Raw genomic sequence first — 461,373 nt, 5'->3', positions numbered from 1 at the left:
CCTGATACCGTAGAAATGCGTAAAGCCCGTCCGTTGACTGATAAATGGACATTCTCCACGAACGGCGTATCCATTATGGGCCGTAACGGTATCCCATGTATCGGCTTCGGTCCTGGTGCGGAAGCACAAGCACATGCTCCTAATGAAATTACATGGAAACAAGATCTCGTAACATGTGCGGCTGTATACGCATTATTACCGACAGTTTATTGTAAAGGCTAATAATTATTCATTTATATCATATAGTTAGCAATTAAAATGATAGTTAATATATAATCGGTTAGCGGTTATTAAGAAAATACATATAGGATTGTACCTTTTATAAAGGTAATGAGTATAATTTGGCACTAAGTAGCCCTACGGGGATATGAAAGAGAGGATATATTTATGACGGACTTCAATAAAAGTATTGAAACTTTACAAGGCTTAGATGTTAGCAAAATGTACGGCGAGGATTTCTTCCTGACCTGGGAGAAATCTGATGACGAATTGAAAGGGGTATGGGCGGTTGCTGATGCATTACGTGCTCTTAGAGAACGCAACATTTCTACTAAAGTATTCGACAGTGGATTGGGCATATCCTTATTCCGTGATAATTCCACAAGAACCCGCTTCTCCTTCGCATCTGCATGTAACTTGTTAGGTCTTGAAGTTCAAGACTTGGATGAAGGTAAATCTCAAATCGCTCATGGCGAAACAGTTCGTGAAACAGCTAACATGATTTCCTTCATGGCTGATGTTATCGGTATCCGCGATGATATGTATATCGGTAAAGGTAATGCTTACATGCATGAAGTATCTAACGCCGTTAAAGAAGGTCATGAAGACGGCGTGTTAGAACAACGTCCTACACTTGTTAACTTACAATGTGATATCGATCATCCGACACAAATCATGGCTGATACGGCACATATTATTCGTGAATTCGGTGGTCTTGAAAATCTTAAAGGTAAAAAAATCGCAATGACTTGGGCATACTCACCATCTTATGGTAAACCTTTGTCTGTGCCTCAAGGTGCTATCGGCTTATTTACTCGTCTCGGTATGGAAGTCGTTTTAGCTCATCCTGAAGGCTATGAAGTAATGCCGGAAGTTGAAGAAATCGCTAAAAAACAAGCTGAAGCGAGCGGCGGTTCCTTCCGTAGAACTAACGATATGAAGGATGCTTTCAAAGATGCAGACATCGTATATCCTAAGAGCTGGGCACCATTCGGCGCGATGGAAAAACGTACAAAGTTGTACGGGGACAACGATCAAGAAGGCATTAAAGCATTAGAAAAAGTACTTCTTGAGGAAAATGGTAAACATAAAGATTGGGCATGTACCGAAGAGATGATGAGTCTCACTAAAGACGGTAAAGCTCTTTACTTACATTGCTTACCGGCAGATATTACAGGTGTAAGTTGTGATGAAGGTGAAGTGGACGCAACAGTGTTCGACCGCTATCGTATACCTCTTTACAAGGAAGCAAGCTACAAACCATATGTTATTGCAGCTATGATTTTCCTCAGCAAATTTAAAAATCCTGTAGAAACCTTAAAAGAATTAGAACGGAAGGGAACTGAACGAGTTCAACCGTAAAGTAAAGTTTAGGGGCCATCCGTTGTTGATGGCTCCTTTTTATTCTTAAATTAGTTGTTATGAGGAATAACATGAAGAAAAGAGTTGTAGTAGCATTAGGGGGGAATGCATTAGGTAATTCCCTACCGGAGCAAAAAATTGCAGTAAAGAGTACGGCGAAAACTATTGTGGACCTTGTTGAATCGAATTGTGATGTAGTAGTAACGCATGGTAATGGACCTCAAATCGGTATGATCAATAATGCCATGGCAGCGTTGACTCGTGAAAAAGAAGGGCAGCCAAATACTCCGTTATCCGTATGTGTAGCGATGAGTCAGGCTTATATTGGTTATGATTTACAAAATGCTCTCCACGAAGAGCTCCTTAACCGTGGGATTAAAGATCTGCCTACAATGACTATGGTTACGCAGGTATTAGTTGATCCCAAAGATCCGGCTTTCAAAAATCCTACGAAACCGATTGGTCACTTTATGACCAAGGAAGAAGCTGAATACGCAGAAAAAAATTACGACTACGTGGTAAAGGAAGATTCCGGCCGTGGCTATCGTCGTGTGGTGGCATCTCCGGCGCCTAAGGAGATCATCGAATTAGATGCGATTAAAGGCTTAGTAGGTAAAGAGTTAATCGTGGCTTGTGGCGGCGGCGGTATCCCTGTTACCAGAGAAGGCAACGAACTTCATGGTGCAGCCGCTGTTATCGATAAAGACTGGACCAGCAGCCTGCTTGCTCAAGAAATTGATGCTGATATTCTCGTTATTTTAACAGCTGTTGAAAAAGTAGCCGTTAATTTTGGTAAAGAAAACGAACAATGGCTGGACGAAATCTCTGTTGAACAGGCTAAAAAATATATCGAAGCCGGTGAATTCGGAGAAGGGTCCATGAAACCTAAAGTGGAGGCCGCCGTTGCATTTGCGGCATCTAAGAAGGGGCGTGTTGCAATTATCACATTATTGGAAAAATCCAAGGACGGTATAGCAGGAAAAACCGGCACGCGTATCGTATTACAATAACATATAGATTTATAAGTATACATTTCAACCAATTGTTGAGGAGGTGTCCAGGTGATTATATTAGGTAAAGGTACTGTAATTACTCGTGATGCTGATAGACCTATCATTTATGATGGTGCTGTTGCCATCGACGGGACTCAAATTGTTGATATCGGCACATATAATGAATTATGTAAAACTTATGAAGATGCACAAATCATCGATGCCCATGGCGGTTTGATTATGCCCGGCTTTATCAATGCACATCACCATATTTACTCTGCGCTTGCACGCGGTTTATCCTTACCGGGTCCGGCGCCGACGAATTTCGGTGAAATCTTGGAGGGGCTATGGTTTTATTTAGATAATAAACTGACTGCTCCTGATGTGAAAGCCAGTGCATTACTTACTTATTTAGGTTGTATTGAAAATGGGGTAACGACTATTTTCGACCATCATGCGAGTTATGGTGAAGTTCCTAATAGTCTATCCATCATTGCCGATGCGGCTAAACAATTCGGGGTTCGTTCTTGTTTGTGCTATGAAGTGTCAGATCGCAATGGTCCGGATCAAATGAAAGCGGCCGTTGCAGAAAATGTTCGTTTTGGTAAAGAGGCGAAACAAGATCCATCCAGACTGGCGGCGATGATGGGCTTGCATGCATCTTTCACATTGAGCACGGAAACATTAGATTATGTGAAAGCTCATAATGAGGATCAGTTGGGATATCATGTTCACGTTGCGGAAGGCCCTGAAGATGTGGCAGATAGTAAAGAAAAGTATGGCATGAGTCCTGTAAAACGCCTCGTAGAGGCCGGTATTTTAGGCCCGAAGAGCATAGCAGGGCACTGTGTTCACGTATCTGATGAAGATGTGCAATTATTGAAGAAATCGAAGGCTAGGGTTGTACATAATCCGGAAAGTAACATGGGGAATGCCGTCGGCACAACAGATATTTTGAAACTGTTAGAGGCGGGCATTACCGTTGGCCTTGGTACGGATGGATATACAAATGACATGCTTGAATCCTACAAGGTTGCTAACTGTCTCGTGAAACACGAACAGCATAAACCATATGTGGGATGGGGAGAAGTACCTCACATGTTATTTGAAAATAACCGTAACATGGCGAATGAATTCTTCGACACTACAGTAGGTATTCTTAAAAAGGGTGCTGCAGCTGATGTGATTGTTCTTGATTACACGGCGCCGACACCACTTGATGAAAATAACATCAACGGGCATTTACTGTTCGGTACTAACGGTATGTATGTGGTAACCACCATTAGTGACGGTGTGCCGCGCATGATCGATCGTCAATTACAAGGTATAGACAAGTCTGCTGTAATGGGTGAAATTTTAACGACATCTAAAAGTTTATGGAAACGACTCAACCCATAAGACCAAGCGCTTTTGAAGGAGTGTGATTTTATGAGTGATATTATGTATCCGGTAAGTTTCGGAAAATTGATGAATCACATTATGACTGAGTACAAGATGTACAATCGTATTTATAATGTAAACAAAATTCATCGCACAAAACATAATCAACGATTGAATATTTTTGGAAAATCCATTGAAAATCCCGTAGGGCCGGCGGCAGGTCCTAATACGCAGTTAGCACAAAATATCGTGGCCTCCTATGTGGCCGGTGCTCGCTGTATCGAATTGAAAACTGTACAGATCATGTACGGTGAGGAACTAGGTATTCCTAGACCTTGTATTTACTCTGTAGACGAAGCATACAATGTGGAATGGTCTTCTGAATATAGCTGTGATGAAGCTGCCGATGAATACATCAAAGCTTGGTTTGCTTTAAAACTGATTTCTAAGGAACTGGGATTAGGTGATCCGGACGGTTTCCTATTTATCATGAGTGTGGGCTATAATTTAGCCGGCATCAAGAGCCCTATGGTTGATAAGTTCATCAATACAATGCGCAGTGCATCCCAGTCTCCTATGTGGAATACTTGCAAACAGTGGTGCCTGGATCATGTAGATGAATTTGAACATATCGATGTTGACTTTATCAACTCCATCGACGATGAGCTCTGTCAGGCGATTACATTGTCTACCATGCACGGTTGTCCGGCAGAGGAAATCGAGTCTATCTGTTCGTATTTAATTAGCGAAAAAGGACTTAACTTATACTTGAAATGTAATCCTACATTGCTAGGCCCTAAACGCATTAGAGAGCTTCTGGATAATGCGGGTTTTGAATACATCGATTTTGATGATCATCAATTCGAGGTGGATCTGCAATTTGACAAAGCTATTCCAATGTTAGAACGTCTTATCGCTCTTGGTGAAAAACATAACAAGATTTTTGGCGTAAAATTGACAAATACATTCCCTGTACAAATTCATAATAATGAATTGCCGGGTGAGCAAATGTATATGTCCGGTAAATCCTTGTTACCTGTAACAATTGGTGTGGCTGAGCTATTAAGTGCTCAATTCGGCGAACGTTTACCTATGTCTTATAGCGGCGGTGCTGTAAAACAGAACATCAAAGCTATTTTTGATTGCGGTATCTGGCCTGTAACTGTATGTACTATTCTTTTACAAGGAGAAGGATACAATACATTTAAAGGGTTAGCGGATGAAGTGGAGTCAACTGATTACAATGCCGCGTTAAAGGTTCATAAAGAACTTATCGCTGAACTTGCTAAGGATATCGCTGATAATAAGATTTATAAGAAGAGCGATGTGATGAAGAAGAAACGGGAGGCGATGCAGTCCTTCCCTGGTACACACAGCGCTGACTATCGTTGTCGTGTGACATGTGGTTCTTGTGTTCGCGTATGTCCAAACAGATGTAATGAAGTCATTACCGTAAATGATGTCAAATTGATCATTCATATTGATCAAAGTTGTAATGAATGTGGTAACTGTGCATGTCATTGCGTAGAACCTTGTCAACCGTACAAGGATCGTATTACATTCTTCCACAATAAAGAAGCGATGGCGGATAGTACGAATGATGGATTCTACATTGAAGGTACCAGCTGTGGCTATCGTTTTAAAGGTGAGGAAGCTGTATGTGACATTGATGCATTACCGGACGAATTGAAAGGAGTTGTACATGCTTTCTGTAAGGAGCATGTGTACTATGTATCATGATTATCATACAACAGGGGGAACTGGTCTTATCTGATCGAACCCTTACCGGAGACTTATTGATTGATGGTGATAAAATTGTAGCCATTGATGAACATGTTCCTGTTCCGGATGGAGCCAAGGTCATTGACGCACAAGGTTGTTATGTATTTCCTGGATTTATAGATCCTCATACGCATTTCCAGATGACAAATGCATTGGCATCCACTGCGGATGATTTTGATAGCGGTACGAAGGCTGCTATCCTTGGAGGAACCACTTCCATCATAAATTTTGCTTCTCCCGAAGACGGTTCTCTTTGTAAGGGGTTGGAAGTTCACAAAGGGCGTGCCTCAGGTCATTGCTCGTGTGATTATAAGTTCCATATGGAACTTATAGAAATGAATGATGAAGTGGCCCGTGAGATTCCGAAGGTGGTGGCTGCCGGTGTTTCATCCTTTAAGGTCTACTTGGCCTATGGATTCCGCTTAACGGACCGCGAAATCTATGATGCCATCGAAGCGATTAAACCCACAGGCGTACTCATTGCGGCTCATTGTGAAAATGGTGATCTTATCGATGCTCTTGTAGCGGATAAGCGCAAACGTGGTGAATTAGACGTCGGCAATCATCCACTTACGAGACCCGCCATGATTGAAGCGGAGGCGATAAAGCGTTTCAGTACTATCGGTGCGGCACTTGATTATCCCGTGCATATTGTTCATGTCAGTTCGGAAGAAGGGCTTTACCAAGTTCTTGACGAACGCGATCTGGGGCATGCGATAACATGTGAAACCTGTCCTCAATACCTGGTGCTTGATCAGTCTTTATATAATTTACCCGATTTTGAAGGTGGTAAATATGTGATGAGTCCTCCTCTTAGAACTGAAAGGGATCAATTGATATTAAAACAGGCACTTTTAGAGGGCGTGTTCCAAACGATCGGTTCAGATCACTGCAGTTTCAACTTTGAAGGTCAAAAGTCTCAAGGTCGTAATGATTTTACCCGCATTCCCGGAGGTATTCCCGGGGCGGAAGAACGGGGAATCGTCGCTTATGATGTATTGGTCAACCAATGCAATATGAACGTCGTAGAATTTATGAAATTAGTTAGTGAAAACCCGGCTAGATTATACGATATGTATCCTAAGAAGGGGACATTATCCGTTGGTAGCGACGGGGATATTACAATTGTCGATAAGAATGTGAAACACATTCTTTCAAAAAAGTCAGCCCATACAAAGGCAGACTATATACCGTATGAGGGTTTAACCGTAACCGGTAAGATACGGGATGTAATCCTCAGAGGTCACCATGTGGTACAAGATGGATCCTTACGAGAATCATATCTTGGTGAATGTATTCCTTAGTGAAAGGAGGGCTATATATGTACCGCTTTCAAGTGAATGGCACCTATCATGAGGTTCAAGAAGATCAGCGTTTGATTGATTATTTGCGAGCTGATTTGAAATTGACGGGCACTAAAGAAGGTTGTAGTGCTGGTGCTTGTGGTACGTGTACAGTAATTATAGACGGGAAAAAAGCAAAAGCTTGTGTAACTAAATTGTCTCAATTGGATGGTAAATCGGTTGTAACTATCGAGGGGCTGTCTGAAAGAGAAAAAGCGGTATACACATATGCTTTTGGTGAATGCGGAGCGGTGCAATGTGGTTTCTGTATACCAGGTATGATTATTAGTGCAAAGGTATTAATTGATGAAAATAATGACCCTACGTCAGACGATATAAAAAAGGCGATTATGGGAAATATTTGTCGTTGTACGGGCTATGTCAAGATTGAAGAGGGCATACGCTTAGCAGCTAAGATATTCCGTGAAAACTTACCTGTTCCTGAAAAGGATAATAATGCGTCTATCGGCGCTCGCCTACACCGTGTTGATGCAGAGGAAAAGGCACTCGGCACCGGTCAATATAGCGATGATGTCTTTATAGACGGTATGATTTATGCCAAGGCGGTTAGAACAAAATATCCGCGAGCTAAAGTTGATCGTATTGATATCTCTAAAGCTTTAGAGCATCCTGCATGTGTAACAGTATTAACCGGTGCTGATGTACCGTTTAACAAGACCGGGCATTTGATTCCGGACTGGGATGTACTCATTAAAGAGGGGGATATTACTCGTTATATTGGCGATTCGGTTGCATTAGTAGCGACGACAGAGAAGAAATACCTAGATGAAGTATGTAATCTCGTTGAGGTTGAGTATACGGAATTAGAACCGATTCTCGATCCGATGGATGCACTAAAACCTGATGCGCCAAAACTACATCCGGATGGAAATATATTATCTCATCAAACCTTATCTAGAGGGGATGTGGACAAGGCTATTGCAGAGGCTGCATTCGTAGTAACAAATCATTACTCTACACCTCAAACAGATCATGCATTCATGGAGCCTGAATGTGCTGTTGCATATCGCGAAGGTGATGAAATTCATCTTTATTCGGGCAGTCAGAATGTTTTTGATGATCGCCGTGAAGTTGCTCGTATGTTGGGTATCCCGAATGAATCCGTAAAGGTTCACGGTATGCTCGTAGGCGGCGGCTTTGGCGGTAAAGAAGATATGTCTGTACAACATCATGCATCGCTTATGGCATGGATTACAGGAAAACCGACAAAGGTCTTGTTCTCTCGCCAAGAAAGTATCAATGTTCATACGAAGCGTCATGCTATGGAAATGGATATTACCACCGCATGTGATGCGGAAGGTAATTTAGTTGCCAGTAAGGTGAATATCGTATCGAACTGCGGTGCATATGCATCATTAGGCGGACCGGTACTTCAACGGGCCGGTACTCACTCCAGCGGTCCTTATCATTTTGATAATTTCTCCTTTGACGGTATTTGCGTATATACAAATACTATTCCTGGTGGGGCTTACCGTGGATTTGGTGTAACGCAAACCGTTTTTGGTCAAGAACAGAATATTGATGAACTGGCTGCTCTTGTGGGGATGGATCCTTGGGAGTTCCGCTATAAAAATGTAGTACGGCCTGGTGATTCATTGCCGAATGGACAAATTTGTTCGGAAGAGACCGCTCTTGCAGAATGCCTGGAAGCCGTAAAGGATGCCTATTATGCATCTGACCGCACCGGTCTTGCGGTATGTATGAAAAATAGCGGTATCGGTGTAGGCTTACCTGATACGGGCCGCGTTATTCTAGAGGTTCGCAACGGTCAGGTTCGCATCCGCACGGGTGCTGCTTGTATCGGTCAGGGGATGGCTACCATGGCGACACAGGTGCTCAGTGAAACAACGGGCTTAAGTAGTGATAAAATCGTTGCGGAACATCCTGATACTGTGCGCACACCGGATTCCGGTACAACTACCGCGTCTCGTCAGACACTTTTTACCGGTGAGGCTACGCGTAAAGCGAGTCTTCGTTTGAAAGAAATGTTGGAAACGAAAACATTAGAAGAGTTGGATGGCGTGGAAATTTATGAAGAGTTTCTTGGTGAAACGGATCCGTTTAACTCGGATAAACCTCATCCAAAGAGTCACGTTGCCTATAGTTTCGGGGCTTGTGTGGCAACAATTGGTGAAGATAATAAAATTTCCGACTTGCATGTAGCTTATGATGTGGGTCGTGTTATCAATCCACAATCCTGCTCCGGACAAGCTGAAGGTGGCGCTATTATGGGGATGGGCTTTGCTGTAACGGAGGATTTTGTTTACAATGAAGGCTTTGTAACGTCTAAATATGGTACTCTTGGACTCCTCAGATCCACTCAATGTCCTCCGATTCATGTAGATTTGATTGAAAAAGGTAAACCAGATCAATATGCATATGGTGCTAAGGGGATTGGTGAAATTTCAAGCATTCCGATCGCACCGGCTATTGCAAATGCGTATCGTCGCATCGACGGAGAACCGCGTAGGTCCTTGCCGATTAAACATACGGGTTATAAAAAATAAATTTCTACCTAACGGGGCGGGGTTCGTATAATCCCGACCCATTAGGTTCCTATGTGAAGTCGATGAGAGTTCTAATCTCTATCATGTACGAGAAAGTATGACTATATTAAGTAACTAAAACGTAAGATATGAGGTGTTTATTATGCTTAAAGGCAATTCCGGTGTCAATCATGTAGATGGTATGGTACCGTTCACACAATTATTTGCATATGGTTTGCAGCACGTGTTGGCGATGTACGCCGGTGCTGTGGCAGTACCGATTATTATTGCCCAAGCCATGCATTTACCGATTGAAGATTTGATTCGCTTGATTACGGCCGATTTGTTTACCTGTGGTATCGCCACATTGATTCAAACATTAGGCTTCGGCCCGGTCGGGGGACGTATTCCTCTAATTCAGGGGGTAACATTTGCCTCTGTAGGACCTATGATTATGATCGGTCAACAACATGATATCACCACCATTTATGGTGCGATTATCGTAGCGGGCCTGTTTACCTTCCTTGTAGCACCGTTTTTCAGCCGTTTGATCCGTCTGTTCCCGCCGGTTGTAACGGGGACAATTATTACAATCATTGGTATCAACCTGATGCCTGTTGCTGTTAACTGGATGGGCGGTGGCGTAGGTAATCCGAACTTTGGCGATCCGCTCTACATCGCACTCGGGGTGGCGACATTTATTATCGTTGTATTAACCTATCGTTTCGGTAAAGGATTCCTTGGGAATCTGGCCATCCTGGTAGGGCTTATTCTCGGTACCGCATTGGCTATGATTACGGGTATCACTGATTTCTCCGAAGTAGGTCGTTCGCAATGGATTTCTGTTGTTCAGCCATTCTATTTCGGCTTACCGACATTTGATGTGGCTTCAATTCTGTCTATGATCGTCGTAATGCTTGTAGTTATGGTGGAAACGACAGGTGATAGTATCGCTGTTGGTGAAATCGTAAACAAACATATCGGTCAGAAAGAATTGGCAGCTGTTCTCCGTGCTGACGGTTTATCCACCGTCATCGGTGGGGTTCTTAACAGTTTCCCTTATACAGCGTTCGCTCAAAACGTAGGTCTTATTGCCGTAACACGTGTAAAAAGTCGTTTTGTTGTTGCCGCTTCCGGCGTTATTCTGATTTTATTAGGCCTTTTTCCTAAGTTGGCAGCTATTGTCGCTTGTATTCCGAATGCCGTATTAGGCGGGGCGGGGATTGCCATGTTCGGTATGATTATTGCGAGCGGTATCCGCTCTCTTGGTAAAGTTAGCTTTGATAATAACTATAACTTGATGCTTGTTGCTATCAGTATCGGTGTATCCATGATTCCGCTTGCAGCACCTCAATTCTATGCACACTTCCCGGCGTGGGCTCAAATTCTATTGAAGTCCGGGATTACAGCGGGTAGTATCGTTGCTGTTATTTTAAATGTTTTATTCAACGGATTTGGTTATAAAACTGTGAATCAGCCGAATCGTGCGGCTAAAAAATATGGCCACTTTACACGGTTTAAAGGATTCCCTAAACATTTCTATCAATAATTCATATATAGTTATAATAATTTTGAAAGATTTGCTTATGAATTAGATAGAACCGCTGGGTTTTAAGACCCAGGTTTCTATATAGCACGTGTTTTATCCTGCACAACGGAAACGCCTCTCTCTAATATTATTTAGAGGGAGGTGTTTTCATGTCTATATATGGTATAGTACGGAGGTTTGGTATATAATTAAGTAATATTGTGATAAGGAGATGTATTATGAAGAGCGAGCGATTTATTGTTACGTATCGAATAGCAGCAAACAGTTACGATGATGCAAAAGCTATTGCCGGGGCCGTGCAAGTGGAGCAAACGATCGAGTTTCCCTACGAATTTGTAACGGATGAATATATTAAAGAGCACATAACGGGACAGTTGGTGTCATTAGAACCGATGAAAGCTGATTCACCCTATGCAACGGTGGGAGTGATGCCGGGACAAACCGTGTTGCGGGATTCTTACTATGTGGCACGTATATCCTACGCGGTAGAAACGACAGCAATGGAGGCGACCCAATTTCTTAATGTCATCTTCGGTAATTCATCATTACAACCTTATATCTGGGTAGTTGATATAGAATTATGCCCTTCATTATATGCGGTATTTAAGGGGCCGCGTTTCGGACTGACGGGAATTAGAAATCTTGTGGGAACCCCGAAGCGGCCTATGATTCAAGCTGTTATTAAGCCTATGGGGGCATCTAGTGCAGAGCTGGCGCGTATGTGCGGTGCGTATACACGTGGCGGTGCGGATGTGATTAAAGATGATCACGGTATCTCCAATCAGTCTTTTTCTGAATTTCGTGATCGTATTTCCCGCTGTGCCTATACGGTACAGGAGATGAATGCCGCCCATGGTACAAAGACCTTATATGCGGCCAATATATCCGGTGATGGCCCTGAGGTTATGGAGCGGGCACAGTTTGCAAAGGAAGCAGGTGCGACAGCCCTCATGGTGGCCTCCGGTTTGATAGGTTTTGGATGGTTACATGTGTTGGCTACGGATGAAACACTAGGGCTGCCGATTATCAATCATCCTGCGTTTTCAGGGGGGGGTGTGAGTCCGGGAATATCCGGTGTGGCTGATTATTTACAGTTGGGATTGTTTCCTCGACTGTTCGGTGCCGATATGCCGATTTTCGTGTCTTACGGCGGACGTTTTACTTTCACACAGGATCAATGTCAACGGATTAGCAGATATATAAAAAATCCTACCGGTCCTTTGAAAGCTGCATGTCCGGCGCCGGGAGGGGGTATTACCGATACGAGGTTAGCTGAATTGGTCGGCTTATACGGGAATGATACGATGTTCCTTGTCGGCGGCGATATGTTCCGTCGAGGTCCTGATATTGAATCGAATATGGCGTATTTTGTGAATCGTTTAGATGAACTATCCGATTTATAAAATAATGGTAATATGTGTTTTTATATGAATGCAAATGGTGAAAGCGTAGCTTTTCATATCTATTCATAATGAAAATAATTTAAAGTAACTTTCATAATTTATAGTATGGTGATTAATTACAATGAAACTAAATTATAGTAGATATAATGGAGCAGTTTGATGGGTGAGTCCTCGCAGTTGGAGGTGCACGTTATTGCCAGCGGTAGCAAAGGGAATTGTACGGTTGTCAAGAAGGGTGCTTCGGTCATATTGCATGATGCGGGTATCAGCTGTCGCCGCATTGTGAACGGTCTGAAAGAATTACATATTGATATGGCTCAGGTTGAGGGGATATTTATCAGTCATGAACACAGTGATCATATTGCCGGTTTACAGCAGTTATTAAAACGTTTTGATATTCCCGTATATACGAAGATGGGGACGTGGCGTGAAGTGCAAGCCAAGCTGGATGTGCCGAAACATCAGTTGATACCGATAACAAAGGGAAGTATCGCATTGGGAAAATTGACGGTGGAACCTTTTGCAGTCAGCCATGATGCGGCGGATCCCATCGGCATTAACGTGTTTTCCGGAACGGATAAGGCTACTGTCGTTACCGATACCGGAGTTATTACGGACGATATATTACATCGCCTCGACGATACGACGTTGCTTGTACTGGAGGCAAATTATGACCCGCACATGTTGCAGTTCGGTCCTTATCAACCGTTTTTAAAGCAGCGCGTGTCCGGAGATTTCGGCCATTTGAGTAATGAAATGGCGGCACAGGCCTTGCTTATGATGAAGAGACCTGATTTTATGCAGGTTATCCTGGCACATCGTTCAGAAAACAATAACAATCCTGTTCTTGTAACGCAGACTATAGGGCGGATGCTCGTTGACGGAGGTGTCAAAATCGGGCCGGAGATGAAGTTACAGCACGGTCAACCTAATGAAATCGTATCGATGAAGGCCGTGATGAAGGCCGAACAGAAATAATGGGGAGACAGTATGAGATTTTATGTGGTATGCATCGGAAAATTAAAGGAATCTTATTTACGTGACGGCGTGGTTGAATTTGTAAAGCGTATGCGCCCGTACGGCGGCATTACGATTACCGAACTCGGTGAAAGTAAAATCGGAGATCGAGCCGGTGATGCGGAGCGTAAGCAGGTGGTCGATGATGAAGGGGAACGCTTGCTGAAAGCGGTACCTAAGAATTCCTATGCGGTGCTTCTCGATGTGTACGGACAGACCATGTCGTCTGAGGATTTAGCAAAGACAATTGCTAAATTGGAAGTAGACGGTGTCAGTGATATGACTTTCATCATAGGTGGTGCCTTTGGTGTCAGCGGCGCATTACGTGGTGCGGTCAACTGTAAATTATCTTTCAGCCCGATGACCTTCACTCATCAAATGGTGCGATTACTACTGGTGGAGCAAATTTACAGAGCCTCTAAAATCAATCGGAATGAACCGTATCATTGGTAGTGTTTTGCTTTGTATGAAAGTACTGTTATAAGATAAGAGAAATCTCATAAATTTTTGAGATAATACTTTTATAAAAAAGGAGTTTCATTATTTCATAGCGAATAGTATAATTAAGCAAGATATATTTTAAGGAGGAATTCACTATGAAAATCCAAGAGGTAATGAATAAATATCCTGTTACTATTGGCAAAGAGGCGCCAATCTCTGATGTGGCTGATTTATTGGTTAAATATAATTTAACGGCTGTATCCGTAGTGGATGACAACAATAAATTGCTGGGCATCATATCCGAAGGGGATTTACTGTATAAAAAGGTGCGTCCTCATGTGCCTCATTATGTAAATGTATTAGGTGCTAGCATCTATTACAATGGTATTGGTGAATATAATTCCCAGTTTAAGAAATTACTTGCATCTCATGTTCATGAATTGATGACTGATGAAGTGATTACTACTACGCCGGATAAAGATGTGGAGGAAGTCGTTTCCGTCATGTTGGATCAACATTTGAAGAATGTTCCGGTGGTGGATAAGGATTACCATTTAATCGGTATTTTGTCTCGTCGTGACATCATTAAATTGATTGCAAAAGATAATTAATAGGAATAATTTTAAAAATTTTACAAAGACCATCCGAAGGGGTGGTCTTTTAGTGTATATAGAGATGAATTGCATTGATTTTGCATTTATGTTATTATTAGGAGTGCATAATATACTACAGAAATTTGGGCGTTTCGCCCTTCAAGGAGGACATATTTTAAATGAAAGCAACTGTAAATCCTGTTGATCAACACGTGGTAACGTTAACTATTGAAGTACCTGCAGCAGAAGTAGATAAAGGCATTAAACAAGCTGTAAAACGCATTGCAGGTCAAGTAAATATCCCAGGTTTCCGTAAGGGTCATGCACCACGTCGCATCTTGGAAATGAATTTCGGGAAAGACGCTATCTTAGAAGAAGCATTCGAAGTATTGGCTAATCAAAACTATAGTGCGGCACTTCGTGAAAATGATATTATCCCTGTATCCGAACCTGAAATCGAACGTGAACAGTTCGAAGAAGGCAAAGATTTGATTTTTAAGGCGACTGTAACAAAACGCCCTGAGGTTAAACTCGGCGATTATAAAGGCCTGGAAGCTGAAAAACAGGATGCTACAGTAACTGACGAACAAATTGAAGAACAATTGAACAATATCCGTGAACAACAGGCGACTATGGTCGTTGCTGAAAAAGGCGCAAAAATTCAGAAAGACGACTTTGCAGTAATCGACTTCGCAGGTACCGTTGACGGTAAACCGTTTGATGGCGGTGAAGGTAAATCTTATCCGTTACAGATCGGTTCCGGCAGCTTCATTCCTGGTTTTGAAGATCAATTAATCGGTGCAAAAGCCGGTGATGATGTAACCGTAAAAGTAACATTCCCTGAAGACTACTTCGTGGCGGAACTTGCCGGTAAAGAAGCGGAATTCAAAACTCATATTCATGACATCAAACGTAAGGAATTGCCTGAATTAAACGATGAATTCGCTAAAGGGGCAAGCTCTTACGAAACGTTGGATGAATTGAAAAAAGATCTTCGCACGAAAATGGAAGAAGAAGCATTCCGTCGTGCAATCGATACTTATAATGCTGATTTGATTCAAACAGCTGTAAAAAATGCGACTGTAGACATTCCGGAAGTAATGATTACTGATCGCGTGGAACAAATGATTCAAGAATTGGCTATGAACATGGAAGGTCGTGGCTTGAAACTTGATGATTATTTAAAATTCTCTAATAAAACTATCGAAGATTTACGCGCTGAATACAAAGATTCTGCAGCTGAAAACGTACGTGCCGATTTGGTATTGGACGCAATCGCTACTGCGGAAAATATGGAAGTAACTCCAGATGATATGAATCGTGAAATCTTTGTTATGGCCCAAAACTTCGGGGCAGACCCTAAAGAAGTTTGGGATATTATTGCAAAAGAAGGTCGTGTAGCTATGTTGGCAGGCTCCGTAGCACGTAAAAAAGCAGCTCGATTCATTATTGATAATGCAAAGGGTGCTGAAGCAGCTAAATAATAGCCTGATCAACTAGATATACGAATAGGTGAATATATGTATGTACCAATCGTAGTTGAACAAGGAGAACGCGGAGAGCGCTCCTATGATATTTATTCCCGCTTGTTGAAAGACCGCATTATTTTTCTCGGTGGCCCTATCGATGATAATGTAGCAAATGCGGTTATTGCGCAAATGCTCTTTCTTGAAGCGGAAGACCCGGATAAGGATATTCATTTGTATATTAATAGTCCCGGCGGTGTCGTAACCGCCGGCATGGCTATTTATGATACGATGCAATACATTAAACCGGATGTATCTACTATTTGTGTAGGCTCTGCTGCCAGTATGGGTGCCGTTTTATTGACGGCCGGTACAAAGGGTAAACGGTATGCACTGCCTCATGCACGCGTTATGATTCACCAACCGTTAGGCGGCGTACAGGGGCAGGCATCTGAAATTGAAATTCATGCTCGTGAAATTCTTCGTATGCGTGAAGAACTGAACGGTATCTTAGCGGCTCGTAGCGGACAAGATATTGACGTTGTATCGCGTGATACGGATCGAGATAATTTTATGAGTGCTCAAGATGCCGTTGAATACGGCTTAATTGATGAGGTACTCACAAGAGAACCTGTAGAAAGCAAGTAGTGGAGGCGTCCATTGGCAAAAGATAAGGAAAGTATGCGCTGCAGTTTTTGTGGACGTACCAGTGAAGAAGTCCGCAAATTAGTGGCGGGTCCGAATGTATATATCTGTGATGAATGCGTTGAGGTTTGTGAACGAATCATTGCCGATGAACTGGGTGACATCGAATCGGATTTCGAATTGCAAGAATTGCCGACGCCAAGAGAAATAAAAGCTCATCTCGACGAATATGTCATCGGTCAGGATGATGCGAAAATTTCTTTAGCTGTGGCTGTATATAATCACTATAAACGATTACAGACAGATAATGTAGTCGATGATGTGGAGTTACAGAAGGCGAATGTATTATTCATTGGCCCTACCGGTAGCGGTAAAACGCTTTTAGCCCAAACATTGGCAAAAATGTTGCAAGTTCCATTTGCCATTGCCGATGCTACTAGTCTGACTGAAGCCGGTTATGTAGGGGAGGATGTGGAAAACATTCTTCTTAAATTGATTCAAGCTGCAGATTATGATATCTCTCGTGCCGAACGAGGCATTATCTATATAGATGAAATTGATAAAATTGCTCGTAAGTCTGAAAATCCTTCTATTACACGTGACGTGTCAGGCGAAGGTGTTCAACAGGCATTGCTAAAAATTCTGGAAGGTACTGTTGCATCAGTCCCTCCGCAAGGCGGACGGAAGCATCCTAATCAGGAGATGCTGCAAATCGATACGACAAATATCCTGTTTATTTGCGGCGGTGCTTTTGACGGTATGGATAAGGTTATTACCAAACGTACCGCGAAGAAAACTCTTGGGTTTGGTGCTGATGTGCAACGTACAGAAGAACGTAATGTGTCAGCTATCTTAAAAGATGTTGTACCTGAAGATTTATTGAAATTTGGTCTGATTCCTGAATTCATCGGTCGCTTACCTGTGATGGTAACGTTGGACCAGTTGGATCGGGACGCATTGATTCAAATTCTGACAGAGCCTAAGAATGCATTAACAAAACAATATGAAAAAATTCTTTCCCTCGATGGGGTGGAATTAACTTTCACTGAAGATGCATTAGAAGAAATCGCTGATGAAGCTTTGCAGCGAAAAACAGGTGCTCGTGGTTTGCGTGCTATCATTGAAAAGGTGATGAAACGCGTTATGTATGAAGTTCCTTCGATGCCGGAGGTAACAAAGTGCATTGTTAATCGTGAATCCGTATTGAGCACAGGTGAACCTATACTCAAAAATGAGGCAGACCAAGACATCCAGTTGAAATCGTAATTCGAAGAAACTCATTTCTGTGTAGGAATGAGTTTCTTTTCATAATATAAATACCTGGAGGACCTATGAATTTACTCGAAATTGGGATCCCTACCGTGCCTCTCAGAGGTATGGTCGTATACCCGAATATCGTGATTCACCTCGATATCGGTCGAGACAAATCTATTAAGGCGGTGGAAGCCGCAATGAACGAGGATCGCATTTTAGCCGTCGTAACTCAAAAAGATGATGCTGTAGATGCACCGACAGTTCATGATTTAGCCCAAATGGGCACATTGGTGAAAATTAAACAAATGTTGCGCTTACCAGGTGGTATAGTACGTGTTCTTGTAGAGGGCATCACTCGTATTCGACTTATGAATATTACCAGCATGGATCCTTATTATGTGGGGGATTATGAACGAGTGGCGTCTGAGTTTGAAGATGATGTGGAATTAGAGGCCTATCGTCGTTTAGTGCAAGCCAAGTTTAACGAGTGGGTAGAAGAAGCTAAAACCATTACCGATGAGGGGGTAACCCGTGTAATGGAGCTTCGTGACCCATGTGAATTGGCGGATCAAGTCGCTTTCCTCTTGCCTATTAACAACTTGAAGCGCCAGGAATTACTTGAAGAGCTATCTGTTGCAAGACGCCTAAATATGATTGTGGGTATCTTGAATATGGAATTACAAATTTCCGATTTGGAGAATTCAATTAATAATCAAGTACGGCAATCCATGGAAAAAGCACAGAAAGAATATTTCTTGCGTGAAAAAATTCGAATCATCCACGATGAATTGGGCGATAAAGGTGATCCGGAGGAAGAGGCTGAGGAGCTACGCACCCAATTGAAGGCATTGAACCTCAGCGAAGATGTACATACGCGCATCGATAAAGAAATTTCTCGCTATAGCCGTATGCCTCAGTTGATGCCGGAAGCGACGATTTTACGGAACTATTTGGATTGGGTATTGTCCTTGCCGTGGAACGAGTTGAGTGAAGATCGACTCGATATTAAAGAGGCCGAATCAATCCTTGAAGCAGATCACTACGGGCTCGAAAAGGTTAAGAAACGCATCCTCGAATTCCTTGCGGTACGTAAGCTGACCGGTAAAAATAGCGGTTCAATTCTCTGTCTGGTGGGCCCTCCCGGGGTTGGTAAAACATCACTGGCTACATCGATTGCGAAGGCGATGAATCGTAAGTTTATCCGCGCTTCCCTGGGCGGTGTGCGGGATGAGGCTGAAATCCGCGGTCATCGTCGCACGTATATCGGGGCGTTACCGGGGCGAATGATTCAAGGTATCAAGAATGTGGGAACGAAGAATCCTGTTTTTCTTTTAGATGAAATCGACAAACTAGCTTCTGATTATAAGGGTGATCCGTCCTCGGCATTATTGGAGGTATTGGATCCCGAACAAAACAGTACATTTAGTGATCATTTTATCGAAGTACCGTTCGATTTCTCGGAGGTGTTCTGGATTACTACGGCTAACGTGGCATCCAATATTCCTGGACCATTATTGGACCGTATGGAAATTATCGAACTATCCAGCTATATGGAAGAAGAGAAGCTGGAAATCGCAAAGCGCTATCTGGCACCTAAACAGATCAGAAAAAATGGTCTTGAAAATTATAAGGTGAAATTATCTGATGCTGTATTGAGAAAGGTGATTTCCGAATATACTCGCGAAGCGGGCGTCCGTACCTTAGAGAAAACAATCGCCAAGATTTGCCGTAAAATTGCTTTCAAAGTCGTTGAAGAAGGTGGTGACGCACCGAAAGTGACCACAAAGAATCTTCACGAATTTCTGGGCGCTCCGATTTTTATCGATCAAGAGCGGGAAAAGAAACCGCAAGTCGGCTATGTGAACGGCTTGGCATGGACTTCTGTTGGCGGTGTTGTATTGCCGTGTGAGGCGACGACGATGGACGGTACCGGTAAACTCGCTCTTACGGGCAGTCTCGGTAAGGTAATGCAGGAATCCGGTCAAGCGGCGATGAGTTATATTCGTCATAATGCAAAAGCCTTGAAAATCAACGAGGACTTTTACAAGAAACTCGATATTCATGTGCATTTACCGGAAGGGGCAACCCCTAAGGACGGTCCTTCCGCAGGGATTACTATGACACTTGCGATGGTATCGATTTTAACGGGGAGAAAGGTACGTGCCGATATTGCCATGACCGGTGAGATTACATTGCGTGGACGCGTATTGCCTATCGGCGGGTTGAAAGAAAAATTATTGGCTGCATTGTCCTACGGGGTGAAAGAAGTCTTGATTCCGAAAGGTAATGAAAAGGATATAGCAGAATTACCTGATATTGTTAAGGAAGGACTTACCATTACAACCGTAAAGACAATGGATGAAGTATTAGCAAAGGCACTTGTATAATGCAAAAAAAGAAAAGATCCATTAAACATATGGGCCCGAAACCGCAATATACACGAAAAGAAGTTAGTGGGCCCCGTATCATAGCAGCAAAATATAATACATCCTGTGTAAAGGCTGATCAATATCCCGAAGGTGATACGGTAGAAATCGCTTTCTTAGGCCGCTCCAATGTGGGAAAATCTTCCTTGATAAATTCGTTATGTAATCATCGGGGATTGGCACTTGTCAGCGGACAACCGGGGAAGACAAAAACAATTAATTATTTTGATATTGAATCAAAAGAAGTCATTTCCGAGACGGAAGAACGCAGATACAATTGGTTTCTTGTGGATTTGCCGGGCTATGGCTTTGCAAAGACCAATAAAGGAAATCGAAATTTGTGGGCCTCGTTTATTGCCGATTATATTCTAAATTCTGAACGATTGATGTTATTATGCCTGCTTATCGATGGGCGCCATCCTGAGATGCCCATCGACAAGGTGGCTTACGATTGGCTTATAGAGGCAGGCGTACCTTTGCAGATTATAGTAACTAAAGCGGATAAGCTGACAGCAAAGGAAAAGTCAGTGAATCTTGCCATTATTAAGGACTTGTATCCGACGGGGACCCCGCCTATTTTATACAGCTCTTTAAAACATACGGGGCGTGAGTTGTTGCAACAGCGGATTAATAAGGTTTTAGTAGGAGAGGAAGCATGAGTCAGACCAATGAAATAGAGATTATGGAACGCATGGCTCTAGATTTAGAGGAGGTTGAAGAGTCTCTCGCCGCATCTTTTAATACCGGCTCGGAGGATTTCAACGCACTGATCAGACCTTTATCCGCCGCAGGTGGAAAGCGGTTACGTGCTCAACTATGTCTGCTCATAGCTAATGCGGGACAATCGATTGAGTCTGAACGTATAAAAATCGCTGAAGCCGTTGAAATGCTTCATCTGGCGACACTCATCCATGATGATGTATTGGATCAGGCCAAAATTCGTCGCGGTGAAGAAACGATTCATATACATAAGGGTAATAAAGTAGCTATTCTTAGCGGTGATTATTTGTTTGCAAAGGCTTTTCGCATTGTTTCGGAAATGCCGTCGATGAAGTATCTCCAAGTTTTTTCTCATATTATTACATGCCTTGTAGAAGGTGAATTTATGCAGATGGAGGACGTATATCGTATCGATCAGGGGATTGAGAGGTATATGATAAAAACGCAGAAGAAGACGGCGGACTTCATGGAAGGCTGCATGGAGTTAGGCGGCTTATTGGGCGGCTGGAGCGATACGGAAATCGTTGAGCTCAAAAAATATGGTCACGCATTGGGGATGGCGTTTCAGATCACAGATGATATTATGGATTATCGGGAAACGTCCGATACGACAGGAAAACCTGTAGGCAATGATTTGCGCGAAGGTTTATTGACCTATCCGTTATTGAGCATTGTTAATGATACGAATAAAGATAAATTGTTAGCCGATATCAAGATTCTTAATAATGGTGGAAATGAGCAGCAAATTATCGATTATGTTATCGCCGAAGGTGGTATAGATAATACATTGGCGGTAGCTGAAAAATATTGTAAGGATGCATTGGCTGCGCTTAAAGCCGTACGGGATTTTCCGGGAAAGGAATTTCTCGTTATGGCCGTTGAGAAGTTAGCCGATAGAAAGGTATGATATGGAACCGTTCGAACCAAAACCGGATTTCGAATATCCTATACAGAGACCTTCCTTTGATAGTGTAGTCCGTCAAAAGCGCCGTGAGGCGAAGCTGAAGGCGGAGCAAGAACGATATAAGGTGGAGAATCAGCAAACACCTGAAAATGATGAGGTGGAACCGGTTTATACGGCCATCGAACAGCAGATGATGGATGAAGCGCGGGAAATATCCCTGGTTGGGCATTTGTCAGAACTGCGTAAACGACTTATCATTATGGCTGTGGCCATCATTATAGGCACATGTATTTCTTATTATTATGTGGACTTATTACTGGAAATACTGTTAAAGCCGGCCGGTAAGCTGTATTATATGCGCCCTACAGAGGCTTTCTTTGCGTATATGAAAGTATCCGTTGTGGGGGGACTCGTTATTGCGGCTCCTGTCATACTGCATCAGATATGGCTATTTGTTAAGCCTGCACTGACTGCGCGAGAAAAGCAGCTATCTAACTGGATCTTACCTGTTGCGATTGGTCTATTCGGGATAGGTATTGTTTTTTCTTATTTTCTCGTACTGCCGGCGGCGGTAAAGTTCTTTATGGGCTTTGCTACGGACGAATTACAACCGATGTTTTCCATCGGGCAGTATCTGGATTTTGTTTTATCTTTTGTATTACCTTTCGGATTTATTTTTGAGTTGCCGTTGATTTTGATTATATTAGGTTATTTTAACTTAATTACATCACGCTTCTTAAAGAGTAAGCGAAAAATATTTATTCTTATATCCTTTATCATAGGCGCCGTTATTTCACCTACACCGGATATGTTCTCGCAAACGATGATTGCATTGCCTATGATATTGCTGTATGAAACGAGCCTGTTTGTGTTGGCTAAGATTATGAAGCGCTAAGGAGTTTATTTAGGAGGAACGATGAAGACCTACGAAAATTTAACTACATATAATCCCGGTGAAATAGAAGGGAAATGGTATTCCTTTTGGGAAAATAAGGGATACTTTCACGAAGAAGTAGATTCAAGTAAAGAGCCTTTCAGCATCGTTTTACCGCCTCCTAATGTAACGGGGATGCTTCATATGGGGCATGCGCTGGATAATACATTACAGGATATTCTCATCCGTTTTAAAAGAATGCAAGGTTATAACGTATTGTGGATGCCGGGGACAGATCATGCCGGTATTGCAACGCAAATCAAAGTAGAGGAAATGCTCGCAAAAGAAGAAGGGAAAACCCGCTATGATTTGGGGCGTGAAAAATTTGTAGAACGCGTATGGGAATGGAAAAAAGAGTACGGCGATACAATCGTAAAACAGATTCGCAGTCTCGGTGCATCCTGTGACTGGTCTCGCGAACGATTTACCTTGGATGAAGGCTATTATCATGCAGTGCGTGAAGTATTTGTAAGCTTATATGAAAAAGGTTTGATTTATCGCGGTGAACGCATCATTAACTGGTGCCCTCGCTGTGCAACGGCTCTGTCGGATGTAGAGGTGGAACATGAGGACGAAAACGGTCATTTGTGGCACATTAAGTATCCTGTGAAAGGTGAAGATAATCGTTTCGTTATCGTTGCCACCACACGTCCGGAAACTATGTTCGGCGACGTGGCTGTAGCGGTAAATCCTGATGATGATCGCTATAAAGACCTCATCGGTAAAACATTGGTATTACCATTTGTAAATCGTGAGATTCCGGTTATCGCCGATGACTATGTAGACTCCAGCTTCGGTACGGGTTGTGTAAAAATTACGCCTGCTCATGACCCTAATGACTTTGAAATGGGGCAACGTCATAATCTGGACTCCATTGTTGTCATGAATAATGATGCCACAATGAATGAAGGGGCCGGTAAATTTAATGGCATGACTCGCGAAGAGGCTCGTAAACAAGTTGTGGCAGAGCTAAAAGAAATGGGCCTGCTTGAAAAAATCGATGATCATAATCATGCGGTGGGACATTGCTCCCGCTGTCATACGATCATCGAACCGATGGTATCTAAACAATGGTTTGTGGATATGAAACCATTGGCCGAACCGGCTCTCAAGGTTGTTAAAGATCATGAAGTGGAGTTTGTACCTGAACGTTTTACAAAAACGTATGTCAACTGGCTTGAAAATATTCGGGACTGGACGGTTTCCCGTCAATTATGGTGGGGTCATCGTATTCCTGCGTGGTATTGTGATAATTGTGGTGAAACTATCGTCAGCCGTGAGGATATCACGGAATGTCCTCATTGTCATGGACCCGTAACGCAAGATCCCGATGTGCTTGATACATGGTTCAGCTCCGGTTTGTGGCCTTTTGCGACCATGGGATGGCCTGAACAGACGGCGGAGCTTAAACAATGGTATCCGACGAGCGTTCTTGTGACCGGTTATGATATCATCTTCTTCTGGGTTGCCCGTATGATCTTTATGGCTCTTGAGTTTGAACATGAAATTCCGTTTAAGCATGTATTTATTCACGGACTTGTTCGCGACAGTCAAGGCCGCAAGATGAGTAAATCTTTAGGGAACGGTATCAACCCTCTTGAAGTAATCGATCAATTTGGTGCTGATGCGTTGCGCTTTACCCTTGTGACGGGTAATACGCCGGGCAATGATATGCGTTTCTATATGGAACGCGTTGAGGCAAATCGAAATTTTGCCAATAAGATATGGAATGCTTCAAAATTTGTATTGATGAATCTTACGAATTATGATGAAAGTTTTGTTCCAACGACAGATGATTTGACATTGGCGGACCAATGGATTATTCAAAAATACAATGAAACCGTTCAAAGTGTAACCTTTAATCTCGATAAATTTGAACTGGGTGAAGCGGCCAGCTCCGTATATGATTTTATCTGGAATACGTACTGTGACTGGTACATTGAATTGGCGAAACCTCGTTTGTACAGTGACAGCAACGAACGCGATCGCCGTACAGTTCAATACCTGCTTGTAACAATCTTGCGCCACATGCTTGAACTGTTGCATCCGTTCATGCCGTTCGTAACGGAACATATCTGGCAACATTTGCCTCATGAAGGGGAAAGTATTGTCATAACAAAATGGCCGGAAGCGTTAGATTTTGGGAATCTTGAAAGTGCAGCTCGCCAAATGGAAGTCATGATGGATGCTATCAAAGGCATCCGTAATATGCGCGCCGAAATGAATGTACCGCTAGGTAAAAAAGCTGAGATTATTGTGGCGCCTACAGATGAATCCTTGGCTCAAGTGGTAGCGGATCACAAAGATTATTTTGTAACATTGGCTTGGGCTGAAAAGGTGACTATCCTCGGTGCTGACGATGCAAAACCGGAAAATGCGACTGTAACAGTTGTAAACGGTATGGAAGTATATCTTTTGCTTAAAGATCTTATCGACGGTGAAAAGGAAAAAGAGCGCATTGCGAAGGAAAAAATTCAGATGGAGAAAGAAATTTCCCGATTGGAAGGTAAACTTTCAAATACAGGATTTCTTGCAAAGGCACCGGAAGCCGTTGTAGCTAAAGAAAAAGAAAAGTTGGAAGAGTATAAACAGAAACAACAGGCATTATTGGAACGGGAAGCGTTCCTCGAAACCTTATAGGAGGTTTATATGACATATAAAGAGGCCTTAGCCTATTTGGAACAGGCATCATCATTTGGTATTAAACCGGGACTGGATCGGATTACAGCCCTCATGGAGGCTCTTGGAAACCCGCAGGAGGACTATAAAATTGTTCATGTTACCGGAACCAATGGTAAGGGCTCGGTAACGACATATATTTCCTATGCATTATTTACAAGCGGATTACGGGTGGGGCGATTTACATCGCCTCACCTTCAATCCTATACGGAACGAATTCAAATCAACGATGCGAATATTACGGAAAATGCTTTTGCTGAGTTGATTTGTCGTGTAAAGGATGCTGTGGATCGTATCATACGGGATGGGGTTGAATCGCCTACACAATTTGAGATGTTGACAGCAGCCGCGTTTTTATTCTTTAAGGAACAAGGTGTAGATTATGCTGTTGTCGAGGTCGGTCTCGGAGGTTTACTTGACTCCACGAATATCGTCACACCGGAGATATCGGTTATTACAAATGTGTCGATCGATCATCAGGCCTATTGCGGAGATACGGTGGAAGAAATTGCACGGCATAAAGCGGGAATCATCAAGTCTCACGTGCCTGTAGTTACAGCCGCGCAGGATGCACCGCTTCGAGTTATCGAAGACACTGCTAAAGAGAAACATGCTAAGCTGTATGCTTTCAATAAAGATTTCGGTATCGATAGTCGCAGTGCGGTGACCGGCGGGCAGATGATTACCGTCAGTGCAGATCACGAAGCTCCTGCTATGTTATTTACGACGATGGCCGGGATTCATCAATCCGTGAATCTTGCCTGCGCATTGATGACGGTTCGCCTGTTGATGCGGAAAGATTCACATATCAGCGAGGAAACGATGCGTGAAGGATTTGCACGTGCAACATGGCCGGGACGCTTTGAAGTGAGACCTGTACTTGGTCGCACCTTTATTTTTGACGGAGCTCATAATGCGGCCGGTGCGGAAGCTTTTAATCTGACATATGCGGAGTTGTTTAAAAACAAGACGAAGACGCTAGTGATGGCTATTTTGCGGGATAAGGATGAAGAGGGTATCATTCGGGAAGTAGTTAAATCGGGTGATACGGTTATCGTTGTACCGGCTCCAACAGAACGTACCGAGGTGCCGGAAACGTTGGTAGCACGCATTCGTACGGTTGTACCAAACGTAACGGCTCAGACGGCGGATTCCGTAACGGAGGCGTTATCTTTGGCATATAAACACACGCAAGCCGGTGATATTATTGCCGTATGCGGATCTCTGTATATATTAGGGGACGCTCGGCAATGGCTCAGCCATGAGTTGAGTCATTAAGGTGAGATTATGGAACTAGCACTTCTCCCTAATCATAAAAAAATATCATTTTATATAGAGCGCCTCATCTATGCTGTTGTAGTATCTATGCCGTTACAGCCGATGGTGGGGGATGTTTTGTTGTGGACTGCTATCGGCTTTGCGCTGTACGATCTTATTTCTAAAAAATCGCTTAGTCTGCCCACGGGATTTCTATCCTGGAGCGTCATGGTTTTTGTGGCTTGGACAGGACTTTCAGCAGTATTATCTGATCATTGGGGATGGGCTGTTTCGAGCTGGCTTTATCAAATCGTGGCCGGCGGAGGTATGTATTATCTGGTCCGTACCTATATTCAAAGCCCGAAACAGTGGAATTACTTCCTCCGTGCCTTTTTAGGTGCTGCCGTTCTGGTCTGTCTGATCGGCATCTATCAGTATATATTTATTCCTAATATACATATTAAAGACTGGGTGGATGCTACACAGTTTCCAAAATTGATGAGGCGCATGGCCTCGACCTTGCAAAACCCTAATTTGCTCGGTGCTTACCTGTTGATGGTGCTCAGTGTATGCATCAGCTATATTCTGGTGTATATGAAGCGGCAACGGACTCGGGAGGTTGTATCCATGTCGGTTATCGGCATTATCCTGTTTTTGACGATGTTACTGACCTATTCAAGAGGTATTTGGATCAGTTTTGCGGCGATGATTCTGTATTGGGCCATTTTTGTAGAGCGCAGACTGTTTTTATCTTTGTTGGCTATACCGCTTATTTTATACTGCTACGAAGGTGAGGTCGCATCTCGTTTGTGGTCAATCTTTCAGGGCCATGATACATCAGCTGACTTACGTTGGGCTCTATGGGACAGTACCATGTACATCGTGCGGGAACATCCCGTTTTCGGTATAGGATGGAATACATTTTTCCTGGTTTATCCGGACTATAACTATTATATTCAGGCTCCTCATGTGCTGATGTACCATGCACATAATTTATATTTGAATATATTAGCCGAGACGGGTATCCCCGGATTATTAACATTCCTCACGGTTATTATCGGTCATGTGGTAACCGCCATTCGATTGAAAGGCGACTTATTCTGTCAGGCTGCACAGATCGGTGTGGGCGCTCTCGCCATAGGTATTCTATTTAGCGGACTATCGGACTTTGAACTTTACAGTCATCAGGTGACCATTACATTTTGGCAGCTCTTAGGATGGGTAGGGGCTTTTGTGAAAGTGGAATTTATACAAAATGAGAATACCGCCGCATCCAAAGATGCGTAAATAACAAGTGCCGATGGTAGCTATACAACTTTATAAATGGTATAATTTATACATACCTTGAGTAGGTCTGTATGTTATTCAACACAAACCGATTTTCTAATGTTAGACATAATTACACATTATAGTTTTATATTTGAAAATCGGTTTTTTGTATCTCAATGTAATGATATGAGGGAGGTGTATTGAAGAATCCATAGTATATAGTGTTATTTTATATTTGGATTTTTCTATATCTTGTATATGAAATTTCTGATTGCCCATAAAATATCACTATATACTGAGTATATCGATAATTCCTGTGAGTTATAACGGTGTGAATGTATCTTATATAAAAATGTAAAAATTGATGACTTTTAGTCATAATGCATAGGGGAAGTGTGATAAAAAATACATTTTAGTCATATAAGTTGACAATACACCTGTAATAGGACTACGATGAAGTCGGTTTAAGGAACGTATTAGACCAAAGAGATTCAATTGTCGTTTAACAATGTTACTCTTAAAGGAGATGGTTATGGTGATAGACATCAAAGACCGCGTAAAAAATGTGGACCTGCAAGGTAAAATTGTCACTGCTTATGATGCAGCTCAGTTGATTAACCCTAATGACAAAGTTGGTATTTCCGGCTTTACGCCATCGGGTTATGCAAAAGTTGTACCATTGGCTTTGGCAGAACGAATGGAAAAGGAACCATTCAAAATCGATTTATGGACAGGTGCTTCTGTAGGTGATGAAGCTGATGGTGCGTTAACACGTGCTAATGGCATTAATCGCCGCTTTCCATATCAAACTAATAAAGATATGCGGAAGGCTTTAAATGGTGGAGATGTTAAATATGTCGACATGCATTTGAGCACAATGGCACAGAATATTCGTTACGGATTCTTCGGAGATTTGGATGTAGCGATTATTGAAGTATGTCAAATCAACGAAGACGGTTCTTTAGTACCGACTACATCTGTTGGTAATTCCCCGACATTTGTCAGTCAGGCTAAAAAAGTTATCGTAGAAGTGAATGTATCCCAACCATTATCTTTAGTTGGTATGCACGATATCTATGAACCGTTGGATCCACCACATCGTAAACCAATTCCGTTGGAACAGGCCGGCGATCGCATCGGTACAGATGCAATCCCTTGTGACCCTAGCAAAATTATTGCCGTGGTTCCGAGCGATGTACCTGATACAACTAGACCTTTGGCTGCTATTGATGATGATGCAAAGGCGATGAGTCAGCATCTTATCAAATTCTTTGAACAAGAAATTGCAGAAGGCCGCTTGCCTCAAAACTTGCTTCCATTGCAATCCGGCGTAGGTTCTGTAGCAAATGCCGTAATCAGCGGTTTGGCTCAAGGGCCGTTCAAAGATTTATCCATTTACACAGAAGTAATTCAAGACGGTATGTTTGATTTAATCGATGCTGGTAAGGTAACAGTATGTTCCGGTACTGCATTGAGTCCTTCTCCGGATGGGTTGAAACGTTTCTATAATAATATCGATGAATATCGTAAAAAGATTATTCTTCGTCCGCAAGAAATTTCCAACAACCCTGGTATCGCTCGCCGTATTGGTGTCATTGCCATGAATACCGCTATCGAATTTGATATTTTTGGCAATGTAAACTCTACTCATATCATGGGTAGCAAAATGATGAATGGTGTTGGCGGATCTGGTGACTTTGCACGTAGTGCATATCTCACTATCTTCTGTACTAACTCCGTTGCTAAAAATGGCGACATCAGTTCTATTGTTCCATATGTATCCCATGTGGATCACCCAGAACATGACACTATGATTTTCTGTACGGAACAAGGTGTTGCCGATTGCCGTGGTTTGAGCCCAGTGGAAAGAGCTCGTTTAATCATTGAAAAATGTGCTCACCCGGACTACAAACCAATGTTAACTGAATACCTAGAAAAAGCATTAGCAGCAACAAAAAATGCCCATACACCTATGTTGCTTGATGAAGCTCTTTCTTGGCATAAACGCTTCACAGAAACTGGAAGCATGAAAAAATAACCTGTTTTATTAGGAGGATGATGAAAACATGGCTTACGAAAATTTAAAAGCCCAAATTGCTGAGTACAACAAACTTTGTGACGAAAAATGCGTAAAAACTCCAGAACGTCAAAACTTGAAATACAATCGTGTATATACTCCGGTTGATATTGAAGGCTTTGACTATGAACGTGATTTGGGTATGCCTGGCGAATATCCATATACTCGTGGTGTACAACCTACTATGTACCGTGGCCGTTTCTGGACAATGCGTATGTATGCAGGCTTTGCAACTGCTGAAGAATCCAACAAACGTTACCGTTACCTTATCGAATCCGGTGCAACAGGCTTGTCCTGTGCATTTGACTTGCCTACACAAATCGGTTATGACTCTGATGATGTAATGGCTGAAGGCGAAGTTGGTAAAGTAGGCGTTGCTATTGACTCCTTGGCAGATATGGAAATCTTGTTCGACGGCATCGACCTTGGTAAAGTATCCACATCCATGACAATCAACGCTCCAGCGTCTGTTTTGTTGGCAATGTATATTGCAGTAGCTGAAAAACAAGGCGTACCTTCCACTGAATTGAAAGGTACAATTCAAAATGATATTTTGAAAGAATACGCAGCTCGCGGTACTTACATTTTCCCTCCAAAACCATCCATGCGTTTGATCACTAATATCTTCGAATATTGTTCTCAATACGTTCCTAAATGGAATACTATTTCCATCTCCGGTTACCATATCCGTGAAGCAGGTTCCACGGCAGCGCAAGAAATCGCATTTACAATTGCTGATGGTATCGCATACGTAGAAGCAGCTTTGAAAGCTGGTCTTGATGTTGATACATTCGCTGGTCGTCTTTCCTTCTTCTGGAATGCTCATAACAACGTACTCGAAGAAGTTGCTAAATTCCGCGCATCTCGTCGCTTGTGGGCAACAATCATGAAAGAACGTTTTGGTGCTAAAAAACCAAAATCCATGATGCTTCGTGTACATACTCAAACAGCTGGTTCCATGTTGACTGCACAACAAGTTGATAACAACATCGTTCGTGTTGCTCTTCAAACTGCAGCTGCTGTAATGGGCGGTACTCAATCCTTACATACAAACTCCCGTGACGAAGCTTTGGCTCTTCCTACAGAAGCATCTGTACAAGTAGCTCTTCGTACTCAACAAATCGTGGCTTACGAATCTGGCTTGGCTGACGTAGTTGACCCATTGGGCGGCTCCTACTATGTTGAAGCTATGACTAACGCTATCTATGACGAAGCTATGGCATACATCAAGAAAATTGATGAAATGGGCGGCGCTGTAGTAGCAATCGAAAAAGGCTACATCCAAAAAGAAATTCAAGAATCCGCTTACAAATGGCAAATGGAAGTTGAATCCGGCTTACGCACAATCGTTGGCGTAAACAAATTCCAAGTTGAAGAAGAAGCACCAAAAGATCTTCTTCGTGTAGATGCTTCCGTTGGTGCTAACCAATCCAAGAAAACTCAAGCGGTTCGTGCTAAACGTGATCAAGCAGCAGTTGATGCGGCATTGGCAGCACTTAAAGCGGGCGCAGCTGACGAAAACGTTAACTTGATGCCATTAATTCTTGAAGCAGTAAAAACATATGCTACTTTGGGTGAAATTTGTAATGTGTTGCGCGAAGTATTCGGTGAATACGAAGCTCATTCCACATTATAATATCGGCTAATTTCGGAGGTAATAAATCATGGCAGAAAAACGTATTAGAGTAATTGTAGCAAAACCAGGTCTTGATGGTCATGACCGTGGTGCAAAAGTAGTAGCACGCGCTCTTCGCGATGCTGGTTTCGAAGTAATCTATACAGGTCTTCGTCAAACTCCAGAACAAATCGTTGAAGCAGCTCTTTCTGAAGACGTTAATGTAGTAGCATTATCTCTTCTTTCCGGCGCTCATAACACATTGTTCCCTAAAATTGTTGAACTTTTGAAAGAAAAAGGCATGGGTGATGTATTAGTTATCGGCGGCGGCGTTATCCCTGACGCTGATATCCCTGGCTTGAAAAAAGCCGGCGTAGCTGCTGTATTCACTCCTGGTACACCAACCGGCGATATCGTTAAATTCATTAAAGAACACGTGAAATAATTAATTTAATGGGTGAGAGGGACTCAACTGTGCGGCTGAATCCCTCTATTCCCATATTTTAAGATAGGTGGTGAGGCGAATGGATTTAGTTAAAGAACTATTTGAGGGTTCTCGACTAGCCTTAGCACGGTCCATTACTGCTGTAGAGAATGAGTATGATAATGCCATCGATATTATGAAGGCCATTTATCCTGAAACAGGTCGTGCTCGTATTCTCGGTATTACAGGGGCCCCTGGTGCCGGTAAAAGTACCTTGACCGATAAAGTTGTTAAACATTATTTGGATCAGGGGAAAAAAATTGGCATCGTTGCCATCGACCCGACTAGCCCATTCTCGGGTGGTGCTATCTTGGGGGACCGTATTCGAATGAATGATTTGACGTTAAATGAAAATGTATTTATTCGAAGCATGGGGACACGCGGTAGTTTAGGCGGCTTGTCTAAAAAAACTGCGGACGTTGTCAAGCTGATGGATGCCTTTGGTATGGATCTCGTCATCATTGAAACCGTAGGTGTAGGGCAATCGGAAGTGGATATCGTAAAAAATGCGGATACCACATTAGTTGTTCTTGTGCCTGGCCTTGGTGATGATATTCAAGCAATTAAGGCGGGGATTCTTGAAATTGGCGATGTATTTGCTATCAACAAAGCGGATCGGGACGGTTGCGATCGTTTGAATGTTGAAATCGAGATGATGCTTGATCTCGATTCTCGCGAAGTCAAATGGAGACCTCCGATTAAGCGTACTGTTGCCAGCAAAGATCAAGGTGTAGATGAACTCATTGAAGCCTTGGATGAACATTTTGAGTATCTTGAAGACTCTGGTGAGTTGGATGCTCGCCGGGCAGAACGTACGCGTGATGAAATCATCGCGATGATTAATGAGCAAATTGGTCGTTATGTGGCGGAAAAAATAGTCACTAACGATGAATTTAATAGCCAAGTGGCAGCTGTAAATGAGCGCACTAGCGATCCATATACAGTTGTTAACGGCGTTATGTCAAATGTGCTAAAGTAGACGGCGACTACATAGCATGAGAGATTTAGCCTTATAAAAGGAGATAATCAAAATGGCTTTTAAAGTATTACAAGTGGACCACATCGGTATTGGTGTTAATGATTTAGCAGCAACGAAAGAATTTTATAAAAACGCATTAGGTATTCAACATCTTCCTGAAGATGAAGTTGTTGAAGAACAAAAAGTAAAAGTATCATTCTTCCCTTGTGGTGATGCAGAACTCGAATTTTTGGAAACTACAACTCCAGATGGCCCTATCGGTAAATTTATCGAAAAGAATGGCGGTCGTGACGGCATTCAACACGTTGCTTTACGCGTAGATAATATTGAAAACGCTATTGCTGATTTGATGGCTAAAGGTATTCGTATGATTGACGAAAAACCTCGTTACGGTGCAGGCGGCTCCTCCATTGCTTTTGTTCATCCTAAAGCAACAGGTGGCGTATTGCTTGAATTATGTCAACGTATGAAATAATTCAGTACTTGAAACATATCATTATATATGAGTTATAGATATACATGTTCATATAACCGGTAGTTATATATTAAATATGTATATATGCTTGAACTTTATTTATTTATGAAATAAAATGATAATGTAACAAGTTTTATTTGGAGGTGCTATAATGGCAACAGTGCAGGAAAAAATCGAGTTATTGCACGAAAAACTAGCTAAAGTGAAAGCTGGTGGCGGTGAAAAACGCGTCGAAAAACAACATTCTCAAGGCAAAATGACTGCTCGTGAACGTTTGGCGAAATTATTCGACGACAATTCTTTCGTTGAACTTGATCAATTTGTTAAACATCGTTGTGTTAACTTCGGTCAAGAAAAGAAAGAATTACCTGGCGAAGGTGTTGTAACCGGTTATGGTACTATTGACGGTCGTTTGGTGTATGCATTTGCACAAGACTTCACCGTAGAAGGTGGTTCTCTTGGTGAAATGCATGCTGCTAAAATCGTTAAAGTACAACGTTTAGCAATGAAAATGGGTGCGCCTATCGTTGGTATCAATGATTCCGGCGGGGCTCGTATTCAAGAAGCGGTAGATGCGCTTGCTGGTTACGGTAAAATTTTCTTTGAAAATACAAATGCATCCGGTGTTATTCCACAAATTTCCGTAATCATGGGACCATGTGCAGGTGGTGCTGTATATTCTCCAGCATTGACTGACTTTATCTACATGGTAAAAAATACATCTCAAATGTTCATCACTGGTCCGGCAGTAATTAAATCCGTAACCGGTGAAGAAGTAACGGCTGAAGATCTTGGTGGCGCAATGGCTCACAACTCCGTGTCCGGTGTTGCTCACTTTGCAGCTGAAGATGAAGATGACTGCATCGCGCAGATTCGCTACTTGTTAGGCTTCTTGCCATCCAACAATATGGAAGATGCTCCATTAGTAGATACAGGTGATGACCCAACTCGTGAAGATGAAGCTTTAAATAGCTTGTTGCCTGATAACAGCAATATGCCTTACGATATGAAGGATGTTATCGCTGCAACAGTAGATAATGGTGAATTCTACGAAGTACAACCATTCTATGCAACAAATATCATTACTTGTTTCGCACGTTTTGATGGTCAATCAGTTGGTATCATCGCTAACCAACCTAAAGTTATGGCTGGTTGCTTGGACATCAACGCATCCGATAAATCTTCCCGTTTCATCCGTTTCTGCGATGCTTTCAATATTCCGATCGTTAACTTTGTTGACGTTCCTGGTTTCTTGCCTGGCACAAATCAAGAATGGGGCGGTATCATTCGTCATGGCGCTAAGATGTTGTATGCTTACTCTGAAGCAACAGTTCCAAAAATTACTGTTATCACTCGTAAAGCATATGGTGGTTCCTACTTAGCTATGTGTTCCCAAGATTTGGGCGCTGATCAAGTATATGCTTGGCCTACATCCGAAATCGCTGTAATGGGACCTGCAGGTGCTGCTAATATCATCTTCAGAAAAGATGAAGATAAAGAGGAAAAAACAGCTAAATATGTGGAAGAGTTCGCAACTCCATACAAAGCTGCAGAACGTGGCTTCGTAGACGTTGTTATCGAACCAAAACAAACTCGTCCGGCAGTTATCAACGCTTTGGCAATGCTTGCAAGCAAACGCGAAAACCGTGCTCCAAAGAAACATGGTAATATTCCATTATAATTCGATTCGGTAAAGTTATCATCGAATTTGGGAGATACCTTTCTTTACTACTTTTTTAGAAAGGGGAATAATTATGGAAGGACAAGCAGTTACTACTAATCCGTTACTAATAATGGCCATTAATATGACCGTTGTGTTTGGTGTTTTGATTGCTTTGGGGATTCTGATGGAAATCGTTCATTTAGTTGATCCTACAAAGAAGAAAAAAACACCTGTTGAATCGAGTACACCTGTTGCTGCTTTTGCAGCTTCTGTAGCAAGTGCACCTGTTCAAAACGACGATGAAGTAGTAGCAGCTATCGTAGGTGCTATTGTAGCGATGGGGTATTCATCCGAACAAATCGCATCTATTCGACCTACAGCAACCAGCGCTAAATGGCGTATGGAAGGTCGTTTAAGCGGTAGAAATTAATAGATTTTTTAGGAGGCATTTGTCATGAACAATGCTACAATGACTAACGGTAAGGCTCCATCTAAAGATGTAGTGGCAGTTATCGTTGGTGCATTAGCGGCAATGGGTTATTCCGCTGATCAAATCGCGCATATTCGTCCGATTGTGAGCTATAATTGGAAAATGGAAGGGCGCTTACGCGGTAATCGATAGGATTATCAGATTTATATATGTAAATTAATTTATAAATAGTGTATAAACACACAAATAGTTGGAGGAATTTAAAATGAAAAAATTCAATGTTACAGTAAACGGCACAGCATATGATGTAGAAGTAAATGAAGTTAAAAGTGCGGCTCCTGCGGCAGCTCCTAAGGCAGCTCCTGCATCGGCTCCAGCACCTAAAGCAGCTCCTGCACCAGCACCAGCTAAAGCAGCAGCTCCAGTTCCAGCAGGTGCTGAAACTGTAAAAGCTCCAATGCCTGGTAAAATCCTATCCGTAGCAGTATCCGCTGGTCAAGCAGTTAAAAAAGGCGAAACTTTGTTGATTCTCGAAGCTATGAAAATGCAAAATGAAATCGCAGCTCCACATGATGCAACAGTAAAAGAAGTTCGTGTTGCTGCTAACCAAACTGTATCCACTGGCGAAGATATGGTTGTTCTTGGCTAATCCCAAGTTGATGTGACGCGGTCATACCGCGTTATAAAAACAATTTTATATTTATGAAAGGGGAACAAATATGGAGGCTTTTGCTGTTGCGATACAATCCGTTATTAACGATAGCGGTTTCCTCGCATTTACAACAGGCAATGCTATAATGATCCTTGTAGGGTTAATTCTATTATATTTAGCATTTGCAAAAGAGTTTGAACCATTATTGTTGGGTCCGATTGCTTTTGGTTGTTTGCTCGCAAACATTCCTCGTAACGGTTTTGAAGAAGGCGTTATGGCACTTATCAGTGCGGGTATTTCCCAAGAAATCTTCCCACCACTAATTTTTCTTGGCGTAGGTGCCATGACTGACTTCGGTCCGCTCATTGCGAACCCTAAAACATTGTTATTAGGTGCTGCCGCACAAATCGGTGTATTTGCGGCTCTTGGTGGTGCAATGGCTTTGGGCTTTACTGTACAAGAAGCTGCCGCTATCGGTATCATCGGTGGCGCGGATGGCCCTACATCCATCTATTTGGCGGCTAAATTAGCTCCACATTTATTAGGTGCTATCGCGGTTGCCGCATATTCCTATATGTCCTTGGTACCGTTGATTCAACCTCCGGTAATGAAGTTATTCACTACTAAAAAAGAACGTGAAATTGTGATGGAACAATTGCGTGAAGTAACACGTTTTGAAAAAATCGTATTCCCAATTGTTGCAACGATTTTCATTTCCTTATTGCTTCCTTCCATTACATCCTTGTTAGGTATGTTGATGTTAGGTAACTTGTTCCGTGAATCCGGTGTAACGGATCGCTTATCCGATACATCTCAAAATGCGTTAATCAATACCGTTACCATCTTCTTGGCAACAGGTACTGGTTTAACGATGAGTGCGGAACACTTCTTAAGCTGGGGCACTATTAAAATCATTCTTTTAGGCTTATTTGCATTTATTTGCGGTACAGCCGGCGGTGTATTATTTGGTAAATTGATGAGCTTAGTCGATGGCGGTAAAACAAATCCACTTATTGGTTCTGCCGGTGTATCCGCAGTTCCAATGGCGGCTCGCGTATCCCAAGTAGTTGGTGCTAAAGCTAATCCTGCAAACTTCTTGCTCATGCATGCTATGGGACCGAACGTAGCAGGTGTTATCGGTACAGCTGTAGCGGCAGGTACAATGCTTGCTATGTTGTCCACTCGTTAATAATTTAATAATTATTCACCAAGAGGTGTGCCTACTCAGGTACACCTATTGGTGAATTAAAATTAGCCTGATTGTATGTAAACATACAATATTTTGGTATACGGCAATAAATGCTATCGTCAGATCGGTCATTAAGTGGTGAACAAGAACTCACAAAATAACCTTCCGGTGCTTTTAATATAGTAGAGGTGGTCATCTTGTTATCTGTAGAATTGAAAATACTGATTTGTTTTGTATGGGCGTTTATTGTTTTTTTTATTACTGCACTGATCATCGGTGCTGAGCGTAAAGCTCAGTGGTTCCAGAAGAGGACCAAATATTCGTGGTTTAATCGCCGCGGAATTATATCCGAGTCCTTGCATTTTGGATATCCCAAAACACGAGAGGGATATGGGGTTACCTTTTTAATGGCGGGTGCCATTAGCATCGTAAGTTATGTAGTATATCTTTTATAACTACATTCAGTGCATTTCTCTGAAGGGAGATGATGATGTATGGGTGCTGCAGAACAAACCTTAATCGTCCTTGCAGTCATGGCTGTCTTATTCGTTACGGAAATTATTCCGTTAGCGATTACTTCTTTAGGTGGTGCTATTACACTTGGTCTTATGGGGATTATTACTCCTAAGGTTGTATTTTCCGGTTTGTCCGATAGTACTGTTGTATTGTTTGCCGGCATGTTCGTTGTTGGCGGTGCTTTATTCTATACAGGTTTAGCTCAAAAAATAGGGGAAACCGTAGTATCTCATGCAGGTACAAGTGAAAATGGATTAATGCTTGCAATCATGCTTGTTACCGCAACAATGTCTGCATTCTTATCGAATACAGGTACAGCGGCTGCATTGCTTCCTGTAGTTGTCGGTATCTGTTCCGTTGCTAAGATTCCTGCATCTCGTCAGTTGATGCCGTTGGCATTTGCTGCCGGGGTTGGCGGTATCATTACAATGGTTGGTACACCACCGAATATTATCGTAAATGGTACGTTGGAAAAATCCGGTATCACTCCATTTGGATTCTTTGAATTTGCATGGATTGGTATTCCTTTGACTATTGCTACCATTATCTTTATGATGTTTATCGGTAAATATTTATTACCTAAACATGAAATTACAGATGCCGGTGAAGTCGAACAAGAAGTATCGGCAGATGAAGTGTCTAATGATCCTAAAAAACAATTATACTCTGGCCTTATTTTGCTAGGTGTAATCATTGCCATGATTTTAGGTGATTTCCTTAAGAAAAACTTTGGTATCAGTTTGCCGTTGAGCATGGTTGCCGTTATCGGCGCAATGCTTTGTGTATTGACAGGTTGTTTGAAAGAAAAACAAGCATATTCATCTATTGACTGGGTTACAATTTTCCTATTTGCCGGTATGATGCCGGTAGCAGAAGCTCTTGATAAATCAGGTGCCGGTCAATTGATTGCTAATGCCGTATTAAGTGTTATGGGTTCCGATCCTAGCCCTTATTTTGCGACAGCAGTATTGTTTATTCTTTCCTGTGTTATGACTCAGTTCATGTCCAATACCGCATCTTGTGCATTATTGGCACCTATCGGTATCGCTATTGCAAAAGGGATGGGCGCTGACCCTCATGCCGTTCTTATGGCTATCGGCGTTGCCGCATCCTGTGCATTCGGTACACCTGTAGGTACTCCTCCAAATACATTAGTACTTGGACCTGGTCAATATAAATTTACAGACTATGTAAAAGCCGGCGTTCCATTGATTGTAGTATGCTTTATTGTAAGCCTTATTGTTATTCCAATGGTGTGGCCTTTCTTCCCTGGTAAATAAGGGAATTGTTATTCTACTATATGAGCACATACGAGGTCGAATCGTGAGATTCGACCTCGTTTTTGTATGTAAATCTTTATTTTTAATTTAAAACTAGGATTTTGGATCCTATTAATATGATAATGAATATTGATAATTATATTCCTATTAAAATGATTAGTATTTTTATTAAATGATAATAAATGAATTCTCAATTACTCTATTTCTATTTTAAAAATATAATTGAAAAAATATATCAATATAAAGAACGTATTAGTTCTTATATGATAAAAGTGAAAGGTGAGTATGTATAAAAAGATTTTGATTTATCTCATTTTCATTTGACTTTCAATTATTATTATGTGATAATGAGAATGTAAGTGAGGCAAGTGCCTTTTTAAATGATAATAAAAGTTTTAATCTATATTTTTGATGGAGGTCTAAATCATGAGAGTTATTGCTGATGGTTGCATTAAATGTGGTTCTTGCGCATCTGTTTGCCCGGTTTCCGCTATTTCTGAAGGCGGAACTAAATATGAAATCAACGATACTTGCATCGACTGCGGTTCTTGCGAATCTGTTTGCCCAGTATCTGTAATTTCCGCTGAGTAATCACAAATGAACTGGCCCCTCGTAGAGGGGCTTTTTTATTTTGCTTAAAATAGAGTAACTTAGTATAATATGACTATTAAGATATATTGATTATTTAGATGTATTGATGAATTATAAAGTTATTGTAAGGGAGTCGACCTTTGTTTTATATTGTATTTATTCTTTGGCTTGCATTGGATCAATGGAGCAAATCTTATGTAATGAATCATTTTATATTAGGTGAATCTCTGTCGGTGATACCTAATGTATTTCACTTGACCTTTATTATTAATCGTGGTGCCGCTTTTGGGATGTTGGCGAATCAACGTTGGTTCTTTTTGTTGGTAGCCATTGTGTTGGTAGCCGTGTGTATATATTATTGGAAGCGTTTATCTAAAGGGCCGTTGGCATTACGTGTAGGTGCAGCTTTATTGACGTCTGGTGCGGTTGGCAACGGTATCGATCGATATGTGCTGCATGGAGTGGTTGACTTTTTTGATTTTCGTGTATGGCCTATTTTTAATGTTGCGGACATCGGAATTTGCATAGGTGTAATTTTGGTTTTATATTATCTAATAACAACTCATACAGAGGAGTAATATATGAACGAGTTTATTGTAACTGCCGAACAGGAAGGCATGCGATTAGATGTATTTTTGACGGAACGCTTGGAAGGTTCTCGCAGTTATATTCAGAACCTTATCAAATCCGGCCATGTGACGGTAGGTGATAAGCTTGGAAAAGCAAATTTACGTCTTTCAGCTGATGCCGTGGTATATGTAGAAATACCCGAGCCGGAATCTGTTGAGGTGAAGCCTGAAGATATTCCGGTAGATTATCTTTATGAGGATCATGATATTATTATCATCAACAAGCCGAGAGGGATGGTGGTTCATCCGGCCGTAGGTAATTATTCAGGCACGTTGGTGAATGCGTTACTCTTTCACTGTAAAGATTTATCCGGTATTAATGGTGAAATCAGACCGGGTATCGTACATCGTTTAGATAAAGATACATCCGGTGTTATGATGGCTGCTAAAAATGATGCCGCCCATATTGGCTTGGCGGAACAGGTGAAAGCTCATTCTGCAAAGAGAACTTACTGGGCTTTGGTGCAGGGGAATATTGTGGAAGAGAAGGGGACAATTAAAGCCCCCATAGGGCGACATCCGAAGGATCGTATGAAGATGGCCGTTGTGTTTGAAAACAGTAAGGATGCGGTGACGCATTTTAGAGTGTTGGAGCGATATGGTCACCAGACCTTGGTGGAATGCAATTTGGAAACGGGGCGGACCCATCAGATTCGCGTCCATTTTGCACATATTGGGCATCCGGTGGTAAATGATCCGTTTTACGGGTATCGTCGTATGGATTTTCCTATTAATGGACAGGCGTTACATTCCCGTACTCTGGATATTAAACATCCTATTACCGGTGCACCCATGCATTTTGAGGCACCTGTGCCGGAAGATTTCGCGGCTTGCCTGGAATTTGCAAAGACCTATCGTGAAAGTAAGTTTAAATAGTCGAAATAGATATAAGTGCAGCTAAGATGTACTTTCAAATATTTTATATAATGAATAGCAGGCTGCAGAATTTTAATAGCGAAATATGATTTTGATAGAATAGATGAATTTTATAGAATAGATGGCAGTTAGTTAATGTGGGGGTGCTGTGTATGGAAAAGAAACGGTTATTGATGGACCAGGATGCCATTATGCGTGCCATCCGTCGAATCAGTCATGAGATTCTTGAGAGAAATAAGGGGCTGTCTGATGCTCTTATTGTAGGTATCGAGCGCCGTGGCGTTATCTTGGCGAAGCGCTTGCAAGAGGAAATTGAACGCATTGAAGGCGTTCATATCGATTGTGAGTCTCTCAATGTGGCAATTTATCGCGACGACCGAGATGCACGACGCAAGGAGGGGAAGCCCTGCACCATTGATACGACGGAAAAAACCATCATTCTCGTAGATGATGTGTTGTATACGGGGCGTACCATACGGGCCGCGTTAAATGCGCTTATGACGGCCGGGCGACCTAGGTCGATTCAGTTGGCTGTCCTCGTCGATCGAGGCCATCGGGAATTACCTATACGTGCTGATTATGTGGGAAAAAATATTCCTACATCTCATCTTGAAAGCGTTCGTGTTGCCGTAAAGGAACTGGATGGTGAAGAAGGGGTCACAATACAGGAATAACCTGTATTGTGCCCCCTTTTTAGATAATAGTTTATGGTAATATTTTTTAATGTTAATTGTATTTAGTATTATTTTGATTTAATAGTCATATAATTGGGTATATATATATTATTTATCGGATATATTGCGGTGTGTACGTGTAGTCCGTATGCCCCTTACGCATTGACGGATTACGGAAACATAGACTCTGTATGTCTGTCGCGATCGTATCGATGTGATGCATTGTTCGTCCGAAATCTGAAAGTAGGGCGGACGCTTTGGCCCATTTTTGAATGATTGGAATGTTATATTCCTGTTGTAGCCATTGGCGTCCTCTGTCGTTGAATGCTAATAGGCGGGCGTATTGCGGGCCTTGTTTCTGGCTTTCATGAAGTGACGATTTAGTTATCCCTAGTGCAAGGTAAGCGCCCATTCGTTGTAGACGGGCATAGGTATAGCGTTTTGATTTTATTGTATCAATACTTTCTTTCCACGTCGGTTGGAGTGCTGCTCTGGACCAGAGGGGTTCAATGCCTTCGCTAAAGTCGCCGAAGGCGGAGAGTGCTTCCGGTGTCATGCGGCGACTCAATGTATGGAGCATGTCTTCGTAACGTGTATAGTCTACGTAATGCCCTTGTTGAATCTGTTGCCGTATATCGCCGGATATAGTCGCCGGTATGTAACTTGTAATGGATTCGCCTTCGGTAACAGCTCGTCGTAAAGCCGTTCCGGACGGGAGGTTTTGATTTACCGACGGTGCATGATGATCGGAGGTTCGTAAAATCGGAAGATAATGAAGGTCGTTATGGTAAGTGAGCGCCGCACGTATATATTCGAGGCCTAATACGGCATTGGGTGAACTGATTATATCGTCGATAGATGAATTTTGATATTGCATCAATGCTTTTCGCAGAGCCGAGCTGTAGGACAAACCTTCTTGCATATAGGTGCGCAGCGCTGTTTGTGTGCTTTCGGAGTCGATATATCGTGCCGCCTTCTGAAAGGCGGCAAGATTCGTCGTTTCCGTACCGAATGAAAGAGTATCGATAGCAAGTGCTTTTACCATGCGGATGGCACCGGTCGCAAAATATTGCGCACTGCCGAGAGAAAATAGGGCAGGGAGTTCGATGACAACATCGGCACCGTTACAAACGGCCCAGCGGGCACGGTCGAATTTTGAAAATAGAGCCGGTTCACCGCGTTGAACAAAGGCACCGCTCATGATACAGATGCGCAATGATTGCGGTGACTGTTTTGCCAGTATATGCAGTTGATGCGCATGTCCATTGTGAAACGGATTATATTCGCAGATGATGCCGATTGTATTCATAGGGACTCCTTTCATTAGTGTTAGTGTAGCAAAGGGAGGCGGTACTGTAAATAGAGGAATCTGCAAGTTTAGTGTAGATTTTATTTGTTCGATAAGCTATAATTAACTGTAAATGCTGAATTGATGTGAGGTATATGATGAAAGAACAATGGAAACGTACATTACGGGGTGCCTTATTGGGTGCTGCGCTATTGGCGATGGCCGGCTGTGGCTCCACAAATGTGATGGATACTTATAGTTTTGGTCATCAAGTTATCCGCGCAGGTCAGTCTGAGATCACAATCGCTCTGCCTTATGAAATGGGTAAAAGCACAAAAAATATGACTGATGATGGATACCCTATCGATATTTACGGTTCCGTAACGGAACATATGGTCATAGAGGTTGAAGCATTGCGTGCCGGTGTGAATAAGCCTTTGCCTACGGTGGATGAACAGATCAACCGCAGCAAGACGGAATTTGCTAATTTAGGCGCCACAATCAAGGAAGAGTCCGTACAGCTGGAAGGTGCGACAGCGAAGAAGCTGGATGTCACTTACTCGGCACAGGGACAAACATTTAGTTTTTCTCAATACGTATTCATGGATCATGACGTATTGTGGAATATTGTCTACCAGTATCCTTCTCAGGATCAGGTAGGGGCTGATATCAGCAAAGAAATTAAAGATAAGATTCAAGTTACGCAACAGAAAGAGGGTTAATCGATGAACGTATTAGTAGTTAACTGCGGTAGTTCTTCTTTAAAGTATCAATTACTTGATATGAGCACTGAAACGGAATTGGCAAAAGGTCTATTTGAAAAAATTGGCGATCAAGACGCTATTTTTACTCATAAACGTCCTAATGCCGACAAATTGGAACGCGTTGAACCGATTTTAAACCATAAAGAAGCGCTTCGCATTTTGCTAGATATTTTAGTTGATGCTGAGTATGGTGTTATTTCTTCCATGGATGAAATCGATGCTGTAGGTCACCGTGTAGTACACGGCGGTGAAAAATTTGCGGATTCCGTATTGATTACACCGGCAGTTATGGAAGCGTTGGAAGAATGTGCTTCTCTAGCACCATTGCATAACCCGCCAAACATTCAAGGTATTGAAGCTTGTGAAGCGATCATGCCGAATGTACCTCAAGTTGCTGTATTCGATACGGCATTCCATCAAACGATGCCAAAAGAAGCATATATGTATGCGCTTCCTTACTCTTATTATGAAGATTACGGCATCCGTCGTTACGGCTTCCACGGTACATCACATAAATATGTGGCACAACGTTGTGCGGAATTAATGGGTAAACATATGACTGATCTTCGTATCATCACATGTCACTTGGGGAACGGTTCCTCCGTGGCTGCCATTAAAGGCGGCCGTTCCATCGACACTACAATGGGCTTCACTCCATTGTCCGGCTTGATCATGGGTACGCGTACAGGTGATATTGACCCTGCTATCGTTCCGTTCTTGATGGAAAAAACAGGTATGACCTATGAAGAAATCGATAGAGTTATGAATAAAGAATCCGGTGTATTGGGGATTTCCGGTGTGTCCAATGACTTCCGCGTTATCGAAGAAGCGGCTGCTAACGGCAATAAACGTGCACAATTGGCATTGAATATGTTCCATTACAAAGTTCGTCGTGTAATCGGTGCCTTTGCTGCTGTTATGGGCGGTGTAGATGCTATCATCTTTACTGCAGGTATCGGTGAAAACGGTATCGGTAACCGCGATGCAATCTGTAACGGTTTGGAATATTTGGGTACTCGTATTGATTCTGAACGCAATAATGTTCGCGGCAAAGAGCAGGAAATCAGCGCTGAAGGTTCGAAGGTAAAAATCTTTGTAATTCCTACAAACGAAGAAATCATGATTGCCCGTGATACTCAACGTATTACGGCGGCATTGAAAAAATAATATAGTTCGCATCTGAACTAGGTGACTATTAGTGTCAATAAAAACCCGTTTATATCTTTGATATAGACGGGTTTTTTGTAGTTTTTATACATAGAATACCTTATAATAGTATCTATAGTCAGACGATATTGATTTATATATAAGGGGTTAACTATGAAAGTTTTATATGAAGAGCGGTCACAGCGTGCTAAAAGTGCGGAGTTACTGGTAACATTTTTTGTTTTTCTATTAGTGTGTGCCATGGTATATACCACATATCGCAGTATTAATTTGCACACGGTTCTGATAGCGGAGTATTTTATTGAAATTGCAGCCATTATCGTTATGGTTAAGCAGGCGATCAGCCGATATACATATATTTTGACGGATTCCAAACTGATTATAGATGAATCGTCTATTTTCAGAAAACGCCATTTTGAAGTGGAGTACGATATGATTGACGGTGTGTTCAAATTTGAACGGGAGTTATTGACGAACTTGAGGTATCGCTATAAATATAGAAAATGCTCCACTTCGGATCCTCGCCCGATCTGGTCATTGGTGTACTCTATCGTAAATGGTAAAAAGGTACAATATGGACGGCTTCTGCTCAAGGCGGATGACCGATTTTTTGAGATATTAAGCGAATATGTGGACGGTCGAGTGCGGGTGCCGCAGGAGGATGTTGTTTTTTATGCGACTGTACGGGCTGATGCGGTTAAGCATGGCGAAGACGTACAGGAATATTATAAAAAATTAATCGCACCTGAAGAGTAATTAAAACAGCGTTATAGAGAGGTCTGTATGGCAGAATTATATTTAGCGAGCCGATCGCCGCGAAGAACGGAATTGTTGACGCAGGTCGGTATCGATCACATTGTGGTATCCAGTACTTATGAGGAACCTAATGAGGGCTATGAGAATCTTACCGAGATGGTAAAAGCGCAGGCCCTTGGCAAGGCCCGTTGTGCAGTCGGTGTTCCCGGTGACGGCTTTGTGCTCGGAGCGGACACAATTGTCGTTCTCGATGGCGATGTACTGGGCAAGCCTCACAGTGAGGATGAGGCGCGCCTCATGTTGCAACGCCTGTCGGGGAGAGTTCACTCCGTCATAACCGGTGTGGCATTGCTGTTGAAGGGAAAAGAACGGGTCTTTCACAATGAGACAAAGGTGTATTTTAAAAGTCTAGCCCCTTTTGAAATTGAATCCTATATTGCCAGTGGGGAGCCCATGGATAAGGCCGGTGCCTACGGCATTCAGGGGAAGGGCGCTCTGTGGGTGGAAAAGATTGAAGGTTCATATACGAATGTAGTCGGTCTGCCTGTAGAGCAGGTATATGATGTATTATGCGAGATGCTTGGCGCGAAATAAGGTAGGTATTATCTGTGAGAATGGAGAGAGTTTATGGAAGTACCAACGGTAAGTGTTAAGGATATGTTACCCTTTCAACGGCCTCGAGAAAAGTTTTTGACTCTTGGACCGTCTCATATGGATATTGAGGAATTATTAGCTATTTTATTGCGGTCCGGCGTGAAAGGGCAGTCGGCTCTTACATTGGCTCACGATATTGTGGAGTCCTTTGATGACGGTATTTACGGATTGAACCGCATGACCGTAAAGAATCTGATGAAGATTAAAGGCATCGGAGCGGATAAGGCCGTCACCATTTGTGCCGCAGTGGAACTGGGACGGCGGTTAGGTGAATTGAAAATCAAGGCTACGTACGAAGATTTTTCTCAGCCCTTCGTCATTGCTCAATATGTGATGGAACGCCTTCGGCATGAGGAGGAGGAACATGTGTGGGCTGCTATGTTGACGTCGCGCAATAAACTCATTCAGCTTGAGAAGATTTCTAACGGAGGCCTGGCGTCGAGTCTTGTAGAACAGCGAACCGTATTCCGTAAGGCAATTGCCTGTAATGCGGCGGCGATTATTTTAATTCACAATCATCCGTCCGGCGACAGTCGGCCCAGCGATGATGATATACGGCTGACGAAATTATTTATCAGCGCCGGTCAATTTATGGGGATTCCCGTACTGGATCATATTGTTATCGGAGATAATGAATTTACGAGCCTCAGCGAAATCGGTAAACTCAGCTAGGATAAGTTATGTTTTCAGAGCGCCTGCACATCCGTGTAGGCGTTTTGTGTTTCTTCTAACTTAGTGATTTATCATTCTTCTGTATAGGTGTTTTGTGTTTCCCTAATCTGCTGTTGATATGGTAAAATGGAATGATGATGTAATGAAGGAGAATAAGCATTATGAGTTCCATTTTACCTTCTCTGGGAAGAGACGTAAGTATAGATATAGGTAGTATCCAGACGCGTTTAATGGGCGGAACCCGTGAGTCTGTCATCAGTGAGCCTTCCATTGTAGCTACAGATGCAAAACAGCAGAAAATCGTAGCTGTAGGGGATGAGGCGGACCGTATCGTGCGACGTATGCCCGATATGTGGAGGCCGTTGACGCCTCTGAAAGACGGCTTTATCGTCGATTATCGTGTTATGCATACGATGTTAAAGTACTTTCTCCATAAAGTTTCCAACACGTTGCGCTTGTCCCGTGTTCTCGTCGGCGTACCGTGCGGCATGACGGACGTAGAGCAACGGGCCATGATGGATGCGGTTATGCAAGCAGGGGCGCGAGAGGTGTTTCTCATTGAACGTCCTGTAGCGGCCGCTATCGGTTGCGGATTGCCGATTTTTGACGCTCGCGGCTCCATGGTGATAGATATCGGTGGCGGCACCACGGATATCGGCATCATGTCGCTGGGGGGCATCGTGAGCAGCAAGACGATTCGCTTCGGCGGTTCAGATATCAATACAGCATTGTTGCGATATATCCGCCAGTGCTTTGGCGTCATGGTATCGGATGAAACCATTATGGATCTTAAACATTCTATCGGGACGGCTATTGCGCCGCTGGAGGATTCGGAATATGTCTTTCAGGGCCGTGACATGATGAACGGCTTGGGCCGTCGTTGTGTGATTCATCAATCCGAGGTATATCAGGTTATCAATGATTCTTTGCAAGGGCTTTTAGATGAAATCAAGCAGACTATCCGTCAGGCGGCGCCTGAAATCGTAGCGGATATCATGCAATATGGAATTTGGCTTACCGGAGGAACCGCACTGCTGGAGGGGCTTTCACAACGAGTCGGAACGGAATTGGGCGTGCCCGTTCATGTGCCGGAATTACCGGAAGAAAAGGTTGTTACTGGATTGCACGGCGCCACAGCAGATTTAGTAGGCGTGTCGCGTTTTATTGTAAATTCAAAAAATAGAAAGGGCCGGGACTAGTATGATACAGTCGGATCGCAAGTTAATTATCGTCGTAGTTATCAGCTGTATTCTCTTGGCTTTATTGGGATTTGCATGGAAGCAGCGAACCAGTATTCCCTTTGTAACCGTTACCTTAGAGGGGATTACCACTCCGTTTGCGTATGGTTCTGCTCGAATGCTGGCGGGCATACAGACAGGTATTTCGGTAATCGATGATGCTATACATTCGACCTCTGAAAGTGAAGAGGAGGCTGCGCGCAAGGCCTATTTAGAGCAAAAGGTGGTCAATTATGATGAAGTGGTCGCGGAAAATATCCGCCTTCGACAGTTGCTTGACTATAAAAGCAGTCATTCCGAATTCACCATGACTTTGGCGGGAATCATTACGAAGGATTATGGCACGTGGACCAATACTTTCACCATTGATAAGGGTAGTGAGGACGGTATAGATGTGAATATGGCCGTTGTTGTACCGAGCGGTGTCGTAGGGTTCATTACCGATGTCTATCCTCATTCGGCACGGGTTCAGACGATTTTGGATCCGCGCAGTGCCATCGGTATTCTCGTACAGAGACCGGAGTCTCGATTGTCGGGCGTTGTAAAAGGCAACGGTAATGCACCGGGAACGCCGACGATGGTCAATATTGCGCGCGACGGAGACGTTCTGGTAGGCGATAAGCTCGTTACCTCCGGTTATGGCGGCATTTATCCGAAAGGATTGCCGGTAGGCAATGTGATGTCCATAGAAAATGATTCGGAAGGATTTGTTAAAAATGCGGTCATAAATCCGAGCGTGGATTTTCATCGTTTAGAGGAAGTATTCATCATTACCTCGTCATCTGTGAGTGCACCTACCAAGCCGGGTTTAGAGACTAAATTAGTGCCTCAGACCCAGCGCGATCAGGTGGAAGGGGCAAAGGGGGCTATCAAACCATGATCCGGTTAGCCTTACTGTTAAGTGGATTTTTAATATATTTTATTCAGGCTCAGCTGTTGCCGGCTATATTTCATACGAACTGGCTGCCGAATCTCATTTTGACGACCGTCGTTATGATTACGCTTTTTAAAGGGCGGCGCATGGGGCTTGTATCCGCTGTTATCGGCGGGGTGGTACATGATGTGCTGATTTCCAATTTTTTTGGACTTCATTTGTTTCCCTATGTCATCGTCGTGTATATATTGTCTTTTGTGAAGCATCGCCTGTATGAAGAGCGTTGGTACTGGTCCAGCTGTATTGTAGCTATCTGTACAATCCTGGATGGTCTGATTCGGTTCTTTATGATTTGGGGCAGCGGCGGAGACATTTATTTCTGGTCATATTTGTGGCATATGATCATTCCGACTCTTCCTTGGAATGCTTTGATGGCGGCCGCTTTGCATGCTTTCTTGCGACCTAAGGAGGAACCGCAGGATTATATTTGGTGATGAGGGGGTGAAAGAGTGCTTGAAGGCCTCTATAAACGGAAAAAAACGAGTCGCTTTGATGTACTCTTTTATATCATAACCGGTATATTTATCATATTGGGGCTGCGACTGCTGGATTTACAGATTTTGGAGGGCGGCTATTATCAGGCTAAGGCGGAAGGAAACAGACTTCGTATGGTGCCCATGACTGCCGCACGGGGCTTGATGTATGATCGAAACGGTCAGATTCTTGTCGGCTCAAGACCGGCCTATACCATATCCATCATGCCTACAGGTAAGGCCCTTGATGATGGAGAAGTGGCGAGATTAGCCGCTTTACTCAATAAGAATCCTGAGGAGATTAAGAAGAAGGTCAATGATCATAAATCCGGTTACGAACCGATCAGAATCGCCAGCGACATATCTATGGATGTGGTTACCACCATCGAAGAGCATCGTCATGAACTGCCGGGCGTTACCATTGATGTAGAGCCGCTTCGCTATTATCCGTATGAGACGATGGCGGCCCAGCTGTTTGGCTATGTAGGTGAGGTCAGCGAAGAGGAACTGGATGAATTGAAGGCTAAAGATCCGAATTCTTCCGTTACGAGCGGTACCATTTTGGGGCGTTCGGGTTTGGAAAAACTGTACGATAATATCCTGCGCGGGACCGATGGCGGAAAGCAGCTGGAGGTCGATGCGACGGGTCGGCCTGTTGCAGAGGTCGATCGGAAGCATACTGTACCGGGTTCGAATATTCACCTTACTATTGATGTGAATCTGCAGAAGGCCGCTGAAGAAGCCGTAACCAACCAGTTGGCACAGTTGCAGGCGCAGGGAATTCCGGCCCAGGGGGCTGCTGTAGTTGCCTTAGACCCCAATACGGGCGCCGTACTGGCTATGGTAAGCAATCCGGAATTTAATCCGAACTGGTTTGCGAAAGGGATTACATCCGCTCAATGGAATCAGTTGAATAATGATAAGAAACATCCTTTTGATAATAAGGTTATATCCGGCGAATATCCGCCGGGGTCTCCTTTCAAAATTATTACGGGTGCGGCCGCATTGGATCTGAAGAAGGTTACACCGGATGAGATGATTTTTGACAGCGGGCGCCATTGGCTCATCGATAAGCGCAATGCGGAAGGCGAGGCTCTGGGGTGGCTGAACTTTAATAATGCCCTTGCAAAATCGGATAATGTGTATTTCTATGAAATGGGCAACCGCGTCGGTATTGAAAATCTTGATAAATATGCCCGTTATTTCGGCTTAGGTGAGAAAACGGGCATTAATCTGGTCGGTGAAGCGGCCGGTAATATGGCTAATCCGGAATATAAGCGGAAGGTATTTGACCAGGACTGGTACTTGGGGGAAACCTTCGACGCCGCTATCGGACAATCGTTTACCTTGGTAACTCCGTTACAGATGGCGGTAGTTATGAGCGAGGTCGCAAACGGCGGCATTCGCTATCGGCCGTATGTGGTGAGTCGTATCGATAATTCGGACGGTACGCCGAAGGAGGTTTTTGGACCGGAGAAATTGGGCGTATTACCGATTCAGAAAAATGTTATGGATCTCATCCGCGAAGGCCTTCGGGATGTTACGAATGAAGGCGGTACGGCGGGTGCCTTATTTAAAGGTTTTCCTGTGGACGTAGCGGGCAAAACGGGGACGGCGGAAAATGCTCATGGTCGAGACCATGGCTGGTTTGTTGCTTATGCACCATATGATAAGCCGCGTATCGTCGTGGTGGCTCTTGTTGAGCAAGGCAGTTTCGGTGCCGGTTCTGCAGGGCCTATCGTGCGCGATATACTGGCGGCATACTTTCATGTAAATTTGAATAATACATCTAATGATGGGAATAAGAAAAATACGTCTCAAGAACAGAACCGTTCAAATACTGTAAATACTATACAACCAAGAAAGGAATAATATGGGCGAAATCATCGGTGTCGTATCCGGCAAAGGCGGGGTTGGGAAAACGACCGTTACCGCTTGTCTGGGTGCGGCTTTAAGTAATGCAGGGCATCGCGTACTGCTCTGTGATGGAGATTTTGGATTACGCGATTTGGATCTCGTATTAGGCGTGGCGGATGAAGTGTTTTATGACGCTTTGGATGTGATTGAACATAAGGAATATGCAGAGGATGCCATATTACCTATCGGTGATAATCTGGATTTTCTGCCGGCCAGTCAAAAGCTTCGCTGGGAGGATATGGGGCGAAAGAAGTATAAGAAACTCATTAAATATTTAGCTGATAGATATGATTATGTCCTTATTGATGCGCCTGCCGGTATCGGTAAAGGTATTGAGTCGATTCTTGATTTGGTGAACCGGTGCATTGTAGTGACTCATCCGTTATGGGTGTCGTTGCGCAATGGAGCGCGTATGATTCAGGTTTGTGAGGAAGCTAATATCCGGGACCATGTAGTCGTATTTAATGCGGTGTCTACGGATGATGCGGACATTAATCTGTACGATATGTTGAATGTGATCCGGTCCGAATATGTGGGGGCTATGATTCCGTATGATGAAAAGGTCTTGCGGTATACACAGAATGGAACATTATTTGACCTGCTTCGTACGGATGCGGCCGATTTATTAAAACCTTTGGTGGATTATGTTATTTCAGGAAATACCTGGGATGAACAGGATATACTGGACCGATTTAATGCATATGCTGAAAAACGGAGAAGAGCTAAAGAGTCCACGCCTATGTCGACATTGGCATCCTCCGGTAATACCTTTTTTGAAGGTAATAGGCCGGTTCGCTATATTAATCGCAACGGTTGGACTACGCAGCGTCTTGTCTTAGACGCCAAACAAAGCTTGTGGCGCCGAATTAAGCTTAAATAGGTGATATGATGTGGCAAAAAATTTGGACTCATAGCGACTGGACAATCATAATTTGTACGGTTCTGCTTGTGAGTATCGGCTTGACCGCTGTGGGCAGTGCTACCCATGTCAATCAGGAGGCGCTCAGTTTCAACAGTCTCGTGGTAAAGCAACTGCTTTTTTTCGTGGTAAATGTGGCTGTAGTTATAGGCATGCAGTTTTTTGATTATCATCGCCTTAAAAACTGGGGCAATATGATTTATGCTTTCACGCTCATTATGCTATTGGCCGTAATGATCGCCGGTACATCGGCGTTAGGCGCGCAGCGGTGGATTCAAATCGGGCCTATAACCTTGCAGCCGTCGGAATTTTCTAAATTACTCATGATTATTTGTATGGCAAAGATGTTGGAGTCTCGTATTAATCATTTAAATACCTTTAAATCGCTGCTGGTTCCCGTGATATATGTAGGGATTCCTATTTTCCTCGTATTCTTACAACCTGACTTGGGAACATCACTCGTATATATCGCTATTTTCGGAGGCATGCTTTTTATTGCGGGGATTCGAGCTCGACTCATTCAAATTATCGTCGGATTAGGTGTACTGTTGCTGCCTTTGGTCTGGTTTGTTCTGAAAGATTACCAAAAACAGCGCATTCTCGTGTTTTTGAATCCCGATATAGATCCCTTCGGATCCGGTTATCATATAATTCAATCGAAGATCGCCATCGGGTCCGGCATGATTTTAGGCAAGGGTGTCTTTAACGGGACCCAAAGTCAATTGAACTTCCTGCCGGAAAATCACACGGATTTTATTTTTTCCGTTATCGGTGAGGAATTCGGGTTTGTAGGATGTATCATTGTTTTAGCGTTATTATTCATGCTCATTTATCGCAGTATACGCATCGCGTATACCTGCAATGATACATTTGGAATGTTACTGGCGACGGGCATCGGAGCTATGTTGAGCTTTGAAGTTCTCGTCAACGTGGGAATGACCATCGGCATTATGCCTGTAACGGGTATTCCTTTACCGTTCCTAAGTTATGGTGTCAGTGCGCTGACCACCAATATGTTGAGTATAGGTTTGTTGTTGAATATCTCCATGCAGCGAACTAAATATATATTTTAATTGAAAGAAGGCTTTCAGCCGGAGGATGTATGATTGAATTAGATACGTCATGGCTGCAGCACGTACAGAAGCCGGCTCGATATACGGGCGGTGAATATAACAGTACCGTGAAAGATCACAGTACGGTAGCTGTAACCATGGCGCTGGCATTTCCTGATGTTTACGAAGTGGCCATGAGCCATTTGGGAATAAAAATTTTATACGGTCTCGTAAATCGTCGTGAAGACGCCGTAGCGGAGCGTGTATTCGCTCCGTGGCATGATATGGAGGAAGAAATGCGCAAGCGTAATATTCCTCTATTTTCATTGGAGACGCGGACACCGATTAGGGATTTTGATGTGTTAGGATTTACACTTCAATATGAAATGAGCTTCACCAATATTCTTAATATGTTGGATCTGGCGGGAATTCCTATGTATGCCAAAGATCGTGACATGGATTTTCCGTTGCTTGTTACGGGAGGCCCCTGTGCTTTTAACGTGGAACCGTTGGCAGATTTCTTTGATATTGTCTCGTTAGGTGAATCGGAAGAGTGGAGCGATGAATTTATTGACCTCTATAAGTCCGAAAAAGCGAAGGGCTTTCCTGGCGGTAAGGAGGCATTCCTCAGAAAGGTTGCAAAAATTCCCGGTACATATTGTCCCGCATTGTATGAGGTGGAATATACGGAATCCGGTGATTTTAAGTCGATTACACCGCGCTTTGATGACGTGCCCGCAACGATTGAAAAACGGATTATCGAAGATGTGGAACACGTATTTTATCCGACGAAACCGGTGGTACCGTTCCTCGATATCGTTCATGACCGAGCTGTACTGGAACTGTTCCGCGGTTGTACGCGCGGTTGTCGTTTCTGCCAGGCGGGGATGCTGTATCGGCCTGTACGTGAAAAAACGCCGGAGCGGTTACTGGAAATCGCAAAGGAAACGATTGCCAACACAGGCTATAATGAAATTTCCCTGATGAGTTTGAGTTCTGCCGATTATTCTAAGCTGCCGGAACTCGTGGATATGCTCATGGAGGAGTTTAAGGATAAACAGGTGAGCGTCAGCTTACCGTCGTTGCGTATCGACAGTTTTTCCATAGATATCGCCAAAAAGGTGCAGCAGGTCCGCAAGAGCGGCCTCACCTTTGCACCGGAAGCGGGTACGCAGCGCATGCGCGATGTTATCAATAAAGGCGTCAGTGAGGAAGATCTGCTGGCGGCCTGTACGAATGCTTTCAAGTCCGGCTGGAATACGGTTAAACTGTATTTCATGATGGGACTGCCTACTGAAACTGATGAAGATTTAGCGGGCATCGCCAATCTTGCGTACAAGGTCCTTGATCTGCATCGCGATATTACGGGAAGACGCAACGGTTCCGTAACGGTCAGCGTTTCCTTCTTCGTGCCGAAGACGCATTCGCCGTATCAGTGGTATGGACAGCAGGATGTGGAGGAAATTCATCGCAAGCAGCGCTATCTGAAATCTCTCATCAATAATCGCAATATCTCCTATCATTACCATGACGGTTATACCGGTTATATGGAGGCCGCATTTGCCCGCGGAGATAGGCGACTGTCCGGCGTCCTCGTGGAGGCGTGGAAATTAGGCTGTAAATTTGATGGATGGACGGAATTTTTCAATTATGAAACATGGTTGAAAGCCTTCGAAAACTGCGGTCTTGATCCGGCATACTATGCGCGTCGCACCCGTGATTTTGATGAACCTTTGCCGTGGGACCATCTCGACTCCACCGTGAGCAAGGCGTTCTTGAAGCGTGAATGGGAACAGGCGGTGGATGCGAAGTTGACAGGCGATTGTCGTCGTGCTCCGTGCAGAGGCTGTAATGTATGTCCTGAATTAAATACGGCGATTATTGACTATAAGGAGGGTGGCAGAGTTGAAAAAGTTACGTTTGGCCTTACATAAAGGTGAAGAATTACGATTCTTGTCACATCTCGATTATGCTCAGGCCGTTGAGCGCATGATTCGCCGTGCCGAAATCAAGATGGCCTATTCGGAAGGGTTTAACCCGCATATGAAAATCAGTTTTTCCTCCGCTCTGGCATTAGGTGTGACCGCTGCAGCGGAATACATCGACATGGATGTGCTTGAGGATGACAGTCTGAAATCAATTATGGAACGATTAAACCTTGTGGCGCCTCCGGGCCTTGAGGTATTGGACGGTAAAGAAATGCCTGACAAGGTCAAGAAGATGATGGCTATCTGTAATTACGCCGTTTATGAAGTTACGGGTCCTGTAACGGATGTGTATGCGGATTGGGATACATTGCTCAAGCCTTTTAACGAGGCCGCTGATATTTCTTATGAAAAGGTGACGCCGAAGAAAACCCGTACTATCGATGTGAAACATTTTGTGAAAGAACCGATTACGGCCGTGATGAACGGTGATCAGGTAACTTTGCGCATGGGCATCGGCATATATCCGGAAGGGACTATCAAGCCGAGTGAGGTGTGGAACCTCGGTAAGGATCAATTTAACTGGCCTATTACGACGGGATATGAAATCCATAGAAGAGCAATCATGGTGGAAAATGATGAGGGGCGCTTTACGCCGTTGGAGATTAACTATTAAATCTTTGGACGTTGGGCGTATAGTTTTTATATAAATAGTTTTTAGATCATGTTTTGAAGAAAAAGAATAATATAACAAGATGAAAGGAGGGATAAGATGCATAAAATTCTGGTTAATGTGATGCGCGAAGAGGTGCGCATGGCCGTTGTGGACGAAGAGGGGCAGCTGGTAGACTTTGCATTGGAACGCTTCGATGAAACTCATATAGCAAATCATATGTACAAGGGGACCGTAAAAAATATATTGCCCGGCATGCAGGCCGCTTTTGTTGATATCGGCGGCTCTCAGAATGCATATCTGAATCTGCAGCAGGGTAAGGAACAGAAGATCCTACCCCGGTTATCCGTGGGACAGCAAATTCTGGTACAAGTGGTGAAGGAAGAAATGCTCGGAAAAGGAGCTCGTGTTACGGCCGATGTGAGCCTTGCAGGCCGCTTTATGGTGTTGCTGCCATATTCGGAAGGCATACATATTTCAAAGAAAATCACCGATGAAGCCGTACGCAGTCAATTGCAGGAACTGGCGAAGCCCTATGTGCAGGACAGCTGCGGATTTATCATCCGCACGGCGGCGGCTAAGGCGAATGCCGAGGAAATTGTTCATGATATGGACTACTTATGGCGTACATGGCAGCACATATTAAAGCGTTTTAAAGTTGCCAAGAGCGGTACGGACCTGTACAGCGATGCGGACTTTTGGTTCCGCCTCGTGAGGGATTACGCCCATCGTAATGTAGAGGAAATCATCGTCGACTCCGATATGGCCGAATCTCGCTTAACAGATTTACTGGGACATGGTCCGACGTCACAATCTATAAAGGTTACGCGTCATCGGGACAGCACGCCTATTTTCAAGGCGAATCACATTGAACCTCGATTGGAAAATCTTATCTCTCGCGATATCGATTTGCCGTCCGGCGGCTCTATCCGTATCGATCACACGGAGGCCCTTACCGTGTTTGACGTGAACTCCGCACATTATACGGGTCGGTCCAATAAGCTGGAGGATCTGGCTTTTACAGTGAATAAAGAGGCGGCAAAAGAAATCTGCCGTCAATTGCGCTTGCGTGATATCGGCGGAATTATTGTAGTCGATTTTATCGATATGAAGGATAAAGAGCATCAGCAGGAATTATTAAATCTGTTGGCGTCGCAGGCTAAACTGGACAAGATGAAGACCGTTGTGTGCGGCATCAGCTCGTTAGGCCTTGTTGAAATGACGCGGAAGCGGGCCCGTCAGGGGTTACAGACCCTGATGTTTGATACGTGCCCTCAGTGCGGCGGAACAGGCTATATGTTGTCCGGACGCACCGTATATATGCAAATCATTCGGCGTATACGGGAACTGTTTAAGTCGGGCCGCATTAAGACCGATTTAGAAATCGAAGTTCATCCAGAAGTGGCACAATATTTGTCAAAACATGTTTTGGCAGATCTGGGTGAGTCTATAGGACGCAAGATTTCCGTTGTGGTGAACCCCAATATCAGTCGCGAAGGATATTCGTTGATGGCCGTGTCCGAGTAAGTATGTAGTATATTAATAGGTGGTAGTGTGTCGTTAATTGAAATCGTATTAATCAGTATAGGTCTCGCGATGGACGCATTTGGCGTGTCCATCGGAAAGGGGTTGACTATCCCTGGCGGATCTAATGGTCGTAAAATTACATTAGCCTTTTTATTTGGCCTGTTTCAGTTTATTATGCCTGTTATCGGGTGGCTCATCGGTCGTCAGTTCATAGATATTATTTCTGATTGGGATCATTGGATTATCTTCGGGCTGCTCGGTTATTTAGGCATCGCCATGATTCGCGACGGCTTGGGGGATGAGACTGATGACGATGATAAACCGCTTCTCGGTGCATGGGAAATGCTCATGCTCTCCGTCGCCACGAGTCTCGATGCGATGGCGGTAGGGCTTACATTTGCATTTTTGCCTATCAATGTATGGGAAGCTTCGGCTATTATAGGACTGATTACATTTGGTATCTCCTTAATCGGTATATACTTAGGGAAATTTATGGGCCGCTTTGTCGGTAAATACGCGGATATTCTCGGCGGAGGTGTATTGATCCTCATCGGGACTAAGATTTTATTACAGCATTTGGGTCTCATCGGTTGATGTGAACGAGTCTATCTGTGAAAGTATCAAATACAGCGGAATAACCTTGATTTTCGTTTGACAACAGGGGTGAAACAAGGTATACTATATCAGTATTAGTTCGGTTTTCTGAACTTTGCAATCCGCATGAAGTAGGTTTAAACGCCCGGCTCCGGGTCGGGATACCGTATTCAGCGAGTTCGATAACAAGGAGGTGTTCTCATGTACGCAATTATTAAAACCGGTGGTAAGCAATATCGCGTTGCTGAAGGCGATGTAATTACTATCGAAAAATTGGAAGCAGCTGCTAACGATTCCGTTACATTCGAAGAAGTTTTGACTGTAGTGAATGACGGTGACGTTAAAGTTGGCGCTCCTCTTGTAAACGGTGCAAAGGTTACAGGTACGGTGCTTGAGCAAGGTAAAGGTAAAAAGATCTTAGTTTTCAAATACAAAGCTAAATCCAATTACCGTCGCCGCCAAGGCCATCGCCAACCGTTCACAAAAGTTCGTATTGAATCTATCCAAGCTTAATTATGGTTTCCATCGGAATCCAGCGGAATAGTGACGGTCAGGTAACTGGATGTCACATGTCCGGTCATGCAGGATATGATGAGCATGGCTTCGATATTGTATGCGCCGCATTGTCTGCCTTATCGGCGACGGCGATGTTAGGTTTGACCCGTATTGCCAAGCAAGAAGGGGAGTATACCAATAGCGAAGGTCGATGTGATATGGTTCTCTCCGGTACGATTAACCGGAGTGGACAGGATATTTTGGAGACTATGATCCTCGGCTTCGAGGAAATCAGTCGTCAGTATCCGGAGTTTGTCCAAATACACGAAATATAGGAGGTGAACTTAATGTTTACTTTTGATTTGCAATTGTTCGCACATAAAAAAGGTGTGTCCAGTACTCGTAACGGTCGTGACAGTGAATCTAAACGCCTTGGTGTTAAATGCCATGACGGTTCCATCGTAAAGAGCGGTAACATCATCGTTCGTCAACGTGGTACTCATTTTCATCCTGGTACTAACGTAGGCATCGGTAAAGATGACACTTTATTTGCACTTGTGCCTGGTAAAGTGGCTTTTGAACGTGCCGGTCGTTATAACCGTAAAGTTAGTGTATACCCTGTAGAAGCTTAATTTTACAAGACCTTAGATCCCTAGCGGTTAATCCGCTGGGGATTTTTTGTATGGTATTTTTGCATATCGTGTATGGTAAATTGATATGCTTTTAAATGGCTTACATATAAAGAGGTTGCATGCCTGATTAAAGGGACAATCTTTTTATATGTGCGAAATTCCAATGCATTTTAGTAGGAATAGTGGTATACTATGTAAAGTATCAGTGAAATACCAGAGAACTGGTTGTCATATACTTTCATAAACCTAAAGAGGGGTGGCGTGGCCACTGGAAAGATTTGAGGTAAGTACTATGTATGATGTAAAATCTCCAAAGGCGGAGGAATTTATTTCCCATCAGGAAATTCTTGATACTCTTGCTTATGCAGAGGAAAATAAGGAAAATCGGGAGTTGTTGGATGAGATTTTAGCAAAGGCTGCAACGTTCAAGGGGTTAAATCATCGAGAAGCAGCGGTGCTGTTAGAATGTCCTTTGCCTGAATATAAGGAAAAGCTGTTTGCTTTAGCTAAAGAGATTAAGAAAAGTATTTATGGGGATCGTATCGTTTTATTTGCTCCATTGTATTTGTCCAACTATTGTATCAATGGCTGCGTTTATTGTCCGTATCATTCCAAAAATCGCGACATTAAACGAAAAAAATTGACGCAGGAACAGATTAAGGAAGAGGTTATCGCCTTAGAAGCGATGGGGCACAAACGTATCGTTATCGAGTCCGGTGAAGACCCTCTCAATAATCCTCTCGAATATATTCTGGAGTCCATTAAAACCATTTACAGCATCAAGAATAAAAATGGTGAGATTCGCCGGGTTAATGTCAATATTGCGGCATGTTCCGTAGAGAATTATAAAAAACTGCATGATGTCGGCATCGGGACGTATACATTGTTTCAAGAGACGTACAATAAGGAGAACTATGAAGCGTTGCATCCGACAGGGCCTAAAAGCGATTATGCATACCATACGGAAGCGATGGACCGTGCCATGCAGGGCGGAATCGATGATGTAGGCATCGGTGTTCTTTACGGCTTGGAGCATTATAAATACGACTTCGTAGGACTCTTGATGCATGCGGAGCATTTGGAAGCGGTATTCGGGGTAGGTCCACATACAATTTCAGTACCTCGTATTTGTCCGGCTGACGATATCGATGTAGATGATTTCAGCAATGCCGTGCCGGATGATATTTTTGAAAAAATCGTCGCTCTCATTCGCGTATCCACGCCGTATACGGGTATGATCATGTCCACGCGGGAAACGCAGGAAATGCGTGAACGGGGATTGGCATTGGGGATTTCGCAAATCAGCGGCGGATCCCGTACCAGTGTAGGCGGATACAAAGAAGAAGAAAAACCGGAGGATAACTCCGCTCAATTCGACCGTAGTGATACGCGTACATTGGATGAAATCGTGGATTGGCTTCTGGATCTCGGCTATGTGCCTAGTTTCTGCACCGCATGTTATCGCGCTGGTCGTACAGGGGATCGTTTTATGGCATTGGCTAAATCCGGACAAATTCATAATTGCTGTCAGCCGAATGCGTTAATGACGTTGAATGAATACATTATGGATTATGGTAACGAAAAGACTAAGACTCATGGGGCCAAGGTTATTGAAAGCCAGTTGGAAAATATTAAAAATGACTTAGTTAAAGACAAAGCAAAAGCGTATATTGCACAGATGAAGGATGGCGAACGGGACTTCCGGTTCTAAGTGGCTCACTGATATAGAATCTCCTATTGATAATGGGAGATTCTTTTTTGTTGAGAAGAACTTATCAATTAATTGAGAATAAAATATATAAATTATTTTATTTTAAAGGCGTTTTATTGTATAATAGATAATAATGATAATGATAATACGTTAAATCAGAGAATGATATTGATTATAAATTGTTGAGGCATGTGATGATTAGAAAGAAGCGTTGGAGACTCTCGTCGGGGGATACAGAACAAGAGAATATCTTAATCCGTGAACTTGGTGTAAATCCTATCGTCGCAAAGTTAATGGTGAATCGTCACATCGATGTCAATGAAGGCCGCCGTTTTTTAACGGGTAATTTGTCCGATTTGCTTGACCCGTTTACATTGAAGGATATGGATATCGCCGTTTCGTTGATTCAGAAGACGCTAGAGGAGAATAAGCCCATCGTGATTTATGGTGATTACGATGTGGACGGTATTACGGCGACATCTTTGTTATATCGTTTTTTTCAGCGGTTACATGCCAATGTGAGTTATTATATACCGGAGCGACAAAGTGAAGGTTACGGTTTAAATTTAGAGGCTCTTGAGCATCTTGTGGAGCAGGGAACGGCGCTTGTTATCACCGTTGACTGCGGTATCAGCTCATATGATATCGTGGAGGCTGTTCGGGATCGGCTTGATATAATTATTACGGATCATCATACGGCGCCGGATAGAATCCCCCGTGCCAAGGCGGTGATTAATCATAAGCAGAAGGATTGCCCTTATACGGATAAGAATTTATCCGGCGTAGGTGTGGCTTTTAAACTATGTCAGGCCTTATGGCTCACGAAGTATGGCGAATGGTATCTGGATGATCTCGATATCGTGGCTCTGGGAACTGTTGCTGATGTGGTGCCTCTTGTCGGGGAAAATCGGGTCATCGTGAAAGCCGGCCTTGAGAAGATGAATGAGCATCCTAATCTGGGCATTCATAAACTCATTGATGTGTCGGGTTTGCATGAAAAAAATATCACATCCGGTCATATCGGTTTTACATTGGCACCGCGTTTAAATGCGGCAGGACGTGTCACACACGCCACTCGCGCCGTAGAATTATTAGTGACTGATGATAGTGACGTGGCCGAAGCGATTGCAGAGGAATTAAATGAGACGAATCGGGAACGGCAAGAGTTGGAGCGTAATATTTATGAACAAGCTCGCATCGACGTATTGAATCAAGGCCATGAGGCGGATTATGTAACCGTCGTAGCCGGTGAAGAGTGGCATCCGGGCGTAATAGGAATTGTGGCGTCCCGATTAGTGGAGGAATTTTATAAGCCTACATTGGTCATCAGCTTTCATGACGGCATAGGCAAAGGATCCTGCCGCAGTATTGATGGTTTTAATATCTACGATGCGTTGAAATCCTGCGAGGATATACTGATTCAGTTCGGCGGTCATGCGGCTGCAGCGGGATTCAGCATTGATATGAATCGCATAGATGAACTGCGCAGTCGTCTGACGGAGTACTGTAAGCGTACGATAGATGATGACGAATATGTACCGGTTATCTCCATTGATGCGGAACTGCCTGTGGATGACATCGATGTGGATATTATAGACAGTATATCCGCGTTAGAACCGTACGGAATGGCAAACAGCACACCTGTATTTGCCGTTATGGAAGCCGTTGTACAGGATATTATGCTTATGGGGCAGCTGAAGACTCACTGCAAGGTGATTTTAGAGACCTCCAGGGGTACTTTGGATGCAATTGCTTGGAACCGACCTGAATTATTTAAATTGATATTTGTAGGGACAAAGGTGAAAGTAGCCTTTTCATTGCAGAAAAATGAATGGCAAGGTACCGTGTCCCCGCAACTTATGATTCAGGATATAGAACCGATCACGGAGGAACCTATCAGCTTGACCGCAGAAGGCCTGCGTCAGATGTACGTTATCGTGAAGCATTCCATGCGCGGGAACAGCCAATCTGTTTATCATGTGGAACAGGCTATTTTACGCCGTAAGCCGGCAGAACAGAATAATCGCAGTGCCTTGGCCTCTTTAGATGTATTTAAAGAGCTCGGTATTGTTAAGGAATATACAAGTGATGATGGTCAGCTTATGTTGCGATGGAATACCGTCGAAGGAAAATTAGATCTTGTCACATCCGTAACATTTCTCACCTATAGTAGATAGGGGGTGACATTATGACAATTGTAAATGAAGAAGGCAAAGTGCTGGTGGAACCGGGGACCTTTAATAAGGAAAAAGCTTTGTCTGAATTTATGGATTATATTCATACATATTTGCCCGATGATGAGTGTAAACTCGTCATGAAGGCCTTTGAATTGGCGGATAAAGCTCATGAAGGCCAGTTCAGAGCTTCCGGAGAACCGTATATCATGCATCCGTTGGCTGTGGCCAATATCCTGGCTCATCTGCAAATCGATCATGTTACATTGATGGCGGCTCTCATGCATGATGTGGTGGAGGATACGTCGTATACGAAGGAAGATGTGGAGGAACTGTTCGGTTCCGAAGTAGCCTTCCTCGTGGACGGCGTAACGAAGTTAAATCAATTCCAATACGAGACAAAAGAAGACCGACAGATGGAAAATTATCGGAAGATGATTTTGGCCATGGCAAAAGACGTGCGTGTCGTTGTTATCAAATTGGGTGACCGCCTGCATAATATGCGCACACTGAAGCACATGCGCAGCGACAAGCAGAAACGTATTGCCCGGGAAACCCTTGAGATTTTTGCGCCCCTTGCACATCGATTGGGAATCTTTAATGTGAAGTGGGAGCTGGAGGATTTATCCTTTCGCTATTTGGAACCTGAAAAGTATTACGATCTGGTAGATCAGATGAAGCAGAAACGGCAGGCTCGTGAGGATATCGTAAACGACACGATGAGTCAGCTCACGAAGGCTCTTGGCGAAGCTCATATCAAGGCGGATATTAAGGGTCGTCCAAAGCACTTTTACAGTATCTATAAAAAAATGAAAAAAGATAATCGCGACTTGTCTCAAATCTATGATTTGCTGGCGGTTCGGGTTATCGTCGACAGCATTCCCGATTGTTATGCGGTGCTCGGTATCGCTCACAGCTTGTGGAAACCGTTGCCGTACCGCTTCAAAGATTATATTTCCATGCCGAAATCGAATATGTATCAATCGTTACATACTACGGTTATCGGTACGATGGGGCAACCTGTGGAAATCCAGATTCGTACGTGGGAAATGCATCGCGTTTCGGAATACGGTGTGGCCGCTCATTGGCGTTATAAAGAGGGCAACAAGGGCGGTGATAAGGATTTCGATCAGAAGGTCGCCTGGTTAAGACAAGTCCTCGAATGGCAGGATACGAGCAACCCGAAAGAACTCGTCAATGCATTGAAACTCGATGTGTTCTCCGGTGAAGTATTCGTATTTACGCCGAAGGGTGATGTAGTGAAATTGCCGATCGGTTCCGTACCGCTTGACTTTGCGTATCGCGTTCATACCGATGTAGGGCATCGCTGCGTAGGGGCCAAGGTAAACGGCAAGATCGTGCCTCTCGATTACACATTGCAAAACGGGGATATCGTCGATATTATCACGTCGAAAACGGGAAAACCTAGCCTTGACTGGCTTAATATCGTAGGCTCCTCTGAAAGTAAGAGTAAAATCCGCAATTGGTTCAAGCGCGAAAATAAAGAAGAAAATATTGAAAAAGGTCTGGAAGCTCTCGAACGGGAGGCAAAGCGCCTCAACTATAACTGGAAGGAACTCTGTGCGGATAATCGCATTCAACAGGTCGTTAAACAGTTAAAATCGGGAACCGAGGAGGAAATGTTTGCTGCCTGCGGTTATGGAGGTATGCCGGTAAGCACCGTTTTGCTTCGCCTCGTGGAACTATATAAAAAATCCAAAGAGGTGGAGAATTCCAAACGCAGTACGGAGCAAATCATCGAGAAGCTCAAATCTCACAGTCCGAAAAAATCGAAGAACGGTACGGGTGTTCTCGTAAAAGGCGAATCAGGTCTTATGGTCAGAATGGCGAAGTGCTGTAATCCTGTACCGGGTGACGATATCATCGGTTATATCACGCGGGGCAGGGGCATTTCCGTTCACCGTTCCGATTGTCCGAGCATCGGTCATACGCCTGAAGATCTGGAACGTATGATTGAAGTGTCGTGGGATGAATCGTCCGGAGAATCCTTTCATGTCGGTATCGAAATTCATGCTTATGACAGAACCGGTATACTTATGGAGGTTATGGCAGTCCTTTCAGAATTGAAAATTACCATAACCAATATGAATGCCAAGGTTCAGGAATCTACTAAAAATGTAACCATTAATCTCGTTGTAGATATTCGAGATATTTCACAGCTCGATTTTGTTATGACCAAGTTGCGCCGTATTCGGGAAGTGTATACGGTGCAGCGCAGTAAAGGAGGTGCTTGATGGGAGAACAGAATTTAGTGCTCATGCGCATGCCGTTGGGATCGTTCGGGACAAATTGCTATGTTATCGGTGATAAGACGGTAGGTGAAGCTTTCATTATAGATCCCGGTACCTCGCAGGTGATGGAGGCGCTTAAGAAACATGATTTGAAACCTAAGGCGATTCTCCTCACGCACGGTCACGGTGATCATATCGGAGGGGTTCAGGCTATTGTCGATGCTTATCATGTTCCCGTGTATATACATGCGGCGGATGTTCCATATCTGTCGGATCCGGAGCTTAATCTGAGTGTTTACAGTAATCCGACGCCTATCATTGTAAAAGCGGATATCATTGAAGTGCACCAGGGTGATCATATCGAGTGCGGTGATATCAATCTTGAGGTATTGGAGACACCGGGCCATACACCGGGCGGTGTATGCTATTATATGGACGGCATTGTTTTTGTAGGGGATACACTCTTTAAAGACTCCGTGGGTCGTACGGATTTTCCGAACGGATCGTATGAGACCTTGATGGAGTCTATCAGAGCTCAACTGTATAAACTGCCTGACAATACGATAGTCTATCCGGGCCATGGGCCCGAAACTACCGTGGCCTATGAAAAACAATACAATCCGTTCGTCGGTGAGTAGGGCCGATGAATTGTATTTTAATTTTTAATGAGTAAAAGGGGTAATTAGAATGAACACGACATTAGAAAAATTAAAAGAACGCATCAAAGACAAAAAGTACAAATTGACGACACAACGGCAAACGATTTTACAAGCTTTTATCGATGCTGAAGAAAATCATTTGAGCGCAGAGGACGTATATGTATTGGTAAAAGAAGTGGCACCGGACATCGGACTTGCTACAATTTACAGAACGCTTGACCTCTTTACGGAACTCGATTTGTTAAAACGCCTCGATTTCGGCGACGGTCGTAACCGTTATGAATTGAACGATGAAGAATTTGCACATTTCCATCATCATTTAATCTGTGTAAAATGCGGTAAAGTATCCGAGTTTGAAGATGATATGCTCGAAACATTGGAATCTATCATCGCAAAGAAATTGAATTTCCGCACCATCGACCATCAATTGAAGGTTTACGGATACTGCAGCGACTGTCAGTCTCACATGACTGAGGCGGAACTTGAAAAGCTTGACCGCATGACTCATCATGCTTAACGGATATCTATATACGGGGCCTTTGCCGTTAGGCTCCGTGGTAGCCCACAACTGTGGCGCGGCGGGCCTTTTTTCGAACAGGAATAATCCGGACGTGCGACTTGAAGGTCGAGAGGATGGTCAACGATATGTGTTGACTGTCTCTATCGATGACCGTATGGAGGTCTTTGAAGGTCCTCTTACATCGATGGGACGCCGTCATATCGGTCAAGCCCTGCTTCGTTTTCTGCGTGAATATCAAGGTTTGTCTGTGGAAGTACCGTGGGGTACCATGGTGGGTGTACGACCTACCAAGCTTTTGCATAAATATATAGATACATATAAATCCATTCACACAGCGACTCGTCACATCAGGGACGAGTTTTCTGTGTCTATGGAAAAACTCGAAACACTGGCGGCTATCGGTGCTTATCAACGCCCTTTTTTAGAATCTACCGATGACAAAACGGTAAGTGTGTACTGCGGGATTCCCTTTTGTGATACCCGCTGTGTTTACTGTTCGTTTCCCTTTGGTATCTATCAGGAATACAAGGGTAGATCTGATTTTTTGCGTGCGCTGCATCTCGATATGAAGGATATGAGATCGATTATTGACGAGTACGGACTTACCGTGGATTCTCTGTATATGGGCGGCGGTACACCGACAGTGCTGGGAAACGAAGATTTTCACCATGTGTTACAGCAATTGGCGCTCCTTGTGTCGGACGGTCGCGAATTTACCGTTGAGGCGGGGCGTCCCGATTCGGTAACGCCTGAAAAATTAAAGGCCATGCTCTCTGCCGGTGTAAATCGAATCAGCATTAATCCGCAGACCATGCAGGATGATATCTTGCGATATATCGGGCGCGGGCATACTGCCCAGGATGTCGATAATTTGCTGCAATATGTGAAAGTACATACGCCATTTGCGGTCAATATGGATTTTATCGCCGGTCTGCCGGGCCAGATGATGGAGCATATGACAGAGAATATGGATTATGTATGTCAAAATTTGCCGGAAAATGTTACAATTCATACATTAGCATTAAAGCGTGGCAGTCCTTTATATGATTTGAATATGCAAGACCGGATTCCTCATGAAGACGTGGTGGCGGAAATGGTGCAGTACGGTAAGGAGCGCCTCGAAGCGGCCGGGTATGTTCCGTATTATCTATATCGTCAGCAATATATGAGGGGACAATTGGAAAATATCGGTTATACATTGCCAGGAAAGGCCTGCAGGTATAATATTCAAATTATGGAGGAGCGACAGAGTATTTTATCCATCGGACCGGGCAGCTCGTCCAAGTGGATGCGGGCCCCGGCGTATCGACAGCTGAAGCAGCATATGCCGAAGAATGTGGATGTGTACTGCGACACCATTGATGTGTTATTGGAAAAACGTCATAAGATTTGTGAAGAATTTTGGGAGGTTGTGTAATGGCTATTAAGAAACCGAGAGGTACACAAGATTTCTTGCCGGAACAGATGAAGAACTGGCACTATATTGAACAACGTATGCGCGATATTTGTAAAGTGTACGGGTTCAATGAAATCCGCACACCTGCCTTTGAAGATACGAAATTGTTCTTGCGCGGCATCGGGGAAACGACGGATGTGGTGCAAAAGGAAATGTATACCTTTACCACCGGTGATGACGGCGGTTCCAGCTTTACGTTGCGTCCTGAAAATACGGCATCCGCTGTACGTGCATACTTGGAAAATAAGGTGTACGGAAAAGAAGGGCTGACGAAGTGGTACTATATGGGGCCTATGTTCCGTCATGATAAACCGCAAGCTGGTCGATATCGTCAGTTTCACCAGTTCGGTGCGGAGGTGTTAGGCTCTCAATCACCTGTGGTGGACAGCGAAGTTATCTGTATGGTCGTTCAGTTATTGAAGGACTTCGGCCTTAAAGACCTCAATGTTGAGGTTAACTCCGTAGGCTGCCCTAATTGTCGACCTGCATATCGTGAGAAATTAATCGCTTTCTTTGAACCGAAGAAAGATCAATTATGCAGCGATTGTCAGGATCGTCTATATAAAAATCCGTTGCGCATTTTGGATTGTAAAAATGAAACTTGTAAGGCTCTGTCTGTAGGAGCTCCGGAAATTCATGAGCACTTGTGCGCTGAATGTCATGATCATTTTGAGGAATTGAAGACGTATCTGAGCGCTGCCGATGTGCAGTATACATTGAATCCACGCCTTGTACGCGGCCTCGATTACTATACGAAAACCGCTTTTGAGGTGCAGTATACGCCGCTTGGGGCTCAGAGTGCCGTTGCCGGCGGTGGTCGTTACGACGGACTCGTGGAGGAACTCGACGGTCCTCACACACCGGCTATCGGGTTTGCGATGGGCATGGAACGGTTGCTGCTGGCCCTTGAAAAGCAAAACTTATTACCGGAACCTGAATTGGAACCGTCCGTATTCGTGGTGGCTCTCGGCGATGCGGCGAAGGTAGAGGCTTTCAAAATCTGTCACGAACTGCACGATAAATATGTGACGGTTGAAATGGACGGACAGGGCAAGAGCATGAAGGCTCAATTAAAATACGCTAACAAAATTAATGCGAAATATGTTATTATATTGGGTGATGATGAATTGGCGCGTGGGGAGGCCATTATCCGATTCATGGATACAAGTGAGCAGGAAACTGTGCCGCTCGATACAGTTTCTGAACGTATAACTTCTTTGGTGAAAGGATGACAATTAGAATGGAAACAATGCAAGGCTTACACCGTACACACGGTTGTGGCACTATTTCCGAAGCGGAGGTAGGTAAAGAGGTCGTATTATGTGGTTGGGTGGAACGTCGTCGTGACCACGGCGGATTGATTTTCTTGGATCTACGCGATCGTTCCGGTGTAGTACAAGTAGTGGCATCTCCTGATCATAATGTGGAATCGTTCCACAAAGCGGAGGATGTGCGTAATGAATATGTGCTATGTGTGCGCGGTAAAATCACAAAACGCGATGCGGATGCAGTAAATCCGAACCTTCCGACGGGGGCATATGAAATGTTCTGCGAGGAGTTGCGCGTGTTGAATTCCTCTAAAACGCCTCCTTTCTATATTCAAGATGATATCGACGTGGACGAAAATATCCGTTTGAAATATCGTTATCTCGACTTGCGTCGTCCTGAAATGCAACGCAACTTGATTTTGCGTCATAAGGTGACAAAGGCGATGCGCGATTTCTTCGACAGTCGTGATTTCTTGGAAATTGAAACACCGATGCTTACCAAGTCCACACCGGAAGGGGCTCGTGATTATCTCGTGCCGTCCCGTGTGAATGCAGGTACATTCTATGCATTGCCTCAGTCTCCACAGATTTTTAAACAAATCCTGATGGTGGCGGGGTATGAAAAATATTTCCAAATCGTTCGCTGCTTCCGCGATGAAGATTTACGTGCGGACCGTCAACCCGAGTTTACTCAGCTGGACTTGGAAATGTCCTTTGTTGATGAGGAAGATATTTATGCATTGCTCGAAGAGATGATCGCTCATGTATTTAAAACGGCGTTAGGTAAAGAAATCCCCTTGCCTATGCCTCGCATTACATGGGATGAAGCGATGGATAAATACGGTTCCGATAAGCCGGATCTTCGCTTTGATATGGCATTTACGGATGTTACCGAATTGGTAAAAGATACCGAGTTTAAAGTATTCCGCTCCGTAATCGATAACGGTGGTATCGTAAAAGGTATCGTCGTACCCGGCGATGCGGGGATTCCTCGCCGCGAACTTGACGATCTTGTTGAATATGTAAACCGTTATGGTGCGAAAGGCCTTGCATGGGCATGCTTTAACGAAGACGGTTCCATCAAATCTCAGATCATGAAATTCCTAGGTGAAGATACGATTCGAAGCATCGGTGAGAAAATGGGCGCTAAGGGTGGCGACCTCGTATTGATGATCGCCGATAAACCTGCCACGGTAGCTCGTGCATTGGGTGAATTACGCCTTGAAATGGCTCGTCGCATGAACATGATTGACGAAGATAAACTGGCTTTTACATGGGTGACGGATTTTCCTATGTTTGAATACAATGAAGATGAAAAACGCTATGTTGCGATGCATCATCCGTTCACGATGCCTCGCCATGAAGATCTTGATAAATTGCAGTCCGATCCGGGCAGCGTGAAAGCTATCGCATATGATATGGTATTGAACGGCGTCGAAATCGGTGGCGGTTCTTTGCGTATCTATCAATCCGATGTACAGGAAAAAGTATTTGCCGCTATCGGTTTGTCCTCAGAGGAAGCAAAATCCAAATTCGGCTTCATGCTTGATGCATTCCAATACGGTGCACCGCCTCATGCAGGCTGTGCATTCGGCCTCGACCGCTTGGTAATGTTGATGGCCAAACGTCAATCCATTCGCGACGTAATTGCATTCCCTAAGACACAAAGTGCGAGCGACATCATGAGTCAGGCACCGTCCGAAGTGGAAATGAAACAGTTAAAAGAATTACATATTAAAACAGATTTAGGTGAAGAAAAATTAGTGTAAAAATATAGGCAAGAATCACATGAATTTGAAATGTCAAGACTTGTAAATGCCTAATCTTTCTGATACTATTTATGTATAAGGTATCCCTGCCATGTGCGTGTGATATCGCAGTTTTGAGCCAACACATTTACTTTGGGAGTCTAAGCTCTCGTCCGAACGTTACGCCCAGTCGGGACAACTGCAGGATGAGGAGGACACCCACCTGCCCTTGCAGGATCAAAACGCGGTACATTACGGCATGGTGGGGCTTTTTTTGATTTGAAAAATTTGTGTGACGAAGTGAGGTGATATGATGGACAGTTTATTTGATACGCCGCAAACAAATGTGTACGAACCGTTACCGGTGCGCATGCGCCCCACTGAACTGGATCATTTATATGGTCAGGAAAAGGCGGTAGGTAAGGGTACTTTTTTGCGCGCTATGGTAGAAAAGGATACGATTCCGTCTATGCTTTTTTATGGACCGTGCGGTACGGGTAAGACTACATTGGCGGGAATCATCGCGAAGGTGAGTCACAGTCACTTTGTCAATTTAAATGCTACAAATGCGGGCATTGCTGAGTTGCGTAACATCATAGAGGATGCCCGTAAACGCGTAAGGTCACTGCAGCAGCGAACCATTTTATTTCTCGATGAAATTCATCGTTTTAATAAAAGTCAACAAGATGTGTTACTACCGTGTGTAGAGGACGGCACGATTATCCTTATCGGGGCTACTACGGAAAACCCCTTTTTTGAAGTCAATCGTCCATTATTATCCAGATTGCGTCTCATCACGCTGGAGGTGCTTACTCCGCAAGCGATACGGCAGATATTGCGCCGTGCCGTTACCGATGAAACGGTAGGCCTTGGAAAACGAAAGCTCCATGTAACGGATGAAGTGTTGGAGGATGTAGGCATTTTCGTGAACGGAGACGGACGGATGGCGCTCAACATATTGGAGCAGGCCGCCGCCATGGTACCCGATGAAGGTGATATTACCATTGAGGTCCTTGAAAAGGTCGTCGGTCGCCGTATTTATACATATGACAAGAAGGGAGACAGTCATTATGATACGATTTCCGCTTTTATTAAAAGTATGCGCGGATCGGATGTACAGGCGACATTGCACTATTTAGCACGCATGATCGAGGCCGGAGAGGATCCTAATTTTATCGCTCGCCGTATCGTTATCTGTGCTGCAGAGGATGTCGGCCTGGCTGATCCTCAGGCGCTCATTCTGGCAAATGCAGCGGCACAAGCTTCGCATATGGTAGGCTTTCCGGAGGCTCGTATCATTTTATCTGAAGCGGCCTGTTATGTGGCGTTGGCGCCAAAGAGTAACTCCGCTTATATGGGAATTGATGCAGCGATTTCCGATGTGCGTCATAAGGATTGCGGTCAAGTGCCTGATCATTTAAAGGATAATCATTATAGCGGTGCCAGTAAGCTAGGTCATGGACAGTCTTATAAATATGCTCATAATTACCCTAACGGTTATGTGCAGCAACAATATTTGCCGACACCGTTAAAAAATGCCGTGTATTATGAAGGTATTAAACGCGGTAAAGAAGCGGAGTTAATTCAGGACTGGGAAGAACGTCGCAGGAATTAAATAAATACTTCGATATATGGTATAATATAATGATAGTTTATTCATCAGTAATATTATATAAGTAAGGGGTTTGTACAGATTTATGGCAGAAGAAAATACTTCCACCAGAAAAAAGCGTACTGCACAACGCAAGCGAACAACATCAAAGCAGAACTCGGCGGGCTTTTCAGTTCGCAATGAGGTGAAGGGCTTAATTGTGATAGCCTTTGCCGTTATTTCTTTGCTGGGCTTTTTCGGTGCGGAACTCGGTGTAGTCGGTGACATCGTAACGGGAATATTTAAATATGGCTTCGGTTTAGGCGGTATCGTACCATGTCTATGCGTACTCTGGATCGGCTGGCGACTATTGTATCACGGTACCTTTGTATCCGTTACAAAGCGCGGCATTGCGATGGCTTTATTTTTCTTGTTTCTATTAGCACTTGTTCCGTTATGGCGCGTGCCTGAGGGACAGGAATTGTTGACCACGCAATTAGCGGATCAAGGCGGTGTTGTAGGCGGTGCTATTGCGACCTTCTTGCGCACCCTTCTGGGCAATGTAGGGGCCATCATCATGGATGTGGTGTTCTTATTGTGCTTCGGTCTCATCGTTACGCGATTGTCGTTGCGCAACGGCTTGCAAAAAGCGGTAGATAAAACACAGGTCGGCCTTGATGTGGCGAAGGAAGTGGCTGCGGAAAAAGTTGCTGTTGCGAAAGAAGTCTTCGACGACTGGAATGAACAACGCAAGGATGCGGCTCAACGAAAAGCATATAATCGGGAGAAGGATATGCGATTTTCCGAGGCTGCGGATCAGGCGTTGCACGGACTGGAAGAACGCGGTGTAACAACCCCGACAGAGGTCGAGGATTATCAATTTGAAGATGATTTTGAAACCGCTACACCAACAGATGAAATATCGTCCGCTACATCAGCTCAACCTTCTTCATGGAAGGAATTGGCTGAATTGGAGGCTCGTAATCACGCTGCTGAAACCTTGGCGGATATATCGGTGGTCTCCGGTGATGCACAGCATGGCGAAGCTGTTGATTCATCTGACGATGATGATTATATATATGCCCCTGATGAGGAATATGAATATGTGCCTGATGAAGAATTTGATGATGAATCTTCTGCGGTGAATATTGTTTCCGCCGTACCCGGCACAGGTGCCGCAGCCAGCTTGGTCAGTGCAGGTGCAGGCATGTCCGGTATGACTCTAAATGTGCCGTCCATCGCAAGTACTACGGAGGATACGGCACAAGTGGCGGTGTCTAAGGAGGGGCATATCCACCGTACTTATGATCGGCCATATCACTTCCCGAGTCTTGATATTCTATCGAAAGGGAAGGGGAGTCAAACTAGCGGTGATGAAGTGGCTCATAATGCGATGTTGCTTGAAAATGTATTGAGCAGTTTCGGTATTACGGCTAAGGTGGTCAATGCTACTCAGGGGCCGACGGTAACACGTTATGAAATTGAACCGGCTCAAGGTGTTAAGGTGAGTCGTATCGTCAATTTGACCGATGATATCGCCTTAAATCTTGCAGCTCAACATATCCGTATGGAGGCTCCGATTCCTGGTAAATCCGCTATCGGTATAGAGGTGCCGAATAAGACGACAGAGGCTGTTCATTTGCGGGACGTACTAGACTGTAGCGACTTTAAGGACGCCCGAGGAGGCATTCCTGTGGGGCTTGGTAAGGACATTGCGGGTAAGCCGGTCATTACGGATTTGGCAAAAATGCCTCACTTACTGGTGGCAGGGACAACGGGTTCCGGTAAATCCGTTTGTGTAAACACGCTCATTTCCAGTATTCTTTTCAGCCGTAAACCGGAAGAGGTTAAACTGCTTCTCATTGACCCTAAAATGGTTGAATTATCCGTATATAACGGTATTCCTCATTTGATGGCACCGGTTGTGACGGACATGAAAAAGGCGGCCGCCGTATTGCGCTGGGCCGTACGAGAAATGGAAGCGCGATATAAAACATTTGCGGCCACCGGTGTACGTGATATAAAACGGTATAATGAACTTCATCCGAAGACGGCCATGCCGTTGGTCGTTATCATCATCGACGAGTTAGCGGATCTTATGATGACGGCTCCTGATGATATAGAGGAATCTATCAGCCGTTTGGCGCAGATGGCACGTGCTGCAGGGCTTCACATGGTGCTTGCCACACAACGTCCATCCGTCAATGTTATTACCGGTTCTATCAAGGCGAATGTGCCGAGCCGTATTTCCTTTGCCGTAGGATCTCAAATTGATTCCCGTACCATTCTTGATATGGCGGGTGCTGAAAAACTGCTCGGTAAAGGGGATATGCTCTTTGCGCCGATCGGTGCGAATAAACCGATTCGTATACAGGGGGCATTTATCTCAGATGATGAGGTAGAAAAATTAGTAGAATTTGTGAAAGCACAACGTGAACCGGAATACGATGATACGGTGACACAGGAGACGGAAAAGGACTCGGATAACCAATCGTCCGACGGCGAGGATATATATCGCGACGAACTTTTGGAGCGCGCTGTAAATCTCGTTATGGAATCTGGGCAAGCCTCGGTATCGATGCTGCAACGTAGATTCCGTATCGGCTATACGCGGGCGGCCCGACTTGTGGATACGATGGAGGATCTTAAGATTGTAGGTCCTAGCATGGGCAGTAAAGCAAGAGAGATATTGATGAGTCCTGAACAGGCGAAAGCTCGATATTTCTCGGATGACCGTTCGGAAGAATAGCTTGCTGCTTATGATAAATAATTTAAATGGTTCTCTTTTATAATTCTTTTAATGGAACTATGCTTTCATATGATCTTTGATCAGAAAGTGTATCGACTACATAGATTCGGAAAGGATGGAGTATGGCTGAATTAGGCGAAGAATTACGCCGGGAACGGGTGCGACGTAATTTAACTTTTAAAGATGTAGAACAAGCGCTGCATATTAAAACTACCTATTTAGAGGCTATCGAAGACGGTAATTATGATGTGATTCCCGGACGGGTCTATGTAAAAGGTTTTATACGAAATTACGGGAATTATCTAGATTTAGACGGTGAGCGACTGGTAGCGGCCTATCAAAATCAGGTCGGTGATATAGATACGTTTTCTGTGCGTCCCGTGTCGAGATATAAGGTACAGTCGAAGCCTACACTGGTACAGAGTGAATATGCGGAATATCAGACGACTAAAAAGCGTATGTCATTGGAAACGCGTCAGCGTAAACGACAGCGCTCTATCGTACAGGAACGCATTATCTTAGGCGTGATTCTGCTCTGTATGGCTGTATTTTTACTATGGTTATTTTTATTCTGAACATGGTTGAGGAATAATAGAAAGGCATTTGCGTGATCAATGGATAGATTTTTGGTGACAGAGCCTTCTGAAATGCAGGAACGGGGATGGGCTGAGTTGGATTTTGTCCTCATCAGCGGGGACGCATATGTAGACCATCCGTCTTTTGCTCCGGCGGTCATAGGCCGATACCTGGAGTCTAAAGGTTATCGCGTAGGCATTATAGCTCAACCTGACTGGAATGATGTATCAGCTTTCAAAAAGCTGGGAAAACCGCGTCTGGCATCCCTTGTGACCGCCGGTAATCTGGATTCGATGCTCAATAAATTTACGGCGGCAAAGAAGGTGCGTCGTGAAGATGATTATTCTCCGGGAGGCGAATCGGGACATCGACCTGACAGAGCTACCTTGGTGTATGCGAATCGCATGAAGGAAGCCTTTAATGATGTGCCGCTTATAATCGGTGGTATTGAGGCATCGTTGCGACGTTTTGCCCACTATGACTACTGGTCTGATACGGTGCGTCGGTCCATTCTGGTAGATTCCAAGGCGGATGTGCTTGTGTATGGCATGGGGGAACTACAGATTGCCGAGCTTGCCGATGCATTTGACAAGGGACAGTTCAAAGAATCCTTGCCATTTATACGCGGTATCTGCTATATGTCCAAGGATATTCCTATGCTGGAGTATGTAGAATGTCCTTCGTTTGAATCTGTGAAAGCCGATAAAATGGCTTTTGCCGATGCATTCCGGATTCAATATGATGAACAGGATCCGTTCTACGGACAGACGGTAGTGCAGAAGCATGGAGACCGCTATCTCATTCAGAATACACCGGCTTTACCGTTAACGCAGGAACAAATGGATAGTGTTTATAACCTTCCATACACCCGTAAATGGCATCCTAAATACGATGATAAGGGCGGTGTGCCGGCGTTGAGCGAAGTGCAGTTCAGTCTTGTCAGTCATCGCGGTTGTTTTGGCAGCTGTTCATTCTGTGCCATTACAAATCATCAGGGGCGAATTATTCAGAATCGCAGTCATGAGTCCTTAATCGATGAAGCTCATACGATGATTAACATGGATAACTTCAAGGGCTATATTCATGATGTGGGTGGGCCGACGGCAAATTTCAGACATCTGGCGTGTGATAAACAGGCCGTGTTCGGTGCTTGTAAAGGCCGTACCTGTGCCGCTCCCGAACCTTGTGAAAATTTGAATACCAATCATGATGATTACATTGCGTTGTTGCGTAAACTGCGTAAGCTGAAGGGGGTAAAAAAGGTATTTGTCCGATCCGGACTACGTTATGATTATGTATTGGCGGACAATAATAAGGATTTTGTACGGGAACTTTGCGAGTTTCATGTGAGCGGACAGCTGAAAGTGGCCCCTGAACACGTATCAAAACGCGTGACGACAATGATGGGGAAGGCCGGTAAAGAAGAGTTTTTACTCTTTAAGTCATGGTTTGAAGAAGCTAATCAAAAACTCGGTAAAAAGCAGTATTTAGTTCCTTATTTTATGAGTTCTCATCCGGGATGCTCTCTGGAGGATGCTATTGAATTAGCCGAGTTTTTACGAGATCATCATATGTATCCGGAACAGGTGCAGGATTTTATTCCAACGCCAGGGAGTTTGTCTACGTGTATGTATTATACGGGGATTAACCCTCTTGACGGAAAGCCTGTATATGTGGCGAAAAAAGGTCGGGATAAGGCGAAACAGCGAGCATTAATGCAGTTTAAGAATGTTGAAAACTATGATTTGGTGAAGGAAGCTTTAATCGAAGCCAATCGTCGAGATTTGATAGGATTCGGGCCCAAATGTTTAATACCGCCTAGATCGATTGGACGCAATAATGAACGTCACAGCGGTCAACGCAGCTCCGGAGGACGTTTTAATCATAAGAAGAAATCTAATGTAAAAAAACGTGACGGAGCGACCGGACGGAAGAGTAACAGCTCTGGACAGAATACACGTACAGGAGCTAAACGAAAGAGTAGATAATTTATGTCTTAGGGGAGGCATATATGAAACGATGGATTGCACCGGGGATATTGGCCCTATTTGTGATTGCCATGTTAGGTTATGGTGGATATTACTATCATCAGGAACAACTTGAGCAGGCGAAACAGCCTGTTCGCGGAGAAATTACCGTATATACGGATCTGCCTAACAGTTTAACGAGTTTATTGGCCGAAAAGTATCAGGAAGAACAAAATGTTAAAGTGACGATTCTGCCTCTTACGGAGGAACAAATGGCACAACGTACCGCATCACCCTTAGCGGATACGTCCGGAGATGTGGTGTTGACTTCTGAAGATAATCTTGTTATCGGTACTAATAACGGGAAATATGTACCTATCGTAAATGAACATAGTGATGAGGTCAGAGATAATCTGAAGGATCCTAACGGCTATTGGGTGGGCCTTTGGTATGATCCGGTCGTATTTGTACAAAATGAAAATTTTTACAATGGTATAGGTAAATATATTACCACTTGGGATACATTGGCGAAACAAGGTGACTGGTCCGTGATTATGACGGACTTTGTGGCGTCTCAAAATGCGGCTAATCTGCTTTACAATATGGTTGAGTATAAAGGTGAGCCGGAAACGTTGGCGTATTTATACAGTTTGAAACCTCATGTGGTGCAACATGCTAAATTCTTGTCTACGCCTATCCGATTAACCGCGTTAGGTGAAACAAATATCGGTATCGGTAATCTTTCCGATGCCGCTCAATATGTACATCAGGGCTATCCTATAAAAATTATCTACCCCGTAGACGGTACATCCTACTATGTGACGGGCGGGGCAGTGCTGAAGAATTCCAAGCATAAAAACGATAGTGTTGAATTTATCAATTGGCTATTATCGACAAAAACTGCGAAGTTTATGGTGGCTAATAACTTTACTTATATATTTACGAATCCGGAACTTATCGAGCCGAAGGATTCCCTTGAACATGAACTGGTTTTATGGCCTGTAAATGGCGGTTATACCATGGAAGGTAAAAAGTTGCTATTAAATCATTGGGTCAGTCAGGTTCGATTCCGTAAGGAGTAACAAGTGTAAAAACAGCATGGGAATACAAGACATCTCTGTTAGTATAGTAGTCAACTTTATTTCGTATGGAATAATATAAAACATGATCTGAATATAAAAGGTGGAAAGAATATAGATGAGTAAATTGCTAGGGTATGTCAGCCTAGGTTGTGCTAAAAATTTAGTGGATACAGAGGTAATGTTGGGCCTATTAAAGGATAATGGGTATACAATCACAGAGAATTTGATCGAAGCGGACCTAATCGTTGTCAATACATGTACTTTTATTGAAAAAGCGAAGGTGGAATCTATTAACACGATTCTTGAGGTCGCTCAATACAAGCAGGATGGGGCCTGTAAGGGTCTTATCGTAGCCGGATGTCTCAGTCAACAGTATCAGGATGAACTGTTTCAGGAAATCCCCGAAATTGATGCCCTCATAGGTACCGGTGCATGGGATCAGGTAATGGTGGCCGTTGATGCTATTGAGCATGGCAATCGCAGTTGTATCATGGAAAATATTACTAATATCTATGATGAACGGATGCCTCGTATACAGACGACTCCTCGTTATAGCGCATATGTTAAAATTGCCGAAGGCTGTAACAACGGTTGTACGTTCTGCATTATTCCGAAGGTACGTGGCGCTTTTCGTAGCCGCACGATACAATCCATTAAGACCGAGGTTGAAAGACTGTCCGCCGCAGGGGTTAAGGAAATTGTTCTTATCGCTCAAGATACAACCAGTTATGGTATCGATTTAAACGATGGGAAACCGTTGTTGACGAATCTGCTGAAAGAGTTGACTGCAGTGGACGGTATTGAATGGATTCGTATGCTTTACCTGTATCCGACATTCTTTTCCGATGAACTTCTGGACCTTATTGTTAATGAATCGAAACTTTGTAAGTATGTAGATATTCCGTTACAACATGTGAATAATGATATTCTGAAGCAGATGAACCGTCGTGATGACCGCAGTGATATCGAGCGTTTATTGAAGAAAATCAGAAATGCGCCGACACATATTACATTGCGCACATCTATTATCGTCGGTTTCCCGGGGGAAACGGATGAGCAATTTGAAGAATTGTGCGATTTTGTAAAAGATATCAAGTTTGATAATATGGGCGTGTTTACATATTCCCAGGAAGAAGGAACACCGGCCGGTGCTCGAGAAGATCAAGTGCCGGAGGATATCAAGGAAGAACGATATCATACGCTCATGTCTATTCAGGCGGCTATTTCAGAGGAAAACAATCGAAATCTGGAAGGTACCGTTGATTACGCAATGATTGAGGAAATCGAAGAGAGTGAACAGAACACCTTACTCGCTAAGGGGCGGTTGAAATCGCAGGCTCCCGATGTGGATGGAAATATGTATATCGAGGACTGCGGCGATCAAATAAAACCGGGGGATATCCTCAAGGTGCAGGTGGAACAGGGCTTTGCATATGATGTGGTGGCTACAGTTGTAGAGTAATGATATCTATTGTTAGCAGTATATAAGATTTATTGTTAGTAGAATATATGATATCTTTTTAGTTTGATAGAGATTATAGGAACTCGTGGGCCTTTATAGAAATTATGGAGACTTACAGAAACAACTAGAGCTTTATAGATTCTAATATGGAGTTATATAGGTTTATATTAATTCATATAGACTCATATAGATATTAATTGATCACAGTTCGATAGGTTCGAATGTGGAGGTGATTTCTGATGATTGTAGAGCTTATATCTACAGGCTCAGAGTTATTGCTGGGGGATACGGTGAACACCAATGTATCCTGGTTGGCTCAAGAATTAAATAAATTAGGTTATACTATTGCCTATCAGTCCGTTGTAGGTGATAATCCGAAGCGCATGGCGGAGGTCTTTCAAAATGCCGCACATCGTGCCGATATAGTTATCAGCACGGGCGGATTGGGTCCCACTCAAGGGGATATTACGCGCAATGTCTTGGCAGATTCCATCGGTCGTCCCGTTGTATTCAGTTCGGAAGCGATGGCGGAGGTACAAGATTTTTTTAAGCGGGTGAACCGTGCTATACCCGATGCAAGTCGTCGCGAAGCACAACTGCCGGAAGGGGCCGAGGTTCTTCATAATCCTGTAGGTGTGGCGCCCGGGGTTGTGGTAGAGGATGGAGATACGACTTATTTCTTATTGCCGGGGCCGCCGGGTGAGATGAAAGGCATGTTTCAGGAAAGTGTCATTCCATATTTGGAGCGACGTTTTGGTTCTCAAGGCGTGGTGACATCGTATCGCTATGGCGTATATGATATTCGAGAAATCGATTTGGAAAAGACCTTGATGGACCTTATTCAGAGTCAATCTAATCCGACCATTGCACTACTTATTAAAAAAGGCTATATCGAGGTTCGCATTACCGCAAAAGCGGAAACAATGGAAAAGGCGCAGCTTTTACTCAATCCTTGGGATGCGATTATACGAGAGCGGTTAGGTAATCGTATCGGTCGGAATTTATCGGTATCCATGGAGGAAACTCTAGGCAAAACTTTGCTTGACGAAGAGGCTACAATAAGTACGGCTGAATCCTGTACCGCCGGATTAGTCGGTAAACTATTAACTAATGTGAGCGGTAGCAGTGAATACTATATGGGGGGGATAATCTCCTATAGTAATGATGTAAAGCATCGTGTTTTGGGTGTGCCTGAGGGTATGTTGAATACATATGGCGCGGTCAGTGAAGAAGTGGCAAAGGCTATGGCTGAAGGCGCGCGTTCTGTAGGTCAGACGACATATGCCGTATCCATTACGGGCATTGCAGGCCCCGGTGGCGGCAGTCCCGAAAAGCCAGTAGGTCTTGTATGGTTCGGTATATCCGGCCCGTACGGCACGGTGGCGCATAAGGCGAATTTGATCGGAAATCGTGAAGATATCAGACAAAGTGCGGCAGAGCTCGCATTATATTATGCTTATATTTATATAACAGAAAAGGGGAAATAGAATGGCTGTTGACGGCAGACAAGCAGCGTTGGATAACGCGTTAAAACAAATTGAAAAAGATTTCGGTAAAGGAGCGATTATGCGCCTTGGTGAAGCGGCGGATCGCATGAATGTAGAGGTAATCTCATCCGGTTCCCTAGCCATTGATATCGCGGTCGGCGTAGGAGGATTCCCTCGTGGCCGCGTCATCGAAATTTACGGTCCTGAATCATCCGGTAAAACAACGGTTGCACTGCATGCTGTAGCAGAGGCGCAAAAGCAGGGCGGTATTGCCGCTTTCATCGATGCGGAACATGCGATGGATCCCGTATATGCGCGTAATTTAGGTGTGGATATCAATAATTTGTTGATTTCTCAACCGGATAACGGTGAACAGGCCCTTGAAATCACGGAGGCCCTCGTTCGCAGCGGTGCCGTAGATATCGTCGTTGTTGACTCCGTTGCAGCGTTAGTGCCGAAAGCGGAAATCGACGGTGAGATGGGGGATGCTCACGTAGGCTTGCAGGCTCGTCTGATGAGTAAAGCATTGCGTAAGTTAACCGGTATTATCAGCAAGTCTAAAACGGTTGTTATCTTTATTAACCAGTTGCGTGAAAAGGTTGGCGTCATGTTCGGCAATCCTGAAACGACAACGGGCGGTCGTGCTTTGAAATTCTATTCCTCCGTGCGTTTAGATGTGCGTAAGGGCGAGCTTATTAAAGCAAATAATGAAAATGTAGGGGCTCGTACAAAGGTTAAGGTTGTTAAAAATAAAGTAGCCCCTCCATTCAAAACGGCTGAATTTGATTTGATGTACGGTGAAGGCATCTCCAAGACGGGAACGCTTATCGATATCGGTACGAACATGGAAATCATCAATAAATCCGGTGCATGGTATTCCTATAACGGCGAACGCATGGGTCAAGGCAAGGAAGCGGCAAAACAATATTTGGCTGATAATCCTCAAATTGCTGATGAAATCGATCGTATCATCCGCGATACCTTAGCCGTTGGTACGGAGGAACTCGATGTAATCGGTGAAGATACGACCGAAGAAGTATAACCGTTATGAGTGATGAAACATTACAGGCCGCCATGGATCAGGCTTACCGATTTTTAGCACAGCGATTTTTGAGTTCTTATGAACTGACTCAAAAGATGCGACGCAAACAAATCTCGGATGATGTCATCGAATGTGTGTTAGAGCGTCTGCAATATTATGATTATATTAACGATGAACGCTTGTCGGAACAGGTGTTGACGTATTTGATGAAAGAAGAAAAATACGGTGTTCATATGATTAAGCAGAAGATGAAACTTCGTGGGCTTGATATACCGCAGGATATAGCATCTTATGATGAGGTAAAGGCGGCCTATCGTGTAGTGGAGAAAAAATTCGGTTCTGTTTTAAAAGAGGATGTTACACCTCGGGTAAAAGTTTTTAATTTTCTCAAATACAGGGGGTTTGCAACACATACGATTCGTATTGTATGTGATGATTTTTATGACTGAAAAGGGCTTTTACAGACGTCCGTCCGAGCCTGTTAAACCTTGACAGAATGGGCATTCAAGTCTAAAATTAATATAGCCTTATTTGTATTATTTATGGTAAGGTTTATAGACAATTTAATGCATAAACGGCATAAAAGGAGCATGAAAGCTCAAGTATTGAGAATTTAGGAGGTGAGTCTGATTTTAGAGTATAGTCTGATTGCAGTGGTGATGGTACTGATTGGACTAGGGGTAGGCTATTTTTTACGTAAAAATATTGCTGAAGGAAAACTGAATCAAGCTGAACAAGAGGCTGAGCGCATCATTGCAAACGGTGTGCGTACAGCAGAGTCTAAAAAGAAGGAAGCTTTATTAGAAGCGAAGGAAGAAATTCATAAGCTCCGTTCCGACGTGGAACGAGAAAATAAAGACCGTCGTTCCGAATTACAGCGTATGGAACGTCGTATTCTTCAAAAAGAAGAATCTTTGGATAAAAAATTAGACAACATTGAACACAAAGAGGAAGCTTTACATCGCAAAGAAGCTGACTTAGCCCACAGTCGTGAAAAGGTCGAAGCTCTATATGAGAAACAAATGGCGGAATTGGAACGCATTTCCGGCATGACCTTTGAAGAGGCAAAGAATATCTTGTTAACTAATGTGGAACAGGAAATTCGTCATGAAACGGCTATTATGGTTAAGGAAATGGAACAGCAAGCTAAGGATGACGCGGAGAAAAAGGCGAAAGAAATTATCTCCTCCGCAATCCAACGTTGTGCTGCTGACCATGTAGCGGAAACTACCGTATCCGTAGTGGCATTGCCGAATGATGAAATGAAGGGACGTATTATCGGTCGTGAAGGTCGTAATATTCGCGCTCTTGAAACATTAACCGGTATTGATTTGATTATCGATGATACTCCGGAAGCAGTTATTTTATCCGGTTTCGATCCTATTCGTCGCGAAGTGGCTCGTATAGCATTGGAAAAATTGATTGTCGATGGTCGTATTCATCCGGCTCGTATTGAAGAAATGGTTGGTAAGGCTCGTAAAGAGGTGGACCAAACCATTAAAGAAGCCGGCGAACAGGCAACTTTTGAGGCTGATGTTCATGGCTTACATCCTGAGATCGTTAAGATTTTGGGTCGATTGAAATACCGTACCAGCTACGGTCAAAATGTATTGAAACATTCTATTGAGGTCTCTCATTTGGCAGGGTTGATGGCAGCTGAACTGGGCTGTGATGTGACACTGGCTAAACGAGGTGGCTTAATCCATGATATTGGTAAAGCTTTGGATCGGGAGCTTGAAGGTTCTCATGTTCAAATCGGTGTCGATGTGGCACGTAAATATCGTGAAAGCGCAGCAGTTGTTAACTGTATCGGGGCTCATCATGGTGATGAAGAGTTCCAAACTGTAGAGGCTGTATTGGTAGCCGCTGCAGATGCAATCTCCGCAGCTCGTCCTGGAGCACGCAGAGAAACATTAGAAAACTATTTGAAACGTTTATCTAAATTGGAAGAAATCGCAGAATCCTTCGAAGGCGTTGAAAAATGTTTTGCTATTCAAGCCGGTCGAGAGATTCGCGTTGTAGTAAAGCCGGATAAGATTGATGAAGCCGATTCAACATTACTTGTTCGGAATATTGTAAAACGCATCGAGTCTGAACTTGAATATCCCGGCCAAATTAAGGTTGTGGTTATTCGTGAAACTCGTGTTGTGGATTACGCAAAATAATAGGCGCTTCGGCGTTATAGATAGGCTGCAATGTTCGCATTGCAGCCTATTATTATCCTTATGGATATTGTCGATAATAAATAATTGTTACAATTAATATGGAAAGAAAAGAGGAATTTTCCTCTTTATATAGAATATATTATATATGGGTCCAAAGGAGGTTTGGTTATGAGTCGGTATTTTGAAAATGAATTAATTGAGCAGATAAAAGATGCCAATGACATTGTATCGGTCATATCCGAACATGTGGCCTTAAAGAAGCGGGGCAAGAACTATTGGGGTTGCTGCCCCTTTCATAATGAAAAGACGCCTTCCTTTAGTGTAGCTCCGGATAAGGGGTTTTATTATTGTTTTGGCTGCCACGCATCGGGCAATGCCATTAAATTCCTTATGGAGCTCGATCATCTTACCTTTGTGGAGGCGTTGGAGCGATTAGCGAATCGGGCGAATATTCCCTTGCCGGAGGCAAAATTGTCACCGGAACAGCGGGCCCGTGATGAAAGGCGTAAGAAATTATATGAAGCTTGTGATTTAGCGGCTACGTTTTTTCACAATTGTTTGACCCAGACCTCTATGGGAAAGCCGGGGCTTGATTATCTAAAAAGGCGGGGGCTTACAAAGGAAACGATAGAAAAATTTAAGCTCGGCTTTGCACCTGATGGATGGGATAAACTGTATCATGCTTTTCATGAGCGAGGTATAGAGGATTCGATTCTGCTGGAGTTGAATTTGGTTCGGAAGAATCAAAAGGGTCAGTTTTACGACTTCTTCAGAAATAGAGTCATGTTTCCGATTATGGACGGAAAAGGTCGTGTAGTCGCCTTTGGGGGTCGTGTTATGGATGACAGCACTCCGAAGTATTTAAACTCTCCCGAATCCCCAATCTTTGAGAAGGGAAAAATCCTGTTCGCTTTTGATAAAGCCTATAAATCGATCCGTCAGGAAAAGCAGGCTATTCTTGTAGAAGGGTATATGGATGTTATTTCCGCTCATAATCAGGGGGTGACGAATGTGGTGGCCTCTTTAGGTACCGCATATACCAAGGATCACGGACATATCCTGATGCGTCAGGCCGATGAAATCGTCCTCGCCTATGATATGGACGGGGCCGGGCGTCAGGCGGCGTCACGGGCGATTGAATTATTGCAGAATACGGATTTTAAGGTACGTGTTCTCGCCATGCCGGATGGGAAAGATCCGGACGATTATGTGCGAAATCACGGGGCGAAAGCCTTTAAAGAGCTTATTGCTCAGGCGGTAAAGCCTCTCGACTATCTTTTAAGTGAATCGCTAATCAAGCATGATACGAATGATACGGAAGGTAAGCAGGCGGTATTGGCGGACGTATTTCCGTATATCGCGAATATCCACAGTCAGACGCAGCGCGATGATGCGCTCAAGGCGTTGGCTTTGCCGTTGTGGCTTGATAATAGCAGTATCTTCAGATATTTTAGAGATTACGTAAAAAAGGGACAGATTGAACTTGTCGATATGGCTTCTGTATTATTGCCTACCAAGGAATTGGTGAAAGGCGATGAAGAGCGGTTACTATCATTAGCTTTTACGGATGGAGACGTCTTACAAGAAGTGATGAACTATCTGCCTCTGGAAGACTTTCAAAAAAATGAATATCGAGTTATAATAGAAAAGATTTACACCTTATTTATGAAAGAGCATCGTTTAGATGAATCGAGCATTCAAAGTGTTTTGACGGCGCAGGAGTATGATATATATTCAAGATTGTTAGTGATGTGTGATGATGACGATAAGGTGCAAGTGCCCGGATTAATCCGTAAGATTAGGCTTCATTCGTTGCGTGAACAGTATAAAACGCATTCAATTATGGCGGATCAATTAAAACGGGCAGGAGATTCGACGTTTATTAGCGAATTACATAAGTGTCAGGATATACAGAATTTGATCAGAGAATGGTCCAAGTAAGTCAATAAATTATAAAGGAGAGCGCTGTGGCTAAGAAAGTACAAAAAAGTCAAATTGAGGAGATTGTGGAACAACTTCTTGAAAAAGGCCGAAAGACCGGTGTGTTGACACAATCAGAGATTTCAGATGCTCTTCACGAGCAATCGGATCTCACTGCAGAACAATTAGATGACATTTATACTACTCTGGGTAAGCTTAATATTGATATCGTATCCGATGTGGATGCGGACGATGATCATGAAGATGATAATCCGATTGAGCCGGATGATGGTGAAGATGATGAGGAAAACGGTGCGAGTGAAAAACATATTTCCATCGATCTCAGCGTGGATTCCGGTGTAAATATCGATGATCCGGTGCGTATGTACCTCAAGGAAATCGGGCGTGTTCCATTGTTATCGGCCGACGAAGAAATCGTGTTGGCGAAGCAGATTGAAGCCGGTGCCGAGGAAGATGCTACCTATAAGGAAATTCAACTCAGTAAAAAGGCTAAGAAGAAGTTGGTTGATGCGAACTTGCGTCTCGTTGTGAGTATCGCGAAACGTTATGTGGGTCGAGGCATGTTGTTCTTGGATTTGATTCAGGAAGGTAATCTCGGTCTTATTAAAGCGGTGGATAAATTTGATTATACGAAGGGGTATAAGTTCTCCACCTATGCTACATGGTGGATTCGTCAAGCCATTACGCGTGCCATTGCGGATCAGGCTCGCACCATTCGTATTCCGGTGCATATGGTGGAAACCATCAATAAATTGATTCGTATCTCCAGACAATTACTCCAGGATAAGGGCCGTGAGCCGTTGCCTGAGGAAATTGCGGAAGGCATGGGCATTACCGTAGAGCGCGTGCGTGAAATTCAGAAGATTGCACAGGAACCGGTATCGTTGGAAACGCCGATCGGTGAAGAGGAAGACTCCCATTTGGGGGACTTCATCGAGGATCAGGATGCGATCGCTCCGGATGATGCGGCAAGCTACATTTTGTTGCAGGAGCAGATAGAAGACGTATTCACATGCTTAACGGATCGGGAACAGCAGGTGTTGATTCTGCGTTTCGGGTTGAAGGATGGTAAACCTCGGACTCTTGAAGAAGTGGGACAACATTTCAATGTTACGAGAGAACGTATTCGTCAGATTGAAGGCAAGGCCTTAACGAAGTTACGAAACCGCGGAAAACGCGATAAGATTAAAGACTTCTTATAAGAACAAAATAGAGTCTCTCTCAAGCCTTTTGTGGAGTTGTTTGAGAGGGACTCTATTTTTCGTGTTATAATAAATGTGATTTATATGTGTAGACTAAAGGAGTTTCGATGTTTACAGTTTGCAAGCGTTTAGAGGTGAGCGCATCTCATCAGTTAAAACTGGATTATCCCAGCAAGTGTCAGCAGTTGCATGGACATAACTGGATTATTACCGTATATGCCCGTTCAGAAGAACTCGATCATAACGGTATGGTCATAGACTTTACGATTATAAAGGAAAAGATTCACGGACGTCTGGACCATCATCATATTAATGATATGCTGGGAGATATCAATTCCACTGCGGAAAATATGGCGAAGTGGATTGCCGATGAATTGGGATCGAAATGTTTCAAGGTAGAGGTACAGGAATCGGAAGGAAATGTTGCGATTTATGAACGTGATTGAAATTTTTTCCTCTATCGACGGCGAAGGCAGTCGTCAAGGTTTCTTAACGACGTTTCTGCGGTTGTATGACTGTAATATTCGCTGCTCCTATTGCGATACAAAGTATAGCTATGGACCGGACAGTGTGTATAAAGAGATGTTCGTTCAAGAGGTAGCCGATACCATTGAAAGTTTAGGTAATCATCGCATCACCATTACCGGTGGCGAGCCTTTACTGCAGGAACGAGAAGTTATTGCGCTTATTGATGAGCTGACACGTCGCAGTGAATCTTCCGAATCTTGTGTATCAGAGCGTGAGGATGAAATTTATTCACATGATACGATGCCATATGATTTCAATATCGAGACGAACGGTACTATCGTACCGAGCTTTCAAAGGGATAATGTATGGTTCACCTATGATTACAAGACACCGTCGTCTTTGGCGGAGAAGTCTATGAATCTCGATATATTCAAGGCGGCTACCGAGCGGGATCTCATCAAATTTGTGGTCGGTACCCCTGAAGACTTGGATTGTATGCGTCATATCCTCGCAGCACATATGACAGAGGCGCATATTTATGTGTCGCCCGTCTGGGGACAAATTGAGGCGACCTCGATTATTGAATATATGAAAGCGCATAATTTACAGAATGTGAGATTTCAGCTGCAAATTCACAAGTTCATCTGGGATCCTGATGCGAAGGGGGTGTAGTATGGACACGGAAAAAATCGAATCACTAGTGTATCAGCTCTTGGAAGCGTTAGGGGAAGATCCCGATCGTGCGGGGCTGGTAGAAACGCCGAAGCGCGTTGCTCAGATGATGGCGGAGGTATATGAAGGGATTCGGTATACCAACGCGGAAATTGCCGAAATGTATGGAAAAACCTTTCCCGTAGATACTGATCAGATGGTGGTCGTTAAGAATATTACGTGTTTCTCTCACTGCGAACACCATATGGCGCTCATGTATGATATGAGCATCAGCATCGGATATATTCCGAAAGGCCGCGTTATCGGTTTATCCAAGGTGCCGCGCATTGCGGAAATGTGCTGTAAACGATTACAGTTGCAGGAAAAAATCGGAGAGGATATCGCCGAGGTCATCTCTATGGCGACGGGGTCCGAGGACGTCATCGTTCATATTACGTCATCGCATAGTTGTATGAGTGCCCGCGGTATTAAATCGACGGACAGTAAAACGACGACATTGGCTACGAAGGGCGTATTTAATGAGGACGGTATGATTCAACGATTTATGCTGATTAAAGAGTCCTGATTAAGTCCGCTTGACGGATACTTATGGGATTCGGTATAATTAATGAGCTAGAAATTAACTGTGGGCCTATAGCTCAGGGGTAGAGCAACCGGCTCATAACCGGTCGGTCCCTGGTTCGATCCCAGGTGGGCCCACCACTTATGACATGTACCGTCCTTGAGACTTCAAGGGCGGTTATTTTTATATATGAACATAATTTATATATTTGATCTATATATGATGATGTTAAAATAGCGCGACGTATTTGAATCATACAGTGTATTTAAAATACAAGTTTTATAGATTTGAACTGGTAGAGTTGTTATTTACTGATAATAAGGAAAATATATGGAACCTAGACCAATGATGGATCGTTTGGAAGCGGTGTTTTCCATCGTTCCGAAGGCACGAGCTATAGCTGATATCGGAACTGATCACGGTTATTTGGCGGTGGAGCTGATTAACCGTAATCGGGCGGACTTTGTCATTGCCGGAGATGTTCATAAGGGGCCTCTTGCTTCGGCCAGGGCTTATGTAGAGTCGTGTAATCTGCAAGAGCGTATCGACTGTCGTCTGGGCGATGGCCTGAAAGTCACGAAACGAGGCGAATTGACGGGGGCCATCTGTTGCGGTATGGGAGGCTTTCTGATTCGGGATATCGTGGATGCGGGGCCGGAGCCGTTGGAGTTTTATGTGCTGCAGCCGCAAAACGGTCAAAAAGAATTGCGCCAATATATGGTGCAAAAGGGATATATAATCGTTCTTGAAGTCATCGTAGAGGATAACGGCAAATTATATACGGCGTTTTTAGCCGTTCGCGATGATTGTGTCGAGTCCTATACAGGTATAGCCGAGTATCCAGATATATATGCTGAGCTTTCAGAGCATTCTCTGCTGTGGTCCATCGGAGCGCTGCTTGAACAAGAGCGTCCACCGCTATGGAATACATATATAGAATATCTGATATATCAGCGCCAATGTGCGTTGAACGGAATGACGGATGCGTTGAGTCATACGGATAAATATAAAGAACTCGCTGGGGAAATCGCGTACTTAAGGACATTGTTGTAAATAGTTTGGAATTTCTGTACAGCTCAATTAAATGTATAGGCGTTCATTTATGGTTTTAAAACTGTATTCATTAACATCATATAGTATTTTGTTAAAATCAAATATAATTAGTAAATTCAGGGAAAGGTGTGATTATAATGACAACTGTTCAACATGTTATAGATGTGATGGAACGGCTGGCACCTCGGTCTTATGCGGAGTCATGGGATAATGTAGGCCTTATGGTAGGCAATCGAAAGACGGTTGTTAAAGGTATTCTTACGACGTTGGACGTGACGACGGAGGCAATCGAGTATGCGGTAGAACATAATTGCAATCTTATTGTCAGTCATCATCCGTTGATTTTTAAAGGTCTTAAACAGGTGTCTTCGGATACGGCTCTGGGACGAATGATTGAAATGTTGATTACCAATCAAATCGCCGTATATAGTGCTCATACAAATCTTGATATCGCACCGGGGGGATTGAATGATATGTTGGCGGAACGGTTGGGACTCATAGATATACAAGGGTTTATTAAAACCGGAGAAGATGTGCTGTATAAGATATCCACCTTCGTACCTGAAGATGCAGCTGATGCGGTGCGTATCGCCATGGGAGAGGCCGGTGCCGGTCGAATCGGAAATTACGATTATTGCAGTTTCAGCGTGAACGGAGAAGGGCGATTCAGAGGAAATGATCAGTCTCATCCTGTCATCGGCGAAGCGGGGACGATGACTATTGTGCCGGAGGTACAAATCAATGCGATTGTGGATGCTACGAATTTCAATGCTGTTTTGATGGCTATGAAAGAGGCGCATCCTTATGAAGAGGTGGCTTATGAAGTCGTATCTTTGGCTGAACCGAACGGAGCGATTCAATATTTAGGACGCATAGGCAGATTGCCGAACGCATTAAAGATGGATACATTTCGCGAATGGGTGCAGGAGGCTTTGCCCGATGCGAATATCCGCTTTTGCGGTGTAGTGCCGGAGAAGATTCAGACCGTCGCACTTTGTTCCGGTGCCGGAGCCGAGTTTATCAAGGATGCGGCTCGACATAAGGTTGATGCCTATGTGACAGGCGATGTAAAGTATCATGATGCACAACTGGCGAAAGAATCGGGAATTCTCGTTGTAGACGCCGGTCATTTCGGTACGGAATCCATCGTGGCTTACGGTTTACGTGAGTATTTAGAGGCCTCCTCATTGGAGGTTCCTGTTCACGCTTATGGAGAACAACAGGACTTTTTCTTTTTATAATGTGAGAGCATATCTTTTTCGAGACTTTCACAACCCCCTTGTTCTTGCGTGATATAGTACTGCTATGATAAACTGAAGTGAAGCAAGTATGAAAGACGGTTGCGAGTCCGTTGGATTCGAGGAAAGTCCGAGCTCCATAGGGCAGGATGCCAGATAACGTCTGGCGAGGGTGACCTTAGGGAAAGTGCCATAGAAACGGAAACCGCCACATCAGTGGTAAGGGTGGAAAGGTGAGGTAAGAGCTCACCAGCAGTCTGGTAACAGGCTGGCTCGGTAAACCCCATCCGGAGCAAGACCGAATAGAAAAGGGTTAAGGGTGGTCCCGCCTACCTTTCGGGTTGTGTCGCTCGAGCGTACAGGCGACTGTGCGCCTAGAAAGATAATCGTCACCGCGCAAGCGGAACAGAACTCGGCTTATTGATTGCTTGTTTCATTATTAGAAAACGAATTATTGTATATATGATTTAAGACTTTGTTAGGAGAACTTCATGGCAATTACAGCGATTACTAGTGTACAAGAATTTGATGAAAAAGTACTTGGCTCCAAAGGTTTGACTATTGTTGATTTCTGGGCAGGTTGGTGTGAACCCTGCATCGTTATGCGTCCCGAGGTGGATGCGGTAGCCGAAAAATTAAAAGGTGAAGTACAGTTTTTCACCGTTGATGCGGAGGATAAAAATCTACGAGGTATTTTGCTGAAAGAAGATATTGACGGCATTCCATCCTTGGTATTTTTCCGGGACGGTAAAATGCTCGATTCTCTTGTGGGCTATAAGAAAGCTGACATTCTTGAAGAGCTCATTAGAGAAGCAATCAAATAATTTAATAACTGAAGGTTTTTATAAAACCAGATGATACGGAACTGTATGCAGGATATATCATTACTCTTGTATACAGTTCTTTCTTTATGCTATGAGGCTTTTTACTGTTTAAAATAGTGTGGAGATGTTATAATAGCAATATAAATGCAAGAATAGTTGTAGTTTATTAAGTAATATATACATTGCGCAAAGTTGTTGTAAGGAGGCTATATTCCGTGAAGAATCGTGTAAACAGTTTATGGACACTCTTCCAGGAGCGACGTTTGAGTCGACGCACATTTATGAAATCCTGTGTAGCGCTCACAGCTATTTTAGGATTGCCGCCAACGATGCTGGACACCGTTGTAAAAGCGGCTGAAACGACTGAATTACCTACGGTAATCTGGTTGCATGGTCATGAATGTACAGGTTGTAGTGAAGCTTTTATCCGTTCATCCTCACCGTTTGCATCGGATGTTATCTTGAATATGATTTCTCTCGAATATGATGATACATTAGCGGCCGCATCCGGAGCCCCTTTAGAGGAGCATTTGGAGAAACTGATTACGGAGAAGGCCGGTAAATACATTTTGGCTGTTGAAGGGGGTGTTCCTCTTGATGAAGATGGCGTCTACTGTACCGTAGGAGGTCGTACATTTAAACAGTCTCTATTGGAATGTGCTAAAGGGGCTGCGGCTATTATCGAATACGGATCCTGTGCATCCTGGGGCGGTATTCAAGCGGCTAAACCGAATCCGACAAATACGGTATCCGTGTCTTCCGTCGTATCGGGAAAACCGATTATCAAGGTGCCGGGGTGCCCTCCGATTCCTGAGGTTATGACAGGTGTAGTCATGCATTATGCATTGTTCGGGCAAATTCCGCCGCTTGATTCTCAAGGGCGTCCTAAACAATTCTACGGTAATCGTATCCATGATACATGCTATCGTCGTGCTTTCTTTGATTCCGGTCTCTTTGTTGAAAAGTTTGACGATGATGCATCTAAAGCGGGCTGGTGCTTATATAAGGTAGGCTGCCGCGGACCCCAGACATATAATTCCTGTGGTAATTTGCGCTGGTGGAACGGTCTGTCCTATCCGATTCAATCCGGTCACGGCTGTATCGGCTGTTCTGAAAAGGGGTTCTGGGATAATGATGTATTCTATAAACGCTTGCCGGATATTCCGTTGGCGAACACCATTACAACGGCCGATACAATCGGCACGGTAGCCGCCGTCGGTGCTACTGCGGCGGTTATTGTACACGGTGCGGCAACCCTTGCCCGTAATAAGTACAATGATATCCAGGAGGAAAAACGCTTGAAAGAAAGCGGCAAGTGGGATGAAGAAAAGCACAATAATGGAGGAAGTCACTAATGAAACGCGTAGTAGTAGATCCGATTTCCCGTATTGAAGGTCATTTGCGGGTGGAGATAAAGGTAGATGAAGGTAGCGGTAAGGTAGAGGACGCATTATCCTCGGGTACGGCTTGGCGTGGTATTGAACTTGTTGCTAAAGACCGCGACCCCCGTGATCTTTGGGCTTTCGTACAACGTATTTGCGGCGTATGTACAAGTACGCATGCACTGGCCGCATTGCGGGCCGTAGAGGATGCGGTGGGCATTTCCATTCCTAAAAATGCGAACTATATCCGCAATATCATGCACAGCTGCTTAGATGTGCATGACCATATCGTACACTTTTATCATTTGCATGCTCTGGACTGGGTCAGCCCTGTAGCGGCGCTCAATGCGGATCCGGCAAAAACGGCTCAATTACAGAATGATGTGTTGGCTACGTATAATATAGGAGGACTTGCTCCGGCTGAAACAGCGTCAAAGGATTCCGCATATCCTAAGGAATTTCCTAAAGCGACTACCGCTTACTATACAGCGGTACAGCAAAAAATTAAGAAAATTGTTGAATCCGGTCAGCTGGGTATTTTTTCCGCTCAATGGTGGGACCATCCGGACTATAATTTATTGCCTCCTGAAGTACATTTAATGGGTATAGCTCATTATTTGAATATTCTGGATCGTCAACGGGATATCGTCATTCCTCATGTTGTGTTCGGCGGTAAGAATCCGCATCCGCATTACATCGTAGGCGGTATGCCTTGTGCCATTTCCATGAATGACATGAATGCTCCTATCAATACACAACGCCTTGCGGCGGTGGAACAATCCATCTCCTTGACGAAGGATTTGGTGGATAATTTCTATGTGCCTGATCTGTTGGCTATCGGCAAAATCTACGTGGAAAAAGGCATGATTGACGGTGGCGGCCTTGCTAAAAAACGTGTAATGTCCTATGGTGATTATCCTGATGAATCCTATAGCGGCATTTCTGACGGCGATTACCATAAAAAATGTGTTGTCCGCTCGAATGGTGTGGTAGAAAACTTCGGCCTCGGTGTCGATAAAGCGACTTTTATCAACTTGGAAGGCAAGGATTTCATGGATCCTCAATATCTCAGTGAAGAGGTGGATCATTCCTGGTTTACTTATCCGAATGGTGAAAGTTCTCTTCATCCTATTGATGGTGTTACGGACCCTAAGTTTACCGGCCCTAAATCGGGGACGAAAGAAAAATGGGAATTCCTCGACGAAGATAAGAAATATTCCTGGATCAAATCGCCTACTTTCAAAGGTAAGACAGCAGAGGTGGGCCCATTAGCGAAATATATCGTCGTATACACAAAGGTAAAACAAGGTATCATCAAGGATCCGACCTGGGCGGAATCCATGATAGTCCGTCAAATAGATACCGTATCTCAGGTATTGGGCGTACCTGCACATGTATGGATGACGACCATGGTGGGTCGTACAGCATGTCGTGGCCTTGATGCGCAAGTAGCGGCAAATATGAGCCAATATTTCTTTAATAAGCTCGTTGCAAATATCAAGAACGGTGATACCGCCGTAGCGGATATGACTAAGTTCGACCCTAATACATGGGCACCGGATGCGAAGGGCGTTGGTCTTGTAGATGCACCCCGTGGCGGCTTGGGCCACTGGATTCACATCAAGGACGGTCGCTCCGCGAATTATCAATGTATTGTGCCGTCCACATGGAATGCATGTCCGAAGACGGCTGCTAATGAACATGGAGCGTACGAAGACGCCATGATAGACACGAAGGTAAAAATTGCGGATAAACCGTTGGAAATCCTGAAGGTAATTCACTCCTTCGACCCATGTTTAGCATGTGCTACTCATTTATACAATAAAAAAGGTGAGAAAATTGTTTCCGTTAATACCGATGCATTGTGTAAATAAGGGGTGGCATTATGTTAATACATACTGACAAAAAAGCGTATGTCGTATTCAGTTTATGGCTGCGCATATTCCACTGGACTATGGTGCTCAGTGTAACCGCATTGTTCTGGACCGGCCTTTATATAGGTGATCCGGGCTTTGCGGCGATTACAGGCAATCCGGAGCCGACTTTCGCTATCGACGGTTGGTTTTCAATGGAAACGATGCGTCGTATCCATTTCATTGCCGGAGTTATTCTGACATTTTCCTTCATATTCCGATTTGCCGGTGCGATTTGGAATCGTGGTGACAGATTGTTGCCGAAATTTAGACAGAAACGATACTGGTACGGCTTACGGGAAACAACATTGCACTATCTGATGATTCCTCAGAAGCACGAACATCATTGGCTAAGAAATTCATTGGCCCGTACGGCATATTTAGCGGTGTATATTTTGTTCTTCTTTGAAATTCTGACGGGATTTGCCATGTACAGCATGATTAATCCTAATAGTATTTTAGGAGGTGCACTGGCTCCGGTCATCACGCTGTTTGGCGGTGAATATAAGGTTCATATCATCCATCATTACATAGCATGGTGTTTCTTGTTCTTTACTATCATTCACGTGTATATGGCGTTCCGTGAAGATGTGATGGAGGAATCCGGCGAAGTATCCGCTATGGTATCGGGTATGAAATATTACGCTCATGATCCGATTGATATAGAAGATTTGAACGGTAAACGTCGCCGTGGTGAAAGAATCGATAAACCGTCCTTTACGACATATCGCCCTAGCGATCCTAACGATCCTAGAGAAAGAGAATTACAAGATGATTGATACAAGTGCTGAATATATCAGAGGCTTGGAAGAATACGCGGACTCGGAGGGTCCGCGTATTGATTTAAACAGCCTTTACGATGACGGTAATAATGAAATCGTCCTCCTCGGGGTCGGTAATATCCTGCTGACCGATGAAGGCCTCGGTGTGCATGTTGTGAAAGAGTTACAACATTCATATTCCTTTACACCTGCTGTAAGCATCATCGATGGCGGTACGATGGGGATGGAGCTATTGACGTATATGCGGGGCATGAAAAAAATACTCCTTGTCGACGCCATCAATGGTGGTGAAGCGCCCGGCACTGTTTACGAGTTCCCTCATAAGGAATTGGAGCAATACTTTACAGAACATATTTCAGTTCATGAAGTCGGAATGCAGGATATTCTTCGCATCCGAGCGATTCAGGAGCAGCCTTTAGAGGATGCTGTCGTAATCGGTGTCGAGCCGGAATCCCTCGAAATCGGCTTTGAACCGAGCGAAGTTGTACAGCGCGCCTTGCCGGAGGTAAAGAAGCGGGTTTTACAGGTTCTGGCTCGTTGGGGCGTCACTGCAGAACCAAAATAATTCATGAAGATGTATTTGTAATAGGAGATTATATGATTGAAAATTACAATAATGTGCGTGCCGTTTTAAATGAGTTGCGCGCTGCGCTGAAGCAATTGCGTGAAACAGGTGAAATCTATTCTGTTTATATAGAGAAAACAGGACTTACCGAGGAGGAACAGGTGGAAGTACTGGAAACGTTGGGACGTGGTCATATTACAATTTCCTTTAATGAAACGGATCAACCGGTGGAGTGGTATGAATCTCAGTTTTCCGGCATCTGGATCGGTACTTATAAAAACGGTCGCGATGATTCTATTCTGCATACCGTAGAGGTTTCCAGATATCCCGTAGTGGCCGGTGCTTATGATGAAGATATGGAAACGGCGGAAGAGGATTTACAAACTTGGATTGATGCTGCCGGATTATAAGCGGTAAAATCCTGTTGCAATAGCGATCATCGTAGGTTCATTTTTGTACTTTCTTCATTGGTTTTATATAAACGATTTCATAATTAAAAATAAATAGATTTTTTATCTATTCGAGCTGCTAATATATAAAAAAGATGAAGATGAAATTTGGTTATAAGTGAATAACCCTTGTATTTACTGGGTTTGTTCGGATAATTGGCTTTATTGTTAACCTTTGACATTTGCCTTAATTTACTATTTCACATAAAATAGGTGAGTAAAGTACTTTGGAGGATTTATGTTACTTTCTATTGTAGTGCCTGTATATAACGAAGAGGATAATATAGCTACTTTTTATAAAGCTGTAACTGATGTTATGTCAGGTCTTACATATGATTATGAAATAATCTATGTAGATGATGGATCTACTGATTCATCGGCTATGATACTGCGTGAAATTGCTAGTGATGATAAACATGTCAAAGTGTTATTGCTGGCTCGCAACTTCGGGCATCAGACGGCATTGACCTGCGGTCTTGATTACGCTCATGGTGATGCAGTTATTACAATGGATGGTGATATGCAGCATCCGCCTGCTTTGATTCCCGAACTCGTTCGGTTATGGGAGTCAGGGTATGATGTGGTGCGTACCATACGAGACTCGACAGAGGACGCCAGCTGGGCTAAATCTTTCACGTCAAAGTATTATTACAAGCTAATGAATAAGATGGCCGATGTTCCTATCGTGGAGGGCGGATCCGATTTTCGCCTCATGAATAGTAAAGCATTGGGCACCCTGAAACGCTTTCGGGAACATGGACGTTTCTTGCGCGGCATTGTCGGGGCCTTAGGATATCGACAGGCGGAATTACATTTCGTGGCACCTCCGAGATATGCAGGGGTTTCCAAATTCAGTGTACGCAAGATGATTCGTTTTGCTCTAGATGGAGTTACAGCGTTTTCCAGAGTTCCGTTGCGAGCGGCTCTCTATGTAGGTGTACTGTGTGGGGGACTGAGTTTTTTACTTATTTTGCATCTCCTTTATGTGTACCTTACGGGACAAGCTCTTAACGGCTGGACGACAATAGGCGTATCCATTTTATTTATTGGTGGAATTCAACTCGTCGGCTTGGGGATTATAGGCGAGTATGTAGGTCGTATTTTTGAAGAGGTGAAGCAACGGCCTTTGTATTGGGTTAAGTCCGCAATAAACTTTGAGGGGCATGAAGAGGTACCTGTGATGGGACCCAGCAGTGCCGATGTGTTTATCGCGTCGGAGACTTATACCGACCAAAGCAAGGAAGACTAGCTGTATTTGTGAATGCAAATAAATGACGGTTAGTATATTTTGAATAAGTAACTTACTTTAAGTTTTTTGGAAAGGAAGCATATGAAGTCAAAATATAGTAAGGCGAAAATAACGGCATTAACATTAACTTTTGTGTGTGCCAGTACTGCCATAGTTGGCGCAACAACCGCAACAACATTGCAATATGGTGATAAAGGCAAAAGTGTTACAGCGGTTCAACAGCAACTGATTAAACACGGCTATAATGCAACAGATAAAAACGGTGTATACGGTAAGGAAACAAAATGGGCGGTTCGCCTGTTCCAACAAGATCGCGGACTTCCTGTAGACGGTATTGTAGGTCCTGCAACGTATAATGCCTTAATGGGGGCCCCTCGTTCTACTAAGGCGGCGCTAACGCATAATGCGGCAACAAAAGCAGTGGCAACGAAGTCTGCTTTCACAAACAGTAATGCCACATCCCGTCGTATTGCCGGTCAATCGATTAATGGGAAAAAAGTTAGATTAAATAATCTTACAAAGAGTGAAACACCTAGCAGCATTCATGCTATTTTGTCGGAAGCCAACAAATACCGCGGTGTACCGTATGTATTTGGCGGCACTACACCAAGCGGCTTTGACTGCTCCGGTTATGTTAAATATGTATTCGCGCAACAGGGTATTTCTTTGCCTCGTTTAGCGGATGAGCAATATAATGTGGGTGTTGAAGTATCTCGTGCCAATTTGAAGGCAGGGGACTTGGTATTCTTTGAAACCTATGAACCGGGCCCGTCTCACTCCGGTATTTATATCGGCGACGGTCAATTCATCAGTGCTACATCCAGCAGCGGTGTTGCTGTAGCAAGCTTGGATTCCGGTTACTGGGGCGAACGATATATCGGTGCGAAACGTGTCGTACGCTAAAACTCTATACTAGCTCAAAAGAGGCTATACGAATCAATTATGTACTTGTTGATCCGTATAACCTCTTTTTTATATGGTGAAAATCCACGAATTATGCGGACTTATCATGGTTTTTGATAGATTTTCTATATTATTTACGGTATAATTAGGAGTAAATAATTTTAGGAGGAATATACACATGAAGGGTAATGAGCTGCGTCAAGCGTACTTGCAGTTTTTTGAAAGTAAAGGGCATTTAAAGTTAGATAGTTTTTCTCTTATACCGGAAAACGATCCGTCCCTATTATTGATCGGGGCGGGGATGGCGCCGTTAAAGCCTTTCTTTACCGGTAAACTGGTACCTCCTTGTCATCGTATCACAACAAGTCAGAAATGTATGCGCACAGGGGACCTTGAAAACGTAGGTCGTACTGCGCGTCACCATACATTTTTTGAAATGCTCGGCAATTTCTCCTTCGGCGACTACTTCAAGAAGGAAGCTATTCATTGGGCATGGGAATTTTTGACGGAAGTCATCAAACTCGATAAAAATAGACTCTATGTCACTGTATATCCGGATGATCAGGAGGCTTATGATACCTGGCATAACGATTGCGGCGTAGAGGAAAGCCATATCTCCCGTTTGGAGGATAACTTCTGGGAAATCGGCGAAGGTCCATGCGGTCCGGACAGTGAAATATTCTTTGACCAGGGACCTGAACACGGCTGCGACGATCCGAATTGCGCACCCGGCTGCGACTGTGACCGGTATCTTGAAATTTGGAATCTCGTGTTCACTCAATTCAATAAGATGCCGGACGGTTCCTATGAACCGTTGGAACATAAAAATATCGATACCGGCGCCGGTCTTGAACGATTGGCATCCGTATTGCAACATTGTAAAACGAACTTTGAAACGGATCTGATTTTCCCGATTATCGAGGCTACAGCAAAACGTGCAGGCGTATCTTATAACGATAATGAAAGCACAGATATATCCTTGAAGGTTATTGCGGACCATGCCCGTGCCGTAACGGCATTGATTTCCGACGGTGTATTGCCGTCCAATGAGGGACGCGGTTACGTATTGCGCCGTATCTTGCGCCGTGCCGTGCGTCATGGTCGCTTACTCGGTATTGACGGTATTTTCTTAACACCTCTTATCGACGTAGTCGTAGATATTCTAGGACCGGGAATCAAGTCCATCGCTGAAAAAAAAGACTTCGTAAAACGGGTCGTTCAAAACGAAGAAGAACGCTTCAATCAGACGTTGGAACAAGGTCTTGAATTATTGAACTCCTTAATCGATACATTGGCTGCCGAGAAAGCGACTGTCGTACCGGGCGTGGAAGTATTTAAATTGTATGATACATACGGATTCCCTTGGGAATTAACAGAGGAAATTGCGTCTGAGCGTGGTTTTACAATCGACCGTGACGGTTTCGATGCGGCGATGAAGGAGCAACGTGAACGCGCCCGCGAAGCACGTGTTAAAGAAGATGCAAAGGTGGCAACACCGGATATTACATTCCTTAAGGATGAAGAACTTCTTGAGGATGAAACTGTAACGGTATCTTCCGTTCTTATGATCGGTAAAGGTTCCGAACGCTTGCAAACGGCCGCTGACGGCGATGAAATCACCATTATCGTACGTACGACTCCATTCCACGCTGAGGGGGGCGGTCAATTAGGTGATACGGGCTTTATCGTCGGGCCGATGGGCAAGGTAGAGGTTCATAATACGAAACGTTTGCCTGAAGGCACAGTTTATCATATCGGTACCGTTGTAGAGGGTTCTGTTTCCGAAGGTGATGACGTAACGCTTGAAGTGGATACGGATCGTCGTGCTGCGATGGCTCGTAATCATACGGCAACACATTTATTGCATGCGGCCTTGAAACAAGTGTTAGGCGAACATGTGAATCAGGCGGGCTCTTTGGTAACGCCGGATTATTTGCGTTTCGATTTTACGCATTTCTCCCCTGTAACACAGGAGGAACTTGAAAAAATAGAGGCTCTCGTAAATGAAGAGATACTCAAAGCAACGGATCTCGCTATCGCTGAAATGTCTATGGATGAAGCGAAAGCAAAAGGAGCGATGGCACTTTTCGGCGATAAATACGGCGATGTTGTACGCGTGGTAGAGGTACCAGGATTCTCCGTTGAATTGTGCGGCGGCTCTCACGTGGGTAATACGGCATTCATCGGTTCGTTCCGTTTGACATCCGAATCCGGTATCGGATCCGGGGTGCGTCGTATCGAAGCGATTACGGGGCGCGCAGCTCTTGAGGCGGCACAACAGGATCGCTTGACTATTGAGCGTCTGGCAGGAGAGCTTAAGACGAAACCTGCGCAGGTAGAGGAACGTTTGCATCAGGTATTGGCCGATGCAAAAGCGGTTGAACACGAGCTCAATGAAATCCGCAAGGAAATCACCGCCAGCGGTGCTGCTGATATCGTATCCGCTAAGGTGAATATCAACGGTGTCGACGCCATCTTCGCATCCGTTAGGGTTAATTCGATGGATGAACTTCGAGATTATGCGGATCAGGCCCTCGATGTACTCGGCGGGTCCGGTGTGGTTCTCCTAGGTTCCGTTATAGGTGCGGATAAGGTAAGCTTTGCATGTAAGGTATCTAAAGATATCGTAAGTAAAGGTGCTCATGCAGGTAATATCGTAAAAGCTGCCGCTCAGGTAACGGGCGGTAATGGTGGCGGTCGTCCTGACATGGCGCAAGCGGGCGGCAAGGAACCGGATAAATTACCGGATGCACTTAAAGCAGGTGGAGATGCTTTGTCATCTATGTTACAATAATATATATAACTGTATAATTATTATTGATATATACTATTTAATACTATGCAGTTATATATGTAACCTAAGCTAAGATTAACTGTCCGGCCCAGTCGGACGGTTAGCATACGAGGCTGAGTCTCGTCTTTCACAAGGACGGGCCTCGCCTGATGTACTGAAAAGGAGGGATATGCATGAAGGTTTCCGATGAAACTATGTTATTCCGTAAAGTTGAAGATGAACCGGTAACAGCTGAAGAGGTACTTACTCGCGTTTATCAATCGATTCAAGAAAAAGGGTATAACCCGATCAATCAAATTCTGGGATATCTTATCTCCGGTGATCCTGCGTATATCACAAGTTATAATAATGCACGATCCGACATTCGCCGTTTAGAACGGGATGATTTGATTGAAGAATTATTAAAAGAATACGCAAAGGCTAAGAAACTGTAATGAGGATTATGTCATTGGACGTAGGCAGCCGAACTATCGGTATCGCCTGCAGTGATGCATTGCTCATGACGGCGCAAGGCATAGAAACCATTCGCAGAACATCCCTTGAAAAGGACTTTCACAGACTGCAGGAACTCATCACCGAATACGAGGTGCATGAGCTGGTCGTGGGAATGCCGAAAAATATGAACGGCACCAAAGGGGATAGGGCTGTAAAGACGGAGGAATTCGTCGCCAAGATGAAAGAAGTCATCGATTTACCTGTTACTTATTGGGATGAGAGGTTATCCACCGTCATGGCGGAGCGCCAACTCATCGCAGCTGATGTAAGTCGTAAAAAACGCAAATCTGTGATCGACAAGATGGCAGCGGTTGTAATTTTGCAAGGATATTTAGATCGCTTGCAGTTTAATAAATAAGTATTTAAAAGGAGGGTTTCCAATGGTTGACCAAAATTTTGAAGGCGAAGTGTATTACTTGGAATTCGAAGACGAAAACGGTAAGAAACAGTACTTCACGGAAGACGTTGTTTTGAATCATGAAGGCCAAGAATACGCCGTTCTTGTACATGTGCAGGAGGAAGAGGCTGACCATGAAGGTCAAGATGATACATATATGATCTTGGCCCGTATCGAAACAAATGAAGAAGGCGTAGAGGAATATGTGCCTTTGGATGAAGATGATGAACATTTCGAAGCTCTGGTAAAATTGTATGAGGATATGGATGACGACGAGTAATCCATTGTAAATGTAGCGTATTGCCATTGGGTGATGCGCTATTTTTATGTCCTGAACTTCATAGGGGAAATATAGAGTTTATGGTATAATAGAGTGACAATTGACGCTTATTTGATAGAAAGGAACTCAATATCGTGAGAAAACCCTTAAAATATATTTGTATTATTATTATCGTAGGAATCTTGGTTATCGTAGGCGGCCTCAGTGCATTGTACTATATGCCGAATACATTTGCCCAGGATGATGGATCTCAAGTGGTGGTCATCGATAAGAATCAAACAGGATCTGAAATTGCGGACATGCTTTATGAAAAAGGCCTCATCCGCTCCACTCAGGGCTTTAAGCTGTGGCTGTTGTTGAGCGGTACAGGTGATAAGCTTCAAACGGGGCATTATCAGATTCCGAATAAGGTGTCTGTGAAAGAACTCATTTCCCTGTTGCAGGAGGGTCATGTAAAATCAATTCGTCTGACTATTCCGGAAGGTTACACGGTAGGCGATATCGCGATTGAGCTCGAGAAGAATAAGATCATGAAGTCGAAGGACTTTTTAGAGGAAGCGAAGACATTTGTACCTTATCCGTATATGAAGGGGACAAAGCCCGAAACATATCCGGTAGAGGGGTTTTTATTTCCAAGCACATATGAGATCCCTGTAGATGCGACGCCGCGTGACGTGATTCAAATGATGGCGGATGAAATGAATCGCTATCTGACTCCGGCCGTAAAAAAGCAGATCCAGGCTCAACATATGAGTATTCACGACTTTGTGACATTGGCGTCTATTGTTGAACGTGAATCTCTGTTTGATGCGGATCGTCCGACTATTGCAGGTGTATTTAAAAAACGGTTGGCCCATGGCATTCCATTGCAGTCCGATGCGACGATTTCCTATGTACTCGGTTATGCGAAGGAACATGTAACATTAGGGGATACTCAATTACAGAGCCCTTATAATACATATGTGAGCAAAGGCTTACCGCCGGGACCGATTGCAAATCCCGGTAAAAAATCCCTTGATGCGGTACTTCATTCCGAAAATACGGATTATTTGTACTTCGTGGCGGATAAAGAAGGCCATAATCACTTCTCTAAAACCTATGAGGAACATTTAGCGGCGGTTCATAAGATCTACGGCAGTGATTCCACGCCGTCCGGTAATGAATCCGCGGCGCAGGCGGCAGGGCCTAACTATGACGTGGCTGCGGCTACTACTGAGCCTAATTATAATTACAGTTCGGCGGAAGCGGTGGAAGCGGATTCTCAATATGTTGATGTAGAACCGACTACTAAGTATACGCCGACAACGATTCCTGTCACGACGGCACCGGAAGCTGCACAGAGTGCACCGGCGGCAACACCGAATGCCGACTCCGGCAGTAACTATGTACCGACGACGATTCCTGTTACAACGCCACCGGAATCGATGCAGAACGTGATTCCGAATTCATCGCAGTCGAATGTGCCGCCTATTCAGGTACAGCGACCGCAACCCGTGAATCCGTCCGGCGGGACAAGCTCCAATTAATACAATTATCTATAATGTAGGAGAATCTATCTACTTTCATGACATTAAATGATATTTTAAATGAACAGCGTATTTATGCGATGCTTAATGATGTACCGATTCTGCGAGAATCGGAGGTACATCTGTTTGAAGAATTAATAGGATTATATCGGCCCACCTCCGTGTTGGAGGTGGGCACCGCCATTGGATATTCTGCACTGCTGATGGCTCCCCTGCTTGATGAGGGAGGCCACATTACATCCATAGAACTGGATGAGGTGCGTCATAAAATGGCGAAATATTATATTAATCAATCCGCTTATGCGGATGCGATTACCTTAATTCAAGGTGATGCGTCTCAGGTGTTAACGAACCTTGTCGGTGAATATGATCTTGTCTTTCTGGATGGGCCGAAAGGTCAGTATTTAAAACAATTGGAACTGATTTTGCCGCATGTGAAAGAAGGCGGCGTTATCCTCGCGGATAATGTCCTTTTCAGAGGTTACGTGCGCGGCGAAAAAGAAGCGCCGAAGCGCTTTAAGACAATCGTTAAACGATTACAGGAATATTTGAACTTTGTAGAAAATAAAGAATTATTTAATACCACGATTTACCCTATGGGGGACGGTATGAGTGTGAGTGTGTGGAAAGGACACAACAAATAATGGCAGAACATTTTATGGAATTACTTTGCCCGGCGGGCAATATGGATAAATTGAAGATGGCGATTCGCTATGGTGCGGATGCCGTCTATTGCGCGGGAAAGCGCTTCGGACTTCGCGCGGGGAATTCGAACTTCTCCGATGAGGAACTGAAGGAAGCGGTGGAATTTGTTCATTCTCATGGCAAGAAGATCCACGTCACCTGTAATATCATTCCTCATAATGAGGATTTTGAAGGCCTGGAGGACTATTTGAAATTCCTTGAAAGCATCGGTGTCGATGCTATCATCGTGGCGGATATGGGGATTTTCAGCCTTGCAAAACGCGTGGCTCCGGGGCTTGAGTTACATGTGAGTACGCAAGCGTCCACTACAAACTGGCATACCGTGCAGATGTGGAAAGAATTGGGTGCCGCCCGTGTCGTGGCGGCTCGCGAAGTATCGCTGGCGGATCTTAAAGAAATGAAGGACCATGTAGATATCGAAATCGAGTCCTTCGTTCATGGCTCCATGTGTATCTCTTACTCGGGTCGTTGCCTTCTATCGAACTATATGACGGGAAATCGCGATGCGAACCGCGGTCAATGTTCTCAATCCTGTCGCTGGAAATACTCTCTTGTGGAGTCCAATCGTCCCGGCGAATATTATCCCATCGAAGAGGATGAACATGGTACCTATATTTTTAACTCCAAGGACTTGTGCCTGATTCATCGCATTCCTGACCTTTATGAGGCCGGCATAGACAGCCTTAAAATCGAAGGCCGTATGAAATCCGTTCACTATGTTGCGACGGTGGCCAAGGTGTACCGTACGGCTATTGATACATATTTGAAAGAAGGCAAGGACTGGTATGTGCGTCCTGAATGGATCAAGGAATTGGAAAAAATCTCTCATCGTCCGTATACGGACGGCTTTGCCGAAGGTCGTCCTGATGAAAGCGCACAAAACTACGGTAAATCCACGAATACGCAGAGTCACGACTTCATCGGTTTAGTTTTGGGCTATAACGAAGAAGAAAAATATGTGGATCTTGAACAACGCAATAATTTCAAGGTCGGTGATAAGGTTGAATTCTGTCAGCCGAAAGGTGATTTAGTTGAAGCCGTTATCGAGAAGATGACGGACGAGGACGGCAATCCTATCGATGTGGCACCGCATGCGCAAATGAGAGTCCGCCTTTACATGGATACGCCTCTTGAGCCGTATTCCATGATGCGCCGCGAGTGTAAGCAGAAGGAAGACTGATATGAGCGGTATTCGATTAGAAACGAATCATTCGGAAATTTCGGAGCTATCGAATCGGAATCAAGCGGTTCTGTCCGATGATCCGTTGGTGCCGAGCCGCTCCATAGGGGCTTTTGAAGAGGCTCCTGATGAGTCTGAATCCGGTGAAGAAGCGTATGTGTACTTTCATATCGATCCGAAGTATACGAATTTCGTCAATCGTATCATCGAAGGCTATGAGTATGTCGGCGTGATGACCTCTGTTGATAATGAGGGCCTATGTATGGTGCGCTGCACGCCATCGACCAGGTCTCTGGCTATTGATATTTTGCAAAGTCTGCCCGAATATGTAACAATAGAAGGGTAGCATGGTGTCATTGCTCAGTGTATTTGTAGTGATGCTGAATTTTGGTGTATAGCTTATCAGGCTATAGTGAAATAATAGAGAAATGAGAGTAAATCTATGAAACAGTCTATCTTGAAACGTGCTTTATTAACAGCTTGTCTCGGTGTGTCTATGGCAGGCGTCGCTATGGCGGGTCCTGTAGGCCCCGTTGTTATCCCTCAAGCGGGAGAAGTGGTTGTGATTAACCATGGACCTGATCTTACGTTTACAGGGAATATCAATTTTGATGTGGAAAGCCAGGAAAACAATAATTTAAAGGTCGGATCCAACGTGATTCCGAACGTATTATACGGTGCGGCTTTCAATAAAGCCGGTGCACCAGATACGATTATCCCTGCTCAGACCTATGTTTACGTGGGGACGAAGGACGGTGCGAATGCTTTCACCGAATCGAGTGACGGGGACAAAAAAGGTGCGAAATGGAATGTGGAAACCCTGAAGAAAACCAAAGAGGGCGAAGTGCAATTAGCGAGTCGCGGTGTGCCTGAAAAGCCATTGGCGAACCAAGTGTTCACCATCAAGGATTCCATTATGCTGAGCGCCGTGGATATCAGTAAAACTGAAGTGGGTCGTAACAGCAAAGGCGTTCTGTATATGAACGTACCTAAGGAGTTGAAACTCACTGCCGATACGGGTATTCCTGATGATGTGCGCGAAACGATGCCGGCCATGTTCCGCGGTAAGCAGGGGGATTCCCTCATGGTGAATCTCATGCCGCTAAATGATGAGGAGCGTCAACAATTGGCGGCGAATCCGCATAATGCAAATGCCATCGTGTTCAATCGCGGCATGAATATCGCAAAAATGATCGGTTCCTCCGCACGTACCAGCAAGGTATACACATACATGAAGGACCATTATCTGAACCTCGTTATCGTTGCGAAGGATTACGATGATAACGGTGCACGAGGTAGCGGTGTTATGATGGTGTCCAAGCAGGACAATTCCAACGATATTCTGTTGACCCTTTATAAAGGTCCGGATCTTTCCAGCAGTAAACTGGAAAAGGTAATCGGCGCGATGTTGTCTACGAACTTCCAACGATAAATAATACTATAAACACTAACATAGGCTCGAGGTTAATATCGGGCCTATCCGTTTTATAAATTTTTCCATATAAATGAAGAGAAGCTTTACAATTTTTGTCTTTTATAAAAATTACGGCTTATAGTTTTTGTGAAATTTACAGTTAAACTGTATTGAATTTTTTAGTCCTCTATGATACTATAGTCTAGTAAAAGTTATGCAAAGGACATGATTCTCATATCCCTGTGTGCCAGAGAGAGGCGGATGCTGGAAATGCCTTACACATATATCGGAATTACCCCCTTTAAACTGATTTGTCGAACCTGAGTAGGCAAATACGGCCGCCACCGTTATCGGGCTTAATGAAGTGAATTAACTATATCGTTCGGTATAGGTAGTTAACTAGGGTGGAACCGCGAATGATCTTCGTCCCTTGTTGGTAGGGATAGAGGGTCTTTTTTTATTACCCGGTTTGCCAAAACATTTACTCGATGCATATGTATTGTGTGGTAAGTAGGTCTATTGGTGAAAGTAGAAAATCGAAGCTATCCTAGTTTATAAATTGGAGGAAAGAAAAATGGCAGATGTAAAAATCATTTTACCTGATGGTAGTGCGAAGGAATACGCTGCTGGCACTACTCTTGGGGAAGCAGTAAAACAACTATCTAACAGCTTGGCTAAAAAAGTACTAGCTGCAAACGTCAATGGTGAATTAACAGACCTTCGCGAGGAGCTCGTGGATGGCTCTGAAGTAGCATTCTTAACATTCGAAGAAGATGGTGGCAAACATACTTTGCGCCACACAGCTTCTCATATCTTGGCTCAAGCTGTTAAACGTTTATGGCCTGAAGCTAAATTGGCTATTGGACCCGCTATCGATAAAGGTTTCTACTATGATATCGATATGGAACATACTTTGACTCCTGAAGATTTAGGTAAAATCGAAAAGGAAATGAGCCGCATCGTAAAAGAAAATTTACCGATTACTAAATCCGTTATGCCTCGTCAAGAAGCTATCGAGTTCTTCAAATCCAAAAACGAAGACTACAAGGTAGAATTAATTCAAGACCTTCCTGAAGATGCAATCATCTCTTGCTACTCTCAAGGCGATTTCATCGACCTTTGTGCAGGACCTCACGTGGCATCCACAGGCAAGGTGAAAGCTTTCAAATTACAAAGCATTGCAGGTGCTTACTGGCGCGGCGATGAAAAGAATAAAATGTTGCAACGTATTTATGGTACAGCATTCGAGAAAAAAGAAGAACTAGATGCATACCTTCACATGCTTGAAGAAGCAGCTAAACGTGACCATCGTAAACTTGGTAAAGAACTCGGCTTGTTCGTTATCAAAGAAGAAGGTCCTGGTTTCCCATTCTTCTTACCAAAAGGCATGGCTCTTCGCAACGAATTGGAAAATTTCTGGCGCGAAGTTCATCATGATTTTGACTATGAAGAAATTCGTACACCTATCATCTTGAGTAAACATTTATGGGAAACTTCTGGTCACTGGGATCATTACCGTGAAAATATGTATACTACAATCATTGATGACGAAGAGTATGCAATTAAACCGATGAACTGTCCGGGCGGTATCTTGGTTTACCAGAATGAAATGCATTCTTATCGCGATTTGCCGTTGCGCTATGCGGAACTCGGTTTAGTACACCGTCACGAATTATCCGGCGCGTTACACGGCTTATTCCGCGTTCGTGCTTTCACACAGGACGATGCGCACGTATTCATGTTGCCGTCTCAAATGCAAGAGGAATTGATGAAAGTTATCGAGCTCTTCGATCGCATTTACAGCCAGTTCGGTTTGAAATATCATGTGGAATTATCCACAAAACCGGATAATGCGATGGGCGACGATGCTATCTGGGAACAGGCGACAGATGCATTGCGCAATGCTATCGAAGCTAAGGGGATTGATTACGTAATCAATCCTGGCGACGGTGCTTTCTACGGTCCTAAGCTCGACTACCATATTGAAGATTCCTTGGGCCGTACATGGCAATGCGGTACTATCCAATTGGATATGAACCTTCCTGAACGATTCCAGATGGAATATATCGGCGAAGACGGTCAAAAACATCAACCTATCATGATTCACCGTGCGTGCTTCGGCTCCATGGAACGTTTCATCGGTATCTTGACTGAACACTATGCAGGTGCATTCCCTACATGGATGGCCCCTGTACAAGTTAAGATTCTGCCTATCTCCGAAAAACATGTTGAATATGCAAAAGAATTGGCTAAACAAATGCATCACGACTATGTACGCGTAGAAGTGGATGACCGCAGCGAAAAAATCGGCTACAAAATTCGTCAGGCACAAATGGCTAAGGTACCGTACATGCTCGTTGTGGGGGATAAGGAAGTGGAAGAAGGCACAGTTAACGTACGTAAACACGGCGGCGATGAATTGGGCTCCGTTCCATTCGATGAATTCTTTAATTCCATTAAAACTGAAATTACAGAACGTAAATAAATTTAAAGGCAGTAGTTATATTTAATTGCTTTCGAAAAGGTAGGGCATTTGGTATTCACTATGTGAACCGAGCCCTACTTTTTTCTTGCTCTAAATAGAGTTTTTAGATAACTGAATAATTCATAAGATTAAGAAATGTATATTGCATAATTACGTTTAAGTTGTATAATTTAATACTAGTGAGCTTAATATAGAGGTAAAGTTTGCTTAGATTCTCTTTAATTGTTACCTGTGAGTAGCGAAAGGAAAAATGTATGAAAGATGTAAATTCTTATGGCTGGAAAGCAGTAATCGGTTCTTCTATCGGTTATGCTATGGATGGTTTTGACCTTCTTATTTTAGGCTTTATGTTGAGCCTGATTTCTGGTGATTTAGGATTATCTACGGGGCAGGCGGGGTCGCTCGTAACGTGGACCTTGATAGGGGCCGTAGTCGGCGGGTTCGTATTCGGTACCTTATCGGATAAATTCGGTCGTGTTCGTGTACTAACCTGGACGATTGTTTTATTTGCTGTTTTTACCGGACTTTGTGCGTTGGCACAGGGATATTGGGATCTTCTCATATATCGTACAATTGCCGGTATCGGCTTAGGCGGAGAGTTCGGTATCGGTATGGCCTTGGCTGCCGAGGCTTGGCCTGCTAAACACCGTGCCAAAGCGACCAGTTACGTGGCTATCGGTTGGCAATTGGGCGTATTGGCTGCGGCGCTTTTAACACCTGTATTAATACCTGTCATCGGTTGGCGCGGCATGTTTATGGTGGGAATTATTCCGGCCTTTGTGGCGTGGATTTTCCGTGCTAAACTACATGAACCGGAAATCTTTGTCCAAAATAAAGAAAGTCATCAACATTCTCATAAGAACTCGTTTAAACTTTTGGTGAAAGATGTTAAAACAACAAAAACATCTATCGGTGTAGCCGTTCTTACATCTGTACAGAATTTCGGTTATTACGGGATTATGATCTGGTTACCGAATTTCTTGAGTAAGCAGTTGGGTTTTTCACTTACAAAATCCGGTTTGTGGACAGCTGTCACCGTATGCGGCATGATGGTAGGGATTTGGTTATTTGGTCGATTAGCCGATAAGCTTGGTCGTAAACCGACATTCATTCTATTCCAAGCCTGTGCAGTCGTTTCTATTTTAGTGTATTCTCAGTTATCAGATCCAACCGTTATGCTCTTTGCCGGTGCTGTTTTAGGGGCTTCCGTAAATGGTATGATGGGCGGCTATGGGGCATTGATGGCGGAAGCTTATCCGACGAGTGCTCGTGCCACGGCTCAAAATGTATTGTTTAACATTGGTCGTGCAGTTGGCGGTTTTAGTCCGATGGTAGTAGGTATGATTATCTCCATGTACTCCTATCAAGTGGCAATTGCCTTCTTGGCTATCATCTATGTAATTGATATATTGGCAACGATATTCTTGATTCCGGAACTGAAAGGTAAAGAACTGGAATAACACAATTAGCACAGAATAATTAGTTTAAATTGTTAGTGTAAATTAGTGTAAATTATTCGTATAAAATAAATAGTACAAAATAATCAGTATAAAATGATTAGAATGAATAACTAGACATTCTTAAAGCGCTATCTTCGGATAGCGCTTTTTGTCATTATTATTAAATTGTTAGCTTTATTAAAATAATTTATAAAAGTTAGTTTTTACTAATTGACAGCAGGATTTTTGCATTCTTATCGAAATCTTGAGGGTACAAAATAACTGAAGTATAAACAAACGCTTCAGATGGAAAGAAACCGCTATGCAATCCCGATCCAGTGCCAGTATGTGAGAGCAAATACGAGAATCATCATATAACCGATGATAGTTAACGGAATACCGGTAGACATATATGTTTTAACATCGAATGTATCTGTACCGTAAGCCACCATGCCTTGAGGTGAGTTTACAGGCAAGATGAGACCGAAGCAGATAGTGTATTGCATGATCATGGTCACGCCTAGCGGATTGAGGCCGTCCGCGCTGTGCCCCATAACGATAGAGATAACAATAGGAATCATTGCGGACGAGAGAGCTGTTGCCGAAGCAAATCCTAAATGGATAACGATGAGGAAGGCCGCCATGATAGCGATAAGCAAAAATACGCTGGCCATTTCGAGTGAGAAAGCATTTACGAACACTTGAGCAAGCCAGGTTGCCGCTTTTGTTTTTAGTAATACGGAGCCGAGACCGATGCCGGCGCCGAACATAACGATGGAGCCCCAGTCGATATGTTGTTGTGCGAACTTCCAGTCCATAATCCCGATTCCAGGAAAGAAGAATAGAGCAATCGCGATGATGGTGGTAGTGGTCGTATCGATGGTATGTAATTTACCGCCTGTAGCCCATAACGCAAGGAGTCCGAGAGAAATACATAACAGTTTCTTTTCATCCAAGGACATGGGACCGATTTCCCGGCGCATTTTGGCAAGCTGTATATCGCCACCGACGAGTTCTTTAAATTCCGGTTTAATTAATGCCTGTGTTACGAAATAGGTGATGATAACCATTATAATGGAAAATGGTGCAGCAGCCGTGAGCCAGTCGATCCAGCTGACGGTGGTATTCATCTGGGTTTGCATGAAGCCTACCGCAACGAGGTTTTGAGCCGCTGCCGTTTGAATCATAATGTTCCAGAATGTATCCGCCTGTACAGCACCTACCATGAGGAGGGCCGCGACGCGGCTTTTGCGTTCAATACCTAAATTTTCAACAATGCCGATGATAATCGGAGCCAAGCAGGCAATACGAGCCGTTGCACTCGGTACGAAGAAGGCAAGAATAAGCCCCGTAATGATAATGCCCAGATAAATGCGGCTCACTTTGGTACCGACACTGGAGAGAACAAGCATGGCGATACGTCGATCAAGGCCTGTTTTACGCATGGCTACGGAAATAAACATGGCGGCACCTACGAGTATCATCGCCGGTGATGAATAGCCGGAAATGATGAGCTTTAAGGCATTGGTCGTACCTAAAGCCTTGGCAGGTGCCTCCGGATTAGGAGAGAATCCTAATAATAACGCAGTAAGGGCTGTAATCATGGTGGCACTTACCGGATACGATACGGCGGATGTCATCCACAAAATAATGGCAAAGGCGAGAATGCCGATCATGCGATGTCCGCCGGTGGATAACGTTTCCGGTGTCGGTAATAATAAAATACCGCCCAGCACGATAAAAGCGAGTAGCAGTCCTATGTTCTGGACCGTAGTACGCGCTTTTGCGGGCGATGAATTGAGAGGAGTATTTGTACTCATGATAAAACCTCTTTCTTCAGGTAGACAAATTATTCTTTAAGTAGTCAAATCGTTCTTCAGGTAGACAAATCGTTGTACTTTATTGTATCATAAAAATCGTAGCAAATAGCAGGCATACAGTCCTTGACTTTTACCATGGTATTTGTTATTATAATTAAGTAATTTATGAAGCAGAGGCCATCCGCCACTCACCTGATATCGAGAAGTATGAGGTTATATATAGAGAACTCTATTCGGATGGTGTTTGCCATCCGTTTTTTATTTCTCTTGGAGGTGAACGCTATTAGCAAGGATACACCACGTATTAATGAAGAGATTCGTGCCCGCGAACTTCGTGTCGTAGGTCCTGAAAATGAACAAATCGGTATCATGTCCGGCCGTGAGGCATTGGCATTAGCCGAGGAACAGCATCTTGATCTTGTTGAAATTGCACCTAACGCTAAACCGCCGGTAGCTCGTATTATGAACTACGGTAAATATCGTTATGAACAGCAAAAACGCGAGAAAGAAGCGAAGAAAAAACAAAAAATCGTAACTTTGAAAGAAGTCAAATTACGTCCACATATTGAAGACCATGACTTTTACGTTAAAATGAAAAATGCATCCAAATTCCTGGCGGAGGGCAATAAGGTAAAAGTAACCATCATGTTCCGCGGTCGTGAGCTTTCACACCCTGAACTGGGCATGGCGGTATTGACACGTTTTGCTGATGAACTCAAAGAAACGGCGTCTATTGAAAAAGCAGCTAAGTTAGAAGGTCGTAACATGACCATGATTTTAGTAAGTAAGTAATGTATTGGGAGGATTATTATGCCAAAGATTAAAACTCGTCGCGCAGCGGCTAAACGTTTCGCAGTAACAGGTACTGGTGAATTCAAGCGTGCAAAAGCTTTCAAAAGCCACATTCTTGAAAAGAAATCTCCAGCTCGTAAACGCAATTTACGCAAAGCTACATTGGTCGCAAAGGCTGACCACAAACGCGTAGTTAAATGTTTACCATACGCTTAATCGTTAACAGTTAATCGATCATATCGTAATTTAGGAGGAATATACAATGGCAAGAGTGAAAAAGGGCGTTACAGCTCATGCACGTCATAAGAAGATTTTAAAATTAGCGAAAGGTTACCGCGGTACACGTTCCCGTTTGTTCAAAAAAGCAAACGAAACAGTAATGAAAGCGTTGTACTACGCTCGTCGTGACCGTCGTGCGAAAAAACGCGAATTCCGTCAATTGTGGATCGCTCGTATCAACGCAGCGGCTCGCATTAACGGCACAACTTACAGCCGTTTCATCGCCGGTTTGACTAAAGCAGGCGTTGAAGTGAACCGTAAAATGTTGGCTGACCTTGCAGTTAACGATGCAGCAGCATTCGCTAAACTTGTTGACGTAGCTAAAAACGCTTAATAGCAACACAAGATATATAAAGGACTCTCTCTGGAGAGTCCTTTTTGGTATGGTGAAAGTGGGATTCATAAGATGCATTAATTAGCTAAATATTGTATAATAAATTCATTATGTTAAATTATTTTTATGAGGAGAGAATTTTATGACAGGACAAATGGAATCTCGCTTTGAAGGCTCTGTACTCGGATATATCGGGTATACTCTGGCAGCCTTTCTGATTACGGTATGTACCTTCGGTATTGCATTCCCTTGGGCGGAGGTTATGTTCCGAAGTTGGATTTGCCGTAATACGATTATTAATGGTAAACGACTTTACTTTGATGGCACCGGTGCACAATTATTTGGCAGCTATATCAAATGGTGGTTCTTCACATTTATTACTTTTGGCATTTATAGCCTTTGGTTGTTCAATAAAATGACACATTGGCGCGTTAAGCATACACACTTTATGGAGTAATAGTATAAGAAATATATTTTAAGTATTAAAGCCTATAGTACACATTCAGTACTATAGGCTTTTGTCGTATCCGATATATTATTTTCTACATCCGCCGCATCCTCTGTAATTAGATGTAGGATTGCAATAGCTTTGGTTATTATTGTTACAAGTTGTATTACTAGAGTTATTGCAGTTGTATTGTGTAGTAGTATTACAACTTGTTTGGGAACCATTGCATACATAATCGTAAGCAAATCCTGTAGATACAGCAGCAGTCACGGCTAAAAAGGTCATGACGAGTATACGTTTTGTAAATCTCATATGTATCACCTCCTTGTTTCTATACTTATATTGTACTACTATAAGTCAAATAAAATATGATACTATATTTTATTATATTATAAGTTGTTTTAACATTGGTATATTATAGGATAAATGCTGTATGAGTAGATATGTATTAAAGTTAGTCTATATAAACGAGGTGAGATATTATGAATCGTAATGAATTAATTCATTACATACAAAAAGAATATATCTGTGATGTGGACTATCCATGGGAAAAATATCCTGAGTATATAGTTATTCGGCGTAGAGATAATCAAAAATGGTTTGCCGGAATCTTTACCATTCGTGGACAGCAGGTAGGCCTCGATACAAATGAAGCGCTGGATGTAGTAAAACTTAAATGTGAGTCTGATTTAATTCCTACTCTAATTCGTGAAAGCGGAATCTATCCTGTGTATCATATGAATAAACAGCACTGGATCTCGGTGGATATTGAAGGATATAAAGATATAGAGAAACTTAAAATGCTGATAGATATGAGTTATAGATTGGTTGGTAAGAAGTAATAGTAATGTATATAGATTTCGTTCTTAAATATAAGAGCCAGTGGTGCTATAGAAATAGCACTACTGGATTTCTGTTTGTATAGAATACTATAACTTATGCGGCTTGGGGTGAAGTTCATCTATATTAGAATTCGGTTTGTCGGCGGCCATTGGTTGTGTCGCTAGAACAACTTGAGGTTCATCGTAAGTATAGCTTAATTGATGATTATAGGTTAATTTAAAATAATTGGATAATCCTTTATTTGTACAGTAGATGTAGCAACCTTTTTGGCCACGTGTCATTAATGTACGGTATGTATTTTTTACAATTTCATTTGCAATACGATGTCCTTCTTCAGGGTTTTCTTTTAAAAGTTTTTTGATACCTTTGATAGACTGATCTGTTTTAGCACGTTTATTAATATCTACGATGAGTTTGCCATTTTCATAACGTAGATCATCACCGATAATAACACCTACGTATTCAAATTCAAGGCCTTGAGTGGTATGAATACAGCCCGCTTCATTAATAGAATCTGGATCTATTGCATATGTGGTAGAATTCCCTAAGTTCCAGCTGATTCCAAAATTATGTTCCGGTATTTGGATATCTTTTATAAGAGAAGTTGTTCGACCTTCCTTAGGCCAATCCCAACAATAGCCTGCTAGAACTCGAGATTTATTGTTTATTTCATTTTTTGCTTTTATAGCATCATACATTTCATTAGGGTTATCATAGATTCTGAAATCATAATCTCCTTCAAAACCATCATAATTTGCTGTTTCAGCAATTTGGAGGACATTATCTAACCAAGCTAAATAGCCGTCAGAGCCATTACAACGGAATTGAGATTCTAGGGCTCCTTCATATATAATAGCTTTTTGTTCAGTACTAAACTTTAATATTTTATCGATAGTACCGGCGTCTTTAAAGGTGACACGTTGATTTTGATCAATAAAAAAGACACTAAATAGAGATGCATTAATAATTTCTTTGATTTGGTTTTCACCTTCATTTTGGTACATTCCAGATTTTTCACGTAATCTATGTGCTTCATCAACAATTGCAATTTGAAGTGCATTTTTAGAGCGCGTATGGAATGTACCACTACTTTGAAATAATGCTTTAATCTCTGTTTTCTTAAACCCTTTTTGTAGCATAGTACTATATACATTACGTGGTGCAGCATTAGATGTAATGTATTGAGCCATATAGCCATTATGAATACATTCTGCCAATAAGTTTATTGCTACAACACTTTTACCAGTGCCGGGACCGCCACGAACAATATATACAGTTTTTTGATTGTTCTTAATAGCATCTAGAGCAGCTTTTTTTATGCGTTCGAATTCAACCTTTTGATCATCGATGAGTACAAACTCTTTATTACCTTGTAGCATACTTAAAATAGAATCTTGCAGAGCTTTAGATGGTCTTAATTTACCATGCTCTATTGATTCCATAATGTTTGTAGTGTCAGGCTTTGGAATATACGTTTTAATAAAATCACGGAGCCTGTCCATTTGCCCTAATGTAAACATTGGAGATATATCTAATATTCCACGATAAATTGGATCTCGCAATTCTGGTGAAATACTTTCATCAAAGTTATGTAAAAAGGCACATGGATGAAGCTCAATAGGTCTAGTTTGTACATCTTCATTAAAGTTTTCAATGAGACTACAGTAAGACCACGCTTGATAGGATGGATGTGTGACTTCATGGAGTCCACCACGGAGATAGGTAGATACAATATTATCTTTATCAGTTACTTTGAAAGCTTCGCCCCATTGCTTCAACTCCACAATGACTACATGTTCTTTATTCTGTTGATCTAATCCGGTAATAATAAAGTCGACCCGTTTTTGCGTGTTTGGAACGATATATTCAATGGCAACACCAGCTAAATCAGGTATAGCAAAATCACGCATGACATTAGCCATATAAGATAATGAAGTCTGCCATGAATGAATTTCAGATTCGCCAACACGACGATATTTTTCTGTTAATGATTGATGTAACTTTTTGACCAAGACACCTTGCTCAAAATCTTGGATAAAAGATTGTTTTGTGGAAGAATAGATAATCATTTTGTAATCCTAATTTAAAGATGAAGGAATTTTCATGAAAGGCGTTGAATAATATAATTATATCATATTCGTATTGTATAAGGAGTTTATAATGAAAAGTTTAGATGAACTTTATTTAACTTGTCGTGATGAAATCTCTAAAAAGTATATTTTAGAAGCTATTAAGTGCTATAAAGGAGGGGCATTTCGCTCTTGTATAGTAGCAACATGGATTGCTTTAGTATATGATTTTATTGGTAAATTACATGAGTTGTCAATGGATGATGAGAATGCAAAAGCTTTGTTTAACAAAATAGAAAATTATAGGATTAATAATAATATAAATGGGACCCTAGAGTTTGAACGAAAATTACTAGATACAATGAAGGATGATTATTCGTTATTATCTCCTGTTGAATATAATGATTTAAAAAGATTAAATGAAGATCGAAATCTATGTGCGCATCCATCACTTATTGATGAGATTACTCCTTTTCAGGCAACACCTGAAATTGCTAGATATCATTTAAGAAATGTTATTGAATATGTTTTATCAAAGCCACCTGTACAAGGAAAAGCTGCATTAGAACGAGTTAAACGGATGTTAGACTCTATATATTATCCTAAAGATGAAGCTGGAATAGAGGTATTTTTGAACGATAGTCCTTTAGGTCGTGCGAAAGATAACTTGAAAATTCAGTTTGTAAACATTTTGGTATCAAATATAGTGAGTGAAAATGTTGAGACAGAAATAAAAAAAAGATGTATAAAAACTTTATCTGTATTTATTAATATGAATTACCAGTTAATTAAAAGTAAACTCTTTAAAAAAATGGCTAGAATACCTACAGATATAAAGGTAAAACAAATGTATTTTCACTGTGTGATATTGCTTAAAGTTCCTGAATTACTTGAACATGCATCCGAGTCAGATATTATTCGAATGAAACAATATGTACAATCTGATGCACCAATACATAGTTTAAAACATTTTTATAGACAAGAAGTTTTTAAAGTTGCTACAGAAGAGAGGATAGAGTCGCTAGATAATGAGGACTTAGTGAAATTTTTAGAGTGTGAACCAATTGCGAAGTTTTTAGAAAAGTTAATACAAATCTTTAGTGCCTCTAATAGTTTCAGCTCTGCTGCATATCGATTTTCCTCTTATATTCTTCCGTTAAGCATTCATTTTAACAAAGAGCAAATAAGTCAAATAATTCTAGCAATTATTGATAACTACCAAATTAATAATTCATTTGCAATGGATGAATATTATTTAGAGTTTTGTGAAAAAATAAATCCTGAGGCTGTTGATCTTGGTGTTTGGAAGGTATTTATAGAGAAAAATATTTTACCTAGATCTGCTTATGAAGCTATAGTTAGTAAAATACCAGAACTAGAAAATAAGAACGATTAAAATTGTAATGATATTTAGATTTGACTATTATAAAGAAGTGTGGAAGATAAAATGATAGAGTATATAGAACTGCCTACTAATCGCTTTAGACAAAATAGACTTGAAAATTTGAAGTCAAAGAACTTTATATTTGGTAAAAACGGAACAGGGAAAACCTCGATAGTGACATGTATAGAAGAACAGTATAGTGAAGAATATGATGTTCGTATTTTTCAAGGGTATGAACGCATTGTTGCGGAACAAGGTCAATTAAATTCAATAGCTTTAGGCAAAGAAAATGTTGCTTTACAACCTAGGATAGAAGAGGCTGAAGCTGTTGTAAGTAAATTACAAATGGAATTGGGAAATGAGAATAGTGGATTATACAAAGGTTTAAATGATCAGTATACAAAGGTAAAGACCATTAAGGCTGATTTTGATAAATTTTTTTCAGATAGTGCTCGTAAATTAAAATATGAACATCCGGAACTTGTTGGTGTTACTTATAATAAAACTGGTTTTAAAAGAGATATTAGCTTAAGCAAGAAAGCATCTGATACAGAGCTAAATAAAGCAAAAACCAATATTAATCAAAATATAGTTGAAACGGGACCCATAGTTAAATATACATGTGAATCTTTGTCTCCCTATATAGAATCTGTAAATCAGTTACTAGTAGTAGATATTATAGAACCAACATCATTAAGTTTTAATAGTGATATTGAACGTAATTGGGTACAAAGTGGTATTTCTTTGCATGAAAATATAGGTACTTGTTTATTTTGTGGAGCAGATTTGCTGCCTGAGAGAAAAGCATTACTGAGAGATTATTTTAATGATAGTGTAAAAGAAATTAATCAAGCTATTATAAGTTTACTTAATGAAATTAAACATTTAAAGATAAAAGTTAAAGACATGAATGATATAGATGAGTTATGTTTTTTGACAATGTTCAATTTGAGAATCAAAGATTTAAATTTACAACTATCTAAAATTAGAGAGAATAAATTATGTATTTTAGATGTGCTAGAAACAAAATTGAAAGAGAAACAGAATAATATCTTTTCGATTGTTAATCAAGTTGAGATTTCTGATAATAATAATGATTTTGAGGTTTTTGGGGAAGAATATAGAAAGTTATATCATGAAAATAATCTTGCAAATAATGAGATTGAGAAGATTAAGATTCATTCACGTAACGTTTTGCTTGCTGATTTAATATTTCAAATATGTGATTCATATGGCTATTCAAGTAAGAATGAAGAGCTGATCTCTGCAGAGACTGAGTGGTCTCGACAGAATGATTATATTCAAGAGAAAGAAAGGGCTTTAGAAGAAGCAAAAGAAAATGTTAAATTTTTAAAACAACAAACAGTAGATGAGACTATAGCAGCAGATACTATTAATAGATTACTAGCAGGTTTAGGAAACAAATCTTTTACTCTAGTAAGAGCGGAGTCAGATAATCAGAATGGTAGTTATATAGTTCATGACTATAATGGGGTTGTTCGCGATATTAAATCGCTTAGTACTGGTGAAAAAAATATAGTGGCATTTTTGTGGTTTATAAGTAATCTAGAAAATCTTGTATTAGCTGAATCAAAACCTCAAGTAGTTGTTTTTGATGATCCGATGAATAGTAATGATGATACAACTCAATACCTTATTATTTCTGAATTACAAAAGTTAATTAGGGCTAATAATGGGAAACAAATTTTTCTTTTAACCCATAATGTACATTTTTATTTGAATATTCGTTACAATTATTGGAAAAAAAATCTATCTAAAAAATGTACTTATCACTTAATAAAGAATGGTACACATACGGATATCAAATTAATTTCAAACGAAATACAGGATTTTAAAACCGCATATGAGGCTTTATGGCGCGAGCTTAAGTGGTTATTTGATAATGAAGAGGCAAAACCAGAGTATTTATTAAATCCAATACGACGTATTATAGAAACATTTGAGAAATTTAATTGTATTGATAATATGTGTAGAAACTTTCGTGAAGCTGAAAAGCTTTTCGATGTAAATTCTCATTCAATAGATGATCTGGAGGCAGAGTTAAATGGCAAGGATAAAATTATAATTATTAATATTTTAAAAGATATATTTACAGATAATCATGCATCTGAGCATTTTGATAGTCATTGGGAATAAATTTTCTAAAAAATGTTATTAACATAGTTTACTTTAAAATGACTTGATATTTGTCAGGTCGTTTTCTTTTTATTTGATTTTCATGAAATCTCTTTATTTTACCTGTATAATATTTTCATTAGTCTAATGAGAGGGTAGATATAGATGAGAGATACTGCAAAGCAAATTATAAATTATTGGTATTCACTTGAATGTTTGCAACCGAAAGAGGTTCCTAAGTATAAAGCAATTCCTAAGAAGTATATTAAATAGCTCTTATTTACTATTGAAAATGATACAACTACTATTTATCAACAGTCTGTAATAAAACCTTATTGGAAAAGAACAAATTCACGTGTTTCTATGTATGTAGTACCGTTACCAAATGATCCTTATAATTACTCTATTATTGATGAGATTAAATATTTTAAGGATGAAAAGAACTATGTTTTAGATGATGAACATGCTGTTCTGTTATGTGTAGTTAAAGGGACTGAAGTATTAGAGGCTTTCATTGATAAATTAGAAATTGAACATCCTGAAAAACCATATTTAGGGAATGTGTATAGTGCATCATTTATCGTTGATGCAGAGGGATACTATAAAGAGGGCAGTTTACAAATTGCTCCTTTTATTTGGGTGATTCATCAAATGATGTCTCAGCCTGATGTGGAGTTTAAAGATATTAAGTTAGATGGCTGGGATGAGGTTGTTAAAGAAATCGAGGATGGTTTTAATCTTCCTGAGGAAAAGGTATCCCTTGATAAGGCTGCACGTGTGATCAATGCGTATATACAAGAGCATATTCTGGAGCCTATGGGCGTTACCATGTTTCGTGCCGGTGATATTTATGGTTATTGCGGTTTTAAGGAAGAGGAGATTCAGCTTGTTAAAGCTGATACAATGCCTATTAATGATTTAAAATCTAGTTTTTTCCTTGATGATTTACAGTTGGTCTTACGGCACATTGATACATTAAAGGATAATGATAAGGTATTATCTTATATCAATAGTCTTAATCAGGATATTGAGCATTATGATTTGTTGAAAGATACTGAGCAGATGCGAAATTGGTATAATCCGAAAGTTTTACCATATGGTCGATGGCCTTCAAAGTTTAACTTATCCTTTATGCAACAAATTGTTGTTAATATTGCTAAGGAGAATCCTAAAGATATCTTTTCTGTTAATGGCCCTCCCGATACAGGCAAAACCACGTTATTGAAGGATATAATTGCTAGTAATATTGTTGAACGTGCTGCTAAGTTTTGTGAAAGTAATCATGTAAATGATATCTTCAAAAAGGTTGTGGGCCAGGATGGGACATCTTTTTACTATGATATACCTAGTGATATTGCAGCATATGGCATGCTGGTGCTTTCATCAAATAATAAGGCCGTTGAAAATATTACATTAGAATTGCCAAATAATTCATCTGTAGAAGAAGGAACCAATGGATCTACATTGTTTAAGCCCGATTCCTCTGACCAACAGGTTGATTTATCTTGTTTCGCTAAGGATGAGAAATATAAATATGTTAAATCAAGTGAGGTATACTTTACATTTTTAGCGGATCGTTTAGCGGAGAGTAATGAACAATGGGGCCTAATTTCTGCGAGACTTGGTAAGAAATCTAATATAAACACCTTTATGCCTGCATTAAATGTATTATCCTCAGATATGTCCTCTATTATGGGTATTCCTGATACTCAAATTACTTTTGAAAGTGCTAAAAGACAGTTTCAGGCTCAGTATAAGCTTGTGAAAACATTGTTTGCTTATGTAACAACATATGAAGAGAACACCCAATCAATTCAAGAGTTAAAGTTTAAAATCAATCAGTTACAAGAGGAAGTTGTTTCAATCAATGAGCAATTAAGTCAATATGATACATTAGATGATGATTTGTTGAAGTTGATAGAGCGTAAAAATAGTATTGAGTCTAAATTAATAGAGTTGAACAGTAAGCGTTCTATTATTGATAAGATTTGGAGTGCTACTAACTGGTCTATTTTAAAAGCCATGAGCAATACTGCATTGTTATCAGTTATTGACGAGGCGACTACAAATCTTCAAAAGGTTAAAGGTCAATTGGATGCATTACATCAGTTAGTTAATGAGCGTGAATCTATAATCAATACGAAAGAGGGTTTATTAGCTGATATTAAAGGGTTTGATAATACTCTTCAGAAAATAGAAGAAACACAGCAAGATATTTTAGGTACATTAAAAATTAGTACTAAAGATTCTATACATTGCTTTGGTGATATATCGTCAAAGTTAATGTCATCTGATGAGGACCGTGCAGAGGCTCACACGGCGTTTCTATATGTGTGTAACTATTTAAATGAATGTAGAGAACGTTTACTATACGATGCCTTACAATTACAAAAGGCGGTCGTTATGAGTGATGCTTTCAGAAAAAACATGCAATTACTTAGTCAGTATTGGGGCTCATTAAGTGATAGGAAAAAATTGCAGAAAAACTTTGATCTTAACATTATTTTCCCTGCACTAATTAATTCTTTGATGATTGCAGTGCCTGTTATTTCCTCCACCTTTGCTGCTGTGGAAAGGTTTTTGATTAATTGTAAAGATAAAAACTCGTTAGGGACCATCATTATTGATGAGGCGGGACAAGCATCACCTCATATGCTTGTAGGAGCCTTATTCCGTGCGCAAAAGGCAATAGTAGTTGGTGATCCTAAACAGATTGAACCGGTACAAACTGTGCAGGATTTATTTGTCGAAAAAATTGGTGGCGAAGGTATTGGCAAATATCGGAGTAAAGAGTTATCTGTACAAAGTTTAGCTGATGCACAAAATCCGTTTGCAGGCATTATCAAAAATCTTGATAGTTCCGAATCTTGGGTCGGTTGTCCACTTGTTATTCATAGACGTTGTAAAGATCCAATGTTTACAGTCGCTAATGAGTTATCTTATGGTGGTTTTATGATTAATAAGACTATCAATCCGAAAGAGCCTATTGAGCCATGCAAAGAGAGCTGTTGGATAACTTATGATGCAAGTAATATTGAATCTACTACGGGTAAAGATAGATATGTACACGTACAAGGCCAAATTGCTTTTGAACTGATACAAAAATTACGAGCAAGAAATACCAAATTTAAAGATATTTTTATCATTACACCATTTACCAGTGTTGCGTATGGTTTTAAAAAGTATATGGAATCCGTCAGCGATGATATTGTGAACTGGACGAAGGAAGATAATAAGAAAGATTGGTTAAATGATAATATCGGTACGGTTCATACCTTTCAAGGCAAAGAAGCTAAAGTCGTTATTTATATGTTGGGCTGTCAAAGTGATGACTCTGCTAATGGAGCCATTAAATGGGTTAACGCTAATAATGTAAATGTAGCCTTTACAAGAACAAGGGAATATATCTATGTTATTGGTGATGCTCCGAAATGGGCAGAACTCAATAAAAATCTTGCATTCGCGCAAAGATACCTACCTGTATATACTTTGGAGGATTTCTAAGTAAATCCATGAGTTGCGTAACGAGAATAAGATATTGCTATTCTTTTGAATAATGAAGATTTATAGAAACAAACAGGGAAAGAAATCATATGATTTCTTTCCCTGTTTAGATATGATATAATTTATATCAAAGTGAGGCATAAATGGTTTCGACGCCAGACTTCGCTTCTAATAAGAAAAATTGAAGAAACGGTCTGACTTCTATGTCGGGCCTTTTTTCATGCCACGATTAGAAAGCTAGCTTTTAGCTAGAGGTCAATCACTTTGCTGCCATGATAATGGTCGCCACAAGTATGCCAAAGGAAATCATTAAGGATAACACTTTGAATATACTCATATTGATCACCGCCAATCTCTAGAAGATTAGCAAAGGCTGGACCCATTTAGCGGCCTCAAGCTCAATATAGTGCTGTTAATCATAAAAGTAAATAGAAAAGAAGTCCCTAACAGTTACAGGGGTGACCAATAGGAACCTCTTTCGTTTTGTACTCATTTTCATAAATGTGTTCCATTTATGTTACAATATACAGAAAATAGTTAGTGCTTCTTGAGGGGAGTTTATGTTTAGAAAATTTCTGGCGTTTACTGGCCTTATTGCGGTAATGTGTCTAAGCGGCTGTGGTAACCTAGGTGATACGTATAAAGGTGAAGTCGATTTTATTTAAGAGGATATATTCATGTTAAGAAATATTGTATTGGCTATCGCCGTAAGTGTGTTTATCATATCGCCTGTATATGCTCTTGATATTGATTTACCGGGGGCTGATAGCAGTGTGCCGGCAAATGCTTATATGAATTATACAGATAAAGCCCTGGAGACCGCACTTTCAGAGAAGAAAGCTGTCGTTACAGAGAGGTTAGATCGTTTACATTACCGTCAACAGGAGAAAGAAAAACGGATTCAGTATAGTACGAATACATTACGCGGTATAAAAGGGCACAGCACTGTGATTCGACTGCATTTAGGTGGTGACAGTATGCGATTATCCATGCCTTTCGCCAGTCAGTTCGGTACATATGATACAGATAAAGAAAGTCAAACGTTGGTGATAAATAATGATCAAGTTAGTTTTTCTATAACTGAAAATGATAAACATAAATTAATTAAGTCTATCAAGGACAATACAGTTAAGAATGGTGAAAGTAAACGTTTTTCCTATCAATCGTTACAAAATGCTTTGTGGTTTAAGGCGATAAAACGAACAGAAGCGGGTAAAGATATTCATACGACAGGAATTCTGATTACAGATCCAAAGAATCGTGCAAAGGCGTATAGATTAACATTTACCGATGATGGTTCAAGTAAGGCGAGCACTTTCACAGAATACAGTGTAGAGCATTTACTTGCTAATTATATTGTGCCATCTATTCAATTCTTGCCTGACGAAGATGTATACTCTGAAAATAAAGAGTTAAACGGATTTACTTATAAAGCGCCAAAAGGGATACATCAAGACATAAGTCATGATATGAACGGTGAAGCAATTCATGTATATACGTCAGATGGTTATGCACAAACGGTTACTGTTGATGAGAAGATTCTCGCCGATAATAGCCTGACCGGACAGTATACTAAAATGCTAGAGTTTATGACAGAGTATAGCATAAATTTAGGCATTGCAAATCCGGAATACGCCGTTGTTTGGAATGATGGAGTACCATCTGTACTGATTGATGTATATAATCCTAATGGGTCATCTCTATTAGTCATATTTACATATGATGAAAATCATATGCTTATGAATTGGATTGCCTATGATGTGACTAAAATTAAACTTAGCCATGAGGAAATACGAAACATGGCGGAGTTTGTGAAAGTAAAAAATGTGGATTCATATAAAAATACAAAGTGGCAACCTCTTTCTGAAAAGTATATGCTTATTTAATCGCACTATTTTTTAATAGTTTGGCGATAGTGTCTTTCGCCATAATTTTGCAGTACAATTTATCGAATATTATATATGGACTTAATTGCCCGGTTTTTTGGTTTTTTGTACTTCTGGCGGGATCTATTATTTCTGATAATGGAATTCTAATAGTTGGAACCCCACATATTTCCCAGAATTTATCACGATCTTTGTCCTTTAATTTTTGTATGTGCATTTCTTTTGATGGTGTCGTGGCATCCGAAGTATGACTTTTACCATCCAGTTCTATGATAAATAATGTGTATCCATAGTTGTTGACGATAGCGTAGTCGACGCGTTTTTGGGAAATTCTTTGAAAGTTAATAGAGTCGTAATTTTTATTCTTTTTTCCTGAAACGATGCAGGCGAAGGAAACTTGCGGAAATACATGTACGTTATATGGGGATAAAATATTCAAGAGAGCGAAAAATACATTTTTCTCGCTAAGTGTCTGAATATGGTGAGGCTTATAATACTTAGCGTATTCAGAAATCGGTGCATATGATTCTTGTTCAGTAGGCATATTACAAGCTGTATTAGTAGAATCTTTAGCCGTATACGGATCTACGTTAGGTGACACATTTGTTTTGTCAAATATTTTGTAGCACCAATCCAAGATTGCGGGACTTTTGGCGTATGGTTTGGATTTCCAGTGAAAGTAAAGATTTAGGTATAAACCTATTGCGATAACAATGAGCAAAATAGAAATAATCGTCATGAATCCCTCTCCTTTAGTAATGAATTAAAATCAGTTTGTCAGAGAGAGTTGAAATTTACATGAATTATTGAGCCTATTTATATTGGATAGTAAATGGTTAATATGATGTTAGATATAAATTAAGTAGATGCGAATGGATGGATGTGCATAAGTAGAATTGAGGTAGAATCTGTTATCGATTTAATTCGTCAATAATAGTTACAATATCTTCCGCCTTACGCGCGATATATTGTACGCCTAGTTCGTGATGAAGTGTTTCATCTCGAAATCCCCAGGTAACGCCGATGCAGAGGAGTCCCGAATTGTTAGCGGTTGCCACATCTACTTCGGAGTCACCGATATAAATGGATTCTTCCGGGGTGGAGCCTAATTCCTTTAGTGCTTGTAATACCATGTCCGGTGCAGGTTTGCGTTGTAGGCCGGGGCGTTCGCCGATGGCGACGGGTAAACGATCGCCAAAATATTCTTTGTTTAACGGGGTTATACCTTCCTGGATTTTATTTGAAACTACAGCCAGTTTATATCCTTTGGACCGTAATGTATCCAGCACATCGAGTATGCCCGGGTAGGGGGCCGTGTAATCTTGCAGGTGTTCTCCGTAATAGGTTTTGAACTCGTCCAGATAGGTATTGAATTCATCATCTGTTACAGAATCCGGTAAAGATTCGCGCATCAGGTGAGCCACGCCGTTACCGAGGGCCGCTTTCACCTGGGGAACCGACCGTTCGGGAAATTTATGTAAGTGCAGTACATGATTTACGGCATTGCGTAAATCCGTTAATGTATCGAGCAATGTGCCGTCACAATCGAAAATGATAGTTGTATATTTCATAGGAACCTCCGATCTTGAATTTCGTATGTACATAATTATATGATGAATCTATAGAAAATCAAGGTTATTGACCCGTTAAACGTGCAACTTATGTTACAATAATAAACGGAATTGTTACTGATATGAGGTGTGTTATGACTGAAATACAAGCGCTTTTATTGTTGAAAGCCTCTTTAGAATCCGCCGATATTCACGGTGTTGAATCTATATTGTCCGAGGATTGTGAGTATATGTCCACCGGTCGCGGCATTATCGGCCGAAATCGGAATGAGACGATTGATTTTTTATCGTCGATGATGGAATCCATCAAGGCGGACCGTGTGCCTGTGAACTGCAATGTGATGCATATTACCGATGTGTATGAAGAGGGTGCGTTGTTTGTAACGGGGCGTCATGGTTTGACCGTTTCTTATGAAAGCGGAGATACTTATGTATATATGCTGTTTGTAGATATGAATGACGAAGGTCTGGTTGACCGTATCGTGTCCAGTCAGGAAAACTACAGTATTGCTTATGATACACTTCGTTTGAACGATGATGAACCGGAATATGCTTTCACCATGACGCCGACGACGGTGAAAGACTGGATTACATCCCTCAGCATATGGCTTGAAACGGATAATGTTGATATCGATGATTTTTATCGATATATCGATGAAGATACGCGCGTCGTATTTCAGAAGGGCGATGCTGAATCGATTACCCTTGAAAGCGGTCTCGATGTGGAGGATTATTTTGATCAGCTGATGAATCAACACTTTGATGCGGTGCCGCATATTATTCGTGATGACGATGATAACCTCATTTTGACATACGGGCCGATGAGCCTTATTGCCACACTTAATAAGGACGGTGCACTGGCGTTGATCAGTATTTATATCGATATGCGAGATGAAGATGAACTGAGTGACGAGGTGGGCTATATTGAGGAAGATATAACGGAAATAATCTATGACGACGAAGATATAACAGAAGTAGCCCATGATGACTTCGAATGATTGTATTTAATGAATTGTCATTTATAATACGTATATCCATAAAGAAAAAATACATATGTCTATAAAGAAAAACTACCAGTTGAAATTTTAACTGATGCTGTTCAGATCATTAGTTAAAAAAATTCATCTGGTAGTTTTTATGGGATTAATTTCTAGCGGTAATAGCGAGTTTATTGCATAAGCAATTACTGAATAAGCGATTTATGCTATAATTCTGTTTTCTCTTTGATGAGCCCCGCTTTTTTCTTGCGCCAGTAGGAGAGATAGAGCGGCAAGATAACGATACAGCCGCCTAAGCCCCAGAGTAACTGGTTCGTTTGTGCTTGAGCCAACATCCAGATAGATGTGCCTATGGCGATGAATGGAATGATATAACCGCCCGGAATGGTGTAAGAGCGAGGTTTATCGGACCATTTACGGCGGAATACGATAACGGCGATACAAGTCGGTAAGTATTGAGTAAATCTCGATACGGCACTGATAGCGGCAAGGGTAGTAAAGCTACCGCTCCAAGCTAACAGTACACTGGCGATAGCCGTCACGATAGCCGCCACATATGGTGCATTATAACGGTTCCGTTTTGCTAATGCAGACGGCAGCATTCCATCTTCAGCCATGGATGTAGCGACACGCGGTGCATAATAAGCTTCCGCAAAGTTAATGCCGCCCATGGAGATGAGTGTACCGATTAATACGACGTACATACCGACCGGTCCGACGATGACGTTGAAAGCATCCTGAACAGGGGCTTTTGTGTTAGCAAGGTCAGTACCTAATACACCGATAGAGACCGAGAGGATTGCCATGTATAATACGGAAACGATCAGCATAACCGTAATAATGGCGCGAGGCAGATTCTTTTTCGGATTTTTCATATCCTCTGCAGCGATGGCGATAACTTCAAAGCCCGTGTAGGCAAAGAATAAAAGAACTGCCGCTTGTGCAAAGGAGCCGTCTATATAGGTGTCGTTAGGAAATACCGGTGTGAAGTTATCTCCATTGATAAAGAAAATACCGATGGCGATAAACAGGACAAGGGGCACCAGTTTAGAGATGGTAATTAAGTTGTTGACAACTTTAGAAACGGTAACCCCGAAGATATTAACGATGGTAAGTCCAACGATTAAGATAAAAGAAATAGCGTCTTTGGCGAAGTCCCCGCTCAATATTGGAAAGGCTGCGCCGAGGGCTGTTGCAAATCCTACGGCCATAGCTGCCCATGCAATAACGGTGACGACCCATTTTAAGACACCGACTTCAAAGGCCCAAAAGTCGCCCAGCGCATGCTTGGCGTAAAGGTAAGGGCCACCATTGCGCGTGAAAAGGCTGGCCGCCTCCGCGAAGCAGAGCGCGATACAGCCGGCGATAACGGCATCGAATAAGAGGACCCCTAAACTGGCGGAGCCGATGATGGAATAGGCCTTGTTCGGTAGTAGGAAAATACCTGTTCCTACGATTCCGTTTATGCCGAGGAGCACGATGCTCCAAAAACCGAATTTATCGGATGAATTTGACATTTTATTTTATCTCCTTTGCAGCGTTTACGAAAGAGGCGAACACAGCTTTTGCGTGGGAATCTTTTACGTGCATCATTTCAGGATGGAACTGTACCGCCATGAACCAAGGTCGATTCATATCTGTTATCGCCTCGACGGTGCCATCCTTAGCACGACCGATAACGGTCAAGTCATGTCCCACATCCTTCACTGTTTGATGATGGTGCGAGTTCGTAATCCATGTGGTTGTACCGATGATGTCAGCCAGTTTTGAGTGTGGCTCAAGTGTTACGGTATGTGTCGGCAATGAAGGCGTCTGTCCCTGACTATGCTTGATCGTACAGTTCTGATCGTATGATACATCCTGATATAATGTGCCGCCGCGATGGACATTCATGATTTGACAGCCTCGACATATAGCGAATACAGGAATATTTCTTTCTTCCGCTGCGGAAAGAAGTGCAAAATCAAACTGGTCTCGTGCAGGGAATACGTCGCCGATCTTCTGTAGAGGTTCTTCACCGTAATGGAGCGGATATACATCGTGTCCACCGGTGAGAAGGAGGCCGTCGATGAGACTAACGGTTTCTTTTGCTACGTTTAAGTCTTCTGTGAAAGGAATGATAATAGGAATACCTCCGGCTTCTTCAACGGATCGAATGTAATCTTCGTTGACGTAGGAACGAATAAGATCCACATAAGGACCGCTGTTATCACGCATTGTATTACCGGAGATACCGATTAATGGTTTTCTCATAGTTTACCTCGTACAAATAAATATATAAATTTAAGATATCTATAGTATACTGCAAGAATTCCAAATAATCTATAGCATATTGTTAAAGTAGGAATTATTTTTGTCTTTGGATCTATTAAAAAAATGGTATGGTATATTACATACAGAATTTGGGAGGTCATTATGGTTTTTCTGACATCGTTACAGAGTATAGTCCCCATTGTATTACTCATATCGTTAGGATATATATTGAAGGGGCGAGGCATGTTTAATCCGTCTTTCAGCGGAAATTTGTCGCGATTTATCATGTCCGTTATTTTGCCGGCGGGCGTGTTCGTATCGCCTTTATCCCTAATTTATATCGGTATCGTATTACATGATGCGGGACTGAAGAGTATGAAGCTGAACAAAGATGCGTTGGGCGGTATCGTGGGACGATTTGTAGTATCTCGGTTGATCATGTTCGGTGTCATGTACCGTTCTGTTTGTTATCGTTATACCGGTTATTATGGAAATACTGACTATGATAGGCATAGTAGTATGATAGAAAATGTGTATTTATAAACTATAATATTATTACATTCTGTTATAGTATAAATTGACTCTCCTGTAGGATTCGTGATCTATTTGCAAAATAAAATTGACCCTCTAATGTCAGAGATCTTTGCCTGACTTTAGAGGGTCAATTCATAGTATGAAGTTTCGTCCTATAATCCGAAGTTTTATATAAATAGTTATCTGAAGAATCTACCGATGAGCGGCATGTCGGCACCGTCGTCTTTATTGAGTCCTTTTAAGAGGACCATGATAATGACGTAAAGGACTAAGCCTTCAATACCGGTGAGTAAGAAGTTCGCCCACATCGGTAAGATCGCAGATAGGGACTGGTAGCTCATGTAGATGAGTACGCCCATGATACCGGCACTGACCACGTTTTTCCATAAAATGGAGAAATCGAGGAAGTAGCCTGTATATTTTTTGATGTAAATCAAGTTGAGTAAGGCAGCAAAGCCGATGTCCGCCACGGTGGCCCATGCGGCACCGCCGATGCCAAGCTCAGGAATAGCCGTTAAGTTCCAGTTCAGAATTACTTTGATAATGATGGCAATCGCCATATTGACTACCGGAATTCTCGGCTTGCCGAGACCCTGTAAAATACCTGTCGTCACCTGATGAATACCGAGGAAGAAGATGGCGAGCGCCACGATTTGTGTCGCCATGGCAGCCTTCGGTGCATTGTAAATCAAAGTGACCGTTGGCACGGCTAATACATATAACATGACCGTAAATGGTACGGTCGCCATAAAGGATAAACGCATGGAACCGGCGGTTCTATTGTAAATTCCTTCATGGTCATGTTTTGCAAATGCGTGAGATATGGACGGTACGATACTCGTCGCAAGGGCTGCTGTGATAATCGTAGCCAAGTTGATAAGAGGTACCGCCATGCCCGTCAGATAACCGAAGAGCTCCGTTGCTTCATTCATCGTAAAGCCCGCCGTTAACAGTCGGCGAGGTACGATGATCAAATCGAGGTTTGCCGTCAACGGCAACATGATGCTCGCCAGAGATATAGGCAGTGCAAGCCAGATGAGTCTCATCAGGATTTCTTTTGATGATTCCCGTTCTCCCTGATAGCTTTCACCGGAATCAGGGGCCTTAGGCAATTTATAGTAATAATATAACAGTACCAGGAAGGCACCGAAAGCACCGATGCCGGCACCTAAGCTGGCACCGCCGGCCGCCTCGGGTAAACCGTACGGCAAGAGAATCGAAGCTGCACCCAGCATCACCACAACCCGTAGTAATTGCTCTACAATTTGACTTACCGCCGTCGGCGTCATCAATTCGTAGCCCTGAATATAACCGCGGAAGCAGGAAATCCAGGTAACGAAAAAGATAGCCGGAGCCAGCGCGATGATGGAGTAGTAGGCACGGCTTTCCTGAATGATGCCGCTCGAGATGAGCCAATCGGCGCCGAAATACATGGCGAGGCTGGCGATGAGCCCCGTAATGGTGAGCATCGTAAAGGAAAGGTTAAATACTCGCTTAGCCCCCGTGTAATCATTGAGGGCTAACCGTTCTGCCGTCAAAATGGAGATGGCAATTGGCACACCTGCGCTTGAAACCTGTAATAGCAAAAGATAAATAGGAAAGGCCATCTGGTAAATCCCGATACCTTCACCGCCCAGGATGCGTGAGAGGAGAATCCAGTTGATGCTGCCGATGGCTTTCACAACGAAACCGGCAATGGTGAGGATTAATGTTCCTTTTAAAAATCCACTAGCCATAGATTATAGTTTGTGAGAGGAACCTAACACGTTCTTGATTTTGTGTGCTACCATGCCTTTAATAGCGTCACGAGCAGGTCCTAAATATTTACGAGGGTCGAATTCGGAAGGATTTTTCGCCAGGTATTCGCGAATGGATGCGGTCATCGCCAAGCGAAGGTCCGTATCGATGTTGATTTTGCAAACGGACATGGTTGCCGCTTTGCGAAGCATATCTTCCGGCACACCTTGTGCACCGGGGATGTTGCCGCCGAATTCATTACATTTAGCTACGAATTCAGGCAATACGGTGGAGGCGCCGTGCAATACGATAGGGAAGTTAGGCAATAATTCGCCTACTTTTTTCAAACGGTCAAAATCAAGGTATGGGTCGCCTTTAAATTTGTAGGCACCGTGGCTTGTACCGATGGCGATTGCCAAAGAGTCAACGCCTGTGAGCGCTACGAATTCAGCGGCCTGTTCAGGATCCGTGAAACGAGCATCCTTGTCTGCTACGTTTACGTCGTCCTCAACGCCTGCTAAACGTCCCAATTCCGCTTCCACTACAACGCCGTGAGCATGAGCATATTCGACAACTTGTTTCGTAATCTTAACGTTTTCATCAAAATCGTGATGGGATGCGTCGATCATAACGGATGTGAAGCCGCCGTCTACGCAGTCCTTACAGATTTCAAAGGAATCGCCGTGGTCAAGGTGAAGGGCGATCGGTAAATTGCTGTCCTCCAAAGCCGCTTCAACGAGCTTTACGAGGTAAATGTGTTTTGCGTACTTGCGGGCCCCTGCGGATACCTGCAAGATGAGAGGGGATTGTTCCTCTTTTGCGGCATCCACGATACCTTGTACGATTTCCATATTATTTACGTTGAAAGCACCAATGGCGTAGCCGCCTTCATAGGCTTTTTTAAACATTTCTGTAGTCGTTACTAATGGCATGATATCCTCCTTGGCCGTAAGCCTGCATGTGAATTTCATTAATAATGCGTACACAATGGTCACATATATTAATTGAATTTGATTATGAAAATGCACCTGACATTCTATATCAATCAAATTTAGTATATCAAGAATTATACTAAAGGGACAACAGTTTTTGCATAACTTATGCATCAACTTTGTATTATTTCGGGTTGAACAGCTGTTTCAATCAGTTGCCCCGATCAGTTGCTTCATATCGGCCGGAACCGGTGCATATAACTCCAGCCACTCATTCGTTATGGGATGGTGAAAGCTGACGCACGATGCATGCAGCGCCTGTCGTTTAATGCAGTGTAAGTGCCCGCCGTATAAATCATCCCCTGCCAGCGGAAACCCCAAATGTGACAGATGTACGCGAATCTGATGGGTTCGTCCCGTGTACAGCAGACAGCGTATATGGGTATGTGACTGAAGCCGGGGAGCGCCCGTTGTGATACGGTTTATTACTGTTATATCCGTTCGCGCCGGCTTTCCCGACAGTGTACATTGTCGTTCGATGATGCTGCCCGGCTTTCTGCCGATGGGCCATCGAATCGACATATAATCGGTAAAGACAGAACCTTCCACGACGGCGTCATAGGTCTTGAGAAAGTTTATATGCTTTCTGTCGAATTCATTCTGAACTACCGAAGTTTTTGCGATGATGACGATGCCTGAAGTGTCCTTGTCGAGACGGTGCACCGGATGAAAGTCGTAATGCTGGTTGCTTTCACTATAATAGTGTAGGACTCCGTTGGCGAGAGTGCCGTCCCGTACCGTTGATGTGGGATGCATGAGTACCCCCGGCGCTTTGTTGATAATCAATATATATTCGTCTTCGTAAACGATGTCCAACGGCATCGGAGTGAGATTAAAACTCTGCTGCAGTTCAATCTCCATTACGAGATGATCACCGCCGTGAACGAGCGTGTCCCAGGTGGACGGCTTGTCGTTTATTGTGATGATACCGTCATTTCTCAACTTGCGTCGCATGCGTTGTGAGATATGCTGTTGTTTGATGATGTGATTCATAGACTGCGTATGCACGGCGTCGTCTATAATTAAATCGATAATCGTTGCTTTACTCATATATGTATTATAGCAGAATCCGCTTATTATAATAGAAAAATTTATGAAGACTTAACATATATTGATAATACTTTCAGTTGTCAGCTTAAAATTACATATTGTATAATATTATTATTTTATAGTGTCATTCTATAGTTATATAGATTATCTGTGTGATTATTTTGTAAAAGGAGAGGTTTATGAAACTCAATAAAAAATCACTACTAGTCGCTTGTGTCTTGGCGACTATGTCTGTAAGTGCACTGGCAGAAACAACTACGACTACTACGGTTACAAATAGTAAAACAAAAACGACATCGGATAGTAATACAGTGTCTAATTCAAGTAGTCATACTGACTCTACCGGTCATGTTACTGTAACTAATCAAGATACGCCGAATTCTACGATGACTCATATAACGCGTGAGCAAAATAGTACAACTGTGTCTCGCTCTAGCAGTACAACAGTAGGTAAGACCTCTAGCAAGACTGTATCTAAATCTGTAAGTACAACTACGAAGGAACCTTCTGGTCGTACAAAGAATACATCTGTAGGTGTTGGTGTAGGTATTGGTCGACTTGATACGTTTAGACCGATTTCCGGTGCTGTAAAACAACCGCCGACAGCTGTAAAAAAAGCGATGAAGGTTTTAAAAGATGATTCTCTTATAAAACAAGGTTATCTAGGTCTTGTAAAAGAAAAGGGTAAATGGGGGATTGTAGGTACTGATGGTCAAGTTGTACTCATACCGACTTACAAAACTATAGATGCATCCGGTAAGAAAGATGGTACATTTTTCGCTGAAGAAGGCAAAAATAAAATAGTTCATATAAAAGCTGATGGGACCGTATTACAATCAGGCAAAGAAGCTCAAGAGGCTTTATATAATGACAAAAAGGAAAAATCTGCTGCTGTTAAAGAATTAAACGATTTTGATCCTAATGACATTCGCCAAGCATACCCAAGTGATTCCTATGTATCTTTTACTGAAAAAGGAAAGCTGGGCTTTAAAGATGCTAACGGTAATGTAGTGATTCAACCACAATTTAAAGCACTTCCTAATACTGAAACTAAATTTAGCGAAGATCGTGCTTTTGTAAAAGCTAATGGGAAGGTTGTAGCTATTGACGGTAAAGGTAATGTGGTATTTGCGGCTCCATCTAATGAAGTATATCCTTATAAAAATGGTTTGGCTGAATATCGTCGCAAGGTAAGTCATTTTGGCTTAGGTGGTGTTTTGGGACTTGTTGGTATGGGCTACCTATATAATCATGGTGGTGTATACCTTGATGGTATTGGCGGTCTTGTAGATGATGGTATGAAACGTGGCTATATTGATCGCAATGGTGTTATTGTTATCGATAGTAAAAATGACTATGTATATCCTATGGAAGAACATGGTACATTGGTTCGTAATGAAGGTAAACTGGGCTTTATGAACCGCAAGGGTCAATATATAATCCAACCCGGTAATTATGAAGCCGGTACTATAGATATGAATAATGTCTTGTTGACGCTAAAAAATAAAGATACAAATAAGTATGGTATTTTTGATATGGAAACAGGAAAACAAGAAGTGCCGTTTAAATATGATACGATTGACTTTATCGGTGAACATCAGATGTCCGTTACAAATGATACAAATCGTTACGTTGTAGATATGTCTGATGGACGTATTATCTATAAAGGCGATAAATCTATGAATGTAAAATCTTTCATAGGTGACACGTATACTTGGGTATATAATAAGGACGGTAATTATAAAATCTTGTCTCTTGAAGGAACACTTACAGAAACTCCGATTATGCATGATATTTCCGGTACCGATAGCTTCTCGCACGGTTACAGCCCTGTAAAAATCAAAGGTAAGTGGGGTGTTATTAATGCTAAAGGTGAACTAGTTGTCCAACCTATATATGATGAGGTTACAATTTTATAACCTGACATAAAAGACTGCATTCGAAAGAGTGCAGTTTTTTATTTGTCTGTAATCTTTGAATTATTTTAGGTAAAAGATTTGTTGCTCTGAAGCTTTTAGATTTTCATGTAAAAAACATCGATAAGACAATCAAAAAAATCGACTTACCTAGAAAATATAGGTGTTTTACGTTATAATTATAAAGACGTATTCTGCATTGGTGAGACTATATTTATTGTATTGAAAATGTTTTTAACTGGTACTATAGTTTTAATATTTTCTTTCTATCAAGTTTGATGATTTATATAAATAGGGCTTTCACAAAGAATACAAGGATGATGAAAGTAATGCTATGAACCTTATGTCCAACGGGTTCAGGTGTAGGAGGTATAAAATGGCTAAAGATTGTTCCTTTGATGTAGTGTCCGAAGTGGATATGCAGGAAGTGGATAATGCGGTAAATCAGGCGAAGAAGGAAATCGGCACTCGTTATGATTTCCGCGGCTCTAAGGCGGAGATTATTCTTGAAGGCGACACTATTAAGATTGTCGGTGATGACGAATACAAATTGAACGCCATTATCGACGTATTAAAGGGTAAGATGGTTAAGCGTAATGTAGCGATCAAAAATCTTGATTACGGCAAGGTGGAACCGGCTGCGGGTGCTACGGTTCGCCAAGTGATTACCATCAAAAAAGGCATTACCAAAGAAAATGCCAAAGAAGTGGTAAAAGCGATCAAAAATATGAAATTGAAGGTCCAAGCGTCGATTCAGGAAGATCAGGTGCGCGTATCCGGTAAGGATAAAGATGATTTACAGGCGGTTATCCAAATGTTGAAACAGTTGGATATTCCTGTTGAATTGCAATTCGTAAATTTCCGTTCTTAATTACATGTGTCCATGATAGGGCATATTTGATTTTTTGAATCAACCCTATCGGTATAGGAGGCCTTATGAAAGTAGAGGACATGAAAGGTGGGTATACCACGGGTTCGTGCGCTACGGCAGGTATGAAAGCTGGTTTATTGGCCCTCTTAGATAACAATATCGTGGAACAGGTGGTTATTGAAAATCCGCAAGGCCAGTATATTCAGGTGCCTATTAAAGCAGTGGAGGTTTTATCAGATACATCGGCGAAGGTAACCGTTATGAAAGACGGCGGTGATGATCCTGATGTGACCCATGGTAATGATGTGGAAACGACGGTAACCCTTGATGACTCCGGTGAGTTACAATTTCGTGCCGGCTTTGGTGTCGGCACCGTAACGAAGCCGGGCCTTGCCATGCCTCCCGGTGAACCGGCTATCAATCCGGGACCGCGGGCGATGATGAAAATCGTCTTCGATGAATTATGTGTGCGTGGTCAGGGGGTGACCGTTACGGTCAGCGTTCCAAACGGAATGGTTCTTGCGAAGAAAACACTCAATCATACCCTCGGTATTGAGGGCGGTATTTCTATCATCGGTACGACGGGGATCGTTAAACCTATGAGCGAAGAGGGCTTCAAGAATTCTTTAGTTCCTCAGTTAAAGGTTATGAAAGCGAACGGCTGTGAAACGGCGGTTCTCGTGCCGGGACGAATCGGACAGGACTTAGCGGAGCAGGTGCTGGGTATTCATAAGAACCAAATGGCGGAGACCAGTAATTTTATCGGATTTATGCTGGAACAGGCCGTACATATCGGCTTTAAACGCATCCTGATTATCGGGCATATCGGTAAGCTCATCAAGCTTGCAAGCGGTAGTTTTCATACACATAATCGCATGAGTGATGGCCGTATGGAAAGTATCGTGGCTTATGCTGCGCTGGAAGGGGCGTCACAAGCGGTATGCGAAGAGTTGTTTAATTGTCAAACGACGGAGTCCACGTTCCCTATACTGGAGCGGGAAGGTCTTACCGGAGTTTACCAACGCGTGGTGGACCGGGCGTCTTTGCGCAGTGAGCGTTACATAGCGAACGAAGCAGAGGTGGGTATTATTATTACTACCTTGAAAGGTGAAATTCTGGCGATGGATAAGCATGCCAAAGAGATAGGAGCGCTTGAACAATGGCACATACCTTGTATATCGTAGGCATTGGACCGGGCAATCCTGATTATGTGGTGCCTAAAGGTCTTAATTTAATTAAACATGCTACGGTCCTGGTGGGCAGTGAACGATCTTTAGAGGACTTTCAGGAACCGGGACAAATTACATATCCTGTAACGGGAAAACTCAGTTTATTGTCTGAACAAATTGAGCATGAGCTCAATGACCATGATGTGGTCGTGATGGTCAGCGGTGATACGGGTTATTACAGCCTGTTGCCTTATTTAAAGAAAAAATTTACTGCTAATCCGATTGAGGTCGTGCCGGGCATCAGTTCGATGACATTTGCCTTTGCGCGTCTCAATGAGGTGTGGCATGATGCGGATCTGATGAGCTTTCACGGGCGCCAGCCGGCACCGGAGCAGCTTGTCTACAAAGCAGGGAAAAAGATGGGATTTTTGACGGATCCCGAATATAATCCGGCGCATATTGCGCGTATTTTAATTGATGGAGGATGGCCGCCCGAAACGCGTGCAGCGGCCCTTGAGCGATTGAGTTATGGCGATGAAAGAATCGTAGACTCCACGCTGAAGGTCTTAACTGAGCTGGAAGGCTTCGGTCATTCTGTTATGGTGGTACTGGGATGAGACATTTTTTCGGAATTCCCGATGAGGAATTTATTCGCGGTGATGTGCCTATGACGAAGTGCGAGATTCGCAAAGCCGTTATGAATGAGGCGCGCATCGAGGAAGATAGCATCGTGCTTGATGTAGGTGCAGGGACCGGCTCGATTTCTATCGAAGCGGCCTTAGCTGCGCCGAAGGGGCATGTTTATGCTATTGAGCGATTTGATAAAGGCATTGAGCTGATTCATGAGAACATGAAGAAGTTCAATGTGAATAATATGACCGTCATCAAGGCGAAAGCCCCTGAAGGCATGGAGGATTTACCGGAACTTGATGCGGTTATTATCGGCGGCAGCGCCGGCGGCATGGGCGCCATTGTGGATGAAGCACAGCGCTTATTGAAGGTTAGCGGTCGCCTCGTTGTGACGGCGGTAACGATGGAAACTGGTTATACCATTTTGAAGGAACTGAAAGGACGTCCTTTCACCTATGAAGGGTACCAGATGTCCATCAGTCGCTATCGCAAGGCGGGTCCGTATCATTTGCTTGATCCGTTGAGTCCGATTTTTATCGTGTCAGCGACTCGTATCGCAGAAGGAGAGTAATATGGTTGATGTACATATCGTCGGTGCAGGCCCCGGAGATCCGGAGTTAATCACGCGCAAAGGGTATCGCCTAGTTCAGGAGGCGGACGTTGTCATTTACGCCGGCTCTTTGGTAAATCCTGCTATTTTAGAGGCTTGTAAACCGACATGCGAAATTCATAACAGTGCTACTATGAATCTTGATGAGGTATTGGCCGTGATGAAAGCAGCCGTTGAAGCTGGTAAAAGGGTAGTTCGCCTTCATACGGGGGACCCTGCTATTTACGGTGCTATTCAGGAACAGATGGATGCTCTGGCCGGCATGGGTATTACCTATGAAGTCGTGCCCGGCGTAAGCTCATTTCTTGCAACGGCGGCGGCATTAAAACAGGAATATACATTGCCGAATGTATCTCAAACGGTAATTATTACGCGCATGGAAGGCCGTACACCGATGCCTCCGAAGGAAAAATTACGCATGCTTGCCGCTCATGAAGCCACTATGTGTATTTTCCTCAGCGTACAGATGCTCGATAAGGTCGTGGAGGAACTCATTGAGGGCGGCTATGACAAGACGACGCCTGTGGCTATCGTGGTGAAAGCATCCTGGCCGGATCAGCGCATTATTCGCGGTACATTGGAAACCATCGCGGAAATCGTGGCCAAGGAAGGCGTATTACGTCAGGCTATGATCGTGGTAAGTCATGTACTGGATAGTGAATATGAACTATCTAAACTGTATGATAAAGGCTTTGCTCATATGTACCGGAGTGCGAAAGACTGATGAAAAGCAAATCTTTTGTATCCGATATGAGTTCGGATGAAATAAAAAGTATGCAACAAACCGGATCGGCAGATATTTCCATTAGTGGTAAACAGCAAACGAAGACGGCGATTTTGTCCGTGTCGGAGCGAGGAGCTCGGTTGGGACAACGTATTAAATCTTTGGTGGCACCTCATGCGGATTGTTACGAAAAAACGAATCGTCCTTCCGGCGGGGAGGCAATCTATTTTGATTCCCTGAAAAATCATATCGAGCAGATTTTCAGGGACTACGATCAGGTGCTATGCATCATGGCTCTTGGCATCGTAGTGCGAATGATTGCTCCTTATATCGAGCATAAATCAAAGGATCCTGCTATTGTGGTGATGGACGAGGCGGGACATCATGCAATCAGCTTGCTGTCCGGGCATCTCGGCGGTGCGAATGAGTGGACTCAAGCCATTTCATTAGCTATCGATGCGGATCCGGTTATTACAACCGCAACGGATGTAAACGGGTTACCGGCACCTGATGTATTGGCGCGCCATGAACATCTGATGGTGGATGACTTTCAAACGCTTATCAATGTAAATTCCGCCATTGTTGGTGGAAAGCAGGTCGATTACTATATCGATAGCGGTTTAGTCGATGCTGAGCATTTGAAAGACGCCGCACAACAACATATTGGTAACCATGGTGTGGTGAATTTGGTGACCGTTGAAGAGTTGATTGATAGCGTAAACGGGCTAAATTTTTGCGTTGTCATAACCGACAAGGTTATCCACGAACATCCGAATCAACTGATTTTACGTCCTCGAACCTATACGGTGGGTATCGGATGTCGTCGAGATACGTCGAAGGAGCTCATTTTAGACGCTATTCATTCATCATTGGCGGAACATCAGCTTTCACCCAAAAGCATCGTAACAGCCGCATCGGTTATCGTTAAACAAGATGAAGTCGGCCTGTTGGAGGCCGTTAAGGAGTTAGGGTGGCCTATTGAATTCTATACGCAGGATGAAATGGCACCGCTCATTGAAGAACAGAAATTAAGTGAATCAACATTTGTAAAAGGAACAATAGGAGTAGGAAACGTATGCGAAACAACAGCACTACTGGCGGCCAGGAGCCGAACATTAATACAGCACAAAACGGTGTATCCCAAAACAACAATTGCGATTGCACAGGTAACATCAAGGTAATCGGTATCGGTCCGGGCAATGCGGAGTTTATGACACCACAGGCGCGTGAAGCTATTTTGGCGGCAGACCGCGTGGTAGGTTACTTGACATATCTCGATTTGATTGAGGAACTAATCAAAGGCAAGGAAACTGTAGGAACGGCGATGATGCAAGAGGTGGACCGTTGTCAACAAGCGGTTGATCTCGCCGTAGAAGGGCATCAGGTTGTGGTAGTATCCTCCGGTGACTCCGGCGTATACGGCATGGCGGGGCTTGTGTTGGAATTGGCTAATAAAGTGCCTGCCGACAGACGTCCTTCCGTAGATATCGTACCGGGTCTAAGTGCTGTAAATGTAGCGGCATCTGTATTGGGTGCGCCGTTGATGCATGACTTTGCTGTGATCTCCCTAAGTGATTTGATGACTCCCTGGGATCTCATAAAAAAACGTGCTGATCTCTGTGCACAAGGGGATATGGTTATTTCCCTTTACAATCCGCGCAGTAAAAAACGCGTAACGCATCTTGATGAAGTTCGTGATATCGTTCTTAAATATCGTGATCCTAAAACACCGGTCGGTATCGTGCAAAAAGCAGGGCGTGCCGGTCAACATATGATTATTTCTGACCTTGAAAACTTTACAAACGAAGAAGTGGATATGCAGACCCTCGTTATCATCGGTAACAGCCAAACATATGTTGAAAATGGCCGTATGATTACACCACGAGGCTATAAATTATGATATGGGTCATCGCCGGGACTTTGGATGGACGCACTTTAGCGGTAGACATTCAGGAGCGGACCGATGAAGATGTACTGGTTACCGTGGTGAGTCAATATGGAGCGGAGTTGGCCGCTCATAAAGGCATTACAGTTCATACGGGACGCCTCGATCAACAGGCTATGCAGAATTTAATCGCGGAACACGATGTGCGTTTATTGATTGATGCCAGCCATCCTTATGCGGCTATCGTAACGTCGACGGCTCAGGATGCGGCGAAGGCGATGGATATTCCGTTCGTTCGCTTTGAGCGTAAAGAGGTGCCGCTACCGGATTACGATAAATTGCATATCGTAACGGATGAAGCGGAAGCGGCAAACCTGGCAGGCCGATTAGCAAAAGAAAACAACGGTCATGTGTATTTGACGACAGGCAGTAAGACGATGCATATTTTTGCCAAGTCTGAAGCTTTACGGGATTGTGAAGTATGGACTCGGATTTTGCCGACTGCAGAGGTGCTCACCATGATGGAGGACCTCAAGGTGAGTCCTAAACGCATTGTTGCCGTACAAGGTCCATTTTCATATGATATGAATCGCATCATGTTTCATGATACGAAGGCGAGCGTGGTGGTGATGAAAAACTCCGGCCTCGTCGGCGGAGCGGATACGAAACTGCAGGCCGCCATGGACCTTAATATCCATGTTATTGTTATCGACAGGCCGCGTGTGACCATTGAAGGGCCTATGGTTTCGTCGAATGAAGAATTTTTTAATTTATGGGAGGACACTAATGGATTACGTAAAAAATCCTAAAGCCATTGAAGATAAAAGTATGGAAATCATTTACGATTATGTAAAGGATTTGGGGTTAAGCGATGATGAGATCCGCGTTGTATCCAGAACGGTTCACGCTTCCGGTGACGTGGAATACGCACAACTCGTTAAAATGAGCCCTGATGCGGTACAAAAAGGTATCGAAGCGTTAGATAAGGGGGCAGATATTTACACTGATGTGGAAATGGTACGCACGGGTATTTCCAAACCGGCTCTTAAACTTCGCGGTAATGAAGTACATTGCCTCATCAAGGATGAAAATGTAGCTAAGATGGCGAAAGAATTGGGGGTTACGCGCTCTATCGCAGCCATGCGTACATTCGGCAAACAGTTAGAAGGCCAAATCGTCGCTATCGGTAATGCGCCGACTGCACTTTACGAAGTATTGCGCCTTGCTCTCGAAGAAGGTGTAAAACCGGCCCTTATCATCGGTATTCCTGTAGGCTTTGTGGGGGCGGCCGAATCCAAAGATTACCTCATGGAGGTGTCCCCTGTACCGTATATCACAGTAAAAGGCAACAAGGGCGGCAGTCCGATTGCCGCATCCGTATGTAATGCATTGCTTTATACAGATGTGAAACGCAATGACATGCTCTTTGTAGAAGGTAAACACGAGAAGTAAACTATGGGTACTGCAACTAATCGTAAAGCATTTCGCATGCTTGTTATGATTATTTTGATCGCTGCCGTCGTATCCAGCATGATTTTCTCGCTGTTGTACGGCTCCACATATGTGTCATTGCAGGATATTTGGCAAGCGTTGACGTCTTCAGAATTAACATCTACATCATCTCAGATAATATGGAATATACGGTTTCCTCGCAATATTGTAGCCGCCTTTGTAGGGGCTTCTCTTGCCGTATCCGGTGCTATTTTACAGGCGGTCATGAAGAATCCACTGGCGGATCCTCAGATCGTAGGGGTATCATCAGGAGCGGGCCTTGCTGGCGTTATCGTTCTGATATTATTCCCCGGTTATGATTATATCGTGCCTTTAGTAGCTTTTTTAGGTGCTATGGGGGCGGCTCTCATGGTCTACGCATTGGCTTGGAAAAATGGCATCAGACCGAGTCGAATTATTTTGGCCGGCGTGGCTGTAGCCGCTTTCTTAGGCTCCGGTATTTCGGCTCTTCTCGTATTTTACGGGGATCGTGTACAAGGTGCCTTGCTTTGGATGGTAGGAGGTTTATCGGCTCGCAGCTGGCCTCAGGTAGAGGTGCTATTCCCGTATGCTACGGTAGGCCTTATCTTGGCCTGCTTAGGTGCAAAGCGCCTCACCATATTGAGCTTAGGGGATGAGACGGCGAAGGGGCTGGGCCTTAAAGTTGAGCAAACACGGTTTATGATGACCGCCGTGGCTGCTCTTTTAGCTGCCGGTGCGGTGAGTATTGCGGGGCTTATCGGTTTTGTCGGTCTCGTGGTACCTCATATGTTGCGCCTGATTATCGGCAATGATTACGCATACTTGTTACCGGGTTCTGCCTTACTTGGGGCTCTTGTGTTAGTCGTGAGCGACACGGTAGGGCGCGTTATCGCCAGTCCTATTGAAATTCCTGTAGGCATCATCATGGCCTTTTTCGGGGCACCGTTCTTCTTGTATTTGTTGAGGAGGGATAGATAATGAATCATAACGGTGCTGCGATCAGTGTGGACCGATTGAATATTATTCTGGGCGGCCGTCATATATTACATGATATTTCTTTCGCTATTCCGAATCATGAGATTACAGCCCTCATAGGGCCTAACGGTTGTGGTAAAAGCACGCTTTTACGGTCTATTATCGGTCATGTGAAAGCCGATTCCGGCAATGTATCGATTAATGGGAAAACGCTTGAAGACTATTCACAGAAGGAATTATCCACGTATATGGCATTTTTACCGCAGGTACCGGATATGCCGCGCGATATGACCGTTGAAGAGCTCGTCTACTGCGGTCGCTATCCTCATCAGTCTTGGTGGAAAAATACGGCGAAGGAGGATCGTCTTGCTGTGGATCGGGCACTGGAGATTACGAAGACATCCCGTTTGAGACATCAAATGATGCCGTCCTTGTCGGGCGGGGAGCGACAACGCGTGTGGATTGCGATGGCCCTTGCACAGGAACCGCAGTTGCTCGTTCTGGATGAACCGACGACCTATTTGGATATCAATCATCAACTGGAAATCATGGAGTTGTTGAAACGGCTCAATCGTGAACAGAATATGACGGTCCTCATGGTGCTGCATGATTTGACGCAAGCTGCACAGTACGCTGATTATATGGCGGTTATCAAGGAAGGGCATCTCGTAGTCGATGGAGTTCCGCAGGATATCATGACGGAACAGCTATTGTTAGACGTCTTTAAGGTGCGTGCTGTCATTGAAGATAGAACGGATAAGCCTTATGTAAAAATTCAGGGATTGGCATAAGTATATAAATAAAGATTGTCCTTATACCTTTGTGCATCGGCATTTTATCGTTTGGGTCAATTGTAAAAATCAGACTGGATATGTTGTAAAAAAGGTGGTAGTGAAATACGTATTTCACTACCACCTTTTTATTTAGTGTTAGAGTGTATAGAATTGATTTGCTCTAAAATGTTACGTCTATTCCGTAAGCTTCTTTTACAAGTTTAGCCATTGCTTCAGGTGTATTGAGTCCCGGATTTAACAGGAATAGTTTAGACGGTAAATACACAACGCGATTGTTTTGTACAGCTTTCAGATTATTCCATGCAGGGTTGCCTGTCATGGCCTGCTGCATCGCCTTTGTAATTTCTTCTTCCTTGCCCATGGTTACGACAAAGATAATGTCCGGATCATCTTCCGCCAATGTTTCTAACGAGTAAGGCACGGTTTTATCAGTGGTAGCCTTATCGAGATGAGCGGAAACGACATTTGTCATGCCTAAATCCTTGACCATAGATGCGGTAATGGCTGCATCTGTTTCTGCCGTAACACCTTTACCGGTAGCGCGTAATACGGCCACGCGTGCAGGTGTCTGATTTTTGACGGCATCCTTAACGCGTTGAATGTTGCTTTCATAAGTCGCAACTAATGCATCGGCCTTATCCTGGTGATTGGTGAGGTTACCAAGGAATTTGATAAGAGGTACATTGTCCTTGATACCTTCGTAATTAACGAGTACCGTCGGAATATGATTGCTGGTTAAGACGGATTCGTATTTTTTATGCTGTGATTCGAGGCCTAAAACAAAATCAGGGTGCAGGCTGAGCAGTTGCTCTATATTGATATTGGCCGTCTGACCTAATACGGGCAATGCTTCTAATTCCGGAGGCAATGGATCCGTTGTGCTGACACGGCTGATGGCTTTACCGTCTACCGCATATAGCATTAAAAGCAAAGAGTTCGATAGAACCGCAATTTTTTCCGGATGTGCCGGTACGGTATAGGTTGTGCTGTCTAAAGTAATATCACGTGTATCTGCGAATGGTGCCGTAGATGTCTTTGTACATCCGCCCAGTACCATGAGTAAACTTAATAATACTGTAGCGGCAATCCAAATGCGTTTCATAATAACTCCTTATCAACTATTTTTGTAATGCATCCCAAGCTTCGTTAGCGCGTTCTACGAAAATTTTACGGATATTTTGGTTTTCCCCAAGACCGTGAAGGTATGTATCAACCTTGAAGCCTGCTTTTGTAAGGATAGATTTGTGAGAATCAGGTTCATCACCGGCCATATCATTATTAGCATGGTCGCCGGCTACCATCATGAACGGCATTAATGTAACATGTTTAATGCCTTTAGCTTTTAATTGAGGGATTACCTGTTCAAGATTTGGAGTACCTTCAACCGTGTAGATAAATGTATTTTTAAGACCTAGGGAATCGATGCGATCCTGGATAACTGCATAGTATGCGTTGGATGGATCCGGAGTACCGTGAGCCATGATAAGCACTGCATCATCTTTACCCAATTTAGGGAATTGGGATGTTACGGCTTTTAATGTTTCTACTACTTCGTCGGTTTGATTTTCTTGGCCCATCCAGTACATGAGTGGAGTACCAAGAGTCATTTTTTTGAAGTTGTTTTTATATAAGTTAAATACAGCTACGTCATAATTGTATTCCATACCGGGGATAACATCTAATGTTGTAAGTGCAACGCGTGTATAACCGGCTGCTTTCAACTGATCCAATGCTTCTTCAGGTGTTGGGTAGGTAATGCCTTCTTTCGCTTGGATACGGTCACGAATGATATGGCTTGTGAAAGCTGTTACTACTTTTGTATTAGGATGTGCTGCCTGAATAGCGGCTACAGTAGCGTCGATAGTTTTAGCGCGTGTTTCTTTGTAGGTAGTACCGAAACTCATAACAACGATAGCATCTTTATTTTCTTGATTTTGAAGCTCCTTAGTTTCATGAGTGCGAACACCGATAGAAGATGCTTCCAATAACGCAGGTGTAGGATTTTTAACCTCTTCATTTAGTTGATATGCTGCGTCAGATACAATCGGTGCACCGAAAGATACGGCAAGACCTAATAGAGCGGATGCTAATGTTAATTCTTTTTTCATTTTAAAACTCCTATCTATAACTACAACTACACATATATACAGTTGCCGTAGTAGACATATATTGAGAACTATAGATTTACTGTATATATATAACCTTAATGTCATGGTAGCAAAGGGGCATGGGGGTGTCAATAAACCCTATACCTGTAGTAGTATGAAGAAACAGACATTTGCTGCATAAAAATTAATGATAAATATAGGTCAAAGCCTAAGAACTGCTGGAGTATTCTCGTTGGTTATAGGGGTATGAAATACTATTCTTATAAGTTTAAATATAATCTATATATGTTGGTTTTTTTGTATGATAATGTTTTTGCAAATAGGGGTTGTACTTGATGGGGGAAAGGGAGCAGTACTAATTATTATAACTTATTTAACGCTGTATTTATTGTATTTATATACTAATGAGTTTTTCTATATTTATTGAGTTATAATAAATGAAGAGTTTTTATTTAAGTGGAATAATATAAAGGTTATATGGGGAGGTTATTAAATTTATGAATTATAGCGCAGATAAGCCAATTGATACGATGAAACAAGATTTATTAGGCCGTGCATCTTTTTCAAGACAACTTGGTAAAGCCATTTATGAGTATGATGGAGAAGAGGGGTTAGTAGTAGGTTTGTTTGGAAAATGGGGAACAGGAAAAACCTCCATTATTAATATGGCAATAGAAGAAATAAATATACAGGCAGAATCTAATAAAAACAAACCAATGATAATAAAATTTTCTCCATGGAATTATTCAGATAAAGATAATCTTATTAGTTTATTTTTTCAAAGTTTAAAAAATAAGCTAGATATTAGTGATAATGAAGTGTTAAAAAAGAAGATAGGTCAGGTCCTAAGTGATTATTCAGGTGCTATAGATGCATTATCAATTGTGCCAATAGTTGGTGCAGGTCTCGCACCATTATTAAAAACATTAGTACAAGCTCAAGGTGCAAAGTTGATACAAGACATTGATTTAGATAAGTGTAAAGCGAATCTTAAAGAAGTGTTGATTGAGGCTAATAATAAGATTATTGTAGTTATTGATGATATTGATCGGCTTTCTAATTTACAAATTAGGGATATTTTTCAATTAGTGAAACAAGTTGGGGATTTTCCGAATATAATATATGTGTTAATGATGGATAGGAATGTAGTATGTCGTGCGTTAAATGATGTGCATAATATAGATGGTAATGAATATTTAGAAAAAATTATTCAAGTTCCATTTGAGATTCCAGAGATAAGAAAATCAAAATTAAATAATATATTTTTCTCTAAGATTGATCAAATTATTGGAAAAGTTCCTCAAAATATTATTTTGGATGACGATTATTGGGGAGATGTTTTTTATCGCTGTATAGAACCGTATATTAAAAATTTAAGAGATGTTAATAGGGTTGTAAATGCATTTCGTTTTAGATATGGTTTTTTGTATGCGGAGACTTCTTTTGAAGATATTATGGCTATTACTACTATTGAAGTTTTAGAGCCAAAACTTTATAAGTGGATTTCTAATAATAAAGATGCCCTTTGTCGTACGGAGATACATAGTTTTTCATCAATGAATAGAAATAATGAAGACTATTATAAATTATATTATAATCAATTTGAAAAAATGAAGATAAATCCTGATAGAGCTATCAATTTTCTCTCTACTATTTTTCCTGCTTTTGCTACAGACATCAATAAATATACTAGTTATCGGGATGAGCGAAGTATTAGAGGTGATAATCGAATTGCACATGAAGAAAAATTTGAATTGTATTTCATACATGATTTAGATGATATAAAAGTTTCTAGAAGTACAGTTAATTCATGTATATTTGAACTTGGCATAGAGGCTTTAGGTAAGAGTATTGAAAAAATTAATGAGCAGGGACATAGTTTGTATTTTCTAGAAGAAATAGAATCGCTAGTTAATAAGGTACCGAATAACCGTTTGGGATTACTAGCTTCGGCAATTCTTAATATAATAGACAAAATTAAGGGGGAAGATTTAAGCAAATGGTATATGAAATCTGCTAATTCTATTGCCGAATCACTCATAATGAATCTTATTAGTAAGGTAGATAAAGAAACTGAAAGATTTGAAATAATTAAAGATGCTGTTAAAAATGCTAATAAATTCAAATTAGGGACAATTGCTAATATTATTAATAGAATAGAATTAGCATATGGAAGGTTGGCGGGAGACTCAGAATGGAAGGAAGGTCAGATTATAAGCCTTGAACATTTGTCCGATATTGAAAAAATATATACCTCAAAAATCAGTATTATTTCGAAGAAAGAAATACTTTTCGATATAAATAATTTTGGTATTGCTTTTTATTTATGGCAGTGTTTTGATGAAGATAAAGCTACAGATTATTTGGTGAAACTCTTAAAGAATGAAGAGCATATATTAAGATTTATCTGCTCAATAGCAATTCGGTGGAAAGGCAGTAATAGTAGTGGTTGGAGCTTTAATTTAGAAAGTTTTTCGAAATATATTTCAAATAATAAGGTATATGATGTGATTCAAAAATTAGATAAGAGGAAATTAGGGAGATTTTCTGATGTTGAGCAAATTAAGTTAGCGTCTTTTGCTTTAAATTATAATACCAGAATGTGGGGGCGTGCTAACGAATTTGAGGCACAAAAGCTTATAGATAAATGGAAGGAAGAAGTTGAGAAGATATAGTAAATTAGAGAGATTAGCATAATAATAGGTTTCGAAAAAAGTTTATTTAAACAAGACGAGTGGAGAGGCACATATTAAATAAAACAATATTAAAAATAGTTAAGCAGTGTCTTTAATATGATGATTCTTGTGATATTAATATATTCTATCAATTTATTAATCAAAAAATATTTTTCTATACTGCTCAAGTAGAGAGAAATGTTAGATATATTATGGACTTGAAACATAATATAGAGACTAATGGAAAGGTTATAATTGTTAATAAGAAATATATCTGGTATAGATAAAAGTACAAAATGTAATATCATTCAGTATTACTTTATACGAACGGTGATTATTGGAGTGTTGTAGTTAAGAGTTGAATAAATGATACAAAATTTAGCGATGTATAAAACTGTAGTACCGATTTCTCTTTTCGGTTATTTTGGGTTCAAAGCATATAAGGCGTAAATTGGATCCGAAAAAAATTTATTGTGGATTAAATTTAAGACTTTATATAAAATATTTGTTGCTTTGGGCTGTGTTGTAAGTAGTTTATATGTTGTAGATATATTCTTTGTAAAAGATTTTTTTGATGATTTATTGATCGTTTATATAAATGTATGTATTTTTTATTTCGTTGAGTTGATAGGACATTATAAATTAAAAGAAGCTCCAGATTATCACAATTCAAATGCTTATTGTGTTTTCTTAATATTTCTATTGATAATGTTAGTGTGGCTTGTATTGTACTGATACACGATCTAATTTTCTATACATTTTTAATTGATAAATTTTCTCATTGACTTCCGCATACTAATCATGTAGTATTATTACATATTAGTTGATAACAATTTTCATTTATGAACGTTGTTTCATGTATGAGTAATATGGAGGTCACATATGAAAGGTATCATTATTGCATCCTTTGGATCAATTTATCAAGATGCGGTGGAAAAATCCATTGGCAGTATAGAAAAAAAAGTGCGCACCATGTATGCTGATATGGAGGTACGTCGCGTATTCTTATCCGATGCACTGGTTGAAAAGTGGAATGAGAAATATGATGATAAAATTTCTTCTTTCACAGATGTCATGCAGGACTTTGCACGTATCGGAGTGGATGAGGTGTATATTCAACCTGTTACATTGGTATCGGATCAATGTTATCAATTGATGCGTAAACAGGCTCTAAAATTTTTGCACAGTAACGATTACGGATTTTCGCAAGTGAATATCGGAAAACCGCTTCTTACGTCGTTAGGTGTAAAAAATTATGCGGATGACTATGAAGCTACGTTAGAAGGTATTATTCGTCACGTGAATACAAAAGCGTTGAATAAATCTGTTGTATTGATGGCGAACGGCCAGAATCAGTTGGAATTCAGTACGTTGCAGCTGAAAGCGATGTATGGTGCGGCTCCTAATATTGCGGTATTTACGACGAACGGTTTCCCTACATTTAAACAAGCTTTAACATTGCTTGACCGTATGGGACATGAAGACGTTCTTGTGGTACCGTTGGCACTCATCGGTTCTACGCATCTTATGGATTATCTCGGCGGCGAACGCTCCGATTCGATTTATGCGTTGCTTGCGGAAGAAGGCTATAATGTATCTATCTGGAATGAAGGTCTTGGGGAAAATCCATATGTTCAGGATTTATTCCTGAAGCATTTGGGTCAGGCGATTCGTATGTCTGACCGTAGACGCAGTACGCCCAGAGAATCCGTGAAACCGGTTATGACCTCCGCCTCTCGTGTTGAAGTACAAGGCTTGATTTCTTAAGGGGCGTTACATTATTTTGAACTTAAAAATCCTCTCTATTAGATAACTAGTAGAGGGGATTTTTATATGAGGAGTATGATTTTTTGAATAGGATGTGTGCATATTTCACTGGGATTATCGTGACGTATCAGTGATACTTTCACTATGAAAAATACTTATAATCGCTATTTTATACGTACTATGGTATGACGTCTGTGAAATCTCTATGGTATGATTAACATATAATGATGATTAGATAAGGAGACTTTCATGAAACAAGCGATTTTAGTGGTAGCTTTCGGCTCCACGGTTGACAGTGCTCGTGAACAGAATATTGATTCCGTTGTGAAATATATTAGTAAATCCTTTCCCGATTATACGGTAAAGCTTGCCTTTTCATCTCGTATTATCGTGAAGCGATTGCGCGAGCGGGGGATTACCATTCCTACTGAGCAGGGAGCGCTGGAACAGCTCATTCAGGACGGGTATACTCATGTGTATGTACAGCCGTTACATTTTACGGGCGGTGAAGAGTTTGATAAGCTGAAACATAACATTCTGGCTCATGAAGGGGAAGGTCGGCTTGAAGTATTGCGTGTTGGTAGACCTCTCGTGTACTACATGGCACAGGAGGAGCATCCGGATGACTATCAGATTTTAATCGATCGTTTTATCAAATCTTTGAATATTTCTGATGAGGACGGTCTACTGCTGGTCGGTCATGGCGGTCTCGGCTCGGGGAATTCCTCGTATGGTAATTTACAATTTAAATTGATTCGTGCGGGGCTCACTAATGTCCGTGTGGCTGTTCTTGAAAATGCGCCATATATTACGGATGTGGCTTTGCCTTGGGAATGGCTGGATGGGAAGCGGCCGAACCGAATTTATGTACATCCTTTATTGCTCGTATTAGGTGATCATGCACAAAATGATCTCTTCGGTGATGCAGATGACAGTGCAATCAATGAAATCGCTGCGGCCGGTTATGAGGTTGAACCGATTAATAGCGCCCTTGGCGAATATGATGTGATCCACGATATTTTCCGTCAACATGTACAGGATTGCATCGACGATATATATGGTAAGCGCAGTGCCCATCGACCTGCTATTCCGAATATTAAATAGATCTTTGTATATGTTGCATAAATTGGTTATAATAGAAGTCAGATTGTAAAATATATATTTATATTAAAAAATGTTGGAATAGGAGATATACCATGAAAGGTAAGTTATATGGCATTGGCGTAGGTCCTGGCGATTCTGAACTGATGACTGTGAAAGCTGCGCGTATCGTAGGTGAAGCGGATATTATTATTACACCGAAAACGGAAAAGAAAGACGGCTCTGTAGCACTGAATATTGCACAGCCGTACATTCAGGAGCATACAGAAATCGTTCCCGTTGTATTCCCGATGGTCTTGGATAATGCGACTCAACAGGAAGGCTGGGAAGAGGCGAAACGCATTATCCTGTCCTATTTGGATCAAGGTAAGAGCGTCGTATTCTTAACCCTTGGTGACCCTATGTTCTACAGTACATATATGTATGTATATCGTTTGATTGAAAATACGGGTCATGAAATCGAAACGATTCCCGGCATTACGGCTTTTTGTGCCATCGGTTCGTATTTGGGATATCCTATCGTAGAGAAGGAAGAGGTTCTCGCTATTGTTCCTGCTACCGCGCCGAAGGAAAAAATCGATGCTGTACTGGCCGTTGCGGATGATGCGGTTATCATGAAAGTATATAAGAACTTTGACGAAGTGCAAGAGGTGCTGTTAAAGCATAATATGGCGGATGATGCGGTGATGATCAGCCGCGTGGGTTTGCCTGATGAACAGGTTTTTGTAGGTCTTGATAATATGCCTAAAGATTCAAAACTTAACTATTTATCTACGATTCTTGCAAAGCGCAAGGACCGTTAACAAACACGTCGTAACTACGAGGTAATATCTATGAACACAGTACAGATTCCACGCGTTGTCATTGCCGGCACCAATTCAGGTGTAGGTAAGACGACTATTGTAGCAGGCCTATTAGCGGCTTATGCAGGGGAAGGACGTACGGTGCAATCTTTTAAAGTGGGCCCGGATTATATTGATCCGGGCTTTCATAAAATTGCATCCGGTCGAGACAGTTATAATTTAGATACGTGGCTGGTACCGCCTCACAAGTTGAATCCCTTTTTTGCATCGATGGCGAACGGTGTAGACCTCGCTATTATCGAAGGAGTGATGGGGCTTTACGACGGTGGACGAGAGGGCGTGAGCAGTACGGCTCAAATCGCCAAACAATTACAGGCGCCGGTGGTGCTCGTCATCGATTGTAAGGCTATGGGTGAAAGCGCCGCCGCTATCGCCAAAGGGTTTCGAGATTATGATCCGGAGGTTAATTTCGGAGGTGTTATCTTAAACCGCTTGGGATCGGTTAACCATGAGCGCATGATTCGTGAAGGTATGGATAAAATAGGTGTTCCCGTAATCGGAGCTATTTATCGTGATGACCGTATGCACTCACCGGAACGCCATCTCGGGTTGACTCCGGTAACAGAGTCGGATCCGACGGAAGCCATTGCAACGATCCGCAGCGCTGTGGAAAAGATGGTGGACTTAGAGCGGTTGCTTTCTATTGCATCGAGTGCGCCGGCAATTGAATTGCCGGAAGCGACCGATACAACGCATATGCAGAAAAAAGCTAAAATAGGCGTTGCCTATGATGAAGCTTTTTCTTTTTATTATCCTGCCAGCCTTGCGGCATTAGAGAAAAAGGGGGCTGAGCTTGTATATTTCAGTCCTCTCAATGATGTTGAGATTCCTTCTGTTGACGGGCTCATTTTTGGCGGAGGATTTCCGGAGATGTTTTTACATCAGTTATCCGCCAATGAAGCTATGAAGTCATCGATTCGTGAAGCCAGCGAACAGGGAATGCCAATTTATGCGGAATGTGGCGGCCTCATGTATTTATGTGAAACGATTCATGATTTTGAAGGTTCTGTATATGATACAGTTGGTATCGTGCCCGCTAATTGCAAGATGCAGCAAAATCTGCAAAAGATAGGGTATGTGACGGCTACGGCTAAACGAGATACCTTGTTGGGCGATACAGGGGCGAGCTTACGCGGTCATGAATTCCATTTTTCTACGATGGAGCCTACCATTGAAAATTTCCCGTGGGCTTTTCACCTGGAGGGCGGGCGTAAACCTCAATCCTATGATGGAGGTTATGCATCGAATAATGTGTTGGCATCGTATCTGCATTTGAATTTTGCCGGCACCGATGAAGGGGCTCAGCATTTCGTAAATCGATGTGAGGCATTTAAAAATAACCGATAATAAGGAGTTGCTTATGAGTGATCGTGGTTTGATTTTGGTCAATACCGGCAACGGTAAAGGGAAAACGACAGCTGCTTTGGGTGTAGCGTTACGTGCTGTAGGGCAAGGCTTTAAGGTCTTGATTTTACAGTTTATAAAAAGTGGTAACGGCTATGGAGAATTGGCAGGCATCGAGAAGTTGGGGGATAATATAGAGATTCGTTCCATGGGGAAGGGCTTTATTTATTATAAGAGAGATGAAATATCTCCGGCGGAATTGGATCGACATAAGACGGCCGCCCAGGAGGCATGGCGTACTTTGGTTGATGAGGTTAACTCAGATAAATGGGATCTCATTATTATGGATGAAATTAATAATGCTATTAACTATGAGCTCATCGATGTGCAATCTGTAGTAGATATGCTACAACATAAGCCGGAACGCCTCCATGTTATTTTGACGGGCCGTTATGCAAAGCCTGAGATTATCGAGTTGGCGGATACGGTAACGGAAATGAAGGTTGTTAAGCACGCTTATGAAAAGGGAATCAAGGCTGCCAAGGGCATAGAATTTTAGGCGTTTCCTAGAGTAAAATTACCAAGTATTCTCAGCTGAAAAATAAATCTAAATTTTTCGAAAAAGTTCTTGCGTAAACTATATCGAAAATGTATAATATAGACATAAGCACAGCGTGTGCATGAGATTTATAAACATTAAGTATGTATATAAGAATTAACCAGGAGGTTTTTATGGCTGTTCATGACTACATTAAATCTGGCGATTTCGCAATTGAAAAACACGTTCCCGTAATTGAAACTGTGGATACTGTAAAAGCAGGTGAAACTTTCCACGTAACATTGTCCGTAGGTAAGGACATTGCACATCCAAATACGGTAGAACATCATATCGGTTGGATTAAATTGTACTTCGTAGCGGAAGGCACTCAATTACCTTACGAAATCGGTGCTATCGATTTCAACGTGCATGGTGACGGTGCAACTGCTAATGAAGGTCCTGTAGTGGCTGTTTCTGAAGGTACTCTTGCAGTAGCGTTGAAGAAATCCGGCAAATTGATTGCTGTTTCTTACTGCAACATCCACGGTTTGTGGGAATCTGAAAAAGATATCGTTGTTGCTTAATTGCAACTTTAATACCAGCTTCCGAGCTGGTATTTTTTTTGCATATTTTTGTCCTCGTGAAAAAGATTAAAGTTTATTACTGGTGGAAAATGTGCTGTCAGAACCTTTACAGTGCGGTTCATTTTGTGGTAAAGTAAATGCATATTCATTTTTAGTAAGTTACGTTAAATGAGGGATTATTGTGGCCTTAATCGTTAAAAAATTTGGTGGCAGTTCTGTAGCAACACCGGAAAAAATATTCAATATCGTCGATCGCGTTATTAGAGAGAAGCAATCTGACGATCAGATTGTTGTCGTCGTTTCCGCGATGGGGGACACTACTGATGATTTGGTAGCCCTAGCAAAGCAAGTGACGTCGAAACCATATGGTCGTGAAATGGACCGATTATTATGTACCGGGGAACAGGTTACAATCGCGTTGATGGCTATGGCTTTCAGTGAGCGTGGACAAAAGGCCATTTCCATGACAGGGGCTCAAGCGGGTATCACAAGTTCTGACAATTTTAATAAAGGTCGTATTCTTGAGATTGATCCGAACCGTGTGTTTACAGCCCTTAACGAAGGTAATATCGTTGTCGTTGCGGGATTTCAGGGGATTACCGATATTGGCGATATGGTTACCCTCGGGCGCGGAGGTTCCGATACGACTGCGGTAGCTCTGGCAGGTGCGATGGAAGCGGATGTATGTGAAATCTTTACCGATGTTGACGGCGTGTATTCGACGGATCCTCGCGTGGCGAAGGAAGCTTTCAAACTGGAAGAGGTCACATACGGTGAAATGCTTGAAATGGCTCGCCTTGGTGCAGGGGTAATGCAACCTCGCGCCGTAGAAATGGGTTTTCGATATGGCGTACCTATTCATGTGCGTTCTACATTCAGTGATACAACAGGTACAATTATTCGGGAGGATTATACAGTGGAAGCAAATAAACACGTTATTACCGGAGTTGCAGATGATACAAACACAGCAAAAGTGGCTCTCGTAGGCGTTGAGAATAAGCCGGGCATCGCGGCAACCGTATTTAAAGCGTTGGCGGAGAAAAATGTGGATGTGGATATGATTGTTCAATCTATCCGTTCTAAAAATGAGCCTAAGACGGACCTTATTTTTACAATTGCTTTGGATGATGTCGTATTGGCGCGTGAAGTATTGGCGCAACTACAACAGTCTATCGACATTGAAGCTGTCAATATCGATGAAAAAATGGCGAAAGTATCCATCATCGGTGCCGGCATGTTAGGTCAACCGGGCGTTGCGGCTCAAATGTTCGATATCCTCAGTAAAGAGGGAATCAATATTGAAATCATTTCGACTTCTGAAATCAGTATCTCCTGCCTCGTTGCGGAAGATCGTGTGAAAGATGCGGTACGCGTAATCCATAATGGTTTGATATTAGACAAACGAGGTTAATTCCATATGGATAGTCTCGGTAGTTTTATGGATGAAATGCTCAATGATCAAGGTCGAAAGGAAGGCTTTATCAGCGATTTGCTCGGTAACTTGAAAAATCAGCCGATTCCCACCTTGGAGCAGGCTCAGACGGGATATACGACGATGAGCAATCTGCATGGTATATTTTACGATTATGATAAATCGGAAGTGACCATAACTTATAAGGTTGTTCCGGATATGTATGCGCCGTATACATTGAGTTTCGTACAATTTGAAGCTGTCTTGGAAGGTCTGTTAACCTTGCGTCGCAATAATAAGTGGCAGATGCAACATAATAAATAAGTTTACACCCTATGGTGCCTCGTCTAAGACGATGTATCCGTAGGGTGTTTTATATACAGCATATATTTGATAGTGATTCTTGTCCTGTATATTTAGATGTCGTGTCGTGATATAATAATATATTGAGATAATTAATTATATGTATATAGAAAGAAGGGATGGCATGGAGGTAAATAAAGTTTATTCTGGCTTTCGCCTTAATCGTATTGAGCGTATCGAGGAGATTAATGGTACCGCTTATGAAATGAAACATGAAAAATCAGGGGCTCGTTTGATTTATATCGATTCTCCAGATTCAAATAAAGTATTTAATATTGCATTCAGAACTACACCGCACAACAGTACGGGCGTAGCTCATATCATGGAACACTCCGTACTTTGTGGATCCCGTAAGTTTCCGTTAAAAGAGCCTTTTGTAGAACTTGTGAAAGGGTCGTTAAATACCTTTTTGAACGCTATGACCTATCCGGATAAGACCATGTATCCTGTGGCGAGCAAGAACGATAAGGATTTTCGGAATTTGATGGATGTGTACCTAGATGCGGTATTTTATCCCCGCGTTCGTGAAGATGCGGAAATCGTCATGCAGGAAGGCTGGCATTATGAGCTTGATCATGCAGATGATGAGCTGACGTATAAAGGGGTCGTGTTCAATGAAATGAAAGGTGTTTACTCATCTCCTGATTCCGTTCTTGAACGGCAGATGATGCGTGAACTCTTCCCTGACACGACATATGGGGTGGACTCCGGCGGAGATCCTGATCATATTACGGATTTGACGTATGAAGAATTCCAGAATTTTTACAATGTTCATTATCATCCGTCAAACAGTTATATCTTCCTGTACGGCGAAATGAACATTGAGGACCAGTTACGGTTTTTGAATGATGAATACTTGAGTCATTTCGATGCCATCGATATTCATACTGAGGTTACTCTGCAAACTCCGTTCAAGGAGGGAAAGGTTGTCAGTTATCCGTACAGTGTAGGTTCCGATGAATTTACGGATAACCGTACGCTGCATTCCTATGCGTATGTATTGCCGTCCGTAACCCCTGAGCAGAGCCTCGCCTTTGAAATTTTGACGCATGCTCTATTGACATCTCCTGCGGCTCCGTTGAAACAGGCTTTGGTGAAAGCAGGTATCGGATCTGACGTGAGCGGTTATTACTTGGACAGTATTCGTCAGCCCATCTGGACAATTCAGGCATCGGGTTCCGATATGAGTAAGCAGGCTGAATTGCAACGTATTGTGGAGTCCACACTACAGGAATTATGCGATAAAGGAATCGATAAGGAATTGTTGGAAGCCTCTCTTAACAGCATTGAGTTTGCCCTTCGTGAAGGCGACTTCGGCGGACGTCCAATCGGTCTGGCCTATATCATTCGCATGATGGATAATTGGCTTTATGATCAGGATCCGATTAAATTGCTGCACTATGAAGAGGCGTTAGCTAATATTCGTCACGGTTTACGGGGCTCATATTTTGAGGACTTGATCCGTCGCTCCATTCTGGATAATCAGCATAAAGCATTGGTGTCCATCTATCCGGAACGAGGTTTACAGGAACGAAAGGACGCCGAAGTTAAGGAATATTTGGCTAATGTGAAAGACAATATGGGTAAGGCCGAAATTGAAGGTATCGTTGAACAGACGAAACGCCTAAAAATACGTCAGGAAACTCCGGATAGTGATGAAGCGCTAGCTTCTATTCCTCTCCTTGAATTATCTGACTTAACACCTGAAATGGAAGCTGTTGAACGTTATGAAAGTAAAATCGGGTCCACTACGGTTCATTTTGTGCCTACTTTCACAAAGGGAATCAATTATGTGGCGTTCTATTTCAACTTGAGCTGCCTCACTGAGGAAGAGCTGTTCTATGCAGATATTTTGAGTGACATTATCGGTCGCATAGATACGAAATATCGTTCCTATAAAGAATTGGCAAATGACATCAATTTGAACCTTGGCGGCTTGAGTTCCGATATCACGGCTATAAGCAAGGATGGTAAACGCGATGAATTTGTACCGCTCATGATTGTTCGTAGTAAAGCATTGAATTCCAAATTATTGGATTTATGTCGTCTCATCAATGAAGTCGTGCAATACGCGGATTACAGTAATGAAGGTCGATTGACGGAACTCGTTCAGGAAAGTAAATCTATTTGGGATAATGAAGCATTCCGCAGAGGTAACTCGATTGTGAGTCAACGCGTTATGGCTCAGGTGTCTGCGGTCGGTAAATTCCGTGATGACGGAAATCTCGGATATTATCGAAAGATTAGTGAGCTTGCATCAAATCCTGCTGCTTTACCGTTATTGCCTGAAAAATTGGCTGATGTTGCCAGAAAAATCTTCCGTGCAAATAATGTGGATATCATGTTTGTCGGTAAAGACAGTGAATTGGATACCTTTAAAAACCTTATGGAGCCGTTGTTAATGATGTGGAGTACGGAAGCGTTGCCTAATAATACATTGCAAATCAAGCGTGCTGAAGGCAATGAAGGGATCGTCACGGCCGGAAAGGTTCAATACGTGGCTCAGGGCGGTAACTTTATCGATCATGGTTTTAAGCATATCGGGCCTATGAGTGTGTTGGAGACCATTTTGCGCTATGAATACCTTTGGATTCGCATTCGCGTACAAGGTGGCGCATATGGTGCATTTGCCAATTTCTACGATGATGGCAATATGATTTTCTGCAGTTATCGTGATCCTAATTTGGTGGAAACATTGAATGTATATAAGGAATTGCCGGATTATCTTCGCCATTTCACATTGACGGATCGAGAAATGCGTAAATATATTATTGGTACTATGAGCGCCTTGGATTTGCCGATGACACCGGCATTGCGCGGCCCTCGCGCAATGGGTATGTACTTTAGCGGTGCAAAACTCGAGGATAAAGTGGAATTCCGCAAACAAGTTATAGCATGTCAACCGGAGGATATTGTAGCTTTGGCCGATGTGGTAGAACCTGTATTAAAGGATAACCATATTTGTACCATGGGTAACGAGCAAAAGATAAAGGATGCAGGGGCTATTTTTGACCATATTATATCCTTGGGATAAAAAGACTTATTAAATGTATTAAACAGATATAGGAGTTTAACATGAAGGGACGATTTGCACCGAGCCCAACAGGGTATATCCACCTGGGTAACGTGTGGATCGCCCTTTTGTCGTATATATCGACGAGACAGCAACAGGGGACATATGTGGTGCGCATGGAGGATATTGATCTACAGCGGTCGAAGCGTGAATTGGGTGAGGTTCTTCTCGATGATTTGGAATGGCTCGGGTTTGATTGGGATGAAGGTCCCCGTGTAGGCGGTCCCTTATCATCCTACTGGCAGAGCGAACGTCAAGGGTATTACGCTGCAGTTTTAGACCGGTTATCCTTGGACCGGCGAGTCTATCCGTGTTTTTGTAATCGTACACGGTTGCAATCTATCGCTTCGGCACCTCATTTAGATGAAGCCGTTCATCGTTATGATGGGTATTGTCGTTATCTTAGCTCTGAGAAAATAGACTTATTGCGAGCTGAGAAGGAACCGTCCTTACGGCTTGCCGTGGATAACTGTGAAATGCATTTTATGGATCTTTGGCAAGGATCTCAAAACATCCGTCTAGTTGGTGAACTGGATGATTATGTGTTGCGTCGAGGCGATGGCATGTATGCGTATAATTTGGCCGTTGTTCTCGATGATATTGCCATGGGAATATCAGAAGTTATTCGCGGTGATGATTTATTGGATACAACGGGGCAACAATTATATTTATATAAAACATTGAAAGAGTCCTATCAATTTGATTTCAAAGAATTAGTACAACACTTTGGTATACGATCGGATAATCTTAAAACTTCTGATATGGCATATGATACATCTCCTATCGTGATTCCTTCTTATGGACATGCTCCTTTATTAATTGATAAGGATGGGTATCGTTTATCTAAGCGACAGAAAAGTATTACCGTTCGCGAATTGCGCCAGCAGGAATGGTCTCCTGAACGCATACTGGGAGAACTTGTTGTGCAATGTGGACTTTTGTCAGAGACATCGTTACCATCTCGCAAAATATCGTTAAAGCAGCTGCTCAATATTGACTTGGATATATCTGCATTATGCAGGAAGACTGTTGTCGTAGATTGTGTTGGTTGAGCGTATATAGTGAAGAATTATAAGATTATAAAAGTTATATCATAAAATTCGATATAATATATTGACAATGTTCGATATTCTATTATAATGATATATAAGAGGTGATCAAATGACAATTGAAACAGCTTTAAAGCAAAATGTGTGGGCCGTTATCGGAGCCACTCATAAGACCGATAAGTTCGGATATAAAATTTACAAATGTCTTAAAGATCACGGATATGAAGTATATCCAGTTAATCCCAATATTACCGAAATCGATGGAGATACATGTTATCCAAATCTTTCTGCATTACCGGTCGTGCCGGCCGTAGTGGATTTTGTAGTTCCTGAGGCTGTAGGCCTGGCTGCATTAGATGAGTGTCATCGATTGGGAATCTCTACCGTATGGTTGCAACCCGGTGCAGATAAACCGTCTGTTGTTGAAAAGGCGAAAGTATTGGGATTGCATGTCATTCAGGATTGCGTATTAGTTCAATTACCGTAGGAGGGTACAATGAGCGAATTAAAAGAATTAAAAACTGCTGAGTATCAAGATTTAGTAAACCAAGGCGGCGTGACCGTTATTGATTTCTGGGCTCCATGGTGCGGATATTGCATACGTATGATGCCGATTATTGAAGAAATCGCCGGTGAATTACAAGGTAAAGCAAACTTTGTAAAGGTTAATGCCGATGAAGAACCTGAATTGGCACGTTCCTTGCAAGTTGAAGTGTTGCCTACATTTGTAATTTTGAAAGATGGCGAAGTGGTGGACCGTAAAATCGGATTCTTGCCAAAAGGCGATCTTCAAGGTGCAATCGAATCTAAATTCTAATATATTCTAATATAGTATTAAATAGAATATAAGTATAATAGAATGTTAGAGGTAAAGCCTCCATTGATGTATTGATTACATTGATGGAGGTTTCTTTTTTTATTGTTAAAATCGAACATATGTATTTAAGAAAAATGGAGATAAATGGAGTTTAAAGTAGAAAAATCAAAAAAAGTGGTAAAAAAACAGATTTTTTGTTGTGGAAGGTGGGGAATTGTGGTAGAATTTACCATATAGTGGTGGATAAGGAAGTGTTAGGCGGTGATAAGCATGTTCATAGGCGAATATAATCACACCATTGATACAAAAGGGCGGATGATTATACCTGCTAAAATACGTGAACAATTAGGGGAACTTTGTATTGTTACAAAGGGCCTTGATAACTGCTTAGCTATTTACACACAAGAAGCATGGGATAAGATTTCCATGGCACTACAATCACAATCCTCCACTAAAGCTAGCGTACGTGCTTTAAAACGGTTCGTTTTCGGCAGTGCGGCAGAGCTTGAATATGATAAGCAAGGTCGTGTTCTTATTCCCGTACCGTTACGAGAATATGCGAGTTTAGATAAACAAGCTGTTATTGTCGGAGCCGGGGATCACGTCGAAATCTGGAGTCGTGAAAAATACGATTATTATGATGAGCAAGTAGCTGAAAGTATGGAAGAGTTAGCGGAAGGTCTTGAAGGGATCATGTTATAGGAGGCTGTTATGGAATTTAATCATACCAGCGTATTATTACGTGAAACCGTTGATGCCGTCGTAACTAATCCTGCAGGTGTCTATGTGGATTGCACATTGGGCGGCGCAGGCCATGCCCATGCGGTGGGCGAGATGTTGGCGCCGGAAGGCATGATTATCGGACTGGATCAGGACGAGGATGCTTTAAAGGTTGCTAGAGAGCGCTTGTCGGATCTTACCTGTCGGGTTTTGACGATTCCTACTAATTTTTCAAATTTAAAAAATGCCCTACAGGAACAGGGGATTTACGAAGTAGATGGTTTTATTTTTGATCTTGGCGTATCCAGTTATCAGTTGGATACACCTGAACGGGGCTTTTCGTATATGAACGATGGGCCTTTAGATATGCGTATGGATAAGACTTCACCGTTGACGGCGGAGGATATTATTAACGATTATGATGCATCGGAATTATTGCGAATCATACGCGATTATGGTGAAGAACGTTGGGCGAAGCGCATTGTTGAATTTATCGTTGCGGCTCGCCAGGAAAAACGTATTACCACTACAGGTGAATTAGTAAAAATCATAAAACAGGCGATTCCGGCGAAGGCGCGTCAAGACGGACCACATCCGGCGAAACGCACATTTCAAGCCATTCGTATTGAAGTGAATAGAGAATTAGCCATTTTACATGATAGTTTTGTAGACGCTGTAAGTATGTTAAAACCACAAGGAAAAATTGGGGTTATTACATTTCACTCTTTAGAAGATCGCATTACAAAACAAACTTTCAGAGAATTGAGTACAGCCTGCATATGTCCTCCGGAATTACCTGTGTGCACATGCAATCACAAGGCTGTTGTAAAAGCAAAAAATAAGGCTATAGAGCCTAGTATAGGGGAGATTGAGTTAAATCCGAGAGCGAGAAGCGCAAAATTGCGCATCGCTGTCAAGTTGTAGTATTGGAAGGGGTTAGAGTATTTATGTTAGCGAGAAAGGCCGTTGCAGGGCAAATTAAAAGTGATGTGTTGGTTGTTGCACAAGGGGGAAAGCGCACCACAAGTGTGGCTCTTGATTTGAGTCCTATGATGAAACAAGTTGTACGAGCTGTTGCTGTGTTGGTAGGTTTCTTATTGATTATTATGGTTATGAATGCTTACAGCACAAAATTGGGCTATGAAGTGGTTAAAACACAACAGGCTGTAGTACAATTGACAAAAGACAATGATACACTAGATGTAGAGGTAGCTTCCTTAAAATCTCCTGTTCGTATCCAACAAATTGCGGAGGAAGAACTAGGGATGGTTTTGCCTGACTCTTTTGTTTACAGTACAAAAAGCACTGTTACCGAACGTAATGTGCAAGAGAAACAGCAAATTATAGACTAGCAGGCAAAGCAGCTCATACGGGCTGCTTTCCTTTGCGTGTAAAGGAGAGTATAAATGAAACGATTACAAGATATATTAACGACATTACCTACGGCTCATGTAGCGGGTAATACATCTGTAACTATCAATGATATTACGGCTGATTCTCGTGCCGTAAAAGAAGGTAGTCTGTTTATCGCTCTTGATGGGGCCACTGTTGATGGTCATAATTATATCGATAAAGCCGTCGCATCAGGTGCAATAGCTGTTCTTGTATCGAAATCCGTTTCAGTGAGTGATGATATATGTGTTATTACCGTTGATGACACGCGTCAGGCAATGATGGCTTGCGTACCGTACTTTTTTGATTATCCTGCTGATTCGATGCGTATGATCGGCGTTACGGGTACTAACGGTAAGACGACGACGACGCATATGATTCGTCATATTTTGAAATCTCAAGGCCACAAGGTGGGTGTTATCGGTACCGTACATATCATGATCGGTGACACGTCGTATCCGATTCATAATACGACACCTGATGTGGTGGATTTACAGCATATTTTACATCAAATGGTGATGGAAGGGGTTACGCATTGCGTGATGGAGGTTTCTTCTCACGCACTGGCTCTCGGACGTGTAGCCGGCGTTGAATTTGATACAGCGATATTTACTAATTTAACGCAGGATCATTTGGACTTTCACAAAACATTTGAAAATTATCTGGCTGCAAAATGTAAACTGTTTGAGCAGGTTAGTGAAAGTAATCAGAAGAAACGCGGCAAAGGTGCCGTTATCAATATCGATGATGAATATGGTCATCGCGTAATAGAAAAAACAAAGGCTCCCACAATTACCTATAGTATTGATGGAAAAGGCACATTAAATGCTCATGATGTGGAAATGACACCGAAATCGAGTCGCTATAAGGTGTCTTATGATGGACATGAATTTACGGTGGCTATGAATACGACCGGTTTATTTAATGTATATAATACATTGGCGGCTATGGGTGCATGTTTATTGGAAGGTATTTCCATGGATGACATTGATAAAGCCCTTAAAACATTCAGCGCCGTTCCGGGCCGTTTTGAACTCATCGAGGAAGGACAACCGTTTGCGGTTGTGGTGGATTATGCACATACACCGGATGGTTTAGAGAACATCTTGCAAACCGCAAAAGCGATTCAGGAAAATCGCATCATCGTCGTGTTTGGTTGCGGTGGTGACCGCGATGCTACAAAGCGTCCTATTATGGGCCGTATTGCAGCACAATACGGTGATGTAGTATATGTGACATCCGATAATCCGCGCACCGAAGATCCCGTACAGATTGTGAAGGATGTAGAGGTAGGCGTTAAAGAAGGCCTTCGTGAAGGTGCTCATTATGAAGTTATAGTTGATCGTAGAGAGGCGATTCAGCATGCTATTCGCAGTGCAAAGCCGGGTGATATTGTATTAATCGCCGGTAAAGGTCATGAAAATTATCAAATTCTAAAGGATAAGACGATTCATTTTGATGATCGTGAAGAAGCGCGAGCCGCTCTTAAGGAGATCTAATATGGCAAAGTTTACATTGTCTCAAGTTTTGGAAGCAACAGGCGGGACGAGTACACATACAAAAACGATTACATTTTCAGATGTATCTACGGATACACGTACCATTGAAGCTGGCTTTTTGTTTGTCGCTTTGAAGGGTGATACCTTTGACGGTCATGATTTTATCGGGAACGCTATTGAAAAGGGCGCTACTGGTGCTGTCGTGGAAAAGGGCCGTACTGTTGACGGTATCGTTTGTATTGAAGTGGATAATACATTGACTGCATATCAACAGTTAGCTCGATATCATCGCCGTCGATTCGATATTCCTGTCGTGGCGATTACGGGATCCTCCGGTAAGACTACGACAAAGGAAATGGTGGCTGCTGTTTTAAGTACGGAATTTAATGTATTGAAAACAGAAAAAAACTTTAATAATGAAATCGGTTTGCCGAAAACGTTGTTGCGTTTGACAGCGGAACATGAAGCCTGTGTCGTTGAAATGGGCATGCGCGGACTTGGTCAGATTGAAGAATTGGCACTCATTGCGGAGCCTACCATGGGAATTATTACCAATGTCGGTACGAGTCATATTGAACTGTTGGGTTCTCGCGAGGCCATTGCCGAAGCTAAGAGTGAATTAATTCGCTGTCTGCCTGAGGACAGCATAGCCGTTCTCAATGAAGATGACCCGTATGTAAAAGCGATGGATTCATTGGCTAAGGGGAAGACGATTACCTACGGTATTGAAAGTAATGCTACCTGCATCGGCAGTCATCTGCAATATAAAAAAGACGGTATCAAGTTCACCTGCAAGTGTTATGACGAGGTGTTCGATATATTTCTTCCCATGATCGGTGTACATAATGTTTATGATGCGTTGGCGGCAATTGTGGCCGGTCGCGCATTGGGGATTAAATCCAACACGATTCGTAAAGGCTTAGGTGAATTTACGGGCACACCGATGCGTCAGGAAATCGTATCGTTTCCGGATATTGTCATTTTGAATGATGCGTATAATGCCAATCCTTCATCTATGGCTGAAGCTATTAAGGCTTTGGGACAGTTGGAAGGTAAACGCAAGATTGCCATGCTCGGCGATATGCTGGAATTGGGTGATTTCACGGAGGAAGAGCATCGCAATATCGGAAAATTGCTCGCTGAAGAGGGCTACAGCGTTGTATTTACCTTTGGCGACGCAGCGACTTTTATTGCGAAAGAGGCTAAAAAAGCGGGATTGATTACCTATCGTTGCAAGAGTCATCTAGAAATGGCCAACTTATATGAAGATATTCGGGAAAAAGGGGACGTAATCCTCGTGAAGGGCTCTCGCGGACTTCGCATGGAACGTGTTGTTGAGGAATTAAAGGAACGGGAATAATAAATAACGGCTAGCCGAGTCTAGCCGTATTATCCTTTTATTAATAAGTAGGGGATGTATATGATTTATGATATTTTACTGGCATTTATAATAACCTTTGTAATTACCGTGATACTCGGTAAAATTGCTATTCCTATGTTGCGTTCGTTACATGCGCAGCAAAGTATCCGTGAAGAGGGGCCGGAAAGTCATCAGGCTAAGGCCGGTACTCCTACAATGGGCGGTGCCTTTATGATGGTCGCTCTCGTTATCGGTGTGGCTATTTTTGCGCCGTGGAACGTAGGAACGGGAATGCTCTTGTTTTTAACATTAGGACATGCTTTGCTCGGCTTTTTTGATGATTTTGTAAAAGCTGTGAAAAAACGTAATCTCGGTTTGACGGCTAAACAAAAATTATTGGGTCAATTCGTATTAGCAGCCGTATTCTGCTATTGCATTACGGAGATTATGGTGGTGCCTACCACTTTGTGGATTCCTGTGGCGGATCTTCACATCCAAATGGGGTGGGCTTATTATGTATTGGCGTTCATCATTATTATCGGAGCTACCAATGCGGTAAATTTGACGGATGGTCTTGACGGTTTGGCCAGCGGGACTTCTGCGGTTGCGGCTATTGCATTTTCTGTTATCGGCCTTATCGTGACGTCTACGACTAATTCTATGGTTGCTGAAAGTGTGGCTTATTTTGGCGCTATAGTAGCGGCCGTTTGCCTTGGTTTTCTCGTATATAATGTGAATCCTGCGAAGGTATTTATGGGGGATACCGGCTCTTTAGCTCTAGGCGGAGCATTTGCGGCTATGGCGATTTTAACTAAAACAGAGTTGCTGCTTATTATTATCGGCGGTATTTTTGTAATGGAAGCGTTATCCGTTATTATTCAAGTTATTTCTTTTAAAACACGTGGTGTGCGAGTGTTCAAGATGAGTCCTATACATCACCATTTTGAATTATCGGGCTGGCCGGAACAAACCGTGGTAAACAGATTCTGGTTCGGCGGGGCACTCCTTGCGGTTATCGGTGTAGCATTGGCGACTGTTACATTATAATTAAATTATTGTTATATGTGTTTAGGTTAACTTTCAGAACGTGTAGTCGGATCTATAATATTCATAATAAATTTATGGCTATTTATAAGGGAAATACTTAACGGAAGCGATAAATAATGGTATGCTTATAAGATAAGAATATTATATTTGTTATTAATTTGGGTGATATAGATGGAATATGGAGATAAACAGATACTTGTGCTCGGTGCCGGTGCCAGCGGTATAGGCGCCTCCTGGGTACTGGCTCAGTTAGGTGCTCATGTGGTATTGAATGATTATAAGCCGGTTGCACTGCCGCAATGTGATGAAGAGCGTTTGGTTGCTGCCGGTGTCACTATCATTACGGGGCATCAAGATGAATCCCTCCTCGACGGAGTGGATGTTATCGTTATATCTCCGGGAATTTCCTTGGACATTCCCATCGTGAAAGCGGCGGAAAAGCGCCGCATCGATGTGATAAGCGAGGTTGAAGTTGCTTATGAAGTTTCCAAATCACCTATTGTGGCTGTAACAGGTACGAACGGTAAGACGACGACCACTACATTATTGACAAGAGTGCTTGAGAAAACGGGGAAACCCGTAAAGGTGGGCGGAAATATAGGCGACTCGCTTAGTGAGGTGGCCTACTCTATGCCGGCCAGCGGTTATTTGGTGGCGGAATTGTCCAGTTATCAGTTGGAAACAGTTAAGCACTTTAGACCGTTAGGGGCTATTGTGCTCAACATTACACCGGATCATTTGGCTCGTCACAAGACGATGGAAAAATACATCGCAGCAAAGGAACGCATTTTTGAAAATCAAATCAGTTCCGATTTTCTCGTGCTGAATGTAGATGATCCCGTTGTAGCTAATATGACTGAAAGAGCATCGAGTCATATTCTTGAAATCAGCCAACAAAAGCCGGTTAAAAATGGTGCGTATTACGCTGATGGTTGCTGTTATGCCGTATCGGATGGTACCCCTGTGGCGGTAATAGGTACAGAGGATATCCATATTCCTGGGAGCCATAATATTGAAAACATTTTGGCCGTTATCGCTTTAACATATGCGTTGGGCATGTCTGCGGATAGTATTTGTGGTGTTGTCAGCAATTTTCATGGTGTGGAGCATCGCCTGGAACGTGTGAAAACCATTTCCGGCGTGACTTTTTATAATGACTCAAAAGCGACCAATGTAGATTCTGTTGTGAAGGCGTTAGAATCTTTTGAACAACCTGTGATCTTACTGGCCGGTGGGCATGATAAAATGACATCGTTAGAGGATTTTATGGAGCTCGTTAAGAAACGGACAAAGTCCGTTATTTTCATGGGCGCAGCGGCGGAGCGCTTTGAAGCGGCCGCTAAAGATGCCGGTGTGGCGCATATATATCGCGCAGACTCCATGAAAGATGCGGTACGTCAGGCCTATGAATTGGCGGGTGACGGCGATATCGTGTTACTATCACCGGCGTGTGCCAGTTTTGATTGGTACAGTTGTTTTGAAGAGCGTGGAGACGATTTTAAAAGGTGTGTTCAGATGTTGGAAGAGGGAGGACACCATTAATGAAACGCATCATTATTTCAGGTGGTGGAACCGGCGGACATATATATCCGGCGATTACTATATATAAGGAGATTATGAAACAATGTCCTGATGCACAGGTTTTATATGTGGGGACTGAAAAAGGTTTGGAAGCGACGTTAGTACCTAAAGAAGGTATTGAGTTCACCACCTTGCCGGTGCAGGGTTTGCAGAGGCGTTTATCCTTAGGTATGCTTGTGACCTTGGGAAAAACCGTATTATCTCTTGTGAAAGCACATTGTATTATTTCCCGATTCAAACCGGATGTGGTTATCGGTACCGGCGGTTATGTATGCGGCCCTATTTTGATGGCCGCAGCATTGCGTAAGATTCCTACTCTTATTCAGGAACAGAATGTCATTGCAGGAATTACCAATAAAATATTAAGTCGCTTTGTGGATGTCGTAGCGATGGGATATAAGGATGCGGGGCCATCATTTGCAAAAGCTAAACGGATCGTCTATACGGGAAATCCTGTGAGACCGGATGTATTGGTGGATATGAGAGAAGACGGACGAAAGCATTTTGGTTTAGATGACGATACTTTTACAGTTCTTATCGCCGGCGGTTCCCGTGGTGCACGTACCATTAATAATGCCATGATAGAAGTACATAAACATTTTAAAGGGCAAGAAGGTATCAAGCTAATTCATATTACGGGGAATGGTGAGTACAAATCCGTTTTATCTCAATTGGGGATTACGGATGGAAACGGTTTGGGTGAATCTTCACTGATTTTACCGTATTTACATGATATGCCGAAGGCGTTGGCTGCTGCTGATTTAGCGGTATTCCGGGCCGGTGCTATCGGATTGGCGGAACTCGCCGTACGCGGTATTCCTTCCGTACTGGTGCCGTATCCGTATGCGGCGGAGGATCATCAGACATATAATGCGCGCATTTTTGTCCAAGAAGGGGCTGCTCATATGATTGTGGATAAGATGTTGCGTTCTCATGATTTAATTGGGGAAATTGAAATGTTTATGGCTAATCGAGATCTATTGGCACAAATGGGGAAGCGAGCTTTGCAGTTGGGGAAACCGAATGCAGCTCATGATATTGCAAAATTGGCATTGTCGATTGCTAAGTGATAAGGAGAGGTTTTATGTTAGACGGTATTCATAAGATTCACCTCATCGGTATCGGTGGATCTGGTATGCGTGCTATAGCGAATATTTTGATTCAAAAGGGCTTTGACGTATCCGGTTCGGATGTGGCGGAGTCCGCAGTTATTACAAAGTTTAAAAATATGGGTGCTACCGTTCATATCGGTCATGATAAATCATATGTTAACGGTGCGGATGCGGTGGTTCGCTCTACTGCTATTCGTGAGGATAACCCGGAAATTGTGGCAGCCAAGGAACAGAATATCCCTATTTTGCATCGTTCCGATATTGTAAAAGCCGTACTGGATGTTACCGACGGTATTGCCGTAGCCGGTGCTCACGGTAAAACATCGACTACGTCCATGATCGGTCAAATTCTGGTAGAGTCTGGTGCTGATCCTACGGTTATTATCGGCGGTGAAGTAGATTATCTTAAAGGCAGCAGTTGCTTAGGCAAAGGGCGTTTTTCCGTCGTTGAGGCGGATGAAAGCGACGGATCATTCCTGAAATTGCGCCCTCATACCGTTGTGATTACCAATATTGAGGATGATCACATGGATCATTACAAGACAATGGATAATCTGCTTAAAGCATTTTGTAAATTTGTAGAAACGCTACCTACTAACGGCACGGCTGTCGTGTGTGGGGATAATGAAAATATTCGCTATGTCATGAATCAGGTGAAACGCAATTTTATCACTTACGGTTTTGATGAATCCAACGATTATGTGGCTAAGAATATCCATTATGTAGATTCTTCATTGGTATATGATGTGTATCATAAGGGCATTAATATCAGTCGTATCGGCTTGCGCGTGCCTGGAGAACATAATGTACTGAATTCATTGGCGGCCTTTATTGTAGCCCATGAATGTTGCGGTGTAGAGAATCGCTTTATTATAAAAGGGCTGTCTAAATTTATCGGTGCAAAACGACGTTTTGAAACGAAAGGTCATGTTGCCGGCGTGTGGGTTGTCGATGATTATGCTCATCACCCCACAGAAATTAAAGCGACCTTAAAAGCGGCAAAAGAGCTTGAAAAACATCGTGTCATCTGTGTATTTCAACCTCATCGGTATTCTCGTACAAGCTTGTTGAAGGATGAATTTGCCACAGCCTTTACAAGTGCTGATGAAATCTATATGACAGATATTTACAGCTCCGGTGAAGATCCGATTGCGGGAATTGACGGACGCACCATTCCTGATGCCGTTGAAGCTGCTACACATAAGGTTGTACATTATGTACCGTCCGTTGACGATATGCCGGCCGTGTTGGCGAAAATTGTGCGACCTAATGATTTGGTCATCACCATGGGTGCCGGCTCCATTAATCAATATGGACCGAAGTTATTAGCGCTATTGGAAGAAGGTTTATGATGAAAGATAAACAGATAATCGTATTGATGGGCGGACCTTCAAAGGAAGCGGATGTGTCCAGACGTACAGGTGCCGCTATTGCGGAGGCTCTTGTTAGTAAAGGCTATAAAGCTAAAACCTTGGAGTTGAACCCGCGTACATTGTTACAAGACATTGAGTCATTAGGCGGTGAAATCGTATTTAATGCGATTCATGGCCGTTACGGTGAGGATGGAGCGTTACAGGGGTTATTGGAAATGGCTGAAATCCCGTATACCGGATCCGGCATCATGGCTCATGCGGTGGGTATGAATAAAAAAGTCAGCAAGGATGTATTTAAAGGGGCCGGTATTCCGACCGCGACTTTTGAATCGTATAATGGTAACATTGAGTCAGATAAAGCCATTATTCAACATATTCGTGAGACTTTCACCATCCCTGTAGTAGTAAAATCTGCAACGCAAGGTTCAAGTATCGGTGTTACCATTGTTCGTGATGAAACTCAGTTGGCGGATGCCGTAACGGAAGCGCTTAAGTATGACCCAATCCTCGTGGTAGAACAGTTCCTGGACGGACGTGAATTCACCGTTTCCATCCTGGATGGTCAAGCTTTACCGGTCATTGAAATTCGTCCGCATTCCGGTGAATATGATTATGAAAGTAAGTATACGGCCGGCGCTACAGATTATCTCGTACCTGCACCGATCAGCGATGATATGACGGCTGCGATGCAGAGCATTGGGGAACGAGTATATCGGGAAGTACAAGGGAGCGGCGCTATCCGTGTTGATATCATGACGGATCATGATGACAATTTATATGTTCTGGAATATAATACGATACCGGGAATGACGTCGACATCCCTGGTACCAAAAGCGGCTAAAGAAATGGGAATGGATTTTCCCACATTATGTGAAAAGATTCTGTTAACGGCCGGTTTGGGGAAATTTTAAGAGTTGAATAGAATGTAAGGAGTTTTTTATGGATGATAATCATAAACATCCATCCAACTCTGGGGAGATGTATTCTGCTGCACCCGCTCGTGATGAACGGGCTGTATTTAGAAAACGAGTGTTAAAAATCGGTGGTGTACTTATTCTCGTGTTGGTGGCATTGTTTACGCTACCTATTCCTTTCGGATCATTAAAAATTATCGGATCCGATAAGGTGACCGTACAAGATGTGATGGTGGCCGGGGATATTCGTGAACCCGTCAATATTTTACAGATCAGTACGGAAAAATTGAAATCCCGTTTATCCAAGGACCTCCGCGTGGAGGAGGCACAAGTGAGTTATGAGTTGCCTTTTACCATGGTTGTTCGCATTGTAGAAAGGAAGGCTGTGGCCGTCATACCGGCTCAGTTCGGATACTTGACATTAGATGCGAAAGGTCAGGTCATCGCTTCGGAAAGTGCTATCGAAGATACTTCGGTCCCTATGATTTCCGGGGTGAAAGCGGGAAATATATTACTCGGTGATACCGTGGTGGATCAGCCGATTTTATCGGCCATTGAATATCTTAACGCACTTGATGAGAGCACATTTAAAAATATTGCGGAAATCAATATAGGTGATCCTGAATCCATCATGGCCTATACGGTATCCGGTATACAGATTCGCATAGGTGATGGCAAGGATTTGGCCCAAAAAGCGGAACTCACACAGTCGATGTTACAGGACATTAAAAAGACGAACGGCAATGTTCAATACATTGATGTAAATATTTCATCGCCGTATATCAAAACCGATGTTATGCCTGAAGGAAAACCATATCATAACGGGGCAACGACCAAGGATGCTTCATCTACTAAGAAAGATGATATAAAGAAAGACGATACAAAAACAGATGATGCAAAGAAAGATAATCAAGGTCATGTTGAAAATAAAAGGTAGATGATTTCCGTGAGACACGAACGTTGGGCAATTGCCATAGTCAGCTTTATATTGGGCTTTATGGTGGTGAGCCAATATAAAATGACTCAAGATAATATTGAAGAAAATATTCGATTGCAACGTGCCGGTGATTTGGCGGTACAGTTGAAAGAAGCACAACAAGAGCGGGACGCTCTGTTAAAACATATCGAAACTTTAAAGAAATCCGGTGCCGGCGGCGATGCTAAAGCGGATGAACAGCTGATGATGAAAGCGGCGCTGACGAATGTGAAAGGCCCCGGAGTGAGCGTGTTGATCGAGGATAGTTCAAAGCCTATTCAAGGGGGAGAAAATCCAAATCTGTACGTTATTCATGATGAAGATATTTTGCGTATCGTTAATGAGTTGCGTGCGGGCGGAGCGGAAGCTATCGCCATTAATGATCAACGACTCATCGGGACATCTGAAATTCGCTGCTCCGGACCTACTATTACCGTAAACGGTAAAGTATTCGGTGCCCCTTTTGTGGTTAAGGCCATCGGAGATCCTAAAACGTTAAATTCTGCATTGACTATGCGCGGAGGCGTGGTTGACTCTTTGAAACATTGGGGGATTAAGGTCACTATTAAACAAGAGGATTCCGTGGCTGTACCCGCTTTTACAGGCACATTTAGGGAAGAACACATGATGCCCAATGAGTTAGGAGGTAAAGAATGAATATTTACATCTTTGCCATTCTCGGCTTATTACTAGGTTCGCTTCTGGGATGGGTAGCTCCGTTACACATTCCGTCGAGCTATGCGAACTATACATCGGTAGCGGTTCTTGCGGCGCTGGATGCCGTATTTGGAGGCAGTCGTGCCGCATTAGAAAGAATATTTGATTTGAGAAATTTTATATCGGGGTTCTTTTCTAATGTAGTCATAGCCGTTATCTTGGTGTATATTGGCGATCTCATAGGAATCAATCTGTACTATGTGGCGCTCATCGGATTTGGGTTGCGCGTTTTCGTTAATATTGGCGCTATTCGTAAGAATATTATGACAAAACGTTTTTAACTTAATCCGTCTCTATGTAGTAGTGGAAAGTTTTTAAATTATAGTGTAAAATAAATGTAATTGTTATAATTTAATCAGTATATTCATCAATAAACTTGGAATTTATATTGATACAATAAATAACGATAAGAGGAGGAAGTTCAATGTCTGATTTTGCAAATATTAAAGTTATCGGTGTAGGTGGCGGCGGTAATAATGCTGTTAATCGCATGGTAGATAGCGATCTTAAAGGTGTACAGTTCTTGTCCGCTAACACAGAAAGCCAAGTGCTTGAATTATCTAAGGCGGATGTGACAATTCAAATTGGTGAAAAAGTAACTAAAGGTCTAGGTGCCGGTGCAAATCCTCAAATCGGTGAGGAAGCTGCACAGGAAAGCCGTGAAGATATCATTAAAGCGCTTGAAGGTGCTGATATGGTATTCGTAACTGCCGGCATGGGCGGTGGTACAGGTACAGGTGCTGCACCGATCGTTGCTGAATGTGCTAAAGAAATCGGTGCATTGACAGTAGGCGTCGTTACTAAACCGTTCGCTTTTGAAGGTAAACGCCGTCGTGCACAAGCGGAAAAAGGCATTGAATTCTTGACTCAAAAAGTAGATACTATTATCGTTATTCCTAATGATAAATTGTTGCAAGTTGTAGATAAAAAATGCTCCTTAAGCGATGCATTCCGTACAGCTGATGATGTACTTCGCCAAGGTATCAAGGGCATTTCCGACTTGATTCAAGTTCCTGGATTGATCAATCTTGACTTTGCCGATGTAAAAACTATTATGACCGAACAAGGGGAAGCATTGATGGGGATCGGTGTTGGTGAAGGTGAAAACCGTGCTGCCGATGCTGCGAAAATGGCAATTAACAGCCCGTTATTGGAAACATCTATCGATGGTGCAAAGGGCATCTTGCTCAATATCTCCGGTAGTGCTAATTTGAGTTTGTTTGAAATCAATGAAGCTGCCGAAATTATTTCTGAAGCAGCGGATCCCGATGCAAATATTATCTTCGGTTCCGTTATCGATGAAAGCTTGGGCGATACAGTTCAAATTACTGTTGTGGCAACCGGGTTTAATTCAAATACTAAGAATGTACCTGAATTCGGTAAAACAACGACCACATCCCGTCCGGCATCCAGTACAAATAGTAACAGCGGAATTCCGGATATTCCTGTATTCATGAAACGCTAATTTTACGGGTGTATATTATATAACATCTGTTATAACTAACGGTAACTTAGTAAGACACACGAGAAGTGTGTGTATAGGAGGTACGTATGAAAAAATTAGTATTATTAACTCTAGCGGCAACTGTCGTAACAGGTAGTGCATTTGCATCAGCTGTTCCTGTAACTAAAATTAGTGATGGATCTACTAAGGTTCAAGCTGATTATGCGTTCAAACAACATGTGTCTAAAGGTGGCGGCAATAGCAATGACGGCTTTGGCATATCCTTACAACATGATTTGAGCGATAAAACTGCATTGCAATATTCTTATGATAAACTTAATGCTAAAAATGGTGACATTAAAGATCATCAATTGGCTTTAGTTTATAAAGTACATCCAAACATTAATCTATATGGTGCGGGTACTGCTATTCGTACTCATGACACCGAGTTTGGTGTTCAAGCAGGTGTTATCGGTCATGTACCTTTGGCTAATAAGGTTAACGGTTTTGCAAAAGCCGGTTGGGGTAATGACATTAAGCAAACTTATCAAGTTGGCGCACAATATGAAGTTCGTCCTGATGTTGATTTGAATGTATACTATGGCTATGATAAATATAGCGTAGACAGTAATGACAAAACTGCAAAAGGCTTGCATGCCGGTGTAGGCTACTCCTTCTAAACAATATGAGACCACTCGAAAGAGTGGTCTTTTTTGTATACTATTATTTTACTCTTATTCTAATATGTTTATGTATACAATATATTAGTTCAATACACGTTGTATAAATACAAAACATTAGGTATGATAAGAATATATCAATACTTTTTAGATAGGATGGTGTAGGCGATGACAAGTGTTGCAGCAAAACATGCAAAAGGTAAAAAACTTAAAGATGTAATCTTTGTAACCGCTGGACAAGCACAGGCAGATGTTAAGGAAAATGGTCGTGAGAATGTCATTAATGGTACATTGGGGGCCATTTATGATGAAGAGGGAAAACTCGTATTTCTCAAAACTGTAAAAGAAGAATATTTAAGTTTGCCTGACTCGGAATATATAGGATATGCACCTATTGCAGGTATTCCGGAATTTCTGGCAGCTGCCGAAAAAGAATGCTTTGGTGATTTCAGACCGGATGGTTACATTCGCAGTATTGCTACTACCGGTGGTACCGGCGGCATTCATCATTTAGTTCATAATTATACTGAACCCGGTGATGAAGTGTTGACTGCCGATTGGTACTGGGGTGCATATCGTGCGATTTGCAGTGACAACGGTCGCACTCTTGTAACATATTCACTATTTGACGAGCATAATAACTTTAATCATGAAGCATTTCAAAATCGTGTTAAAGAATTAGCCGCAAAACAAACTAACGTGCTTATTATATTCAATACACCGGGGAATAATCCGACAGGATATTCTATAGAGGATAAGGACTGGGATTCCATCATTAACTTTTTGAAGGAACTTGTCGTTATCGGTCGAAATAATATTATTATGGGTATCGATGTGGCATATCTTGATTATTCGGGTGAGAAGGAGGCGGTACGTGTCTTCTTCAGTAAATTCAGTCATTTGCCTAAAGAAATTCTTACTTGTGTTTGTTACAGCTTATCTAAAGGTTTTACCATGTATGGGCAACGTGTAGGCGCTATGATCGGTATTTCTGTAGACGAAGAAATTACAGATGAATTCTTCGAAATCAATAAATCTACAAGTCGTGCTACATGGTCTAATATCTGTCGTCCTGCGATGCGTACAATGGCTAATATTGTGGCTGACCCTGCAAAATTCAAAGCTTATGAGGATGAACGGAACTGTTACTATCAGTTGATTCGTGATAGAGCGGATATATTCAAACAGGAGGCTGCACAAGTAGGCCTTCCAATGTTACCGTATCGTGGCGGTTTCTTTATTACTATACCTACTGATTCCGGAACAGCCATCTGTGAAGAACTAAAAAAAGAACATGTTTATGTCATTGCCTTAGCAAATGGTATTCGCATAGCAGCTTGCGGAATTCCTAAATTTCAGATGACCGGTTTGGCGGCAAAAATTTATAATGCTATGAAACGCCTTGGTAAATTATAATCATAAGTTTAGCTTATCTTAAAAGCTCCTCAACATATTTGTTGGGGAGCTTTTTACAGATGTCTATCATTAAAACTAATTATGCAAACAGCGAAATGTATTGTATAGTAAAAATAGTGAATATAGTAAATATAGTAAATATAGTATACGTGACCATAGAATATTGTTATAGTTTGTTGAGGTAGTTTTATGCATCATTATATGCGAATAATGTGTATAACGTTAGTTGTATGCATTGCTATTTTTTTAGCTTCTTTGGTGATAGGACGTTTTTTCATTCCTATAGATCAAGTTGCCAATATTTTGTTCTCTAAGTTTTTGGTGTTGCCTATTACCTGGGATGCATCCATGTATAATGTGGTGATGGAAATTCGTCTGCCGCGCGTAATAGGTGCTATTGCTGTCGGTATCGCGCTAGCCGTATCCGGTGCTGCTTATCAAGGCGTGTTTCGCAATGAATTGGTTTCACCGGATTTACTCGGTGTATCACATGGCTCCAGCGTAGGGGCATGTGTAGGCATTTTGATACATCTATCTTTATATGGTATCGCTATATTAGCTTTTATGGGCGGTATTATATCTGTTTGTTTAACGTTATTATTACCTAGATTAATTCAAAACCAATCGCGGATAGTACTCGTACTTTGCGGTATCATTGTATCCGGATTTATGGCTGCTATCATCGGTTTATTAAAATATATTGCCGATCCTGATACAGAGTTGCAGGATATAGTATATTGGCAATTAGGCAGTCTTTCTAAGGTTACATGGGACAATCTATTCTATGTGCTACCGATTATCGTAGTGTCAACAATTGCTATTGTAGTATTACGATGGCGTCTTAATATTTTATCTTTATCTGATCAGGAAGCGCAAAGTCTTGGTGTAAATGTAAGTCGCGAACGGCTCATTATTATCGGTGTTTCTACGTTACTTACGGCCGCAGCAGTATGTTTAAGCGGCACAATCGGATGGGTAGGTCTTGTGATTCCACATTTATCGCGTATGCTTGTAGGTAATGATCATAAAAACTTATTCCCGCTACAATCTTGGTAAGTGCTTCGTTTTTGATGATTGCCGATTTATTGGCACGATCTTTAACAATGGCTGAAATTCCGTTAGGTATTTTATGCGGTTTTATCGGGACACCATTTTTTGCATGGGTATTATATAGACAACGGAGGTACTTCTAATGGATACATTCGAATTAGTAGTAGACTCTATATCATTCTCATATGATAAGAATAAATCTGATATTTTTACGGATTTATCATTTTCTGTGAAATCCGGTGTGTTAGGTCGAAATGGAGTTGGTAAGTCTACTCTATTGAGTTGTTTAATGTGTTTTAATCGTGTTAGACACGGGCATATATATTGTAACGGTGTAGATTTATTGACGGCATCGATTCATGAACGTGCCAAATTGATTGCTTTTGTGCCTCAAATTATCGGGGCCGATATTGCCTATACGGTGAGAAATTATGTATCGTTCGGTGCTACTTTACGTACCGGTACGTTTTCATCGCCGGGACGGGAGGAATTTGAAAGAACTGATGCTATCTTAGAGATGCTCGGAATTACTGATTTACGGTATAAGCTTTGTCGAGATTTGAGCGGAGGTCAACGTCAATTAGTGGCCATTGGTCGTGCGTTATTGCAGGATACGCGCTTACTACTTATGGATGAACCTACATCTGCCTTAGATATTAGAAATCAGGTTGTTGTTTTAGAGACAATAGAACAACTGCGGACACAAGGGTATGCTATTGTTTTTACAACACATCTGCCTGAACAGGCACTCTTATTGAATAGTCGTGTTGGTTTATGTCGTGGTGGAACTATAGATTTTTATGATTCTGTCAGTGAAGTGACTCTAGAGGAGCTTGAATCCGTGTATAAGACGAAGTTAAGTCTTTTTTACAGCGATTCTGTAAATCGTACGGTTTGTGTAATCCCTCAATTAAGTCAGAAAGGAATGTAATAATGAAGCGTACAGTATTATTTTTATTTGTTATAATGACGGCTGTCTTTATGTTAGCCGGTTGTGGCACGGAGCATGCATCACAAGGAGATCAATCTGATACTCGTGTGGTAAAAGATATTGATGGTACAGAAGTAATAATTCCAAAGGATATTACTAAAGTTGCAGATTTATGGCATGCAAATAATCAAGTCGTTTTAATGCTCGGTGGTGCTGATACATTAGTATCTACCACAAAGAATGTACAAGGTTTGCCTTGGTTTGCAAAAGTTTATCCACGGATTATGGAAATCCCCGCCCCTGTAAAGGGCACTGATGTTCAGATGGAGGAAATTCAAAAGGTTAAACCTCAAGTTGTATTGGCTAGTAATAAAAATCAGATTGAAATGGCTCGTAATGCAGGCATTCCGGCGGTTCGTGTCAATTTTGCAGACTATGAAGGGCTACGTAAGACAGTGACAATTACGGCTGATGTATTAGGCGGTAAGGCACCGGAAATCGCTAAACAATACATTCAATATTTAGATGATAAGATTAAGTTTTCTGAGGATAGAACTAAAAGTATCAACGATGCAGATCGTCCGTCTGTTTTGCATATCGTAGGTGGAGATAATCTTTTAAAGGTTGATGGTGATAAAACGATTATCAATGAATGGATTAGATATGCGGGTGGTAAAAATGCTATTACAGCTAGCGGTCCTCAAATTGTTGTCACTATGGAAGAAATCGTTAAGGCCGATCCGGATATTATCATTATCGGCGGTACACAATCTTGAAAGGGAATTGAACAAATTATGAATGACCCTCAATGGGCAAGTCTTAAAGCAGTTCAGAATGGTCGGGTATACAGTAATCCTGTAGGAACGTTTAATTGGGATCGTTATAGTGCGGAATCGGCGCTCCAAATTCTTTGGGCGGGTAAATTGATTCATCCGGAATTATTCGGTGATGTTGATTTGGTGAAAGAAACTCGAGATTTTTATAAAACTTTCTTACACTATGATTTGTCTGATACAGAGGCTCAACGTATCATTGCTGGGGAGGGTCCACAATAGATAATATTAATGTTGTTAAGAAATATACAGTTAGATACATAACTTAAAAAAGCGTACACATTTATGATTAGACTAATCTGGACCTCAAATATTAGATATAATTTGGGGATGCAGTTCAGTCATTGATGTGTACGCTCTTTATGTATTAGTGAATATCCTTATTTTCTTTAATTGCACTATCAGCGCGTTTCGCAAAGTCATCTAAGGCTTGTTTTGGTACTGTTCTCTCACCGGTCTCAGAGTCTACAAATTGAACGCGGTCTAAAGTGCTTGTGACCTGTCCTCGGATAAATGCGAGGTATGTATCATAGAGTACCTTTTTTTCGGCTAATTCTTCAGGTGTTAATTTCTGACCGGATTTTTTCTTTGCCGCTAATTCATTTATGCGTTTAATCGTATCATTAATATTGCTCATGGTAGAGACCTCCAATAATATTTATAGTATCGAGTGTATCATTGTTATTTGTATATAATCGTATAGATTATGATGAAACTATACAATGTATGCATTATTTTTATTATTCTATCTTATATTAGAATCGCATGATTCATTATAACATAGATGTAAATGAATACGTATGGTAAGATATACAATGAACGCATTCACACTTTCACAAGTGAGAAAGGAGAGTTTTATGCGCGTTACAAAAGCAATTAAGGCGGAGCAATTAAAATTACTTGAAGAACATTATTTTGATGCAAAACCTGCTCTTACATATACAAATGAATTTGAATTACTGGTGGCTGTGGTATTATCCGCACAGTGTACGGATGAACGTGTCAATATCGTGACGAAACGGTTGTTTCCTGAGTTAAATCATCCTGCAAAGATGTTGGAAATCGGAGTGACCAAGTTGGAGGCATTGATTAAGGATTGCGGCCTTTATAAGTCCAAGGCTAAAAACTTGATTGCCACATGTCATATACTGGTGGAACAATATCATGGAGAGGTACCGCGTGAATTTGATCAACTGGTACAGTTGCCGGGGGTCGGACGTAAGACCGCTAATGTGGTAGTTTCCGTCTTGTTCGGTACGCCGGCTATCGCTGTGGATACGCACGTGTTCCGCGTAAGTAATCGTTTGAAATTAGGTGTTGCCAAGACGCCGGAAGAGATGGAATTGAAATTACAGAAGGCCATTCCGAAGGAGAAATGGGCGGCGGCGCATCATTGGCTGATTTATCATGGACGCCGTGTCTGCAAAGCTCGTAAGCCGTTATGTGAAACATGTTTCTTACAACATCTTTGCCCGTCAGCAGGAAAGGTTTAAAATGAAAGCAAATAATGAACAAATGATAACCCTCTGTGCCAAGTATGGTCTTGAGGGGATTGATATCGTTAATGAATTGATGCGTTTTAAGGTGCTGGACCAATTGATTTCAGGAAACGCCAGCTCGCGTGAGTGGGGTGTCACGGCGGAGGATTTATATGCATTGGCAGAAAAGTCCACAGTTGAATCTTTCGGACCGATTCCCTATGATGTGGAAACGTTCCAGGCCCTTTATGGTCCGTCCTTTACGGTGGAGTTATTTGATTTTATCAGTGATACGGGCATTCTTGAAGGACTGGATGTAGGGACAATATGGGAAACGCCGGTTCGTGAAAATATAGAGGCGCACAGCAGAACGGGTGAACTTGTATTGTATGCATATGTAGAGGAATATGCCGGTATGGTGGAGGAAATTCTCCAATCTTATGAAGACAAAAAGGTCGTTCTTTATACGGCATCCCCTGTATGCTACAGTATTTTATCTCGCCTGTATCCTATGGCTCAAATCATCGACCATTGGCCTCATCGCAGTTACTTTGATCACATCTTTACAGGAACCGTCGGAATGTTTCAGTCCTCCGAGGATATTGTGGAAGAGGTGGCCAATGGCCTACATAATCTAGTGCCTGAAGGGACTGCTCAATTATTTTTACCTGCTACGATGGCTCAGAATCAGCTGGGATTAAATAATATGGCGCTACAATTCTTCTTGAATCAGAAGCGCGTGGAATCGATTCGTGAGTGGGCTCCGTTAGGGGCTTATGAAATCGTCTACGGAAAAGCGGAGGTCAAGAAGATGCGCGTAGGTCTGCGTGAACGCGTAGGTGATGAGTGGAAGGCGATTAATTATATCCCGTTACCACATGGTGTGTTTGCTCAACTACCTGTATTTACGGTGCTAAACTACGGGCTGTCCTTGCGATCTATTTTGTTGCCCGGCGGTCAGACCGATGTGGCATTAGGGCAGGACGGTATTTATTGTCTTGATAGCCGCGTGTCGGAACTGGGACGGGCTGCACTCCGTGAAAGTGGTGCATATTATTTGACATTCAAGCGTCATAGTGATTATGTAGAGGTAGGTATGACTACGGATGTACCCGAGGATGGTGTTTACTGGATGTTCCCGGATGAAGAGTTGGCCTACATGTGGTATACGTACTTTTCCAGTATGATTGGACAAACTTTAGTACAGGAAACCTCTATGCTCGTACAAACGGAAGAATCTTTCGGTTATATGCTCAGCAGCATACGTCGTCGTGTACTTGATGTAAACGACGAATCTGCATTGGTCGGCTCCGTAAAAAGTGCAGATGAAGTGTATGTATCCGCTGTTGAGAGCGCAAATGCCGAGTGGCAGCACACAATGGATGACTTGAGCAGTCGTGTGATGCCGCCAACAATATCCATTGACATAGAGGATTACAGTGATTATAAAAAATAATTGTCAATCCTATGTAATTAGTTTAAAATATACCGTATCTTAAAAATATAAATCTATCCCGTATGACAGGGATAATACATATTACACAGAGGTGTAAGAAAGGAGGACTCATGGCAGTTATTAATTTTGAAATTTTCAAAGTTATCGGTACATTGTCCGAAGATAAAGATGGTTGGAAAAAACAATTAACTTGTACAAGTTGGGGAAAATATAATCCTAAATTCGATCTTCGTGCTTGGGACAGCGAATATACGAGCATGAAAAAAGGGATTACTCTTTCTCTTGAGGAAATCATCGCATTGCGTGATATTCTCAATGAAAGTGACTTGGAATCTATCCTTGCGGAATCTATCGAAGAGAAGCAAGCATCTAAGGAATAGCGCACCGCAGTCAACTTGCATTTGACTATATGTCGTGCTATAATCTATAAGAATAATATTGATTGCTGGAAAGAGGTGTATAGAATGAAACAAGGTATTCATCCAGACTATAAAGAAGCTACAGTAACTTGCGGTTGTGGCAACACATTCAAAACTGGCTCTGTAAAAGAAGACCTTCGTGTAGACGTTTGCTCCAAATGCCATCCGTTCTTCACGGGTCAACAACGCGCAGCACAAGCTCGTGGTCGTATTGAACAATTTAACAAACGTTACGGCAAGTAATTTGTTTTGTAATGTAGCATGTATTGGCAGGGCTGTTAGCTCTGCCTATATTTGTTTATGAGAGGAGATCTTGTGAACAGAAAACGTATTAAAAAGTTTGTCGGGGGACAAGCTGTTATTGAAGGTGTCATGATGCGCGGACCCGGCTATACGGCAACGGCTGTACGTGAGCCGTCCGGGTCTATTGTGGTGCAAAAAGAAGCAACTACATCCATCAGTGACAAATATCCGATCTTGAAAAAACCATTTCTTCGCGGTTGTATAGCCCTTTATGAATCGTTAGTTATCGGTATGAAAGCATTATCTTTTTCCGCAAAGGCTGCCGGTGATGAAGATGAAGAAATGTCAAATAGTGAAATTGCTATTACCATGGTAATCTCTACGATTTTCGCGATTGCCATATTTTTAGCATTGCCTACGTTTATCGTGAAATTCATTCCCGGTGTACAGGAGAATCATATCATTCTGAATCTCATTGAAGGAATTATCCGATTAGTGTTATTCTTATTGTATATATGGGGCATCGGATTGACGAAAGATATCCAACGGGTCTTTCAGTATCATGGGGCAGAGCATAAGACGATTCATACCTATGAATTGGATTTGCCTTTGACGGTAGAGAATGTTCGAAACCAAACGCGATTACATCCCCGCTGTGGTACGAATTTTCTGCTCATCGTCATGGTCGTGAGTATATTCGTATTCGCTTTTTTGGGGTGGCCTAATCTGGTGGAACGTATTGTCAGTCGAGTATTACTCATGCCTGTTGTCGCAGGTATTGCATACGAGCTCATTCGATTGGCAGGGCGTAGTGATAATTCCGTTGTGAAAGCTCTGGTCAAACCCGGACTCGCATTACAGTATATGACGACCCGTGAACCGGAGGATGATCAGATTGAAGTGGCAATACGCGCTTTGGAAGAGGTACGTCCTCCTGAGTCTGAAGCATATGAAGAGGAATAAATATGTTAGTTGATAAATTACAAGTTATTGAAGATAAGTTTATGGACCTTGAGCAGCGCATCAGTGACCCTGAAGTGATTGCCCGTCAAGATGAATGGCGTAAATTGACACGTCAACATTCCCAATTATCTGAAACAGTTGAAACATTCCGTACTTACAAAAAAGTATTAGCTGGCATTGATGAAGCTATGGAAGTTATCGAAGATAAATCTATGGATGAAGAGTTCCGCGAAATGGCACAAGAGGAATTGAAAGAGTTGAAACCTCAAAAAGAGGAACTGGAAGCTAAATTGCAGATTCTGTTGTTGCCTAAAGATCCTAATGATGATAAAAACATCATTATAGAAATTCGCGGCGGTGCCGGCGGTGATGAGGCGGCATTATTTGCGGGTGATTTGTTCCGTATGTATACGAAATATGCGGAAAGTCAAGGCTGGCGCTGTGAGATTATCGATGCAAACGAACCGGAATTGGGCGGTTTTAAAGAGGTCATTTTTTCCGTTGATGGAGATAGCGTCTATTCCAAGATGAAATTCGAATCCGGTGTACATCGCGTACAGCGTGTACCGACTACGGAAACACAAGGTCGTGTACATACATCTACAGTAACGGTAGCCGTATTGCCTGAAATGGAAGATGTAGATATTGAAGTTAACGAAAAAGACCTTAAAATCGATACATATCGTGCCAGTGGTGCCGGCGGTCAGCACATTAATAAAACGGAGTCTGCCGTTCGCATTACGCACTTGCCGACAGGTATCGTCGTAGCTTGTCAGGACCAGCGGTCTCAGTTACAGAACAGAGAAAAGGCCATGCGTGTATTGCGTGCAAAATTACAGGATAAGGCGGAACAAGAGGCAACGGCCAGTATGGCCGCAGATCGCAAGAGTCAAGTCGGTACGGGTGATCGCAGTGAACGTATCCGCACCTATAACTATCCGCAAGGCCGTGTAACGGATCATCGTATTAATTTGACATTGTATAAACTGGATGCGATTTTAAACGGTGATCTCGATGAGCTTATTCAGGCGTTAAATGCGGCTGATCAGGCGGCAAAGATGCAGGAGGCTAATACAAATGCATAAGGAGATTTGGACAATCGGTCGTATTCTCCAGTGGACAGAGCAGTACTTTCAAAGCAAGGAGATGGATTCACCTCGACTTGATGGGGAAGTACTGCTTTCTCACGTTTTAGGCAAAGACCGAATTTATCTGTATACCCATTATGATCAACCTCTAATTCAGGAGGAGCTCGATGCATTTCGACCGCTTGTTCAGCAGCGTGCAAAGGGATACAGCGTGGCTTCTATTACAGGTGAAAAGGACTTTATGGGCCTTACATTTGCCGTGAATGATAAGGTGCTCATTCCTCGTCCCGATACGGAAACGTTGGTGGAATATATATTGAACATATATCCTAAAGATTCAAATTTGCGTATTCTCGACGTATGTACAGGACCGGGAACAATCTTGTTGAGTCTGCTACACTATTTGCCCTCTTCATCAGGTGTAGGTGTCGATATCTCCGCTGATGCATTATCATTAGCGAAGAAAAATGCAGAATCTTTCGGGCAGGAAAATCGCATTAGATTTATGGAGTCCGATATGTTTAGTGCTTTAGCTGGCGAGCAGGAACAATTTGATCTCATCGTATCAAATCCTCCGTATATTAGAACGGGGGATGCAAAGATGTTAACACAAGATGTGCTTAATGAGCCTCATATAGCGCTCTTTGGCGGTGTAGACGGACTTGACTTCTATCGTATTCTCGCCGAGGGGTGCTCAGATTATCTTAAGGCCAAGGGTCGCATTGTTTTTGAAGTGGGCTATGATCAGGCCGATGCGGTGAAAAATTTGTTACAGGACACAAATCATTATTCAAATATTCAGTTTTTAGCCGATCTGGGCGGGCATAATCGTGTGGTGACGGCTATATGTGAGGGTTAATATGGATACAAGAATCATCTCTAATCCATCAGGGTCAGATTTAGATCTGCTGGCTGAAACATTGCGAAGCGGAGAATTGGTGGCGATACCGACAGAAACAGTGTATGGCTTAGGTGCGAACGGCCTGGATGTCGAGGCTATGGATAAAATCTATGCCGCCAAGGGGCGGCCTTCTGATAATCCTTTAATCTTGCATGTGCCTGATGGTGAAAGTATACGTCCGTTAGTGCAAAATATTTCTGCAACGGCACAAGCTTTGATTGATGCGTTTTGGCCCGGTCCTTTGACAATTACGTTGCCGAAATCCGATCTTGTACCGGATCGTGCTACGGGAGGCTTATCACGTGTGGCTTTACGTTGCCCGGATCATTCTATATGTCGTGATTTGCTAAAGCGTGCCGGAGTACCCGTTGCGGCACCCAGTGCAAATATTTCAGGACGTCCCAGCCCTACGACGGCGCAGGATGTATATCATGATATGAACGGTCGTATCCCTTATATATTAGATGCGGGGTCCTGTACAATCGGTGTAGAATCGACAGTTGTTGAAGTACATGATGACAAAGTCATCATTTTACGTCCCGGCGGTATTACCCAATCGATGTTGGAGGATGTAGTGCCTACTGTCATATATGATACGGCTTTAATCAATGAATCGACAAAAGCAAAGGCGCCGGGTATGAAGTATACGCATTACGCTCCCGATGCTTCGATGTATGTGGTCGTAGGAAAACCATCAGATGTGGTCGAGGCTTTTAAAGAACTTTCAAAAGGTTACAAGGGACCTATCGGCTGTTTAGTGAGCTATGAAACACATGCTCTTATTGGAATGGATGAGCGGTTTCAATGCCACTGCTTTGGTCCGTATGGGGATGCATTGGCCTTGGGACATGATTTTTACAAAAGCCTATTACATTTTAATGCAAATCATGTTACTCTAATCTTGGCGGAAGGCGTAGAACCGCACGGTTTTGGCGTAGCAGTCATGAACCGCATGGAGAAGGCATCGAGCCATCATGTCATTTATAAATGATGATATTTTACTGTTAATTTTATAAAAATGTCCACTGTTAATAGAAAAATGTATTTACATATTGGATGAATTTGCTATAATGTATAAATAGCCACATAAGTGGTTGAGTAAGGATGTTATTATGAATATTTTATTTGTATGCACCGGTAATACATGCCGCAGTCCTATGGCAGAAGGCATTGCGAGGGCTTTAGCAGCTGAACAGGGTAAAGATGTTACGACTTTGTCGGCCGGTTTATTTGCCGCTTATGGTGCAAAACCGACAGATGAAGCGGTCGTTGCCATTCGCTCCATTGCGGATATTTCCGGCCATGAATCGCGCCCGTTGACGATGGAACTCGTGAATGCGGCGGATCTTATTATCGGCATGACACAGGATCATAAATCCGTTTTGCTTCGTCAATTTCCTTTTGAGGAAAAAAAGATTAAAACCATTTCCGAGTGGGGCGGTCAGGACGGTGACGTATCAGATCCTTATGGAGCTGATCAAACCACGTATAATCAATGTGCGGAACAAATTTATCACTTGGTGAAGGAAGGCCTTAAAACGGTGCCTCAGAAAGCATAGGAGATGAAAATATGAAAGTTGCTGTCGGCTGTGATCACGGTGGATTACATTTAAAAGAAGAGATTAAAGAATTATTATCTGATTTAGGTCATGACGTGAAAGATTTCGGTACATATACATCGGAATCTTGTGATTATCCCGATATTGCCGTACCAGTAGCTAACGCCGTCGTATCCGGTGAAATGGACCGGGGCATTCTGATCTGCGGTACTGGCATCGGTATTGGCATCGCGGCTAATAAGATAAAGGGTGTACGTGCAGCTCTTTGTCATGATTCATTTTCCGCAAAATATAGTCGTGCCCATAATGATGCGAATATTCTGACTATGGGGGAACGCGTTATCGGTCCCGGCCTTGCAAAGGACATCGTTATTATTTGGATGGCAACGGATTTTGAAGGTGGCCGTCATGAACGCCGTGTGGAAAAGATTAAAGCCTTAGAGAAGTAATACATCGTTACCTTATACGCATATATTTACATGAGGAGGATACTTATGAGTTTCTTAGAAAAACAAGACCCTAATATTCAAGCTGTTATCAATCAGGAGTTGGCACGTCAACGTGACAAATTGGAAATGATTGCCTCTGAAAACTTCGTTTCTCAGGCGGTAATGGAAGCTCAAGGTAGTGTATTGACAAATAAGTATGCGGAAGGCTATCCCGGTAAACGTTACTATGGCGGTTGTGAAAATGTCGATGTTATCGAAACCTTGGCAATCGAACGGGCAAAACGTCTTTTCGGTGCGGAGCATGCTAATGTACAGCCTCATTCCGGTTCTCAAGCTAATTTCGGTGTGTATTTTGCACTATTACAACCGGGAGATACTATTGTGGGTATGAATTTGTCCCATGGGGGGCATTTAACTCACGGTTCTCCGGTTAATGTGTCTGGTACATATTTCAATGTAGTTCCTTATGGTGTAGATGCAGAAACGCAACAAATCGATTATGATGAGTTCCGCAAGATTGTCCTGGAAGCAAAACCTAAATTGATTATTGCCGGTGGTAGTGCTTACAGCCGTCAAATCGATTTCAAAAAAATGGCTGATGTGGCACATGAAGTAGATGCGATTTTCATGGTGGATATGGCTCATTTCGCAGGTCTTGTTGCAGCCGGTTTACATCCGAATCCTGTAGAGTATGCTGATATTGTAACGACAACAACTCATAAAACATTACGCGGCCCTCGTGGCGGGATGATTCTTTGTAAAGAAAAATACGCAAAAGCAATTGATAAAGCAATTTTCCCCGGTATTCAAGGTGGTCCTTTAATGCATGTAATCGCTGCAAAAGCCGTTGCTCTTGGTGAAGCTTTACAACCTGAGTTCAAGGTATATGCACAACAGGTCATCGATAATGCGAAGGCGTTGGCTGCGGCATTACAAGAAAAAGGATTAACTATTGTATCCGGCGGTACAGATACACATGTGATGCTCGTTGATGTCCGTAATACAGGTCTTACGGGTAAAGAAGCGGAACATTTGCTTGATGAAGTAGGGATTACATGTAATAAAAATACTATTCCATTTGATCCGGCCAGTCCATTTGTAACAAGCGGTATTCGTTTAGGTACACCGGCGCTTACAACTCGTGGCCTGCAAGTGAAAGACATGGAAGAAATCGCTGATATTATTGCAACAGTACTTAAAAATCCTGAAGATAAAGCTGTTCACGAAGAGGCAAGTAAACGTGTTGCTGCACTTTGTGAGGAATATCCGTTATACTAATCTTTCGTTATATAAATTTGTATAAATTGCAATTAAGATATAATTCATATGAATATTTTTAAAGGGGATGTGCTTAGGCATATCCTCTTTTATTATGTATATAATCCTGGTATCGGTCCGGTTTATAAAATAATATGTATATCATATTAAACGCATTACGATGTATCTCTTTTACATGATACATATTTATATGGCATGATTTATCAATCTATGGTAGAGTAGGTATGATAGTTTAATGCTACTTTTAGAGAACTGAGTATATTGTTTTTATAGGAGGACCGTCATGAAAGTTAATGTTATGACACATCCGTTGATTCAACACAAAGTTACATTGATGCGTGATGAACAAACAGGTTCTAAGGATTTTAGAGAATTACTTGATGAAATCACTTTACTAATGGGGTATGAAATTACCCGTACTTTACCGCTTGAAGATGTGGAGGTGCAAACACCGTTAACTAAAATGATTGGTAAACGTATTGCAGGTAAAAAACTGGGTATCATTCCTATCTTACGTGCCGGACTTGGTATGGTAAGCGGTATGTTAAGCTTGATTCCTACGGCTAAAGTAGGGCATATAGGCTTATATCGCGATCCTGAAACATTAAAACCTGTAGAGTATTATTGTAAATTGCCGACCGATATAGGTGAACGTGATTTTATCGTTACAGATCCTATGTTAGCAACAGGTGGTAGCGCTGCTGCAGCGATTACCTTGTTGAAAGAAAAAGGGGCAAAGAATATTAAACTCATGTGCCTGGTAGCCGCACCTGAAGGTGTTGAAGTTGTAAATAGGGAACATCCTGATGTACCTATTTATGTAGCCGCACTCGATGAAAAACTTAATGATCATGGATATATCTTGCCGGGTTTAGGCGATGCCGGCGATCGCATCTTCGGTACAAAATAAGGGGAATTTTGTAGGGGGATATTAAGATGATCATTATAAAATGTATATTGGGGTTTATTATTTCTTGTATTGTTGTTGATGGGTACATGGATTTTGTTTATCATCCAATATGGACAAAACCTATGTCAATGATTCCTGTGATTGCTGGTTTATTTTTAATACCAGCAATTATTGCGAATAAAAAAGGACGTTCCTTTTTTTTATGGTTGATATATAGTAATTTACTATGGATAGTTGCGTTAATTCATGCTATTTCACTTAATGATAATGATAGTGTTATGGTTAAAGATAATAATCTCAAGAAATGTCCATATTGCGGTGAGTTTATTCGTAAGGAAGCTATTAAGTGCCGCTATTGTCAGTCGGATTTATCTGAATTTAAAGCAGACATTATTATTGAAGATATTAATAAGGTAAATGGGGATTATCAACTAAACCCTATGGAATTAAAGTCTTTTGAAGAGTATCCTAATCATTTAAAAAAATAATTATTCAAGTAAAAAACGCTCTTCGGAGCGTTTTTCGTTTTTTATTTTTTACTTGAATAAAATCTACATAGGGTATACAATACAAATGTAAAAGTGTTTTTTTATTTTGAGTGGGACAAATTTTGTTCACATGGGACGAAATAATTCAAACGGTTGCCAAAGGGTAAAGGAGGAGCCCGATGAACGAGTTTCTAATGGTGTGTGAACGTATTGTTCCTGAAATTGTAAGTGTCTTAAAGGAACGATACAAAATATTAAATCATCTTGTTTATGAAGAACCTATCGGGCGAAGAACATTGGCGGCGGTCACTGATTTGCCGGAGCGTACCGTACGAAGTCATATTGAACTGATGCGCACCAATGGTTTGGTGGATATTTATAAACCTGGGATTTATCTCACTGACGAGGGGCAAGCAATTGTTCCTAAGTTACGAAATTTTTTGAATGAATTGGATCGTATCGGTGAATTGGAACATCGATTGACTGAGGCGCTTCATATTAATCGAGTCATCATTACACCTACAGATGGGACATTAATGGTGAAAAAGTTGGGTTATACAGCTTCAAAATTATTACAGAAGCTGTTAAAGCCAAATGCTGTTGTCGCTATCAGCGGTGGTAGTACCATGGCGGCATTAGCGGAGGAGATGCCTCTTTTACCGTTGGAGCCTACGGTAGTGCCGGCTCGAGGCGGTGTCGGCGAGGTTGTAGAATACCAAGCAAATGTAATCGCTTCGGTACTTGCTGAACGTCTTCGCGGAACCTATAAGATGCTTCATTTACCAGATGGACTTTCACAGGATTCATTACATATGCTCATGACCTGTGAACCGCAAATTAAGGAGATTGGGGATCTCATCAATAGGACTGATGTGTTGCTGTTTGGTATCGGTACGGCCATGCGCATGGCGGATCAGCGTCATATCGGGGATGATATTCGTCAAATATTAGTAGAAAATCATGCGGTAGGTGAGGCTTTAGGTCAATACTGTGATATTGAAGGCAATTTAATTTATTCAACAAATAATATCGGTTTGTCTTTGCCGGATGTTGCAGAGGTGCCTAATGTCATCGCTGTAGCGGGAGGCGAAGATAAAGCCGGCGCTATTATCGGAGTTATGAGGGCTTGTAAAAAAGGCATTCTGATTATCGATGAACAGGCCGCTGAAGGTATGCGTCAATTATTACAGATTCCTGCTTTATAGGAAATTGTAATATATATAATTTAAGGTATTTAGACTATAAATTTTTATATTTTTGTTTAGGAGGATCTAACGATGGCAGTAAAAGTTGGTATTAACGGTTTTGGTCGTATCGGTAAATGTGTAGTACGTGCAGCGATTAACAATCCTGATGTGGAAGTAGTGGCTATTAATGCAACCGGGGACAATGAAGGTACCGCATTATTGTTAAAATACGATTCCGTACATGGCACAATTCCTAATGAAGTAACATTTGATGATGATAACATCTATGTTGATGGTAAGAAAATTCGTGTATTCCACGACCGTGATGCTTCCAAATTGCCTTGGTCTGAAGAAGGCGTAGAAATCGTTATGGAATGTACCGGTAAATACCGTGATGCTGAGGAAGCAAAGGTTCATTTGAATCAACCGACTGTTAAAAAAGTGTTGATTTCCGCACCTGGTAAAAACGAAGACTTAACGATGGTTATGGGCGTTAACCAGGATATGTATGATCCTGCAAAACATCATATTATCTCTAACGCATCTTGCACAACAAACTGCTTGGCTCCATTTGCTAAAGTATTGTGCGATGAATTCGGTATTAAACGCGGAATGATGACAACAATTCATTCCTATACTAACGATCAGAAAATTCTTGATGCGCGTCATAAAGATCCTCGTCGTGCCCGTGCGGCGGCCATGTCTATCATCCCTACTACAACCGGTGCGGCAAAGGCTGTGGCTAAGGTATTGCCTCAATTGAAAGGCAAACTTGACGGTTTCGCATTGCGTGTACCGACTCCGGATGTATCCGCCACTGATCTCGTGTGCGAACTTGAAAAACCGGCTACTAAAGAAGAAATCAACGAAGCATTCCGTAAGGCTGCTGCCGGAGAATTAAAGGGGATCCTTGGCGTATCCGATGTGCCATTGGTATCCTGTGATTTCGGCTCTGATCCACGCAGTTCCATCGTTGATGCTGATTTGACGATGGTTATGGACGGTAATTTGGTGAAAATTGTTTCCTGGTATGATAATGAATGGGGCTACTCTGAACGTCTTATCGATATGGCTGCATTCGTGGCAAGTAAAGGCTTATAATCGGGAGGCTTTTATGAAACAGACAATTGAGGATTTACAAGTAGCGAATAAAACAGTATTTGTACGTGTTGATTTTAATGTGCCTATGAAAGACGGTGTCATCACTGATGATACGCGTATTCGTAGTGCTTTACCGACGATAAACTATCTGATTGAAAAGGGCGCAAAAGTTATCCTCGCATCACATTTCGGTCGCCCAAAGGGGGAACGCAAACCGGAAATGTCCTTGGCCCCATGTGCTAAGCATTTATCTGGTCTCATCAATAAGCCAGTAGCATTCGTGGATGATTGTATCGGGCCAAAGGTGGAAGAAGCTGTAAAAGCGTTACAACCTGGTGATGTGTTGATGCTTGAAAATTTGCGGTACCACAACGAAGAAACTAAAAACGATCCTGCGTTCGCAAAACAGTTGGCGTCTTTGGCCGATGTGGCCATCAATGATGCTTTCGGTGTATCTCATCGCAATGCGGCATCTGTAGTCGGTATTGCTGATTATATTCCTATGGGTGCAGGTTTCTTATTGAAAAAAGAAATCGATGCATTAAGCGCAGCTGTTGTACATCCTAAAACACCTATGGCGGCTATTATAGGCGGTGCTAAGGTAACTGATAAGATTTCTGTTATCTCGAATTTATTGCCTAAGGTGGATGTAATGATCATCGGTGGCGGCATGGCTAATGCTTTCATTAAAGCTCAAGGCTGTAATATCGGCAACTCCTTATTTGAAGAAGGGCAGGAAGCGATTGCGACAGATCTTGTGATGGAAGCACGTGTGGCAGGTGCTAGACTGTTAACACCTGTAGATGCGGTGGTGGCTGATGCTTTCAGTAATGATGCTAATACTAAAATCGTCGATGTGGATCAGATTGAGGATGGCTGGATGATTTTAGATATTGGACCTAAAACACGTGAACTTTACACAGAGGCATTGGCCCCGATGAAAACGATTATTTGGAATGGCCCTATGGGCGTATTTGAAATGGAAAACTTTGCAGCCGGTACTAATGCGGTAGCGAAAGCTGTAGCTGAATCTGACGCGATGACTATCGTCGGCGGGGGTGATTCTGTGGCTGCTATTGAAAAGAGTGGTTTAGCAGATAAGATTAGTCATATTTCCACCGGTGGCGGTGCATCGCTTGAATTCCTGGAAGGCAAGATTCTACCGGGTATTGCTGCATTGACTGAGGCATAATATGAGAAAACCTATTATTGCGGGAAATTGGAAGATGAATGGTACAATCGCATCAGGATCTATATTAATTGAAGCGTTCAATAACGTCTTAGAAGGTATGGATCTGTCCTGTGATGTGGTGGTATGCCCTCCCTTCACAGCCCTTGAACGTGCGGTTACATTGACGCGAAACACGGCGATTGAAGTAGGGGCGCAAACGATGGACTACCATGATGCGGGTGCTTTTACCGGTGAGATTTCTCCGCTTATGCTCACAGAGGTGGGGGTATCTTATGTGATTATCGGTCATTCTGAACGCCGTGAATATTATGGTGAAACGGATGAAACTGTGAATGCGAAAATTAAGAGTGCCTTTCGTCATAATTTGATACCTATTGTCTGTGTCGGTGAAAGCTTAGAGCAACGCGAAGCGGGACACACATTGGAGTGGATAACGTCTCAATTGAAAGGCGCGTTACAGGATATTCCTAAAGAACAGGTGAGCCAGTTGATTATTGCGTATGAGCCTATATGGGCCATCGGGACCGGTAAAACGGCGACGGCAGCTCAAGCGGAAACTGTATGTAAATCCATTCGGGATTACATCCGATCCGTATATGGTCATGATGTGTCGGATAGAGTGCGCATTCAATATGGTGGCAGTGTAAAATCGGATAATAGCAAACAAATTTTAGGGCAGCCTAATATCGATGGAGCCCTTGTAGGTGGTGCATCCCTCGTGGTGGATGACTTTGTAGAAATCATTAAGGCGGCTAATATGGCGGACGTCTGATAAGAGGTATTAAAATGGCTAAATTAGAGGCCCCGGTTATGCTGGTTATTTTGGATGGCTTTGGCATGGGGGATCAATTAGATAAGACCAATGCTGTCGTACAGGCGAAGCCGTTCTGTTTTAATCAATTATGGGATATGTATCCTCATACAACATTAGAGGCTTCAGGGCTTGCTGTAGGCTTGCCGGATGGACAGATGGGAAACTCTGAGGTTGGTCATTTAAACCTCGGATCCGGTCGTATCGTATATCAAGATTTGACACGTATCACAAAAGATGTGGAATCCGGTGACTTTTACAAGCGTCCTGTTATAAAGGAATTGTATAAAGTGGCTAAAAAGCAAAGTCTTCACATTATCGGTCTTGTTTCTGACGGTAATGTCCACTGTTCGCTAGAGCATATTAAAGCGGTCATTAAAGGTGCTCATGATAATGGCATTGAGCGGGTATATGTACATGCTCTGCTTGATGGTCGCGATGTGGCACCACAATGTGCGAAGGTTTACCTGAAAGAGTTAGAATCCTATATGGCGGATGTTCATTGCGGTAAGATTGCCACAGTCAGCGGGCGTTATTATGGAATGGATCGTGATAATCGCTGGGACCGTGAAGAATTGGCTTATAATGCCATTGTGAATGGTCAAGGTGAAACGGCAGCATCCGCCTGTGAAGCGGTACAACAGTCTTATGATAAAGATGTGACGGACGAATTTGTTATCCCTACCGTTATTGATCATGAGGGAACCATCAAAAATGGAGATGCGGTAATTTTCTGTAATTTCCGTCCCGACCGGGGACGTGAACTCACCAAAGCATTGGTATTACCGGAATTTGACGGCTTTCAGCGTGAACCGTTGTCCATTTATATGGCAACAATGACAAAGTATGAAGACGGCTTGCCGGTACATATCGTGTATGAAAAGGATACGTTGCCGGAAACACTGGGGGAAGTGTTGAGTATGGGCGGCTATCGTCAGTTACGCATTGCGGAGACGGAAAAGTATGCTCATGTGACATACTTCTTTAATGGCGGTAAAGAGGAACCTTTTGATGGTGAAGATCGAATCTTGGTGAAGTCGCCGCAGGTAGCGACCTATGATCTGCAACCGGAAATGAGCGCTTATGAGGTGACGGATCGTGTCGTAGAGGCTATTGAATCGTCTCGATATGATATGATCATTCTTAATTTTGCGAATCCTGATATGGTCGGACATACGGGCAGTTTTCAGGCGGCGGTTAAAGCCGTTCAGGCTGTAGATTCATGTTTGGTACGAATTGTAGCGGCCATTCGCAGTAAACATGGACATTTACTGGTTACAGCGGATCATGGGAATGCGGAGGTTATGGTGAATCATGAAACCGGTAAGGTTCATACGGCACACACAACGAATCTGGTACCGCTCATTTTGGTCAGTGATGAACATAAATCAGACCATTTAGAAGCGGGTAAGCTCTGTGATATCGCGCCGACATTGCTGGATTTAGCCGGAATTAATAAACCTGCATCGATGACGGGGCATAGCTTATTACGTAAATCTTAATAAGGCAGATATTGTTTTATATGAACGCAGGTGAATTGAATTTCTGGGTTATAGAAATGATACATCTGTATTTTGATAATAGTATTTTATATGAGGTGACAACATGGCAGTAATTGAGCAAGTCGTGGCAAGAGAAATTTTGGATTCTCGTGGTAATCCAACCGTTGAAGTAGAAGTATGTTTGGAGGATGGTACTATTGCTACTGCGGCTGTTCCATCCGGAGCATCCACAGGTATGTTTGAAGCTGTAGAATTACGGGATGGTGATAAAAATCGCTATAACGGAAAAGGCGTATTGCAAGCCATCGATAATGTAAATGCAAAAATAGGACCTGCTCTTATCGGTTATGATGCTACAGAACAGGTGGCTATCGATAATCTGATGCTGGAACTAGATGGTACGGAAAATAAATCCAATTTCGGTGCTAATGCCATCTTAGGTGTATCCATGGCGGTTGCTCGCGCCGCTGCCGAGTCTCTGGACTTGCCGTTATTCATGTATCTGGGCGGATTTAATGCAAAAGAATTACCTGTGCCGATGATGAATATTTTAAACGGTGGCGCTCATGCTGATAATAATGTGGATATTCAGGAATTCATGATTATGCCTGTAGAGGCTGAATCTTTCAGTGAAGCCCTTCGCAGTTGTGCAGAGGTTTATCATACATTAAAATCTGTGTTGAATAAAAAAGGTTTGAGCACTGCTGTAGGTGATGAAGGCGGTTTTGCTCCAAATTTGGCATCTAATGAAGAAGCGTTAGAGGTTATTTGTGAAGCTATTAAAGTTGCCGGTTATGAACCCGGAAAAGATTTTAAATTGGCACTTGATTCCGCATCTTCTGAATTCTATAAAGACGGAAAATATAACTTGGCCGGAGAAGGTAAAGTTAAAACTGCAACTGAAATGGTCGAGTTCTACGAATACCTTGTGGGCAAATATCCAATCGTATCTATCGAGGACGGTCTTGCCGAAGAAGACTGGGACGGTTGGAAATTATTGACAGACCGCCTTGGTGGTCGTGTGCAACTTGTTGGAGATGATTTGTTCGTAACGAATACAAAACGTTTGGCAAAAGGCATTGAACTCGGTGTAGGCAATTCCATTTTGGTGAAAGTAAATCAAATCGGTACGCTTACAGAGGCTTTTGATGCAATGGAACTCGCTAAACGTGCCGGTTATACATGTGTTGTATCTCATCGCTCCGGTGAAACTGAAGATACCTTCATTGCAGATATTGCAGTAGCCGTCAATGCCGGTCAAATTAAAACAGGTGCACCGGCTCGTTCTGAGCGTGTTGCGAAGTACAATCAGTTGTTGCGCATTGAAGAAATGCTGTATGAAACAGCTCAATATAAAGGTAATGATGTCTTTTATAATTTGAAAAAATAACAGATATAATAACTTAAATTACCCAGTTACTGTTAAATTCAGTTCCGTTTAACAGTATTAGGCAAGAATATGCTGATACCAGCGCCCTTCGGGGCGCTTTTTTATTTGTGTGAAAGTTATAATTTTTCGCTTCGTGGATTTTTAGAAATAAAAGAGGAATTTAAGATATTGTGTCGAAACAATATACGCCATACGTTAGGGTGAGGTAAAAACATACCGCAAGGTTTAGGAGGTGACCATGTATGTAGATGTAACGTTGGATGATATTATTCTATGTGCTTTGCAACATAATGTGAGCGATATTCATTTTGATCCGATGGAAGAAGGTGTGTATGTCAGGTTTCGTCAAGATGGTTTATTACAGACGCATATGACACTGCCTGATGAGGAGGCGGATCTCGTATTAAATCGAATTAAGGTATGTAGCGCTCTTGATATCAGTGAGAAGCGATTACCTCAAGATGGACGGTGGGTATGGAAGCATCGCAATGAATCTGTAACGATGCGCGTTTCCACACTCCCCAGTCTGTATGGTGAAACTGTAGTGTGTCGTCTTATGGGAAATGAAGGGAGCCATAAAAGTCTTGAAGCGTTAGGTATGCCGCAGCATATTTTTGAACATATAAAAAAATTACTGCAAAGACCGTATGGGCTCATGTTAATTTGCGGTCCTACGGGCAGTGGTAAAACAGCCACATTATATTCTATGTTGCGAATGCTTAATTTACGTGAAACGAAGCTCATCTGTCTGGAAGATCCGGTTGAGGCGGAAATTAAAGGTGCCATTCAAATCGGTATTAATGAGAAAATCGGTTTTACTTTTGCCAAAGGGCTGCGCTCAGTACTGCGTCAGGATCCGGATACGATTATGATTGGAGAAATTCGAGATCGGGAGACTGCCGAATTAGCCGTTAAATCGGCTTTGACAGGACATCGTGTGCTCTCTACAATTCACACCAATACTGCTATGGGCGTTGTCACACGGCTTATGGATATGGGCGTGGAGCCCTATTTGATTCGGGCTACTTTAATAGGTGCCGTCGCACAGCGTTTAGTCAGACGTTTTGATGGAACTGTATATCATGATAGAACTGCTTTATTTGAGTATTTGGAGATACCTCTTAATGAGGCTGATTGGGATAATCTGGCGTCTCATCTATTATTATCTCTTGAGGACTCCGCAAATGATGCAGTGCAGAGACATATAACATCTTTGGAGGAGGTGCATCGTTGTGGACTTTTGTTGTGAGATAGTTGATCTTGAAGGTATTGTGCAGCAAGCTTTGGATAAATCTTCTACAGATATTCACTTACAATGTGGACAGTTGATTTATTTGCGAAGTGGAGACGGATTAAAGCCGACACATTCGATTTGTACAACCGAACTCATTGAGGATATCTTACAGCGATGCGGTATAGAAACTGACGAATGGCAGTCTTTAGACGAAGCATGCTCCTGCTGCGGCGTACGAATCAGGGTTCATTTATATCGTGCCAATCACATCATATGCGGCACGTTGCGACTTTTATGCCATCATAAATTGGGATTGGATGATACCGGTGAAGGCAAGTTATTGCAAAATTTATGTGCCGCTCATGACGGATTGCTTCTGGTATGCGGCCCGACGGGTAGCGGTAAAAGTTATACCTTAGCGTGTTGCATTGATTATATTAATCAAACGATGGAAAAACACATTATTACACTGGAGGATCCAATCGAGTTCGAGTTTGTTGCGCAGAAATCCCTTATCCATCAACGCCAATTGGGTTGTGACATCATCTCTATGTCCTCAGGAATACGGGATGCGCTGCGTGAAGATCCTGATGTGATTATGGTAGGCGAACTGCGTGATCGGGAAACCCTGGAGGCGGCTTTGCATGCTGCTGAAACGGGTCACTTGGTAATGGCTACGATGCATACACAACGGGCTGTAATGGCTGTACATAGAATGATTTCACTTTTTCCAAGTGAACAACAAGAAGAGGTGCGTAGTCAAATCTCTCAAGTGTTACGTGCAGTAATATGTCAACGGTTATTACGGTGGAACCAGCAGTTCATTACGATTCGAGATATTTTATTAAATACGCATGCGGTGGCCAATCTTATACGGACGCGAAAAGAGCCGCAAATTGTTTCCATACAGGAAACACAGATGCCCATGAAGACGTTGGAAATGTCGGTGCGCGATGTAAAAGCTCAATACGGTGGATATCAGCAGTTACATTCTTTACTCGATCAGCAATTGTCATAGGAGTAAGCATGGATGCATATGAATATGTAGTAAGAAATGATGCGGATGAAACCGTAAAAGGTGTATTGTGGGGTGAATCCGAACGAGAAATAGCACTTCGGTTAAAACGTGACGGATTCCGGATTTATCGTATTAACCGCAAAGAAAAATCAAAGGTGCAATCATGGAGTCATGAAGTGGTGGCCGATATAACTTATCAGTTGGGATTACTGATAGAGTCCGGTGTTCCTTTGAGACGCGCTCTGCATTTGCTATGTAATGGTCGTAGAGCACTAGTGTACAGGGCTCTTTACGAATCAATTGAGCGAGGGCAACCTTTGTCTCAGGCGTTTCGGAATGAAGGTTGTCCGCCTATCGCATTGGCTCTGCTTGAGAGCGGAGAGGCATCGGGTACGTTAGGAGAGAGTCTGCGGTATATTTCACATCATTATGAATGGGAGCGGCAACTGCGTCAAAAGATTATCAGCGCTATCTCATATCCGGCATTTCTCTTGGTTCTGATGAATTTATTTTTCTTTGTCACCGTATTGTTTATCATTCCGTCCTTTCAGAAGGTGTTTGAGACCATGCATATTGAATTGCCGATGATGACTAGAGCTCTATTTGCATTAGGACAGGGGTTAAAGGATCATCCGGTAATGGCAATAGGTATTCATTTCCTAGGTGCCGTCTGTATCCTGTGGGGCTATAAACAAAATCGTATACGTCATGCAGTACATCGTAGGTTATGGCAACTGGCTCATCGTCATCAATGGTTAACCTGTATGTATTATACGAGTATGCTCAAGATTTGGGCATTGTTGTTGGAGGCGGGGCTTTCTATTATTCAAACTGTAGAGATCACCCAACCTTTATGGCCTAATCTATATGGTCGTGAATGCAGTGAATACGTGAAAAGAGAACTGTTAAGCGGTCACTCTTTATGTGAAAGTTTAGAAGCTGCACATATAGGGAATACTTTCATATGGCAAATGGTATCTATCGGAGAGGAAAGCGGCGAGCTCGTAACGATGTTGAATCACTGCGGTCGCTATTACGAGTTGATATTGGCAAAGTATATAGGGCGTTTGGAGAGACTGTTGGAGCCTATTCTGTTAACGGTTATGGGGATTGGTGTAGCTGTACTCGTCGTATCTGTTATGTATCCGTTGTTTACGTCAATTTCATCTCTCAGCGGATATTGAGCGACATATCGTTATTTATGCAGGTTTATTTTGATTAGGAGTAACAATTGTTATCGTAAAGAAAAAAGTTTTGTGTGAAATGAAAAGGAGAATAGTATGAATTACATGTTACGGTTTGTCAATACGGTTGATGAAAGATTACATCGCTGTAGTCAATGGGTTGTGAGTCATCTGAAGTTAGGTCATGTTCAGCAGGACCTTAAAAGATCGCGCGAAGGCGGTTTCACCTTGGTGGAATTAATGGTGGTGGTTGCTGTTATTGCAATATTGGCGGCCATTGCGATGCCACAGTTTATGAGCGCGGCGGATAAAGCTAAAGCGGCTAAGGAAACTGCTGATATTCAGATTATTAAAAATGCCACTCAGTTGTATATGATCGACAAGAACATAGAGACACCGCCGACTGTTGAAAGTCTATATAAGGAAGGGTATTTAACGGAACATGTAAAAACATCAAAAGGCAAGGAATATACTATCAGTTATGAACAGGTAAGCGGTAATACAGGTAAATCTGTCGTCGTTACCGCTCCAAATACACCATGATGGATGGCTGAAATTGTAAAGATGATTGTATGTTGTTAAGTTTCAATAATGTGTAAGTTCGTATTTGTCTGATAAGGATAGGCTTATGAAAGGGACACAGTATATTATCGCGTTAGTTATATATGTAGCATCCATAGTGCTCCCTCTATGGTTTTGTATACAGGCAGTATCTTATATTCACGTTGCTTTATATGCAGTGTTTTCACTCATACTCTTAGCAGGTGCTACCATCGATATGCATTACTATATACTGCCTGATGAAGGTGCAGTTATTCTTGCCATAGGAGGATGTATATACAGCTATATAAATGATTATAGTTTAGTGAACGTTCTTACAGGTGTTTGTGTAGTTGGCCTCATTACATTACTTATACGCTATATCAGTCACAAGGGATTTGGCCTAGGTGATGTAAAGTGGTTTTGTGCTATCGCTACATGGTTGACGCCGTGGGAATTAATCTGTTTCTTCTACATAGCGTTTTGCTCAGGTTCACTCTATCTCTTACTGAGCGGCTATAAGAAACGATATATACCGTTTGGTCCCTTTCTATGCTTTGGCGGATGGTGTGCATTACACTGCGGGAGTTACATGGAGGTATTGTATAGATGGATACTCGTCAGCTTAAAGGGCCAAGGGTAGGTGCTCTACTTGTGGAGTGGGTTATTACCATCGGTTTAGTAATACTCATTGCCACGCTAACTATGCCTATGATGACGACGCCGTCTCGTTATACTCTTAATGGAGCTACACAAGAGGTCGTATGTATGATTAAAAAGGTACAGTTTTGGTCTATGCTGGGGCATAAGTCCAATCGCTTGGGTCACATGACATTTGTACTGCATAAGAATAAATACACCATTGCGGAAGATATGTATCATCATACCGTTGATATACAGTTACCAACGTCAATTGAAAGTCAGAGGTCCTTAACGACGATTTCCTTTTCCGCTTTCGGTTTACCGTATGATGAGACGGAAATAGTTTTATTAGATAAGGAAAGTGGTGAGAAAAATCGCATCTGGATATCTGTACAAACGGGGCGTATACGGTGGGAGGAAATTCACTGATTCGGGTTTTCTATATGGAGATGCACTTGCATCAGCCATGATCATCCTATTTATTTTGCCCGTCGTATTGTCCGTGTTCTGGTTAGCAAGTCTTTCTGTTCAACGGGCTTACTATTGGGATCATATTTTGCAAGATACTCTTACATATTTGGAGGAGGCTAAGTGTGAATATTATAAAACGGGACATGTTACCGCCGGAGATTATCCGTCACAGTTTATTATCAGTAACGGGATGAACATAACTTACAGAAAAGGTGCTGCGCTTATTGATATAAAAGGTGTTCCTATGCAGCATATAACCGTACAGGCGTTAGATAACGGACACATTGTTTATACATTGTGTACGGATATTGAACATTGAAACTAGGTATATAACCTATGAGTTGTATGGATATGAATTATATTCTTGAAAGGATGCATATATGAATTGTAAGTATTATGAGAAGGGTCTTAAAAAAAAATAAACAAGCAGGCTTTATTTTATACTCAACTGTTATCAGTATAACCATCTCTACAATTATATTGTCGATTCTGTTGAGCGTCATATTCTATGCTGTCATGTGGGATGCCAAGCTGCTTGATAGTGTATCGATGATGGAGGATGGTCGTTATACACGACGTATGGTAGTAGCCCATATAATGTGGAATAAGGCTCCTGTAACGGTTGAGGATGCCAATCAAAGCCTTATGATTCATGATAATAAAAGAACTACATTCGTTATTCGTCGACATGCATTGTATCGTAAACTAACGGACGGCAGTTTACAACCTGTCAGCGGTAGTCGCATTATCGGAACTGCGGATAAAAGACATTTAGATCATACGCGGGATAAAGGATTTGCGATGGATGAGTACGGTGTGGTTCATTTACATTGGTTCATTAATAATCGGTTTGCTAAAGAAAAATCATATACCGAGGGCTATGGCGGTATAGCCGGTTATGAAGTGGCTACAGGTCGAGGGACGATATTTAATTGGTATATACATGATGAGAACGAGGGCGATAGTGAACACAGAGACTTATAATGCGGGATTCATTACATATGTGGCTATATTATCGATGACTTTTTTATTGCTGGTGGCTTTTACCGGGCTTCATATAGGTCAAATATGTGAAAGTAATACAATGGATGAATTACATCTTGAAGAGGCTCATTATGCAGCTGAACGGGGAGCACACTGGTTTGTCGGCTATTGTAAATCCGGGAATGGATGGGATTTTAATGAGCCGTTATCGGTTGTTGATGATAAGGATTGCACGATTTATATTGAGGCTGATAAGCGTAAAGATATACCACGACATGTAATCAGTTACGGCAGGATAAAATCGTATGAAATTAGCAGTCGAATTCATATGTATGTTACGGTTGATACAAATCATCATATGCATGTAGTTTCTATAAAACCATACTGAGGAGAACATATGAAAGAAAAGAAAAAGGTCCATGCGGGACTATGTGTAACCGATGAGAGAATCGTCGGTGTAACGGCACATATTGAAAATAAAACCATGGTAATTACCGATGCGCTTGAAATGAAACGAACCGGCTCCATTGATGAAGATGTAGCAAATTTTATTGAAACTTATGATTTAGATGACGGAGAGTATAGTATTGTTGCGGATATAAAGACACAAATGCATATGGCCGCTTATGATCCGCATGATTTTGATGTGAAGGAATTTATTAAATGGAATGTGGATGACTATTTTGATTTTGATGGCGATTGCTTTCAAATGGATGCATGTCGTCGAGAATATCCACGACATAATTATTACATGTTCATGGTGGCTGTTGATCGGCATGATTTGGAGTTATTGAAGCAGGGGATACGGGATACGTATGCGCCGGTAGATGTTATTGATGGGTGGCCTATACCGATATGTTACAGTTATATGCAACGCAGTGGAATCATAACCGGGATTGTAGAGCCGGAAGGTATGCATTTATGGGCTTGGTGGAAGGATGTATCTGTACAGGACGTTATCGTTCCTATAACGGAATCAGATATAAAAGAGGCTATTTTAAGACTCGAGGAGAAATTACAGCAGTTCGGTATAGATGAAATTAAAGGAGTTCATTTTTATGGAACTGAAGACCTTACTACGGAGAAATGGCGTGAATTGAATTCTATTGTAGATATGTATGGTGATATAGAATATATACCTCTGCTATTGTTAGGACGTGGCCGGAATCGATGCCAGATCGGATGTCTTGATTGGGATATGGCCATAGGCATGGCGGCAAGGGGGTTAAAGTGGATTGGTCAGGGATGGTAATAATGAATTAATCAATCTTATGCCCCGTTCTTTGCAATGGCACAGTTTTTGGCATAGGTATCGATATTTAGGGTATATATTAAGTGTTGTATTTTTCCTGTTAGGCTGTATATCGATCTATTTATGTATCACTTCATATCAGTCTTATCGGAATCAGGTAGGTCAGTGGTGTGATGTGAAAAATAATAGACAGTATGTGGACGTACGGCAAAAGTATGATACGGTAATGTCTTTGCGTAATCAAATATTGCAACGCGATAAAGGTTTTTCACATAATGCCGTTATAATTTGTATATTAGATCTGGCGATGAATCAAGAAATAAGTTTAAATCATCTTGCGTATAAGAATGGGCATATATCCATTGATGGAGAGGGCATAAGTGATGAACGGTGTCGAGCTTTTTTGGATAATGTTCAACATCGATTGACGAAAATTGAGTGTCATGGAACAGTTAAAGCGAATAAAGGAAAATATACATTCCATATGGATGGATCTGAAGGCGAGCACAACGCTACCGGTGGAGAAAATCATGGGAGCGCTTCTGCTTTGGATAATCCTTAGCGGAGTCTGTCTATATGGATATGTATATTTTTATAATCATCAATATTCCATAGCGGAGCAGATGGAGTTATATACTATAAATATGCAGGTTAAATCTGATTATTTAACCTCTAAAGAGGCCGAGTTATTGATGCGGTTTCAATATGAAGATACGTCTTATGAACAGATATTGGAATCTTTGCGAGGCGAACCCTTAATGATTGTGAGTACGGTGGAACATGAAAAGATGCTGGAATTAACGTTGCTGGGCAGTACGGAAAGTCTATTTAATTGGTTGAATTCAGTCGAGAAAGCAGAATCTCAACATCATATAGAAATAGCAGATATTGAGCGGAAGGGCAATGTTGTATATGTGCAATGTATGATAAAGTCCGATAAATAGACTCAAGCCTTTTTTCATTCGTTTATGTTATTATAATTTTATAGATAATGAATAGAAATAGACCCTGGTGAGTTATATCCAAAGGGTCTATCTTTGTTTTTACATGGAATTATAGTAAAATGAAAGATATGAAATGATAAGGGGCTCACTATACATGATAATTAAACGAAATATTATGCTCATCGGTTCTATGGGAAGTGGAAAAAGTCACTTCGGTCGCAATCTGGCGGAACGAAAAGGCTGGCAATTCGTAGATACCGATCGCGTATTGGAAGATCGTTTTGGCTTGCCCATTGCAGATATTTATAAAAAAATCGGAGAAAAAGCATTTCGCCGTGCTGAAATGGATGTTTTAAAAAAGGTATGCTTATACCATGAAGCTGTTATTTCAGTAGGCGGAAACTTTCCGATAGAACATCGTACGTTAAAGATATTGAAAAAATATTCCTATATCATCGGTATTCGCGCAGCACAATTTCGTATTGTAAGTCGTGTTAATCGCCGTATCGGTAAACGACCGACGATGGATTATACAAATGTGAATTCTTTTGTTCATACCATGATACAATCCTGGAAACCTGTATATAAACAGTGTGACTATGTATTAGATACGACAAACGGTCGAACTTTTGATTTTATGCAGCGAATCGAAAAGGCGCTCGAAACATCTGCGGTACAATTTAAAGCAAGGCGTCGATCCAAAGATAATACAATTCCATCAGATGCTATATCCAAACAAGATATACCACGAGGGGGTAATGGATATGAGAAAAATCGCAATATTAACAAGCGGTGGAGACGCACCGGGAATGAACGCCGCCATTCGGGCCGTTACAAGAAAAGCAATCCATGAAGGTTTTCAAGTATTCGGCATTGAACGGGGGTATCTTGGCATTATACAAGAGGCTATATTCCCTCTACAGGCTCGCGATGTTGGCGGAATTATCACTCAGGGCGGTACAATGCTTAAAACGGCAAGGTATCCTGAGTTTCAAGATGAATCTTTGCAAGAGAACGCTTATCAAATATTGAAGCGTCATGGTATCGATCATCTGATCGTCATAGGTGGTGACGGTTCCATGCGCGGTGCACAGGGCTTATCAAGACACGGTATGTCAACGATGACAATTCCTTGTACTATTGATAATGATATGGGCGGTACGCAATATACCATCGGATTTGATACGGCACTGAATACTGTTGTTGATGCGGTCGGGCATATCCGCGATACATCGAACTCTCATGAGCGGGTAGCCATTGTGGAAGTAATGGGCCGCAAGGCCGGACATATTGCTTTGCAGTCCGGGATTGCATGTGGCGCTGAAATCGTTCTGGTACCTGAGAATCCGATGCCGCTTCATGAAGTTTGCCGCCATTTGAAGGAAACTCAATTGCGAGGTAAGGAGTATAGCGTTATACTTGTGGCAGAAGGTGCCTACAAAAGTGGCGAAGTAAAAGAATTTATAAAAAATCATACGGAATTTGACCCGAGTTTGACTGTTCTAGGTTATTTACAACGTGGTGGCGGACCTTCCGCATTTGATGCGATTTTAGCCGCCCGTATGAGTGAGGTATGTATTAATACATTGATGAGCGGCGTAGATAATCGTTTAATCGGGTATATTGATGGTCATATTCGTACTATATCTTATAAGGAAGCGGAAAAATTGCAGTTTCCAATCAATGAAGAACAATATACTTTGTTGTCTATTTTAAGTAGTTAATGGCTCGAAGGGTCATTTTTTATCTCAATAAAATTATATTGTGTAAAAGTCAATAGTACTGTATAATTGATTAAAACCGATAGACATAGCCTGATTGGCTATAGATTCTCATGAATATAATCAGTTCTTCATTTTTCTATAAGGAGATAAGAATGAAAGAATTTTTTAGAAAACATCGCAAACGTATTATTACCGGTGCTGTAGTACTATGTGTACTCGGTGGCGGTGTTTATTACTACATTAACAGCGATGATGCGAGTCAATCACAAAAACTATATACTACGGGTAAAGTTGAAAAAGGTGATGTTAAAACAAGTATTTCCGCAACAGGGACAATTAATCCTGTCAACTATGTAGATGTATCCACAAATGTAGCCGGCAAGCTTGAATCAGTATTGGTTAAGGAAAATGACCAAGTTACAGCCGGTCAGGTTATTGCGTATATTGATACGCGTCAATTACAAGCCACTGTCGACGATGCACGTGCAGCAATGTCAAAGGCTGAACTTGATATGAATCGTTATAAAGCCTTGGTTGATCAGAATGCGATTGCACAACAGAAATATGATGATTCCGTTACTGACTATGAACGTGCTAAGTCTGTATATGATAAAGCTGTAGCTGATTTGAGCGATGCCACCATTACGGCTCCGATGGCCGGTACCGTTGTGGGTACCCCTTTGAAGGCGGGCCAAACGATTAGTACGGGGATTTCGACACAGATGATTATCGCCACGATTGCCGATTTATCTAATTTAGAAATTTATCTCACAGTGGACGAAACGGATATTGGAAATATTAAAAACGGATCGCGTGTTGAGTTTACAGTCGACTCCAAACCTGGTGAGACTTTTACGGGCTATGTATCTGAAATTGCTAAAGGTACAAAGGGTGAATTAGGCAAAACCAGTACGAGTGTAGTGTACTATACCGTAAAAGTTGCCATACCTCAGGATATAGCGGGTAATTTCTTGCCGACAATGACAGCGAGGGCCACTATTTTCGGGGATGATATAAAGAATACATTAGTTGTTCCTCTAACAGCTGTACGTACTGATAAGCAAGGGGAATATGTATATGTTATTAAAGATGGTCAACCTGTGAGAACAGCTGTATCTACCGGCGTAACCGGAGATACGAATGTACAAATTCTCAAAGGCTTGTCTGAAGGTGACGAAATCATCGTGAGCGGTGATGTGACCGCACCAAAGAGTAATGTAGGCGGACCATTCTAAGAGAAGGTGCTTATGAATCAATCAGTAATTGATATACAAGGGATTACAAAGACCTATGTGAATGGCAAATTATCAGTTCCTGTTTTGCATGGCATTGATTTACTTGTCAATAAGGGCGAGTTTATATCCATCATGGGGCCATCTGGTTCCGGTAAATCCACCTTTATGAATATTCTCGGCTGTTTGGACCGCCCTACGACCGGTTCTTATCGTCTTAATGGTGATGAGGTTGCCACCTTATCCGATGATGAATTGGCGTTTGTGCGAAATAAACAGATCGGTTTTGTATTCCAAAGTTTTAATCTGCTAACAAAATTAACAGCTCTTGAAAATGTGGCATTGCCTATGATTTATGCTGGTGTAGGCAAGAAAAATCGAAATGAGCGGGCTTCTTTGTTATTACAATCCGTCGGCCTCGGAGACCGTATGGATCACTTGCCGTCCGAATTATCTGGTGGGCAACGACAACGTGTTGCCATTGCCCGTGCGTTGGCGAATGACCCTTCAATCATTATGGCCGATGAGCCCACAGGGAATCTCGATTCCAAGTCGACCATCGATGTCATGAATATTTTTCGTGGCCTTCATGCTGAAGGGCGAACAATTATTCTCGTAACGCATGAACCGGATATTGCAACGTATGCAAGTCGTAATGTTGTTCTCAAAGATGGAATAATTGTGGAGGATTCGATTAATTCAAATATGACTCCGGTAGAGGAGGTGCCTCATGTATAGAGAAAGTTTCTTAATGGCTTGGGCCTCCTTGGTCGCTAATAAAATGCGGTCTATATTGACCATGCTGGGTATTATCATCGGTGTAGCCGCCGTTATTGCATTGGTATCAATCGGTAATGGTGTAAAGCAGAACATTCAAGAGTCTATTTCCAGTTTGGGTTCCAATTTACTGGTAGTTATGCCGGGGGCTGCACGTACCCCGGGGGTTAGACCTTCGGCAGGGTCCATGAAGTCCTTAAAAATATCCGACTATGAAGCGATTGCCAAGCTAGACGGTGTGAAAGCTGTCAGTCCGATGACTAATAATTCGTATGTGGTGATTTATCAGAATAAAAACTGGACCACATCCGTGTCAGGCGTTAACTCGAACTTTCAGGATGTAAATAACTGGTCAATGGCATCCGGTCGTTTTTTCTCCGATAAGAATGTAAAAAACCGTGAACGTGTAGCGGTTGTAGGTCAGACGGTGGTGAAAAATCTATTTGCCGACGAAGACCCTGTCGGACAGGAGATTCGGGTTAAAAACATCCCGTTCCGTGTTATCGGAGTCCTCAATAGTAAAGGGAACGGCTCAATGGGTAATGACCAAGATGATACGATATTAATACCTTATACAACGGCAATGGAACGCGTGGAAGGTGTTGACTACCTACGTATGTTGTATGTTGTAGCTAAGGATGATGACGGTATCGATAGATTACAGGCGGATATAGAAAATTTATTACGTGTTCGTCATAATATTAAGGATACGAATTTGGATGATTTTAATGTTCAAAATATGAAATCTATTATGGAAACAGTAGCTGAGACAACCGGGACATTTACATTGTTCTTAGGTGCTGTAGCGGCGATTTCGCTCGTAGTAGGCGGTATCGGCATCATGAACATCATGCTTGTATCCGTAACGGAGCGTACTCGAGAAATCGGTATACGTAAGGCTCTGGGGGCGACGTACAGCGTAATTGTTACACAGTTCTTAATCGAGGCCGTCGTTATCAGTTTGATGGGTGGTCTCATTGGTATTGCCTTCGGTATCGGCGTATCTAAATTGATCGGTACGGCATCCGGTATGCATACGGTTATATCCGTTCCGACGATTTTCTTATCCTTCGGCTTCTCCATGGCTATCGGGTTAATCTTCGGTATTTACCCTGCCCGTAAAGCGGCTAAATTGAACCCTATTGATGCATTACATTATGAATAAATGATCTACTGTTTACACGGTAGCTATTCGCATATGGTGCGTTGCGTGATACAATGATTACGTAACGCACCATTTTATATTGATGGAAAAACTTCAAGTTCCATCAACGAAAGAATGTATATGTGTATTGAGTAGAAATAAATTTTATTTAAAACGTATTGTAAATTGAAAATGGAGAATCCCATGGCGACGAGCTTATTAGAATATTTTAACGAACTGCGCGAGCAAAATCCTTTTTCTTGGGTGAAAGATTCGGAGGTTACGGCTGTTGAGGCCGGTCATATCGAAATGACATTACAAACGAATGCAACGGAGTACTGTAATTTTAGAGGCCATCTGCATGGCGCAGTCTGCATCGGTTTTGCGGATAGTTTGATGGGCTCATCCTGTTTTACCTTAGGAAAATCCGTGAGTACAATCGATATTAACGGCAATTATGTGAAAGCTGTTACAGGCGGTACATTATTACGCGGTGTGGCTAATGTAGAACATAACGGTAAAACCACTATGGTTGCGACGGCACGTATTTATAATGAACTCGGAGAACTCGTTCATTTGGCAAGGGGTACATTTTATGTCTTGGAAGAAAAGCCGTTGCCTGATTTACCATGGCGTTTTATTGAAGAGGACAACCCTGATTTGGTATAATGAGGTTTGAACTTTGTACTATAGGAGGATGCTTGAATGAAAGAAGAACTACAACGGATTAAGGCTGAAGCCCTTGATGCCATTAAAGGGTTGACAGATCAACGATCGTTGCAAGATATACGCGTTAAATATTTGGGTAAAAAAGGTGAGATAACGGCCTTATTAAAAGGGCTAGGTAAATTATCCCCGGAAGAACGCCCTAAGGCGGGCGCTCTCGTTAATGCCGTACGTGAAGAATTAGAGGCTAAAATCGATGCGGTTAAGACCCGCATGGAAGCAGCTGAGCTAAATGCCCGTTTAGAACAAGAACGCATTGATATTACTTTGCCTGGTCGCGCACCGAAATCCGGTCATATTCATCCATTAACCGCGGTTAATGAGATGATTGAAGACTTCTTTATGAAAATGGGATATACCGTTGAAGAGGGGCCGGAGATTGAACAGGATTACTATAACTTCGAATGCCTTAATTTGCCGAAAGATCATCCTGCACGCGATATGCAGGACTCCTTCTATATTACAGAAAACTTCCTGTTACGTACGCATACTTCTCCGGTACAAGCTCGTACAATGCAACGCCATGAACCGAACAGTCCAATCCGCATGATTGCACCAGGTAAGGTATATCGTTGGGATTACGATGCGACTCATTCCCCAGTATTCCATCAAGTGGAAGGGCTTATTATCGATGAGCACATTACATTTGCCGACTTGAAAGGGACCCTTGAATCTTTCTTGCGTCATATGTATGGGGATGAAACAAAAGTGCGCTTCCGTACAAGCTTCTTCCCGTTTACAGAACCATCTGCCGAAGTGGACATTTCCTGTGTTATGTGTGGCGGCGAAGGCTGTCGTGTATGCTCCCATACCGGTTGGCTTGAAATCTTAGGCTGCGGTATGGTTCATCCTGATGTGTTGCGCATGAACGGTTATGATCCTGAAAAGGTCAAAGGCTTTGCCTTTGGGATGGGCGTAGAGCGTATTGCTATGCTTTTATACGGCATTAACGATTTACGTCTATTCTTCGAAGATGATGTACGATTCTTGGAACAATTTTAGGAGGAACTCATGAAAGCAAGCTTACAGTGGATGAATGAATACGTGCCTGTGGATATGACTCGTCCCGCCCAGGAATTGGCCGATGAATTGACACAAGCGGGTATTCCTGTAGAAGATGTCATTGTTATGGATAAGGGCATTAAGAAAATTTATACCGGTAAAATCATTGAGATTACTAAACATCCGGATGCGGATAAATTACAAGTATGTCAAGTAGAATGCCTAACAGAAGAAGGCGAACCTGTTACAAAGCAAATTGTAACGGCTGCTACTAATGTTGCGGTAGGTCAAATCGTACCTGTAGCATATCATAAATCTCGCTTAGCGGACGGTACGGAAATTAAAAAGGGTAAATTACGTGGTGTCGTATCTGAAGGTATGTTCTGTTCTGTTGCAGAATTCGGTATCTCCAGCGACTTAGTGTTGCCCGAAGAAGCGCAAGGCATTTATATTTTTCCGGAAAATACACAAATCGGTCTTGATGTAAAAGACGTATTGGGCCTGAATGATATAGTATATGAATTTGAACTTACCGCAAATCGTGCAGATTGTTTCTCTATGGTTGGCTTATCTCGCGAGTTCGGTCTGATGACAAATCAAAAAGCGTTGTTTCCCGTTATCATGGTGAATGAAAACGGTGAATCCATCGAAGGTAAAGCATCTGTATCCATCGAAGCTGATGATCTTTGTACCCGTTTTACATCCCGTATAATTACAAATGTGACCATTGAACCCTCTCCATTGTGGATGCAAAACCGTTTGCGTAACAGCGGTATTCGCCCTATTAACAATGTGGTAGACGTGACAAATTACGTTATGTTGGAGCTTGGTCAACCTATGCATGCATATGACTATGACCATGTAAAAGGTCATCAATTAGTGGCAAGACGTGCTCAAAATGGAGAAGTTCTGGTTACACTTGACGGTTCTGAGCGCGAATTGAATGACTCCATGCTCATCATTGCCGATGCGGAACGTCCGGTAGGCGTTGCGGGCATCATGGGCGGTTTTGATAGTGAAGTAACGAATGAAACTACTACGGTCATATTGGAAGCCGCCGTCTTTAACGGCCCGTCTATTCGCCGCACGGCAAAAGCTCTCGGCATGCGTTCCGAGGCATCCGGTCGTTTTGAACGTGGTGTAAATCATAAATACACTGCCTATGCTATCGACAGAGCAGCTCAATTATTACAGCAGATCTGTCCTACTTGTAAAGTTGATGTAGGCGTTATCGATGTATATAAAAATCCTGTAGAACAACGTACCGTTACTTTCACAGTAGAACAAATTAATGACTACTTGGGAACCGATATATCAAAAGATGAAATGGTCCGTATTTTGACAGCTCTTGAGTTTGTGATTACCGAAGAGGGTCATCAATTGTCCGCTCTTGTTCCGACATGGCGCGGAGATGTGACCGTGATGCCTGATATTGCGGAGGAAATTGCTCGTATTCACGGTTATGACAATATTAAACCGACCATTCCTGTTGCGGTACTATCCTCCGGCGGTATGACACCTAAAAAAGCTCTCATTAAAAAGGTGACACATACATTGGCGGATATGGGCATGACTCAAATCATTACCTTTAGCTTCATGCATAAAGACGGGTTAGCCAATATGATGTTGCCTGAAGGTGATAGTCGTTATACAGCGATTCCTATTTTGAATCCTATTTCTGAAGAATTTCCGTATATGCGTACCACATTGGTGCCGGCTGTTATCGAAGCGGCGCAACGAAATATAGCGCAGCAGAACAAGGACCTCTGGTTATTTGAAATTGCAAATGTATATGAACCTAAGACTTTACCGTTAACCGAAGTTCCTCACGAACGTCCTATGGCCTGCGGTATCTTGATGGGCAAGGTAAACCAAGCTAGTTGGAACCAAGCAGAACGCACTACAGATTTCTATGATGTAAAAGGCATCATCGACGGTTTATTGGCTAAGCTTGGTGTCAAGGACTATACTGTTAATCGCGGTACCGAACCATATTTCCATCCTGGAGTAAGCGCTCAATACGTTGTAGACGGCAAAATGATTGCTCAGTATGGTGAATTACATCCCCAAGTGAGCAAGAATTTTGATTTGCCTGGCAAGGTATATATGTTTGAAATCGACTTGGAAGCAGTATTATCTTTGTCGATTCCGCCATTCCGTTATACAGCTTTCAGTAAATTCCCGGGAACCAGTCGCGATCTCGCTATTGTGGCACCCGTATCCGTATCCAGTGATGATGTGTTATCAATCATTACAGAACATGGTGGTGAATATTTAGAAAGTGCATCTATCTTTGATGTGTATGAAGGGGAACATATCGAGGACGGTTACCGCAGTCTTGCGTACAATTTGCAATTCCGCTCTATGGACGGTACGCTGAACGATGACGATATTGATGGTAATATTCAAGCTATTATTGATGCATTAGCAGAAATTAATTGTAGATTACGTTAATCTCAAGCAGTATATTGAAAGGGTTTACCGTATGGTAAACCCTTTTAGTACTATAGTTATACCTTTAGTGAGATAGAAAGGACTCTCCATGGAACTATTGGCTCCTGCCGGTACGATGGAAAATTTTATAGCTGCGTTAGAGGCCGGGGCGGATGCAATTTATCTGGGCGGTAAGGGATTTAATGCACGTGCTCATGCAGCGAATTTTGGTATTGATGAGCTGTCGGAGGCCATCCGTATGGCGCACATATTGGATGTGTCCGTTTATGTTACGGTAAATATCCTGATTGGTGATTCTGAACTTACGGCCCTTGCTGAATATTTGAAGGAGTTAGAGCGTATCGGTGTCGATGCTATCATCGTGCAAGACTTGGCCGTGGCTAAATTAGCACAACAGGTGGCCCCTAAGTTACATCTTCACGGCAGTACGCAGATGACGGCGGCCACACTCGATGCTGTTCGTTTTTATGAAAATCTCGGTTTTACACGTGTCGTGTTGGCGCGAGAATTGAGCCTTTCAGAAATCGAACATATTTGTAAAAACTGCACAGCGGAGATTGAAGTTTTTGTACATGGTGCCTTATGCGTGTGCTATTCCGGGCAATGTTTGATGAGTTCTTTCATCGGCGGACGCAGCGGTAATCGCGGTGCCTGTGCACAGCCTTGTCGTCTACCTTATGAGTTGCTGAATTCGTCGGGAACGAGTTTATTACCGAAGCATGAAGCTTATTTACTGAGTCCCAAGGATTTAAATTATAGCGAGCACATGAATGAATTGGTTGCGGGAGGGGTTACATCGTTTAAGGTGGAAGGCCGCATGAAAAAGGTGTCCTATGTACGCCAGGTTATCGGTATATATCGACATATTCTGGATACGGCTCATATGGAATCATCCGATGCTGATGCATTGGCGGCAGGCTTTAATCGGGGATTTTCTACAGATTATTTAACAGATCATGTAGGAAAATCGATGATGACCGTTGTAGCTCCAAATAATCAGGGAAAACCTATTGGCAAAGCGGTTATAAAAAAGAGACAAGTTCATTTAATTCTGACTGAGCCTATTGAAAAGGGTTCATTACTGAAGGTGATGCAAGCATCGGGAAGCATTACGTATTATCAAATCGATCAAAACTGGTCGGTAATTGATGATAAACATTTTATGGGTAAACCTGATGAAGGCTTTGCAGCAGGACAAGTGTATCTGGCATCTGCACCTAAATCACAAAAGCAGCGTGGTTTACAGGATTTTACGGCAAAACTTGAAGTTCATGGATATCTGACGATCAATGCGGAAACGGAGCGAGCTTTTACAGAACTCACATTCGTTTTGAATGATGGCCGCAGCGTAACCGTATCTAATGAGTTTGAACCGGTATATGCCAATAATAAGCCCACATCATTAGAAAAAGTCACTAACCAGGTGGGACGTTTGGGTAATACATTATTTACATTAGGCTCTATGTCGATTCCTGAGGGACCATATATGTGGCCGGCGAGCGTATTAAATACATTGCGCCGTGATGCTGCAGAGGCTTTGGAATCTTTATTAATTAAGGCTCATGAGGATTCATGGGCTAAATTATCCGTAGAGCCCCGAGATATGTCATCTATGGTGGCTAAACATAGTATTCAATATGAAGGGTCTATCATCAGTGTTCGTGTAGATGAAGTAGAAGGTGTGTCAGCCGCTATCGAAGGGGGCGCCAAGAAAATCATTTTCGGAGGTGATCGCTTACAACGAAAACCTTATGAACCACGTGTTTATGAGCAGGTTTCAAATCTTTGTAAAGAGCATGAGGTTATCTGTGCATTTGCTACACCGCGGGTGATAAAAGATGATGAAGTAGATGCTTATATGAAAACCTTACAAGCTATGGTAGAGGCTAAACCTGATAGCATTTCCATTCATGTGCCGCAGGCATTACTGTGGCTTCGAGATTTAAACTATACCGGAGCCATTGAAGCCGATACGGGTCTCAATATATTTAATCGTTGTGCTTTAACAGTATGGCAGGACTTTAATATGAGCAGTATTGCACCATCTTTGGAATTAACTTTGACACAGTTAGTACAATTGCAAAGGTCTACCATATTGCCCCTGGAGGTGATGGTTCATGGGTATACGGAAATGATGATTTCCGAATACTGCGCTATTGCCGGTTTCGTGGGTACCGGAAAAAAAGAAAATTGTCCTATGCCATGTATTACTGAAGAGTATGCGTTAAGGGATCGAAAAGGGGAAGTTTTTCCGTTGCGTACAGATCCGTATTGTCGTATGCATATCATGAACAGTCATGAGATGGATATGCGTTCTTATGTGCCGGAGTTAATGCGCAAGGGGTTACGTATATTGCGTATTGATGGTCGCCATATGGATTCCAATAGATTACGTAACATCGTAACGGATTATGTGGCTGTGGCTATTCAAAATGGAAAGAAACAGGCTCCTCATAAGAGTATAGGCAAGAATGATACGCCTATTACTCGGGGGCATTATTTTAGAGGTATTTTATAAACGAGGTAGTACATTGTTTAACGAAAATGTATTAGACTTTCACCATATAAAAGAACAATTGCAGCAACATTGCAGTTCCAGTATTGCCAAAGAGTTGGCTATACAGATGGAACCGATGACCGATATAAAAGCGATTCAGGAGAATCTTGATGAAACCGCTGAAGCCGTACGGTCGTTGCAAACCGAGGTGGAACAGCCATTGGGGGGAACGCGTGATATCCGCGAATCCTGTAAGAATAGCCGAAAGGATTTTGTACTCACCCGTGAAGCCTTGTGGGATATTTATTCCACTATAGGGGCTTATAAGCGGATGACGAAGTTCTTTAGAACGAAGTATATGGAGTATCCATTGTTATCTCTTTGGGTGCAGGATATGCCGAATACAGATCGGTTAGAACAGCGTTTCAGACGTGTTTTTGATGATAAAGGGGAATTGCTGGATACGGCATCGCCTAAACTGGCAAGTCTCCGTAATACCATCGTTAAAACACGCGATAAGATCAAGCATGATATACAAGCTATCCTGCATGACAAGGACAATCAAAAGTATTTTCAAGAGGCGATTATCACACAGCGCAATAACCGCTATGTGATTCCTGTAAAGCAAGAATATCGCCAGTATTTTGACGGACTCATTCACGATCGTTCCGCAACGGGTCAGACCTTGTATATCGAGCCGATGCGCTTGGTAAATTTAAATAATGAATTACAGGAGGCTTTGATTGGTGAAGAACAGGAAGTAATACGTATTTATCGTGAACTTTCAGCCCTTGTAAAACAGCATAGTAATGATTTGATGGATGCCTGTGAAAGAGTATCTCATATTGAATTTGTATATGGTAAGGCGAGTCTTGCCATTGCCTATAAAGGTGTACCCGCCGTTTTGAGCACGGATCGAACGGTAAATCTTATGCGCGCCCGTCATCCATTGATTCCTGCCAATATGGTAGTACCAACAAATATTCAATTGGGTACATCATATCGAATCCTTTTGATTACGGGGTCCAATACGGGAGGTAAGACGGTATCACTTAAGACATTGGGCTTATTAAGCCTGATGAATCAATGTGGACTGTTTATTCCCGCTGATCACGGTTCTATGTTGCCGATATTCCATAATATCTTTGCGGATATCGGGGATGAGCAGAGTATTGAGGCCAGTCTCAGTACGTTTTCCGCGCATATGACGCAGGTTATTTCGATCATTAAACATTGCGGGCCTAATGATCTCGTATTACTCGATGAGCTCGGATCCGGTACGGACCCCGAAGAAGGTAGTGCTCTGGCCGTATCTATTTTGGAATTTTTCCGTCAAAAGGGCGCTCTTATGATGGTCAGCACCCATTATAATGAGCTTAAGAATTATGCCTATCATACTGAGGGCATCGAAAATGGACATGTGGAATTTGATGAACGTACATTAAAGCCGACCTATCGTTTACATATCGGTGTAGCCGGCAGCAGTCATGCGTTGAGCATTGCCGCGCGGTTGGGACTTCCTAAGGATATCGTGGCTCGTGCATCGGAGTATAAATCGCAATTCGGCAGTCATGAAATGGAGGAAGTTCTTTCCGATTTGAATGAACAATTGCGTAAGGCATCGGAGCGGGAGCGAGCCCTTAAAAAGGAACTTGATGAAACTCGTCGTATGCGGGGGCAATTGGAAAAGGAAAAGAAACAGTTCAATGAGAAGCGAAAGCAGATTTTAGCCAAGGCACAAGCCGATGCGGAGTCTATGAAACGCAGTTTACGCGTCGAAGGGGAGGCCATTATCAAGCAGTTGAAATCTCAATTCTCTGAAATGAATAAGGATAAGAGACAGTCTGCCATTAATGCGGCTCGTAAGGGGATTTCAAATGTATATGTACCGGATGCACCGGTGGATGACAATCGCAAAAGCTTAACACCGGATACTATTAAAGTCGGTCAGGCCGTATATGTGACGACACTGCGTTCATTAGGAACGGTATTATCCGTTAAGGGCAATCGTGTCAATGTAGATATTAATGGACTTACCGCGACGGTTAAGATTAATGAATTACAATCTGCAACACGAGAAGAAGGACACAAGCTTGAACGTGAACAAAGGGGTGCTATTCCTAAGATGAGAAAGCGTATGGGCGGTTCAGCGGTTCAACGACAAAAAGAGGTGCGTACGGAAATCAATATTCTCGGTCAGACCGTAGATGAAGCGACCGTATCTGTGGGTCGATTTATCGACCAGGCGTTACTGGGCGGTGTCAACCAGGTACGAATTATTCATGGTAAGGGAACAGGTGCATTGCGCGAAGGTGTTCATCAATATTTACGTACATTGCCTCATGTGGCGCATTTTGAAACGGCCGGTTATGATGAAGGCGGTGCAGGTGCTACTAATGTAGTACTTAAATAACTATTATTTAGATTTTTATATCGGTTGTTGATAACAGTTGTGAAAATAAATTTCAGCCTAATAATACATAATATTAATATTGTAATGAAAATGGTAGCGGATGCGTTGAATCCGCTACCATTTTTACATGAAAGAGAGAAAGGGCGGAACACATTGTTCCGCCCTCTGTGACATCTATGACTTATAGTTGCTTTTATAGTCTAACGATCTTTTTTACTGGATTTTTTTGAGTTCTTAGATGAGTGAGATTTTGAGTCTGAAGCCTCCTCTTTAGACGGCTTTTCTTCTTCTTTCACTTTTTCATCTTTCCTTACCCGTTCAGATGATTGTCGAGTTTCTCTCACTTCTTCCTGTTTAGGTGTTTCTTTTACAGGATTTCGGTAACCTTCCTGAATCGCTGACTGTGCGCTGGCAGGGACACTAAAATCGGATACAGGTGTATTGGCAAGTGCATTGCTCATAAATTGTGCCCAGATAATAGCCGGTGTAGTACCGCCTGTGATACCGTGCAATGTTTCCGTACCATAATCATCACCCATCCATACGGCAGCGACTAAGTCAGGCGTATAACCTACGAACCAGGCATCTTTGGAGTCATCTGTAGTACCTGTCTTGCCGGCTACAGGTCGTCCGATTGCTGCATTGCCACCAGTACCGCCATTTATTACGGATTCAAGCATATTGGTTAAAATAGCCGCATCTTTTTCTTCGATAATGCGTTTTTCCTGAATTGAATTTTCCTCTACGATTTGACCGTTTCTGTCTACGATTTTAACGATGGCAGTAGGTTGTACTTTGATACCGCCATTGGCGAGTACACCGTATGCCTGTGCCATTTCGAGAGGCGTTACACCATGTGTTAGACCGCCGATAGCTGTGGACAAGTTGTTATCATTATCAGTGAGAGTAGTAATACCCATATCTTTTGCTAAACGGAGAATCTTAGACATGCCTATTTCATCGGCAATTTTAATAGTCGCTACGTTAACTGAGTGTTGTAGTGCATAGCGATATGTAATCTCGCCGTTGAATTCTTTTTCATAGTTCTGTGGACGCCAACCGTTGAAATCGACCGGACTGTCATCGACGATGGAGCCAGGGGTTTTACCGCTTTGAATCGCCGCCAGGTATACAAACGGTTTCATAGCAGAACCCGGCTGACGTTCCGCCTGTGTCGCACGGTTAAAGGCATCATCACCACGACCACCGACCATGGCTACGATATAACCGTTATGCGGATTCATGGCCACAATGGCACCTTGCGGCTGTTGTAGACCATTTTGATCATTGTAAAAGCTAGGGAGGTTTTGCATAGCTGCGACAGCTGCATTCTGAGCATTCATATCTAACGTTGTATAGATTTTAAGCCCATCTTTATAGATAGCATCATCACCATATTTTTCAGAAACCTGAGAGATAACATAGTTGATAAAGTATGACGCATTTGAATCTTCATGAGCCTGTTCTTGCTTAGCAATCAGTCCTAAATCGGCTTGGCGAGCTTCATCGGCTTGTTCTTGTGTAATATAACCGTATTTAACCATTTGCCCCAATACGATCGCCTGACGTTTTTTACTTTCCTCTAAGTTATTGAAAGGAGAGTAGTAGTTAGGGCTTTGAGGAAGACCGGCAATGAGAGCGGCTTGAGCCAATGTCAAATCCTGTACATCCTTGCCGAAGTATACATGCGATGCGGACTGTACACCATAAGCACCTTGACCGAAGTAAATTTGATTCATATACATTTCAAGAATTTCTTGTTTTGTATAGTTCTGTTCAATTTTTATCGCTAAGAGCGCTTCCGAGATTTTACGTTTCAGTGTTCTGTCTTGTGTTAAGAACATACCTCTGGCAAGTTGCTGTGTAATTGTAGAACCACCTTCAGAAACACCGCTATGAATAATATTAACCCATACGGCACGCAAAATCCCGATTGGGTCAATGCCATGATGGGAATAGAAACGAGAGTCTTCTGTAGCGATGAAAGCATCCTGTAGATCTTTCGGTACATCTTTGAGTGGTACCGGTAATCTGTTTTCCACTGAATGGACTGTAGTGATGAGATTACCGTGAACATCATAAATTTGAGATGATGCAGAAGGTCTTACGTTTGAGACATCCGGTAAATTTGATAGTGTGGCACTGATAAAACCACAACCACCACCCGCTACGATGAGTATTATGAGAAGAGTGATAATCCAAAAGAAACGTTTTCTATTGGTTTTCTTCTGTTCAGAACTGCTGCCGCCTGATGTGCGGCGGCGAGCTCTCGTATTTGAGTTGTTACTCATAGAGTCACCTCTTTTTTCCTTAGTAAATATAACGTAAAATCTATTACGCAGTTGTAAATATTATATCATAAATTGCATCAAACCAATACTATATATAATTGTGAAAGTTTATAGTTAATGGTATACTTATAAAATAGTATTTCTAGGAGGATTGTCATGATTAGTGCTCAAGAACAAGTGCGTCAAATTAAACATGGCGTAGCGGATTTAATTAACGAACAAGATCTCGTAAAAAAAATAGAAAGATCTATCAAGGAGAATAAACCTTTAGTTGTAAAGTTGGGCTTAGATCCAACTGCACCGGATATTCATTTGGGCCATACCGTGCCGCTCCGTAAACTTCGTTTATTCCAAGAGTTCGGTCATCAGGTTGTGATCGTTATCGGCGGCTTCACGGCCCGTATCGGCGATCCGTCCGGTAAAAGTGTAACTCGTCCGCCACTTACGAAAGAGCAGGTGCTGGAAAATGCACAAACATATAAAGCACAGATTTTTAAGGTCTTAGATCCTGAAAAAACCATCGTTCGCGATAACAGTGAATGGTTGGAACAGATGAATTTTGCCGATGTACTTCGCTTGGCTGCTTCTTATACGGTTGCGCGAATGATGGAGCGTGATGATTTCAATAAGCGCTTTAAAGAAGGTCGTCCTATCGGGGTTCATGAGTTCATGTATCCATTGATGCAAGGTCAAGATTCCGTCGCATTACATGCAGATGTTGAATTTGGCGGTACAGACCAAACGTTCAACTTGTTAATGGGCCGTCATCTACAAGAAATAGAAGGTCAAGAACCGCAAGTGGTTATCACGATGCCGTTATTGGAAGGCCTTGATGGCGTTCAAAAAATGAGTAAATCTTTAGGAAACTACATCGGTATCGATGAAGAGCCAAAAGAAATGTACGGCAAAGCAATGTCCATTCCTGATGAATTGATGATGCGTTATTTCATGCTTGTTACCGATATGTCTATCGAAGATCAGGAAGACATGACAACGCGACTTGAATCCGGTGAATTGCATCCTCGTGATGCGAAGATGCAGTTAGCACGCACAATCGTTCGTTTGTACCATGGTGAAGAAGCGGCTTTAGAGGCGGAAGAGGAATTCAAACGCGTATTCCAACAACGCGCTATGCCTACGGATATTCCCGAATATGCTATGGATGCGCCAGCAGCACCAATCTTTGTACCGCAGTTCTGTACAGATGCCGGTTTGACCGCATCCAATGGTGAAGCTCGTCGCTCTATTAAGGCGGGTGCTTTCAAAGTAAATGGTGAAAAATATAGCGAAGAAAATATTACTCTTGAAGACGGCATGATTCTTCAAGTAGGTAAACGCAAATTTGTGAAAATTAAATTTAACTAATTTAACTTAATATATTTAACTAAATTTTAACTTCATATAAAACTGTGATGGGGTGCAGAAAGCCCGTCACAGTTTTTTTCTATCTATGATATTGATATTTTACTATCTATAAGTTAGTGATTATCTTTTACAAGCTAATGTATAATGAAAGTAAATATAAAAATGAACTTGAAACATAAAACCTTAATTCATATACCATAAAGCTAAATATTATTTGTAAGCGGATCATATTGACTTGTAAGAGGATTATATAATATGGATAAAAAATTAACTAACTTTTTAGAGCAGCGGGAACATACTGTTCTTACCGATATTGATGTTATAACTGCGGCAGTAGCTGTACCATTATTAGAAATTGATGGAGAGGATCATGTGGTGTTTACCGTACGTAGCAATACGTTGCGACGTCAACCGGGTGAAATCAGCTTTCCCGGTGGTCACTGTGAACCTAATGATAAAAGCGGTGCTTATGCTGCCATGCGTGAATGCTCTGAGGAACTAGGTATAGGGTTAGATAAAATTGAACTACTTGGTAATTTAGATTGTTTAGTGTCCGCCATAGGTGTAAAACTATATGCCGTAGCAGTACGACTGCATACCGGTCAATTCAAACCGAATATCGATGAGGTAAGTGAGGTGTTTACCGTTCCACTACGGTATCTGTTAGATATGGAACCAACTGTAGGACACCTTGACATAGCTACAAGACCGTTGCGCGATTTTCCGTTCCATTTATTAGAGGGCTACAATATCGATTGGAAAATTAGACAAAACTACTCTGTCTATTTCTATCCCTATAAACAATACACCATATGGGGACTGACTGGGCGGGTACTGAAGAACTTTTTAGATATATATAGGGATATTCATTTACATAATAATGCCCACAAAAATTGACAGATTATAAATTAAGGTATACTATTTATGTGTAAAAGGTTTAATGTGTTGCACTAATTAATTTAGGAGGTTCTCACATGAATCGCGAAACAGCATACGTACTTTGGTTTGATGAATTACAACGTGAAGATGTTAATTTAGTCGGTGGTAAGTCTTCTTCCTTAGGGGAATTGACATCCTCCACTAATGTACCTGTACCTTACGGCTTTGCTACAACGGCTTATGGGTATCGTGAATTTATGAAAGAAACAGGCTTGGAGGATAGAATTCGAGCTGAACTGGATGCTTTGGATGATGTAGAAAACTCTGCATTATTGCGCGAAGTGTGTGCTAAGATTCGCCGTATGATTTGCGAAGAAAAAATGCCTAAGGATTTAGCAAAGGCAATTCGTAAAGCGTATGAAGAATTAGGTAAAAAGGTTAAGGAGAAAGATCCGTTTGTAGCGGTTCGTTCCAGTGCAACTGCTGAAGATTTACCGGATGCGAGTTTTGCCGGTCAACAAGATACGTATCTAAATGTACGCGGTGCCGATGTTATCATTGAGAAAGTAAAAGAATGCTACGCATCTACTTTCACGGACCGCGCAACATATTACCGTGTAAAACAAGGTTTTGACCATATGACGGTCGCGTTGAGTGCCGCTGTTCAGATGATGGTATTCTCTAAAGCCGCCGGCGTTATGTTTACGGTTGATCTTGTAACCGGTGATGATAATAATATTCTTATTGAAGGTTCTTGGGGCCTTGGTGAATATGTTGTACAGGGGACTGTAACGCCCGATAATTTCCGTGTGGATAAAGCAAAAATGAAAATTACGGACCGCATGATCAATGATAAACATGTCCGTCTTGTTCGAAAGGCTGATGGCGACTGCGTTGAAGAGGTTGTTCCAAGCGATGAGGCAAAGGCTCAAGTTATTTCTGATGAGCAGGTATTGGAGCTTGCCGAATATGCGAAAGCAATCGAAAAACATTACGGTTGCTACATGGATATGGAATGGGGCGTTGATGAAAGAAACGGAAAAATTTGGATTCTGCAAGCACGTCCGGAAACCGTTTGGTCCCGTAAGCAGAAATCTGATGCGCCTCAGACTACAGATATGTCAGCAGCAACAGCTAATCGTGATATCGTTGTAAAAGGTCTACCTGCTTCTCCTGGTAATGCAGCAGGTAAGGCTCATGTTATCATCAATCCTGAGGATATCGATGAGTTCAAAGAAGGGGAAATCCTTGTAACTGCTATGACGGCCCCTGACTGGGTTCCGGCTATGAAAAAGGCGAAAGCTATCGTTACCGATGCGGGCGGTATGACCTGTCATGCATCTATCGTCAGCCGTGAGCTCGGTATTCCGTGTATTGTAGGTACCAAGAGCCGCAGTCATGAAGCGACCACATCTATTAAAGACGGTCAGATGATTACGGTTGATGCTACAAATGGTATCGTTTATGACGGTATTGTAGAGGATATCGTCAAGAAACCTGAAGTGCAGGCTTCCGCTGCTGTGGCTACTGAATATGTGCCTGTAACGGGGACTAAGATTTATATGAACTTAGGTGACCCTGACTTAGCTGAAAAATATGGGGTATTACCTTGTGACGGTATCGGTCTTATGCGTGAAGAGTTTATATGGACAACCTTCATTCATGAACATCCGTTACATCTCATTGAAACGGGGCGTAGTGACGTAGCCGTGAATACTTTGGCGGAAGGTATGCGTAAAGTATGTCAGGCGTTGGCGCCTAGACAAGTGGTAGTTCGTTTAAGCGATTTTAAATCCAGTGAATATCGGGACCTTAAAGGCGGAGATAAATACGAGCCTCATGAGTCCAGTGCCTTATTGGGTTGGCGTGGCGCATCTCGCTATTATGATCCAAAATATTTACCAGCTTTTAAATTAGAATTGGAAGCTATTAAAAAAGTACGTAATGAATTTGGATTTAAGAATTTGCAAGTTATGATTCCGTTCTGTCGTACCGTGGAAGAAGCAAAACTTGTAACGGGCTTAATGGCAGAAGAAGGTCTTGTGCGCGGTAAGGATTTTAAGATTTGGCTCATGGCTGAAATTCCTGCCAATATCATCTTGGCTGATCAATTTAATCAATATGTTGATGGGTATTCTATCGGCTCCAATGACTTGACGATGCTTGTTCTCGGTTGTGATCGGGATAATGAAACTGTTCAACATATTTATGATGAGCGGAATCTAGCGGTGCGTAGAGCGATTCATCATCTCATTGAAGTGGCTCATAAGGACGGTAAAACCGTATCTATTTGCGGACAGGCACCAAGCGTATATCCTGAACTTTGTGAATTCCTCGTAAAGAGTGGCATCGATTCTATTTCCGTTAACCCTGATGCAGTGGTTAGTACGAAAAAAATGGTGGCTCAATTGGAACAACGCATCATGTTAGATGCCATGACCGGTCGCGGTCGTCAGGATTCTGATGAATTAGTATGGTAATTTCATAGTTAATATGTGCGGAAATGAGGAGGCTTTCGGGTCTCCTCTTTTTCTGAATGGAAACATAGGATATAATACAGTCAGAGATGAAAGGGGGTTACGGTGTGAAACTGTCGAAACGACAAGAACAAATTGCTCAGATTGTTCGTGAAGAAGGTCCTGTTACGGGTAGTGCAATTGCTGAGCACTTAGAGGTCACAAGATCCGCATTACGGTCAGATTTGGCTGTACTGACTATGCTCGGGGTTCTCGATGCGCGACCTAATGTGGGATATTATTATGTAGGACTTTCAAAGGAAACACAGACGGCGGAACGTCTGAAGTCATTTCGAGTGTCCGATGTGTTATCTCAAGCCGTGGTTGTCAATGATAATACGAATTTATATGATACGATTGTAACATTATTTACAGAGGATGTAGGAACAATTCTTGTCTGTGATGATTCCTATTTAGTCGGTATTGTGTCGCGAAAGGATTTATTACGCGCCTCTATGGGACAAATGGATTCACATACTATGCCTATATCTATGATTATGACCCCTGTGAGCAAAGTAATCGCCGTGGAGCCTACAGATACATTGGTAGAAGCGGCGCAGAAGATGATAGATTATGAGGTGGATTCTTTGCCTGTTGTAGTTCGGGAGGACTCGGGGCATAAGAAACGATTAAAGGTTGTTGGCCGAGTATCGAAAACAACTGTGACAAAAATATTTTTAGAATGTAGTATTCATTGAGGTTTTGAGAATGGTAGAAAAGATTATATATGCGATATCGGATTCCCTCGGGGAAACCGCTGAAGCCGTGGCACGTGCCACAGCCAGTCAGTATGATAAAGAGCAGATTGAAATTGTTAGAATTCCATATATTGACAGTAAGGATCAAATTGATGAAATTATAGCCGATGCAAAAGAAGGCAACCATGTAATTTGTCACACTATTGTATCCGAGTCGTTACGTAAATATTTACATGAGAAGGTGGCTCAATACAAGATTCCGGCTGTGGATATTATGGGTCCCGTTTTAGAGGCGGTAGGTACGGTAGCCACGACTAAGCCTCGTATGACGGCAGGTATGGTTCATAAACTGGACCAGGAATACTTTAAAAAGGTGGAGGCTATTGAATTTGCTGTAAAATATGATGACGGTAAAAATCCGTCGGGCTTTGAAAAGGCGGATATCGTTATCATAGGGGTATCCAGAACAAGTAAAACTCCGCTTTCCATGTTTTTAGCATATAAAAAAATTAAAGCGGCTAACTTGCCGTTGGTACCGGAAGTGCCGTTGCCTGAAGAGTTATTTAAGATTCCGGCAAAGAAAATCGTGGGTCTGATTATAGATCCTTTCAAATTAAATAATATTCGTAGTGAACGGTTGCGCGCTATCGGCTTAGAAGATGAAGCAAATTATGCATCCATTGAGCGTATTCAGGCGGAACTGGAATACGCAAAAGCTGTTATGAGACGTCTACATTGCCAAGTGCTGGACGTATCCAATAAATCTATAGAGGAAACGGCTTCCCTTGTGATGCAACTCATCGATCGTAACCGTGGACTGGAGGGTAAATGAATATACGGGAACAAATAGAGGAGAGAGAAGAACTGCTTTTGTCTCCTTATGCGGCAAAGAGCCGCGATGTCGTTCGAGATGAGGATGAAGCTCCTGATCCGCTTCGCACAGCATTTCAACGTGATCGAGATCGCATCATTCACAGTAAATGTTTTAGACGATTAAAACACAAAACCCAGGTGTATATTGCGCCGGGGGACCATTACCGGACGCGTATGACCCATACATTGGAGGTAGGGCAGATCGGCCGTACCGTAGCCCGTGCATTACGTCTTAATGAAGATTTAGTCGAGGCTATTGCTATGGGACATGATGTGGGTCATACTCCGTTTGGACATGTAGGGGAGTATGCCTTACGCGATATGGTTGGGCATTTTAATCATAATGAACAAAGCTTACGAATGGTGGAAGTATTAGAAAAACATGGAGAACATCAAGGTTTAAATCTTACATCCGCTGTTCGGAACGGTATTTTAGGACATACGGGACCGACGATTCCCGTTACCTTGGAAGGACAAATTATTCGCATTGTAGACCGAATTGCCTATTTGTGTCATGATTTTGATGATGCGCAGCGGGCCGGAATGCTACAGGCGGAGAATTTGCCGTTAGAGGTTCGTGAGCATTTTGGTATGACTCCGTCCAGTATGATTACCGCTATGGTAGAGGATATGGTTCGAGAATCTTTGGATAAACCGGCTATCGCCATGTCAGATACCGTGGAGATGACGATGAATATATTACGTAAGTTTATGTTTAAGCATGTTTATCTGGCTCCGGCTTTGATTCCGGATCGAAGTAAAGCCTCTCATGTGGTTAAAAATCTATTTGTCCATTTTATGGAACATCCGCATGACATGGAGGAATGTACTAATCGGGAAGGATTTTATTCGACCCGTGATGTGGTGGATTATGTAGCGGGTCTTACAGATCAATATGCTATCAAGCTATTTAAGCAGTATTACATTCCTAACATTACTTTGTAATAAAAAAGAAGTTAGTTCATTTGAACTAACTTCTTTTTTAGACTTTGCAGCCTTGAAGAGTACATGTACTTTTTATTTTACGCGCGTGTAATTTTATTAGAACGAAGGCAGCGTGTGCATACATTTACTTTTTTTGTAGCACCGTCTACAACCGCCCGTACTCTTTGAATGTTCGGTTTCCAAGTCTTTCTTGTGCGAATGTGAGAATGACTCACGTTCATGCCGCTAGATGTGGATTTGCCACATACTTCGCAAAGGTTTGCCATAGTTTCCACCTCCAAGCTTAATCTATAACATAACAAAAGTATATTATCATAAAGGTTAGGTTAAAGCAAGTGTTTTATAGTACATATTGCTCTTTTTATGAAATATACTACAATATAAAGTATACTATATATCATATTTTATGATATGACAGGTCTTTTGTACAATGATATGTAAAAATGGATATATCATGCAATCATTTGGAGGTTTAGAGGAGTTCTTATGGATGAAAGTTTAACTACGATTAAAGGCGTAGGTCCGGGTCGGGAGAAACAACTACATAAATTGGGTATTAACAATATTACGTCCTTGTTAACCTATTTCCCTCGTACCTATGAAGATCGACGAACCATCTATAAGATTGGAGATTTAAAAACGGGAATGACCGGTGGTGTTGTTGGTGTAGTATCCGGTATTCAAGAAAAAAGACCGAGGTCCCGTTTATCTATTTTGGATATTGTCATTACTGATGGGACAGGATCGTTAAAAATCGTATTATTTAACCAAGGATATAAAAAGAATTTTTATAAAATCGGACAGCGCCTTTATGTCTATGGAAAGGCCGAGTTTCAATATGGTGCCATGCAGATGAATACTCCTCAAATAGAAAATTTGGGGGAGTTTGCTGAACCGGACCGTGGTATCGTGCCGATTTACGCTCTTGCAGATGGTGTATCCCAATTTGTAGTACGGTCGGCTGTAAGGAATTGGTTTCAATCTCATGAGGCGATGGATGAAATTCTGCCTGAAGAAATTTTATCAAACCATCAGTATATGAATCGTTATGATGCATTTAAAGCGATGCACTTTCCGGAATCTTCGGAGCAGTATGAACTGGCCCGTCACCAATTGGCTTATGAAGAGCTGTTTGTTATGCAGGCAGGTCTTGCGTTGTTGAGAAATAAGGAACAACGGCATAAAGGCTTTAAAATGGAACCGAACGGAGTTTTAATAGAGCGTTGTATTGAAGAACTGCCATTTTCCTTAACCGGAGATCAAGAGCGTGCTTTTCAGGATATTTCCTCGGATATGGAGGATGAAAGACCTATGCAACGTCTGTTACAAGGCGATGTAGGATCGGGTAAGACCGTTGTAGCTACACTGAGTTTGATCAAAGCTGTTGAAAACGGATTCCAGGGGGCGTTGATGGCGCCTACAGAAATTCTGGCGGCTCAACATTATGAAGGTATTCGCAATCTGTGTGATAATTTGGAAATTTCTATTGAACTGTTGACCGGGTCCACGGGTAAAAAAGAGAAAGAGCGTATATATGCGGGGCTGGCCGACGGTACTATTAGTATCGTTGTGGGAACTCATGCACTGATACAGGAAGGCGTACAGTTTTCTAAACTAGGTCTCATCGTCATTGATGAACAACATCGATTTGGTGTCGAACAGAGGGCCAGATTGCAAAAAAAGGGGGAATATCCTCATGTATTGATTATGACCGCTACACCTATACCTCGTACAATGACACTGTCCGTATATGGAGACTTAGCCGTATCTTTAATCAAAGAAATGCCGCCGGGGCGTAAACCGGTCAGAACTTATGTGGTAGATGGTTCGTATACGGAACGATTGCGCACCTTCTTTGGAAAGGAAATGGCAGAAGGCCGACAAGTTTATGTAGTATGTCCTCTCGTAGAGGAATCGGAGAAATTAGATTTACAGGCGGCAGAAGAGTTATATATCGAACTTAAAAATTATTTTTATAAGACTTTCAATGTCGGGCTTATTCATGGGCGGATGAAGCCTGATGAAAAAGAGACCATTATGAATGACTTTTATAATGGTGATATTTCATTGCTCGTATCGACGACTGTTATCGAGGTAGGTGTGAATGTACCGAATGCGACGATTATGTGCATAGAAGGGGCCGAAAGATTCGGTTTATCACAATTACATCAGTTGCGGGGCCGTGTAGGGCGCGGTACAGCACAATCGTACTGTATTTTAGTGAGCGATGCAAAAAATGATTTGACCCGGGAGCGACTTAAACTGATGGAGCAGATACAGGACGGGTTTGAATTGGCGGAACAGGATTTGTTGTTGCGAGGCTCGGGACAACTGTTCGGACTGGTTCAATCCGGATTACCTGATCTGCGGGTCGCCAATATTATTAAGGATATCGACATTCTCGTGAAAGCGCGTCAGGATGTATTACATTATGCCGAGGCTTTTGGCATGGAACGGCTTGAATCAGTTATGAAACCCGAGTTAGAAAAAAGATTTGGTGAAAAATTTTTAAGAATATTGTATAATTAAGAGGTAGAAGTTATAAGTTCATAAGTGGCAATAATATAGATTTTATCTGGCTTTGCCCCTTGTGTAACAGTTCTTCATACCGTATAATAGAACAAACAATTTATTTCTTTCATCTATGGAGGTAACTATGCCACTTATTCATGTAGAGCTCGTTGAAGGGCGTACAAAAGAACAGAAAAAACAGTTAGGTGAAGCTATTACGAAGGCAGCCGTGGAAATCGTTAAGGTTCCGGCAGATGCGGTAAAGGTAATCTTCGTAGATATGAAAAAAGATGATTATATGGAAGGCGGCATTTTGCGGTCTGAACGCTAAAGCTACGACTGTCCTGCCCAGCCCTTCAGGGCTGGGAGGGTCGTAGTTTTGTTTTATTATACGGGAGGGAAATATGAGAAACGATAAATTCGGTATGCGCGGCTTAACTTTCGATGATGTATTGTTAGTGCCTGCTGCATCTGATGTATTACCAAATGAAGTAGAATTGAAAAGTCATTTAACACGTGATATTACATTAAATATCCCGATGATCAGTTCCGGAATGGATACGGTTACCGAATCGAGAATGGCTATTGCTATGGCTCGTGAAGGAGGCCTCGGTGTTATTCATAAAAATATGTCCATAGAGGAACAGGCACATGAAGTAGATAAAGTGAAACGCTCTGAACATGGTGTTATTGTTGATCCTATCTATTTAAGTCCGCAGAATTTGCTTTCAGATGCATCTGAAATTATGGCAAAATATAAAATTTCTGGTGTACCTATAACAGAACATGGTAAACTAGTAGGGATCATAACAAATCGCGATATGAGATTTGAAACTGATTTAACTCGAAAAATCGGTGACTGTATGACGCGGGAAGGGCTTGTAACTGCACCGGAAGGGACATCCCTGGAGTCGGCAAAATCTATTTTAAGTGAACACCGTATAGAAAAACTGCCCCTTGTAGATGGAGATGGTAATTTAAAAGGTTTAATTACCATTAAAGATATTGAGAAAGCCACAAAATATCCGAATGCAGCAAAGGATAGCAACGGCCGTTTGTTGGTCGGTGCTGCCGTAGGTGTATCCAAGGATCTGTATGACCGTTTGGATGCATTAGTGTCTGCTAAGGCGGACGTAATTATCGTCGATACCGCTCATGGCCATTCTGCAGGCGTGCTTCGTACACTTAAGGAGATTAAACAGGCATATCCTCATATTCCCGTCATCGCCGGCAATGTGGCGACAGCGGCCGGTACAGAGGCTCTTATAGAAGCCGGTGCTGATGCTGTTAAGGTTGGGATCGGGCCCGGTTCCATTTGTACTACGCGCGTTATTGCCGGTATAGGCGTACCTCAAATTACAGCTGTATATGAATCGGCACAAGTCGGTCGCCGTTATGGTATTCCTATCATTGCTGACGGAGGAATCAAGTACTCAGGCGATATCGCAAAGGCTATTGCAGCCGGCGCTAATGTGGTCATGATGGGGAATATTTTGGCCGGCACTGATGAAAGTCCCGGAGAAACAGTGATTTATCAAGGGCGATCCTATAAGGTGTATCGTGGTATGGGCAGCTTGGGTGCCATGAAACTGGGCAGTAAAGATCGTTATTTCCAGACAGAGGCTAAGAAGTTGGTCCCTGAAGGAATAGAAGGTCGCGTACCTTATAAAGGTATGTTGACCGATACAATTTTCCAAATGGTTGGTGGTTTGCGTGCGAGCATGGGATACTGCGGATGCCATAACATCCAAGAGATGATTGAGAATACTCAATTCATTCAAATTACGGCGGCGGGATTGAAAGAAAGTCATCCGCATGATGTAAGTATTACAGTGGAAGCACCAAATTATAGTGGTCTATAATGGAGTATTACATTGAGTAAACGTATTTCTGTTTTGTCTGTGCCTATTGATTGTTTAACAATGAATGAGGCGGTTCAACGTATTTTACAACTAACTGCAGAGCCGGGGCTACATTTAGTAGCAACGGCTAATGCAGAAATGGTTATGTTGGCAAATGAAAATCCTACATTGCATACCATATTGAATAATGCTAGTCTTGTCGTACCGGATGGGGCTGGCATTTTATGGGCTGCAGAGCGTAACGGTGAACATGTACCGGAACGTGTGACCGGTGTGGATGTAACGAAGGAATTATTTAAGGTTGCGGCGACTCATCAAATTCCTGTATACTGCTTAGGGGCGGCACCAGGTGTTGCTCAGCGAGCGATTGATAATTTATCTGCTGAAATCGGTCCTTTGAATATTGTCGGAATTCATGATGGATTTTTCGATAGCATAGAAGAACAGAAAATCATAAAAGCCATTGGTGATTCCAAAGCCAAGCTTGTATTTGTTGCTTTAGGTGTTCCAAAACAGGAACAATGGATTTCAGAAAATTTGAGTCATCTCGATGGTGTGGTAGCTATCGGTATCGGAGGATCATTTGATGTTCTGGCCGGTAATATTCCTCGGGCTCCACATTGGATGCAGCAAAATCGACTTGAATGGTTGTATCGATTATATTTAGAACCTAAACGGATCGGCCGAATGTTGGCTATTCCTAAGTTTATGTGGACGGTTATTAGAAATAAATAGAGGAGTGTTGAATTGTGCCTACAGGACCAATTATAAAAGAAGGGTTCCCGCTGATTGGTGCTATGCTCGTTCTTTCAGCGGTATTGGCGTTTTTTGGATATTATATTATCGCTATTATTCCTTTTATCTTGGCTTTATTTTTTATCAATTTCTTCAGAAATCCAAAACGCGTTATCCCTCAAGATCCGGATTTAATTCTATCCCCTGCGGATGGTAAAATCATGGATATTTCAGATGTTTATGAAGATATATATCTACATCGGGAATGTAAAAAAGTTACCATATTCTTATCCGTATTTGACGTACATGCAAACCGAGCACCTATCGGCGGAAAGATTACATATCGTCATTATACGATGGGAAGTTTTTTGCCTGCCTTTAAAGAAGATGTAGGGTTTGAAAATGAACGACATACAATTTGTATCGAAAATGATCGTACTGCTGTATTGGTAACACAAATTGCAGGGCTTTTAGCTCGACGCATCGTATCTTGGACAGATCTTGACAGTATGCTTGAGCGTGGACAATTGTACGGAATGATAAAATTCGGTTCTTGTACTGAGCTGTATATGGACAAGGATGTAGAGTTGTTCGTGGAAAAAGGTCAACATATTACGGGCGGAGATACCGTTATAGGGAGGTTGCGTCATGAATAAGTCTGTTATTCCTAATTTATTTACCGCTGCTAATTTAGCATTTGGTGTTATCAGTATCACTTTCTCTGCTACAGGGAATTCATTTGCGGCAGCTATATGTATTTTGCTTTCTTTGGCCGCAGATGGCCTTGATGGTCGTGTAGCACGTGCATTGCGCGTAGCAGGTCCTATGGGACGCGAATTGGATTCTTTATCCGATGTAGTCGGATTTGGTGTGGCTCCTGCCTATATGTTATATACGAAGGAATTATTCGGTTTAGGATGGGTAGCGTATATACCACTTTTGGCATTTGCCGTTTTGGGAGCCTTTCGCTTAGCTCGTTTTAACATTAAAACTGATGAAGTTCATGGATATTTTGAGGGGTTACCGATTCCTGCGGCCGGCTGTTTGGCGGCAACGTATGTATTGTGTGGTGTGTCGGTGCCTCAGCTTGTGCTTGCGGTAGCCATGATTTGTGTGGGTATTCTCATGGTTAGCGAAGTAAAATATCCTGATTTTAAAGGTCATAGTGCGGTGCGCATTAACTACATCGCAATTGCCGTTACCTTAGTTTTTGTAGTAGCATGTCTCGTGTATGACTGGCATACATGGGCTGTTATGATTTTCGCCGGGTATGTGTTGTTTGGGCTTTGTAACTCGGCCATAAATATAGTGCGTAAATAGGTGTGTGGAGGATATTAGTATGAATTACCTACTGGATCTATTATTGATTCCTATGCAGGTAATAATCGTGATTTATACGATTTATTATTTTGTACTAGCCGTTATTGGTATGTGGCGGTCAGGGGTACATAAAAATTACACGCCGAAGAATTCTTTTGCCATTGTGGTATGTGCACATAATGAGGAAACTGTAGTGGGAGAGCTGGTAAAAAATTTACGTGGCTTGAATTATCCTGATGAACTATATGATATTTTTGTTGTAGCTGATAACTGTACCGATAAGACTGCAGAGGTTGCGGAAGCGGCAGGTGCCAATGTGCATGTGCGCGTCAACAGAGATGAGGTCGGCAAAGGGTATGCCATGGGATGGATGTTTGACCGCGTTGAGAAAATGGATACTCATTATGATGCATTTCTTGTTTTTGATGCCGATAATTTAGTACATCCTCAATTTATGTTAGAAATGAATGATCATTTAGAGAAGGGCGAGTCCGTTATTCAAGGATATCTTAACTCTAAGAATCCTACAGATTCCTGGGTGGCAGGTACATTTTCCATCGCTTTCTGGATGGTTAATCATATGTGGCATTTGGCAAAATATCGGGTTGGCTTATCTACTGCTTTAGGTGGAACCGGCATGTGTATTCGTACGTCTGTTATCAGAGAATACGGGTGGGATTGTAACAGCTTGACGGAAGATATGGAGTTTTCCATGAAATTATTGACTCACGGTGTTCGTACCTGCTGGGCTCATGATGCTATCGTATATGATGAAAAGGTAACGACCATGATGGCATCTTGCAAGCAGCGTTTACGATGGGCACAAGGTCAGTTTGATTGTGCAGGGCGGTATATACCAAAGCTGTTTGCTATAGGCATTAAAACGGGAAATCTTATGATTTTGGACGGTATATTTCAGGTGAGTCAACCGTATTTCTTATTGATGACTACTATATATTTAGTGTTATCTTATATTAATGCGTATATACCTATTTATACCAATATTCTTTATCAGATTTTACCGATGTCTGTATGGACCATTATCGGTGTGGGACAATACCTGTTTCCGCTTGTAGTATTGTTAAAAATTAAGGTGCCGCCTAAGATCTGGCTCTATTATTTGTTATATCCTTTATTTGTATATTCGTGGATTCCCGTTAATATTTTGGGCTTTTTCAGACGGCATAATAAGGTGTGGTCTCATACGCAGCATACACGTGCGGTAGGCTTATATGATGTCAAATTGACTCGTATGGGCGACATGAATAAAAAGAGTAGAAAATAGACTTTTCAGGAGTAGATATGCATATTTTAATGTGTAATGATGACGGTATATTAGCCGGTGGCTTACGTAATTTGGCTGATTATTTAGGACAGTTTTATCGCATTACCGTTGTGGCACCTGCTGTGGAGCAAAGTGCCAAATCACATGCATTGACTACGGAAAATCCTTTAAAGTTAGATGCTTATAATGGCGAGGATGAAAATCCTCGCCTCTATGCACTAACAGGGACTCCGTCGGATTGTATGAAATTCGGTTTGAGTTATTTATTAACGGATGATATACCCGATTTAGTTGTTTCAGGCATTAATCATGGCTTCAATTTAGGTTCCGATGTGCTGTATTCAGGAACAGTATCAGCGGCTATGGAGAGTTGTTTTTACGGTATTCCAGGATTGGCATTATCCGTGGAGCGTTACTCCACGGAAAGAGCGGAAGAGATGCATCCATTTATTCATGATTTGATAGAAAAAATCTATGTGTCCGGTCAGTTTCCGGGATTGTTGAATGTGAACTTTCCACTAAGAGGTGTATGTGATTGGGATCATTTTAAAATAGTGAGTCAAGGCTTACAAACTTATAGTAATATCATTGATGCTCGTATTAATTCGAGAGGTCAGGATTATTACTGGTTAGCCGGTGAACTGGATTATGGTGCGGAGGCTGTTCCGACTGATGTGGAGTATGCTCGAAAGGGTTATATCACTGCTGTAGCTTTGACATGGAAACAACAATCCGATTCGGATATGGAAGCTGTTCAAAAAATTTTATATAAAAAATAAAAATATATTGACATCATTTGGGCGTTTAGGTATAATTACAAATGTTCCGAAATGCCGGAGTGGCGGAATGGCAGACGCACTTGACTCAAAATCAAGCGGGTAACACCGTGTGGGTTCAAGTCCCACCTCCGGCACCAAACTTAGGCGGTAAGGCTTTATGTCTTGCCGCCTATTTTTATATATTAAATTCTTATATATTTCATTGGATTTATTAGTTCTTATTAGTTTTTATGTTAAATGCTTTAGTTTGAATTTAATGAGGAGTATTTATGGATCAGGCAATTTTAGATTATATTAATACGTTAATAATGATGCCGACTGTGGAGCGTCGTGTATCAGAGGTTCAAACACCTATGTCGTTAAAGTTATTAGCAACAGTACCTTTAAATGAAGGCGTTAATCAATGTCAGGGGTTTTGTTATAATTCGAAGAAAGATGTGTTCGTGTTAGCATGCATTAACGAAGAGAGTACAAAACAGATTATTTATGAATTGGATCCGAGCAATTTTAACGTCGTTAATCGTTATGAATATAAAGATAAAAATAATTTAGGACACATGAATACATTGACCTATAATCCGAAGACGAATAAGCTCTATACTACCAATGCGATAGTTAATGGTTATATGGTGACGCCCATCAATGCGGATACATTAGAGGTGGAAAGTCCGATCAAACTGAGTGATAAAGTTTTTAATCTGGCTTATGATACTGAATTGAATCAATTTGTATCCATTTTACCTTTAACCAATACATATCGAACTATTAATTATTATGATGCACGGTTTAAACGATTACGTTCTGCTAGAATCAATGCCCAACATAGCAATCTAAATAATAATGGGGCTTATGCTCATAATGGCAGTACCATTTTTACAACTTTGTCGTCATTTGTTTTTGTAAATAAAGGCGGTGATGTTCAAAGTATTATGCCATATACCAGCGGTATGGAGGTTGAAGATATGGATTATCGGAAGGGGATCATGTATGTAGCCGTAAATTATAAGGGAAAGGTGCAGATTTACGGAGTTCCTAAATTACCGTTCGATACACGGGCATAATCTATTGCTATATTCGGATATGTTGATAATCGATTATCTAGTTTATATAATAATTAGTAATATATAGATTTACATATTGCTATGGATTTATTTTATATTTTATGATTGCCTCATAGAATTAACTTTGTTATAATGAACGGGTCAGATATATTATAGGTATTATGAATATAAGATGATCTGACACCATATAAATTTCGATCCTGTTGTACCAATGGGGTCGGAATTTTTTTTTCTTCTATTATACGTGTATAATAAAATTATTAGTGTATATAGGAGGCATATATGAGGCTAGGTAATGATATTATTGAAATTAAACGTATTACCGATGCGATTAATAAATCTGACCGGTTTCTTGAACGTCTATTTACAGAGGCTGAAATAGCATATTGTGAAAGTCGTAATAAAGGCAAATATGAATCTTATGCGGGCATATATACGGCAAAAGAGGCTTTTCTGAAGGCCTTAGGAACCGGATTGCGCAGAGGTTCCTGGTTAGATATAGAAATAGCCCATGATAAGTTAGGGGCACCTTTCATTCGTTTACAAGGTGTATTTAAGGAAATATATGATGAGAAAGGGTACAAGAATATTCTCGTATCTATCAGTCATTGCCAATCATATGCGATGAGTACGGTTATTTTTGAAGGAGATTAGCATGCACATATTGACGCGAGAAGATGCACAATATATTGATCAAGTTGTTCCTACCACTTTTGATATTCCTTTAGAGCTATTAATGGAAAATGCCGGCAGAGGTCTCGTAGATGCCTTGTGGGGAAATTATGATTTGCTTCAGCTGGATGAAAACAACATGCAGGGGCGCTTTGTGTTATTCCTTTGCGGTTGCGGTAATAATGGTACGGATGGACTGGTTGCGGCACGTCATCTTATGGAGCAAGGTGTACCTGTACGCGTTGTACTTTGTGGGAATCCTGATAAGGGAAGTACTCTCTTTCAGAGTCAGTTAAAGCGATGTAAGACCATCGGATGCAGCGTGGAGGTATACGATGATTTTAATGACTGGAGTCAGGCCGTCGTTGTTGTGGAGGGCTTGGTAGGTACCGGACTGGAAGGTGCTTTACGAAGTTCGACAATAGAGATTTTGCATGATATTGATATCATGAGAACTCAATATGGATTTGATGTATGGGCTATTGATGTGCCTGCCGGCTTGGATGTGACAACGGGTCAGATTTCTGAAGGTACTTTAGCTTGTGATTATACGGTTACCTTCGGTGCAATGAAGCAGGGGCTGTTGCTTTATCCGGGAAAAAATGTCGGAGGAGTTTGTATCGTTGCTCCTCTAGGGGTTCCATGGCAACAGATGATAGTGGATAGATATCAAACATTTACCATTGATAACGAATTAGCTGAGCTATTAATAGAGTATCGGCCCGATACGGCTCATAAAGGTGTAAACGGTAATTTGCTCATTATCGGCGGATCAGGGGATATGGTCGGGGCCCCCATGTTGGCCGGTGAAGCGGCTGTTCATAGCGGTGCAGGTAAGACTACCTTGGCTGTACCTGAAAAGATACAGAAAATTGTGCAAGGCCGCATTATTCCAGAAGTTATGGTTACCTCTATAACGGCTGATATAAGCGGTTTATGTCATCAACGTAATGTTGTTGCCATCGGTCCGGGCTTGGGACGTACCGGTGAAGTAAAAACACTCGTCCAATCTGTACTTACTATGTGTGATAATCCTTTGGTGATTGATGCAGATGCATTATACGCAATGGGGCATATAGGTATTGTAAATCAAGAGGCCGTGGTATCAGGTGATCTTAATAAGTTATACTCCGTGTCAAAATCAATACCATCATGTGTGATGACGCCTCATCTGGGTGAATTCAGTCGCCTTATCAATATGCCTGTCAAGTGGATTGAACGTAATTACGTAATAGTGGCTCGAGCTTTTGCAATGGCCCATAATGTTGTTCTTGTGCTGAAAGGTATACCATCTTTGGTGGCGTTACCGGATGGAACTGTATATATCAATACTATTGGAAATTCCGGAATGGGAACAGGTGGTATGGGTGATGTATTAACAGGGGTTATTTCCGCTTTTATCAGTCAAGGTTATTCATTGCAGGATAGTGCTGTATTAGGAGTTTATGTACATAGCCGCAGTGCCGATCTCTTATTTGATAACAGGCCTTGGGGGTATACGCCGAGTGACGTAAGTCTCCATATCGGACAAGTTATTGGTGAATTGTTGGGAGAACGGAAATGACATATAAAATACAACGCTTATTGGCCTTTTTGTTGCTTTTATGTATTCCTGTTTTTGCCATTGCCGGATGTAAGTCGACAGATGTCGCCAATGCGACAAGCAATACCGTAACAACATCTAAGGAATATTCAATTGATACGAAAACGACGACACCTGAGGGACATCTTGATATATATATGCTCGATATCGGTCAAGGTGATGCCATTTTACTCAAAATAGGTGATGAGTACAGTATGATTGATACCGGTGATATAGAACATCGTGAGAATATCGTGGCTCAACTGAAATCAATGGGGGTTACAAAGCTTAAAAATGTAATTATTACCCATCCTCATGCAGATCATATGGGCGGATTTTTGGCAATTACGAAAGCAATGCCTATTGAGCATGTTTATGATGACGGTATCGCCGTAGATAACAATATGTATAAAACCTATGAACGCTGGATTGAAAAAAATAAGATTCAACGCTCGACTTTAAAAAATGGTGATGTGGTGGATTTTGGACATGGGGCGGTCTTTGTAGTTTATGCACCGTGGAATGAAATGCTTACCGATAAAAAAGGAGAGCCGGATCTTAATAATAATTCGATTGTAGGAAAATTGATTTTCGGCAAATTTTCAATGCTCTTTACGGGAGATGCAGAAATACAAGAAGAGAAAAAATTGGTAAAAGAACTGAATTCCAAGCTTTTTGCACGTATTTTGAAGGTAGGACATCACGGATCTCGCACGAGCAGTTCAAAAGATTTTTTGAAATCTATCAAGCCAGAGAGTGCATTAATCTCAAATGGCATGTATAATAAGTATGGTCATCCTCACGATGTGACATTGCGTCGCTTGCAGGAAAACAATATTGCTATTTACCGTACGGATACGATGGGACGTATCCACATCAGTACGGATGGGAATGAATGGCAAATTACTACAGAGAGGTAGGATTGATTTTGATTTGTAGAATACAATTCTTATGATGTGTTTTACATAAGGGTTCTATGTATAATCAATATACTAGTCTTCATCTTTGTATGAAATAATCTATTTATAATCTAATATTAGTTTATCGATAGATTGGAACGATGAGACTTTGATAGACAAAGCTTTCGTCGGCTCATCTCTATGGTTTGGACACAATGTATGTCAGTTAGATTGGAGTGAATGTATTGCGTAAACTATTTTTTATTTGCCTTGCAGTCTTGATGGCTATACCCCTGTTATTGACTCAGGCAAAGGCGGCTAATCTTGAGGATGCTCGATGGGTGACAAGAACGGATGCACCAGCACCATACGTACGTATAGTTATGGATTTATCCACGCCTGTAAAAGCGTCCGCATCGATTAGCAAGGATGGGAAAACGACGACGGTCACCTTGAAAAACACCAAGTTGAAAACAGCGAAACGGAATATTACGATGGATTCCAGTATTGCTAATTCAGCTCAATTTTCTCAAGTGGGTAAAGACGTAACCGTAACGATTACAACACCTTCTGCCCTTGATACGGGTGATGTAAAAGTCTTTTCCTTGAAAAAAGATACGGTTAATAAGAAGCCGTATCGCATCGTTGTAGATGTACAAAAGAAAGGGATCGCATCTAAGCCTGCTTATTATGGCAAGAAGCCGTCACCTTCCGCACATCCGGCAAAGAATTTGCCTGGTGGTTCCGGTAAGTACTCTACATCGGGAGGTCTTTCCGGTAAAACTATTACTATCGATCCAGGTCATGGTGGTAGTGATCCGGGTGCTATCGGTCCTCATGGGGTACAAGAGAAGAATATCACATTGCCGGTTTCCAAATATTTGAAAGCCGCTTTGGAATCTCGTGGTGCCAAGGTTGTTATGACTCGTACATCCGATGTGGATGTATATGGTCCTAATGCGAGCGGTGTTGATGAATTGGGTGCTCGTGTTAATGTTGCGAATGCTAATAATTCCGATGCATTGGTTAGTGTTCATATCAATTCGTTTAATAATCCAAGTGTTGGTGGTATTGCAACATACTATTATAGTAAGACTGGTAATGACTTGCGATTGGCTCAAAAGGTACAATCTCAAATTGCTAATGCTCCTGGTTTTGGCGGAGATCGCGGCAGTCAAGAAGGCAACTTATATGTATTGAGACATTCTAATATGCCTGCAATTCTTGTTGAACTCGGTTTCATTTCAAATCCTAATGAAGAAAAGGCATTACAATCGCCACAAACACAAGAGGATTTTGCAAAACGCATTGCCAATGGTATTGCGAGCTACTTTGGAGGTTAATGGATGAAGTTACGTAAGCAAGTTTTATCGATCCTCTGTATTGGCATTCTCGCTTTTGCTGCAGGCTGTGGACCGGAACAATCACCGACTCCAGGTAAAAGTGAACCTGTACAGGAGTCAAAGATAAATAAGGATGCAGAAACAACAAAAACATCGAATGAGAAGGTAAAAATGGTATTCTATGTTCCTACGGAAGATGGCTCCGGTGTCAAACAGAAAACTGTTGATACGGAAGCTAATAAGGTAACTCCAAAAGCAGCATTACTTGCAATGCTGGAATCCGATCGAGCGCAACAGTATCCGGTATTCTCCAAGGATGTGGAAATCAATTCTGTTACGGTCAAGAACGGTATTGCTTCTGTTGAGGTCAATAAAGCCTTTGTTGCAGCCAAAGGTGGAGATTTAACAGTTAAATTACAAATGGCGGCGATTGTTAATACGTTGACGTCATTTGATAATATTAACGGTGTTCTCTTTGTATCCGACGGGAAAAAGGTGGATACGATAGGCGGTTTTGATACAAGCGAACCGGTAAAACGAATGAATGATCTTATTAAAAAATAATAGGAATCAGCACAAAATAGCAGGCAGTCGATAACATATCGACTGCCTGCTATTTTTGTTGACTTTATTATATGTTACAATACAAAGAGTACAATAATCGGAAATTAGGTGATGGGATGCAATTAAAACAGATAGGAGAATTTAATTTCATATGTCATATTCAGAGTGATACCATTTATAATCCGGATACGGTAATTCAAGGTATTGGTGATGATTGTGCCATTTACAATACTTCTGAGCATGTGAATCAGTTAATCAGTACGGATACAATGGTGGAAGGGATTCATTTCAGCTTTCACTATATGATGCCCTATGATGTGGGATATCGCCTCATGTCAGCTAATTTAAGTGATATTGCTGCAATGGGGGGAACGCCTAAGCAAGTGGTTTTGTCTGTAGCTGCACCGGATTATATAGATACGGATATATTGGATGAAATCTATAGAGGTATTAAAGATCAATGTAAGAAGTATGGCGTTAATATACTAGGTGGCGATACAGTACGTATCGAAGGACCTATGGTTTGGACAGTAACCATCATCGGTGAAGTACCGCAAGGATGTGCCGTATTACGTAGCGGAGCTCAAATCAGCGATGTGGTGGGCGTGACCAATTATTTAGGATATGCCGCCACCGGATTGAGTGCACTTATGTATTCACTAGATGGATATACTATGACCAAGATCGGGCATCAACGGCCGGAACCACAGGTTTTCTTGGGACAGAGATTACGAGACCTTGGGGTTCACAGTATGAATGATATCAGTGATGGTCTTGCCAGTGAGCTTAATGAAATTGCATCGGCCAGCTCGGTATCTATTGTTATTGAGGAAAAGGCGATTCCCTTACATGCGGAAACATATGCCTTAGCTGAACATCTACAGACTAATCCCGTGGATTATGCACTGTATGGAGGGGAAGATTTTCAGCTTGTCTTTACTGCACCGAAATCTTTAGTTCCTCAATTACAGGATATGGACGGTATTTCATTAATTGGTGAAGTGTTGTCGGGACCGACCGTTGTACAGATGGTAACGCCGGATAAAACGGTTAAAACTATTGAAGCGAAAGGATATAATCATTTTCATGAATCATAAAGCGCGGGTTCGATTAGAAACTCATTCGGTAAAAGATACACAGGATTTTGGTAAAAACTTGGGGAAATGGTTAAGTAAAAAAAGAGATCCGTTATGCGTAGCACTCGTCGGCGATCTGGGTACAGGCAAGACTCATTTGGCGCAAGGGATTGCTCAGGGATTCGGTGTAACGGAAGAGATTACAAGTCCTACCTTTGCAATTATGAATACATATACCGCAGAGTCCGGTCCCTTATATCATTTTGATGTGTATCGTTTAGACGATGTAAGTGAACTTGAAAACATCGGATTTTATGAATATACAGAGGAGCAGATCTCTATTGTAGAATGGGCGGACAAGTTTCGTGATGAATTACCGGATGAAACTTTGTGGATTAATTTAAAGACCATCGATGATATGAGTCGCTCGATTATACTTGATAGCGATCATCTTGAAGTGGATGATTTGGTGGAGATAGGAGGCCATTATGTGGTTGGGAATTGAAACGAGCTCTCTTGTTTCCAGTGTTGCATTAATGGATGAAGAACACCTTGTGGGGGAACTAACCGTACAAGCCGGATTGACTCATTCCGAACAGTTGGTGCCGCATATCGATATGCTTTTACAATCGACACAGGTGACAAAAGATATGTTGAAAGGAATAATGGTTAGTATCGGGCCCGGATCTTTTACGGGGCTGCGAATCGGTATGGGAACAGCGAAGGCGATGGCCTATGCCTTGCAGATTCCCTTGTATGGCGTTATGACTATGGATAGTCTGGCTCATAATATTCCATATACGGATTATACAATCTGTACTGTTGTGGACGCCCAAAAAAAACATGTCTATGCAGCCCTATACCATTATGAGGCAAATCGTTTACTTCGCATCGAAGATCCTTTTGTTGTTGAAGCTGCAAATTTGATTAATCGTTTTAGAGATTATAAGGAGAAGGTTATTTTCATCGGGGACGGTATCAAGCGTATCGAAAAACTGTTAGATGAAAGTGATTCAAACTGCACGATTGCCGATATAATGAGAAGGATTCCTAAGGCGAGCTCCTTATTGTTGGCCGGAAAAGAATTGGCGCGTAAGAATCTTATATCGGATCCGATGGATATGGTGCCTTATTATATCCGTCGCTCCGAGGCTGAGGTTTTATGGGAGGAACGCCATAAGGATAACCAGGATATGCTATCTCAAAATCCTTCTGTTATCGTGACGGAAGCGGCAGGGGCAGAATGATGGATATTCGAATGGCTACCATAGAAGATGCACAGGCTATCTATGAAATTGAACAGGTATCTTTTTCTGTTCCATGGAGCTTAGAGTCTGTTACGTCTGAGTTGGACAAAACATCGAATAAGCTGTATATGGTGCTGATAGAAAATGACCGAATTATCGGATATGGCGGTGTTTGGCTTATTTATGATGAAGGACAGATTACGAATATCGCCATTATCCCCGAAGCTCGGTGCAAGGGCTACGGTACTCAATTGATGGAACGTTTAATTGATGCATGTGTTAAGCGAGGGATGCAGGAAATCTTTCTGGAGGTCCGAATTTCAAACTTATCGGCCTTGGCTATGTATAGAAATTTAGGATTTACTGTAAAGGGTATACGCAAAGACTATTATTCGGAACCTAAGGAAGATGCATATATCATGTCTCTCGTTACAAAGGAAATATAATGAGTATATATACATTAGCATTGGAAAGCAGCTGTGATGAAACATCGGCGGCAGTCCTCAAAGATGGTCGCACCGTTTTATCGAATGTTATATCCAGTCAAATTCCAATACATAGAAAATTTGGCGGCGTTGTACCTGAAATTGCTTCCCGCCATCATATCGAACAGGTAATCCCCGTCATTGATCAGGCCTTAAAAGATGCAAAGATTACTTTGAAAGACATTGATCATATCGGTGTGACATATGGTCCCGGACTGGTTGGTGCTTTGCTGGTCGGTGTTGCAGCGGCAAAGGGATTATCCTTTGCAACAGGAATCCCCTTGGTGCCGGTACATCATATGGAAGGGCATATTTTTGCTAATTTTCTTGCCAATCCTGATCTGGAACCGCCGTTTTTAAGTCTCGTTGTATCCGGTGGACATACGATGCTCGTTCATGTGAAAGGGTATGAAGAATTTTATATTTTAGGACAAACCCGGGATGATGCAGCGGGCGAGGCGTTTGATAAAATTGCTCGCGTAATGGGTTTTCCTTATCCCGGAGGACCTCATATCGATGCTCTTGCCGTTACAGGCGATGAAAATGCTGTTGAGTTTCCGAAGGCTTTGAGCGAACCCGGAAATTTTGAATTCAGTTTTAGCGGTTTAAAGTCTGCGGTCCTCAATTATCTCAACAGCAAACAGCAGAAAGACGAGCCTGTTAACCAAGCGGATGTGGCGGCATCCTTTCAAAAAGCCATCGTTGATGTACTGGTGGAAAAGACGAAGGATGCGGCACATACATTGGGGGAAACTCGCATCACTATTGCCGGCGGAGTATCCGCAAATAAAGGTTTGCAGAGCGCATTAGAAAACATGTGTCACAAGGAAGGGTTCCTTTATTATAAACCTAACAAGATTTTATCCACGGATAATGCGGCTATGATTGGATGTAGAGCCTATTATATGGCTAAGGCCGGGAAATTCAGCGATCTTACATTAAATGCGAAACCGAGTGTTGAAATAGGTTATGTGTCTTGGAAAGAGGATTAATTGTGGATATCGATCAGGATATTTTGAATGAAACCCCATTGGGACCATCACAAACAGCATTACTTGAGCATATCAGCACACTTATATCCTTTGGCGAATCTGTAACCCGTCAAAGGATACAGATTTTTACGCCACTTTTAAAATCCTATTATGAGGACATCCATAAGGACGGTATTAATATGCTCTGTATCATGCGTAATGATACGGAGATTGTGACGCGTCGGACAAAGAGTTCCTATTTATGGCGGAATATGTTTGATAAGGGGTGCCCTCAATGTGGAACCGCTGAAGCAAGCCGCGAACATGTTTTTCCCATTGTTGATAATGGGGGGCGGATCATCGGAGGTATTTCATTTACCTTATCTACCTCCGTTCAACCTGATCAATTTGAACGGGAGTATATATTATCGGATACGATGCATCGGCTCATGTTGACTGCGACAGATGAACAGATACAGTTCTATGAACCTATATCGTATCTGGACGGACTTATCATATTTGATCATACTAATACAATTATTTACGGCAATGAAGCCGCCTTACAGCTGGTCGATATATTGGGATTTAATCGTCGTCTCATCGGTTCATCAATTTACGGGGGGGCCTTAAAAATCTCCGCTATACAGCAGGTATTAGAGAACAGGACTGTATACACCAGTGAAGAAATCTATCAAGATATGGTCATTCGTCAGCATATGATTCCTATCACCATGGGTCGTAATGAAACGAGGTGTTTTTTAGTTCTCCATGATTGCACCCATGAAAGTAAACAGCAGCAGGAGTTGCTCGTAAAAAATTCTATCATTAAAGAAATTCACCATCGTGTAAAAAATAATCTGCAGACGGTAGCCGGGCTTTTGCGTATGGAGGCCCGCCGGTCGAATTTACCGGAAGTAAAACAAGCTTTGCAGGAAGGAATCAATCGCATTGAAAGCATGGCATTAGTTCATGATATAGTGTCACATTATGATGAGGATTATATCGGTGTACGTTCCATATATGATGAGTTGTGTCGATTGCTAAGACTCAGTATGGTCCGTCATAATCAAATGGTAACCTTTACTTATGAGGGAGCAGATATATTAATTTCCTCATATGTGGCGAGTTATGTGTCACTCATTATTAATGAATTGATTACCAATAGTCTGGAACATGGTTTAGACGGTGAAAGCGGAAATATTCATTTAGCCGTTGATGAAACGGATGATGACATCATCATGACCTTCAGTGACGACGGTCGTGGATTGCCGGAAGATTTCGATATAGTTTCTAATAAGCGATTAGGATTGACAATTATTAATAATCTGGTCACCCATGAATTAAAAGGATCTTTACGCATAGCGAATTCACAAAAAGGTGTGACTGTTACGATTCATATGAAAAAGGAGAAATAAATGCGCATAGCTATTGTAGACGATGAATCCCTTATTCGTATGGATTTACGGGATATATTGGAGTCTCAAGGCCATGAAGTGGTAGGGGAAGGCTCCAATGGAATAGAAGCGATTCAATTATGCAAAGATCATCATCCTGACATTATTTTAATGGATGTAAAAATGCCTGAGTTGGACGGTATCGAGGCGGCCCGACAAATCGGTTTTCATCATTATGCACCGGTTGTGTTACTCACGAGTTATAGCCAACAGGATTTAATTGATAAAGCCCGTGAATCGGGGGTGTACGGTTATTTAATCAAACCGTTGCGGGAGGATCAGTTGATGCCTACCTTGGAAATGGCGTTAGGACGTTTTAAATCCGATGAAAGCTTAAGGAGGCAGATGGTTCAATTGGAACAATCCTTGGAAGAGCGCAAGCTTATTCAAAGAGGGACGGGCATTCTTATGGAGCTATATAAAATTTCCGAGGAAGAAGCCTATGGACGTATACGAAGCCTAAGTATGAAGCAACATATGTCTATAGTAAAAACCTGTCAATGTATTATTGAACAAGTTAATAAATCAGGAAAAACCTAAATAGTCAAAAAATCAAAATAAAGTCTTGCAATTATTTTAAGTTAGGTTATAATAATACTTGTAATTAGCACTCGATGTCTTTGAGTGCTAACAGGTGAATGAGATAAAAAAGGAGTGACATCATATGTTAAAACCATTAGCTGATCGTGTTGTTATTCGTTTAGTAGAAAAAGAGGAAAAAACGAAGAGCGGTATTTTTCTTCCCGATACAGCAAAAGAAAAACCTCAAGAAGGTGAAGTCGTAGCTGTAGGTTCCGGTAAACTATGTGACAATGGTCAACGTGTAGCTCCGGAAGTTAAGGTTGGCGACCATGTTATGTTCGCGAAATATGCCGGTAGCGAGTTAGAAATCGACGGCGCTACTCACTTGATTATCAGTGAACGCGATATTCTAGCAATATTATAATAGGTTAAAATAATAGGTTAAATATTTATTAGAAGCGTTATATTTGAGTATTCATATAGCGCTTTCACAGATATATATTTCTATTGCATTGGATAGTCCAATTATGTAGGAGGTAATACATATGGCAAAAGAAATCTTGTTTAACGAAGAAGCTCGTCGCGCTTTAGGCCGCGGCGTTGATCAATTGGCAGATGCTGTAAAGGTTACATTGGGACCTAAAGGCCGCAATGTGGTATTAGATAAAAAATTCGGTTCTCCCACAATTACAAATGACGGTGTAACGATTGCCCGCGATATTGAGTTACCGGATCCATTTGAAAATATGGGGGCTCAACTGGTAAAAGAAGTTGCTACCAAAACTAATGATGTAGCAGGGGACGGTACTACGACTGCCACGGTATTGGCTCAAGCCATGATTCAAGAAGGTATGCGTAATGTAGCAGCCGGTGCTAATCCGATGATTTTGAAAAAAGGTATTGAAACCGCTGTAAAAACATTGGTGGATGAAATCAAAAAACGCTCCATCAAAGTTTCCGGAAAAGCGGAAATCGCTCAAGTTGCAAGCGTATCCGCTGCAGATGAAGAAATCGGCGGTTTGATTGCGGAAGCAATGGAAAAAGTCGGTAACGACGGCGTTATCACTGTTGAAGAATCCAAAGGTTTACAAACGGCTTTAAACGTAGTAGAAGGTATGCAATTTGACCGTGGTTACATTTCTCCATACATGGTAACCGATCCTGACCGTATGGAAGCTGTTATGGATAATCCATATATCTTGATTACGGATCGTAAGATCGGTGCTATTGCGGATATGTTACCAACACTTGAAAAAGTGGTAAAAGTAGGTAAAGAACTTCTTATTATCGCTGAAGATGTAGAAGGTGAAGCATTGGCTACATTGGTAGTAAACAGATTGCGTGGTACATTTAAAGCGGTAGCTGTTAAGGCTCCTGGCTTTGGCGACCGTCGTAAAGCTATGCTTGAAGATATCGCTATCTTAACAGGTGGTACCGTAATCACTGAAGATATGGGGCGTAAACTTGACTCCGTAGAGCTTGAAGATCTTGGTACAGCTCGTCAGGTTCGCATCAGTAAAGATGAAACGACGATTATCGATGGCGTAGGTGATAAGGACGCAATCGCTCAACGTGTTAGCCAAATCCGTGCACAATTGGAAGAAACGACTTCCGAATTTGACCGTGAAAAATTACAGGAACGTCTTGCTAAATTGTCCGGCGGTGTAGCTGTTATCGAAGTAGGTGCTGCTACAGAAGTTGAAATGAAAGATAAAAAACTCCGCATCGAAGATGCATTGAATGCCACACGTGCCGCTGTTGAAGAAGGTATCGTAGCCGGTGGCGGTACCACATTCATCGATATCATCCCTGCATTGAATACATTGGAAGCGACCGGTGATGTTCAGACTGGTATTAACCTTGTAAAACGCGCTGTAGAGGAACCAGTTCGCCAAATCGCATACAATGCAGGCCTTGAAGGCTCCGTGGTCGTTGAAAAGGTTAAAAATACAGAGGCAGGTATCGGTTTCAATGCATTGACTGAAGAATATGTAGATATGGTAAAATCCGGTATCGTTGATCCTGCGAAGGTGACACGTTCAGCACTTCAAAATGCTGCATCTATCGCATCATTAGTTTTGACTACAGAAACTATTGTTGCTGATAAGGTAGATGAAAATGCTGCAGCACCTGCAATGCCTCCTATGGGTGGTATGGGCGGTATGATGTAATCAGCTGCTAAAACTTTCTAGTCAATTTTACAATAACCCTAATGAATTAAGATTTCTATACTCTTAAATTCATTAGGGTTATTTTTGATTTTCGATGTATTAGTCGAATAATTTTGATTGTAAATTCTTGCGTTAATAATTAACATCGATAAAATTGATTTTGAAAGGTTAGTATGTTATAATTCTATAGAATTTTATATGAGTCTTGTTTGACAAGTAGCACTATTTTAATATATACTTTGTATATTGAAATTTATCTATATAATAGAGAAAGAGGTGTTACTGTGTTAAACTTTATATTCAAAAGTAAACCTAATTATATTAACTTTGGCTTGTTTATCTATCGATTAGCATTGGGGATTTCCATGTTTTATCATGGCTATTTAAAATGGCTTAACGGCTCTCAAGGATTATACAAGGTAGGTGCCATGCTGGCTCCTTTAGGTGTATCCGGCGGCTATGAAATGCTGGGAACTGCGGCTGCACTTGCTGAAATAATTGGCGGTATTCTTATTGCGGTAGGATTATTTACACGTATTGGTGCTATTCTGCTTGTAGGCACTTTAGCAACGGCTACCATTATTAATCTGAACGGCAGTTTCTTTGGCTGGGACTATCCGTCTCAACTTGGTTTCGGAGCCATTATGTTGTTCTTTGCCGGTGCAGGTCGCTATAGTTTAGATAAAGCTTTATTTAAATAATAATTGGGATATAAAGGCTCATCATTTTGATGAGCCTTTTATTTTATAGAGAGGTTATTATGAATACGAAAACAGTTCCGTTTACAGCTGAACAGTTGGAAGCCATTATCGCTGACTATCCAACACCTTTCCACATCTATGATGAGGAAGGCATTATTAACAATATGAAATCTTTCATCCATGCATTTTCCTGGAACAAGGGGTTCAAACAGTACTTTGCCGTAAAAGCTACCCCGAATCCATATATTATGCGACTGTTGCAAAATTTGGGTGTCGGTGCGGATTGTTCCTCGTTGGCGGAGTTATTGCTGTGTGAAAAGGTGGGCATAAAGGGTCACGATATTATGTTCACATCCAACGATACGCCATATGTGGAATATAAAAAAGCATTGGAGTTAGGAGCTATTATCAATCTAGATGATATTACACATATAGAATATCTTGAAAAGAATCATGGGTCTTTACCCGACACATTTTGTGTACGCTATAATCCGGGTCCTTTGAAAGAAGGCGGTAATACAATTATCGGTCTTCCCGAGGAAGCTAAATACGGTATGACCCGTGATCAAATATTTGAGGCCTATGAGCAATTACAGGCGAAAGGTGTTAAACATTTCGGCTTACATACGATGGTTGTGTCCAATGAATTGGATATTGACGGCCTTGTAGGTACTGCGGAAATCTGCTTTAATCTTGCTGTAGACATCAAAGACAAACTTGGCATTGATGTCGAGTTTATCGATCTTGGCGGCGGTGTAGGCGTTGCGTATAAACCGGAGGACACACCTGTTGACTTTGAACGGTTAGGCCAACGTATTCATGACGCATATGACAGGATTATAAAAGGCAATGGTCTCAATGATATCGCCTTGGCATATGAATGCGGGCGCATGGTAACAGGCCCATTCGGGTACCTTGTATCTACAGCAATTCATAAGAAGGATATATATCGTCATTATATCGGGCTTGATTCCTGTATGGCCGATCTTATGCGTCCGGCATTATACGGATCATATCACCACATTACAGTCATGGGTAAGGAAAATGAACCAAAGGATCATGTATATGATGTGACAGGATCATTGTGTGAAAATAATGATAAATTTGCTATCCAACGGAAATTGCCTAAAATCGATATAGGTGATCGTATCATAATTCATGATACGGGGGCGCATGGACATTCGATGGGTTTTAACTATAATGGTAAATTGCGCTCAGCGGAATTACTCCTGCATAAAGATGGTTCTGTTACGCAAATCCGTCGTGCCGAAACATATGATGATTTATTCCGTACATTAGATTTTTCCAAGTTATAATTTAATATTGAGAATCGAATAGGATGAGAACGAATACTAATAAAAACGTATCAATATATGTAATACTTGATATTCTTTTAATTCCAGTATATTTTAGTAGGAATATCTTGCTATCATTTAGATAAGAATGTATAATGAGTGTAGATTGTTATGCACACACTTGCTAAGTTGGCGAGAAATACGGCGGTATCCACGTTAGTGCGTACCGCCTTTTTATATGTGTCATTATATATGTTTTACATAAAATAGATGTATATATCCTGTAATGGCAATATACATAATAAGAAGGAGTGAACATTTTGGCTGAATTACTTCAGGTAAAAGACTTAAAGGTATCTGTCGAAGAGAAACAGATCTTGAAGGGTATCAATTTAACAATTAATAAGGGTGAAATTCATGTCGTAATGGGGACAAATGGTGCCGGCAAGTCCACCTTGGCCAATGCTATTATGGGGAATCCTACCTATACAGTGGACGAGGGTTCTATCATTTTTGACGGTAAGGATATTACGGAAGATGCCGTAAATGATCGCGCCAAAGCAGGTATCTTTATGTCCTTTCAGAATCCTATTTCCGTTCCGGGAATTACTGTAGAAAATTTTATCCGTACAGCTAAATCCACAATTACAGGTGAGAACGTACGGGCGTTGGCGTTCAAAAAAGAGCTGAAAACCAAGATGGATGAATTATCTTTTGATACATCTTATGCACAACGTTATGTAAATGAAGGGTTTTCCGGCGGTGAACGCAAGAAGAATGAAATCCTTCAAATGTCCATTTTGAATCCTAAATTGGCGATTCTTGATGAAACCGATTCCGGTCTTGACGTAGATGCGGTTCGTATCGTATCTGAAGGGGTACAGCGCTTTCACAATGAAGATAATGCTGTATTGATTATCACGCATCATAACCAAATTTTACAAAAATTGAAACCTGATTTTGTTCATGTTTTAATCAACGGTAAAATCGTTAAAACCGGGGATGCTTCTCTCGTGCGTGAAATCGAAGAAAAAGGTTATGACGCATACAAATCATTAGCATAGGAGGCACTATGGAACAAAGAAAGAAAACCCAAGTGGCGGATATGGACCGCGGTGTCTACGATATAAAGAATGACTTTGAATATTCTTATATTTCGGATACCGGTTTGACGGAAGATATCATCCGGGAAATTTGGGCCAATAAAAATGAACCTGAATGGATGCTCGAATTCCGTTTGAAGTCCCTGGAGATTTATAATCGCATGGGAATTCCTAACTGGATTCCCGATATTTCCGGCTTGGATATGGCAAATATTCATACCTATGTTAAGCCGAAAGTTGATATGAAAGAAAACTGGGATGAAGTTCCGGAAGAAATTAAAAGCACATTTGACCGCTTAGGTATTCCTGAAGCGGAAAAAACATCTCTTGCAGGTGTAGGTGCTCAGTATGACTCAGAGGTTGTATACCACAGTATTCAAGAAGATCTTGTTAAACAGGGGGTTATATATACCGATATTGAAACGGCTCTTCATGAACATGAAGAAATCGTAAAAAAATACTGGATGACCTTGATTCCTCCTACGGACCATAAATGGGCGGCCCTTCATGGCGCCGTGTGGTCAGGCGGTTCCTTCGTATACGTTCCGGCCGGCGTACAGGTAGATATTCCGTTGCAGTCCTACTTCCGTTTGAATGCGCCGGGTGCAGGTCAATTTGAGCATACGATGATCATCGTGGAGGAAGGTGCAAAGCTTCACTTTATAGAAGGTTGTTCCGCTCCTAAATATGATGTATCCAATCTTCATGCGGGCGCAGTTGAATTGTTCGTTAAGGATAATGCTACATTGCGTTATTCTACAATTGAAAACTGGTCTAAAAATATGTATAATCTCAACACGAAACGTTGTGTTGTAGGCAAAGGCGGGACAATTGAATGGGTTTCCGGTTCCTTCGGATCCAAGGTATCCTGCTTGTATCCGATGAGTATTCTAAATGGTGAAGGTGCTCATGCGGAATTTACGGGTGTAACATTTGCCGGTGAAGGACAATTCCTCGATACAGGATGTAAAGTGGTTCATAATGCACCATATACGACAAGTAATGTAAACTCTAAATCCATTTCCAAATCCGGTGGCGCTGCAATCTACCGCGGCCTTTTGAAAATCGGTCCAAAGGCGGAACATGCAAAGGCTACTGTTTCCTGCGAATCGTTAATGCTTGATGCTGAATCTCAATCGGATACAATCCCGGCTATTATCGTTGAAAACGATAATGTGGATTTAGGTCATGAAGCTAAAATCGGTCGTATTTCCGATGAGGCGATTTTCTATCTCATGACTCGCGGTATCAGTGAAGAAGAAGCTCGGGCAATGCTTGTTCGAGGCTTCGTTGAACCGATTTCCAAAGAATTGCCGCTTGAATATGCAGTTGAAATGAACAATCTAATCAACCTTGAATTAGAAGGTTCTATCGGTTAAGGAGGAATTATGAGCGAATTACTATTTAATGTACTCCCTAGACCGACATTCAGATGGTTGCGCGTCAATCATACTGTAGGATCTTTGGCGGGAGAAGACAAAGCTGTACAATCGATCGCTGTAGAGGCGAATAAAAATATACTTTCACCACTGTCAAAAGGAACACCATTGATGAATGGTTCTTATGAAGGTGCTAATCGAGAAGCGGTACAGGAACTAGTCGATAACGCGGAAGGGTATGCTATTCATATTCCTGCAAATGCTAAAGAGCTTGTGGGTATTCGTATCGATGCATCTCAACGCGTGGCGAATCGCTTTCAGTTTATCGTCGAAAACGGCGCTGAATTAGAAGTTCAATTTTATGTAACCGGTTCCGGCCATGAGTTGACAAATATTAGCTACTTGAGTGAATATGATGTAAAAGACTCCGCTAAGGTTGTAGTGAAAAAGGTGAATCTTTTACCTGAACATGTACAACATATCGAACATCGCTATACTAAATTAGAAGACCGAGCCGATGTGGAATATATCAATATCGAAATCGGCGGCAGTGAAAACTTCTTGAATTACTATCATGATTTAGTGGGACAGGAATCTCACATCGTTCACGATATTGCTTATCTTGGTAATAAAGAGCAGAAATTCGATATTGCCATGGTGATGAGCCATGGCGGCAAGAAATCTTTCAGCGATATTCATAATTTAGGTGCCCTCAGCGGTAATGCTAAAAAATCATTCCGCGGCACACTGGATTTCCTTAATGGAGCCACTGCATCTGAAGGTGCGGAAGAAGATACATGCTTATTGTTAGATCCGACTGTAAAATCGGTTTCTTTGCCGCTCTTGTTGTGTAAAGAAGATAATGTAGTTGGTAATCATGCGGCGAGTGCAGGTCAAATCGACCATAATAAATTGTTCTATCTTATGAGTCGCGGTTTTAGTGAAACTGAAGCGAAGCATATCATCGTAGAATCTATGATTCGTCCGATTATAGACCGTATTGGTGATGAAGCGATTGAAGAAGCGGCATTAGCGGCTGTACGTAATAAAATTTAAAGAGGCGTTTTATGAGACCTATTGCAGAAGCATATAAAGATTTTCCTATATTACATAAAGAGCATAATGGACACCGCGTCATTTATTTAGATAGCGGTGCGACCGCACAAATTCCACAAGTTGTAGTGGACCGTATTGTTGAACACATGACACAGCATAACGGTAACCCTCATCGCGGTTCTCATATTTTGGCTATCGAAGCATCCGAAGCTTATGAGAATGCTCGTGATCGAGTGGTGGAATTCATCAATGCCCGTGAACGGGAAGAGGTCATTTTTACCCGCAATAGTACGGAATCGATGAACTTGATTGCCCACAGTTACGGCCTTCATAATGTAAAAAAAGGTGATAAAATCATCATTACCGTTGCGGAGCATCATGCTAATCTCGTTACATGGCAATATGTGGCCGAACAGACAGGGGCTACATTGGAATATATGTATCTTGATGAAAGCGGACATTTAAAGGATGGTGAAATCGATAAGATTGATGAAACCACTAAAATCGTTGCTTTTGCGCATATAAGTAATGTGCTCGGTATGGAGTTTCCTGTGAAAGAATTGACGGAGAAAGCCCATTCGGTCGGGGCTGTTGTCGTCCTTGACGGGGCACAATCCACACCGCATAAGAAAATCGATGTACAAGCGTTAGATTGCGATTTCTTTGTATTTTCAGGACATAAGATGTGTGCCTCTCAAGGCATTGGTGTATTATACGGCAAGCGTGATCTGTTGGAAGCGATGCCTCCATTCCTTTTGGGCGGGGACATGATTGAGTATGTAAAAGAGCAGACTACGACATTTAATGAATTACCTTATAAGTTTGAAGCCGGCACACCGAATGCGGACGGCGCGGTGTCACTTCATGCCGCCATTGATTATCTTGAATCCTTCGGTATGGATGCTATCGAGGCTTATGAAGAGGAATTGGTTTCCTATATCTTACCTAAGATTGTGGAATTACCTCATGTTCATGTAATCGGATCCCAAAATCCTAAAGAAAAACACGGTGTAATTGCTTTCACCGTAGATGATGTGCATCCTCATGATGTAGCAACTATTCTGGATTCAAAGGGAATTTGCGTACGTTCCGGTCATCATTGTGCACAACCTTTGGGCGCATTCTATAACGTGTCCGCATCCACACGGCTAAGTATGTACTTGTATACGCGTAAGGAAGATTTGGATGCTTTCCTTGACGTATTGAAGACTGTTCGTTCAGTCATGGGCTTTAAAGATTAGGAGAAGCGATCAATGGAAATGGATCAACTCTATACGGAACTTATTTTGGAACATAATCAGGATAAGCGTAATAAACGTGAATTATCTAAATTTACAACATCCGAGCATGGGCATAACCCAAGTTGCGGTGATGATTTAACACTGCAGATCAATGTAGAGGATGGCATCATTAAAGATGCGGCCTATACGGGCTCCGGTTGTGCAATCAGTCAGGCTTCCGCATCAATGATGATTGATATTATCAAAGGTAAATCTGTAGAGGAAGCATTACGGTTGGTAGAAATTTTCTTGGGCATGATAAAAAAAGAAGTGACCGATGAAAATGAGTTGGAAGAATTAGAAGATGCGATGGCATTGCAAAATATTTCTAATATGCCGGCACGCGTTAAATGTGCTGTTCTTGCATGGCATACATTAAAAGAGGCTCTGAAGAAATAATATGAAGAAGACGATATTGTTTGATTTAGATGGGACATTGACGGACTCTCAGGAAGGGATTCTAACAAGTGTCAAATTTGCATTAAACCATTTCGGTTATCCGATCCCGGATGAGCAAACATTACTTCTGTTTTTGGGACCGCCGTTGGTAGATTCTTTTCAGGAACATTGTGGACTAACTTATGAGCAGGCTGAAGAAACATATAAGAAGTTTCGTGAACGCTATGGTACAATTGGTAAGTTTGAAAATAAGGTGTATCCCAATATTGTAGATTTGCTTGCTAAATGTCAGGCGGAACAATATACCATCGTTCTGGCTACGGCAAAACCGGAACATTTTGCAAAAGAGATATTAGATCATTTTGAATTAACACCTTACTTTGATGTGATTGTCGGTGCTGATTACGAATCCGGTTTATTGCATAAGAAAGAGATTCTCGAAAAGGCTCTTGCTCTTTGCGGTAATCCGCTAACAGATACAAATGGTCGTCGACTGGTGTTCATGGTAGGTGATAGAAAATACGATATTGAAGCAGCTAATGAATTTGGTTGTATTTCTATCGGTGTCACTTACGGTTACGGTACGGAAACGGAACTGAAAGAAGCAGATGCGGAATATCTCTGTGATGATGTAGATGAAATCGCGCAAGTACTTGATCTGGAAGAGATGCTTGTGCGTAGATAAGTAAAAAGAAAAGAGATTGTTACCTTTTGGGTAGCAATCTCTTTTTGTATATTGAAACGATATTTATTTATGTAATCCGCTTTTCTTGGCGATGGTTTTTATCATCTTAGCGCTTTGTTTTTTTAGCTTTCCGCCGGTTTGCTTTAATTGAATACGCGTGCGTGATACTCGGCCCAGGGTGGTGATTTTGGTTTTCCGACGAGGTTTCATATCTCGTTCGTTGCCGAAATCTCCGCGTTGCACACTGGTCGCCTTGACCTTTTCCGCTCTGAAAGATTTACGCAATGCCTTCATGATCAGCGTGAGTGGCAAAGATTGTTCAAATGAATATAAATCTACGGCTACATAGCCCAATGCAGGATAGGTATGCAAGGTAAAATGAAAATTAGGTGCCACAGAAAGAAGGGCAATTTCTTCATCCATAACCTGACAACTGATTTCATCCACATCGATATCCGCCAGATCAAATGCGCTGGCTACGCTTTCCTGTACAGAGGTTGCTGATGAGATTGCATCTTCATCACAGGAATATAAATCAATTAATAGTTCTTGTCCTAATGCTTCTGCCATGGTACACCTTCTTTCAAAATATATCTCATATATTATACATATTATTTCTGTATAAGTCTATTTAATATAGAAGGTCAAAAAATATCTGACCTTTATTGACAAAGGTCAAATAGTCAAATATAATAGAGTTATCATAAAGAGCAAAAGGACAAAGAGGTGTTATAAATGAGTATGATAGCTGATAAAATAGAAAAATTTATATTGGAAAAAATGAGACAGGAACAAGAAAAGCTGATTTTAAAACGAAATGAGTTGGCCGATGAACTGAATTGCGCACCATCTCAGATCAGTTATGTGTTGAGTACCCGATTTTCCAATGAACGAGGCTTCGATGTCGAATCGAGACGCGGTTTAGGCGGTTACATACGCATCACAAAACTAAATCAGAACCAATCGGATTCGTTGCCGGCCGTAACGACATATCGTATCTATGAAGGTCCTAATACAGTGGAACGCTTGATCGATATACGCGATGTAGATCAGTCTTTGTTTCAATTACTTCAGGCGAATAAGATTACGAATCGAGAAGCGCAGATTATGCATAATTCCTTTGCCACATTGATTGAGCATGTGGATATTGAAAATAGAAATGAAGCAATTCGTCAATTGTACGCCACCATGGTGGACGCATTGCGGAAGGAGTGATGATCTATGTTATGCGATCATTGTAAAAAAAATGAAGCTACTGTTCATATGACAAATATCATAAATAATAAAAAAACAGAACAGCATTTATGCAGTTCGTGTGCTAATGAGTTACAACAGGAAGGTAAATTATCTCCATATAGCTCGTTTATGAATGATATGTGGGATAACAGTTTCTTTACGAATGATTTCTTTAAGAATATGGTATATCCTGACAATTTGTTGAAATCACATCAGTCAAAGCGCTGTCCTCAATGCGGTATTACATATGATGAATTCAATCACGTCGGTAAATTCGGCTGTGGGCAATGTTATGACACGTTTAGTGATGAAATTGAACCGTTGTTACGACGTCTGCAGGGCAGTTCCGATTATGAGGGATTCGTGCCTAGTCGGGGGACAAATGTATTCAAGGCTAAACATGAAGTTAAGCGATTGCGTCCCCAACTGGATAATGCAGTGCAAGCGGAAAACTTCGAAGAAGCAGCCGTATTGCGGGATAAAATTAAAAATTTGGAAAACATTATTGATGGACATAAGGAATAAGGAAAGACATTATGATAGATACTATATTAGACTCTCCGTTAAGTCAATGGTTACGTCATGATTCTAAGGAGTCGGATCATATCGTTATATCCAGCCGGATTAGGTTTGCGAGAAATTTTGACGGCTTATTATTTACAAATCGCAACGACCAAGTATCTTTAGAAAAGGTTAATGCCATTTCACGCGGTTTGTTACAGCCTTTGAAAGATGCCGATGGACATCAATATTCCAATATCAGCCTTGAACAGTTGAGTCAGTATGAGCGAGCTGTGCTGGTTGAAAAGCATTTAATGAGTCCCGCTTTAGAAGAAAAGTTACCCTATCGTAGCTTAGTAGTTTCCGATGATGCTTCTATCGTTATTATGGTTAATGAGGAAGATCACTTACGGATTCAATCTATGGCTCCGGGCTTGAGTTTACAACAGGCTTATGATCATGCTGTACAAATCGATAAAGCCATCGAGGCAAAACATCCCTATGCGTTTGATGAACGTTTCGGTTACTTGACGGCGTGTCCTACGAACGTGGGGACCGGCTTACGGGCTTCCGTTATGCTGCATTTACCGGCGTTAACCATGTCCGGACGTATTACGCGTCTTGTGCGAAGTATCGTTCAGTTGGGGTACTCCGTACGAGGCCTTTATGGTGAAGGTTCCGATGCATTAGGTAATATCTACCAGATTTCTAATCAACGTACGATGGGGATCAGTGAAGAATCCACTATTGAACAGCTTTTAAAAATTGTGGAGGGGATCATTGCGGAAGAACGTAAATCCCGTCAAGCGCTGATACATAATGATAAAGAATCCTTAGAGGATGTGCTATGGCGTTCATATGGCGTTCTGCAATATGCGCGACGGGTCAGCGGTAAGGAGGCTTTAACCAAGCTCAGCGATATTCAATTAGGTGTCGATTTAGGCATTCTACCTGATTGGGGGAACGATACGTTTAATGAATTAGTAGCGATTACACGTCCCAATTTTCTCTGTAAATATGCGGGCAGTGAAGAATTAAGTGATTTAGAACGTGATAGTTACCGGGCTAAGGTGATTAGACAGAAACTTTCACAATAATAAAATGTATGGAAATAATATAAATGACGTACAGAATAATATAATATACAGAATAATTTGTATATCGATGATGTTCATCGATGTTCATCGTTAACATTATCGTTTCTATAGATGTATGCCGAATAGGCATGAGAAATCTCCATTAAGTTTGGGATGATACATTTATAAAGAGAATGTTAGATTAAAAATGATTGATGAGGTGATATTTATGATGCAACGTTTTACGGATGATGCACAACGGGTTCTTTCCTTCGCTCAGGAAGCAGCCTTGGAATTAGGCCACGATTATGTGGGAACAGAACATATACTCGTAGGCCTTACGAAGGTGAAAAACGGTGTTGCCGCAAAAGCGCTTAACGATTTAGGTGTAACGACGGAGGATGTACTTGAAGACGTAGTCGAACAAGTGGGACGCGGAAATAAAGAGCCTAATTCCGTATATATGACACCTCGTGTTAAACATGTGTTGGAACTTGCCATTGAAGTGGCGAATCGCATGAATCATAACTATGTTGGGACGGAACATATTCTGTTGGGTTTACTCAGCGATGGCGGCGGTGTAGGTATCGCCATCCTGCGGGATATGAATATCCGTAACAATGATGTGGTTGATGCTATTCGCAAAATTCTCGGCTCTTCACAAAACGGTGAACCGGGTGGTCAAGATGGATCTAATAGTAATGGTCAACTTGGTGATTTAGCCGATTTTGCCACAGATCTTAATGAGTCGGCAAAACAAGGTAAAATCGATCCTGTTATCGGACGTGATAAAGAAATTCAACGTGTCATTCAAATTCTTAGTCGCAGAACCAAAAATAACCCTGTCCTTATCGGTGAACCGGGCGTAGGTAAAACGGCGATTGCTGAAGGGTTGGCACAACGTATCGTGAATGGTAATGTGCCTGAAATTTTGCGTAATAAACGGATCATTTCTCTTAGTATCAGTGCCATGCTCGCAGGCGCAAAATACCGAGGTGAATTTGAAGAACGGTTGAAAAAGGCTATCGATGAGGTCCAAAAACATGATGACATGATTGTCTTCATCGATGAAATTCATACCTTGGTCGGTGCCGGTGCAAGTGAAGGCGCTATGGATGCGGCGAATATTTTAAAGCCGGCCTTGGCACGAGGTGAGTTCCAGGTTATCGGTGCCACAACGCTCGATGAATATAAGAAACATATTGAAAAGGATGCGGCTTTAGAACGTCGTTTCCAACCTGTTCAGGTGGGAGAACCGTCTGAAGAGGATGCTTTGGAAATCTTAAAGGGTTTACGGGATCGCTATGAAGCATTCCATAAGGCTAAGATTACCGATGAAGCTTTGGAAGCAGCCGTTACATTATCGAGTCGATATATTACGGATCGTTTCTTACCGGATAAAGCCATTGATGTGGTTGATGAAGCGGCATCCAAGGTGCGTATGAAGGTATTCTCCGCGGCTCCTGATGTCAAGGCTTTGGAAGATCAGCTTAACAATGTAAAGAAGGAAAAAGAAGCGGCTGTAACGGCGCAGGATTTTGAAAAGGCTGCCAAGCTTCGCGATGAAGAACAACGCATTGCAAAGGAAATCGATGATAAGAAATCGGAAGCTAAAGAGACGAGCGACAAGAAACTAGTTGTTACAGAAGAAGATATTGCGGCTGTAGTAGCGCAATGGACGGGTATTCCCGTTTCAAAAATTGCGGAAGAAGAGTCGCAAACCTTACTTCATTTGGAGGATGAACTTCATAAACGCGTTGTGGGTCAGAACGATGCGGTTACAGCTGTAGCTAAGGCTGTACGTCGTGCGAGAGCGGGTCTCAAAGATTCGAAACGTCCTATCGGTTCCTTCTTATTCTTAGGTCCTACGGGCGTTGGTAAAACCGAATTGGCGAGGGCTTTGGCGGCGTCGTTATTCGGGGATGAATCAGCCATGATTCGACTTGATATGTCAGAATATATGGAAAAACATACCGTATCGCGCTTAGTCGGTGCGCCTCCGGGATATGTGGGATATGAAGAAGGCGGTCAATTGACTGATGCCGTCCGTCGTAAACCATATAGTGTCATCTTGCTCGATGAAGTAGAAAAAGCTCATGCGGACTTTTTCAATATCTTGTTACAGGTTCTTGATGACGGTCGACTTACAGATAGTCAAGGTCGTACAGTAGACTTTAGAAATACCGTTATCATCATGACAAGTAACTTGGGGGCTAAAGCGTTACAGAAGGATTCTCCGGAATTGGGATTCTTGGCGGCAAAGAAAACGGATGCCGTGGTAAATGAAAAGAAACCGATTGACTTTGAGGAAGCTAAGAAGGCTGTTCTAGATGCGGTAAAACGTCATTTCAGACCGGAATTCCTGAATCGTATCGATGAAATGATTGTATTCCATCCATTGACAGAATCCGATTTGGAACACATTGTTACGATTTTGATGAGCAGTGTTATAAAACGTCTGGAAGAACGCGATTTACATTTGGATATTACACCGGAAGCGATGAAATTACTCGTGAAAGAAGGTTCCGATTTCGCTATGGGTGCCCGTCCTTTGAAACGTGCTATTCAACGTTTGATTGAGGATCCTGTATCCGACCTTATCTTGAAAGGTGAAGCTGTGGAAGGTACGACCATCAAGGCTGATGCGAAAGGTGACGAACTTCTTGTGACTGTGTAATATAATTCAATAGATTATGCGGTTATTTATAAGCTTTCATATAAAATATAGAGCTTAAATGGTATACTATTAGATGATAATAGTTGACCACTTGTAGTAAAATTATGCACAAAGGTCATGAATGATTATCATTCATGACCTTTTTTATATCTATCGTGAAAGTATTTGAGGGGTTATGGCAAAAGCAAAATCTGTATTTTTCTGTCAAAATTGCGGGGCCGAATCGTCAAAATGGATGGGACGATGTCCGCAATGCGGTGAATGGAATACTCTGGTTGAGGAAATTGTAAAAGAAACGAAGCATAGTCGTACGCCGGGTCGCAGTATCGGACAGCAGTCCGTAAAACCGACGGCATTACCGGATATCGAGCTATCCTCCATTGTACGCATATCGACGACCTTTTCTGAAATTGACCGCGTTTTAGGGGGCGGCATAGTACCGGGTGCATTGATGCTGCTCGGTGGAGATCCGGGTATCGGTAAATCGACTTTACTTTTACAGGTATCGCAACAAATTGCCGATACGGTGGGAACCGTTCTGTATGCATCGGGTGAAGAATCGCAATTACAGCTAAAATTACGTGCCGAGAGATTACATATCAACAGTGAACGATTACAGGTCATAGCGGATACGGATTTGGATTATATTCTGGATCAAGCGGATTCATTGATGCCGTCATTACTTGTTATCGATTCTATTCAGACAATGTATACTGCGGATATTGATGCTGCACCCGGCAGTGTCAGTCAGGTGCGCGAATGCACGTCACGCTTACTCAGGTTCTGTAAAGAACGCAACATTCCGACGGTTATCATCGGACATGTAACAAAGGATGGAAATATTGCGGGACCTCGAATGCTGGAGCATATGGTTGACGTAGTACTTTACTTTGAAGGCGAACGATCGTATCAATTCAGAATTTTGAGATCCATTAAAAATCGTTTCGGTTCCACATCCGAAACGGGAATCTTTGCGATGGTGGAGGAAGGTTTACAGGAATTATCCAATCCATCTGCCTCTTTACTGGCGGAGCGCTCCGATGAAGAAAGCGGCAGTGCCGTTATGATTTATCTTGAAGGGGTTCGACCGATTTTAGTGGAGGTGCAAAGTTTAGTGGTGACTACCGCATTCGGTATGCCGCGAAGGACGGCTATCGGCTATGATTTAAATCGACTCATCGTATTGCTGGCGGTCCTTGAAAAACGTTGCGGTTTTACACTTGGTAATAAAGATGTATATGTAAATGTCATCGGAGGTCTCAAGGTAAATGAACCGGCCTGTGACTTATCTATGGCTGTGGCGATTGTGTCTAATTTAAAAAATCGCATTGTACCGACAGATATGGTTATACTCGGTGAAGTAGGTCTGACCGGCAATGTTAGAAGCATACCGCGCATTGAACAGCGCATCAATGAGGCGAAGAAATTAGGCTTTACTAAGTTTATTATTCCTGACGGTAATTATAAACAGATCAAGGATAATGATAAATCCATTCAGATTCGCGGCGTCAAATCTATCACAGAAGCGATGCAGCTGGTATTTTCTTAATTAGGAGGTGATTTGATGATTTATCGCATTTTACGTTATGTTATTGCCATTCTTGTGGGCACGGCCGCCTACGTCGGAATGGACACATTAGCACCGATTATCGATCCGTATTTGGTATCACAATTCGAGACTTTTGGGGATATGTCATTGACCGTTGCTCGGCTTGGAGTTCTGATTTTCGGTACGGTGCTAGGTGTAATTATTGGGTATTTAGTTTCATCATTTATTTTGAAGCAGGGTTTAGTTGTTTCTAAACGTTTGGAACGGGTTCTTTCACACATTCCGAACCAAGAATTAATTGCGGGCACCATCGGTTTATTATTCGGTCTTATTATTGCAAATTTAATCGGTGTCGCATTTAATCAGGTGCCTATAATCGGACCTTATATTCCAATCATTTTGAGTGCCATTTTCGGGTATAGCGGACTTAAAATTATGGCTCGTAAGGGGCCTGAAATTTATCTGAACTATGTACAGCAGTGGCGCGAGGATGGGACGAAGAAACCGGGGCGCTTTAAAATGTTTTCCAATCATAAGAATGATAAATCTGAAAGTACGCCAAAATTATTAGATACATCCGTAATTATTGATGGCCGTATCAAGGAATTGTGCGGAACCGGCTTTATTGAAGGCCCTCTTGTGGTACCTCTTTTTGTATTGAATGAATTACAAATTATTTCGGATTCCGCCGATGCTACAAAGCGCAATCGAGGTCGTCGCGGTCTTGATATTTTAAAGGAGATGCAGGATGCTAACAATGTAGCGATTGAGGTTGTCGAAGACGATTACGATGATTTAACCGAGGTGGATTCTAAATTGATGCGTCTCGCCCTTGATAAGCAGTGGAAATTGATGACTAACGATTTCAACCTCAATAAGGTGGCCCGTGTTCAAGGTATTACGGTCTTGAATCTTAATGAATTGGCGAATGTACTAAAGCCGGCTCTTATTGCGGGTGAATGGATTCGCGTTCAGATTATGAAAGAGGGTAAGGAGATTCATCAAGGTGTGGCCTATCTCGATGATGGTACGATGATTGTCGTTGAGGATGGCAGACCGTACGTAGGTCAGTCTGTGGAGGTCATGGTTACATCGATTTTACAGACGAGTGCGGGTCGTATGATTTTTGCTCGTGTCGACGGGGGACAACATGGACAAGGAGATTAGCTGTATCGTTCTAGCCGCCGGTGCAGGTCGGCGTATGGTATATAAGGAGAATAAAATATTTATCCCTTTAGGAAACTATTCCATTATTCAACGTACCTTACAACAGGTGGCAAGGATTAAAGGTCTTGGTGAAATTATTTTAGTGGTTGCTGACGGTGAAGAGAAGTATATGGCGAATCATATAGAATCTCTTGACATATCTGTACCTACGCGTATCGTAACGGGCGGTTCGGAGCGTCAGGATTCCGTAGGCTGTGGCCTTAAGGTCGTTTCTAATGAAAGTTCTATCATTATTGTGCATGACGGAGCCCGTCCTCTGGCGACGACAGATATGTTTGAGTCCGTTGTTGATGCCGCCCGTAAATATGGGGCCGCCACGGTAGGTGTGCCTGCTACGGATACGATTAAGCGCATCGATAATAATCATGAGGTCGTAGAAACATTGATACGCAGCGAGCTTTATCAGATACAGACGCCGCAAGGCTTTCAGAAGGAACTATTTCAGGAGGCCTACCAGAAGGCGAGCGATGATGCATTCCTTGGAACGGATGATGTGTCTCTTGTAGAATATTTAGGTAAGCCGGTACATATCGTAGATGGTGATTACTGTAATATAAAGGTGACGACCCCTAATGATATAGCTGTGGCAAAGCGGTATTTGGGGATTGAGGAGAAGTGTATGCGCGTTGGATTCGGTTATGATATTCATCAGTTAAAAGCAGGGCGTCCCTGTATATTAGGCGGTGTTCACATCGAATCGGATGTGGGACCTGATGGACATTCCGATGCGGATGTGCTCATTCATGCGTTGATGGATGCTATGCTGGGGGCTGCAGGACTTCGAGATATCGGTTATTATTTCCCGCCGGAAGATGATCAATATAAGGGGATTTCAAGTTTACTTTTACTGGGCAAAGTGAATTCCTTATTGAAAGAACGGGGGTTTGAAGCCTATAATATAGATATTATGGTTATTTCTGAAACACCGAAATTAAAGCCTCATATCGATGATATGAAGACAAACCTGCAATCGGTGCTGCACATACCATTAGAACGCATTAGTATTAAAGCGACAACCAATGAGATGTTAGGGGCTATAGGTCGCCGTGAAGGCATTGCCGCTCAGGCTGTCGTTTCTGTATATGAAGGAGAGGTTTTATAATGAGTTCCATGAAAGTTCGTTTTGCTCCAAGTCCTACGGGGCCGTTTCATATCGGTGGCGCCCGTTCCGCATTGTTTAACTGGCTATTGGCACGTAAGGAAAAAGGGACATTCGTATTGCGCATCGAAGATACGGATTTAACCCGTTCCACTCGTGAAAGTGAAGAAAATATCAAGGCTTCTTTGAAATGGCTCGGCATGGACTGGGATGAAGGAATCGATGTGGGCGGTGATAACGGTCCGTATCGTCAGACAGAACGATTAGAACTATATAAAGCGGTAACACAACGTCTACTGGATGAAGGCAAAGCTTATGAATGTTACTGCACACAGGAAGAACTTGAAGAAGTACGGCAAGAGCAGATGGCCCGTGGAGAAACACCTAAATATAACGGTCATTGTGAACATTTAGATGAAGAAACAAAGGCAAAATATATTGCGGAAGGCCGCAAACCGACGATCCGTTTGCGTGTTCCGTTGAACAAGACCTATGCCTTTGATGATATGGTACGTGGTCATGTATCCTTCGAATCCAATGGGGTGGGTGACTTTGTTATCGTTAAATCTGACGGTATTCCCGTATATAATTTTGCCGTAGTTATGGATGACCACATGATGGGGATCACCCATGTTATCCGGGCGGAGGAACATTTATCCAATACGCCTCGTCAGATGGCTATTTATGAAGCTTTAGGATGGGATATTCCCACATTCGGTCACATTTCCCTTATTCTCGGCAAGGATTATAAGAAGATGTCCAAACGTCACGGCGCTACATCGGTAGAGCAATATAAACAATTAGGCTATTTACCGGAAGCTTTGGTGAACTTTTTGGCATTGTTAGGCTGGGCTCCGGAAGGGGAAAATGAATTCTTCACGCCTGATGAGTTAATTGAAGCCTTCTCTATGGATCGGGTTGCGAAAAATCCGGCCGTATTCGATATCGACAAGTTGAACCACATCAATTTCCATTATATGAAGAACTTAACTGATGAAGAACTGTTCCATCTTTGCTTACCGCATTTAAAGGAAGTCGGACTGGCTCCTGATAGTTTAAATCAAGCGGATATAGATCATTTAACATTGTTATGCTCCACATTCCGCGATCATATCAGCTTTGGTGCACAAATCAAGGATCATGTGGGGATGTTCATGGTGGATACGGTGTTCCTTGAAGAAGGTCACGAAGAAGAATTACGTGCCGTTCTGAATGAGGAATCCGCTCCGACTGTATTGACTGCATTCCGTAATGCTTTGTCCGCATTGGATGAAATTACGCCGGATGCTGTAAAGGCAACTATCAAGGCGGTTATGAAGGAAACATCTTTAAAAGGTAAGTTTGTATTCATGCCGATTCGCGTTGCCTTAACAGGTCAAATGCATGGTCCGGATTTGAATAATATCGTAACATTACTCGGTAAAGAACGATGCTTACATCGTTTGGATTCTGCGGGGAACCTTACAAAATAATACTTAAGATAATATGATATTAAGAAGCCTCTTATGAACATATAGTTTATAAGAGGCTTTCTTGTGTTACCGTTATATATTTGCTATAATTATCGGCGTGTTTTATTTGATTTTTTTGAAAGTGAGTGTATATAATGCAATTTGTTCATTCCGTGAATCGCTTATTTAATAGTTATCTGTCCTGGATCGTGTTGTTAACGGCTGTTATAGCCTATTTGCTACCGAATTTCTTTGCATGGATGACGCCGTATGTGGCATATATGTTACAATTTGTCATGTTTGCAATGGGATTGACATTGACAGCTCAAGTTTTCATTGATGTATTTAAACAACCTTTAAAGGTTATTTTAGTTTCTGTCATTCAATTTTTATGGATGCCTCTAGCAGGCTTCTTGGTTGGTATAGCATTTAATTTTCCTCCGGAAATAGCTATCGGATTTATTTTATTAGGTGCCTGCCCGGGCGGCACCGCATCCAATGTTATGACCTTCTTGGCTAACGGTAATGTGCCGTTGTCCGTATCGGCTACGACAGTATCAACCTTATTAGCACCGGTGTTAACTCCATTATTCGTAGTATTATATGCAGGAGTTACATCATCGATTGAAATAGCATTTATGCCAATGTTAATTTCAATCATAAAGATTGTATTGGTACCGATTATCTTAGGTATAGTATTAAACTATTTTATTGGTGTAAAGATTGAACCGGTTAAATCCGTCTGTCCTACTATTGCCGCTATCGCTGTATTGCTTATCCTAGCAGCGGTTACAGCTGTCAATCAACAACGTATCGCTGAAACGGGCATCATTATTTTTGTAGCTTGTCTAGTACAGAATTTAAGCGGTTATGTAGTGACATATGTGGTGTGTAAAATCCTCAGTATAGATGTCTCTTCTCGACGCGCTATGCAGATTGAAGTGGCGATGCAGAATTCAGCATTATCTGTGTCTCTAGCTATGAAACATTTTACACCTCAAGCGGCTGTGGCCGGTGCGGTATTTTCTATTATTCATAACTTTACAGGATCTATTTTTGCCGGTATATGCCGTAAGCATGATGATCGGGAAAAGTTGGAAAAAGCATAATTTGATAGATAATGTAAAACGATGTTAATCCTCATTCTCGAATGACTCTATTGTGTTTAAAAGGGTAAGCACATGATCTTCGCGGATGAGGATTTGTCGTATTATCATTGACATTATATGGTGTAATTGGTACAATTATTACATATTTAAATAGGTTATATATTAATAGCTGAGACTGAAAGAAGTACTCTACAACTAACTTTTTAGCGAGGATCGATGGTGGGAGGGTCCAAGGATAGGTAGATGAAATGCATTCACGAGCTGACATTCCGATTATAGGTAGGTTTGTCCGGTCACGCGCCGTTATGCGTCGAGTGGGTATGAATGTACCTAACAGAGTGGAACCGCGGACCATCGTCTCTGTATGAGATGAGGGGTCTTTTTTATTTTATAAAAGATGGAGGCATCGGCAACGATGAGAGAAATTACAGTTTATAATACTATGACGCGTCAAAAAGAGGTGTTCTCTCCTGTAACACCGGGGGAAGCCAAGATGTATGTATGTGGTGTAACACCATATAATCATCCTCATATCGGTAATGCGCGTCCGTTCGTAACATGGGATGTAATCCGCCGGTATATGAAGCATGTAGGCTATAAGGTTACATATGTGCAAAACTTCACCGATGTGGATGATAAAATTATTAATACATCCAATGGGGAAGGCGTATCTTGGGTTACTATTGCAAATCGTTATATCGACAGTTACTTTGAGGTGATGGATGCGCTTGGTGTACAGCGTGCGGATATTTACCCTCGCGTGTCTACACATATTGATGATATCATCGCCATGATCAGCACCTTGATTGAAAAGGGGTATGCCTATGAACTTGACGGCGACGTATATTACAGCGTTGAAAAATTCGATCATTATGGCGAATTATCCGGACGTACATTAGATGATATGGAAGCCGGTGCTCGTATTGAGGTGGACGGGCGTAAACATAATCCGATGGATTTCGCTTTATGGAAAGCTGCTAAACCGGGTGAACCGTACTGGGAAAGTCCGTGGGGCAACGGTCGTCCGGGCTGGCATATCGAATGTTCCGCCATGAGCCAGAAATATCTCGGTACGGAATTTGATTTCCATGGCGGCGGCAGTGATTTGATCTTCCCTCATCATGAAAATGAAATCGCTCAGTCCGAAGGTTGTTCCGGACAACATCCGGCAGTACGTTACTGGCTGCATAATGGGTTTATCACGATTAACTCCGAAAAAATGTCGAAATCTCTGAATAACTTTTTCTTGGTAAAAGATATTTTAGAGCAATATAGTCCGGATGCTTTGCGGTACTTTTTGTTGAGTACTCATTATAGAAGTCCGTTGGATTTCTCCGATGAACGTCTTGAAGAGGCTAATAAGTCTTTGGAACGTTTAAGTACAGCTATTGAAAATCTATTGTATTTGGAAGGTTGTGAAGCGGGCGAATGTGATGAAGCGCAACGTTTACTGGCTCGAGCGAAGACGTATGAAGAAGAATTTGAAGCCGCTATGAGCGATGATTTTAATACGGCATTGGCTACGTCCAGTATGTTCGGCTTGGCAAAAGAAATCAACATTTATTATCAGGAGGTTTCAAGCCGTAACGGCGTTGTATGTCAAGAGGCTATTGCCGAAGTAAAACGTATCTTTAAATTCATGACGGAAATTATCGGTGTTCTTGAAAAGGCATGGGAAGGTAATACCGGTGCTAATGCTGCGGAATATGAAGAATTGATGCAAGTTATCCTATCTGTTCGTCAGGCTTGTCGAGATCAAAAACAATGGGCATTGGCGGACTGCATCAGAGATCGTCTATCGGATATCGGTATTGTTATTGAAGATTCTCCTCAAGGGGCACGGTGGAAAAAACGTGAAGTTTAAACAATTTCAGTTCTTAAGAAATGAAGCCGTTAAAAAATTACATCAGTTAGATAAAGAACCCATGCATTTACGCAGTCGTACAATTGAGGATGCCCTTGGCGCGGATGCGGTGATGCTCGCCTATATTGGGGATGCTGTATACTCAATGTACGTTCGGGAGCGCGTGGTGCAGATGAATATTTCTAAGGTGCAGGTATTGCACACCATTGTGACCGAGTTTATCTGTGCAAGGTCTCAAGCAAAGGTGTTGCAGGTGTTGGAGACTACTTTCACGGAAGATGAACAGGCTGTAGCGAGACGGGCCAGAAACAGTCATGTGAATGTCCCTAAAAGCAGTTCTGTTCAGGAGTATCGCAGCAGTACCGCCTTTGAGGCGGTTCTGGGATTTCTGTATGAAACACGACAGGATGAACGTTTACAAATGTTGATGCGTGAAGCTTTTTCCGCGACTTTACAAGGTATGAATCATGGATAATTACATCGTAGGCCGTAATGCGGTCAAGGAAGCCCTTAAAAGCGGGCGCTCCATTCAACGCATTCTGGTCAGTGAGGATAAGGTTAAAACAGGGCTTGCCGATATTGTGGGCCTTGCAAAATCTCACGGAATTGAGGTGCGACCTACACCGATTAAGCAGATGAATAAGTATGAACTTGATGTACCTCATCAGGGGGTTATCGCGTTCGTGTCCGCCGTACAATTCAAAGAGTTAGGTGAAGTATTGCAAGAGACCGACCATGAAGTACCGTTACTGATTCTTACGGATGGTGTGGAGGATCCTCATAATATGGGGGCTATCATTCGAACGGCCGAATGTGTCGGTGCTACGGCGGTACTCATTCCGAAGCGACATAACGCACCGATTAATGCTACTGTAGCCAAGACCTCAGCCGGTGCTATAGAACAAATTCCACTTGTTCAAGTCGGTAATGTGGCGCAGACGGTCAAGCAACTACAAAAGCGGGGTTTTTGGGTCCTGGGTGCTCATATGGAGGGCGACAGAACCTTGTACGAAGCTGATATGACGGTTCCTACGGTTCTCGTTATCGGGAATGAAGGAAAGGGCATCAGTCGCATCGTAAAGGAAGCGTGCGATTTTCTCGTTACAATTCCGATGTATGGTCGTCTGAATTCTCTGAATGCATCTGTAGCGGCAGCTGTTCTCATGTATGAGGCCGTGCGACAGAGACAAACTAAATAGTTGAAAATCATAGATGCTTTCAGTATAATAAATTATATTGGGTTTTCTCTCGTGATTGTAAGGAGGAGCACACTATGAAGACGATTCATACACGCAAGTCCGATTACAATTTCAAAGAAATGACCGATGAGCAAGTTGTGGTCATTGCTCAGAAAGAGCAAAATGAGTTTGCAATCGATTATATAGTCAATAAATATAAGAACTTTGTTCGTGCTAAAGCTCGTTCCTATTTTCTCGTAGGGGCCGATCGCGAGGACATCATCCAAGAAGGAATGATCGGGCTTTATAAGGCTACTCGTGATTTTAAACACGACAAATTAGCATCATTCAGGGCTTTTGCTGAACTATGTATTACAAGGCAAATCATAACGGCTATCAAGTCCGCCACGCGCCAGAAACATGCACCGTTAAACTCCTATATATCGTTAAACAAACCTGTTTATACGGAGGAATCGGAGCGAACTTTGATTGAAATGCTGTCTTCCGCAAAGGTTACAAATCCGGAGGAACTGATTATCAGCCAAGAGGAACTGGATGATATTGAGCGCAATATCGGTCATATTTTGAGTGATCTTGAGTGGGAGGTTTTGGAAGGTTATCTTGATGGACGATCTTACCAGGAAATGGCGAAGGTCACGGAGCGCAGCGTTAAATCGATAGACAATGCGTTACAAAGGGTTAAACGTAAATTAGAGAAGTATTTAGAGCATCGTGTATTGGACTCCGTCGGAGTCTCACAGGAAGGAAGACAACAGTGACAAATATTTTTATGGTCCTAGAAATAATCGTATCCGTATTATTAATTGTGGTTGTAATAGCACAGAACAGTAAGAGTTCCGGTATGGGGGGGGCCGTATCCGGTGCCGCGGATTCCTCATTTGGCGGTAAGGAACGAGGTTTAGACGGTTTCTTGTCCAGATGTACGATTATATTGGGGATTATCTTTGCTGTGTTGAGCTTAGTATTAGGAGCAATGATTAATCAATTCTAATGATGAAAGCCTGCATTGCAGGCTTTTATTTTTTATATTAAAGGATGTGGAGTCTTGAAGAAGAAAGTATTAGAGTTTTATAAATCCATAGAACCACATGCATATCATATCGAGGATGCCGCTGTAGATAATCATATTAAGGGCGGCAAAGATTTGGAGCGGTTTATTTGGGCTGCTCATAGCCTTAAAAAAGAAGGAAATTTGCAGTCTATACGCCCTGATGTATATATGTACCAAGAACAACACTATGATGAATATGAAGGAATATATAAGGGGTATCGTAAATCTTTCGGATTTGTCATCATGCCTGAAGGGGAAGATGATATTTATATTCCGGAAAAATATAAAGGTACCGCCATGCATAATGATAAGGTACGTGTTCGCGTTATTCCGTCCACCTATATCAACCACAAGCGGGAAGGTCTCATTGTAGATATTATCGAACGTGCCAATGAAACTATAGTCGGTACCTATGATCGGCAACAGAATTTCGGCTTTGTCGTACCTGATGATGAAAGAATCGGTACAGATGTGTTCGTAGCACTTGAAAATACTTTGGATGCCCGCAGTGGTGCCAAGGTATTGGTGAAGATTATAAAGTGGCCTGAAGAGGACAAAAAACCGGAAGGGGTCATTACGGAGATTCTCGGTTATAAGGGAGATGTGGGACTTGATATCAACTGTATTATGGCGAATCATAAGATCCCGTTCTCATTTCCTGACGATGTAATCAAGGCCAGTCAGCGCATCGACATCGATACGATTATTTATGATGATCCAAAGCGATGGGATCTCAGAGATTTACAGATGGTTACCATAGATGGTGAAGATGCAAAGGATCTGGATGATGCCGTAAGCGGGCGCAAGCTGCCGAACGGTAATTACGAACTGGGTGTTCATATTGCGGATGTCAGTCATTATGTAATATCCGGTCAGGCCATCGATAAAGAAGCCTATAAACGGGGCACCTCCGTATATTTGGTAGACCGTGTCGTACCTATGCTGCCGGAGGTGTTATCAAACGGTATCTGCAGTTTAAATGCGCATGAAGATCGATATGCTATGACCTGTATGATGGAAATTGACGAAGCAGGTCAAGTGGTAAACTACCGTATTAAACATTCCATTATCAACGTAGGACGACGTTGCAGCTATAAAGAGGTCTACAAGGCTTTGGCAGAAGACATTATTCCTCCTGATTTGTCGGATTTTATGCCAATGTTACGGGATTTAGCGGAGATTGCGAATATTCTTAACCGTATGCGTCGTCAACGTGGTGCACTGGATTTTGATTTTCCTGAGTACAAGGTGTTACTTGATTCGGAAGGTACGCCACTGCGCATTGTTAAACGTGACAGAACCTTAGCTGAGCGCCTCATTGAGGAATGCATGCTCATCGCCAACGAAACGGTAGCCACCCATTTAAAGGATACACATCGGGCATCCGTATATCGTATTCATGAAATTCCTAACGAGGAGAAATTATCACTCTTTCAAAAGGTTCTCAACTATCTAGGTGATAACCTCTTTCTCGGTGCTGATGGTGTTACACCGCGAGATTTTCAAAAAATTCTCGATACGGTAAAGGGAAAAGATATCGAACAAGTTGCTCAGATTATGGCGTTGCGATCTATGCAGCAGGCTAAGTACAGTGTGGAAAATGTGGGCCATTTCGGCCTGGCATCCACCTGTTATACGCATTTTACATCACCGATCCGTCGATATCCGGATTTAATGGTGCATCGTTTATTGAAAGCCGATATGCACTGGCCTAACGGATATAGTAAACGAGATGTGGATGAGGAATTTTTAGTACGTGCTGCGGAACATTCATCGATTCAGGAACAGGTCGCGACCGAAGCGGAACGGGAAACGACGGACTTGAAGAAGACTCAGTATATGGTTCCTTTTGTAGGTGAGGTATTTACTGGTATTATTTCGAGTATCACATCTTTCGGTATGTTCGTGGAACTCGAAAACGGCATTGACGGTCTCGTTCATATCAGTATGATGACGGATGATTACTACTTTTTTGACGAAGAGCATTTCGTCCTTGTAGGCAAACGGACCGGACGCATATATCGATTAGGGGAAACCGTAACAGTAACTTTGGTGAAAGCCGATGTAGAGAAGAAACAGATTGATTTTGTTCTCGGAGAAGTTGATAATTTGGCGGCGATTCAGGAACAACTGAACAATGACTCGGATTACGGTGATTCTCGTAGAAGTAGTGGGACTCGCAAGTCGGGCGGATCCAAAACGAAGGGGCGTAGAAAGCAGTCTTCTCGTAAGGACGGTTCCGGTCGTTCGAAATATGATGCTTTTAAAAGTAAATCTGGTAAAGGTAAATCAAGCCGTAAGAAATCTCATAAAACATCGAAACGAAGCGGTTCGAAAAAGTCTAAGGGAAAACGTAAACGATAGGAGGCCATATGGCAAAACAAGCAAATCCGTCGCTTATTGCTGATAATCGTAAGGCGCGTCATGATTTTAACATTCATGAAACCTATGAAGCCGGCATTGCTCTGACGGGGACGGAAATTAAATCCATTCGGCAGGGAAAATTGAATTTAAAGGATAGTTTCTGTCGCATTGATAAGGGAGAACTGTTACTCTACGGCGTGCATATCAGTCCTTATGAGCAGGGAAACCGCTTTAATCATGAGCCGGAACGGACCCGGAAGTTATTGATGCATAAATCGGAAATCAATAAATTGCATGCGCAGGTGAAGGAAAAGGGATATTCATTGGTGCCGTTAAACTTTCATTTCAGTCGCGGTTATGTAAAGGTTACGGTCGGTCTCGTAACGGGCAAAAAACTTTACGATAAGCGTCAGGATATGGCGGAACGCGATGCGAAACGCGATATAGAAAAACGTTTGAAGGAACAACAGAAATATTGATCTTACAGCGATGTGCTGTTCTGTAGCTTATTGTTAACTGCATTTCATAATTTGAGATGCAGTTTTTTCTTGTATAATTATGATTCTCTAATTATAATGTAAACTGTAATAATAGTTTGTGGTTAACATTATCTGGGTAGAGGAGATTATCATGAATCAGAACATCAGGTACATTACGGAAATCGCAATTTTAACGGCTATGATCACTGTGTTGGGGGCAATCAAAATTCCAAATGTTATACCGGGCATAGAATTTCAACTGTCTGCACCTTTGGCGGTGGCAATTTGCGCCGTATTCGGATTTAAGAAGTACATTATCAGCGGTTGTTTATCGAGCTTAATAGGTTTGGCACTGGGGACACAAACCATATTGAATGTGATGATTGCTATGCAGTTCAGACTGATTGTAGGGTTGATTTTGTGGGTATGTCATAATCATATGGTCGGCATTATCATATCCGGCCCTATCGCATCGGCTTTAGCAAGACTATCGCTATCTCTATATATCGGAAAAGCGGCGTTGCCAATGATCGGATTGGCCGTACCGGGTATGATTTTCACCGTTATTATGGCTCCCGTATTTGTGAAAGTATTCCAGAAAATTCATAATCAGGTACCTCAACATCACTCCGTAAAAGGGAAGGTGTTATGATGAAACCCTTATATAGCATACGTATGCGTGCTGCTCAAGGAGGCCCTCATGAATCGGGAGGACATCATATTTCCGGTGCAGAGCGTATCGTTACGATGGATCAGGTAGGGACTATGGTGCAGTCCTTAGCTGATCGAGCTTTACATCATAGTAAAGGAGTTGCTGATTTTATCAATATCACTGTCGATCTTGTACCGACGGATTCCATACGGCATATCCCCGTGTTGGACGTAGAGGAGCATGAAACCTCCGACGTATCCGATGCGCGTTTACTGGCAAAGAAACTTTTGAGTAAAACTGAAATTACTTCTACGTCCGTTGATAAAGGGGTATCTTTATTATGTGGCTTATCAACATCTATGCGCGGCGCTATGTTGATTGATTTCGTTTCTGGTGAACGCCTTGATGAAGGTCAGCGAGGCGTGCGTGTCAGTCACATGGACACCTGCTCAGATCTAAGTATGTACAATATGAATGAACATATGCGCGAGGCTCTTGTATTAGCCTCAAAGGTACAATCCTGTGAAGGCATTGTTGGTGAATTGTGCTGGTCCGATGACCCGGATTATACGGTAGGCTATGTCGCCTGTAACGGTGTATATCATCGTCTTCCTCATATGAAAGAAATGGGTTCATCCATAGGAGGGCGTATCTTTTTTGTTAAATCGGGAACAGATATATCAAAATTAATCGCTTATTTGGAGTCTGCTCCGGTATTAGTTGAATGGTGAAAAGATGTACGAATACTTTCAACAACAATTAAAAGATAAAGAAATTAGTCATAATTTCAGGACTATTAAAGAGTATCATCCTATAGATGCGGTGAGTGTAGTGTATGATGATAGAGAGTATCTGATGATGGCCTCGAATAATTATCTGGGCCTGACCTTTGACAGCCGCATACAATCTGCGGCTATGGAGGCCGTACAGAAATATGGGACCGGATCCGGCGGAGCTCGTCTTGTATCGGGCACATTTCCTCTGTTTACAGAGCTGGAGCGAGCCATTGCAAAGTTTAAACATTCCGAGAGTGCCTTGATTTTTAATACGGGGTATATGGCGAATGTAGGAACGATATCTGCCTTGTGCGACAAAAACAGCATTATTTTCAGTGATGCGCTAAATCACGCCAGCATCATTGACGGTTGTCGTCTAAGTAAAGCTGCTATACAGACGTATCGACATTGTGATACGGAGCATTTAACATATCTACTCAACAACGTATCGAAGGATACGCGTAAGTTAATTGTTACGGATGGCGTATTCAGTATGGATGGTGATATAGCACCGTTGGATACTCTATATGAATTGAGCCGAGAATATAATGCGCTGATCATGGTCGATGACGCTCATGCTACAGGTGTTATCGGCGAGGGGCACGGAACATCAGCCCATTTTGGCTTGGACGGACTTGTGGATATTCAGTTAGGCACATTGAGTAAAGCCTTGGGTTCCGTAGGCGGCTATGTGGCTGCGTCAAAGGTCATTGTCGATTATCTTGTCAATTTCAGTCGCAGTTTTATATTTTCAACGGCATTATCACCGGCTGATATAGGTGCTGCATTGACGGCTCTTAATTTGATTGAAACCGATATTGATATTTATGAACGACTACGGGATAATGTGGCTTATATGGCTCGAGCATTAAGAATATTCGGCATAGAGGCAACGGATACGACACCGATATTTCCGATTATAATCGGTAACAACGAAGATGTCTTGGCGGTATCTCATTCACTTTGGGAATCCTGTATTATCGGAACTGCCATTCGTCCGCCGACGGTTCCTGTCGGTGAAAGCAGAATCAGGCTAACCGTAACTGCCGCGCATACTAGAGAACAGATCGATTATGTGTGCAGGTATTTGAAACAGGCTATGAGCAATATTTAATTGCTTAAATTGACAGTGCGTATAAATAGGCTTATAATTATCTAACCGACGCACGGGGATGTAAAGGTTTCGACAGGAGTGCGTGTGGTATAGATAGCGAGTCGGCGTTCCATGAGGCCGTAAAACGGTGGAAAAACATTTAAACGCAGAAGAAAATTTTGCATTAGCTGCATAAGCTACGTCCCTCATACTTGTGCCTACCAAGTGTGAATGGACGTCAAACAGTAGGCTGGCCTAATTTAGTTGCTCATATGAATTAGGCGAGACAATATGAACTGGGGTTGTGTAGCTTGTCTGTGAGCGATAGCAATCTGAGACTCAAATCATAGACTGTACTCGGAGAAGTCTATATGGCAACACTTCTGGACAGGGGTTCGACTCCCCTCATCTCCACCAAATAAGAAGCCTACATTTATTTTTTGAGAAATAGTAGATGTTTACAGATAAATTTAAGATTATTCGGCTATAATAGATGGAGAACAGCCGATTAAGTGGTTTTAAAACCGCCTAGGTAGATTCTTAGGCGGTTTTTTGTATAGTAAGAACCATTTTATTATTAATAGGTGGTAAAAAATTTGAGGGGTGATAGTTTATGGAAATTTTACTTATGTCATATTTAGCGGGAACAGAAAGTATAACAAAAAAGTATCTTTCAAAAATGGTTTCGAATAAAATAATTTTTATTCCTACTGCCGGAAATGTCGAACCATATACTGGATATATCGATGAAGGTATTAAGATGCTGAGATTGCTAGGGTATGAAGTTGAAATTATTGATATTACCAAATTTGATGAAGGCTATTTAAAGGATAAAATTTTAAAGGCGGAATGTATATGTATATCCGGTGGGAACACCTTTTATTTATTGCAGGAAATAAAAAAGAAAAATCTTATAAAGGTCCTTATTAAAAGAATCAAAGAAGGGGCATTCTATATCGGTGAATCCGCAGGGGCAATCATTATGTCTGAGAATATTGAATATAATCACATAATGGATGATAAAAGTATAGCCTCTGAATTAGATGATTATGCAGGGTTAAATGTATTTGATCATTATGTTCTGCCGCATATAGGAGAGTATCCATTTGAAGAAACTGCTCAGAAAACATTAGATACTTATCAAGATAAGATATCATTAGTGCCGATAAACAATAATGAAGCAATTTTAGTGAATGATAATGGTTATACGGTATTAAATGAAAGCAAATAAAGTAAACTAGTGATTTATAATTTTATATTCTTGAAAGTTATAAGTGTTCACATTTAAATATTTAATGTCAATGATTTTTACCATTTTTATTGCATACAATGGAAGAATATTTATCTAGATTTTATCTGTATTTTACTGTGTTCAGAATGTCCTTATAAGTTGACTTCATAAATAGAATAAAGTAAAATAAATTGTAATATTTGTGATTTTATTGCGCCCAAAATGATTAGTTTCTGAAAAGGAGTATAGATAATGAAGTTTCGTTATTCCCGTATGTTGGCGGCTCTCGTAGTGTCAGCTGTTATGGTTGCTGGCTGTGGAAATAACCAACAGCAATCCGGTGACGTGGCTGTTAATGCATACAAGATAACCGCCAGTGATACACAAGTGGATCAAACATTTAGCGGTACTGTTGTAGCAGAGAATTCTGTAGAAGTACATGCCCGTGTAACCGGTTATGTAGTGGAAAAATATGTTAAAGGTGGGGAACAGGTTGTAGCGGGGCAACCGTTATATCGTATTGATTCCCGCGAGTATGAAGCTAGCCTAGCTAATGCAGAGGCACAGGCGGCACAGGCCAATGCCACGTTGAAAAATGCTCAGGTGGATTTGCAACGCTATGAAAATTTGGCTAAAGAAGATGCCATCGCTCAACAACGTGTAGATACACAACGTAGTACGGCAGAACAGGCTCAGGCTACTTATGACGCTTATGAAGCATCTGTTAAGATTGCGCAGGATAATTTAGGTGATACTATAGTATATGCACCGTATTCAGGTACACTTCGCATGGATGACATAGATTTAGGCACCTTTGTTCAGGCCGGTTCCACGAAATTGGTAACGATTGATTCTATCGATCCGATCTTTGTTGAATTCAGCATGACGGAACAAGAGTATCTCGATTTCATGAAAAATCGTTCCGGTGATGATACAAGCGGTACAAATCTAAAATTAAAATTGGCTGATGGTAAGGAGTATGGTGAATTAGGTACGGTGGTACAGGCTGCAAAGAGTCTTGACAGCTCCACAGGTAAGCTTGTGTTGAAAGCGTCATTCCCAAATCCTAATCATCTATTATTGCCGAATATGTTCGCTACCGTAATTTCACCGGGGGAAAAATTGAAGAATGCTATCTTGGTTCCATCTCGTGCGATTTTGCAAATCATGGATAAAAACTTTATCTATGTAGTCAATGCAGACGGTGTGGTTGAACAGAAAGCTGTTGAAATCGGCGGAACAACAGATGGTAATACTATTGTTAAATCCGGTTTATCCGCAGGGGATACCATTGTCGTCGACGGCTTAACAAAGGTTAAGAACGGTGTGAAAGTAACCCCTAATATGCTTACAAAAGACCAATTGAAGTCAACAAAATAAGAGGAGGCTAGATCGTGTCGAAATTCTTTATTAATCGGCCTATCTTTGCCATCGTAATAGCTATTGTTATTACGTTGGTAGGTCTCATTTCCATGATGAACCTCCCGGTAGCTCGATATCCACAAATTTCTCCACCTACGGTCCGTGTTAATACTGCCTATACCGGTGCTACGGCACAGGTCGTAAATGATACGGTTGCTAGTGTTATTGAAACACAAATTGTAGGTGTACAAGATATGGACTATATGACGTCCAACAGTTCCAGTAACGGCAGCTATTCCTTAACGATTCAATTTAATCAGGGAACCGATGCCGATATGGATACCGTTAACACTCAAAACCGTGTACAGGCGGCTCTTTCACAATTGCCGTCCGAAGTACAGGCGGTAGGTGTAACGACTACAAAATCGTCCGGTGATATGGCGATGGTTTTCTCATTGAATTCGCCAAATGGTACCTATGATTCTACATTCCTTAAAAACTATGGAACCAACTATATGATGGATGAGATTAAATCCATTAAAGGCGTAGGTTCTGTACAGGAATTCGGTTCTGACTATGCCATGCGTATCTGGTTAGATCCGGCGAAGATGCAGAAAATGGGTGTTACCATTTCAGAGGTTACAGCCGCTATTAAGGCTCAGAACTTGCAGGCTGCGGCCGGTACTGTGGGGCAAAACCCGACAAATGGTCAGCAGGCATTCCAATATCCTATTAAGATTGAGGGGCGTCTTGTAACACCGGAACAGTTCGGTAATATTTCATTAACAAATTCTCAAGGTACAGTACTCCATTTAAAAGATATTTCCCGTATTCAGGTCGGTGCAGAGGACTATAATTTCTCCGCTAAAACAAATCATAAAGAGGTAGCGGGTTTTGCTGTTTCCTTGCAAAATGATGCGAATGCACTTGAAACAATTGCTAACGTAAAGAAAGTGCTGGAAGAGCAATCCAAGTCATTCCCGCCTGATCTGGAATATCACGTTGTCGTCGATAATACGAAGTTCGTAAGTGCATCTATTAATGAAGTTGAGCATACTTTCTTTGAAGCATTACTCCTCGTGTTAGTCGTAGTATTTGTATTCTTACAATCCTGGCGCTCCACAATCATTCCTATGATTGCCGTACCGGTATCATTGCTCGGCACATTCGGCGCATTTGTCTTATTGGACTTCTCCATCAATACATTGACATTGTTTGCGATGGTGCTGGCTATCGGTCTTGTCGTCGATGATGCTATCGTCGTGGTGGAAGCCGTCGAATATGAATTGAAATACAATGGATTACCTCCGAAAGAGGCTGCCATCAAAGCGATGGAAAATGTACAGGGCCCTGTAATCGGTATCGCTTTTGTATTGGTTGCCGTATTCGTACCGGTTGCCTTTATGGGCGGTATGACGGGGATCCTGTATAAGCAGTTCGCTTTGACCATTGCCGTATCCGTTGTTATCTCCGCCATTATTGCCCTTGTATTGACACCGGCACTATGTGCAACGATGTTGAAACCGCATGTACCGAATAATCATGAAAATTGGGTGCATCGTCAATTGAATAAATTTAATGAAGGTCTCGACAGATTCAGCAATTGGTATGGCCTTCAATTAGCTCGCTTGAGTCATAGATTGAGCTTAACGATTATCACGTTGCTTATATTTGCGGGCGGTACAGCGTTAATTTTCCACTTCCTGCCGACGGCTTTCGTACCGGCGGAGGACAGCGGGTATTATATGATTGCTGTCAATGAGCCTCCTGGGGCAACAATGGATCGTACGATGGCGACTCTTGAAAAGATTGCTTCGTTCTTAGAACGTAAAAATGATCCGGAAAAGAAACCTGAGGAACAATTGTTCCAGGAAGTATTTACGGTAGGCGGTTTTGACATCTTAGGAGGAGGGCAAAAAACCAGCGCCGGTATTATCTTTGCCTCTATGGCTGATTGGAAATACCGCACGACCTCCGATACATCTATTAATGCTATGATCGGTCAAACATTTGGTTTTGCAGCTCAAAAAGTACCGGAGGCTACTGTTATCGCTATGAATCCGCCATCCATTCCGGGCCTTGGTACTACCGGCGGTTTCAGTATGTATATTATCAATAAGTCCGGTGATAGTGCACAGGTTATGGCTGAACGTGCTAATGATTTCTTAGCGGAAGCGCGTAAGAGTCCTGCAATTCAATCAATTTATACAACATTCGATACATCCACCCCAACCTTACAATTTGATGTAAATCGCGATAAAGCGGCTCAAGATGGAGTGGCAATATCCGATATCTTTACTACATTACAAGGTTTCTACGGCAGTATTCAGGTTAATGACTTTACCACATACGGTAAAAACTATAAGGTTGTTGTACAGGCTGAAGATGCATATCGTCAGAATGCAGATAATCTTAATATGCTAGCCGTTCGTAATAGTAAAGGAACGATGGTACCGGTATCAAATTACATTACGAAGGAACAAACCGGTACTCCATCCAGTATCACTCGTTTCGATAATGCGATGGCCGTACAAATCGGCGGTTCCCAAGCGAATGGTTATTCCTCCGGTGATGCTATTAATGCTTTGAAAGACGCAGCTGCTAAAACATTACCGGCTGGTTATACTTATGACTGGGCCGGACAATCCCGTGAAGAGTTGAAAGCGGGATCTCAAACTATTATGATTCTTGGCTTAGGCCTGGTATTCGTATTCTTGATCTTGGCCGCTTTGTATGAATCTTGGAAGGTACCGTTTGCCGTATTGTTCTCCGTACCGTCTGGTATGATCGGTGCATCGTTGATACCGTTCTTGTTGAATTTTACGGGCAGGTATCAGCTGGCGAACGATATTTACATGCAGATCGGTTTACTTACCTTGGTGGGATTAGCGGCGAAAAATGCGATTCTGATTATTGAATATGCTAAGATTCGTGTCGATGAACGGGGCATGGATGTTGTTGATGCAGCTATTGAAGCTGCGAAGATACGTTTGCGTCCAATCTTGATGACATCCTTTGCGTTTATCCTCGGTGTATTACCGTTGGCCGTATCTACTGGTGCCGGTTCCGGTGCTCGTACATCAATGGGGATTACCGTAGTCGCAGGAATGACGACGGCAACATTGTTCGGTATATTTATCATTCCGATGTTGTTCATCATCATTGAAAAACTTGGACCCGGCTTGTTGACTAACCGTAAGAAAGACCATGAATAAATATCGTTAATATTTTGTATATTATGATGGTTTAAAACACGCCACTACATAGTAGTGGCGTGTTTTTTTGTGTGAATTATGATATAATGAATAAGTTAAAAATCGGATTGACTTAAGTCAATGAAGTTATATATTTATTGATAAAAGAGGTATAGTATGAGTGACGTAAAAACATATGTAGCAGGCCATAAAAGTCCGGATACGGATTCTATCTGTTCCGCTATTTCCTTTGCTAATTTTTTGACACAAATGGGGACACCTGCCACACCTGTATGTGCCGGACCAGTGAATAAAGAAACTGCTTTTGTTCTTGATTATTTTGGCTTTGCTCATCCTACAATTGTTACTAATTGGGAGGAAACATGTCCGGAAGGTGGAAATTTATATTTAACTGATCATAATGAATCTAAACAAATTATCGATGGCTATAAAACGATGAATATGTGCGGTGTAATTGATCATCATCGCATTGGCGACTTTGAAACGGATGGACCTGTATTTATTCGTATGGAGCCGGTAGGGTGTACTAATACGATTTTGAGTAAGTTGTATGTAGAAAATAATCAGGACATTCCCAAGAATATTGCCGGACTAATGTTATCTGCCATTATTTCTGATACCGTATTGTTCCGTTCACCTACATGTACGGAAAAAGATAAGGAAATGGCACATAAGCTTGCTGATATTGCCGGTGTAGAACTTGCTGTATACGGCTTGGATATGTTGAAAGCAGGTGCGGATATTTCCGATTTGACGAATGATGATATCGTTCGTACGGATATGAAGGAATTTTCCGAAGCGGGTAAAACTATTTCTATCGGGCAAATTTCCGTTATGGATACGACCGAAATTCTGGCTAAACAAAATGAATTAATTACCGCCTTGGAAGCGCTTCGCAGTGCTAATAATTATGATGCATCATATATTATGATTACGAATATTCTTGATGAAAGTACCACATTATTGTTCAGCGGTGAAGTTAATGATGTTGTAAAAAATGCATTCGGGAAAGATATAAAAGATAACTCCGTATTCCTGCCGAATACAATGTCTCGTAAAAAACAAATTGTACCACCGATTTTGGGGGCTATGAAATAAGATATGTAAAATGGGAACGTTGCTATGCAACGTTCTTGTTCTCTATGTAATGTAATAGATTATATTTAACATTAAAGATTAGACTTAGGATTATATAACACTTTACTATAATATCCTAATTATATTGATTAGATGTAATGTTATAGGTTAAGTCTTTATATATAGATGAAAATAGATTGAATCTGATTTTAGATCTAATCATTAAGGGCTTTCGGGGGTATTCTGATGAATTCGTTATTAACAGGTTTGAATAAAGAACAACAAAAAGCGGTACAACATACGGAAGGCCCTTTATTGATTCTTGCAGGTGCCGGATCTGGTAAAACAAAAGTGTTAACGGTGCGAATTGCTCACCTATTGGCACAAGGTGTCAATCCTTACGAAATTCTGGCTATTACTTTCACCAATAAGGCGGCTAAGGAAATGAAAAGCCGTGTGGAAGGTCTTGTAGGTGATGTGGCCAATCGTATCTGGCTCAGTACATTTCACAGCTTCTGTGCTAAGTTTTTACGCTTTGAATTAGATAATTTTTTAGGCTATAACAGTAATTTTACGATTTATGATACATCGGACTCTCAGGTTGTTATCAAGGCCGCATTGAAGGCGTTGAACCTTGATGATAAATACTATCCCGTGGGGGCTATGATTGCTGCTATTTCAGATGCGAAGAATAAATTACAGTTCGCATCGGATTACCGTAAACAGGCGTGTGACTTTTACCAACAAAAGGTAGCGGATGTATACGAGTATTATGAACGGGAACTGCGCAAAAATAATGCATTGGATTTTGATGATTTATTGCTCGTAGCTGTTAAATTATTGCAGACAAATGCGGCGGTCCTCGATAAATACAGCAAGCGTTTTCGTTACGTCATGATTGACGAATATCAAGATACGAACCATGCTCAATACTTGTTGGCGTATTTATTATCTTCGTACTGGAAAAATATCGCCGTCGTAGGCGATGCGGATCAGAGTATCTATGCATGGCGCGGGGCGGATATTCAAAATATTCTGGATTTCGAAAAGGATTATCCGAATTGTACATCTATAAAACTGGAACAGAACTACCGATCTACAAAGATTATTCTCGATGCGGCTAATGCGGTTATCGATAATAATGAAGGTCGACCTGAGAAAAATTTGTGGACCGATAAGGTGGACGGGCCTAAAATTCAGCATTTTACGGCTCAATCCGAGCATGAAGAGGCGGCTTTCATCGGCGATACGATCACCAAAAAGCATGATGTTCATGGTGTGCCATATGGAGATATGGCGATTTTATATCGTACAAATGCTCAGTCCCGTGTACTTGAGGAAGCATTAATTAAACGAGCCTTGCCTTATACGATGGTGGGGGGGACAAAGTTCTATGACCGCAAAGAAATTAAGGATGTTTTAGCCTATTTACGGGTTTTATATAATCCCTTCGATGATCTCAGCCTATTGCGGATTATTAACGTTCCAAAGCGAAGTATCGGTGCAACTACGGTATCTAAGTTACAGGAATATGCTCGTGCTAATGGGACATCTCTATTTATGACGTTGACCCAATTACACCTGGTTGATTCTATCAAGGGCAAGACAAAAGAAAAGCTGGAAGAATTCGGCATTCTAATTTTCACGTTGGTCGCTGAAATGGATGATAAATCTGTTTTAGAAATTTTAGAATCTATCTTGGACAGGACCGGGTATCTTGCACAATTAGAGGAAAGTACGGATCCGCAGGATCGGGCGCGTGCTGAAAATATCGGTGAACTGTTGTCTGTGGCAAAAGACTTTCAGGATATAAATCCCACAGGTACAGTAGAAGATTTCTTGGAGCAGGTCGCCCTTGTAAATGATGTGGATTCCTTTGAACAGGAAGAGTCTAAGGTTACCTTGATGACATTGCATGCCGCTAAAGGTTTGGAGTTTCCTATCGTATTCTTATGTGGCTTAGAAGAAGGACTGTTTCCGCATAGCCGGACGTTGATGAATCCTGATGAAGTTGAAGAGGAACGTCGCCTTGCTTATGTGGGAATTACGAGAGCGGAGAAGGAACTATTCATCTCAAATGCCACAACGCGCACCGTATTTGGTCGTACAAGTAGTTATTTACCATCCCGTTTTATCGATGAGATTCCTGAGGAATTAGTTGATTCATTGCGTGCTAAACGAAAGGTGCCTGACGACATTAAACGTCATGTACCACAGCATATGAGTGTAACCAGTCGTCCCGTAACAAAGCCGATTATTCGAAATGAAGTCATTGCCGATTGGAAGATTGGTGATACCGCAATTCACAGTAAGTGGGGGAAGGGTAAGGTTATCGGTGTTGCCGGAGAAGGGGCCGGTATGAAATTGACCATTGAATTTCCGACGCAAGGGGTACGCGTGGTAATGGCGAAGTTCGCACCAGTGAAAAAGGGATAACACCTTTTTTATATAGATTTTTTCAATATAAGAATAACTACATATCATTAAACTTGAAGCAAGCTTATGTAGTTGAACATAAAAGGATAGAGTATGAATCCGAAAGATAGAATAGAAGAATTACAGAAAGAGTTGACTCATGCGCAGTATTTGTACTATGTGAAGGACTCGCCTGTAATGAGTGATTATGAATATGATACAAAATATCGTGAGCTCGTTGATTTGGAAACCGCACATCCCGAATATATTGTGCCGTCGTCTCCGACTCAGCGTGTAGGCATGAAGGTGGAGGGCTCTTTTGAGAAGGTTGTTCACGGTCGTCCCATGTTGAGCTTGTCCAATGTTTTTAATGCTGATGAAGTACGAGGATTCGCTCAGCGTGTAGAAAAAGAATTGGGGCATAAACCGTCCGCTTATGTGGTGGAGCTTAAAATTGACGGTCTCGCTGTGAATTTACATTATCAACACGGTATGTTTGTACGTGCCGTAACTCGTGGTGACGGCCGTGTCGGTGAAGATGTAACGGCTAATGTACGTACCATCAAGTCTATCCCCTTATTTCTTGAAAGTGCACCGGATTTCATAGAAATCCGCGGTGAAGCGTATATGCCTCATAGTGAATTTAAACGCATCAATGAGGAGCGTGATGAGGAAGGCTTGCCAACCTTTGTAAATCCCCGTAATGCCGCTGCAGGTTCCCTGCGTCAACAGGATCCGGCGATTACGGCCAGTCGGAATCTTGCATTTTTCGCTTATGCAATCGGCTCTGAAGAAGGTGCAGGTATTCGTAGTCAAGAGGAATTGTTACACAGTTTGGAGAACTTTAAGTTCTCCGTTAATCCTCATTATCGCGTATGTAAGACAATCGATGAAGTTATTGAAGCCATTGAATATTGGAGAGAAAAGCGTCACGAGTTACCATATGATACGGATGGTATGGTTATAAAGGTCAATAGTTTTGATGACCAGGAGATATTAGGTAGTACTGCAAAAGATCCGAAATGGGCTACAGCTTATAAATACCCTCCTGAAGAGGTGGAAACGGTCCTTAAGGATATAACGATTAATGTGGGGCGAACCGGTGTTCTCACGCCGACCGGTGAATTGGAGTCCGTATTCGTATCCGGCACGAATGTGAGTCGTGTCACCTTGCATAATCAGGATTTTATCGATGAAAAAGATATCCGAATCGGAGACCATGTGATGATTCACAAGGCTGCTGAAATCATTCCCGAGGTTATCCGTGTGTTACCTGAAAAACGTACCGGTTCAGAGGTTAAATTTACGATTCCTAGTACATGTCCCGTATGCTCATTTCCTGCGGTTCGACGTGAAGGGGAGGCGGCCGTACGCTGCACAAATAAGCACTGTCCTGCCATTGAAAAGGAGCAAATTATTCATTTCGCATCACGCGACGCTTTGAATATAGACGGCTTAGGGCCGAGTATCATAGAAAATCTGATCAATGCAAAATTGATTACCAATGTAGTTGATTTGTATCATTTGACTGTGGATCAGTTGGTTACGCTGGAACGAATGGGTACGAAGTCGGCGGAGAATCTGGTGAAAGCTATCGCCGATTCTAAAAATCGAGGCCTTGATCGAGTGTTATACGGTTTAGGCATCCGTCTCATCGGAGCAAAGGCGGCAGCTACTATAGCTCATGTGGTCCAATCTATGGACAGATTTCTTACGATCACGAAGGATGAACTTGTTTCTGTAGAGGAAATCGGGCCTACCATGGCGGACAGTATTGTAGAATATCGCGAAGATCCTTCTCATATAGAGATTATTGAAGGGTTACGGGCTGCCGGTTTAAAGATGAACGTTGATGTGGCTGAGCCTGCAGGCAATGAAATGGACGGAGAAATCGTCGTATTAACGGGAAAATTGGAATCCATGGGTCGCAGTGAGGCCGGTAAAATCCTTGAGGCACACGGAGCGAAGGTGACCGGATCCGTTTCGAAGAAAACAACCCTTGTCGTGGCAGGAGAAGACAGCGGCAGCAAATTAACGAAGGCCAATGAATTGGGAATTCGCGTCATGAATGAAGATGAATTTCTGGAGCTCATAAAGTCTTGGAATGGTTAATGCCTTTGAAAATGTAAGCTATATGAATTATAATAATACAATATGAAAGGATGTGTATCGATGAAAATCAGCCAAGAGGAAATTAAGAATATTGCCTTGCTTTCACGATTAGAAGTAAAAGAAGATCATATGGCACATATAGAAAAAGAATTGTCCGACATCTTGTCCTATGTTGCGGAACTAAATGCCCTGGAACTTGATGGTGTAGAGCCGATGGCTCATGCCGTACCGTTGCAGAACGTATTGAGAGAGGATGAATTAAAGCCGTCTCTCGATCATGATTTAGCATTATCCAATGCGCCGGAAGCAGAGGACGGGTATTTTAAGGTACCTCGTGTCGTACAGGAATAGGAGGTTTTGCAGTGGCAACCATTCATGAATTACATAAAAAATTAGTGAATAAAGAGATCAGTGCCGTTGAATTGACGAAGGCTGTTATCGCTCATAAAGTACAAGTAGAACCGACTGTACATGCGTATCTTTCCGATTCTCATGAACGTGCGCTCGCTACGGCGAAGGCTGTAGATGAAGCTATCGCTAAAGGGGAAGCAATTTCTCCATTGGCCGGGATTCCGGGTGCATTGAAAGATAATATATGTGTAAAAGGAGAAACGACGACGTGTGCATCTAAAATGTTGGAGCACTTTGTACCTCCTTATAATGCATCTGTTGTGGAACGTCTTGATGCGAATCAGTCCGTTATTCTCGGGAAATTGAATATGGATGAATTCGCTATGGGCGGATCTACGGAAAATTCCGCTTTGGCTAAAACGGTTAATCCCTGGAATAATGATTGTGTTCCGGGCGGATCTTCGGGCGGTAGTGCGGCTGCCGTTTCCAGTGGCAGTGCAATTTGGGCTCTCGGTTCCGATACGGGCGGTTCAATTCGCCAACCTGCTTCTTTCTGTGGCGTAGTTGGGTTGAAACCGACTTACGGCAATGTATCTCGTTATGGGCTTATCGCCTTTGCGTCCTCATTGGATCAGATCGGACCTGTTACGCGGGACGTAACGGATGCCGCCTTGGTATTAAATGCTATTTCCGGTCATGACGCGAAGGATTCCACATCGATTCCGGGGGCTCGTGTAGACTATACGAAGGCCCTTGTAAATGATGTGTCTAAGCTTAAAATCGGTGTGCCTAAGGAGTTTTTCGGGGACGGTCTTAACAGCGATGTTCGTAAGGCTATGGATGAGGCTATTGGTACATACAAGAAATTAGGTGCTGAAATTGTTGAGGTTTCATTACCTAATTCTAAATATGCGTTGTCCGCATATTATATCATCGCTTTGGCTGAGGCAAGTTCCAACCTGGCTCGCTATGACGGCGTAAGCTATGGTATGCGCGTACCTGCGGATAATTTGGTAGACATGTCCACGAAAACCCGTACCGAAGGCTTCGGTCAGGAGGTACAGCGTCGTATCCTCCTTGGTACATATGTATTGAGTTCCGGTTACTATGATGCCTACTATTTGAAAGCCTTGAAAGTACGTCGCTTGATAAAAAATGAACTGGATGAAGTTTTCTCCAAAGTAGATCTATTGTTGACACCTACGGCGCCAAATACGGCATATAAATTCGGTGAAAAGATAAATGATCCGTTGGCTATGTACTTAGAGGATATCTGTACGGTACCGGCAAACTTGGCGGGTATCCCGGGTATCAGTATTCCTGCGGGCATGAGCAGCAATAATTTACCGATTGGACTACAATTATTGTGTCCTGCTATGGGTGAAGAAACATTGCTTCGCGCGGCTTTCACATTTGAACAGGCCCGTCCGGATTGTCAATTAGTAGCACCGACAGGGGAGGTTTCTCTATGAGCAGTAAATATGAAACGGTCATCGGTTTGGAGGTTCATACGGAGCTTAAGACTAAGTCTAAAATCTTCTGTGGTTGCACTACTGAATTCGGCGGTGACCAAAATACACATATATGTCCGGTGTGTCTAGGCTTACCTGGGGCCATGCCGGTGTTGAATAAAAAGGTCGTGGAATATGCTATTAAGGTAGGTTTGGCATTAAATTGCGATATCCTTCACTTTAATAAATTTGACCGCAAGAATTATTATTATCCTGATTTGCCTAAAAATTACCAGACATCTCAATATGACTTGCCGATCTGTCTAAATGGTCACTTGGATATCGAGGTAGACGGTGAAACAAAGCGTATCGGTATCACGCGTATCCATATGGAAGAAGATGCGGGCAAGCTCGTTCATAGCGGCAATACTATTTCCGATTCCAATTTCTCTAATGTTGACTACAACCGTACAGGTGTACCGTTGTTGGAAATCGTATCGGAACCTGATATTCGTTCCGGTGCGGAGGCAAAGGCGTACGTTGAAAAACTGCGCTCCATTTTACAATATCTGGAAGTATCCGACGGACGTATGGAGGAAGGTTCTCTTCGTTGTGACTGTAACGTATCCGTACGACTTCGCGGTGCTACTGAATTCGGCACACGCACAGAAACAAAGAACGTCAACTCTTTAACGGGTATTCAAAAAGCTATCGAGTATGAAGCGTTACGTCAGGCTCAGCTGATTGAAGATGGCGGTACTGTGGATCAGGAAACGCGTACATGGGATGATGCTCAGGGCATTACATTGGGAATGCGCAAGAAGGATGCGGAAAATGATTACCGCTATTTTCCGGAACCTGATTTGGTACCGATTGTTATTACTGATGAAGAGATTGAAGCGGCTCGTAAGGCACTACCTGAGTTGCAGGCTGCCAAGATTAACCGCTTCATATCTGAATACGGATTATCTCGTGAAGATGCGACTATCCTCACGGTATCCCGTAAGACGGCAGATTATCTTGATGCGACTGTGCAGGCCGGTGCGGATCCTAAAACGGTATCCAACTGGATGCTCGGCGATTTGTCCAAGATGATTAATGAAAACAGTTTAACCTTTGCTGAATCGAAGGTAAGTCCAGAAAACCTTGCCGGTATGATTGCTCTTATTGAGAAGGGCACGATTTCCGGTAAAATTGCGAAAAAGGTTATCGTATCCATGTGGGAATCCGGTAAGGATGCGGACACTATCGTTAAAGAAGAAGGTCTCGTACAAATTACCGATACCGGCGCGATTGAAGAGATCGTTAAGCAAGTTATTGCCAATAATCCGCAACCCGTTGCCGATTTTAAAGGCGGTAACGGTAAAGCTATCGGCTTCCTGGTAGGTCAAGTTATGAAGGAATCCAAAGGTCGCGCCAACCCTGGTATGGTTAATGAATTACTTCAGAAATTCTTAAAGGACTAATCTGAACTAGGCTTTTGACATATAGCTTAACAGTTATAACATCCTCTACATACACATGTTATGTATTAATAGACTGTGTAGTAGAGGATGTTTTTATATGTATAACAGTATTTTATGATATAATACATTGTATAAAATTTATTGATGTTTGTAACCTAAAAAGGATATAATCATGACTGATAGAACAGATAAACGAGAGAAAAATATACATCGAGATGATGAGCAATATACGGATTCTACAGGATATACGCAAAGTGAACCGAATACACGGGTTTTGTCGGATGATGAACGTCGTGATTTTGATGGTGTTACCATCGATGAAGCGGGGGATTCTGTTCATGTCGAATCTACACCGACCGCTACGGATCAGGAGCGAGCGTACTATGAAGGATATGAGCAATACGGTCCGCGTGTTAAAGTATATCACTTTGGTGGTTCAAACTGGCTCAGCTGCATCATCATGTTGATAATTCTTGCGGCGGGCTTGGCGGCCATCGTGATTTTCGGTAGTCTTATTTTTACCGTCGTAGGTGCTATCATCCTGATAGGTGCCATCATTTCCTTTATCTTTGGTCTCTTTTAATGATATAATATTTATATTATGACTAGACGGTGGCGAGGCCATTCGATGATGAGGAAATATGAACGTAGTTTTATCGACATTGAATTCAAAATTTATACATTCTTCTTTGGCCTTACGCTATCTTAAGGCCTATGGCAAGGCTCATGGACAGGCATACGATATAGTGGAATACACTATTAATATGCTTGTTTTACATATTCTCAGCGATATAACGGAACGCAATATCAATGTGCTCGGCTTTGCGTGCTATATCTGGAATATCGAGATGACATTACATGTGGTGGACATGGTGAAAGCCGTCCGTCCGGATATTAAAATAATCCTCGGCGGTCCCGAAGTATCGTTCACGGCTGATGAAATTCTGGAGCGATGTTCTGCTGTAGATTATGTTGTGCAGGGGGAGGGTGAGGAAGCATTTTATCATCTGATTACGGCGCTATCCGATAATCGTGATGGGCTAGAGGAACCTATTGCCGGCGTACGCGGTCGTCATGTATCCGGTGCTCTTATGGGATCTACGACAACTGTGGAGGTTAAAGATCTCAGCACCATTCCGTTTCCTTATGTAGAGGAAGATATGGTCGATCTGGAACATAAGATAATTTATTATGAATCGTCTCGCGGATGTCCGTTTTCCTGCCAATACTGTTTATCAGGCAATAAAAATACGGTGCGTTTTTTTCCGCAGGAAAGAACGTTTAAAGAATTGCAATGGTTCATCGATCATAATGTCAAGCAGGTGAAATTTGTGGACCGCACCTTTAATTGCGCACCGGCTCATCATAGGCCGCTGATGGAATTCATAAAAAATGCTGATACGGATACAAACTTTCATCTGGAAATGGAACCGGAGCTCATGACGGAATGGGAGACAAATATTCTGTGTGAAACACCGCCGGGACGAATTCAAATTGAAGTGGGCGTGCAGAGTACGCATAAGAAAACCTTGGATGCTATCAACCGTTACAATGATTGGCCATACATTCAGGCCGCTATTCGGCCGATTATCGAGGCGGGCCGTACACATGTGCACATGGATCTTATCGTAGGATTGCCGCATGAGGATAAAGCTCGCTTTGGACAATCATTTAATGATCTGTTCAGCTTGCAGCCTCATGCGTTGCAAATCGGCTTTTTGAAATTACTGAAAGGTTCCGGTGTACGTCGCATGGATGAATATCAATATGTGAGTGATCCGTTGGCACCCTATGAGGTGTTGAGCACGCATGTATTGTCCTATGAAGATGTACGTTTTTTAAAGCACTTTGAAGACGTATTTGAACGATTCTATAATAGCGAACGCTTTAGAACTGTGTTCTCGTATATTGGGGCTAAATTGATCAATGGTCCTGTTGATGCATTTACATATTTTGTGGAAATGACTGAAGCCTGGCTTGCGGCCGGACACCATAAGGTAAATCTGAAGGATATAGATCAGATAGAGTTTCTTTATAGATTTTTCCTGGACCGAAATGATATGATTGCTGCAGAACTATTGCAATATGATACATTGGTGAGCTATCGCGGAAAGATTCGCAGTGAGGCCGTAGGGCTGCCTAAGCAGACGAAGGAGCTTTTACAAGAAGGGGAAGCATTCTGGCGTAATGAAGAGCTGGCATCTCGATATATTCCAAATTACACGTTTAAGGAGTGGCGCAAGATCCGTCAGCAATACGTGGAAATGCCTATGTCTGAAGAGACGGCAAACGTACTGGGCATCAAGAATATACAGGATAAACCGTTTACGGTTGTCATCGATGTTAACAAAGAGGTGCCGCCGTTTATACGACCGTACGTTGAGTCTTAATAAAACGATATCGATAATTTCAAATCGTGATCCGATTGTATATTGTAAAATATATGAATAGTGTATATAAACAGGAGTGTCATGACCGATACGACAAGACCGAAGCGATACCGTATGGTATCAAAATTTTATAAGGAACGATATGGTGAAAAGGTGTATAAATTGCCTGTTGCCTTACCGCTCACATGTCCTAACAGGGACGGTTCTGCCGGTGTAGGCGGATGCACGTTTTGCGGAGAAATCGGTGCAGGGTATGAAAATCTGCCCGCAACTATGACGGTTGCGATGCAGTTAGAGGAGAATATCGCGCATATCGGTCCCAAGTACAAGGCGAAAAAATTTATTCCCTATTACCAGAATTTCAGTAATACCTATTTGGGATTGGCCGCTTTCAAAAGTTATATGGAGCAGGGCTGCATCGATGCGGCTGTAGGCATTGCCATTGCCACGAGACCTGATTGTATTGCTGATGAATATCTGGATATTCTCGCCGATATTAGAGACCGCTTTCACAAGGATATTTATATTGAGCTGGGGTTGCAAACCGTTAATTATGATACATTGGAAAAGATTAACCGCGGTCATGATCTAGCTCAATTTATCGATGCTGTATTACGGATTAAGCGGTATGGATTTAATGTGACCGCTCATATGATTGTTAATCTGCCGTGGGATACGATGCAGGATACGGTGGAAGGGGCTCGCATATTGTCAGCCCTCGGAGTCGATCAAGTTAAATTACATGCCTTGTATATCGTTAAGAATACGCTGATGGCGAAATGGTATCAGGACGGGCGGTTTACATTGATCAGCGCCGAAGAATATGCTGACCGCGTGGTTAATTTCGTGCGTCATCTGCATCCAGATATTGTGTTGCAGCGTTTAGTGGGACGTGCACCGGAGGATAATACCCTGTTTACCAATTGGTCCATGGGATGGTGGCGTGTACAGGATTTAATAGATGATAAGATAGATGAACTGGATGCCCGTCAAGGTGATCTATGTGATTATCTGAACGGTAAGGCGGTCCGCCAGTTTATAGATTAGGAGGTTGTATGAGCGAACAAATCTTTACATTTCCTACATATGACCTAGCTCAGTCGATTTTAGGTCAACATAATCGTTATTTGCATATGATGCTAGATGTCATTACGGCGGATGTGGTGGCTCGCGGCGATACGGTGGTCATCAAGGGCGACGAAGATCAAGTGGCCGCTTTGTATCGCACCTTGGAGGAACTCGTGTTTCTCTATCGAGAGGGCAGTACGATTACGGAATCTCAAGTGCGTATTGCGGCGAAGCTTGTAGCTAATGACAAAGCGGATGCGGTACATACCATGTTTGAGGATACATTATCCGTAAATATGCGCGGTAAAAATATTACGCCTAAGACGGAAGGTCAGAAATATTATGTGGACAGTATCCGTAAGAATACCATTACATTTGGCATCGGTCCGGCAGGTACAGGTAAGACGTTCCTGGCGGTGGCGTTGGCGGCCTTTTATTTAAAGAACCGCAATGTGGATAAAATCATATTGACTCGTCCTGCCGTCGAAGCCGGTGAACGGCTCGGCTTTCTGCCCGGTGAATTGCAAGATAAGGTGGATCCGTACTTACGACCTTTATATGATGCATTGCATGAAATGTTCGGTATCGAACAGGTACAACGGTTTATGGAGCGCGGCACCATCGAAGTGGCACCTCTTGCTTATATGCGCGGACGCACGCTTGAAAATGCTTTCGTCATTTTAGATGAGGCTCAGAATACGACGGCGGAACAGATGAAAATGTTTCTGACCCGTTTAGGGAACAATTCTAAAATGGTGGTCAACGGTGATAAAACACAAATCGATTTACCGCCACGGGTTGTGTCGGGCCTCGGTGAGGCGGAAAAGGTATTGCGCCATGTGCCGGGGATAAATATGGTTTATTTTAGTGATCAGGATGTGGTGCGCCATGATTTGGTGGGATGTATTGTGAAAGCATACGACGCCTATCATGAACAGAAGTCGACTCGGGATGCAATTAAAGTAATTCCGGTTCAAGATGCTAATAAGGGTATGGTGAAAGAATAAGTATGTATATACATATCAGCTATGACGAAGATATAAAACAAGACTCACGAATTGAGGCGATTATCCGTAAGGTATGTGATGAAGTGAGTCGCGTTTATGGTCTTGAAGAGGATGAGATGAGTATTCTCTTCTGTAATAATGCGAAGATTCACGAACTTAATAAGCAGTACCGCGGTATCGACCGGCCGACGGATGTACTCTCTTTCGCCCTTAATGAAGGGGATGACTATGAAGGCAGTGAAGAGGAGCATCATTTGTTGGGGGATATGATTATCTGTCTGGAGCGTGCCCGTGAACAGGCTATCGAATACGGTCACAGCTTTGAGAGGGAACTGGCGTACTTAACGACTCATAGTTGTCTGCATATTTTAGGTTACGATCATATGAATGATGAGGATAAGAAGGAAATGAGAACGGAGGAGGAATTCGTTCTCGGTAATCTCGGTTATGTGCGGGAGGATGCACCATACAATGAATAAGAATGAACATTTTAAATCGGGCTTCGTAGCCGTTGTAGGCCGTCCTAACGTGGGAAAATCTACCCTTATTAATGCCCTTATAGGCGATAAAATTGCCATCGTTTCTGATAAGGCGCAAACGACGCGTAATCGTATCATCTGCGTATATACTGATGATGCGAAACAAATCGTCTTCATGGATACCCCGGGTGTGCATAAGCCTAAGCATAAGCTGGGAGAATTTATGGTGGATGCGGCCATCGAATCATTAAAGGAAACGGAAGCGGTCCTCTTCGTGGTGGCTGGTAACGAAAAACGCGGTCCCGGAGATAATTTCATTATAGAACAGTTAAAGCGCGTAAAAGTACCTGTCTTCTTGGTGGTAAATAAAATCGATACCTTAAAAAAAGAAGAACTGTTAGAGGTAATCGTGTCTTATCAGGATGCGTATCCATTTGCAGGGGTTATTCCTATTTCCGCAAAGGATAAGGAGAATTTATCCGAGGTTTTGCACGTACTGGAAGAAGTCTTGCCGGAAGGCCCTCAATATTTTCCTGAAGATATGATTACGGACCAACCGGAGCGGCTCATCATTTCCGATATTGTGCGTGAAAAAATTCTGCTCGCGACACGCGATGAAATTCCTCATGCCATTGCCGTAGACGTAGATGAAATGAAAACACGTTCCGATGGCACAACGTATGTACGTGCCACCATTTACTGTGAAAGGGACTCACAAAAGGGGATTATTATCGGAAAACGCGGTGCTCTATTGAAACAACTCGGTGCAGAGGCACGGGCTGATGTGGAAAAATTGTTGGCTACAAAGGTATATCTCGACCTCTGGGTTAAGGTTAAAAAGGACTGGCGCAATAAATCCGGTATGTTATCCGAATTAGGGTATAAGAAGTAATAAACAATAATCGATTGTGATATACTCTATATATAATGCTCTGTAATTAAAATACGAAATCATATAGCGAAGTAAAATCGTATTTATAAGTTCGATGATATCATCATGTGATGATATGGAAAGGATATTGCATGGATAGTGTAGACGGCCTGATACCGTTAGGATTCGGTCTATTATGTATATTTTTAATTAACTTTTTTGTGGTTGCCAAGTTTTCATTTGCTCGGCTCAGGAAAGAACATGTCGAGGATATGGATATTCTCGCAGAAAGGGACAGGGAATTTCTGTTAAAGTTATATCAAAATCCGGAATACTTTTTGAATACGACCCAGTTTTTAATTCTTTTTTTTATTCTTGCTCTGGCAGGAACGGGGACTTTCGTATTTGACAATGTAGTGGATAGATTGATGTCCTTTCTAAATGTGCAGACCGAGTGGATGCATTTCTTGTTGGATATTTTGTTATTGCTGTTTATCAGTCTTATCGTGCTGATCTTCGGTGAAATTGTACCGAAAGCGTTAGGTTTATCTTTCCCTACAAAGTACGTAAATACATATAGTCGCATCGTTGTGGCTGCCGGTCGTCTAGTATATCCTTTCATCTGGATTGCCGGTAAGATTTCCACTGTTATTCTTAAGTTTTATAAAACAAAATATCTTACGGAACTTGATCTGGTGTACACGGAAGAGGAAATCCGCATGATGATTTCCCGCAGCCATGAAGAGGGACAACTAGATCAGGTTGAATCGGAGCTCATCGATAATGTATTTAACTTTGTGGACCGTATGGCTAAAGAGGTTATGGTACCGCGACAAGATGTGGACTGTGTCTTCGTCGAGGACGGCTATGATGAAGCGATGAAGGTGATTCGGTCGACCGTTCATACGAGATATCCTTTGTGTGTAGAGGATAAGGATCACATCATCGGCCTCGTTCACATTAAGGACCTCATGGAGCGTCCTAACCAAGCGAAGAAGGATTTGAGGAACATCAAGCGGGATATTTTAACGGTTCCCGAAGTCATGAAGTTATCCACATTGCTGCAATATATGCGTACGCGCCGAATCTATTTAGCGGTTGTCGTCGATGAATATGGCGGCATGGTCGGCCTTGTTGGCCTTGAAGATATCATTGAAGAACTGGTTGGAGATATTCAGGACGAGCATGAACCTCATTTGCCGGCAACCATGTCGTATGCGGACGGGTCATTTGAATTTGACGGAAAGGTTCTCGTTGACGAAGTTGAGGAAATAATGAATGTTGAGATTGAAGATTCCGATTCAGACACTATTGGCGGATATGTATTCGGTTTACTGGAGCGCACGCCAATCGTAGGGGATACGGTAGATGCTAACGGATATACCTTCGAGGTAACACAGATGCAGGGATATCGTATTTCACGACTCAAGGTGACGCCGCTCCCTGAAGAGGAACCTGTGGAAGAAGAACATGAAGAATCTTAACGGCGCTTTCAATACACCGGCTATCGTTATCAGTCGAAAAAAGTATAAGCTTTATTCTGTTTTTACTTTCATCACGCCGAGCTTAGGTATCATACGGGCATCGTTACCGCATAAGCGCCTGCAGAGCATGCGTAACAGTTCTTATTTACGACCTTTCAGCGCCATGTACATTACAGTTGTTCCCGATGGGGAATACGTGAATGTAACGCAGATTGACGGATCCTATGTGGTGGAGTCGTTAGATACTAATCTTGAAAATATCGCTTATGCGGCGGTGGCCAGTGAGCTCATTCAGGAACTATTTGCGTTGTATGATGCGGATCGCAACGTATTCGATGTGGTGGTAAATTATTCAAAGTCCATTCGACAGCGTAATGTCCGATTGGGAACGATTATGCTGGGATGGCAACTGTTGTCATTGGCCGGTGTTGTTCCTAAAGCACATTATTTTATGAATCGACAAAATACCGATAATTTCTGGCGGGAACTTTACACTGTAACACAGATGGGTGTATCTCCGTCAGTAAAAAAAGCATTACCTATACTCTTAAGCTTTCAATGGGGGGATGAGCTGCAGATGGAATTTTCCGGTTCTCTTTGGACCGAACTGGAAAAACTCTTATATGCCTATGCATCTCATGAGATTGGTGAACCCTTGAACAGCGTTATTTTTCTGAATACTATGATAAAATAAAGTGATTTGAATTTGATAGAAATTTTTTAATCAGATTTTAGTATTTTTTACATTAAAGTGTGTGTGTTCGTTATGTGTAATTAAGTATAGTGAGGAGAGTTATTTCGTGAAAGCAAATAAATTATTGATTACCGCTGCTATTATGACTATGTCATTTGGTTCTGTTTATGCGACACAAATCGTATCGCCAAATATTAATCTCAGTTCAACAACTTATGATATGATTGATGCTTTGCATGCACAAGGATATATTGATACATTACCGACATCAAAACCGTATACGCGTTTACAGGTAGCCCAATGGATTGCAGAGGCTAATAGTAAGGTAGACAGTAATACACCTCAATTCATCCAATCCATGATTCATAATCTTGAATCTGAATATTCCGATGATATGCAGACCGTGGCAACCGGTAAACAGGATTCCAAGATTATTGTTGACTCCGTGAAAGTATCGGTAACATCTACCAATTCACCGGCCTATAATCAAAATCAAGGTGGTTGGACTCGTACCGCCAGTACATATCAACCGTTAAATGGAAATAATAACGGATATACGTATAATCGTGGTACTACGGTAAGTGGCGAAATGAATATTCGCGGTACCGCCGGTAATCATGTGGCGTATGCTGTTACGCCTCGTACCGATTTATTTGCCGGAAATAACAGTGCACGACTTATTAACGGCTATGTTAAAACACATATCGGGGCCGTAGAGGTTCAAGCCGGTAAAGATGAACTCTGGTGGGGCCCGATGCATCAATCATCCCTTAATTTATCCAATAATATGAATGCTTTAACCGGTGTGAAAGTGACGACAATTAACCCTGTAAAAATAGGTGGCACATTTAGATTTTTGCGATCTGTAAAACCTACATTCGTATATGCAAAATTATCGGATGATAGAAACGATGTTAAACATCCGGACTTTTTCGGCGCCCGCATTGAGGTGTCTCCGACTAAACGACTTGTATTGGGTGCCAGTTTGACGTCCATCATGGGTGGTGAAGGGCGTCATTTAAGTTTATCTGACTACGGCCGTTTCTTAACGGGAAAAAATGAATCGGTACGTTCCAAAGATAAGTGGAACAGTATTGCCGGGTATGATATAAAATGGACATTACCATCTATGGAAGTATATGGTATGGTATATGGCGAGGACCAGGCGACAGGATTAGGATTCATACCGAGTCCATCCCGTATTGCGTGGACCGCAGGGGTATACGTTCCGAAAATTGGTAAAAATCACGATTGGAATCTTCGCTTAGAAGGTGGCAAGACAAGTAACTGGTGGTATTCTCATTGGTCATATGGTGACGGCTATGTTCATAAAGGTCATATCATTGGCGACTATATGGGCAACAGCAGTAATCGTTTATATGCTCGACTTGGTCATTGGGATAAGAAGGCAAACCTGACAGCCCTTAATGTGGAATATTTACAGTTAAATCGTGAAGTTAATACTGATGCGACGGCTCTCAATGTATGGCTTGATCATAATCGTAAACTATCTCAAAATTGGTCCCTTGGTGCTAAAGTTGGCGTATCCAGACTCCATAATATGACTGAGAAGAAAGATAAAACGGCTTATTTAGTCGGCGTTGATGTGAAACGTACATTCTAAAAAATGATGATTAAATGATAGAATTTGAATAATGTAGTATTGAGATGTTGATTATGTGTATAAAAGTATTAGATTGACATTTTTCCCTCTGTATTGCTACAATATTATGTATAATACATGCGATGAAGCAGAGTAGTAGACCTCTCTAGCGAGTGAGGACGGTGTAAGCTCACATTTGGTTGAAGGCGCTGTAGAGCATTGGCAGGAACGCAGAAATCTGTTAGTAAAGGCCAACATAGAAAAAAGAGGGCGCAAGCCAAATAGGGTGGAACCGCGGGTATACTCGTCCCTGTAACGTTTTTCGTTACAGGGACTTTTTTGTTTGTAACGAAATGGTTGATTTTATGTCGGTTGTGTAAAGTGGAGGCAGCAATGACATTTCAAGAGATTATTTTAAACCTACAAAAATTCTGGAGCGAGCAAGGTTGTATCGTTCAAAATCCATATGATGTTGAAAAGGGCGCAGGTACAATGAATCCTGCAACATTTTTGCATGCTATCGGTCCTGAACCTTGGGCCGTATGTTATGTAGAGCCGTCCCGTCGTCCAGCAGACGGTCGTTATGGTGATAACCCTAACCGTTTGTTCCAACATCATCAATTCCAAGTTATCGTGAAACCATCTCCAGATAACATCCAAGAATTGTACTTACAATCCTTGGCAACACTTGGTATTCATGCTGAAGATCACGATATCCGTTTCGTAGAGGATAACTGGGAATCTCCAACATTAGGTGCTTGGGGCCTTGGCTGGGAAGTATGGCTCGATGGTATGGAAGTAACTCAGTTCACATATTTCCAACAGGTCGGTTCCATCGACTGTAAACCGGTTTCTGTAGAAATTACATATGGTTTAGAACGTTTGGCTATGTACATTCAAGGTGTAGAAAATGTATATGACCTTAAATGGAATGAAAATGTTACATATGGTGACATTTGGCATGCTAACGAAGTTGAACAATCCGTATATAACTTTGAATTAGCTGATACAGATATGCTTTTCAAATTGTTTGATATGTACGAAGCAGAAGCAAAACGCGTTTGTGCAGCCGGTTATGTATTACCAGCTTACGACTATGTATTGAAATGTTCCCACACATTCAACTTGCTTGATTCCCGTGGTGCTATTTCCATCAGCGAACGTACTGCTTTCATCGGCCGCGTACGTGCATTAGCTCGTATTTGTGCACAACAATACCTTGCTAAACGCGAAGAATTAGGTTTCCCACTTTTGAAAGGAGATAAATAAGATGGCAAAGGATTTATTATTTGAAATCGGTGCAGAAGAAATTCCTGCCGGCTTTATGCCAAATATCTTAGATCAATTGAAACAATTGGCTGAAACAAAATTAAATGATGCCCATCTTCCTTTTGAAAGCATCGCAACATACGGTACACCACGTCGTTTGGCTCTTATCGTAAAAGGTCTTGCTGACACATCTGCTGAAATCAGTGAACGTCATAAAGGTCCTTCCGCCTCTATCGCATATGATGCAGACGGTAATGCTACAAAGGCGGCAATCGGCTTTGCTCGTGGGAAAGGTCTTGATGTAGATGATCTCGTCGTAGAAAACGGATATATCTATGCGGAAACTAAAACCGCAGGCGTACCTGCAAAGGATATCGTAACTGATATGTTACCTCAATTGATTACAGGTCTTAACTTCCCTAAATCCATGCATTGGGGCAATTTAGATGCTAAATTTGTACGTCCTGTACGTTGGCTTGTAGCATTACTTGATGAAGAAGTAATTCCTGTAGAATTTGCTACTGTAAAATCTGGTAATGTAACACGTGGTCATCGCTTCTTAGGTGCTGATGAAATCACTATTAAAAATGCAGCATCCTATGTAGACACATTAAAAGAAAACTTCGTTATGGTTGATCAAGACGCACGTCGTGAATTGATTTCCAAACAATTACATGACATTGCAGCTTCTAAAAATGCATCCATCGTTTGGGATGATGATTTGTTAGAAGAAATTAACTATCTTGTTGAATGGCCTACAGCATTGTGTGGTGGATTCGAAGAATCCTACTTGGCACTTCCAGATGCAGCTATCATTACACCTATGAAAGACCATCAACGCTACTTCCCATTGGTTGACCAAGACGGCAAATTATTGCCAATGTTCTTAACAGTTCGTAATGGCTCTGATCATTCTATCGAAGTAGTTCAAGCTGGTAATGAACGTGTATTGCGCGCCCGTCTTGATGATGCTAAATTCTTCTTCAATGAAGACCGCAAGAAACCTCTTATCGACCGTCAGGAAGGTTTGACTAAAATCGTATTCCAGGAAGGTCTTGGTAATTTAGCGGATAAAACGGAACGCTTGTTAGAATTAGGTCGTATCTTCGGTGAAGAGTGCGGTTTACACGAAGATGCAGCTGTTGTGTTGGAACGAGCCACCATTCTTGCAAAAACGGACTTAACTACTGGTATGGTTACAGAATTTACCGAATTACAGGGTGTTATGGGTAAGGAATATGCGCTACTTGATGGTGAATCCGAAGACGTAGCGGAAGCGATTTTTGAGCAATACTTACCTCGCTTTGCAGGTGATGTATTACCTCAAACCGAAGCCGGCAAAGTATTATCCATCATTGATAAAGTGGATAATATCGTTGCTACCTTCAGCCGCGGCTTGATTCCTACAGGTTCTCAGGACCCATATGCGTTGCGTCGTCAAACTATCGGTATCTTGAATATTTTACTGGGCAGTGACTGGAATATCAGTTTGCGCCCTATCTTTAAAGCGTCTATGAAATTGCTTAACGTACCGGACGATAAGCAGGATGAATTGCTTGGTCAGATTGAGGAATTCTTTACTCTCCGCTTGAAAAATATTTTCCTTGATCGCGAAGTGCCGCATCATGTTATTGATTTGTTGTTATCTAACAACGAGTTATCCGTGGCAGATGCGGAAGGCCTTGTAAATGCATTGCTTGCAAATCGTATCGACGAAGATGTTGAACTTGTTCAAGCCTATACACGTATGTATAACTTAGTGAAAGATGTGACATATGAATCCGTTAATGTGTCACTTCTCAAGGAAGATGCGGAAAAGGCGTTGTTTGAGGCGGCTTCTAAAGCGTATGAAGCCAGTCTTGCTGCATGGGATGCTCATGATTATGATGCCGTTGTTGCCGTACCGGCTACGCTGGTTCCTGTAATCAATACATTCTTTGAAGATGTGATGGTTATGGATAAAGACGAAGCAATTAAGGATAATCGTTTGCAATTACTTCGGTTAGCTTATAATGTGATGGCTATTATCGGTGATATTAGCGCATTGAAATAGAATGGTGGAAGGACGAGTTGCGACTCGTCCTTTTTAACTGTGTACTTTTACAGATTGCAATATACAGATTAAAAGTTATAATTCATATGAAATTTGTAATCTATGCAGGATTTTATAATGTGACGGCGAATACAAATAGTATACAAAGTTGTAAGGAGAAATCTTATGATTACAGAGGTTGAATTATATAAGGCCTTACGAAAGGTGCCAAGTGGTAAAGAAAATTCCCGCCAACGGATTCTCATAGAGCTATACATGAGAGGTCAGGGCGCATCGCAAAAAGATCTTGTTAACGCCCTTGATATGAGGCCGGCCACGGTTTCGGAACAACTGGATATTCTTATCGAGCAAGGATATGTAACTAAACATATCGACTTCATGGATAAGCGGGTATCTATTATAGGTCTCACTTCAGAGGGAGAAAAACTGGGTAAAGAATTGTCGTCATCCTATGAGGATTACCTAAAACATATATTTTCCGGATTGAGCGATGTTGAAAAGGATGAATTGTTCAGGCTATTACAGAAACTTTGTAAATAGACTCGATTATGAAATCTAAATGATATAGTATAATTTTTTATATAGATAATACTTGATTAAAGGTCCTGTTATATGGTATTATTGTTCTGTTAATTTGAGACAGTCCGCTGCCTATAAGGTGTAGGTATTGAATGTCTGCAAACAGGAGGAAACAATGAACATTATTAACGTACTCGAACAGGAACAATTACGTACAGACATTCCTACATTCCGCTCCGGTGACACCGTGCGTGTACACGTAAAAGTAGTGGAAGGTAGCCGTGAACGTATCCAGGTTTTTGAAGGCTTGGTAATCAAACGTCAAAATGGTGGCGTACGTGAAACTTTCACAGTTCGTCGTATTGCATCCGGTGTAGGTGTAGAACGTACATTCCCGCTTCACAGCCCACGTTTAGCTAAAATCGAAGTTATGCGTCGTGGTGTTGTTCGTCGTGCTAAATTGTACTACTTACGTAACCTTACTGGTAAAGCTGCTCGTATTCGCGAAAAACGCTAATGTTCTTAAAAGGCTGCCGATGGCAGCCTTTTATTTTTGCCTAAATCCGTATGATTCAGTTATGTCGTTTGATGAAATACCGAATATGCTATATATTTAAGATACAGCTGATATATAATACAGTTAACATACAGTTAATGTGAATGATTTTTAAGATATAGTAATCATATATGTAATTATTGAAAGATTCTGATAATCGCATTTGATTTAATACGTAGAAACAGAAAGGATATACTATGGCAGATTCACCTGTTGTACATTGGTTCCCCGGACATATGGCGAAAGCCACCCGAATGATTACCGAGTATATCAAAAAGGTAGATGTAGTTATCGAGCTGCTTGATGCACGTATTCCAAGGTCTAGTGCCAATCCCGTTATTATCGAATTAATCGGACAGAAGCCGCACATCGTACTATTGAATAAGGCCGATCTGGCCGACCCGAAAGCTACCAAGGAATGGACCGAATTTTTTATGAATAAGGGTATTACCGTGCTTTCTATTGATTCCAAGTCAGGAAAGGGAAATAAGAAACTCTTATCTATAGTGGAACGTCTCAGTAAACCTATCATTGACCGCTGGATGGCAAAGGGGATTCGAAGTCGTTCCGTACGAACCATAATTTTGGGTATTCCTAATGTCGGTAAGTCAACATTGATAAATTCTTTGGCCGGTTCTGCCGCTACAAGAACGGCTAATAAGGCGGGGCACACTCGGGGGCAACAATGGGTTAAGATCGGTAAAAATCTGGAACTTTTAGATACACCCGGTGTATTATGGCCAAAACTCGAGGATCAGCGCGCGGCGGCTCGTCTGGCCATGACAGGGGCCATATCTGATGATGTATATGATTTAGAGCATGTCATCAAGCAGCTTATTACACATCTTTTAACTAATGAACCTCAGATTTTAGTTGAGCGCTATAAATTAAAAGAGACTGAGATGACGGATGTTGCTACGATTATTGAAAGTATCGGTCGTCGTCGCGGATGTCTTGTAAGCGGCGGCATTGTCGACTTTGACAAGGCGCGTCGAATCATACTACAGGATTATCGTAACGGAAAACTCGGTGTGATTACCCTAGATAAGGTCGATGAAGAACCGTATTATGCTGATGATAATGAGGGGTCCCGTAATGGATAAGATAGAATTATCGGATTTAAAGGTACAGGATATTAAGGCACTTTTTGAAACAGATAAAGCCTTGGATATTTTACCGCTAGCTCAAGCGGATTCACGCAGTTTCGTGCAGAAGTTGGCCGCGGCTTATATTAAGCGTCAGGAAAAAGAGCTGAAAGAACAGCAACGTCTTATGGGAATGTATGATTATGAAGGCATATTCTATGATCAGGATTTATATCATGTTGCCGGTGTGGATGAGGTCGGACGTGGGCCCATAGCGGGACCTGTGACGGTAGCGGCGGTCATATTGCCGCCGATGACACTTATTCCCGGCCTTAATGATTCGAAAAAGTTAACCGAAGAGAAACGAGAGGCTTTATATGATATCATCACGAAAGAAGCTGTGGCGATAAGCTGTGTTTCTTATGGTCCGGAAAAGATTGATGAACTCAATATTTACGAAGCGACCCGGCAGGCCATGTATGAAGCTGTTCGTACATTATCGGTACCGGCCGAGGCCGTAGTGGTCGATGCCATGAAGTTGCCTGACTTAACTGTTCCCGTAGAGTCTATTATCAAAGGGGACAGCAAGAGCGCCAATATTGCGGCCGCATCGATTATTGCAAAGGTTACACGCGATCGGTATATGAAGCGTTTAGACGAGGAATACCCGGGGTATGGTTTCGGTATTCACAAGGGTTATTATACTGAACTGCACAAAGAAGCCGTGGAACAGCAAGGGGTGACACCGCTTCATCGGAAAAGTTTTGAGCCTATAAAATCAATTGTAGGCTGGGTAAAAGAATAGATTTATAAATTCAAATTGTATATAGTTAAAATCCGTAAAGAGGTTCCTGATGGTCACCTGTGTGACTATTGGGAACCTCTTTTCTATTTACTTTATGAGCCAATCATTCTACGCTACACATATAAATATACAACGGCTGATAATGGCACATTTGATCCATTATGATGAATTTTTAATACGTCACTGTGATTGTTGTTAATGATTGAGGAGGTTATATGCAAACGATGAGTACCGGTAAGTCATTCAATGAACTCGATTCAAAAGCCCTCGGTGAATGGGGAGAGCGCGTAGCTGTTTCTTATGTAGAAAAGATGGGACTGTCCATTGTGGAAACGAACTACCGTACAAAATTGGGAGAAATCGATATTATTGCTAAAAAGGATTTAGTCTATCATTTTATCGAAATAAAGGCGCGTCGTGGCGTGCAGTTCGGCTTGGCGCGTGAGGCGGTATCAAAGAAAAAGCAGAAGCATATAAAACGAGCTGCCATGCTGTACTTATACGATTTATATCAAAAGAAACGGCGCTGGAAAGAGATTTCTTTTGATGTCATCGAAGTGTATCTGCATGAAGACTTTCAAAGTTTCATTCATTATTTACCGCAATGTTTTTAAGAGAGGTACGGTTATGTATGCAAAACTATATGGAGCAACGCTGCACGGTATCGAAGGATGCGTCATAACGGTTGAGGTCGATATTTCACAGGGACTGCCCGTATTGGATATCGTCGGATTGCCGAATCAGTCCGTAAAGGAAGCACGCGAACGTGTGCGGGCAGCTATAAAAAACAGCGGTTATGAATTTCCCATGCGGCGTATCGTGGTCAATTTAGCGCCTGCTAATATACGAAAAAGCAGTGCAGGCCTTGATCTAGCGATTGCCATAGGTATCATCCTGGCCTCCGGTCAGATTAAAGGACGGAAGAAAAATTTACAATCGCTGTTCGAGCGGTGTATATGCATGGGTGAACTCGCTTTGGACGGAACGATTCTTACAACGTACGGAACCCTTGCCATGGCTCTGTGCGCAATGGAGAATAATTGCCGAACGGTCTATACCAATCCTGTTAACGGGCATACATTAGCGGCTATACCTAATCTGACGGTTCATAGTGAGACTACACTGCAGGGCATTATTTCCTTAATTGAAAGTCATGCCAAAGGCGGTCAATCACAGTCGGACGATATTTGTAATCCCGTTATAAATACAGATGAATCCTATGTGCCCGTAATGGGAGAATACGCTGTTGATTTTGGAGATGTGCGCGGACAGGATTTAGGTAAGCGCGCTATGATGCTCAGTGCCGCAGGACATCATCATTGTATTATGGTGGGACCGCCCGGTGCGGGGAAGACGATGATGGCTGAGCGTTTACCCACCATACTGCCGCCCATGTCATGGTCTGAAATAGTTGAAGTGAGTAGGATACAGGATGTATTGGGATTACTTGGTGATGAAGGGCTCGTAAAAACGAGACCGTTCAGGCATCCGCATCATACGGCAACCGTAGCGAGTATGGTGGGCGGCGGTATCTCAGGGAAGCCCGGTGAGATCACCTTGGCTCATGGCGGTGTTCTTTTTATGGATGAGGCCCCTGAATTTCAACGGCAGGTCATAGAGGCGCTTCGACAACCGCTGGAGTCGAGGACGATAACGATTAACCGGTCGCAAGGAAATTATATCTATCCGGCCGACTGTATCTGTATTTTTGCGGCTAATCCATGTCCTTGCGGATATTACAATGATCCGTATAAGGAATGTTTATGTTCTCAAACGGACATTCATAATTATCAGCGGCGTCTGTCGGGACCGATCATGGATCGCATCGATCTACATATTCCTGTGGAGCGGCCTACATTAGAACATATGCTGGATACGACGTATTCCTCCATGGATAGTGAAAGCATGCGTCATCAAGTTGTTGAGGCCGTAGCATTACAAGGTAAACGATATGAGGGACTTCCTTTTAACTCTAACGGACAATTACCGCATAGAGCAATACGAGAATTATGTAATGTGACGGATTCCGCATGGCATGTACTCGGCACTGTTTTTGAACGCTTTCACATGAGCAGTCGTGCCTTTGACAGGATTCTAAGAGTGTCGAGAACTATTGCTGATTTAGAGGGGAATCCTGAGGTGGAAGAAAAGCACATATCTGAGGCGATGATGTTTCGCAGTGAACAGTAGGAGCGATTATGACTAAAATTTATGAGGATAATTTTTATATAGCAGGGCTTCAAAGCTTATATTATATAGGCCCTGCACACATTCGTGAACTGATCAAAAAATTCGGAAGCCCTTATGATGCGTGGGAAGCGGTTAAAAATCCGAATAATCTGCAGTCATTTACATCAATGACAACACGGTATATAAACTGCGTATCCGCTAATGCCAATGATGAACGATTGCAGAGTATATATGATAAAATTCAGGAATATCATATGTCGTATCTTACGTATTTAGATGCGGATTTTCCGGAGATTCTTCGACATATTTACAATCCGCCGGCCATCGTATTTATGAGAGGGAATCGGGCACTACTGGATGACCGTATTCCTAAAATCGGTATTGTGGGTGCCCGTAAATGTTCCATATATGGTCGAAATGTGGCGCGTATGCTCGGTAAAGAATTATCTAAATATGTAACGGTTATTGTCAGCGGAGGGGCAAGAGGTATCGACTGTCATAGCCATGAAGGCACGTTATCGGCACATGGATACGGTATTATCGTCATGGGATGTGGTCTTGATATCGCTTATCCCCGTGATAATGCGAAATTATTTGATCGCATGTTACAAGAGGGGGGCCTGCTCCTGTCCGAATATCCACCGGGAACGCCTCCTTCAGCCAAGCATTTTCCGGCCCGTAACCGTATTATCAGCGGTCTATGTAAAGGCGTTATCGTTGTCGAGGCGCGTGCGAGCAGCGGCTCCTTAATCACTGCTGACATGGCCAACAGTGAAGGGCGGGATGTATTTGTCGTCCCCTGTAATTTATTGGATCATGTGGCGGATGGGAATAAATGGCTTATACGGCAAGGGGCTCATGTATTGACGGGTGTGGAGGATATCGTAAAGGAATACGGCCTGATAATGAGAGATAGTGTAACGGGTCAACTTTCACAAGCACAAGATACGGGTACATCTATAAATAATGGTAAAAGTGTTGATACACAAGGGGGCGGTGTGTTAAGCTGTAATTTGGATAGGAGTAAGGTATTGGATGTAATACCGTTTGACAGATGTATCACCGTCAGTGATATACTGCATGAAACTCATATGCCATTACAGCAAATACAACCTATATTGCTCGACTTGGAACTGGAAGGTGCCATCGAGCATAATCCGCCGAGAGGCTATATTAATATTACTAGGAGTGATATACTTGTCCATTAAACGATCAATCGTTATTGGCGAGCCTAAAACAGCTGGCGCAAGTACAGAGAAAAAGAAGAAAGAGAAATCTAAAAGCACAGGTACTACCATAACAGGAAAAATCGGTAAGAAAACGTTGACACCTGTGGGGATTGTACGGGATAAGTCCGTATTACAAACGTCGATGCCCCCTGAACAGCGCGAACCACGTGTATATAATCCTGACGGTAAAGTTCTGGTTATCGTGGAATCACCTGCTAAGTCTAAAACCATTGAAAAGTTTTTAGGGCCTAATTATGTGGTAAAAGCCAGTATGGGCCATTTACGGGATTTGCCTAAATCGCAGATGGGTATCGATATCGAACACGGTTTTACACCTCGTTACAGCAATTTGGTGAGCCGCAAAAAGGTCATTGATGAACTCATATCTTATGCTGATGACAGCAGTGCCGTCTTACTGGCGACTGACCCGGACCGCGAAGGTGAAGCCATTTCCTGGCACTTAGCGTACATTTTAAATGTTGATCCTACATCTACGTGTCGTATCACATTTAATGAAATTACTAAATCCGCTGTAGCGGATGCGCTTAATGCGCCGCGCACCATCGACATGAATATGGTGGATGCTCAGCAGGCGAGACGTGTATTGGACCGTATTGTGGGGTATAAATTAAGTCCACTTTTATGGAAAAAGGTATGTAAAGGTCTCAGTGCCGGTCGTGTACAGTCCGTAGCGGTACGTCTTATTTGCGAGCGGGAACGTGAGATTCAAGCCTTTGTTCCACAAGAGTACTGGAGTATTGAAGGCAATTTTGAGACGTCGAAGAAAGAGTCCTTTAAAGCTGAGTTAACACATATTAAAGGTGAGAAAATCGATATCACCGCTGAAGGTCAAGCACAATCCGTGGTTGATGCTATCGGCGATGCTGATGCGGTGGTGACGAATATCGAGAAACGTAAGCGATCTCGTAAAGCGGCACCTCCGTTTACGACATCCACATTACAACAGGATGGTGTGCGTAAGTTGAATTTTGGTGCTAAGAGGACCATGATGATTGCACAACATCTTTATGAAGGTTTGGAAATCGGCTCATACGGTCATGTAGGTCTGATCACTTATATGCGTACGGATTCTACGCGCATTTCCAAGGAAGTGCAGGTAGCGGCGAAGGACTTTATTATTCGTACATATGGTGATGAATATTATCCATCCCGTCCTAATGTATACGGCTCAAAAGGTTCCGCTCAGGATGCGCATGAGGCGATTCGTCCGACCTCTCTTGAGTTGACACCTAAAATGGTGGAACCGTTCTTAAGTCGTGATGAACTCAAGTTGTATACATTAATCTGGAATCGATTCATGGCAAGCCAAATGGCACCGCAACAGAATGAGTCCACAACGGTTGAGCTTTCAGTTCATGATGAATATACATTTAAAGCGACGGGGACCCGTGTATTGTTCCCCGGGTTCAGTGTCGTTTATGAAGACTCTAAAAAAGATGAATCTCCACAATTGCCGGCACTTAAGAAGAATGATGTGGTTCATACCGTTGAAGTATTGCCTGAGCAGCATTTTACACAGCCACCTCCACGATACTCGGAAGCGAGCCTCATCAAAACTTTGGAAGAGCTCGGCATCGGACGTCCTAGTACCTATGCTCCGATTCTGGATACGATTGTGAGCCGCAACTATGTGGAAAATACAAACAAACAGTTTGTTCCGACAGAGCTGGGTTTTGTCGTGGTAGACTTTTTAATTGCCTATTTTGAAAAAATCATCAATACCGGTTTTACCCGTGATTTGGAAGAAGAACTTGATGCCATCGCAACCGGTAAAGATACATATTTGAAGGTATTAACAGATTTTTATAAGGTTTTTGCAAAAGAATTAGAGGAAGCCAATGATGTGGAGCGTGTTGAAATCGCATCTATGGAGAGTGATGAAACATGTGAAGTCTGCGGTAGTCCTATGGTTTATAAATTCGGACGTTACGGTAAATTTTTAGCATGTTCCAATTTCCCTGAGTGTAAGAATACAAAACCTATCACCGTAGGAACCGGTGTAACCTGTCCTAAGTGTAAGGAAGGGGAAATCGTAGAACGCAAGTCTCGCAGGGGTCGTTTGTTCTACGGCTGTAATCGATATCCACAATGCGATTTTACACTGTGGGATAAACCGACACATGACTTTTGTGATACATGCGGATCGATTATTGTTGAAAAAACGTATAAGAACGGAACGACAAAAAAATTCTGTTCTAATGAGTCATGTCCTACACGTCCGCCTAAGAAAACTAGAAAGAAAAAGAGTGAACCCGTTGCTGAGGAGTCTAAATAAATAGCTCCGTTGCGGGTAGCGCTATAGAGGAATAACTATTGAATACAAAACATGTCATCGTCATCGGTGCCGGACTCGCCGGCTCCGAGGCGGCCTGGCAGTTAGCTAATCGCGGCGTTCATGTGGAGCTATATGAAATGCGTCCACATAAAAGTTCGCCTGCTCATCAGACAGATCAATTCGCCGAACTCGTATGCAGTAATTCGCTACGGGCTGGTAATATCGAGAACGCCGTAGGTCTTTTAAAGGAGGAGATGCGTCGCTTAGGGTCTCTCATTATGGAATGCGCCGATGCTACGGCTGTTCCCGCGGGAGGGGCTTTGGCGGTGGATCGTCATTTATTCAGTGAAATGGTGACTCGAAAGATAAAAGCTCACCCGAATATTACGGTCCATCATGAGGAAGTTACAGATATTCCGTCAGAGGGGACTGTAATCTTTGCATCGGGTCCACTTACATCTGAAGCATTGGGTGATAAGATAAAAACACTTACCGGTGAAACGGGATTCTATTTCTATGATGCGGCGGCACCGATCGTGACGGCTGAATCCTTAAATTACGATAAGGTTTTTGCGGCCTCCCGATATGATAAAGGTGATGCGGATTATCTTAACTGTCCTATGACAGAAGAAGAATACAAAGCGTTCTGGCATGAATTGATCACAGCTGATGCGGTACAGACGAAAGACTTTGAAAAGGAAATATATTTTGAAGGATGTATGCCTGTAGAAATCATGGCGAGCCGCGGCGAAGATACATTGCGTTACGGTCCATTAAAGCCTGTAGGTCTTATAGATAAGAGAACAAATGCGGAATCGTATGCGGTTGTACAATTGCGTAAGGAGAATAAGGAAGGCACCATGTTCAATTTGGTCGGTTTTCAGACTCATTTGAAATGGGGTGAGCAGAAACGTGTATTCGGCATGATTCCGGGACTTGAAAATGCGGAGTTCGTTCGGTATGGTGTGATGCATCGCAACACATATATCAATTCGCCCGAGTTATTGAACCATGCTTTTCAATTGAAAAAAGAACAGAGGTTGTTCTTTGCAGGGCAAATGACGGGTGTTGAAGGCTACTTGGAATCTGCTGCCAGCGGGTTAATGGTAGGGATTCAGGTTGAACGATATATTTCGGAACGTCCGTTTATAGAATTTCCGAGGACTACGGCCTGCGGAGCACTGAGCCAATATATTTCAAATTATGAAGGTTCAAATTTTCAGCCGATGAATATAAATTTTGGTATAATGGAATCATGGCCGGAGAAAATTCGCAAGAAAAAAGAGAAGAATGCTCTTATTACAGGCCGTGCTCTTGATGAATTATCACTATTGAAAGAACGGGAACAAATTTAATACTATATGATAAGGCTTGTGAATATGATTCTTCGAGCCTTATCATGCTATTGGGGAGGTTTAGAATGTCTGAATTTCATTCCACTACAATATGCGCTGTAAAGCGCGGTAATACGGTTGCCATCGCCGGTGATGGTCAAGTAACGTTTGGACAAGCCGTTGTGATGAAGAATACGGCTAAAAAGGTACGTCGTATCTACAACGGTAAAATCGTTACGGGCTTTGCCGGTTCCGTTGCGGATGCTTTTAGTTTGTTTGATAAGTTCGAAGCAAAATTAAACAGTTATAACGGGAACTTATTGCGCAGTGCCGTAGAACTTGCTAAAGATTGGCGCAGTGATAAGATGATGCGCAATCTGGAGGCTTTATTACTCGTGTCTGACGGAGAAACAATTTTACTTCTTTCCGGTAATGGTGAGGTTATTGAGCCTGATGATGGTATTTGTGCTATCGGCTCAGGCGGAAATTACGCATTAGCGGCGGCTCGTGCATTGGCGGAGAATACGGAACTGTCAGCTCGGGATATTGCGGAAAAATCCCTACATATTGCAGCGGATCTCTGTGTATATACAAATCATAATGTCATTGTAGAAGAATTGGAGGCATAATATGAAAGACAATTATACCCCAAAACAAATCGTTGCCGAGTTGGATAAATATATTATCGGACAAAAAGAGGCAAAAAAAATGGTGGCTATCGCCCTTCGAAATAGGTGGCGCGCAAAACAGTTGCCGGAAGAGGTCCGCGATGAATACGTACCGAAAAATATTCTTCTAATCGGACCTACCGGTGTCGGTAAAACGGAATTAGCTCGTCGTTTGGCTAAAATCATGCATGCTCCCTTTGTAAAGGTAGAGGCCACAAAATATACAGAAGTCGGCTATGTAGGTCGAGATGTTGAATCCATGGTTAGAGACCTTTTATTAAACTCCATTCGTATGGTGAAAGAAGATAAAAAGGCAAAGAATCATGTAAAGGCGACCAGGCTTGCTAATCAACGTTTGGTAGATATTTTATTGCCCTCATCCGGAGGGGTAAAGAAATTTACTAATCCGTTGGAAATGCTGTTTAATAATAATGAGGAGAAGTCTGAGTCTAAAGCTGATATAAAGACTGAAAGTAAGGCGGACGAACGGGAAACCTTATTAAAGCAAATCTCCGGCGGATTGTTAGATGATAAGGAAATCACAATAGAGGTTCGGGATCAACAGAAAAATGTGGCCGGTATCGGGGCCGGAACGAGTCAGGAGGATATGGCGAATAACATTCAGGATATGTTGAATGCCATGATGCCGAAACGTACGAAAAAACGGACCACTACGGTGAAAAATGCACGAACAATCTTTGCAGAGGAAATTGCGGAAGATATGCTTGATATGGATGAGGTCCACGAAGAAGCCATTAAATTGGCGGAACGGGAAGGCATTATTTTTATCGATGAATTCGATAAAATCGCAGCAGGAAATGAAAATGTACGCGGCGTCGTATCCCGTGAAGGTGTACAGCGCGATATTTTACCTATTGTAGAAGGATCCATGGTATCCACAAAATTTGGCCCTGTCAATACGGAGCATATTTTGTTTATTGCGGCCGGCGCATTCCATGTGTCGAAGCCGTCCGACTTAATTCCTGAGCTGCAAGGTCGTTTTCCTATTCGCGTAGAATTGAACAGCCTCAGCAAGGAAGACTTTAAGGCTATTTTGACAACACCTCAACAAGCGTTGTTAAAACAATACTATATGTTATTACAGGCTGATAATGTAACGATTCATTTTACCGATGAATCTATCGATAAGATTGCCGAGTTGGCATATCGTGTCAATAATGAAACGGAGGATATAGGTGCTCGCAGATTGCATACTATTTTGGAAAACCTGTTACAAGATGTTTCCTACAATGCACCGGCACCTGAACCTGTAGAGGTAACCATTACGGCCGCTATGGTTGAGGATCGATTAAATACGTTAGTTGAAGATCAGGATTTATCACAGTATATTTTGTAGATAACAGAAAAACAAAGCCCCTCCGATGGTAATATTACGTTACCGTCGGAGGGGCTTATTGTCATTATTTTCTTTTATGTTTCTTCGTGTTTTGTACTGTAGCTGTTTCGGTAGCCAATAATTGTTTTTTCTCCAAATATCCCAGATAGATGAAGAGAATAATACCGATGACGATAACGATGACACTCGTCATTTGTGCCGATTTAAGACCGAGCGTTAAATCTACATAATCACCGCGTAAGAATTCCAGGCAGAAACGTGCACTTGAATACAGGATGGCATACAGTATGAATACTTGTCCTTTAGCATGTTTAAACGAGCTGAATAACAGCAGCGCTACAAAGATGAGAATATCGATTTGTCCTTCCCATACTTCTGCAGGCCATAATGGTTGGTTACCGTATGTGCGATAAGCAAGGGTGCTTTCAGGATAAATAATACCGAAATTTCCTCCTGTAGGATGACCGAAGGCATCGCCGTTTAACAGGTTAGCCATGCGTCCCACGGACTGTGCTAAGATGAGGGCCGGTGCAAAAATATCCGCGAAAGCCCAGAAATCGATTTTATTCTTTCGTAAATACCAGTAACCGGCAATCGTACCGAGAACAACACCGCCTTGAATAGCCATGCCGCCTTGCCAAACGAAGGGGATTTCCAATAGGTGATTTCCGTAATAATCCCAATCGAAGAAAAACACATCCCAGAGACGTGCCCCGATGAGTCCCGCAACGGCGACGGTAATTGAAAAATCCACGATGTGTTCATGCCAGCCGCGGCCGTCTTTTTTTAGTAAAACATAGGCTACAGAGGCTCCGCATAAGATGGCTAATGCTAACATGGCTCCATAGGCTCTGATCGGGAAATCTCCAATAAAAAATAGATATTGATGCATATAAATCTCCTTATACCTTTATCGTTATTATATTTTTTAAATATACAATTTAAATTATAGTGTACATATGTGCTGATGACAACATATGTCTGTGAATCTAAATAAATATGGTATAATATAAGAATTGTTATTATGCTCTTTGAAAGAGACTAGAGTTAGGAGATTCAATGTTCCGTAAATCTAAAATTATTCAATCATTAACAGCATTGGTATTGTCCGCATTAGCTACTACTGCAGTACAAGCGGAGGTTTTGGTACCGCTGGATCAGTATTTGAATACTACTACACGTCGTTATGAGACGAATCAATATAAAACATCCTATACAGTTTATGTACCACAATTGGAACTAAGAGGTAATACGATCTTCATCAATCCTTTTAATGTGGGGGAACCCGTTAAATTACCGGTAACAAAGGTTAACGGATCTAATTATGTGGATATCGAATCCGGTGCAGCGATGTTGGGGGTCAGCTATACGAAAAATCAGGACGGTATTACTTTGAGTCCCGGTGCTGATACGACAGATGTTAAGGAATCGTATACATTACAAACACCGTTAGCTTGGGCTTTCGATCCGTGGCCTACGGAAGGGGCGCCGTATAGAACAAAACTTAATACCAGTGGGGATAATATCATTTCACCGAGCTGGTTTAAACTACATAGTACAGGTATCGAATCTAGCCCTAATGTAAGTGTCGACTATGTGAAAGCTTATAAAAAGAATGGCTATCACGTCTGGCCATTGATTACGAATCGATTTGATCCGGGCTTTACGAGCGGTATTTTGGCAAATGAAGCATTATGGAAAAAATATGCCCATAACCTCGTACAATATGCTTATATATATGGTTTTGACGGATATAATTTTGATTTTGAAAATATCAATTATGTCGACCGGGAGAGATTGACCAAATTCGTAGCGTATTTGTCGGGGTATCTACATCAGTATAATATTAAATCATCCATTGATGTAACCGGTTATTCTAACAGCCCTGAATGGTCTTTGGTCTATGATCGCAAGGCTTATGCCGATACGGTAGATTATGTGGTTCTTATGGCATATGATGAAACGTGGGCAAAAAGTACCTTTGCCGGACCTGTATCAAGTTATCCATGGGTGCGGAAAAATGTGGAAAAAATGATTCATGAAGTACCGGCAAACAAGCTTGTACTCGGCATTCCATTTTATATGCGCCTATGGCGAGATACAAACGGATATGCTAAGGCTGAAACCTTACCTATGCGAAATACAGCGCAATATTTTTCCACATATAAAGATCAAATGCAATGGGATGACCAGTTAAAACTGTATTATTTATCGATTCCTAGAGGCGGCAGTCATGATCGTATCTGGTTTGAAGATAATACCTCATTAGGATTTAAGTTGGATCTTATCAAAGACATGAACTTGGGCGGTTTTGCGGCATGGCGTAAAGGTTTTGAAGATGAATCAACCATTGCCATGATTCAGCAAAGAGATCTGGGAAAAGGTGTACCTAAATCTGCTGATGCTATAGTTAATGAATCGGTAAAAACAGAGGAGAAATCATTATCGAAGGTAGATGCTTACAAACAACGTTTAGAAAAAAAGGCGAAGGAAAAAGCTGCTAAGAAAGAGGCAAAGCGTAAAGCAAAGGAAGAAGCTGCTAAGGCTAAAGCGGAAAAGAAACGCTTGGAACAGGAATCGATAAAAGTCGTAAAACGCTAGAGTTTGACTGCTTTCATAGTAAGTAGTAAAATAAAAATATTAATTAGAAATCGGCAAATTGTTAAGGTTGCCATTGTTTAGGAGGCCCTACATGAACGAAAAATATGTAGCCCAAGATATTGAAAAAAAGTGGCAGAAGTATTGGGAGGAAAACCATACTTTTAAGACAGAATATGATGAATCCAAGGAAAAGTACTATGTACTCGAGATGTTCCCATATCCATCGGGAAATTTGCATATGGGGCATGTGCGTAACTATTCTATCGGTGACGTTGTAGCCCGTTTCAAAAAAATGAAGGGGTTTAATGTATTACATCCGATGGGATGGGATTCCTTTGGTATGCCTGCAGAAAATGCGGCTATCAAGCATGGTATTGCACCGAAAACATGGACTCTTGATAACATCGAGAATATGAAATTACAACAAAAAGCCCTCGGATTGTCGTATGATTGGGACCGTGAAGTAGCGACATGTAAAGAAGACTATTATAAATGGACACAATGGTTCTTTACACAATTCTATAAAAAAGGCTTGGCCTATAAAAAAGAAGCAAAAGTAAACTGGTGTGAAACATGTCATACGGTGCTAGCGAACGAACAGATTATAGACGGTGCATGCTGGCGCTGTGATAATCCGGTGGAGAAAAAGGATTTATCTCAATGGTTCTTGCGAATCACCGAATATGCCGATCGTTTATTGGCCGATTTGGATACGCTGGACCACTGGCCTCAGCGCGTTAAGTTGATGCAGAAAAATTGGATCGGTCGGTCAGAAGGTACTGAGTTTTCTTTTGATATGCCGTCCATTAATGAACGTATATCCGTATATACTACACGGGTAGATACGATTTACGGCGTCAGCTATGTCGTATTGGCTCCTGAACATCCTTATGTGGAACGCCTGATTGACACGGCTCCGAACAAGGCGGAACTGGAGGCGTTCATTACGCGGATGCGCAACATGAGCGATATCGATCGTACCTCTACAGAGGCTCCGAAAGAAGGTATGTTTACCGGTTCCTATGCCGTAAATCCAATGTCCGGCGAACAGGTGCCGGTTTGGATTGCAAACTATGTACTGGTAGATTATGGTACCGGCGCTGTCATGGGCTCTCCTGCACATGATGAACGTGACTGGGAGTTCGCTCATAAATATGATTTGCCGATTAAACAGGTCGTTGCCCGTGACGGTGAAGAGTACAGCCTTGAAAAATGGCAGGAATGGTATCATGAAGATGGTATCTTGGTAAATTCCGGAGAATTTAACGGTCAAACCTCCGAAGAGGCTCGTAAAAATATTACCGCAGCCCTCCATGAACGAGGCATCGGTGAAGGTAAAGTCAATTTCCGCCTTCGCGACTGGTTAATTTCCCGTCAACGCTATTGGGGCGTGCCGATTCCTGTCGTATATTGTGAAACATGTGGTGAACAGCTCGTTCCCGAAGAAGATTTGCCTGTACTTTTGCCTGAGGATGTTACATTCGAATCAGGCGCCGTATCTCCGTTGGCGACGTCTGAAAGCTTCCTGAATACAACCTGTCCGAAATGTGGAGGTCCCGCACGTCGTGAGACCGATACGATGGATACATTTATCGATTCTTCCTGGTATTTCTTGAGATATACGGATGCGAAGAACGATAAGGCGCCTTTTGATAAGAAAATTGCTAACTACTGGATGAATGTTGACCAGTATATCGGCGGTATCGAACATGCTATTCTTCATTTATTGTATTCCCGATTCTTTGTGAAGGTTATTCACGATTTAGGTCTTATCGAATCAAATGAACCGTTCCGCGGACTATTGACACAAGGTATGGTGCTTAAGGAAGGCAGCAAGATGTCTAAGTCCAAAGGTAATGTGGTATCTCCTGAGGAAATCATCAACACCTATGGCGCCGATACCGCGCGTCTGTTTATTCTCTTTGCAGCGCCTGTAGATCGTGATCTCGATTGGTCCGACCAAGGTGTTGAAGGTTCGTATCGTTTCTTAGGCCGTGTGTGGCGCATCGTAGACGCGTATCATACGGAAGCCCAGAAACATAATACAGGTGAACTTACAAAAGATGAGGTGGCATTGCGTCGTGAATTGCACCGCGTTATTAAAAAGGTTACGGAAGATCTTGATAATAACTTTAACTTTAATACGGCCATTTCCGCTATCATGGAACTTGTCAATGCGATGTACGCACACAAGGATAAGGCAGAGTCCATAAATAGCGCATTGGCGAATGAATTGACTCACTCCTTATTACTTCTCTTGGCACCGTTTGTTCCTCATATGACCGAGGAATTATGGCATGAATTGGGTGAAACTACATCCATTCATACAGAAAGCTGGCCTGTATATGAGGAATCCGCTCTCGTTGTAGACGAAGTGGAGGTCGTGTTACAGGTTAATGGCAAGGTACGTGATAAATTAACTGTTTCTGTAAATATAACGAAGGAAGAATTAGAGGCTATGGCTAAAGAGTCCAGCCGTGTTCAGGAATTTACAGAAGGTAAAAATATCGTAAAGGTTATTTACGTACCCGGTAAGCTTGTAAATATCGTTGTAAAATAAATAACGATATACTATTTGTTCGAAAATGTAAGCCCCCAACTACATAGGTAGAAGGGGGCTTATTTAAGTGAGGTAAGTATGGCAAAACGCAGTGATTATATTACTTGGGATGAATACTTCATGGGGGTTGCCATTTTAGCGGCACAACGCTCAAAGGATCCGAATACACAGGTAGGCGCCTGTATTGTAAGCAATGATAATAAGATTTTGTCCATCGGCTATAACGGAATGCCTTTAAACTGTAGTGATGATGATTTTACATGGGAACGGGAGACAGCGGACGATAATAAATATTTTTACACCGTTCATAGTGAACTGAATGCGATTTTAAACTATCGCGGAGGCTCGCTAGAAGGCTCTAAAATTTATGTTACTTTATTCCCCTGCAATGAATGCGCCAAAGCAATTATTCAAAGTGGTATCAAGGCTGTAATATATAGAGATGATCTCTACAAGGATACAAAAGAGGTTAAAGCCTCTAAACGTATGCTGAAAACAGCCGGTGTGGATATCATTGAATATCAGGCTACAGGACGGACTTTAAATATTACTTTGTAAGACACGATATAAGTGATTATTCATCGATATACAATAAATAACTCTATCTGTTGATATTTTTATGATGAGTTCCTTTTAATGGATTATCCATTTGAAAAGGTTCATATCATTCAATAGATAGGGTTTATTATATTAAAATTGCAGGTGACCATCTACCATAATATCAACCTCTTGACCATCACGTGTATAGCCTTTGATGTTCATTTTTTCATGACCGATCATAAAGTCCACATGTGTTAATGAATGGTTTAAACCGCGCTCTTTTAATTCTTCTTCGGATAAGCCGTCGCTATTCTTTAGGCATGTCGGATAGGCCGCACCGATCGCTAGATGACAGGATGCATTTTCATCGAATAGAGTCTCATAGAAAATCTGGTTGGACTGGCTAATAGGGCTGTAGTGATCAACTAAGGCGACTTCACCCAAATATAGTGAACCTTCGTCCGTTTCCACTAATTCTTTCAGTACATCGAGACCTTCATTTGCCGTATAATCCACGATTTTGCCTTCTTTGAAAGTAAAGGAAAAATCGGAAATCGTATTGCCCTGATAGATGAGCGGTTTTGTACTGTATACAACGCCATTGACGCCATTGTATTGCGGTGCCGAGAATACTTCCTCTGTCGGTATATTGGCATTGAAAACAGTACCGTCTTTGGATTGTTCTTCACCGCCTTGCCAAATATGACCTTCCGGCAGTTCAAGCAATAAATCGGTTCCGTTTTCACAAGTATAGCGCAATGCTTTCAAATCCAGTTTGTTTAATGCTTCACGGCGATGGCGTAATTTAGCCATATGATGTTTATATGTATCTTTAGGCTCTATGCCTTCGATACGGCATAGTTTTAATAAGGTCTGCCATAACTGGTCGATTTTCTCTTCATCGGTACCCTTATAGCCTAATAAATCGGCCCATAGTACCGTAGGTACGGAGGCAACGCACCAGGTGACAGTAGAATTCATAATCGCCGTATGATAGAAGGATAATACCTTGTTAAGATTTCGAGATTGCAGTGAAATTCGTTCGGTAGGAATGCCTGTAAGTGCATTAGGGTTTGCACTGATTAATGATAAAAAGGCTGCTTTATCGTCTATGTATTGTTCATAGAATACAGGAATCCAGTTAGCCGGATTCTCCAATACAGTCGCTTTCGCATGCAATAAGCGTTGTCGTGTAATCGGGGAAGAGCGCCAATTTACTACAACCTCTTTAGCTCCTAGCCGGTACGCTTCTTCCGTGACGATGACAGCAAAATCTTTATTTTCCACATCTACTGAAACGACGAGGGTTTGATTCTCTTGCAAATTTACGCCGGACTGCAATAGTGTACGAGCGTATTTTCGTAATGTATCTTGATTCATATAATTCTCCTTATATTCGATATTAATCGTGAAAATCCTGCTGAGGTGACCAATAGTGTCACCGGTAGGATTTTTTTCTTTCATAAGGAAATCCTTACATAGGAGGTGCATTATGAAAGAACGGTTGAAACGATTTATGATACCTATATTAATCCTGTGTATTTTAGTAGGAATTTATTTCCTATGGCCTATTATAACAGATGGGGGCACTGAATTGCCAGGTGGCGATGAAGTTAATCAGGAGATAGCAACGATAACGTCAGACAATAACCATAAGCCTGTTGCCTATGTGAGCGGAGCCGTTGCTACGCCTGGACTTTATGAAATAGAAGAGAATGCTACGGTAGGTAATCTGATTGCCCTTGCAGGCGGATTGCTGCCGTACGCCGATGTGGATTCGCTGAATATGGCTGAGAGTGTCAGTGGAGGGGATCATGTACATGTGATATTTAACTTTCACGGTAATCCTGAAATGTTGCTGAGAGGTAAAAAAATCAATATCAATACGGCCACAATCAAAGATCTTGATACATTGCCGGGAATCGGCCCTGCCACGGCAAAACGCATAGAGGAGTATCGTAATCAAAAGGGACCTTTCACGTCCATTGAAGGCATCAAGGAGGTGAAGGGAATTGGGGATGGACTGTTTAAGAAAATTCATGACAAGATTACGATTTGACGATAAGAATCGTCACATATCCTCAGGATATACAATTACCCACAGCGTATGGGCTCATCTCATTTTATGCGCTATGATATGCGGCATAGTATCAGGTTACGGACAGCATTATGTTATATTGCATAATATGTATTACATAGTGGCCGTTTGCGCTGGATACATGTGTATAACAGTGGTGAAAGCAGTATGGAAAGGATGTTCCGTTAGACATTTTATTTTAGCTATCATGATTATGGTTGGCAGCAGCTTTATATCGTATTGGCATATATCCAGAGTTATTCTGGATTACAATTCATATGAAGCCTATTATTTACATCAGGATGGAGAATACTTGGGGATAGTTACGTCTGCGCCGGAGGAAACAGTGCTCCATGATACTTCGTATTATAAATATGATCTTGAGATAAAAAAGGTTCACCCCTTTAAAGAAACCGCTGAGGATGTATATACAATGGGAAAGGGTGTTATAACCGTATATACAAAGGTAATAGATTCTGAAATAAAGCCATGCTTAGGTGATAGAGCCGTCGTCACAGGCGAACCGAAATCTCTGTTCATGGTGGAGGAGGAGGGACGCATTAACTGGCGTGGTCGATATATCAGTAATTTTCAGACGGGGCGTATGTACGATGCTATGTATCGCATAGCATCGATTCAGGATATTCAGACATTTCGATACACAGAGAGTGTAATCGCCAAGGTATATCGATGGTGTTTGCATAGTTGCGGCACCGTTCGACAGTCTGTGGACACGCAAATCGGTCAACAGATGACAGGAACCGCTAAGGTTCTGGCTCAGGCGTTATTTCTCGGTGGCCATTATAATGAATTGGGCCAAGAAACGATGAAAAGCTTTGCCTATACGGGACTCATTCATATTCTATCTATATCAGGTTCACATATAGCCTTGCTTCTTGCACTAGTTTACGGAATAGGACGTCTCTTACGACTGAAAAAACGAACCTGTCTTATAGTCGGTGTGTGTATGGCGATTTTTTATTGTGCTATTGTCGGCGGTAGCGCCCCTGTGGTACGTGCCACATTGATGTGTTTACTACTGTGTATTGCATATATAAAAGGTCGTTTTTATCAGGCAAAACAGGCTTTGTGTATCTGTGCCATATGCTGCATTATGTATGACCCCTTATCCGTACTGGATGTGAGCTTTCAACTATCCTTTGGGGCCACTTACGGTTTACTGTTATGGGGAACCACGTTATATGAGCGCATTCAATGGTTGCCTTCGTGGTTGAAAGCACCCGTGGTTCTATACCTGTCGGCGCAACTATTAATATTGCCGCTACAGTTATATTACTTTCATTATATAAGTCTCGTAGGTATTATAGCGGCATGTATAGTCGCACCGTTATTAGATATAGCTATCATGTGTATAGTCTGCACCGTATTACTCAGTTATATTGTGACGATACCATGGTTGTGGTGCATGATAGACTTTTTATTGCGCGGTTCCTTATATATAAATCATTTGCTGAGTCATAGTCATATCGGCCTGGTCTGGACCGGTATGATGGAGCCTTGTTGCGTTTATTTATATTATGTTTTTCTTTATGTTTTTACCTGTTTATTAGAACCGGAAACGAATCGGTCCGGAAAATTAGTTTTCCTTTGTTCTGGCTTAATGATTTTTACATATATGCTTTCCATTATATTGACACAATATCATAAAGACAGTATTGTTCACTACATACCGATGAAGCAGTGTAATGTTTTGCTATGCATAACGCCAAATCATGAAAAGGCATATCTATATATTGATGCTCCGGATCATATTAAGGTGGCCCCCAATGAATATTATATTTATAATGCGGTTCGTGCCTATGGTGTAAAGCCTCATGACGTGGAGGCTATCTACTTTCACAGTAACGGAAAATCTACTGTGCTATATCAAAATCATATGGCACAAATTATGGTATATAATGGACAAAGAGCGGAAAAAAATCTACAATTAAATGATGAGATTCATACGGTTTTTATAACGAGTCGGTCGCATGTCATCGATGAGCTGTTTGCGCAGGCTCCACGCAGTGAAATATTGTTCGGCAGCGCTCGTGGCGCTATGCGTGATGTGGATCCGTCTGATGAACATATTCATATATTAGGATATAAATTTATAGGTGATGTACATCTGTGAAAGGGGGATATATGGCACAAATTTATCTTATCTACGGTGATGAACCGCAGTTGATAGAAGAAGAAAAACGAAAATTCCTCGCTACATATCCGGACCTTCCCGTAGTGGTCCTCGATGATGAGGCGGGGTCACAGAAAATCAGTGAACAACTTTGTGAAGATTCATTGTTTGGAGATCAGAAGGTATTTTGCCTTGTAAACCTGCCTATTATTCGTAAAAGCGGTAAAAACAGCGATGCATGGACCCCTTTATATGAACTGTTCACAAATTATAAAGGTGATAATCCGATAGTGCTTATCTATCATGATATGATCGATAAACGAATTAAGCAGAATAAAGAGCTTTTGGATAAAATTCCCAATCATCAATGTAAACGTCTTGAAGGGGCCGACCTTGTGATGTGGATACGTCAATATTGCACATCTCATGGATTTAAACTACTCCCTGATGCACAGGAATATGTGTCTCATCTTATAGACCTGTGGAAGGATGTTCCGGTTTCTTTTATGCGAACCGAGTTTGACAGATATTTTTTACAAATTACGGGTGAAAAGGTCATTACGAAAGAGTTTCTTGAGGAAAACAGCAGTGACTACGGAGCAAAAAATATTTTCGCCTTTAAGGAAGCGTTATTGAAACGCGACATCAATACCTTATTGGAACTGTTTCCGTTTATGTTCAGTTATAAGGAACTGGACCGCGCCATGAGCTATATTGAAGGTCAATTACGTCTGCAGCTGTTCGTCAGCGAATGTCGTCAGGCCGGTATGTCCGTAAAAGCTATCGAAAATTTATGTAAGGATAATAATTCGTCCTTTAAGCCGTATCCGATTAAGCTGGCCTATGAAGCGAGTTCACGTATATCGATTAAAGCATTACGTGCTCTATTGAAGGGCCTGTATGAAATTATACTCGACAGTCGCAGCAGTAAGGGCGATATATGGCGATTTAGAGATTTATGTATAACCTATTGTGGGTATAAAGGATAAAGATGAAAGTACGTTATCGTGTTGTACCAAAACAGAATAAGAAATCTTCATTTTATGTGAACTGCCATAGTCAACAAGTCACCATTCAGGCTGCAGATTCAGCTTTTACAACATTGTTAAGTCTTCGTGAGCGATTGACTCGATGGTATGAGGAAAAAAATATTTCCTTTGATGCTATTCCTACAAATACAGATACGGCTTGCTGCTTTGCCTGGAAGGTCGACACTGAAACGGGAGAAGGACTGGACACGTATTATTACGGTGGCGGCTGTGGTGCCGGTGAATGGATTGAGGAGGCGGAAGCTCGTCGGGAAGAGAAGGAAGCTGCATTGCGTCCTAAATACGGGCAATCCTTTGCAGGCATACAGGACTCGGAAGCGGAAAGTCATCGAGACTGTTACGATGGATATGATGAGGAGGATGATTTTGCTCCTTTCGTCGAAGCTGTAGAATTAGGTTATTTTGATAATAGTCCCATTGTGATGCCAGCACAAACTGCAGCGGCATCAACGCAATGTAATACGGTTGCATCTATCAGCAGTGGTCAAAAGAAATCCGGCATGAAATCACTGTCACCTGAAGGAGGAAATTTAAAAGGAGCGGTAAAGGCCGGTAACGGAGACGGAAAATATCCTCGTCGTGCACCGAAGGAGATACCTCCTGAGGAAGGTATGATAGTAGGTCCACGCTTTGACGGAGATCCGGTTTCAATTATGTCCGTTCAGTCCAATGAAAACGGTGTTATTTTTGAAGGCGTATTTGTAGGACTTGAAAAACGGGATACACGGACCGGAAAATCCATTGTTTCAGGCAGTATCTGCGATAAAACGAATAGCATGAAATTTATCAAATTTACAGATTCCCCTGAGGATGGCGATAAATTGTTAAAGCGGCTCAAAGGTCTTAAAACCGTTATGGTACAGGGGAATGTCGCCTATGAAGATAGGTTTGACAAAGATTTCGTTTTATCAATTCGCAGTATTAAAGAAGTGGATCGTACCGTTGAACGTTCGGAAGATCGTCCGGATTCTCGAGTTGAATTACATTTACATACTAAGATGAGCGATAAAGACGCCCTTGTTTCCGTTAAAGATCTCTTTAAAACCGTGAAAAAATGGGGACACCCGGCCGTGGCTATTACTGATCACGGTGTAGTGCAGGCATTCCCCGAAGCGCAAGCCCTCGGTAAGGAATTGGGCGTTAAGGTAATTTACGGTGTGGAAGGATATCTCATCGATGATGCTACCGTAGAACGTGATGAAGAGCCTGTACTAGATAAGAAGAAACCGAAGGTTAAGGATAAACGATACCATATTATTCTGTTGGCGAAAAATATGGTAGGTATTCGCAATCTCTACAAGATGATTTCTATTTCTCATCTGGAACATTACAAGGTTCGTCCCCGTATTCCTCGTTCCGTCATCGAAGAACATAGAGAGGGAATCATTATTGGATCCGCTTGTGAAGCCGGTGAACTGATGCAGTCCATCGTTCGGGGGGCGACGAAAGAGGAATTGCTAGAAGTCGCTTCTTTCTATGATTATTTGGAGATTCAACCGCATACGAATAATACCTTCCTGGTTCGTAAAGGCTTGATGCCTGATGAACAGGCTCTTATCGACATGAATAAGACTGTCATAGAGCTTGGTGAAGCATTGAATAAGCCTGTATGCGCTACTTGTGACGTACATTACCTGCATCCGGAAGAAAAAATTTATCGCGAAATTATGCTTACTGCATGCGGCTATCCTGATGCTGATGAGCAACCGGACCTTCATTTGCGTACAACTGATGAAATGTTGGCATCTTTCCCTTATTTGACTCCGGAAAAAGCCTATGAAGTAGTCGTGACAAATACACGAGCTATCAATGACAGTATCGAAGAGATTAAGCCGGTTCCTGACGGAACATATTCACCGAAAATCGAAGGTGCCGATGAGGCTTTCACAGAAATGTGTTATCGCAATGCGAAGGCGATTTACGGAGATCCGTTGCCACGTGTCGTACAGGAGCGTCTGGATTATGAACTGGACTGTATCATTACCAATGGATACGGTGTATTGTACTATATTGCTCACAAGTTGGTTAAAAAATCACTTGATGACGGATATCTTGTTGGTTCCCGTGGATCCGTAGGCTCATCCTTTGCGGCTACCATGTCAGAAATCACGGAGGTTAATCCGTTGCCTCCTCATTATGTATGTCCGCATTGCAAGTGGTCACAATTCTTTGAGAATGGTGAATATGCGGGCGGATTTGATTTGCCTCGCAAACAATGTCCTGAATGCGGTCACGATCTAGAAACCAACGGTCACGATATTCCGTTTGCCATTTTCCTCGGTTTTGAAGGGGACAAGGTGCCTGATATCGACCTTAACTTTTCCGGTGATTATCAGGCGAAGGCCCATAAATATACGGAGGAACTCTTCGGACGTGATAATGTATTTAAAGCGGGAACCATTGGTACTATTGCGGATAAAACGGCTTTCGGGTATGTAAAAAAATATGCCGAAGTGCGTGGAATACAGGCTCGTAACGGTTTTTTCGAGAACCTTGCCAAAGGCTTCACAAATGTAAAGAATACGACGGGACAACATCCGGGGGGCATCATGGTATGTCCTCGTGATATGGATGTGCATCATTTTACGCCGATTCAATATCCGGCGAATAAAAAGGATAGCGGTGTTATTACAACACATTTCGATTATCACTCTATCGAAGGGCGTATGACGAAGCTTGATATTCTCGGCCATGATGATCCGACTATTATTCGTATGTTAGAGGATTTAACAGGTATAGATGCGAAAACGATACCGTTTGATGATCCGAAGACATTGAGTCTATTCTCGTCTACGGAGGGGATCGGATTAACACCTGAACAATTACAGGGGGATCAGGTGGCGAGCCTTGCTGTACCGGAATGCGGTACTAAATTCGTACGCGGTATGCTTGAGGATTCAAGACCGCAAACATTTTCGGACTTGGTGCGTATTTCTGGATTCTCTCACGGTACTAATGTATGGCTTGATAATGCACAGGATCTCATTAAAAATGGAACCTGTAAATTGAATGAAGCCATTTCTACCCGTGATGACGTCATGAACTTTCTGATTCATCGCGGTATGGACAGGAAACATAGCTTTTTTGTTATGGAAAATGTCCGTAAAGGTAAGGGTATTGAAAAGCGGAATAAACAAGGTGAAGCCACGACGGAATTTGAAGCGGAAATGCGAGATAATAATATTCCGGAATGGTTTATTGAATCCTGTAAAAAGATTTCTTATTTATTCCCTAGAGCCCATGCGGTGGCCTATGTAATGATGGCGTTCCGTATCGCATGGTTTAAGGTATATCATCCGCTCGCATTTTATGCGGCGTACTTTTCTATTCGGGCGAAGGCCTTTGATTTACGAATTATGACAGGGGATCTTAAGACTCAGTTAGCGGAATTTAATCGGATAAAAGCTCTGGATAAAGCAGCCGGCCCGAGAGAAAAAGATCTCATGTCCGCTTTAGAAGTATCAATGGAAATGTACCAGCGTGGCTATCGATTCAGTAATGTTGATATACAGCATTCGGAGGCACGACGATTCAGTATTAAGGACGGTGCATTATTACCGCCGTTTTTAGCTATTGATTCATTGGGCGAAAAGGTTGCGGATGCCATAGTAGAGGAACGGGAGCAAAAACCGTTTACTTCCTTGAAGGATTTGCAGCGCCGTTGTAAAGTATCCAATACTATCATTGATCTTATGAAAGACCTCAAATGTTGTGGTGAATTACCTGAAGATGAACAAATGTCGCTCTTCGGGGCGTAATATGAACTTATTAAGCACTTTATAAGATATCAAATCTTTGGTCAGATAGGAGATATAAAGAATGGTTAGCAAATTACTAAAGTCTTTTGATCTTAATTTGGACGTATCGGATATCCCAGGTGTGTATTTTAATGAATTTGGAGAATATGTTGACTCCCTCGCAGATTGACGAAATAAGATATAAAGATGATTATGAGGATGATTATTATCGTTAATAAACAATAATAGATATGGGACTTTATCAGCGTATACAATTGTTAAATCAGTCAACAAAAAGGGTGTCACCAAATGATGACACCCTTTTTGAAAGATTTGCAGGATTAAATTGTAACGCCAATTATTAATATAAGGACTTATATTTCATCCAGTTTGTTTTGGCCATTTCCTTGAGTTCCGTACCACGTCCGTCAAGGATTGCATTAATCAGATATTTACTGAATCCTTTAGCTTGCTGGTATGCAATTTTAGGAGGCATAGCAAGTTCCTGTTTATCGACGCGCACATTGATGATAACAGGTCCGTTATGGTTAAGTGCTTCCTTTATTTTTTCGTCTACCTCACTGGAATTTTCAATGCTGATGCCTTTTATGCCGGCTGCTTCAGCGAGGTTTCCGAAGTCCGGATTTACGAAATCCGTTGCGTAATCAAGATATCCTGAGGCTTTCATTTCCATGGCGATAAAGCTCAGTTCCTCATTGTTGAATACAAATACTTTTACAGGAAGATTTAACTGTTTAAGTGTAAGCATTTCACCCATCATCATCGTAAAACCGCCATCGCCGGAGAGGGAGATGACCTGGCAATTAGGACAAGCATTTTGCGCCCCTATGGCATGCATCATAGCATTAGCCATGGATCCATGATTAAAGGAACCTAGAATGCGGCGTTTTCCATTGGTTTTGAGATGGCGTGCCGTCCAAATGACAGGAGTTCCCACATCAAAGGTAAAAATTGCATCCTCAGCAGCTAATGTATTGAGACGATTAACGAAATACTGAGGGTGAATAGCTACACCATCCGGTTCTGCCACAGCATAGCTGTCAAGATCGGAGCGGAATTTTTTATAGGCCTTGCGGATTGTATCGATAAATTCCGTGTCGTCACGTTGAGAAATCAGTGGTAACAACTCTTTCAAAGTATCCTTCACATTGCCTATAATTCCCTGTGTTAAAGGAACACGACGTCCTAAGGCGCCAGGATCTCTATCGATTTGAATAACCTTAGCGTTTTCAGGATAGAACGGACGATACGGAAAATCTGTACCGAGCATAACAAGAGTATCACATTGTTCAATAGCACGATATCCTGATGTATATCCTAATAAACCCGTCATACCCACATCATACGGATTATCCCATTCCACCCATTCTTTGCCTCTGAAAGCGTGTACAACAGGGGCCTGTAAACGTTTAGCCAGTTCCACAACTTCGTCATGAGCCCCTTCACAGCCTGCACCGCAGAATAAGGTAATACGCTTACCGGATTCAAGATGAGCTGTCATTTCTTCTATATCACTTCGTTGCGGGATGATATGAGGTAATTTAGGATGGTGCCATACCGGTAATTCATCAACTTCCATTTCCATAACTGCAATATCGCCAGGAAGGACGATAACTGCAACATCCTGATTGCCTACGGCCGCATTCATAGCTCGGAATAAGATTTCCGGCATCTGTTTAGGACTGGATACCAGTTCACAGAAGCAAGAGCACTCTTTAAACAGATTTTCCGGATGTGTTTCCTGAAAGTAACTCAAACCGACTTCAGACTGAGGGATGTGAGAGGCAATCGCCAATACGGGCACACGGTTGCGATGACAATCAAATAGACCGTTGATTAAATGTAAATTTCCGGGACCTGAGCTCCCCGCACATACCGTGAGCTTGCCCGTTAATCCCGCTTCAGCACCGGCGGCAAAGGCCGCAGTTTCCTCATGGCGTACATGTTCAAAAGCAATCTTACCGTTGCGACGTAAACTATCGTTTACAGAGTTCAGACTGTCTCCTGTAATACCATAAATTCGTTCTATACCCGCATCGGCAAGAACTTCTATTAGAACATCCGAAATACGTTTTTTTGCCATACTATCACCTATATTTAATAATAAATATCAAAATCATGATTTATTAAACCATATAATCTATACTAAACCTGTTCAAACACTAATTATGTGAGAAATGTTACAATTGTCTTATCCTTGCATAAGGCTTATAAAAGTGTTACTATTAATTCATAAACAAAATAGATGAGTCTTTGGGGATAGGTGAAATTCCTTACCGGCGGTATAGTCCGCGAGCCTTATGGGTACGAATCGGTGTAATTCCGATACCGACAGTAGAGTCTGGATGAGAAAAGACGGAGCACATAATAGGTATGTGCTATTTATGATGACCCGAAGGACTATATTATAGTCCTTTTTTTATTGAGGTGATATGTGATGGATGACGTAGTATATATGAAACGCGCCATTGCACTGGCAAAACTGGCCGCAGGCCATACGGCACCCAATCCGCTGGTAGGGGCCGTAATCGTTAAAGATAATGAAATAGTAGGTGAAGGGTATCACCATAAAGCGGGTACCGCCCATGCGGAGGTTCATGCTTTGGATCAAGCCGGAGACAGGGCAGAGGGGGGGACTTTATATGTAACCTTGGAGCCTTGTTCTCATTACGGCAAGACCCCTCCATGTGCACTACGCATTATTGAATCTGGTATACGGCGGGTTGTTATCGGCAGCACTGATCCGAATCCGCTCGTATCGGGTAAGGGGATTGCCATGTTGAAAGAGGCAGGTATCGAGATAGTATCTCCAGTTTGTTTACACGAATGTAGCGGATTGAACGAGCATTTTTTTACCTATATTCAAACGGGGAAGCCTTTTGTCACCTTAAAGAGCGCCATGTCATTGGATGGTAAAATTGCCACTTTCACCGGTCAATCTCAATGGATTACAAATGAATCATCACGGCGTGACGGTCACGTATTGCGGGCCACACATGATGCGATGCTTATCGGCATCGGTACGGTGTTGGCCGATGATCCGCAACTGAACTGTCGTCTCAGTGACAAAGAGTTAGGTAATTCCTTGTTGGATAATGGTATTCTCAATAGTCCTATTCCGGTTCATCAACCGGATGTTATCGTTCTGGACAGCTTGGGTAGAACGCCTGTTACAAGTCGTGTTTTTGATGTGAAGGAGCGAGCGGTGCATATTTTCGTATCCGACGGTTGTCCTAAGGAACGTATTAAGGCCCTTGAAAATGCCGGGGCGATTATTACGGTTATAGAGACCACATCTACACGTAAGAGTCATAAAACGGACATTCTCATCGATATAAAAAAATTATCTATCGATGATGTTCTTACAAAACTGGGCGATTTAGGATATACATCCCTTTTAGTTGAAGGGGGATCCGCAATCATCAGTTCCTTTGTAGAAACGATGAATTTTGATAAGATTGTTACCTATATCGGTGATACGCTTATCGGTGGTATCGATGCGACACCGGCTGTAGGCGGCAGAGGTTTTGAAAGTTTAGACGCTTCACCTCGATTAACTTTCACGAAAGCGACGGTGATTGATAATAATATTCGCATCGAAGCATATCGTCAGGGAAGGAGGGGCGCTTATGTTCACGGGAATCATTGAAGAAATCGGCCGTGTTGAAAATATTAAGAAAGGCCCTAAATCCTTGGCTATAACAATTCGTGGTAAAAAGATCTTTGATGATTTAAAAATAGGCGATTCCGTAGCGGTCAACGGGGTGTGCCTGACGGCTACGACAATCGGGAATGACGTGTTCACGGCTGATGTTATGCCCGAATCGATTAAAATGACGACGTTTACAAATCTGAAAGTTCATCAACCGGTCAATCTGGAACGTGCCATGCCGGCAAACGGAAGGTTCGGTGGACATATTGTGGCCGGTCATGTGGACGGGACAGGACGTATTATCAACCGTGAACAAACGGATAATGCCGTAATTTTTACGATTGATGCACCAACATCCGTTATGGATTATGTCATTTATAAAGGTTCCATTACCATAAATGGCATCAGCCTTACCATAATGAGACGTACAGATAGTAGTTTTTCCGTATCAATTATTCCTCATACATTGAGTGAAACTGTACTAGGTACTGCGCATATCGGTACAGAGGTGAACCTGGAAACTGATATTGCGGGACGTTATATACGTCATTTTATGAATGTCGGTGTTGAATCCACTGAAAATAAAGAAGAAAAATCAATGCATTCCCTCCTTGTAGAGAATGGATTTATATAAGTAATAAGGAGAGTGTTCCCATGAGTGAACAATTACATTCTATTGAGGAGGTTTTACAGGACCTAAAGGTCGGTAAACCTGTTATCATCGTCGATGATGAAAGCCGCGAAAACGAAGGCGACCTCATTATCGCCGCTGAATTTGCCAATCAGGAAAATATCAACTTCATGATAAAATATGCACGCGGTATCGTGTGTACACCGATGCGTCGCGAAGCACTTGAAAAATTGGGCATTCCTGCAATGGTATCTAAAAATACGGATAATCACGAGACGGCTTTCACGGTGACCGTGGATCATGCAGATACCACAACGGGCGTATCTCCGGCGGAACGGGCGTATACAATTCAAAAACTGTTAGACCCGAATGCTAAACCGGAAGATTTTCGTCGACCTGGACATGTATTTCCGCTTGTCTACAGAGAGGGGGGCGTTTTAGTTCGTCAAGGCCATACTGAGGCATCTATTGATCTTTGTCGCCTGGCCGGGCTACAGGAGGCGGCTGTCATCTGTGAAATAACAAAGGATGACGGTGATATGGCTCGCTTGCCGGATTTACTGTCCTTTGCAAAGGAACATAATCTGAAAATCGCATCTGTTGCGGAACTTATCGAATATCGTAAACAACATGAAGATATGATAGAATTGGGAGCCTGCTCTAAGTTGCCCACAAAATTCGGTGATTTCAATATCTTCGTATTTAAGAATGAATTGGACCACAAAGAACATTTAGCAATCGTTAAGGGCGATGTACAGAACTGTGATAACGTACTCGTACGTATTCACTCCGAGTGTCTGACAGGTGACGTATTCGGTTCAAAACGCTGTGACTGTGGCGAGCAATTGGATCACGCATTACGTGCCATTGAGAAAGAAGGCAAAGGCGTAGTTGTCTATATGCGACAGGAAGGTCGTGGTATCGGATTAACCAATAAGATTAAGGCTTATGCATTACAGGAGCAAGGTCTTGATACGGTGGAGGCTAATGAGCAATTAGGTTTTCCTGCAGATATGCGTGAATATTCATTGGCGGCTCAAATTATCCGTTTCTTGGGCATCAAGAGTATTCGTCTGTTGACGAATAATCCGGAAAAACGCCATGGCCTGGAGCATTGGGGAATCGATGTAAATAGTCGAGTACCGCTCATCATTGCGGCGAATAAATTTAATGCAGGCTATTTAAAGACAAAGGAAGAGAAAATGGGTCATATGTTAGAGAATTAACTCATATCTGCTTCTTTACTATTCATATAATAAAATTTCTTTTGAAAAGAAATACAGGAGGTTATAACATGATGGTTCAGGAAGGTAATTTATTAGGTACCGGTAAGAAATTTGCTATTATCGGCTCTCGTTTTAACGAATTTATTACGACAAAGTTGATCGGTGGTGCAGAGGACTGCTTATTACGTCATGATGTAAAACAGGAAGATATCACCGTAATTTGGGTTCCCGGTGCTTATGAAATCCCGTTGATCGCTAAAAAGGCTGCTTTGTCCGGACGTTATGATGCCGTAATCTGTGTAGGTGCCGTTATCCGTGGAGCTACAACCCATTATGATTATGTATGTAATGAAGTGGCAAAGGGCATTGCTCATGTTTCCTTGGAAACAGGTATTCCTGTAATGTTCGGTGTCGTTACGACAGAAAATATTGAACAAGCTATCGAACGTGCCGGTACTAAGGCGGGGAATAAAGGATATGATTGCGCTATGGGCGCCATCGAAATGGTTAACCTTATCGATCAAATCTAATAGAATGTGTAGGAAATACTGGAATGGATTATATAAAACGTTTTACCACTCGTGAAGGGGTCCGTATGTCATTGGCCGTTACAACGGATACGGTTGAAACAGCACGTATACGCCATGATTTATGGCCGGTTGCAACGGCTGCGTTAGGTCGCGCCATGACAGGGGCCATTCTATTAGCCGGAGATTTCAAGAATCATGAAAATGTAAGCCTTCGCATTAAAGGTGATGGACCGCTTGGCGTTGTCCATGTGGATGCTTTTTCAGATAATACGGTGCGCGGCTATGTGGATGAACCACATGTGGATATACCGCTTAAATATGAAGGAAAGCTTGATGTAGGTGCCGCGGTCGGTCATAAAGGCGAGGTGCAGGTGACTCGTTTCACACAGCTTGCACAGGATTATACATCCGCCAGTCCTATCCAAAGTGGTGAGGTAGCGGAGGATTTAGCTTATTACTTGTATGCCTCCGAACAGGTGCCGTCAACTATCAGCCTCGGTGTATTGGTTGACCCTGATTATCACACAATCGTAGCCGGCGGATTTATCGTACAGGCTTTACCCGATGCAACGGATGCGGCATTGGCGCAAGTAGAAAAAAACATCAACGAATTAGGTCCTGTAACTGAATATTTAAAAGCTCATCCGGATGGTACAGGCCTTGTAGAACGAGTGCTCGATGGACTGACTGTTAATGAAGTATATAATGAACCGATTCATTTTCAATGTCGTTGCGGTCGAGACCGTTTTGCCGGCGTCCTTATGACATTGCGTGAAGAAGATAAAAAGGCTCTTTTAGAAGACGAAACGACAGAACTTGTATGTCATTACTGTAATGAAAAATATCATTTCAGCCGCGAGGAATTGAAAGAGATGTTCAGCCCGAAAGGTCCCATACAATAAGGCTTGTAAAGATAATTATAAATTATAGAGGCTATAAGCTTTTGCTATAGCCTCTTTTTCTATTCTGTGAGACAATAAAGACGAACATGTATTAATTACAGGAGGTTACTATGAGTGCAATTGGTGTAATCGGCGGTACCGGTGTATACGATCCATCTATCTTTGAAAATATTCATGAAGAATCTTTAATGACACCATATGGTGAAATTGATTATGTACAAGGTACATACCACGGAAAGACCGTTATCTTTGTGGCCCGACATGGTAAAGATCATACGATCCCTCCGCACAAGATAAATTATCGTGCTAATATTTGGGGGTTAAAAAAATTAGGTGTCACCTTTATCATTTCTACGACCGCTGTAGGTTCATTAAACGAAAACTTTAAGCCCGGTCATTTTGTATTAACAGATCAATTCTTAGATTTTACCAAAAACCGCATCACCACATTTTATGAAGGCGGTAATCGTCCGGTGGCTCATTTAGATGTAACCAATCCATATTGTCCGGAATTGCGGGATATTCTGAAAAAGGTTGGTACAGAACAAGGTTTATCTATTCATAACGGCGGGACCTATGTATGCACAGAGGGTCCACGATTTGAAACACCGGCCGAAATTAAGATGTTCCATATGCTTGGTGGCGATACGGTAGGTATGACAAATGTGCCTGAAGTAAATCTTGCAAATGAGGCGGAAATGGCATATTCCACTATTTCTATGATTACAAATTATGCCGCAGGAATTTCCGATGATGTCCTAACGCATGGAGAGGTGGTTGAAATGATGGCGAATATGGCATCACAACTGAAATCTCTTATTCTGGGGGCCATTGATCTTATCGATGTGAATGCCCGCTATGATGCACATAATCGTATGCACGAATACGGCGGCTTTAAATTATAATAAGGTTCTGAACCGCACAAAGGAGGATCTATGAATAATATTGAGTGGCAAGAGTCTACTTTAATTTTATTGGATCAGACGAAATTACCTACGGAGATTTCATATATTAACTGCACCGATTGGCGTCAGGTGGCAGAGGCGATTAAAATGCTTCGTGTTCGCGGGGCTCCCGCCATAGGCGTTGCTGCCGGCTATGGTCTTATTTTGGCAGCTATGGAGTCGGCAAGACTTAATGCTCCGTTTAACGAGCAGTTAGTTACTTTTTATGATTTTAGTGAAAGGCTTAAGGAAACACGTCCTACAGCCATTAATTTGGCATGGGCCGTAGAGCGCATTGTAAACCTGGTGAAAGCTGAGACTAAAACTTCATCTGACATGGAGCACATTATAAAAATTATTACGGCCGAAGCCGAATCGATTCACAAAGAAGATGTAGGTCTTAACAGACGTATGGCCGAGGCCGGGGCTTCTTTATTTGAAGGTCAGTGCAATTTGCGTATTCTGACGCATTGCAATGCGGGGGCACTAGCTACGGGCGGACTCGGTACGGCATTGGGTGTTGTTCGTAAATTATATGAAACAGGTCAATTAGAACGCGTTTATGCAGATGAAACGCGTCCGCTACTCCAAGGGGCACGTCTCACGGCCTTTGAATTACATGAGGACGATATTCCCGTTACACTGGAAACGGATAATATGGCGGCTTATGCGATGCAACAAGGATTAATTGATGCTGTAATTGTCGGTGCAGACCGTATTACCACAAAAGGTGATGTAGCCAATAAAATCGGCACCTATGGTTTGGCCGTTCTCGCAAAATTCCACAATATTCCGTTTTATGTGGCTGCTCCGTACAGTACATTTGATTTTACTTTAAAAAATGGTAGTGACATACCGATAGAAATGCGTGATGCTTATGAAGTTACATCGTTTCACGGCATACAAACTGCACCGGAGGGCATAAATGTACTTAATCCAGCTTTTGATGTGACCCCCCATGAATTGGTTACGGCCATCATCACGGAAGAAGGCGTTCTTACACCTGATTTTGAGGAATCTATCGGTAAATTGTGTCACATCGTACAGAACAGATAATTGTATTTATTTTTTCATAGATTTATATAAGAAACTTTATAGAGGTAGATATCATGCAGTCGTTGATTAAAGATATTAATTTTGCTCCAGAAGGACGTAAGAAGATTGAATGGGTTTCCAATTTTATGCCTACATTGAATACATTGGGCGATCGTTTTGAAAAAGAGCAGACTTTCAAAGGACAAACCATCGTGGTAAGTGTTCATTTAGAGGCTAAAACCGCATATCTTGCAACCGTATTAAAACGCGGCGGTGCCGATGTCATCGTAACAGGGTCTAATCCGTTATCCACTCAGGATGATGTGGCGGCAGGGCTTGTAGACATGGGAATCACCGTATACGCCTGGTATGATTGTACGGATGAAGAATATTTCAATTTTCTCCATAAGGCACTTGATCACAAACCTCATATTATTATCGATGACGGCGGAGACCTTGTAAATTTATTACATACTTCGCGCCAGGATGCAAAGGAACGTCTCATAGGCGGCAGTGAGGAGACGACTACGGGTGTACATCGTCTATATGCATTGGAACACGCAAAACAGTTGACGTTCCCTATGATTGCCGTAAATGATTCGTATTGTAAATATCTTTTTGATAATCGCTATGGTACGGGACAATCCGTATGGGACGGCATCATGCGTACGACGAATCTTACCGTAACGGGTAAAAATGTCGTTGTTGCCGGATATGGATGGTGCGGTAAGGGGGTCGCCATGCGCGCCAAGGGCCTGGGGGCCCATGTATACGTAACCGAAGTGGATCCAATCAAAGCGATTGAAGCTGTATTCGACGGCTTTACAGTATTGCCTATGATTGAGGCTGCCAAGGTGGGGGATATTTTCTGTACCGTAACAGGCTGTAAAGATGTTATCGTAAAAGAACATTATGAAGTAATGAAAGATCAGGCTATCATGTGTAACGCAGGTCACTTTGATTGCGAAGTGAATGTAAAGGATCTCACAGAGATTGCTGTAAGTCATGAACGTGTACGCCAAAATATTGAAGGATATACGATGTCTGACGGTCGCAAACTATATGTATTAGCTGAAGGTCGACTCGTAAATCTTGCGGCCGGTGATGGTCATCCTGCTGAAATCATGGATTTATCTTTCGCTATGCAGGCATTGGCAGCGGAACATATCTTGCATAACGGTGCCAATATGAAACCAAAAGTATACGTATTGCCTCATGAACTGGATAGAGAAGTTGCAAAAATCAAATTACATTCCATGGGATATGATTTGGACACGTTAACGCAGGAACAAATCGATTATTTGACAAAAGTAAACTGATATAAGTTCTGCCAGAGCGAAATCTGTAAGTGCTTAGAAAAGGCTTATGTTGCAATGCTAACTTAAAGGAGATATTATGTCCGATTTATTGATTACCCATGTGGACGTCCTCACCGATGAGGGGGTTCTTAAAAATCATGCTATTGAAATTGAAAATGGCTATATAACATCAATTCTAACTGATGATGAAGTCTCATACGTGAAAGCAAATGCGAAAGAAACTCTGGATGGGAAAGGTCAGTTGGCCGCACCTGGCCTTGTAAATACTCATACGCATATTGCGATGGGGCTGTTTAGAAATTACGCGGATGATTTAGAATTGATGGACTGGCTGGAAAATGCGATCTGGCCGACAGAGGCCAAATTAAACGATGATTATGTGCGTTGCGGCACACAGTTGGGCATAGCGGAAATGTTACGATCCGGTACGACTACTTTCAGCGATATGTATTTTTTTATGAATACGACTGCGGAGGTGGTGAAGGAAACAGGGATACGTTCTGTTCTGTCTCGCGGACTTGCCGGTGTTTCACCGACAGCAGACCAGGCATTGGCGGAGAATGCGGATTTATATCGCACTTGGAATGGGTTTGATAATAATCGTATCAAGGTCTTACTGGGGCCTCATGCACCATATACATGCCCTGATTCATACATGGAAAAGGTTATCGCTTTATCACATGAGCTTAATTGCGGCATTCACATGCACCTATCCGAAACAAAGGGGGAAGTGGAGAATGTGATGAAAGCTACGGGTAAAACACCGATTGCTCATATGCATGATTTAGGACTCTTCTGGAATACGACATTGGCGGCGCATTGCGTACATGTGACCGATGAAGATATCAACATTATGGCCGAAAATAATGTAGCGGTTGCCCATAATCCTCAATCCAATTTGAAATTGGCAAGCGGCATCGCACCTGTTCCTGAAATGATTGCTAAAGGTATTACCGTAGGCCTTGGAACAGATGGCTCCGCTTCTAACAATAATGCTGATATGCTTGAAGAAGTCCGTTTAGCGGCAACCCTTCATAAAGCTCGTCTATACGACCCTAAAGCTATTCCCGCTCAAGCTGCATGGGCTATGGGGACTGTAGAAGGTGCAAAGGCATTAGGATATAATGATTTAGGACTTTTGAAAGCAGGTTATCGTGCTGATATTGTATTATATGATGTATCCGGCATGCATTGGCTGCCTCGCTACAATGATTTAGCCGCACTTGTATACTCCGCTAACAGCTCTGATGCCAATACCGCAATTGTAGGTGGTAAAGTTCTTATGAAAGATAAGGAACTGCTTACCATTGATGAAGAAAAACTAAGAGCGGAAATTAATAAGGCTCAAGCTTATTTTAGTAATTAGAAGCAGTCAATTCTAAAACAAAATTTATCGTGAACTATACTTTTGATGATTCTATACATTAAGGATAACTAACAGTAAGAAGAAAACCCACTCATGATGCATTGTAGAGTGGGTTTTGTATTATATAGAGGTTGACTTTATTTAATTGCTTTTACCAAGAACATGGGTACGGGAATGTAAAATTCGTCTTCTTCATTATATATGCGTGGCCCTACTGTCGGATCAACGGTGACAGATGTAACCCCTAATTTACTGAGCAGTTCTGTATCCCATTGTGGGCGTGTAAAAGATGAAATCTCCAACATATGGTATATAGTATGGCATTTATCGAGTAATTCAGGTCTGATATGTTCATGTGCATTGTGAACAGTTGCGGGCAAGTGATGATGATTCCTTGCGTGCTCCGCGTCATAATTGAGCAACAGTCCTCCTGGTTTTAATACGCGAAGCCATTCTTTATAGGCTTGATCCGGATTCGGTAAATTCCATGTTACATTGCGTGCCACTACAACATCAAAGGCCTCATTATCAAAGGTTAAATGTTCAGCATCCATAACGGAAAATGTGGCGTTGCAGTCCAATGATTTACTTAATGAATTGGCTTCATGAATCATATTAGGTGTAATATCGATACCGTGAACTTCATGTCCTTGTTCTGACAGAATGATACTGAAAAATCCGGCCCCGCATCCGATATCCAATATATGTAGATTTGAGCCTAAATTATCAAGATGACTCATCAGTTCATTACGCCATAGATTTAACTTTGTACTGTTAAGTTCCTTAGCACGTAAGGCGCTGAAATCATGAGCGCGCTCACTCCAGTATGATGTAATAAATGTTTTGTCCTCCTCCGTAGAAGTATGATGATTAAATATATCGTTCATAGTCTTTCCTTTTTATGTATTTCTTATATAGTATCATAGATTGAACATGAACTATACAAGAAATATCACATAAATCTATAAATAATTATTAAGAATCATTCATGAAAGACATCTAATCTTTATGCTATAATACTGTTATATTTTGTATCGATAGGAATCAAACGGCTTTATGGTATCGATTGTTATGTAAGAATCATAAATTAATTTGTAAATTTGCTGAGAGCTTGTGATAAGAGGAGAGTACATGATTTTACAAACGGGACAGCGCACGGATATTCCCGCCTTTTACGGCCTCTGGTTTGCAAATCGTATACGTGAAGGGTATGTAGATGTACGCAATCCGTATCATTCCGAATTAATAACGCGTTATAGGATTAGTCCCGATATAGTGGACGGCATAGCCTTTTGTACAAAAAATCCGGTTCCTTTCATACCTTATATGGATGTAATCGAGCCTTATCGTCAATATTGGCATATGACTATAACACCGTACGGAACCGATATTGAACCTTTTGTGCCGCCTTACGAAACGGTTCTTGAAGGATTTAAGCAAATAAGTATGCATTTAAATCCCCAATCTATGGTGTGGAGATATGATCCGATTATGTTAACCCATGCCTATACCTTTGATTATCACTGTGAAAGCTTTCAAAAAATGGCAAAGGCGCTTGAAGGGTACACTGATACGGTTGTGGTCAGTTTTATAGATACATTCGATAAGGTAGCTCAGAATTTTCCTGATGGGTACCGTCCGGATATAGATATACAGATGAAGATCATCGCTGAATTCGTATCAATTGCAAAGGCTCATCATATGGAGCTTAAGACCTGCGGGGAAGGGCATATATTTTCCAATGCAGGAGCAAATACCTCGGGATGTTTGACACTCGACTGTTATGAGCGGGCGTGGCATGTTAAGTTGAAGGCGCCTAAACGTACACCGGCTCGGCCCGAGTGCAGTTGTTACTTACACGGGGATATCGGTGCTTATGACAGTTGCAGTCATTTTTGTAAATACTGTTATGCCAACACAAATCAAGAAGCGGTACGCCGAAATAGACTGCGACATGATCCTGATTCAAGTTTACTGTTGGGACATGTTTTAACAGGTGATACAATTCGAATGAGTGATGAAACGAGTTGGATTATCGATGAACCATATAGACAAGATTCTTTATTTTAGTAGAGTAGGTGCGTATGATTACCCGAGAGAGAACTGAAGAACAACAAGAAAATAATTCTAACCCTGTATTAGCCATATGTTATGACTTTGATAAGACATTGACGCCTGACGATATGCAGGCTCAGGGATATATTCAATCTCTGGATATCGATGTGGATGCATTCTGGAAAGAATCGAATGGACTTGCCAAGCAGCACGATATGGATAATAACTTAGCCTATATGTATATGATGGCTACTAAATCATATGGTAAACAATTTCTTACAAAGGAGTTGTTATCAGCTTATGGCGCTAAAGTTAAATTATATGACGGCGTACGAACCTGGTTTGAACGAATTCGACAATACGGAGCGGAAAAGGGTGTACATATTGAACATTACATCATTTCATCTGGACTGAAGGAAATGATTGAAGGTACGGAAATGGCAAAAGAGGGGGCTTTCACAAAAATCTATGCCAGTGCGTTCCTGTTCGATGATAAGGGCGTTGCTACATGGCCAGCACAAGCCATTAATTATACGAATAAAACTCAGTTTTTATTCCGCATTCAAAAAGGTGTGCTCGATATCAACGATCCTCGTGTTAATGACTATCTTAAACCCGAGGAACAGCGTGTACCGTTCCGCAATATGATTTATATCGGTGACAGTGATACGGATATTCCTTGTATGAGCCTTGTTAATGCCAACGGCGGCCATTCCATCGGTGTGTATGATCCGGACGAGCAGAATAAGGATAAAGTCTATAAAATGATGCGTCATCATCGTATACGGTATTATGCGCCGGCTGACTATAGTGAAAGCTCTCATCTTGATACGATAGTTAAGCAGATTATCGATAAAACTGCCGCTTATGAAGCTCTTGAACGTCAATATGTAAAAGATAAACAAGAGGCTGAAAAGAATTGATAAATTATATAATGTAATATGCATAATAGAAAAATTATTTACCTGTTTAGAAAGGATACACATGAATATCAAAGAGATTCCTCAAAAATGGATAGATACCTTTAATCGATTAGGCTCGGAAGGCGTATGGAAACCTACCGTTGATTATCAAGACTTATTTAATCGGGATGAACTGATGGGAAAACCTTTATTTACATTACCTATGGGGACGGTAAATTTTCCAACAGGCCAACTTACATGTTGTGATCCGCTTATTATGTTGCCTCATATGCCTGATACATATGTTCGAACCGTTGAACCCGGAACCTATTTATTGGAAACAAAGGTAGCTGAATTTGAGCAGAATACATTTCGCTATGTCGCTACTCGTGTCATTTTTACCGCTAATGAACCTGTTTACTATGAATTGGCTCTAAAAGGGTCTGAGAATCTCGACGAACTGAATAAGGAGAGCTATGTAGGATTTCCCGTTGAAGCGGGCTTAGCAACTATTGTTGATGAAGCGACAATACAGGCTTATGATATTTTCTATAAGGATTGGCATCAACAGAATCCTGAAAAAAATATATATGATGATTATTATAGTACTCTTTTTCAGCTGAACGCGTTGGCTTATCCAAGATACCAACGATCAAAGGGGGATTGGATTAATTTCACGATTCCTAATACGGAATTATCGGTTCCTATGATTCAATCCGGATTTGGAGATGGTTTATATCCTGTATATTGGGCATTTGATAAAGATGGTAAGATATGCCAAATTATCATGGATTTTATTGATTGTACCGAAGCATATAAAACAAATTAAAATTCTTTTAGGTAGTATTTCTTTATGAGATATTAATGATAGTTTAATATAAACTGAGTATGTTATCATGCATTCTCATTCGTTATCAAATAAAACAGTAAATAAGGCACTAAAATAAAAAGCACTTGGATTGATCATATCAGTATTTGATACGATTAATTCAGGTGCTTTATTTTAAGTAAATTATTTCATAGTATAAATATATCTGAATATTATAAGGTTAGGTTAAATTACAGGTTAGATTCCAAAGACCCAACGGATAACGACGCGTAAACAGCTGAGCAGTAAAACCGTTTCCGCCATAAAATGCAGGGAAGCCTCCATACCTTGACCGAGACGTTTAAGACTACCTAGTTTAGCTTTTGTTACAACTTCGCACCAGCACATATAAAAACCTCCGTAAGAGTTAATATGAGTAATTTAGATAATTTATATGACTATTTTACAATTGATTTCAATTAAATTCAATATCAACTTAATCAACATATACCAATTGTTATTAATATGAATTATATAAAACAAATAATTCATTGATAGATATGAAATATTTTAGGTGTAATATAAATACCGTAAACTTCATTAAAACTGGCTTATAGAAATATTGGTAAGTTTTCTTTCTCTTTTATATAATTACTTCCGATAACGATATATTATCGGAAGTAATTATATAAAAGAATTGGGCTCTAATGGCCCAATTTCTTTTATTATGCGTTTTATAGCTTATTTACGTTTAAATGTATATGGTTCGTATTCTACATCTTTGTGACGGTTAGTCCACCAGTCCCAACCGATTCGTGCGAGCTTCCAAGCTATACATCCTACAATGATGCCTAATACTAAACTGGTTAATACATCTGTCGGATAATGTGCAAACAGATAAACTCTTGAAAATCCTACGATTAATGATCCAATTAATGCTATAATTCCTAAATATCGCTTCTGAGGCGCGATTTGACCTAGCCCCAGGTAAATGGTCATAGCTGATGCAAATGAACCAAAAGTATGTCCGGACGGGAATGAATACGTGTTAGCTAATGGCAATGCTGAAATCGATGGTACCGTAACTTCCGGAAAATCTACAAAAGGTCTTAATCTTGCTATATGCGGTTTTAAGCCTTGATCACCGATAATAAATACAAATCCTAATGCAATGATGATTGCAATGCCTAATACGCGATATTTTTTCTGAATCATCAATAATAAAGCGATTATAATCCATAAAATACCGCTGCCGGTTATTTTTGACAAGAATGCCATGATAGGCGTTAAAAAGCTATATACAAGGTGGTCATGTACATAGAAAATCAGGGTGTGATCAAATTGTAATATTGTGTCCATAGTATCCTCTCATATCACAGTTAAATGAGAAAGAGTGAGAATAATATGCATTCAAATTCTTTCTCATTATTCGGTTCTTTTACAACTAATTATATTTACTATCTCATTTACGAGTACAAACAATAGCCTAAACTATTTATAACGTATGGTCAATAGTTCAGACTATAATTAATGAAATCTTTAATTAATGTTTTTTTACGGATTGAGCCGATCTTGTCGTAATAATCGTATCTACCGGATCATATACGGACTCGTACACATCGGTTTGACTTACGCCGTTTCCATAGGTAATTTGTCGATATGTATTCATCGATAGACCGACATGACCTTCCTGTGTCTGATTTTCTTTGATTGATGGATCTACCTTGGTAATCGTTTTATTAGGAATTTCCTTTTGATCACCTACATATATAGATACATCTTTTGGCTTGTCCTGAGGTGTACCGATGATATATATCGTCAATGTTCCTCGCCCCATCACACTTATGATATATACGGATTGCTGATATGGATTTTTAAACTGAAAGTCCAAATAACCCCATGCAACGGTAGCGTCACGACCGGCCGGAATATATCCGACAGGCTCAAAATGCGGCGTACGTTCAACTATTGTCATACCGGATAATAAAGCGGTATTAAATATGGTAGAGCTCACCTGGCAAATGCCGCCACCGACTCCGGGTACGAGTTTACCGTTAATCATAACCGGTGCATCATCATATCCGGCTTCTGCTGTACGCTCCCCTACAATTTTATTGAAGGAGAATACTTCCCCCGGTTTTAATAAAGTGCCGTTGATTTTATCGGAGGCTAACTGAATATTATGAGTACGGCTCGTATTATTGGCATCATAATTCGTCGTATAGGATGCTAAAATCGCAGTTAAAGGCTTAATGTCCTGATCGGTTACTTTTATTGTATTTTTCGTAGTATAAACCATATCTATATGCGTTATGGTATTTCCAGCAGCTATATTGTCTTTAATTTGCTGAAGCGTAGCATCAATATCGATGCGTTTGCCTTCTTTCCCGGGATGCATGACAACCTGACCGCCTTCTACTGATAGATATGCGTCATGACCGGGTGTATCGATAGTCTTTGCTAACTCCGATAAATAGGTTCTGCTCTTCACCTCATCCAGCCTGTATTGTGTTTCAAAGTGCTGTCCGTAATATAACGCATGGAACCGATGATTGATGAGTGTCCATAAATCATCTTCGTAGCCATATGTTGAAATCGCTTTCACCAATGTTTCCGTATCGACATTAATACCGAGATCATTATATGATGCCTGTTTCGTGGCCTTGGAAATATCGATAGTTACCGTATGAGGTGTAGCATTAAATAATTCAGTAATACGATTTTGCAATTCATCCTTCGGCGTATTGGATAAATCCATATCGTTATAATACACGCCGTATGATACATGTTGTGTCGGTATATATGTACAACCACTGGTATTAATAGTCAGTATGATGGCACATAATAAAAGATATTTCCTGTTCATAAATCCTATATGACTCTCCCTGATTAGTATTTGTATTCCTTATATTATAGCATATGAAACGCTATTCTATGATACAATATAGAGTATACATGTAAGGTAAAGGTGAACTAATGTCAGGATCCAAGGAACAACAAAAACATTTTTATTTACGTCATAATGATGCCCTTATGAACAGTAATAAACTTTCTATGAAAGCAAAGCAAAGTATTTTATTATCCAAGGCGGAGAACACGGTAGACGCCTATGAATCGGATTGGGACGATTTTGTAGACTGGTGCACGTATCAAAAGGTATCTTATTTCCCGGCTACACCGGAAACAATTGTAAATTATATCAATGATTTAGCGGATTATGCAAAGGCAAATACCATATCACGTAGAATCAGTGCCATTTCAGAAAATTATAATGCTTCGGGCGTTGGAGAAAATCCCTGCATGGCTCCCATTGTTAAGCAGGCACTTCGCGGTATTCGTCGACTAAAAGGTACATTTCAACAGGGTAAAACACCGGTATTACTGGAAGATATTGAAGATATTTTAGATTGTATGAGTAAACTCGATATGCCTGAGTTGCAATTATTGCGAGATAAAGCTATCTTACTTATCGGTTTTATGGGGGCTTTTAGACGCAGTGAAATAGCGGCTTTAACAATAGAAAATTTACAGTTTTCCCCTCAAGGACTGGAGATTTTTGTAGAGTCCTCAAAGGCGGATCAGGAAGGTCAAGGCGCGGTGGTAGCAATTCCATCTATTCCCGGTTCACCTCTAGATGCAGTACGCGCCTTACAGCAATGGCTTCGAGCGGCTGGGATTACAGAAGGGCCGGTGTTTAGAGGCTTTACAAAGAATATGAATATTCGTAAAAATGCTATTTCCGATAAGATGATTGCGGAGATTGTAAAAAAATATGTATCTCTTATCGGTCTTGATCCGGCCATGTATGGTGCTCATAGCTTGCGTCACGGATTTGCGACGACGGCCGCAGCTTATGGCGTAGAAGAACGTAATATCATGCGTCAAACACGTCATCACAGCGTTAATATGGTACGTAGATATATTAACGAGGCAAATAAATTTGTAGATAATCCGATTGCCACAATTTTTGAGAAACGATTTAAATAATGGTTTCAATCAAACATAATAATATAACAAAAAGCAACCAGTTTTGTAACTGGCTGCTTTTTGTGTGGAACATATGATTCCATATATATTTAGTTTTGAGCCACATAGTCCAAAGCTCTAACTGGACTACCTTGAAGATTAGTCGGTACCTTTAATACCGTACCGGGAACGAGTGTACCGGAATCATCAATTTTATTTAATTCCTTCATTGCATATACTATTTCGCGTACATCCATATCCGTATGAGCTGTACGCGCTGCAATATCCCACATGGTATCCCCCGCTTGTACTTTTACCTCACGTACAGCATGCGGATTAATCTGCACTGCAGGGTTTGTCATATGATATCCAAATAATACTGTTAAGCACATTCCTACCATTATCATAATCTGTTTCATCTCATACCTCACATTTATATCGAACATAAATTTAAGAACATTTGTTTGCTTACATGATAATAATAGCACGCGAACGAATGTTCGGTCAAGACTTTTCAGAACAAATGTTTGCAAAAAATTATAATTTTATCTATAATAGACCTATAAGACGATATTAATGATGTAATTTCTAATTTTATAACATGTTAAATGACCTATTTTACTGTATTGTCAAATGACCTATTTTACTGTATTGTCAAATGACCTATTTTACTGTATTGTCAAATGACCTATTTTACTGTATTTAAGATATTAAAACATTGGAGGTAGCCGTGAGACGCCCTGCGACAGATATAAACACAAAACAGCGACGTATACTGGATTTTATTAAGGATTCTTTACATAATGAATACCGTTGCCCTACAGTTCGTGAAATTTGTACACATGTAGGCCTCAGCTCCACCTCTACGGTACAGTCTCATCTCAATGCGTTAGAGAAATTCGGTTACATTAAGCGTGATCCTAATAAAAATCGGGCTATTACCGTATTAGAGGATATAAAACCCAATATTTCCGTCAGTGGTAATGAAACTTCCAGTTCCGATAATTTTGAATTTCTCGGTGCCGGACTCAAGCAGGTGCCTCTTATCGGGACTGTACAGGCCGGTATGCCTATTACGGCTGTCGAAAATTTAGAAACTACATTGACTTTACCTGTACAATTAACAGGTGATTCCGATTGCTTTATGCTCCGCGTTCAAGGGGAATCTATGATGAATATCGGCATGTTTGAAGGGGATATGCTTATCGTACGCCATCAAAATACAGCGAATAATGGCGATGTTGTCGTTGCCCGTATCGATGATGAAGCGACGGTTAAACGTTTCTATAAAGAAAACGGACATATTCGCTTACAGCCGGAAAATGATGATTTTGACCCTATCATCGTTGATGACTGCCATATTGAGGGTTTAGTTATCGGTCTAGTACGAGATCGTATTTAATATTAAGAATACATCTGATGAATATCTTTAAACGATATTTTAAATCAATACCCTTAAACAATATGTTTTAAGAATAAAATGTTTTTACAATATAATACTCTATATAAATAAAAATGTTGGAATGTCTCGAGTAAGAGTTATCATTCCAACATTTTTGTTTACATATATTTTTTAAATTATCTTCTGGTATTTTTGGCTATAATATATATTATCTACGCAGACTGGCAAAAATTGCTCCTGATACATTATGCCATACGCTAAATATGGCACCGGCTAAAGTCGCTAACGGATTCATTGCAAAATTGGTAGCTGCTAATGTAACGGCCAGCCCACTGTTCTGCATCCCCACTTCTATGGCGAGCGCCGTAGTTTTGTCGTGTTCCAGTTGAAAAATTTTACCTACACTTAGCCCCAAAATGAGTCCCATTATATTATGGATTCCTACTACCGTTAAAGTCAGCAAACCGGAAATCAATATTTTGTCCCTATTAATAGCGATGATTGCAGCTATTAACAGAACAATAGCAACAATGGATAGTATAGGACTGATCGATCTGATTTCCTGTATATGTGATTTACTTATCCATTGTACGACGCCCCCTAGCATGATAGGCAGTAAGACAACTTTTACCGTCGTAATCATCATGGGCAATAACTCTACATGGATCCATGTTCCACCAAGATATAGAATGAGTAATGGCGTTACAAGCGGTGCCAATATAGTTGAGGCTATGGTCATTCCAACAGATAAAGCTACATCACCACGGGCAAGATAGGTTATGACATTACTGGCGGTTCCGCCCGGACAACAGCCAACCAGAATAATTCCTAACGCGATATCCGCTGGTAGGACAAATATATGACATAACAGTAATGCACTTAAGGGCATAATCGTATATTGTGCAATAACACCTATACAAATATATTTTGGATGCTTAATGATACCTCCTATATCTTTCAGACTGATGGTAAGACCCATGCCAAACATAGCTATTCCCAGTAAAAGTGGTGTGTAGGATATGGCCCATATAAAATAATCAGGTATCATATATGCGATACATGAAAAGACTAAGATCAATAAGATTATATATTTTGATACAAAACGATTAATGGATACCATGATATTCACACAGCACCTCATTGATGTAATTCATAGGAAAAGTTATCAATAAGGCGTGTATGACCTATGTATACCGCTAAGGCGATTAATACAGGTCGATCTATTGTATCAACAGGCTGCATTGTAACGGCATCAACAATCGAGACATAATCAATGTGAGCTAAAGGTTCTGTATTGATTACGTCTGTCATAGCATTGATAATGGAATCAGCTGAACTGCCGGGTACTATTGTATTTTGACCTACCTGTATGGATTTATATAATATGGTAGCCGCTTTTCGTTCTGATGGAGATAAGTATGTATTGCGCGATGATTTGGCTAATCCGTCCTCCTCTCTTACGATAGGAACCCCTATAATCGTAACCGGAAAATTTAAGTCTTCTACCATTTTACGGATAATAGCCAGTTGTTGCGCATCTTTTTGTCCAAAATAAGCATTATTGGGTTGCACTATATTAAATAGTTTACTCACAACAGTGCAAACGCCTTTAAAGTGAATCGGTCGCGTAACACCGCATAGGGTTTTAGATAGATCAATAATGTCCACAAATGCCTTTGGATCGTGATACATTTCGGTTGCATCCGGTGCAAAAATAGCGTCTATACCTATAGAGTCACATAAGCTTTTATCACCATCAAGATTTCGCGGATACGCATCTAAATCTTCATTTTCTCCGAACTGAGCAGGATTTACAAAGATTGATACAACGACCTTGTCGTTTTCCGCACGGGCTCGACGCATCAGTGCGGCATGTCCTTCATGCAGATAACCCATCGTCGGTACAAAACCGATTGTATAGCCTTCTTTTCTCCACTTATTTACAAGTGTTCGTACATCATGTACTGTGTTTATAACGTTCATGAAAGTCTCCTCCGTCAATTTATAGAATCGAAGATAGTCCTATACAGTCTACTGTATTTTCAATCAATTACAGCTATAATTAATTACCGTTATTTTGATCAACTAATAAACCATGTTTTTCATAGTTTCTTATATGACTTATCTTATTTTTTTCATCTACAAATACAACGAGAGGTTTATGACTCTCAATGTCATGCTCATCGATTTGTGCATAACACATAATAATGATTTTATCATTTACCTGTACATTCCGTGCGGCCGCTCCGTTGAGACAGATTACCCCGCTGCCGGGTTTACCCGCTATAGTATACGTGGTAAATCGTGCACCATTATTAATATCTACGATTTGAACTTGCTCATATTCTCGTATTCCGGATGCATTCAATAGATTCACATCAATTGTAATGCTCCCTACATAATCAAGTTCGGCTTGTGTTACCGTAGCTCTGTGAATTTTGCCTTTCAGCATTGTTAGTATCATGTTAAACTCCTTGTGTAATAAATGTATCCGCCATCAGGTCGGTTCTGATTTTCACAATCATTCTGTTTATCATGAAATTAACAGTAGACTAGAGTATAGTTAAAAATACTATCTCCACGTCAGATTATATCATAATTTAAAATTAATGCGAGAATTTGTAATTATATAAATTTAAAAGTTGATTAGGTCCTTTATAGGACCATAGATATATACATAAAAATAGCCGTCACTACATCTGTAATGGCGGCTATAAATTTATGTTCTGTGTGTAAACGGATGAAGAAATATTTATTGCTTTTTATACTCAGCTAATGCCTTATCTATATAAGCTGCTTCTTCTTCTGATGGTTCACACATAGGCAAATTGAATGCACCTGCAGGCAAACCAAGTTTACGAACTGCGTATTTTACAGGAATCGGATTTGTTGTAATAAACATGGCTTTTGTAATTTCAGCCAAAGTCTGATGAATGCGTATCGCTTCGTGATTATGCCCTGCTTCAAAAGCCTGAATCATCGCATTGATATCCGTGCCGGCTACATGGGCAACAACAGATACGACACCACATCCGCCAACGGATAAAATCGGTAATGCCAAACCATCATCTCCGCTATAGAGCATAAAGGACGGATCCGGTAATAATCGTTTGATTTCAGAAGCGATCATTAAATTACCGCTTGCTTCTTTAATTGCACAAATATGCGGATATTCTTTATGTAACCGGGCCAAAGTATTTGGAAAAATACCGGTACCTACTCGACCTGGCACATTATACACCATAATCGGTAATGTAGTTGCCTCTGCGATAGCTTTAAAATGTAAATATTGTCCCTGCTGATTCGGCTTATTATAGTATGGAACCACTACGAGTAAACCATCAATTCCAGGAATCGTTGACACTTCTTTTACAAAGTCTACAGATCCTGCCGTATCATTTGATCCCACGTTAGCGATAATTGATCCTTTGTGACCGCATTCTTTGGCGATTGCCGAGAAGAGTTTCAATTTATCCTCTCTGGATATGGTTGGATTTTCACCTGTTGTACCGCATACGACTAAACCATCCGAGCCATTCTCTAATAAATAATTTGCCATTGAAATGCAGTTTTGAATATTTACAGATCCATCCTCATTGAATGACGTAACCATAGCTGTTAATACACGTCCGAAGATTTTCATATCTGTCCTCCCCCTGATCGATAATTAGAATGCTTGTTTTTCCACCAAGTATTCGGCAATTTGTAAAGCGTTTAATGCAGCGCCTTTACGTATTTGGTCCCCTACAATCCAAAAATTCATTGCCTTATCGTTATATAAGTCTTTACGGATACGACCGATTTCACAGTCGTTTTGATTAGATGTATATAGTGGCATAGGATAAATTTGCTCCGCCGGATTATCTTTTACCTGTAGACCCGGGAATTTTTCACATGCCGCTTTGAAAGCTGAAACAGATACAGGTTCTGCAGTTTCCACTAATACGGATTCAGAGTGCGAACGGTATACAGGTACACGTACCGTAGTCGGAACCACCTGAATCGAATCGTCATGAAGAATTTTATGAGTCTCATTGACCATCTTCATTTCTTCTTTAGTGTAATCATTATCGAGGAAAACATCTATTTGTGGTAATAAATTGAAAGCTATAGGGTAATGTTTCGGTGCCGACCCTGTCGGCAACAAATTAGCGGTCATTTCCTCGCCTGCCGTATATTGTTTAACTTGATTTTCAAGCTCTTCAATACCTTCCTTGCCGGCCCCGGAAACAGCCTGGTATGTACTTACAATGATACGTTTAATTGGGGAAATATCATGTAGCGGTTTCAGTCCCAAGCTCATGATAATAGTGGAGCAGTTCGGGTTAGCGATGATGCCCTTATGTTTTAAAATATCCTCCGGATTAACTTCCGGCACTACGAGCGGTACTTCAGGATCCATTCGGAATGCACTTGAGTTATCGATGACGATAGCACCTCGTTTAGCCGCCTCCGGTGCTAATGTTTTAGAAATTGAACCACCTGCAAACAGTGCAATATCGATATTTTCAAAAGATTCAGGCTTTGCCTCCTCAACTATGTACGTTTTACCGTTTACCGTTAATTCAGTACCGGCGGAACGTGCGGAAGCCAATAATTTAAGATTTTCATAAGGAAAGTTTCGCTCTTCGATTAGTGTAATAAATTCGGCCCCTACAGCACCGGTTGCACCAAGAATTGCAAGATTTGGTTTTTTCATGAATATATCTCCTTGATTATATATTATAAATAATGCTCCAATCCGTATGTTAAGCCCGGTATAGATGCTATCTTTTTACAAGCCAATACAACACCCGGCATAAAGGATAAACGGCTCAAGCTGTCATGTCGTACGGTCAATGTTTCATCGTACCCGCCGAATAAGACTTGTTGATGTGCCACATAACCGGGTAGGCGTACACTGTGTATGGTTACATCATTCACTTTGGCACCGCGTGCACCGGGTAAGCTTTCACGGGTCAAATCCTCATCAGCTGTAACCTGTGCCGCCATTTTTGCATCATTAATTAATTTCGCTGTCAGAATTGCAGTTCCTGACGGAGCATCATATTTGTGATTGTGATGCAATTCAATGATTTCCACATTCGGAAAATAAGGTGCTAACTCAGCGGATACCTTCATCATCATAACGGCACCGAGTGAGAAATTAGGTGCCACTAGACAATTTGCATTATGTTTACGGCCGATTGTATCTAGCTCATTCCGCTGTTCCGCCGTTAAACCGGTTGTTCCGATTACAACATGAATACCGGCAGAGAGCATTTTTTTTGCATTTTCGTAAATAACTGCAGGACTTGTGAAATCGACGATAACATCAGGTTTTGTATCACCTAAAACCTCATCCACAGAAGCCTTCATGGTAATGCCTAGTTGTTCAATACCAGCTACTGTACCTATATCCTGACCTGATTTTGTAGGATCGATACCGCCTACCAAAGTTAATTCGGAATCATTATGTACCGCTTTGACCACTTCACGGCCCATTTTTCCGCCGGCACCGTTTACCATTACTCGAATCATATATCCCCCTCCAAAAAAGCCAGTGGAAGTATCCACTGGCCTCATAGTTTATACAAATAATATAACTCATACTAAAAGATCAATGATAGCACTCCACCAATAATATATTGATGACAGTCATCCACTTATTAAATAGACAACCAGAACGATGTTTTGGCAATCATCGAACTTCGGCAAGCATCCCTTTTATCACGATTCAATGCATGCCGGCTCCTCATGATTACTCTTTATACTCGCTCCTCTACCAATTTATTTAGTTAATATAACTAGTATAAGAAATTATACGCTTTTAGTCAATGAAAATGGTCAATTAGTTCCTGTGCCGCCGCTAATGCCGTCTCGGACATACTGCGACCTGACATCATTGATGCTATCTGTATAACCCGTTCTTTACTGTTTAAAACCGCTAATGTTGATACGGTTCGTTCATCCTGTTCTATCTTGGATAAATGATAGTGTTGTTTCGCGATACTTGCCGTCTGCGGTAAGTGTGTAATACAAAACACCTGATTCATTTTTGATAAAGCCAAGATTTTTTCAGCTACCTTTAGGGCAATATCACCGCTGATGCCAACATCGATTTCATCGAATACCATCGTTTTGTAGGTATCGGTGCGAAATACCGATTTGAAAGCTAAGGCTATACGCGCCAACTCGCCACCGGAAGCTACCTTATGAAGCGGTAATAACTGCTCCCCTTTATTCGCTGTAAACAGCAATTCGATGGATTCGGCACCCAAAGCCGTCAATTCATCGGCTTGAACGATTTGAAATTCTATATTTCCTTTAAGCATACCGAGGTCGACTAATTCTTTCTGCAATGCAGCAGTGATGAGCTTTGCATTTTTTGACCGAATTGTTTCTAATTCAATAAGAGCTGTTTTTGCCTTACTTTCAGTCTGATGTAATCGCTCCTCCAATTCATCCTGAGCGAATACCAAATGTTCTAATTCCTCAAGTCGTGCCTGCGCCCTGTCCTCATAAGCCAGGATATCCTCAATGCTTTCACCGTATTTTTTCTTCAATCCATAGATTGTAGTATCACGATCCTGGCAGAATTTGTAACGTTCCTCATCATAGCTGATATTATCTCTATAACGATCAAGTGATTGAGCCGCCTCTTCCAGTTGAAAGTAAGCCGAATTGACCATTTCGGATACATCTTTTAAAGATTCATCGTATTTAAGGAGGTCATTGACCTCTATCTTGATTGAATTAACCGTATCAAGTAGTGGTTGCCGACCGTTATAAAATGCATCATAACAGGAAGCGAGGACCTTATCAATATGCTCAAAGCTGTCGAGCCGTTTAAGTTCTTCAGAAATAGCTGTATCTTCGCCTACTGTAAGCCCTGCTTCCTCAATTTCGTCGATTTGATATCGCAACATATCAAGTTCCCGAGCTCGTTCCGCCATATTCTCCTGTAAATGATCCACCTCTCGCTTTGCTTCTTTATAAAACTTATAAGCCTCCACATAATTTTTATAAGCCCTCTGGCCTTCCGTATTATATGTATCAAGGTATTCGTGATGTGTATCGGCCTGCAATAGGCGTTGATTACTATATTGACCATGAATATCAGCCAAGCACTGTCCAATTTCCTTAAGTGCTTTAAGCGGTATCGGCTGATCATTTGCGAGAATCGTAGATTTACCGTTCTTGTTAAATGATCGAGATAGTATCAACTCATCGTCTTCGACAATAATATTTTTGGATTCCAATAATTCTTGTATACTTTTGTGATTGGCGATATCGAAAGTTCCATCTATAACAAAACTATCTTTACCGTGACGAATGAACTCGCTGCTTGCGCGTTCTCCTAAAAGGATACTGAAGGCATCCATAAGAATGGACTTCCCTGCCCCAGTTTCGCCGGTAAAGATAGTAATACCATCGTTAAATGAAATATTCATTTGCTCAATCAACGCAAAGTTACGAATGCTCATTTGCGTCAACATATATTTAGTCCTTCATTAAATCTTGAATTCTAGCTAAAATTGCAGGAACTTCCGCTTCCGTTTTTGCAATTAACAAAATTGTATCATCCCCGGCTAAGGTACCGATGATTTCATTCCATTTTGCATGATCGATGGAAAATGCAACAGATTGAGCTGAACCCGGAATCGTATGTAGCACGACTTGGTTCAAGCTATGATCCACTTTGATTAGAGAATCTTGGAATAGTCGATTGATGCGGCTGCGAGAAAGAACTACGTTTTCCTCCGGAGATAATGCATATCGATAATGCCCATCACCTGTAGGAATTTTGATTAACATCAGTTCCTTAATATCTCTGGAAACGGTAGCCTGTGTTACCTCAATCCCCTCTTCTAATAAGGCTGCCGCCAATTCTTCCTGGGTCTCAATCGCCTTAGACTGTACGATTTCTTTAATTTTGTTATAGCGATAACGTTTCATGTTGAACTCCCTTTTTTAAACCTGCACATAAAAGAGAATAGTATCTTTCTATTTATTATTATACCATATATTCATAATTAATATATGGTATATATCGCATATAGTATACGTCTTATGCATATTATACTAATATTTAAAATATTGTTAACATTCAATATACTGATTAGCTACAAATGCATAGCCTATAGTATTCATCTATTTATAGGAAATTAATAATTTAAGAATTACTATATACCAATGTATAAATAAAAGACCCGAGAACGGGTCTTTTATTAGTCATATATGCATTAAAGTTATTAATAATAACAAATACTCTATCGCTTCTGTAAAATAAATAATTCAGGGGGCTGGTTTACCTGATTCATAGGCTGCCAATGACATACATTATACAACTTCTGATTCAAGTTTTTTAAATACGATTGCAAGTATTCTTTTTCTGCTAACCCCTCTTCCGTTCCCGGATAAGCAACAACCGTAATAACTCCGGAGTTGTCTAATTTTCCCAGCCCCTCTTGAATAGCATTAATGGTATGATGAGGTTCAGTTATAATTTGATGATTACTTCCTGGTAAATATCCTAAATTAAAAATCATCAGATCAATATCATTATCCTTAATATCTTCTGATAATGCTTTGTCGTGAGATCTATGAATAAATGTGAGACTCACATCCTGGGCAATTCCATTAGACCGTAGTAATTCTTTACTGGTGTTAATGGCCTGCATTTGAATATCAATGCCGTACAAGTGACATCCTTTTTGTGCACGCTCCGCCAGATATAATAAATCATGACCGTTTCCGCAAGTCGCATCGACTACGACTTTGGCATTCGTCATAACGCGATCCCATATGAGATGTTGAAATTGAACGGCATTATTAATATTTATCATAAAAACATCTCCCTTGAGAATGTATATTATAAAAGCTCATCCCTGCGGGATGCCAGTTTCTTAAATAAGGTGCCGAAAAAACATTGATCTTTAAAGCGAACGAACAGACAATACACGGGATTAGAACTGATATGCAATACCTCCTGATTTGTAAAAGTATAATCAAAGGTACCGTCAATACAGATATGAAGTTGCGGCTCCCGTTCCGGCATCGTGATTTGAATGGTATCATCTTCTTCAAGAACCATGGATATGCCCTGAATCAAATGAGGTGCCACAGGTGTGACGATAATTGATCGGTTATCCGGCTTCATAATCGGACCGCCTGCTGAAAGGTTATAACCGGTAGACCCCGTAGCTGATGCGATGATCAATCCGTCAGCAGGATACATTTGCGTATGCTGATTATTAACGGACATATTGATACGGGCCATCTTAGCCGGTTCCGCGCGGGTTATAACGATTTCATTAATGATAGGGACTAATTCTTCTTCATCGCCATTACTGCGATCTATATATGCATATAAGTGGCCCCGTTTTTCAATGTTATAATCGCCTTGAGCTATACGTTTAATATGACTTTGTAACTGATGGACCTCAATCTGATTCAAGAATCCCAATTCGCCTAGGTTAATACCGCATACGGGGACTTTATAAGGGTAAATTTGACGCGCCAAATGAATAATAGTGCCATCTCCACCAAAGCTGAATGCAATATCAATCTGTTTGAATATATCAGGACGCGGTAAGATATGTGTTTTTGGAATTTGTAACACTCGAGCAGGTGCATCGGACTCCAAGTCATCCGGCAAAAAAACTTCAATCTGTTCTTCTCTGCAAATATGAGCTGCCATTTTTAAGACCGCCATAATATTGCTTTTTCCCATGTTGGGGAAAAATCCGATACGCATAGTATATCTCCTATAATGAATGAGCTTCACTTACGACACAATTAATCAATTCGTCATCTATCGGCAAAGCTCCTTCTTTATTTTTCTTAAAATATCCTAAGAACTCAATATTACCTTCCATTCCCTTGATGGGGGAATACGTTAAGCCATAGAGATAAAGACCGCAATCAAAAGCGACATGTAATATTCTCCGCAATACATCCTTATGAACAGCTTCATCCCGAACGATACCGCCTTTACCTACATTTTCCTTCCCGGCTTCAAACTGGGGCTTGATCAAGGCGACCAGAGAGCCTTCAGGCTTTAATAACGTGGTTGCAACCGGCAAAACTTTATCAAGAGAAATGAAAGCTACATCGATGGATATGAAATCAACCTGTTCGCCTAATTGCTCAGGTGTAACGGTGCGAATATTTTGCTTTTCCATATTGATAACGCGAGGGTCCTGGCGTAATTTCCAAGCTAATTGATTATATCCCACATCGATGGCGAAAACCTTTGTAGCCCCGTTTTGTAATGCACAATCCGTAAATCCGCCCGTGCTGGCCCCGATATCAACCATGACCGCATCTTGCAGATTGATGGGATACATTTTGATAGCCTTCTCCAATTTAAGCCCCCCACGACTTACATACGGCAAGGTATTTGCTTTAACGTGAATATCGGCATCTACAGGAATCTTTGTTCCCGCCTTATCGATACGCGTAGTATCCATAAATATAAGGCCTGCCATAATAGAGGCCTTCGCTTTTTCTCTGCTTTCAAAAAGTCCCCGGTTGACGAGAAGCACATCTAATCGCTCTTTAGTACTCATATGACACCATTATACACATAATAAAATTGAATATATGCTACGAGAATACCGAGAATTAATCCGCCGAATACTTCAACAGGCGTATGTCCCAGTAATTCCTTTAAGGCTTCCTTTCGGGTTATAACAACAGGTATATTACGTTTTAAAAAGTAGTCCACAATCTGATTTAAGATCTGTGCTTGACGACCCGCCTCTAACCGTACACCGGATGCATCATACATGACGACAATGGAGAACACCAGAGAAAGGACAAATAAATCCGATACGCCTCCATTTTTTAAAAATATTGCCGTCGTGGTAGCAATGACAAAGGATGTATGAGAACTTGGAAACCCTCCCGATCCTACTAGTCGTTCGAATCGTAATCGACGGAAGCGTACAAGCTGCCATATAAACTTGATGGCCTGTGCGGAAAACCAGCCCCAAAATGCGGCCTGGGCTATATAATTATGTGCTGTTTGTAGCAATATATCAATCATTCCATGTACCTATAATCAGGTATAAACCTCTCTAATTTGTTCGTTCTAACAGATAATCAATTAACGACTCAAGGATGGCTGTATCATAAGCGACGCTCTTCAATGCATCATGTGCCTGATTGCCGACCATATGAGCCTGCCGTATCGCCTCTTCGAGACCCAGTAATGCTACATAGGTCGACTTGTGCTGTCGAATATCGCTTCCGGGCGTTTTACCGAGTTCCTCTATCGTTCCCGTTACATCTAGGATATCATCGGTGATTTGGAATAGCAATCCTAAACAATTCGCATACTCCATAAAAGCCCGATATGTATTTGCATCCGCATCTGCTAAAATAAGCCCCAGTTCAACAGCGGAATTAAACAGTGCTCCTGTTTTGCCTCTATGTAAAACCTTCAATTCCTCCAGCGAAATATGCCGATTTTCGCTCAACAAGTCAAAAGCCTGGCCCCCTACCATACCTTCCGGACCTGCCGCCTTAGCGACACAGCTAATAGCTTTAATTCTCTGCTCTGCGCTGGCGGTTCTATTGGAACCCATTAATTGAAATGCATAGGTTAAGAGGCCGTCCCCGGCAAGAATTGCCATTCCTTCCCCGTATACTTTGTGGTTAGTCAAATTACCGCGACGATAGTCATCATTATCCATAGCAGGTAGATCATCATGAACTAAGGAATACGTGTGAATGCATTCCATAGCGCAGAGAAATTCCTTATAATCCGCAGGGATCTTATCAAACATTTCAAGAACCGCCTGGGTCAGTATAGGGCGAATACGTTTACCGCCTTGCATAAGACTATATTCCATGGATTCATAGAGCGGTGCATATTCCGTATTAGGACTCTTCAATATTTCTCCGAGCCATTGTTCAATATTGTTTTTACTCGATTCCAAGTATGTTTTGAACATATGAATCTCCTTATTCACTGATGCGTACCTCTTCGATAATCTGTTGTACCTCAGTCTCTACGGAATCCAACATGGCCGCACATTCTTTTACCAATGTGAGTCCTTTTTTATATTGCGTCAATAATTCAGAAATTGTCATGTCTCCTTCGTCTAAATTTTTAACGATATCTTCTAATGTTTTATATTTTTTCTCATAACTTTTCAGTGATGCGCTCATCTATATGCACCTCCTTAATTGTTGCAGATACATTACCGTCTGATAATATAATACGGATATCATCTTTAGGATGGACCTGTGATACGGATATAACCGATTGTCCTCTATGTTCAACTTTAGCATAGCCCTTCAGCATCATGTGTAATGGATTAAGTGATTCCATTTGCTGAGCCAGTAATGCTAAATTATGACGTTCTGTACGACAGACTTCAACTGCCGATGTATTCATCGATTGTGAAAGTTGTTGCAACAGTGTTTTTTGTTTATGTAGAAATTGAAGGGCCGGAATCCCCAGTTTACGATTAAATAGTACGGTTAAATCCGTTCTTTTTTGTTGTAACGTATATTGTATGAACTGATGCAGGAATTCTTCTTTCTCCAGTAACTGTTCCTGTAATGTCGTAAGAGGTAAAACCGATAATTCCGCCGCATGGCTTGGCGTGGCCCCACGTACATCTGCTGCGTAATCACATAATGTATAGTCCGTTTCATGTCCCACGGCCGAAATGATAGGCGTATGGGCTTTATAAATCGCCTCCACCACAGCACGATCATTGAAGCACCATAGATCTTCCATAGATCCGCCGCCACGCCCGACAATAATTACGTTTACATCCGGATCTGCATCGGCAGCGGCAATCCCTTTGGCAATAACAGGTCCTGCTGCCGGTCCTTGAACCGGTACAGAATACAATTTAAATTGTACCAGCGGATTACGATTTTTACTTACGTGTAATATATCATGCAATACGGCACCCGATTGAGATGTGACAATGCCGATACACTTTGCCATATACGGCAGAGGCTGTTTATGACTGTCATCAAAATATCCTAATGCGGTTAATTCCTTTTTTAATGCATCAAATTCAAGCTGTAACGGACTCTTTTCCCCTATCTGCATATCTGATGCAATCAGATTTAAACGACCCATTTTATTATAAAAGTTTACGGATGCTTTCACAGTTACCAACAAGCCGTTTTGAATAGATGAGGCAAGCCCTTTTTGCATGACTGTACTGGACCACATGGTTACATCGATAGCGGACTCCTCATCCTTTAAGGCGAAGTACATATGACCGCTGCTATGCCTCTTTGCATTGATAATAGTGCCGCTTACATAGACGTTTTTTAGCAGATATTCGCGATCCAAGGTCCGTTTTATTAAGTTGTTTAATTGCGTAATAGTTAACACATTCACGATTATCTGATAACCTCTTGTAAATAAGCCGCCCCAAACGCATTACCTGTCGCATTATCAACGGAAAACCGAGGCTCTGCTACATGTAATTGTATATGTTGACGTTTACAATATTGTTCGATCCGTTTTCGTAAAATGGAATTACTCATGACTCCCCCCACCGCAACGAGTGTTCTTACCTGATGTTTCTCTAAATGATAGGTAAACAATTTTTCCAGGGAGTTGGCGATACAGGAAAAGACGGCACGCGCCAAATCAGACTTATCCATATCGGGTTCAACGCGCCTCATAGCGGCGCTACAAGGACCAGCAAAACTGATCCATCCGTCTTTTACAGAGGACGGCAATGATTTATAGAATTCAGTTTGCAATGCGAGTAATTCAAGTTCGCGCCCGGCCGGAAATGACAGTCCCATCGCAACACCGATACGATCCACAAATTGACCGCCTTGCAAATCATTAGAGCCGCCGATGATATGAGATGTAAACATACCATTTCCTTCATACCGGCAATGAACGAGTTCCGTTGTACCGCCCGATAAATGTAATGCCAGAAACGGTTCTGTCGGTATGGTCTTCATATTCCGTAAAGCCGCCAGGATATGATTTTCCTGATGAGAAAAGATATGAAGCGGCACATCCATCAAATAGCTTAATGTCTGCCCTTGTCCAAATCCCACCATAAATGCAGGCATGTAGGAACTTTCTTCACGGCGAGGAAATCCGCTGACACCGATACCTTCGATCGATACCTTAGGAAGTTGTTTGATTAAATCAGGTAATGCTCTCGTATGTTGAAATACCATATTTGATTGTTGCAGCCCTCGTTCGCCTGCTTTTACATCGAGAAGCTTTCGCGCTTCTTCCACAATATTGAAGTTGTTGTCGACAATAGCGCAACTGGTCGTATAACAACTCGTATCGATACCTAAATAATAACGCTTCATTATTTGCTCTTATTATATGCATCCAATATGGCGTTTACCAACTTATAGGATGCATCGGACCCGAAAACTTTTGCCAATTGAATCGCTTCATTGATAGTAATGGAAGGTTCCAATGATTCTCTGTCATTTGTCATTTCCCAAAGGGCCAATCGTAAGATTGTGCGATCCACTTTATCCAGATGTTCAACCTTCCGGCTCTTGCAAAATGGTTGTAATTGTTGATCCAGAGTATTTTGATTTGCCAATACGCCCTGTACTATTGACTTGGCATATTCCGTATCCATGTCTTTCGGTACATCCCCTTCCGGAAATTGTACATCGACTTGGTCACTATGAAATTCATTGGCAAATAATAATTGAAAAGCATATTGACGGGCTTCTCGTCGATTTTTTTTAGTTCTCATGTGAGGTCGGCTCCTTTTCTTTCACAATCCCTTCAATATGTACATCCACCTTTACATGATCAAGATCGAGCATATTTTTTAAGATCTGTTGTATTTCTATTTGTAACTGTTTGGACAAATCGATGAGATTATATCCATATAGAGCTTTAATATATATATTGACCTCTAAAAAGCCTTTGCGATGTTTTACGTTAATTCCCGGTAGATTACGTTGACCAAAGGCATGTGTAATACCTTCTACCAGTTCATCATAAAAACGAGGGCTTAACGAGTGAATACCGGGGATAGTTCCCAGCGTTTTAGTCGCCACATCAATAATAACCGAATCGGCAATGTTAATAGTATCCACATCGAGTCCATAATTTAGTTTATTATCTGAAGTCATAGATACCTCCTATGTCCGAGGTGTGGGTACAAGATCGTCAAAAACGATATCCTGTACAACAATATCAATAGTCTGTACTTCAATTTCAGTATAGGATACCAATGCTGTTTTAATACGTTCCTGTAATCGCAAAGCTACATCAGGAATTCGATACCCGTATTGGATGCACACATATAATGTAACCGCAATCGCGCCTTCATCATTAAAGGATATCTTAACCCCTTCATGATCGGTTTTGCGACGAAGTAGCGTATTTACTCCATCGTTAAAGGTGGAGCTCATATGATGAACACCTTTAGTGTCCAAAGCGGTAATGGTAACAATGGTGGCATACACATCATCACTGATCTTAATTTTTCCCGATTCTAGTTCAGTATTTTTTTTAGTCATACTGGCCTCTTTCATAAAAAAGCACTTATCCCCTATATATAATTACATAGACGACAAGTGCTCATAGTGTAAATGTTACGATATATGGGGAATAAAATTCCATGAAAAGATCTGTCCCCAATACATATCAAAACGTATTAGGCGCGTTCGATGTATTGACCTGTACGGGTATCAATACGAAGTACATCGTCCACTTCAATGAAGAGAGGTACTTTTACAGTATAGCCTGTTTCGAGTACAGCCGGTTTGTTACCGCCCGTTGCAGTATCGCCACGGATGCCAGGATCTGTTTCAACAACGCGAAGTTCAACGGCTACAGGCAAATCAAGACCGATTACGATACCTTGGAAGAACATGATAGATACTTCCATATTTTCGAGAAGGAAATTTTTAGCATCACCTAATTGTTCAACATTCAATTCAACTTGATCATAGGTTTCGTTATCCATGAATGTGTAAGCACCGTCGGATTCGTACAAGTATTGCATACGACGGCGGTCAACATGTGCTTTAGGCACCTTTTCACCGGCATTGAATGTACGTTCTACTACGGAACCAGTTTGCAAATTTTTCATTTTTGTACGTACGAACGCCGCACCTTTACCTGGTTTTACGTGTTGAAAGTCAACTATCTGCCATACATTACCGTCGATTTCAACGGTTACACCTGGACGAAAATCATTACTGGAAATCATCTAACTCTTCTCCTTTTAAATACCTATTTCAACTAACTCTTTTGGACTGTGTGTCAACACCTCATAGCCGTCAGATTTGACGATGACACTATCCTCTATTCTCAATCCGATAGAGCCTGATATGTAAATCCCCGGTTCTACCGTAATGATCATATTTTCTTCAAATACCGTATCGGATTTCGGATTGGCTACCGGTTCCTCATGAATATCAAGACCTACACCGTGACCGGTCCCATGGTTAAACTCCCTGGTATAACCTTTATCACGTATATAGTCACGACAAACCGAATCCAGTTCTTTGCCTGTAATACCGGCTCTAACTGCGGCAACACCTCTTTTTTGTGCTTCCAATACGATACTGTATAATTTTTTTTGCTCGTCTGACGCCGCCCCCATAACTATGGTTCGAGTCATATCGGAATGATACCCCTTATATACGGCACCAAAATCAAAGGTTACAAAATCTCCGATTTCAATCACCTTATCACTGGCTACCCCGTGAGGCATACTGGAGCGTTTGCCTGAAGCGACAATGGTCGCAAAGGAGGGTTCTTCCGAACCGCGCTTTAACATTTCCGTTTCTAAGATGATTCGCGCTTCGTTTTCCGTCATACCGACCTTTAATTGCGGTAACAATGCGGAAAATGCGTCATCTCCGATCCTGGCGGCCTTCCGTAATAAATCGAGCTCATCTTCTCGCTTTACGGCCCGAAGCTTGGCAAAATTAGTAGACGTAAAATTAAACCGTTCATCTAATGTATCACATAATGTTTCATATGTATCGACAGGCATATATTTACCTTCTATACCGAAGAGTCCTTCATGAATATGATTATCATTACAAATATCTACAAGAGAATCCATAACAGTCGTTTCATATTGAATTACCTCATATCCCTCACATTGCATTTGAGCCTGTTCGGTATATCTGAAATCGGTAATCATAAACGCTTTCTCCGCGGTGATAACCGCAAAGCCTGTGGACCCTGTAAACCCAGCAAAGTAGTGAAGGTTTGTAGGACTCACTAAAATAACGCCTGTTAACTCTTGCTCTTTGATATACTGCTGTAGCCGATTTAATCCGTTCATAATCATGCTCCTAGTCTATAAAGTACATCTAATATTACCATAAATTACCTATATTGAATAGGATTTCATGCTACTTTTTAAATGCGTCCACCTCTGATGGGGTTAATTCTAGCATTGATCCGACCGTTTCGATACCGTTTAAATCAACAGATCCGACGGAAAGGCGCTTCAAATAAGTTACCGTTCCTCCCGCAGCACCGATCATGCGTTTCACCTGGTGATACTTTCCCTCTTCGATTGTCATGTGCAAAGCGGTTGGCGAAAGAATTTCTAATACAGCCGGTTTACAGACCGTTCCGTCACCTAATACGATTCCCTGACGGATGCGCTGTAATCCGTCAGCTGATAATGTACCGTCATACTCAACATAGTATACTTTTGGTATATGTTTATGACCGTTTATGATAGAATGCCCCCATACACCGTCATTAGTCAATAACAGAAGGCCTTCCGTGTCCTTATCAAGACGACCTACGGGAATGACGCCCATCTTCCGAAATTCGGGCGGCAGTAAATCCATCACGACAGGATGCATCGGGTCTTCCACAGCTGTCACATACCCTTTCGGCTTATGAAACTTAACATAGTATGCCTGTGTACGATTGACCCTTTGGCCGTCAACAGTGATATTATCCGAATCCAGATCAATATGCATATCTTTTCTAGTTACTACTATTCCGTTAACAGATACACGTTTATCTTTGATAATTTGATGTACTTCCTTACGACTGCCGTAGGCTTTATTGGCCAATAGTTTATCAAGTCTCATTACTGATATCCCTGCAGCGTATCTACGTGAGCCGTATCATTCAATAGGTTCAGTATATTATGATCGAATTCACCCATACCATTGTAAAAGACACGATTAATCGCCGTATTACCTTGACTGAAATTCCAGCAATGACTAATGGAGATATCCAGCAATTTGCACAACAACGTCCGAATGGTGCCGCCATGGCAAGTAATGAGTAATGTTTCTTCCTCGTCATTAGCGGAGATAAACTCTTCGAGTCCTGCCCACGCGCGCTCCTGTAATTCCTTAAAGCTTTCACCATTTGGAACTCTGACAATATGAGGTTTTAAATACATTTCATCGATTAAACCGGGCCAACGTTCTTCAATTTCTGAAAACAATAAAGCCTCCCAATCACCGAAATTTAATTCCCGTAATCGTTTATCAGTCGAAATCGGTATCGACCGATTTCGTCGAATAGATTCGGCCGTCACCAATGCACGAGATAAATCACTTGATAAGATTCTGTCAAAATGTACATGACTGAGAGCCTCACCACAAGCCTTAGCCTGTGCTAACCCGTTTTCATTTAAGGGCACATCAGTAATACCCTGATATTTTCCCATCTTGTTCCAGTCAGTTTCACCGTGACGAACGATGTATAACGTTTTCATATATTTTCCTATGCTTTAAATATTTCTTCTATTATACCTGATACAGTCACATTTGATTCATGGTCCTTGATAGCCAGACGAATCCATTGATTACCAAGGCCTTCATAATTATCGCAATTCCGTACAATCATGTTATGCTTCTTCAAAACTTCATTAATCAAATCCGCTGTAATACCGTCTTTCTCAATATGTAACAACATGAAGTTCGCTGATGGCGGATATACTGTAATGCCTTCTATAGCCGACAAACTTTGATACATAAACTTCTGTTCATCCTGTACATCGGATTTTGTTCGTTTTACGTAATCTGAATCATTGAGGGCAGCCTCCAGATAGGCCTGTGCCAAAGTATTGACAGACCAGGCAGGAATAAAAGATTGTAGCTGCTTAATGATATTCGGATTTGCAAATACAGCACCGATTCTCAGACCCGGCACGGCATAAAACTTAGTAAAGGAATGAACTATAATAATGTTATCAAATTCATCAATGAGCTGTCGCATGGACTGCTCATTATCACGAAGCATATCATTTCCAACAAAATCTATAAATGACTCATCGATGACGAGCAGGCTGTTTGCAGCGGCTAACATACCGGCAAGGATACGTATATGATTGATATCAAGTAATGTTCCGTCCGGATTATTTGGATTTCCCAGGAAAACGATAACTCTACCGTCCTGCCCCCTTAGTTCTGCCGCAAATGTTTCTAATGCTAAGTAAGGTATCTCGAAATACGGTACTCCATTATCATCGATACGAGGTCGATAGAATATATCACGAACCGGAATATGACTGGCTTTTAAAGCCTCTTTATATTCAGAAAATCCCGGTGCCGGAACAAATGCCCCCGTATAATTCGGCAGACGACAAATCGCATAAAGCAGTTCAGCTGCTCCGTTCCCCACAACAATTTGGTTTTTATCTACACCATATGTATCGGCAATCGCATTTAATACATCATCATTTGTGGCATCCGGATAATGATTAATATACCGCAATCGATTATGTAGCGCATCAAGTCCCTTCTGATTAGGGCCCAATGGATTAATATTGGCGCTAAAATCAATAACCTCATACGGTTCAATACGTTGTTCATGGGCAAACTTAAAAATATTGCCCCCATGTATATCTGACATAATATTCTCTTTCTGTTATAAACTTTATTTTCATCGCTTGATATAGGTCAATCCCTCGTTAGTTGTTTCTACAGTATCTACATACGTTAGATGTGGTAAAGTTCGCATGATTTCATGCTTACAATCATCAATACCACCATAATCAACGGGAAATAATAAACCCATGATAGTACCGCTATGAGCGATAATAGTACCGACACTATGATAATGTACACCGATATCGTGAAAGTTGTATAAATCAGGTTTATATAGGATGCGTTGATTACCGAAGGCACTCAATGTAGCGGCTTGCCCGATAAGATTGATATCATGAGTCTTTAATCCTCGCTTAAAAAGATCCAGTGATTCTTTTATAATCGGTTCTTTCTCCTTGATTTTATCCGTTAAATCATCCTGTCGGTTGAAAGCAATCGTATCGATACTTCCTCCTTCATCAAAGACGAGGATTTTTAAGGGCGGACACATACCTAAATGTTCGGAAATAGTTCCTTCAAAATAATCAAACTGCGTAACTCCTGGATAAAATGAAGCATCTGTAGGTTCAACGGTTAAGCAGATACGCTCCAGCTCTTTAAATGATAACTCACGATGTATTGCAAGGGCTGTCGCCATGGCCGTCACGGCGATATCTGCGGAACTGGATGCCATCCCCTTTCCTTGCAAAATGTCCGATCTCACATATACGGATGTATCTGTTTTGTCCTGTCGGTTCCGGTCTAAAACAAGTTGTCTGGCACGAGCAGATTTTGGTTGGAGGGAACAAAAGTAATTATAAAAAGGATGTTTCACATCGCTTAATGCATAGGAGTATCGATTTATGGGACAAGTCACTAAAAATGACTGTCCATCAATGGACCCTTGGAGAAATTCTCCACATGTACCGGGGGCTCTCACATAATAGGTCACCATGAACTCCTTTCATCAAATGCATTAATATAAGGTCAGAGGTAAATACTTTATGATTTACGTTCTAAAATACGGCTGGATTGGATGCAACCGTAGCGGATAAAATAGATAAAATGATGATATATACAAATAAAAGCAATACCTCTGTCACTTCTGTAACAAAACCGTATGTATCGCCGGTAGTACCTCCCAACTGTTTTACGATATATCCGTTTAAAGCTATATTGATAATATAAGCGACAATCATGCTTATCACATTGATTTGGAAAATACCTAATGTAGCATATACCAATATACCTAATCCAGCTATATATTCTACATCAGGCACGGAAATCACCGCATAGACTCCATATAGTACGGTATACAAGATACTGCCGATGAAAAGCAATATAAGCGGCATACAGAATGTAGAAATCGTATTATATAGCATGACATGCTTGGGGGCATAATTTGCAAAGGCGGCGCCCATGCCTTCTTTACGCGCATAAGGATACGCTCGAATACTGAATACCATGGTCCATCGACTCATGAGAGGCATCATGATAAGTGCCATCGGAATAAATTCGGCGGATGGAATAGCAGCCAATAATTGCCATTTTAAAAGCGTAACAAAAATAAAGGCGACGACCCCGAATGAACCGACATGACTGTCCTTCATGATTTCAAGCTTCCGCTCCCTCTCACGTCCGGAAAACAGTCCATCGCTGGTGTCCATCAAGCCATCCGCATGAAGTCCGCCTGTCAACAGAAACTCAGCTACTACGATGATCAGCATTAACGGCATGCGAGGTATAAATAAGGATAAAATACCGTATAATATAGCCAAAAATAATCCGATAATCAAGCCTACATAAGGAAAAGCGGCCACGGATTTACCGAAAGCCTCTACTGACCAATCTGTCTGGTTCACTAATTTTATACGTGTCAAAAATTGCAATGCAATAAAGAAAGGTGTCATTGTTCCATCATCCCATAGGTTATAACTGTACTGATAATAACCATCAGCAATGTCGTAAAGTACATCATATAAATAGATCTCGTAATATGATTGCGATTCATAGCTTCAATAGGATCGCCCATATATTCACGAAAGGTCATTTTGTTGAAATATTGGTTATATCCGCCTAAACGAATGTGTAAGGCTCCTGCTACCGGTGCTTCGGCATAGCCGCCATTTGGACTTGGATGCTTATTAGCATCGCGAACCCCTATCTTAAAAGCCGACTTTGCATCAAATCGTAGAAAAAATGCGGATACGACTAAGAGAATAAATGTAATACGAGCCGGAATCCAATTTAAGATATCATCCAAGCGGGCCGCCACACGACCGAAAAATAAATATTTCTGATTCTTGTATCCCATCATGGAATCCATCGTATTTGCGGTTCTATAAAGAATAGCCCCCATGGATCCACCCAGAATAAAGAAAAATAGCGGTGCAACGATACCGTCAACGGTATTTTCAGCAATTGTTTCTACCGTAGCGCGTGTAATTTCACCTTCATCAAGATCGGCTGTATCACGACCTACGATCCAAGATAGCCGTTGACGGGCACCTTCAATATTACCATGTTTTAAAAGCTGTCCGATTTCAAAGCCCGCCCCTGCTAAAGAACGAGGAGAAATAGAGATATAGAGTAAAAGCACTTCGATGGCGTAATAAACCCATTCATGAATCACGCCGCCAATCCAAAGTATAAGCGAAGCGAGAATATATACGGTCAATAAAATAAGACCTACCGCAATACCTCCGTACCATAATTTTTTTGTATCATTATCGGTTTCCTTGTAAAGAACAGCCTCAAAAAAGGAGATAATGCGTCCGATGATCGCTACCGGATGATATTTACTTTTAGGATCCCCTATAAAAATATCCAATAAAAATGCTAACACGGGAATACAAACGAAGCTATATTTTGTAAACCATTGCCATACTGTTAACTGTTCCATTTAAATCCTCTATTTTAATTCAAATTAGACATGATATAATCCATATCCAGATGTTCTTCCACGATATCGGCCAGGCGATTATATGCCGCATCCTTATGTTCAAAATAATGGAATACGACATCCAACGGTTTTAAACCTTTACGTTCACGCAATTGATTGATGATAAAACGTCTGAATTCGTCATTATCGAATATGCCGTGAATATACGTACCCATCACCTGGTGATTTCCATCAATGAAACCGTCCACTATTTGTACGGGCGTTTCACTGCGACTTGTGATAGAAAAACATCTTGTAACGGAATCTTCCAGCGGGGTCGTATCCCCCATATGAATCTCATAGCCTACTAAATCTGATCCCGTATAGGTGCCGTTAAGAAACTGTAAGTTCGATGCGTTAAATTGAACCTGATGGGTTGTTTTTTGATCCTTCATGGTCGTTGTCGATTCAACGAGTCCAAGACCCTCCACTTCATCGATATCACCTTCCATGTGATGCGGGTCAAAAATCGTCTTACCGAGCATTTGATTTCCTCCGCATACACCGATAACAGGTGTGCCGGCAGCCGCCAGCTTCTTAATCTCTTCAGCAAAGCCGGAATCCCGCAGATATGTAAGGTCCGCCAAGGTGTTTTTAGACCCCGGCAATATGATGAGATCCGGTTTACCTATTACGTCTCCCGGTCCTACAAAGCGAACTGAAACATCCGGTTCATAATTGAGCGCATCAAAATCCGTAAAATTGGAAATCTTCGGAGTCTGCATAACTACAACTTGAATATCCTTGCCGCCGCTGTTACGTTTATTCTCTAATGCTACGGAATCTTCTTCATCGATATCAAGATTTTCAATAGCTGGAATAACACCGACTACCTTTTTATCGGTTTTTTCCTCGATAAATGTCAACGCAGGTTCCAATAACTTAATATCTCCCCGGAACTTATTAATTACAATGCCTTTAATTAAATCCCTCTCTTCAGGCTCCAGTAATTCTAATGTACCTACAATTGATGCGATAGCACCACCGCGATCGATATCGGCAATGAGATAAACAGGTGCATTAGTCATCTTTGCAATGCGCATATTGACGATGTCGTTAGCCTTGAGATTAACTTCCGCAGGACTTCCGGCCCCTTCGATGACCATCATATCAAAATTGGAATCCAAAAAATCAATGGATTCCTTAACCTTGTCCAGTGCAGTTAATGAATACTTTGTGTGATATTCCTTAGCGCTATATACACCTACGGGTTTTCCCATGAGAACGACTTGCGACGACTGATTACCTGTAGGTTTTAATAAAACAGGATTCATCTGAACAATCGGATCAATGCCGGCAGCCTCCGCCTGTGCCACCTGAGCACGACCAATTTCATCGCCCCATTTCGTAACATATGAATTGAGGGCCATATTTTGAGCCTTAAAAGGAACTGTTTTATATCCTTTGCGGTAAAAAATTCGACATAAAGCGGTACACAGAATACTTTTACCTACGTTGGAACTGGTTCCTTGAAACATGATTTTCTTAGCCATTTATATGAACCTCCTGAGATTTTAATTCAATGGTTACACCGCTAATCGTCAAATATAACTGGTCTGACGCATCGGCTACCGCGCGATTAACACGCCCCGCAATATCTCTGAAATACCGAGCCAATTTATTATCCGGTACAATACCCAATCCGATTTCATTCGTAACAAATATAACGGTTTTACCTTCCGTTGATTGAATCGACTTCAATAATGTATGTAATTCTGAAAGTATAGATGCTTCTAACTCATTTACATCTTCTTGCCCCGTGATTGATCCGTGTTTTAACATATGATTCGTGGTAAACATGGTCAGACAATCAATGAGCACCACATCGGCAGATGAGGAAATATCATCCCATGATGATGCAAGATGAAGCGGTACTTCATAGTTTCTCCATAACGCCCCTCGTCTCTCCTGATGTTTTTTGATTCGATCCGACATCTCATCATCAAAGGCTTGCCCTGTCGCTACATAGGCCTTTTGCCCTTCGAATGAAAGCGCTAAAGATTCCGCAAATTCACTTTTTCCGCTGCGTGCTCCACCGGAACACAGGATAATTCTGGATTTCATAATGCACCTATACAAGAATTTATAATTTCAGTATCATTATAAGTATAACAAAGGAGCGATACTATGGAAATTATGAATATGAAATTAAAAATGATGGCCACCTTATGGGATAATACCTACCGAGTAGCTATCGACGACGGTCAAGGTAAATACATCGGTACCGTACGCGTGGTGGTAAATGTACCTCTACCACCGGAGGCATTACCAGATAATGCACCTCAAGTAGAACCACAACTGTTGGTCCTCGTGGAGGATTTCGACTTTGGAGCAGACAAGATCATCTGCTTTGAAGCGACATTGTCCGATTTATTACGAGAAAAATTCAGATATGAAATTCCTCATATCTTCTTCTATTACCCAAGCCCTCAAGATGTATTAAATCAAACTATATCTCAATAAGGTCTTCTCAATAAGGTCTATAACGAGCAAAAAGCTATGTATAAACATAGCTTTTTTTATTTATTCAGCTCCGATTTCTTCCTCTACGCGGCACAGGATAAAACAAAGATCCGATAAGCGATTCAAGTATCGCAAATTCGACTCATGAACGCTTTCGCCGCTATCTAATACACGCCATAAAGCGCGTTCTGCACGACGTGCTATCGTTCTCGCAACATGCAAATATGCAGAGGATCGTTTATCCCCGGGAACGACAAAATTAGATAAAGGTTCTAATTTCTCATCAAATTTATCGATCACTTTTTCAAGATGCCTTACCTGTTGGTCCGTTACATCCGGAGCCTTATTGAGACTCGCGATATCCGCCATCAGCGTCCATAATGTACGTTCCAAATCATATAATTCTACTTGAACTCGTGCATTCTCCGCATACGCTCTGGCAAGACCTATAAAGGCCTGTAATTCATCAATTATACCATAAGCTTCCACTCGTAATGATGATTTCGGTACTCTTTCGCCCGTATATAAACCTGTCGTACCGGTATCACCCGTTTTAGTATATACACTACTAGCCATATAAATACCTCCTTATAAATAGAACATGATACGAATGTAAATGAGTTACATGATATGAACCTTAAAATTATTTATATTCCGGAAACCAAAGATGTACTTCACGCGCTGCCGATTCAGGAGAATCTGACGCATGAACCACATTGGAATCCATTGTTAAAGCATAGTCACCACGAATACTACCAGGGGCCGCATCTACAGGATTAGTAGCCCCGTTTAAAGCACGGACAGATACAACTGCATTTTCGCCTGCTAAAACAAATGCAAGAACAGGTCCGGATGTAATAAAGTTGACTAATTCACCAAAGAACGGTTTATCTTTATGCTCCGCATAATGCTCTTCCGCCAGTTCACGAGGCACATGTAGCAATTTTAAAGCCTTAATCACAAGGCCTTTATGTTCATAACGGCTTAGAATTTCACCGCTTAATTGGCGTTTTACACCATCCGGTTTGATTAAAACTAATGTTTCTTGCATGGCTTACCTCCTGTTAATGCTGAATGTATTTAGAGTTTTGTGCTTGTTTTTTTAATTTTTCAATACGTTCCTCCGTACGTGGATGTGTACTGAAAAGATTACTGAAACTTTCACCAATACCGACCATAGGATTGATGATAAACATATGTGCCGTCGCATTGCTTGCATTAGGTAGTGCACCATGTTTAGAGTAGTAATCGATTTTAGCCAGAGCCGATGCCAGTGCCATCGGATTGCGACACATATCACCGCCGCCTTCATCGGCCGCAAATTCACGAGTTCGAGAGATACTCATTTGAATGAGTCCCGCAGCAAGAGGTGCCAGTATAATCATGCCGATGAGAGCTAAAGGATTACTCCCCTGTCCGTCTCGACTGTCTCCGCGCCCCATGAAAGCAGAAAACTGCAACACCTGCGCTATCATTGAAATAGCACCCGCCAACATAGCGGCAATGGTACTGATTAAGGTATCGCGATTCTTAACATGTGTTAATTCATGACCGAGTACGCCTTCAAGTTCATCATCCGTCAATAGCTGTTGAATACCTTGCGTAACAGCAACCGCCGCATTGTTCGGATTTCTGCCGGTAGCAAACGCATTCGGTACCTCGCTGGGAATGATGTAAACCTTCGGCATAGGCAATTGGCCGTTTTTTGCCAATCTCTCGACCATACCGTACAATTTTGGATTTGATTCCGCTGTTACAGGCTGTGCATGATATTGGGCAAGAACGATTTTGTCACTATACCAATAAGACATGAAATTCATCCCCATTGATATGACGAACATCAATAGCATGCCGTTTCTTCCGCCGATCATATCGCCTGCAGCCATTAAAATAGCTGTTAACAGCGCTAATAAAAGAGTTGTTTTTATATTGTTCATAGTTTCCTCCGATTATAGTGTTGTGGCTATGCTACAACACTATATATTATACCATAAACTATATAATTCTTGCTCCTTTTGTATCAGCTTCCAGACAATATATTTTATTTTCAACGCCATGAGATGTGAATACCTCTCCCATAGCTTTTGCGACGTTTTCAACATGACATTTATCGGTATAAGCAATCAATGTAGAGCCGGATCCGCTAATGGTTGCACCATAGGCTCCTTCCGTTTTAGCGGCCATAAATACATCATCGCAATGAGGAATTAAGGCTTTTCGATATGGTACATGCAAATTATCTTCCAAAGCTATAGACAGATTATCTAACTGATGTGTAATAAGACTCGTTACAAACAGTGATGCATGGCTCACGTTTTGAACCGCCTCTTTAAAAGGAATATGATTAGGCAATACGGACCTGGCATATTCCGTAGAAACCAATACCTCCGGTACAATTACGGCAAAGTGCAGTTCCTCCGGAACGGGAATTACCGTATTTAATACTTTTGTTTTTAAGCCGGTTGCACAACATAAGTTTCCGTAAATCGCCGGTGCCACATTATCAGGATGACCTTCCATGCGATTGGCGATTACCAGAAGTTCTTCTTTAGTCAACGGATTTTTAACGAGGGTATTCGCCAATAACAAACCGCCCACAATAGCGGTGCTGCTACTACCTAAACCACGCGAAGGAGGAATTAATGTTTCTGAAGTAATATGACCGTAACGTATCGGTTCCTGAACCGTTGCAAAGACCTGGTCCATGGCAAATCCGATGAGATTTTTCTTAGGATCCTCCATGCGGAGGATGTCGGCACCAAACCCTTCAAATGTATACGTGTACTCCGTGGCATCCTCAAGGGGTCTAAAAGTAAAGATATTATATAAATTTAAAGCCAATCCCAGGCAATCGAAACCGGGACCGCAATTAGCACTGGTAGCCGGAACTTGAACGCGTATGGTTTCCATATCCATTAATCTTCCATAATACGAATAACACTATTGACTGATTGAACAGAACGCAAGCTGTTAAAAGAGTCTATAAGATTTAAAATGTACGAACGAGGGCATTTAGACGTAACGATAGCAAGCACTGCCATTTCAGGATCCATATTGCGCTGCACAATAGATAGGACGGAAATCTTTTGTTCCGCTAGTTTAGCGGAAATTTTAGCTAAGACACCCGTTTTATTATCTACAGCTAGTCGTATATAGTAACTGGATTGAATTTTACCGGGTGCGTAAATATTCTTTTGATCATAATAGAATGATTTCAATTGACCGGTAGATCCGTTGGAAATATTTTTCGCAATCTCCATAATATCGCTTACTACGGAACTGCCCGTTGGCAAGCTGCCCGCGCCGCGACCATAGAACATGGCGTCATCGATTCCGTTGCCTTTCACATAAATCGCATTATAAGAACCGCGCACGGAGGCCAACGGATGAGTAACCGGTACAAATGCGGGATAAACATTAAGTGATAACCCTTTATTAGATTCCTTCGCAATGCCTAGTAATTTGATGTTATAGCCGAATTCTTTGCCGAATGCAATGTCTTCCGTATCGATTTTTGTAATCCCTTCAACGGATACATCGTCAAAAAAAATACGGCGATTAAAGCTGATGGATGCCAAAATTGCCAATTTACGAGCCGCATCGAGCCCCTCCACGTCAGCCGTCGGATCCGCCTCAGCATAACCCAATTCTTGAGCTTCTTTTAGTACATCTTGATAGCTCAAACCTTCATCGGTCATCTTAGATAAAATAAAATTTGTCGTGCCGTTCATAATACCGATGAGTTCCGTAATATGATTGCCACCCAAAGATTCATATAATGTGCGAATAATAGGAATACCGCCTAATACAGAGGCTTCAAAGCGCAAATCCACCCCATTTTTACTTGCCAGTTCCAATAAATATGGACCCGATTCAGCTAATAAATCCTTATTAGCCGTAACGACGTTTTTCTTCGCTTTAAGAGCCTCCTCTACACAATCCTTGGCAAAGGTTGTGCCCCCCATTAACTCCACAACGATTTGAATCGAATCATCTTCTATGATATCTTTTATATCGGTCACATATTTAGTTGCTACAGGCAAAGTAATATTGCTGTATTTATCAGGATTGCGCACAAAAATTTTTGCGATATCAATATCAACACTGGTACGATCTTTAATGATTGCTGCATTAGTCTGCAATAAATTAAATGTCCCTTGCGCGACCGTACCGAAGCCTAATAAAGCGATTTTAACAGTGGTCATAATAATTCTATCCTCAAAATGCGGACTAAGCCTGTCCTAAAATCTCTACCTTAATAATGCCCTTCATAGAGCGGATTTCATGCAGTAAATCCTCGAGGGAACCTTGTAAATTCTTTGTCTCAAAAGAGATACTGCTGTTGGCAATCCCCTGTAGCGGAATATCTTGATTGATCGTTAAAATACTGCCGTTTCGATCGGCGATTGCTTTCAATACACTGGATAACATACCCGATTCGTTCGACATAGATACGGTTATGCTTACAATCTTACCTTGAGCGATTTCAAAAAACGGGAATACATAATCCTTGTATTTATAATATGCAGAACGACTCAAATCCATTCTTTCAACGGCTTCGTTAATCGTTTTAACCTCACCTAATTTTAGGATTTCCTTTACCTTAATGGTTTTTTTGATCGCTTCCGGTAAAATATCTTCTTGCACAAGATAAAACTTATCTTTTTTTGGTTTAGACATACAATACACTCCCTTACTGTTCATGTGATGTTTCCTGAGCCACAAATTGTCGCCCATATAATGTTAACACCGCATACATTCCAATAAAAAACGGTAAATACTCCGCTACAACGCGCCATGCAACAGCCACAATACCAACTGTTCCGGCCGGCACGAATGAACCGAATAGCACTACGAACAATCCTTCTGCGATTCCTGTTCCCCCAGGTGTCGGTGCAAAATATAAAATGAGATTTAATAGAATCATTCGATCCAACACATCGATGATATGAATATCCGATGTAAAAGCATACATTAAGGCCGGTGCAATACAATATAAACAAAGCAGGCTCAAGCCGGATTCAAAAAAGACGACAATAGACTGTCCCGGTTTCTTATATAATAACCCCAGTCCCTGATTTAAAGTTTCAAGTTTCGATAACCAGTCTTTAGTTTTATCTTCCTTAAAATACTTAGCTAAACGATATACAAATTGTCGCATATATTTAGTTTGTAATATATAGGTTCCTAATAAGGTCGCTATTACCGCCACAACAGCAAATACAAGCAACATATTTCGTGAAATATATGGTATTTCAATGGCGTCGTGAAGAAAAACGAACGGTAACATGACTACGAGAAACATAATTGAGAATACCGTACGTATCAATACGATAGGTGTTCCCTTTCCCAACGGTACACCATAACTTTTAAGGACCAAAACCTGAGCTACGGCCCCTCCGCTGGCCCCCGGCGTCAACATTGCCATAAAATAATTACTGAATATAACGCGAAGTACAGCTTGAATCGACAGCTTATAACCACCTATTTTTACGAGCCTCTGCAACCGTAATCCATCAAAGTACATTCCCAATGTTAAAGCCAGAAGTGCTAACAACAACGAAACTGCGTTAAAGCTCCTTATCGTTTTAATTGCTTCCAGATCGATGGTGTAATATATGATCCCTGCAGATACGCTGATGAGTAAGAGAAGCATCAGAATGCCTCTCTTCATCATCTTACTCATGCCAAATCTCCGTAATTAATCAACTCAATCTTATGCTGATTAATATATAAACGCGTATGATGCGAACAAACTGCTTTCAATTCATCCTCCCAGTGATATCCCCAGTCATAACGGCTGCTGAGGACTCTATCATCATTGCCCGGATGTATCATCAACTCATGGGTACCGCTACGGTGACTTACCTCTTTCAAAATTCCCATTAAGGTCTTTTGATTGATATGACCGCCATTTATCATGCCCCAGAAAAATTGGGTGCTTATAATATTATTACTTCTGATAAAGGAACGTGCATTATCCGCTACCGATGAAAGCCCCACTTTGCCGAGAAAGCGAACCGGATTGTACGAATAATTGATAAATCCGCTCATCTCCTGAGGAATGCGAATCGCCTTTATACCATACTGTTTCGCCTGTTCCACCACAAGTGGTAACATGCTAGGAAGAATGTGCATATGTTGATGCCCGTCAATATGCGTTATATTAAGGCCGGCATTCATAATTATGGATACTTGACTCTGTATTTCCTTACGCAATTCATCAAAATTAATTTTACCCGTATAAAGTCTTTTTATAAACTCCACATAGGTATTGGGAAATCTTCCCTGTTCCGTCAATAGTGACGGTACCTCAGATGGATCACATACCGGTTTGAGACCTCCAACCAAGGCGATATGAATACCGATGCCCAACTTTGGGTTTTCTTTAGCCATGCTTATGGCTTCTGTAAAAGCTTCGCCTCCTGCTAATAAGGAGGTACTCGTAATAATACCTGTACGATGACCGTCAATAATCCCTCTGTTTACAGAACTATGAAGGCCAAAATCATCAGCATTTACAATAAGTTTGGACATAATCATCTTCCTTTTCATTTAAAAAAGGGAGAACTTTGTTCTCCCACAAAGGATATATGTTATTGTACCAAATACAGGTATCAAAAATCAATACAAAAGTCCTCTGCTTGTATACTAGCAGAGGACTTTTAAAATCTTATTTGATAAGCTGTTCCTGCACCTTATACATGCAAAGTGCCGCAGCTATCGATACGTTGAGAGATTCTATATCTCCGTACATAGGAATAGAAATACGGTAATCAGAGAAATCTAATATCTCCTTTGATACACCATTACCTTCATTACCGAATATTAATAAACTGCGCGAAGCATACCGGATATCTTGATATGGTACTGAATTCTCCAAGGCTGTTACATAAGTTGTTATTCTCTGTTCTCTGATTACATCATAAAATTCCGATAATGATACATCCTCATATAAAGGAATCTTATGTAGTGCACTCATTGTGCTGCGCACGGTCTTATTATTAAACGGATCCACGGTTCCTTTCAACGAGAATATTCCTTTCACGCCTGCCGCTACGGCCGTACGTATAATGGTCCCCAAGTTACCCGGATCCTGTACCCCGTCCAACGCTACATATAAACCGTCCGTTATGCGCAAATCATCAATAAAATATTTAGGTTTATTTGCTATAGCCATCACACCTTGACCATGAACGGAGTTTTCCAACTTGTCGAACAAAGGGTCCTGAACGATATATGTCGGTACAGATTGTATATCTGATACACTTAATAACTCCTGAATAGTGTGTTCCTTCATTTTCGATTCTCGTATAACGATAACTTTAATAGCACCCATTTTCGCCACATCACGAATCGATCGAATACCTTCTAGGACATATTCATCATATTTCTGACGATATTTTCGATTACTTAAGGCAACCATGCGCTTAATCGTCTTATTGTCTTTTGATTGAATATACTCCATACTATCTCCCGTCACGTTGTTGTCGCCATAAATTATAAAATGCGCCCTTATTCTTTATAAGTTCATCAAAAGAACCGATTTCCTTCATTTTACCATATTCCAAATATACGATTATATTTGCATCCTCAACCGTGGATAATCTATGAGCCACGCTGAGAATGGTTTTACTGCCCCGTATACGCTCGATGCTGGCTTGGATCGCTTTTTCCGTATGACTGTCGATATTTGCGGTTGCTTCATCCAATAATAATATCGATTTTTTGCTCAATAATGTACGGCCGAAAGCAAGTAATTGTTTCTGTCCGTCCGACAATAGAGAACCCAAATAGCCTACAGATGTTTTATAACCGTCCGGCAACTGTTGAATCATGCCGTCCAAATTCACCTGACGGGCCGCTTCCACCATATCCTCATCGGGAATAGAGGTATCGAATAACTTCAGATTATCCTCTATAGTTCCTTTAAATAAATAGGCCTGTTGAAAAACATAACCCATAATATTTCGTAGTAAGGAACTGTCATAATCCGCAATATTGATATCATTTATATAAATTGCACCCCTGGTTGGTTTATGAATGCCCATCAATAGTGAAAGTAATGTGGTCTTGCCGCTGCCCGACGGACCGACAATACCTATAAATTCACCGGCATTAACGGATAATGTAAAGTCTTCCAAGACATATTCATCATTATCGAGATAAGAAAACCAAACATGGTCAAATCGAATGCTGCGAATCACTTTAAATTCATCGGGAACAGATGTAATCAACTGTCTATCTTCTTCCTCCAGCAAAGGAACTAACCGTTCCGCACCGGCCAAAGCGCTCTGCAGTGAATTGTATTTATCGGCGATTTCTTTCATAGGCTGAAAGAAGCGATCCATATATTGGATGAACGCGAAAACTGTACCTGCATCAGCAACGGAGTCGACCAAATTTGTCGTCGTAAATATAACGATAAGGGCAACGAAAAACAGACCATCCACAAGAGGCCTGAAGATAGAAAACGTGGTAACCTCGAAAATACCGGCCGCTAAAAATCTTTTGTTTACCTCGTCATAACGATCCTCTATATTGCGTTCACCACGATAGGTTTTTACGATAACAATATAATTTAACAGTTCTTTAATACTCGCATTGGATGCGGCCACAGAAGTACGCACCTGGCGGAACGCCTTGCGGGAGAACTTCTGGTACATCCATATTATACCTCCCATAATAGGCACAAGTATTGTCATGATAATGGCTAAAGGAATATTGATGAGATACATAAAGCCTAAAATACCGATAATCATGAGAGAACTGCTTAAAAGACTTAGAATAACTTCTGTATATAGAGTTCGTAATGATTCTACATCATTAGTAATACGCGTCACCCAGTTACCTATAGGTAGTTTATAAAAATCTTTATGTGATTTATTGAGTATTTTCCGGAAGATAATCCCCCGTATATGGTAAATAATCTTTTGACCGAATGATTTTAAGAAATAGTTTTCTACAAATATACATATAATACTGCCCAAAATCGTTATGGCATACAGGACAGCATAATATTGAATTACATGTATATCATTTGTAGCAAAACCAAGATCGATGACCTGCTTGGACAAGTAAGGCCGCAACAATAATAAGATAAGATTTCCTAACAAAGCAAATGCGGCTATCATCAATATCCCCATATATGGACGTATATAAGCACTTAAATGTTTAAATAAAGCCCAATCATTCCGGACATTACGCTTCTTCATGTGCTGCCCCTCTCTGTGCCATATATAATGTATAATACAAGCCCTTATTATTTAATAGTTCTTGATGATTTCCGGATTCTACGATACGTCCTTCATCAAAGACGAGAATGCTGTCAGCCTTTTCTATTACCTCCAGGCGTTGAGAAATACAAAGTATGGTTTGTTCATGGGAGGAACGCAGTGTATCGAGAATCGTATGAACCGTAATCGCATCTAATGCGGAAAAGCAGTCATCTAATAACAAGTAAGGAGCATTTTTATAAAATCCGCGCGCCAAATTGATGCGCTGTTGTTGTCCGCCGGACAGATCGCGCCCTTCTTCCCCTAAGACATGTAGATCATCGTGCAGATAATCACCTAAATCTCTATACAAATCCGCTTTTTTAGCGGCTTCCTCCAAAGATATGTGATGAATGGAACTTTGGCCGAAGGTGATATTGTCTGCGATTGTAGAACTCAATAGATAGGATTGTGTAGGCACATAGGCAACGGAATTACGCAATACGGCTAAAGGAATATCTGTAATATCACGATTGCCGAAATAAATTGATTTTTGAGGACTTTTCTGCAAGCCGATCAACAATTTGAATAGTGTACTTTTACCGGAGCCCGGTTTTCCTACAATGCCTATAAAAGAGCCCCTCGGTATCGTTGTCGTCACCTGCGATAATGCCTGAGCCTTTGCGTTATCATAGGTAAAATTTAAAAATCTGACATGAATATCCTCTAACGTTAATATGGAATCGGTATCCTTGATATTTTCCGGCGGTAATTTCATAAAATCCATGATGCGGTCTAACGATGCCAACCCCTTTTGTATGATGGATATGAGTGAACCGACACTGATTAAAGGGCCTATAATGAGCATGATAAAAGAATTAATGGTAACAAACTCACCGATGCTCATACGCCCCTCCACAGCGAGACGCCCACATACAAAGATGCTGATACTGATACAGATAAACGGTGCAATCCGTGTGAGCGGTGTCAAAACAGAATCATATAAAGCGACATCCATATTCTTGTTATAATTTAGCCGATTGATATTATCAAACAACTTTTCAATGACCGATTCACGGTTGAAAGCTCGCATCACATCCATGCCCTGAAACAGTTCCTGTCCAAATTCAGTCATATCACTATACGTCGTTTGTGCACTTCTCTGTTTAACCCTCAACTTACGTCCTAACAGAAAGATTGCAATCAGGGTAAATAATACAGGCGTCATGATTTGAGCCGCCAAGAGAATGTCGATTTTTTTGATTAATACTACGGAGCCCACAATGGAATAAAATACGATATCCACAACGATCATCACGCCCAACCCTAGAGCAACGCGCAACGATGTCACATCATTGGTCATCAGCGCCATCACCTTGCCGGGTCCGTTCATTTCGTAATAAGTCGTCTCGATCTGCAGCGCCTTCTTACAAAGCTTCTGACGAAACTGATACTCCATCCTCCGAATGGATCCTAGTAAAGTGCGACGGGAGATAACTTTCAAAATAGTTATAATAATTAATAGTGCCACAAAATACAAAATATAACGAACAAGGCCCTCCTTGTTATGACTCAATGTATCGATAGCATTTCCGATAAATTGAGGGACCAATAAAAAAGCCACATCAATTGCCATCAACAGTATGATGCCTATTGCATAAATCCAACCTTCACGGCGGAAAAAATCTTTAAAAAAATCTACAGATTTCATAATTCCTCTCAATTATATTTAACATAGTCTATATGTATCATAGTATGTTTGCTATATAAATACTACTATTTTTTTCATTATATTATCAATACAATATCTTTTCTGAAAGTATATCGAATTTTTTGATTTACTTATAGATGTGTAAATGATATACTATGCATAGATACAAGACGTATCCTTAATTTACTTAACATTGAAACTCTTAGGAGGAATACAACATGGAAAAACGTACTGGTGTAGTTACATTTGCAGGTGGCCCTATCACATTAGTTGGCCCAGAAATTAAAGTAGGTCAACAAGCTCCAGACTTCACTGTATTGAGCAATGACTTGCAACCTAAAACTTTAAAAGACTTCGAAGGTAAAGTAAAAGTTATCTCCGTTGTTCCTTCCCTTGATACAGGTGTTTGTGATGCTCAGACACGTTGGTTCAACCAAGATGCAACAGCACTTTCCGAAGATGTAGTCGTATTGACAATTTCTATGGACTTACCATTCGCTCAAAAACGTTGGTGTGGTGCTGCCGGTGTTGATAAAGTTGTTACTTTGTCTGACCACAAAGATGCTTCCTTCGGTGAAAACTATGGTTTCTTGATTGAAGAGCTTCGTCTTTTAACTCGTGGTGTTGTAGTAATCAACAAAGATAACAAAGTAACTTATGTTGAATATGTACCTGAAGTAACTCAAGCAGTTAACTTCGATGCTGCATTAGAAGCAATTAAAGCTGATATCTAGTCCGTAGATATTCATTTGATTATACGATTGTGTAATCATAAAAAGACCGTACGGTGTACGGTCTTTTTTATGTGGTTAGTATTTGTATTGTAGGTGATTATTATATGTGGATTCGTATTTCTAAACTATTATTAACGATAAAAAATATAACCCTTGTAGGCGTTGGTATTGCACTTTGTATTGCACTTATTAATACATTGATTAGTCTTGTCTATGTTACGTGGGCAAATATTCAAGGTTATAGTACATACTCTTTATTAATTGAAGAACTAATTACCTTCTTTCTATACTTTGAGTTTATTGCACTCATCGTCAAATACTTTAAAAATAACTTCCACTTTCCGCTTAACTTCTTTTTATACATTGGCATAACTGCAATTGTAAGACTTCTAATTATCAATCATGAATCATCATTTGATAATTTGATTTGGTCTGTCGCAATTTTTGTACTTGTATGTAGTTTAGTACTAGTAGAAAAGTTTATTGGACATAATGAATAACCATAGAATTAATTATCTTCTATATCTCTAAATAGAAAATGGCCTCTACTACGGTAGAGGCCATTTTTATGGGTAATTTAATTAATTAGAAGATATTTTTGCTGTAGTTAGCGTACTTAGCTTCTAATTCTTCCATTTTATCATTCATTTCAATTTGTAATTGAGATGCTAGATCATATTCACCATCATTAAGTGCATCAATTAAACGAGTGAATAAGGATTTACGATCGTCACTATCTTTAGCAAGGTAGAAACGTAAATCATTAACTTCTGCAAAGCGTTTATCATCTACACTATTTCGGCTGTCAGTATGAATTGCAACCATACTACGAACTGTATCTAAATTATTTGGAATTAAACGATTAGCCAAGACTAGTTTCCAACGTTTAAGAATTGAGGCAATAAAGGAATCCATTAAATCTTTAGCAAATGCATTGCCTTGAGCCAATGTTTCTACTAATTCAGGATTATTTTGATAACCCTTTATATTTTCCCATACAGTAGCTGGAGCAACACCAAACATTTGATTACGTTCTTCTTGTGTAAAATCATCAAATACATCTTTTTCAGTACGGTATGCACGATTTGTAGCAAGATAATCAGATGTTTCACCTACTTCTTTGGAAAGCTCTGTTTCCAATTGAGCTTGTGTTTTACCAGATGTAATAGCATATTTCATACCATCAAATGCAGAAATAAAGATTAATGCTAAAGCAGTATATGTATTAGTGTAAGGATTTGGAGAACGCAATTCATAACGTGTTGCCATAGGATTATCGATATCTCGAATTAAACCGCAAAGGATTGTACGGTTACGGCTAGGTTCAGATGGATCAGTACCTAAAGATGTAACAATACATACTGGCGCTTCAAACCCAGGTTTTAAACGATTTAAAGAATCTGTTGTAGAGCTAATGAATGGATTAATGGCTTCATAGTGTTTTAAAAGCCCCATAATTGCACCAATTCCTAAAGAGCTAGCAGATTCTTTACGCATATCTTCTGGGCTAAATAAGTTAACAACTTTACCAGATTTTAATTTAGCCATAACACCAAAATGAGTATGTTCACCAGAACCAGCTACACCAATTATTGGTTTTGCATTAAATGTTACATCAAGGCCATTTTCACGGAATACTTCACGAACAATGATACGAGCTTGTAGTTCATTATCTGCTGTTTGTAATGGATTATTTGAGAATTTCCAGTCGATTTCTAATTGTTCTAATACAACTGCTTCATGACCATCTTCATCAAGTTTAGCTTTAACGCCACCTACTTCTTTATGACCCATTTCAGCAACCATACCATATCGATCAAGACGTTCAACAGCTTGTTCTAATGCAGTACGAACTGTACCATGAGTACGTTGCCAGTATTGTTCTTGTAATTTTTGGGATACGGATAATTCTTTTTTTGTAACTGTTCTAGATGGAGTTTTTACCCAGAATTCTAGTTCTGTTGCAGATGTGAAAATGATATCTACAACTTCATCAGCTTTCACATGCGGCATACTAGGTAAGCCATGTTCTTTAATCAAAGCCAATAATTCAGCACGCACATAGTCGCAGCTGCGTTTTAAAATAGAACGAGAATCTACATAGCGATAGTTATGCATCAAGAATGCAGGAATACGAAGTGTACCAGTTGGTAAGCCTGTGACAGGATCAATATTTTCGTAGTTGTAATCAACAAACCAGTTCACACTTGGATCGCCCCACATATCTACACGAGCATTATTTAATGTAGCAATATTTGTAAGTACTACAGAGGAACCATCTGTTTGAACAGCACGACCTTCAAAGAAAGATTCGTAGTCATCGAAGAATGCTGACATAGGAATCTTTTCATCAGTATCATTACCTGCTAAGTCAATACCTACAAGAGATACGAACTTGATTTCAGGATGTTGTTCTAATAATGCAAGAACGCCTTCTTTCCCATATTGACCCGCTGGAATGTAATATAATAATTCATTAGTTGTCGACATATTTGTTCCTCCTAAAAGAAAAAGACTCCAACAAATAAATATATAAATCTATATATCTAAAGTGGAGTCCTCGTTGACCAATTATTTTATTGAATTCATATTATCATATGTTGAAAATATATGTCAATAACTTTCTATAGAATTTCATTATTTTCTTAAAGTTACATCTAACACACTCATTACTATCAACTCTAATCAATAACTGTATATAGAATAGCCGTTGATATCACTATATATTATCCAAGTAATTCTTTAACAATATTATTGACAACCTTACCATCTGCACGCCCTTTTGTTTTTGGCATTACATGTTTCATAACATTGCCCATATTTACATTATCACCACATGCAGCAATGGCTTCTTGTACAATTGTACGGATTTCATCTTCTTTCAATTGCTCTGGTAAGTATTTTTGCAATACAGCCATTTCTTCTTTTACATGACTAATTAAGTCTTCACGACCTGCTTTTTCAAATTCTGTTAAGGAATCTTGACGAGTTTTCATTTCCTTCGCCAAAATGCCGAGAACACCGGCATCATCAAGTTCTACCTTATCATTGATCTCCGTATTTTTAATAGCGCTATTTACCATGCGGATAACAGATAATGCTGTCTTTCCTTCTTCACGAGCCTTCATTGCGGCTTTCATATCTTCTTTTAATTGATCCTTTAAGCTCATCATAGCCTCCTTTTAAAATAATAGAATGCTCTATCGTACATACTGACCTTTAGTTAGCCAAATAATATAAAGAAACCCTAATTCCGAATTTCATGAAGCCATGAAAAGGCAGAATTAGGGTAATCATCTTATGCTCTGAATTTGCGTTTTCTTGCTGCTTCAGATTTTTTCTTTCTTTTTACGCTCGGTTTTTCGTAGTGTTCGCGCTTTCTAACTTCAGACAAAACACCTGCTTTTTGGCAGGAGCGTTTGAATCGGCGAAGAGCACTTTCAAGCGTTTCGTTTTTACCAACTTTGATTTCAGACATCTATATCCCTCCCTCCAAAAATAATCTCAGGGAAGTGCTGATAATTTATATACGCACATATACATATTATATGCAGTGTACCAGTATCTGTCAATATTTTCCGGTATATTTTATAGGATTTTTAATAGGCCTTGTAAAGTAGTCTGACATCTGGATAATCAGGCTTCAGGCCATCCCATCTCTTCACCGCCCAAGAGATGAGCATGCATATGAAATACGGTTTGACCGGCTTTTCCACCAGTATTGAAAATCAAACGATAACCATCTTTAGAAATACCGAGTCCTTTTGCAACATCACGAACAAAAGGTAGTAATCCTTCAACGTAATCTTCATTCTTTTCATTAAGATGAGCAATGTTAGAAACGTGATTTTTAGGCACAATCAGTACATGTACTTTTTTGACAGGTTGAATATCATGAAATGCATAGAACTTATCATTCTCTAAAACTTTTTTAGAAGGAATTTCACCATTGATAATTTTACAGAAAATGCAGTCGCTCATAATTAAACTCCTTATTCAATAATCAAATAATTATCCTCTAATCCTGTAACAATCCCACCGATGAGATCACCAATTTTATGTAATCCATCAGATTTAATTTTACCATTTACATATTCACTTGTTAAACCCGTATAGTAACCATTCTCTTCTTTCTCAATCAGGATTTCGCCGGGCTTACCGATGCGGGACTTGGCATATGCTTCATAACCGGATTGGCTAAGACTATTTAAAAGCGCTACGCGAGTCTTTTTTACAGCCTCGGGCACCTGATTCGGCATGGTTGCCGCCGGTGTGCCTTCACGAATAGAATACGGGAAAGCATGAATATGAGTAAAACCGATTTCTCGGACGGTTTGTAAGGTTTCTTCAAAATCCTCATCCGTTTCCTGAGGGAACCCGGCGATGATATCCGTCGTAATTGACAAATCTTGAATGCGAGCTCGTAGACTTGCTATCAAATTCTTATATTCTTGCAACCTATAATGTCGTTTCATAAGATTTAATACATGATCGGATCCGGCCTGTAACGGCAAATGTAGATGCGGACATACCCGTCTGTCTGTCGCCATTAATTCCACCAACTCATCAGATACTTCAACGGATTCGATGGAACCGAAGCGGATACGATATAAGTTTGGAATTTCAAGCAATGCTTTCACTACATCAGCTAATGTAGGACGCCCCGGTAATTCAACACCGTAATTTCCCAAATGAATACCGGTCAGAACAATCTCATGAAATCCGTGTTCCACCAATCGATTCGCTTCCCGTACAATATCATCGATTTTACGGGATTTTAACTGACCTCTCGTATAGGGAATGATACAGAATGCACAATAATTATTACAGCCTTCCTGAATTTTCATGAACGCTCGTGATTTGTCGGATTCATTACCATACAGCGGCATTTCTTCAAAATTTGATTCCTTCATAATATCACGGACAGCATTGATTTGACGTTCCGTAGATTCCAATTGTTCAACAAGTTCTACGATTTTAGAACGATTATTCGTGCCGATAACGAGATTAACCCCATCAATGGCCGCAATGGCATCGGGATCAAGCTGTGCATAACATCCTGTCACGATAACATAAGCATCCTTATTTTGACGCTTTGCCTTGCGAATTAACTGTCGGGATTTTTTCTCCCCCATATTCGTAACGGAACATGTATTAATGACATAAATATCCGCCTTTGTATCGAAGTCGACCGCCCGATAATCATTCTGTAAAAATAAACCTTTCATGGCATCCGTATCGTACTGGTTAACACGACACCCCAAGGTTGTAAAAGCAACGGTTTTCATTGCACCTCTCAATTCTAAATCTATATCTGTTCTAATTTTATAATTCCAATTCATATTGAATCATCGCTAACGCGCCTATGGCAGCCGTTTCAGCTCGCAAAATAGTATGTCCCAACGATACCGATTGGCCACCACATTCTATAATAGCATTGATTTCCTTCTCTTGATAGCCCCCCTCCGGGCCTATACAGATGAGAATATCCGAGATTGACGAGTCGGATGATACATTTTGTAATGCATCCTTTATAGTCAGACCGTTTTCATTTTCATAGGCCACCAGTTTTACTGCTTCTTTTTCAATCTTTAATACTTGTGAAAGCGTTTCTCCTACAACAAGAGACGGTAACTGATTCCGTCCGCATTGTTGGGCCGCCTCCAGCATAATTTTCTCCCATCGCGATACTTTGGAGGTCAATTTTTTATCATCGTATTTAGCAACGCAATTAGATGTGCTTACTAAATAGACAGTATCTACATTTAGTTCGGTTGCTTTCTGTAATACCCACTCCAGCTTTTCACCCTTTAAAAAAGATTGGACCAACACAACGCGGTACATGGCCTCCTGTGAATCTACGTACTCGATAAGTTCAGCCTTCGCTTTCCCATCTATTTTTTCCATAATTCTGTAACTACCACATCGCCCGTCACTACCGGTGACGATAATAGGTCTTTCAAGACGATGACGAAATACATGAAGCACATGATGAGTCATATCTTGAGGTAATTCAATATATTCACTTAATGGCGTAGAAATAAATATTTTTTTCATCGTTTCTCTAATGCGAATGTATGCCAGGGGCCTGACACTCGCTCCTCAATAATGTTCCAGTTATTCATGATGTAAGGCATAATTTCCTCATAACGATCATCGATAATTCCGCTGATAATTAAAACGCCCTTATCATCCAGTTTAGACCCTATCTGAGGCAGCAATATTTTTAACGGATCTACCGTCAAATTAGCAAGAATAATCTGTGCCGATCCATCAAAGTCACTGTCCAGATTACCACAAATAATATCCGCCTTTACATGATTAGTATCACAGTTGAGACGAGCCTGCTGAGCCGCATACTCTTCGATATCAATCCCTACAAGATGTGTAATTCCTAAATAAGATGCTACCAATAGGAGTATGCCTGTACCGGTTCCTATATCGAGACAGGTCACATCATCAAGATTAATAGATCTGCTATATTTCTCCAGCAACTCCGCACAGCTTCTCGTCGTTTCGTGAGCCCCTGTACCGAAGGATATGTCCGAATCGATTTCTATAATTGTTTTATTATCAGTATTATCATAATCCTGCCAAGCAGGCTTGATAACCAAACCGGGAAGTATTTCAGTAGGCTCAATATACTGCTGCCACGAATTCAGCCATGTCGATTCATCAAGCATATGTGACACAATTGATGAAACTTCGATATCAGCCTCTATAAGACGACTCTTTAAATCCGCCTCTATCATCCTGACATCTGATGATGCATCGGCATATAGGGTGTATTTAAGTAAATCTGGATTATCCTCTATATCCTCTTCTATAATTCCATTGTCTGTATAATCGTAAAAAAGAGTAGTCACCTCATCGGTGGCTACTCTTTCACAGACAATGGATATTTCTATCCATTGCATATATGCTCCTTTATAGGGAATGTGAAGAAATGAACCATTCTTTCACATGAGCTGTTCATTTCGTTAAACAGTCCTTTATCTTATCAAAGAGACTTTTACTTACCTGTAAATTATTGACGTCCTCATTGCTTTCATTAGCAAATCGCAATAATAACTCACGCTGTGTATCGGTCAATTTCTTAGGCGTTTGGACATTTACCACGATATGTTGATTCCCCCGTTGTTTAGGGTTGCGCAAATAAGGAATACCTTTGCCCTTTACGCGGAACGCCGTTCCCGTTTGAGTACCTTCCGGAATCTTTAACTCTACTTTACCATCTAAGGTGTTCACTTGTATAGAGGCACCTAATGCAGCTTGAGCAAAGCTGATATTCACACGACTGATCACGTCATTTCCATTTCGTTCAAATTCCTTATGAGGACGAACGAAGATATACACATAAAGATCACCCTTAGGGCCGCCTAAGATACCAGGTTCCCCTTCATTGGCGACGCGCAATCTGGATCCGCTATCCACACCGGCAGGTATTTTAATGGAAATTTTTCGTTTCGCCAACATCTCACCGGAACCGCGACATTTAGAACATGGTTTCTCAATGATCTTACCGCTACCGTGACAGCGTGAACATGTACGAACAGATTGCATACGCCCAAATGGAGTATTCTGAATAACCGTTTCTTGACCGGACCCCTGACAGTTTGGACACGTATCGACACGAGATCCCGGTTCACCACCGGTACCATGACAGTGATCACATTCTTCATGACGATGTACTTCAATGTCCATAGACTTACCAAAAGCCGCATCTTCAAAGGAGATATCTATATCTTCGCGCAAGTCATTGCCTTTTTGAGGTCCCTGTTGTTGGCGTCCGCCCCCAAACATACCGCCAAAGATATCGCCGAAAATATCACCGAAACCGCCGGCTTGACCGCCGAAACCGCCAAAGCCGCCTTGGAAACCTCCGGCCCCCGCACCGCCTCCTTGTTTGAAGGCATCGTGGCCGAACTGGTCATACTGTGCTTTTTTTGTTTCGTCAGACAATACTTCGTAAGCTTCGTTTGCTTCTTTAAACTTCGCTTCCGCTTCCTTTGGATTATCTTTATTTACATCCGGATGGTATTGGCGAGCCTTTTTACGGAAGGCTTTTTTAATTTCATCCTGAGTAGCATTTTTACTGACCCCCAGAATGTCATAATAATCCCGTGCCATTCATTACCAACCCTTCTTATTTCTTTTCGTCATCCACTACTGTATAATCCGCATCTACAACATTATCATCAGCTTTTGCGCTACCTTGCTGTTCAGCACCGCCCGCAGCTTGTTGTGCCTGTTGAGCAGCTGCATACATTTGTTCAGCTAACTTGTGTAATGGAGCAGTTAAAGCTTCACTGTCTTTTTTGATGTCATCAATGTTGCTGGCTTCAATAGATTTCTTCAATTTATCTTTTGCTTCTTCCACTTCTTTCATCAAAGCAGCATCGCCCTTACCTTCAAGGTCTTTTAATGCTTTTTCCGCTTGGTAAACTAAAGAATCCGCATTATTTTTAACATCTAATTCTTCTTTTTTAGCCTTATCTTCCGCTGCATGAGCTTCCGCTTCTTTTACCATGCGGTCGATTTCCTCTTGTTGTAAACCGCTAGAAGATGTGATTGTGATTTTTTGTTCCTTTTGAGTACCCAAATCCTTAGCTTTTACGTGTACGATACCGTTAGCATCGATATCAAATGTCACTTCGATTTGAGGAACTCCGCGAGGAGCCGCCGGAATGCCATCCAAGTTGAAACGACCCAATGTCTTATTGTCCGCCGCAAATTCACGTTCACCTTGTAATACATGGATATCTACAGACGGTTGATTATCTGCCGCCGTGGAGAATACTTGAGATTTAGATGTAGGAATTGTAGTATTTCGATCGATAATGCGTGTAAATACACCGCCCATTGTTTCAATACCGAGGGACAATGGAGTTACATCGAGCAACAATACATCTTTAACTTCACCTACCAATACACCGCCTTGAATAGCTGCACCGATGGCAACACATTCGTCAGGGTTAACGTTTTTAGTCGGTTCTTTACCCAAAACTTTTTTTATAGCTTCCTGCACCGCAGGGATACGGCTGGAACCACCGACAAGCAATACTTTATCGATATCGGATGCAGAAAGGCCGGCATCTTGCATCGCTTTACGTGTAGGTTCAATCGTTGCCTGTACCAAATCAGCTGTCAATTCTTCGAATTTTGCACGGCTCAATGTTACATCCAAATGTTTAGGACCTGTAGCATCAGCAGTGATGAATGGCAAGTTAATATTCGTACTTGCTACACCGGACAATTCGATTTTAGCTTTTTCTGCCGCTTCTTTTAGACGTTGATCGGCTAATTTATCGGTGGATAAATCGATACCGGTTTCTTTTTTGAACTCTTCAATGAGGTATTTCATGATGCGTTCGTCAAAGTCATCACCACCAAGATGGTTATTACCGGATGTAGCCAATACTTCAAATACGCCGTCGCCTAATTCAAGAATGGATACGTCGAATGTACCGCCACCAAGGTCAAATACGAGAACCTTACCGTCTTCATCCTTATCTACGCCGTATGCAAGTGCAGCAGCCGTAGGTTCATTGATGATACGAAGGACTTCAAGACCTGCAATAGCACCAGCGTCTTTTGTAGCTTGACGTTGAGCATCTGTAAAATAAGCAGGTACCGTAATAACAGCCTGTTTTACGGGTTCGCCCAAATATGCTTCCGCATCGGATTTAATTTTTTGAAGAATCATCGCAGAAATTTCTTGCGGTGTATACTCTTTACCCTCCACTTTAACTTTATAGTCACTACCCATATGACGTTTGATGGAAATAATCGTGTTTTCTGGATTAGATACGGCCTGGCGCTTTGCCAACTGACCTACAAGACGTTCACCGTTTTTAGCAAAACCAACGACGGAAGGGGTTGTACGAGCACCTTCCTGGTTAGTAATAACCGTAGGTTCGCCACCTTCCATAACAGCAACACATGAGTTTGTAGTCCCTAAATCAATACCAATTACCTTTGCCATAATATATGACCTCCTAATACTATATAATCTACTCAACAACCTTTACCATCGCCGGACGAATACAACGTCCATCAACAGTATAGCCAGTTTGCAATACTTCACAGACCGTATCAGATTCATATTCATCTGACGGTACACGCATAATCGCCTGGTGAAAATTCGGATCAAACGGTTTTCCCACGGCTTCGATAACAGCTAAACCATGTTTAGAGAGCATAGCCATCAGATTCTGATGAATCATAATGAATCCATCGAGGAATACCTTTGCATCACCTTCTGCAGGAGATTGAACAGCGCGTTCAAAATTATCCAAAACAGGAAGCAAATCGGTAAGCACATCTCCTTTAACGAATCCTGCAAGTTGTTCCTTTTCCTGATTCGTGCGCCGCTTAAAGTTTTCAAAATCCGCCTGTAACCGTTTATAGCGATTATCAAAGTCAGCTTTCAACTCTTCCAGCACTTGAGCGGCATCTGTTACCGCCTCATCGGATTCTTCAACGACTGAATCTTCAACGGGAGGATTTTCCACCGTCTCATCAGTCGCCTCTTGTTTAATGTCTTGTTCTTCAGCCATTACATACCCTTTCTATTTTTGTTCTTTTATCATGGTTTCCATTACATGTTTCATATGTGACAGCATACCGATGATACGCCCATATTCCATCCGCGTCGGGCCGAGAATAGCCAGTGTTCCTATCGGCTGCTCTTGATTCCTGAAATCAGCCTGCACCACACTCATCGTGTGGAGTGCCTCCGTCTGGTTTTCCACGCCTATTTTTACCTTTATCGGTGTCGGCGAATCATCTTTCAATAACTGTCCTAATTCATTCTGTTCTTCCACTAATGAAAGTAAGGGTTGTACCTTTTCAACAGATTTAAACTCCGGTTGATTTAACAACTCCGTAGCGCCTACGGAGTAAAACAACTTGCGTTTATTAATCGCTCGTAATAAGGTTTCCGAGAAAACCAATAAAACCTCCTTAGGTCCTTCCATATGAATCAAAATCGTACCCAACGCTTCGGCCGTAATATAACCGATGCTTACATTCTGTAAGGCATTACTGAATTGTAATGCTAAATCTTGTAATACATCCGGTGATACGCTTTCACCAAAGTACATCAACTCGTTATCTAACGCCCCCGTCTCGGTAATCACAACCATGATAGCCTGATGAGCGCCTAGAGGCAATACATGAATATATTTCACTAAGGCCCTGTCATGCGCCGGTGCAAGGAATAAACTCATGCTATGGCTCACTTGTGAAAGCAGTTTAGCCATATTGAAAAATAATTCACTCGTTGACCCGTTGGAGTGTTTCCAAATCATTTCTATTTTTTCAGCATCCTGTAATGGAACAGGTTGTCGATTCATCATAGAATCGACATATAAACGATAGCCCTTCGCTGAAGGAATACGTCCCGCCGATGTATGAGGTTGCTCCAAATAGCCTAATTCCTCCAAATCGGACATTTCATTGCGCACCGTCGCAGGGCTGATACCGAGATTATAATTCTTTGCAATCGTTCTTGACCCTACCGGTTCTGCGGATTTAACGTAATCTTCAATTATGGCTTTCAAGATGCGCTGTTTTCTTTCATCCATAATAACACCTCTTGTTAGCACTCATAAACTTTGAGTGCTAATCGCATGTATAATATTATCACACTTACATAAATTGTCAAGCAAAAAAATCCCTAAAAACTCAAATAATATCTATTTAGTCAAAAAGACAATTCAATTTTTGAAATTAATTAGTCAAAAAATCAAAGACTATAAATAAGAAAACACTTATCCTATCTCACGTTTGACAATCCTCTATTCATTTCTCAAACAGATAAAAATAAATCTAATTGAAAAATAAATTATTAGACCTGTAAAATAGATAAGTGTTTTTATATACTCTTTAGTTTATTAATTATAGCTTTAACCCTTCAAGCGGATTCCCCAGTCTTACTAATAGTTTTCCCATACGTTCCCGAGGTTCACCATTTTCCGCATACCAGTCGACCAAGATATCAACCGCTTTTTTAGCCTGTTCCACAGATAAATTTCGAGCCAGTATTTTTCCGGCCTCCGGTTTAATCCCCGTTGTACCACCAACGGCAAGCATAAAACCATGAGATGTACCGATAAAGGCTATATCCTTCACCATGGCATCCGGACAGTTACGCCCACATCCGCTGATACCGATTTTACACTTATGAGATGTCTTACGCCCATAATGTTTACGTTCCACATAATCCGCCAGCTCTTGAGTCTCCATTTGGCCATTTTTACAATGTCCCTTTCCGACACAAGCGATAAGCGAATTTACACCGCGATGAATGACCGTAGTAACCCCTTCCGGCAATTCGGAAATAAGTTGTTCTTTATCCTCTTTTTCAATCCCTGTAATCTGCAAACCTGTCACAACATGACGAAACAAACCGCCATATTTTTCAGCTAGTTCTATACATGCTTTCATTTGTTCCAATGAAAATTCATTATGTAAACCGTGTAATATAACCGATGTCTTCATCGTTCCTCCTCAAATCCAGCATGCTTATTCATCATCATCCTATTAATCCTAACATATCGGATTTTGAGAATCTGTGAGAAAATACATTATTCACGAATAAATTGACCAAAAACATAGTTTCCGTGCTTTGCACCTTCAGGTGTTACATGATAGGCGCCATGATGAAAGTTCATCAATCCTTTAGCAACTAATTCATCTATGCTCGGGCCAAATAAATTACGCACAGAGATACCAAATCGATCCTTAAACAGCTTCTCATCAAGGCCCCATTTTGTTCGAAGTGCAAGGAAACAAAAATCTTCCTGTGCCCGTTCAATAGATATGTTCTCCGTTTCGACAGTCGGCATTTCATATCGATCGACCGATTGAATATACGGCATGACATTGCGGTTGTTACTTCGTCGCACGCCATCATAAAAGGAATGTGCACCGGCTCCAAAACCTAAGTAATCTATATAATGCCAATATTTTAAATTATGGCGACTGTACGATCCGCCTTTAGCAAAATTAGAAATTTCATAGCGTTCAAATCCGAGTTCACATAGACCTGTCATCATGGTATCATACATGGATTCATCAATACTTTCATCGGGTAAGGAAATCAATTTCTTTTTTACAAGATGATATAAATACGTTCCCGCCTCAACTTGCAGTCCATAGGTAGAAATATGATTAATCGGTAAATCCCGAACGAGTTCTAAGTTTCGCTGAATATCGGCCACCGTTTGATTCGGCAATCCATAAATAAGATCAATATTAATATCCTCAAAACCGGCTGTCTTCGCATCTTGTACGGCCTGTATGGCCTTTTTCGCCGTATGGCTGCGATACAACCGTAAAAGAGCCTTATCATCAAAGGTTTGAATACCGAAGCTGATACGGTTAAAACCGAGACTGACCAGCTTAATTAGATATGTTAAATCAACTTCTCCAGGGTTCGACTCTATGGTCATATGACAAGAATCTGTAATGGTAAAAGTATGACGTATTTTATCTAAGATTATTTTTAACTGATCTATGGATAATTCCGTCGGCGTTCCTCCACCAAAATAAATGGTATCAATAGAGCGAAGTTTCGATTCAGGATGCTCATTAGCCCACAAGTCAATTTCCTGCACGAGAGCATATATATAGGTCTCATAATAATCCTGTAAATTTTGATATGCTGGGAAATCACAATAAATACACTTCTGTTTACAAAAAGGGATATGGACATACAGCCCCATATCCCCTATTGTAGACAGATTCATAGTTTTTGAATCTGTTTGTATCATATTAATCCTCAACCTTGAGTATAGCCATGAATGCTTCTTGCGGAATCTCAACGGAGCCGACGGATTTCATCCTTTTTTTACCGGCTTTTTGTTTTTCCAATAATTTACGCTTACGCGAAATATCGCCACCGTAACATTTCGCGAGCACGTCTTTTCGCCATGCTTTTACCGTCTCGCGAGCCACAATTTTCGTGCCTACTGCAGCTTGAATCGGAATTTCAAACATTTGACGAGGAATGAGTTCCTTCAATTTCTCCGCCAATGCACGCCCCCGTGTAGCCGCTCTGTCCTTATGTACAATAATGGACAACGCATCAACAGGATCACCATTTAATAAAATATCCATCTTAACCATCGGCGACTGCTTGTAACCGATTAACTCATAGTCAAGAGAAGCATATCCCTTCGTAGCGGATTTTAATTTATCGAAATAATCATAAATGATTTCACTCAACGGCAGATGATAAACGACGGACACGCGTGTCTCATCAAGATACTCCATCGATTGATACTCACCGCGTTTATCTTGGGACAATTCCATAATAGTGCCGACGAAATCCTTAGGAACAATTGTTGTAGCCTTAACATATGGTTCTTCAATATAATCGATTTCAGTTGGCGGCGGCAGTTTCGCAGGATTATCAACTTCAATCATTTCTCCGTTGGTCTTATATACCTTGTAATTTACAGACGGCGCCGTAGTAATAAGGGATAAATTATATTCACGCTCCAGACGTTCCTGAATAACATCCATATGCAACAACCCGAGGAAACCACAACGGAATCCGAAGCCGAGCGCCAACGACGTCTCAGCTTCATATTCCAAAGCGGCATCATTGAGCTGTAATTTTTCCAATGCATCACGAAGGTTTTCATAATCCTTGGAATCCGTCGGATATAAGCCGCAATATACCATGGATACGGCCTTGCGATATCCCGGCAACGGTTCCGGTGCCGGATTGTCCGCCAATGTAACTGTATCGCCTACATGACAGTCCGCAACATTTTTAATGCTCGCCGCAATACATCCTACAGAGCCGCATGGTAATTCTTGTACAGGCACGAGATTCGGCGTAAAAATACCAAGCTCAGTTACATCAAAGTCCTTCTTATCATGCATCATACGAATTGTATCTTTTGCCTTAATAGCCCCCTCTTTAACCCGTACATACGCAATAGCGCCCTTATACGAATCAAAACGGCTGTCAAAGATCAATGCCCGTGTCGGTTCATTCGATTTATCCGGTGGAGCCGGTACCTTATTGACGATGGCCTCTAAAATATCGGGAATACCAATACCGGATTTTGCGGAGCAAAGCACAGCTTCAGATGCATCCAGACCGATTATATCTTCAATCTCCTGTTTTACACGATCAGGGTCAGCCGATGGCAGATCGATCTTATTGATAACAGGGATGATTTCCAAATCATGCTCTAACGCAAGATATACATTTGCCAACGTTTGAGCCTCTACGCCCTGTGCGGCATCCACAACCAGCAATGCCCCTTCACAAGCAGCAAGAGAACGTGATACTTCATAACTGAAATCCACATGACCCGGCGTATCGATCAGATTGAGAATATATTCCTCGCCATCGTGCGCTTTATACAATATACGTACGGATTGAGCCTTAATTGTAATACCGCGTTCCCGTTCCAGATCCATGGAGTCTAATACTTGTGCCTCCATTTCACGTTTTTGTAATGTGCCCGTATATTCAATTAATCTATCGGCGATGGTGGACTTACCATGGTCAATATGGGCGATAATACAAAAGTTACGAATGTGTTTCGTTGACATAATCTATTATACAAATCCCGAGATTTGTATACTCCTTTCTAACATACCTGATCGATAACAGCACCTCCCAATAATTGAGTGCCGTTATAAAAGACTACAGACTGTCCCGGCGTGATAGCCCGTTGCGGTTCTTCAAAGACGACCTCCATCGTATCATCATCGAGGATTCGTGCCTTACAAGGTGATGGATTAGCGGCGTAACGAATCTTTCCTTCCGCCTTTAATTCCTTATGAATCGTATCATCCAGGAAATTATAAAATTTACAGATCATACGATTAGTAAAGAGTCGCTCATTAGGGCCTACGATAACTTCATTTCGTTCACCATTAAAACCGATAACGTATAGAGGATGTTTATAAGCGATGCCGAGCCCCTTACGCTGCCCGATGGTGTAGTTAAATAAACCTGTATGCTTACCTAATACCTCTCCATCTTCAGTAACGATATTGCCGATTTTCGGTTTTTCTTTCATCTCCTCTACCACGAGTTTTTGATAATTTCCGTGAGGCAAAAAACAAATATCAACACTATCCGGTTTCTTTGCAACCGGTAAATCGAATTCTTCGGCCATCTTACGGGTTTCTGTCTTACATTGCCCCCCTAAAGGAAACATGAGATGACTCAGAATGCGCTGGTTCATATTATACAATACATAACTCTGGTCCTTTGTAGGATCTATGCCCTTATGTAATTCATATAAACCGGTCGATTCATTATAATTAATCTGTGCATAATGGCCTGTCACCATGTGTGTCGCACCCAGTTCAATAGCACGATTGAGCATTAAATCAAACTTGATATTTTTATTGCAAAACACACAGGGATTCGGCGTGCGTCCGTAAGAGTATTCTTTTACAAAATAATCAACCACATTGTCGTAGAATACATCTCTCGCATCGATTACATGATGCTCGATACCTAGAAAATCACACATTTTCTTGGCGTCCGTAACAGCTAGAGGCACCGAATCATAAGGGGTGCCGCTCACCCACAGCCAAAGGGTGATACCAAATACTTTATAGCCTTGTTTCAGTAGCATGGCAGCCGTCAAGGAGCTGTCCACGCCACCGCTCATAGCTACAGCAATAACTTTTTCCATACTTTCTCCTTTTAATGATCTGTTGATCATAAAACAATCAGGGTGAAAGCCTGACGTGTAAAAACACTAGTTCGGTGTAAAAGTCCGAGTAGTATCACTATAAAATCATAGTAACTTATATTATAGCCCAGAAACAGGTATATTGAAAAGATTTGAAATAAAAGAATCCCTTCCCGTATAGAGAAAGAGATTCTTTGGATTATCTATATTTTAACAATTCTTCTGCGGCGCCTAAAATACCGAGCATGGAGTGTTCAAATACTAGTCCGCCTTGCATAAAAATTGTATATGGAGGACGAACGGGACCGTCTGCACTCAACTCTATGGAAGATCCTTGTACAAATGTACCGCCGGCCATGATGATTTTGTCTTCATAGCCCGGCATATCGCCCGGAATGGGATGCACATGAGCATCTACAGGAGAATACGCCTGCATACCGCGACAAAACTGTTCCATTTCCTTCCCGTTATTCAAGTTGATAGCCTGAATCAAATCATAACGATTCGAATTCACCTTAGGAAATACGTCGTAACCGAGCAGTTCCCCCACAGCAGCGGTATATACGGCACCCTTTAGAGCTTGCAGGACCACATGAGGAGCCATAAATAATCCCTGGAAGAACAATCGATATCCCGGTGTATAAGAGCCCATATGGTCGCCAAGACCCGGTGCCGTCAATTGATATGCCGCATCCTCTACTAAATCCGCACGGCCTACGATATAACCGCCCGTCGGAGCCAAACCGCCGCCGGCATTTTTAATGAGTGACCCCGCCATGATATCGGCGCCAACCTCTAACGGTTCTTTTAATTCTGTGAATTCTCCATAACAATTATCGACAAAGCAAATTGTCTTCGGATTTTTTTCTTTTACAGCATCTACAATAATCTTAATATCCGCCACGGATAAAGGTTCACGCGTACTGTAACCGCGAGATCGTTGAATGACGACAACACGCGTATTGTCGTTAACCGCATTTGCGATAGCTTTAACATCATAAGTATTGTCCTTCAAAGGAACTTCAGTATAGGTAAAGCCTTTTTCAATCAGGGAACCTCTCACTTCTCGGGTAGAGCCTATAACCGACTGCATCGTATCATAAGGAGCCCCTACAGCATAAATGAATTCCGTACCATTCGATCCATTTCCCATTAGCGCCATCAACGTTGTGGCCAATGCATGGGTACCGGATACAAAGTGAGGCCGTACAATAGCTTTTTCACCTTTAAATACATAGGCAAACACCTCATCTAGTTTTTCTCGGCCCACATCGTTATAGCCGTAACCTGTAGTCCCGTTAAAATGATAATCAGATACTTGACATTCTTTAAAGGCTTCCAATATTTTTTTTGTATTCGCCAATGCGATAGGTTCAAATTTTTTAAACTCCGGTTCAGCCATTTCAAGGGCTTTGGTGCGTATTTCTTCTAATGTCATACTAATCCTTCTCTATGAATCAATTCCATAGCTGTATTAAAAATATAATCCTTTGACGTCGTATCATCTATATAAATCCATTGGATATAAGGCATCCGCTTATACCATGTAATTTGTCGTTTTGCAAAATGACGCGTATTTTTTTTAATTAACTCCCGACAAGTATCAATCGTAATGGACCCCTTTAAATATTCGACGACCTCTTTATAGCCGATACCTTTGAAAGCTTGACATGCGGGATTTACACCGCTTTCCACCAACCGCTGCACTTCATCCACAAGACCAGCGTCAAACATCATATCGACGCGTAAGTTAATGCGTTCATATAATTCATCACGATTGCGCATGAGTCCTATAACGGGGCCCTTATAAGACAGTCCGTCTTTAGTCTGGTTGAGTAAAGACTCCACATCACCATGATGTAATATTTCTATGGATCGATATAAACGATGCTTATCCGTATACAAAATATCAATGTGATTAGCCTTACCCAATTGTCGAGCGTACTTACGTAAACCTTCAATACCATCCCGCTCATAAAGTTTATCTAATGAAGCTCGTAACGATTCATCTGGCTTTACATCATTAAAATTATAATTCTCTAATAATGACTGCACATATAAGCCTGTTCCACCTGACAGAATCGGTAAAATCTTACGAAAGGATAACTCATCAATAATATATCGCGCCTGACTCTGAAAGATTGATACCGAATAAGAGTCATCGGGTTCGAGAATATCGATTAAATGATGTCTTATGCGTAGTAACTCCTGGGCTGACGGTTTTGCCGTACCGATATTCAACTGCTTATATACTTGATAGGCATCTCCGGAAATGACTTCTCCGTGCAATTCATGCGCCAACTCTAGCGTGAGATCTGTTTTTCCTACCGCTGTAGGCCCCACGATGGTAATTAATGGATTCACACTGTCTCCTTTATATATACGCCATAACCGATACGACTATATTTTCCCCCAATCCATTGATCCGGTGGATGTAGTTGAAAGATAGAACTGAAAGGCCGCTCCTTAATAATAAAACCGTATTTAGCGATACGCATAGCTTCATCTATGATGGACTCCGTAATCGCGCTTTCCACTGTATGCCCCCGCAACGGCTTAAATTGTGGACTATCCTCAATAGGCACTTCAAACATGGGATCAAAATAAAGAATATCTGCAGCATCATCCTTTAACGCAGGTAAATACTCCTCAAAAGATGCATGATGCATCAAAATTCGACGTAGCGCCGCCGTTACCTCCACCTGCCTATGCTCATAGTGGCTCAGTCCATAGGATGTTGATAACCATATGGGTAATGATGCTTCTAAACACATAATATGAGCATCCGGAAATCCGTAACTTAAGACAACGCTGTCACTGCCGAGCCCCGCCGTACAGTCTAGTAAACTGAACGTTGAAAGCATAGATACGGGATGTACCGCTGTCAAAATAGATTGCACAGCATTAATCAGATGGTCTCCCTCACCTCTCTGTATGCGTAAAATACGTAACTGAGCCATGGACAGATGAAATGTATGGTGTTGAGAAGGCGAAAAATATATGGTCAGACCGTCTCCTGATAAAACAGCGATAAAATCAGAGTGATACGCTTCAAAAAGCTGTGCCATCGACGATTTATTTCGCTTTACATAAGTCATAGGAATAGAGGAAGCCAAATGCTTAGCTTCCTCCTGAATGAAACCATTTGATTTTTGTGATGTGGTAATGATATTCATATTAAGACCGTAAAAATAATTTTCCTAACTCATCGGGTGTAAACTTGATAATCGTAGGACGTCCGTGAGGACATACATAAGGTTTTTCCGTATTAAATAAATCCTCAATCAATGTCGCCATCTGATACATATTCAGATTATGTCCCGATTTGATTGCACCTCTACATGAAGCATAGGCTAGCATTTCATGTCGTAGTTGTGCCTTAGTAGGTTTTTGATGATCATGCAAATACGAGAATACATATTGTAAAATCTCAAATGCTTTCGATTCCACCAAATCAACGGGGGAGCCTACCAATTTAATCTGTGCGGGTCCTCCCAGTTCCACATCAAAACCTAAATCGAGTAATACGTCCCGCTCCTCTTCTACGAGCGTCATATCATCCTCTGTAGCCTCCTGTAACTGAGGGACAAGAATAGATTGCATAGGAATCGCTTCCGATGATTTACATAATTTATCATAACGGACACGCTCGTGTGCGGCATGTTGATCGATAATATAAAGATCATCACCCTTTTTAGCCAGAATATAGCAGGAAGCGACTTGTCCCATAGGTAAAAATCCGGAGTTCCGAATAATCCGCTCCGCTTGATTCGTTTCTATCATATCCTGTTTCAAGGATTTGAATTTCTCTACATCCTCCGCCGTATAACTGGTATAAGCGGCCGGAACGGAATTAAACGTATCATCCGTAAAGGTTTCCTGTTCATATGTAGACTTTGGGGGTGGCGGCGTAAAACCGTGACTCTTTAAAGAATCTACAAACTGTGAGGTTTCATCGCGCATTACCTCATAACCTTTATTGCGACGACCGCCAAAAACCTTATCATACTCTACGGCTGTAGCGATATGTTCGGCAGACTGCATATCATCTCTCACCATCATTCCCGATTGATACGAATCATAAATACTTTTACCATGAGTGTCGGCAGTACTTTCACCATTTGTATCAATGGTCCCCGGCATATAGGAAGAAGATTCTCGTTCATACCGTTCATGCAGAGGATTATTCAATGCATTAAGAATACCATGATAAACAGCCTTGAAGATTAATTTTTCATCAGAAAATTTTACTTCACTTTTACGAGGATGCACATTAATATCCACCATATCAGCCGGTACCGTAATATGAAGCACGACTAGGGGATGGCCGTTTTTCGGCAACAGCGCATGGTATGCATTATCGATAGCCTTCATAATGGTCTTGTCGGAAATGACACGGTTATTGACGATAATGGTCTGCCATAATCGTGTACTCTTTAATAACGTGGGCTTACTAACAACACCGTCAATATAAATTGAATCACTTTCATAGGCAACAGAAAATACATCATCCTTCGTTTTATAACCGTAAAGAGCCGCCACGGTATCAATTATATTACCGTTGCCGGGCGTTATAATGGCCACCCGATCATCGATGGTAAGTTTAAATGATATATGAGAATTGCTGAGAGCTAATTTACCGACAATATCCTGAATTTTAGATGATTCGGTGCGCTCTGTTTTGAGAAATTTACGTCGTGCCGGCGTATTATAAAACAAATCCTTGATTTCAATAGTCGTTCCCGGTGCCGCACCATAGGGAATGCAGTCCGTGAAAGTTCCGCCGTCCACTGTAATACGCGTGCCCAATTCATCCTCTGATTTACGCGTAATCAACGAAAAATGAGAAACCGACGCGATGCTGGCTAATGCCTCACCTCTAAACCCTAAAGAAGCGATATCGAAGAGATCCTCCACCTGCTGAATCTTAGACGTCGCATGACGCAAGATAGCTAATCGCGCATCCTCTTCGGTCATACCGATACCGTTATCGGTAATACGCATATAAGAAACACCGCCATCTCCGATTTCAATCTCTATATTCGTCGCCGATGCATCGATGGAATTCTCGATAAGTTCTTTTATGACTGAAGCAGGACGTTCAACGACTTCACCGGCGGCTATTTTATTAATTGTCTTTTCATCCAGTACATGAATGGTCGGCATTATTTACCGCCTCCTTTGCGAGCCTCTTCTTGTAGTTGATACAGTGTATTCAACGCTTCAATCGGAGTCATGCTCATCACATCTAAATCAAGCAAGCTGTCTACCACGGAATGAGTAAATAGATTCCCCGTCGCCGGTTCACTTACCTGTTTTACGACATTGGAGGCTTGCGGTATAATCACGCGTTGATTCAAATCATCGGCATCATTGCTCTGATCCTCTAGAGACGCGAGAATAACTTCAGCCCGTTTCAACACGGAATTCGGTAATCCAGCCAATCGGGCCACATGGATACCGTAACTGCGATCGGCACCACCTCTGATAATGCGACGCAAAAAGGCCACATCTTTTCCCTTTTCCTTAACCGCAACCGTATAATTTTTCAATTTACTGTAGGTTTCCTCTAAGGTGATGAGCTCATGATAATGCGTTGCAAACAGTGTCTTACCATGTATGTGCTTGCATATATGTTCAACGACGGCTTGAGCAATACTTAGTCCGTCAAAGGTACTCGTACCACGGCCTATTTCATCAAGGATTATAAGGCTATTAGAGGTGGCATTTTCTAAAATATAGGCAACCTCTTTCATTTCCACCATGAAAGTACTTTGCCCCGTAGAAATATCATCGCTGGCACCTACGCGTGTAAAGATTCTGTCTACAGGTGAAATACATGCCTCCCGAGCGGGGATAAACGAACCGATTTGCGCCATGATCATCAAGATAGCGACTTGCCTCATATAAGTGGATTTACCTGCCATATTAGGACCCGTAATCAACAGAAATTCCTCATCATCATGATTTAATACCACATCATTCGGTACAAAAACCTCACGCTTCAGAAATTTCTCGATTACCGGATGCCGTCCATCGCGAATATTGATTTGCCCATTCATTGCTAACGTGGGACAAATATAATTTTCTTCGTATCCCACCAATGCTAAAGAACAGAGCACATCTAAATCCGCCAAAGCTCGTGCGGTCTGTTGTATGTCTTTAATAACAGCCTTAATCTGTTCTCGCAAGTCCTGATATAACCGGTGTTCAAGAGCGATCATTTTTTCCTTTGCGCTGAGGATTTTAATTTCAAATTCCTTAAGTTCCGGTGTAATATACCGTTCCGCATTAGATAGTGTTTGCTTACGAATAAAATAATCCGGCACCTGTTCGGATTTATTATGAGATACTTCAAAATAATAACCAAATACCTTATTATAACCGGTCTTGATTTTGGAAAGGCCCGTTGCAGCCTTGATGTCCTCTTCCATCTTGGATAGCCATTTTTGACTGTCGGTAGTCAACGAGCGCAGTTCATCCAGTTCTTCATTATATCCGTCTTTTATAACGCGTCCTTCTTTTAATGTAAGAGCCGGCTGCTCCGCTATGGCATTATATAGTAAATCATATAATTCACGATGATTTTGAATGCGTTCATTAATAGATGTTAACGCTAAACTGGTGCAAATGTTTAAAGTATTTTTTAATTCTGGCAATACTGCTAACGATTCCCGTAAGGCAGTCAAATCCCGTGGCGATACGGAACCCGTTTCCACGCGGCCCACAATGCGTTCAAAATCATAAATACAGTCGAGCTTATTCCGCAAATCGGTCCGTTCCGCTCCGCGAGTGATCAGCTCTGAAATAGCGGATTGTCGATGTTGGATTTGATTTATATCCGTCAATGGACTTTCAAGCCATTGTTTTAACAGCCGTGCCCCCATCGGTGTAAGGGTTCTGTCCAATACATCAAGCAATGTTCCCTTCTGACCACCGTCACGAAGATTGTGCGTAATTTCCAAATGGTGCAATGAAGATGTATCTAAGATAAGTCGATTACCTACACTCAGCTGATGCACATAATTGATATGGGAAATCGGAGATTTGATGACATCCTGCAGGTATAACAACATAAACCCCAATGCTTCCCATACATCTTCTTCCATCAGGCCCAAATCGCCGAAATGGGCTACCGCCTGTTCCGCTACTTCCCGCTGTGTATGATAGGTGGAAAATGGAGAAAATACAACATTGCTGAATTGATTACCGATAAAGTCTCGAATTTCTCGAGGTAATTCGCTACCTTCAGGCAAAATGATTTCCGTCGGTCTATACATGCTTAACGCATCATACATATCACTCTTTTTATCGGATTCAGTAATGCGATGCCAAATGACTTCACCGGTTGATACATCGGAAAAAACGAGAACCCACGAATCTTTTACCATATAAAATAAAGCTAAAAAATTATTGGCCCGCGCATCATTGGCATTTTCCGTCATAACAGTCCCCGGCGTAATAACTTTTATGACATCCCGTTTTACAATGCCCTTAACCGCTTTAGGATCCTCCAGCTGCTCACAAATAGCTACCTTATAACCTTTTTTAACCAACGTCTCTATATAGCTTTCAGCAGCGTGAAAAGGAACGCCACACATCGGTGTGCGTTCCTCATCGCCCGTAGGACGTCCTGTTAACGTTATATTCAATTCTCGAGATGCTAACAAAGCATCATCATTAAACAATTCGTAAAAGTCACCTAACCGAAAGAACAGAAGTTCCTCTTTATATCTCGATTTGATATCAAGATACTGTTCCATCATTGGTGTCTGTTTTTTACTCATATTCACCTCATATATTATGAGTCATATCATATATTCCGCTTATATTCATATATACCCAATCGATTGTTAACTAAATAAATAATCGGATACAACAATTTATAGACTACAGGAGCCAATGACAACATGCTTCCCGTAAAGTTAATCAGTCCGGTCTGTTTAAGTTTAGGATTCATGTCCATAATTTCATGACCATCTTTTGTGCCCCATTGGAATGAAACATCCATCTTACTGAGCATATCATGCTGTTTTGTGCGTTTTGCCACGTAAGGAGAAATCATATCAAGATATAACGTGAATTCTTCAAAAGAATCCGTCAGTAATCCTAAGAACTGCTTCATTTCATCCAGTGTAAGATACATGACCACGCCTTCACTCACAAACAGCAATTTACGACCGTTTGTTTCAATTTGAGCAGTCCATGAATCTTCAGTTATGGAGCCCACCAGATTATGTACACGATCATGCGGTACAAAGAAATGTGTACGCGCCTCAATCACTCCGGCAAAATCAATATTATACCAATCAATATAACCGTTGTCGACTCGATAAAACATTGTGTCTAAACCGGCACCTAAAGATACGACAATACAATCTGGATATATAGATATAAATTTTCGTATCTCCTCATCGATTACTTTCGCCCGTCCTAAAATTCCGTAATAGGACATCTTTACATCTTTAAATTGACTGAAATCATAATCGATTTGTTTTATAATATCCCATGATTTTTTATCCTTTAATACGGATTGTTCTGACTCGTAATCTTTCGCTCGCGCATATAAAGTTAATAAGGCCGTTTCACCTACAGCGTTTAAATCCAATTTCATAGTTACACCTTCTTTATAGAAAATAAGAAATCTAAATGGTGTTCATACCTATGAAAGTCATCAATATACAACTTTTATATTATTCTATTATTATAACACACATATTTTCTAATCATCATCTGTCATACAATAAAAAAGAGAATACCTCCACCATATGTAGTACACGCTAAACTTAAATCAGATAGATCTAACTTTAGAAATTACATAATAATGGTGTGTTCTCTTTAACACTTTAATTCATGTATTATAAAATGCTTCCGTAGCAAACCCATGTTTGAGCTTTATCAATATGAGCTGGAACGGTATCACCGATTTTCAAAGATTCATCTTTTGGAAAGAGAACCATTTTATTACCTGATGTACGTCCGAACCACATGGATTCATCCTTTGCACTAGGACCTTCTACAATGATATCAAATACCTTGCCTTCCATTTCTTTATTTAACTCCAGAGAAATTTCATTCTGTATATCCATCAATTTTTGTAGACGTACGCGTTTCACTTCTTCCGGTATCTGTTCATCCATGGTCGCTGCAGGCGTACCGGAACGTTTTGAGTATATAAATGTATACGCCATATCATAACGGATATCCTGTAATAATTCTAGCGTTTGTTCAAAATCCTCATCGGTTTCACCCGGAAAGCCTACAATAATATCGGTAGTGACTACGATATCTCTAATTTTCTCTCTGCAGTATTGTAAAAGCTCTTTATAATGCTCAACCGTGTAATGACGATTCATTTTCTGCAAAATCCGATTGGAACCGGATTGAATCGGTAGATGTAGATGTGTTACCACATTACTCGAACGGCCAAGCGCATCAATCATAGATTTCGTCATATCCTGAGGGTGGCTCGTCATATAACGAACACGCTCAATGCCAGGAATACCGTCTAACGCATCTATGAGTGTTCCGAAATCAGTACCGTCTTTAAAGTCCAAACCGTAGGAATTCACATTTTGCCCGAGTAATGTTATCTCTTTGAATCCTTTTTGTCCTAACTCCGTCACTTCTTTTACGATTGCAGATACGGGACGACTGATTTCTCGACCTCTGACATGAGGCACAATACAATATGTACAAAATTTGTTGCACCCGTTCATTATAGGAACCCAAGCAAAAAATGTACCGTTAGGTTTAGCTTGTAACTCCGGCAACACCGTATTATCCATATCAACATTGATTTGATGCGCATGAGTGCGCTCCACTTCGGCAATCATTTCATTAATATGGCGAATATTATGTGTCCCCAGTACGATGTCAATATGCGGCGCCCGTTTAAACATATCCGCCTGATTTTTCTGAGCCATACATCCGGTAATAGCGATTATTAAATTATTATTTTTCGCTTTTAAATGCTTTAATTCACCGATACGACCGTACACCTTCGTTTCCGCAGTCTCCCGAACCGCACAGGTATTCAATATGATCAAATCCGCCTGTTCCACATCATCAGTAGGAATATAGCCTACTGACTCCAACTGATGTGCCAGCCGCTCCGAATCCGCCGTATTCATTTGACAACCGTAAGTATAAATATAGTATGACTTCATTCCAACTCCTACATATGTTTTATAATTTTCCGTTTTGTTTCTACAATATTTTTCACTTTGATGGACATTCGCTCGATAGACATACCGGTAATATATTCAATCTCATTACGTACGGACTTTTGCACCTGTTGCATCAAATTCTTGACGGGATACCCGTGTTCAATGACAACGGCCATATCCAAAATGAGTCCGTTTTGTCCTTTTTTGCTCTTCTTAAAAGAAATATCACTGGATTCGTCTACACCGGCAACTTTTTTTAAACCGTTACGAATCAACTTGATAATCACATCGTCATCGAATGTTAAGCGTCCATAATAACTGAAAGCAGGACGTACAACAGATCGTTCAAAGCCTTCAGACCCGATTTGTCCCAATGTATCCTGATCCTGTTTTTTCAATGTTCGACGGCGCCACATCGTCTTAATCGGATCGATAAGATACCCTTTAAAATGAGGTTTAAGCTCCATCGTCGGAACGGGAATAATATGCTTGCCTTCCTTTAAACGCGCATGTTGAGCGCGCTCTATTTCCTTCGGTGTCGCCACATCTTCAATGCGTATATAACGGTCCGGTTCCTGTAATCCCAAAGCCTTCGTTATTTTTTTCACCATATTATCCGATGTGCCGATAATCATTAATTTATTCGGATTGATTTTATCCAGTTGATCACGAACCGACTTCACCTGCACAGGATCCTGAAATATAGCGCGTCGTACCGCTTTCAGACGGCTTGATTCCTTTTTAGCTGAAAAACCTGCCACAATTTTATTATCATGAATTAAAATACCATCATCGATGATGCATTCTATTTTATTTTCATGGGCTAGAACAAGTGCACGATGACTTTTGCCTGTCCCGCTGCTGCCAACAAATGCAATGACTTCCATACTTTACCTCGGTATTTATAATAAATCTATAAATTTGGACACACTTTCACTATCGACTACAAAATCACCTAATCTTGCAGGAGGTTTACCTTGAATGCCATGATAATCCGATCCGCCTGTAATAAATAGATGGCATTCCATCGCTAAAGCCTTATATTTCGATTCATCCGTACTATCGTGCTTAGAATGGTATGCCTCAATACCGTCAAAATCAAACTCTAACATCTCTACGACATAATCATCGTTACGGATTAACTTAGGATGAGCCATAACAGCTAAGCCCCCTGCTGTGTGAATGATATCGATAATCTTTGGAACTTCAATCTTAACCTTAGGTATATAGCAGGGACTGTCCTTATGTAAAACGGTGGAAAAGACTTCGTTAATATCCTTTGCATACCCATTATCGATGAGTAGTTGACCTATATGAGGTCGCCCATATGCCCGAGCATGAGGAAATGTATTTTCAAGCATATCCATCGTAATACGATAACCTGCCTCGTTACAGCGTTGAATCATCTTTGCAACGCGCGAAACTCTTTCAGCCTTGACGTAATTAATGAATTGCATAAGTTTTTCATCAGTCTCATCAAAACGATATCCTAAAATATGAATATCTTTACCTTTATAATTACCGCTAAACTCACAGCCTGTAATAATCTTTATAGATTGTGCAAAATCCCATTTTTTCTGAGCATCACGCAGCATCATAATTCCATCTATTTCATCATGATCTGTTAAGGATATCATCGACAGATTAGAGGCTAAACTATGACGAAATAAAGATTCAGGAGATTCAACCCCATCCGAAAATGTGGAATGCATATGAAAATCAACTAACATACATGCCTCCCATTATAATTACCTTATTAATTAATTATGACTGATTCCTATAATTAATTCAAGAAGAGGAAAAAATTGCGATTCCGATGAATATTCATCGAAATCGCAATCTTAATTATAAATTTTGCAGTAATTCGGTCACCTTAGATGTAACCATATCTATAGCACAAGTGATGGTCTCCCCCGACTTGCGAATTTGAATTTCCACTTCATCACGTTCTACGGTGCTCTTACTTACCGTAATACGCAATGGATAACCGATGAGGTCCGCATCTTTAAACTTGACACCGGCCCGATCCTTTCGATCATCTAATAATACATCTACATCGGCCTGTTGCAAAGAATCATAAATTCTCTGACTTGCCTCCATCAAAACTGAGTCCTTCGCATTAATAGGCACGATAACGGTTTCAAACGGTGCAATAGCACGCGGCCAGATAATACCGTTTTCATCATGATATTGTTCTATAGCCGCCGCCAATGTGCGGGATACCCCGATACCATAACAGCCCATAACCATCGGATTTGGTCGACCGTTTTGATCCAGGAATGTAGCTTGCAATGCTTCGGAATACTTTGTACCTAACTTAAAAACTTGTCCTACTTCAATACCTTTAGCATGTTCCAAAGTACCGCCGCAACAAGGGCATACATCATCGTCTGTAATCAGACGAATTGGAGCGATGATGATATCATCCACATCAAAATCCCGTTTTGGATTGATATTGATATAATGTGCATCCTTTTTATTAGCGCCGCCACACACATTATATGTTTCCATAACGGACTCATCAACAACGATAGCGAAATCATCTGATTGATGTAATCCTACAGGACTTATAAAGCCGGCCGTCAAACCTACTTTTTCAAGTTCTTCTGGCGTAGCCATTTCCGGTTCCACCGTGCCGAGCACAGCATGTTGAACCGCAATTTCATTAACCTCATGATCGCCTCGAACGATAGCCAGAACAACCTTTCCGTCAATTGAAAATACAACGGCTTTAATTGTTTTCTCCAACGGCAGGTTAAGCATATCTGCAACAGCTTCAATAGTACTAGCATGAGGAGTATCCACAGTTTCGAGATTCTTATATGCTTCTTCATCCTGCTTCATAATACCAGGTTTACCGATTTCTATGTTGGCCGCATAGTCACAAGCTGTACAATACACGATGTCCGCTTCACCGGCATCGGCAATAGCCATAAATTCATGAGTCCCGCTACCGCCGATAGCACCAGAATCCGCCTCAACCGGACGAAACGTAAGACCGCAGCGGTTAAAAATGTTCATGTATGCGTCATACATGGATTTATAGGATTCATCGAGACCTTTTTCATCAATATCAAAGGAGTAAGCATCCTTCATAATAAATTCGCGACTGCGCATCAAGCCATATCTGGGACGACGTTCATCACGGAACTTACTTTGAATCTGATATAAATTTACAGGTAATTGACGATATGAGTTAATTTCGTTTTTTACTAAGGTCGTAATCATTTCTTCATGAGTCGGTCCCAAGCAATATTCATTTTCATGGCGATCATGGATGCGCATCATTTCCGCACCATATGCCTTCCATCGACCGGAATCTTTCCAAATCTCAGCCGGCTGTAAAATAGGCATCATAATTTCCTGTGCGTTAGCACGGTCCATTTCTTCTCTTACAATAGCTTCGATTTTTTTTATACTTCTCCACCCTAATGGCAAAAAGCTATATAAACCGCTGGCCGTTTTCCGAATAAAGCCCGCTCTCAACATTAACTGTTGACTCACCACGTCTGCATCAGCCGGAACTTCACGTAATGTAGGCGCATACAATTTACTGGCTAACATAATTACTCCTCATCCAATGATTCTAAATATTGATCGATTTCTCTAAATAATGTATCTACAAGTTCAGATTCAGGCACGGTTTTAATAACCTCGCCTTTTCTAAAGACAATTCCTTGTCCGTTACCGCCGGCGATACCGAAGTCAGCCTCACGTGCTTCCCCGGGACCATTTACAACACAGCCCATGACAGCCACCTTAATAGGTGCCTTAATAGACTCTAAGCGTTCCTCCACAATCCCGGCCATATCGAACAGATTTACCTGACATCGTCCACAGGTAGGACAGGAAATCATGGTAGCCCCGAAGTTTCGCAGACCTAGATTACTTAAAATACTTCGGCCTACTTCAATTTCATGAATCGGATCTCCCGTAAGTGAAACCCTCAATGTATCTCCGATACCATCCAATAATAAAGCCCCGATTCCCATAGCGGATTTAATGGTGCCCTGTTTTATCGTTCCAGCCTCCGTAACACCTAAATGCAATGGATAGGGGATCTTATCAGATAATTTACGATATGCCTCAACCATAAGAGGCACCTCGGTTGCCTTTATAGATAATTTCATCTGACGATAATCGAGTTTTTCAAGAATACGAACATGCTCCAATGCGGTGTCCACCATTCCGTCTGCCGTAGGATGCCCGCCATGAGCATCAAGAATATGTTTTGGCAGTGAACCCGCATTGACACCTATTCGAATCGGAATCTGCTTTGGTTTTGCTTTTTCTATAACCGCCAATACCTTATCTTCACCGCCAATATTCCCGGGATTGATACGCAAACCATCGACATTATTATCAATAGCTTCCAGAGCTAATCTATAATCAAAATGAATATCTGCAATCAAGGGGATAGAAATACCCGCACGAACAGCCTTAATCGCCTTTGCGGAAGCCATTGTAGGTACTGCGACACGTACCAACTCACAACCAGCTTCAGCCAGATGATTGATTTCCGCAATGGCTTTTTCCGTATGTACAGGATCCGTAGTAATCATTGACTGAATACTAATCGGTGCGTAATCCCCAATTTTTACTGTACCTACATAGATACCGTTTGTAGGTTTACGAATAATCATTATAATCTCCTAATTGTATTATAGTAAACGGAAAATATCCTGAGTCGTCACATATAGGAATAATGTTACCAATAAAGCGATGCCAATCATTTGAATGTACATAAGCGCTTTAGCCGGTAACTTACGCCCCGTAATGGCCTCCACTATAATAATAATCAAATGTCCGCCATCAAGAACAGGTAACGGCAATAAATTGATGACACCTAAATTAATGCTGAGGAATGCGGCAAATGCTAAAAGCGGTGCAAATCCGGATTGAGCTACCGTTCCTGCCATTTGTGAAATACCTACAGGACCTGATAACTCAACGGCCTGTGTACCGCGAATCATCTCGTATAATCCCTGTATCATAGCTGTTATGGTTTTACCTGTATCGGTTACAGCCTTTGTGAAAGCTTCACCTACACCGTATTGCTCGCTGGTAAAGCTAGGATAAATACCAATCTTTACTGATCCCTGCTCCATTTTAGGAATAACAGTCGTTTCAATGCTTTCACCATTACGATTTACCACAACAGGAACACCATGATTAGCGGTCCCCATTAAGCTAGGACGAATTTCTTCCCATTTAGTAATCGGCTTACCGTCAATCGTTATAATGCGATCGTTAGCCTTTAAATCAGCCTGCTCTGCAGCACTGCCGGAAATAACATTCCCAATGACCGGTTCATCACTATAGGTCATATTGCCTACCGTTAAATTTAAACCAAAGAAAATAACGATAGCCAACAAAAAATTAAATACTGCGCCGGCGGAAATTACGATAAACTTCTTCCATGCCGGCTTTGTATAAAATGAATGTTCATGGAGTTCCTCCTCCGGACTCATACCGGAGATACGATTAAATCCACCCAATGGAATAATGCGAATGGAATACAAGGTTTCCCCCTTTTTCACCTTCGCTATAGCCGGTCCAAAACCGATAGCAAATTCATCGACTTGCATACCCGACATCTTGGCCGTAATAAAATGGCCTAATTCATGAATAAATACGATTAAGCCAAATACAAAAATCGTGGCTAATGCCGTTGTCATATATACTCCTATGGCATCAATGATATGGCCTTTTCTCTGGCCCATCGATCGATGGCTAATAAATTATCTAATATAAAAATATCTTCTCTCCCCATAGAATCAAGAACAGCTGTAACAACCTTATAAATATCGCCAAAGGCGATTTTATCATCTAAAAATGCATAAACAGCCGTTTCATTTGCCGCATTAAATACGGCCGGTTTAAAGCCTCCCGCACGACCTACCTCATAAGCAAGTCGTAATGCAGGAAAATCATCATATCGAGGCGGCAAAAATTCTAATTGTAACGCCTTTGAAAAGTCCAAATGAGTCATAGATAAATGCTCACGTTTCGGGTACGTCAAAGCATACTGGATAGGTTCACGCATATCGGGATTCCCCAATTGTGCCAAAATAGCCCCATCCTTCATACGAATCATGGAGTGGACAATACTCTGCGGGTGAACTACCACATCAATATGGTCAAAATCAAAATCAAAAAGCCAGTGAGCCTCTATAACTTCTAGGCCTTTATTAAATAATGATGCCGAATCAATGGTAATTTTATTCCCCATATTCCAAGTGGGATGACGTAAACAGTCCGCTGCTGTAGCAGATTGTATAGACGCGGAATCCCAGGTTCGTAACGGACCGCCTGATGCAGTTACAATTAGTGAATCCACATTACTGCGGTCCTGTCCTTCTAAACATTGAAATATGGCGCTATGCTCACTGTCAATCGGCAAAATCTGAACATTATGCGCTTTAGCTAAGGATGTAATAAGTGGGCCACCGGCCACGAGGGTTTCCTTATTGGCAAGGCCTATTGTCTTGCCTTTCTTTATAGCTTCAACAGTCGGTTCGATGCCGGCAGCACCTACAATAGCCGTCACCACCATAGATGCTTCTTGAATAGTGGCCGCCGCAATAAGAGCCTCTTTACCGCCAATTAATCTGGTAGATCCGGTATAACGTTTTTTCAGTTCTTCAAATGCTATTTCATCGACAATCCCTGCTATTAACGGCTCAAATTCTTTGATTTGTTTCTCTAAAAGATCGATATTATGATGCGCCACTAATGCGACAACCTTAAATTGATCCGGATGCTGAGAGACCACATCCAATGTTTGTGTACCTATGGAACCGGTACTTCCTATAATACTAAGATATTTCATGAAAGGAATCCCCTAATGTCTATGAAAGCATCAATACGTAAATAAGTATCGCCGGAGCTGTAAACAGCAGACTATCAAAGCGATCCAATACGCCGCCATGCCCCGGTAACAAAGTTCCGGAATCTTTCACATTACATAAACGCTTTAATTTTGATTCAAATAAATCGCCTAAAGGTGCCAAAATACCGCAAATCATCCCTACGTGAATACCGAACCAAAAGGGAATTCCCACAATATAGGAGAAAACAGCACCTGTGATGATACATCCGATAAATCCACCGATAAAACCTTCTAAAGTCTTATTCGGACTGATAGTCGGAACTATTTTATGCTTACCAAAAGCGCACCCTGCAAAATAAGCAAATGTATCGCTGGCCCAAGTAGTAAATAACAAAAGCCACAATGTAATGACGCCCCAATTATACAGTTCAAAAGGCATAGGTAATGATATGTATACCGAGTCATGGCGAATAGTTAATAACGACGCCATACCGATTACTACATAGAGTAAACCGAAGATGCTGTACGATACGCTCGACATGTTATATTTACTTTCACCGAAGGTACACAACATATAATTAGCGAATAACCCTAACACAATTATGGCACCTGCCAATACATACATCTGTATAGCCAATGAAATCATGATCAATAGCACACTCGCGTATCCCCATATGATAGGCATACGCACATGTTTAGCTTTACCTAGCAAGACAAATTCACGCCACCCCAAAAGTGCCAATATCGTGATAAGTGTATCATAAACAGAGCCTCCTATTGTAATGGCCCCAAGAGCAATGATAAACCCTATAACAGCAGTTATAACGCGTGTTTTTAACATTTTTATTCCTCATATAAGCCGCCAAATCGGCGTTCCCGTTTCTGATACGCAATTACAGCTTCAATCAATGTATCCTTTGTAAAATCAGGCCAATGTAAATCTGTAAACCAGAACTCCGCATAGGCAATCTGCCATAAGAGAAAATTGCTGATCCTAAAATCACCGCTAGGACGAATCAGAAGATCCACATCGCTGAACTCTTTCGTAAACAAATGTTCACTGACATAATTCTCTGTAATATCATCAATACGAATGGAACCATTAGCAACGGATTCGGAAATATCACATATGGTTCTCACTATTTCATCACGTCCACCATAATTAATTGCCAACTGCAAGGTTAGACCTGTATTATTCTTCGTTAATTGTTCTGCATCCTCAATAATGGATTGTAATTCTTGTGAAAGTCCGCCTATAAACCCGATAAATCGGATACGGACATTATGCTCATGCATATATTTCACGTTTTTATTTAAATATTCTTTTATCAAAGACATTAAAAGAGAAACTTCCTGTTCAGGCCGTTTCCAGTTCTCCGTAGAAAAACCGTATACGGTAAGCGCCTTAATGCCCAGTTCATCAGCAGCGATAACAATTTGCTTTAATACATCGGCACCCGCCTTATGTCCCATAGAACGTGGCATACCTCTACGTTTCGCCCAACGGCCGTTTCCGTCCATAATAATAGCAACATGTTTCGGTATAGCATTATTATCAATGTCAGATGTGGAAGGCTGATTACGGTTAAATATTTTCTTTAGCATAGTCTACCTCGATAGAACGTCCAAAGTCGGAAGCAATCATTGGTCTATACACTAATACATGTAAACACTCATCAACTTCGGTAATACGTGCTACATACAATCCTTCATTAGCGATTTCAAAATATCGGTTGAAGGATGCTCCAATCATCACCTTAAAAGGAATATGGGCAGCCTGCAAACGAGATTTTGCAAGCTGCCATGGCATTCCAATAAGAGTATTAGAACTGCACATTATACTTCTAATACATCCTTTTCTTTTACTGCTTTTAATTCATCAATCTGTTTGATTTTAGAATCCGTTAGTTTTTGAATCTGATCTAATCCGTCTTTAACATCATCTTCGGTAATCGTTTTAGCTTTTTCTTCCTTTTTCAAAGCATCATTTACATCACGACGAATATTGCGAATCGCGATTTTAGCATCTTCCGCTTTTTTATGAACCACCTTGACGATTTCTTTACGGCGTTCCTCTGTTAATTGTGGAATAGTCAAACGAATTTGAGCCCCGTCATTACCAGGATTCAAGCCGAGGTCAGATTGTAATATAGCTTTCTCAATAGCACCAATCATAGTTTTATCCCATGGAGCGATAACAATCATACGCGGTTCCGGTACGGAAATATTTGCAACTTGATTGATTGGAGTCTGACTGCCGTAATAATCGACCATAACTTTATCAAGTAAAGCTACACTAGCACGACCCGTACGAATCGATGCAAATTCATGCTTTAAAGCCTCAATGGACTTTGTCATGCGCTCTTCTTGCTGTTGTAGTAACTCTTTAATTTCCATCTGAATCATTCTCCTCGAACTATGGTCCCGATTTCTTCACCCTTAGCGGCTTTAGTAATATTACCAGGAATATCCATGCTAAATACGATAATAGGAATATTATTATCTTTACATAATGTAGTAGATGTAGCGTCCATAACTTTTAATTCTTTCGTAATAATATCGTTATATGTAAGCTCATCAAATTTTACGGCATTAGGATTTGTCTTAGGATCGGAATCATATACACCGTCAGCAAATTTTTTTGCCATCAAAATAGCATCCGCTTCAATTTCTGCGGCACGTAAAGCAGCCGTAGTATCAGTCGAAAAATATGGTTTACCAAGTCCCGCACCGAAGATGACAATGCGTTTTTTCTCTAAATGACGAATCGCACGTCGACGAATATACGGTTCGGCAATTTCCTGCATTTCGATAGCCGTTTGAACACGTGTATCAACCCCGGCCTGCTCTAATGCATCTTGTAATGCCAAAGAGTTCATCACTGTAGCAAGCATACCCATATAATCGGCAGTAGCTCGGTCCATCCCTTGATTGCTTCCCGCCAATCCTCTCCATAGATTACCGCCACCAACAACAATAGCGATTTCTAAATCGGTAGATTTTGCTAAACTGGCGATTTCTTGGGCAAATTTTTCTACCACATCCGGATTAATGCCGAAACCTTGATCTCCGGCTAATGCCTCTCCACTTAACTTCAAAACAACACGCTTAAAGTTTCTCTTTGCCATGTGTATACTCCTCTATTGCAAAATAAGAGAACACTGTACGGTGTTCTCTTATTAAATCTTACTTATTTACCAACAGATGCCATTACTTCAGCTACGAAGTCATCTTGACGTTTTTCAATGCCTTCGCCCAAACCGTAGCGCACAAAACGACGTACGTTGATGTTTTCACCGATTTTTGCAATATTTTCATTAATGATGTCTGTAACGGATTTGTCGCCATCTTTAATAAATGCTTGTTCTAATAGGCAATTTTCTTTATAGAATTTTTCAATACGACCGGCCACCATTTTTTCCAAAACAGCTTCAGGTTTTGGTTTGCGGCCTGCTTTTACGTCTTCTTCAGCTTCTACTTTAGCTTGTTCCAACAATACTTGTTTTTCATGTTCGATTACTTCTGCAGGAACTTCTTCACGGTTCAAGTATGTAGGATTAACAGCAGCGATTTGCATAGCGATATCGCGTGCCAAATTTTGGAAATCATCCGTTTTAGCAACGAAATCAGTTTCGCAGTTAACTTCTACTAATACACCGATACGACCGCCCGCATGAATGTAAGAAGAAACAACGCCTTCTGCGGCAATACGACCAGCTTTTTTAGCTGCCGCAGCCAAACCTTTCTCACGAAGAAGGTCAACCGCTTTATCAATATCACCATCGGTTTCAACCAATGCTTTTTTAGCATCCATCATACCTGCGCCAGTCATGTCGCGCAATTCTTTTACCAAAGCAGCAGTAATTGCCATTATTTTGTTACCTCCTAGTATTAATTAAGGTAAGGATATAGTCCTTACCCTAATTATATATGTTATAGATTTATCTTTCAAATGCCAATCCGACAACGATTAAGCTTTACCGTCACGAACCATTTCAGCGGAATCAGCTACCATGTTATCCAATGCTTCTTCGAAGGACTCGCCTTGACGACCTTCAAGAACAGCGTCAGCCATTTTACCAGCCAACAATTTTACAGCGCGAATAGCGTCATCATTTGCCGGAATTGGGAATTCAACTTCGTCCGGATCGCAGTTAGTGTCAACTGTTGCCACAACAGGGATACCCAATTTTTTAGCTTCTGCAATAGCGATTTTTTCTTTTTTAGGATCGACTACGAAAAGCGCACCTGGCATTTTAGGCATATCTTTGATGCCGCCAAGGTATTTTTCCAATTTATCCATTTCATGACGAAGACCGATAACTTCTTTCTTAGGCAATACTTCAAAAGTGCCGTCTTCAGCCATAGCTTCCAATTGTTTCAAACGTTTGATACGTGTTTCAATTGTTTTGAAATTAGTCAACATACCGCCCAACCAACGTTCATTTACGAAGAACATGTTAGCGCGGATAGCTTCTTCTTTAATAGCTTCTTGAGCTTGTTTTTTAGTACCTACGAATAGGATTACTTCACCTTGAGAAGCAACTTCACGTAAGAAACTGTAAGCTTCTTCTACTTTTTTAACTGTTTTAGACAAATCAATGATATAGATACCATTGCGTTCAGTGAAGATGAATTTCGCCATTTTAGGGTTCCATCTTCTAGTCTGATGACCAAAGTGTACACCAGCCTCTAATAATTGTTTCATTGATACTACTGCCATTGTGGCACCTCCTGTTAATTAACTTCCGCCGCTTCATCCTTCGGGTCACCCAAAATTAGGCACAGTACCGAAGTCCACTGACGTGCATATTTTTCATACTCACTAATTTTAACAAAAAAGTTTTTTAAAAGCAAGCAAAAGAGAGGTGAATTCTTTGGAATTCACCTCTCGAAATATTCTATCAATTTGTCCGAATCGCTTCGATCATCTGAGCCCGATTTGAAGCTCCGAATACTGCAGATCCCGCTACGAGTACCGTAGCACCGGCTCTTTTAATGGGGACACAGGTTATATCGTTGATACCACCATCTACTTCGATTACAGCCGAAGTATTATCAACCTCTTCAAGTAACAACTTTGCTTGCTTAACTTTTTTAATAGCGTTCGGTATAAAAGATTGTCCCCCGAACCCGGGGTTAACAGACATGATTAATATCATGTCAAGATCAGCCGCAATATCTTCAAGAACAGCAACCGGAGTACCCGGGTTCAATGCAATGCCGGCCTTCATACCGCATTGTTTGATATGCTGCACCAGACGATGTATATGAGGTACCGTTTCCTGATGAAATGTAAAGTACTCCACACCTATCTTGGCATACTCTTCAACATAATCTCCCGGATTTGTCACCATCAAATGAACATCGAAAGGCAGCTTCGTATACGGCCGGATAGCTTTCACAACAGGAGCGCCAAAAGTCAGGTTAGGCACAAAGTGTCCATCCATAACATCGATATGTAATAAATCCGCTCCAGCCATTTCAATGGATTTTAGCTCATCACTTAAGATAGCAAAATCAGCAGATAACATAGATGGTGCAACTTTAATCATCTTAAAACCTCTTTCTTTGATTCTCTATGTCTCTTCGTATGGACATATACGCATCATAGCGCCCCTTATGGATTAGTCCGGATGCTAACGCTTCTTTAATACCGCAAATCGGCTCGTGTTCATGATAACAAGGATTAAATTTGCAATCCTCTACATAATCAGCAAATTCAGGAAACAATGTAGTCAATCGTTCCAATGATACATCATTAAATTCGATAGCACTGAATCCAGGAGTATCCATGATGAAGGAATCCGTATTCAAACTAAATAATGATGCATGACGCGTCGTATGTCTGCCGCGCTTAATTTTATCGCTTACTTCACCTGTTTGAAACGTAAATTTCGAATCCACAGCGTTGAGAAGACTGCTTTTACCAACCCCTGAAGGGCCTGCAAAAGCAGTGACCTTATGTTCCAGCACATGTCGTAATTCATCAATCCCCGTCATAGCATAAGTGGACGTCATAATCACATCGTAGCCGATAGATCGATACAGATCCACCAGAGATATCGTAGATGCATCCATTAAATCGCATTTATTAACACATAATACGATAGGAATATCCGCATGTTCAATCATAACGAGCATCTTATTTAATAATAGCTCGTTAATATCTGGCTCATGTGCGGCCACGACCAGAACCACCTGATCGATATTGGCCACAGCGGGGCGAATCATCGAATTATGACGCTCGTGAATGGATTCTACGAATCCATCGTTGGAAATAGTAACTCGATCACCTACTAATAAACTGTAACGTCCTTTTTTCAGCCGTCCACGAACCTTGCATTCATGAACGGTTCCCTCTTCATCTTGCACATAGAAGTAACCGTTCATATTCTTGATAACAATGCCTGTAATCATACTGCCTCTTATAATGCCGTATCCTGAACTAATGCGCCATTGAGATATACTTCGATACGAACATTGCCGACACCTGATACTTTTTTAACTATGCGATCACCAGGCTTATTCGTATCATCGTAAATTACGGCAGAACCTTCATCATCTTTTACGATGATCTTCAGTTCCTGACTCTTTGATCCCGGTGGTACTGTTACGTCAACGGTTCCTGTTGTTTTATTGCCACTTTGTTTGGAATCGTCCTTCTTTTTGTCCTTATATTCGGTCGTAAGATTTAAGGACGAACCTTCATCTATCTCATCGCCTGCTTTGAGACTTTGTTCCGTTACCACAGATTTATCCTCTACGGAACCGGACACCTGATTTACAGCGATATTAACCGCACTTAATGCATCACGGGCCTCTTTTAAAGACATGCCTATTACATTAGGTACCTTAACTTTTTTTACTTTCGCCTTATTTACTACAAGATCGATTGTAGCCCCTTTAGACACCTTGGAATCACCGGATGGCGTTTGCGCAATGATGACACCGTCAGGCTTTCCGTCTACACTCTCTTGTGTAATCTTACCTACAACAAGACCTAAATCTTTTAGGCGCTGACGAGCTTGATCCACCGTCAGACCGGATAAATCCGGAACCGTAAGATCCCCTACGCCTTTTGAGACAACGAGATGAATTGTACGTTGTTCTTTAACCTTTTCACCGGCATTCGGCGTTTGAGAAATGACTTGTCCTGCGGGCACATCAGAATTTGTGACCTCACTGGTAGACACGCGTAGATGTTTATCTTCTAAAATATTTTTAGCGACGGATACCTGTTTGCCTACCACATTAGGCACATCTACAGTTGTATTACTCCAGAAATTACCATAAGTTAAAAATGCTCCTAAAAAGGCGATTAAGAAGATGACAGCCGCCACTAAAACAATGTATTTCTGCGGGATAGACGCAATTTTATTCAACATACACTTCTTTTTACTCTCAACTTTCTGACTACTCTCTCTATCGATATTGAAATCCTCCAGTGCGTCAGGGTCCACCGCAGGAATCATTTGTGTTGCAAAATCATATGGTTCATGACGTTGCGTTTTTCCCATTGTAAATCCTTGTGAAAGCCGTAAATCACTAATCATATCCGAGATTGACTCAAATCGATCAGCAGGATTTTTTGCCAGTGCTTTCATCACAACCGCCTCTAAAAGCGGCGGGATAGAAGGATTATATCTAGTCGGCGGAGTAACCTTTTCACGCACATGTTTTAAAGCTACCGCAATCGGTGTCTCTCCCTCAAATGGCACACGCCCCGTCAACATTTCGTAAAGCACAACACCTAACGAATAAATGTCCGTATTTCCATCAACAGGCTTACCGCTAGCTTGTTCAGGTGACAAGTAATGGGCGGATCCCAAAATGGAATTGGTATACATTACTGTATTTGTCGCATTCATAGCGCGCGCAATACCAAAGTCCGTTACTTTTACACGACCCGTACGAGTAATTATCACATTATGAGGTTTAATATCACAATGAACTATCCCCATCGCATGAGCGTGTTCGAGGCCTTCTGCAATAGCAATAGTGAATTTCACAGCTTCATCAATAGATAATCGACCATGACGCGTTATATATTCCTTTAACGTTTCTCCATCAACATATTCCATAATAATATAATGTAAATTCTGATCAAAACCTACATCATACATATTGACTATATTGGGGTGATTAAGTTTACCTGCCGCCTGTGCTTCACGTTTAAAACGTTTAACAAATTCATCATCATTAGCAAAATTTGCATGTAAAATTTTTATAGCTACAGGTCTTCCTAATAAAGTATCTTCTCCAAGGTACACATCCGCCATACCGCCTACACCAATTTTATCAACGATGCGGTATCGATTATCTAGAAGTATATCCTTTATATTCATAGCACTCATTATTTCTCCGTTTCTAGACTAGATTGTACCAACCACAATAGTTACATTATCTCCGGCACCGACATCATATACAGCCGTCATTAAAGATTCGATAGCTTGCATATTATCATTAATAGCATGTAAAGTGGATGCAATATCTTCATCCGTTACATATCCACTTAATCCATCGGTACACAACAAGATACGGTCACCGGTTTGTACCGTCTCAACACCACTGTCAACCTCAAGATTTTCATCGACACCGACGGCACGGGTCAATAAATTTCTTTGAGGATGTGTAAGCATTTCGTCTTTCGTAATGTCTCCGGAATCCAGTAATTCTTGTACCATAGAATGATCCGTAGTAATTTGTCTCAATACGCCGTCTCTAAAAATATAAAGGCGACTATCTCCAACACTGGCCCAATATAATTTATCTTCATCAATGGCGGTTACCACTGCGGTAGTTCCCATTCCAGCCAGACGTTCTTCGTGAGCTACGTGATCGACAATCCGTTGATTCGCATGAAGTACAGCATCACATAAGTCCTTCTGTTCAACATGCTCTATAGCGGATAAGTAGTCTCGTATTTCATCCACGGCATACGTGCTGGCAATTTCACCACCGCTATAGCCGCCCATACCATCAGTAACAGCACAAATAGGACCGTCTATAAAAAAGCGATCCTCATTACGCTGCCGTACAAGACCAATTTTACTTAAACCAACAAAATTATTCATAAGTCTCCTTTTCCCGACCGTGAGCAGCTTTCAACTGTCCACATGCGGCTTGGATTGCATCGCCCATCTCTTTACGTATAGTGACAGATATACCGTAAGATGCGACGATATCTTTAAATCTATTCATATTAATCATAGATGGTTTATATAAATCAATATGTTCATTGCCATTAACAGGAATCAAATTAACATGGCAATTAGGAAAATCCTTACAGATTTGTCCCAATACATGAGCCTCATCAAAGGAGGCGTTCACGGAATCAATCAAAATATATTCAAAGGTAATACGACGCTGTGTCGTATCATAATAATATTTTACCGCATCCAACACCTGAGTCAAATTATAATGAGCTCCTACAGGCATTATACTGCGTCGAATATCATCAGTTGTCGCATGCAATGACAATGCAAGTGTAATCGGTAAACCTTCATCAGCAAGTTTATATATATTAGGAACCCAGCCACAGGTAGAAATGGTCATCTTACGATAACTGATATTACAAATCGCAGGATCATGTAATAACTTAAGCGCATTCAATACATTATCATAATTTTGAAGCGGCTCGCCGGCCCCCATTACAACAACAGAATGAATCGGCTGCTTTATGATTTGTCCAAAGATAACAACTTGACCTACGATTTCCGCTACCGTTAAATCACGATATAAACCGCCCTGCGTAGAAGCACAGAACACACACCCCATCGCACAGCCCACTTGGGAAGAAACACATACGGAATATCCGTAGCGCTGCTCCATCAACACCGCTTCAACCCTACTGTGGTCATTCATTTCCAGTAAAATTTTACGGGTCTTGCCATCAGGTGCAATCGATTCTGTAATTAATGCAGGTATAGATATAACACAATTCTCCGTTAACCACTGGCGCAAATCTTTTGGAAACTGTGTCATTTCCTGAAAGTCAAAACCATACCTATGATATATATAATCAAGTAGCTGTTTCGCTCGAAATCTTTGTATATTATGGGTCTTGAAAATAATTTGTAACTCTTCTAAAGACTTACCCAATAATTCTATCATAAATACTCCATTTCTTTTGATTATGATAGGCGCTTCATACGAGCCATAAAAAATCCATCCATATCATCCCGAGGAGGATAGGTTGTAATCATACCATCCTTAGATGAAGGTAGTCCTTTCAGTTCTACAGGTTCAATAACAAAGTCTTTATGATGTTCTAGAAACTTCTCTAATACATCCTCGTTTTCACCGTGATTTAAAGTACAAGTTGAATATACGAGATAGCCCCCGACCTTCACCATTTTGGATGCGCACTCCAGAATTTCTAATTGTAACGTCGGCAGTTCAAATAGTAACTCTCTGGACTTACGCCAACGCATATCAAGTTTTTTTTGTAAAATACCTAATCCTGAACACGGTGCATCCACCAGGACACGGTCAAATTGATTAATCCATGAATCGGGCAAAGTCCGTCCGTCCTGTAATTTCATGGAAATAATGGAAACACCGAGCCGTTCAACATTGGACTGCATTAATTGTAATTTATGTTCATATATATCACAACTCATGATAGCTCCTGTATTTTCCATTAAGCTTGCCATATGCATTGACTTGCCACCGGGTGCAGCACAACAGTCCAGAATACGTTCACCCGGCTGAGGATTAACCACATGGGCTACAAGCATGGATGCTTTATCCATAAACGTGATATGCCCGGCCAAAATAGGGCGTGCTTTTTCTAGATGGCCTTGATGACCATCGATATAAATACATTCGGGAATATATTCATCCTGGTCAACAGTCCAGCCTAATGCGCGTAATTCCTGTAAACATTCGTCAACACTCACCTTAATCGTATTAATACGAGCCGTTAAACATGATTGTTCATTAAACCAGGAACAAAGATCTATAGTTTTGTCTTTTCCCATTTCGTTTAACCACAATTCCACAAGCCAGAGAGGTTGGTTATAGATAAATGATATTTCCTCAGCTTCAGATGTAGCCAATTCACCGATGGAGATACTATCCATGTCACGCAATACGGACCTCATGACGGCATTGACGAACCCTGATAAACCTCGCGTTAATTTTTTTGCTAATTTAACGGATTCATTCACCGCCGCGCTTTCAGGAACCTTATTCATATATAAAATTTGATAAATACCGAGGCGTAAAATCTCAACGACCATGGATGATAACTTTTTTATAGGCCTGTTAGCGAAATGAACAATAATGGCATCTAAATAATTTCTTCTGCGAATAACCCCATAAACGAGTTCAGTGAAGAAACGGCGATCTAAATCCTCTAAATGATAAGTTCGCAAATATTCCTGCAGTTTTATATTCGCATAAGCACCGTTGCGATTGATATCAGACAATGCTTTCACAGCCAATAAACGTATATTCGATTGTTGCTTATTCTTAACTAATGTCATGATTATTCCTACCAATCAATTGTTCAATTACGGTACGAACACGTTCGGAATCAACCTTTGTATTACAGCAAGGACCGTTGGGACGCTCATTTAATACACCGATTACAGGAATCGGGAATACATCAGCCATACCGCTTGCTAAATCGCGTTCGCACGCAATGGCCACAATCGCCTTTGGACGTGCCTCTTTTACTTTCAGACGCGCCAACGTCCCGCCGGTAACAACGATAAACTGGCATCCGTAGTCCCTTGCGATTTGTAATAAATCCCCCACCTGACATCGTCCGCACTGTTTACAATTATTTACATCATGAGTTACCTTATGTACACAGGAACTTTCCTGTAGACAATGTGGCGTTAATAAAAGAATCCGTTCCGGTTCAACAATATACATATCAAGTGTAACCAAATGATTAATCAGATCAATCATCGACTGACGCAACCGATCCTTTGTAACACCTCTCACTTTGCCGAGAGCCAATGATAAAGGAAACAGCCCATATATAAATCGGTTTGCTAGGCGCAAAATAACCGGATGTAATTTAACTATCCCCGTAGAAGCCACGATTAGTGAAACACATAAGAACCATATGATACAAATAATTAGAACCAGTATTACACAGATAATCAGAGGCGCCATAGAGTGTAATTGTAAAAGTCCTGGCCATAAAATATACATGAGGAAGCTCAAAAACCCGGTCAAAATGGCACAAGTCAAAGTGGATAACACAAGATATAAGGGAAATGTTTCGTATTGCTTAGATTTGGTTTCCAAAAACCATCCCGTCCTTTATTTGATGACCATTTACAAAATCATTTGCACTGATTCGCTTTTTATTCTCCGGTTGAACCTCGATAAGACGGACAAATCCGTGATCGCCGGTAGCGACAATCAAACCGTCCGCACGTGAAACGATAGTTCCCGGAGTACAATCGGATTGGAGCATCACAGATTTACCGTTTAGAACAATGGTATTATCATCAGCAGAAATCTGTTCAACAAGGTCAGCACGCCATATCTTTAACCGCTTACCACCTAAGAATGTATAGCAGCCTGGCGCCGGATTAAGGCCACGAATCAAATTAACAATGGATACGGACGATCGATTCCAATCAATAAAACCCATTTCCTTTGTAATTTTAGCTGTATGTGTTGCCTCTTCATCATTCTGAGGGACAGCATTAATTTCACCGTTAACCCAACGATGTAAAACAGGTACAATCGTATCTGCGCCAAGCTGTGCAATTCGGTCAAAGAGTTCACCCGTAGTTTCCCCGGGCAGAATATCCGTTTTAACAATGTCGATAATATCCCCTGTATCAAGGCCATCATCCATATGCATAATGGTAACACCGGTTTCTTTATCACCATTGAGAACTGCATAATGAATCGGTGCCGCCCCTCTATATTTCGGTAAGGCAGAGGCATGAATATTGATGCATCCATATTGGGGAAGTCGAATTAACCATGGTGGTAAGATCTTCCCATATGCGATGACAACAATTATATCCGGATTCAACTGTTCTAATTGAGCCTGAATCGTTTCATCCCGCAACGTAACAGGTTGATAAACAGGCAAATCATGAGCCAGTGCAGCCATTTTTACGGGCGGCATCTGTACCTGTTTACCTCGTCCCTTTTGTTTATCGGGCTGACAATACACGCCTACGACAGAAAAGTCAGACCGCACCAACGCTTCTAATGTGGGAACGGAAAAATCCGGTGTTCCCATAAATACAACACGTAGCGATTTTTTACTAGACAATTTCTTTCTCCTCCGGATGATCCGATATTAATCGTAAATTCGTCGCTTTTTCAATAAATAGATGTCCTTCTAAGTGATCGATTTCATGTTGAAAAATACGAGCCAAAAATCCTTCGGCTTTAATTGTGACCTTCTTATTATAAGGGTCAACCCCCTTCACGGTAATCTTTTCAAATCGCTCCACATCGCCAAAATAACCGGGAACACTTAGGCAACCTTCCGAACCAACCTGTGTGCCTTCAGCATGTGTAATCTCAGGATTGATTAAAGCGATAAGTCCGCTACCTACCTGATCATCAACGACGATAATGCGCTTCGATACGGCCACCTGTGGCGCTGCAAGTCCTACGCCTTGTGTTTCATACATAGTCTCCGCCATATCATCGATAAATGCTCTTAATTTTTTGTTTACATAGTCAACAGGTTCCGCCACTTGTTTCAATACCGGATGACCCGCCTTAATCACATCTAATACCGCCATAAATTCTCCTACACTACACAGGATCTACATCAATAAGTAATCCTTCTTGCGTAAAAATCCACGAGTGATATATATATTTCTTCATATCAGTCAAATCCATACCGCGAATCATAATCGCTAAACGGTACATATCACGTACCTTTTTAATACTTGCTTCATAAGGTCCGTTAATTGTTATATCCAGATTTCCCTTATGACATTCCAAATCATTTACTATGCGATTAGCAACAGATTCCAGCGTATTCATATCCTGATGACGTACGACCATATGAATCATTTCACGGAACGGTGGATAACCAAGGGCTTCACGATTCTGTATTTCTTCATGGTAAAAGCCAACATAATCATGAGTCTTACTCTTTATTATAGCATAGTTTAAAGGATTATATGTTTGTATCACGACATGACCAGTTTTATCGCCACGGCCAGCTCGTCCTGACGTTTGTGTCAATAAATCAAACGTTCGCTCCGATGCGGAATAAACAGGTATATTTAATACTGAATCCGCCGTCAAAATGCCAACGGCAGTCACACCTTTAAAATCGTGCCCTTTAGATACCATTTGAGTCCCCAATAGAATATCATATTTATGATTCCCGAAATCGTGAAGTATATCCTCCGCTACTTGCTTATGTTTCGTTACATCCTGATCCAGCCTTGCGATACGGGCATGTTGAAAGTGAGCTCTCAGTTCTTCCTCTACCTTTTGTGTACCGGATCCGAAAAACTTGATGCGCTTACTTTTACATTTTGGACAGACAACAGGAATCGGTTCATGATGTTCACAATAATGACAACGTAACTCCTCACCGGCCTGATGATATACCATAGCCACATCACAATGAGGGCACATAATCGTTTCCCCGCAATCACGACACATAACAAATGTGCTGTAACCGCGACGATTTAAAAGTATAATCATCTGATTATGCTCATCCAATGTACGTTGAATAAGATGCATCATGGCATCGGAAAATACAGAATAATTACCATGCAGCATTTCTTCTTTCATATCCACAATCGATACGGAAGGCATCGGTTGTTCAAAAATACGGTTCGGTAACTCCAATAACCGATATGTGCCGTTTTGTGCCTTGTAATAGGATACTACAGAAGGTGTTGCAGACCCGAGAATTACCGGACAGCCATGTGCCTCACCACGCCATAATGCAACATTTCTTGCATGATAACGCACCATATCTTCCTGCTTATAAGATGTATCATGCTCTTCATCGACAACAATGAGACCTATATCTTCGGCCGGTGCAAATATTGCGGACCGAGCGCCGATAATGATATGACTATCTTTACGACGTAATCGTTCCCAATTGTTATTACGCTGCTGCACCGTTAATTTACTATGGAAAACAACGACTTCATCCCCAAAGGTTTCCACAAAGCGACGAACAATCTGATCAGTTAAAATAATTTCCGGAACCAAAATGATAGCGGTTTTATCCTGACTGATACACCGTGCGGTAGCTCGCAAATAAATCTGTGTCTTACCGCTCCCCGTAACACCATGAAGTAAAAAGGGCTGATAAACATGATGATCCATGGCATATTGAATTGACTCATAAGCCTTCTGTTGCGCCTCTGATAAGGGTATTTTATATTCCTCCGTCAATAGCTCATCGAAAACCGTTTTGGTAGCTTTGAATCGGGATTCGACAACTATCCCATAAGCTTCGCTTACCTGCTTGATGACCATACGGGAATAACCTTTAGCCAATAATAAAGCCTTGGATGCACCCCCAACCTCAAGCAAATAGGAGGCCAGTTCACGTTGTTTTCTTTTACGTGCACTAAATTGATCAACAGAAAAATCAGGAGTGACTACAAGCCACTCCTCTTTCGGAGCTTCATAGGACTTTAATGTTTTATGAACCGTAAAAAGACGTAATGCATCACCATAGGAGCAAAGATAATATTCATTTAGTCGTCTTGCCGTATCCATCATTTCCGGTGTAAACCATGGCTCACTATCTAAAATCTGTACTATATTACGCAGTGTAAACTCGGGAGACTCCGTTAATTCGGTGTACCCGATAAGGATTCCTTCCTCTCTACTATTACCAAGAGGAACCAATACACGTGTACCGGGTAAAACAGTACCGAATTTTTCCGGCATTAAATAGCTTAACGGTTTATGTAGTTGTTTAGCCGGTCGATTAATAATAATCTGTGCAACACGCATAGGTTCACATCCTTACATTTACTATAAAAGGTCTCAGTAGAAGTTCTACCAAGACCTTTTTCATTATAAGCCAGCTTCTCGTTTTAAAATTTGAGCTTTATCTGTACGCTCCCAAGGGAGATCAACATCTGTTCTGCCAAAATGACCATACGCAGCCGTCTTACGATAATGAGGTTTCAATAAGTCGAGCATTTCGATGATACCCGCAGGTCGTAAATCAAAATGTTTCTTTATCAATTCCTGAATTTTTTCTTCTTCGATATGTGCCGTACCAAATGTATCAACTAAAATGGATACCGGATGAGCAACGCCGATAGCGTATGCCACCTGTACTTCGCATTTATCGGCCAAACCTGCAGCCACGACGTTCTTAGCTACATAACGGGCAGCATATGCAGCAGAGCGGTCAACCTTGGATGGATCTTTACCGGAAAAAGCACCGCCCCCATGACGCGCCATACCGCCATATGTATCAACGATGATTTTACGTCCTGTAAGACCGGCATCACCATGAGGTCCACCGATTACAAAGCGACCTGTAGGATTGATGAAAAATTTGGTATTTTCATCAACGAATTCCGCAGGTAACGCAGCGTCGATAACATAACGCTTAAGATCATTTTTAATTTGTTCCTGTGTTACTTCCGGACTATGTTGTGTGGATATAACAATTGTATCGATACGTTTCGGTTTATCGTCAACATATTCTACGGTTACCTGTGTCTTTCCGTCCGGGCGCAAATATGATAAGGTACCATCTTTACGAACTTCTGTAAGACGACGGGATAAACGATGTGCCAAAGATATCGGCATCGGCATAAATTCCGGCGTTTCATTAGATGCATAACCGAACATCATGCCTTGGTCACCGGCACCGATCTTATCCAATACTTCACCGCGACCGTCTTTAGATTCGAGCGCTTCATCAACGCCCATGGCGATATCAGAAGATTGTTCGTCAATAGATACCAGTACACCGCATGTATCACAGTCAAATCCGAATTTCGCACGAGTATAACCAATTTCACGAATAGTATCGCGTACGATGCGAGGAATGTCTACATAGACATTGGTAGAAATCTCACCTACCACATGAACAAGACCGGTCGTAACCAGAGTCTCGCAAGCTACACGAGCAGCAGGATCCTTTTCAATAATCGCATCCAAAACAGCATCGGAAATTTGGTCGGCTATTTTATCTGGATGGCCTTCAGTAACTGATTCAGAAGTAAAAAACATATGTTTTTCTGCCATTTTATCCTCCTAATATAAAAAAAGCCTCCCATGAACTCATGAGAGACCTCCCATCTAATGGCTCACACCATAGGAATTAGCACCTTTTCCCCTTGGAATGGTTGCTGTAGCTTCACAGGGCCTGTCCCTCCACTACTCTTGATGAGTTACAGAATCATTATAGTGTATTTATTAGTAGAAATCAAGACATTTTAACAGCTAAATCATGTTCCGCTTTATGTAAAGCACTTTCAAACTGGCGATACATATGATGCCGACCTAAAATCGTTAAGAAATCAGATTTATACATTTCGTGGCGTATATCATAATTGACATCACTCAGCAAAACCTCTATTCCTCTTTTCTGTAACTCTTCGATAATACCTCGCAAGATACGAAGGCCGGTTAAATCTACAAATGGAACTTGTCCAAATCGGATAATTAAGAATTTAGGGTCTTTATGTATGGAGTTAAGAGCCCTTTCAAAAGCGCTGATGGCGCCAAAAAACAAGGGGCCCTCCACGGTATATACCATAATTTCAGGATGAATGGTAACCTCGTGTTTAACTTGTTCCGACAGTTCCTCACAACTCATCTCATGAACATCAATGGTTCTCACCATTTTTCTCATAAATTGCAATACCGCCAATATAACACCCACATTAACAGCTACGACTAAATCCGTAAAGATCGTCAAAAAAAATGTTAATATCAATATAATGCGGTTCGCCTGCGGTGCCAATATAATCATTTTAATAAATCGAGGTACATCACTCATATTGTAAGCTACGACAAATAAAATCGCGGCCATCGATGCCAACGGGATATACACGGCATATGGTGCCAAGAACAATAGGATAGCCACTAATACGATGGCATGAACAATTCCGGCGATAGGTGATGTTCCACCTTGTCGAATATTGGTCGCCGTCCGTGCAATAGCCCCTGTCGACGCAATCACTCCAAATAAAGGGGCTACAATATTAGCTTCCCCTTGCCCGAATAATTCCGTATTAGATTCATGCTTCGTTCCGCTCATGCCATCGGCCACGACGGCAGATAACAGAGATTCAATCGCGCCTAACATGGCGATGGTAAAAGCAGGACCAATTAACGAGAATATCTTATCCAACGACAGATTAGGGATGGAAAATTCCGGTAGGCCTTGAGGAATACCGCCAAAAGCACTGCCTATAGTCTTTACTGTAGGGAATTGATAGTAACTCTGAATCACTGTAGCGACAATCATGGCCACTATTGGAGCAGGTATTTTATTGATATATGGAATCTTTGGCAATATCAGCAATAGAGCAAGACTAAGCAATGCAATACACAGAGTGGGAATATCCAAATATGGCAAAGATTGAACCATGAGCCATAACTTTTCGTGAAAATGCTCCATATACGGTAATGACGGAAAACCAAAAAAATAAGGCCATTGTCCAACCCAAATAGTCACTCCGATACCTGCTGTAAAGCCCATAATAACAGGGGTTGAAATAAAACGAATAACAGTACCCAATTTAGCCGTACTCATAAGAATCAGCATAATGCCGGCCATCATGGTGGCAATCTGTAAACCCTCAAAGCCATAGTTTACCACTATACTGCTAAGCAAGACAATAAATGCACCCGTAGGGCCTGCAATCTGTACTTGAGAACCCCCAAAAATAGACACGAATATACCGGCAATGATAGCGGTGTATATACCTGCCTGCGGTGTAACACCGCTGGCAATAGCAAAAGCCATCGCTAGCGGCAACGCCACAACACCAACCACCAAGCCGGCAATAATATTATTACTCCACTGTGATCTTGCTAATCCCCCTTGACGATATGCCCTTTGTATCGCAAACATTTAACTAACACTTTCCTTCTCTCTATAAACTCATATATACAAACATCTTAAAAAGTTATCTTGTACTTTTTAATTTCATTAGCTCAGCCACTTCCGTAAGAATACATTTGGCCAAGTCCGTTTTTTTCATGTTAGGAATTGCCCTCGGCTCTTTATCAGGATACAAAAAATACCCTTCATTTGTATCCACATTAAAGCCCGCATTACTCTTGCTTACATCATTGGCAACAAGCATATCCAGATGTTTTCTATATACCTTATCCTGTCCATATGCGACGACATTCTGTGTTTCTGCAGCAAACCCGACTAATAATTGATGTGTTTTATGCGCTCCTAAACCTTGCAATATATCCGGATTCTTGACAAGTTTCAACGTCATGGAATCCATTTTTTTTATTTTATGATCCGCTTTGTTAAGAACTCTAAAATCAGACACTGCAGCGGCCATGATGACCACATCGACATCTTTATATCGAGACTCAACGGCTTTCTGCATAGATACAGCCGAATCGACCGGTACATATTCCACCCCATGAGGCACATCGAGTGATGCAGGTGCGCTCACTAAAATAACACGAGCCCCCATTTTCTGTGCTTCCGCAGCAATAGCATAGCCCATTTTACCGCTGGAACGATTACCTATATAACGGACGGGATCGATATTTTCCTGCGTACCTCCGGCCGTAACTAGTATGGTTTTTCCTGAAAACTCTTCAGTAGCACAGAGTTTTGCTTCAAGCCACTCTACAATCTCCTCGGGTTCTGGTAGACGGCCGATCCCGGTCACACCGCATGCAAGCCAGCCGCTGGACGGTTCAAGGACATGATATCCAAGGGCTTTCAGCCCCTCTATATTCCGCTGTGTGATTTGGTTATTATACATTTCCGTATTCATCGCCGGACAAATATATTTTGGTGCTGTTGTAGCCAAAATAGTCGTAGTCAGCATATCATCGGCAATGCCCGCATAAATTTTAGCTATTACATTAGCGGTTGCCGGTACAACTATATAAGCATCAGCCCATGTAGCCAAAGCAATATGTTCTACATCCCAATTCTGAATTTGCTCAAACATATCCAAAGCCACAGGATTGCCGCTTATTTCACCAAAGGTTAACGGCGATGCGATATGAGTGGCATTTCGAGTCATAACAACCTTAACTTCGGCCCCTTTTTTGCGAAGGCGACTGACAACTTCTATAGCTTTATAGGCTGCAATTCCAGCAGATACGGCGACAACCACATGTTTTCCCTGCATAGTCTACTCCTTTTAAAAATTCCTTGTATCAACGATACAAGGAATTGATTCATTTTATTTAATGCCTTCTTTAGTGCGTTTATAAGTGACTTCACCTTCAGCAATTTCATAAAATGCTAAAGATACAGGCTTGTCGGTAGCATGTGTATGTTCAGCAAGGCAAGGACTGCCGTCAGTGAGCTCACGAGCTCGTTTTGCTGCCAATGTTACCAATGTATACTTGCTGTCTACTTGATTTTCTAATGCTTTCAATGGAGGTTTTACCATCATACTATCACTTCTCCTTAGACTCTTGATATTGCTTATAAATAAATTGAATTTGTTCTTTATTGCGACTGATCTTACAGGACTCGGCCCGCAAGATAGAAGCTACCTTCTCCGAAGCTTCCGCTAAATCATCATTGACAACAATATAATCATAACGATGCGCCAGCGCTAGTTCGGAACACGCTAGAGATAAACGCTTATCAATAACCTCTTTCGCATCGGTTCCTCGATTATGTAGCCGCTCGGATAACTCTGTTAAGGACGGAGGTACGATATAGATAAATACAGCATCGCTAAAGCGTTCCTTTACCTGCATCGCCCCCTGTATATCGATTTCCAACAGTACACTTTTACCCTCATCCAATAAATCCATTACATGCTGCTTAGGTGTCCCATAGTAATTATCATATACTTTAGCATACTCCAGAAAGGCATCTTCCGCCAAAAGAGATTCAAATTCATCCTTTGATCGGAAAAAGTAATTTACGCCTTCCTCCTCGCCGACTCGTGGCTTACGTGTCGTCATGGAAACAGAATAAACTAAATTCGGCATTTCTTTTCGAATATTAGAACAAATGGTTCCTTTACCTGCACCAGACGGCCCGGATATAACGATTAACAATCCTCTGTCTGACATATATACTCCTATGCTTCTACTGTATCTTCATCTACATCATATTGCACAATTCGATGTGCTACGGTTTCCGGCTGAATTGCAGATAATACAATCTGACCACTGTCCATAACTAATACAGCACGAGTTTTACGTCCATATGTAGCATCAATGAGTAAACCCTTGTCTCTGGCATCCTGTACCATACGCTTGATCGGCGCCGACTCGGGACTGATGATGGCCATAACCCGGTTTGCAGATACCATATTGCCAAAACCTATATTCAATAGTTGAATACTCATTCATGGACCTCCTATCACTCCACATTCTGTACTTGCTCTCTAATTTTTTCCAACTCACATTTTAAATGAACGACCCACTTCGTAACATTTGAATCAACTGTTTTGGAGCCGATAGTATTCACCTCTCGATTCATCTCCTGCAGGATGAAATCAAGCTTACGTTCTATAGGATTCTCATCTATAAGTGTGTTTTTTAATTGTACCACATGTGAGGTAAATCGGACAATCTCTTCAGTAATATCGGTCTTGTCTGCAAGAATTGCAATTTCCTGCAAAAATCTGTCCTCACTGATACTCGCTTCCAGCTCTATTAAATAGTCTTTAATCTTTGATATAATATGATTTCGATAATTCTCTACTGCAACCGATTTATTTTCATCGATACGTTGAATCGCTGATTTCAACGTAGAAATTCGACTTAACAAATCCTCTTGAATATGATGACCTTCCTCACTTCTCATCTGTAATAACTGTGCAACAGCCCGACTCGTCGCCTCCGTCACAACAGATATCATGACATCTTCCGCAACAGGTTCATCCTGTTGTTGAATCCATTCATTTGATACGGACATAACAGCCGATAAAGGCACCTCTTTAGTGGTTGTATAAAATCCCTGCTCCACCAACATCTCCTGAATTTGCTCGCGCAGCACACGATTGATGGTGAAAGTTTTTGTCCGTTCCCCCGCGTCTTGTATCGATACGGATATTTCTACCTTACCGCGAGCGACATGTTGTTGTATCTGCTCTCGAATAAGATTTTCAAAAGGATTGATTTGTTTTGGACTTCGTATAAATAAATCTAAATACCGTGCATTGACGGATTTGATTTCAACCGTGCAAGTAAGGTTGTCTGCAGTAGCAGTACCGCAGCCGAAACCTGTCATACTCTTCATGGACCATCCTCCTTACAGTTTCTCTTATTGTACCACGAAATATTCATTTTTGCTGCTCAAATACTAAGAAATCTCTTCGCTCTGTGGTATACTAAACTATATTTCTATACCATTCATTTATGAAAGGATAGCCATGAATTTAGATGGACTTACCATGTCCGTACTCGCCAAGGAACTGCACGAACGATTACAGACAGGACAAATACAAAAATTATACCAGATCGATAAAACCACCATATTATTCAAAATACGTGCACACAACGAAGATCAAAATCTGATCATTACCGTAGGCTCCAATCCGGCACTGTATCTAAGCCAACCGCTTCAGGACTTGCCAAAAGAACCGAGTTCCTTATGTATGTTTCTACGCAAACATATCGAAGGCGGTCGTATTGTAAAGGTTGAACAGATTAACGGCGACAGAATACTTTGTATCCAATCGGATAAATTGGAAATGGACGGGGCCATCACAACCACCTATATTTATGTGGAATTGATGGGTAAGTATTCCAACTGTATTTTTGTACAGGATAATATAATTCTGGAATCGCTCATCCATGTCTCGCCCCTCATGAATCGCGAGCGATCGATTGGGCCTAAATTAACATATGAACTACCGCCAAATGCCAATCGCGTCAATTTGATCGACTTCGATAAAACGGAAATACTGAATCTTCTTTCGTCCTTTGGTGCCGGTACTGTTCAGGAATCCATCCGATCTATCTTTAACGGCTTCGGCAAGCCGCTTTTAGATGAAGTACTGCACCGAGCGCAACTAGCAGGCGACACATCTATAGAATCCATATCAAATATGGAAATGAACAATTTAGCACAGGCACTCTACAGCCTTCGTATGGACTTAGTCTCAAGCTCGGGGCTCTATGTATTAGAGAATAGTAATCACAAAAAAGCTTACGCCTCACTGCCTTTGCATAACTATGAAATTATCAAAACCTACGAAACCCTTTCAGAGGCATTAGAAGAATCCATTCATTCCACAAAAGCGATTCACACTGCGGATAAGGAGCTTGAAAAAATTCTTACCGCAGCCATCAAGAAGGAAGAAACACGTCATCAAAAAATTCAAACTGAATTAGATGATACGGAAAAGATGGAAACGTATAAATTATACGGTGATATTTTGATGATCAACGCACATCTGCAGGTTCAATATCAACCATCCATAGAATTACCGAATCTTTTATCTGAAAGCAATGAAATAGTAGCCATTCCATTGAAACCTCAATTGACGGTCGTCGAGAATGCACAATGGTATTATAAATTATATACAAAACTTAAAAATCGTATGGTCAGCGGTGAGTACCAGCTCAATGCGAGCACAATGAAGTTGGAATATTTAAAATCCATCTTATACAGTATCTCCCTTGCCACTACCCGTGAAAGTCTCGAAGAAATTCGCAGAGAATGTATGGATACGGGGATTATCAAAAAATCCAAAAAGCCGCTATCCTATAAATTGGGGAAATCCAATTACATTCACCTCACAATAGATGAAGGCGAGATCTTCATCGGACGCAACAATCAACAAAACGAATATTTAACACATCGCTTTGCAAAACCTACTGATATCTGGTTCCATACGCAGGAAATTCAGGGCTCACATCTCATTCTAAGACTTAATGTGGAGCCGGATGATATGATTATATCCAAAGTAGCCCAATACGCGGCATACTTCAGCAAAGCTCGTGAAAGCAGTAAAGTGCCTGTTGACTACACCTATATAAAAAATATTAAAAAGCCACCTGGGTCACCTCTCGGATTTGTCATATTCAATACGCATCAAACCATGATTGTAGAACCTAAAAAACCTGAAAACTATATCGAGTAAAAAAAGGCTATATGCAGCACAAGCTACATATAGCCTTTATTAATATAATTTTTCTATTACTGATTTTCTTCCGTCCGTTCTTCCGTTTGCTTCAAACTTTCACGATTCTGACGTAAACTTTCCAATGTTTTTTCTAAGTTGTTTTCCACATATTTAAGAACATCGCCGGCATATTGAATCGAGCTGGCTTTCAATTCTTCAGAGGACTGATTTGCTGCATTGATGATTTGATTGGCCTGTTCCTGAGCCTGTTTAACCAATTCACTTTCAGCAGTCAATTTAGCGATATAATCCTTCGCCTGATCGATTAATGTTTCAGCCTGACGTTGGGCATCAGCCAACACCTTATCCTTCTCAGCTACGATACGACGTGATTCATCAAGCTCCAACGGTAAAGATTCTTGAATGGAGTCAATAATACGCATAATTTCATCTTCTTCTACCATGCGTTTAGTAGTCATGGGAATACGACTGCTGGATTCAATAAGAACCTCTAAATCTTCTAATAATTTTTCTGTTTTCATACAAATCACTCCTATTTATTATGTACCGTATTAAAGCGTTCTTCAAGTTTTAACTTTACATCATCCGGAACGAGACCATCCAGTTTTCCACCAAATTTAGCCAGTTCACGAATGCCTGTGGAGCTGACAAAAGAATATTTATTATTTGTCATAATAAAAACAGTCTCAATGTCATCATCCAAATATTTTGCAAACAAAGCGCGCTGAAACTCGTATTCAAAATCACTCAATGCACGTAAACCGCGAATAATTATGGTCGCATTTTTAGACTTTACATATTCATTGAGTAAACCACCTGTACAGTCAATTTCAACATTCGGAATATGTTGAACGGAATTTCGAATCATCTCGACCCGTTCCTCCATCGTGAACAAGGAGTTTTTGTTCGGGTTAGTGCTGACCGCGATAATCAGCTTGTCCACCAACCGACTGCCCCGCTCAAAAATATCAACATGTCCATTTGTAACTGGGTCAAAACTCCCCGGACATATACCTATACGCACAGGTCTAGCTCCTTTCAGCAGCATTTACAAAATAGGAAACCATCGTATAACCAAATTTTTGTACTTTGATACAGTCCCATGATTCAGGTAATGTAAACACTTCATCCTTATGATGTTCCAATAGTAAAACCCCTGAATGTTTTAGCAAATTGTTCACTACCACGAAATCAATAGTATCCTGTATAAATCCATGCTCATATGGTGGGTCAGAAAAAATATAGTCGAACTGTTGTCCTTCTATATAATTTTTCACTTGTGAAAGTTTTCTCGGGATAATCTGTAATCGATCATCGACACGACAATGCACGGCATTTTCTAAAATCAATTTCCCCGTTTTACAGTCAACGGCCACTGCCCGAGCAGCACCACGACTCAACGATTCGATTGCTACGGCACCGGTACCGGAAAAAAGGTCCAATACATCTGTACCGTAAATTCCCCTATTAGCCAAGACATTGAATACACTTTCACGAACTCGATCCAGTGTAGGTCTAGTATCCATTCCCTTTGGCGCTTTAATAGCATGCCCCTTCGCAGTTCCGCCAATAATTCGCATACAATCCTCACAAGATTATACTCATTAATTATAGTATATAAATAACCAAAATAAAAGTATCTTTTACTTATGATACTTCAATTTTACTATTTCTTCCCATCAATTCTTCTAATGCTGCAGCAGGTGTTATTTTCTGATGCAATACATCGTGTAAAGCCGCTGTAATTGGCATCTCTATATCATGTTCTTCAGCCATCTTATGAATGATATCCGTCGCAAAAAAACCTTCTACCACCATATTGGTATGCTGCATGATATCATCCATCGTCCTGCCATCAGCTAATTGTTGTCCCGCAGAACGATTACGACTGTGACCGCTCATGCAGGTAGCAATAAGATCACCCATGCCGGCAAGACCTGCATAGGTTTCTTTTTTCGCCCCTAAAGCAACACCGAAACGCGTCATTTCATGAAGGCCGCGCGTCAGAAGCATGGCTTTACAGTTATCCCCTAATGCCAAACCGTCCACAATTCCCGCCGCCAGTGCAATGATATTCTTTGTCGCACCGGCCAGTTCAACACCGATTAAATCCGTACTGGAATATATTCTAAAATTTTGACTATGCAAGGCATTTTGTAATTTGATGGCCACATCAAGATTTTTCGTACTCAATACGGCGGCAGCCGGTAGATTCCGGGCTACCTCCTCCGCATGGTTCGGACCTGTCAAAACAGCTAAGTTACATCCTACAGAACCTAATATCTCGGACATAACGGTAGTCAATAATTTTCCTGTAGTTCGTTCCACCCCTTTTGAACATAACACATAGGACTGTTCCTTATGCGCATAAGGTTGTATTGCCTCAAGGCTGGTTCGAACATGGACAGACGGAGTTACCATTAACACAATCTGAGCATCACGAATGCAGGACTTCAAATCCGAACTGAATTGTAAAGAATCGGGTAATTTAACCCCTGGTAAATATTCTTTATTCTCGCGGTCGATAGCTAATTGTTTTCCGAATTCAGGACGACGGCAATATATAGTTGTAGTGTTTCCCGCTAATGCGGATTTTATGGCTAATGCCGTTCCCCAACTACCGGAGCCGATAACAACTACGTTCATATCATTCATCCTTTTTTATACGTTCTACTTTCAACTCATTACCTGCCAATAGACGTTTAATATTATCTCGGTGACGTATCACTACAAAAAGTCCGGCTAAAGCACCAAATCCAACAAACCAATACGATTCACCTGTAAAATACATCAAAAATGGTACCAATACAGCGGCTATGATAGATCCTAAAGATACAAGTTTCGTCATATATACGATAACGGCCCAGACAAGCAGACAAATAACGGCCACTAGGGGAGATAATGCAATAAGCACGCCAAGCCCAGTTGCAACACCGCGACCGCCTTTAAAGCCCAAAAATAAAGACCAATTATGTCCTATCATGGCCAGGATACCACCCAGGATCATATACATAGGACCATAAAATGATAGTAATAAAACTCCGGCAGCCCCCTTTAAAGCATCACATAAAAATACCGGTAAAGCCGCTTTAAGGCCTATAACCCGATATGTATTGGTAGCACCGATATTTTTAGAACCGTATTGACGTACATCCGTATTAAAAAATATCTTGCCAATAATTAATCCACTGGGAACGGAGCCTATGAGATAGGCTAATATAGCATATACAATAATCATCGAATCAATCATTCTTCATCATCTCGTTTTTTTCCACGTAATATCAAGCGAATCGGTGTTC

At 41.7% G+C, this 461,373-nt stretch carries 429 protein-coding genes, 2 tRNA genes, 3 other RNA genes, 2 pseudogenes, 3 riboswitches and 2 other annotated features (2 of these 441 only partly in view); of the genes and pseudogenes, 313 read left to right on the top strand and 123 right to left on the bottom strand.

Annotation, left to right across the window (positions count from 1 at the left end; genetic code table 11):
* The 37 genes from VEHSUH05_RS08750 to pyrR form a co-directional block, all read left to right on the top strand.
* Positions 1–222: the end of a YgeY family selenium metabolism-linked hydrolase gene (locus tag VEHSUH05_RS08750; RefSeq protein WP_038115777.1), read on the top strand. Its footprint begins 1,089 nt before the window's first position; the window shows 222 of its 1,311 coding nt (coding positions 1,090–1,311); its start codon lies beyond the left edge, outside the window; its stop codon occupies positions 220–222.
* Positions 223–387: 165 nt separating this feature from the next.
* Positions 388–1,581 carry a knotted carbamoyltransferase YgeW gene (gene ygeW / locus VEHSUH05_RS08745; RefSeq protein WP_105091342.1) on the top strand — a complete coding sequence of 398 codons (1,194 nt, stop codon included), beginning with the start codon at positions 388–390 and terminating at the stop codon, positions 1,579–1,581.
* 71 nt (positions 1,582–1,652) lie between these two features.
* Complete coding sequence (gene arcC / locus VEHSUH05_RS08740; protein WP_105091341.1) at positions 1,653–2,591, top strand: carbamate kinase; 939 nt, start codon at positions 1,653–1,655, stop codon at positions 2,589–2,591.
* A 51-nt stretch (positions 2,592–2,642) separates the two neighbouring features.
* On the top strand, positions 2,643–3,971 hold the full coding sequence (ssnA, locus tag VEHSUH05_RS08735; protein WP_105091340.1) for a putative aminohydrolase SsnA: 1,329 nt from the start codon (positions 2,643–2,645) through the stop codon (positions 3,969–3,971).
* A gap of 30 nt (positions 3,972–4,001) precedes the next feature.
* Positions 4,002–5,693, top strand: a complete 1,692-nt coding sequence (locus tag VEHSUH05_RS08730) for a selenate reductase (RefSeq protein ID WP_105091339.1) — start codon at positions 4,002–4,004, stop codon at positions 5,691–5,693.
* Positions 5,690–7,039, top strand: a complete 1,350-nt coding sequence (hydA, locus tag VEHSUH05_RS08725; protein ID WP_105091338.1) for a dihydropyrimidinase — start codon at positions 5,690–5,692, stop codon at positions 7,037–7,039. The genes VEHSUH05_RS08730 and hydA overlap by 4 nt, the downstream gene beginning before the upstream one ends.
* Positions 7,040–7,056: 17 nt before the next feature.
* Positions 7,057–9,606, top strand: coding sequence for a selenium-dependent xanthine dehydrogenase (xdh, locus tag VEHSUH05_RS08720; RefSeq protein WP_105091337.1), 2,550 nt, complete (start codon positions 7,057–7,059; stop codon positions 9,604–9,606).
* Between the two features lie 142 nt (positions 9,607–9,748).
* Positions 9,749–11,134 (top strand): nucleobase:cation symporter-2 family protein, encoded by a 1,386-nt coding sequence (locus tag VEHSUH05_RS08715; RefSeq protein WP_105091336.1) that lies wholly within the window; start codon positions 9,749–9,751, stop codon positions 11,132–11,134.
* A gap of 218 nt (positions 11,135–11,352) precedes the next feature.
* A complete protein-coding gene (locus VEHSUH05_RS08710) occupies positions 11,353–12,537 on the top strand; it encodes a RuBisCO large subunit C-terminal-like domain-containing protein (protein WP_105091335.1) in 1,185 nt (394 codons plus the stop codon).
* Positions 12,538–12,696: 159 nt separating this feature from the next.
* Complete coding sequence (locus VEHSUH05_RS08705; RefSeq protein WP_105091334.1) at positions 12,697–13,515, top strand: MBL fold metallo-hydrolase; 819 nt, start codon at positions 12,697–12,699, stop codon at positions 13,513–13,515.
* Positions 13,516–13,527: 12 nt separating this feature from the next.
* On the top strand, positions 13,528–14,007 hold the full coding sequence (gene rlmH, locus VEHSUH05_RS08700; RefSeq protein WP_105091333.1) for a 23S rRNA (pseudouridine(1915)-N(3))-methyltransferase RlmH: 480 nt from the start codon (positions 13,528–13,530) through the stop codon (positions 14,005–14,007).
* 143 nt (positions 14,008–14,150) lie between these two features.
* Positions 14,151–14,606, top strand: coding sequence for a CBS domain-containing protein (locus VEHSUH05_RS08695; RefSeq protein ID WP_054673782.1), 456 nt, complete (start codon positions 14,151–14,153; stop codon positions 14,604–14,606).
* Between the two features lie 161 nt (positions 14,607–14,767).
* The gene (gene tig, locus VEHSUH05_RS08690) at positions 14,768–16,072 is read left to right on the top strand and encodes a trigger factor (protein ID WP_105091332.1); all 1,305 of its coding nucleotides are present in this window, start codon (positions 14,768–14,770) and stop codon (positions 16,070–16,072) included.
* A gap of 36 nt (positions 16,073–16,108) precedes the next feature.
* Positions 16,109–16,702: an ATP-dependent Clp endopeptidase proteolytic subunit ClpP gene (gene clpP / locus VEHSUH05_RS08685; RefSeq protein WP_095066249.1), complete on the top strand. Its 594-nt coding sequence runs from the start codon at positions 16,109–16,111 to the stop codon at positions 16,700–16,702.
* A 12-nt stretch (positions 16,703–16,714) separates the two neighbouring features.
* On the top strand, positions 16,715–17,965 hold the full coding sequence (clpX, locus tag VEHSUH05_RS08680; RefSeq protein ID WP_105091331.1) for an ATP-dependent protease ATP-binding subunit ClpX: 1,251 nt from the start codon (positions 16,715–16,717) through the stop codon (positions 17,963–17,965).
* A 65-nt stretch (positions 17,966–18,030) separates the two neighbouring features.
* Positions 18,031–20,340 carry an endopeptidase La gene (lon, locus tag VEHSUH05_RS08675; protein ID WP_105091330.1) on the top strand — a complete coding sequence of 770 codons (2,310 nt, stop codon included), beginning with the start codon at positions 18,031–18,033 and terminating at the stop codon, positions 20,338–20,340.
* Positions 20,340–21,038, top strand: a complete 699-nt coding sequence (gene yihA / locus VEHSUH05_RS08670; RefSeq protein WP_105091329.1) for a ribosome biogenesis GTP-binding protein YihA/YsxC — start codon at positions 20,340–20,342, stop codon at positions 21,036–21,038. Before lon ends, yihA begins: the two co-directional genes overlap by 1 nt.
* Positions 21,035–22,006 (top strand): polyprenyl synthetase family protein, encoded by a 972-nt coding sequence (locus VEHSUH05_RS08665; RefSeq protein WP_105091328.1) that lies wholly within the window; start codon positions 21,035–21,037, stop codon positions 22,004–22,006. Before yihA ends, VEHSUH05_RS08665 begins: the two co-directional genes overlap by 4 nt.
* A gap of 1 nt (position 22,007) precedes the next feature.
* Complete coding sequence (gene tatC, locus VEHSUH05_RS08660; RefSeq protein ID WP_105091327.1) at positions 22,008–22,898, top strand: twin-arginine translocase subunit TatC; 891 nt, start codon at positions 22,008–22,010, stop codon at positions 22,896–22,898.
* A 21-nt stretch (positions 22,899–22,919) separates the two neighbouring features.
* Entirely contained in the window at positions 22,920–25,577 is a 2,658-nt protein-coding gene (locus VEHSUH05_RS08655; RefSeq protein ID WP_105091326.1) for a valine--tRNA ligase, read from the top strand.
* Positions 25,578–25,586: 9 nt separating this feature from the next.
* On the top strand, positions 25,587–26,894 hold the full coding sequence (locus VEHSUH05_RS08650; protein WP_105091325.1) for a bifunctional folylpolyglutamate synthase/dihydrofolate synthase: 1,308 nt from the start codon (positions 25,587–25,589) through the stop codon (positions 26,892–26,894).
* Positions 26,895–26,903: 9 nt separating this feature from the next.
* A complete protein-coding gene (locus VEHSUH05_RS08645) occupies positions 26,904–28,160 on the top strand; it encodes an O-antigen ligase family protein (RefSeq protein WP_105091324.1) in 1,257 nt (418 codons plus the stop codon).
* Between the two features lie 514 nt (positions 28,161–28,674).
* Entirely contained in the window at positions 28,675–30,180 is a 1,506-nt protein-coding gene (scpC, locus tag VEHSUH05_RS08640; protein ID WP_038115734.1) for a succinyl-CoA:acetate CoA-transferase ScpC, read from the top strand.
* Between the two features lie 28 nt (positions 30,181–30,208).
* Entirely contained in the window at positions 30,209–31,855 is a 1,647-nt protein-coding gene (locus tag VEHSUH05_RS08635) for an acyl-CoA mutase large subunit family protein (protein ID WP_105091323.1), read from the top strand.
* A gap of 28 nt (positions 31,856–31,883) precedes the next feature.
* The gene (locus tag VEHSUH05_RS08630; protein ID WP_054673772.1) at positions 31,884–32,279 is read left to right on the top strand and encodes a cobalamin B12-binding domain-containing protein; all 396 of its coding nucleotides are present in this window, start codon (positions 31,884–31,886) and stop codon (positions 32,277–32,279) included.
* 79 nt (positions 32,280–32,358) lie between these two features.
* Entirely contained in the window at positions 32,359–33,297 is a 939-nt protein-coding gene (meaB, locus tag VEHSUH05_RS08625; protein ID WP_105091322.1) for a methylmalonyl Co-A mutase-associated GTPase MeaB, read from the top strand.
* 52 nt (positions 33,298–33,349) lie between these two features.
* Entirely contained in the window at positions 33,350–33,772 is a 423-nt protein-coding gene (gene mce / locus VEHSUH05_RS08620) for a methylmalonyl-CoA epimerase (protein WP_005377395.1), read from the top strand.
* Positions 33,773–33,923: 151 nt separating this feature from the next.
* Positions 33,924–35,453: a methylmalonyl-CoA decarboxylase subunit alpha gene (gene mmdA, locus VEHSUH05_RS08615; protein ID WP_095066238.1), complete on the top strand. Its 1,530-nt coding sequence runs from the start codon at positions 33,924–33,926 to the stop codon at positions 35,451–35,453.
* Between the two features lie 73 nt (positions 35,454–35,526).
* Positions 35,527–35,865, top strand: a complete 339-nt coding sequence (gene mmdD, locus VEHSUH05_RS08610; protein ID WP_105091321.1) for a methylmalonyl-CoA decarboxylase subunit delta — start codon at positions 35,527–35,529, stop codon at positions 35,863–35,865.
* Positions 35,866–35,889: 24 nt separating this feature from the next.
* Positions 35,890–36,057 carry a methylmalonyl-CoA decarboxylase subunit epsilon gene (gene mmdE / locus VEHSUH05_RS09305; RefSeq protein ID WP_169835179.1) on the top strand — a complete coding sequence of 56 codons (168 nt, stop codon included), beginning with the start codon at positions 35,890–35,892 and terminating at the stop codon, positions 36,055–36,057.
* A 73-nt stretch (positions 36,058–36,130) separates the two neighbouring features.
* A complete protein-coding gene (gene mmdC, locus VEHSUH05_RS08605) occupies positions 36,131–36,514 on the top strand; it encodes a methylmalonyl-CoA decarboxylase subunit gamma (protein ID WP_054673767.1) in 384 nt (127 codons plus the stop codon).
* A gap of 70 nt (positions 36,515–36,584) precedes the next feature.
* Positions 36,585–37,706: a methylmalonyl-CoA decarboxylase subunit beta gene (gene mmdB / locus VEHSUH05_RS08600; RefSeq protein ID WP_105091320.1), complete on the top strand. Its 1,122-nt coding sequence runs from the start codon at positions 36,585–36,587 to the stop codon at positions 37,704–37,706.
* 494 nt (positions 37,707–38,200) lie between these two features.
* The gene (locus VEHSUH05_RS08590) at positions 38,201–39,502 is read left to right on the top strand and encodes an SLC13 family permease (RefSeq protein WP_105091319.1); all 1,302 of its coding nucleotides are present in this window, start codon (positions 38,201–38,203) and stop codon (positions 39,500–39,502) included.
* Between the two features lie 426 nt (positions 39,503–39,928).
* Entirely contained in the window at positions 39,929–40,093 is a 165-nt protein-coding gene (locus tag VEHSUH05_RS08585; protein ID WP_105091318.1) for a DUF362 domain-containing protein, read from the top strand.
* Positions 40,094–40,233: 140 nt separating this feature from the next.
* On the top strand, positions 40,234–40,671 hold the full coding sequence (lspA, locus tag VEHSUH05_RS08580) for a signal peptidase II (protein ID WP_054673761.1): 438 nt from the start codon (positions 40,234–40,236) through the stop codon (positions 40,669–40,671).
* A 3-nt stretch (positions 40,672–40,674) separates the two neighbouring features.
* Positions 40,675–41,598, top strand: a complete 924-nt coding sequence (locus VEHSUH05_RS08575; RefSeq protein ID WP_095066232.1) for an RluA family pseudouridine synthase — start codon at positions 40,675–40,677, stop codon at positions 41,596–41,598.
* A 152-nt stretch (positions 41,599–41,750) separates the two neighbouring features.
* Positions 41,751–42,272, top strand: coding sequence for a bifunctional pyr operon transcriptional regulator/uracil phosphoribosyltransferase PyrR (gene pyrR / locus VEHSUH05_RS08570; RefSeq protein WP_105091317.1), 522 nt, complete (start codon positions 41,751–41,753; stop codon positions 42,270–42,272).
* Positions 42,273–42,384: 112 nt separating this feature from the next.
* Here pyrR and VEHSUH05_RS08565 read toward each other — a convergent pair whose 3' ends face one another.
* On the bottom strand, positions 42,385–43,581 hold the full coding sequence (locus VEHSUH05_RS08565) for a tRNA(Met) cytidine acetate ligase (protein ID WP_105091316.1): 1,197 nt from the start codon (positions 43,579–43,581) through the stop codon (positions 42,385–42,387).
* Between the two features lie 137 nt (positions 43,582–43,718).
* Between VEHSUH05_RS08565 and VEHSUH05_RS08560 the strand changes: the two genes are divergently transcribed.
* The 65 genes from VEHSUH05_RS08560 to VEHSUH05_RS08240 all read left to right on the top strand — a co-directional run bounded on the left by VEHSUH05_RS08560 (position 43,719) and on the right by VEHSUH05_RS08240 (position 113,800).
* Positions 43,719–44,282 carry a hypothetical protein gene (locus tag VEHSUH05_RS08560; RefSeq protein WP_054673758.1) on the top strand — a complete coding sequence of 188 codons (564 nt, stop codon included), beginning with the start codon at positions 43,719–43,721 and terminating at the stop codon, positions 44,280–44,282.
* A gap of 3 nt (positions 44,283–44,285) precedes the next feature.
* A complete protein-coding gene (locus VEHSUH05_RS08555; protein ID WP_095066229.1) occupies positions 44,286–45,491 on the top strand; it encodes an acetate/propionate family kinase in 1,206 nt (401 codons plus the stop codon).
* Between the two features lie 153 nt (positions 45,492–45,644).
* The gene (locus VEHSUH05_RS08550) at positions 45,645–46,247 is read left to right on the top strand and encodes a hypothetical protein (protein WP_054673755.1); all 603 of its coding nucleotides are present in this window, start codon (positions 45,645–45,647) and stop codon (positions 46,245–46,247) included.
* A 27-nt stretch (positions 46,248–46,274) separates the two neighbouring features.
* Positions 46,275–46,841 carry a Maf family protein gene (locus VEHSUH05_RS08545; RefSeq protein ID WP_105091315.1) on the top strand — a complete coding sequence of 189 codons (567 nt, stop codon included), beginning with the start codon at positions 46,275–46,277 and terminating at the stop codon, positions 46,839–46,841.
* 33 nt (positions 46,842–46,874) lie between these two features.
* Positions 46,875–47,573, top strand: coding sequence for a RadC family protein (gene radC / locus VEHSUH05_RS08540; protein WP_054673753.1), 699 nt, complete (start codon positions 46,875–46,877; stop codon positions 47,571–47,573).
* Between the two features lie 161 nt (positions 47,574–47,734).
* On the top strand, positions 47,735–48,772 hold the full coding sequence (gene mreB / locus VEHSUH05_RS08535) for a rod shape-determining protein (protein ID WP_105091314.1): 1,038 nt from the start codon (positions 47,735–47,737) through the stop codon (positions 48,770–48,772).
* A 1-nt stretch (position 48,773) separates the two neighbouring features.
* Entirely contained in the window at positions 48,774–49,691 is a 918-nt protein-coding gene (mreC, locus tag VEHSUH05_RS08530; RefSeq protein ID WP_054673752.1) for a rod shape-determining protein MreC, read from the top strand.
* A complete protein-coding gene (gene mreD, locus VEHSUH05_RS08525) occupies positions 49,688–50,179 on the top strand; it encodes a rod shape-determining protein MreD (protein ID WP_105091313.1) in 492 nt (163 codons plus the stop codon). Before mreC ends, mreD begins: the two co-directional genes overlap by 4 nt.
* Before the next feature lie 15 nt (positions 50,180–50,194).
* Positions 50,195–52,090: a penicillin-binding protein 2 gene (gene mrdA, locus VEHSUH05_RS08520; protein ID WP_105091312.1), complete on the top strand. Its 1,896-nt coding sequence runs from the start codon at positions 50,195–50,197 to the stop codon at positions 52,088–52,090.
* Position 52,091: 1 nt separating this feature from the next.
* Positions 52,092–53,015 (top strand): P-loop NTPase, encoded by a 924-nt coding sequence (locus VEHSUH05_RS08515; RefSeq protein ID WP_105091311.1) that lies wholly within the window; start codon positions 52,092–52,094, stop codon positions 53,013–53,015.
* A gap of 8 nt (positions 53,016–53,023) precedes the next feature.
* Positions 53,024–54,127, top strand: coding sequence for a rod shape-determining protein RodA (gene rodA, locus VEHSUH05_RS08510; protein ID WP_105091310.1), 1,104 nt, complete (start codon positions 53,024–53,026; stop codon positions 54,125–54,127).
* A gap of 29 nt (positions 54,128–54,156) precedes the next feature.
* A complete protein-coding gene (locus VEHSUH05_RS08505; protein ID WP_105091309.1) occupies positions 54,157–56,040 on the top strand; it encodes a TIGR03960 family B12-binding radical SAM protein in 1,884 nt (627 codons plus the stop codon).
* Positions 56,012–56,707 (top strand): TIGR03936 family radical SAM-associated protein, encoded by a 696-nt coding sequence (locus VEHSUH05_RS08500; protein ID WP_054673744.1) that lies wholly within the window; start codon positions 56,012–56,014, stop codon positions 56,705–56,707. The genes VEHSUH05_RS08505 and VEHSUH05_RS08500 overlap by 29 nt, the downstream gene beginning before the upstream one ends.
* A gap of 96 nt (positions 56,708–56,803) precedes the next feature.
* Positions 56,804–58,231 (top strand): Rne/Rng family ribonuclease, encoded by a 1,428-nt coding sequence (locus tag VEHSUH05_RS08495; RefSeq protein ID WP_105091308.1) that lies wholly within the window; start codon positions 56,804–56,806, stop codon positions 58,229–58,231.
* A 27-nt stretch (positions 58,232–58,258) separates the two neighbouring features.
* Positions 58,259–58,825 (top strand): manganese efflux pump MntP, encoded by a 567-nt coding sequence (locus VEHSUH05_RS08490; protein ID WP_095066216.1) that lies wholly within the window; start codon positions 58,259–58,261, stop codon positions 58,823–58,825.
* Positions 58,826–59,026: 201 nt separating this feature from the next.
* Positions 59,027–59,338 (top strand): 50S ribosomal protein L21, encoded by a 312-nt coding sequence (gene rplU, locus VEHSUH05_RS08485; RefSeq protein ID WP_038115663.1) that lies wholly within the window; start codon positions 59,027–59,029, stop codon positions 59,336–59,338.
* A gap of 2 nt (positions 59,339–59,340) precedes the next feature.
* The gene (locus tag VEHSUH05_RS08480) at positions 59,341–59,655 is read left to right on the top strand and encodes a ribosomal-processing cysteine protease Prp (protein ID WP_038115659.1); all 315 of its coding nucleotides are present in this window, start codon (positions 59,341–59,343) and stop codon (positions 59,653–59,655) included.
* A gap of 12 nt (positions 59,656–59,667) precedes the next feature.
* Positions 59,668–59,952, top strand: a complete 285-nt coding sequence (rpmA, locus tag VEHSUH05_RS08475; RefSeq protein WP_004696430.1) for a 50S ribosomal protein L27 — start codon at positions 59,668–59,670, stop codon at positions 59,950–59,952.
* Positions 59,953–60,244: 292 nt separating this feature from the next.
* Positions 60,245–61,663 (top strand): [FeFe] hydrogenase H-cluster radical SAM maturase HydG, encoded by a 1,419-nt coding sequence (gene hydG / locus VEHSUH05_RS08470; RefSeq protein ID WP_105091307.1) that lies wholly within the window; start codon positions 60,245–60,247, stop codon positions 61,661–61,663.
* A gap of 194 nt (positions 61,664–61,857) precedes the next feature.
* Positions 61,858–63,840: a single-stranded-DNA-specific exonuclease RecJ gene (gene recJ / locus VEHSUH05_RS08465; protein ID WP_105091306.1), complete on the top strand. Its 1,983-nt coding sequence runs from the start codon at positions 61,858–61,860 to the stop codon at positions 63,838–63,840.
* An 11-nt stretch (positions 63,841–63,851) separates the two neighbouring features.
* Positions 63,852–66,092 (top strand): RelA/SpoT family protein, encoded by a 2,241-nt coding sequence (locus tag VEHSUH05_RS08460; protein ID WP_105091305.1) that lies wholly within the window; start codon positions 63,852–63,854, stop codon positions 66,090–66,092.
* Entirely contained in the window at positions 66,092–66,727 is a 636-nt protein-coding gene (locus VEHSUH05_RS08455) for an MBL fold metallo-hydrolase (protein WP_105091304.1), read from the top strand. Before VEHSUH05_RS08460 ends, VEHSUH05_RS08455 begins: the two co-directional genes overlap by 1 nt.
* A gap of 49 nt (positions 66,728–66,776) precedes the next feature.
* Positions 66,777–67,265 (top strand): Fur family transcriptional regulator, encoded by a 489-nt coding sequence (locus VEHSUH05_RS08450; RefSeq protein ID WP_095066210.1) that lies wholly within the window; start codon positions 66,777–66,779, stop codon positions 67,263–67,265.
* Positions 67,258–68,685, top strand: coding sequence for a coproporphyrinogen dehydrogenase HemZ (gene hemZ, locus VEHSUH05_RS08445; RefSeq protein ID WP_105091303.1), 1,428 nt, complete (start codon positions 67,258–67,260; stop codon positions 68,683–68,685). Before VEHSUH05_RS08450 ends, hemZ begins: the two co-directional genes overlap by 8 nt.
* Positions 68,685–69,956, top strand: coding sequence for a histidine--tRNA ligase (gene hisS / locus VEHSUH05_RS08440; protein ID WP_105091302.1), 1,272 nt, complete (start codon positions 68,685–68,687; stop codon positions 69,954–69,956). The genes hemZ and hisS overlap by 1 nt, the downstream gene beginning before the upstream one ends.
* Before the next feature lie 8 nt (positions 69,957–69,964).
* Positions 69,965–71,761: an aspartate--tRNA ligase gene (gene aspS, locus VEHSUH05_RS08435; protein WP_105091301.1), complete on the top strand. Its 1,797-nt coding sequence runs from the start codon at positions 69,965–69,967 to the stop codon at positions 71,759–71,761.
* 80 nt (positions 71,762–71,841) lie between these two features.
* A non-coding RNA gene (gene ssrS / locus VEHSUH05_RS08430) (6S RNA) lies at positions 71,842–72,013 on the top strand.
* Between the two features lie 40 nt (positions 72,014–72,053).
* Positions 72,054–73,355, top strand: coding sequence for a replication-associated recombination protein A (locus tag VEHSUH05_RS08425; RefSeq protein ID WP_105091404.1), 1,302 nt, complete (start codon positions 72,054–72,056; stop codon positions 73,353–73,355).
* Between the two features lie 82 nt (positions 73,356–73,437).
* The gene (locus VEHSUH05_RS08420) at positions 73,438–76,080 is read left to right on the top strand and encodes an FtsK/SpoIIIE family DNA translocase (RefSeq protein WP_105091300.1); all 2,643 of its coding nucleotides are present in this window, start codon (positions 73,438–73,440) and stop codon (positions 76,078–76,080) included.
* A gap of 122 nt (positions 76,081–76,202) precedes the next feature.
* Positions 76,203–76,655 carry a helix-turn-helix domain-containing protein gene (locus VEHSUH05_RS08415; protein WP_054673734.1) on the top strand — a complete coding sequence of 151 codons (453 nt, stop codon included), beginning with the start codon at positions 76,203–76,205 and terminating at the stop codon, positions 76,653–76,655.
* 39 nt (positions 76,656–76,694) lie between these two features.
* Entirely contained in the window at positions 76,695–78,644 is a 1,950-nt protein-coding gene (locus VEHSUH05_RS08410) for a YgiQ family radical SAM protein (protein WP_105091299.1), read from the top strand.
* Between the two features lie 23 nt (positions 78,645–78,667).
* Positions 78,668–79,705: an ABC transporter substrate-binding protein gene (locus tag VEHSUH05_RS08405; RefSeq protein ID WP_105091298.1), complete on the top strand. Its 1,038-nt coding sequence runs from the start codon at positions 78,668–78,670 to the stop codon at positions 79,703–79,705.
* A gap of 115 nt (positions 79,706–79,820) precedes the next feature.
* Positions 79,821–81,167, top strand: a complete 1,347-nt coding sequence (gene rimO, locus VEHSUH05_RS08400) for a 30S ribosomal protein S12 methylthiotransferase RimO (RefSeq protein ID WP_105091297.1) — start codon at positions 79,821–79,823, stop codon at positions 81,165–81,167.
* Positions 81,168–81,406: 239 nt separating this feature from the next.
* On the top strand, positions 81,407–82,654 hold the full coding sequence (locus VEHSUH05_RS08395; protein WP_105091296.1) for a competence/damage-inducible protein A: 1,248 nt from the start codon (positions 81,407–81,409) through the stop codon (positions 82,652–82,654).
* Between the two features lies 1 nt (position 82,655).
* Complete coding sequence (gene recA, locus VEHSUH05_RS08390) at positions 82,656–83,696, top strand: recombinase RecA (RefSeq protein WP_095066200.1); 1,041 nt, start codon at positions 82,656–82,658, stop codon at positions 83,694–83,696.
* A gap of 5 nt (positions 83,697–83,701) precedes the next feature.
* Positions 83,702–84,145, top strand: coding sequence for a regulatory protein RecX (locus tag VEHSUH05_RS08385; RefSeq protein ID WP_105091295.1), 444 nt, complete (start codon positions 83,702–83,704; stop codon positions 84,143–84,145).
* Positions 84,146–84,316: 171 nt separating this feature from the next.
* Positions 84,317–85,861, top strand: a complete 1,545-nt coding sequence (rny, locus tag VEHSUH05_RS08380) for a ribonuclease Y (protein ID WP_281252031.1) — start codon at positions 84,317–84,319, stop codon at positions 85,859–85,861.
* A gap of 168 nt (positions 85,862–86,029) precedes the next feature.
* Positions 86,030–87,802 (top strand): DNA primase, encoded by a 1,773-nt coding sequence (gene dnaG / locus VEHSUH05_RS08375; RefSeq protein WP_105091294.1) that lies wholly within the window; start codon positions 86,030–86,032, stop codon positions 87,800–87,802.
* A 26-nt stretch (positions 87,803–87,828) separates the two neighbouring features.
* Positions 87,829–89,004 (top strand): RNA polymerase sigma factor RpoD, encoded by a 1,176-nt coding sequence (gene rpoD / locus VEHSUH05_RS08370; RefSeq protein ID WP_038115614.1) that lies wholly within the window; start codon positions 87,829–87,831, stop codon positions 89,002–89,004.
* Positions 89,005–89,111: 107 nt separating this feature from the next.
* Positions 89,112–89,450, top strand: a complete 339-nt coding sequence (locus tag VEHSUH05_RS08365; RefSeq protein ID WP_054673729.1) for a 6-pyruvoyl trahydropterin synthase family protein — start codon at positions 89,112–89,114, stop codon at positions 89,448–89,450.
* Complete coding sequence (locus tag VEHSUH05_RS08360; RefSeq protein WP_245875953.1) at positions 89,437–90,144, top strand: radical SAM protein; 708 nt, start codon at positions 89,437–89,439, stop codon at positions 90,142–90,144. Before VEHSUH05_RS08365 ends, VEHSUH05_RS08360 begins: the two co-directional genes overlap by 14 nt.
* A gap of 1 nt (position 90,145) precedes the next feature.
* Complete coding sequence (gene folE / locus VEHSUH05_RS08355) at positions 90,146–90,709, top strand: GTP cyclohydrolase I (protein WP_105091292.1); 564 nt, start codon at positions 90,146–90,148, stop codon at positions 90,707–90,709.
* 62 nt (positions 90,710–90,771) lie between these two features.
* Positions 90,772–90,846, top strand: a tRNA-Ile gene (locus VEHSUH05_RS08350).
* 190 nt (positions 90,847–91,036) lie between these two features.
* Positions 91,037–91,759, top strand: coding sequence for a tRNA (adenine(22)-N(1))-methyltransferase (locus tag VEHSUH05_RS08345; protein ID WP_105091291.1), 723 nt, complete (start codon positions 91,037–91,039; stop codon positions 91,757–91,759).
* A 137-nt stretch (positions 91,760–91,896) separates the two neighbouring features.
* A complete protein-coding gene (locus VEHSUH05_RS08340; protein WP_105091290.1) occupies positions 91,897–93,000 on the top strand; it encodes a Nif3-like dinuclear metal center hexameric protein in 1,104 nt (367 codons plus the stop codon).
* Between the two features lie 83 nt (positions 93,001–93,083).
* Positions 93,084–93,432: RNase P RNA component class A (gene rnpB / locus VEHSUH05_RS08335), an RNA gene on the top strand.
* A 56-nt stretch (positions 93,433–93,488) separates the two neighbouring features.
* Entirely contained in the window at positions 93,489–93,821 is a 333-nt protein-coding gene (locus VEHSUH05_RS08330) for a thioredoxin family protein (RefSeq protein ID WP_054673723.1), read from the top strand.
* 215 nt (positions 93,822–94,036) lie between these two features.
* Positions 94,037–95,176, top strand: a complete 1,140-nt coding sequence (locus VEHSUH05_RS08325) for a hydrogenase small subunit (RefSeq protein ID WP_038115599.1) — start codon at positions 94,037–94,039, stop codon at positions 95,174–95,176.
* Positions 95,176–97,077, top strand: coding sequence for a nickel-dependent hydrogenase large subunit (locus VEHSUH05_RS08320; RefSeq protein ID WP_105091289.1), 1,902 nt, complete (start codon positions 95,176–95,178; stop codon positions 97,075–97,077). Before VEHSUH05_RS08325 ends, VEHSUH05_RS08320 begins: the two co-directional genes overlap by 1 nt.
* 11 nt (positions 97,078–97,088) lie before the next feature.
* Complete coding sequence (cybH, locus tag VEHSUH05_RS08315; protein ID WP_038115596.1) at positions 97,089–97,895, top strand: Ni/Fe-hydrogenase, b-type cytochrome subunit; 807 nt, start codon at positions 97,089–97,091, stop codon at positions 97,893–97,895.
* Positions 97,888–98,463 (top strand): HyaD/HybD family hydrogenase maturation endopeptidase, encoded by a 576-nt coding sequence (locus VEHSUH05_RS08310; RefSeq protein ID WP_054673721.1) that lies wholly within the window; start codon positions 97,888–97,890, stop codon positions 98,461–98,463. Before cybH ends, VEHSUH05_RS08310 begins: the two co-directional genes overlap by 8 nt.
* Positions 98,464–98,495: 32 nt before the next feature.
* Positions 98,496–98,873, top strand: coding sequence for a hydrogenase expression/formation C-terminal domain-containing protein (locus tag VEHSUH05_RS08305; RefSeq protein ID WP_054673719.1), 378 nt, complete (start codon positions 98,496–98,498; stop codon positions 98,871–98,873).
* Between the two features lie 277 nt (positions 98,874–99,150).
* Positions 99,151–100,161 (top strand): glycosyltransferase family 2 protein, encoded by a 1,011-nt coding sequence (locus tag VEHSUH05_RS08300; protein WP_095066187.1) that lies wholly within the window; start codon positions 99,151–99,153, stop codon positions 100,159–100,161.
* Between the two features lie 81 nt (positions 100,162–100,242).
* Complete coding sequence (locus tag VEHSUH05_RS08295) at positions 100,243–101,064, top strand: C40 family peptidase (RefSeq protein WP_105091288.1); 822 nt, start codon at positions 100,243–100,245, stop codon at positions 101,062–101,064.
* Positions 101,065–101,242: 178 nt separating this feature from the next.
* Complete coding sequence (alaS, locus tag VEHSUH05_RS08290) at positions 101,243–103,858, top strand: alanine--tRNA ligase (protein WP_105091287.1); 2,616 nt, start codon at positions 101,243–101,245, stop codon at positions 103,856–103,858.
* Between the two features lie 173 nt (positions 103,859–104,031).
* A complete protein-coding gene (locus tag VEHSUH05_RS08285) occupies positions 104,032–104,292 on the top strand; it encodes an IreB family regulatory phosphoprotein (protein WP_038115579.1) in 261 nt (86 codons plus the stop codon).
* On the top strand, positions 104,292–104,711 hold the full coding sequence (ruvX, locus tag VEHSUH05_RS08280) for a Holliday junction resolvase RuvX (RefSeq protein ID WP_038115577.1): 420 nt from the start codon (positions 104,292–104,294) through the stop codon (positions 104,709–104,711). Before VEHSUH05_RS08285 ends, ruvX begins: the two co-directional genes overlap by 1 nt.
* Positions 104,712–104,733: 22 nt before the next feature.
* The gene (locus VEHSUH05_RS08275) at positions 104,734–105,030 is read left to right on the top strand and encodes a DUF1292 domain-containing protein (RefSeq protein WP_038115575.1); all 297 of its coding nucleotides are present in this window, start codon (positions 104,734–104,736) and stop codon (positions 105,028–105,030) included.
* 134 nt (positions 105,031–105,164) lie between these two features.
* The gene (gene mltG / locus VEHSUH05_RS08270; RefSeq protein ID WP_105091286.1) at positions 105,165–106,556 is read left to right on the top strand and encodes an endolytic transglycosylase MltG; all 1,392 of its coding nucleotides are present in this window, start codon (positions 105,165–105,167) and stop codon (positions 106,554–106,556) included.
* Between the two features lie 38 nt (positions 106,557–106,594).
* Entirely contained in the window at positions 106,595–107,200 is a 606-nt protein-coding gene (locus VEHSUH05_RS08265) for an O-methyltransferase (protein WP_105091285.1), read from the top strand.
* Positions 107,200–108,441 (top strand): peptidase U32 family protein, encoded by a 1,242-nt coding sequence (locus tag VEHSUH05_RS08260; protein WP_054673810.1) that lies wholly within the window; start codon positions 107,200–107,202, stop codon positions 108,439–108,441. Before VEHSUH05_RS08265 ends, VEHSUH05_RS08260 begins: the two co-directional genes overlap by 1 nt.
* Before the next feature lies 1 nt (position 108,442).
* On the top strand, positions 108,443–108,787 hold the full coding sequence (locus VEHSUH05_RS08255; RefSeq protein WP_105091284.1) for a DUF4911 domain-containing protein: 345 nt from the start codon (positions 108,443–108,445) through the stop codon (positions 108,785–108,787).
* 96 nt (positions 108,788–108,883) lie between these two features.
* Entirely contained in the window at positions 108,884–109,873 is a 990-nt protein-coding gene (locus VEHSUH05_RS08250) for a hypothetical protein (RefSeq protein ID WP_105091283.1), read from the top strand.
* Between the two features lie 187 nt (positions 109,874–110,060).
* Positions 110,061–110,289 (top strand) — a binding site (T-box leader).
* A 140-nt stretch (positions 110,290–110,429) separates the two neighbouring features.
* Entirely contained in the window at positions 110,430–112,340 is a 1,911-nt protein-coding gene (thrS, locus tag VEHSUH05_RS08245; protein WP_105091282.1) for a threonine--tRNA ligase, read from the top strand.
* Between the two features lie 254 nt (positions 112,341–112,594).
* On the top strand, positions 112,595–113,800 hold the full coding sequence (locus tag VEHSUH05_RS08240; protein ID WP_105091281.1) for an MFS transporter: 1,206 nt from the start codon (positions 112,595–112,597) through the stop codon (positions 113,798–113,800).
* Positions 113,801–114,099: 299 nt separating this feature from the next.
* On the opposite strand, the gene VEHSUH05_RS08235 is transcribed toward VEHSUH05_RS08240, so the two are convergent.
* Positions 114,100–115,599, bottom strand: a complete 1,500-nt coding sequence (locus tag VEHSUH05_RS08235) for a DASS family sodium-coupled anion symporter (RefSeq protein ID WP_105091280.1) — start codon at positions 115,597–115,599, stop codon at positions 114,100–114,102.
* A gap of 237 nt (positions 115,600–115,836) precedes the next feature.
* On the opposite strand from VEHSUH05_RS08235, the gene infC reads away from it, so the two are divergent.
* From infC to VEHSUH05_RS08205, 5 genes are all read left to right on the top strand, one after another.
* Positions 115,837–116,391 (top strand): translation initiation factor IF-3, encoded by a 555-nt coding sequence (infC, locus tag VEHSUH05_RS08230; RefSeq protein WP_174678711.1) that lies wholly within the window; start codon positions 115,837–115,839, stop codon positions 116,389–116,391.
* An 18-nt stretch (positions 116,392–116,409) separates the two neighbouring features.
* Entirely contained in the window at positions 116,410–116,607 is a 198-nt protein-coding gene (gene rpmI / locus VEHSUH05_RS08225; protein ID WP_008714218.1) for a 50S ribosomal protein L35, read from the top strand.
* Between the two features lie 46 nt (positions 116,608–116,653).
* Complete coding sequence (gene rplT / locus VEHSUH05_RS08220) at positions 116,654–117,004, top strand: 50S ribosomal protein L20 (RefSeq protein ID WP_105091279.1); 351 nt, start codon at positions 116,654–116,656, stop codon at positions 117,002–117,004.
* 142 nt (positions 117,005–117,146) lie between these two features.
* Positions 117,147–117,461 carry a DUF6693 family protein gene (locus VEHSUH05_RS08215; protein WP_054673708.1) on the top strand — a complete coding sequence of 105 codons (315 nt, stop codon included), beginning with the start codon at positions 117,147–117,149 and terminating at the stop codon, positions 117,459–117,461.
* Positions 117,462–117,934: 473 nt separating this feature from the next.
* Entirely contained in the window at positions 117,935–118,294 is a 360-nt protein-coding gene (locus VEHSUH05_RS08205) for an MmcQ/YjbR family DNA-binding protein (RefSeq protein WP_054673704.1), read from the top strand.
* An 87-nt stretch (positions 118,295–118,381) separates the two neighbouring features.
* Here VEHSUH05_RS08205 and VEHSUH05_RS08200 read toward each other — a convergent pair whose 3' ends face one another.
* Positions 118,382–120,364: a DUF2075 domain-containing protein gene (locus VEHSUH05_RS08200; protein WP_105091278.1), complete on the bottom strand. Its 1,983-nt coding sequence runs from the start codon at positions 120,362–120,364 to the stop codon at positions 118,382–118,384.
* A 91-nt stretch (positions 120,365–120,455) separates the two neighbouring features.
* Between VEHSUH05_RS08200 and VEHSUH05_RS08195 the strand changes: the two genes are divergently transcribed.
* The 3 genes from VEHSUH05_RS08195 (at position 120,456) to VEHSUH05_RS08185 (ending at position 127,388) form a co-directional block, all read left to right on the top strand.
* The gene (locus VEHSUH05_RS08195) at positions 120,456–121,760 is read left to right on the top strand and encodes a hypothetical protein (protein ID WP_054673702.1); all 1,305 of its coding nucleotides are present in this window, start codon (positions 120,456–120,458) and stop codon (positions 121,758–121,760) included.
* Positions 121,761–121,799: 39 nt separating this feature from the next.
* Complete coding sequence (locus VEHSUH05_RS08190; RefSeq protein WP_146104589.1) at positions 121,800–123,905, top strand: AAA family ATPase; 2,106 nt, start codon at positions 121,800–121,802, stop codon at positions 123,903–123,905.
* Positions 123,906–124,247: 342 nt separating this feature from the next.
* Complete coding sequence (locus tag VEHSUH05_RS08185; RefSeq protein ID WP_245875952.1) at positions 124,248–127,388, top strand: DEAD/DEAH box helicase; 3,141 nt, start codon at positions 124,248–124,250, stop codon at positions 127,386–127,388.
* 259 nt (positions 127,389–127,647) lie between these two features.
* On the opposite strand, the gene VEHSUH05_RS09500 is transcribed toward VEHSUH05_RS08185, so the two are convergent.
* The gene (locus tag VEHSUH05_RS09500; RefSeq protein WP_353511575.1) at positions 127,648–127,698 is read right to left on the bottom strand and encodes a hypothetical protein; all 51 of its coding nucleotides are present in this window, start codon (positions 127,696–127,698) and stop codon (positions 127,648–127,650) included.
* 367 nt (positions 127,699–128,065) lie between these two features.
* On the opposite strand from VEHSUH05_RS09500, the gene VEHSUH05_RS08180 reads away from it, so the two are divergent.
* Positions 128,066–129,274: a hypothetical protein gene (locus tag VEHSUH05_RS08180; RefSeq protein WP_054673695.1), complete on the top strand. Its 1,209-nt coding sequence runs from the start codon at positions 128,066–128,068 to the stop codon at positions 129,272–129,274.
* Here VEHSUH05_RS08180 and VEHSUH05_RS08175 read toward each other — a convergent pair.
* Positions 129,267–130,013: a DUF2726 domain-containing protein gene (locus VEHSUH05_RS08175; RefSeq protein ID WP_105091276.1), complete on the bottom strand. Its 747-nt coding sequence runs from the start codon at positions 130,011–130,013 to the stop codon at positions 129,267–129,269. The two genes, VEHSUH05_RS08180 and VEHSUH05_RS08175, sit on opposite strands and share 8 nt — an antisense overlap.
* A gap of 172 nt (positions 130,014–130,185) precedes the next feature.
* Positions 130,186–130,845: an HAD family hydrolase gene (locus tag VEHSUH05_RS08170; protein ID WP_105091275.1), complete on the bottom strand. Its 660-nt coding sequence runs from the start codon at positions 130,843–130,845 to the stop codon at positions 130,186–130,188.
* Positions 130,846–130,979: 134 nt separating this feature from the next.
* On the opposite strand from VEHSUH05_RS08170, the gene VEHSUH05_RS08165 reads away from it, so the two are divergent.
* Positions 130,980–131,843: a hypothetical protein gene (locus VEHSUH05_RS08165; protein ID WP_054673689.1), complete on the top strand. Its 864-nt coding sequence runs from the start codon at positions 130,980–130,982 to the stop codon at positions 131,841–131,843.
* A gap of 206 nt (positions 131,844–132,049) precedes the next feature.
* Here VEHSUH05_RS08165 and VEHSUH05_RS08160 read toward each other — a convergent pair whose 3' ends face one another.
* A complete protein-coding gene (locus VEHSUH05_RS08160; protein ID WP_105091274.1) occupies positions 132,050–133,360 on the bottom strand; it encodes an APC family permease in 1,311 nt (436 codons plus the stop codon).
* A 1-nt stretch (position 133,361) separates the two neighbouring features.
* A complete protein-coding gene (locus VEHSUH05_RS08155; RefSeq protein WP_054673687.1) occupies positions 133,362–134,096 on the bottom strand; it encodes a gamma-glutamyl-gamma-aminobutyrate hydrolase family protein in 735 nt (244 codons plus the stop codon).
* 162 nt (positions 134,097–134,258) lie between these two features.
* On the opposite strand from VEHSUH05_RS08155, the gene VEHSUH05_RS08150 reads away from it, so the two are divergent.
* Positions 134,259–134,639, top strand: coding sequence for a hypothetical protein (locus VEHSUH05_RS08150; protein ID WP_245875951.1), 381 nt, complete (start codon positions 134,259–134,261; stop codon positions 134,637–134,639).
* 170 nt (positions 134,640–134,809) lie between these two features.
* On the opposite strand, the gene VEHSUH05_RS08145 is transcribed toward VEHSUH05_RS08150, so the two are convergent.
* The 3 genes from VEHSUH05_RS08145 to VEHSUH05_RS08135 form a co-directional block, all read right to left on the bottom strand.
* The gene (locus tag VEHSUH05_RS08145) at positions 134,810–136,366 is read right to left on the bottom strand and encodes a putative polysaccharide biosynthesis protein (protein WP_105091273.1); all 1,557 of its coding nucleotides are present in this window, start codon (positions 136,364–136,366) and stop codon (positions 134,810–134,812) included.
* A 3-nt stretch (positions 136,367–136,369) separates the two neighbouring features.
* Positions 136,370–137,299, bottom strand: coding sequence for a class II fructose-1,6-bisphosphate aldolase (fba, locus tag VEHSUH05_RS08140; RefSeq protein ID WP_038115512.1), 930 nt, complete (start codon positions 137,297–137,299; stop codon positions 136,370–136,372).
* 207 nt (positions 137,300–137,506) lie between these two features.
* Complete coding sequence (locus tag VEHSUH05_RS08135; protein ID WP_105091272.1) at positions 137,507–138,409, bottom strand: RluA family pseudouridine synthase; 903 nt, start codon at positions 138,407–138,409, stop codon at positions 137,507–137,509.
* Positions 138,410–138,588: 179 nt separating this feature from the next.
* Here VEHSUH05_RS08135 and VEHSUH05_RS08130 point away from each other — a divergent pair, with 179 nt between their 5' ends.
* The 12 genes from VEHSUH05_RS08130 (at position 138,589) to VEHSUH05_RS08075 (ending at position 149,453) form a co-directional block, all read left to right on the top strand.
* Complete coding sequence (locus VEHSUH05_RS08130; RefSeq protein ID WP_105091271.1) at positions 138,589–140,328, top strand: WG repeat-containing protein; 1,740 nt, start codon at positions 138,589–138,591, stop codon at positions 140,326–140,328.
* A gap of 373 nt (positions 140,329–140,701) precedes the next feature.
* Complete coding sequence (locus VEHSUH05_RS08125; protein ID WP_054673679.1) at positions 140,702–141,196, top strand: YajQ family cyclic di-GMP-binding protein; 495 nt, start codon at positions 140,702–140,704, stop codon at positions 141,194–141,196.
* Positions 141,197–141,261: 65 nt separating this feature from the next.
* Positions 141,262–142,380, top strand: coding sequence for a cobalt-precorrin-5B (C(1))-methyltransferase CbiD (gene cbiD / locus VEHSUH05_RS08120; protein ID WP_105091270.1), 1,119 nt, complete (start codon positions 141,262–141,264; stop codon positions 142,378–142,380).
* Positions 142,356–142,982: a precorrin-6y C5,15-methyltransferase (decarboxylating) subunit CbiE gene (gene cbiE, locus VEHSUH05_RS08115; protein ID WP_054673676.1), complete on the top strand. Its 627-nt coding sequence runs from the start codon at positions 142,356–142,358 to the stop codon at positions 142,980–142,982. The genes cbiD and cbiE overlap by 25 nt, the downstream gene beginning before the upstream one ends.
* The gene (cbiT, locus tag VEHSUH05_RS08110; protein ID WP_105091269.1) at positions 142,979–143,566 is read left to right on the top strand and encodes a precorrin-6Y C5,15-methyltransferase (decarboxylating) subunit CbiT; all 588 of its coding nucleotides are present in this window, start codon (positions 142,979–142,981) and stop codon (positions 143,564–143,566) included. Before cbiE ends, cbiT begins: the two co-directional genes overlap by 4 nt.
* Position 143,567: 1 nt before the next feature.
* Positions 143,568–144,329 (top strand): precorrin-4 C(11)-methyltransferase, encoded by a 762-nt coding sequence (cobM, locus tag VEHSUH05_RS08105; RefSeq protein WP_105091268.1) that lies wholly within the window; start codon positions 143,568–143,570, stop codon positions 144,327–144,329.
* A 50-nt stretch (positions 144,330–144,379) separates the two neighbouring features.
* Positions 144,380–145,510, top strand: a complete 1,131-nt coding sequence (locus tag VEHSUH05_RS08100) for a cobalt-precorrin 5A hydrolase (RefSeq protein WP_054673807.1) — start codon at positions 144,380–144,382, stop codon at positions 145,508–145,510.
* A 29-nt stretch (positions 145,511–145,539) separates the two neighbouring features.
* Positions 145,540–146,229 (top strand): precorrin-3B C(17)-methyltransferase, encoded by a 690-nt coding sequence (cobJ, locus tag VEHSUH05_RS08095; RefSeq protein ID WP_245875959.1) that lies wholly within the window; start codon positions 145,540–145,542, stop codon positions 146,227–146,229.
* A complete protein-coding gene (gene cobK, locus VEHSUH05_RS08090; protein ID WP_054673674.1) occupies positions 146,226–147,023 on the top strand; it encodes a precorrin-6A reductase in 798 nt (265 codons plus the stop codon). Before cobJ ends, cobK begins: the two co-directional genes overlap by 4 nt.
* Entirely contained in the window at positions 147,001–147,666 is a 666-nt protein-coding gene (locus VEHSUH05_RS08085; RefSeq protein ID WP_095066148.1) for a precorrin-8X methylmutase, read from the top strand. The genes cobK and VEHSUH05_RS08085 overlap by 23 nt, the downstream gene beginning before the upstream one ends.
* Positions 147,667–147,669: 3 nt before the next feature.
* Positions 147,670–148,665 (top strand): FecCD family ABC transporter permease, encoded by a 996-nt coding sequence (locus VEHSUH05_RS08080; RefSeq protein WP_105091267.1) that lies wholly within the window; start codon positions 147,670–147,672, stop codon positions 148,663–148,665.
* Complete coding sequence (locus VEHSUH05_RS08075; RefSeq protein WP_105091266.1) at positions 148,665–149,453, top strand: ABC transporter ATP-binding protein; 789 nt, start codon at positions 148,665–148,667, stop codon at positions 149,451–149,453. Before VEHSUH05_RS08080 ends, VEHSUH05_RS08075 begins: the two co-directional genes overlap by 1 nt.
* Before the next feature lie 163 nt (positions 149,454–149,616).
* On the opposite strand, the gene VEHSUH05_RS08070 is transcribed toward VEHSUH05_RS08075, so the two are convergent.
* Positions 149,617–150,558 carry an ABC transporter substrate-binding protein gene (locus VEHSUH05_RS08070; RefSeq protein ID WP_054673671.1) on the bottom strand — a complete coding sequence of 314 codons (942 nt, stop codon included), beginning with the start codon at positions 150,556–150,558 and terminating at the stop codon, positions 149,617–149,619.
* Between the two features lie 16 nt (positions 150,559–150,574).
* Positions 150,575–151,564, bottom strand: a complete 990-nt coding sequence (locus tag VEHSUH05_RS08065; protein ID WP_054673669.1) for a sirohydrochlorin cobaltochelatase — start codon at positions 151,562–151,564, stop codon at positions 150,575–150,577.
* Positions 151,565–152,061: 497 nt separating this feature from the next.
* Here VEHSUH05_RS08065 and VEHSUH05_RS08060 point away from each other — a divergent pair, with 497 nt between their 5' ends.
* The 33 genes and pseudogenes from VEHSUH05_RS08060 to VEHSUH05_RS09335 all read left to right on the top strand — a co-directional run bounded on the left by VEHSUH05_RS08060 (position 152,062) and on the right by VEHSUH05_RS09335 (position 186,416).
* Positions 152,062–154,239: a KAP family P-loop NTPase fold protein gene (locus VEHSUH05_RS08060; protein WP_105091265.1), complete on the top strand. Its 2,178-nt coding sequence runs from the start codon at positions 152,062–152,064 to the stop codon at positions 154,237–154,239.
* Between the two features lie 882 nt (positions 154,240–155,121).
* On the top strand, positions 155,122–156,006 hold the full coding sequence (locus VEHSUH05_RS08055; RefSeq protein WP_105091264.1) for a sirohydrochlorin cobaltochelatase: 885 nt from the start codon (positions 155,122–155,124) through the stop codon (positions 156,004–156,006).
* Between the two features lie 249 nt (positions 156,007–156,255).
* Positions 156,256–157,110 (top strand): sirohydrochlorin cobaltochelatase, encoded by an 855-nt coding sequence (locus tag VEHSUH05_RS08050; protein ID WP_105091263.1) that lies wholly within the window; start codon positions 156,256–156,258, stop codon positions 157,108–157,110.
* A 92-nt stretch (positions 157,111–157,202) separates the two neighbouring features.
* On the top strand, positions 157,203–157,910 hold the full coding sequence (gene cobI, locus VEHSUH05_RS08045) for a precorrin-2 C(20)-methyltransferase (protein WP_054673662.1): 708 nt from the start codon (positions 157,203–157,205) through the stop codon (positions 157,908–157,910).
* A 30-nt stretch (positions 157,911–157,940) separates the two neighbouring features.
* Positions 157,941–159,317 carry a cobyrinic acid a,c-diamide synthase CobB gene (locus VEHSUH05_RS08040; RefSeq protein WP_105091262.1) on the top strand — a complete coding sequence of 459 codons (1,377 nt, stop codon included), beginning with the start codon at positions 157,941–157,943 and terminating at the stop codon, positions 159,315–159,317.
* A gap of 13 nt (positions 159,318–159,330) precedes the next feature.
* Positions 159,331–159,873, top strand: coding sequence for a cob(I)yrinic acid a,c-diamide adenosyltransferase (cobO, locus tag VEHSUH05_RS08035; protein ID WP_105091261.1), 543 nt, complete (start codon positions 159,331–159,333; stop codon positions 159,871–159,873).
* Positions 159,874–160,046: 173 nt separating this feature from the next.
* The gene (locus VEHSUH05_RS08030) at positions 160,047–160,436 is read left to right on the top strand and encodes a class II SORL domain-containing protein (RefSeq protein WP_054673657.1); all 390 of its coding nucleotides are present in this window, start codon (positions 160,047–160,049) and stop codon (positions 160,434–160,436) included.
* A 181-nt stretch (positions 160,437–160,617) separates the two neighbouring features.
* A complete protein-coding gene (locus VEHSUH05_RS08025) occupies positions 160,618–161,847 on the top strand; it encodes an aspartate kinase (RefSeq protein WP_038115471.1) in 1,230 nt (409 codons plus the stop codon).
* 6 nt (positions 161,848–161,853) lie between these two features.
* A complete protein-coding gene (locus VEHSUH05_RS08020) occupies positions 161,854–162,171 on the top strand; it encodes a hypothetical protein (protein ID WP_054673655.1) in 318 nt (105 codons plus the stop codon).
* Between the two features lie 163 nt (positions 162,172–162,334).
* Entirely contained in the window at positions 162,335–165,244 is a 2,910-nt protein-coding gene (locus tag VEHSUH05_RS08015) for an insulinase family protein (RefSeq protein WP_105091260.1), read from the top strand.
* 41 nt (positions 165,245–165,285) lie between these two features.
* Complete coding sequence (locus tag VEHSUH05_RS08010; RefSeq protein WP_105091259.1) at positions 165,286–166,335, top strand: glutamate--tRNA ligase family protein; 1,050 nt, start codon at positions 165,286–165,288, stop codon at positions 166,333–166,335.
* 109 nt (positions 166,336–166,444) lie between these two features.
* A complete protein-coding gene (locus VEHSUH05_RS08005; RefSeq protein WP_038115463.1) occupies positions 166,445–166,819 on the top strand; it encodes a CoA-binding protein in 375 nt (124 codons plus the stop codon).
* Between the two features lie 9 nt (positions 166,820–166,828).
* The gene (gene trxA, locus VEHSUH05_RS08000) at positions 166,829–167,149 is read left to right on the top strand and encodes a thioredoxin (RefSeq protein ID WP_038115462.1); all 321 of its coding nucleotides are present in this window, start codon (positions 166,829–166,831) and stop codon (positions 167,147–167,149) included.
* Positions 167,150–167,419: 270 nt separating this feature from the next.
* Positions 167,420–167,851 carry a division/cell wall cluster transcriptional repressor MraZ gene (mraZ, locus tag VEHSUH05_RS07995; protein ID WP_095066130.1) on the top strand — a complete coding sequence of 144 codons (432 nt, stop codon included), beginning with the start codon at positions 167,420–167,422 and terminating at the stop codon, positions 167,849–167,851.
* 9 nt (positions 167,852–167,860) lie between these two features.
* Positions 167,861–168,793: a 16S rRNA (cytosine(1402)-N(4))-methyltransferase RsmH gene (rsmH, locus tag VEHSUH05_RS07990; protein WP_105091258.1), complete on the top strand. Its 933-nt coding sequence runs from the start codon at positions 167,861–167,863 to the stop codon at positions 168,791–168,793.
* 23 nt (positions 168,794–168,816) lie between these two features.
* Positions 168,817–169,221, top strand: a complete 405-nt coding sequence (gene ftsL / locus VEHSUH05_RS07985) for a cell division protein FtsL (RefSeq protein ID WP_038115456.1) — start codon at positions 168,817–168,819, stop codon at positions 169,219–169,221.
* Positions 169,222–169,275: 54 nt separating this feature from the next.
* Positions 169,276–170,760 (top strand): UDP-N-acetylmuramoyl-L-alanyl-D-glutamate--2,6-diaminopimelate ligase, encoded by a 1,485-nt coding sequence (locus VEHSUH05_RS07980; RefSeq protein WP_105091257.1) that lies wholly within the window; start codon positions 169,276–169,278, stop codon positions 170,758–170,760.
* A gap of 1 nt (position 170,761) precedes the next feature.
* On the top strand, positions 170,762–172,120 hold the full coding sequence (locus tag VEHSUH05_RS07975; protein ID WP_105091256.1) for a UDP-N-acetylmuramoyl-tripeptide--D-alanyl-D-alanine ligase: 1,359 nt from the start codon (positions 170,762–170,764) through the stop codon (positions 172,118–172,120).
* 60 nt (positions 172,121–172,180) lie between these two features.
* Entirely contained in the window at positions 172,181–173,167 is a 987-nt protein-coding gene (gene mraY, locus VEHSUH05_RS07970) for a phospho-N-acetylmuramoyl-pentapeptide-transferase (RefSeq protein WP_105091255.1), read from the top strand.
* Positions 173,168–173,338: 171 nt separating this feature from the next.
* Entirely contained in the window at positions 173,339–174,709 is a 1,371-nt protein-coding gene (murD, locus tag VEHSUH05_RS07965; RefSeq protein ID WP_105091254.1) for a UDP-N-acetylmuramoyl-L-alanine--D-glutamate ligase, read from the top strand.
* Positions 174,709–175,818, top strand: a complete 1,110-nt coding sequence (murG, locus tag VEHSUH05_RS07960) for an undecaprenyldiphospho-muramoylpentapeptide beta-N-acetylglucosaminyltransferase (RefSeq protein ID WP_105091253.1) — start codon at positions 174,709–174,711, stop codon at positions 175,816–175,818. Before murD ends, murG begins: the two co-directional genes overlap by 1 nt.
* Positions 175,819–175,832: 14 nt before the next feature.
* Positions 175,833–177,212, top strand: coding sequence for a UDP-N-acetylmuramate--L-alanine ligase (murC, locus tag VEHSUH05_RS07955; RefSeq protein WP_105091252.1), 1,380 nt, complete (start codon positions 175,833–175,835; stop codon positions 177,210–177,212).
* Positions 177,212–178,144, top strand: a complete 933-nt coding sequence (locus VEHSUH05_RS07950) for a D-alanine--D-alanine ligase family protein (RefSeq protein WP_105091251.1) — start codon at positions 177,212–177,214, stop codon at positions 178,142–178,144. Before murC ends, VEHSUH05_RS07950 begins: the two co-directional genes overlap by 1 nt.
* Before the next feature lie 28 nt (positions 178,145–178,172).
* On the top strand, positions 178,173–179,084 hold the full coding sequence (locus tag VEHSUH05_RS07945; protein ID WP_105091250.1) for a cell division protein FtsQ/DivIB: 912 nt from the start codon (positions 178,173–178,175) through the stop codon (positions 179,082–179,084).
* A complete protein-coding gene (locus tag VEHSUH05_RS07940; protein WP_038115430.1) occupies positions 179,085–179,780 on the top strand; it encodes a DUF881 domain-containing protein in 696 nt (231 codons plus the stop codon). It abuts the gene before it with no gap.
* A complete protein-coding gene (locus VEHSUH05_RS07935) occupies positions 179,777–180,121 on the top strand; it encodes a small basic family protein (protein ID WP_105091249.1) in 345 nt (114 codons plus the stop codon). Before VEHSUH05_RS07940 ends, VEHSUH05_RS07935 begins: the two co-directional genes overlap by 4 nt.
* 143 nt (positions 180,122–180,264) lie before the next feature.
* Positions 180,265–181,305: a cell division protein FtsZ gene (ftsZ, locus tag VEHSUH05_RS07930; protein ID WP_038115423.1), complete on the top strand. Its 1,041-nt coding sequence runs from the start codon at positions 180,265–180,267 to the stop codon at positions 181,303–181,305.
* 86 nt (positions 181,306–181,391) lie between these two features.
* Complete coding sequence (locus VEHSUH05_RS07925; RefSeq protein WP_105091248.1) at positions 181,392–181,964, top strand: outer membrane beta-barrel protein; 573 nt, start codon at positions 181,392–181,394, stop codon at positions 181,962–181,964.
* Positions 181,965–182,132: 168 nt separating this feature from the next.
* Positions 182,133–183,380, top strand: coding sequence for a pyridoxal phosphate-dependent aminotransferase (locus VEHSUH05_RS07920; protein WP_105091247.1), 1,248 nt, complete (start codon positions 182,133–182,135; stop codon positions 183,378–183,380).
* Positions 183,381–183,569: 189 nt separating this feature from the next.
* Positions 183,570–184,573 (top strand): annotated as a pseudogene (locus VEHSUH05_RS07915) (FecCD family ABC transporter permease).
* On the top strand, positions 184,573–185,361 hold the full coding sequence (locus tag VEHSUH05_RS07910) for an ABC transporter ATP-binding protein (RefSeq protein WP_054673630.1): 789 nt from the start codon (positions 184,573–184,575) through the stop codon (positions 185,359–185,361). Before VEHSUH05_RS07915 ends, VEHSUH05_RS07910 begins: the two are co-directional and overlap by 1 nt.
* A gap of 2 nt (positions 185,362–185,363) precedes the next feature.
* Positions 185,364–186,137: an ABC transporter substrate-binding protein gene (locus VEHSUH05_RS07905; RefSeq protein ID WP_218017165.1), complete on the top strand. Its 774-nt coding sequence runs from the start codon at positions 185,364–185,366 to the stop codon at positions 186,135–186,137.
* An 18-nt stretch (positions 186,138–186,155) separates the two neighbouring features.
* Entirely contained in the window at positions 186,156–186,416 is a 261-nt protein-coding gene (locus tag VEHSUH05_RS09335) for a hypothetical protein (RefSeq protein WP_218017164.1), read from the top strand.
* A 145-nt stretch (positions 186,417–186,561) separates the two neighbouring features.
* Here VEHSUH05_RS09335 and VEHSUH05_RS07900 read toward each other — a convergent pair whose 3' ends face one another.
* On the bottom strand, positions 186,562–186,831 hold the full coding sequence (locus VEHSUH05_RS07900; RefSeq protein WP_038115405.1) for a DUF896 domain-containing protein: 270 nt from the start codon (positions 186,829–186,831) through the stop codon (positions 186,562–186,564).
* 220 nt (positions 186,832–187,051) lie between these two features.
* Here VEHSUH05_RS07900 and nth point away from each other — a divergent pair, with 220 nt between their 5' ends.
* The 41 genes from nth (at position 187,052) to VEHSUH05_RS07695 (ending at position 226,847) form a co-directional block, all read left to right on the top strand.
* Positions 187,052–187,687 carry an endonuclease III gene (nth, locus tag VEHSUH05_RS07895; protein ID WP_038115402.1) on the top strand — a complete coding sequence of 212 codons (636 nt, stop codon included), beginning with the start codon at positions 187,052–187,054 and terminating at the stop codon, positions 187,685–187,687.
* Between the two features lies 1 nt (position 187,688).
* Positions 187,689–189,128 (top strand): hypothetical protein, encoded by a 1,440-nt coding sequence (locus VEHSUH05_RS07890; protein WP_105091246.1) that lies wholly within the window; start codon positions 187,689–187,691, stop codon positions 189,126–189,128.
* Positions 189,129–189,238: 110 nt separating this feature from the next.
* On the top strand, positions 189,239–189,508 hold the full coding sequence (locus tag VEHSUH05_RS07885) for a YdbC family protein (protein ID WP_038115399.1): 270 nt from the start codon (positions 189,239–189,241) through the stop codon (positions 189,506–189,508).
* An 84-nt stretch (positions 189,509–189,592) separates the two neighbouring features.
* Positions 189,593–189,790, top strand: a complete 198-nt coding sequence (gene rpmE / locus VEHSUH05_RS07880) for a 50S ribosomal protein L31 (RefSeq protein WP_004696185.1) — start codon at positions 189,593–189,595, stop codon at positions 189,788–189,790.
* Positions 189,791–189,847: 57 nt separating this feature from the next.
* Entirely contained in the window at positions 189,848–190,753 is a 906-nt protein-coding gene (locus VEHSUH05_RS07875; RefSeq protein ID WP_105091245.1) for a DUF1385 domain-containing protein, read from the top strand.
* 2 nt (positions 190,754–190,755) lie between these two features.
* Positions 190,756–191,838 (top strand): peptide chain release factor 1, encoded by a 1,083-nt coding sequence (gene prfA, locus VEHSUH05_RS07870; protein ID WP_038115394.1) that lies wholly within the window; start codon positions 190,756–190,758, stop codon positions 191,836–191,838.
* Entirely contained in the window at positions 191,831–192,700 is an 870-nt protein-coding gene (gene prmC, locus VEHSUH05_RS07865; RefSeq protein ID WP_105091244.1) for a peptide chain release factor N(5)-glutamine methyltransferase, read from the top strand. The genes prfA and prmC overlap by 8 nt, the downstream gene beginning before the upstream one ends.
* 1 nt (position 192,701) lies before the next feature.
* Positions 192,702–193,733: an L-threonylcarbamoyladenylate synthase gene (locus tag VEHSUH05_RS07860; protein WP_105091243.1), complete on the top strand. Its 1,032-nt coding sequence runs from the start codon at positions 192,702–192,704 to the stop codon at positions 193,731–193,733.
* Positions 193,734–193,854: 121 nt separating this feature from the next.
* On the top strand, positions 193,855–194,301 hold the full coding sequence (locus VEHSUH05_RS07855; RefSeq protein ID WP_038115388.1) for a low molecular weight protein arginine phosphatase: 447 nt from the start codon (positions 193,855–193,857) through the stop codon (positions 194,299–194,301).
* A gap of 11 nt (positions 194,302–194,312) precedes the next feature.
* Positions 194,313–194,750: a ribose 5-phosphate isomerase B gene (gene rpiB, locus VEHSUH05_RS07850; protein ID WP_105091242.1), complete on the top strand. Its 438-nt coding sequence runs from the start codon at positions 194,313–194,315 to the stop codon at positions 194,748–194,750.
* A gap of 45 nt (positions 194,751–194,795) precedes the next feature.
* The gene (locus VEHSUH05_RS07845) at positions 194,796–196,028 is read left to right on the top strand and encodes a serine hydroxymethyltransferase (RefSeq protein WP_105091241.1); all 1,233 of its coding nucleotides are present in this window, start codon (positions 194,796–194,798) and stop codon (positions 196,026–196,028) included.
* Positions 196,029–196,311: 283 nt separating this feature from the next.
* Entirely contained in the window at positions 196,312–196,938 is a 627-nt protein-coding gene (gene upp / locus VEHSUH05_RS07840; protein ID WP_038115384.1) for a uracil phosphoribosyltransferase, read from the top strand.
* A gap of 26 nt (positions 196,939–196,964) precedes the next feature.
* Positions 196,965–197,426, top strand: a complete 462-nt coding sequence (locus VEHSUH05_RS07835) for a zinc ribbon domain-containing protein (RefSeq protein WP_105091240.1) — start codon at positions 196,965–196,967, stop codon at positions 197,424–197,426.
* A gap of 179 nt (positions 197,427–197,605) precedes the next feature.
* Complete coding sequence (locus VEHSUH05_RS07830) at positions 197,606–198,631, top strand: sugar-binding transcriptional regulator (protein WP_054673607.1); 1,026 nt, start codon at positions 197,606–197,608, stop codon at positions 198,629–198,631.
* A gap of 72 nt (positions 198,632–198,703) precedes the next feature.
* Complete coding sequence (gene gap / locus VEHSUH05_RS07825) at positions 198,704–199,714, top strand: type I glyceraldehyde-3-phosphate dehydrogenase (protein WP_038115382.1); 1,011 nt, start codon at positions 198,704–198,706, stop codon at positions 199,712–199,714.
* Between the two features lie 13 nt (positions 199,715–199,727).
* Entirely contained in the window at positions 199,728–200,906 is a 1,179-nt protein-coding gene (locus tag VEHSUH05_RS07820; RefSeq protein ID WP_038115380.1) for a phosphoglycerate kinase, read from the top strand.
* Between the two features lies 1 nt (position 200,907).
* Positions 200,908–201,678: a triose-phosphate isomerase gene (tpiA, locus tag VEHSUH05_RS07815; RefSeq protein ID WP_105091239.1), complete on the top strand. Its 771-nt coding sequence runs from the start codon at positions 200,908–200,910 to the stop codon at positions 201,676–201,678.
* A gap of 14 nt (positions 201,679–201,692) precedes the next feature.
* Positions 201,693–203,219 carry a 2,3-bisphosphoglycerate-independent phosphoglycerate mutase gene (gene gpmI, locus VEHSUH05_RS07810; RefSeq protein ID WP_105091238.1) on the top strand — a complete coding sequence of 509 codons (1,527 nt, stop codon included), beginning with the start codon at positions 201,693–201,695 and terminating at the stop codon, positions 203,217–203,219.
* A 103-nt stretch (positions 203,220–203,322) separates the two neighbouring features.
* Positions 203,323–204,609, top strand: coding sequence for a phosphopyruvate hydratase (gene eno, locus VEHSUH05_RS07805; RefSeq protein WP_054673605.1), 1,287 nt, complete (start codon positions 203,323–203,325; stop codon positions 204,607–204,609).
* 238 nt (positions 204,610–204,847) lie between these two features.
* A complete protein-coding gene (locus VEHSUH05_RS07800) occupies positions 204,848–205,858 on the top strand; it encodes a GspE/PulE family protein (RefSeq protein WP_054673602.1) in 1,011 nt (336 codons plus the stop codon).
* Positions 205,842–206,861 carry a type IV pilus twitching motility protein PilT gene (locus tag VEHSUH05_RS07795; protein ID WP_054673599.1) on the top strand — a complete coding sequence of 340 codons (1,020 nt, stop codon included), beginning with the start codon at positions 205,842–205,844 and terminating at the stop codon, positions 206,859–206,861. Before VEHSUH05_RS07800 ends, VEHSUH05_RS07795 begins: the two co-directional genes overlap by 17 nt.
* A gap of 8 nt (positions 206,862–206,869) precedes the next feature.
* On the top strand, positions 206,870–208,045 hold the full coding sequence (locus VEHSUH05_RS07790; RefSeq protein WP_105091237.1) for a type II secretion system F family protein: 1,176 nt from the start codon (positions 206,870–206,872) through the stop codon (positions 208,043–208,045).
* 96 nt (positions 208,046–208,141) lie between these two features.
* The gene (locus VEHSUH05_RS07785) at positions 208,142–208,588 is read left to right on the top strand and encodes a competence type IV pilus major pilin ComGC (protein WP_105091236.1); all 447 of its coding nucleotides are present in this window, start codon (positions 208,142–208,144) and stop codon (positions 208,586–208,588) included.
* 85 nt (positions 208,589–208,673) lie between these two features.
* Positions 208,674–209,228 carry a prepilin peptidase gene (locus VEHSUH05_RS07780; RefSeq protein ID WP_054673595.1) on the top strand — a complete coding sequence of 185 codons (555 nt, stop codon included), beginning with the start codon at positions 208,674–208,676 and terminating at the stop codon, positions 209,226–209,228.
* Entirely contained in the window at positions 209,195–209,656 is a 462-nt protein-coding gene (locus VEHSUH05_RS07775; protein WP_105091235.1) for a hypothetical protein, read from the top strand. Before VEHSUH05_RS07780 ends, VEHSUH05_RS07775 begins: the two co-directional genes overlap by 34 nt.
* Positions 209,657–209,693: 37 nt before the next feature.
* The gene (locus tag VEHSUH05_RS07770; RefSeq protein WP_038115360.1) at positions 209,694–210,017 is read left to right on the top strand and encodes a hypothetical protein; all 324 of its coding nucleotides are present in this window, start codon (positions 209,694–209,696) and stop codon (positions 210,015–210,017) included.
* Positions 210,018–210,094: 77 nt separating this feature from the next.
* Positions 210,095–210,682, top strand: coding sequence for a hypothetical protein (locus VEHSUH05_RS07765; protein ID WP_038115358.1), 588 nt, complete (start codon positions 210,095–210,097; stop codon positions 210,680–210,682).
* Entirely contained in the window at positions 210,663–211,070 is a 408-nt protein-coding gene (locus tag VEHSUH05_RS07760) for a hypothetical protein (protein WP_038115354.1), read from the top strand. The genes VEHSUH05_RS07765 and VEHSUH05_RS07760 overlap by 20 nt, the downstream gene beginning before the upstream one ends.
* 9 nt (positions 211,071–211,079) lie before the next feature.
* The gene (locus VEHSUH05_RS07755) at positions 211,080–211,934 is read left to right on the top strand and encodes a hypothetical protein (protein WP_038115352.1); all 855 of its coding nucleotides are present in this window, start codon (positions 211,080–211,082) and stop codon (positions 211,932–211,934) included.
* A 196-nt stretch (positions 211,935–212,130) separates the two neighbouring features.
* The gene (locus tag VEHSUH05_RS09440) at positions 212,131–212,496 is read left to right on the top strand and encodes a hypothetical protein (protein WP_245875950.1); all 366 of its coding nucleotides are present in this window, start codon (positions 212,131–212,133) and stop codon (positions 212,494–212,496) included.
* An 82-nt stretch (positions 212,497–212,578) separates the two neighbouring features.
* Positions 212,579–212,878 (top strand): hypothetical protein, encoded by a 300-nt coding sequence (locus VEHSUH05_RS09435; protein WP_245875949.1) that lies wholly within the window; start codon positions 212,579–212,581, stop codon positions 212,876–212,878.
* Between the two features lie 154 nt (positions 212,879–213,032).
* On the top strand, positions 213,033–213,731 hold the full coding sequence (locus VEHSUH05_RS07740) for a shikimate kinase (RefSeq protein ID WP_038115348.1): 699 nt from the start codon (positions 213,033–213,035) through the stop codon (positions 213,729–213,731).
* Entirely contained in the window at positions 213,688–214,602 is a 915-nt protein-coding gene (locus tag VEHSUH05_RS07735) for an ATP-dependent 6-phosphofructokinase (RefSeq protein ID WP_038115345.1), read from the top strand. The genes VEHSUH05_RS07740 and VEHSUH05_RS07735 overlap by 44 nt, the downstream gene beginning before the upstream one ends.
* A 152-nt stretch (positions 214,603–214,754) precedes the next feature.
* Positions 214,755–215,837 (top strand): efflux RND transporter periplasmic adaptor subunit, encoded by a 1,083-nt coding sequence (locus VEHSUH05_RS07730; RefSeq protein ID WP_038115343.1) that lies wholly within the window; start codon positions 214,755–214,757, stop codon positions 215,835–215,837.
* A 12-nt stretch (positions 215,838–215,849) separates the two neighbouring features.
* Positions 215,850–216,572: an ABC transporter ATP-binding protein gene (locus VEHSUH05_RS07725; RefSeq protein ID WP_105091234.1), complete on the top strand. Its 723-nt coding sequence runs from the start codon at positions 215,850–215,852 to the stop codon at positions 216,570–216,572.
* Positions 216,565–217,776 (top strand): ABC transporter permease, encoded by a 1,212-nt coding sequence (locus VEHSUH05_RS07720; RefSeq protein ID WP_038115338.1) that lies wholly within the window; start codon positions 216,565–216,567, stop codon positions 217,774–217,776. The genes VEHSUH05_RS07725 and VEHSUH05_RS07720 overlap by 8 nt, the downstream gene beginning before the upstream one ends.
* Positions 217,777–217,959: 183 nt before the next feature.
* The gene (locus VEHSUH05_RS07715; RefSeq protein WP_038115336.1) at positions 217,960–218,424 is read left to right on the top strand and encodes a PaaI family thioesterase; all 465 of its coding nucleotides are present in this window, start codon (positions 217,960–217,962) and stop codon (positions 218,422–218,424) included.
* Between the two features lie 36 nt (positions 218,425–218,460).
* Positions 218,461–219,483 carry a phenylalanine--tRNA ligase subunit alpha gene (gene pheS, locus VEHSUH05_RS07710; RefSeq protein ID WP_038115334.1) on the top strand — a complete coding sequence of 341 codons (1,023 nt, stop codon included), beginning with the start codon at positions 218,461–218,463 and terminating at the stop codon, positions 219,481–219,483.
* Between the two features lie 9 nt (positions 219,484–219,492).
* Positions 219,493–221,937, top strand: a complete 2,445-nt coding sequence (gene pheT, locus VEHSUH05_RS07705) for a phenylalanine--tRNA ligase subunit beta (protein WP_105091233.1) — start codon at positions 219,493–219,495, stop codon at positions 221,935–221,937.
* Positions 221,938–222,025: 88 nt separating this feature from the next.
* Positions 222,026–224,455, top strand: coding sequence for a U32 family peptidase (locus VEHSUH05_RS07700; protein WP_105091232.1), 2,430 nt, complete (start codon positions 222,026–222,028; stop codon positions 224,453–224,455).
* A gap of 13 nt (positions 224,456–224,468) precedes the next feature.
* Positions 224,469–226,847, top strand: a complete 2,379-nt coding sequence (locus tag VEHSUH05_RS07695) for an endonuclease MutS2 (RefSeq protein ID WP_105091401.1) — start codon at positions 224,469–224,471, stop codon at positions 226,845–226,847.
* A gap of 200 nt (positions 226,848–227,047) precedes the next feature.
* On the opposite strand, the gene VEHSUH05_RS07690 is transcribed toward VEHSUH05_RS07695, so the two are convergent.
* Positions 227,048–229,138, bottom strand: a complete 2,091-nt coding sequence (locus VEHSUH05_RS07690; protein WP_038115328.1) for a transglycosylase domain-containing protein — start codon at positions 229,136–229,138, stop codon at positions 227,048–227,050.
* 156 nt (positions 229,139–229,294) lie between these two features.
* Between VEHSUH05_RS07690 and tyrS the strand changes: the two genes are divergently transcribed.
* The 6 genes from tyrS (at position 229,295) to VEHSUH05_RS07660 (ending at position 236,414) form a co-directional block, all read left to right on the top strand.
* Positions 229,295–230,503, top strand: a complete 1,209-nt coding sequence (tyrS, locus tag VEHSUH05_RS07685) for a tyrosine--tRNA ligase (protein WP_105091231.1) — start codon at positions 229,295–229,297, stop codon at positions 230,501–230,503.
* Between the two features lie 255 nt (positions 230,504–230,758).
* Positions 230,759–231,400, top strand: coding sequence for an NUDIX hydrolase (locus tag VEHSUH05_RS07680; RefSeq protein ID WP_105091230.1), 642 nt, complete (start codon positions 230,759–230,761; stop codon positions 231,398–231,400).
* Between the two features lie 77 nt (positions 231,401–231,477).
* Positions 231,478–233,862, top strand: a complete 2,385-nt coding sequence (ppsA, locus tag VEHSUH05_RS07675) for a phosphoenolpyruvate synthase (RefSeq protein WP_105091229.1) — start codon at positions 231,478–231,480, stop codon at positions 233,860–233,862.
* A gap of 104 nt (positions 233,863–233,966) precedes the next feature.
* Positions 233,967–234,596, top strand: a complete 630-nt coding sequence (ccpN, locus tag VEHSUH05_RS07670) for a transcriptional regulator CcpN (protein ID WP_084214611.1) — start codon at positions 233,967–233,969, stop codon at positions 234,594–234,596.
* A 10-nt stretch (positions 234,597–234,606) separates the two neighbouring features.
* Positions 234,607–235,428 (top strand): pyruvate, water dikinase regulatory protein, encoded by an 822-nt coding sequence (locus tag VEHSUH05_RS07665; RefSeq protein WP_038115318.1) that lies wholly within the window; start codon positions 234,607–234,609, stop codon positions 235,426–235,428.
* The gene (locus VEHSUH05_RS07660; protein WP_105091228.1) at positions 235,425–236,414 is read left to right on the top strand and encodes a deoxyguanosinetriphosphate triphosphohydrolase; all 990 of its coding nucleotides are present in this window, start codon (positions 235,425–235,427) and stop codon (positions 236,412–236,414) included. Before VEHSUH05_RS07665 ends, VEHSUH05_RS07660 begins: the two co-directional genes overlap by 4 nt.
* Positions 236,415–236,491: 77 nt before the next feature.
* Here the strand turns inward: VEHSUH05_RS07660 and rpmB are convergent, their stop codons facing one another.
* Positions 236,492–236,680, bottom strand: a complete 189-nt coding sequence (rpmB, locus tag VEHSUH05_RS07655) for a 50S ribosomal protein L28 (RefSeq protein ID WP_005386334.1) — start codon at positions 236,678–236,680, stop codon at positions 236,492–236,494.
* A 220-nt stretch (positions 236,681–236,900) separates the two neighbouring features.
* Here rpmB and recG point away from each other — a divergent pair, with 220 nt between their 5' ends.
* The 32 genes from recG to VEHSUH05_RS07495 all read left to right on the top strand — a co-directional run bounded on the left by recG (position 236,901) and on the right by VEHSUH05_RS07495 (position 266,851).
* Positions 236,901–238,943 carry an ATP-dependent DNA helicase RecG gene (gene recG, locus VEHSUH05_RS07650; RefSeq protein WP_105091227.1) on the top strand — a complete coding sequence of 681 codons (2,043 nt, stop codon included), beginning with the start codon at positions 236,901–236,903 and terminating at the stop codon, positions 238,941–238,943.
* Positions 238,944–239,070: 127 nt separating this feature from the next.
* Complete coding sequence (locus VEHSUH05_RS07645; RefSeq protein WP_038115311.1) at positions 239,071–239,256, top strand: 4-oxalocrotonate tautomerase; 186 nt, start codon at positions 239,071–239,073, stop codon at positions 239,254–239,256.
* A gap of 73 nt (positions 239,257–239,329) precedes the next feature.
* Entirely contained in the window at positions 239,330–240,787 is a 1,458-nt protein-coding gene (gene guaB / locus VEHSUH05_RS07640) for an IMP dehydrogenase (RefSeq protein WP_038115308.1), read from the top strand.
* 12 nt (positions 240,788–240,799) lie between these two features.
* Complete coding sequence (locus VEHSUH05_RS07635; RefSeq protein ID WP_105091226.1) at positions 240,800–241,522, top strand: WecB/TagA/CpsF family glycosyltransferase; 723 nt, start codon at positions 240,800–240,802, stop codon at positions 241,520–241,522.
* Positions 241,523–241,536: 14 nt separating this feature from the next.
* Complete coding sequence (locus VEHSUH05_RS07630; protein WP_038115301.1) at positions 241,537–242,178, top strand: phosphatidylserine decarboxylase family protein; 642 nt, start codon at positions 241,537–241,539, stop codon at positions 242,176–242,178.
* A complete protein-coding gene (gene pssA / locus VEHSUH05_RS07625; RefSeq protein ID WP_038115299.1) occupies positions 242,171–242,842 on the top strand; it encodes a CDP-diacylglycerol--serine O-phosphatidyltransferase in 672 nt (223 codons plus the stop codon). Before VEHSUH05_RS07630 ends, pssA begins: the two co-directional genes overlap by 8 nt.
* Positions 242,843–242,861: 19 nt before the next feature.
* Complete coding sequence (locus VEHSUH05_RS07620; RefSeq protein ID WP_105091225.1) at positions 242,862–244,127, top strand: glycosyltransferase family 2 protein; 1,266 nt, start codon at positions 242,862–242,864, stop codon at positions 244,125–244,127.
* Between the two features lie 17 nt (positions 244,128–244,144).
* Entirely contained in the window at positions 244,145–244,906 is a 762-nt protein-coding gene (surE, locus tag VEHSUH05_RS07615) for a 5'/3'-nucleotidase SurE (RefSeq protein WP_054673549.1), read from the top strand.
* A 53-nt stretch (positions 244,907–244,959) separates the two neighbouring features.
* A tRNA-Leu gene (locus VEHSUH05_RS07610) sits at positions 244,960–245,043 on the top strand.
* Positions 245,044–245,175: 132 nt separating this feature from the next.
* Complete coding sequence (locus tag VEHSUH05_RS07605) at positions 245,176–245,967, top strand: hypothetical protein (RefSeq protein WP_038115291.1); 792 nt, start codon at positions 245,176–245,178, stop codon at positions 245,965–245,967.
* A gap of 282 nt (positions 245,968–246,249) precedes the next feature.
* Positions 246,250–246,621, top strand: a complete 372-nt coding sequence (gene acpS, locus VEHSUH05_RS07600) for a holo-ACP synthase (RefSeq protein ID WP_054673542.1) — start codon at positions 246,250–246,252, stop codon at positions 246,619–246,621.
* 1 nt (position 246,622) lies between these two features.
* The gene (locus tag VEHSUH05_RS07595; protein WP_105091224.1) at positions 246,623–248,203 is read left to right on the top strand and encodes an NAD(P)H-hydrate dehydratase; all 1,581 of its coding nucleotides are present in this window, start codon (positions 246,623–246,625) and stop codon (positions 248,201–248,203) included.
* Positions 248,200–249,141 (top strand): ComEC/Rec2 family competence protein, encoded by a 942-nt coding sequence (locus VEHSUH05_RS07590; protein ID WP_105091223.1) that lies wholly within the window; start codon positions 248,200–248,202, stop codon positions 249,139–249,141. The genes VEHSUH05_RS07595 and VEHSUH05_RS07590 overlap by 4 nt, the downstream gene beginning before the upstream one ends.
* A gap of 224 nt (positions 249,142–249,365) precedes the next feature.
* On the top strand, positions 249,366–250,463 hold the full coding sequence (locus VEHSUH05_RS07585; RefSeq protein WP_038115277.1) for an N-acetylmuramoyl-L-alanine amidase family protein: 1,098 nt from the start codon (positions 249,366–249,368) through the stop codon (positions 250,461–250,463).
* 3 nt (positions 250,464–250,466) lie between these two features.
* Entirely contained in the window at positions 250,467–251,027 is a 561-nt protein-coding gene (locus VEHSUH05_RS07580) for a GerMN domain-containing protein (RefSeq protein WP_038115274.1), read from the top strand.
* 116 nt (positions 251,028–251,143) lie between these two features.
* Positions 251,144–252,124 (top strand): thiamine-phosphate kinase, encoded by a 981-nt coding sequence (gene thiL / locus VEHSUH05_RS07575; protein ID WP_105091222.1) that lies wholly within the window; start codon positions 251,144–251,146, stop codon positions 252,122–252,124.
* Complete coding sequence (gene tsaE / locus VEHSUH05_RS07570) at positions 252,114–252,608, top strand: tRNA (adenosine(37)-N6)-threonylcarbamoyltransferase complex ATPase subunit type 1 TsaE (protein ID WP_105091221.1); 495 nt, start codon at positions 252,114–252,116, stop codon at positions 252,606–252,608. The genes thiL and tsaE overlap by 11 nt, the downstream gene beginning before the upstream one ends.
* The gene (tsaB, locus tag VEHSUH05_RS07565) at positions 252,592–253,350 is read left to right on the top strand and encodes a tRNA (adenosine(37)-N6)-threonylcarbamoyltransferase complex dimerization subunit type 1 TsaB (RefSeq protein WP_105091220.1); all 759 of its coding nucleotides are present in this window, start codon (positions 252,592–252,594) and stop codon (positions 253,348–253,350) included. The genes tsaE and tsaB overlap by 17 nt, the downstream gene beginning before the upstream one ends.
* The gene (gene rimI, locus VEHSUH05_RS07560; protein WP_038115263.1) at positions 253,350–253,796 is read left to right on the top strand and encodes a ribosomal protein S18-alanine N-acetyltransferase; all 447 of its coding nucleotides are present in this window, start codon (positions 253,350–253,352) and stop codon (positions 253,794–253,796) included. Before tsaB ends, rimI begins: the two co-directional genes overlap by 1 nt.
* The gene (gene tsaD / locus VEHSUH05_RS07555) at positions 253,796–254,827 is read left to right on the top strand and encodes a tRNA (adenosine(37)-N6)-threonylcarbamoyltransferase complex transferase subunit TsaD (protein WP_038115260.1); all 1,032 of its coding nucleotides are present in this window, start codon (positions 253,796–253,798) and stop codon (positions 254,825–254,827) included. The genes rimI and tsaD overlap by 1 nt, the downstream gene beginning before the upstream one ends.
* Positions 254,828–254,829: 2 nt before the next feature.
* Positions 254,830–256,221: a sensor histidine kinase gene (locus tag VEHSUH05_RS07550; RefSeq protein ID WP_105091219.1), complete on the top strand. Its 1,392-nt coding sequence runs from the start codon at positions 254,830–254,832 to the stop codon at positions 256,219–256,221.
* Complete coding sequence (locus VEHSUH05_RS07545; protein WP_038115258.1) at positions 256,222–256,800, top strand: ANTAR domain-containing response regulator; 579 nt, start codon at positions 256,222–256,224, stop codon at positions 256,798–256,800.
* A 124-nt stretch (positions 256,801–256,924) separates the two neighbouring features.
* A complete protein-coding gene (gene groES / locus VEHSUH05_RS07540) occupies positions 256,925–257,206 on the top strand; it encodes a co-chaperone GroES (RefSeq protein WP_038115255.1) in 282 nt (93 codons plus the stop codon).
* Positions 257,207–257,327: 121 nt separating this feature from the next.
* Positions 257,328–258,953 carry a chaperonin GroEL gene (groL, locus tag VEHSUH05_RS07535; RefSeq protein ID WP_038115252.1) on the top strand — a complete coding sequence of 542 codons (1,626 nt, stop codon included), beginning with the start codon at positions 257,328–257,330 and terminating at the stop codon, positions 258,951–258,953.
* Between the two features lie 284 nt (positions 258,954–259,237).
* A complete protein-coding gene (locus VEHSUH05_RS07530; RefSeq protein WP_105091218.1) occupies positions 259,238–259,654 on the top strand; it encodes a DoxX family protein in 417 nt (138 codons plus the stop codon).
* A gap of 59 nt (positions 259,655–259,713) precedes the next feature.
* Positions 259,714–260,970, top strand: a complete 1,257-nt coding sequence (locus VEHSUH05_RS07525; RefSeq protein ID WP_038115246.1) for a diaminopimelate decarboxylase family protein — start codon at positions 259,714–259,716, stop codon at positions 260,968–260,970.
* 299 nt (positions 260,971–261,269) lie between these two features.
* On the top strand, positions 261,270–262,013 hold the full coding sequence (sufC, locus tag VEHSUH05_RS07520) for a Fe-S cluster assembly ATPase SufC (RefSeq protein WP_038115244.1): 744 nt from the start codon (positions 261,270–261,272) through the stop codon (positions 262,011–262,013).
* Between the two features lie 8 nt (positions 262,014–262,021).
* The gene (gene sufB / locus VEHSUH05_RS07515) at positions 262,022–263,431 is read left to right on the top strand and encodes a Fe-S cluster assembly protein SufB (protein ID WP_038115241.1); all 1,410 of its coding nucleotides are present in this window, start codon (positions 262,022–262,024) and stop codon (positions 263,429–263,431) included.
* Between the two features lie 9 nt (positions 263,432–263,440).
* On the top strand, positions 263,441–264,487 hold the full coding sequence (locus tag VEHSUH05_RS07510) for a SufB/SufD family protein (RefSeq protein ID WP_054673521.1): 1,047 nt from the start codon (positions 263,441–263,443) through the stop codon (positions 264,485–264,487).
* An 11-nt stretch (positions 264,488–264,498) separates the two neighbouring features.
* Positions 264,499–265,728 carry a SufS family cysteine desulfurase gene (locus VEHSUH05_RS07505; RefSeq protein ID WP_038115236.1) on the top strand — a complete coding sequence of 410 codons (1,230 nt, stop codon included), beginning with the start codon at positions 264,499–264,501 and terminating at the stop codon, positions 265,726–265,728.
* 12 nt (positions 265,729–265,740) lie between these two features.
* On the top strand, positions 265,741–266,166 hold the full coding sequence (sufU, locus tag VEHSUH05_RS07500; RefSeq protein ID WP_038115234.1) for a Fe-S cluster assembly sulfur transfer protein SufU: 426 nt from the start codon (positions 265,741–265,743) through the stop codon (positions 266,164–266,166).
* Position 266,167: 1 nt separating this feature from the next.
* Positions 266,168–266,851, top strand: a complete 684-nt coding sequence (locus VEHSUH05_RS07495) for an HAD hydrolase-like protein (protein WP_054673514.1) — start codon at positions 266,168–266,170, stop codon at positions 266,849–266,851.
* A 63-nt stretch (positions 266,852–266,914) separates the two neighbouring features.
* On the opposite strand, the gene VEHSUH05_RS07490 is transcribed toward VEHSUH05_RS07495, so the two are convergent.
* Positions 266,915–267,421, bottom strand: a complete 507-nt coding sequence (locus tag VEHSUH05_RS07490; RefSeq protein WP_054673511.1) for an S-adenosylmethionine decarboxylase family protein — start codon at positions 267,419–267,421, stop codon at positions 266,915–266,917.
* A 165-nt stretch (positions 267,422–267,586) separates the two neighbouring features.
* Between VEHSUH05_RS07490 and VEHSUH05_RS07485 the strand changes: the two genes are divergently transcribed.
* The 51 genes from VEHSUH05_RS07485 to hslU all read left to right on the top strand — a co-directional run bounded on the left by VEHSUH05_RS07485 (position 267,587) and on the right by hslU (position 327,891).
* Positions 267,587–268,066 (top strand): CtsR family transcriptional regulator, encoded by a 480-nt coding sequence (locus tag VEHSUH05_RS07485; protein WP_054673509.1) that lies wholly within the window; start codon positions 267,587–267,589, stop codon positions 268,064–268,066.
* A 6-nt stretch (positions 268,067–268,072) separates the two neighbouring features.
* Positions 268,073–268,612, top strand: coding sequence for a UvrB/UvrC motif-containing protein (locus VEHSUH05_RS07480; protein WP_105091217.1), 540 nt, complete (start codon positions 268,073–268,075; stop codon positions 268,610–268,612).
* Positions 268,613–268,623: 11 nt separating this feature from the next.
* A complete protein-coding gene (locus VEHSUH05_RS07475; RefSeq protein WP_105091216.1) occupies positions 268,624–269,685 on the top strand; it encodes a protein arginine kinase in 1,062 nt (353 codons plus the stop codon).
* 208 nt (positions 269,686–269,893) lie between these two features.
* Positions 269,894–272,341, top strand: coding sequence for an ATP-dependent Clp protease ATP-binding subunit (locus VEHSUH05_RS07470; protein ID WP_105091215.1), 2,448 nt, complete (start codon positions 269,894–269,896; stop codon positions 272,339–272,341).
* 175 nt (positions 272,342–272,516) lie between these two features.
* A complete protein-coding gene (gene radA / locus VEHSUH05_RS07465) occupies positions 272,517–273,890 on the top strand; it encodes a DNA repair protein RadA (RefSeq protein ID WP_105091214.1) in 1,374 nt (457 codons plus the stop codon).
* 15 nt (positions 273,891–273,905) lie between these two features.
* The gene (locus tag VEHSUH05_RS07460; RefSeq protein WP_105091213.1) at positions 273,906–275,057 is read left to right on the top strand and encodes a PIN/TRAM domain-containing protein; all 1,152 of its coding nucleotides are present in this window, start codon (positions 273,906–273,908) and stop codon (positions 275,055–275,057) included.
* Positions 275,041–276,219: a 2-C-methyl-D-erythritol 4-phosphate cytidylyltransferase gene (ispD, locus tag VEHSUH05_RS07455; RefSeq protein ID WP_105091212.1), complete on the top strand. Its 1,179-nt coding sequence runs from the start codon at positions 275,041–275,043 to the stop codon at positions 276,217–276,219. The genes VEHSUH05_RS07460 and ispD overlap by 17 nt, the downstream gene beginning before the upstream one ends.
* Positions 276,219–277,688: a glutamate--tRNA ligase gene (gene gltX, locus VEHSUH05_RS07450; RefSeq protein WP_084214610.1), complete on the top strand. Its 1,470-nt coding sequence runs from the start codon at positions 276,219–276,221 to the stop codon at positions 277,686–277,688. Before ispD ends, gltX begins: the two co-directional genes overlap by 1 nt.
* 134 nt (positions 277,689–277,822) lie before the next feature.
* Positions 277,823–278,776, top strand: coding sequence for a bile acid:sodium symporter family protein (locus VEHSUH05_RS07445; protein ID WP_054673497.1), 954 nt, complete (start codon positions 277,823–277,825; stop codon positions 278,774–278,776).
* Between the two features lie 162 nt (positions 278,777–278,938).
* Positions 278,939–279,141 (top strand) — a binding site (T-box leader).
* A 50-nt stretch (positions 279,142–279,191) separates the two neighbouring features.
* A complete protein-coding gene (gene cysS / locus VEHSUH05_RS07440; protein ID WP_105091400.1) occupies positions 279,192–280,640 on the top strand; it encodes a cysteine--tRNA ligase in 1,449 nt (482 codons plus the stop codon).
* The gene (locus tag VEHSUH05_RS07435) at positions 280,630–281,115 is read left to right on the top strand and encodes a Mini-ribonuclease 3 (RefSeq protein WP_038115206.1); all 486 of its coding nucleotides are present in this window, start codon (positions 280,630–280,632) and stop codon (positions 281,113–281,115) included. Before cysS ends, VEHSUH05_RS07435 begins: the two co-directional genes overlap by 11 nt.
* Positions 281,108–281,839: a 23S rRNA (guanosine(2251)-2'-O)-methyltransferase RlmB gene (gene rlmB, locus VEHSUH05_RS07430; RefSeq protein WP_105091211.1), complete on the top strand. Its 732-nt coding sequence runs from the start codon at positions 281,108–281,110 to the stop codon at positions 281,837–281,839. The genes VEHSUH05_RS07435 and rlmB overlap by 8 nt, the downstream gene beginning before the upstream one ends.
* Positions 281,840–281,913: 74 nt before the next feature.
* Entirely contained in the window at positions 281,914–282,597 is a 684-nt protein-coding gene (gene sigH / locus VEHSUH05_RS07425) for an RNA polymerase sporulation sigma factor SigH (protein ID WP_105091210.1), read from the top strand.
* A gap of 11 nt (positions 282,598–282,608) precedes the next feature.
* A complete protein-coding gene (gene secG / locus VEHSUH05_RS07420) occupies positions 282,609–282,830 on the top strand; it encodes a preprotein translocase subunit SecG (RefSeq protein ID WP_038116018.1) in 222 nt (73 codons plus the stop codon).
* A gap of 54 nt (positions 282,831–282,884) precedes the next feature.
* On the top strand, positions 282,885–285,254 hold the full coding sequence (rnr, locus tag VEHSUH05_RS07415) for a ribonuclease R (RefSeq protein WP_105091209.1): 2,370 nt from the start codon (positions 282,885–282,887) through the stop codon (positions 285,252–285,254).
* Between the two features lie 8 nt (positions 285,255–285,262).
* Positions 285,263–285,733, top strand: a complete 471-nt coding sequence (smpB, locus tag VEHSUH05_RS07410) for an SsrA-binding protein SmpB (protein WP_054673490.1) — start codon at positions 285,263–285,265, stop codon at positions 285,731–285,733.
* Between the two features lie 151 nt (positions 285,734–285,884).
* Positions 285,885–286,385, top strand: coding sequence for a hypothetical protein (locus VEHSUH05_RS07405; RefSeq protein ID WP_038115192.1), 501 nt, complete (start codon positions 285,885–285,887; stop codon positions 286,383–286,385).
* Positions 286,385–287,116 (top strand): 6-carboxyhexanoate--CoA ligase, encoded by a 732-nt coding sequence (locus VEHSUH05_RS07400; RefSeq protein WP_105091208.1) that lies wholly within the window; start codon positions 286,385–286,387, stop codon positions 287,114–287,116. Before VEHSUH05_RS07405 ends, VEHSUH05_RS07400 begins: the two co-directional genes overlap by 1 nt.
* Positions 287,117–287,120: 4 nt before the next feature.
* Positions 287,121–288,275: an 8-amino-7-oxononanoate synthase gene (gene bioF, locus VEHSUH05_RS07395; protein ID WP_105091399.1), complete on the top strand. Its 1,155-nt coding sequence runs from the start codon at positions 287,121–287,123 to the stop codon at positions 288,273–288,275.
* Between the two features lie 54 nt (positions 288,276–288,329).
* Positions 288,330–288,671, top strand: a transfer-messenger RNA (tmRNA) gene (gene ssrA / locus VEHSUH05_RS07390).
* 196 nt (positions 288,672–288,867) lie between these two features.
* A complete protein-coding gene (locus VEHSUH05_RS07385) occupies positions 288,868–289,485 on the top strand; it encodes a Type 1 glutamine amidotransferase-like domain-containing protein (RefSeq protein ID WP_105091207.1) in 618 nt (205 codons plus the stop codon).
* A gap of 252 nt (positions 289,486–289,737) precedes the next feature.
* Positions 289,738–290,865: an efflux RND transporter periplasmic adaptor subunit gene (locus VEHSUH05_RS07380; RefSeq protein WP_105091206.1), complete on the top strand. Its 1,128-nt coding sequence runs from the start codon at positions 289,738–289,740 to the stop codon at positions 290,863–290,865.
* A gap of 14 nt (positions 290,866–290,879) precedes the next feature.
* Positions 290,880–294,062, top strand: coding sequence for an efflux RND transporter permease subunit (locus VEHSUH05_RS07375; RefSeq protein WP_105091205.1), 3,183 nt, complete (start codon positions 290,880–290,882; stop codon positions 294,060–294,062).
* A 156-nt stretch (positions 294,063–294,218) separates the two neighbouring features.
* Positions 294,219–295,160, top strand: coding sequence for a manganese-dependent inorganic pyrophosphatase (locus VEHSUH05_RS07370; RefSeq protein WP_105091204.1), 942 nt, complete (start codon positions 294,219–294,221; stop codon positions 295,158–295,160).
* Positions 295,161–295,385: 225 nt separating this feature from the next.
* Positions 295,386–297,575 carry a DNA helicase PcrA gene (pcrA, locus tag VEHSUH05_RS07365; RefSeq protein ID WP_105091203.1) on the top strand — a complete coding sequence of 730 codons (2,190 nt, stop codon included), beginning with the start codon at positions 295,386–295,388 and terminating at the stop codon, positions 297,573–297,575.
* Positions 297,576–297,668: 93 nt separating this feature from the next.
* The gene (gene ligA / locus VEHSUH05_RS07360; RefSeq protein ID WP_105091202.1) at positions 297,669–299,666 is read left to right on the top strand and encodes an NAD-dependent DNA ligase LigA; all 1,998 of its coding nucleotides are present in this window, start codon (positions 297,669–297,671) and stop codon (positions 299,664–299,666) included.
* 60 nt (positions 299,667–299,726) lie between these two features.
* Entirely contained in the window at positions 299,727–300,017 is a 291-nt protein-coding gene (gene gatC, locus VEHSUH05_RS07355) for an Asp-tRNA(Asn)/Glu-tRNA(Gln) amidotransferase subunit GatC (RefSeq protein ID WP_054673477.1), read from the top strand.
* An 11-nt stretch (positions 300,018–300,028) separates the two neighbouring features.
* Positions 300,029–301,489 carry an Asp-tRNA(Asn)/Glu-tRNA(Gln) amidotransferase subunit GatA gene (gatA, locus tag VEHSUH05_RS07350; RefSeq protein WP_105091201.1) on the top strand — a complete coding sequence of 487 codons (1,461 nt, stop codon included), beginning with the start codon at positions 300,029–300,031 and terminating at the stop codon, positions 301,487–301,489.
* Entirely contained in the window at positions 301,486–302,934 is a 1,449-nt protein-coding gene (gene gatB / locus VEHSUH05_RS07345) for an Asp-tRNA(Asn)/Glu-tRNA(Gln) amidotransferase subunit GatB (protein WP_054673474.1), read from the top strand. The genes gatA and gatB overlap by 4 nt, the downstream gene beginning before the upstream one ends.
* 172 nt (positions 302,935–303,106) lie before the next feature.
* Complete coding sequence (locus VEHSUH05_RS07340; protein ID WP_245875947.1) at positions 303,107–303,517, top strand: DUF4229 domain-containing protein; 411 nt, start codon at positions 303,107–303,109, stop codon at positions 303,515–303,517.
* Between the two features lie 58 nt (positions 303,518–303,575).
* Positions 303,576–305,324, top strand: coding sequence for a B12-binding domain-containing radical SAM protein (locus tag VEHSUH05_RS07335; protein WP_105091200.1), 1,749 nt, complete (start codon positions 303,576–303,578; stop codon positions 305,322–305,324).
* A gap of 81 nt (positions 305,325–305,405) precedes the next feature.
* Positions 305,406–306,371 (top strand): tRNA modification radical SAM protein MnmL/YtqA, encoded by a 966-nt coding sequence (gene mnmL, locus VEHSUH05_RS07330; protein ID WP_105091199.1) that lies wholly within the window; start codon positions 305,406–305,408, stop codon positions 306,369–306,371.
* Between the two features lie 8 nt (positions 306,372–306,379).
* Positions 306,380–307,399 (top strand): PhoH family protein, encoded by a 1,020-nt coding sequence (locus tag VEHSUH05_RS07325; protein WP_105091198.1) that lies wholly within the window; start codon positions 306,380–306,382, stop codon positions 307,397–307,399.
* A gap of 2 nt (positions 307,400–307,401) precedes the next feature.
* Positions 307,402–307,878 (top strand): rRNA maturation RNase YbeY, encoded by a 477-nt coding sequence (gene ybeY / locus VEHSUH05_RS07320; RefSeq protein WP_105091197.1) that lies wholly within the window; start codon positions 307,402–307,404, stop codon positions 307,876–307,878.
* Positions 307,871–308,770, top strand: a complete 900-nt coding sequence (era, locus tag VEHSUH05_RS07315; protein WP_105091196.1) for a GTPase Era — start codon at positions 307,871–307,873, stop codon at positions 308,768–308,770. Before ybeY ends, era begins: the two co-directional genes overlap by 8 nt.
* 131 nt (positions 308,771–308,901) lie before the next feature.
* Entirely contained in the window at positions 308,902–310,233 is a 1,332-nt protein-coding gene (locus tag VEHSUH05_RS07310; protein ID WP_095065960.1) for a hemolysin family protein, read from the top strand.
* On the top strand, positions 310,220–310,927 hold the full coding sequence (gene recO / locus VEHSUH05_RS07305; protein WP_105091195.1) for a DNA repair protein RecO: 708 nt from the start codon (positions 310,220–310,222) through the stop codon (positions 310,925–310,927). Before VEHSUH05_RS07310 ends, recO begins: the two co-directional genes overlap by 14 nt.
* A 106-nt stretch (positions 310,928–311,033) precedes the next feature.
* On the top strand, positions 311,034–312,551 hold the full coding sequence (locus VEHSUH05_RS07300; protein WP_105091194.1) for a capsule assembly Wzi family protein: 1,518 nt from the start codon (positions 311,034–311,036) through the stop codon (positions 312,549–312,551).
* Positions 312,552–312,923: 372 nt separating this feature from the next.
* Positions 312,924–313,799: a glycine--tRNA ligase subunit alpha gene (gene glyQ / locus VEHSUH05_RS07295; protein WP_105091193.1), complete on the top strand. Its 876-nt coding sequence runs from the start codon at positions 312,924–312,926 to the stop codon at positions 313,797–313,799.
* Position 313,800: 1 nt separating this feature from the next.
* Positions 313,801–315,852 carry a glycine--tRNA ligase subunit beta gene (gene glyS, locus VEHSUH05_RS07290; protein ID WP_105091192.1) on the top strand — a complete coding sequence of 684 codons (2,052 nt, stop codon included), beginning with the start codon at positions 313,801–313,803 and terminating at the stop codon, positions 315,850–315,852.
* Between the two features lie 165 nt (positions 315,853–316,017).
* A complete protein-coding gene (locus tag VEHSUH05_RS07285; protein ID WP_054673444.1) occupies positions 316,018–316,392 on the top strand; it encodes a MarR family winged helix-turn-helix transcriptional regulator in 375 nt (124 codons plus the stop codon).
* Positions 316,393–316,546: 154 nt separating this feature from the next.
* On the top strand, positions 316,547–316,888 hold the full coding sequence (rplS, locus tag VEHSUH05_RS07280; protein WP_038115149.1) for a 50S ribosomal protein L19: 342 nt from the start codon (positions 316,547–316,549) through the stop codon (positions 316,886–316,888).
* A gap of 236 nt (positions 316,889–317,124) precedes the next feature.
* Positions 317,125–318,030 carry a ribosome biogenesis GTPase YlqF gene (gene ylqF, locus VEHSUH05_RS07275; RefSeq protein WP_105091191.1) on the top strand — a complete coding sequence of 302 codons (906 nt, stop codon included), beginning with the start codon at positions 317,125–317,127 and terminating at the stop codon, positions 318,028–318,030.
* A complete protein-coding gene (locus VEHSUH05_RS07270; RefSeq protein ID WP_105091190.1) occupies positions 318,023–318,817 on the top strand; it encodes a ribonuclease HII in 795 nt (264 codons plus the stop codon). The genes ylqF and VEHSUH05_RS07270 overlap by 8 nt, the downstream gene beginning before the upstream one ends.
* Positions 318,818–319,032: 215 nt before the next feature.
* Complete coding sequence (locus VEHSUH05_RS07265) at positions 319,033–319,431, top strand: YraN family protein (RefSeq protein ID WP_054673433.1); 399 nt, start codon at positions 319,033–319,035, stop codon at positions 319,429–319,431.
* A gap of 13 nt (positions 319,432–319,444) precedes the next feature.
* On the top strand, positions 319,445–321,007 hold the full coding sequence (locus VEHSUH05_RS07260; RefSeq protein WP_105091189.1) for a YifB family Mg chelatase-like AAA ATPase: 1,563 nt from the start codon (positions 319,445–319,447) through the stop codon (positions 321,005–321,007).
* Positions 321,008–321,015: 8 nt separating this feature from the next.
* Positions 321,016–322,215: a DNA-processing protein DprA gene (dprA, locus tag VEHSUH05_RS07255; protein ID WP_105091188.1), complete on the top strand. Its 1,200-nt coding sequence runs from the start codon at positions 321,016–321,018 to the stop codon at positions 322,213–322,215.
* Positions 322,205–324,532: a type I DNA topoisomerase gene (topA, locus tag VEHSUH05_RS07250; protein ID WP_105091187.1), complete on the top strand. Its 2,328-nt coding sequence runs from the start codon at positions 322,205–322,207 to the stop codon at positions 324,530–324,532. Before dprA ends, topA begins: the two co-directional genes overlap by 11 nt.
* A gap of 38 nt (positions 324,533–324,570) precedes the next feature.
* Positions 324,571–325,887, top strand: coding sequence for a methylenetetrahydrofolate--tRNA-(uracil(54)-C(5))-methyltransferase (FADH(2)-oxidizing) TrmFO (trmFO, locus tag VEHSUH05_RS07245; protein ID WP_105091186.1), 1,317 nt, complete (start codon positions 324,571–324,573; stop codon positions 325,885–325,887).
* Between the two features lie 65 nt (positions 325,888–325,952).
* Positions 325,953–326,495 (top strand): ATP-dependent protease subunit HslV, encoded by a 543-nt coding sequence (gene hslV / locus VEHSUH05_RS07240; RefSeq protein ID WP_054673430.1) that lies wholly within the window; start codon positions 325,953–325,955, stop codon positions 326,493–326,495.
* Position 326,496: 1 nt separating this feature from the next.
* Positions 326,497–327,891 carry an ATP-dependent protease ATPase subunit HslU gene (hslU, locus tag VEHSUH05_RS07235; protein WP_105091185.1) on the top strand — a complete coding sequence of 465 codons (1,395 nt, stop codon included), beginning with the start codon at positions 326,497–326,499 and terminating at the stop codon, positions 327,889–327,891.
* Positions 327,892–327,955: 64 nt separating this feature from the next.
* On the opposite strand, the gene lgt is transcribed toward hslU, so the two are convergent.
* Positions 327,956–328,783, bottom strand: coding sequence for a prolipoprotein diacylglyceryl transferase (gene lgt / locus VEHSUH05_RS07230; RefSeq protein WP_105091184.1), 828 nt, complete (start codon positions 328,781–328,783; stop codon positions 327,956–327,958).
* 167 nt (positions 328,784–328,950) lie between these two features.
* Between lgt and VEHSUH05_RS07225 the strand changes: the two genes are divergently transcribed.
* From VEHSUH05_RS07225 to VEHSUH05_RS07215, 3 genes are all read left to right on the top strand, one after another.
* Positions 328,951–330,492: a glycosyl hydrolase family 18 protein gene (locus tag VEHSUH05_RS07225; RefSeq protein ID WP_105091183.1), complete on the top strand. Its 1,542-nt coding sequence runs from the start codon at positions 328,951–328,953 to the stop codon at positions 330,490–330,492.
* A 91-nt stretch (positions 330,493–330,583) separates the two neighbouring features.
* Positions 330,584–333,052, top strand: a complete 2,469-nt coding sequence (gene leuS, locus VEHSUH05_RS07220) for a leucine--tRNA ligase (protein ID WP_105091182.1) — start codon at positions 330,584–330,586, stop codon at positions 333,050–333,052.
* A 78-nt stretch (positions 333,053–333,130) separates the two neighbouring features.
* Positions 333,131–333,610 (top strand): deoxycytidylate deaminase, encoded by a 480-nt coding sequence (locus tag VEHSUH05_RS07215; RefSeq protein ID WP_038115121.1) that lies wholly within the window; start codon positions 333,131–333,133, stop codon positions 333,608–333,610.
* 132 nt (positions 333,611–333,742) lie between these two features.
* Here the strand turns inward: VEHSUH05_RS07215 and VEHSUH05_RS07210 are convergent, their stop codons facing one another.
* Positions 333,743–334,972, bottom strand: a complete 1,230-nt coding sequence (locus VEHSUH05_RS07210; protein ID WP_054673800.1) for an aminopeptidase — start codon at positions 334,970–334,972, stop codon at positions 333,743–333,745.
* A 112-nt stretch (positions 334,973–335,084) separates the two neighbouring features.
* Between VEHSUH05_RS07210 and VEHSUH05_RS07205 the strand changes: the two genes are divergently transcribed.
* From VEHSUH05_RS07205 to VEHSUH05_RS07190, 4 genes are all read left to right on the top strand, one after another.
* The gene (locus VEHSUH05_RS07205) at positions 335,085–335,651 is read left to right on the top strand and encodes a ComEA family DNA-binding protein (RefSeq protein ID WP_105091181.1); all 567 of its coding nucleotides are present in this window, start codon (positions 335,085–335,087) and stop codon (positions 335,649–335,651) included.
* Between the two features lie 175 nt (positions 335,652–335,826).
* The gene (locus VEHSUH05_RS07200) at positions 335,827–337,803 is read left to right on the top strand and encodes a ComEC/Rec2 family competence protein (RefSeq protein WP_245875946.1); all 1,977 of its coding nucleotides are present in this window, start codon (positions 335,827–335,829) and stop codon (positions 337,801–337,803) included.
* An 11-nt stretch (positions 337,804–337,814) separates the two neighbouring features.
* Positions 337,815–338,792, top strand: a complete 978-nt coding sequence (gene holA, locus VEHSUH05_RS07195; RefSeq protein ID WP_105091179.1) for a DNA polymerase III subunit delta — start codon at positions 337,815–337,817, stop codon at positions 338,790–338,792.
* A gap of 2 nt (positions 338,793–338,794) precedes the next feature.
* Positions 338,795–342,610, top strand: coding sequence for a PolC-type DNA polymerase III (locus tag VEHSUH05_RS07190; RefSeq protein ID WP_105091178.1), 3,816 nt, complete (start codon positions 338,795–338,797; stop codon positions 342,608–342,610).
* 340 nt (positions 342,611–342,950) lie between these two features.
* On the opposite strand, the gene poxB is transcribed toward VEHSUH05_RS07190, so the two are convergent.
* Positions 342,951–344,693 (bottom strand): ubiquinone-dependent pyruvate dehydrogenase, encoded by a 1,743-nt coding sequence (poxB, locus tag VEHSUH05_RS07185; RefSeq protein WP_105091177.1) that lies wholly within the window; start codon positions 344,691–344,693, stop codon positions 342,951–342,953.
* Positions 344,694–344,855: 162 nt separating this feature from the next.
* Positions 344,856–344,971, top strand: a riboswitch (FMN riboswitch).
* Between the two features lie 73 nt (positions 344,972–345,044).
* Here poxB and ribD point away from each other — a divergent pair.
* From ribD to VEHSUH05_RS07140, 9 genes are all read left to right on the top strand, one after another.
* Positions 345,045–346,259, top strand: coding sequence for a bifunctional diaminohydroxyphosphoribosylaminopyrimidine deaminase/5-amino-6-(5-phosphoribosylamino)uracil reductase RibD (ribD, locus tag VEHSUH05_RS07180; RefSeq protein ID WP_105091176.1), 1,215 nt, complete (start codon positions 345,045–345,047; stop codon positions 346,257–346,259).
* Positions 346,240–346,896: a riboflavin synthase gene (locus VEHSUH05_RS07175; RefSeq protein WP_105091175.1), complete on the top strand. Its 657-nt coding sequence runs from the start codon at positions 346,240–346,242 to the stop codon at positions 346,894–346,896. The genes ribD and VEHSUH05_RS07175 overlap by 20 nt, the downstream gene beginning before the upstream one ends.
* A gap of 20 nt (positions 346,897–346,916) precedes the next feature.
* Positions 346,917–348,119 carry a bifunctional 3,4-dihydroxy-2-butanone-4-phosphate synthase/GTP cyclohydrolase II gene (locus tag VEHSUH05_RS07170; protein ID WP_105091174.1) on the top strand — a complete coding sequence of 401 codons (1,203 nt, stop codon included), beginning with the start codon at positions 346,917–346,919 and terminating at the stop codon, positions 348,117–348,119.
* A 68-nt stretch (positions 348,120–348,187) separates the two neighbouring features.
* Positions 348,188–348,649 carry a 6,7-dimethyl-8-ribityllumazine synthase gene (gene ribH / locus VEHSUH05_RS07165; RefSeq protein ID WP_054673403.1) on the top strand — a complete coding sequence of 154 codons (462 nt, stop codon included), beginning with the start codon at positions 348,188–348,190 and terminating at the stop codon, positions 348,647–348,649.
* A gap of 23 nt (positions 348,650–348,672) precedes the next feature.
* Positions 348,673–349,551 (top strand): Hsp33 family molecular chaperone HslO, encoded by an 879-nt coding sequence (gene hslO, locus VEHSUH05_RS07160; protein WP_038115100.1) that lies wholly within the window; start codon positions 348,673–348,675, stop codon positions 349,549–349,551.
* Between the two features lie 110 nt (positions 349,552–349,661).
* Complete coding sequence (gene mtnP, locus VEHSUH05_RS07155) at positions 349,662–350,456, top strand: S-methyl-5'-thioadenosine phosphorylase (RefSeq protein WP_038115097.1); 795 nt, start codon at positions 349,662–349,664, stop codon at positions 350,454–350,456.
* Between the two features lie 30 nt (positions 350,457–350,486).
* Positions 350,487–351,551 (top strand): S-methyl-5-thioribose-1-phosphate isomerase, encoded by a 1,065-nt coding sequence (gene mtnA, locus VEHSUH05_RS07150; protein WP_105091173.1) that lies wholly within the window; start codon positions 350,487–350,489, stop codon positions 351,549–351,551.
* Positions 351,552–351,604: 53 nt separating this feature from the next.
* The gene (locus tag VEHSUH05_RS07145; RefSeq protein ID WP_105091172.1) at positions 351,605–352,849 is read left to right on the top strand and encodes an adenosylhomocysteinase; all 1,245 of its coding nucleotides are present in this window, start codon (positions 351,605–351,607) and stop codon (positions 352,847–352,849) included.
* Positions 352,850–352,925: 76 nt separating this feature from the next.
* Positions 352,926–354,215: an amidohydrolase gene (locus VEHSUH05_RS07140; protein ID WP_105091171.1), complete on the top strand. Its 1,290-nt coding sequence runs from the start codon at positions 352,926–352,928 to the stop codon at positions 354,213–354,215.
* Positions 354,216–354,352: 137 nt separating this feature from the next.
* Here VEHSUH05_RS07140 and VEHSUH05_RS07135 read toward each other — a convergent pair whose 3' ends face one another.
* Positions 354,353–355,102, bottom strand: a complete 750-nt coding sequence (locus VEHSUH05_RS07135; RefSeq protein WP_105091170.1) for a class I SAM-dependent methyltransferase — start codon at positions 355,100–355,102, stop codon at positions 354,353–354,355.
* A 244-nt stretch (positions 355,103–355,346) separates the two neighbouring features.
* Between VEHSUH05_RS07135 and VEHSUH05_RS07130 the strand changes: the two genes are divergently transcribed.
* From VEHSUH05_RS07130 to VEHSUH05_RS07120, 3 genes are all read left to right on the top strand, one after another.
* Positions 355,347–356,285 (top strand): DUF1848 domain-containing protein, encoded by a 939-nt coding sequence (locus VEHSUH05_RS07130; protein WP_105091169.1) that lies wholly within the window; start codon positions 355,347–355,349, stop codon positions 356,283–356,285.
* Between the two features lie 14 nt (positions 356,286–356,299).
* Positions 356,300–357,193 (top strand): HAD family hydrolase, encoded by an 894-nt coding sequence (locus VEHSUH05_RS07125; protein WP_105091168.1) that lies wholly within the window; start codon positions 356,300–356,302, stop codon positions 357,191–357,193.
* A 61-nt stretch (positions 357,194–357,254) separates the two neighbouring features.
* Positions 357,255–358,001 (top strand): DUF4241 domain-containing protein, encoded by a 747-nt coding sequence (locus VEHSUH05_RS07120; protein ID WP_105091167.1) that lies wholly within the window; start codon positions 357,255–357,257, stop codon positions 357,999–358,001.
* A gap of 237 nt (positions 358,002–358,238) precedes the next feature.
* Here VEHSUH05_RS07120 and VEHSUH05_RS09300 read toward each other — a convergent pair whose 3' ends face one another.
* From VEHSUH05_RS09300 to VEHSUH05_RS07110, 3 genes are all read right to left on the bottom strand, one after another.
* On the bottom strand, positions 358,239–358,388 hold the full coding sequence (locus VEHSUH05_RS09300; RefSeq protein WP_170007107.1) for a hypothetical protein: 150 nt from the start codon (positions 358,386–358,388) through the stop codon (positions 358,239–358,241).
* A 333-nt stretch (positions 358,389–358,721) separates the two neighbouring features.
* Positions 358,722–359,339, bottom strand: coding sequence for a phosphatase PAP2 family protein (locus VEHSUH05_RS07115; RefSeq protein ID WP_105091166.1), 618 nt, complete (start codon positions 359,337–359,339; stop codon positions 358,722–358,724).
* A gap of 184 nt (positions 359,340–359,523) precedes the next feature.
* Positions 359,524–360,846 carry a VanW family protein gene (locus VEHSUH05_RS07110; RefSeq protein ID WP_105091165.1) on the bottom strand — a complete coding sequence of 441 codons (1,323 nt, stop codon included), beginning with the start codon at positions 360,844–360,846 and terminating at the stop codon, positions 359,524–359,526.
* Positions 360,847–360,956: 110 nt separating this feature from the next.
* Between VEHSUH05_RS07110 and VEHSUH05_RS07105 the strand changes: the two genes are divergently transcribed.
* Positions 360,957–361,967, top strand: a complete 1,011-nt coding sequence (locus VEHSUH05_RS07105; RefSeq protein ID WP_105091164.1) for a site-specific integrase — start codon at positions 360,957–360,959, stop codon at positions 361,965–361,967.
* Between the two features lie 89 nt (positions 361,968–362,056).
* Here VEHSUH05_RS07105 and VEHSUH05_RS07100 read toward each other — a convergent pair whose 3' ends face one another.
* Entirely contained in the window at positions 362,057–362,365 is a 309-nt protein-coding gene (locus tag VEHSUH05_RS07100) for a LysM peptidoglycan-binding domain-containing protein (protein ID WP_105091163.1), read from the bottom strand.
* 311 nt (positions 362,366–362,676) lie between these two features.
* Between VEHSUH05_RS07100 and lexA the strand changes: the two genes are divergently transcribed.
* The gene (lexA, locus tag VEHSUH05_RS07095; RefSeq protein ID WP_105091162.1) at positions 362,677–363,348 is read left to right on the top strand and encodes a transcriptional repressor LexA; all 672 of its coding nucleotides are present in this window, start codon (positions 362,677–362,679) and stop codon (positions 363,346–363,348) included.
* A 208-nt stretch (positions 363,349–363,556) separates the two neighbouring features.
* On the opposite strand, the gene VEHSUH05_RS07090 is transcribed toward lexA, so the two are convergent.
* From VEHSUH05_RS07090 to cobU, 29 genes are all read right to left on the bottom strand, one after another.
* Positions 363,557–364,468 carry a bile acid:sodium symporter family protein gene (locus VEHSUH05_RS07090; RefSeq protein WP_425445599.1) on the bottom strand — a complete coding sequence of 304 codons (912 nt, stop codon included), beginning with the start codon at positions 364,466–364,468 and terminating at the stop codon, positions 363,557–363,559.
* 17 nt (positions 364,469–364,485) lie between these two features.
* Complete coding sequence (gene panC, locus VEHSUH05_RS07085) at positions 364,486–365,331, bottom strand: pantoate--beta-alanine ligase (RefSeq protein WP_105091160.1); 846 nt, start codon at positions 365,329–365,331, stop codon at positions 364,486–364,488.
* 79 nt (positions 365,332–365,410) lie between these two features.
* Positions 365,411–365,812 carry an aspartate 1-decarboxylase gene (panD, locus tag VEHSUH05_RS07080; RefSeq protein WP_054673387.1) on the bottom strand — a complete coding sequence of 134 codons (402 nt, stop codon included), beginning with the start codon at positions 365,810–365,812 and terminating at the stop codon, positions 365,411–365,413.
* Between the two features lie 288 nt (positions 365,813–366,100).
* Positions 366,101–366,991 carry a 4-hydroxy-tetrahydrodipicolinate synthase gene (gene dapA / locus VEHSUH05_RS07075; protein WP_054673384.1) on the bottom strand — a complete coding sequence of 297 codons (891 nt, stop codon included), beginning with the start codon at positions 366,989–366,991 and terminating at the stop codon, positions 366,101–366,103.
* 24 nt (positions 366,992–367,015) lie between these two features.
* The gene (locus tag VEHSUH05_RS07070; protein WP_038115044.1) at positions 367,016–368,047 is read right to left on the bottom strand and encodes an aspartate-semialdehyde dehydrogenase; all 1,032 of its coding nucleotides are present in this window, start codon (positions 368,045–368,047) and stop codon (positions 367,016–367,018) included.
* 23 nt (positions 368,048–368,070) lie between these two features.
* A complete protein-coding gene (gene dapB / locus VEHSUH05_RS07065; protein WP_054673379.1) occupies positions 368,071–368,868 on the bottom strand; it encodes a 4-hydroxy-tetrahydrodipicolinate reductase in 798 nt (265 codons plus the stop codon).
* Between the two features lie 78 nt (positions 368,869–368,946).
* Positions 368,947–369,120: riboswitch (Lysine riboswitch) on the bottom strand.
* Between the two features lie 41 nt (positions 369,121–369,161).
* Complete coding sequence (gene recN, locus VEHSUH05_RS07060; RefSeq protein ID WP_105091159.1) at positions 369,162–370,826, bottom strand: DNA repair protein RecN; 1,665 nt, start codon at positions 370,824–370,826, stop codon at positions 369,162–369,164.
* A 4-nt stretch (positions 370,827–370,830) separates the two neighbouring features.
* Entirely contained in the window at positions 370,831–371,286 is a 456-nt protein-coding gene (gene argR, locus VEHSUH05_RS07055; protein WP_038115034.1) for an arginine repressor, read from the bottom strand.
* A 314-nt stretch (positions 371,287–371,600) separates the two neighbouring features.
* Complete coding sequence (gene mnmM, locus VEHSUH05_RS07050) at positions 371,601–372,176, bottom strand: tRNA 5-(aminomethyl)-2-thiouridylate-methyltransferase MnmM (RefSeq protein ID WP_105091158.1); 576 nt, start codon at positions 372,174–372,176, stop codon at positions 371,601–371,603.
* 26 nt (positions 372,177–372,202) lie between these two features.
* Complete coding sequence (locus tag VEHSUH05_RS07045; protein WP_038115031.1) at positions 372,203–373,087, bottom strand: NAD(+)/NADH kinase; 885 nt, start codon at positions 373,085–373,087, stop codon at positions 372,203–372,205.
* A 10-nt stretch (positions 373,088–373,097) separates the two neighbouring features.
* Positions 373,098–373,901: a TlyA family RNA methyltransferase gene (locus VEHSUH05_RS07040; protein WP_105091157.1), complete on the bottom strand. Its 804-nt coding sequence runs from the start codon at positions 373,899–373,901 to the stop codon at positions 373,098–373,100.
* Positions 373,898–374,380 (bottom strand): divergent PAP2 family protein, encoded by a 483-nt coding sequence (locus VEHSUH05_RS07035; protein ID WP_105091156.1) that lies wholly within the window; start codon positions 374,378–374,380, stop codon positions 373,898–373,900. The genes VEHSUH05_RS07040 and VEHSUH05_RS07035 overlap by 4 nt, the downstream gene beginning before the upstream one ends.
* A gap of 31 nt (positions 374,381–374,411) precedes the next feature.
* Complete coding sequence (locus VEHSUH05_RS07030) at positions 374,412–375,290, bottom strand: polyprenyl synthetase family protein (protein ID WP_105091155.1); 879 nt, start codon at positions 375,288–375,290, stop codon at positions 374,412–374,414.
* 10 nt (positions 375,291–375,300) lie between these two features.
* Positions 375,301–375,507, bottom strand: coding sequence for an exodeoxyribonuclease VII small subunit (gene xseB / locus VEHSUH05_RS07025; RefSeq protein ID WP_038115019.1), 207 nt, complete (start codon positions 375,505–375,507; stop codon positions 375,301–375,303).
* A complete protein-coding gene (xseA, locus tag VEHSUH05_RS07020; RefSeq protein WP_105091154.1) occupies positions 375,482–376,705 on the bottom strand; it encodes an exodeoxyribonuclease VII large subunit in 1,224 nt (407 codons plus the stop codon). The genes xseB and xseA overlap by 26 nt, the downstream gene beginning before the upstream one ends.
* A 2-nt stretch (positions 376,706–376,707) precedes the next feature.
* Complete coding sequence (locus VEHSUH05_RS07015; protein WP_105091153.1) at positions 376,708–377,652, bottom strand: Kae1-like domain-containing protein; 945 nt, start codon at positions 377,650–377,652, stop codon at positions 376,708–376,710.
* Positions 377,652–378,056, bottom strand: coding sequence for a transcription antitermination factor NusB (gene nusB / locus VEHSUH05_RS07010; RefSeq protein ID WP_105091152.1), 405 nt, complete (start codon positions 378,054–378,056; stop codon positions 377,652–377,654). Before nusB ends, VEHSUH05_RS07015 begins: the two co-directional genes overlap by 1 nt.
* The gene (locus tag VEHSUH05_RS07005) at positions 378,046–378,441 is read right to left on the bottom strand and encodes an Asp23/Gls24 family envelope stress response protein (RefSeq protein ID WP_105091151.1); all 396 of its coding nucleotides are present in this window, start codon (positions 378,439–378,441) and stop codon (positions 378,046–378,048) included. The genes nusB and VEHSUH05_RS07005 overlap by 11 nt, the downstream gene beginning before the upstream one ends.
* Positions 378,442–378,450: 9 nt before the next feature.
* A complete protein-coding gene (locus VEHSUH05_RS07000; RefSeq protein WP_038115008.1) occupies positions 378,451–378,831 on the bottom strand; it encodes an Asp23/Gls24 family envelope stress response protein in 381 nt (126 codons plus the stop codon).
* A gap of 137 nt (positions 378,832–378,968) precedes the next feature.
* Positions 378,969–379,526 (bottom strand): elongation factor P, encoded by a 558-nt coding sequence (gene efp, locus VEHSUH05_RS06995; RefSeq protein WP_038115007.1) that lies wholly within the window; start codon positions 379,524–379,526, stop codon positions 378,969–378,971.
* A gap of 15 nt (positions 379,527–379,541) precedes the next feature.
* Entirely contained in the window at positions 379,542–380,615 is a 1,074-nt protein-coding gene (locus VEHSUH05_RS06990; RefSeq protein ID WP_105091150.1) for a M24 family metallopeptidase, read from the bottom strand.
* Between the two features lie 70 nt (positions 380,616–380,685).
* Entirely contained in the window at positions 380,686–381,384 is a 699-nt protein-coding gene (locus VEHSUH05_RS06985) for a pseudouridine synthase (protein WP_105091149.1), read from the bottom strand.
* A complete protein-coding gene (gene cobC / locus VEHSUH05_RS06980) occupies positions 381,384–382,022 on the bottom strand; it encodes an alpha-ribazole phosphatase (RefSeq protein ID WP_054673360.1) in 639 nt (212 codons plus the stop codon). Before cobC ends, VEHSUH05_RS06985 begins: the two co-directional genes overlap by 1 nt.
* Before the next feature lie 8 nt (positions 382,023–382,030).
* The gene (locus tag VEHSUH05_RS06975) at positions 382,031–383,161 is read right to left on the bottom strand and encodes a pyridoxal phosphate-dependent aminotransferase (RefSeq protein WP_105091148.1); all 1,131 of its coding nucleotides are present in this window, start codon (positions 383,159–383,161) and stop codon (positions 382,031–382,033) included.
* Positions 383,162–383,191: 30 nt separating this feature from the next.
* Positions 383,192–384,070, bottom strand: a complete 879-nt coding sequence (locus tag VEHSUH05_RS06970; protein WP_281252026.1) for a GHMP family kinase ATP-binding protein — start codon at positions 384,068–384,070, stop codon at positions 383,192–383,194.
* 61 nt (positions 384,071–384,131) lie between these two features.
* Entirely contained in the window at positions 384,132–385,025 is an 894-nt protein-coding gene (cobS, locus tag VEHSUH05_RS06965) for an adenosylcobinamide-GDP ribazoletransferase (protein WP_105091147.1), read from the bottom strand.
* Positions 385,022–386,017, bottom strand: a complete 996-nt coding sequence (gene cbiB / locus VEHSUH05_RS06960) for an adenosylcobinamide-phosphate synthase CbiB (RefSeq protein ID WP_038114993.1) — start codon at positions 386,015–386,017, stop codon at positions 385,022–385,024. Before cbiB ends, cobS begins: the two co-directional genes overlap by 4 nt.
* Positions 386,018–386,031: 14 nt before the next feature.
* Entirely contained in the window at positions 386,032–387,549 is a 1,518-nt protein-coding gene (locus tag VEHSUH05_RS06955; RefSeq protein WP_105091146.1) for a cobyric acid synthase, read from the bottom strand.
* Entirely contained in the window at positions 387,542–388,120 is a 579-nt protein-coding gene (gene cobU / locus VEHSUH05_RS06950) for a bifunctional adenosylcobinamide kinase/adenosylcobinamide-phosphate guanylyltransferase (protein WP_038114988.1), read from the bottom strand. The genes VEHSUH05_RS06955 and cobU overlap by 8 nt, the downstream gene beginning before the upstream one ends.
* 63 nt (positions 388,121–388,183) lie before the next feature.
* Here cobU and VEHSUH05_RS06945 point away from each other — a divergent pair, with 63 nt between their 5' ends.
* A complete protein-coding gene (locus tag VEHSUH05_RS06945; RefSeq protein ID WP_054673348.1) occupies positions 388,184–388,519 on the top strand; it encodes a hypothetical protein in 336 nt (111 codons plus the stop codon).
* A gap of 60 nt (positions 388,520–388,579) precedes the next feature.
* Here VEHSUH05_RS06945 and VEHSUH05_RS06940 read toward each other — a convergent pair whose 3' ends face one another.
* The 11 genes from VEHSUH05_RS06940 to VEHSUH05_RS06890 all read right to left on the bottom strand — a co-directional run bounded on the left by VEHSUH05_RS06940 (position 388,580) and on the right by VEHSUH05_RS06890 (position 399,445).
* Complete coding sequence (locus VEHSUH05_RS06940; RefSeq protein ID WP_038114983.1) at positions 388,580–389,095, bottom strand: cob(I)yrinic acid a,c-diamide adenosyltransferase; 516 nt, start codon at positions 389,093–389,095, stop codon at positions 388,580–388,582.
* A 67-nt stretch (positions 389,096–389,162) separates the two neighbouring features.
* Positions 389,163–389,570 carry a nucleoside-diphosphate kinase gene (gene ndk / locus VEHSUH05_RS06935; protein WP_105091145.1) on the bottom strand — a complete coding sequence of 136 codons (408 nt, stop codon included), beginning with the start codon at positions 389,568–389,570 and terminating at the stop codon, positions 389,163–389,165.
* A gap of 13 nt (positions 389,571–389,583) precedes the next feature.
* Complete coding sequence (gene htpX, locus VEHSUH05_RS06930; protein ID WP_038114980.1) at positions 389,584–390,456, bottom strand: zinc metalloprotease HtpX; 873 nt, start codon at positions 390,454–390,456, stop codon at positions 389,584–389,586.
* A gap of 58 nt (positions 390,457–390,514) precedes the next feature.
* Positions 390,515–391,429, bottom strand: coding sequence for a homoserine kinase (gene thrB, locus VEHSUH05_RS06925; protein ID WP_105091395.1), 915 nt, complete (start codon positions 391,427–391,429; stop codon positions 390,515–390,517).
* Positions 391,430–391,434: 5 nt separating this feature from the next.
* Complete coding sequence (locus tag VEHSUH05_RS06920) at positions 391,435–392,724, bottom strand: homoserine dehydrogenase (RefSeq protein ID WP_105091144.1); 1,290 nt, start codon at positions 392,722–392,724, stop codon at positions 391,435–391,437.
* Between the two features lie 25 nt (positions 392,725–392,749).
* Positions 392,750–393,199, bottom strand: a complete 450-nt coding sequence (locus VEHSUH05_RS06915) for an ACT domain-containing protein (protein WP_038114976.1) — start codon at positions 393,197–393,199, stop codon at positions 392,750–392,752.
* A gap of 13 nt (positions 393,200–393,212) precedes the next feature.
* Complete coding sequence (locus tag VEHSUH05_RS06910) at positions 393,213–394,205, bottom strand: lysylphosphatidylglycerol synthase transmembrane domain-containing protein (RefSeq protein ID WP_105091143.1); 993 nt, start codon at positions 394,203–394,205, stop codon at positions 393,213–393,215.
* Positions 394,202–395,056: a ChbG/HpnK family deacetylase gene (locus VEHSUH05_RS06905; protein ID WP_105091142.1), complete on the bottom strand. Its 855-nt coding sequence runs from the start codon at positions 395,054–395,056 to the stop codon at positions 394,202–394,204. Before VEHSUH05_RS06905 ends, VEHSUH05_RS06910 begins: the two co-directional genes overlap by 4 nt.
* Positions 395,057–395,192: 136 nt before the next feature.
* On the bottom strand, positions 395,193–395,987 hold the full coding sequence (locus VEHSUH05_RS06900; protein WP_105091141.1) for a TrmH family RNA methyltransferase: 795 nt from the start codon (positions 395,985–395,987) through the stop codon (positions 395,193–395,195).
* Position 395,988: 1 nt separating this feature from the next.
* Positions 395,989–397,734 carry an ABC transporter ATP-binding protein gene (locus VEHSUH05_RS06895; RefSeq protein ID WP_105091140.1) on the bottom strand — a complete coding sequence of 582 codons (1,746 nt, stop codon included), beginning with the start codon at positions 397,732–397,734 and terminating at the stop codon, positions 395,989–395,991.
* Complete coding sequence (locus VEHSUH05_RS06890) at positions 397,721–399,445, bottom strand: ABC transporter ATP-binding protein (protein ID WP_105091139.1); 1,725 nt, start codon at positions 399,443–399,445, stop codon at positions 397,721–397,723. The genes VEHSUH05_RS06895 and VEHSUH05_RS06890 overlap by 14 nt, the downstream gene beginning before the upstream one ends.
* A gap of 218 nt (positions 399,446–399,663) precedes the next feature.
* Here VEHSUH05_RS06890 and tpx point away from each other — a divergent pair, with 218 nt between their 5' ends.
* Both tpx and VEHSUH05_RS06880 read left to right on the top strand, forming a co-directional pair.
* On the top strand, positions 399,664–400,179 hold the full coding sequence (gene tpx, locus VEHSUH05_RS06885; protein ID WP_054673337.1) for a thiol peroxidase: 516 nt from the start codon (positions 399,664–399,666) through the stop codon (positions 400,177–400,179).
* Positions 400,180–400,283: 104 nt separating this feature from the next.
* Positions 400,284–400,679, top strand: a complete 396-nt coding sequence (locus VEHSUH05_RS06880) for a phosphate-starvation-inducible protein PsiE (RefSeq protein ID WP_054673333.1) — start codon at positions 400,284–400,286, stop codon at positions 400,677–400,679.
* A gap of 85 nt (positions 400,680–400,764) precedes the next feature.
* On the opposite strand, the gene VEHSUH05_RS06875 is transcribed toward VEHSUH05_RS06880, so the two are convergent.
* From VEHSUH05_RS06875 to VEHSUH05_RS06620, 52 genes and pseudogenes are all read right to left on the bottom strand, one after another.
* Complete coding sequence (locus VEHSUH05_RS06875; RefSeq protein WP_038114967.1) at positions 400,765–402,669, bottom strand: type I glutamate--ammonia ligase; 1,905 nt, start codon at positions 402,667–402,669, stop codon at positions 400,765–400,767.
* Between the two features lie 236 nt (positions 402,670–402,905).
* On the bottom strand, positions 402,906–403,349 hold the full coding sequence (locus tag VEHSUH05_RS06870; protein WP_054673328.1) for a GatB/YqeY domain-containing protein: 444 nt from the start codon (positions 403,347–403,349) through the stop codon (positions 402,906–402,908).
* A 128-nt stretch (positions 403,350–403,477) separates the two neighbouring features.
* Positions 403,478–403,657: a 30S ribosomal protein S21 gene (gene rpsU, locus VEHSUH05_RS06865; RefSeq protein WP_004695751.1), complete on the bottom strand. Its 180-nt coding sequence runs from the start codon at positions 403,655–403,657 to the stop codon at positions 403,478–403,480.
* Positions 403,658–403,815: 158 nt separating this feature from the next.
* Positions 403,816–404,160: a histidine triad nucleotide-binding protein gene (locus tag VEHSUH05_RS06860; protein WP_054673325.1), complete on the bottom strand. Its 345-nt coding sequence runs from the start codon at positions 404,158–404,160 to the stop codon at positions 403,816–403,818.
* 11 nt (positions 404,161–404,171) lie between these two features.
* Positions 404,172–405,467: a tRNA (N(6)-L-threonylcarbamoyladenosine(37)-C(2))-methylthiotransferase MtaB gene (gene mtaB, locus VEHSUH05_RS06855; protein WP_038114963.1), complete on the bottom strand. Its 1,296-nt coding sequence runs from the start codon at positions 405,465–405,467 to the stop codon at positions 404,172–404,174.
* A gap of 37 nt (positions 405,468–405,504) precedes the next feature.
* Positions 405,505–406,236, bottom strand: a complete 732-nt coding sequence (locus VEHSUH05_RS06850; RefSeq protein WP_105091138.1) for an RsmE family RNA methyltransferase — start codon at positions 406,234–406,236, stop codon at positions 405,505–405,507.
* Positions 406,233–407,096 carry a 50S ribosomal protein L11 methyltransferase gene (locus VEHSUH05_RS06845; protein WP_038114960.1) on the bottom strand — a complete coding sequence of 288 codons (864 nt, stop codon included), beginning with the start codon at positions 407,094–407,096 and terminating at the stop codon, positions 406,233–406,235. Before VEHSUH05_RS06845 ends, VEHSUH05_RS06850 begins: the two co-directional genes overlap by 4 nt.
* A 55-nt stretch (positions 407,097–407,151) precedes the next feature.
* Positions 407,152–408,309, bottom strand: a complete 1,158-nt coding sequence (gene dnaJ / locus VEHSUH05_RS06840; protein WP_105091137.1) for a molecular chaperone DnaJ — start codon at positions 408,307–408,309, stop codon at positions 407,152–407,154.
* Between the two features lie 16 nt (positions 408,310–408,325).
* Complete coding sequence (gene dnaK, locus VEHSUH05_RS06835; RefSeq protein ID WP_105091136.1) at positions 408,326–410,164, bottom strand: molecular chaperone DnaK; 1,839 nt, start codon at positions 410,162–410,164, stop codon at positions 408,326–408,328.
* A 28-nt stretch (positions 410,165–410,192) separates the two neighbouring features.
* Positions 410,193–410,738, bottom strand: coding sequence for a nucleotide exchange factor GrpE (gene grpE, locus VEHSUH05_RS06830; RefSeq protein WP_054673322.1), 546 nt, complete (start codon positions 410,736–410,738; stop codon positions 410,193–410,195).
* Positions 410,738–411,767 (bottom strand): annotated as a pseudogene (hrcA, locus tag VEHSUH05_RS06825) (heat-inducible transcriptional repressor HrcA). Before hrcA ends, grpE begins: the two are co-directional and overlap by 1 nt.
* Positions 411,768–412,080: 313 nt before the next feature.
* Positions 412,081–412,683 (bottom strand): nitrite/sulfite reductase domain-containing protein, encoded by a 603-nt coding sequence (locus VEHSUH05_RS06820; RefSeq protein WP_105091134.1) that lies wholly within the window; start codon positions 412,681–412,683, stop codon positions 412,081–412,083.
* An 86-nt stretch (positions 412,684–412,769) separates the two neighbouring features.
* Positions 412,770–413,957, bottom strand: a complete 1,188-nt coding sequence (gene hemW / locus VEHSUH05_RS06815; RefSeq protein WP_170007105.1) for a radical SAM family heme chaperone HemW — start codon at positions 413,955–413,957, stop codon at positions 412,770–412,772.
* A 1-nt stretch (position 413,958) separates the two neighbouring features.
* The gene (gene lepA, locus VEHSUH05_RS06810; RefSeq protein WP_038114945.1) at positions 413,959–415,758 is read right to left on the bottom strand and encodes a translation elongation factor 4; all 1,800 of its coding nucleotides are present in this window, start codon (positions 415,756–415,758) and stop codon (positions 413,959–413,961) included.
* 38 nt (positions 415,759–415,796) lie between these two features.
* Entirely contained in the window at positions 415,797–416,858 is a 1,062-nt protein-coding gene (gene mnmA, locus VEHSUH05_RS06805) for a tRNA 2-thiouridine(34) synthase MnmA (protein ID WP_105091133.1), read from the bottom strand.
* Positions 416,859–417,057: 199 nt separating this feature from the next.
* Positions 417,058–418,296: a methionine gamma-lyase family protein gene (locus VEHSUH05_RS06800; protein ID WP_105091132.1), complete on the bottom strand. Its 1,239-nt coding sequence runs from the start codon at positions 418,294–418,296 to the stop codon at positions 417,058–417,060.
* Complete coding sequence (gene miaA, locus VEHSUH05_RS06795) at positions 418,293–419,222, bottom strand: tRNA (adenosine(37)-N6)-dimethylallyltransferase MiaA (RefSeq protein WP_105091131.1); 930 nt, start codon at positions 419,220–419,222, stop codon at positions 418,293–418,295. Before miaA ends, VEHSUH05_RS06800 begins: the two co-directional genes overlap by 4 nt.
* Positions 419,219–419,974, bottom strand: a complete 756-nt coding sequence (locus VEHSUH05_RS06790; RefSeq protein ID WP_245875944.1) for a class I SAM-dependent methyltransferase — start codon at positions 419,972–419,974, stop codon at positions 419,219–419,221. The genes miaA and VEHSUH05_RS06790 overlap by 4 nt, the downstream gene beginning before the upstream one ends.
* Positions 419,975–420,035: 61 nt before the next feature.
* Complete coding sequence (gene mutL, locus VEHSUH05_RS06785) at positions 420,036–422,024, bottom strand: DNA mismatch repair endonuclease MutL (RefSeq protein WP_105091129.1); 1,989 nt, start codon at positions 422,022–422,024, stop codon at positions 420,036–420,038.
* Positions 422,024–424,645, bottom strand: coding sequence for a DNA mismatch repair protein MutS (mutS, locus tag VEHSUH05_RS06780; protein WP_105091128.1), 2,622 nt, complete (start codon positions 424,643–424,645; stop codon positions 422,024–422,026). The genes mutL and mutS overlap by 1 nt, the downstream gene beginning before the upstream one ends.
* Before the next feature lie 26 nt (positions 424,646–424,671).
* Positions 424,672–425,472, bottom strand: coding sequence for a class I SAM-dependent methyltransferase (locus VEHSUH05_RS06775; RefSeq protein ID WP_038114929.1), 801 nt, complete (start codon positions 425,470–425,472; stop codon positions 424,672–424,674).
* Positions 425,473–425,716: 244 nt separating this feature from the next.
* Positions 425,717–427,027, bottom strand: coding sequence for a tRNA (N6-isopentenyl adenosine(37)-C2)-methylthiotransferase MiaB (gene miaB / locus VEHSUH05_RS06770; RefSeq protein WP_054673306.1), 1,311 nt, complete (start codon positions 427,025–427,027; stop codon positions 425,717–425,719).
* Positions 427,028–427,035: 8 nt separating this feature from the next.
* Entirely contained in the window at positions 427,036–427,914 is an 879-nt protein-coding gene (locus VEHSUH05_RS06765) for an Asp23/Gls24 family envelope stress response protein (protein ID WP_038114925.1), read from the bottom strand.
* 15 nt (positions 427,915–427,929) lie between these two features.
* Positions 427,930–428,757 (bottom strand): PHP domain-containing protein, encoded by an 828-nt coding sequence (locus tag VEHSUH05_RS06760; protein ID WP_105091127.1) that lies wholly within the window; start codon positions 428,755–428,757, stop codon positions 427,930–427,932.
* A gap of 115 nt (positions 428,758–428,872) precedes the next feature.
* A complete protein-coding gene (locus tag VEHSUH05_RS06755; RefSeq protein ID WP_105091126.1) occupies positions 428,873–430,591 on the bottom strand; it encodes a proline--tRNA ligase in 1,719 nt (572 codons plus the stop codon).
* 2 nt (positions 430,592–430,593) lie between these two features.
* On the bottom strand, positions 430,594–431,670 hold the full coding sequence (gene ispG, locus VEHSUH05_RS06750; protein ID WP_105091125.1) for a flavodoxin-dependent (E)-4-hydroxy-3-methylbut-2-enyl-diphosphate synthase: 1,077 nt from the start codon (positions 431,668–431,670) through the stop codon (positions 430,594–430,596).
* Between the two features lie 18 nt (positions 431,671–431,688).
* Entirely contained in the window at positions 431,689–432,705 is a 1,017-nt protein-coding gene (gene rseP, locus VEHSUH05_RS06745; protein WP_054673299.1) for an RIP metalloprotease RseP, read from the bottom strand.
* Positions 432,706–432,713: 8 nt separating this feature from the next.
* The gene (locus VEHSUH05_RS06740; protein ID WP_105091124.1) at positions 432,714–433,859 is read right to left on the bottom strand and encodes a 1-deoxy-D-xylulose-5-phosphate reductoisomerase; all 1,146 of its coding nucleotides are present in this window, start codon (positions 433,857–433,859) and stop codon (positions 432,714–432,716) included.
* A gap of 19 nt (positions 433,860–433,878) precedes the next feature.
* On the bottom strand, positions 433,879–434,700 hold the full coding sequence (locus tag VEHSUH05_RS06735) for a phosphatidate cytidylyltransferase (RefSeq protein WP_105091123.1): 822 nt from the start codon (positions 434,698–434,700) through the stop codon (positions 433,879–433,881).
* Between the two features lie 2 nt (positions 434,701–434,702).
* Positions 434,703–435,464 (bottom strand): undecaprenyl pyrophosphate synthase, encoded by a 762-nt coding sequence (locus VEHSUH05_RS06730; protein ID WP_038114909.1) that lies wholly within the window; start codon positions 435,462–435,464, stop codon positions 434,703–434,705.
* Entirely contained in the window at positions 435,445–435,696 is a 252-nt protein-coding gene (locus VEHSUH05_RS06725; RefSeq protein ID WP_038114906.1) for a hypothetical protein, read from the bottom strand. Before VEHSUH05_RS06725 ends, VEHSUH05_RS06730 begins: the two co-directional genes overlap by 20 nt.
* On the bottom strand, positions 435,696–436,256 hold the full coding sequence (gene frr / locus VEHSUH05_RS06720) for a ribosome recycling factor (RefSeq protein ID WP_105091122.1): 561 nt from the start codon (positions 436,254–436,256) through the stop codon (positions 435,696–435,698). The genes VEHSUH05_RS06725 and frr overlap by 1 nt, the downstream gene beginning before the upstream one ends.
* Before the next feature lie 5 nt (positions 436,257–436,261).
* Positions 436,262–436,987 (bottom strand): UMP kinase, encoded by a 726-nt coding sequence (gene pyrH / locus VEHSUH05_RS06715; protein WP_038114901.1) that lies wholly within the window; start codon positions 436,985–436,987, stop codon positions 436,262–436,264.
* A 62-nt stretch (positions 436,988–437,049) separates the two neighbouring features.
* Positions 437,050–437,730 carry a translation elongation factor Ts gene (gene tsf / locus VEHSUH05_RS06710; protein WP_038114899.1) on the bottom strand — a complete coding sequence of 227 codons (681 nt, stop codon included), beginning with the start codon at positions 437,728–437,730 and terminating at the stop codon, positions 437,050–437,052.
* A 99-nt stretch (positions 437,731–437,829) separates the two neighbouring features.
* Positions 437,830–438,582, bottom strand: coding sequence for a 30S ribosomal protein S2 (gene rpsB / locus VEHSUH05_RS06705; protein WP_038114897.1), 753 nt, complete (start codon positions 438,580–438,582; stop codon positions 437,830–437,832).
* A 181-nt stretch (positions 438,583–438,763) separates the two neighbouring features.
* Positions 438,764–439,414 (bottom strand): ribulose-phosphate 3-epimerase, encoded by a 651-nt coding sequence (rpe, locus tag VEHSUH05_RS06700; RefSeq protein ID WP_105091121.1) that lies wholly within the window; start codon positions 439,412–439,414, stop codon positions 438,764–438,766.
* Position 439,415: 1 nt separating this feature from the next.
* The gene (gene rsgA, locus VEHSUH05_RS06695) at positions 439,416–440,279 is read right to left on the bottom strand and encodes a ribosome small subunit-dependent GTPase A (protein WP_105091120.1); all 864 of its coding nucleotides are present in this window, start codon (positions 440,277–440,279) and stop codon (positions 439,416–439,418) included.
* A gap of 8 nt (positions 440,280–440,287) precedes the next feature.
* Entirely contained in the window at positions 440,288–442,207 is a 1,920-nt protein-coding gene (gene pknB / locus VEHSUH05_RS06690; RefSeq protein WP_105091393.1) for a Stk1 family PASTA domain-containing Ser/Thr kinase, read from the bottom strand.
* Between the two features lie 27 nt (positions 442,208–442,234).
* A complete protein-coding gene (locus VEHSUH05_RS06685; RefSeq protein ID WP_054673290.1) occupies positions 442,235–442,936 on the bottom strand; it encodes a Stp1/IreP family PP2C-type Ser/Thr phosphatase in 702 nt (233 codons plus the stop codon).
* Complete coding sequence (gene rlmN, locus VEHSUH05_RS06680; protein ID WP_105091119.1) at positions 442,929–443,975, bottom strand: dual-specificity RNA methyltransferase RlmN; 1,047 nt, start codon at positions 443,973–443,975, stop codon at positions 442,929–442,931. Before rlmN ends, VEHSUH05_RS06685 begins: the two co-directional genes overlap by 8 nt.
* A 20-nt stretch (positions 443,976–443,995) precedes the next feature.
* Positions 443,996–445,351, bottom strand: a complete 1,356-nt coding sequence (rsmB, locus tag VEHSUH05_RS06675; protein ID WP_105091118.1) for a 16S rRNA (cytosine(967)-C(5))-methyltransferase RsmB — start codon at positions 445,349–445,351, stop codon at positions 443,996–443,998.
* The gene (locus VEHSUH05_RS06670; protein ID WP_105091117.1) at positions 445,338–446,126 is read right to left on the bottom strand and encodes a DUF116 domain-containing protein; all 789 of its coding nucleotides are present in this window, start codon (positions 446,124–446,126) and stop codon (positions 445,338–445,340) included. Before VEHSUH05_RS06670 ends, rsmB begins: the two co-directional genes overlap by 14 nt.
* Entirely contained in the window at positions 446,110–447,084 is a 975-nt protein-coding gene (gene fmt / locus VEHSUH05_RS06665; RefSeq protein ID WP_425445598.1) for a methionyl-tRNA formyltransferase, read from the bottom strand. The genes VEHSUH05_RS06670 and fmt overlap by 17 nt, the downstream gene beginning before the upstream one ends.
* 25 nt (positions 447,085–447,109) lie before the next feature.
* On the bottom strand, positions 447,110–447,598 hold the full coding sequence (gene def / locus VEHSUH05_RS06660; protein WP_054673279.1) for a peptide deformylase: 489 nt from the start codon (positions 447,596–447,598) through the stop codon (positions 447,110–447,112).
* 13 nt (positions 447,599–447,611) lie between these two features.
* Entirely contained in the window at positions 447,612–449,795 is a 2,184-nt protein-coding gene (priA, locus tag VEHSUH05_RS06655; RefSeq protein ID WP_105091115.1) for a replication restart helicase PriA, read from the bottom strand.
* Positions 449,796–449,858: 63 nt separating this feature from the next.
* A complete protein-coding gene (gene metK / locus VEHSUH05_RS06650; RefSeq protein WP_105091114.1) occupies positions 449,859–451,049 on the bottom strand; it encodes a methionine adenosyltransferase in 1,191 nt (396 codons plus the stop codon).
* Positions 451,050–451,096: 47 nt separating this feature from the next.
* Positions 451,097–451,197: riboswitch (SAM riboswitch) on the bottom strand.
* A 33-nt stretch (positions 451,198–451,230) separates the two neighbouring features.
* Positions 451,231–452,886, bottom strand: a complete 1,656-nt coding sequence (locus VEHSUH05_RS06645; RefSeq protein ID WP_105091113.1) for a SulP family inorganic anion transporter — start codon at positions 452,884–452,886, stop codon at positions 451,231–451,233.
* A gap of 55 nt (positions 452,887–452,941) precedes the next feature.
* Positions 452,942–454,144 carry a bifunctional phosphopantothenoylcysteine decarboxylase/phosphopantothenate--cysteine ligase CoaBC gene (coaBC, locus tag VEHSUH05_RS06640; protein ID WP_105091112.1) on the bottom strand — a complete coding sequence of 401 codons (1,203 nt, stop codon included), beginning with the start codon at positions 454,142–454,144 and terminating at the stop codon, positions 452,942–452,944.
* Between the two features lie 54 nt (positions 454,145–454,198).
* Positions 454,199–454,414, bottom strand: coding sequence for a DNA-directed RNA polymerase subunit omega (rpoZ, locus tag VEHSUH05_RS06635; protein WP_038114868.1), 216 nt, complete (start codon positions 454,412–454,414; stop codon positions 454,199–454,201).
* A gap of 4 nt (positions 454,415–454,418) precedes the next feature.
* Positions 454,419–455,048: a guanylate kinase gene (gene gmk, locus VEHSUH05_RS06630; RefSeq protein ID WP_105091111.1), complete on the bottom strand. Its 630-nt coding sequence runs from the start codon at positions 455,046–455,048 to the stop codon at positions 454,419–454,421.
* An 8-nt stretch (positions 455,049–455,056) separates the two neighbouring features.
* Entirely contained in the window at positions 455,057–455,326 is a 270-nt protein-coding gene (gene remA, locus VEHSUH05_RS06625) for an extracellular matrix/biofilm regulator RemA (protein ID WP_038114863.1), read from the bottom strand.
* A 14-nt stretch (positions 455,327–455,340) separates the two neighbouring features.
* Positions 455,341–456,222, bottom strand: a complete 882-nt coding sequence (locus VEHSUH05_RS06620) for a YicC/YloC family endoribonuclease (protein ID WP_105091110.1) — start codon at positions 456,220–456,222, stop codon at positions 455,341–455,343.
* Between the two features lie 133 nt (positions 456,223–456,355).
* On the opposite strand from VEHSUH05_RS06620, the gene VEHSUH05_RS06615 reads away from it, so the two are divergent.
* Complete coding sequence (locus VEHSUH05_RS06615) at positions 456,356–458,071, top strand: Rqc2 family fibronectin-binding protein (protein ID WP_105091109.1); 1,716 nt, start codon at positions 456,356–456,358, stop codon at positions 458,069–458,071.
* Positions 458,072–458,127: 56 nt separating this feature from the next.
* Here the strand turns inward: VEHSUH05_RS06615 and VEHSUH05_RS06610 are convergent, their stop codons facing one another.
* The 6 genes from VEHSUH05_RS06610 to der all read right to left on the bottom strand — a co-directional run.
* Positions 458,128–458,595 carry a hypothetical protein gene (locus tag VEHSUH05_RS06610; RefSeq protein WP_038114855.1) on the bottom strand — a complete coding sequence of 156 codons (468 nt, stop codon included), beginning with the start codon at positions 458,593–458,595 and terminating at the stop codon, positions 458,128–458,130.
* Between the two features lie 11 nt (positions 458,596–458,606).
* On the bottom strand, positions 458,607–459,098 hold the full coding sequence (gene coaD / locus VEHSUH05_RS06605) for a pantetheine-phosphate adenylyltransferase (protein WP_095065829.1): 492 nt from the start codon (positions 459,096–459,098) through the stop codon (positions 458,607–458,609).
* Between the two features lie 4 nt (positions 459,099–459,102).
* The gene (rsmD, locus tag VEHSUH05_RS06600; RefSeq protein ID WP_105091108.1) at positions 459,103–459,654 is read right to left on the bottom strand and encodes a 16S rRNA (guanine(966)-N(2))-methyltransferase RsmD; all 552 of its coding nucleotides are present in this window, start codon (positions 459,652–459,654) and stop codon (positions 459,103–459,105) included.
* A 67-nt stretch (positions 459,655–459,721) separates the two neighbouring features.
* Positions 459,722–460,720 (bottom strand): NAD(P)H-dependent glycerol-3-phosphate dehydrogenase, encoded by a 999-nt coding sequence (locus tag VEHSUH05_RS06595; protein WP_105091107.1) that lies wholly within the window; start codon positions 460,718–460,720, stop codon positions 459,722–459,724.
* Position 460,721: 1 nt separating this feature from the next.
* Positions 460,722–461,321, bottom strand: a complete 600-nt coding sequence (gene plsY, locus VEHSUH05_RS06590) for a glycerol-3-phosphate 1-O-acyltransferase PlsY (protein ID WP_105091392.1) — start codon at positions 461,319–461,321, stop codon at positions 460,722–460,724.
* A protein-coding gene (der, locus tag VEHSUH05_RS06585) for a ribosome biogenesis GTPase Der (protein ID WP_054673268.1) crosses the window boundary here: on the bottom strand, positions 461,321–461,373 show its 3' end. The gene runs 1,282 nt beyond the window's last position; 53 of the gene's 1,335 nt are visible here — the last part of the coding sequence; the start codon falls outside the window, past its right edge — the gene reads right to left on this strand; the stop codon is at positions 461,321–461,323. The genes plsY and der overlap by 1 nt, the downstream gene beginning before the upstream one ends.

Origin of the sequence: Veillonella denticariosi JCM 15641 (genome assembly GCF_002959855.1) — a bacterium.
GTDB lineage: Bacteria > Bacillota > Negativicutes > Veillonellales > Veillonellaceae > Veillonella > Veillonella denticariosi.
Note: the sequence above shows the minus strand (reverse complement) of the source record. Positions and strands in the feature narration are given on the sequence as shown.

What these genes read in the sequence shown, in the direction of transcription:
- ygeW (WP_105091342.1), top strand. Translation starts at nt 388, where the DNA reads ATGACGGACTTCAATAAAAGTATTGAAACTTTACAAGGCTTAGATGTT.
- arcC (WP_105091341.1), top strand. Translation starts at nt 1,653, where the DNA reads ATGAAGAAAAGAGTTGTAGTAGCATTAGGGGGGAATGCATTAGGTAAT.
- VEHSUH05_RS08730 (WP_105091339.1), top strand. Translation starts at nt 4,002, where the DNA reads ATGAGTGATATTATGTATCCGGTAAGTTTCGGAAAATTGATGAATCAC.
- hydA (WP_105091338.1), top strand. Translation starts at nt 5,690, where the DNA reads ATGATTATCATACAACAGGGGGAACTGGTCTTATCTGATCGAACCCTT.
- xdh (WP_105091337.1), top strand. Translation starts at nt 7,057, where the DNA reads ATGTACCGCTTTCAAGTGAATGGCACCTATCATGAGGTTCAAGAAGAT.
- VEHSUH05_RS08715 (WP_105091336.1), top strand. Translation starts at nt 9,749, where the DNA reads ATGCTTAAAGGCAATTCCGGTGTCAATCATGTAGATGGTATGGTACCG.
- VEHSUH05_RS08710 (WP_105091335.1), top strand. Translation starts at nt 11,353, where the DNA reads ATGAAGAGCGAGCGATTTATTGTTACGTATCGAATAGCAGCAAACAGT.
- VEHSUH05_RS08705 (WP_105091334.1), top strand. Translation starts at nt 12,697, where the DNA reads ATGGGTGAGTCCTCGCAGTTGGAGGTGCACGTTATTGCCAGCGGTAGC.
- rlmH (WP_105091333.1), top strand. Translation starts at nt 13,528, where the DNA reads ATGAGATTTTATGTGGTATGCATCGGAAAATTAAAGGAATCTTATTTA.
- VEHSUH05_RS08695 (WP_054673782.1), top strand. Translation starts at nt 14,151, where the DNA reads ATGAAAATCCAAGAGGTAATGAATAAATATCCTGTTACTATTGGCAAA.
- tig (WP_105091332.1), top strand. Translation starts at nt 14,768, where the DNA reads ATGAAAGCAACTGTAAATCCTGTTGATCAACACGTGGTAACGTTAACT.
- clpP (WP_095066249.1), top strand. Translation starts at nt 16,109, where the DNA reads ATGTATGTACCAATCGTAGTTGAACAAGGAGAACGCGGAGAGCGCTCC.
- lon (WP_105091330.1), top strand. Translation starts at nt 18,031, where the DNA reads ATGAATTTACTCGAAATTGGGATCCCTACCGTGCCTCTCAGAGGTATG.
- yihA (WP_105091329.1), top strand. Translation starts at nt 20,340, where the DNA reads ATGCAAAAAAAGAAAAGATCCATTAAACATATGGGCCCGAAACCGCAA.
- VEHSUH05_RS08665 (WP_105091328.1), top strand. Translation starts at nt 21,035, where the DNA reads ATGAGTCAGACCAATGAAATAGAGATTATGGAACGCATGGCTCTAGAT.
- tatC (WP_105091327.1), top strand. Translation starts at nt 22,008, where the DNA reads ATGGAACCGTTCGAACCAAAACCGGATTTCGAATATCCTATACAGAGA.
- VEHSUH05_RS08655 (WP_105091326.1), top strand. Translation starts at nt 22,920, where the DNA reads ATGAAGACCTACGAAAATTTAACTACATATAATCCCGGTGAAATAGAA.
- VEHSUH05_RS08650 (WP_105091325.1), top strand. Translation starts at nt 25,587, where the DNA reads ATGACATATAAAGAGGCCTTAGCCTATTTGGAACAGGCATCATCATTT.
- VEHSUH05_RS08645 (WP_105091324.1), top strand. Translation starts at nt 26,904, where the DNA reads ATGGAACTAGCACTTCTCCCTAATCATAAAAAAATATCATTTTATATA.
- scpC (WP_038115734.1), top strand. Translation starts at nt 28,675, where the DNA reads ATGGTGATAGACATCAAAGACCGCGTAAAAAATGTGGACCTGCAAGGT.
- VEHSUH05_RS08635 (WP_105091323.1), top strand. Translation starts at nt 30,209, where the DNA reads ATGGCTTACGAAAATTTAAAAGCCCAAATTGCTGAGTACAACAAACTT.
- VEHSUH05_RS08630 (WP_054673772.1), top strand. Translation starts at nt 31,884, where the DNA reads ATGGCAGAAAAACGTATTAGAGTAATTGTAGCAAAACCAGGTCTTGAT.
- meaB (WP_105091322.1), top strand. Translation starts at nt 32,359, where the DNA reads ATGGATTTAGTTAAAGAACTATTTGAGGGTTCTCGACTAGCCTTAGCA.
- mce (WP_005377395.1), top strand. Translation starts at nt 33,350, where the DNA reads ATGGCTTTTAAAGTATTACAAGTGGACCACATCGGTATTGGTGTTAAT.
- mmdA (WP_095066238.1), top strand. Translation starts at nt 33,924, where the DNA reads ATGGCAACAGTGCAGGAAAAAATCGAGTTATTGCACGAAAAACTAGCT.
- mmdD (WP_105091321.1), top strand. Translation starts at nt 35,527, where the DNA reads ATGGAAGGACAAGCAGTTACTACTAATCCGTTACTAATAATGGCCATT.
- mmdE (WP_169835179.1), top strand. Translation starts at nt 35,890, where the DNA reads ATGAACAATGCTACAATGACTAACGGTAAGGCTCCATCTAAAGATGTA.
- mmdC (WP_054673767.1), top strand. Translation starts at nt 36,131, where the DNA reads ATGAAAAAATTCAATGTTACAGTAAACGGCACAGCATATGATGTAGAA.
- mmdB (WP_105091320.1), top strand. Translation starts at nt 36,585, where the DNA reads ATGGAGGCTTTTGCTGTTGCGATACAATCCGTTATTAACGATAGCGGT.
- VEHSUH05_RS08590 (WP_105091319.1), top strand. Translation starts at nt 38,201, where the DNA reads ATGGGTGCTGCAGAACAAACCTTAATCGTCCTTGCAGTCATGGCTGTC.
- VEHSUH05_RS08585 (WP_105091318.1), top strand. Translation starts at nt 39,929, where the DNA reads ATGAGAGTTATTGCTGATGGTTGCATTAAATGTGGTTCTTGCGCATCT.
- VEHSUH05_RS08575 (WP_095066232.1), top strand. Translation starts at nt 40,675, where the DNA reads ATGAACGAGTTTATTGTAACTGCCGAACAGGAAGGCATGCGATTAGAT.
- pyrR (WP_105091317.1), top strand. Translation starts at nt 41,751, where the DNA reads ATGGAAAAGAAACGGTTATTGATGGACCAGGATGCCATTATGCGTGCC.
- VEHSUH05_RS08565 (WP_105091316.1), bottom strand. Translation starts at nt 43,581, where the DNA reads ATGAATACAATCGGCATCATCTGCGAATATAATCCGTTTCACAATGGA.
- VEHSUH05_RS08560 (WP_054673758.1), top strand. Translation starts at nt 43,719, where the DNA reads ATGAAAGAACAATGGAAACGTACATTACGGGGTGCCTTATTGGGTGCT.
- VEHSUH05_RS08555 (WP_095066229.1), top strand. Translation starts at nt 44,286, where the DNA reads ATGAACGTATTAGTAGTTAACTGCGGTAGTTCTTCTTTAAAGTATCAA.
- VEHSUH05_RS08550 (WP_054673755.1), top strand. Translation starts at nt 45,645, where the DNA reads ATGAAAGTTTTATATGAAGAGCGGTCACAGCGTGCTAAAAGTGCGGAG.
- VEHSUH05_RS08545 (WP_105091315.1), top strand. Translation starts at nt 46,275, where the DNA reads ATGGCAGAATTATATTTAGCGAGCCGATCGCCGCGAAGAACGGAATTG.
- radC (WP_054673753.1), top strand. Translation starts at nt 46,875, where the DNA reads ATGGAAGTACCAACGGTAAGTGTTAAGGATATGTTACCCTTTCAACGG.
- mreB (WP_105091314.1), top strand. Translation starts at nt 47,735, where the DNA reads ATGAGTTCCATTTTACCTTCTCTGGGAAGAGACGTAAGTATAGATATA.
- mreC (WP_054673752.1), top strand. Translation starts at nt 48,774, where the DNA reads ATGATACAGTCGGATCGCAAGTTAATTATCGTCGTAGTTATCAGCTGT.
- mreD (WP_105091313.1), top strand. Translation starts at nt 49,688, where the DNA reads ATGATCCGGTTAGCCTTACTGTTAAGTGGATTTTTAATATATTTTATT.
- VEHSUH05_RS08515 (WP_105091311.1), top strand. Translation starts at nt 52,092, where the DNA reads ATGGGCGAAATCATCGGTGTCGTATCCGGCAAAGGCGGGGTTGGGAAA.
- rodA (WP_105091310.1), top strand. Translation starts at nt 53,024, where the DNA reads ATGTGGCAAAAAATTTGGACTCATAGCGACTGGACAATCATAATTTGT.
- VEHSUH05_RS08505 (WP_105091309.1), top strand. Translation starts at nt 54,157, where the DNA reads ATGATTGAATTAGATACGTCATGGCTGCAGCACGTACAGAAGCCGGCT.
- VEHSUH05_RS08495 (WP_105091308.1), top strand. Translation starts at nt 56,804, where the DNA reads ATGCATAAAATTCTGGTTAATGTGATGCGCGAAGAGGTGCGCATGGCC.
- rplU (WP_038115663.1), top strand. Translation starts at nt 59,027, where the DNA reads ATGTACGCAATTATTAAAACCGGTGGTAAGCAATATCGCGTTGCTGAA.
- VEHSUH05_RS08480 (WP_038115659.1), top strand. Translation starts at nt 59,341, where the DNA reads ATGGTTTCCATCGGAATCCAGCGGAATAGTGACGGTCAGGTAACTGGA.
- rpmA (WP_004696430.1), top strand. Translation starts at nt 59,668, where the DNA reads ATGTTTACTTTTGATTTGCAATTGTTCGCACATAAAAAAGGTGTGTCC.
- hydG (WP_105091307.1), top strand. Translation starts at nt 60,245, where the DNA reads ATGTATGATGTAAAATCTCCAAAGGCGGAGGAATTTATTTCCCATCAG.
- recJ (WP_105091306.1), top strand. Translation starts at nt 61,858, where the DNA reads ATGATTAGAAAGAAGCGTTGGAGACTCTCGTCGGGGGATACAGAACAA.
- VEHSUH05_RS08460 (WP_105091305.1), top strand. Translation starts at nt 63,852, where the DNA reads ATGACAATTGTAAATGAAGAAGGCAAAGTGCTGGTGGAACCGGGGACC.
- VEHSUH05_RS08455 (WP_105091304.1), top strand. Translation starts at nt 66,092, where the DNA reads ATGGGAGAACAGAATTTAGTGCTCATGCGCATGCCGTTGGGATCGTTC.
- VEHSUH05_RS08450 (WP_095066210.1), top strand. Translation starts at nt 66,777, where the DNA reads ATGAACACGACATTAGAAAAATTAAAAGAACGCATCAAAGACAAAAAG.
- hemZ (WP_105091303.1), top strand. Translation starts at nt 67,258, where the DNA reads ATGCTTAACGGATATCTATATACGGGGCCTTTGCCGTTAGGCTCCGTG.
- hisS (WP_105091302.1), top strand. Translation starts at nt 68,685, where the DNA reads ATGGCTATTAAGAAACCGAGAGGTACACAAGATTTCTTGCCGGAACAG.
- aspS (WP_105091301.1), top strand. Translation starts at nt 69,965, where the DNA reads ATGGAAACAATGCAAGGCTTACACCGTACACACGGTTGTGGCACTATT.
- VEHSUH05_RS08425 (WP_105091404.1), top strand. Translation starts at nt 72,054, where the DNA reads ATGGACAGTTTATTTGATACGCCGCAAACAAATGTGTACGAACCGTTA.
- VEHSUH05_RS08420 (WP_105091300.1), top strand. Translation starts at nt 73,438, where the DNA reads ATGGCAGAAGAAAATACTTCCACCAGAAAAAAGCGTACTGCACAACGC.
- VEHSUH05_RS08415 (WP_054673734.1), top strand. Translation starts at nt 76,203, where the DNA reads ATGGCTGAATTAGGCGAAGAATTACGCCGGGAACGGGTGCGACGTAAT.
- VEHSUH05_RS08410 (WP_105091299.1), top strand. Translation starts at nt 76,695, where the DNA reads ATGGATAGATTTTTGGTGACAGAGCCTTCTGAAATGCAGGAACGGGGA.
- VEHSUH05_RS08405 (WP_105091298.1), top strand. Translation starts at nt 78,668, where the DNA reads ATGAAACGATGGATTGCACCGGGGATATTGGCCCTATTTGTGATTGCC.
- rimO (WP_105091297.1), top strand. Translation starts at nt 79,821, where the DNA reads ATGAGTAAATTGCTAGGGTATGTCAGCCTAGGTTGTGCTAAAAATTTA.
- VEHSUH05_RS08395 (WP_105091296.1), top strand. Translation starts at nt 81,407, where the DNA reads ATGATTGTAGAGCTTATATCTACAGGCTCAGAGTTATTGCTGGGGGAT.
- recA (WP_095066200.1), top strand. Translation starts at nt 82,656, where the DNA reads ATGGCTGTTGACGGCAGACAAGCAGCGTTGGATAACGCGTTAAAACAA.
- VEHSUH05_RS08385 (WP_105091295.1), top strand. Translation starts at nt 83,702, where the DNA reads ATGAGTGATGAAACATTACAGGCCGCCATGGATCAGGCTTACCGATTT.
- dnaG (WP_105091294.1), top strand. Translation starts at nt 86,030, where the DNA reads ATGAGTCGGTATTTTGAAAATGAATTAATTGAGCAGATAAAAGATGCC.
- VEHSUH05_RS08365 (WP_054673729.1), top strand. Translation starts at nt 89,112, where the DNA reads ATGTTTACAGTTTGCAAGCGTTTAGAGGTGAGCGCATCTCATCAGTTA.
- VEHSUH05_RS08360 (WP_245875953.1), top strand. Translation starts at nt 89,437, where the DNA reads ATGAACGTGATTGAAATTTTTTCCTCTATCGACGGCGAAGGCAGTCGT.
- folE (WP_105091292.1), top strand. Translation starts at nt 90,146, where the DNA reads ATGGACACGGAAAAAATCGAATCACTAGTGTATCAGCTCTTGGAAGCG.
- VEHSUH05_RS08345 (WP_105091291.1), top strand. Translation starts at nt 91,037, where the DNA reads ATGGAACCTAGACCAATGATGGATCGTTTGGAAGCGGTGTTTTCCATC.
- VEHSUH05_RS08340 (WP_105091290.1), top strand. Translation starts at nt 91,897, where the DNA reads ATGACAACTGTTCAACATGTTATAGATGTGATGGAACGGCTGGCACCT.
- VEHSUH05_RS08330 (WP_054673723.1), top strand. Translation starts at nt 93,489, where the DNA reads ATGGCAATTACAGCGATTACTAGTGTACAAGAATTTGATGAAAAAGTA.
- VEHSUH05_RS08320 (WP_105091289.1), top strand. Translation starts at nt 95,176, where the DNA reads ATGAAACGCGTAGTAGTAGATCCGATTTCCCGTATTGAAGGTCATTTG.
- cybH (WP_038115596.1), top strand. Translation starts at nt 97,089, where the DNA reads ATGTTAATACATACTGACAAAAAAGCGTATGTCGTATTCAGTTTATGG.
- VEHSUH05_RS08310 (WP_054673721.1), top strand. Translation starts at nt 97,888, where the DNA reads ATGATTGATACAAGTGCTGAATATATCAGAGGCTTGGAAGAATACGCG.
- VEHSUH05_RS08305 (WP_054673719.1), top strand. Translation starts at nt 98,496, where the DNA reads ATGATTGAAAATTACAATAATGTGCGTGCCGTTTTAAATGAGTTGCGC.
- VEHSUH05_RS08300 (WP_095066187.1), top strand. Translation starts at nt 99,151, where the DNA reads ATGTTACTTTCTATTGTAGTGCCTGTATATAACGAAGAGGATAATATA.
- VEHSUH05_RS08295 (WP_105091288.1), top strand. Translation starts at nt 100,243, where the DNA reads ATGAAGTCAAAATATAGTAAGGCGAAAATAACGGCATTAACATTAACT.
- alaS (WP_105091287.1), top strand. Translation starts at nt 101,243, where the DNA reads ATGAAGGGTAATGAGCTGCGTCAAGCGTACTTGCAGTTTTTTGAAAGT.
- VEHSUH05_RS08285 (WP_038115579.1), top strand. Translation starts at nt 104,032, where the DNA reads ATGAAGGTTTCCGATGAAACTATGTTATTCCGTAAAGTTGAAGATGAA.
- ruvX (WP_038115577.1), top strand. Translation starts at nt 104,292, where the DNA reads ATGAGGATTATGTCATTGGACGTAGGCAGCCGAACTATCGGTATCGCC.
- VEHSUH05_RS08275 (WP_038115575.1), top strand. Translation starts at nt 104,734, where the DNA reads ATGGTTGACCAAAATTTTGAAGGCGAAGTGTATTACTTGGAATTCGAA.
- VEHSUH05_RS08265 (WP_105091285.1), top strand. Translation starts at nt 106,595, where the DNA reads ATGACATTAAATGATATTTTAAATGAACAGCGTATTTATGCGATGCTT.
- VEHSUH05_RS08260 (WP_054673810.1), top strand. Translation starts at nt 107,200, where the DNA reads ATGGCAGAACATTTTATGGAATTACTTTGCCCGGCGGGCAATATGGAT.
- VEHSUH05_RS08255 (WP_105091284.1), top strand. Translation starts at nt 108,443, where the DNA reads ATGAGCGGTATTCGATTAGAAACGAATCATTCGGAAATTTCGGAGCTA.
- VEHSUH05_RS08250 (WP_105091283.1), top strand. Translation starts at nt 108,884, where the DNA reads ATGAAACAGTCTATCTTGAAACGTGCTTTATTAACAGCTTGTCTCGGT.
- thrS (WP_105091282.1), top strand. Translation starts at nt 110,430, where the DNA reads ATGGCAGATGTAAAAATCATTTTACCTGATGGTAGTGCGAAGGAATAC.
- VEHSUH05_RS08240 (WP_105091281.1), top strand. Translation starts at nt 112,595, where the DNA reads ATGAAAGATGTAAATTCTTATGGCTGGAAAGCAGTAATCGGTTCTTCT.
- VEHSUH05_RS08235 (WP_105091280.1), bottom strand. Translation starts at nt 115,599, where the DNA reads ATGAGTACAAATACTCCTCTCAATTCATCGCCCGCAAAAGCGCGTACT.
- infC (WP_174678711.1), top strand. Translation starts at nt 115,837, where the DNA reads ATGGTGTTTGCCATCCGTTTTTTATTTCTCTTGGAGGTGAACGCTATT.
- rpmI (WP_008714218.1), top strand. Translation starts at nt 116,410, where the DNA reads ATGCCAAAGATTAAAACTCGTCGCGCAGCGGCTAAACGTTTCGCAGTA.
- rplT (WP_105091279.1), top strand. Translation starts at nt 116,654, where the DNA reads ATGGCAAGAGTGAAAAAGGGCGTTACAGCTCATGCACGTCATAAGAAG.
- VEHSUH05_RS08215 (WP_054673708.1), top strand. Translation starts at nt 117,147, where the DNA reads ATGACAGGACAAATGGAATCTCGCTTTGAAGGCTCTGTACTCGGATAT.
- VEHSUH05_RS08205 (WP_054673704.1), top strand. Translation starts at nt 117,935, where the DNA reads ATGAATCGTAATGAATTAATTCATTACATACAAAAAGAATATATCTGT.
- VEHSUH05_RS08200 (WP_105091278.1), bottom strand. Translation starts at nt 120,364, where the DNA reads ATGATTATCTATTCTTCCACAAAACAATCTTTTATCCAAGATTTTGAG.
- VEHSUH05_RS08195 (WP_054673702.1), top strand. Translation starts at nt 120,456, where the DNA reads ATGAAAAGTTTAGATGAACTTTATTTAACTTGTCGTGATGAAATCTCT.
- VEHSUH05_RS08185 (WP_245875952.1), top strand. Translation starts at nt 124,248, where the DNA reads ATGTATGTAGTACCGTTACCAAATGATCCTTATAATTACTCTATTATT.
- VEHSUH05_RS08180 (WP_054673695.1), top strand. Translation starts at nt 128,066, where the DNA reads ATGTTAAGAAATATTGTATTGGCTATCGCCGTAAGTGTGTTTATCATA.
- VEHSUH05_RS08175 (WP_105091276.1), bottom strand. Translation starts at nt 130,013, where the DNA reads ATGACGATTATTTCTATTTTGCTCATTGTTATCGCAATAGGTTTATAC.
- VEHSUH05_RS08170 (WP_105091275.1), bottom strand. Translation starts at nt 130,845, where the DNA reads ATGAAATATACAACTATCATTTTCGATTGTGACGGCACATTGCTCGAT.
- VEHSUH05_RS08165 (WP_054673689.1), top strand. Translation starts at nt 130,980, where the DNA reads ATGACTGAAATACAAGCGCTTTTATTGTTGAAAGCCTCTTTAGAATCC.
- VEHSUH05_RS08160 (WP_105091274.1), bottom strand. Translation starts at nt 133,360, where the DNA reads ATGTCAAATTCATCCGATAAATTCGGTTTTTGGAGCATCGTGCTCCTC.
- VEHSUH05_RS08155 (WP_054673687.1), bottom strand. Translation starts at nt 134,096, where the DNA reads ATGAGAAAACCATTAATCGGTATCTCCGGTAATACAATGCGTGATAAC.
- VEHSUH05_RS08150 (WP_245875951.1), top strand. Translation starts at nt 134,259, where the DNA reads ATGGTTTTTCTGACATCGTTACAGAGTATAGTCCCCATTGTATTACTC.
- VEHSUH05_RS08145 (WP_105091273.1), bottom strand. Translation starts at nt 136,366, where the DNA reads ATGGCTAGTGGATTTTTAAAAGGAACATTAATCCTCACCATTGCCGGT.
- fba (WP_038115512.1), bottom strand. Translation starts at nt 137,299, where the DNA reads ATGCCATTAGTAACGACTACAGAAATGTTTAAAAAAGCCTATGAAGGC.
- VEHSUH05_RS08135 (WP_105091272.1), bottom strand. Translation starts at nt 138,409, where the DNA reads ATGAGTAAAGCAACGATTATCGATTTAATTATAGACGACGCCGTGCAT.
- VEHSUH05_RS08130 (WP_105091271.1), top strand. Translation starts at nt 138,589, where the DNA reads ATGAAACTCAATAAAAAATCACTACTAGTCGCTTGTGTCTTGGCGACT.
- VEHSUH05_RS08125 (WP_054673679.1), top strand. Translation starts at nt 140,702, where the DNA reads ATGGCTAAAGATTGTTCCTTTGATGTAGTGTCCGAAGTGGATATGCAG.
- cbiD (WP_105091270.1), top strand. Translation starts at nt 141,262, where the DNA reads ATGAAAGTAGAGGACATGAAAGGTGGGTATACCACGGGTTCGTGCGCT.
- cbiE (WP_054673676.1), top strand. Translation starts at nt 142,356, where the DNA reads ATGGCACATACCTTGTATATCGTAGGCATTGGACCGGGCAATCCTGAT.
- cbiT (WP_105091269.1), top strand. Translation starts at nt 142,979, where the DNA reads ATGAGACATTTTTTCGGAATTCCCGATGAGGAATTTATTCGCGGTGAT.
- cobM (WP_105091268.1), top strand. Translation starts at nt 143,568, where the DNA reads ATGGTTGATGTACATATCGTCGGTGCAGGCCCCGGAGATCCGGAGTTA.
- VEHSUH05_RS08100 (WP_054673807.1), top strand. Translation starts at nt 144,380, where the DNA reads ATGCAACAAACCGGATCGGCAGATATTTCCATTAGTGGTAAACAGCAA.
- cobJ (WP_245875959.1), top strand. Translation starts at nt 145,540, where the DNA reads ATGACACCACAGGCGCGTGAAGCTATTTTGGCGGCAGACCGCGTGGTA.
- cobK (WP_054673674.1), top strand. Translation starts at nt 146,226, where the DNA reads ATGATATGGGTCATCGCCGGGACTTTGGATGGACGCACTTTAGCGGTA.
- VEHSUH05_RS08085 (WP_095066148.1), top strand. Translation starts at nt 147,001, where the DNA reads ATGGATTACGTAAAAAATCCTAAAGCCATTGAAGATAAAAGTATGGAA.
- VEHSUH05_RS08080 (WP_105091267.1), top strand. Translation starts at nt 147,670, where the DNA reads ATGGGTACTGCAACTAATCGTAAAGCATTTCGCATGCTTGTTATGATT.
- VEHSUH05_RS08075 (WP_105091266.1), top strand. Translation starts at nt 148,665, where the DNA reads ATGAATCATAACGGTGCTGCGATCAGTGTGGACCGATTGAATATTATT.
- VEHSUH05_RS08070 (WP_054673671.1), bottom strand. Translation starts at nt 150,558, where the DNA reads ATGAAACGCATTTGGATTGCCGCTACAGTATTATTAAGTTTACTCATG.
- VEHSUH05_RS08065 (WP_054673669.1), bottom strand. Translation starts at nt 151,564, where the DNA reads ATGAAAAAAGAATTAACATTAGCATCCGCTCTATTAGGTCTTGCCGTA.
- VEHSUH05_RS08060 (WP_105091265.1), top strand. Translation starts at nt 152,062, where the DNA reads ATGAATTATAGCGCAGATAAGCCAATTGATACGATGAAACAAGATTTA.
- VEHSUH05_RS08055 (WP_105091264.1), top strand. Translation starts at nt 155,122, where the DNA reads ATGAAAGGTATCATTATTGCATCCTTTGGATCAATTTATCAAGATGCG.
- VEHSUH05_RS08050 (WP_105091263.1), top strand. Translation starts at nt 156,256, where the DNA reads ATGAAACAAGCGATTTTAGTGGTAGCTTTCGGCTCCACGGTTGACAGT.
- cobI (WP_054673662.1), top strand. Translation starts at nt 157,203, where the DNA reads ATGAAAGGTAAGTTATATGGCATTGGCGTAGGTCCTGGCGATTCTGAA.
- VEHSUH05_RS08040 (WP_105091262.1), top strand. Translation starts at nt 157,941, where the DNA reads ATGAACACAGTACAGATTCCACGCGTTGTCATTGCCGGCACCAATTCA.
- cobO (WP_105091261.1), top strand. Translation starts at nt 159,331, where the DNA reads ATGAGTGATCGTGGTTTGATTTTGGTCAATACCGGCAACGGTAAAGGG.
- VEHSUH05_RS08030 (WP_054673657.1), top strand. Translation starts at nt 160,047, where the DNA reads ATGGCTGTTCATGACTACATTAAATCTGGCGATTTCGCAATTGAAAAA.
- VEHSUH05_RS08020 (WP_054673655.1), top strand. Translation starts at nt 161,854, where the DNA reads ATGGATAGTCTCGGTAGTTTTATGGATGAAATGCTCAATGATCAAGGT.
- VEHSUH05_RS08015 (WP_105091260.1), top strand. Translation starts at nt 162,335, where the DNA reads ATGGAGGTAAATAAAGTTTATTCTGGCTTTCGCCTTAATCGTATTGAG.
- VEHSUH05_RS08010 (WP_105091259.1), top strand. Translation starts at nt 165,286, where the DNA reads ATGAAGGGACGATTTGCACCGAGCCCAACAGGGTATATCCACCTGGGT.
- VEHSUH05_RS08005 (WP_038115463.1), top strand. Translation starts at nt 166,445, where the DNA reads ATGACAATTGAAACAGCTTTAAAGCAAAATGTGTGGGCCGTTATCGGA.
- trxA (WP_038115462.1), top strand. Translation starts at nt 166,829, where the DNA reads ATGAGCGAATTAAAAGAATTAAAAACTGCTGAGTATCAAGATTTAGTA.
- mraZ (WP_095066130.1), top strand. Translation starts at nt 167,420, where the DNA reads ATGTTCATAGGCGAATATAATCACACCATTGATACAAAAGGGCGGATG.
- rsmH (WP_105091258.1), top strand. Translation starts at nt 167,861, where the DNA reads ATGGAATTTAATCATACCAGCGTATTATTACGTGAAACCGTTGATGCC.
- ftsL (WP_038115456.1), top strand. Translation starts at nt 168,817, where the DNA reads ATGTTAGCGAGAAAGGCCGTTGCAGGGCAAATTAAAAGTGATGTGTTG.
- VEHSUH05_RS07980 (WP_105091257.1), top strand. Translation starts at nt 169,276, where the DNA reads ATGAAACGATTACAAGATATATTAACGACATTACCTACGGCTCATGTA.
- VEHSUH05_RS07975 (WP_105091256.1), top strand. Translation starts at nt 170,762, where the DNA reads ATGGCAAAGTTTACATTGTCTCAAGTTTTGGAAGCAACAGGCGGGACG.
- mraY (WP_105091255.1), top strand. Translation starts at nt 172,181, where the DNA reads ATGATTTATGATATTTTACTGGCATTTATAATAACCTTTGTAATTACC.
- murD (WP_105091254.1), top strand. Translation starts at nt 173,339, where the DNA reads ATGGAATATGGAGATAAACAGATACTTGTGCTCGGTGCCGGTGCCAGC.
- murG (WP_105091253.1), top strand. Translation starts at nt 174,709, where the DNA reads ATGAAACGCATCATTATTTCAGGTGGTGGAACCGGCGGACATATATAT.
- murC (WP_105091252.1), top strand. Translation starts at nt 175,833, where the DNA reads ATGTTAGACGGTATTCATAAGATTCACCTCATCGGTATCGGTGGATCT.
- VEHSUH05_RS07950 (WP_105091251.1), top strand. Translation starts at nt 177,212, where the DNA reads ATGAAAGATAAACAGATAATCGTATTGATGGGCGGACCTTCAAAGGAA.
- VEHSUH05_RS07945 (WP_105091250.1), top strand. Translation starts at nt 178,173, where the DNA reads ATGGATGATAATCATAAACATCCATCCAACTCTGGGGAGATGTATTCT.
- VEHSUH05_RS07940 (WP_038115430.1), top strand. Translation starts at nt 179,085, where the DNA reads ATGATTTCCGTGAGACACGAACGTTGGGCAATTGCCATAGTCAGCTTT.
- VEHSUH05_RS07935 (WP_105091249.1), top strand. Translation starts at nt 179,777, where the DNA reads ATGAATATTTACATCTTTGCCATTCTCGGCTTATTACTAGGTTCGCTT.
- ftsZ (WP_038115423.1), top strand. Translation starts at nt 180,265, where the DNA reads ATGTCTGATTTTGCAAATATTAAAGTTATCGGTGTAGGTGGCGGCGGT.
- VEHSUH05_RS07925 (WP_105091248.1), top strand. Translation starts at nt 181,392, where the DNA reads ATGAAAAAATTAGTATTATTAACTCTAGCGGCAACTGTCGTAACAGGT.
- VEHSUH05_RS07920 (WP_105091247.1), top strand. Translation starts at nt 182,133, where the DNA reads ATGACAAGTGTTGCAGCAAAACATGCAAAAGGTAAAAAACTTAAAGAT.
- VEHSUH05_RS07910 (WP_054673630.1), top strand. Translation starts at nt 184,573, where the DNA reads ATGGATACATTCGAATTAGTAGTAGACTCTATATCATTCTCATATGAT.
- VEHSUH05_RS07905 (WP_218017165.1), top strand. Translation starts at nt 185,364, where the DNA reads ATGAAGCGTACAGTATTATTTTTATTTGTTATAATGACGGCTGTCTTT.
- VEHSUH05_RS09335 (WP_218017164.1), top strand. Translation starts at nt 186,156, where the DNA reads ATGAATGACCCTCAATGGGCAAGTCTTAAAGCAGTTCAGAATGGTCGG.
- VEHSUH05_RS07900 (WP_038115405.1), bottom strand. Translation starts at nt 186,831, where the DNA reads ATGAGCAATATTAATGATACGATTAAACGCATAAATGAATTAGCGGCA.
- nth (WP_038115402.1), top strand. Translation starts at nt 187,052, where the DNA reads ATGCGCGTTACAAAAGCAATTAAGGCGGAGCAATTAAAATTACTTGAA.
- VEHSUH05_RS07890 (WP_105091246.1), top strand. Translation starts at nt 187,689, where the DNA reads ATGAAAGCAAATAATGAACAAATGATAACCCTCTGTGCCAAGTATGGT.
- VEHSUH05_RS07885 (WP_038115399.1), top strand. Translation starts at nt 189,239, where the DNA reads ATGGCAGTTATTAATTTTGAAATTTTCAAAGTTATCGGTACATTGTCC.
- rpmE (WP_004696185.1), top strand. Translation starts at nt 189,593, where the DNA reads ATGAAACAAGGTATTCATCCAGACTATAAAGAAGCTACAGTAACTTGC.
- VEHSUH05_RS07875 (WP_105091245.1), top strand. Translation starts at nt 189,848, where the DNA reads ATGAGAGGAGATCTTGTGAACAGAAAACGTATTAAAAAGTTTGTCGGG.
- prfA (WP_038115394.1), top strand. Translation starts at nt 190,756, where the DNA reads ATGTTAGTTGATAAATTACAAGTTATTGAAGATAAGTTTATGGACCTT.
- prmC (WP_105091244.1), top strand. Translation starts at nt 191,831, where the DNA reads ATGCATAAGGAGATTTGGACAATCGGTCGTATTCTCCAGTGGACAGAG.
- VEHSUH05_RS07860 (WP_105091243.1), top strand. Translation starts at nt 192,702, where the DNA reads ATGGATACAAGAATCATCTCTAATCCATCAGGGTCAGATTTAGATCTG.
- VEHSUH05_RS07855 (WP_038115388.1), top strand. Translation starts at nt 193,855, where the DNA reads ATGAATATTTTATTTGTATGCACCGGTAATACATGCCGCAGTCCTATG.
- rpiB (WP_105091242.1), top strand. Translation starts at nt 194,313, where the DNA reads ATGAAAGTTGCTGTCGGCTGTGATCACGGTGGATTACATTTAAAAGAA.
- VEHSUH05_RS07845 (WP_105091241.1), top strand. Translation starts at nt 194,796, where the DNA reads ATGAGTTTCTTAGAAAAACAAGACCCTAATATTCAAGCTGTTATCAAT.
- upp (WP_038115384.1), top strand. Translation starts at nt 196,312, where the DNA reads ATGAAAGTTAATGTTATGACACATCCGTTGATTCAACACAAAGTTACA.
- VEHSUH05_RS07835 (WP_105091240.1), top strand. Translation starts at nt 196,965, where the DNA reads ATGATCATTATAAAATGTATATTGGGGTTTATTATTTCTTGTATTGTT.
- VEHSUH05_RS07830 (WP_054673607.1), top strand. Translation starts at nt 197,606, where the DNA reads ATGAACGAGTTTCTAATGGTGTGTGAACGTATTGTTCCTGAAATTGTA.
- gap (WP_038115382.1), top strand. Translation starts at nt 198,704, where the DNA reads ATGGCAGTAAAAGTTGGTATTAACGGTTTTGGTCGTATCGGTAAATGT.
- VEHSUH05_RS07820 (WP_038115380.1), top strand. Translation starts at nt 199,728, where the DNA reads ATGAAACAGACAATTGAGGATTTACAAGTAGCGAATAAAACAGTATTT.
- tpiA (WP_105091239.1), top strand. Translation starts at nt 200,908, where the DNA reads ATGAGAAAACCTATTATTGCGGGAAATTGGAAGATGAATGGTACAATC.
- gpmI (WP_105091238.1), top strand. Translation starts at nt 201,693, where the DNA reads ATGGCTAAATTAGAGGCCCCGGTTATGCTGGTTATTTTGGATGGCTTT.
- eno (WP_054673605.1), top strand. Translation starts at nt 203,323, where the DNA reads ATGGCAGTAATTGAGCAAGTCGTGGCAAGAGAAATTTTGGATTCTCGT.
- VEHSUH05_RS07800 (WP_054673602.1), top strand. Translation starts at nt 204,848, where the DNA reads ATGTATGTAGATGTAACGTTGGATGATATTATTCTATGTGCTTTGCAA.
- VEHSUH05_RS07790 (WP_105091237.1), top strand. Translation starts at nt 206,870, where the DNA reads ATGGATGCATATGAATATGTAGTAAGAAATGATGCGGATGAAACCGTA.
- VEHSUH05_RS07785 (WP_105091236.1), top strand. Translation starts at nt 208,142, where the DNA reads ATGAATTACATGTTACGGTTTGTCAATACGGTTGATGAAAGATTACAT.
- VEHSUH05_RS07780 (WP_054673595.1), top strand. Translation starts at nt 208,674, where the DNA reads ATGAAAGGGACACAGTATATTATCGCGTTAGTTATATATGTAGCATCC.
- VEHSUH05_RS07775 (WP_105091235.1), top strand. Translation starts at nt 209,195, where the DNA reads ATGGATACTCGTCAGCTTAAAGGGCCAAGGGTAGGTGCTCTACTTGTG.
- VEHSUH05_RS07770 (WP_038115360.1), top strand. Translation starts at nt 209,694, where the DNA reads ATGATCATCCTATTTATTTTGCCCGTCGTATTGTCCGTGTTCTGGTTA.
- VEHSUH05_RS07765 (WP_038115358.1), top strand. Translation starts at nt 210,095, where the DNA reads ATGAGAAGGGTCTTAAAAAAAAATAAACAAGCAGGCTTTATTTTATAC.
- VEHSUH05_RS07755 (WP_038115352.1), top strand. Translation starts at nt 211,080, where the DNA reads ATGAAAGAAAAGAAAAAGGTCCATGCGGGACTATGTGTAACCGATGAG.
- VEHSUH05_RS09435 (WP_245875949.1), top strand. Translation starts at nt 212,579, where the DNA reads ATGCAGGTTAAATCTGATTATTTAACCTCTAAAGAGGCCGAGTTATTG.
- VEHSUH05_RS07740 (WP_038115348.1), top strand. Translation starts at nt 213,033, where the DNA reads ATGATAATTAAACGAAATATTATGCTCATCGGTTCTATGGGAAGTGGA.
- VEHSUH05_RS07735 (WP_038115345.1), top strand. Translation starts at nt 213,688, where the DNA reads ATGAACGCCGCCATTCGGGCCGTTACAAGAAAAGCAATCCATGAAGGT.
- VEHSUH05_RS07730 (WP_038115343.1), top strand. Translation starts at nt 214,755, where the DNA reads ATGAAAGAATTTTTTAGAAAACATCGCAAACGTATTATTACCGGTGCT.
- VEHSUH05_RS07725 (WP_105091234.1), top strand. Translation starts at nt 215,850, where the DNA reads ATGAATCAATCAGTAATTGATATACAAGGGATTACAAAGACCTATGTG.
- VEHSUH05_RS07720 (WP_038115338.1), top strand. Translation starts at nt 216,565, where the DNA reads ATGTATAGAGAAAGTTTCTTAATGGCTTGGGCCTCCTTGGTCGCTAAT.
- VEHSUH05_RS07715 (WP_038115336.1), top strand. Translation starts at nt 217,960, where the DNA reads ATGGCGACGAGCTTATTAGAATATTTTAACGAACTGCGCGAGCAAAAT.
- pheS (WP_038115334.1), top strand. Translation starts at nt 218,461, where the DNA reads ATGAAAGAAGAACTACAACGGATTAAGGCTGAAGCCCTTGATGCCATT.
- pheT (WP_105091233.1), top strand. Translation starts at nt 219,493, where the DNA reads ATGAAAGCAAGCTTACAGTGGATGAATGAATACGTGCCTGTGGATATG.
- VEHSUH05_RS07700 (WP_105091232.1), top strand. Translation starts at nt 222,026, where the DNA reads ATGGAACTATTGGCTCCTGCCGGTACGATGGAAAATTTTATAGCTGCG.
- VEHSUH05_RS07690 (WP_038115328.1), bottom strand. Translation starts at nt 229,138, where the DNA reads ATGAGTAACAACTCAAATACGAGAGCTCGCCGCCGCACATCAGGCGGC.
- tyrS (WP_105091231.1), top strand. Translation starts at nt 229,295, where the DNA reads ATGATTAGTGCTCAAGAACAAGTGCGTCAAATTAAACATGGCGTAGCG.
- VEHSUH05_RS07680 (WP_105091230.1), top strand. Translation starts at nt 230,759, where the DNA reads ATGGATAAAAAATTAACTAACTTTTTAGAGCAGCGGGAACATACTGTT.
- ppsA (WP_105091229.1), top strand. Translation starts at nt 231,478, where the DNA reads ATGAATCGCGAAACAGCATACGTACTTTGGTTTGATGAATTACAACGT.
- VEHSUH05_RS07665 (WP_038115318.1), top strand. Translation starts at nt 234,607, where the DNA reads ATGGTAGAAAAGATTATATATGCGATATCGGATTCCCTCGGGGAAACC.
- VEHSUH05_RS07660 (WP_105091228.1), top strand. Translation starts at nt 235,425, where the DNA reads ATGAATATACGGGAACAAATAGAGGAGAGAGAAGAACTGCTTTTGTCT.
- rpmB (WP_005386334.1), bottom strand. Translation starts at nt 236,680, where the DNA reads ATGGCAAACCTTTGCGAAGTATGTGGCAAATCCACATCTAGCGGCATG.
- recG (WP_105091227.1), top strand. Translation starts at nt 236,901, where the DNA reads ATGGATGAAAGTTTAACTACGATTAAAGGCGTAGGTCCGGGTCGGGAG.
- VEHSUH05_RS07645 (WP_038115311.1), top strand. Translation starts at nt 239,071, where the DNA reads ATGCCACTTATTCATGTAGAGCTCGTTGAAGGGCGTACAAAAGAACAG.
- guaB (WP_038115308.1), top strand. Translation starts at nt 239,330, where the DNA reads ATGAGAAACGATAAATTCGGTATGCGCGGCTTAACTTTCGATGATGTA.
- pssA (WP_038115299.1), top strand. Translation starts at nt 242,171, where the DNA reads ATGAATAAGTCTGTTATTCCTAATTTATTTACCGCTGCTAATTTAGCA.
- VEHSUH05_RS07620 (WP_105091225.1), top strand. Translation starts at nt 242,862, where the DNA reads ATGAATTACCTACTGGATCTATTATTGATTCCTATGCAGGTAATAATC.
- surE (WP_054673549.1), top strand. Translation starts at nt 244,145, where the DNA reads ATGCATATTTTAATGTGTAATGATGACGGTATATTAGCCGGTGGCTTA.
- VEHSUH05_RS07605 (WP_038115291.1), top strand. Translation starts at nt 245,176, where the DNA reads ATGGATCAGGCAATTTTAGATTATATTAATACGTTAATAATGATGCCG.
- acpS (WP_054673542.1), top strand. Translation starts at nt 246,250, where the DNA reads ATGAGGCTAGGTAATGATATTATTGAAATTAAACGTATTACCGATGCG.
- VEHSUH05_RS07595 (WP_105091224.1), top strand. Translation starts at nt 246,623, where the DNA reads ATGCACATATTGACGCGAGAAGATGCACAATATATTGATCAAGTTGTT.
- VEHSUH05_RS07590 (WP_105091223.1), top strand. Translation starts at nt 248,200, where the DNA reads ATGACATATAAAATACAACGCTTATTGGCCTTTTTGTTGCTTTTATGT.
- VEHSUH05_RS07580 (WP_038115274.1), top strand. Translation starts at nt 250,467, where the DNA reads ATGAAGTTACGTAAGCAAGTTTTATCGATCCTCTGTATTGGCATTCTC.
- thiL (WP_105091222.1), top strand. Translation starts at nt 251,144, where the DNA reads ATGCAATTAAAACAGATAGGAGAATTTAATTTCATATGTCATATTCAG.
- tsaE (WP_105091221.1), top strand. Translation starts at nt 252,114, where the DNA reads ATGAATCATAAAGCGCGGGTTCGATTAGAAACTCATTCGGTAAAAGAT.
- tsaB (WP_105091220.1), top strand. Translation starts at nt 252,592, where the DNA reads ATGTGGTTGGGAATTGAAACGAGCTCTCTTGTTTCCAGTGTTGCATTA.
- rimI (WP_038115263.1), top strand. Translation starts at nt 253,350, where the DNA reads ATGGATATTCGAATGGCTACCATAGAAGATGCACAGGCTATCTATGAA.
- tsaD (WP_038115260.1), top strand. Translation starts at nt 253,796, where the DNA reads ATGAGTATATATACATTAGCATTGGAAAGCAGCTGTGATGAAACATCG.
- VEHSUH05_RS07545 (WP_038115258.1), top strand. Translation starts at nt 256,222, where the DNA reads ATGCGCATAGCTATTGTAGACGATGAATCCCTTATTCGTATGGATTTA.
- groES (WP_038115255.1), top strand. Translation starts at nt 256,925, where the DNA reads ATGTTAAAACCATTAGCTGATCGTGTTGTTATTCGTTTAGTAGAAAAA.
- groL (WP_038115252.1), top strand. Translation starts at nt 257,328, where the DNA reads ATGGCAAAAGAAATCTTGTTTAACGAAGAAGCTCGTCGCGCTTTAGGC.
- VEHSUH05_RS07525 (WP_038115246.1), top strand. Translation starts at nt 259,714, where the DNA reads ATGAATACGAAAACAGTTCCGTTTACAGCTGAACAGTTGGAAGCCATT.
- sufB (WP_038115241.1), top strand. Translation starts at nt 262,022, where the DNA reads ATGGAACAAAGAAAGAAAACCCAAGTGGCGGATATGGACCGCGGTGTC.
- VEHSUH05_RS07510 (WP_054673521.1), top strand. Translation starts at nt 263,441, where the DNA reads ATGAGCGAATTACTATTTAATGTACTCCCTAGACCGACATTCAGATGG.
- VEHSUH05_RS07505 (WP_038115236.1), top strand. Translation starts at nt 264,499, where the DNA reads ATGAGACCTATTGCAGAAGCATATAAAGATTTTCCTATATTACATAAA.
- sufU (WP_038115234.1), top strand. Translation starts at nt 265,741, where the DNA reads ATGGAAATGGATCAACTCTATACGGAACTTATTTTGGAACATAATCAG.
- VEHSUH05_RS07495 (WP_054673514.1), top strand. Translation starts at nt 266,168, where the DNA reads ATGAAGAAGACGATATTGTTTGATTTAGATGGGACATTGACGGACTCT.
- VEHSUH05_RS07490 (WP_054673511.1), bottom strand. Translation starts at nt 267,421, where the DNA reads ATGGCAGAAGCATTAGGACAAGAACTATTAATTGATTTATATTCCTGT.
- VEHSUH05_RS07485 (WP_054673509.1), top strand. Translation starts at nt 267,587, where the DNA reads ATGAGTATGATAGCTGATAAAATAGAAAAATTTATATTGGAAAAAATG.
- VEHSUH05_RS07480 (WP_105091217.1), top strand. Translation starts at nt 268,073, where the DNA reads ATGTTATGCGATCATTGTAAAAAAAATGAAGCTACTGTTCATATGACA.
- VEHSUH05_RS07475 (WP_105091216.1), top strand. Translation starts at nt 268,624, where the DNA reads ATGATAGATACTATATTAGACTCTCCGTTAAGTCAATGGTTACGTCAT.
- VEHSUH05_RS07470 (WP_105091215.1), top strand. Translation starts at nt 269,894, where the DNA reads ATGATGCAACGTTTTACGGATGATGCACAACGGGTTCTTTCCTTCGCT.
- radA (WP_105091214.1), top strand. Translation starts at nt 272,517, where the DNA reads ATGGCAAAAGCAAAATCTGTATTTTTCTGTCAAAATTGCGGGGCCGAA.
- VEHSUH05_RS07460 (WP_105091213.1), top strand. Translation starts at nt 273,906, where the DNA reads ATGATTTATCGCATTTTACGTTATGTTATTGCCATTCTTGTGGGCACG.
- ispD (WP_105091212.1), top strand. Translation starts at nt 275,041, where the DNA reads ATGGACAAGGAGATTAGCTGTATCGTTCTAGCCGCCGGTGCAGGTCGG.
- gltX (WP_084214610.1), top strand. Translation starts at nt 276,219, where the DNA reads ATGAGTTCCATGAAAGTTCGTTTTGCTCCAAGTCCTACGGGGCCGTTT.
- VEHSUH05_RS07445 (WP_054673497.1), top strand. Translation starts at nt 277,823, where the DNA reads ATGCAATTTGTTCATTCCGTGAATCGCTTATTTAATAGTTATCTGTCC.
- cysS (WP_105091400.1), top strand. Translation starts at nt 279,192, where the DNA reads ATGAGAGAAATTACAGTTTATAATACTATGACGCGTCAAAAAGAGGTG.
- rlmB (WP_105091211.1), top strand. Translation starts at nt 281,108, where the DNA reads ATGGATAATTACATCGTAGGCCGTAATGCGGTCAAGGAAGCCCTTAAA.
- sigH (WP_105091210.1), top strand. Translation starts at nt 281,914, where the DNA reads ATGAAGACGATTCATACACGCAAGTCCGATTACAATTTCAAAGAAATG.
- secG (WP_038116018.1), top strand. Translation starts at nt 282,609, where the DNA reads ATGGTCCTAGAAATAATCGTATCCGTATTATTAATTGTGGTTGTAATA.
- smpB (WP_054673490.1), top strand. Translation starts at nt 285,263, where the DNA reads ATGGCAAAACAAGCAAATCCGTCGCTTATTGCTGATAATCGTAAGGCG.
- VEHSUH05_RS07405 (WP_038115192.1), top strand. Translation starts at nt 285,885, where the DNA reads ATGAATCAGAACATCAGGTACATTACGGAAATCGCAATTTTAACGGCT.
- VEHSUH05_RS07400 (WP_105091208.1), top strand. Translation starts at nt 286,385, where the DNA reads ATGAAACCCTTATATAGCATACGTATGCGTGCTGCTCAAGGAGGCCCT.
- bioF (WP_105091399.1), top strand. Translation starts at nt 287,121, where the DNA reads ATGTACGAATACTTTCAACAACAATTAAAAGATAAAGAAATTAGTCAT.
- VEHSUH05_RS07385 (WP_105091207.1), top strand. Translation starts at nt 288,868, where the DNA reads ATGGAAATTTTACTTATGTCATATTTAGCGGGAACAGAAAGTATAACA.
- VEHSUH05_RS07380 (WP_105091206.1), top strand. Translation starts at nt 289,738, where the DNA reads ATGAAGTTTCGTTATTCCCGTATGTTGGCGGCTCTCGTAGTGTCAGCT.
- VEHSUH05_RS07370 (WP_105091204.1), top strand. Translation starts at nt 294,219, where the DNA reads ATGAGTGACGTAAAAACATATGTAGCAGGCCATAAAAGTCCGGATACG.
- pcrA (WP_105091203.1), top strand. Translation starts at nt 295,386, where the DNA reads ATGAATTCGTTATTAACAGGTTTGAATAAAGAACAACAAAAAGCGGTA.
- ligA (WP_105091202.1), top strand. Translation starts at nt 297,669, where the DNA reads ATGAATCCGAAAGATAGAATAGAAGAATTACAGAAAGAGTTGACTCAT.
- gatC (WP_054673477.1), top strand. Translation starts at nt 299,727, where the DNA reads ATGAAAATCAGCCAAGAGGAAATTAAGAATATTGCCTTGCTTTCACGA.
- gatB (WP_054673474.1), top strand. Translation starts at nt 301,486, where the DNA reads ATGAGCAGTAAATATGAAACGGTCATCGGTTTGGAGGTTCATACGGAG.
- VEHSUH05_RS07340 (WP_245875947.1), top strand. Translation starts at nt 303,107, where the DNA reads ATGACTGATAGAACAGATAAACGAGAGAAAAATATACATCGAGATGAT.
- VEHSUH05_RS07335 (WP_105091200.1), top strand. Translation starts at nt 303,576, where the DNA reads ATGAACGTAGTTTTATCGACATTGAATTCAAAATTTATACATTCTTCT.
- mnmL (WP_105091199.1), top strand. Translation starts at nt 305,406, where the DNA reads ATGACCGATACGACAAGACCGAAGCGATACCGTATGGTATCAAAATTT.
- VEHSUH05_RS07325 (WP_105091198.1), top strand. Translation starts at nt 306,380, where the DNA reads ATGAGCGAACAAATCTTTACATTTCCTACATATGACCTAGCTCAGTCG.
- ybeY (WP_105091197.1), top strand. Translation starts at nt 307,402, where the DNA reads ATGTATATACATATCAGCTATGACGAAGATATAAAACAAGACTCACGA.
- era (WP_105091196.1), top strand. Translation starts at nt 307,871, where the DNA reads ATGAATAAGAATGAACATTTTAAATCGGGCTTCGTAGCCGTTGTAGGC.
- VEHSUH05_RS07310 (WP_095065960.1), top strand. Translation starts at nt 308,902, where the DNA reads ATGGATAGTGTAGACGGCCTGATACCGTTAGGATTCGGTCTATTATGT.
- recO (WP_105091195.1), top strand. Translation starts at nt 310,220, where the DNA reads ATGAAGAATCTTAACGGCGCTTTCAATACACCGGCTATCGTTATCAGT.
- glyQ (WP_105091193.1), top strand. Translation starts at nt 312,924, where the DNA reads ATGACATTTCAAGAGATTATTTTAAACCTACAAAAATTCTGGAGCGAG.
- glyS (WP_105091192.1), top strand. Translation starts at nt 313,801, where the DNA reads ATGGCAAAGGATTTATTATTTGAAATCGGTGCAGAAGAAATTCCTGCC.
- VEHSUH05_RS07285 (WP_054673444.1), top strand. Translation starts at nt 316,018, where the DNA reads ATGATTACAGAGGTTGAATTATATAAGGCCTTACGAAAGGTGCCAAGT.
- rplS (WP_038115149.1), top strand. Translation starts at nt 316,547, where the DNA reads ATGAACATTATTAACGTACTCGAACAGGAACAATTACGTACAGACATT.
- ylqF (WP_105091191.1), top strand. Translation starts at nt 317,125, where the DNA reads ATGGCAGATTCACCTGTTGTACATTGGTTCCCCGGACATATGGCGAAA.
- VEHSUH05_RS07270 (WP_105091190.1), top strand. Translation starts at nt 318,023, where the DNA reads ATGGATAAGATAGAATTATCGGATTTAAAGGTACAGGATATTAAGGCA.
- VEHSUH05_RS07265 (WP_054673433.1), top strand. Translation starts at nt 319,033, where the DNA reads ATGCAAACGATGAGTACCGGTAAGTCATTCAATGAACTCGATTCAAAA.
- VEHSUH05_RS07260 (WP_105091189.1), top strand. Translation starts at nt 319,445, where the DNA reads ATGTATGCAAAACTATATGGAGCAACGCTGCACGGTATCGAAGGATGC.
- dprA (WP_105091188.1), top strand. Translation starts at nt 321,016, where the DNA reads ATGACTAAAATTTATGAGGATAATTTTTATATAGCAGGGCTTCAAAGC.
- hslV (WP_054673430.1), top strand. Translation starts at nt 325,953, where the DNA reads ATGTCTGAATTTCATTCCACTACAATATGCGCTGTAAAGCGCGGTAAT.
- hslU (WP_105091185.1), top strand. Translation starts at nt 326,497, where the DNA reads ATGAAAGACAATTATACCCCAAAACAAATCGTTGCCGAGTTGGATAAA.
- lgt (WP_105091184.1), bottom strand. Translation starts at nt 328,783, where the DNA reads ATGCATCAATATCTATTTTTTATTGGAGATTTCCCGATCAGAGCCTAT.
- VEHSUH05_RS07225 (WP_105091183.1), top strand. Translation starts at nt 328,951, where the DNA reads ATGTTCCGTAAATCTAAAATTATTCAATCATTAACAGCATTGGTATTG.
- leuS (WP_105091182.1), top strand. Translation starts at nt 330,584, where the DNA reads ATGAACGAAAAATATGTAGCCCAAGATATTGAAAAAAAGTGGCAGAAG.
- VEHSUH05_RS07215 (WP_038115121.1), top strand. Translation starts at nt 333,131, where the DNA reads ATGGCAAAACGCAGTGATTATATTACTTGGGATGAATACTTCATGGGG.
- VEHSUH05_RS07210 (WP_054673800.1), bottom strand. Translation starts at nt 334,972, where the DNA reads ATGAATCAAGATACATTACGAAAATACGCTCGTACACTATTGCAGTCC.
- VEHSUH05_RS07205 (WP_105091181.1), top strand. Translation starts at nt 335,085, where the DNA reads ATGAAAGAACGGTTGAAACGATTTATGATACCTATATTAATCCTGTGT.
- holA (WP_105091179.1), top strand. Translation starts at nt 337,815, where the DNA reads ATGGCACAAATTTATCTTATCTACGGTGATGAACCGCAGTTGATAGAA.
- VEHSUH05_RS07190 (WP_105091178.1), top strand. Translation starts at nt 338,795, where the DNA reads ATGAAAGTACGTTATCGTGTTGTACCAAAACAGAATAAGAAATCTTCA.
- poxB (WP_105091177.1), bottom strand. Translation starts at nt 344,693, where the DNA reads ATGGCAAAAAAACGTATTTCGGATGTTCTAATAGAAGTTCTTGCCGAT.
- VEHSUH05_RS07175 (WP_105091175.1), top strand. Translation starts at nt 346,240, where the DNA reads ATGTTCACGGGAATCATTGAAGAAATCGGCCGTGTTGAAAATATTAAG.
- VEHSUH05_RS07170 (WP_105091174.1), top strand. Translation starts at nt 346,917, where the DNA reads ATGAGTGAACAATTACATTCTATTGAGGAGGTTTTACAGGACCTAAAG.
- ribH (WP_054673403.1), top strand. Translation starts at nt 348,188, where the DNA reads ATGATGGTTCAGGAAGGTAATTTATTAGGTACCGGTAAGAAATTTGCT.
- hslO (WP_038115100.1), top strand. Translation starts at nt 348,673, where the DNA reads ATGGATTATATAAAACGTTTTACCACTCGTGAAGGGGTCCGTATGTCA.
- mtnP (WP_038115097.1), top strand. Translation starts at nt 349,662, where the DNA reads ATGAGTGCAATTGGTGTAATCGGCGGTACCGGTGTATACGATCCATCT.
- mtnA (WP_105091173.1), top strand. Translation starts at nt 350,487, where the DNA reads ATGAATAATATTGAGTGGCAAGAGTCTACTTTAATTTTATTGGATCAG.
- VEHSUH05_RS07145 (WP_105091172.1), top strand. Translation starts at nt 351,605, where the DNA reads ATGCAGTCGTTGATTAAAGATATTAATTTTGCTCCAGAAGGACGTAAG.
- VEHSUH05_RS07140 (WP_105091171.1), top strand. Translation starts at nt 352,926, where the DNA reads ATGTCCGATTTATTGATTACCCATGTGGACGTCCTCACCGATGAGGGG.
- VEHSUH05_RS07135 (WP_105091170.1), bottom strand. Translation starts at nt 355,102, where the DNA reads ATGAACGATATATTTAATCATCATACTTCTACGGAGGAGGACAAAACA.
- VEHSUH05_RS07130 (WP_105091169.1), top strand. Translation starts at nt 355,347, where the DNA reads ATGATTTTACAAACGGGACAGCGCACGGATATTCCCGCCTTTTACGGC.
- VEHSUH05_RS07125 (WP_105091168.1), top strand. Translation starts at nt 356,300, where the DNA reads ATGATTACCCGAGAGAGAACTGAAGAACAACAAGAAAATAATTCTAAC.
- VEHSUH05_RS07120 (WP_105091167.1), top strand. Translation starts at nt 357,255, where the DNA reads ATGAATATCAAAGAGATTCCTCAAAAATGGATAGATACCTTTAATCGA.
- VEHSUH05_RS09300 (WP_170007107.1), bottom strand. Translation starts at nt 358,388, where the DNA reads ATGTGCTGGTGCGAAGTTGTAACAAAAGCTAAACTAGGTAGTCTTAAA.
- VEHSUH05_RS07115 (WP_105091166.1), bottom strand. Translation starts at nt 359,339, where the DNA reads ATGGACACAATATTACAATTTGATCACACCCTGATTTTCTATGTACAT.
- VEHSUH05_RS07110 (WP_105091165.1), bottom strand. Translation starts at nt 360,846, where the DNA reads ATGAACAGGAAATATCTTTTATTATGTGCCATCATACTGACTATTAAT.
- VEHSUH05_RS07105 (WP_105091164.1), top strand. Translation starts at nt 360,957, where the DNA reads ATGTCAGGATCCAAGGAACAACAAAAACATTTTTATTTACGTCATAAT.
- VEHSUH05_RS07100 (WP_105091163.1), bottom strand. Translation starts at nt 362,365, where the DNA reads ATGAAACAGATTATGATAATGGTAGGAATGTGCTTAACAGTATTATTT.
- VEHSUH05_RS07090 (WP_425445599.1), bottom strand. Translation starts at nt 364,468, where the DNA reads ATGGTATCCATTAATCGTTTTGTATCAAAATATATAATCTTATTGATC.
- panC (WP_105091160.1), bottom strand. Translation starts at nt 365,331, where the DNA reads ATGAACGTTATAAACACAGTACATGATGTACGAACACTTGTAAATAAG.
- panD (WP_054673387.1), bottom strand. Translation starts at nt 365,812, where the DNA reads ATGATACTAACAATGCTGAAAGGCAAAATTCACAGAGCTACGGTAACA.
- dapA (WP_054673384.1), bottom strand. Translation starts at nt 366,991, where the DNA reads ATGAAAATCTTCGGACGTGTATTAACAGCTATGGTTACGTCATTCAAT.
- VEHSUH05_RS07070 (WP_038115044.1), bottom strand. Translation starts at nt 368,047, where the DNA reads ATGAAAAAACCAAATCTTGCAATTCTTGGTGCAACCGGTGCTGTAGGG.
- dapB (WP_054673379.1), bottom strand. Translation starts at nt 368,868, where the DNA reads ATGATTCGAGTAATGGTAAACGGTGCCGGCGGAAAAATGGGCCGTGAA.
- recN (WP_105091159.1), bottom strand. Translation starts at nt 370,826, where the DNA reads ATGTTGACGCAAATGAGCATTCGTAACTTTGCGTTGATTGAGCAAATG.
- argR (WP_038115034.1), bottom strand. Translation starts at nt 371,286, where the DNA reads ATGAAACGTTATCGCTATAACAAAATTAAAGAAATCGTACAGTCTAAG.
- mnmM (WP_105091158.1), bottom strand. Translation starts at nt 372,176, where the DNA reads ATGATAAATATTAATAATGCCGTTCAATTTCAACATCTCATATGGGAT.
- VEHSUH05_RS07045 (WP_038115031.1), bottom strand. Translation starts at nt 373,087, where the DNA reads ATGCGTATCGGATTTTTCCCCAACATGGGAAAAAGCAATATTATGGCG.
- VEHSUH05_RS07040 (WP_105091157.1), bottom strand. Translation starts at nt 373,901, where the DNA reads ATGAGTACTAAAGAGCGATTAGATGTGCTTCTCGTCAACCGGGGACTT.
- VEHSUH05_RS07035 (WP_105091156.1), bottom strand. Translation starts at nt 374,380, where the DNA reads ATGATTGATATATTGCTACAAACAGCACATAATTATATAGCCCAGGCC.
- VEHSUH05_RS07030 (WP_105091155.1), bottom strand. Translation starts at nt 375,290, where the DNA reads ATGTTCAAAACATACTTGGAATCGAGTAAAAACAATATTGAACAATGG.
- xseB (WP_038115019.1), bottom strand. Translation starts at nt 375,507, where the DNA reads ATGAGCGCATCACTGAAAAGTTATGAGAAAAAATATAAAACATTAGAA.
- VEHSUH05_RS07015 (WP_105091153.1), bottom strand. Translation starts at nt 377,652, where the DNA reads ATGAAGCGTTATTATTTAGGTATCGATACGAGTTGTTATACGACCAGT.
- nusB (WP_105091152.1), bottom strand. Translation starts at nt 378,056, where the DNA reads ATGAGAACTAAAAAAAATCGACGAGAAGCCCGTCAATATGCTTTTCAA.
- VEHSUH05_RS07005 (WP_105091151.1), bottom strand. Translation starts at nt 378,441, where the DNA reads ATGACTTCAGATAATAAACTAAATTATGGACTCGATGTGGATACTATT.
- VEHSUH05_RS07000 (WP_038115008.1), bottom strand. Translation starts at nt 378,831, where the DNA reads ATGACTAAAAAAAATACTGAACTAGAATCGGGAAAAATTAAGATCAGT.
- efp (WP_038115007.1), bottom strand. Translation starts at nt 379,526, where the DNA reads ATGATTTCCAGTAATGATTTTCGTCCAGGTGTAACCGTTGAAATCGAC.
- VEHSUH05_RS06990 (WP_105091150.1), bottom strand. Translation starts at nt 380,615, where the DNA reads ATGAACGGATTAAATCGGCTACAGCAGTATATCAAAGAGCAAGAGTTA.
- VEHSUH05_RS06985 (WP_105091149.1), bottom strand. Translation starts at nt 381,384, where the DNA reads ATGAGACTTGATAAACTATTGGCCAATAAAGCCTACGGCAGTCGTAAG.
- cobC (WP_054673360.1), bottom strand. Translation starts at nt 382,022, where the DNA reads ATGAAAACGTTATACATCGTTCGTCACGGTGAAACTGACTGGAACAAG.
- VEHSUH05_RS06975 (WP_105091148.1), bottom strand. Translation starts at nt 383,161, where the DNA reads ATGTCAGATATACATGGGGGCAATATTTTTAAGTTTGCCCATGAACAA.
- VEHSUH05_RS06970 (WP_281252026.1), bottom strand. Translation starts at nt 384,070, where the DNA reads ATGGTGACCTATTATGTGAGAGCCCCCGGTACATGTGGAGAATTTCTC.
- cobS (WP_105091147.1), bottom strand. Translation starts at nt 385,025, where the DNA reads ATGACACCTTTCTTTATTGCATTGCAATTTTTGACACGTATAAAATTA.
- cbiB (WP_038114993.1), bottom strand. Translation starts at nt 386,017, where the DNA reads ATGGAACAGTTAACAGTATGGCAATGGTTTACAAAATATAGCTTCGTT.
- VEHSUH05_RS06955 (WP_105091146.1), bottom strand. Translation starts at nt 387,549, where the DNA reads ATGGCTAAGAAAATCATGTTTCAAGGAACCAGTTCCAACGTAGGTAAA.
- cobU (WP_038114988.1), bottom strand. Translation starts at nt 388,120, where the DNA reads ATGAAATCCAGAATTATCCTGTGTTCCGGTGGAGCACGCAGCGGAAAA.
- VEHSUH05_RS06945 (WP_054673348.1), top strand. Translation starts at nt 388,184, where the DNA reads ATGGAAATTATGAATATGAAATTAAAAATGATGGCCACCTTATGGGAT.
- VEHSUH05_RS06940 (WP_038114983.1), bottom strand. Translation starts at nt 389,095, where the DNA reads ATGGCTAGTAGTGTATATACTAAAACGGGTGATACCGGTACGACAGGT.
- ndk (WP_105091145.1), bottom strand. Translation starts at nt 389,570, where the DNA reads ATGCAAGAAACATTAGTTTTAATCAAACCGGATGGTGTAAAACGCCAA.
- htpX (WP_038114980.1), bottom strand. Translation starts at nt 390,456, where the DNA reads ATGAACAATATAAAAACAACTCTTTTATTAGCGCTGTTAACAGCTATT.
- thrB (WP_105091395.1), bottom strand. Translation starts at nt 391,429, where the DNA reads ATGGAAACCATACGCGTTCAAGTTCCGGCTACCAGTGCTAATTGCGGT.
- VEHSUH05_RS06920 (WP_105091144.1), bottom strand. Translation starts at nt 392,724, where the DNA reads ATGACCACTGTTAAAATCGCTTTATTAGGCTTCGGTACGGTCGCGCAA.
- VEHSUH05_RS06915 (WP_038114976.1), bottom strand. Translation starts at nt 393,199, where the DNA reads ATGTCTAAACCAAAAAAAGATAAGTTTTATCTTGTGCAAGAAGATATT.
- VEHSUH05_RS06910 (WP_105091143.1), bottom strand. Translation starts at nt 394,205, where the DNA reads ATGAGTAAGATGATGAAGAGAGGCATTCTGATGCTTCTCTTACTCATC.
- VEHSUH05_RS06905 (WP_105091142.1), bottom strand. Translation starts at nt 395,056, where the DNA reads ATGTCCAAACTTATTGTAAATGCTGATGATTTTGGCCTTCATAGTTCT.
- VEHSUH05_RS06900 (WP_105091141.1), bottom strand. Translation starts at nt 395,987, where the DNA reads ATGGAGTATATTCAATCAAAAGACAATAAGACGATTAAGCGCATGGTT.
- VEHSUH05_RS06895 (WP_105091140.1), bottom strand. Translation starts at nt 397,734, where the DNA reads ATGAAGAAGCGTAATGTCCGGAATGATTGGGCTTTATTTAAACATTTA.
- VEHSUH05_RS06890 (WP_105091139.1), bottom strand. Translation starts at nt 399,445, where the DNA reads ATGAAATCTGTAGATTTTTTTAAAGATTTTTTCCGCCGTGAAGGTTGG.
- tpx (WP_054673337.1), top strand. Translation starts at nt 399,664, where the DNA reads ATGGAAAAACGTACTGGTGTAGTTACATTTGCAGGTGGCCCTATCACA.
- VEHSUH05_RS06880 (WP_054673333.1), top strand. Translation starts at nt 400,284, where the DNA reads ATGTGGATTCGTATTTCTAAACTATTATTAACGATAAAAAATATAACC.
- VEHSUH05_RS06875 (WP_038114967.1), bottom strand. Translation starts at nt 402,669, where the DNA reads ATGTCGACAACTAATGAATTATTATATTACATTCCAGCGGGTCAATAT.
- VEHSUH05_RS06870 (WP_054673328.1), bottom strand. Translation starts at nt 403,349, where the DNA reads ATGAGCTTAAAGGATCAATTAAAAGAAGATATGAAAGCCGCAATGAAG.
- rpsU (WP_004695751.1), bottom strand. Translation starts at nt 403,657, where the DNA reads ATGTCTGAAATCAAAGTTGGTAAAAACGAAACGCTTGAAAGTGCTCTT.
- VEHSUH05_RS06860 (WP_054673325.1), bottom strand. Translation starts at nt 404,160, where the DNA reads ATGAGCGACTGCATTTTCTGTAAAATTATCAATGGTGAAATTCCTTCT.
- mtaB (WP_038114963.1), bottom strand. Translation starts at nt 405,467, where the DNA reads ATGAAAACCGTTGCTTTTACAACCTTGGGGTGTCGTGTTAACCAGTAC.
- VEHSUH05_RS06850 (WP_105091138.1), bottom strand. Translation starts at nt 406,236, where the DNA reads ATGAAAAAAATATTTATTTCTACGCCATTAAGTGAATATATTGAATTA.
- VEHSUH05_RS06845 (WP_038114960.1), bottom strand. Translation starts at nt 407,096, where the DNA reads ATGCAATGGATAGAAATATCCATTGTCTGTGAAAGAGTAGCCACCGAT.
- dnaJ (WP_105091137.1), bottom strand. Translation starts at nt 408,309, where the DNA reads ATGGCACGGGATTATTATGACATTCTGGGGGTCAGTAAAAATGCTACT.
- dnaK (WP_105091136.1), bottom strand. Translation starts at nt 410,164, where the DNA reads ATGGCAAAGGTAATTGGTATTGATTTAGGGACTACAAACTCATGTGTT.
- grpE (WP_054673322.1), bottom strand. Translation starts at nt 410,738, where the DNA reads ATGGCTGAAGAACAAGACATTAAACAAGAGGCGACTGATGAGACGGTG.
- VEHSUH05_RS06820 (WP_105091134.1), bottom strand. Translation starts at nt 412,683, where the DNA reads ATGAAGACATCGGTTATATTACACGGTTTACATAATGAATTTTCATTG.
- hemW (WP_170007105.1), bottom strand. Translation starts at nt 413,957, where the DNA reads ATGATACAAACAGATTCAAAAACTATGAATCTGTCTACAATAGGGGAT.
- lepA (WP_038114945.1), bottom strand. Translation starts at nt 415,758, where the DNA reads ATGTCAACGAAACACATTCGTAACTTTTGTATTATCGCCCATATTGAC.
- mnmA (WP_105091133.1), bottom strand. Translation starts at nt 416,858, where the DNA reads ATGGAAAAAGTTATTGCTGTAGCTATGAGCGGTGGCGTGGACAGCTCC.
- VEHSUH05_RS06800 (WP_105091132.1), bottom strand. Translation starts at nt 418,296, where the DNA reads ATGACATTAGAAGAAATACGCACCAAAGCCCTTGAAATGGCTGAACCG.
- mutL (WP_105091129.1), bottom strand. Translation starts at nt 422,024, where the DNA reads ATGCCGACCATTCATGTACTGGATGAAAAGACAATTAATAAAATAGCC.
- mutS (WP_105091128.1), bottom strand. Translation starts at nt 424,645, where the DNA reads ATGAGTAAAAAACAGACACCAATGATGGAACAGTATCTTGATATCAAA.
- VEHSUH05_RS06775 (WP_038114929.1), bottom strand. Translation starts at nt 425,472, where the DNA reads ATGAAATTGGATTTAAACGCTGTAGGTGAAACGGCCTTATTAACTTTA.
- miaB (WP_054673306.1), bottom strand. Translation starts at nt 427,027, where the DNA reads ATGAAGTCATACTATATTTATACTTACGGTTGTCAAATGAATACGGCG.
- VEHSUH05_RS06765 (WP_038114925.1), bottom strand. Translation starts at nt 427,914, where the DNA reads ATGGAAGTCATTGCATTTGTTGGCAGCAGCGGGACAGGCAAAAGTCAT.
- VEHSUH05_RS06760 (WP_105091127.1), bottom strand. Translation starts at nt 428,757, where the DNA reads ATGTTAGTTGATTTTCATATGCATTCCACATTTTCGGATGGGGTTGAA.
- VEHSUH05_RS06755 (WP_105091126.1), bottom strand. Translation starts at nt 430,591, where the DNA reads ATGTTAGCCAGTAAATTGTATGCGCCTACATTACGTGAAGTTCCGGCT.
- ispG (WP_105091125.1), bottom strand. Translation starts at nt 431,670, where the DNA reads ATGATTATTCGTAAACCTACAAACGGTATCTATGTAGGTACAGTAAAA.
- rseP (WP_054673299.1), bottom strand. Translation starts at nt 432,705, where the DNA reads ATGACAACGGCATTAGCCACGATTTTTGTATTTGGCTTAATCGTATTT.
- VEHSUH05_RS06740 (WP_105091124.1), bottom strand. Translation starts at nt 433,859, where the DNA reads ATGAAATATCTTAGTATTATAGGAAGTACCGGTTCCATAGGTACACAA.
- VEHSUH05_RS06735 (WP_105091123.1), bottom strand. Translation starts at nt 434,700, where the DNA reads ATGTTAAAAACACGCGTTATAACTGCTGTTATAGGGTTTATCATTGCT.
- VEHSUH05_RS06730 (WP_038114909.1), bottom strand. Translation starts at nt 435,464, where the DNA reads ATGCTAAAGAAAATATTTAACCGTAATCAGCCTTCCACATCTGACATT.
- VEHSUH05_RS06725 (WP_038114906.1), bottom strand. Translation starts at nt 435,696, where the DNA reads ATGTGCAGTTCTAATACTCTTATTGGAATGCCATGGCAGCTTGCAAAA.
- frr (WP_105091122.1), bottom strand. Translation starts at nt 436,256, where the DNA reads ATGGAAATTAAAGAGTTACTACAACAGCAAGAAGAGCGCATGACAAAG.
- pyrH (WP_038114901.1), bottom strand. Translation starts at nt 436,987, where the DNA reads ATGGCAAAGAGAAACTTTAAGCGTGTTGTTTTGAAGTTAAGTGGAGAG.
- tsf (WP_038114899.1), bottom strand. Translation starts at nt 437,730, where the DNA reads ATGGCAATTACTGCTGCTTTGGTAAAAGAATTGCGCGACATGACTGGC.
- rpsB (WP_038114897.1), bottom strand. Translation starts at nt 438,582, where the DNA reads ATGGCAGTAGTATCAATGAAACAATTATTAGAGGCTGGTGTACACTTT.
- rpe (WP_105091121.1), bottom strand. Translation starts at nt 439,414, where the DNA reads ATGATTAAAGTTGCACCATCTATGTTATCTGCTGATTTTGCTATCTTA.
- rsgA (WP_105091120.1), bottom strand. Translation starts at nt 440,279, where the DNA reads ATGATTACAGGCATTGTTATCAAGAATATGAACGGTTACTTCTATGTG.
- pknB (WP_105091393.1), bottom strand. Translation starts at nt 442,207, where the DNA reads ATGAATATAAAGGATATACTTCTAGATAATCGATACCGCATCGTTGAT.
- VEHSUH05_RS06685 (WP_054673290.1), bottom strand. Translation starts at nt 442,936, where the DNA reads ATGAATAATTTTGTTGGTTTAAGTAAAATTGGTCTTGTACGGCAGCGT.
- rlmN (WP_105091119.1), bottom strand. Translation starts at nt 443,975, where the DNA reads ATGATAGAATTATTGGGTAAGTCTTTAGAAGAGTTACAAATTATTTTC.
- rsmB (WP_105091118.1), bottom strand. Translation starts at nt 445,351, where the DNA reads ATGACATTAGTTAAGAATAAGCAACAATCGAATATACGTTTATTGGCT.
- fmt (WP_425445598.1), bottom strand. Translation starts at nt 447,084, where the DNA reads ATGGGAACACCGGATTTTTCCGTTCCCACATTAGAAGCGTTGGTGCGG.
- def (WP_054673279.1), bottom strand. Translation starts at nt 447,598, where the DNA reads ATGGCGGTATTAGATGTGATTAAGGCGGGTCATCCGGTATTGAAACAA.
- priA (WP_105091115.1), bottom strand. Translation starts at nt 449,795, where the DNA reads ATGCGTGTTGCACAGATTATTATTAATCGACCGGCTAAACAACTACAT.
- metK (WP_105091114.1), bottom strand. Translation starts at nt 451,049, where the DNA reads ATGGCAGAAAAACATATGTTTTTTACTTCTGAATCAGTTACTGAAGGC.
- VEHSUH05_RS06645 (WP_105091113.1), bottom strand. Translation starts at nt 452,886, where the DNA reads ATGTTTGCGATACAAAGGGCATATCGTCAAGGGGGATTAGCAAGATCA.
- coaBC (WP_105091112.1), bottom strand. Translation starts at nt 454,144, where the DNA reads ATGCAGGGAAAACATGTGGTTGTCGCCGTATCTGCTGGAATTGCAGCC.
- rpoZ (WP_038114868.1), bottom strand. Translation starts at nt 454,414, where the DNA reads ATGATGGTAAAACCTCCATTGAAAGCATTAGAAAATCAAGTAGACAGC.
- gmk (WP_105091111.1), bottom strand. Translation starts at nt 455,048, where the DNA reads ATGTCAGACAGAGGATTGTTAATCGTTATATCCGGGCCGTCTGGTGCA.
- remA (WP_038114863.1), bottom strand. Translation starts at nt 455,326, where the DNA reads ATGAGTATTCAACTATTGAATATAGGTTTTGGCAATATGGTATCTGCA.
- VEHSUH05_RS06620 (WP_105091110.1), bottom strand. Translation starts at nt 456,222, where the DNA reads ATGAAGAGTATGACAGGTTTCGGCTGCGGTACTGCTACTGCAGACAAC.
- VEHSUH05_RS06615 (WP_105091109.1), top strand. Translation starts at nt 456,356, where the DNA reads ATGAATTTAGATGGACTTACCATGTCCGTACTCGCCAAGGAACTGCAC.
- VEHSUH05_RS06610 (WP_038114855.1), bottom strand. Translation starts at nt 458,595, where the DNA reads ATGAAAACAGAAAAATTATTAGAAGATTTAGAGGTTCTTATTGAATCC.
- rsmD (WP_105091108.1), bottom strand. Translation starts at nt 459,654, where the DNA reads ATGCGAATTATTGGCGGAACTGCGAAGGGGCATGCTATTAAAGCGCCA.
- VEHSUH05_RS06595 (WP_105091107.1), bottom strand. Translation starts at nt 460,720, where the DNA reads ATGAACGTAGTTGTTATCGGCTCCGGTAGTTGGGGAACGGCATTAGCC.